This window comes from Acinetobacter sp. YH01025 (genome assembly GCF_013420185.1).
Classification (GTDB): Bacteria; Pseudomonadota; Gammaproteobacteria; order Pseudomonadales; family Moraxellaceae; genus Acinetobacter; species Acinetobacter indicus.
In genome coordinates this window covers 173,015-524,536 of the sequence record NZ_VOYR01000001.1, presented here as the reverse complement: position 1 = coordinate 524,536, position 351,522 = coordinate 173,015, and the positions used below count along the sequence as shown (strand labels likewise).

The following is a 351,522-nucleotide window of genomic DNA, read 5'->3' as shown; positions in this document are numbered from 1 at the left end:
CACGATTAATGAGAGCTCTGTTATATGCGGGCCAATTGGTTGTGCGGTAGATTTTGTGTGTAGGCTTCTTCATTTGAAAATTATATTGCTGAAGAAGCCGTCTATGCTAGGTTTGTGCAACAAAGTCACTTTAAATTCACTTTTATAACTAAGCAAAGCCACAATTAATCAAAAATTATGATAAGATCAGCTTTCTTAAAAAATGTGTTTTTTATAAAGATGAATTGCTTAGGTAATTTTTACTGTCTTTAGCACATTTTATTATTTTTTCTTTTTTTTAATTCACATCCTATTTTGAACAGATTTTTAATCGCTCAATTTAGGATTGTATTTGCTTATCTTTATAATGCTTATATTTCAAATCCTAAATTGTGACACTCAAAATTGGAGAGGTAATTAAGAACTCAAAACTAATGGAGATAGCAATGGATCGAATTGCAATTATTGGTGCTGGCCCAAGTGGCATGGCCCAATTAAGAGCGTTTCAGTCAGCAAAGGCCAAAGGTCTACAAGTTCCTGAAATTGTATGTTTCGAAAAACAAAATGATTGGGGCGGGCTATGGAACTATACTTGGCGCACTGGTATAGATGAACATGGGGAACCTGTCCACGGCAGTATGTACCGCTATTTATGGTCAAATGGCCCCAAAGAAGCGCTAGAATTTGCCGATTATACTTTTGATGAACATTTCAAAAAACCAATCGCTTCATATCCGCCACGTGCAGTACTGTGGGATTACATCAAAGGCCGTGCAGAAAAAGCACAGGTCAAAGATTTAGTCCGTTTCAATAGTGCCGTTCAGCATATTGCCTATGATGAAACAACGCAAAAATTCACGGTAGATGTCGAAGATTATGCACAACAACAGCACTATTCAGAACAATTTGATTATGTTGTCGTTGCATCTGGACACTTCTCTACCCCACGTGTTCCTGTTTATGAAGGCTTTGATCAATTCCATGGTCGCATTTTGCACGCACACGACTTCCGTGATGCGCTGGAATTTAAAGGTAAGTCTGTGTTATTGGTTGGCAGCAGCTACTCTGCCGAAGACATTGGTTCACAATGTTATAAATACGGTGCTAAGCAAATTTACAGTTGCTATCGCAGTAAAGCCATGGGTTTTAAATGGCCTAAAAACTGGTCTGAAAAGCCACAATTACTGCGTGTAGATGAAAATACTGCTTATTTTGGTGATGGAACATCTGCCAAAATTGATGCCATTATTTTATGCACAGGCTATTTGCACCACTTCCCATTTATTGAAGATAACCTACGCCTCAGAACACATAACTGCCTTTATCCGCAGGGTTTATATCAGGGTGTGGTGTGGGAAAAGAATCCTCGCTTGTTCTACTTGGGCATGCAAGATCAATGGTACACCTTCAATATGTTCGATGCGCAAGCATGGTTTGTCCGTGATGTGATTTTGGGCAAAATTACTTTACCAAGCACGGCAGAAATGCAGAGCCATACGCAGACCTTACATGAAAAAGAGCAGCGCCTATTGAACGATGAACAATCTGCCCGCTTCCAAGGCGATTACATCAAACGCCTGATTGCGCAGACGGACTATCCATCATTCAATATTGATGCAGTGCATGATATTTTCATGCAATGGAAAAAGCATAAAAAAGAAAACATTATGGGCTTTAGAGATAAAGTCTATCGCTCAGTAATGACTGGAAAAATGGCTAAGCCACATCACACGCCATGGTTATATGCGCTAGATGATTCTTTAGAAAGCTATTTGGAAGATGAAGCGCAGCGTGAAGCGATGTAAGGCTTAATCACAAAAAGCCACACAATACGCAGCAAAATAGCCAACAAGCCCCATAAGTTATGGTCATGGGGTTTGTTGTTTGGACTGCCACCACTCTCCGAGACAAATAAGGCCGTACAGCCTTTACGACGTAACAACCCTGATGAACATGAACCTCTCGAAGCAAAGAAAGAAATCCTTTGCCTTAAAGCACCGAACGTTTCAATTGCTTCGGTCGCTTTGCAACATGGATTGAATACAAATCTTGTATCCAAATGGATTCGCTTAATTGATGGTAAGCCAGGGAATGATCGCTCACCACTACCGAATAAACCTGCATTTATTGCCTTATCTTGCTCTGCACCATTAGATCCTACTCCTACTGACATGTTAACGGTTCAAATTACTTTACCCCACTCAAAAGCAGAAATTGGCTTGAAATGGCAAGTATCAGAAATATCTGCTTTAGCAGAATTACTCAAGGCACTTGCAACATGATCCATATCGATGAAATCTGGCTCTCTACCCAGCCGATGGACATGCGTGCGGGTATGGATACTGCCATGGCTCAGGTGCTGAGAGCCTTTGGCTCGATCAAACCGCATTGCGCCTATATATACCCAGCCCCGTATCCTGCAATCTCAGATGCACCTTTCGTAGCAAGTGCAGCCGATACTGCTACAATTCCGATAATAATTAATCCTGTGCCACCTGTAGCCAGACCAACAATTAATGCTGCTGTAAATGTACTAGCAATAATTCCAGTTCCTAACTTCACTGTCTCAACAACTGTCGTTCTTGCTTTATCCTCTAGTGCAGCTTCATACACTTTTATGCTCGAACCTACAATATCCGTAGCAATAGACACATAGCCTGCTATTTTAAGAAAAAACCGAGACATTAAGCTCGGTTTTCAATAGAACTCTAAATTTTAAAGATACTGTTCTAAAAAGTATGCAAAAAATAGGAGGAATGTACCTGAAATACCTGACACAATAACCAAATAATGTAAATAAAAAAATAAGGGATAATTTTTCAACATTTCTTTTAGCTGTGAATCAGCTATTTTGTGATATCTATCATTCCCATAAAAAGCTTTAAATGAGGTATTAAATTTTATATTTGATATTTCTCTCCAGTAAGCACTGGGAAACATACTCAAATAAAAGAAATCAAATGGTTCCATTAGTCTTTTAAATTTTCTCTCATCCTTATATATAATTTTACAAATTCCTTTTAGATAAATATTGGTATAGATATAAAGACTTATGAAGAAGATCCACAATAAAATAAAGAATAAAAGCCCGACCATTCCGATGAATGTTGTAGGTTCAGTTTTATATAACTTAATAATAAACTCTATCATTTATTTTCCATAACTTTTTCAACTAAATCGTATGATTTACCAGCATAGTGACCTGCAATCTCAGATGTACCTTTAGCGGCAATAGCAGCTCCAGCAGCAACAATACCAATAACAATTAATCCTGTTCCACCTGTCGCAAGTCCGACAATTAAATAACTTGCATAAATTCCAAAACCAATACCAGCACCAACTTTAGCAGTCTCAACAACTGTTGTTCTTGCTTTATCCTCTGGTGCAGCTTCATACACTTTTATGCTTGAACCTACAACATCCGTAGCAATAGACACATAACCGGCTATCTTTAGTTGTGTCGCAAACTTACCTATTTTACCCATTTCTTTGGCGTATTCTTTGAGTCCGCCTTTAAAGTTATTGTCTCTAACCAATGCCGATTGCTTCAACATACGGCGCATATTGGTAGTTTTAATCGACTGATCCCAACGCAAGAATTTCTTAGTTCCTTCGTTATCTAACTCCCTATACAAGTTTGCATACTTCTGTTTGAACTGGGTGAAGTTTTTAGGGTTTGCTAGTCCTGAGCCTTTGGCTTGTTCTTCTGCATACTTTAGGGCGAGTTCACCATGTAATCTATAAACCCGGTGCGCTTGCCCCTCAACCAATGATAAAGAGCCATCAACCGCCATCTTTTGCTCAAAAAAGCCATCCTCCTCTTGCTTATTAAATTTAATCGTTAAGGGATGGTCATTTTCTTCAAAGATATTTTTATTAACAATCTTGGCGTTTTCTTGCAGTAGTGCATCATAAAAAAATTCATAGTTTTGTGCGAAAAATACCGCATCAAAATCTGCATCCTTCTTCATTTGCTCCAAATTGTCATGCGCTTGTTGTGCTTGCTTTTTATATTCAGGTAATTCCTTCGCCGTGGTTGAATTTGAGATAATTACCACCTGCCCAGGCTGCAAAACACCTATTGAGACCAAATTAGTCAAATGTGGATTGTTCGCTTTTAAAACTCCCCAATCTTTTTCCGTCAATGGCTTTTTAAATACTCGCTGCGCCCAAGTCATCATAGGTTCAGACTTTTTAACCAAATACCAAGCAACCTCTCCGTCATTGATTCGTATTTCTTGTATATTTTCTTTAACGTTTTCAGTTTTTCTGACTGTCGTCTTAAGCTCAAAAAAACTCCATTTATTGGGTTCAGGATAGGCTTTAGCTGTAAGAGTTTTAATGATCTCGCCCCGATATTTGATTTTATACATTAACACTCTATTTAGTTGATACATCTTCAATAAGCATTCCATCGCCAATCGTTCCTGCTCCCACAACAACCGTGATGGTTAGGAAAACAGAAACTAACATATGTAACCAAATTATTTTTAGAAGTATTAAAAACCTAAATAAACAATAAATTTTGCTATATATTTCGATGTAAACATTGATGTTATAAATACAAGAGAGACAAGAGACAAAACTTCATTTCTGATAATCTGTTTTCCAAACTTTTCACATAAATAAATGACATTATCCTGATAAAGGTTTGGATACAAGCTTGGACTCTTTTCTCCACGTTTGGCGAAATATGACATCTTCTGTTTAAAACATCTATGCTGTACAAAATATGAGAACCACATCAAGGAAAATATAAAATTTAGTTGCATTACCTTTTCAAAAGAAACTCCCACCTCATCTAAATACTCTTCGATACCATAGATTCTTTCAGAAAGCTCTTTACTATTTTTCTTTATAAATATGTAGTTATATGTATATAAAACTAACATCAGCAAAAGACCTAACCCCATTGAACCAAAAGCAATCCAATATCCATAATTAAATAGTTTATCGTTCATTCACAGATTCCTGTCTTTTGCTTTTGCCAATCTTCGAGTAGCTCACTCCCATATTTACCACCCACAATAATACCTGTCCCCACTACAACGGCAGTTATTGTCAAGGAAACAGGTAAAGTCATTGTATAACCAACTGCACCAGCAGCAAGCCCTATAACATAAACCACACCACCACCAACTATTTTTCCACCCCAACCACCAACAACACCTCCTGCAATCTTACTGCCTTCAATCAAAGCTACTTTCTTTGTAAGTTCCATATCACCCGTGTTATAGGCATCCATTGTATTTTTAAAAAATATAGCAGCACCTAAACCAACCACCAATTGCTTACCCATTCTTAAGCCGATACTGATTTTCCCTAAATCGACGATCATCTTATCGTAATGCTTCAAACCACCTCGTACAGCATCTGAACGTATAAGAGAGTCCGTTTTCATATACTTTCTCATTAAAGGAATTTGAGTCTGAGGCTCAACAATATGCATATCTTTGAGTGCTGTACCCAACTGGCTATAAAGTGAGGCATATTTTTTCTTAAAATCTGAAAAATGCTTTGGGTTCGAATATTTAGATTTCATTAGCTGTTCACTTTGATAAACAGCCATAATCGCATCATTGCTTTTTATCACTTTTTCTAGTGATGTTTCTTTCATGACTAGAAGCTCATTCTTTTTAAGCTTTCTATCTCGCTCGCTTTTTTGTTCAGCGCTATCTACAATTTGCCCCGTTCTTTCTTCAACTTGATCTAGTAGATCATCATCACCTTGACAGTATTCCTTCCTAAACTCATCAACTGTGACGACTTTCTTTTGGTCACTTACATTGGCTAATGCCATTTCAGTAGCATGTGACCAATAGTCGTACAAAAGTTCATAATTTGCAGCAAAAAATGCCGCATCAAAATTTGAGGACTTTCTCAATAGCTTCAATTTTTCTTCGACGCTGCTCGCTAACCGCTTATATTCACTCAGCTTAGGATCATTACCATATTTATTTGATAAAATGACCACCTGACACGGCTTAAGCACAGTCATTGGTCCATTGGTTGATAACTCTGGCAAATGGGCATTATTATTTTTAAAAATAGAAAATTCTTTTGCTGTAGGAGGGTATGCATAGATACGTTTTAACAATGCATCGACAGTTTCATCTTCTCGAATCAACAACCAACCAACTTCCATACCTTCTTTTATATAAACTTTTTGGATTTTATTTTCTTCTATCGGGGAGCTTTGCGCTTGATGGTATTTAAACTTGATCTCTGTAAACTTTCCGCTTTCAGATTGTGTTAAATGTGGAAGGATTGCGCCTTGATACCATTTATCGTCGGCTTTGTTGCATAAATATGTAAGCATCTGATTTAAATAAATTTAATTTTGGATCAAAAAATAATCAAAACTTTTAAAATCATATAGTTATGAAATCTTTGTGCAACAAAGCCATATGGAAAAAGGAAGCATCTCAACAATAAGTCTTCATTTAAAATGCAGATCCCTGTTGTTGCACTTTCTGTTGAAGTTGTCGTTTTTGTTCAGCTTCTATTTCAGTGTTCATTTTTGAATAATTTATTTTATCTGTGTAATTCAAATACGTTGTAGTATCAGGCCAACCACGATATGCCGTGATACTAATACCATTTTTGAAATTCCAGGTAAAACTTGCTTCTCCGAGACTAGGATTTCCTGAGCGTTGGCTCGGTTTTCCATATTTTGATGAAACAAAATTTGCAACCTCTAGAATTTTTCCTGAGTCCATGAATACAGGAAATTTATATTCTGCATAAGCAAATTTTCCATTGGATGTATATCCAAAATTTAATTCTGTAGTACCTTCCAATACAGCATTAGAATTGTATTTATCTATCCAATAGTTGTTGTCTTCACGAACCACTTTAACATTGGTATTTTGCAATGCTGAGCGAATTTGATCACGTGTTGCACCTTTTAGCTCTACATTAAATAGTTGTGGTGCTGCCATTACAGATGAAGATGCTACTGTTACACACAATATTAAAGCCGTATTAATAAACTGATACATAAAAAAATATCCTAGAGCACATTAAGTTAGAATGAGATTCTGAATTTAATAGATTTAATTTATTTTACTAGAAATTAATTTCCCATTTTTAACGGTAAGATTAAATTTAGTTAAACGACTAGGACAGCAATGTCCGTCATCCTCAAAATAATCATATTGATGAACGTTAATATGTCCCTTCTTATCTTTTTGAATACTCGCTGTCACAGCAAAATATTTTGAGTCTAAGAAGTTAAATTTTTGATCTTTTTTACCAATAAAAACGGCTACTTCTGAACTCATTGTTGTTGGATGGCAATTCGTTTCTTCACAAAAATTAAGTACTATAATTTTATCTTTAATTCCATCGTGATTAATATCAACAGTGATAACTTCCTTAGATTTTAGAGAAAATTTAAAATAGTCTGAATCAGTAGCATATTTTTTGCTTTCTAAATTCAAATTTTTTATAGATACTTGTATACGGTTATTAATCTGCTGCTGAAGGGTTGTTGCTTCTGCTCTTGCAGTAAAAAATATGAAAAATGCCGCGAGTAGTATTGATTTTTTCACACATGTACTCCTTAAAAATTAGCCGCTTCTGACTGGTTTTTTTTCTGTTGGCTTTCTTGAGTTATTTGAGTTCTTTGCTGTTCAAATTCTTGAGTAACATATTCAATATTTACTTTAAAGCCCCCCATATGTGGAGCGCTAACTGTAATCATTTCATTGTTTGGTGTAAAGAATACTGTTTCTTGGTCGCCAACAAAAGGGGCTTTTTCACTAATAATTTTGTAATTATTTTTCTGCACATAACTCACAATTTTTTTGTATGTCTCTTTTGACATATGATTATTTTCACTTAGTGTCATCCACACATAAACTAACTTTTGATTTTTATCAAAACCAAACTGAGTAAATAGCAAACCATCTATATCAAAGCCAGATCCATCATTTTCTAAAACTGGCCCTCCAGCATAAGACTCCCCATTTATTATATAATTATTTAATCGTTTCTTTACTGAATCAAAGGTCGAATCCCTTAACTTAAAGCCTAAAACAGGTGTACCTTTTAAAGTAGGATCATCTTCTGGTTCTATTTTTTCAGCTACTTTCTCAATAGCTTTATTTTCATTACTCTGACTTTGTGATTGAACATGGGTATTATTATCTTTTGAGCAACTGACTATTAAAAGAGTTGAAGTAAGTATTAACAATGTTGATCTAATTTTAAGCATAATTAAAAAGTCTCTTATAAATATTAAAAAGTTAGAGTATTTAACTCAAAATCCGCAGAAGATTATTAGCTCTAGAAAGAAAAAACAATGACATATCTATTCATAAAAAAGTTTTTCTATTTATATACACGAATTAAAGAGTCTTCTAGATAGCGGTTTGAAAAATTATTTTCAAACCAACGTAGAGCATCTTGAGCAAAATAAATATTAGTGTATATGCGACTATCAACACCTATGGCTGAGATTGTTTGCCATGAGCGTGTCATAATGGCTACAGGACTGCCATTTTTATCAAATTCAACAAAGGCAGGATCAACATCATAACGATTTTGAGCACCATTAAATTCTGTAATCGATTGTACTAATCCATTATTCAAATCTCTATTAATATTTTTTTTATACATACGAACTTGATGCCCTTGAGCCAATGCTTGCTCAATAAACATTTTTGAAGCTAAATCTTTTTCTGAAATATAAATACCATTGTTAATTTTTCGATTCGCTTCATTAAAATTTGCTTCATGATTAATATATTTTTCTAAATGAATTGAACCCATTGTACGTTTTTCTAATTTAAATTTATCATTGATCAATGATGGGTTTAGAACAATTACATTATTATTAGAGTTATTTGAAAGGACTAAAAATTTGTTTCGTATTTCTTTATTTGACATTTCATCCCATACGCGTTGAGTACCTTTACTTACCCAGCCATCATAGGCGTTTACTCCTTTCGATATAGCACCTACCGTACTGTCTGCTGCTGTTTGGATATGTTGACACCCTGTTACATTAATTAAGGCGAAAGAAATCGCTAAAAATAAAAAATTCTTATCCATTTTACCCTCTAAGTGTTGGATCAATATTATAAAGTATAGCTATGCCGATCATAGTACTAAGCAATTCTTAGTAATTTATCAATTTAAAACTAAGAAAATCTTAGTTTTAAATTGATTATTAAACATATGGAACGCAAAAAATCCAATGTATTTTCAATGCGTCTAAAGGTTGCTCGCAAAGCGAAGAAGCTTTCTCAAGAACGATTGGGAATACTTGCTGGCATTGATGAAGCTTCGGCTAGTGCTCGAATGAATCAATATGAAACAGGAAAATATGCGCCTGATCTTCTGATGGCTACAAAAATAGCTGAAGTTTTAGAAGTGCCTGTAGCTTACTTCTTTATTGAAGATAATTTAATGGCAGAACTTGTTACAAAACTCCATTTTTTAACTGAATTACAGCAGAAAGAAGTATTAGATTTTATTAATCAAACAGCCTTAGATATCAGAAAAAAAAATATATAATATTTAAAATATAAGCATATTTGATATTTTTTCATAAACCCTATATTTCAATGTATTCACTGATTAACTGCCAATTTCCCTTTGTTGAAATCTCTCGTGGAAGTTCAACTTCAAAGGATTCATAAAAATATCTACGCATACAATACTCAGTATAAGAATCCGCATAGGTTTCATACCGCGCGATGATTGTTAAGTCCATCGTCGGCATTTGTGCCTGATCCCATCGTTGTCTTTTCCGACTGAAAAAGAATAGTTTCCCGAAAGTATATAAACGTCCCGCCTGCTGTCGATTGCCTCTGAATACTGCATAAACTTTAAAATAATTCTGCCATGCAAGAAGATCATTGAGCGCTTTGGTCTGATCTTTCTGTGAAATCACTCGATTGAGAATTTGGGTTAATTCTTTTTTTGTTTCTCTACTTCAGTTTTCTTAAATCGCCACGTCCATGAGAAATTCTTATTACTTTTACGGTAAAACTTAGTTTGATGTTCAGCATACTTTTTATGGCTTAACCGTACTAATTCAGCCTCATATTTTCCAAAATCCAAGCTTAAATAGGGTTTATTCAATATGAAATTAAATTGTTCATTGTCTTTATAGTAATGACGGATAAAAGTTAATTCTTGCCCGACTGTAATTTTGTCCCAGATAACAGGTTCAAGTTCAGCAATTTTATCTTTTGATGTATATGCTGAACTAGTTGTTGAAGTCACTTTGCCTATGGTTTCTTTGCTGTGACGATGGCTATTAGGGGTTTTGATCAACAAGATAAATAACCACTCATCTTTATAAAGAATGTCTTGAACAATGAGATCAGCAACAGGTAATCCTTGTTTTAATCGATAGGTTCTTTGCCGACTGGTTAAATTTAATGCGTATCGTTCGGTTAATTTATGAATAATTTTTTCAATATCAATTTTACCTAACTCAGTTTGCACTATAAATTTGCAGTAAAAATATGATCCTCTTGTGACCTTATCTTGAATTTTTTGTGCGGTGTATTTTGTGTGGGGCTGTAATCAATCATTTTATGTCATCCAACTATGCACTTTTCATGTCAATCAACAATCCACTTAAGTCCAAATTTCTTCATCCATTTTTGAATTGTTCATCAACAATAATTTTCTCTACATTTCCCATTTTGCTGAGTGCGTCAGCAATCAGCATTAATCAAATTGCGCTAGCACTGTCACCTCACGTTGTAAGGTGACAATAAAGTAGTTCCTAGTGCGCATTACGAACCTTGATCAGCAAATCTTATACTTGTTTAAATAATATATCAATATTATTGATATATTAAATTAACTTTGATAATATGACTGCATATCAATCGAATTGTGGATTGACCATCCATTCCAACTTTCTTTTTTTGAAGTGGTTTGAATGGCTGACCACCATTCAAAAACTTTGATACATATTGCCCTGAATATAAGACTAACCATCTTCATATTGCCGATGTAGCGGACTGCTGGGGAAACCTCGCTCGGTACGTTGCAACGGGGGCTAGAGGATTGCAATATCCTTTTTCTATCCGTTCATTCACTTTTTAAGAGTTCCAAGCAAATAAAAAGTGGTTGGGCGACAAGGAAACGGGAGCCTATAAGCGATTTATCGTGAAATGGTCATTTGGTTAGTAATAGCCAAGTTAGGTGTGAAATTATGAAAATAGTGGAACATTGAAACCCTGTTCAAAGTGATACAGTCAGGAGCAGCATAGGATGTGCGATAGTCTCCGTTAATAGCTGAATGTGTATGCTTGATCGAACAAGTTTTTTTACTTGGAAAAGTATGCTCATTTCCAATCACGATGGCTGCTGAGAGTGCCGTAAGGTACTAGGGCTTTGAGGCTAACGCTGGAAAAGCTGGCACCATTTTGCGCAAGCTGAATGGGTCGCTGGATAGCTTAAACGTGTAACGGCATTAATCGATAGATGCTGATTGGAGTGTAAGAGTTTTACCCTTTACAAAGTTGTGTATACATCATATCCCGATATTTTTTAAGGAACTACGGTCGGGGGAAACAGGAAGCATGTATTCAGGCGAGAGGATAAACGGTCTGCACATTAAGACACTTTGAAATAACTTGGGAAGCACTGAATAAAAAGGCTTAAATTGGTTAAAAGTCTGCTGTATTTTTTCAGTGTGGGAGCGATGGTGAGTAGCGCATATAAAGCAAGTATTTACTTGCGGAAATTGTGATACAAATCTTCATAGTAAGATTTGTATTAAATGAGATAGCTAGCTTAAAGCGAATCCTAAAACATTTCGATTTTTTCAGTCGGGATGCTCATTGCGAAAACTTGAGTCGGCACATGCGTGAGCATGTTGGACAATATGTAGAAAAGAAAGGTTAATGAAACACTGGTCGTGTTTCTCAGTCGGGGATTGGTCTCTCTGACTAGGCCGAGATTGGTACAGTGTAAGTATTCTGAAGTTTGGTCACTGATGAAAATAAACTTATACGGGTTTGCCTGAAACTTAAATCAGGATAATGCTACACCAGCATGAAAAAAATCGTGGCTTGTTCTTCCAGATTAGACAAGCATAAAACTATTGCCTAGCAGTAGAAATATGAAATGGAATATGGCCTAAGTCGGCATGAAAAAATTGAACCGCCAGTACAGGCGTAATCATCTGCTCAACAAAGAGCGTTAACAAATGCATTAGGCTCGATCCCTTAGGGACGAGCCTTGTCTTATTAAAAAATTATGCTACGGCTTTAATGTTATCAGTAACATTACTGAGATAGTCGGCCCACCATTGCATAATTTCAATTCGTTCTTCTAAATGTGTAGCTTTGTCATAAACAGCTTTTACACCCTGTTTTTTATGCGCTAAACAAGCTTCAATAACCTGCTCTTTATCACTGAATTGATTATTTAAGGCAGTACTTGCAATATGTCTAAATCCATGTGGACTTTGACGGCCTCGATAGCCTAGATTTTTCAAAGCATTATTTAAAGTTGCTTCACTCATTGGCTGTATAAGGCTATCTCTGCTAGGAAATAAAAAATCCGATACTGTCCTAATTTCTTTTAATTTAAATAACAGTTCTATTGCCTGTTTTGGTAAAGGTACAACATGGGTAATACCACATTTCATTGTTTCGGCAGGCTTTATCCAGATTTTTTTCTCAAAGTCAAAATCTTGCCATTTTGCATAGCGCAATTCTTGTGGTCGCGGGAAAAGAATAACAAGTAACTCTAAAGCAATTGCTGTATGCGAATTTCTATAGCTTCGAATAGACTGCACCAATTCGGGCAGTTCCTGAAGACTGACATGCTTCATATTCCCTTTACTACCTTTATCAAGATACTTCAAAATTCCATCCAAAGGGTTCGACTCTATTTGTCCATGAAACTTTGCAAGATCATAGGCATTGCGACAATGTGAAACTAGTTTCTCTACACGATTGTAAATACTTTCACTTCTAAGCATATCCTGAAAAAATGTCAGCCATTGTTGAGGTGAAATTTTGGTGAAATCCAATTCACCAAAAACAGATAAGATACGTTTTTCAATTGATTGAGTTTCTTTCTTTATTGTTATTGCAGCCCAAGTTGTTTTCTTAGTATCAAGCCAGTCATACATCAAGCTTTTTAAATTAAGTTGTTGTTCCTCAATCTTTTGCAATTCAATTTCTTTTTTTGTTAATACTTTTTCATTTTGCTGTAACTTAAGAAAAATAGTTGAAGCTTCAAGTTTAGCTGCTACAAGCGATAACTGCGGATAACTTCCAATACTGTGCCATTTCCACTTCCCCGCCTCATCCTTAAAGCGGACTTGCCAAGTTTTTTTCCCTTTTGGTGATACACGAAAATAAAGCCCAGCATCACATGAAATACGATACTCCTTATCCTCAGGTTCAAGATTGAGAAGATGGGTATCTTTGATTTGTTTGATGTTATCTAAAGCCGCTCTTTTCATAACAAAATCTCTTGTATCCGAGTAATGCAGAAAGAGTATCGGATACAAGATTGGATACACAAGAGGGTCAAATAAAGCTGTGCATAGCCAAACATAGTTGTGCAAAAAGCAGAAATAAAAAACCCATGAATCATTATAATTCATGGGTTTATATATCAAATCATTACAAAACTGTGCATATGATTACAAAAAACTGGTGGGCCCAGACAGACTTGAACTGTCGACCAACGGATTATGAGTCCGTTAACATAGCAATTAAAAATCAACAAGCTGCAGATATAAAATCAATATTATCATATATTTATATAATTTTAAAATTTTATTATTCACTCTTTTTGTTGATTAATATATATTGATTTTGCTTACTACTTGCTTACCAGACGCTTACTAGAATGAAACTAACAAAACCCACAATTGATAAAATTGATTGCTCAGACCAAACTAAACCAACTTTCTTTTGGGATGAGAAAACACCTGGATTTGGTGTTAAAGTTACACCTAAAAATAATAAAAGCTACATTTTCCAAGGTCGTATTGGTCTTCAAAACCGTCGTATCAAAATTGGTGACGTTGATATATGGAAATTAGATGATGCTCGTAAATATGCACAAGAATTGGCGATTATGTGCCATAAAGGGATTGACCCATTAATCGAGCGTAAGAAAGCTTTAGCTGATAATAAAGAACTGCTAAAACAAGAAAAGCGTAAAACTATTAAATTTAAAGATGTATGGTTTGAATATTTAAAAGCAAGACAACCTAATTGGCGACCAAGAAGCTATCAGGACCACATCGAATTATCTAGAGGTGGTTACGATCCTGAAAATAATAGTGTTTATACTAGTCAACCCATTTTTCAACTCTTTGAGTATAAACTTTCTGAATTGACTGCAGATGTATTTTGCGATTGGCTTGATCACAATAACTTCCGTCCAACAACATCAGCTAAAGCATACCGACTTACACGAGCTTTCCTAAATTGGTGTGAGGAACATGAGGATTATGAAAACTTAGTTCCTCTAAAATCATACAACTCTAAAAAAGTTAAAGATAAAGTGCCTTCTCCCAAAGCCAAAAATGATTGTTTGATGAAACAACATCTAAAACCATGGTTTGAAGAGGTAAATAAGTTAACCAGTAGAAAAATTGCGATTTTTTTAATATGTAGTTTAATCACTGGTTGCCGAAAGAATGAGCTGCTTTCATTAAAATGGACAGATGTTGATTTTCGTTGGAAAACAGCAAAAGTCAGAGATAAAATTGAAGATGAAGGTCGCCTAATCCCTCTAACTGGATATGTTGAAAGCTTATTATTAGAACTAAAGAAAAATTCTGATTCTAAATTCATATTTAGCAGTAAGGGCGCTGAATGTGGCCATATTGTTAATCCTTACGATAGCTTAGAGAAAATATGTAAAAAACTAAATATTGAACTTACTCCCCATGGATTGAGGAGATCATATAAAACGTTAGCTATTTGGGCAAAAATCAATGAAGGATCTTTAGCACAGATATCAGGTCATAAACCAAGTGCATTAGTTGAAAGACACTATATCGTACGACCTATGGATATGCTACGAGAAACACTGCAAGAATATGAGGACTGGATTTTGCAACAAGTGCGAAATGGCATTAATTGAAATACCTCGACACGGAATTAGGTCGACCACTTGCCCAAGTTACGCCTTAAATTCGGCTCAATTAGGGCGCTTTGCATTTCAAATCTTTATGCAACAAAGCCGTTTCCAAATCATCATTCTGGACTGCTCCCAGTATCCTAGACATTGAAGTAGCCTCATTTTGAAGCTACCTCGAATGCTTCTGGACTCATCCCATCAAGATGCGAATGGCGCCTGATTCGATTGTAAAACATCTCGATGTAATCAAACACATCCGCACGCGCCATTTCGCGTGTTTTATAAATTCTCTTTTTAATTCTTTCCTTCTTTAAGCTACTAAAAAAGGATTCTGCAACGGCATTATCCCAGCAGTTTCCTCTGCGGCTCATGCTAGGTATTAAGTTATGCTTCTGACAGAATTTTTGCCAGTCTCCGCTACTGTATTGTGAGCCTTGGTCTGAATGTATGATCACAGGTTCATTAGGTCTGCGTCACCATACTGCCATGAGTAGAGCATCAAGTACGATATCTTTGGCAAGCGTAGATTTCATTGACCAACCGATCACTTTCTTTGAATATAAATCAAGAACCACAGCCAGATATAACCAGCCTTGCCATGTGCGAATATAAGGGTGAGTAGACCAAGGGAATTTCACCCTTAGCCCCTCGCAGAACCGGACATGAACCTCTCAGCTCATCCGGCTCCCATTATCCAACCGATGGTAAACATCCCATTTTCCAGTGCACAAAGGCATTTGGAAAATCACGCGCAAGTCGCCCTAAGGCATATCTAGCCCGTCTTTTATGACGGGCCAAGTTTTTATACTTACGCCTCATCCAGCGTATAAGATAAGCATTCATGTGTTGCCAGATCGCTGACATTGCTGAACCATGGAATCGACCATAGTATTGCTGCCAACCTTGAAGAATTGGATTGAATATTGCAGATAAATCACTTAATTCGCGATTACACATCAGATGTAGATGCCATTTCCGAATAGTCTGTCGCATTGCTTTAAGTGCATCACGACTGACTGCAGGAGAGAAATTTACATAAACTCTTTTATACTTGTCCACAGCCTTACGGGGCCTAAACGTGTACCCGAGAAAAGTAAATTGAACATCGGGATATGCTTTACGACGATTAATATCTTGGCAATAAACAATCTTTGTCTTGTCTGGATGCAATTCGAGACCACATTCACGAAATCGTGCATCGATCTTTTGTAAAACAAGTTTGGCTTGAGATAAACTCCGACAATGAATTACGCCATCATCTGCATAACGGCAGAACCGTACACTTTGAAGATGTTTCGTAATCCACATATCAAAAGCATAATGCATAAATAAATTCGCCAATAAAGGACTCACAACACCACCTTGTGGTGTGCCGCGATTCCTTTCTAAAAGATGGCCATTTATGTGTTGCATTGGTGCTTTTAACCAACGTTGCACATATAAAAGAATCCATGGAATTTCACAGTGTTTCTTGAGTGCACGCATTAGTAAATCATGGTCGATGTTATCAAAGAGACCTTTGATATCAAATTCCACAACCCAGTCATAATCCCAACTTCGTCTCCTCACTATCGCAATTGCATCATGGGCAGAACGCCCCGGACGATATCCATATGAGTTTGGATGAAATAATGGATCAATTTTCGGCTCTAATAAGAGCTTAACTGCTGTTTGCGCGACTCGATCTGCAACTGTTGGAATACCTAGTATACGCACGCCACCTGACTTCTTTGGAATCGGAACAGCCTTAACTGGCGGTGGAAAATAACTGCCAGAACAAAGTCGATTCCATAGTTTGTATAGGTTGTTCTTTAAATGCTTTTCGAATTGCTCAATAGATTCATGATCAACGCCTGGAGCGCCACCATTCTCTTTGACTTTTTTAAATGCCTCCCAGATTAACGCTTTAGGAATGTTAAATGGTTTGGTCATAAAGTTTTGCTCCTCCTGCTTGCACAGTTGACAAATCCGTAGACCTGGATAATGCAACCCCTTCGCTCCATTACCATTACAGTAACTTCAACACTACTACGAGTTGCTCCGCCCCTTGGTGACGCATTGCTATTATCAGCCTTGCCTTTTGAGCTTGTGCCTTTCGCTTGACATCGCCACCGAAGGTTCCCGCAGTTCAACGTAAGAGCCTGAATTAGGATCGCGCTGCCTCTACGCCGGACACCGAATGGCCCGTAAGCAGGTAACGGCCAAACTAATCGCGGGGTAACTTCCATCCCCGGTTTTGATGTCATTTGAGTACTTTCGACACTTGAACGGCAGTTCACTGTTGTTCGCCTTCCTAATTCTTACCTGACATCTCTACGATGCCTTTTCCATAACGCTCACGACCGGGACTTTTGATCCAAGCCGCTTATGGTGGTTTGCTACCTGCTCCTGCAAGCCGATAGCGAGGGGCCATACCCTCATCTCTTACGCCGCTTGCTGCGGCACACTGAAGTCAGCGACCTGAGAAGCACTGCTTCGCAAGGGTCAGGATGATCTGCATTAAAATTGCGTTTTACTAAGTCATCTGCTCGTTTTTGATCATCTCGGCTACGGGTGGTTTGTTTATTCTTACCACGCCAAACACCTTGTATACCTAGCTTCTGCATCAATCGAGCAACTGTACAACGTGCGATAACATAACCTTCACGTTTCAATTGTTGCCAGACCTTACGCACACCATATCGACCTAAACTTTCTTTCCAAATATGTTTGATTTGCTCTGCATGATGTAAATCATGCAGAGCACGTTTCGCTCGATGTTCTGGGTTATCAACGAGATCTAAAGCCCGATAATAGGTCGAAGCTGCAATCGGTAAAATTCTACAAATCGCTTCAACACCATATCGATCTTTATTGTTCTGGATAAAATCCACCATTATTAGTGTGGGCGGTCGAGCTCCGCCTGGGCGAAAAAAGCGGCTGCTTTACGTAGAATCTCATTGGCGCGTTGCAGTTCTTTATTTTCGCGTTCGAGTTGTTTGATACGTTCTTGGTCTGAAAGCTGCTGTACTTTAACTGGATTTTGTTTATCTAAATATTTTTGATACCAAACACGAAGTGTTTCAGGAGTACAACCCTTGCGCAGCATGCTGCTCAGGTGCAATAGCTGTGATTGCAGCCCAATTCGATGGATAATCTTTTTCGGATTCAATCAATAATTGAACCGCTCTATCTCTGATTTCAGGGGTGTATTTTACTTTTTTCATCGGGACATTCTCTCAAGAAAAGTGGTCTCCGACAAACCCGGTACGGTTCACAAATGGATAGCCAAATCCTATCCCTATACGCCAAAGGCATGACGACACGAGATATTGTTGCTACATTCAAGGAAATGTACGATGCGGATGTCTCCCCAACGCTTATTTCCAAAGTGACGGATGCAGTTAAAGAACAAGTAATAGAATGGCAAAATCGACCATTGGATGCCCTTTATCCTATTGTCTATATGGATTGTATCGTGGTGAAAGTGCGTCAAGATAGTACGATTATTAACAAAGCGGTGTATCTAGCATTAGGTGTCAATACAGACGGACAGAAAGACTTATTAGGTATGTGGATGTCAGAAAACGAAGGTTCTAAATTTTGGCTCTCAGTCCTTACAGAACTGAAAAATCGTGGTTTAAAGGATATTCTGATTGCCTGCGTAGATGGACTGAAAGGCTTTCCTGATGCGATCAATACAATTTACCCTGATACGCATATTCAGTTGTGTATCATCCACATGGTACGCAACAATCTTAAATATGTGAGTTGGAAAGACTACAAAGCTGTCACAGCCGATTTAAAAAAGATATATCAAGCTGTTACAGAAGACGCAGCCTTACAAGCTTTAGATGAATTTGGACAAAAATGGGATGAGAAGTATCCTCAAATCAGCAAGTCATGGCTTGCCAACTGGTCGAATCTAAACACGTTTTTCGCTTATTCTATGGATATTCGCAAAGCGATTTACACGACGAATGCGATTGAATCATTGAACAGCGTTATCCGCCATGCAACCAAGAAAAGAAAAATCTTCCCAACTGATGATTCCGTGAAAAAGGTGGTATATTTAGCAATTATGGCAGCAAGCAAAAAATGGACGATGCCTATTCAGAATTGGAAAGCTGCTATGAATCGCTTTAGTATCATGTTTGAAGAGCGTGTAACCAAGTATTTTTAAAACTGTATTTACACAGAATTATTTACACCCTCTTCAGTTGAGGGATAGTTTAAGCGTTTACACAGTTTTATTTACAGTCTCATTATCAATTGACTTGTTCCTCTTATGAAATATCAACAGCTCCTTTACAAAGTTTATTAAATAGTAGAAATACAATTTCAAAGATTTCTAGAAATCACTCATGTATTCTAAAATCTGCTGAATATATTCATTATTATCTATACTTCGATAAGCCAATGTAATTGGGCTAAATGCCTCCTCATCTAGGATGGGAAGAAACTTTAAGTTTTTTATACCAATCGCGCTTGCACTTTTTGGAATAATACATACTCCCTCACCTGATGAAACCAATCCGAGTGCCATATGAATTTCCCTTACTTCAGTCAAATTTTGTGGTATTAGATCTAATTCAGAGAAAATATTTTGAATAAACGTTGAAAAATTTGGTTTAGGGGTATTAGGGTACATATATATGATTTCATTTAATATTTGTGATAAGTAAATGCCTTCATGATGATAGTGACCTAATGCATGTTCATTATGTACTGCAAGTAAAAGCTTTTCATGTTCTAGAATTTTTCTTTTTATTGAAGGATCACTAATTCCTAGTCTTCCAAATCCCATATCAATTTTTCCAAGTTTTAAAGCTTCAACTTGATCTCTTGTTCCACACTCAACCAACTCAACTTTAACACCACCAATGTGGCTTCTAAGATAATCAATTAATTCTGGTAATTTCCAGTAAAATAAAGAACTTACATATCCTATTCGTACTGTTTTATCGGTTACTTTATATCTATTTACCATTGATTTAGCATGTGCAGACAAGGTTAATATTTGAACAGCATACTGATAAAAATATTGTCCTACTTCTGTTGTTTTTACTGGACGTATTCCTCGTTCAAATAATGTTACCCCTAGTTCAGCCTCTAAATTTTTAATTTGACGCGTTAAAGGAGGCTGTGCCATACACAATTTCGAGGCAGCTTTAGTTATACTTTTTTCTTCTACTACAGCTACAAAATATTTTAAAGTTTTCAGTTCCATTGAATCGCCCCATTAAATACTTTTTAAGTATATTAAAATACTATTTATAGCCTATTTTCGCAAAATAAATTCAAATATGGTATGTAATATCGAATAATGGATTATACAGCGATATGTTCAGATCAATAGAAACGTTGCTTATCGATATCCCAACCATACGCCCTCACAAAATGGCAGTAGCCACAATGCAGACCCAAACATTGGTGCTGATCAAAATTGAAACTCAGGACGGGTTGATTGGCTGGGGGGAAGCAACCACAATCGGTGGCTTAGGCTATGGTGAAGAAAGCCCAGAAAGTATCAAAACCAATATTGATACATATTTTAGCCCACTACTGAAGTCGCTGAATAAACAGAATATTGCACAAACCATGCAAGTTCTAAAAAAGAACATCAATGGCAACCGTTTTGCAAAATGTGCTATTCAGACAGCCCTGCTAGATATTCAGGCACAGCGTCTAGGTTTGTCTTTATCTGAACTACTCGGTGGCCGTTTACGTGATAGCGTTCCAGTGCTTTGGGTACTGGCCTCTGGGGATACAGAAAAAGATATCGCAGAAGCACAGAAAATGCTGGCAGCGAAACGCCATAACTTCTTCAAGCTAAAAATTGGTTCTCGTGCGGTTGAAGCCGATGTTGAACATGTACTAGCGATCAAAAAAGCTCTCGGCGATGAAGTCTCTATTCGTGTTGATGTGAACCGTGCCTGGTCAGAACTGGATGCTATTAAAGGCATTACCCTGCTGCAAGACGGTGGTGTCGATCTGATCGAACAGCCATGTGCTATTGACAATATTGATGCCATGGAACGTCTGACTCGTCGCTTTGATATTGCCATCATGGCCGATGAATCACTGATGGGGCCAAGTAGTGCTTATAAACTGGCACGTACCAATGCAGCATCGGTATTTGCAGTCAAAGTGGCGCAATCTGGTGGTTTGCTTGAAGGCCGTGATGTAGCCACTGTGGCTAACCTTGCAGGGATCGACCTGTATGGCGGCACCATGCTAGAAGGTTCTGTAGGAACGATTGCTTCTGCTCACCTGTTCTCGACTTTTGAAAATCTGGCATTTGGTACCGAACTGTTTGGCCCATTACTGCTCACTGAAGAAATTCTGAAAACACCATTGCAATACCATGACTTTGCATTACACCTGCCTCAAGGCACAGGACTCGGCATTGAAATGGATGAAGACAAAATCGATAACCTTCGCCGCAAATAAGCGACACTGTAACGGATTAAGGAGTGGAATATGCTGTTTCATGTACGAATGGATGTAAATATTCCTCGTGACTTGCCTGAAGCACAAGTCAACGAAATTAAAGCTATTGAAAAAGCATACTCACAAGAGCTGCAACGCCAAGGCAAATGGCGTCATATTTGGCGAGTTACAGGTCAGTACTCGAATATCAGTATTTTTGATGTCGAAACTAATGAAGAGCTACATAACCTTTTACAAGGTTTGCCACTTTATCCGTTTATGAAGATTGAAGTCATGGCATTAAATCGTCATCCATCTTCAATTCGAGATGATGATACTTAATTTATTTCAAAATTTTGAGATCAATTTATAAACACGAAAAACAGTTAGCAAGAAGGACTAGGACAAGATTTTTTCAAAAGTAAGAATTGTCCTAATTAACAAAAAACACTTAAGGAGTAAGTAGCATGAACCATCAAGAAATCGATGCTTTAGTTAAAAAAATGAACGTAGACACTGCAACTGGATCTGTAGATGCGCGTGTACAGCAAGTTGTTGTTCGTTTGGTTTCAGATTTATTTAAAGCAATTGAAGATCTAGACTTATCCCAATCAGAAGTTTGGAAAGGTCTTGAATATTTTACAGATGCAGGCCAAGCCAATGAACTTGGACTTCTTGCTGCAGGTCTAGGCTTAGAACATTTCTTAGACCTTCGTGCGGATGAAGCGGATGCTAGAGCCGGTATTACTGGCGGTACACCTCGTACCATCGAAGGCCCTCTTTATGTTGCTGGGGCACCTGAGTCTGTAGGCTTCGCACGTATGGACGATGGATCAGAACTAGATACAGTCGACACCTTATTTATTGAAGGTACTGTAACGGATGCTGAGGGAAATATTATTGAAGGTGCCAAAGTTGAAGTATGGCATGCCAACAGCTTAGGGAATTATTCCTTCTTTGATAAGTCTCAATCAGACTTTAATCTCCGTCGTACAATTTTTACTGATCAAGATGGTAAATATGTCGCTCAAACGACTATGCCAGTCGGTTATGGTTGCCCTCCAGAAGGGACCACCCAATTCGTTCTGAATAAACTTGGTCGTCATGGTAATCGCCCTTCTCATGTTCATTATTTCGTATCTGCACCTGGTTATCGCAAATTAACAACTCAATTCAATATTGAAGGTGATAAATACCTTTGGGATGACTTTGCATTTGCAACACGTGATGGCTTAGTTGCAACTGCTGTTGATGTTACTGATGAAGCAGAAATTGCACGTCGTGGTGTTGATAAACCATTTAAGTTCATTCAGTTCAACGTTGAACTTGTGAAAGACACTGAATCAGCACCTACGACTGAAATTGAGCGTCGCCGCGTAAGCGCTTAATTTGATCAAAGAATGGATAGCCCTCTCTATCCATTCTTTCCCTTCTTCATTGAATTATTACTAATCAATATTTATAAGATACTGATTAATAATGGTTTAAATACAAATTAATATTAGTTTGAGTGATTTTTATGATTGATAAATCAGCATCCTTACAAACAGCGCTTTCCCAAATTAAGGACGGTTCGACCATTATGATTGGCGGTTTCGGTACCGCAGGTCAGCCAGCTGAACTCATCGACGGCTTAATCGAACTGGGTATTAAAGACTTGGTCATCGTCAATAACAATGCAGGTAATGGCGATTATGGATTAGCAAATCTACTTAAAACTGGTGCTGTACGTAAAATTATTTGTTCTTTCCCACGCCAATCAGACTCTTGGGTGTTTGATGAACTGTACCGCGCTGGAAAAATTGAATTAGAGCTTGTACCGCAAGGGAATTTAGCCTGCCGTATACAAGCAGCAGGTATGGGTTTAGGTCCAATTTATACACCAACAGGTTTTGGTACATTGCTGGCTGAAGGTAAACCTACTCTGAATTATGAAGGTAAAGATTACGTTTTAGAAAATCCAATTAAAGCGGACTTTGCACTGATCAAGGCTTCTAAAGGCGACCGTTGGGGCAATCTTGTTTATCGAAAATCTGCCCGTAACTTCGGCCCAATCATGGCGATGGCGGCAGATGTGACCATTGCTCAAGTATCTGAAGTGGTTGAACTCGGTACACTCGATCCTGAACACATCATTACCCCGGGTATTTTTGTTCAACACGTTGTACAAGTACAGCCTGCACAGTAATCACGGATTAGGAGATAAAAGATGAGCTATACCAAACTGACCCGTGACCAGATCGCTGAACGTGTTGCCCAGGACATTCCAGATGGGGCTTATGTCAATTTAGGCATTGGCTTACCAACCAAAATTTCAAGTTATCTGCCTTCAGACAAAGATGTCTTCCTGCATTCTGAAAATGGCTTACTCGCTTTCGGTCCACCCCCTGCTCAAGAAGACCGTGATCCTGAACTGATCAATGCCGGTAAAGAATTCGTCACCATGCTTGAAGGCGGTGCTTTTTTCCATCACGGGGATTCTTTTGCGATGATGCGTGGTGGTCACTTAGATATCGCAGTCTTGGGGGCTTTCCAGGTCGCTGCAAATGGTGACCTGGCCAACTGGCATACCGGTGCACCGGATGCAATTCCTGCTGTTGGTGGGGCCATGGACTTAGCTGTAGGTGCTAAAAAAGTATTCATTACAACAGACCATGTGACCAAAAAAGGTGAACCCAAGATTGTGGCTGAGCTTTCATATCCTGCAACTGGTTTGAAATGTGTCGATCGGATCTATACCGACCTATGTGTGATTGATGTCACTGCTGATGGCATGAAAGTCATTGAAAAAGTCGAGGGCCTCTCATTTGAAGAATTACAGTCTATGACAGGTGCGAAACTGATTGATGCGACACAAAGTTAAGGGAAGAAAGATCATATGAAAAACGCATATATCATCGATGCTATCCGCACCCCTTTTGGCCGTTATGCGGGTGGACTGGCACCTGTTCGTACTGATGATCTTGGCGCGATCCCGATTAAAGCCTTGATGGAACGCAACCCAAGTATCAACTGGGAAAAAGTAGATGACGTCATCTATGGCTGTGCCAACCAGGCCGGTGAAGATAACCGCAACGTGGGTCGTATGTCAGCCCTGCTGGCAGGTGTGCCCTATCAGGTACCGGCAACTACGATTAACCGTCTATGCGGTTCATCACTCGATGCGGTAGCCATTGCTGCTCGTGCCATTAAAGCTGGTGAAGCGAATCTGATTGTGGCTGGTGGTGTGGAATCCATGTCACGTGCACCGCTGGTGATGGGTAAGTCTGAAACAGCTTATGGCCGGACTCAAAAGCTTGAAGATACCACCATGGGCTGGCGTTTTATCAATCCAAAACTGAAAGAACTGTATGGCGTGGAAACCATGCCACAAACCGCTGAAAACGTGGCAGCACAGTTCAATATCAACCGTGAAGATCAGGACAGGTTTGCCCTATCCAGCCAGCAACGTACCGCAGCAGCACAAGCCAAAGGTTTCTTTAAAAAAGAAATCGTGCCCATGGACATTCCTCAGCGTAAAGGCGAACCTGTCGTTGTTGATACTGATGAACATCCTCGTGCATCGACCACACTTGAAGGCTTAACCAAGCTGAAACCAGTCGTCGAAGCAGATGGTACGGTGACCGCAGGGAATGCATCGGGTATCAATGACGGTGCAGCGGCACTCTTGATCACATCAGATGAAGCCGTTCAACAATATGGTTTAAAACCACGTGCCAAAATCATTGGTGCAACCGTAGTGGGTGTTGAACCACGCATTATGGGCTTTGGTCCGGCACCGGCGATCAAAAAGCTGCTGGCTCAGACTGGGCTAACACTGGATCAGATGGATGTCATTGAACTGAACGAAGCCTTTGCTGCACAGGCACTCGCAGTGACCCGTGACTTAGGTCTGGTAGATGATGAAGCACGAGTAAACCCGAATGGTGGTGCGATTGCGATTGGCCATCCACTCGGTGCTTCCGGTGCGCGTCTAGTGACGACGGCGTTAAACCAGCTTGAACAAATTAGCGGTAAATATGCCCTCTGCTCCATGTGTATTGGCGTGGGTCAAGGTATCGCGCTGATTATTGAACGTGTTTAAAAAATCCTTCCTAACCCAAAGGAAGGAACTTTTAGAAGGATATAAAAGGAATAACAAATGCCAACATTTACATCGACTGATGCCCAGATCAATTACCAGACTTTCGGGAATGCCAGCAAACCTGCATTGGTATTTTCCAATTCACTGGGTACCAAATACAGTATGTGGCAGCCACAGATTGAACATTTCCAGCAGGATTATTACGTAATATGCTATGACACTCGTGGTCATGGTGCATCTTCTGCACCACAAGGCCCATATAGCCTGGAGCAGCTGGGTCAGGATGTCGTGAATCTACTGGATCATTTGGACATTACAAAAGCAGCATTCTGTGGTATTTCTATGGGTGGCTTAACCGGTCAATGGTTAGCGATTCATAAGCCAGAACGTTTTAGTCAGGTGATTGTCTGCAATACCGCAGCCAAAATTGGCCAGGAACAGGCATGGCAAGACCGTGCTGTTCTTGTCCGTGAGCAAGGTCTTACTCCGATTGCTGTAACTGCGGCATCACGCTGGTTTACCGATCCCTTTATCCAGAGCAATCCGGCAGTCGTTGCAGAACTTTCAAACGACCTCGAAGCTGGCAGCCCAGAAGGCTATGCAAACTGCTGTGAAGCTCTGGGTAAAGCGGATGTCCGTGATCAATTAAACAGTATCACCGTGCCTGTATTGATTGTTGCTGGTCAACAAGACCCTGTGACTACCATTGCAGATGGCCAGTTTATGCAGCAACGTATTGCGAATAGCCAGCTATATGGAATAGACGCCTCGCATATTTCCAATATTGAACAGCCAGAAGCCTTTAATCAGGCAGTAAAAGAATTTATTTCAGTCTGATTAATTGTAGAAAATCAAAAAGCCACGGAATATCGCGGCCTTTTGATTATTATAGATACAGGTATTTAATCAGGCTCAGATCACAAGAATCTTAACGTAAAATGCATCACTCTTTCACGAGGTTCGAAATAGTACAATGCCAATGCCGTAATATAAGGCTCTGCCGGTGGAAAAACGAACAAGAAAAATGCCAGCATATCTACAGTGGTGCTAACTGTTCGAAAGACACTACGCCATGCCTACAAATGCAGCCCTTAAAGTAAAGAATAGCCCGCTAGTTGTCTTTAAATCAGGTGCCATTCTCCTAAAAGAAAATTAATTCTATGTCTTAGCGGAATTACTAACTAATTAAAAAAAAGGAATGTACTCGAATAGCTAAAAGTTTTCTTTGTATTTATGAATAATAAAAATTATTTACCTTTATTAGTCAAAATAAAACGTGAATATGGTACTAACCTTGCTTAATAAATAGGGATAGAGATAAACACTTAAATGAGCATTTGTATATTGTTTAAAGTATGTAATTAGACTCTAAGTCTAATTGCACTACTGCACAATTTGCTGCATTATCGAATACAATAACAACAAGTGTTGTGAAGATCAAACATACCTCTACCAGATAGCCGGACGCCATCCAAGGTAAGGAACATAATGAACAGCTTGAATTATTATCAAACCATTTTTGATAAAGCGGGTGATGCTATTTTCGTGCATGATATCGGCAGTGTCGAATTCATGGACGTAAATGAAGCAGCTGAAAACCTCACCGGTTACAGTAAATCCGAATTAACAAAAATGAGTGTAGAAAAAATCAGCGCGCATAGCCATGGGTTTGATTTTTATCATGCATTAAAAAAGGTTCAACAGGCTGCTAGCCATGAAGCGATTACTTTTGAGTGGATCATCCAAGCTCAAGATCAACGACAAATTCCTGTTGAAGTTTGCCTAAAAACAGTTGAAATTGAACATCAACCTAAGTTATTAGCACTTGTCCGCAATATTAGCGAAATCAAAAAGTATCAATATGCTCTACAGTCTAAAGATCAATATTTCAAAATGCTGCTTGAGCATTCGGGAGATGGAATTGCTATTCTCGACTTACAAGGCAAACTACTTTATGCCAGCCCATCATTACAAGGTATTCTTGGTTATCGAGATCGCTTTGTACTCAATAAGAATGTGTTAACTGCAATTCATCCTGATGATCGTATTAAAGTCAGACAGCTTCTATTTAAAAAAACAGAACAAGGTGCACTTAGTGTGATTCATTACAAAATCTTGCACCACAATGGAAAATGGCGACACCACGAGGCAACCTATCGTAACTTATTAGATCACCCTGATATTCAGGGCATATTGGTGAATTATCGTGATATCACTGAGCGTATTGAGGCTGAAGAAAAAGCACGTGCTCGAGAAAAGCAACTTGGTCATATGTCACGTTGCAAAACTATGGGTGAGTTAGCTACCGCACTTGCACATGAATTAAATCAACCACTTGCTGCACTCAATAATTATGTCGGAGGCAGTATTATTCGCATTCAAAACGGTTTAGCCAACTCACAAGAGACACTTGATGCCCTCAATGCTGCGTTAAATCAAACACATCGCGTCAATGGTATTATTCACAGCATGCGAAGTTTTTTGCGTAAAGGTGAGGCGAATTTTCAGATTCATTCTGTGAATCATCTTATTCAAGAGTTACATCCTTTGATTAACCTTAAAGCTGATCAAGGTGGATGTACCATACATTATGAATTAAGTGTTTCACCTATTTTTATATCAGCAGATGAAACGCTCTTTAGCCAAGTCATTATCAATCTCGTCTTTAATGCGGTCGATGCTCTACAAAATAATCCCGAAGGTGAAAGGGACATTTATATCCGCACTTGGCAACATAACCAACATGCTCGAATTGCAATTGCAGATAATGGGCCTGGACTCGAAGGGCAAAATCCAGAACAAATTTTTGAATCTTTCTATTCAAGTAAAAACAACAGCATGGGTATTGGCTTAACTCTGTCTCGAAGCATCATTGAAAACCATCATGGTTATTTATGGGTCTGTGAAGGTGAGTCTGGTGCCATTTTTAATATCTCTTTAGCAGCACAGGAGCGTGCAAAATGTATTTAACTAATTCTCATGTTCCCGAGCCCATTGTGTATGTGATAGATGATGATCAAGACATTTGTAATTCACTCACATGGTTGCTTGATTCAGTGCAACTCGAAACTAAAACATTCAATAGTGCTACTGAATTCCTGAATTTTCAGCGCCCGCAAACGCCTGCATGTTTAATCCTTGATATTCGTATGCGAGGGATGAGTGGCTTGCAACTACAACAACAATTGAATCAACAAAAAATCCGTATGCCAATCATTTTCATGACTGGTCACGGCGACATTCCAATGTCGGTCAATGCGATGAAAACTGGGGCATTTGATTTTTTAGAAAAACCTTTTAATCCACAGCATATGCTTAATCAAATCCAAGCCTGTCTGCAACTTGCTGAACAAGACTTTATTGAAGAAGAAAAACGTCAAGAACAGATGATTAAATTGAAATCTTTATCACCAAGAGAAAGTGAGATTATCAATTTATTGGTCGATGGACTTTCGAGTAAACATATCGCACAAATGTTGAATATCAGCCATAAAACAGTAGAAATTCACCGCACTCATATTCGTCAGAAATTAGGAACTGAATCTATCGCACAGATCGTCAATATGGTCTTGATGTGTCGTGATCGCTCAATACCGGCGATGGGTTAACCATCGCCTGAGCGAGAGAAAAATGATATCTTCGATTAAAAGAAACGATCAAAATGAATTTGTTGGTGTGGAATACCTACTTGATGGGCCAATTGTTCAATTGATTTCACCATCGGTGGCGGACCTGCACAATAAATTTCATGCTCAATCAAATGTTCTCCTAATACATCTTGAATCACTTCATGAATAAACCCCGAACGGATACCTTCAATGAATTGAGAGGAGGTTGCAGGTACATAATTGAGGCGTTCCCCTAATTCTGTCCAGTCACGTAATTGATTTTCAGTAAACAAATCACGTTGCTCACGTCCACCATGGAAAAACCAGACTTTGTGATGTTGTAAATGTGGATTGACTGCAACGCCACGAGCAATCGCTAACATGGGGGCAAGACCTGAACCGCCTGCCACACAGACAATCGGACGAGGTTGTTCTTGTAAATGTGCTAAACCGTATGGGCCATCAATTTGAATATCGGCCTTTTCACGTAACTGTTCATCAAATAATAGATTGGTCATTTTACCATCAGGAACACGGCGGATTTGGAAGACCCATAATCCATCATCATTCGGGAGATTGGACATCGAATAGGCACGAAGTAACTCTTGATTCACCCAAACCAAGGCATATTGTCCTGGGATAAATTGTGCAGGTTCATCGGACTGCAAATGCACTTCCAAAATATCGTGAGTCACCAATTGCACATGTTTAAGCTTCACTTTTTGTAATTTTGGAATCACTTTGGGTACGCATTTTTCATCTAAACGAAGCTTAATCACGCAATCCGATTTAGGACGACATTGACACGCCAGTAACCGACCTTTACGTTTATCACGATCGCTTAATCCAGGTGCATCTGCCCATAAATTTTCCACTTCGCCTGACAGGACTTCGATTTTACACGTTCCGCAACCACCCGCATTACATTCGTAAGGAATGCCTAGCCCTTCACGTAAACCACCACGGAGCAATACATCATCCGCTGCGCAGTTGAATGTGCCCTGACCTTCGATTTGAATTTTATACATCGGCATCACTCCACCAAATAAACTTTGTCTTCACGCACGATGGATTGATAGGTTTTCAGTGGAATCGTACATGGCGCCCCACAAGGTTCACCTGTTTTGATATCGAATGCACCTGCATGAAATGGGCACTCCACTTCACAGCCATCAATTTCACCATCTGCCAATGATGCATCACCATGTGTACAGGTATCATCGGTGACATAGAACTCGCCATCTTCTAAATGAAATACTGCCAATGGCGGATAACCATCAATGATGACTTGTAGTCCCTCACCCTGTTCCACATCAGAGGTTGAACACAAAAATTTCTCAGCAACATTGGTCATTTTAATGTTCATTGGCTTAACTCCTCTATGGGTGAATCTGTGGCTTCAGGACCTAAAATGTGATAACCACCATCGGCATGAATCACACTACCTGTGAGTAATTTTGCTTTCGGGCTACACAATAAACTTAAGGCTTGTGCAACTTCCTCTGCATCCGCAATACGTCCTAACACATGGAAACGTCCTGCCACGAGGTCCGTCTTGGTACGGTCTCCACCAGAGATCATTTGCATTGGTACGGACCAAGTCCAACCTAATGAGAGTGCATGTACACGAATTCCATCTTGCGCTAGATCCAGTGCCATACTTTGTGTGAGTTGCTCTAAAGTTGCTTTAGACGCTGGATAGACCCAGCGTTCTTTTTGTGCAATACGTGCGCTTACGCTGCTGATATTAATTACTGCACCATCGGTACTTTTTTTCAAAAGTGGTCGACATGCTTGTACTAATGCTGCGTGACCAAATACCGTGACATTGAACGTGTTTTGCCAATCTTGACGAGTAGATTCAGATCCATGATCTTCATACAAACACGCTAGGTTAACCAAGATGTCTAACTGAGTGAGTTTTCCACTTAAGTTACGAATACTTTCATCATTAGCGAGATCTAAAAACTCATATTGCGCTTGGGTTGCATCTGCCACTTGCTGACCTTGCGTCTGATTAATATCGGCAATAATGACCTGTGCGCCTAAGCTTTTTAATTCTTGCACCACGGCTTGACCAATATGCGTTGCACCACCTGTCACCAGTACCACTTTGCCATTTAAGTCTGTCATGAAACCTCCTGATACTCAGGCCATTCATTAAATTGACCTTTGCAAAACAACAGTGGACGTTGATTACTGTGACGACATTGCTCAATTTTTCCTAAGAAAATTTGATGATCACCTGCTTCAATTTGTTGAGCTCTTTTACAAATAAATTGCACTACACAATCTTCTAAAACAGGAGCTTTTGAAGCTTGAATATTCCACGTACCATACTGAAATTTATCTGCTATTGGCTTAGCGAAGTTCAAACCTACTTCCTGCTGATGTGCACCTAAAATATTAATGGCGAAGTATTCAGCACTTTCAAAAATAGATCGGCTTGGAGAATGATTGACTAAACTCCATAACACCAATGCAGGATCTAAAGACACTGAACTAAAGGAATTAATCGTCAACCCTACAGGTTGTTGATCTTGGTCTAAGCAAGTGACAATCGCGACACCAGTGGCAAAACCGCCGAAGGCCTGCCGAAGCGCTTTCGCTTCAGCTAGGTCAACGTCCTGCCACAAAACTTCAGGCAGCTGCATGTTGAAACTCCTCACGTGACAGATATTCTTTAGCCCCTTCTGCACCATCTACGGCTGGCCAGAAACCGCATGGGTTGTTGAAATGCCCCATAAAGTCATCCGCAATCGCTTGGTTCTGCGAGGCTGCAGCTAATACTTGTAATAAGCTCTCACTTGGTGGATTTAACAATAGATTCGTGAATTCAGTCGTATAGCGACCTGACTTTTCCCAGAATTGCTCGAATACTTCTGTCATCCAATCTGCACTAAAGTCTTCATCACCTCGTGCTAAAATCGCAGCTAAATAATGCTCCACCATACGGGTTGCATTGTTTGCGCCTTGTCCTGCGATTGGATCATTTACAATGACAGTGTCTCCAATCCCCCAAATTTTTGCACCGTTATCTAAGGTTGCAACAGGATCTCGAACTTCAGGGCGGAATGCACCTTTGAGCCATGTGTTTGGATCACTTAATTCCATATTATCGACCATACGGAAGCTTTGATCTGGTGTTACTTTGGCAACCGCTTCTTTCATGCGTTGGACCATTTCTTCGCCAGATGTCACATCATCGAAGATATCCATTGGACCATTCGGTACACATTCAAATAAGAAACTACGACATGGACCATGCGTGTGACTATAGAATGGCATACTGAAGTATTCGCCTGCACCTGCAACAAAATTAAAATGCAAAGTCTGAGATGGTTGACCTTGCCAACTGTTTGGACCGCATAAATCATCACCGACGACGAGTGCTGCAGCCAATTTGCGAGGAGGAGTGTGATGTACTGAGCGTGATTCGTTGCGTTTGAATAAACTGGTGATATTGCCCTTACCTGCTGCCAAAATCGTCAGATCATTTTCAACAGTGATTACTTCCAAATCTTCTGGACTGACATTTTGAATGATGAGCTTGCCACCACGGCGCGGATATTCCTCTAACCAACGGTGATATTTGGTTCGTTGGTCCATGGCAATACCGTCATTATCATGTAAAAAACCTGTCACAGGTAACATGATATCGCCGTTTGGTGCACGAAAATCGACATGCAATGCTTGAGCACGATGCGCTTTCCCATCCCAGAAATTCAAACCAAGTTTGCGTTCAAACTCTAATGTATTGGCGAAGAACATCGTGGTACTGACCATACGACCGTGTAACAATTCATCCGCAGGGCGATCTACATATAAAGTGACATCATATTTATTTTCGAGTAGCGAGAACGCGAGTAATAAGCCTGCTTGTCCACCACCGATAATTGCGATTTTTCTCATCTTGAATTCCCCTTAGGCCGTACTGATACAGTGCCTATATTGCTGTGTTCGGATAAGGTTGATTGAAGGTCAAATTCAATTCGACACGATCAAATTTCCATTCACCCTGCTCATTCCGACTTACTTCTGTTTTATAAAATCCACCTAAGCAACAGGTCGTTGCAGGTTTAACTTGATCTGTTGCTGCTGTTGTTGATTCCTCGGCTAAATTACAGACTTCCCATAACATCCAAGTTGCCTTTGCATGGTCTTGATCTAGGAGCTGTATATCGGGCATGGCCATAATATGTAAGCTCCATAACACTTGAGCCTCTGCAATATTGGACAATGCCTCTAAAATATTTTGACGTCCTTGATACTCCCCAAAACCCTTAGCACACCAAACGGCATTTTGGTGAAATACATGCTGTAAAATGGCTGAATTGTTGCGCTGATCAGCCGCTGTTGCATAGCGACCGATCAGGCCACGAATCGCCTCGCAGGCCTCCAGATAATGCAAACGCTGTTCTAGATTGTGCTGGCTCATCCTGTATTCCTCTTAAACGTTGACCACGTCACCAGTTTCATAAATGAAACGGTTCTCCGCAAATGCATACGGTACGCCAACTGAACCCTTATAAAGCTCGATGTGTGGTGCAACTTCAGCAAAGCTGAGACTTAACCAATACAACTTATGAAGCTCTTCAGGTAAGGTCCCTAGGGCATATTGATCGAGTGCGGCAAGTAACTTGCGCATTTCGGGCAAAATAGCATCGTAAAATGCTTGCAATTCTTCTTTGGTTGAGTTCAAACGCGCTTCATGGCGTTGCTTACCCGTTCCTAAAGCCCATTTCGCAACAAAAGGTTCTAAGCTTGCAAAGTCAGCTGGCAACTGTGAAATGATGTTTGACATGTGCATTCTCCTTATGCGCGATTTAAATATTGTTCAAGTACGTGGTAACCGTGACGAATCAAGATCTCTTCATCTTGAAGGTGCATCACTTTTTTCGCTTTAGATTCAAGGGCTGCTTGAGTGTCTTCCATGGTTGCGGTGTCTTCTAACCAAGCGTTACGTTGTAAGATTTGTGCAAATTCTTGTGCCCAACGCTCCGAATAAGTTTTCGCTTTAGGAATGTAATAACGACCTTCCCAACGTGTTTGATTGTGCCCAACTGGCCAGAATTGATGCGTAAACCACACCCCTTCAGTCACATGCACCAAAATATTTGGGAAAATGACAGACAGTTCGAAAGAGAAGTCATCACGGTCATTTGGATTGACTGTTTTTGGTAACTGAACACGTTCATAGTGATTGACTAAAGAGGCACCTGTAATCTCGCCCGACAATGCTGCAGCAGGTTTTGGATTGGCATTCTTGGTCAGACACACTGCACAAGTACGGTGATCACCAAACAACTGTACTTCCTGTAAGCCTGAAGCAAAGACATTCGGGAAAGAGCCAGCATGAATGGTTGCAACGTGATAGGCTTCTGCAAACGCGTCATGTGCCACTTTCCAGTTACAATTCAATAAGGTGTTATAAGCAAAGCACTCTTCCATTTCATGAAAAGGGTAACCCCCTAAATGTTTACCCATATCACCTAAGAACTCTTCAACAGATTGTGTCCCTTCATTATCCAAATTGATGAAGATAAAGCCTTCCCAAACTTGAGTACGAATAGGCGCCAAACCGTTATGACCTTTATCAAAACAAGAAGTGAATTTTTCTTCTTCCGGCACGCTGACCAAATCACCTTTAGCATCGTAAACCCAGCCATGGAAACGACATGTCACGACTGCGGCTTTGTTTGAACCAAAGGTTTCATTGCCAGTCTCCACCACAACTTTATTGCCACGGTGTGAACAAATATTATGAAATCCACGGATTTCACCATCTTTGCCATGCATTAAAATAACTGAGGTTTTAGCAAAATCTAAGCGTTTAACTTTGTAGTCACCTTTATTTGGTATTTCTTCTACACGCCCCACTTTCAACCAGACTTTTGAGAAAACCTTTTCAATTTCCTCTTGATAGATCTCTGGTGAAATACATGGTTCAGTTGGAATAGGCTCAATACCAAGTTCTGGATATAAATCGCCCCAACGAAGTTTTGCATTACTGTTCATATGACACTCCTGTTCAAGTTTTCGTTTCTAAGTTTTAATTTCAGTAAATTTCATGCTTATTTACGAACAGCGTTTGAAACATGCCAATCAAACGCCGATCACGTGATGAATTAAAGTCGGTAATGTTCGCGAACTAAGTTTGCGATCCCCAGTTTTTCTAAAATTGGCATTGGGCATAAGAAGGTTGCACGTACCATTCCTGGTAAACGGCTGATTTCGATAGAGCCTGTAATGGTGCAACGGTTCATGACCTCATCCACACTTAAACCTGTGACTTTTGCCGCTCGATTTAAAGCATTGTCTGTTGCATCATTAAGGTTCTTACCTGTTCCCATAAATGTGATTGGACCACTTTCCTCAATTTCAGTTTGTCCCCAACGTGCACCTAAAGCTTTCACTTTTTCACGCTCTTCCTTGGTAAATGGACGTGCCATTGGTGGTAAGTCATCTGGTGCTTGAAGCAAAATTGGACCATCAATGGTTAAGCCTTTAATCACTTCCACTTGTAATTCTGTTTCGCCTGAAACGTCCGTGGCATGTCCTGCAATTTCACCATTGCCTTGTTGCGCATGCATATCCCCCATGTAGACACCTGCACCTGGTACTTTCACAGGACAAATCAAAATACAGCCTGGACGAATCGAATTGGTATCCATGTGACCGTCTGTTTTGGCTGCGATAAGTTCTTCTTCAGTCATTCCGAATTTATGCGGTGCATCAATCAAATACTGACCAAAGTCGTGGCAGTTGTGAGAGTCTGGTAAGTCACGTGAAGGTGTCGTACCAATATTTCCGAGGAATGGACGCATATGCGCAGCAACCCCAGGCATATCAGCACGTGCAAGCGACAAGATTGAATGTTGCGCTGCATGTTCAGGCAGTGCAGAAAGCTCATTGGCATTGCCTGCTAACTTGTTGGCAATCTCTTGATTGACCGTCAAGCTCACTTTGTTTTCTTCATCCAACACAATCACATAACCATGTGAAAAGCGAAAAGCACTGACTTCTGCCCCACAGTTTTTACAGTGAATCGCATCTTCACCAATTCCTTCTACATAACTTGCTGGTTGCTCTGTACCACATGCTTCACAGTATTTCGCAACAAACGGATCGCCTTTATAACGCCCTTCAACAAATTGCATCACACCCGATGAGGTTGCTGTAGAAGTGACATGCATATCCTTAATCTTTAAAGCGACAGCATCACCTACCTCTGCACCTTCAATAAAGACAGGGAGTGTCACTTCATGACCACCTTGGAATGCAGGTGTAATCATTGGACCCCAACAGCCAGGCGGTGTGCCTGTTTTTAACGTTCCACCATTTTTTAAAGGTCCCAGCATACGTTGGCTTGGTCCCACAATACCGCCTGAAAACTCATTCACCACTAAATAATCGACAGCTCCAGCACTGCCTGCTGCATATTCTTGATTCTCAATTTTCATGGCCTTACCTCTATATGCTTGCTCTAATGTTTAGGTAACAATGTTTTAAAATGGGATGGTGATATCAATTGCGAACTTCTGACCTTCTGGTCGGTTTTCAACATCAAATTCTTTTTGATATTTCGCTGCGATTGCATACCCTTTAGGGAATTGATAGCGAACTTGCGGACCTATGCTGGCTGCTTTAGCTTTAAAGTCACCTAAAACAGCACCTTCACCTGAGTCACCTTCAATCTGACGATGTACATAACCACCAACACCAACCGCCAAAGGTCCCATGTGTTTCGCGACTAAGTAATCGACATGCAAAGCGTTGCCCGATTCATATTTGGTATCCTTATTCTCGAAATTGATGTCGTACATCCACTTTGTACTGACTTCGATACCTTGTTTATTTAAGTATGTGGTCGAGATAATTGGTTGAATGGTGTAATAGTTACGTCCAATATTCGCGAGTCTATTTTTGTTGTAAGAGCCAACTGGAATATAAAAGTCGATACCTGTCGCTACATGCCAATCTCCTTTATGCCAACCCAATAAGAATGGATCGATAATGAGATCACCCATTGCCATGTGATCATCTTGACGACCACCTAATGTAAGATCTGCATGGGCATATACAAGGAATGCATGCATGCCCCATGTCGCGCCTAAAAATGTTTTGTCACTGACATAGACACCACGAGCAACTGTGGCAAAAGTATCAATTTTAAAATCATCAAATACTGGATGATCATTTTTAAATTTATCTGCGTTGTAGTATTGGTTATAACTGACGAGATACATCCCAGGTGGTGGCATTGCTCCACCAAAAAAACTCTCTGTTCCATCAGGATAAGCACTTCCGCCATTTTCAGCGGCAAGCGCTAAACTTGCACTACTGAAAAGACATGTGGTCAATGCCACTGTTTTCAGATATTTTCTTACCATTTACAGCATTCCCCTAATTTCTAAAGTCTTTGTTTATCGGTCTTTAAGCTCATGACTTAATCTAGACCTGAAACATGGCAGGAAAATATAAGGATGAATCTGTGCTTTTATCAGGCAAAAGCTAAGGAGTAATAGTCAAAATCGTGTAATGTGATAAGAAAAAAACTGACAGAATCTATAAGAATACTTATTTGTATAGGTAGATATACCTATGATCAGCAATGACTAATTGAACCACACCTGATTTGTCGGAGACCTTTTGTCCTAAGAAAATGTCCGATAAAACCGGCTTTGTTGCACAAAGCTGTTCTTAAGCGCTTCTTCGGCAATATAATTTCCAAATGAAGAAGCCTACACACAAAATCTACCGCACAACCAATTGGCCCGCATATAATCGAGCTCTCATTAATAGTGGGAATATTGCCATTTGGTTCGATCCAAAAACACAATGGTATGCAGAACCTCAAGGCAAACAAGGTCGAAGTCAAACCTACTCCGACATAGCGATTCAATGCTGTTTGATGATCAAATCTCTATTTAGACTCACTTTACGCATGGTTACTGGTTTTGTTCAAAGCTTAATTAAAGTTTGCGGATTAGATTGGACAGCACCAGACTTCACGACGCTTTGTAGAAGAAAAAAGTATGTTGATATTCAAATTAGCTACCAGAAAAGTCGTGATGGGTTACACTGAACCGTACCGGGTTTGTCGGAGACCAACTTTCTTGAGAGAATGTTCCAATGACAAAACCAAAATATACCCCTGAAATCAGAGAAAGAGCGGTTCAATTATTGATTGAATCTGAAAAAGATTATCCTTCTACTTGGGCTGCAATCACAGCTATTGCACCTGAGCAGCATGCTGCGCAAGGGTTGTACTCCTGAAACATTGCGTGTTTGGTATTTAAAGCATATGGATCAACTAAATCCTGCCAAAGTACAACAGATATCTGACCAAGAAAAAATGAAGCAAATGGAACGTGAAATTAAAGAATTAAAACGTGCCAATGAAATTCTACGTAAAGCAGCCGCTTTTTTCGCCCAGGCGGAGCTCGACCGCCCACACAAATAATGGTGGATTTTATCCAGAACAATAAAGATCGATATAGTGTTGAAGCGATTTGTAGAATTTTACCGATTGCAGCTTCGACCTATTATCGGGCTTTAGATCTCGCTGACAATCCAGAACATCGAGCGAAACGTGCTCTGCATGATTTACATCATGCAGAGCAAATCAAACGTATTTGGAAAGAAAGTTTAGGTCGATATGGTGTGCGTAAGGTCTGGCAACAATTGAAACGTGAAGGTTATGTTATCGCACGTTGTACAGTTGCTCGATTGATGCAGAAGCTAGGTATACAAGGTGTTTGGCGTGGTAAGAATAAACAAACCACCCGTAGCCGAGATGATCAAAAACGAGCAGATGACTTAGTAAAACGCAATTTTAATGCAGATCATCCTGACCCTTGCGAAGCAGTGCTTCTCAGGTCGCTGACTTCACGTATATTCAAACTCATTCAGGCTGGGTCTATACCGCCTTTATTATTGATGTGTTCTCGCGAGCAATTGTTGGATGGAAAGTATCAACACGTATGAATACAGATATGGTGCTCGATGCACTGGAGCAAGCATTGCATGATCGAGGCATGCCAAAGAACGTGATTCATCATAGTGACAGAGGCGTGCAATATCTTTCCATTCGTTATACCAATCATTTAGAAGCAGCAAATTTACGAGCATCAGTCGGTACGACCGGTGATTCATACGATAATGCTTTGGCTGAAACGGTGAATGGCTTATACAAAACAGAGGTGATTGAATATTTAAAAGCGGATTGGCAAGGTTTAGCGGATGTACAACTTGCGACACTAAACTGGGTAGATTGGTTCAATAAAGAGCGTGTACACAGTGCACTGGGTTATGTATCACCTTTTGAGTTTGAAGCAATGTACTATGATAAGATTAACCCGTTAGGTCAGGTGGCCTAACTTAAATAAAAAAGTCTCCGACAAACCCGGTACGGTTCAGCAAAGCTGAATGGCTTGGATCCGTATGCCTATTTAAGTGATGTGCTGAAAAGGCTGCCGACGCATAAAGCGACCCAAATAGAAGAATTACTGCCACATCGCTGGAAATCCAACTCAAATTAAAAAATAGGCATGGGGTTCAGCGGACGCTTACGATACTTTTGTATGAAAAACAGCTCAAGCTATTACTGATGGCTTTTTTGTGACCCAAAAAAAATCCACCCGAAGGTGGATCTCTAGGAAGTTCTATTTGTTCGAATATATTTTCAATATTGCGCTTTGATAGAAATACATAGTCTTAATCACGTATTGGCTAAATGAGCCTTTAGCTTCATTTCCTACAGTGCTACCAACTTGTGCAGACTTTACCATTGGAAGAATAAGCAACAAACAGATTGTTCCTATCATAAAAATACGGCTCAACTTTGGACTGTTACTGAAGAAAATCAGTGAGATCAAAGACAAGATATTTAGGATCAGGAAGAAAATCGAGAATGATAGCGCCACCATAGGCATCACAATCGCTTTATAGGCTCTTTTGGCATCAATTTCTTGACCCATGAAGATACGTTCAGCCTTTGGCTCAACTTGCCCTAGTTCAGGAATAAAATGGCGATATGCATCATATGTTTTGAACAATTTATTCGGCATACTTTGAATGAACTCAGCTTTCATTTCAGGCTGGTTAGGCTTGAAAACGACATTCTGTTTTGTAGTGTTGAAGATGTGTGATTTAACCGCTGCGTTATTGAAGAACTGGTCTTGAGTCATTAATGGTGGAATATAAACACCTGGTCCAAAGTTTAGGATCTCTGTATTCCATTTTTCTTGAATCTTTTGGCGTTTAGTTTGAATGATGAAACGGTGACCCCCTTTCTTTTCTTCAGCAAGTACATCATTCATCGCACTTTTGTATTGGTTCGAATACGATTCATAAGTACCAAATATCGTGATGAGTTCTTGATTCATTGGATCAGAAACATACTGTTTGTATAGCTTTGGATCTTCGATCAAGCATTCAGTAAATTTCATGACCGCTTGTTTGTATCCATCTTCAGCAAATGGCTTCGATAATTGAATATATGGGAAGAATGCTTTATCAAGCGCCGTGGTCACACCAAAACTATTCGGCGTTTTCACACATTGAGAAGCAACAGAAAAATAATGGTCACGTAGAATACTTTCTTTACGAGCAACATGATCAGCATCCATTTCTGGATTAATTATAACGTGATGCCCTTCTAATTTAGCTTTGGCACGAACCTTAAATTCCCACCACTTTAACCCGGCATATTCCGTTGCTCTATAGTCATCATAGAACGGAACAATCGTACCACTGGCTTGACTGATCAAAAGCGCTTTGCCCTGTTGTTCTTCACTGGAACTATCAACAATCCAATCAATGACTTGATTCTGAACAAAGAACGAAACCCCAATACAAACCAAGCCCAGTGCAATAAATGCCAAAACGAATTGCCATAGTTTGGTGAATAGTGGCAAAGCGAATTTTAATAGGATTAAACAGAGTCCAATGCCAGTGAAGGTCTTGCCCATTTGCTCGATTTGTTGAATTTCGAGCTTTGATGTCATCGTAGACATTTGATCAAAGATGAGGAGGTTAAAAAACACTTCCAAACATAGGTAGCCAATGGATAATGCAAAAAATAGAAAGATGCAGATTTTTTGCTGCATGGTCGCAGTCTTTAACAGATTTATCATGTGAAATAATTAGAAATTAGTTAAAAAGTAACCCAAATATTGTGTTGCAACTTTGCTTAAAATGTAAGCTAGTACTTTATTATACGAGCCTGTAAATAATTTTGTGTAATTGCTTTTCATAAATTAAAGGTGATCACTTAGGCGGTCACCAAATTCAATAATAAAGCGGCTCATAGCTAAACGCCAGTCGCGAATAGGCATATTCCACTTTTGAGCTTGTCATATCGAGTAGCTATTCCTCTAAATTGCTTTGGCTCTAGACTAGCAGATTTACACTTAATTTTACCTAATGAGGCTCCACAACTCTGTTGCTAACTCATTAGGCTCCCTCATCCAACGCCATTCAGTTTCTTTAAGATGATAATCAAAGTACTCTTTTGATATACCGTTGAACTTTGCTAGCCTTCTTTTACAAAAGCTCCCGCTAGCCAATGATTCACTATTCTTATATAGGTTGAGTGAGTCATCTAGCTATATCAATCCCTATATGTCCTTGAAGGAGACAAGACAAGCATATTGGCGGAGAATTGATGACTCAGCAGGATTTAGAAATCCACCAGAACGAAATATTTTTGGAGCGATTTTTGTCCTCACAAAAAAGATGCGCACTTTAAGTACTCCCAGAAATCGATTGACAACATGATTTTGGAAAAGAGAATTCGCTTAAGATGTAAAAAATATAAGTTTGAACATCTTGAAGGTAATTGGAGTGGCTGTCCTAAATGCGGTGAAAATAGTGCGGTTCCTCAATATTTAGTTTTAGCACCCATTTTTTACCAAGTAAATTTCAATAACTAAAGATTACTACTGTAATCTTTAGTTGCTTCTCTAACTCAAAAAACACATTTTTTTCTATACTTTAAATACCCTATAAAAAACAGAAAAATAGAGCCTAATATCAAATACCGATTCACTAATTTCCCACGAATTTTATCGTAAAAATTAACAATGAATTGATCTATATAAGGCATCATCTGCGTCACGCTTCGTGTCTCAAAATAATGACCGAGTTGAGCATTCAGCCATGTGATAACAGCGATACAAAATATAAAAAAGACACAAGGAAGTATCCAGACCTTTGGATAGCGCTCTAGCACTATCAGTAACGTATAGAACTCCTCTTGTATCCAATTCCACATATATCAACCCTTTATCGCATTACACCCTGTTGCAAACTATATTTCCATGACATTCTAAATGCAGTATCTTTTGAATAATGCTTGTACATATCCATATCGATCTTTCTTTGACGTAACATCACTTCATTCATAATCTTGTCAAAAGCCAAATCTTTGGTATGCGGATCAGGATTATTCAGATACTTGCTTTCAAAATCAGCATGTTCCTTGATCTGTTTTAAGATATTTACAAATTTCACTTTTTGCTCCTCAGGCGTTGCAGCCCAACCACCAAACCAACGTTCATTAAACGTTTTAATGATTTCATCTAATGGGTCTTCTTCAGTTTCACCGCCATGAGCACCACGAGGATTCGAGTTTGTCGGATCTAGAACTGTTTCTTCAGCATCTGGTAATCCTCCCTAAAAATAATTGAGTTTAAAAGTAGAAAATCGAATAACCTTGATTTAAGGAGATTTTCTATGAAAACATCTAAGTATTCAGACAGCTTGATCATGAGTATCTTGAAGCAAGCTGAAGCAGGAACACCCATACCGAACTTGTGCCGCGAACATGGTATGAGCTCTGCTACATTCTACAAGTGGAAGTCCAAATATGGCGGCATGGATCTTTCAATGATGACTCGGCTTAAAGAACTTGAGGCTGAAAATGCCCGTTTAAAACGCATGTATGCTGATGAGCGGCTAAAGTCAGACATCTTGCAAGATGCACTTTTAAAAAAGTTTTAAGGCCTGTTCAGCGAAAGTCACATGCTCAGCAAGCTACTGAGCAATTTAAGATTTCAATCAGCATGGCCTGCTTAATTTTTAAAGTCAGTCAAACGTGTTATCGCTATAAAGCTCGTTTGGATCAGGAGAATAGTCAAATCGCAGATTGGCTGATTAAACTGACCAATGAACATAAGACTTGGGGCTTCAAACTCTGCTTTTTGTATCTGCGTAATATCAAAAACTATCAGTGGAATCATAAACGTGTCTATCGCATTTATAAGGAGCTTGAGCTTAATTTAAGAATCAAGCCTAATAAGCGGATTAAACGAGAACAGCCTGAAACCCTTGCAGTACCGACAGCTAAGAATGAATCATGGTCAATGGACTTTATGTATGATCAACTCAGTGATGGACGTAGTTATCGAGTTCACAACGTGATTGATGACTATAATCGCGAGTCATTGGATATATTGATTGACTTTTCGTTGCCAGCAGAACGTGTGCTGAGAGGACTTGATCAGCTCATTGAATGGCGAGGTAAACCTAAACGCATTAGAACCGACAATGGCCCAGAGTATATAAGTGAGCTGATCGAAAAGTGGTGTGATCAGCATGGTATTGAGCATGTATTTACTCAACCAGGCAATCCACAGCAAAATGCATATGTTGAGCGATTTAATCGTACAGTACGTTATGAGTGTCTAAATCAATATTTATTTCGAGATCTGAGCGAGGTGCAGGACTATACAACTGACTGGCAGTACTTTTATAATCATGAACGACCTCATATGTCAGTAAATGGTTGTCCACCTATTTTTAAACAATAACAAGGGCTTTAGATTTTCTACCCATTAATTCAATTAAAAATGGGGGTATTACCCTTGGATACACGATTTTATTGACCACTTATTAATCAATATTAAGGTTTAGTAACAAAAAATCTTAATTCACAGAAAAACAACCTCAGTACTGCTTATCTTAGCTCTATAGTTTGCAGAAAGTGAATAATACATTATTTATTAAGAATTTTTTAACTAAAGAATAAAACAATACCTTTTTAAAGCATATATATATCAATAATATAATTTAAACATTTCTTCATATCCTTTGAAATAAAACATGCTAAGGAGTATCATTCAACAATAATTATGGGGACAATAAATAAAGATGGTTTATCTAGACTTTGCTGCTTCAACTCCTCTATTACCTTCGGTTCAAACGGAATTATACCGTGCTTTTGAAGAAGAATATTCTAACCCTTCCTCTTCTCACTATATGGGACGTTTGGCTGTAGAAAAAATAGAAATAAGCAGAGAAAAAATTGCTGAGTCTATTGGGGCATACAAAAGCGAAATAGTCTTTACTAGTGGTTCGTCAGAATCAAATAATTTAGCGATTAAGGGTTATGTATTGGCTAATCTCGAAAAAGGGAAACATATCATAACTAGTAGTATTGAACACAAATGTATTCTTTCTATTTGCAAGTTCTTAGAACAAGAACATGGTTATAGTATTTCTTATATTCAGCCTCAAAAAAATGGGATTGTTGATGCTACAGATGTTATATCAGCAATGAGGGAAGATACTGTATTAGTTAGCATCATGCATGTTAATAATGAACTAGGCACGATACAACCTATACAAGAAATAGGTGATGCATGTTTTGAAAAAAATATTAAGTTTCATGTTGATGCGGCTCAATCTTTTAAAAAAATTCCAATTGACGTTGATGAGTTAAATATCGACTTTTTGTCAATTTCAGCTCACAAGATTTATGGTCCAAAAGGTATTGGCGCTTTATACATCAGAGATAAAAGAGAAACTAAGCTACAGCCAATTATTCATGGAGCAGGACAAGAAGACTCTTTAAGAGGTGGTACCTTACCTACACCCCTTATTTTAGGTTTTGGCATCGCAGCTAGTGAAAATAAATTAGAGGAATCCTATTCAGAAATAGCCTCTGTAGCAAATTACCTTAAAAGTAAAATTTTAGGGATTGGAGGAAAATTAAATACTCCTGACACACAGACTATTCCCCATATAGTTAACTTCACTATTCCTAAATTTCAAAGCCACATTTTCATCGCAAACTCAGATATTTTTTGCTCTAGTGGTTCGGCATGTTCTTCTCTAAATATAGAAGTATCACATGTACTTCAAGCAATAGGATTATCAAATGAAGAGGGATTATCTAGTATCCGAGTCAGTTTAGGATTAGATACTAATAAACAGGATATAGATCAGCTCATTATGAATTTGGAAAAATTTATAAATTAATGAAATTTACTCATTTAGGAATTAAACAATAATGGCTCAAGATTTCATCTCATACTTAAACACTTTACACAATTTGACTCCCGCAGGTGCAAATGCTTTAGCTGAATCACAAGTTAATAATTGTTATTTCAATGATATATATTCCGAATTTCCTATCGTATCACATATAGAAAAATTAATTAAAACATCTGAGAATAATGTCATTATTATTACAGGTCATGCTGGAGATGGTAAATCCACCATTGCTTTTGACCTAATTAAAAGATTAGATACCAATTTTGCTAATCATGCTTTTAAACAGCATGAATACACGTCTTCTTATGATCTACATATACTCAAAGATATGAGTGAACTAAGCCTCTCAGATCGAAAAGAATGGCTATCTCAAGCATTTAATAATAAAGGAAATTGGCTAATTGTTAGTAACACAGGTCCTTTATTAACATCTATTACTGAATATCTACACTCTATTGATTCAACTAAAAATATTGAGTCAGAAATATATAACATATTAGATAGAGATATCAGTATTTCAGACAAACTAGAAAGCCTAGAAGACCTAAACATTAATTTAAATATCAGCAATAAAAATCTTTATATCATTAATATTGCAAAATTAGATAATATAGAAGTTGCTTTAAACATTTTTAAAAAAATTATTCAGCATAAGTCCTGGAATTCATTAATAGAGAATTATCCAAACCATCCGATTATCTTAAATTATTGTGCATTAAAATCAAGTTTAAACAAAGTAATTGAAAGCATTCGACTAGTTTATTTATATTTATTAAGTTATGAAAAACGTCTTACTCTAAGACAGATGCTTGCACATTTTTCTGCTGCAATTACGGGTGGATATCAACTTGATGACAATATCAATACCCCTCTTATTTTTAGTGATTTATTTTTTGGAATGATTGCAAATAAGAAATGGGAAAAAGCATCTAAATTAACAGCAATTTCATTATTATCTTCATTAAATTTATCTGGATATCGCAGTCTAGAACTTGAAAAATTAATTACTAATTCTTCAACATTTTCTAATACCTCGCCTAGCATTAAAACATTAGCTGATGCTTGTATTAAAGAAGATATAGAAAGTTATAGACATGGTATCAAAACTACTTTAAGACGTTTAACTTTTATGTATGACTTATATCCAGAAACATATGTTAATGCTAAAGCTCTATTTCTAAATTCTCCTTTTATTATAAAATTCAGTGAATGGAGATTAGACCCAGAAAACTTTACAAAAATTGATGCTAAAAATATAAAAAAAATGAGCTTACAAGCTCTAAATTTATTCTTTAATGGTTTTTCAGAAGAGAAAAACCTGAATATCACCTTAAAAAGATCAGATAACTCTTTTTTCCAAATTGCACAAATTAAAATTTGTAGTTTCCAGGAAAGAGACTTCGAGGTGCGTTATTGTACGAATAAACAGCAACCATATTTAACTTTAAAAGGTAAGTCTAATATTAAGTTAGAACTTAGCCTGCCTCTGCTCGATTATATTCAAAATATTACAAAAGGTGATATTACCGAATCCATATCGCCAATTTATAAAACCCAATTAGAGAGATTTAAATTATTGCTAATTGAGTATTCAGAATCTGAAATAGAGAATGAAGAAAATATTATGTTATTACATACTTTAGCTAATGGAGAAGTAGAAGAGACCACCATTAAATTTGAAAAAAATTTTGAAAATGAAGTAACACTTTCTTTAGAGGACTAATTCATGAATAGTAAAATGCCAAATATTTATTTCCCAAGTATTAATGACTCCAACAAAGAAAGTTCAAAAAAAACTTTGCTTAGTGAAAATATAGCTTTAACTATATTTGGAAATCGCTTTTATTCAGATCAAACTGTTGATGAATATCTGTCTGAATTTTTATTAGTTTTTAATTCTGATAAATCTGTTTCTAAAGATAGCGAACTTTATGGCGCTAACTCATTCTCTATAACTTCTGATACGACTTACTATCACCCTAAAACTCGGTTAGGTCTTAAATTTTTTAGTTTTTTCAGCCAATCTAAGTTAGAGACTCGCCATCCTGTACATCATGAAGAGTTCTTAAATGCTTTAGATCTTATAAAAAGCAAAATGGACTCTTACATCCCTGATGATGAAAAAAATAATTTAGTTCAAACATTACAATCTTTACTCTATGGTTTTATCGGTATAGCAAAAAATAGAACTTGGTGTACATATAACTTTCTACCGATTAGTCCTATGCTTTTAGGACGTGAAGTTACTTGGCGCCATACAACTGAAAACTTTAGTACTTGGGATGATTCCCAGGTAAATTTTCATGTGTCTGATCACCGTTTTATGGCCCGAGGTGGAGAGGTACTCTTTTTACAACTCGGTCATTTATTTTCTGATATTGAAAAACATCAACAAGTCATCGCAAATGTTGTTGCAAATAATCCTATATATGATCATCTTGAATTTGACCTAAGCAAACTGCAACAGAATTTAGATAATCAGTTCATTAAGTTATTAAAAAGTGAAACAAATTCGATTGAAAAAGTTGCTAATTTTATAGATCGTACTTTGAAAGATTATGATATTAATAATGCCCAACGGCCTGCTCATTTAGCTAAAATTCCAACTTGTTATGTGTTTGAAGCATTTTTGTTTGCAAATGAACTATTTACACTACTAAATTCAAATATTAGCAAATTAGAGAAAATCGAATTTTTACAAATACTTTGCATTATGCAGGTATTACGCTCAATCATGGCGAGATCCTGTCAACTTGATACAACTGTACCGAAAATGCCTAATTTTCATGGTAATTATGCATGGATTGCTTGTTCACCAACAGCAACTAGTTCAGACCCTATCAGAAAACATGCTGAAAGTTCCTATCAAAAAAATGAGGAAATCATTTACCGGGTATTACGTGCTGAAGGTAAAAAGAATCAACTAACTGAGCGTGATTATGTGCAAATTGATGCCCATAGTTTGAATGTGTTCAAAAAAATGGCTAAAACAATTGGCTTAGTTATTCCTAATAATGGCGGACATCAACGCTTTGTACTTAATGCTAATCTTACTCGATTGTTTGTCTATACTTTAATTCCTGCCGGACAACGTATTCAAATAAATGAATTTTTAGCTCGTATTCAGGCGCATTATTCAATCTCTTTTTACGCGGACCAGCTCCAAGAAGCTATATGTTGGCAATATGAGAAAGTTAGTGAACCAACTACCGATATTAAACTTACTTGGTTTGAAGAAAGCTTAAGACAGTCTGGTCTTTTGATCGAATTATCAGACTCAATTTCTATTGTAAAAAATCCATAAATTTGGGAACTATCATGATTGCTGTTAATGACTTTTTTCTAAACACTTACCAAGATTATTTATACAATACGATTCAAGATAACTTCGATAAAACCAATGAATTGCGTATAGTTATCCAAAGTTTAATGCCGAATCAAGTATTATCAATTTTCTCTCATATTAAAGAGAACTTATCTCAAGATTCAACATTTAAAAGCTATTTAAAAGTTGCTAAAGGACTAACACTTTACTGGGAAAAACAAACATTAAATGATGTAGATAAACGGGCTGTTGAAAAGTTAAAACAAAATAGTTGGATAGACTATGAGGATCAATTAACTTGGTATCGTAATCGCACATTAAAAGATGAAAATTCTGCCAAACTTTTAATCTTACTTGCAGGATTAGATCACACCACTGATAAAGGTGGATTATCAGATTTCTTCATTTGTGATGATGAAAAAGTTTGGCTATCTCTAAACAATAGTCACCATATATGGCTTTCATCTGCATTTGAGCAATTTGGTATCATGGTATCCAATGCTCAACTTAACCAATTTAATGAACTGTTAAAACAAGTTAATAATTTAATACCCCTTACTTTAAACCAACGTAGTCAATTATTAATTGACTGCTTTTCTGAAATAGATACGAAAAATACTTATAATGAAATACTTATCAATTTTTTTAGAGTATTACCTAAATTAGGTATCCCTTACCTGAATATAGAAAATGACATTAAAGTTTTTGAAAGTAAGCAAGGATTAGCCTATTTAAAAAATGCACATGAATTTATCAGTCATGCACGTTATAAATCAAAATTACGTAAAAAGAATGATTCTCAAAAAATTGCAAAAAATTTAGCTAGTCTTGATTTTCAACTCAAAGATATCTATGACAATACTTATTCAGATTTGAATATATACCTTGAGAATGTTAATCAATTTATTTTTAATGCCGATCCTCGTGCTAAAAAAATATTAAGAGAAACCGATCTTCTTCCACTATTAAAAGCTTTAGGCTTAAAAGATGAAAAACAAAAAAAATCTAAATCTAATATTCCACTATATCGCGGACAAAGTTTAGAAGCCCTACATAAAGGATTGCTCACTTCTCTTCGTGAATATCAATATGACTTTAATATTTATGATATTGAAGAAATAAAAATTTCTGTTGAGCATTTTCAACATGATCTATCAGATGAAGATAGTGAATCACAAGATTTATCCAAAACAGCTTTAGCACAAAAAATATTACATAGCGCATTAGCTGGCATAGAAGAGCAAATAAATACACTAAACATTGGCTTAAATTCTGTGCAAATTAATTTCTTGCCATTATATCAAGATGGTCGTAGCACATTTGAATGCTCATTTAAAACAACCAATCCCGTTGTACTATTTAAAGTAGAATTTATTAATAATGAGAACACTCATAATTACGTATTTAAATGGGCATTTTCTGAATACCAGATCGAGCGTGTGCATGTGGTATTAGCCAAGAAAATTTTGGAAAAACTAACATCTAGTGAATTTATTTTACCTGTTTTTGCTATTCCCTCTCAAGCATTTAAAGCCATTTATTATGCCACAGATGAAAAAGAAGCCTGTCGCCTGTTAAGTTTAGGCCTTAGTGATTTAGTAAGTTATGATGCGTTTGAGAAATTTCCTCTAACATCACACCCTAAAGTTTTAGACTTATGTTATAAAATAAAAGATGAATATATTAAGTTCATTCATACATATTTAAATCATGGTCGCTACTTCGCTCAATCAACATCACATCAATTAATTTCAACTTATACCGAACTTTGTGAAGAAGTTAAAAACATCAATCCATATGATGCGGCTGAAGTTATTGAACGTCTCTACTATGCATTTTTTATAGTAGAAAATCGCGATAGATTTGATTCAAAACAAATCGACCAAGTGCTTCTCACAGGTTTTCATCCTAGTGTTTTTGAACTTATACAGGCTCAAAGTAAATTCGTAGCAGAAGCTATAGAACAAAATTACAAATGTGAAGAACTACCCAAATTTTCTACATTGGATCAGATATTCAGGCTATCAGAAATACAAGCTCCAATTCTTGCTTTAAAACAAAAGCAAGGCATCAGTACGCAGATTAAATCATTTTCATGGTTACACTTCTTAGGTAAGGAGCCTGAAGGTGAACTTAATTTATCAATACAAGCATTATTAAGGGAGGATGATATTGATGAGGATGAAGATGTTAAGGAGATCATAAAGAAAGTCCCTGAACAAGATATTATCAATAACATTCTCAATGATTATGGACTAGTCAATAGCCACGTTCGTAATGGTTTGAGACTTCTTGCAATTAATGTTTCGCATTTGCCATCTTTATTATCAGGCTTACAGCAATATTTAAGTAATACTATTCTTAAAGACCCTAACGCTGATAACCACTATTCTCTTCAAATCACAATTTACACTGTTGGTTTATCACGTCTAAATGCTGTCAACGCTCTTAAAGCATGGCAGGTATATATAATCGATTTATTTACAAAAAAAGATATAAAGATCGATCTTAAAATTAGCCACTTTGTTTCTAGTAAAGATAAAATTAATAGTGACCTCGCACATGAAATAAGCAAACACTTGTACCCATGGAGCAGTTACGATTTAGCTTTCAACTTTAATCTATTAAGCTCTCAAACAGTGGGTCGTACTGAGTCTGCACCTATTTTTGAATTTAATGCATCTGCAAATCGCCTCAATATTTATCCTATTATCTATTATCCAAAACCTATTTATTCTCAATCTGAGCATATCCGCCAACTTTTGTTAAGTAATCGTCGTATTCAAATACAATCAAAACATACCGATTTAACTGCACGTTTAGAAGTCGCAGACCGGAATCAGTCACAACAATATTTCGTACTTTCTGAAACCCGATATGATGAAAAAGCACAAGAGTTAATAAAGATATTGCACAAAATGTCTCAATGGACAGTAAATATTGATCCATTTTTTGATCACCATCTATTAAAACTAAAAGACGCGAGTAACTCACATAAAGTGATCAGTTTTAGTTCCGGTTATGGTGCCTATGGAGAACTCAACGTTACTGTATCAGCGGAAAAACAAGCATATGACATCCTAAGAGGTCAGATTAAACGCCATCTCTCAGCGAATATGCCTTTTTTAAATAGCGCTAATATTCCATATTTAGTTGATAAAATTAATATATTAAATGAAGGTCTTTCAGGTATTGCTTCAGTAAAAGCCATTTTAGGTGATTCTGAAATTATCCGTAACTTATATGGTTATGCATTAGCAATGCAAGCAATTCCTCTGATGACGGATTCCATCATCGAGCAATGGATTCCATTAGATGCGTTTCCTCACTGGTTTAAAGGAGAGGAATACCGCCCAGACCTATTGAAGGTCTCACTTAAGATAAGTGAAGATAATCATCCTATTCTGTATGCAAAAGTTATTGAAGCAAAAGTAGGAGCTGGAGTTGAAGACTTATTAAACAAAGCTGAAGCTCAGATCGAGGCTGGCTTATTACACCTTAAGTCCCTCTTTACACCAATAAAAGAGTCAGAAGCCAATGCTTATGATTCACGCTATTGGTGGGGACAACTCTACCGAGCCATTATCTTACGTTCACAATTAGATCGCTCTAAAATATCACTAAATAACCTTAATATCGCTTTAGAAAAACTTGCGGATGGTGAATTTGATATCCATTGGTCTTCTGAAATTATTATTTGTAATACTGGAACTCGTCATCATAGTGTTGAAACTACAGAATTTTATTTCAGCAATGCTCTACTTCATGGCACAGAAAAGAAATACCTCGTGCATCAATATTCAGCATTAAGTTTTGAAGAAGTTTTATTATCTGGATTAGATGTAGAACTAACAACTGAAGAGGAAGCAAATAAATCTCTAATATCTCCTACTATAAGCGCTAACAATTCTATTGACCAAAACACTGACAATGCTACAAACAATAATGAAGATACTAGTGTACAGAACACTAATACTGGGTATGTTGACGTCAGTACTAATGGGACAAATGGAAGTGGAAATGTAAGCGTAGTAGTAAATGAGAGTACTTCAGATCAAAATGTATTCGCTCAAAATGACAGTAGTAGTGAGCTTGACATAAGTGACGATAGTAACGAGATTACCCACAACGATACCTGCAATGATGATGCTAAAACCTTAAAAACTAAGATTGTGTTTGGCACAACAGGAAAATTAAAAAACCCTGTAGTGTGGCCATTTAATCATTCTCAACTAAATAACCGACATATGTTGATTTTTGGCTCTTCAGGTTCAGGTAAAACTTACGCAATTCAATGTATTCTATCTGAACTAGCAAGTGTCGGGCTATCTTCGTTTATTATTGATTATACAGATGGTTTTCTAACTCAGCACACAGAAACTATATATCGCGACATTTGTAAGCCTAAAGATTATTTTGTACGAGCCAAACCTCTTCCAATTAATCCATTTAAAGCTTTTACTTCAGAATTAGAACCTGGACTTGAACTTGAAGATACTTCCTTCGATATTGCCTTACGAGTAAAAAATATTTTACTTTCAGTTTATAGCGATTTTGGTAGTCAACAAGCTGGTGTCATAGAAACTGTTTTAGATCAGGGATTACAAAATAATCCTCAATATTCTTTAGAGAATTTCTTAGAAGATCTTGAGGCAGATAGTGCTAGAGGCATAGGAATAGCAAATAAGATTCGGAGCTTGGTAAAAATTAATTGTTTTGATACTCAAGCATCAAACAATCTATACGAGGAAAATATCCGTAACGAGTCCCCTGTTCAAGTAATCCAATTAACTAAAATTCCTTTAAGCTTACAGAGAATTTTAACAGAATTTATCTTATGGGATATCTGGGCTTACGTACAAAAACATGGACATAAAAATAAACCGATTACTATTGTCCTTGATGAAATGCAAAACCTAGACCATTCACCAGACTCTCCTATCGATAAAATGCTACGTGAAGGACGTAAATTTGGAATCAGTTTAATTCTTGCAACACAAACGATTAGTAACTTTAATAAAGAGCAAAAAGATCGTTTGTTCCAAGCATCTACTAAGCTATTTTTTAAACCTGCTACAACTGAAATTGATAGTTTCGCGAAACTTCTCAATCAAGTTCAGCCTCAATTTACTGCTATAGAATGGCGTGAACAACTTAATAAATTACAGAAAGGACAGTGCTTCTATATTGGATATGTTGATGATGGTTTTGGCAAGTTACGAGAAACAGCCCTCCTTCTTGATATTACCTCTTTTGAAGCTCGAGATTTCAAAGCATGAATTTAGGATATAACTTCCCTGAAACTTTTAAATTAGAAATTTCATTGTTAGTAAAATTACTGAATGAAATTTCTAAAACTAAAGAATTGATGGGCTCAACACAGGATATTTCTGATCTGACAGGTATTCCTACAGGCGCCAAGAGTGGAAAAGTTGAACCCATTATTGCATACGGTTATAGCTGCGGTTTAATTGATGCCCAAAAACTAGAAGGTCAATGGAAACTTAAATTGTCCCTTTTAGGAAACATCATACTTCAAGAGGATAGAATTCTGAATGAAGGCATCACCCTCTTCATGATGCACCTTATGATGACTAGAGTTGAATCGACGGAATCCCAAGAAGGTATAAATTCTGCTTGGTATGATGTATTTATCGCAAGTAAATATGCACTTTCCGACAAATTTAAAATTGATCAACTCGAACAATTTATTGTAAATAAACGAGGTAAAAAAAGTTATCTACGGAGTTTACTCAACCTCATTGTAGCTAGCTACGACCAAAGTAATTTCGATGCCCCTTTTAATAAAATAGAAGTCTTAGATGTTAATAAATTTGAAAACCAGTATGGAGCAATCAGACTTACGGCTTCCTTAGAATACAAATTTTTTCCAGTTTACAGCGCATTCTTGTTTTTAGAATGGGATCGTTTATTCACAGCGCAATCTCAAATTAGTTTTGATGAATTCCTTACTATAACTCGTTGGAATTTAGTGATGAACTGGTCCAATAAACATTTTTATCGCTTACTTGAATGGATGGCTGAAAAAGGATTCATTCAAGTTGATCGATTAACAGGAAGTGCTTTATTACTTCGTTTAACCAATACAGAAACTGTACTGCAAGATTTTTTTAGTGAGCTAGTTTGATCATGAAATTACAGAATTTAGTCAAATTTAATCAACAAGGATTTTTTGAGGGTGCAGTACAACTTGGATGGTTTCAGAACCGAGTTGATCAAGCAAATATTGCTGCAAGTACCTTTATTTTCCATGGACCACAGTACCATGGCGCTTTGAATGATCAAGAGCAACATACACTAAAAGACACTGCTTCCATTGTTGTTGAACTCATTGAAAGTTTAGCTAAAGCCCAACAAGGTCGTGAAGATAATCCATACTGGCTAGCAACCGCTGGGTATGGTGCAGGTAAATCTCATCTAGCTGTCACTATTGCAACCTTACTATCAAAACCTAAAACCCCTTTAGCTTCTTTCATTTTAGAAAATTTAGCTCGTGTGGATGCACAATTAGGTTTACGTGCACAGCAAAGTATTGCTAATTTAACCAAACCTAGTTTAGTCATTGCACTCGATGGAATGGGAAATTTCCATCTAGGCAATGAATTAAATAGAGTAGTTTTGAGACAGCTTGAAATTCATAAGGTAAATGATCAAGCTATTAGAGATTTATCACCACGTTTTACAATTGCTCAAAAGTTCGTCGAAAAAAACTATCATCTTCAGCTTGATAAATTTAAGAATCTGTTGGGTCAATATGACCAAGCAGTGATACTCAAATCTCTATCAGATCATGATGAAGAAATATATTCTGCAGTCGATCAAATTTTCTTAGATTCAACAGGAAGTGTAATACCAGTAGATGGTCAAGAATCTGCTCAAGATTTATTACAGACACTTTGTAATGAATATTGTGGGGAAAATAAACCATTTGAGAATATTATCATTCTATTCGATGAGTTTGGCCGTTATCTAGAATACGCAGCAGATCGACCAGACTTAGCTGGTGATTCAACACTGCAACAAATTTTCCAAGGTATACAAGATAATTCGGATAAAATTAGATTTCTAGGTTTCATACAATATGAATTAAAAACGTATTTAAAACGTTTTAATGCTAAAAATGCACGACAATTACAACGTTATATCACACGTTTTGACACTGCAAATAAAGTACATTTATCTTCTAACTTAGAAACTATTTTCGCAAATATCATTCAAAAAGATGAAAGTGAACTCTCTACACTGCTCTCTAAATACTCCTCAGATGATATTTTTCATCAAACTTGGCTACGACTGTCTCAATATATTCCTAAATCAAAATTATACCCAGTTTGGAGTAATGAAAAATTATTTAATCAAATCATTGCAAAGGGCTGTTGGCCACTACATCCATTTGCAACTTGGTTATTAACACGCCAAGAAAATACTGTTCAATCACGTTCAGCTCTTACATTTATTAAAGACCTATTACAAAAGAATGCTGAACTTGATGTCTTTAATACTTCTCATTTATTACAAATTTCTGCAGCAGATTTAGTACAAGATTATCTGTTAGATGAAATGCTGGCTGCAGAACGTGATACTGGTTCCAATGTCATTGAAACTTTACAAGCACTGTTGCAAAAATTTCATAGTGCTTTAACTCCTGAAAGTGCAAAAACCTTAACAGCCATTGCTATTCTGCAAAATTTAAAATTAAGACAATTAACGCAATATCAGGCAAATGAATTACTTCAAGAACTAGCTAACTTTGATGAGATAAATTTAAATAACCAAATTAAATTCTTATCTGAAATAGGTGCTGCCGAATGGAATAATGATTTAGGCCGATACGAACTATTAACTGATGGAGCAAGTAGAGCGAGCTTCAATAGTTGGTTGAGAAAAGCGAGTCAACAATTCACCTCACAAGATATTGGTGAACTTTTTATCAGCAAGTCTAATGAAATTGGCTTGAATTCTATTGAATGTGCCTTTGCACAAAATAATAATGTTTCTACTTTAGACTGGTTATTTGAAGCACGAAGTTATCTTTCTCATCAAATCAGTTCTCAGACGCTCGACCTTCTTATAGATGAATGGAAAAACAGTAATTCTTATAAAGATGCTAAAGGTCGTGTAATCTATATATATGTACAAAGTGATCAAGATTTAGAAGAATGTAAAAATACTATTCATGAAATAGTAAGTACATCTTTAACAAAGCATAAAATTAATAAGTTACCTTTCCTTTTCATTTATCTATACGATCATGATGATAAGTTAGGTCAGACTTTAACACGACTAAAATCAATCGAAAGTATGTCGGATGAAGATCGTCATCAATTTATGCGATTCATCCAAGATGAGAAAGATGACATTCTTACCTCTTTAAAGAATATTACTTCTTCTTTATTAAAAAATCGTGAATATTTCTCACCAGCTCTCTCCACATTACCATCTACACGTCTGACAAATATAGTAACCACCATATTTGTGCATTGCTACCCTTCTATAATTCCTTTTGTGTTTGATGGTTTACAAATGAACCATGCAACTGGACCTGCCGACATTACTTCATTGTTTAATATCATGGTAAATCGTCAGTTTTCAGTGGCATGGTTACAAGGACAAAAGACTCCATTACAAAATCGATTTGACACTCTCTTTAAAAAAACCTGGAGTGCTATTAACCTACAGACTGGCAAGTTAATCACTCCTCAAGAACCCAAAGTTAAGGCCTTATTTGACTTTCTGACTACATCATTAACGATCAATCCAAATCTAGATCTTAAGACTTTACATCAGAAGTTTGTTCTTCCTGGATATGGTCTAAATGATTGTTCTTTTGCCTTACTGCTAGGGCTTTATTTATCACAAGATACCCCCCAATATCGAATCATTTATAAAGGTGAACTGAAAAACACCTCAGAATGGGTACAGCTCGTAACCAACAGAAAAACAGGGACTATTCTTAACCTCAATATTTTAGCTGATACTCAGCTACAACAAATGACTATGAGTATCCGTGATGAATGGGTTCATTTATTCAACAATTTGAGTTTAGAAAAAAATCCAAAAAACTTAATTAAGCTCTATCAAGAAGTTGAAACTAAAAAAACAATAGATCCGATTCCACATGATTTAGAGGCTCAATACAATCTTCTTACTAATCAATTAAAAGAAGTTTTTGAACAACATAAACGACAACAAGAGGCTTTTGATAATGTACTGATACAAGTCATCAAAGGCTGTGACAGCACTGATATTCGTGATTACTCAAAATTACTTAATGCTCTTCCCAAACTGGTACGGTTTAATAAGGATATTGAGCAGAAGAAAAGTTTTCTTGAATTACCATCAGCTATTCCTTTAAATGAGTTGACCTTAAAAGGGAAAAGTATCTTGACCTCAAGATTTAATCGTTTCTTCGATGATTTAGTATTGATTTCTTATCAGGATATTACATCCTTCCGGGAACGATCTGAACAACATCAAAGATCATTCAATGCTTTATTAATGCACAATGAAGCAAATAAGATTCAAGATAAGACTAATGCTCTTATCCAGAGAGTTGAAGAGCGCGAACGCTTTAAGTATCTACTACAAGATATTGAAAGCTATATCAATACATCACCTAATAAAACTCTGAAGAAAAAAGATCTTCAAATTTTAATCCATGAAGGTGATCGTCTTTTAAAAGATATGGAGAGTAAGCCTAAGATCTTTGATTCGGCACAAACTTTAATTGAGAAACAAAACCGTATTAAGGCTGTACAAAATGAATTACGACACATCGTTATGGATTACAGTCAACAATTCTCAAATCTTTATGCAGAATTTAATAGTTTAGATGATCTAAAAAACCGTATTTTAAATGCTGAACAGCTTTTAGCTTTCTTTGTATCAACTGATGAATACCAAGAGATTCTTAAAATTCAAAAACAATTAAGTTTTGCATTAGAACGAATCAGACTTTGGATCACTGATGGCTTGTCTAGTGAGACATTATTAGATTTATTAAATCAAATCATACTGAAAGATAACGATGTAATAAATGCATTTTTAAGTGAACAACAGATCGAGGCTGAATGGGAATTTATTGATGAGATATTCGAGCCAATCCGTGATGAGTTTGTTTTAAAAGCTCGTAATCATGCAGAAATTTGGATCCAACAAACTCAGAATGAGCTATCAATTGCAGATCAAAACCTTTCTATTTTAAAGCCTTTGATCAATAAGTTTGATAAACTTCCAACAATCTTTGACAACGATCAATTACTTAAAGTTGAAGCATTAAGGACATCTGTCCTATCACAATATCGTGATTGTCATACTGCTTTATTTGAAACCTGGTTTAGTGCTTTACAGAAATCTTTTAAAGCTAGTAATAACGATCAATCAGACTTATTATCAATCCGTACAAAATTGAAAAATATTCCTCAACAAATTTTACCTTTGTTTAAGGAAGAAGAAGACCAAATTTTAGAACTTCAAAAAGAAATTGCATATACCTTAGATATGATTTCTTTAGAAGATCTTGTGGAGCGTATTAATAATTTGAAGCCAGAATTTAAAGCTAAATTATTAGCGCTAATCGAAAGATAATCATATGCAAGTACTGAGCATCTGCTCAGTACTTGCATAGTTTTAAAAGACAGTCTTTATTTGTAGCATGTTACACATGCTCCACCACCCTCAAAATCATCATAGATAGCATCTAAATCAAGCATTTCAATCACTTTATCATCATATAACTTATTACGACGTTTCCTGTCTTTAAAACGTGCAAGCTTTTTAGCATGATCCGCTTCTATCTGTGCTATACGCTCTGGATTATCTAGAGTACTTAAAGGTGTATCTTTCCCCATCCAATAATAAGTTTCACCATTAGTAGACTTTTCATCTTGAAGATGCTTTTCATATGCTTTAGCCTCCTCAAATTTATCAGGATGACGCTCTTTTAAACGTACCCATTCAATTTTACGTTGATAAAAACAAAAAGTGCAACCACTACGTGAACGCCAATCATAATACTTTGGAAGACCTAAGCCCGTACCTTCTAATATTTCTATGATATCCGCCTTCACCAACCCATCTTCAGCAAAAGGCATTCTGATTGATAAATAATTTTGAGTCGGTATATATCCCTCCCGCCAAGGTTCATCTGCACGAATTCCCACATAACTGACGATTTCATATCCCTCTTCCAAATAAGGCTTTACCCAGTTCTCAAATGGAACCAGCTTCATCTGAACCGTACACCAACGCTGATGACCTGATGGTAAAAAGTGATTATATTCATTAAGCCAATAATCAAAGTCCTTATCTGAACCTAATCTTTCGATTGGCTTACCAAGATAAGATTCTAATTTATTTAGATAGTCCTCAACTTCAGGTAATTCTTTACCTGTATCGGTAAAAAAGTAATCAATATCCAACTCAGGATAATTATCACGCATGTAGACAGCTAATGCTGCGCTATCTTTACCTCCGGAAAGGCCTAAAACATGTTTAATTTTCTTTTCAGACATGCTCTTCATTTCCTTCAAGTTGAACAGGACTTAAATACTGCTTAAGCAATTCATATAAAACCATTGCTTTAGTATCCTTATTTAGACTCATTTGTTCTAAATGAACTTTGAATAATTCCATAGCTGATTCAACTTCAGTCTTAGTTTGATCGGTTATACGGACATCACGATTATATTCCTCAAAACCATCAGGTGTATTAACAATAATTGCTAAATGCTTTTGGCTGTTAGTTTCATTACACTGGGAATTTTTTACAAAGTAACTAAGCTGTTTAAAACGCTGTGCATAACTTGGTAATTCTTCAAATGCCCTTCTCAATGTAGAGTCTGACCAATCCCTTTCTGGCATTTGCGATAGTAGTGTAATTAAATTGCTAATCCATTGCTTAGAGCTTTCCTGGCTTTTAGTTAAATGGAATGCAAATTTTTGAAGCTTCCAATCTGCAGCAGATTTACTAATCACTTCTGCTTGAGCTAATAACTGGGTGTCAAACTCACCGAGCTCTGCTTTTAAAAGGTTTTCAAATCTATTTAAAAGCTCAGGCTTTGCATTATCCAATTCAAGGAATAAATTAGAAATTTCTGCTTTTAGCTGAATAGGAGTTAAAGTATCAGCTTGAAGAATGTCATACATATCTTCAAATAAGAGTTTATATGGATCATCAGCTTTCAAAATGGTTGTTCTTAACTTTTGAGTCGAACTACTAAAAAACTCTATGTCACGAGAATTTTTTATCCATTTTGATCGCTTCATCGTAGATGAAACGATAAAACGCGCGACTTGTAAAGGTTGTGGTTCTATTGTTTTGCCATAAATTTCTTTGATACTTCCTGACAGAGTTAATAAAAAATCTTCTTTTTCACTAGAAGTTTTTACATATTTTACAGCAACCTCATGAGGACGTTTTATTAACTTATTAATAAATTCTTCATCCATATCGCTAATAAAACAATACTCTTGAGTAACATCCTTATCATAAAAAGCTAGATGATCTTTTTTTGCTTGTAACAAGGCCATTGCAAATATTGGAAGGATACCTTGAGGTAATCCAAATGGTTCACTTGCCCAACGAGCTTTCTTATATAGATCTTCAATACTTATTAACTGCTTATTATTTTTAATTGTATCAAAGCCGGTCTCAAGAAGTTCCTTAACCAATTTATGATTCTCATTTTTATCAGCTTTTGGTATTACAAATTCCCACTTATTTTTTTCAGTGTTTAGTTCATGCATACCTAAACGTTTTAAGCAAGATAAGTAAATTGCTTTTTCTGCCGGAAATTTTTCAATTCCTAGGTTTTCTAATTCTGGATTTTCCAGCATTTTTTCAAGGAGCTTTTTACGGCCAGACGCAGCTGAACTTGAGATTTCATTTCTTACAACAAGTTCATTAAAAATTTTCGGGCACTGACTAAACATTTCATCAGCTATATCTGATGCAATAACAGACAACTGTTTATTCTGGTATTTTTTCCCTAAGTAATACCAATTAACAGAATCAAAAGATTTATTAAATATCTTGTCTAATTGTTTATAAACATGATTGTAGCGTACTTCAAACTCTTTATTTGATGCAGAATCAAACATCAACATAGTTTGGTCTTTCTTAATTTGTTGTAATACAAACAGCTCTCTAGCCCAAGTATCTATTTCTTTATAACTATATGTTTTAGCTAAGATATATTTAGGAAACTTTGTAGAAAGCCCTTGTATTTCTTTCTCAGATAGAGATTCTTTAGCTAAAAGAATAAAATTAGCAACTGCTTTATTTACACCATTATTTTCTATAGTGTTCAAATTAGTTAATGAATGGATTAAGAATTTCCCCATCCATCTCATAATTCCTTTTTCTTGATAATGTCTTTTTGCTAATACAATATTTTCTTTATAATTTGTTAGCTCCAAATAACTTTGATTCTCACTCAAGTTTTTAAGTTTTGAATTAACTAAATCCTGAATATTAATAGATGAAGAATTTACAACTACATAAGAATTAGTCGTATTCAAAAATCTTATAATTTTCCATTCTTCTAATATATCTAAATATTTATCGATCAGTTCTCCCTGCTTATCATTACAATAAAAACTATATTTTAATAAATCTCTTGTAGGATATACACCTAAGGACTTACCAAATATATTCATCATTGCAATAGATTTAATGAGGTTAAAACATAATTGCGCTTGTGCAATTGTCTTATCCTCCTCATTTAGTTTCTTACTCACTAAAGTAAGAGACTGCTCGACAATACCCCAATCATGTCCTTCTTTCGAACTTAAAATTTGATGCTGCAAGTTATGACTTAGATAATCCCATAGATCGACTATGGAATATTTTTGCTCTAGTGAAATATTTGCATCAAAGAACTTTCTTAAACTGTAAGGCTCTGCAGACATTAAAAAGCTAAATATACTTCGTTCATTTTGACTAAAGCTACTTTTAGCAACTGCACCTAGTAAAACTGAAGTAAGAGGATGTAATGGCAATGCATTATAAAAATATTCCTTAACTTTAGGACTATGCTCTAGTAACCTAGAACCAATAAACTCTTGAACCTTATTGATTAATTCCTGATTTTTTTCTTCCACAACATCAGGCAAAACTAGTTCTGTTCTTTTAATAGTCTTTGAGATAAGAGCTATAGATTCATCCAGAGAAATACGATATGAAATATCAATATATCTTCCCTGAATTTTTGCCCACTCTAAAGCAATTTGATGATTTAACCCTTTAGCATAATCAGCAAAAGACTGATGTAAAATACCCATAAATACGAATGGACATTCTTGCTTAGATAACTGTTTTATCTTTTCAGCTAAATCTTGAAAGAAATGTAAATTTCCTGAATTTCTCGCAAAAGTTTCTAACAACTTACCCATTTCATCTAAAATGAACAAAGTTCCAGATATTTTTCCTTTCAAATTATTAAAAATAGAGATGATAAAATTTAATAACTGGTCTTCATTTTTAATATCTTTATCTATCTCTCCCTTAACACAGGTCAATAGCCCAGCTACTTCTACTGCATTTATAATAGATTTTCGCAGAAGTTCAATAGGCTCTACTACGCCTGCCACTGCCTTAATGACAAGCCAAGGCTTAGTATCTATCTCTTTTGTAGAGAAAACCCCTTCTAATTTTTTTTCCAATACTGAATCATTAATGAGTTTTTTGACAGCACTACGTACCATCCTATCTGGGTGAACATATCCTGTTAATATTGCAGCTAAAGTGGATTTACCAGTTCCATAGCTACCCGTTACTGTAAATGTTGAGCTTGTTGAAGACACTAACGTTGATAAAGCATTGTACGCTGTTCCATGAAATACAATTTTTTCAAAAAACTCTTTTGAAATTTCAGCATCTAATCGAGTAGAAAGTAGATGATTAACATTAACTTGGTAATACTGGTTCAAATTACATGTTTTCATCTCAATTCTTCTCACTATAAATGTTTTCTAACAAATTATCTAAGTTGACTGCTCTAATATCATCACAAGCCAAGCTTCTGATACCTTTACTATCTGACCAGTAGAATCGGCTATCTAAATTCGCACACTGATTTAAGTAAGCATCTATACCAAAATTATTAATTCTAAATAAACGACCTGGGCTACCTGGCATTGTCAAAATGCTATCTACACTAATAGTTGATGAATCCATAAAATACATCTTCCAAAAGTCCACTAAACAGTAGAGAAAAACCTCTGGCTTAAGATCTTTATGTTCTGTGAAATCAGAGGCATACGCATTACCTGAAATTTCATAAATAAGTTTCAATTCATTTAAAGGAGAAACAAAAGATTCCTCACCTTTAAAATTTTTATTCATTTTTTTTGCATAACATAAAATAAAACAGTCAAAATCTTTTTGAAGAGTAGCAGGCGCAGAAATTTTCTGATTTTCAGCTAATAGCCAATCAGTGAGTTCACTCACTAAATGATCCTTAGTAAAATATTGTGAATTAGAGAAATTGAAATACCATCGAGAGAATGTTAGCTCAGTATAGTTTTTTTGAATAAAATAATGTAATAACCAATTTGATTCTGGTTTTTCTAGATAGGGATCTAATTGTTCAACAATTTTCGTTATATCTGAAAGATATCTTTCTTTTAGTACCCCATCATTAAGAGGTTTTAATCCTGTTATTTCAGTCCAATATTTAATACTGTTGACCATATTCTTACCAACACCTAGGTCAACAACTAGATTCTCTTCATTTTTTTCATTATAATTTAGATACTTATAAGCCTTATTTAACCAACCATATCTTAAAGCAAAGGTTTCATGACCTGAAAAACGAACTGAAAAATTCATAACACTCTTTCAAAAAATTTACTGGATAAATCTCTCCAGTGTTATACCTAGTTTGTTCTATCTAATCAATAAGAATTCAAAACTATGCGTCAATCTATGACATACTAATTATGCTATATTATTCAACCTTTTATAAATAAAAAGTCAAATAAATCAAAATCTTACACCTTGCGCCAAAATTAAAAATTTATTTTTTCAAACACTTATATCCATAGCATAATGCTGTCACTAAAAGTTTAGTCAGCAATATAATCCTCAAGTGAATAAGCCCAAAAGGCTATGATTTAGAGTTATGTACTTTTCTTAGTATACTTTTTAAAAATGAGACATTATCACCTTATGAGTAAGCGTCCGCTGAACCCCATGCCTATTTTTTAATTTGAGTTGGATTTCCAGCGATGTGGTAGTAATTCTTCTATTTGGGTCGCTTTATGCGTCGGCAGCCTTTTCAGCACATCACTGAGATAGGCATACGGATCCAACCCATTCAGCTTTGCTGACTGGATTAAAGTCATGATATTTGCCGCTCGCTGTCCACTGCGCAGCGAACCTGCAAACAACCAGTTCTTACGGCCCAATGCCCAGGGACGCATTGAGTTCTCTGCCCAGTTATTGTCAATGGGTAGATTGCCATCATCCAGATAGCGGCTTAAGGCTGGCCAACGCTTCAGACTGTAATTGATGGCCTTGGCGGTTGGAGAACTCGATGGCACCGTCAGATCATGTTGGTTGAGCCATTCATACAGTTGTTGCATCACCGGTTGGCTGTGCTGTTGTCGGTATTCGCGGCGGTGTTCTGCTGTACTATCGGTCTTTTTCCTGAGTTCTGCTTCTATCGCATACAGTTTCTGAATCATCAGTAATGCCTGTTCAGCGATCTGACTTTTCCCGGTCACATGCAGTTCATGAAATTTACGACGTGCATGTGCCATGCAGCCCACCTCAATGACATCGCCTGATTTAAAGCGTGCTTTATAACCACTGTAATCATCACAGACCAGATGGCCCTGCCAGCCATTCAGGAACTCTTCTGCATGCTGACCTGAACGGCTATCCTGAAAGTCATAGATCACTGCCTGAACTGGATTGTACTGTGTGGTGGCATAGGCCCAGACATAACCTTTCTTCGGTTTCTTCTCATTCTCACCCATCCGCATGATGGTGACCGGCGTTTCATCGGCATGGATCACCCGCTGTTGCAGCACCACCTGTTTTAAGGCATTCGCCAGAGGTTCCAGTTCCACACCGCAGCGACCAATCTGAGAAGCATTGCTTCGTAAGAGATAACGTGGATCTGGACAGATCAATGCCCGCCCGCTGATAGATCAGGCGCTGACGGTACAGCGGCAAATGATCGGCATACTTCGATACCAGCACATGGCTCAGTAGTTCAGGACTGGCAATGCCTTTATCAATCACATAGGCGGGCATCGCTTGCTGAGTCAGGGTGTCACACTGATCACAGACCCATTTGCCACGCACATGCTGTTCCTTATAGAACTGTGCCGGTCTGAAATGCAGTTTTTCACTGATATCTTCGCCGATACGACGTAACTGGCAGCCACAACTGCATTGGGTTGATGCAGGTTCATGCTCAATACGGATGGTGTGTAGATGATCCGGCAGCAGTCGACGTTTAGGTTTGTTGACTGTGGCTTTCTGTGTCGCTGCATCGGTTTTATCTGCATTCAGCCGCTCCAGTTCCAAATCAACTGCTGCGATATCCTCTTCAACCGCTTCGTCCCACAGATGGATTTGTTTTGCGGTGAGATGTTCGTTTTTACTGCCGAATTTATGCTTTTTAAACAGCGCCAGTTCATGCTCGTATTTTTGATTGAGAATAGAAAGATGCTGAACTTTAGAATCTAATTGCTGATTGGTGACTTCAAGATGTTGAACTTTGGCATCTAATTGCTGGTTTGATTGTGCTAGAGACTGATGCTGCATCGCCAACTGCCTGGTAAATTCCAGCAGTTGTTCATGGGTCAGTTGGCTTAAGTCAGGCAGCGTATTCATGACCGCAGTATGCCTGAGGTCATGAGAAGAATGAAATAGAACGTTTGGAGAATAGCAGAATGGAACAGCCTGGTTTAAAGCATCGTCACCACCTGCTGTCGTCCAATGCGCTGCCAGGGCAAACCTTGGATCAGTGCCTGTAACTGTTCCGGGCTGAGGGCCACGGTTTCACCTTGGTGAACTTGAGCCCAGTGAAATTTGCCCTGTTCCAGCCGCCGGGCACACAGCCAGATGCCCAATCCATCATGTACCAGTACTTTCATGCGATGGCCACGTTTATTACAGAACAGGTAAGCACAATGCGGTTTGATGTAGCCAAAGGCTCTCACCACCTGAGCCATGGTCGTATCCATACCTGCACGCATGTCCATGGGCTGAGTAGACAACCAGATTTCATCAATGCGGATCATGTTGCAAGTGCCTTGAGTAATTCTGCCAAGGCAGGTATTTCTGATGTCTGCCATTTTAGCTGAATATCATTATTCGTATGAGGCACGGTGATACACAACGTGATCCTCTCATCAATAGGTTGGCTGATTGCAGCAGTGTAAGGCAAAGCAATAAATGCTGGATTCACATGAGTAGGATCCTGCACGGCACCATCATGATGGCTGAAGATCCTGATCCAACGACTGACAAGGTTGGCATTAATACTATGTTGCAGTGCGACCGAAGCGATCGAGGTATTAGGATTTTTGCAGGCATTGACAATACTGAGTTTGAATTCTTTGCTGTATTTTCGGCGTTTTTTAGCAACAGGAGGTGTTGCTGAATATATATCCATGTTCATGGATTAAGTCCCCACTTGTTTTTAGGTGGGAACTAAATTAAGGCTTATAGGATCGCTTGGTAAGGCTGTGTTAGCCGGATGCTTACCCTTATGATCCATAAAACTCTGCACAATATAAGAAATTAAAAACTAATGACTAAATTAGCTTATAACCATTGCTATATATGCTATTAGGTTTAGCAATCGACTTAATAATTACTGACTAAGTGACTAAGTGTGTAAAATCTGTTTCGTCACTTAGTCATTCCTATTTTTATTGGCGGATTCAAGCGGCAAGTGCAACAGTATAAAAACCAGCCATAACTTCACTCGGTGTATACCAACCTAGTGTTTTTCTAGGACGATGGTTGAGTGCAAATTCTATCTGCTCTATTTGTTCGTTTGACACGTCATCAAACGATGATGATTTTGGCAGATATTGACGGATTAAACCATTCGTATTTTCATTTCTAGCTCGCTGAATAGACTTGTAAGGATCAGCAAAATACGTCTCTATGCCAGCATCAGTAATTCTTTTGTGTTCGGAAAATTCTTTGCCATTATCAAATGTTACACTATAAGCATGGCTCATTTGTAAACGATCTAATGCACAAGTAATCGTTTGAGAGGATGCTCTCGTTGGCCCTAAATGAACAATATGTACATACAGGCTCTTTCGATCAACGAGAGTCAATAAAGCACCTTTATGATGTTTACCAATCACCGTGTCACCTTCGAAATCTCCTAAACGTTGTCGTTGATCAATGACCTGGTCTCGGCAGTGAATACTTGTTTTATCAATGATTTGACCCCTACGATCCGTGTTTTTGTAACCGCGTTTTCGATATTTCTTCTGATGCCTTAAGTGTAGATGAAGTTTACCGCCTTTTGATTTATCTTGATAAATGTACTGGTAAATCCACTCATGTGAAGGTACACCCAGCCAACCGCGTTGTGTTAAAGCACCTGAAATTTGTGAACCGTACCGGGTTTGTCGGAGACCAACTTTCTTGAGAGAATGTTCCAATGACAAAACCAAAATATACCCCTGAAATCAGAGAAAGAGCGGTTCAATTATTGATTGAATCTGAAAAAGATTATCCTTCTACTTGGGCTGCAATCACAGCTATATTTAAGTCAGTAAACGCCCTACCGCCTTTTACTCTATCTGCTGTTCCATATTTAAAAGACATATAGCACACACCGCCACGGCGTAATGCAGCATGAATACGTTTTAAAACATCAGGGAGTCTATTACGAGCACAATGTAGTAAAGAGGCACATGCCCATACCCCATCATAAACATCGTGCATATCAAGCTCATAAAAACTTTGCTGCTGAACAGCGATACCAGTCAGTTGGCTCGCTCGTTCGACCAATACTTCAGAATAGTCCGTCGCATCCACTTGATAGCCTTTATTTTTAAAAGCCAAAGTGTCACGCCCTGAGCCACAGCCTAAATCCAGGATGCGAGCAGAATCTGGCAACTCAGCTAAAAATGGTTGGTATAGGCTTTCCATATCCACATACAACGTGGCTTGTAAAAATTGATCTGCGTATTGGTTGTAATAGTCTATTGTTTTCATATTGGTTGCTTAGGCTAAACACTGACCCCAGTCTACTAAAAAAGAAAAAGATAAGGGAGCATTTGCTCCCTTATCTTTTTAGTCAAATAAATCTGCTCTTACTTCTTCCAAAGCACGATCTGACTTAAAACGATTACATATCGGGTGAATAATTGCTCCATTTTCTAAAACACCATAACCACCTTCTGCTTTCGATTCTCGATGATCTACTTCAGTCGACTCAAGGTATAAAGCGCTATCACATACTTCGCAATAGCTCCATGTTTTCCTTTCCTCACGTTGATAAAGATTTCTTTTGGTCGCGAGTGAAAAATTTAGAGGTTTTTTCTTCTGTGATGGTCTTACTGATTTCACAAAGCTCACAACATCATCCACAATGCTCTCATCATAATCACCACCAAAACGGTCAAGGTAAAAATCATTAAAATTAATATAATCAAATGATTGACTCATCGAAAGAATGACTGTGTTCAAACAAACTTCATCTTCAAAATCTAAATCCATATTGAGTCCAATACAGATAAAGGCTTGATACACGTTCTTCAATCGCTCATGTGATCTGATCCCACTACCAAACTTACCGACAGTTTCTTTGATGGCCACAGGAATTTTTTCAATTAAACTTTCAACACCACGGCGTGCTCGGGTAAAACCAATAAAATCTATCTTTTTATTCTGTATTTCAAAACAGTCTTTTTCAATTTCACAGACGATAGAGAACCAGGCCAAAAAGGATGTCACTTGAAAACGATTATCTTTATAAAAATATAGTTTTGGGTGTAAGCCCAAACTTGGAATCCGAATACTAATTGGTGGTGTAGCGATACGACACAGCACAACTCTAAGTTTTAGCATTAAATTTTCTACACGCTGACCTTGGTCTATATTCACAGTATTCTGACTAGTATCACCAAACATGATATTCAGGAGTTCATTGACCAAGCCGATTTTTTTACCGTGTGTTAAATCTGGCTCTAAAAGTATTATCTTAAAAAGATGATCATGAATTTGCTCACCCAAAGTGATCACTTCATTTATCCGCTCGTAATTCAGTTCAGCCAAGTTGGATTTATTATCGTTTATATAACAACACGCATAGATCACATAAAAAGCATCACTCCCCCTATTTTGTAAATGATATTCTTCATCTGGATCTAATCGCTTCGTATCCGAATTGATTGAACAAAAGGCTTTTCGAGCTTCCTCAGGTGTCCCAATCACTTCAATAAAATTAATTTTGGTTGATTTTAATTTTTGCTGAAACTCAGAATCGCTACATAACTCTTGAAAATCAGCTAATCCACCTAATCGATTACGAATCTGACGAATATCTCGTTTTTGTGGTGCCGTGAATTTTGGGGCTCCTATTACTTGCTCATCAATAAAGTATCTTTTAATCCAAGCATAAATGATTGAAATCCTGTGCCCACCATCGATGATATAAATATTACCAGCAGCATCTTTCCAATAGCGAACGCATAAATTGACATTACGATCATTCAAACAGTTTAGAATAAACTCCTGAATTTCAGAAGGGCTCCAACACTCTGTGGAGCGTTGATTGTCTGCTTTATATAGTTTTTCTAGGATCTCATGGTTGGCGAAGTCATAAAGTGATATTTCAAAGTTATGGTGCAGATTTGAGTGCGACATTTCGTCAGGCACCATCATTTTTCTTTGAATAATATTGGTTAAAAGCTTAGTACGGGCCATTTTATTTTCTCTAGGCAATACTTCTCTAGATCTCGTGAGATTACGAAATTAGAAGTAATTAAAATTGAAATCAGTGATAAATGAATTAAAAACTCATTAACTCAGAAGTATCTTTTTGCTAGAGAAAAAACAGATAGAGATAGTATAAAAACGCATTTTAAACCTCGTTGATAGATTGTCGTTTGCCAACATCCTTTCCACGAGATGGAGGCAAACCAAATAGGGTGTGGAAATACCGCTCAACGAAACGGCCAGTCAAAGACTGCCCTACCTGGCTTACCATAAAAGCGCCATGTAGACACAAAAGAGCCACTAAAAGCGACTCTTTAGTTCGTTGAGTAACAGGTTTCCACGCCTGGTCACAGATTTTGCTGTAACATCTTTATCTTATGTGCATAAATTCAATTGGTCAAATTTTATGATTAATATTTGATCAATTGATTCAAAAATAATTACCTATATTTTTAGAGGCTTAAGAATACAGATAAGTATCTTATAATTTCTACAATATTTAGTTGCTGTAAACTGATCGCAATGAAACTCTATATATTTAAGCAGCGTAATTTAATAAAGGAAGTAGATTGAAACTGCAAATTTTATCGGATACTCACAATTCTAAATATTCAATATCAGAGCAAGCTGATGTCATTATTCACGCTGGCGATTTCTCTAATCGCTTAAGTGGTGCAATTGAGTTTGCCGAAAAATGTAAATCTCTGAATAAAAAATTTATTTTTGTTTTAGGTAATCATGATTACTACAGCTCTAACTACAGTTCAGTCGTGAATTTCTTGAAAGAAAACTACCCTGAAAATGCACTACTTGACGACAACCATATCAAAATTCAAGATAAAATATTTGTAGGCGGCACGTTATTTACGAACTTCCGCTCTAATTCCCCACTTACATCTCCTAACGTACTTTTACAGTCTCAAAAAGATGCTGAACAATCGATTTATGATTTTGATCAAATCATGATTGGCAGTGATCATCGAACGATAACTGCTAATGACTACATAGAATTATTTAAAAAATATCATGAAAATATTATGAAATTTAAGGATCAAGATAATGTGATTGTCATTACTCACTTCCCGCCTCATTTAGCTTGTCTTGATCCATATTGGGGTACGCATCCTGTTGCATCAGCACTCAATCCCTATTTTATTAATGACTTAGATATAAAAGGCTTTAAATTATGGATTGCAGGACATACGCATACATCAGTGGATACTGTAGTCGATGGATGTAGATTAGTGATCAATCCATTGGGTTATCCGCCAGAACAAGGTAAAAATGGGTTTAGAGAAAATTTGATCATCGAAGTTTAAGTAGTCATACCCGTATTGAAGTAATTTAAACCAATTCTAATATCATACATCCTATAGTACTGTTGATTTAGCTTTTACACCATGAACCAGGCGAAACTCATGTTGATTCCTTTAGATCCAGAAAATGATTGGAAAAATAAAATTGCAGATCAAATACTTAAAGATCTACTAGACATCCATAAAATCCAAGGTAATTCTATTAAAAAAATGAAAGCAGACCCAAATGGTGTTTTCTATGTGGAAGAGGAAATATCAATTGACGACTTACTCAAGCAATTTTGAACTCTGCTCATTGAAACGATATAAAGCGCTTGAATTTTATATTTAAAAGCTTAACCAAATTGTATCACCTGTAGATGCGTACATAGCTTCAGCAGTTTCTTTCAACACATCACTCTCATCCGTTTCCATTGATAGTTCATCACATGCATGATACCTACTATCGCTTGTGGAAAATAAGCTAGATTGAGCCGTAGTACTATGCTGTATAAATCTAGTTCTATCTTGCTTTAAAAGCTGCACACCACGGTAGCTAGCACGCATTTGATTTAATACTTGAAGACGTCTTTCATTTGTAGTCATTATTACTTTTCTCGACATTCATTGTCTCCTTGATTTTTATCTGAAATTAAGATTAATAAATTATGACATAAATTAAAATTGAGTAATGATCTAACTATCCCGCAATACCTCATTAAAATCACAGAGATAAAATAAAAACTTAAGTAATGTCTTAAAAATCAATCCTCTAGAAACTCCATCTTATCTTAATCAGTTCTGACGATTTTCGTAGGAAGTTGATCAACTCCGTTTAGTATAGCCTGGATATAATCCTCCTTTATTATTTCATCTTTTTTGATTTTTTACTGAGGATTCATAGGCTTTTTTTGCATTATCTTTAGAAACAATCCGATCTACTATAATATCTATCTCACTTTACAAACTTTTCAAGATCTTGCTCTTCAACACGCTGATATGAAGACGAACTATTAATTAAAGAATACCCTCTTCTGAGTGCCAATTCTTTATTAATTTCTTGCTCAGCTATACTTGTCTCGCCGTGACTTTTTATGTATTCAGCGCGTTTTTGTATAAATGCTCGCTCACGCTCTTGAACGCTAGAATTCACCACCGTATGTTCTATTTGACGAGTAGCCACATAATTATAGGCAATTACTCCGCAAAGTACGATTAAAAAGAAACTGAGTTGCCTCTTTACACTTCGACTCACAAATAATCCTTTAATATTCAGTCAATACTGAAGTTATCATGTACTCATGAAGATGAATTTAAAAACTATAAGGGCTGACACTATAAAGTTTCATTACTCGCCCCTAGGGTTAAACTCTTTAAATTCATCAGCATTGCTAGCAAATTCTGTAAAAAAGTTATGCCATGTAAATAATGACTCTAATTCCTGTTGATTTTGAATCGGTTTAGGCAACTTATATCCAATGACCCAATATGGTGCTGTACAGCAAACATGCTCAGGTATAAGGACTTGCTGTAAGGCTGTTTCAGCACTTACTAAATATAAATTATCGTATAAATAAACGATATTTCCTTGTAAAGCTTCTTGAATACAATGATCTACATCTATATGGGTATCCTTCATGTAGTCCGTCTCCATTTTTTGAAATCACATTCTTAAACTTGTTAAATTATTTAACGCAGTAATTAATCATTAATCTGGGCTAAACTCCAACGGCGATAGATGACTGCTAAAAATAAATCACTAAAGATTTTTTGGCAGGTATTATATTTATAGTTGTAATTACTAATTACTATGCTTACCCCTTTCTTACTTTTAGCCGCTTCAAGTTCAGCTTTAATTTCCTTCCATGACAGTTTTGATATTTTAATTTTTTCTTTAAACTGCTTGTATATAAATTTTAACTCACGACAAAATTTATCAAACTCCTGATACTCTACTTCGCTTTGGATATACACCTCCATACGAGCATCTATAAGACGAATACGGCGCTCAAAATAATCTAACGTAAAGTTACTATCCAGCACAGCTGTGAAAATTTCAAAATCAGCTTCGCTAAATACATTTCCAGACTTATTTCTATTGATATGCTTTAACAGCATGTCTAAAGGATTACTTTTAGAAATATCGTTTTTTTGTTGATGGTGTCTATTTTTATACAGGTTTGAGGCCAAGTCTCTCCCAATTTCTTTCAACTTCAGATTTTCATTTTTTCCTGAAATTACATCTATAATATCATTCAATTCTGATTTCAGTTTGAGCCTTTCGGTTACATTATCAGTTTGCTCTACATCTTCACATTTTAATATCTGAGTATGCCACCGATCAGGAAATATTGCGTCTTGAATAATCTTTGAATTGGGAGCTATCTTCTCTAAGATTTCTTTTAATTCAAGCTTTTCTTTCATTTGAGACGTATTCAATTGTTTCTTGAATACTCTACAAGAGAGTAAAGCTCTTACAATATTTGCTGATATTTTACTTTCATCTGGACATAATGCATCCCCGACTAACATTGAACCAAAATGCAGGTAATAGTTGGCTGTCATCTCAATAGATGAATGGCCAATAAAATGTGCCAAAATCTTCCAAACATCCTGACGTCCAGCAATACTGTCCGTATTACCCAATAAATAATTTTTAATTTTGGCAATATGATCGGGTGAATAGCCGATCCAACTTTTAATTAATGTTTCACTGCCTTTCAAAATTAAAGCTAAATTGTTTGTCGCAGTATGCCTAAAGCTATGAAAGGAATAATCGTGTGGTTCGTTATTGAATAAAGTATCAAAAATTTCCTTTGTCTTAGCACTAATAAAACGAGATGAAAAAATTTGACCAAATTCATCTTGGAAGATAAAACAGTCTTCTCCCCCTAACCATTTTTGACCAACTTTTACATTAAGATGCTTTTTGATTAGGCCAATAAATTCATTCAATTCACATTCAGTCAGCAACTCATCAAGACAAATTCCTCGTTTTGCATTCGTCGTTTTAACCTGACGATGATAATTATTATGAATTAAGATTTTGATAAATTGAGGATTGCTTGCTGTTAAATAATAATATTCCTCATTGCCAATTGTTTTAGGATCTAGCTCAATCATGACTAAATCTCTTAACCGTAATCCAAGAATCTCACCAATCCTTAAACCTGTGCGGTAAGCAAGCATACAAATTATTTTGAATATACTTTTTTGTTCTTTACTCAGTTCAACTTGGCGACCAATCAAATTATTAAAATGCGCCCACATCACTGGGGTTATATATGATGATCTACACATCTGAAGATCATCAGATTTTAACTGGTCTAAATAATTTACTCGAGGAGCATCAAAATTATGCATTAAACTTTTATGAAATTTTTTTAAATTTTTTACAGCTTTACCATAGCTATTATATTTCACCTCCCTAACATTATTTTTAGATGCTTTATTTTGTCGTTGCTTATCAACAATAAATTTTTCACTTAAAATATACTCATATGCTCCCTCAAATTGTTCTTCATCCATCTTCAGAAGATCAAGGTCATGAGTAACAACATACATAAAAAGGTCTTCAGCGAATGAGGATTTATAAGTATCCAAGGAACTCAGCGCAATTCCGTCTTTTGCTCTAGAAACATTTGAAGATTGACCGCTCACGAGGTAATCCCGATACCATGTCATCAACGCAATCTGAACACTCACTAGCGCAATATCTTTAGCTATTTTATATGTCTGATTACTATAACTTTCTTTAAGTGACTGAATATCTTCTGACAATTGTTTAATGGTCTCGGGTTTTTTTCTACCTTGAAATTGCCCTATCAATCCTTTTTTAATTTCTGCGGCACAATGATATTCTGTGCTCAGTTTTTGTATATTTTCAGACTTAGGCTTTCGAAAACTCCCGTTCGGATCATCAAATGCATTTTCGGAAGTAATCAATTTCTTTTTTAAAGATTTATTGTCTTTAAATGCATCAAGTGTCTCAAGCATTTTTAAGGTTGACAATGATAGTGCAGCGCTGTCTAACGCCCCCTTAGATAATGCTGTTGTGAAACCATCAAGCGTATTCTTTTGACTAAAATACTGCACGTAATCGACATGCTCAAATAATTGATATTTTTCCTTTGCAAAATAATCACGTAAAACACTATTTTTATCGACATCCAATATAGCCAAATCAATATATTGATCAAAGCCTTCATCATTTTGAGCATCGATAGACTCTATAAGCTGAACGAGCCTTTTTTCTCCCTGACGCCTTTCACTTTGAGTTTCAAACTCAATTATATTGATGAGTCTCACCATCATTAACAAACTAATTGATGTAAGATAAATTTGTTTAATTTGGAATGAATTATCGAGATATACTAAATTCGCATATTTCTCATTTTCTACTGGATAATTATATAAATAACCCGTTTTTGATGAACCTTGACAATATAGGGATACAAGTCCACTCGACAATTCTGATGGTTTTAACTGATCATTTGAAAAATATGCTCTGAGTGATCTTAAAATCGCCATTAAGTCTTTTTTATGACTACACCCACAATCAATAATTAGTGCCATTAAAAATTGTCGAAGAAGTAATTCCTTTTGCTCATCCGTAAAATCAGCATTAAAAACATCAGTTTTAAGCCTTTTCGGTAATTCAGTCTCCCAAAAGAAATGCAACTTGAGCTTAAACTCATGTAACCTTTGCCCTCTAAGCAACTTCATTTGCGTTGATTCAATATCTTTAATATTTGGAGCTGAATATGCTCTTTGAATAAGCTTAATTTCATATTGATCCTTTAACCACGGTAATTGTGACTCTATTTCTTGCTTTTTTTTCACACATAATTCAGACCAAAATCCCCTTAATTCTTCCAAATCTTTTTTTGAGATTTTCCTATTGCGAAAGTATTTCTCTACTTTAGCTCGATTCGAATACATTTCGTTTTGAATAAGATCATCAAGTTTCTTTTTTTCACAAGATTCCGTGATCTCATGGATAAGAAATTCTGAGATTTTTTCAAATAAAAGATTCGTCGAAGACTCTAGCTTAGTTCGAATTTTTTGTAACTCTTCATCTTTCATGATTGGCTCACCACTGATTTTAATCCCAGTCTTTTAAACAGCTGATTTACTGCATCTTGAATTTCAATCATGTAGGTGTAGGGCTGTAAAGATGAATATTTTGAAAATCCGATCTCATTTTGTTGATCGTGCGCATACCAACTCTTAAAAATCGCATCAGGCAATTCCAGAAAATTCCTTACAAAATGGCGCGTCCAATTGGGATATAACTCATCCATTTCAGGAAAGTTTTCTGATAAATAAGATGCTATATGCTTTTGTGTAAGTGGCTCCAATGTGAAGCTCATGAATTCTGAACCTTTCTTCCAATAAGAAAGGTAATAGATATGATCTGCTGTATTAGCTAGCTCTAAGGCATTAATGTTTTTGATAAATTCATCATAATGCTGTAACTCATTAACAACGAATTCGATCAGAGGTGAATAACGACCATGTGGACGAGATCTACTGCTCTTATCATGGATATATGCAATATTAGTAATAAAATCAAAATTTTCTCTGATACTAGATGCACCTATAGCAGGACGTGCACCTGAAGACAATAAACAACAAAACCAAATCCAAACACTGAAAGCATTAAATTTTTCAGCAATGTCTTGTTCTTCTTTTAAAACTTGGACAACTTTCAAGTTTAATGTATTTAAGAATTTTTTCGCATTATCAAATGACCATACACGCTGACTTCCTACGCGGGCTTGCTCTTCTACTTGAATAAATTGCGGACGATCTAAAACATTTACCTCGTTTTTATTTTGAAACCATAGATATATATACTGCTCATATACCTCATTTAACTGTTTATAAGAAAATCCCCCATACGCTAGATCAGGTTGATGTGAAACCTGTCTACCGATTAAGAAATTTTTCGTAAGATCATCTTTACATATACGGTTCAAATGAAAGGAAAGTTGTAAAGCAATTGAAGTAACTGATATCGGGCCTATACGACGATGATAAAACCATTCTGATAAAGACTTTTCGAAATCTGTATTCGTTAGATTGGAAAGGTTAGCCTTTCTAATTCTATCAATCCACATAGCAGGAATTTGAAATGCCCAAGTTGTATGCTCGTTATATTTATTGTCTTTTTTAGCAATTTGACCTTTCAAATTTTTATTTACATTTGCATCAACGATCCACAAATAATAGGCACGATTGGGGCTACGTTTTAATTGCTTAGTTTTTAGCAACTGGTCGATATCTTGAAATATAACGGCACTCTGCCCGGTAAAGATTGACATCAAGCAACAAGCTGCTTTTGCAGATTCCATGATATCTTTGTTTTCATGAAGTTGGTCAAGTAAAACCTGGTTTACAATTTTTAATAAGGGTATGTCCAAATAGTAAATATTACTCACCGTTGGTTGCTGAGTTCTATCTATATGACGATTCAATCTTTGATTTGAGACAAATGGTGCTAGTCTACGCGTATCTTCATTTAGATTATAATCATACTGCTTAGAAGTCTTATCTTCATCGACTTCATCATCAATGTTATCTTTGTCATCTGAGTAATCAGACTGACTCTCGGTGACCAAAGGTGGATTATGATATGTCTGCGGATCAACGTCCAAATCCTCTATATTTTCAATCTCATCCGTCCTTTTAATTCTTACGTTGTGGCGATAACAGATATCCTCAACTGCGATTCTGTACTCGTCTAAATACCTTGTTAGAGATTTGATTATATTTTCTGAAACATTAGCATCAAGGCGCTTACAGAATTCTGTGACATGTACATTTTGGGCTTTTGCATAAGTATTGAATTCTTTAATGGTCTTAGCCGTATGATCGAACTCAATAAGATGATTAAAATATTGAGAAATTATAGGTAAAACTTCAGAAAGAAAACCTTTAAAACTTTTTTCCATCATTTTTAAAATTAGATAGAAATTATAGTTTAGCCTTTCAATTTTAGCTTGAGAGTTCTCCATATTGGACATCAACCCAATTAAAAAATTTACAACATTAAAAATTTTTAAAATATTTTGGTTAATCGAAATCTGTTTTTCTTTATTTATAACATCCAAATCTTCAACATTTTTATATAAAATGCAGATACTTGATGACCCTAAAATACTTTTATACTGGGTTTTAGATTTATTTATGTTTAAATATGAATATATACCTTCACATAAAACTTTTAATTCCCTCATAAATTCATCAGTCATATAAGTATTATGAAAATCTTTTAAATCACATGATTCTAATAGAAGCAAACCTTCTCTATATGAAGATAAAATTTCAGTTAAACAAGCACACCTTGATTTAAAAACTTCTAAATCTAATTTATTATTCATTTCAGCACTCCACAATATCAACTTTCGATTTTTCAAAAATATTTCTAGGTAATTTAAAATAATTTATAAAATCTGTTTTATAAATTTTACTAGGAACATGATATTTATTCCTCTTCAAGATTTCCTTATTAATTAAATAAAATAAATTTTCATCTTCTAATTTAGTTAAATAATCAAAAAGTTCCTTATAGAAGTTAATTCTATATTCACATTTTATTTTGTGACTTTGAAGATAAGTAAATAGCTCTAACCAAAAAATATAGTTAGCTTGATTCTTAAACCAATCTTCATTACTTTTAGCTTCAATAGATAAAAGATACGTATGTTGTGTAAGACTCAAATAGTCTTTCTTAACGCGAGTAATCATTGACTTTTTCAGTCGATCTTTTGCATTTTTTTGATCACCTACCTCAACATTAGTAAGCTTTATTGTCTGGTCGATTATGTCGGAGAATTTTCTTAGCGAACTTTCAGTTAATTTGGCTTGTTGCCGGTCCGATAGCTTAAAACTCTTCTTTGGTTTAGCTTGTTTTTTGGACATTATTAGCTCCAAATTCATCATTCTAAAAATTTCATAAAGGCTTTTTTTGAGCATGAGAAATCTTAGGACCTAAATCTCAATCAAATTTAAGCTAATGATATTTTTAAAAAATCGATTATAAATTTTTTCTGGATGAGCTAGCTTTTCTTGTTATTGCGTGTCTTTTTTATATCAAATGCAATAAGCCTTAATAACAAGAAAAACTGTCTCGATTTTTCTAGGCTTCTTCTTTGACACAAGCAAATTTGTAGACTTCCGCCTTACTCCAACGAAGACTACGTCCATGCCTAATAGGATTAATAGGCCCATTTTCGTACAATGCCCATTTACGCAGTGTTTGTTCTGCATACCCTAATAAACGAGCAGCTTCACTAGTAGATAGCAATAATCTATCTTCGGTAATTTGTTTAACTTTATGTTTCATGTTGATTAAGGTATCTGAATTAATATATTTATATAAAACTAAACTTTTTAAGTAATTCATATACATCTGAAACTTTTTTATGATTTCATAATACTAAAGAAGATTTAAAAAAACCCAGAATAAAAACCATGGCATTGATTTATATGAGATATTTTTGATGAAAATATGGAACCACAAAAGTAAAATGAGTACCTTCCAAGGGACTGTCAATCTCATTATCTTCAACAGCACTCAGTTCGGAAGAATCGGTCTAACAAACCAAAATTCTTTATATACTTTCTATTACTTAATTATAAAATATAAAAATTATAATTTTACTGTTCAAATAGAACCTCATTAAAAACCATTAAACATAATAATTAGACCTCTTGCGAAAGTATTATTTTGACTATTTTAGACTTTGATATTTATTTAAAAATCAAAGCTTACCACTGATTAAATTTTGACTAACGCAAGATATCTATTATATTTATTATTTTTTTGAAATATATTATTTAACTATACTCCTTAAACATCATTATTTAAAATCACAATATACTAAAGAATAAGATTACAATTAAAAATTTATCATACAGTTGACCTACTTCATTACAATAACACAATAACAGGTTAAGTTAATATATCAATTGGGTTTAATTTTTATATTTTATCAGCAGTGTAAAATATCCCTATAGCAGTATTAAAAGTAACCCAATAGTTAATATAACGTCATTTTAAAATACTCAAAAATTTTATTTTTAGCACAAGAAGTAACAGTCCACACACCGTATAAACAAGGTTTATTATTTTAATTTAATAAATCAAAAACTTGTAGTATCTAAAAATACAATGCGTAAATATTTACAGCTCAAGTTCACACTACAGTATCGGCTTATAACCTAGAATATGTATTCTTGACTTATATAAACTTTATTTGCTCGAACGCATAAATGCTGTTTATCCTGAATGGATTCCTGCCGTTGTGTTCTACCAAGAAGTTTTAGAGTTTGAATATCTAGAAACGGTCAGAATCTTAAGGGAATATCTTGCAACAATATAATCAGTCACCAAACTTGAACTCTAACAGCTCAACTGTGTTAAAAAAAATATGGTTTTTGCCCCCGCTATGTAAGCCCTACTATGTACAGACCAAAGGCAAAGTTGAACGCTTTAATGAATACCTCAAATCAAGACTATATTAATGGCTCAACTAACACCATCTGACGCTGCTATCGGATTCCCTAACCGCTCTGAGGATCAACTACAGCCTAAAAAACTGGCAAGCACTCTGGCCGCTATCTGGTTGATGGTAACTTACCAATCAACATAAGAAGCATTGCTTCATAAGGGATCTAAAATCAGATGTGTTCCAGGGCCTTGGGACGTAATAACTAGTTATTTGCTGGCTCGATGAGCAGTTGTCAGCGAGCAGCTAATATCATACACCTGATTCAGTCAGCAAAGCTGAATGGACTGGATCCGCATGCCCAATTAAGTGATGTGCCGAAAAGGTTGCCGATACATAAAGTGACCCAGATTGAAGAATTACTTCCACACCGATGGAAACCCAACTCAAATTAAAAAATAGCTATGGGGTTTAGCGAATGCTTACAGAATAATGTTGATTTAAGCTGCTTACCATTTGCTTACCAGAATCTAAAAACAAAAAAACCACTTACGATTAGTACACGTAAGTGGTTGTTTTATATGGTGGGCCCAGACAGACTTGAACTGTCGACCAACGGATTATGAGTCCGCTGCTCTAACCAACTGAGCTATAGGCCCTTTTCACTGAAATTGTTATATATCAACAAGTTCAGGCGCCATGAATACTATCGAAGATTTTTTTAAAATACAAGCCCTTTCAAAATCGCTTGTACAGTAAGACAACAGTTAACCAGAAGCTCAAAAATTAGCAGGAAATTGCACAACATCATCTCATCAAGCATTGCACTGAAACTGCGCTCATATCATGAGAGGTAAATTCGAAATTTATTTTTTTTAAGATAAAAAAGCAATAAATCAATAAAAAATTATACTTTTTTGAAATAACTTTATACCGTGAGTACAAAAACTTATAAAGTATTCGTACTGCTGAAATTTTAAACTCTTTTTGAGTTCAGTGACTTTTCTTTGCGCGATTCGAACACAAGTTCAGCAATAGACCAAAGCACAATCACCATTAAAATGAGCGAAGCAACAATTAGTGCGGTCAAATATGTCATTTTGCTATTCCTGTTGAGGTTAAGCCTAAAGTTGGACATTGGCCTGAACTACGACCTATCTACGACAAAAGTCTAATGCTTAAATTATCTGCTGAATAGCTTTTTTTTCACTTTTTTAATAGTAATTTTCTATATACTCATTTATTTTAAGTCTTAATAACTTTTAATTTATATCTAAAAACAATAAGTTGTTAGATTATATTCTGCGGCTAAACAGGTCTTTATTTTTTCTGCACAGTTGCACAAATTAACCCTTGACTCTAAAGCCGAACAAGCACAAATTATGCGCTTTCGTTTGTTTTACTCTGTACCCATGTTAAAAAAATTTATTGGCGAAGCTGCATTTAAAGTTGCCGGATGGAGCTATAACGTCGAACCTGATATTCTGGAAGATAAACAGGTCATTATTGGTTTTGAGCATACCTCGATGCTTGATGCAGTGCTATCACTGGCCATCTTCCAAATTTTCGACATGAAAATTCATACCTTAATCAAGAAAGAATTATTCAAAGGTCCACTTAAACCGGTACTTGAAGCCGTGGGCGGTATTGCGGTTGATCGTAAAGCCAATCAGGACATCGTGGGACAAATGGTGGAGCTGTTCCAGCGCAATGAAAAATTCAATCTGGTGATTGCTCCTGAAGCGACCCGTGCCAAAAATGGTGAAGCACGTAAGCCAATTCGTACCGGTTTCTGGCATATTGCCAAAGCCGCCAATGTGCCGATTGTGCTGATGTATGCCAACTCTAAAACCAAGCAAGGCGGGATTTTTGGTAAAATTTATCCAACCGACCTGGCGCATGATCTCGCGCTGATCAAACAGCTCTATAAAGAAAACACCGGATTGGATATTATTATTCCAGACGTGAAAACAGCGTAAATTTTTCAGTTAAAACTTAAAACCCTGCCCTTTTTTCAGAAAAAGGGCTTATGGTAGAATCTGTGCAATTCGATCGGCATACAGCCAATCTACAAGGAGCATATTTCGCATGGCGGGTCATTCCAAGTGGGCCAATATCAAGCATCGTAAAGCCAAACAAGATGCTAGTCGTGGTAAGTTGTTTACCAAATACATTCGTGAACTGACAACTGCTGCTAAACTCGGCGGTCCGGATGCAGGGAGCAACCCTCGCTTACGTGCTGTAGTCGAAAAAGCATTATCAGTCAACATGACACGTGATGTGATTAACCGTGCGATTCAACGTGGTGCTGGCGGTGAAGATAACGATGACTTAAAAGAAGTCACCTATGAAGGTTATGGTGTCGGCGGTGTGGCCGTGATTGTTGAAACCATGACTGACAACTTAAACCGTACCGTACCAGACGTTCGTCACTGCTTCTCTAAAACCGATGGTAACTTAGGCACCAACGGTTCAGTGGCCTTCTTATTCACCAAACGTGGTGAAATTACGTTTGAAGATGTGTCTTTAGAAGATCAGATCATGGACGTGGCATTAGAAGCCGGTGCAGAAGATATTGAAGTCTCTGAAGATGAAATTCTGGTGATTACCACTCCAGAAACATTTGGTACCGTTCAGGATGCTTTAGCAGCAGCAGGTTTAAAGTCTGACAATGCTGAAGTGGTGATGAGCCCATCAACCAAAGCTGAAATCACCGACATCGATCAGGCTAAGAAAATCATGAAGATGATTGATATGCTTGAAGATCTGGATGATGTTCAGAACGTTTATACCAACGTTGAATTCTCTGATGACGTTTTAGCAGCCTTAGATGCTTAAAACTTACAGATAAAAAACGCGCTCATCTGGCGCGTTTTTTATTTCTTAGAAATTAAACTTTATTGAGCAAATTCGAGCAGTTTAAAACATTATATTCTTTAATGACGAAGCTCGAATGCAGCGCCACCACATGGTCAATTTTACCAATGCGTTTGAGTAAAATGTCACTGTAGTTTTCCATATCCCGCGCAATCACTTCTACAATAAAGTCAGCGGTTTGCCCGGTCACCAAAAAGGCATTAATCACTTCGGGAATATTTTCCAGTTCTTCCAGAAACTTGGCAAAGGTATCGGTATCATGTTTACTCAGCGACACCTGCAACAGGACATGCAGACTAAAGCCGAGTTTCTGGTAATTAATTTCCCGTTTTAAACCTGAAATAATATTATGATCAATCAGGCTTTTAATCCGGCGATGTACCGAACTCACCGACAAATTCACCCGCTCCGACAATTCATTTAAATTGACATCTTCATGACTTAAAATTTCAAGAATATGCTTATCAAAGCGATCCAGTTCCATTTTTATACTCTTTTTAACAGGCAATGACACTTTATAATTTTAGCCGAATCAGTACCACAACAATATTTATTTCTCATTATTTTTCATCTATTGAAATTTTTTTTCAAGATATGATGTGCAGACACAACTGTAGCCTAACGGATCAGACCTCTGCCATTTATCTTGATCTTTTAAAAACAGATAAACGGTTAGCTTCAATAAACCGCTGTTTTCTCAAAAATTTCCTTCTCTCTACTGCGTTTAAATTGCCTTCTCTGCCCAAATACAGCTAATTCCAGAACGTTCATCTTTTACAAGTGTATACAAATAGATTAAAAAAAGATGCGTTTCAACACCAGCAAAACAAAAACATAAGAACACAAGGAATCGTCTTCATGGCTTTTAAATCTTTCAGTTTGCTGAAAAGCAAGCTCAGCCCGGTTTTAACTGTCGAAACCCAAACCAGCAGCTTTTTCAGTGGCATCAGCTCGACCTTGTCGAACTGGTTTGGACAACTCACCAGCCCCTCTACCCCAACCCTCGACAGCTTATTGCAAAGTCTGTTGTCTGGAAACAGCCTGGACAGTAGCAGTCTTAGCAATTTAATCAGCCAGTTTACAGGAAGTAATAGCGGCAGTTTGGATATTTCTAGCCTGATTAATCAACTGACCCAAGCCAATGGGGGCAGTTTTGATCTGGGCTCAATTAGCAATTTAATCGGTGGTCTGATTGGCGGTGATACTGCTGATCTGGATTTTGAAGCCATCAGCCAGCTGATTGGTGGCTTGATTGGCGGTAATACGGGCGACCTGGATATTGGTACCATTGCTGACCTGGTCGGTGGTCTCATCGGCGGTGGTGCCGGCGACTTTGATATTGGCGCAATCGTAGAACTGGTGAGCGGCCTGATGGGTGGTGGTTCGAATGATCTCGACATCGCAGCGATTACTGAATTGGTTGGTGGGTTGATTGGCGGCGGTGCTGGTGATATTGATATTGGCGCGATTGCCGGATTAGTCAGTGGATTAATCGGTGGTGGTTCAGGCGCTATCAACATTGCAGCGATTGCTGAATTGATTGGCGGTTTAATTGGTGGTGGCGCTGGCGATATTGATATCAGTGCAATTGCCGGATTAGTCAGTGGATTAATCGGTGGTGGTTCAGGCGATCTCGATATCACAGCGATTGCTGAATTGGTTGGTGGTTTAATTGGCGGCGGTAGGGGTGACTTTGATATCGGTGCAATCGTAGAGCTGGTAAGCGGTCTGATGGGTGGTAGTTCAGGCGATATCGACATCGCAGCGATTGCTGAGCTTGTCGGTGGTCTCATCGGTGGTGGCGCTAGCGATATTGATATCGGTGCAATTGCCGGATTAGTCAGCGGATTAATTAGTGGTGGTTCAGGTGATCTCGACATTGCAGCCATTGCTGATCTGGTCGGTAGTCTGATTGGCGGTGGCACCGGCGACTTTGATATTGGTGCAATTTCAGAACTGGTCGGTGGCTTAATCGGTGGTAATACGGGTGAAATTAACCTTGAAACGATTTCTGAACTGTTTGAAGGACTCATCGGCAATAACACCGGTGATCCGAACCTTGAAACACTGACCCAGTTATTTGAAGGCTTAACAGGTGGCAGCAGTGAGTTTGACTTAAGTGCCTTACTTGGCGGCCTCACAGACATCGGCAGTGATTTTGATTTAGGTAGCTTACTGGAAGGTCTGACTGACGGTGGCACAGACTTTGACCTAGGCAATCTTACTGACAGCTTGGGCGATGTATTCGGTTCAACTGACTTTAATCTGGAAGATCTGTTACAAGGTGCCAGCACAGGAGCAGACAGCAGTCTGAGTCTGGACAACCTGTTACCTGAACTTCAAGAAGCTCTGCAATCGACCAGTACAGAAAGCAGTAGCAGCAACTTTGACCTGCTCAGCCTTGCGCCGCAACTGCCTGCAATTGATCTGGATTCATCCACACCATTCATTTAATGGATTTGATAAAGTCAAAAAAATACGCGCTACAGGCGCGTATTTTTTATGGTTGCCGTTTAAATACCACGCCAGTCCACACGGGCATGACGCTCGGTCTGATAAATTCTCAGTACATATTGCCCTAAAGGTAAATCACTGAGTTCCTGTTTAAATTGCAGGAATTGTTCGGACAAAGTTTCGCCCTGCTCTTTTTCCCACGGTGTATCCTGAATTTCCAGAATCGGAGCCAGCATGGAACAGACCGCAATATCCGCCAGGCCTAAACGCTCACCGACAAAATATGCGCCGCCATTGGCTATCAGACGCTGGTTTAATTCGGCTATTAAACGGCGCATTTCCCGTTCCGATTCATCAACCTTGTCCTGATCCAGCTGATAGCCTTTGGAAATCAGCATCTTCATAATCGGTTTGGAGTATTTTTCAAATTGACGTAAATAACCTTTTTCACCAATCAGCAAATCTAAAGGCTGCTCACTTTCAGATAAAGTATGTGCCAGTCCCCAGCGGCGAACGTGATAACCCAGAGTCGAGGCCAACTGGTCAATCTCCAGTGCTTCATTGCGCTGTGTCGGGTCTGGGCGTAATAAGGTATGCTCCGGATACACCTCATCTAAATACAGGGCAATTTGGGTACTGTCCGCAATCCATTGATCCTGATCGCGTAAAATCGGCAGCTTGTTTTGTCCGGTTTTTAGCTTGGCAAAAGCCCGGTGCACACCCGGAATTAAGTTCTGCGCGTTATAATCCAGTTCCTTATGATCCAGCAACCAGCGTGCTTTTTCACAAAAATGAGATAAAGGAAACTGGTACAAAATACGCATATCTTCTCCGTCAATTTTTATTTTTTGTTCAATAATTTGAACAGCCAACATCCATTGGCTACTTTAGTCATACTGCTGCTGAAAAACAATGCGCTTTTTATTCAAAAATCGCCGGTATTCGGCCAAACGCTTCATCAAGCGTATTTAGGTCAGGCTATCCTGTTTAAAAATCACCAAAGATATGGCACGCATTACCCACCATCCGCAGCACATATTTCAGAAATATGCTTTTTCAACAAACATCCCCGCCATGACCTGACTTTATGCTGGCTTTCATGTAAAATCAGCGACAATTTTTGAATAACACTTTGTGAGTCATTTCATGGGTTTTAATTGTGGTATTGTAGGTCTGCCTAACGTTGGTAAATCGACTCTTTTCAACGCCTTAACCAAAGCTGCAATTGCTGCTGAAAACTTCCCGTTCTGTACCATTGAGCCAAACACCGGTATTGTGCCGGTGCCGGATGCGCGTTTAGACAAACTGGCGGCCATTGTAAACCCACAACGTGTCCTGCCGACCACCATGGAATTTGTGGATATCGCCGGTCTGGTTGCAGGTGCTTCAAAAGGTGAAGGTCTGGGTAACCAGTTCCTCGCCAACATCCGTGAAACTGACGCGATTGCTCACGTGGTGCGTTGTTTTGAAGATGAAAACGTCATTCATGTGAATGGTAAAATTGACCCGCTGGACGATATTGCCACCATCAACACTGAACTTGCGCTGGCCGACTTAGAAACGGTATCGAAAGCCGTGACCCGTTTAACCAAAACAGCCAAAGGCGGCGACAAAGAAGCGGTTGCGACCAAAGCCGTTTTAGAAAAAATCCTGCCATTGCTGGATGAAGGCAAACCGGCACGTGCAGCCAATCTGGACGATGACGAACGTAAACTGATTCGTGGTTTTGGTTTATTAACCTTAAAACCAACCATGTATATTGCCAACGTGGCGGAAGATGGCTTTGAAAACAACCCGCACTTAGATGCAGTACGTGAACTGGCAGCAGCTGAAAATGCGATTGTAGTACCACTCTGCAACCAGATTGAAGCTGAAATTTCATTGTTAGAAGATGATGAACGTGCTGAATTCTTAGAAGCAATGGGTATGGAAGAACCTGGTCTGAACGTGGTTATCCGCGCAGGTTATGGCTTACTCGGCCTACAAACTTACTTCACTGCCGGTGTGCAGGAAGTACGTGCCTGGACGGTGAAAGTCGGTGCAACCGCTCCACAAGCGGCAGGTGTCATTCATACCGACTTCGAAAAAGGCTTTATCCGTGCTGAATGTGTGGCCTATGATGATTTCGTACAATACAACGGCGAAGCCGGTGCCAAAGAAGCAGGTAAATGGCGTTTAGAGGGTAAAACTTACATCGTACAAGATGGTGATGTTTTACACTTCCGTTTTAACGTGTAATCGCCTGATATCAATGAAAAACCCTCAAATATTTGAGGGTTTTTTTATACTCTTTTTTTGAAGAGCAATCTTTGGCTCACCACAATTTAAGCAAGAAAATTAATCAATCAGCGAACCGATCTCGATATCTTCTTTGATTTACTGAGATGTTATTGAATTCCCTACGCTTTCCAGTTCTCGAAAGCGCTTGATTTCAGTGCACTCAAGCGCACCATAACCGTTCAGCACCGTGAAAGATGCGCCAATATCTTGCAGACTAATTGTGTAATGTAATCGCTATTCTGATTGCAAAGATCAATTTAATACGGCGGCGCCATTAAAAAAGCGGAGCCAGAACTCCGCTTATTGATGCTTCAGGATGCTGTCGCAATCGCATTGCCTTTTTGTTTGGGATCGGTATTGCCCAGTTCCGGATGGGCAATCGCATCGGCACATTGCTGTTTATCGCGTTCATAATCGGCCTGTTTCTGGCTTACCGTTGCGCTACTTTCCAAAGTGGCACGCGCCCAGATTTCCAGACTGGTGAGTGCTTTACGGCATAAGGCATATTTTCCTTCGGTGACTGAATCGGTCATTTTGACGTTAATGCGCCATTCGGTGCTTAACTGGCGCGCCGGTTTGCGTACATTATCTTCAATTAAATTGCGCTGTTTGCGATAAACATAAGGTTCCACCTCATTCATCAGCTTCCAGGCCGCTTCTGCATACGCCGTTGCATCATTGGTCAGTTTCGGTGCAGGTTTAATTTCCGGCTTTTCACCGGACTGATCGCCCCCACAGGCCTGTAATAACAGGCTACTGCCCAGTACAGTTGCAACCACAAATTGACGTGTTTTGAACATCCACATATCTGGCTCGCTTCAACAAACATTTCGGCACTATGCTAGTGAATTCGGGTACAATACACAATCATCATTTGACTCCTTGTTCAACTCTCCTTCAGGTGTGTCGTGTCTGAACACAAAACGCTTTCCACACAGCCAGCCGGTTTTTGGCAAGGCGCTAAAGATAGCCAAGCCATTATTTTTACTTATCTCCCCGTTTCTTTTGCATTTGGCGTTTCGGCAACCCAATTCGGTTTTAGCGCCTGGGAAGCCCTGTTTTTATCCTGCACCATGTATGCCGGTGCCAGCCAGTTTCTGGTGGTGGCCCTGTTAGGCAGCGGCACCTCCATCTGGATGACCGCCCTGACTGTCATTGCACTGGATATTCGCCATCTGCTCTATGGCCCGGCCTTAACCAACCTGATTCAGGACCGGCTCAATTTAAAGAAAACCGCGATCTGGGCCTGGGGCCTGACCGATGAAGTCTTTGCTTCTGGCATGATCAAGCTGTCGCAGCGCCGGCAACAATGGTCGGAATCCTGGATGCTCGGCTTAAGTCTGTTTAGCTGGATGTCATGGGCGCTCGGTTCTTTACTGGGCGGTCTGTTTGCCGATCAGGTCAGTAAGCTGCCGCAGTTTTTACAAGCCGCACTGGATTTCCTGTTACCGGCCCTGTTCCTGAGTTTCCTGCTGGCCGCCTTTGAGAAAAAACATACCTTTGTGGTCAGTGTGACTTTGGTGGTATCAGCTATCGCCTGCTATTTCATTGACCTGTCCGCTGCCATCTTTATTGGTATTTTATCGGGCATTTTTGCAGGTCTGTTCAAACACTATGTCTTAAAACAACCGGATGATGCATACGCAGGAGGCTCACATGAATCTTGAAATTATTCTGGTCGGAATTGTGGTCGGCATCGCCAATTTTGCTTCACGCTTTGGACCGTTTTTTGTGATTCAGAAGTTTCAGCAGGACTCACAAAAACGGGGTGCCCTCTGGCTAAAGATTGCTTTGGGTTCAATTGGTATTGCCGCAATCAGTTCAATGCTGGTGGTCGCGACCTTGCCACCGTTACTGGAAACGCCCAATAAAAGTTTTGCCATGCTGGTCGGATTTATAGTGCTGGCCGGGCTGTATTTTAAATACAAGAAAATTGTACCGGCCACCTTGACTGCGGCCGTGACCTATGGCCTGATTTATACCTATATTCCATTTTCCTTCTAGGTTTTGACTTCAACACCAGACCCATTGACGCAGTGCTGCAGTTGTGCTGCGTTTTCAACACTGTATTTCCTCTTGCCCACTGCGTCTAAAAATTGTTGGACAAAATCACGATTTTCTCCGAATCGGCACTAACATCGCGGTGCAGTTCTGCTATGCTAAAAGCCCATAAAATCAAGCATGGATGAATTACATGAGCGTGACGATTGGTACTCCTCTTCAAGCTTCGGCATTTAAAGTATTGCTATTGGGTTCAGGAGAATTGGGGAAAGAGGTGGTGATTTCTTTACAGCGTTTAGGTGTAGAAGTGCATGCCGCCGACCGATATGATCATGCCCCTGCCATGCAAGTGGCGCATCATGCCCATACCATTAATATGGCCGATCCTAACGCACTGAAACAGCTGATTGCTCAGGTGCAACCGCATCTGATTGTGCCGGAAATTGAAGCCATTGCCACAGAAGTGCTGCTGGATATTGAAGCGCAAAACGTTGCTACCGTGATTCCATCAGCCAAAGCAGTCAATCTGACCATGAACCGCGAAGGCATCCGCCGTCTAGCTGCAGAAGAACTGGGACTGCCAACCTCTGCCTACCGTTTTGCCGACTCTCTGGAAAGCTTCCGCGCAGCCTGTGATGATATTGGCTATCCAAACTTTGTGAAGCCGGTGATGTCCTCCTCAGGCAAAGGCCAATCCCGGGTAAAAAGCTTTGATGAAGTCGATGCCGCTTGGGACTATGCGCAAACCGGTGGCCGTGTGAATCAGGGCACCGTGATTGTTGAATCGCAGATTGATTTTGATTTTGAAATTACCCTACTCACGGTACGCTCTAAACATCCAGAAACTGGTGAAATTGAAACCTCATTCTGCGACCCGATTGGCCATCGTCAGGATGCCGGTGATTATGTCGAAAGCTGGCAGCCACAACCAATGAGCAGCCAGGCCTTAGCAGAAGCCAAACGTATTGCCCACAAGGTTACCAGCGCACTTGGCGGCTGCGGTATTTTTGGGGTAGAACTGTTTGTCAAAGGCGATCAAGTGTGGTTTAGTGAAGTGTCACCTCGTCCACACGATACCGGTTTAGTCACGTTGGCCTCACAATACCAGAGTGAATTCGAATTACATGCCCGTGCGATTCTCGGCTTGCCAGTGAACACGGCGCGTCATAGTGTGGCTGCCAGTGCAGTGATTTATGCCGGTGTGGATGACCAGAACCTGTCATTTTCTGGCTTGAATCTTGCTTTAGCTCACCCGGATACTGATTTACGTCTGTTTGGCAAACCGGAAGGCTTCAAGTGTCGCCGCATGGGTGTGGCCACCGCCCGCGCAGAAACCACTGAGCAGGCACGTGAGCTGGCTTACGCTACTGCACAAAACGTCAGTGTCAATCAAAACTAGTCGCACAACACGGAACGCTGTTCATGATCAACACCTTACCCTTGCTGAATTACGTAAAAAGTAACCATGACATTCAGGCCATTAATCAGTGGCGAAGTGATGTTGAACATCAGCTGGGGGAATGTTTTGAAAATGGACATTCGATCCGTGACATTATTCTGGCGCGCTCCAATTTTATTGATGAGGCGCTAAAATTCCTGTGGCAACATGCCGGACTGGACCAGACCGATTTAGGCCTGTTTGCAGTGGGCGGTTATGGCCGCCGCGAAATGTTGCCCTATTCCGATGTCGACATCATGATCCTGTCAGAAGATGAAATCTCGCCGGAACAGGAAAAGCTGATTTCAACCTTTATTTCATCGCTGTGGGATGTCGGTAATTTCAAACCCGGCATTAGCGTGCGTACCATTCAGGATTGCGTGATTCAGGCCACCAATGACCTGACTGTGGCCACCGCTTTAATTGAAGCACGACTGATTATTGGCAATGAACATCTGGCCAAATGGCCACGCCGGATTGTGTCGCAAACCTGGACCGATAAAACCTTTTTTGATGCCAAGATGGAAGAGCAAGCCAAACGCTATGCTCAGCACAACCATACCGAAAGCAATTTAGAGCCGGATATTAAAACTGCACCGGGTGGCATCCGCGATATTAACCAGATTGGCTGGATTGCCAAACGGCATTTCCGTGTCAACCGTATTTATGATCTGGTGCATCTGGGTTTTATTTCCGAGTTTGAGCTGGGCGTGCTGGAAGAGGCTGAAAGTTTCCTCTGGGAAATTCGCCATTATTTGCACCTGCTGACCAAACGCGATGAAAACCGCCTGCTGTTTGATTATCAGCGTGATATTGCAGCCAAGTTCGGCTATGTCCGTGAAGAAGGCAAATCACCCAATTATCCGATTGAACAGTTCATGAAGCGTTATTACCGCACCGCGCAGCAGGTGTCGACGCTAAATGAAATGTTACTGGCCTATTTTAATGAATCGGTGATTACCCCGCGCCTGCCGCAATATGAACGCCAGATTGAAGAAATTAATGAAAACTTCAAACTGGTCGATGGCAAACTGGCGGTGCAGCATCACAAGATTTTTTCTGAAAAGCCCTGTGCGATTCTGGAAATTTTCTATCTGCTGGCCAATCGTCCTGAAATTACCGGGATTCGTGCCCGCACCTTACGCCTGCTGACCCTGGCTGCCAAACGCATTGACCGCGATTTTCGTGATAATCCAGTCCATCAGGCGCTATTTATGGCGATTTTACGCTCGCCGTACCGTTTATATGACACCATGGTGGCAATGAAACGCTATGGTGTATTGGGCAACTATATTCCGGCTTTCGGGCAAATTACCGGCCTGATGCAATATGACCTGTTCCATATTTATACCGTCGATGCGCACACCCTGCTGCTGATTCGCAACCTGAACCGCTTTAAAGAACCGGAATTTGCCAAAGATTTTCCGGTGGTCAGCTCGGTGTTCCAGCGTCTGGCGCGTCGTGACATTGTCTATCTGGCCGCAATTTTCCATGACATTGCCAAAGGTCGTGGTGGCGATCATAGTGAACTTGGCGCCGCCGATGCGATTGCCTTCTGCCGCACGCATGGCTTTACCGAACGTGAATGCAATCTGGTGGCCTGGCTGGTGCAAAACCACCTGCTGATGTCGGTCACTGCACAGAAAAAAGATATTTCCGATCCGGATGTGGTCAAAGCTTTCGCCGAACTGATGGGCGATATGGAACATCTGGATTATCTGTATACCCTAACTGTGGCCGATATTAACGCCACCAATCCAACCTTATGGAACACCTGGCGCGCCTCGCTGATGCGCCAGCTATACACCCATGCCCGTGATGTGATCCGTTCCGGCCTGGGTCGTCCGGTGGATTATCAGATGCTGATTGAAGACACCAAATTTGCGGCCAGCGAATTACTGGTCGAGGATTTCTCGCTGGAAGAAGTGGAAAAAGTCTGGCAGGAACTGGGCGATGAATACTTCCTGAAAGAAACCGCCGATGAAATTGCCTGGCATACCCGCGCCATCTTGCAGCACAGTGACAACCCGGCACCGTTGGTACTGATGCGCGCGCATCGTAAATATGCCCAGGATGCCGTGCAAATCTTTATTTACACCCAAGATCAGCCAAACCTGTTTGCCACCACCGTGGCGATTTTAGACCGCATGAATCTGGATGTGCAGGACGCGCGGATTATTACCGCCACCAAAGCCTTTAGTTTAGATACTTATGTGGTACTGGACCGTTTTGGTACCCTGCTGACCGATGCCGAGCGTCAGGACACCGTGATTCAATCACTGGTCACTGCATTAAGCCAGTCAGACAAATATCCGGGGCTGATGCAGCGCCTGATTCCGCGCCAGCTGCGCCATTTTGATATTGAAAATACTGTCGACATCAGCCTGAATGCCGCACTCAACCAGAACATGGTGGAAATTGCGACACTTGACCAGCCGGGCTTACTTGCCAAAGTCGGCGGCTTGTTTATGATGCAGGGGCTGGATATTCATTCTGCTAAAATTGCCACTCTAGGCGAACGTGCTGAAGATATTTTCTTTGTCACCAAAAAAGATGGCGCGCCCATGAATGCAGAAGAAGCCAAAAGCTTTGCGGCCAAATTAAAGGCAGCACTTGATGAAGCCTCAAATCAGGTGTGCCAACATTAACATCAACCTATCGGTAACGATTACATGAACTCAAGTTTGTCTTTATTGCACCCTTATCCATTTGAAAAGTTAAACCGACTTTTTCAGGATATACAACCGGCCGATTTACCGCTGATTCCCCTCTCGATTGGAGAACCGAAGCACCCGGCGCCGGAATTTGTAAAACAGGCCATTATTGACAACTTCCAGCATTTATCGACTTACCCGAACAGCAAGGGTCTGCCTGAATTACGCCACAGCATTGCCCAGTGGCTAAGTCGCCGTTTCAAGCTAAACAGCATCAGTGCAGATCACCATGTTTTACCGGTTTCAGGTACCCGTGAAGCGATCTTCTCTTTTGTACAGGCCTTGGTGAAACGTGAAGATGCACCGTATGTGGTGATGCCAAACCCGTTTTACCAGATTTATGAAGGCGCAACCTTGCTGGCTGGGGCCAAGCCGTATTTCATTAACTGTACCGAAGACAACCAGTATTTAGGTGACTTTGATGCCGTACCAGCCGAAGTCTGGGAAAAAACCGCGTTGCTATTTGTCTGTACGCCGGGCAACCCGACCGGTGCGGTACTGTCCAAAGACCAGTTTAAAAAGCTGATTGCACTGTCCGATCAATACGGTTTTGTAATTGCCTCAGATGAATGCTATTCAGAACTGTGGTTTGATGAAGCACCGACTGGCCTGCTCGAAGTTTGTGTCGAAATAGGCCGCGACGACTATAAAAACTGCGTGGTTTTCCATTCGCTGTCCAAGCGTTCCAATCTGCCGGGGATGCGTTCAGGCTTTGTTGCCGGCGATGCCGATTTACTGAAACCGTATTTGCAATACCGTACCTATCATGGTGCAGCCATGCCGGTACAGCATCAACTGGCCTCTATTGCAGCTTGGGATGATGAGCAGCACGTTGAAGACAACCGCGTGCAATACCGCGCCAAATTTGACTTGTTCCAAAGCGAACTGGGGCATCTACTCCCTTTACAGAAACCGGACGCCGGTTTCTATTACTGGCTCAAAGTTGACAATGATGAAGCCTTTGCCAAAATGCTGATGGAAAAAGCGCACATTAAAGTATTGCCGGGCCGGTATTTATCGCGTGAAACTGAGCAAGGGAATCCGGGTGAAAACCATGTCCGTTTAGCCTTGGTGGCCGATATCGCCCAGTGCGAACAGGTGATTCAACGCCTCAAAGCGATTTTGTAGGTGCTGATATTAAAAAATCCACTCTATTGAGTGGATTTTTTATTTTAGGCAGGATTAAGCACTGTTTGCGTGGATAAGCATCCCCCCCAAAATTAAAGCTGATGCTGAAATCATCTGCCCTATCTTAACCCTGTAAGGCCTGTTCAATATCCTGTTCCAGCGCATCCGGCTTGGTGGTTGGTGCATAGCGATTCAACACTTTGCCATCTTTGCCAATTAAAAACTTGGTAAAGTTCCACTTGATGCCATTGCCCAAAATGCCTTTGCTGTTATTGGTTAAATAACGGAAAATCGCGTGTGCTTCCGGGCCTTTGACATCAACCTTGGCAAACATGGGAAAGCTGACCCCATAATTTTTCTGGCAAAAGGCCCCGATCTGCTCATTGGAACCGGGGTCCTGGCCACCAAACTGGTTACAGGGAAAGCCGAGCACCTCAAAGCCTTGGGGCTTGTATTTTTCATACAGCTTTTCCAGTCCGGCAAACTGCGGGGTAAAACCGCATTTGCTGGCGGTATTCACCACCAATAAAACCTTGCCTTCATAATCGGCAAATGATTTATTTTTCCCATCTAACAACTCAGCCTCAAACTGATAAATGTTGGTCATGGATAGGTTTCCTCATCACTTTTTTCTTGTGTTTTTAGTTCTAATGACGCCGAGTTGACGCAATAGCGCAAGCCGGTCGGTTGCGGTCCATCATCAAAAACATGGCCCAAATGTGCATCACAATGATGACAGACAATTTCAGTACGCACCATGCCATGCGACTGATCGTTATGTTCTTCCACAACCCCCGGGGCAATTGGACGGTAGAAACTTGGCCAGCCACTGCCGCTGTCGTATTTGGTGTCGGAAGAAAATAAGGCTTCTCCACAGCAACGGCACACATACACCCCATCCTGTTTGCTATTCCAGTATTTCCCTGTAAAGGCCGGTTCGGTTCCTTTTTGTCGTGTAATCCGAAACTCTTCTGGTGATAACTCTCTTTGCCATTCTCGGTCTGTTTTATTGAGTTTTCCCATCACTAACTCCTTTAAATCTTTGACATTCAATGTCATGCTTCAGTACTTCCATATTTACGCTAGAGCTTGCAAAATATCTAGCTAAATTTCAGTATAGATTGTGATAATTGCGTAATCTATTTTTTGCTAACAGAAACATATAATTGGATGGAATTATGTCCACAGGTAACACGACTCCTCGCGAAATTAAAAAATCCTCAAAACTCGAGCATGTATGCTACGACATTCGCGGACCTGTGTTACGAGCGGCCAATGAAATGGAAGAAGCCGGCCACAAAATTATTAAACTGAATATTGGTAACCCCGCCCCCTTCGGCTTTGAAGCCCCGCAGGAAATTATTAACGATGTGGCGCTGAACCTGCCAAATGCAGTCGGTTATACCGACTCCAAAGGGATTTTCCCGGCACGTAAGGCTATTTGCCAGTATTATCAGCAAAAAGGCATTTTTGACCTGCACGTTAATGATGTCTATATCGGCAATGGCGTGTCTGAGCTAATCGTAATGGCCATGCAAGGCCTGCTGGATGATGGCGATGAAATGCTGATTCCAATGCCGGACTATCCACTGTGGACGGCGGCGGTCAATCTATCGGGTGGTACGGCCATTCACTATAAATGTGATGAAGAAAATCACTGGTATCCAGATCTGGCCGATATGGAAAGCAAAATCACACCCAATACCCGCGGTATTGTGATTATTAACCCGAACAACCCGACCGGTGCAGTTTATCCACGTCATGTGCTGGAACAGATTGTCGCGCTGGCAAAAAAATATGATCTGATTTTATTTGCCGACGAAATTTACGACAAAATCGTGTATGACGGCATTGAGCATGTGTCGGTTGCAGCCCTGGCTGGTGATCAGCTGTGTATTTCATTCAACGGTTTATCTAAAGCCTACCGTATTGCCGGCTACCGTTCTGGCTGGATGGCCATTACTGGCGATCGTTCACGCGCAGCCGACTATATTGAAGGTCTGGACATGCTGGCCTCTATGCGTCTGTGTGCCAACCATCAGGCGCAATATGCGATTCAGACCGCGCTTGGTGGCTATCAGTCAATTAATGACCTGATCCGTCCGGGTGGCCGTCTGTATGAACAGCGCAATATTGCCTGGGAAATGCTGAACGAAATTCCGGGTGTGTCTTGCGTCAAGCCAGAAGGTGCAATGTACTGCTTCCCGAAACTGGACCCAAATGTCTACGCCATTGAAGATGATGAAAAGCTGATGCTGGATTTCCTGAAAGCCGAGAAAGTGCTACTGGTTCAAGGCACCGGCTTTAACTGGCCAACCCCAGATCATTTCCGTGTGGTGTTCCTGCCGGCTGAAAATGAATTACGTGAAGCGCTTAGCCGCTTGGGCCGTTTCCTGGCGAAAATCCGCTAAGCTGAAATACAATAAAAAAGCCGTGATCAATTCACGGCTTTTTTGTGCAGACGAGAAAGCTTAAAGTGATTTCAGCGGATTGCCGTATTGCTGTAAATAGGCCTGCCCCAGCGCTTCCGAACCTTTAAAACTGAGATGATCATCATCCTGATTTCGATACAGCGGCGTTCCCTCGACACTTAAATCACATTGCTGCGCATCACACAGCACCTTGGTCGGCTCGACCACAATCAGTTGTGGGTACTGCTGCTGCAATTCGCTCATCCACTGATAAATTGGTGCATTGCTCTGCTGGAACTCCTCTGCCGACACCGCGCATTCACGCTCAATCCCCAGCCATTCACGGCGTAATGAACAATTGGCCTGATCCGGATCAATCACCGGGACATCCATCAGCATCACCACATGCTCGCTGCTGGCCAGCGCACTATCTACCGCGGCCTGTAAACCGGCAAAATAACTGTCTAAATGATTCGCGACCTGACTGTCCTCTTCTGCGCTCGGATGCAGATCATGCCCGGCATCCAGATACTGGCTAAAGGCAGCTGACATCACCACAAACTGATAATGATGCTGTTTTAAATGCGCCTCAATTGCGTCATTGCGGGCTTGAAAGGCAGCCACTTCATGCTCACCACGGCCACGCTGGACACCCGGTAAATAAATAGTGGTGTCCTGAGTGCTGTCATAACCGCGCAGTCCGGCATCTTTGGCCCAGACATCCAGCAGTCCGGTATAGCTGTTGGCATGTGAATCACCAATCAGCATAAAATCAATCTGCGGTTTTTCCACACCCAGCACACAGTCTTGCGGATTGGCCAGCGTTTCAGGATTGGGAAAGCTGTGACATTTCTGCCGGATGCCATGCGCAAACGAATTTAGGGCTGCCATCTGGTTTTGCACTTGCGGACTTAGCCGCTCCGGAAAACCCTGATGCTGGCTGACCAGCTGCGCCAGACCAATAAAACAGAGCGCCGGCGCCACAAAACCGCTCAGAATGACCTTGTAATTGGCAGCCATCACAAAACCTTTGCTCGGCTGTTCAATATAATGATAAGTCAGATAGGCCAGCGCGATACTAAGCAGCACCATAGCCAGCTGATAACCGGCATTAACCGGCAGCATATAGATACTGAACAGTACAATTACCGGCCAGTGCCATAAATATAAAGGATAGGAAATTTTGCCCATCCAGAGGCTAAAACGGTTGGTCAGTACCACATTCTGCGACTGCACGCTCTGGCCGATATAAATAATCAAGGCCGTTGCCAGACATGGAATCAGCGCCATTGCGCCCGGAAATGGTGTGGCATGATCCAACCACATTGCCGTGCCTAACAACAGCGCCAGACAACTCCAGACCAGCGTTTGTGCCAGCCATTTTGACCATTTTATTTGTGGCAAAAAGCAGATCAGCGCACCCAAGAGCAGTTCAAAGGCGCGGACCGGCATACTGTAATAGGCTTTCTCGGCATTCACGCTCAACTGCTGCTGCGCATACAGCAACGACATGAGAATAAAAGATCCGACCATCAGCAGACCCCATTGCCGGTTACTTCTTTTCATAAAGCACAGCAGAATCAGCGGCCAGAAAATATAGAACTGCTCTTCAACGCCCAACGACCATAAATGCAGCAGCGGCACTTCATTGACACTCTGACTGAAGTAATCACCGACTTCACGCTGCATATAAATATTGGCCATCAGAAACGTGGCATAAAAGACACTGTCGAAATAACGACTCAGCTCATCGGGCAGCATCACCTGCCAGGCCACCAGACTCACCACACTCAGTACAGTAAAATAGGCCGGTGCCAAACGCACCACCCGCTTTTTATAAAAGCGACCGATTGAGAAAGTCTGGTTCTGGATTTCTTTGCTTAAAATTAAGGTAATTAAATAGCCCGAAATCACAAAGAAAATATCGACGCCAATATAACCACCGGGGAAAATAGACAGGCCAATATGATTAAAAATCACCAACAGGACGGCAATCGCTCTTAAACCGTCAATATCGGCGCGATAGGCAAAACTCATGAACGTGCAGGGGAAAATTGAAACGTGGCTTATTGTAGACCTTTTCAGTCAAAGATCAATTTTGGATACACAGCGACGACAACATCGCTTTCAGGCTATACTGGGCATCATATTATGTGGGGGTGAGGGATGAGCAACTATAAAGTGCATCTGCTGGATATTGAGAACCAGTTACAGAATTATATTTGGCTGCTGGAACATACTACATCCAGAGATGTGATTGTGGTCGACCCCACCGAAGCCGAACCGGTGGAACAGTATTGCCGTGAGCATGGTTTAAATTTAAGCCAGATCTGGCTGACTCACTGGCATAAAGACCATATTGGGGGTGTGCCGGAGCTGCTGCAATCACGCAATATTCCAGTGTATGGACCACGCGAAGAGCTGAGTAAAATTCCGTTTATCACCCACCCTTTGCAGCATGAAGCCCATTTTAAATTTCATGATCTGCAGGTGGATGTACTGGCGGTTCCCGGCCATACCCTGGGGCATATTGTGTATTTTATGGATGCCATCGATACCCTGTTTTGCGGTGATACCCTGTTTGCGATGGGCTGCGGCCGGGTTTTTGAAGGCACCTTTGAGCAGATGTATCACTCTTTAAACCGTCTGGCGGCATTACCAGCGCGCACCCAAGTGTACTGCACCCACGAATATACCCTGTCCAATGCCAAATTTGCCCTGCATGTTGAACCGGATAATCTGGCGCTACAACAGCGTTATCAGCAGGTGGAAGATTTACGCCTGCTAAATCAGCCGACCTTGCCAAGTACAATTGAACTGGAACTGCAGACCAATCCTTTTTTACGGGTGGACAGCGTCGAAGAATTCCAAAAATTACGTGAAATGAAAGATAATTTTTAAAGCGGTTTAACCGGTTTATAACAGCTGGTGACTGGCCGCATACGCATCCAGCTCGGTCTGTGTCACCACACGTACCGCATTCATTTCATCAATGCGTACCAGCAGTAAGCCGCCCAACGCTGGTTGATAACGACGCGCACTGCCAAATGGAGTGTAGGCCACCTGCGATTGTTCGGTAAAGACCAGCCAGTCTTCATGGCCTAGCATTACCGCCACCGGGGTTTGGCCCTGTTGCTGCATCTGTTGAATGGTCTGCTGTACGTCAGCTTCAATGGTATTTGGCGTCATCTTACTCACTCCTGTGGCTGTACTTTATGATACCCGATCTCCAGGCCCGCTATGGCTTAAAATAAAGCCATCAATCACTCAGCGTATGCAAATTATAGCCGGCAGATCGCTACAACTTTTTATCTCGCGCCAGGCCGAGGTTGTAAGAAATACTTAAAGATGTGTTGTCATCAATATTTAACAAATTATTTCAAGCCGGCTTAAATAGCCCATAGATAATGTTGAAAATTTAGAATAAAAATACATCAAATATATCAATCAATTAATTTAAAATTTGCTTAAAATTCTGCTGATTTATTCATCAATACACGTTTTTTAGGCGCTCAAATTCTGTCTTTTTTGCTGCAAAAATCATCAGTCTCAATATTTTTTGACACATTCTTGAATTTTGCCCTTTAAAAAATCTTGATATAACCATATCTATACTTTATTGAAGATAAGGGAGTACGCTCGTGAAAAAAGTGGTAAAAGCTAAAAATTTAATTGCCTTTCGTATTTGGTTAGAAAAACTGGGATATTCAGTCAAAAATTTAGCCGATGGCCGTGGTTTTACCTTTAGTTTTAAAAAAGAATATGGTCTGGTCACTGGTGAACTGGCCGGCAATGCACTAGCCGTACAACTCGGTGAAGAATTTGAGGACCACTTAAAAGCCTGAATTCGTTTACGCACTCTTTGATCGAGAAAAATAAAGTGTTCTCATAACTTGAGCCCGTTGAACCGTCTGTTCTGCGGGCTTTTCTTTGGGCGAGATAAAAGCCTGACAAAATAACAGGCAATAAAAAAGCAGGACATCTGCCCTGCTTTTTCAGAATTTGGTGGGGATGAAGAGACTCGAACTCTTACACCTTGCGGCGCTGCGACCTGAACACAGTGCGTCTACCAATTCCGCCACATCCCCATATAAAGATGCCAATTTTTTTAAGAAATACTTAAGCTGGCCGGTTCAACAAAAGAAGCGAGGAGTTTAACCTTGCTGATTTTGAGTGGTGGGGGCGGAGAGACTCGAACTCTCACGCCTCGCAGCGCTGGAACCTAAATCCAGTGCGTCTACCAATTTCGCCACGCCCCCATACCGGGTACCAACTTAATGCTGGATTTCTCAAAATTCTGGCAGAGGATCAAGGATTCGAACCTTGACGAACGGTTTTGGAGACCGTCATGCTACCATTACACCAATCCTCTGTTACCTAAAATCAAGCTCACTTGATATTTAAGTGGTGGGGGCGGAGAGACTCGAACTCTCACGCCTCGCAGCGCTGGAACCTAAATCCAGTGCGTCTACCAATTTCGCCACGCCCCCGATGGCTGTGTATATTATAGAGATCACTTCCCGATGACAAGCCCTTTTTATGAAAAAGCCACTTGTTTGTTTAAATAAAAAACAAAAGCCTCTATTTTGGTTTTTTCTTAAGCATTTTCAGTGCTTAACAGTGTTTTTAAGGCCAAAAAACTGACTTCTCTCTGGCTTTTTTGTTTGTTGAGCATCGCCTCAAGCAGGTCCTGAAAGCCCAAATACGCTGCGGGTAACTCAATTTTAAGCTGCTGACAATGCAAATAGGCCCAATCCTGATAGCTTTTGGCCTGTAAACGGCGCTGAGTCAGCCATTCATAGACAATAATCCCCAATGCATAAAGATCACTAGCCAATGTTTTGGCTTCACCATGAAATAATTCAGGTGCCATATAGCGTGGTGTGGCAGTCATATTGGACATTAGCGGATCATCTATGGCCTGCAACTGCTCAAAATCAATCAGTTTGACCTGCCCTGCCCATTCGCGCCAATGTTCGGCTTTTAAATCTGCATGTGAATAGCCCAACCGTGTTAGCTGTTCCAGGCTATCCAGTACCTGCAGCAAACGTGTTTGAATCTGGCTTAGGCTAAATTGTGAGGGTGCTAAAGCAAAAAACGCTGGCGCATCCGGCACAATCAGATAATCCTGAAAAGTCTCCTGCTGAATGCATAGCGTTTCGGTATTTTGACTACAATAGAATGGCAGTAAAAAATCCGGTGCATCTGCCTGTTGAAACTGGCGATAAAAATCCAGCTCTCGGCAAAAACCTGCGCTCAGTTGCGGATGCGCATCCCTCTGCTGGGCTTTCAACCAGTATACAGATTGCCCTTGTTGAAACTGAAACAGACGCCGCCCCATCTTGAAGCTTTGCGGCTTGGTTTTTAACTCAAAACAATAGTGTTCAAGTTCAGCCGGACTAAACGGCAATAAATTCGGATTTGGCGTGTTCAACGGGGTTCTGCTGATATTCTAAAAGTTCCAGACAATGCTGAATGGTTTTACCCACGCGGGCATGGGTTTCAATCATGGAGATTTTTGGCCAGGTGGCGCGTTCACCTTCGCGTTGCAGCAATCGGAACAGGTGTGGACGCGGATTTTGCAACATATAGCTATAATGACGCCAGCCATATTTGCCAACAATATTCACATCACCATAATAACGCTGATCGACAATGCCATGGCCATGATCGAGCAGACGGCGTACTGCCGGCACACCACCGACACGTTCACGGGTAAAGTCCATAATCCCCTTACTAATCACTTTGCCCTGACGGCGCACAATACGCTCCGGCCAGCTCAGCATATCTTTACGGAAACGCTCGGCATCGGTTTGCATAAATGGCACCACATGCGGATTGACCTGACTGGCAATGGTGTAATTCACATTATATAAACGCGCCATTTTTTCCTGCGGGAAATCACTACGCACACTGCCATCGACCCAACGGGTTCTGCCCATATAGGGCGTATGTTCCCCATCCTGCCGTTTACTGGTCAAACGCACCGGTGGAAACAGCACCGGTACCGCACAGGAGGCCAAAGCTGCACTCCAGACCAGCAAATCTGGCGAGGTATAACTGTTCATGATGCGTGCTTCCTGTGATGCATCATAAGGCGCAACTGCAATATTGATATGCAGCCCGGACACCTTAAAGGCTTCTTCAAAGGTGACATCACCGAGGTTGGTGAGCAGGAATTTTTTTAGATAGCGCACATCGGCAATACCGCCATTGCCCTTTAAAATGTCTTCCCAGCGGCGAAAATGAAAAGCTTCGGTAAAGAACGATTCGCCATTTAAAATGTGCATCATCTCCGATGGTTTAGAAATGCCAAGCATGGCGGTCATAATCGCCCCGGCACTGGAGCCAGATAGCACTTGCGGCATCAGGTCACGCTCGAGCAGCGCCTTGCACACACCGGTGTGGAACAGGCCCAAGGTTGCCCCGCCTGAAAACATAATCGCCGGCTGGCCATAAGCCACCTGACAGTTTTTAAAAAATTCTATTTTTTCCTGGGTACTGAGCAAATGGCATTCTTTGGATGCAATAAAGGCCAGACTGTTGCTGACTTCTTCAATATAATCTTCAATAATTTTTTTGGTGCCGACATAGGTCGCGGTAAACAGCATCGGATGGGCAATATTGGCCACATCATAGGTCAGGCCTTCACGCAGAATATACATCAGATCGCTGGTTCGCTCTGCCAGGCGGTAACGGCGTAATAAATTCAGACGATGGGCAATAATTTCAGCATCAAAATACGGCGAGGTGTTGTCATACTTCCATTCCTGCGCCCCCGATTCTTCATCTATTTTTAGTGCCAGATTTTTCCATTCTTCGTAACTCTCGGCATGTTCTATTTTTCGTTTTAATTTTTTGATCCGATAGGCCTGATGAGGATTAATGTCCTGGCTAAACTCTTTAAACAACATAGCTTCCCTCTGCGCTTCGCTGAATAGGCGCTGATCTGTCGATGTCTCCTAACTATGCAGAAATTTCAGACATTCTTCAATTGCATAATTCATGTTTTCATTGCTAAATCATTTCGCCTTGGTATACAGTCGTTTGTGCACCCGATAATCTTTTGACCTAGACCGAAAAGCTGAATAATCATGGCGCATATTGATTTACCCGATAATATTCTCACCTCGCTTGCAACCGTTTTACAGCAGCTCCAGCAACATTTGCCTGAACTCAAGCAAGCCACCGATTTTTCTGCATCGGCCTTTAAATGGCAGGATCAACAGTTAAAAGCCATTTACCAGCCACGAAAAATCTATCTGGAAGATTTAAAAGGCATTGAAAAACAAAAAGAAAAAGTAATTCAAAATACCTTGCAGTTTTTAAAAGGCTTACCGGCCAATGATGTACTGCTTACCGGTTCACGTGGTACCGGAAAATCTTCCATTGTGCGTGCCCTGCTAACCGAGTATGAAGCACAAGGGTTACGGTTAATTGAAATTGAACGTGATGATTTATCGGATTTGCCTGAAATTCAGAAGCTGATTGCAGATCGGCCGGAAAAATTTATTGTCTATTGTGATGATCTGGCCTTTAACGCCGAAGATGAAAATTATCGTTCTTTAAAAAGCGTGCTAGATGGTTCATTACAGTCCGGTTCAAGTAATTTTGTGATTTATGCCACCAGTAACCGCCGGCATTTATTACCTGAGTTTATGCATGAGAATACACCGGTAACACGAGTAGATGTGCCGCAATATACCGAGCTGCATCCACAGGAAGCGATTGAGGAAAAAATTTCGCTGTCCGATCGTTTCGGGATGTGGCTGTCGTTTTATCCAATGGATCAGAATCTGTATTTAGAAATTGTCGAGCATTATCTGCAAAAGGCGGAGATGGAACTCACCGCTGAAGCGCGTGCCGAAGCTTTACGCTGGTGTCAGGCGCGTGGGCAGCGTTCTGGTCGTGCCGCTTATCAATTCTCGAAGCACTGGATTGGGTCTGCGCAGTTAAAATCTTTGTAAAATGTTTCAATTCATTCAATGCCCAATAAACTTAATTGGGCATTTTCTTATTAAATGGCATATCTAAAATATCAACTATCCGACTGAAAATGTGATGCTAATACCGTCCACTCTGGTAATTCAGCATAATCCTGATCTGCAACGATTGTGGGTATCCAAGCAGTTTTCGACTGAAGACAAAAATTTAATCGCCGCTCTGGTTGAAGATTATTTTCCAGTAGACCTAAAGGAATCCACATATAATCCGTTTTTCCCACTTGATTAGGTACAGGGGATCCACATTGAGTACAAAAAGATGAGGTAAAGCCACTGTCCTTCTTATAAGTATGGACAGTATTCTTACCGGATTCCCAGTTAAAATTTTGCTGAAGAACTAAGGTTGCAGCATTTGCACCAGTACCACTCTGCTTTCGGCACAAACTGCAATGACAATGATAAATTGTATGAATTTTCTGTTGAATGGAAAAATTAACCTGTCCACATAAACAACGTCCCGTATACATCTTTTATTCTCACAACTTATTTTTAATTCGTAGTTTGGCATAGAGTTTAAATAAACTCGAACACCTTCAACAAGGTTTATCATGTTGATAAAAATAAAAAAGAGGCTTTCCGCCCCTTTCCTATCTATCTTTAAACCGCTTCAGGATTTTTTAACTCCGTCATCGGCCAACGTGGCGTTGTGGTTACCGCCAAGCCATCCTGCTGCCCTGCTTTCAAACGCTGATAACCGGCAAAGGCAATCATGGCACCATTATCGGTACACAGCGCAGGCTCTGCATAATAAACCGTGGCTTTAATCTTGGCTAAATCAGCTTCCAGACGTTCACGCAAACGCTTGTTGGCACTCACGCCACCTGCAATCACCAAACGTTTTAGACCCGTCTGTTTTAATGCTTTGACTGATTTTTTTACCAAGGTATCGACAATCGCTTCCTGGAAACTGGCGGCAATATCGGCATCACGGTTTTCATCACCGAGTTTTTTCATCTGTACCGAAACGGCAGTTTTTAAACCACTAAAGGAAAAGGTTAAATCCTGATGCAGCATCGGACGCGGGAAAGCAAAAGCATTCGGATCACCTTGCTCGGCCAGTTTGGCAATATTCGGTCCACCCGGATACGGCAAGCCCATCATCTTGGCCACTTTATCAAAAGCTTCACCGGCGGCATCGTCAATTGACTCACCCAGCAGTTCATACTGACCAATGCCATACGCGGCCATCAGCTGTGAATGCCCCCCTGAAACCAGAAGTGCAACAAATGGAAATTCAGGCGGCGTTGCAGACAATAACGGTGCCAGCATATGCCCTTCCATATGATGCACGCCAATCGCAGGTTTATTTAAGGCAAATGCCAAGGTGCGACCAAACAGCGCCCCGGTCATCAAGGCGCCCATCAGGCCCGGACCGCGGGTATAGGCCACGGCATCAATATCCGATTTTTTCACACCGCTTTGCTCAAGCAGTTCGTTCATTAATGGAATCAGTTTACGCACATGGTCCCGTGAGGCCAGTTCTGGCACCACGCCGCCATATTCGGCATGCAGTTTGATCTGGCTATACAGCACCTGTCCGCGTAAACCCAACTCACTGTCGTACAGCGCGAGTCCTGTTTCATCACACGATGTTTCTAAGCCTAAAACGATCATTAAACTGCCTATAACCTGTATCAAATTTATTGCGGGAACTATTATAGACTTGTGATATGAGATGTAAATGAGTAAAATACTGACCTTCACTTGTGATCGAGGGCAATTCGGCCCCAGATCTTATCCATAACTTAATGAGGATTCTTCATGCCACAAGTTAAATTGAAAGAAGGCGAACCAGTAGACGTAGCTATCCGTCGTTTCAAACGTTCTTGCGAAAAAGCAGGTGTTTTAGCTGACGTACGTAAGCGTGAATTCTACGAAAAACCAACTCAAGAACGTAAGCGCAAAAAAGCTGCTGCTGTTAAACGCTACCAAAAGAAATTGGCGCGTGAATCAGTACGTACTACTCGCCTTTACTAAGATTAATTTGTGATTGACTGCCTGGATTAAAACATGACTACTTTAAAAAGCCAGATTACTGACGTTTTGAAAGCGACAATGCGCGCTAAAGAAATGGACAAGTTAACGGTCATTCGTAGTCTACAGGCGGCAATTAAGCAAATCGAAGTCGATGAGCGCAAAGAGCTTGACGATGCTCAGGTTCTTGCGGTCATTGAAAAGCAAATTAAACAACGTAAAGAATCGGTTAAAGCCTTTGAAGGTGCTGGCCGAGAAGATTTAGCTAGTAAGGAACAAGCCGAAATTGAGGTGTTATCTCAGTTTCTACCAGAAGCTATGACTGAGGAAGAACTTGATTCCATCATTGCGCAAACGATTGCAGCGCAAGAAGCTACTAGCATGAAAGATATGGGTAAGGTGATGAATTCTCTGCGTCCGCTCATAGCCGGGCGCGCCGATCCTGCACAAGTATCTGCCAAAATTAAAGCCAAATTAAGCTAATTCAAGTCAGGCATACGCCTCACTTCCTCCCCGAACAGCATCAACAGCTGTATCAGTTTATTTTCCCGAAAATAAAAAAACTGCCTAAAGTTTTAAGCAGTTCTTGAGTCACTTCTATCAGTGTGCACAATTGACCTGATATTTTTTCAGCATCTGCATTTCTTTAGATGAATACACCTGCTGGGCCACATCCTGCTTGGTCATGTTGCGATATTGCGGATCCAGATAGGCACGGTTTTCATCTGCAGCGCTATACAGCTGATCAATATAATTCTGCACAATGCCACAAAACTGCTGTTGCTGCGCCGGACTAAAACCCGATTGCTGCGGATTCAAGCCCTTTAAAAACTGCCGGGTCTGCTGCTTATAACTCTGGTTAATCTGCTCAACCGCCAGTACATACTGCTCCACACTCGCTGCCTGGACCACAGACAGACTCCCCCAGAGCAATATGCCCATCCATAATTTTTTCATCGCGTTATTTAAAATCATTATTTAGCCAGGAGCTAGAATTCTAGCATTTTAAACCCCATGCCTTATAGAGGTTTCCAGCAGACTGACTTGCAAAAACTGCGGTTTTCGATGCGCAAAAGCCTGTTCGGTCGGCGCCGGCACATAGCCTTCAGTCACCGTTCCCAAACGCAAACGCAGAACCCCCGGCAAATCTAAACGATAAGAATAAATCGGGCTACCACATTCCTGACAAAACACCCGCGCCTTATTCGGACTGTGAAAATATTCTTTTAAATATTGCTGTCCGCGTACAATTTGAAATTTGGATTGATCAATCGGGCTATTCCAGCCCAGCATGGCCCCCTGCGCACGCTGGCAATGCTGGCAAAAACATAAAATGGTCTTTTCCAGGTCGGCCTGATAATGGTAATACACCAGCCCGCATAAACATTGTCCCTGTAACATCATTGTTCTCCTTATTGTTATTATGATTTTTCATGCTGTTAAATTTTGAACTGTCGTTCCCGCTGCATTTCTGTGGTACGTGTTTTCAGTTTAGCAGTCATGGCCTGATTGTCTTTGGCCAGACGCTGGGCATGCAACAAGGATTTAATCGCCTCTTCCTCCCATCCAGACCAGTATTGCAGTTCTGCACGATAACGCAATACATTCACCGTGCGTAATGGCGAACTACGATCAATATTGGCGGCCTGCTGCATCAAACGCCAGGCACTTAAATCACGCTCATTCCGGTTCAGGAACTTTTGCACCAGTGCCTGTGCTTCAGCCGGCTGATTCTGCCGGATCAGCACTTCAGCCAGCTTGTAATTCAAGGCCCGATTCTCTGGCATAATCCGCGCAGGTGAACTGATCACTTTATAAGCCTCACTCAGCTTATTCTGCCCTAAATAGATGTCAGTTTGAATTAAACTAATAAGATGATGTAAACGGCGATGATTTTTGGCCTGATCCAGGGTTTGCTGTGCCAAGGCATAATCTCCCTGCCGGGTATAAAAAGCCGCTAAAGCCAGTTGTGCAGCAAAGTTATTGCGGCTGGCCAAGACCTGTAATTGCTGCTCTGTCGCCTGATTGGATACCACCAAGGTGTACTGTTTTAAAATATCAAATTCTTCATCACGTAATGATGATTTCACTCGTGGCAACTGATTGGCACGCAAACGTGTTTCACTCATCCGTTCTGTGGTCAGCGGATGGGTAAACCAGAAATCCGGCAGGAAACTGACCCGGCTGGTGGCACGATGCATTACCTCAAAAAAATCAGCCATGCTTTGCGGGTTATAACCGGCAGTATACATATATTGCATGCCAATCCGGTCGGCTTCACGTTCCTGATTACGGCTATAGGTCAGCTGCTTATCCATTAATGCGGCCTGCGAGCCCATCATCACGGCAGCACCGGCATCACCATCGGCCTGGGATGCCACCAATGCACCCACCAGCACACCTGCTAGTGCCAGCAGACCCTGTCCCTTAAAAGCTTCCTGTGAACGGCTATAATGACGCTGGGTCACGTGGGCAATTTCATGCGCCATCACCCCGGCCACTTCATCCATATTACGCGCAGAAGTCACCAGACCGGTATTTAAGGCAAATAGACCGCCTGGCACGGCAAAGGCATTAATTTGCGGATCATTAATAATGAGCAGACCAATGGGCTGGCCCATTTGGGTCTGGCTGAGCAGATGCGAGAAGACCGAGAACAGCTGGTCTTCCAGCCACGGATTTTGCGCCACCGGCATTTGACGCTGCACTTCACGATAGACTTTTTCACCAATCATGCGTTCTTTTTGCTGATCGATCAGCCCCACCCCTGCGCCAATTTCTGGCACATTAAATTGTGGTGAAGTGGTGAAGTTTGCCCCATGTGTCGAAGTGAATGCTGTAAGCAGGCCTAAACTGCCTGCTAAAAACAACCGTTTCAAATTGCCGTTCTCAAATTATCTGCTCGTGTCTTGAATATAGCATTCAATATCGAAGAAATATGCAACGAAGTGTTAGGAAGTTTTACGCAAATCCGCCATTGACCGCGTAGCCCGGCTGCCGGCCTTCCAGCACATCCACCAGATTTTTATAGGCCAGCCAGGCCATTTTTTTACGGGTTTCTGCGGTCGCTGAGCCAATATGCGGCAAGGTCAGCACATTGTCCAGACCAAAGAGCTCCGAGCTTTGCAGCGGTTCTTTTTCATAGACATCCAGACCGGCCGCAAAAATTTTCTGCTGTTTCAGCGCTTCAATTAAGGCCTGTTCATTGACCACGGAACCACGGGCAATATTCACAAATACCGCATGCTTTTGCATCAGCTCAAATTCACGCGCACCAATTAAAGCGGTCGAGTCGGCGTTTAAATCCACCGCGACCACTACATAGTCCGACTGTTGCAGCAGCTCATCCAGACTGCGATATTGCGCATTTAAAGGCTGTGCCTGGGCCAGATTTTCGCGGCGGTTATGGTACAGAATATTCATGTTAAAGCCATAACGCCCACGACGGGCAATGGCGGCACCAATATTCCCCAGACCAATAATCCCTAAAGTTTTACCATGAATATCCTGACCGAACTGGGCCGGGCCAACGGTACGTTTCCATTCGCCCTGTTTGGTCCAGCGATCCAGATAGGCCAGCTGACGCGCGGCTCCCATTAACAGACTAAAAGCCAAATCGGCAGTGGTTTCGGTTAACACATGCGGTGTATGGCACAGATAAATCTTTTGCTCAGTCAGATAGTCCACATCATAATTGTCATAACCGACACTGATACTGGAAACCACTTTAAGACGGCTTGCACCCGTCAGGTTAGAGGCATTGAGCAAACGCCCCGCACCAATCATGCCATCAGCATCTTGGACATGAGCACGAATCTGCTCATTAACATCACCCAGTTTCGGGCTAATTTCTACCACGTCATACTGCTGTTTCAGCTGGCTTAAAACGTCCTGATCAACCTGACTAAATGCGATAACTTTTTGTTTCATTCCTGATCCGTCATGTGTTTTTTATCTTGCATAGCCTGCCATAGCTGTTTTTTCAATAATGGCTGTTCCAGCATTTCGGCCAAAGCGGGCAACGCTGTAGCTTGCGCTAACTGTACATGAGGCAATTGCCCCAGCACAATGATCTTTTTCTCCAGTGCAATCGCATCCAGAAAACCTTGCACATACACCGAGACCGCCCGGCCATCTTGCAGCTCAGGCAAAGCAAAGGGCCAATTCAGCTCAAAAAATTCTGCCTGTGCCGCACGCTGGATATTGCGCCATAACTGTTGCTGCGACTCATTGATGTGGGTGGCATCCAGCACAATCGTATATTGTTTTGTAGCAATGGCTTGTAAATGGAATGCATCAATCTGTAAGGCAGGCTGCACTTCAACCAGAGCCGCAGGCGTGACAGATTCTGCCGGGCTTTCGACTGGATTCTCTTGCGGAGAGACTTGTGGTTCCGCAACAGGCTGTCTAAGCTGTAAGGCAATATCTTGAGGCGCCGTCGCCGCGACAGCTGCCGGCATGACAATTTCAGTCAGCAGTTCTGCCGGGGCCTGATCGCGCCATAAGGAAGATGCTGGCAAATTTTGAGATGCAACGTCCCGGGGAATCCATATATCAATTCCCAAACTTGCCAAAATCTCACGTTGATGCCCAATCATCTGCTATCGTCACTTATGTCCATAGGGCTATTCTAGCCGGATTAGTCCGGTTTTGCTGTGCTTTCTGCATCCAGTCATATCAAAGCTGCTCAATGAGGATGACTCGATCCGCCTACCGCGCTCAGAAATAGAGTGCTTAGATAATCATTAAACTGTTTTTCTTCTGCATACGCTCAACCATTTCTTCGGTGGCAAAGCCTAAACGCCAGTACAGCAGCTCCAGTACATCCAGCTCATCCTGAGTGATAATCCGGTCATTCCACAAACAGGCTTCAGCAATACCCAGAATACTTAAACGGTCACGCAACAACAGCCCGGCCATATCATTCAGAATTTCTGACAGATCAATTGGCTCATCGGAAATTTCTTCATACAGCGACATTTCATACGGTGTCAGTACGCGCTGTAAAATTTTCTCCCGCACTTCCAGCTGGTTGCCGCTATTGATCTGCTGCACATGCAGCAAGGCATCAATTAAACGTACAATTTGCGGTTTAACTTCATCCAACGCCGTCGGGGTATGCAGCGGCAGCAGGTTCAACTCGGATTTGACCCGCTCCAGCAGCAAGGCATCCAGCAGTCCAATTTCCCCATCTTCCTGAATAATTTTGGCCAGCTTGGTCAAAAACTGCCGCGCGATACTGGCCGGCATACCGCCAATATTCTGGCAGGCTTCCAGAAAAATGGAGATATGCACCCGACCATCCAGATTTAACAAGGCATCGACAATGGCACGGCTGACTTCTACTTCAGGCGGAATAAATTCGCGGTATTGGCGAATCATTAAAATTGCCATCATCACCTCACGCGAACCAGTGGCCGTCTGCAAGGCACGCTGGATCAGTTCCGGACGCGGCATATTACGGCGGATTTCCGGTTTCAGCGGCTTGATTGCATCTTTAATGGCAAAGCTAATCGGGGATAATCGCAATAAAGGCAAAGGTTGCGGCGAACTCCACGGCGCATAATATTCACCATTGACCTCTTCCAGTGAACGAAACAGACCAAACCAGGGCTGGCTGCGCAGCTTTTTCAGGTTTTCCAGTTGTAGATCCTGCACCAGTGCCGGATTTAACTCATAAATCCGCGCATCAATACTCGGATGGATATTCAACCAGCTTTGCGGACTCAGCGAGTTGGCAAAACACATATGCGCAATCGATTCCGAATATTCACTGTGAATTTGCGAACCGGCATGATGCACATAAATCCTGAGCAGGGTTTGAATATTGGCATTGTTCTGGATTAAACGTTTGGTTTTCAGGTCGTTTTTAAAGGTACGCCCGCTCAGGTTTAAATATTTAATAAAACGGGTAATCAGCATGCCTAAGCTGCCAATCAGCCAGATCATGCCGCCCAGTGCAACAAAAGGCGTGGCAGGTGCATAAGCGGTGTTGTAATACTGCTTGCCAAAGCCGAGTTTGGCCACTTTACTGCCCCACTGGCTAAACGTGGTCAGGCTGCTGTAGAGAATTTTCAGCTTGGTATTTTCCGCAGTTTCACCACTTAAAATTTGATGAAACTCATGACTGAGCAAGCCATACAGTTCCTGCTCATCCAGGTTTTGCAAGGCGCCCCAGGTCAGAATAATGGCAATATCGCGTGGATAAAAACCGGCGGTCAGTGCATTTACCCCGACTTCATCCGGCAGGACATACAGCGCCGGGGTATCAATCGCAAAGGTATCGGCCAGCTGCTCGGTAATTTTTAAGGCAACACTTTCTTCCGGCGTGCTTTCAATCAGGCTTAAACGACGCGCACACAGCTGCTTGGCCAGTGAGTGGCCGCCAGAACGGAAAATATATAATTCAATGGCAATGGAAATACCCATTAAAGACAGCAGCACCGCGACCAGATAAGGACTTAAGCTATGCCAGTAAATGGACTGCGAAGCATCAATATAATGCACCAGCAAACCCAGTACAGTATTTAAAATAAAAATGGTCAGGATGACCGCAAGCAGACACAGGCTTGCAGACCACATCATATTCTTGTTTTTAATAAAGTAGTAACCTACATCTTTCAATGTAAATTTCCTTAAATTACATTGTCTTTAGGCGACATCATAAATGAAAAAAGCGGGAATTTCCCGCTTTTCCTGCCAGTTTTACAAGAATTATTCTTCTTTCAAACCAGTCAAATCTACCGATGCAGCATCAATATTCACATCGATATAATTGTCTTTTTTCTTTTTAGCTGTATCGCTGCGTTTTTGCTGAAGATTATCCAGATAGGCTTCATCAATACCGCCTGCGACATAAACCCCATCAAACACCGAGCAATCGAAATCATTCACTTCTGGCACTTTATGGGTACGTACTGCAGCTTTCAAATCTTCAAGATCTTGGAAAATCAGACGGTCAGCACCAATAATTTCACGAATTTCTTCAACGCTACGGCTAGAGGCAATTAGCTCCGATTTAGCCGGCATATCAATACCATACACGTTTGGATATTTCACCATCGGTGCCGCTGAAGCGAAGAATACGCGTTTGGCACCAGCGTCACGTGCCATCTGGATAATTTCGTTACAGGTGGTACCACGCACAATCGAGTCATCTACCAGTAACACATTCTTGCCTTTAAATTCCAGCTCAACCGGGTTCAGCTTTTGACGTACCGATTTTTTACGCTGCTGCTGACCTGGCATAATGAAGGTACGACCGATATAACGGTTTTTCATAAAGCCTTCACGGAATTTAACACCTAAGGTGTTGGCCAGTTCCAAGGCCGAAGTACGCGAAGTATCTGGAATTGGAATTACGACATCAATATCGTGTTCCTCCCCCCATTCACGCAGGATTTTTTGCGCCAGCTTCTCACCCATTTTTAAACGGGCTTTGTATACCGAAATACCATCAATGGTCGCATCTGGACGCGCGAAATACACATATTCAAAAATACATGGATGATATTCAGATTGCGCCGCACACTGCTGGGTAAACATCTGGCCGTTAGAGTCAATGAAGATGGCTTCACCTGGTGCCAGGTCACGCTCGACTTTAAAGCCCAGTGCCGTAATTGCCACCGATTCAGAGGCAATGATGTATTCCATGCCTTCATCGGTTTCACGCGAACCGTAAATTAACGGACGAATCCCATGCGGGTCACGGAAGCCCACAATCCCTTGACCGGTCACCATGGCCACCACGCCATAAGCCCCTTTACAACGCTCATGCACACGCGTTACCGCATGGAAGATATCTTCTGCTGCCGGCTCCAGCTTGCCGCGTTTTTGTAATTCATGGGCAAAAACGTTTAACAGTACTTCTGAATCTGAATCGGTATTCATGTGACGTAAATCAGTCTTGAACAGGTCTTCATGAATTTCTTCGGCATTGGTCAGATTACCGTTATGCGCCAGCGTAATACCGTACGGCGAGTTCACATAAAACGGCTGCGCTTCTGCACTGCTAGATGAACCTGCCGTCGGATAACGCACATGACCAATCCCGTAGTTGCCCAGCAAGGCACGCATGTGACGGGTATGGAATACATCACGCACCATGCCGTTGTCTTTACGCAAGAACAAGCGACCTTCATGGCAAGTGACAATCCCAGCTGCATCTTGTCCCCGATGTTGTAACATCGTTAATGCATCAAACAACATTTGGTTAACAGGTGATTTACCAGCTATACCAACTACTCCACACATAGCAACCTCGCAGACCAGCTAGGATTAATAAAAAGGATTATTCGTTGACTCATCTGCGTCCTTTCGTTCAGGTTCAGATGAAGAACCAGAAGATTTCGGAGCATCTTCTGATTTGATGTGCTGTAAAGCCTCATTGGCGGCATCTTTGGACATTTGTGTGGCCCAAGGCGCATAAGGTAAAAGGGTTTGAATAAATTTGGACTGTTTCCAGTGCGGCGAACTTTCGACCCACGGCCCAATGCCCTGAATGGCAATTAGCACAATCAGCAGACCTTTGAGGGTACCAAACGCACCACCGGCTAAACGATTTAATGGGCCCAGTTTCAGCGATTTCAAGATGCGGTTTAATAATGCGCTCACCATCCAGGTCAGCACCACAATCACCAACACAATAAAAGCAAAGGCCGCAATTTTCTGAACCACCGGATCAGCACTGAGAGCGGTCATTGAAGGCGCTAGAACGGAAGCATATTTTGCCGCCACAATCAGGGCAAAAATCCAACCGACCAAGTTCGCAAAGGCTTTAATAAATCCTTGACGCAAACCGTTAAGCCCTCCAATGAGCAGAATAATCAGTATAAAGATATCGATGGCGTTCATGACTTTAAAGTGCGTCTACACAATCTTTCACAAGTTCCGGGCCAGTATAGACCAAACCGCTATACACTTGTACCAAAGTTGCACCGGCATTGCGTTTCGCAACTGCCTGCTCACCTGAAAGAATACCACCAACACCAATTAAAGGAATTTTGCCCTCTAAGGTTTTGGCAAAGGCTGCCAGACACGCGGTACTCTTTTCAAATACTGGCGCACCCGATAAACCACCGGCTTCATCGCCATGTGGCAAATTCTCTACCCCTTCACGAGACAAGGTGGTATTGGTCACAATTAAACCATCAATTTTAAATTGCAGTAATTGCTGGGCAATAAATTCAATATCGGACGGTTCTAGATCTGGCGCGACTTTCAGCACCAACGGTACATAATGCTGATGCTCTTCGGCCAACGCCAACTGACGCTGTTTCAAGGTTTGCAACAGCTCGGTCAGGGCATCGCCGCTTTGCAGACTACGCAAATTCTTGGTGTTTGGTGATGAGATATTGACCGTAATATAAGAGGCGTAATTATAAACTTTTTCTAAACAGATCAGATAATCATCAACCGCTTTTTCTACCGGAGTATCGGCATTTTTACCAATATTAATCCCCAGTACGCCTTTAAATTTGGCGGCCTTGACGTTTTCAATCAGCTTATCGACGCCATCATTATTAAAGCCCATGCGGTTAATAATGGCTTTGGCCTGCGGTAAACGGAACAGACGCGGATGTGGATTACCGGCTTGCGGACGCGGGGTGATGGTACCAATTTCAATAAAACCAAAACCTAGAGCGGCCAGTGCATCAATATAGGCACCATTTTTGTCCAGGCCTGCAGCCAGACCTACCGGATTCGGGAATTCAATACCCATACAGGTGACCGGTTTTGCTGCCACCTGCTGACGCATCAGGCCCATTTTATGACCTGATTTTAATAAAGATAATGTGAGCTCATGTGCACGCTCCGGTGCCAAAGAAAACAACAAAGGGCGGGCAAGAGAATACAACATATCGGCAAAAGTCTACGGCTTTTTAAGTCGGCCTATTATAGGCCCAGATTGTTGAAAACACCATGCTTGACCATTGTTTATTTTTACCGGTTATTGCACTGTCGCCGTTAATTTAATCTGCCCGGCATCGGAAATTAATTCCATTTTTTCAATGCTTAATCCTATTTGTGCCAGCTGGGTCAGGAAATTGGCCAGCACAGAATATTGTGCATGACTGCTTACAATTTGAATTTTTTCACCCGACTGCTGCGATGCCACCGACAAACCCTGCTGCTGTGCCACGCGCTGTACTTTTTCCAGACTGCTGAGCTGTACATCCCCGGCCGGCTTCATGGTCACGGCGTTGCTTTGCATCCACACCACCAGATCTTTTAAGGTATTGAGCCGTTTTTGCTGCTGATCTGCTGCGCCGTGCATATACCACAGCGCCGATCCGACGGCGGCCACCAGTACAAAAATACCGGTAAAAATCACCATGATCCGTTCACGCAAGCTCAGCGTATCTAAATAGTCATTTAATTTTTCCAGCGACTGATCCCAACGCTGCTGAATTTTTTCTACTGCTTTCATTATTGTATTTTCACCAGTCCGATTGCGCCGTTGGCGGCCGGTTGAATATTACCTAGCTCGACCTTAAATCCCAGCTGGTTTAATTGCTGGGTCAATGCCTGCAAGCTGGCTGCAGAGCTGGCCTGTAATTCCATATTCAGACTGGACAGATCATAATTGACCCGTCTGGCCACAATCTGATTCTGCATCAATACCGGCCCGATCCGACTGAGCAGCTGTAAGGCCTGGGTATCGGCAGTCTGGCTTTGTTTTAACTGATATTCAAACTGGCTTTTAATATTTTGCTCGGTGACCGGATAGTTTTGCCCAAACCAGTATTTAAACTGATCAATCGCCTGCACCGCGGTCTGATTCGCGACTTTTTTATACTGATACCAGCGCGTGGCATCATAACTGAACTGCACCACCAAAATCCCCAAAAATACCGCAGCACAGGCTTTCCAGTAACCCGAAATGCCCGATTCACTTTTGGCTTTGGGTAAAATATTAAAAGGATGCTGTTTGACTTTTTTCAGCACCGGCACTTCATAATGGAAAGAGCTTAACTGCTCATGCGTGCTGATAGCCTCAATACTGTGCATCTGTTCGGCGGTAAAATTACTGATCTGATAACGCTGTTCAGGCGCCTGATAATCCAGAAATAAAGCCAGATCATCGACCGAGCTGCCCAGATATTCATTTTCACGTACCAGCAACCGGCCACAGACATTGGCCAGCACAATATGATCAGGCTCCGGCACCGGCAGCAATAAAAAGTCTGGCAATAAGGCCGTGACTTTGACCGGCAATAGCGCCAAAGCATGTTGCAAGGTTTCGACATGGCTTTGCGCCACACCAAGTAAAGTCAGGCGGTCCGGCTGCTGAAAATGATGCAGCACTTTCATGGCATCAATTGGCAATACCACAAACTCTTCTAGCAGGAATTTAATCCCCTCTGGCCCCAGCTGCTTGTATTGGGCCTTGTTCATCTGCTGTTGCAGCATCTGTATATCCCGGCTCGGGAAATACACCACTGCTTCTTCACCCTGATGAAGCTGTATCGCCTGAATCAGGTCTTCAAGGGTATTGGCCTGAACCCAGTACTCCCCGCTCGACCATTGCCAAACCCCATTGGCTTCCGGCATCCATATTTGCAACATTGTTATTGTACTGCCATGAAATAAAGTGTGTTGTTATGCGTCTGGAATAAAACTTTTTATTTGTGTCGATAAACCTGCAGCAATGACCGCCTGCTCATAAATACGCGCTTCTGCCAGCGCATAAGGATGGAAAGATTCCCCGGTTAACTGCTCTGCAATATGTGCCACCACATTCATATGACACACCACGGCAATTGATTCATAAGGCAAATGCGATAACCACTCAATAGCCTGAGTCGCATCATCATCCGGTTTAATGGTATTGCAGATCACCACAGGCACATCTTTAAAATAGGTCTGGATATGCGCCAGCGTTTCCTGGGCACGTAACAGCGGACTAACCACAAACACATCCGGACGGATCAGATCTTTTAAATACTCTGCCGTTTGCTGTGCCTGGGTATGCCCACGTTCGGTCAGGGGACGTTTAATATCATTACCATGCACGGGTGGTGAAGCTTCACCATGACGCACTAGGGTCAATTGCATATACATTTCCTTATTTCATTTTGTCCGCATTATAAGCAGTAAATATGACAGTTCGGTTCATCAAACTGTCATATTTTAACCAATTTATACTTCATGATGCGGCAATACAAACTCTACATCACTACGATGGCCATTTTTCATGAGTGCCAGTGCAATCGTCAGCGGCGGCTGTCCTTCATAAATCACATCATACAAGGCGCTGGTAATTGGCATATACACATCCAGCTCTTCAGAACGTGCTTTGACCTGCACAATGGTATTAATCCCTTCTGCAGTCTGGCCCAGTTCCTGTGTGGCCTGTTCCAGGGTTTTACCTTTGCCCAGTGCATACCCCACCTGATAATTACGACTCAATGGACTGCTACAGGTGGCAAATAAATCACCGACACCTGACAAACCAAGGAACGTCAGCGGGTTGGCGCCCAGCTTGACCGCAAAACGGCTCATTTCAGCTAAGGCTCGGGTTAGAATCATACTTTTGGTATTTTCACCGACGTTATACGCGGCAGCCATGCCCATGGCCACGGCATAAATATTTTTTAACGCCCCGCCAAGTTCCACCCCGTGTACATCATCACTACCGAATACACGGAATAAAGCACTGTGCAGTGCCTGCTGCACCGCATAACGCACCAGTTCTGACTGGCTGGCAATCACGGTTCCGGCGGGCTGCCCGGCTACAATTTCTTTGGCCAGGTTCGGGCCAGACAGCACGCCATACGGCACTTCTGGCAATTCTGCACGAATAATATCGCTCATAAAGCAGAAGGTTTTGGCCTCAATGCCCTTGGTCAGGGACACCACCGCTTGCGAGGTGATAAACGGCTTAATCTGCTTCAGCACATCACGAAAAGAATGACTTGGAATGGCGACCAAAATAATATCGCGGTCGCGTACCGCCAGTTCCAGATCCGACACTGCTTTTAAGCCCGGCTCTAAAGGAAAATCTGGCAAATAGCGTTTATTGATATGAGTGCGGTTAATTTCTTCAGCGGTGGCTTCATCCCGAATCCAGATCATGGTATCGCAGCCGTTACGCACCGCGGTATTGGCCATGGCGGTACCAAAACTGCCCCCACCCAAGACGGTAATTCTTAATGCGGTTTTCTGATCAATATTGACCGGTTCTACCAGACTGGCAAAATTCAATTCTGACATTATTTTTATATCCTCAGCCGTATGCGATGCTTATTCCGTCCAGTAACTGACATAGGCGTCAGTCTGAATGTCCGCACGCGGCGCAATCGCTTTTGCGGCAGTTCCAATATAGATGATGCCTGAAATTAAATCATCTTCATTTAATTTCAAAGCTTTTTTCAATAATTTTGATTCAACCACGGCACCACTGCGCCACATACTGGCAAAGCCCTGGGCCTGCAAAGACAGCAGGAAATTCTGTACCGCCGCCCCGGTACTTAAGGTTTGCTCAAAATCCGGAACTTTAGGATGCGGCTGGAATTTGGTCAGTGCCAGCACCAGTAATGGCGCCCGGAAAGGATGATGTTTCACACGTTCCAGCTGCACCGCATCGGTCTGGCCTAAATCGGCCAGAGCCTGTACCAGCAACTCGCCAAAAGCTTCGCGGCGCTCTGCCGGAATCACCACAAAACGGGTCGGTTTTAAACGATGATGATCAGGCGCGGTCAAGGCTGCCTGAAAGGCACGCTCCAGCTGCGCTGCATTCGGTGCCGGCTCGACCAGATGCCCAATCGACTGACGTTGATGAATATTCTGATGAACCGTAGCTTCCATTGTATCCGTCATTGGCTTATATCTATCTATAAAATCTGCCTCAAGATTAGCATAAACCACAGAATTTACTCTATTTGCGTTGGGTTATTTGTATAAATCCTGAGTTTTAATGGCCGGCTTGTCTGTCACAGAGCCACTATATAAAACTGCATTTCTTTACAGCTTCTACAAACTCTAAAAGTGCAGATATGTTTAGATAGATGACTGATTCAACAAATAAAATATGGGGACCACACATGAACAAGCTGATTGGTTTAAGTGCTGCAGCCACCGCTGCGCTATTTTTGACCGCCTGTGCTTCAAACCCGACCTCTTCGCTGGCAATTCAGAAAGAAAATAATCAGTACGAAGTCACCGGTTTAGGTAAAAGCAATATCATCTCCAAAAACAATGCGATTAGTGCGGCCAACAAAACCTGTGGTAGCCGCGCTACACCGGTGGTGGTCGATGAACAGACCACTTATAACGGCGCTTTAAAAGGCGTGGTCGATGAACAGACCGGACAGATGATTCAGGCTGCCGCGACTGTGCTCGGCACCATCTCGGGTCGTAATGCCCAGCTGGCACAGGATGATGATTATCAGACCGTACTCACCTTCCGCTGTCAGGCCAACTAATCTGAACGTAATCAAAAGATGCAATAAAAAATGGATCAGGTCCTTTGGAGCTGATCCATTTTTTCATTTTGATGCGGGTAGCTGCCTCAGCAACAACACGACATAGTAAAGTCTAGCAATAACCATCTAAACGGGTTAATGGCAGTTTTTGCCCGATGGCTTTTTCAATTTCTGGCAAATAGAAGGCATCATCTTCGGCCAGGAAACTGATACTCACCCCACGCGTACCAGCACGACCGGTACGACCAATACGGTGTACATAGTCATCTGACTGTTCTGGCAAGGTAAAGTTCACCACATGCGATACACCATCGACGTGAATGCCGCGTCCGGCAACATCGGTGGCAATCATGATGTTGTGCTTGCCATTTTTAAACTGGTCCAGCATTTTCAGGCGTTTATCCTGGGCAATTTCACCAGATAGCATCACCACTTTATAGCCATCACGTTTCAGATGGTCATACAGACGGCGCACCTGATCGCGGCGGTTGGCAAAGATCATGACTTTTTCAATTGGCTCATCGCGCAAAATATCTTGCAGCAGTTTATATTTGTCTGAATTCGACACCATATATACGCGCTGCTCGACATCGGCATTGGTTTTCTTTTCCGGTTCAATTTCGACAGTCACCGGTTCAAATAACCATTGCTGGGCCAGATTCAGCACATCGTAGCTAAAAGTGGCCGAGAACATTAAAGTCTGACGCTGCTCTTTACGCGGTGAAAAACGCACAATCCGTTTTACCGATGGAATAAAGCCCATATCCAGTAAACGGTCGGCTTCATCAATCACCAGAAATTCCAGCTGATCCAGCCAGACTTCTTTTTGCTCGACAAAGTCAATCAGACGACCCGGGGTCGCGACCATAATGTCGACAAAGTTTTTATCCAGCTGCGCTTTTTGCTTGTCAAAATCGACACCGCCCAACAAGGTCACTACATGTAGGTCGGTAAACTTCACCAGCTCTTTGGCATCGCTTTCAATCTGTAAGGCCAGTTCACGGGTCGGTGCCAGAATCAGGGCACGCGGCTCACCACGGAAACGCTGCTCTTTCACCGGATTATTCAATAAGTCATTGATGACGCTAATGAGGAAGGCAGCGGTTTTGCCGGTACCGGTCTGGGCGCGACCAATGGCATCATGTCCAGCCAAAGTAAATTTTAAAACCTTTTGCTGAATGGGCGTCATTTCCTTAAAACCTAAGGCCGCAATAGCTTGTCTCAGTTTCGGATGTAAATTTAAGGTTTCAAAACCAGATGACATAAAAATGTGCTCTAACTTATTAATCACAAAAACGTATCATATTATAAACAAAAAACGCCCCAATAGATGGAGCGTTTTTCAGATTAATCCAACGATTAGTCTAAAGGTTGTACTTCTTCCGCTTGGAAGCCTTTTTGACCTTTAACTACGCTGAACTCAACACGTTGACCATCACGAAGTGAACGGTGGCCTTCGCCTTGAATCGCACGGAAGTGAACGAATACATCGTCGCCGCCGTTACGTTGAATAAAGCCAAAACCTTTAGTGTCGTTGAACCATTTAACTACGCCTTGTTCACGAGCTGTCATAAGTTAATCCTCATTGATTAAAAAGAAGGACCACCCGGTGTTGCAAACAGCAGAGTAAACAAAGTTTAAAAATATTTTTATTTCTAAGCTTGTAATCATTCTGTATAACTATTAACAAAATCCCGGTTACATCCAATTTGTAATAGGGCGACAAACAACAACTGCCTATCTCAAATCCTAAATACGCATCGAGCTTAACACGGGTTTATGACAAATAATAGATTTTTTTTGATTTATCTTATTCAGAATTCATGCTTTTTTCGACAGAGTTAATTCAAGATTTTTCAATGTTATATTTTGATAAAAACCGCAAATAAACTTTAGATTTGGCACCAAATTTGCTAATATTTTGAGTCCTTTTTTAAAGACCCGATTGAAGCAGATTATGGACAACTCTGTCGATGAAATGATCATCATTGATGCGATGGGACAACCCTGCCCCATGCCCTTACTGATGCTAAAACGCGCTTTAAAAAAAACCGGCGCCGGACACTTTCTGCTCAAGTCCTCTGACCCGCATAGTCAGCAAGATGTCAGCCGCTATTGTCAGATTCACCAGTACGGCTGTGAATTGACACAAATTTCTGCCAACGAGTTTCATTACTTTATTGAAATTAAATAATTTTCAATTAAAGTAAACAGCATGCATTGGCATAAAACTTTACATTTCTCTACCTTTTTTCCTTAATTTGCAAGGATATTGGTATTAAGATGAAATTTACAGGTAATACGACCCACCGATCCTATAAGGAGAACTCATGAGTGACAGCCGCAATCAGTTGATGCCCCTGTCATTATCTGCGCCAGGCGTAAATCTCGGTGCTTATATTAGTACCGTCAATCAAATTCCTATTTTAACGGCTGAACAAGAAAAAGAGTTAGCTGAACGTTATTATTACGATCAAGATTTAGATGCAGCAAAAATGCTGGTCATGTCGCATTTGCGATTTGTAGTCCATATTGCGCGTAGTTATGCAGGTTATGGTTTGCCACAAGGCGACCTGATTCAGGAAGGCAACCTCGGTCTAATGAAGGCCGTGAAACGCTTCGACCCGAATATGGGCGTGCGTCTGGTGTCATTTGCCGTGCACTGGATTAAAGCCGAGATTCACGAATACGTGATCCGTAACTGGCGTATTGTTAAAATTGCTACCACCAAGGCACAGCGTAAACTGTTCTTTAATTTACGCAGCCTGAAAAAATCCAGCAAAAAACTGACGCTGGAAGAAGCCAAATCGATTGCCAACGACCTGAATGTCACTCCGGAACAGGTCCTGGAAATGGAAGGCCGTCTGACCGCTTATGACGCGGCTTTCGAAGCGCAAAATGATGATGAAAGTGAAAACACTACCCATGTTGCGCCGGCGCTTTATTTAGAAGATAACCGTTACGATCCGGCCCGTCTGGTCGAAGATGAAGATTATGAGGCACAAAGTACCTCTGCCCTGCATGAAGCCATGGAGCAGCTGGATGACCGTTCGCGTAATATCTTGCAGCGTCGCTGGTTAGATGATGATAAATCGACCCTGCATGAACTAGCAGCTGAATATAATGTTTCTGCGGAGCGTATTCGCCAGCTTGAAAAAAATGCCATGGAAAAAATTAAAGTGGCAATGTCATCTAACTAAGTGATGATTCCAGAGTGCTAAAGTTAAAAAAGGGCGATCTGCCCTTTTTTGCTGTCTGTGCTTGCTGAAACCGGGCGATGATCTTAAAGAAATCCATTTTCTTCCCCCCTAAAATCAAAAAGCTGGATTCAATACCACATTTCAGGGTGAAAGTTTTTCACTTTCTCGTTGCCCGGAAAAATGTTAAGGTTGAGCGCAAATTTACTCAGGTCATTCTTGCTATGTGGATTGCAATTTCTGCCCTTAATTTAGCACTTGCGGTGATGTTAGGTGCATTTGGGGCACATGGCTTAAAAGCACGCGCAACAGAAGCTCAACTGGCGTGGTGGCAAACAGCGACTGATTATTTTTTCTATCATGCCCTCGGATTATTGGCACTGGCGATTCTGGCCAAAGTCATGACTCAATTTCCCATTAAAGCCAGCTTCCTGCTGATTCAGGTCGGGATTGTGTTTTTCTGTGGCTCATTGTATGTGATGGCGCTAGGTTTGCCGCGCGGTCTGGGGGCCATTACCCCAATTGGCGGTGCGCTAATGATTGCCGGCTGGCTGGTACTGGCCTGGAATGCCATGAAATATGCCCGATAATTCGGGAACGGAACAGCTAGGAAACTGCAGGTATGCACATTTATTTAAACGGCGAATTACAACAGACACAGTGCCATAATTTACTAGAACTGGTGCAACAACTGGCGTTGGAAGGCAAACGTTTTGCGGTAGAACAAAACGAGATGATTGTGCCGAAAAGCCGACTGGAAAGCACCCCTATTCATGATCAAGACCGCATTGAAATTATTCATGCCGTTGGCGGCGGCTAAGACGGAGTACGTATGGAAGACACCCTACTTAAAATCGGTTCACGCACTTTTAACTCGCGCTTGCTGGTGGGCACGGGAAAATATAAAGATCTGCAGGAAACAGATCTGGCCATTCAGGCCAGCGGTGCGGAAATTGTAACTGTTGCTATTCGTCGCGTGAATATTGGTCAGCATCCCGATCAGCCAAATTTGCTGTCTGTGATTCCACCAGAAAAATATACCATTTTGCCAAATACAGCCGGCTGTTTTGATGCCAACAGTGCAGTGCGTACCTGTATGCTGGCACGTGAACTGCTCGATGGTCATAATCTGGTAAAACTGGAAGTACTGGGCGATGAAAAAACCCTGTATCCAAACATCACCGAAACCTTAAAGGCAGCGCGTACGCTTATTGATGATGGTTTCGAGATTATGGTCTACACCTCGGATGATCCGATTGTGGCACAAGAACTGGAGAGCATGGGCTGTGTGGCAATTATGCCTTTAGGCAGCTTAATTGGTTCAGGACTGGGGATTTTAAACCCGCATACCATTTCTATTATTAAAGAAAATGCCAAAGTACCGGTACTGGTCGATGCGGGTGTCGGCACTGCCAGCGATGCAGCAATTGCCATGGAACTGGGCTGTGATGGCGTATTAATGAATACTGCAATTGCAGCAGCGCAAAATCCGGTCCTGATGGCTTCGGCAATGCGCAAAGCAGTGGAAGCAGGTCGTGAAGCTTATCTGGCAGGTCGGATGCCGCGTAAAAGAATGGCCAATGCCAGCTCTCCAGAAACCGGTTATTTCTTTAAATAATCCGGACATTATCTGTGCTGAGAGATGAGTTGATCCTTCAAGTTTCACTTGATTTAAAAGCGAAACATGAAAAAAGGACTCTGCTTGAGTCCTTTTTTATTGCGGTTTTTAAACCTGGATCAAGGAATCAAGCCTTCATCACGCATGGCAATCTGCACCGATTGACGCTCGGCCACTTTATTGCGTAGCGCAATAATATGGGTATATGGGGTTAAATCATGATGAATATGATTCGACCAGTTGGTCAGTACGAATAAATAGGCATCGGCTGGGCCAAAGTTATCATCGACCAGATATTCATTGTCTGATTCATCGATGGTTTTATCAATATAACTTAACAGACGGTCAATTTCGGCATAGGCTTTATTTTTTTCATCATCGGTTAACTGGCCACCGAAGAATACCGCGTAGGCATCATGCAATTCCGAGTTCAGATAACCTAACCATTCCAGCACTTTGGCACGGCCCATGCCTGATGGTGGAATTAAATCTTGTTTTGGATCGTGCTGGGCCAGAAACGGTAAAATTGCCACGTTTTCGGTCAGAATCAGACCTGGATTAATCTCAAGCGCCGGAACATAGCCTTTTGGATTAATTTCGTAATAATCATGACCTTTTTCGGTTTTATGGGTTTTCAGGTCGACACGTTCTAAATCAAAATCTACATTAATTTCATTTAAAATAATATGGGCCGCTAAAGAACATGCACCCGGTGAATAATAAAGCTTCATATCTGATCCTTGTTATATAACTACTAACTGTTTTAAATGGCTTCTAACAAACTTTCAAGTGATCGAACCTGTAAATTGCAAAAAAGCGTAAATGCGTAAAAAACATTTACCTTTTCAATATTGAGCAAGCGCGGCGCTTTTTCAAGTGGATTGCGGCTGCTTTTTTCACTTCATTTGTTTTACCATAGTCGCCTTTAAAGTTTCATGAAAAGCCGATTGTGATTAGTCTGAAAAAAGAAGAGTGGTTTTCCAATATCCGGACCGATGTGCTGGCCGGTCTGGTGGTGGGGCTGGCCCTGATTCCTGAATCCATTGCCTTTTCTGCAATTGCCGGTGTCGATCCACAAGTTGGCCTATATGCCTCCTTCTGTATTGCCGTGACCATTGCCTTTTTTGGTGGCCGCACGGCAATGATTTCGGCCGCGACAGGTGCCATGGCGCTACTGATGATTACCCTGGTCAAAGAGCACGGGCTGCAATATTTGCTGGCGGCAACGGTACTGACCGGAATCATTCAAGTGGTGGCCGGCTATTTTAAAGTGGCCAAGCTGATGCGTTTTGTGTCGCAATCGGTGGTCTATGGTTTTGTGAATGCGCTGGCGATTTTAATTTTTGTCGCGCAACTTCCAGAGCTGATGCAAATGGATCTGTGGGGCTATGTCTTTGTCGGCCTGGGGCTGGCGGTAGTTTATCTGTTTCCCTATCTGCCTAAAATTGGCAAGGCGGTGCCCTCACCCTTAATCTGCATTATTGTGCTGAGTCTGCTGGCGCTGTTTTTGGGTGCCGATATGCGTACGGTGAGTGATCTGGGACAATTTCCAGACACCTTACCGGTATTTTTAATTCCTGAAATTCCGCTGAATTTTGAAACACTGGCGATTATTTTCCCCTATTCCATCACCCTTGCGACAGTGGGTTTACTGGAAACCATGATGACCACCACCATTGTGAATGAAGTGACGGAAACTGAAGGTGACCGTCATCAGGAATGTCGTGGTCAGGGCTATGCCAATATTGTCAGCGGTTTTATGGGCGGGATGGCCGGCTGTGCCATGATTGGCCAGTCGATTATTAACGTCAGCTCTGGTGCACGTACCCGTCTTTCGACTTTGGTCGCCGGCGTTTTCCTGCTGTGTCTGGTGGTGTTCTTTAAAGACTGGCTGGCTTATATTCCAATGGCGGCGCTGGTGGCGATTATGATTATGGTGGCCTTTACCACCTTTAACTGGGATTCGGTGCGTAACTTTAGCAAGCATCCAAAGCAAAGTAATATTGTGATGCTGACCGTGGTGGCGATTGTACTGGCCACACACAACCTGGCCTTGGGTGTTTTCGTTGGGGTATTGCTGTCGGCCTTATTCCTGGTGAATAAGCTGGAAAGTGAAGTCAAAGTTCAGTCTGAACGCGTACAGGATACACGCCGTTATCAGATTACCGGACAGATTTTCTTTAGCAGCTCGGACAAGTTTTTCCAGTTCTTTGACTTTAAGGAAAATCTGCAACAGGTAAAGATTGATCTGACTCACGCGCATATTTGGGATTTAACCTCAGTGAATATGCTGAATACCGTGGTGCAAAAATTTGAAGCTCGCGGGATTCAGGTCGAGCTGATTGGCTTGAATGAAGCCAGTGACACCCTGATTGATAAATTAAGTCCGAATTAAGCTTGAGTAAAACCACATAAAAAAACGCCTGATAATCAGGCGTTTTTTTATGGCAGATCAATACCCGCCTTATTTACGGCGACGTAACCAAGCCGCAGCACTCAGACCGAATAATCCCAATAATGACCATAGACCGGTACTCCCCCCATGGGTATCCGCTTTGGAGTCTTCCGATGGCTTTGGCTCTACCGGTGCATCTGCCAAATCCAGATCAATAATAATCGGGTCGTGGTCAGATGAACGGAAAGCATCCGGGCTATAAAAGGCCTGAATCTGCTCGGCAGTTTTATAGTCTTCGTTATAGGCCAGCGCCGTCGGTTCATCGGCATTAATGGCCCATGCAAAAGCACGTTTAACCCGTGGATACAATTGCGCATCGGCAATGGCATGGTCTAAATTACCGGCGCCGCCATAGCCCTGGGTATTACTGGCTACACCAAACACATAAATATAAGCCTGTTTGCCCTGTCCGATTTTTTCATCATTAAACAGATTTTTATAGTTGGCCTTTTCCAGCGCCAAAATCGGATCTTCCTTGGCATAACTGTTTAAGTCGCCCAGAATCAGGACATTGGGCTGCGTTACTTTGGTTGGATTGGTCGCCAGCCATTGCATTAATTTCTGTACTGCGGTCACACGGGTGCTATTCCAGCAGCCTTGACCATCACCCTGATCTGCATCTACACCCGTGTCAGGACAGCTACCTTTGGATTTCAGATGCTGTGGCACCACGGTAAAGCTTTCGCCACCCGCCACAGGTTTAAAACTTTGCGCCATGGTGACACGGTTCAATTGCGTACCATCATCAAACACGGCAGCGGCATTCACCGGCGTCAGGCGTTTGCTGTTATAAATCATGGCTACGGCAATGGTATCGGTGCCCAAGCGATCTGCATTTGGCGGTGTCACATACTTCCAGTCTGGCCCCAGACTTTGGGTTAAATAGGCAATGGCGCTGTCTGGGCCATAACCATTGTTGGCAATTTCATTCAGGCCATAGACATCGGCATCAATGGCTTTTAAGGCACTGACAATTTTCTGATGCTGCTTGTCGAACTCTGCTTTGGTTTTTGCTCCGCGCTCGGTCGGGAAGCCTTGTGCCGCCCCATTGTCATAGTTCAGGACATTAAAGGCCGCAGCACGAATCTGGGCAGTATTTTTGGCGCTGACGCTGCTGCGCTCATTTTTGTCTGCCACGATATTCGGCAAGGTTCTGCCCTGAACAGGCTGAATACGCCACTGGTTAAAGCGATATTCCAAAATCCCTTCTACATTTTGCAGCTCATAGCCGACTCTTAAGGTATTTTGCGCATTAAAGTTCAGCGGCAACCACGGCGTCCGGTTCTGGTTGTTATAGCCATCATCCAGAATAATTTTGGATAGCAGGTTTTGCTTGGCCAGGCTGAGTGCTTCGTCGGATTTGGCAGGATACAGATTGGTCGGCATATATAAGCGCCCAAGGCTTAGGGCCAGCTCGCCATAACGGCCATAATTATAGTTTTCACTGACGGTCAGAGTTTGCGGCAGTTTAACCAGTGCACCCTGATAACGCTGCGGTGCGTGTTGCTGAATATCCGTCAGGCTTTCAAAGGGTAAATTTACTGTTTTTGGTGCCACCCAGCTTGCCGCTTGCGGATTACAGGTTTGAATCTCCTGAGTCAGCTGGTCCAGCTGCAGCTGGTTTTGATAGCTAGTGAGGCGGCCACGTAAAATCACCTCTTCTCCAACCTGCCCGCCTTTAATCTGGCTGCTGGCCGGAATATAAACAAAAATCGCATTATTCAGGTTTGGTTTGGCTTTGCTATCTGGCGTTTGCAGATAAAAACCGGAAAAACCATTGCTATAACGATAATCTGCGGTCATCACCCCACGCACGGTATAGATCTGGTTCTTGCTGGCACTGTGCAAATCGGCAATGGCAGTATCAGAACTGCTACAGCTAATCGTTTCCGTCACAGGCGGTGGCTGCTCTCCTTCTGGCAGCAAATACTGACTAAAAGCATTCCGGTCAGACCAGGCCGTCCATTCACTGTTCACATCAAAAGGTGCTGTTGGGTCAACTGAGCTAACACTATGCGTGGTTTTATTGCGGCTTAAACTGGTGCCCTCTGCCCAACTCGTAGTCTGTCCAAGCACACCAAAACGATCGACCGGTGTATTATGCTTATACAGCACAACCGCATCATTACCATTAAAATTCAGACTTGCGATTTTTTTGACCAGATCGCCCAGCACCAGCTGCAATTCACTTCGCCCGACCAGATATTCAGCTTTGGCCGGCAACACTCCCTCTAAAGACACCGTCAGTCCGGCTGTGGTCGAGCCATTGGAAAAAATCTTGATTTGATACTGAGATAAATCGGCCGCTGTCGTATCGGGGTTATAAATCTCCAGTCCCTTACGGTTCGACGTACCATCGACATATTGACTGAACATCAGCTCTGCATGTGCAGAAAAGCCACAACCCATGAGTGCCATGGCCCAGCATAAAGTATGTAATTTCATTGTTTTTTATCAGTTGTTAAAGCTTATTCAGGCTATTTTTTAGACATGACAGATGCATGAACATTTGATGAAACTATTTCTGCATTTTCATGACAGCTACCGTGAAAAAAATAGCGCAATGCATGAAAAAATTTGACTTCAACTGCTCAGGACTTAAAATACCGCATTTGAATTTTTTACGATTGCCAAAGTTATGTCGAATGATCAATTAGACCAGCAAGTCGTCGAGCTGGACAACTTAAACGAGCACCGTGAAATTGTGACGTTTATGCGTCGTTCCTCACCACTCAACACCTCTCAACGTACTGCGCTTGAACAATATGGTCACCTAATTTTGGAATATCCGGTTGGCGATTTACGTCAGCATTTTGAACATCCAGAACGTCCTTTAACGGTAGAAATCGGTTTTGGAATGGGCCGTTCACTGGTCTTAATGACGCAGGCCAATCCGGAGCGTAACTTTGTGGGTATTGAAGTGCATGTGCCGGGTATTGCCCAGTGCGTATATGAAGCAGGCACAGCCGGTTTAAGCAACCTGCGCGTACTGGATGCCGATGCAATTCAGGTGCTGCGTGAAATGCCAGACAACAGCATTAACACCGTGCAACTGTACTTCCCGGACCCATGGCAAAAGAAACGCCACTTCAAACGCCGCTTTGTGGTGGATGAGCGTATGGAACTGATTGAACAAAAACTGGAAATGGGCGGTACTTTCCATGCAGCAACTGACTGGGAACCGTATGCAGAATGGATGCTGGACGTGCTGGACAACCGTTCACGTTTAGAAAACCTGGCAGGCAAAGGCAACAGCTATCCACGTCCGGAATGGCGCCCGCAAACCAAATTTGAACGCCGTGGTATTGAAGCCGGTCACAAGATTAACGACTTTATCTTTAAGAAAATTTCTTAATCGCAAAGTTGAAAAAGCGCTGAAATCTCAGCGCTTTTTTTATACGTCCCTATTTTAAGATCAAAGATTTTAAAATAGATGATCTATTAGTCAAAAGATCGGATCGCCCACTCGATCAATCAGCATCAACCCGAAAATAACAACAATGGGTTATGACTGATGACGTTCTAAAATCTGCTGGCTGAATAGTTGATAAACCGCCTGTAAATCGGGTCGCTGTGCATCGGCCAATAACTGCTGATGCATCTGTAAAATATTCTGATCACCACGCATGGCCGGGCCGGTCTGCATGATTTTAGGGTCGGCCTGGGTGGCCTTCTGCGCCGTTTCCAGCATTAACGGATACAGCAGACTAAAATCGACCTGCTGGACATCAACAATTTGCCGGGCCATGTCATAACAATAATTACTGAAATTACAGGCAAACACCGCGGCCAGATGCAGGCTCAGACGCTGCTCGGAGCTATAGGCATAAACCCACTGACTGAGTTCATTGGCCAGCTGCAACAATACAGCCTGATCGTCTTCATGTGCCGCTTCAATAAATAAAGGGGTATGAGTCCAGTCAATCTCACGTTCCAGACTAAAGGTTTGTAGCGGATAAAATACTCCGGCACGTGCATGTACCTGCTGCAACAGCTGCATTGCAGTACTGCCGGAGGTATGGACCATCAGCACTTCAGGCAGATGAGGATGCACCTGCTCAATTACCGCGGCAATGGATTGATCACTCACCGCAATGATCACCAAGTCTAATGTTGCATCAAACTGTTCAGGGCTATGAATTGCACTGGCCTGTACCTGCTGTGCCAGCTGCGCTGCCTTATCCAAACTGCGGCTATAAATCTGTACTATCTGGTGCCGTGCACTCAATGCCCGTGCCAGATGATGTGCTACCCGCCCCGCGCCAATAATCCCGATTCGCATCTGTTTCATCTATATTTTGAACTGCCCACAGCATGCCAATAAAAAAAGGACGAATCAATTCGTCCTGATAGATTTGAGCCAGTTTTAGAACTTTCTTAAGGTCAGAATCTGTTCACTGCGTCCAAATGGCCCATGAACATCATGCAGAATGCCGCTGGTCAGACCAATACCGTCTTCACCATATTGTTGTACCACTTCCAGTCCTAGCCACTGGCCTTGCGGTAAGCGGTGCAGATGAATTTGCAAATCCAGGTTTGGAAAGCCCCAACCGGCATTCGGGTCCTGACGTGGCACCACACCATTGGCGGTATCTACCATACCCATCAGGCGGGTAAAATCCGATGTCGGCTGGCCGTCAATCATTTCAAGCTGATTACTGAGCCAGACAATGCCTTTGCCCGGACGATGGTCCAGATGGGCACGGGTCTGAATACTTTGAATATAGCCGCCTGGCCAGCAGCGCATGCCATCCCACTCGGGTAAATAGTCCGGACTTTCTGCCGGTAAATCTTCCAGACCGGCAATGCCTCGAGTGTCGGAAGTCAGCATTTTCCAGGCACGCGCCACAATACAGGTTTTGCCATTGGCACACATTTCCGCTTCAATCAGTTCAATGGTTTTGCCCGGGCGAATCATGCGGGTAGTAATTGAAAATTCACCAAAGGCAATTAAACCAAAAATATCCAGCCCGACCCGGCCAATGCGCATTTCTGCACGTGGCTGGAACTGTTCCAGCTCTGCACAGAGAATACCGGTGGCAGGTGCCATATGCTGCTCATGCGGATTCCACGCGCCCTGAGCATGAATATTCGATTCATAATAAGCTGTGCTGCTGCCATCTGCATGCTGTTCACGTCTGATAAAACTGTAATATGCCGACATTATTTTCCCTACTTCCTTGCTCTTTGCTCTGTGTGCTACCTACCTGTGTAGCCCCTGTCTCGTTTATTTTCGTGCAAAAAAACCATAATAATTCATGATTTGACAATAAACCCTGCAACTTTTAAATCCGACTTTTGTTAATACGTCTTTGGTCTGTTCAGCCGAAACCAGTTCAAAATCATCATCCAGACGTGCAATCATCTTTTCACTCTGGCTCACTGTTAAGCCCTGTTGCACCGCTACATGCTGCAGCACTTGCTGTTCAGCCAATGTTTCAGGCTGCATCAGGTCATAACTGAGGAAAACACCACCCGGTTTTAAGCGCTGGCAGATGTCCTGAAAAAAATCGGCTTTGGCCGGCATGGGAATAAAATGCGCCACCAGAATGGCCAGTGCCGCATCAAAAGGCTGAGGGGACTCTAAACTCTGGGTATCGGCCTGAATAAACTGCACCCGCTCGGCACCTGCAATTGAGCGGATCGTATTTTGTGCCTGTTCCAGCATGGCACGGGAGGGATCAATGGCGGTAATCTGCCACTGTGGATGATGCGCCAATAAATAGGTCAGCTCATAGCCTGTCCCGCACCCGACCACCAGAATATGCGCAGTTTCCGGTAATTCTGCCGTTAAAATGGCATCAATCTGTTGATGTACCAGCTCATAGCCGGGAATCAGTTTACGGATGTGATCATCATAGCCAGCGACAATGACTTCACTGTGAAAGTTTTTGGCCATCTTTAACTCACTCTACCTCTGACTCTTGAATAGACTTGCGAAGATCATTCTTGTTGGAAAGTCATGACAGCTCGCGGAAAGCAAAGTAATTTTGCTCTGATTTGATTTTTCCCAAGATTCAATCACATGACCGGCGATATCCCTGTCGCCCTGTCATGTGATTAGATGCCTGCATGAATCAAGCAATTTCTTTTAGGTTTAACTCTTCACGCATAAATTCACGCAGCTTAAACTTCTGCGCCTTACCCGATGCCGTCATTGGAAACTCGCTAAAGAAACGCACATAACGTGGCACTTTATTGTGTGAAATATGCTCGGCGCAGTACTGGCGAATGGTTTCTTCTGTGCAAGGGTCGTTTTCATGCAAGATAATGCAGGCGCAGAGTTCTTCGCCATATTTATGGTCAGGTACGCCAATCACCTGTACATCGCAAACCGCCGGATGGGTATAGAGGAAATCTTCAATTTCTTTCGGGAACAGGTTTTCACCGCCACGAATCACCACATCTTTAATCCGGCCTTTAATTTTGACAAAGCCTTCATCGTCCATTTCAGCGATATCACCGGTATGCATCCAGCGTGCAGCATCAATCACTTCTGCGGTTTTTTCCTGATCTTCCCAATAGCCGAGCATTACCGAATAACCGCGAACACAGAGTTCACCGAGCTGTCCACGTGGTACCACCTTGCCCTCTTCATCGACAATTTTGACTTCCAGATGTGGATGGACTCGGCCTACGGTACTGACGCGACGTTCCACCGAATCTTCCGTTGAACTTTGCGCACTTACCGGTGCTGTTTCAGTCATGCCATAGCAGATGGTAATTTCCGACATATGCATGCGGTCAATCACGCGCTGCATGATTTCCTGCGGACATGGACTGCCGGCCATAATACCGGTGCGCAAGCTTGACAGGTCAAACTCATCAAACTGTTCATGCTCTAAAATGGCAATGAACATGGTCGGTACGCCATAAGCGGCGGTACATTTTTCCTGCTGAATGGCTTTTAAAGTATCCAGCGGGTTAAATACGGCTGATGGATAGACCATGGTTGAACCATGAGTGATACAGGCCAAGTTCCCCATCACCATCCCGAAACAGTGGAATAACGGCACTGAAATACAGACCCGATCTGCCGGGCTGAGATGAATTGCTTCACCGACAAAATAGCCATTATTTAAAATGTTGTTATGGGTCAGCATGGTGCCTTTCGGATTCCCGGTGGTGCCCGATGTAAACTGAATATTAATAGTTTCATCAAACTGCAATTCACTAGAAATCTGCTGCAGTTTTTGCAGCATTTTTTTGCTTGGCGGGGTCAGTAAATCCTGAAAGCGGTGTAATCCGGCATGTTCCTGATCATCAATTTTAATAATATGTTTCAGATGCGGCAGGCGCTCGGCTTTCAGCACTTTGCTTGCTGCCTGGTTCAGCTCCGGGGCAATTTTGGTCAGAATCTCCTGATAATTGGTGGTCTTGAACTGCGAGGCAATCACCAGTCCCTTACACGACACTTTATTCAGTACATATTCCAGCTCATTGCTTTTATAGGCCGGGTTCAGGTTCACCAGAATAATGCCGGCTTTAAAGGCCGCAAACTGGGTAATGGTCCATTCCACGCAGTTCGGCGACCAGATTGCAAGACGGTCACCTTTTTGAAAGCCCAGTTTCAGCAAACTGCAGGCAAAGGCATTCACCTGCTCTTGCAACTGCCGGTAGCTCAAACGCACATTCTGATGCAGGCTGACCACCGCATCCTGTTCGGCGTATTGCGCGCAAGCCTGATCAAATTTTTCACCAATCGTTGTGCCCAGTAAAGGCTGGCTGCTCGTTCCGTAGGCGTAGCTTAACCGTACTTGTGTCATTGAATCGTTCTCCTTGATTCTTTGTAATTCTGATTTTCAACTCTACTAATTGTTTTTGAACCACGACTACCTGTCTGTCTTCCCTGCCGTTTTTATCGTTTTTACTCACTTCCCTCCTGTCGACGTACTGCGTTCACACAAAAATCGGCAATCTGTTTGACAAAGTAATCCTTATAGTTTTGATCAAACATCACATTGCGAGATGGGTTCAAAGGTTCAATCACCACAAAGGTCATGGAGCCAACCACGCCCAGTGCGGCGGTGTTCAAATCTTCAAACTCAAACTCACCATTGACTTTTCCTTCAGCCAAAATTTCCTTAATGCTCTGCTTGATCAGCTGTTTACTGCGAAAACGTTCATGTTCCATTTCCGGATCAACCGGTTCAAACATGAGCGCATACGCCAGTTGGGGACTGTTCATCGCACGCTTCACAAAAGTTGTAACAGATTTTTGCAATTTCTGTTTTGGCGATAAATCCGAGCCGGCAATGTGGTTCAAAATTTCAACCTCATGCTGAATCGCATTCGACAACACTTCAATTAAAATCTGGCTTTTGTTTTCGAAATATCGATAGACCAGACCGGTAGATACACCGGCGCGTTCCGCAATGGCCTGAATCGACGCCTCTTTAAAGCCCCCTTGAGCAATTAGTTCACGAGCGGACTGCAAAATCGACAGGCGATTCTGTTCCATTCGTTCCTGCATCAATGATGATCTTTTATAACTCATATCTTATTCTCAACCAGATAAAATGAATTGTAAATCATTTTGTGAATTTTAGTTCACTTTTTTAAATTTTCGATGTATGTTAAAAACCAAGCACAACAAAAATGCTTTTTTGGAAACAACAAATATAACCGCAGGATGGATGAAGAAATGAATTTACAAAGCTTGGATTTCGGTTTGGATGAAACACTGATCGCCCTTCGTGATTCAGTTGCTGCATTTTGTGCAAAAGAGATCGCACCCATTGCTCAACAGGTCGACCGTGACAACGAATTCCCTGCTCATCTTTGGAAAAAGTTTGGGGACATGGGTTTACTCGGTCTAACCGTAAGTGAGGAATATGGTGGCACCAACCTCGGTTATCTGGCACATATTATTGCCATGCAGGAAATTTCACGTGCCTCAGCATCTATTGGCCTTTCCTACGGGGCACATTCTAACCTATGTGTGAACCAAATTAAGCGTAATGGTAACGAAGAACAGAAACAGCGCTATTTACCGAAACTGATTTCAGGTGAATATGTCGGCGCATTGGCCATGTCAGAACCGAATGCCGGCTCCGATGTGGTCAGCATGAAACTCAAAGCTGAAGATCAGGGCGATCATTATCTGCTAAACGGTTCAAAAATGTGGATCACCAACGGTGGCGATGCAGATGTGCTGGTGGTCTATGCCAAAACTGATACCCAAGCCGGCGCCAAAGGCATGACCGCTTTCCTGATTGAAAAAACCATGCCGGGCTTTAGCCACGGTACGCACCTGGACAAACTGGGCATGCGCGGCTCGAATACCTATCCACTGTTCTTTGACAACGTGCGCGTACCGAAAGAAAACGTCCTCGGCGGTGTCGGCAATGGTGTAAAAGTGCTGATGAGTGGTCTGGACTATGAACGTGCTGTATTAAGCGCAGGCCCACTGGGCATTATGGATGCCTGCCTAGACACCGTGATTCCGTATATCCACGAGCGTAAACAGTTTGGTCAGGCACTGGGCGAATTCCAGCTGATGCAAGGCAAAATTGCTGATATGTATTCGACCTGGCTGGCCTGTAAAGCACTGGTCTATGCCGTAGGTGCAGAATGTGACAAAGCCGAGCATAGCCGCAGCCTGCGTAAAGATGCTGCCAGCGCAATTTTATATGCAGCCGAAAAAGCCACCTGGATGGCCGGTGAAACCATTCAGACGCTAGGTGGGAACGGTTATATCAATGAATTTTCTGCTGGACGTTTATGGCGTGATGCCAAACTCTATGAAATTGGTGCAGGCACCTCGGAAATTCGCCGTATGCTGATTGGCCGCGAACTGTTTAACGAAACTGCCTAAAAAATAAATCACAAGAATAGACAAGGATGTTGGCATGAATCAATTACAGAGCAAAATCAATATTCGCAGCGAAGAGTTCAAAAACAACCACGCAGCGATGCAAACCCTGGTCGATGACCTGAAACAGAAAGTCCAGAAAATTGCCCTGGGCGGCGGTGAAACTGCACGTCAGAAACATCTGGATCGCGGTAAATTATTACCACGTGAACGGATTGACCACCTGATTGATCCGGGTACGGCTTTTATTGAAATTGGTCAGCTGGCTGCCTATCAGGTGTATCAGGATGATGTGCCTGCTGCCGGTGTGGTGGCCGGTGTCGGTCAGGTCAATGGCGTGACCTGTATGATCATTGCCAATGATGCGACAGTCAAAGGCGGAACGTATTATCCGCTGACTGTGAAAAAGCATTTACGCGCTCAGGAAATTGCCGAGCAGAACCATCTGACCTGTATCTATCTGGTCGATTCTGGCGGTGCCTATTTACCGCTGCAAGATGAAGTATTCCCGGACCGTGATCACTTCGGCCGTATTTTCTACAATCAGGCGCGTATGTCGAGCATGGGCATTGCCCAGATCGCCGTGGTGATGGGCAGCTGTACAGCCGGCGGTGCTTATGTCCCTGCCATGTCGGATGAAACCATTATTGTGCGGAATCAGGGTACGATTTTCCTGGGTGGCCCGCCACTGGTGAAAGCTGCCACCGGTGAAGTGGTCAGCAGTGAAGACCTGGGCGGTGGAGATGTGCACACCCGTTTATCAGGTGTGGCCGATCATCTGGCAGAAAATGACGAACATGCTTTGGCCATTGCCCGCAACATCGTCGCCAATTTAAATAAAAAACCAAATCCACAACCGGAAAATGTCGAAGCACCATTATTCGATGCGTCCGAGCTGTACGGCATTGTCCCGACCGATGCGCGTAAACCGTTTGATGTGCGTGAAGTGATTGCCCGTATTGTCGATGGTTCACGTTTTGACGAGTTCAAGGCACGTTTTGGGACCACGCTGGTCACCGGCTTTGCCAAACTGTACGGTATGCCGGTTGGTATTATTGCCAACAACGGGATTCTGTTTTCCGAGTCGGCACAAAAAGGCGCACACTTTATTGAACTGTGTACCCAGCGCAATATTCCCCTGCTCTTCATTCAGAACATCACCGGCTTTATGGTTGGCCGTCAGTATGAAAATGAAGGTATTGCCAAAAATGGTGCCAAACTGGTAATGGCAGTCGCGACAGCCAATGTGCCGAAACTGACCCTGGTGATTGGCGGTTCTTTTGGTGCCGGCAACTACGGTATGTGTGGCCGTGCCTATTCACCACGCTTTATGTGGACCTGGCCAAACTCGCGTATTTCGGTGATGGGCGGTGAGCAGGCTTCGAGTGTACTCTCGACCCTGAAACGCGACCAGATTGAAAGCAAAGGCGGCAGCTGGTCAGCGGAAGAAGAAGATCAGTTTAAACAGCCTATTCGTGACCAGTACGAACGTCAGGGGCATCCATATTATGCTTCTGCGCGTTTATGGGATGATGGTGTTATTGATCCAGCACAATCACGTGAAGTATTGGCGCTCAGTCTGGCGGCGGCATTAAATGCCCCAATCCAGCCAACCAAATTCGGCGTGTTCCGCATGTAAGAGGTGACAAAAATGGATTATCAATTTTTACAACTCGAACAGCAAGATCAGGTGGCCACGGTGTGGATTAACCGTGCCGAACTGCACAATGCCTTTAATACGCAGGTCATTGAAGAATTACACGCCTGCTTTCAGCAACTGAATACCCGCGCTGATGTACGTGTGGTGATTCTGGCCGGTCGTGGCAAGAGCTTCTCTGCCGGTGCCGACCTGAACTGGATGAAACAGGCCGGTCAGGCCTCACAGGCAGACAATGAAGCCGATGCTTTAAAACTGGCAAAAATGCTACAAAGTCTGGCTACCTTGAAACAACCCACCATTGCCCGTGTCCATGGTATTGCTTTTGGTGGTGGTATGGGTCTGGCTTCAGCTTGTGATATCTGTATCGCCAGCACCGATGCCAAGTTTGCAACCTCCGAAGTACGTTTAGGATTGGCTCCTTCCACCATTAGTCCTTATGTGATACGTGCGATTGGTGCCCGTCAGGCGTCACGCTATTTCCTGACTGCTGAGCGAATCTCAGCTGAACAGGCGAAAACCATTGGTCTGGCACATGAAGTGACTGCACCAGAACATCTCGACAGTAAAATTGATGAGATTGTTGAAGCGCTCTTACTCGGTGGACCAGAAGCACAGAACGCCTCAAAACAACTGATTCAACTCGTCGATCAACAGGTCCTGACTGAAGATCTGCTGCTTAAAACCGCACAGCATATTGCCCATGTTCGCCAGGGAGATGAGGCGAAAAATGGACTGAATGCATTTTTAAACAAAAAAAGCCCGGCCTGGATCAAGACCACGGCATAACAACTAGAAGGATCCTAACGATGTTTGAAAAGATTTTAATTGCCAACCGTGGTGAAATTGCCTGTCGTGTAATTCGTACAGCGAAAAAGTTAGGCATCGCTACTGTTGCCGTATATTCCGATGCCGATGCACAGGCACAGCATGTCAAACTGGCAGATGAAGCCATCCATATTGGTGAATCGCCTGCTGCACAAAGCTATTTACAGATTGAACGTATTATTCAGGCAGCAAAAACTACAGGTGCTCAGGCTATTCATCCAGGTTATGGCTTCCTGTCTGAAAATGACCAGTTTGCACTGGCCTGTCAGGACAACAACATTGTCTTTATTGGCCCGCCAGTTGACGCCATTCTGGCGATGGGTTTAAAAGCCACCTCTAAAGCCTTGATGGAAAAAGCCGGCGTACCACTAACACCGGGTTATCATGGCACCAATCAGGATGCTGCGTTCTTAAAACAGCAGGCGGATGACATTGGCTATCCAGTGCTGATTAAAGCCAGCGCCGGCGGTGGTGGTAAAGGTATGCGTCTGGTTGAGCGCAGTGAAGATTTCCTTAGCGCCCTGGCCTCCTGTAAGAGTGAAGCCCGTTCCAGCTTTGGCAATGAAGATGTGCTGATTGAACGCTATGTGGTGCAGCCGCGTCATATTGAAGTGCAAGTGTTTGGCGATACCCATGGCAATTATGTGCATCTGTTTGAACGCGATTGCTCTGTGCAACGTCGTCACCAGAAAGTTCTGGAAGAAGCACCTGCACCTAAAATGCCTGAAGATAAACTTGAAGCGATGCGCCAAGCCGCAATTGACGCTGCACGTGCAGTAAATTATGTCGGTGCCGGTACAGTCGAGTTCATCGTTGAACAAGACGGTACTGCTTATTTCATGGAAATGAACACCCGTCTACAGGTTGAGCATCCGGTCACTGAAATGATCACCGGTCAGGATCTGGTCGAGTGGCAATTACGCGTCGCCTTTGGTGAGCCTTTACCAAAACAGCAGCACGAATTGCAGATTCACGGCCATGCTTTAGAAGCACGTGTTTATGCCGAAGAACCTGAAAAAGGCTTTATTCCGGCGATTGGTCAAATCAGCTATCTGCATTATCCAGCACAAAATGAAGCGGTACGTGTCGACAGCGGTATTGTTGAAGGCGATGAAATTAGCACCTACTACGACCCGATGATTGCCAAACTGATTGTCTGGGGCAAAAACCGTGAAGCAGCATTAACGCAAATGCACCATGCTTTAGGTCAGTTCCATGTCGATGGTCTGGGCAACAACATTGCCTTCCTGGATCGTCTGGTACTGTGCGATTCTTTCAAGAATGCCAATTTGGATACTGGCCTGATTCAGCGCGAAGAAGAATTCCTGCTAAAACCGGCCACAGAGCTGAACAGTACGCTAGTGGTCAGCGCGGCCTTCATCGAATTGCTGTCACGTTTGGCCCAGAACCCGAGCGCCAGCAATCCGGTCTGGCAGACCAATGCTTTCTGGCGTTTAAACCTGCAATCGGGGCAGACAATCAAATTACAATGTAATGACAAAACGTTAAATATCCAGTTTGCAGCACAAGAACATGGCTTTGTCGCACAGTATGAGGGTCAGACTTTTGAGCTTGAGGGTCAGTTACTGGATGCGCATACCCTGCAATTCAAGCTGGCCGGCAAACAGCAAAAACTGGCCTTTAGCCAGACTGAACATGGCATTACCCTGTTCCAGAATGGCCAGAGCTATAAATTTACCTATCTGAAACCGGTATTTAACCAGGATGATGAACAAGGTGCTGAAAACAACCTGACTGCGCCAATGCCGGGTGTCATCACTCAGGTACTGGTCGCGGCCAATGACAAAGTCAAAAAAGACGATGTCCTGATGACCCTCGAAGCCATGAAAATCGAATACTCGATTCGTGCACCGCATGATGGCATCGTGGCCAGCTCTTACTTCCAGGCCGGTGATCAGGTCAAAGCTGGCGATGAGCTGGTGGAATTCCAGCCGCTGGCGGAGGAAGTCGCATGAGCGAATTTGTCAAAATTGTTGAAGTCGGGCCACGCGATGGCCTGCAAAATGAAAAAACACCCTTAACCCTGGATGACCGCAGACAGCTGATTCTGGATTTAATGCAAACCGGATTACAGGCCATTGAAGTTGGTTCCTGTGTATCGGCCAAATGGGTACCGCAAATGGCAGACAGCGATGTGCTGTTTGCCGGCTTGCCCAAAGATCCAAATATCCAGTTCAGCCTGCTCACGCCAAACCTGAAAGGTTTTGAATCTGCGCTGGCGGTGGGCTGTCAGGAAGTTGCGGTCTTTACCGCAGCCTCTGAAAGTTTTACCCGTAAAAATATCAATTGTTCGATTGATGAAAGTTTTGAAAAATTCAGCGATGTAATGCGTGAAGCCAAAGCGCACAACATTCGTGTGCGTGGTTATGTGTCCTGTATGGTCGATTGTCCGTACGAAGGCGCGATTGATCCACAGCAGGTGGCAAAAGTTTCGCAGCGCCTGCTGGATATGGGCTGCTATGAAGTGTCTTTAGGTGAAACCATTGGCACCGCCACACCCGACCGGGTGAAAAAAGTCTGGGATGCCTGTCTGGCTGAGCTGGATGCAACGGTGCTGGCCGGTCATTTTCATAATACCTATGGCATGGCTATCGCCAATATTTATCAATCACTGCTGCAAGGTATTCGCGTTTTTGACTCGTCAATTGCCGGTTTAGGCGGCTGTCCTTATGCCAAAGGCGCATCCGGCAATGTCTCAACCGAAGATCTGTATTATCTGCTGTCCAACATGGGCTATGAAACCGGCATTCAGCTGGATGCCTTGATGCAGGCCAGCCGTAACATCAGCAATGTTTTACAGCGCAATAATCCATCCAATTATGCCAATGCCTACTGGCAAAAAGCCTGCGCTTAATAACCGAATAAAACCCGGCTTGAGCAATGCCCTCAAGCCACTCAAGGATGTAACAGCAGCAATCTGCTGAAAAAAGGATAAAATAGAGGTGACACATGGCAAATAAAGTCTATGACAGCGCACAAGCCGCCTTAAATGGCGTGGTTCAGGATGGTCAAACCCTGGCCGTGGGTGGTTTTGGCCTGTGCGGGATTCCTGAAGCATTAATTGCCGCGCTAAAAGACACCGGTGCCAAACAGCTGACCTGTATTTCCAACAATGCCGGTGTCGATGGTTTTGGTCTGGGGCTGCTGCTTGAAACCAAACAGATTAAAAAAATGATTTCATCCTATGTCGGTGAAAACAAGGAATTTGAACGCCAGTTCCTGAGTGGTGAACTGGAAGTTGAACTGACCCCGCAAGGTACGCTGGCAGAAAAATTACGTGCCGGCGGTGCAGGTATTCCAGCCTTCTTTACCGCCACCGGTGTCGGTACCGTCATCGCGGAAGGCAAAGAAGTGCGCCAGTTTAAAGGTCAGGATTATATCTTAGAAGAATCTTTAACTGCCGATGTTGCCCTGGTCAAAGCCTATAAAGCCGACAAGGCCGGCAACCTGATTTTCCGTAAAACTGCACAAAACTTTAATCCGGTCTGTGCCATGGCGGGCAAAATCACCATTGCCGAAGTCGAAGAAATTGTAGAGATTGGCGCGCTCGATCCAGATGAAATTCATCTGCCGGGGATTTATGTCAACCGCATTGTGTTAAATGCACATCCTGAAAAACGTATTGAACAAATGACTTTAAAGGCGGAGGCTTAAACCATGGCTTGGACGCGTAATCAAATGGCGCAGCGCGCCGCACAAGAACTGGAAGATGGTTTCTATGTCAATTTAGGGATTGGTTTACCAACTTTAGTCGCTAACTATATTCCAGAAAATATCAACGTTTGGCTACAGTCAGAAAACGGCCTGCTCGGGATTGGGGAATTCCCAACTGAAGCCACGGTCGATGCTGACCTGATTAATGCCGGCAAACAGACGGTCACAGCTCGTCAAGGTGCTTCGTTTTTCTCTAGCGCAGACTCTTTTGCCATGATCCGTGGCGGCCATGTCAATATTGCCATTCTGGGGGCCATGGAAGTCTCTGAACAGGGCGATCTGGCCAACTGGATGATTCCGGGCAAAAAAGTCAAAGGTATGGGCGGTGCCATGGACCTGGTCGCAGGTGTGCAAAAAGTGGTGGTGTTGATGGAACACTGCGCCAAAGATGGGACACCTAAAATCGTTTCACAGTGTAGCCTGCCGCTGACCGGTAAAGCCGTGGTTCATCGCGTAATTACCGATTTGGGCGTTCTGGATATTACCCCAACCGGCGTGCATCTGGTGGAACTGGCACCGGAGGTCAGTTTTGATGAAATCCAGAAAGTCACCGGGGTGCCTTTAATACGTAATGCAGCTTAATGGCTGGTTTTAAAAGCGGGCATCGGATGGTCGTGAATACATCCCCACCGCTACCTCCGCTTTTCAACTAAACCAAAAAGGACGACTTGACGTCGTCCTTTTCTATTTCCTTAACTCAATCCTTACTCTGCTTTTTTCTCGACAATACCTTGGTCATCGACCGCACGTACCACCCCGGTTTCTGTATTTAATACTTCAAACTCAATACGACGGTTCTGGAACTGCCCTTCTGGGGTTGCATTTGGTTCCATCGGCTGTTGCTGGCCATACCCCACGGCCTGTAACTGGGAAGGATCAACCCCGCGTTGTACCAGATAATCACGTACCGCTTCAGCACGGCGTAAGGACAACAGATTATTGGCTTCATTACTGCCTACTGCATCGGTATGGCCTTTAATGGTCAAATGTACATGCGGCGCACGCTGGATTAAGGCCGCAGCCTGATCCAGAATTGGCTGATTGGCTTCCGGTACAGTCGAAGATGCCGACTCAAAATGAATCGCCTCCAGATTTAAGGCTGTGGCGACATCCAGCGCCTGAATATTATCCGGGTTAATCACGGCCAAGGCTTGTGCTGCGGTCGTGGTCGCTGGTGTGACGGTCTGTACATCGAGATCCTGCTGCACCGTAATGGTCATATTCTTGGCCAAAGGACGCAGCTGATTGGCCACACGCTGCGCATCTGCCGGATTGGTGGACTGAATCGCAATCTGCTCACCCATCCAGGTCATATTGGTATTCGGCACATCTTTCAGGATTTTCAATGCCGTTGGAATCACATCCTGATCAATAAATTCACTATGATAATTACTGGCGCTATTCACCCCACAACCTGTCGGATGGTTAAAAATCCGTTTAACTTCTGTTTGCAGAATGTCGGTATAAGCCGGATTGTTCAGATACAACTGACAGGTGACCAGATCGCCATTGGAAGCGGTATTGACCTGCAAATAGGCCGGTTCCGTCGCTGCTGCCTGGGTAACAGGCACCTCTTCTTCATTACGGTCAGAACAGGCTTTAAATAAAAAGGCCAGTAACAATGCCAGAATAATAAAAATCAGAATCGGTACCCACGGCGAGCGCTTCTGCTCTGGCACCTCTTCATATAACTCAGGCGCCTGATGAATAGTCTGCCCCGCAGTGGCATTGACGCCCAAACCGGCCAGCAGCGCAGCGGCCCATTCCGGCAAAGCAGCCTGAATGTCCGGCATATGCTGATCAAGCAAATGCACAATCGCCTCAGGATCGGTCGAGCCGGCCTCGCTTTCTAAAAAACCTAAGGTTGGTACGATGGCCCGGTTCAGGATAGATTCAATTTCATCTGCCGGCGCCTGACCGCGGCTAAATTCCAGAAACTGCTGTTTCAGGTTCAGGTTGGTACCAAAAATTTCAGCCAGCCGCGGATTAAGCTGATTTCTCAGGCTGTCAATGAGGGATGGCCGGTGTCTTAACACCGATAAAAATACCGGATAAAAATCATTTAAGGCACGGTTTTTCTCAATGAGGTAATCCGTTTCCCCGTCTAGCACAATGGATGACACGCTATTTTTCAATAATTCTATCAATCTGGTTTGCATGATATGGCCTCATTTTTGTCATTGTTCTACTCGCATTTTTTAGTGTATCTGGTCATTTTTTAGACGTTGTAAATAATTGTATTTTTCTTTATGTACTTAAATTAAAACATAAAAAAGCCAGCAAATGCTGGCTCTTGAACAGGCGAATTTAGGCCAGGAAAGTCTGAATTACCTTGCCTTTCACGGTTTGCTGAATCAGCGGTGTATTCTTGCCTTGGGACAGAATGCTGTCTTTGTCCAGCGTCCACTCCAGTTCAGGATCAATCAGAATCCAGCCAGCTTCCTGCATCCAGCGATCTGCCATTTGCGCAACCGTCGCCGGTGCCAGTGTCACGGTATGCACCCATTCCAATGGACTGAACAGACCTTCCTCAACCAGTTGCACACCCAAGGGCACAAAGGTATCAAAAGCGGTAAAGCCCGGTAAGGTTTCAGCAAACGGTGCCATTTTGGCCGAACTGCTTAAGGGTTCATGATGGGTACAGATCGCATCAATTACGCCATCTTTTAAGCCCTGACGCAGCAATTCTTTGTCTTTTTCAGCACGTAGCGGTGGACGCACATGCGCCAGCGAGTTAAAGCCATCAATCACCTGATCGGTTAAATGCAGCTGATGCATCGCCACATCACAGGTTACTGGCAGGCCTTTTTGTTTGGCAATTTTAATCAGCTCGACCGAAGCGCCACAGGACAGCAAACCGAAATGCGCACGGACTTTGGTCGCTTCAATCATCAACAGGTATTTGGCAATGGCTACGGTTTCGGCCAGCGCCGGAATCATAGGCAAGCCCTGACGTGAAGCAATAAAACCTTCATGCACACAGCCATCTTTGGCAATTTGCGGTTCTTCGGCATAGAACACCACGGTCAGGTCCAGACCGGCTGCATATTCCAGCGTGCGAATCACGACATCATCATCAGCAAAGGATGCATTGGCATTGGAAACTGCAGTACAGCCGCCCTTTTTCAGACCGGCCATATTGGCAGGCTGTTTGCCTTGCAAGCCTTGGGTTTGTGCGCCAATCACCTGTAAATAAATACCACCATCCAGCATGGCTTTTTCGACCAGACCGTGAATCAAAGCACCATTGTCCTGCACAATCGGCTTGGAATCTGGTGGGGTAAACACGTGCAGAATACCGTTTTCACGTGCCGCCTTGCCTTCTGATTTTAAAGTACCATGCTGCTGCTGACCCGGTTCACGCATCCGCGCGCACAGATCAACCATGGTTGGCATCAGCCATTTGCCTTGTCCATCAATGGTTTCAGTCACATCTGCTGTTTCTGCAACCAGCTTGCCATTTTCCAGATATACCGTTTGCACGCGATCAGTCTTTTGCATTGGATCAAGAACGCGGACATTTTCAATTTTTACAATACGCATGACTGATTCCTTATACCGCAATCGCTTCAATTAAACCTTGTTCCTGCAACTGACCCTGCATCGCCAGTGCCAGCACAGCCATACGCACCGCAATACCATTGGTCACCTGATTTAAAATCACCGATTGCGGACCATCGGCAATGCTGGAATCAATTTCCACACCCCGGTTCATCGGTCCCGGGTGCATCACGATACAATCCGGTTTGGCCAGCGCCAGACGCTCTTTGTTCAGGCCATACATTTTGTAGAATTCTGCCGGTGAGGACAGCGCCGGTGAATCAATCCGTTCATTCTGGATACGCAAGGTAATAATCACATCACAATCACGGATGCCATCTTCCATTTTATTAAACAGGCGTACATCGGCCCCGTATTCCTCAAAACCAAATGGCAGCAAGGTATTCGGTGCAATCACGCGAATATCTTTACAACCTAAAGTTTGTAACGCCGCCACATCAGAACGTGCCACGCGCGAATGTTTAATATCGCCAATAATGGCAATGCTCATGTCAGCAAAGTCTTTTTTGGTTTCACGGCGAATGGTCAGCATATCCAGCATCGCTTGAGTCGGATGCGCATGACGGCCATCTCCGGCATTAATAATCGCGATATTTGGACAGACATCCTTGGCAATAAAATGCGCTGCACCTGAAGAGGAATGACGCACCACAAAAATATCGGCGGCCATGGCTTCCAAGTTCCACAGCGTATCGCGCAGGGTTTCGCCTTTAGAGGTACTGGAACGGGCAATGTCAATGTTAAGCACGTTGGCCGAAAGACGTTTGGCTGCAGCTTCAAAGGTGGTACGGGTACGGGTTGAATTCTCAAAAAACAGGTTCATAACCGTACGACCTTCCAGCAGGTTGTTAGTGATCAGCTGATTTTGGTCATTAAAAAAGGACTGCGCGGTGTCCAAAATTTTGGTGAGGGTTTGTTTGGAAAGCCCTTCGATGGTGATGAAATGTTTTAGATTTCCATCTTTATTGAGTTGAATCTGGCTCGGAGTATGCAATGCCGCCAAGTGCATGAGAGATTCCTTATACGTTAAGTCAACGTATTATACAGAGAATCGCCATTCTTGGCACTTGGCAATTCGGCTACTTGTATAAAAACCGGCTCGATAATAAAAATTGATTTTGAAATTCCTATGTATTTTTTCAATAAGATAATTTAAACGAATTTTTAGAATGAATATTTTATGTTCTAAAATGGCACCCAAGTCTGGAGCTTGAATGCCATAACTGATCTAGCGTAGTGCGCCAATATAATGATGTGAGACTTGTGCCCGATAAATGTCATCTTCAGTTGGTTCAACTTTCATTAATTCATCGTTATTTTTTTGCTGTAAACCCGCTTTTTGACTTATGTTCGAATCGGAAGAGAACTCGAATACGTCTTTAAATTTTTCAACCAGACGCAGTAATTCCGGATCGCGTGTGGCTTCGGCTAATGCAATCACATGTTCGGCATAATCACTATTTTCAGACAGATAAATGGCATCAATTACCCGGCCTGAAACTCGTCTCAAACGTGCATAGATTAAAGTCGCAATTGAAAAACTTTCTGTATTGACCATTCTTGATTCCCCAATCATTTAAAAATCGAGATTGCAGCCTCTCCCCAGCGACTGCAATCTCGTGATAATTACAGCAATATCCATACCAAAATTAAAAAGCCCATCTGTAATTAAGACAGGCTTTTTATAAAAACTACAATTCAGTTATAAATCAGAATAGGCTAAAACTTACATGGCCTTCATCATATTTGGCCGAACCACCTTTTCTTGATACATCATCCTGAATATTCTCATAATTTCTTCTTTCCAGCTGTTCGTCATCTGGAAGATCCAGCAACTGACGCAAACGCTCGACATGCGTTGCCAGTTCAGCATCCCGGGTTTCTAGCGCCAGCGTAATCACATGATGTGCATAGGAGCGATCCTGCATCAGATACATCACGTCAATTACTCGACTATTCACTTTTCTTAACCGTGCATACAACAATGTTGCAATGGAAAAAACATCATCACGACCGGATGTAATATTCACCCTATATCCCTCTGTAAAATAAAAGATTTAATCAACAAGTTCCTCTTGTTGATGGTGTGTAATTATACATATCTCATGAATTTTCAATTTGCTTTTTATGCCAAGATTAAGAGCTTTTTATAATTATTAGCTCTAACAGAGATGTGCCAGATTTATAAAAAATTCCACAGCTTTAATAGCCAAAATACGGTAAACTTGGCGCAGTTTTTATTTATTCTTTTCCGGTCTCTCTATTTTATGAATACCTCTTCACGTTTAAGCAATTATTGGGTCACCTGTGCCGATGGTCTGGAAACCTTATTAGAAGAAGAAATCAAAGGTTTAGGTGTTCAGAATATTGAACGTTTCCCGGGTCGTCTAACCTTCAAAGGTACGCTGGAAAATGCTTACCGCATCTGCATGTGGTCTCGTCTGGCGTCGCGTGTCCTGATGCCAATCCACACCCATGAAATTGAATTTTCACATGATGCCCGTGATGTTGCTGAAGAGCTTTATGAAGGTGCAATCAGCTTTGATTGGTCACTGATTTTTGCACCACAAAGTACCTTCGCCATTCGTTTACACGTTGAACGTGAAATTAAGGTCAATACGCAGTTTGCTACGCTACGTGCCAAAGATGGTGTGGTTGATTCATTTATGGAAGCTGTCGGTAAACGCCCAAGTATCGACACCAAATCACCTGAAATCACCATGTATATTTTGGCAGGTAAAAAAGAACATACCTATTGCTTAGATTTATCGGGTGATTCACTGCATAAACGTGGCTACCGTCGTTTTATGACCGACGCCCCAATTAAAGAAAACCTGGCCGCGGCAATTTTGCAAAAAGCCAAACTCAAAGAAAAGAATCCGGACATTATTCTGGACCCGATGTGTGGTTCAGGTACCTTTATTATTGAATCCCTGCTGATTTTAACCGACCGTGCACCGGGTCTGGTACGCCGTTTCGGCTTTAATGGCTGGAATGGCCATGACCATGAACTGTGGATGTCATTAAAGGCAGAAGCGGCTGAGCGTCATCAACAGGCGCTGGAACAGCCACTGCCAAAATTCTATGCTTTTGATGCCGACTGGGAAGCAGTCAAAGCCACCAAACAGAATATTATTGCTGCCGGTTTTGAACGTCTGCTCGATCATATCCAGATTGAAGAACGCACCTTGTCAGACTGGCCAGATTTTCAGGCCGAAGGCAAAACTGCGTTTGTGGTGACCAACCCGCCGTATGGTGAACGTCTGGGTGATAAAGCCTCGAACCGTGCCTTGTATTTAGGTCTGTCTGCCCTGCTACAAAAACATTTCCCGAACCAGTCTGCTGCTGTCATTGCAGCCCAGGTGGAACAGGCCGATGTGCTGGCATTTAATGAGCCGCAAACCTTGCGTTTAATGAATGGTAAGCTGCCAATTTACATTCGCTTTGGTACGGTCAAACCATCGGCAGTAGTAAAACCGTTCCTGGCTGACTGGCAGCCACAGCAGTTTGAACCAATTGAAGGTGCCGAAGACTTTACCAACCGTCTGCAAAAGAACATGCAGGCCTTAAAAAAATGGGCGGTTAAAGAAAACGTTTACTGCCTGCGTCTGTATGATGCCGATTTACCGGACTTTAATGTCGCGGTCGATTTATATGGTGATCGTCTGCATGTGCAGGAATATGCACCACCGAAGAAAATTGATCCTGAAAAAGCAAAAAAACGCTTTAACCTGGCGCTGCAAGCGATTCGTGCCGTGACCGGTTTAGGCCGTGATGCCGTGTTTATTAAAACCCGTGCCCGTCAGGAAGGTAAAAACCAGTACACCAAACAAAGTACCGCATCGAAACGCTTTATTGTGCAGGAGGGTCAGGCCAAGATTCTGGTTAACCTCACCGACTATCTGGATACCGGCCTATTCCTGGACCATCGCCAGATTCGTTTACGTATTGCCAAAGAAGCTAAAGGCAAGCATTTCCTCAATCTGTACAGCTATACATCAACGGCGAGTTTGCATGCTGCTTTAGGCGGCGCAGCCAGCACCACCAGTGTGGACTTGTCCAACACCTATTTGAACTGGTCCAAAGAAAACTTTGTCTTAAACGGCTTAACCGTCAACCATGCCGATGAACAACACCAGTTCTTTGCCAGCGACTGTTTTGAGTGGCTAAAAGAAGGTCATGAGCAATATGACCTGATCTTTATTGATCCGCCCACCTTCTCTAACTCGAAGAAATTCTACGGCACTTTTGATGTACAACGTGACCATGTTTCGCTAATTAAACGCGCCATGAACCGTTTAACCACAGAAGGCACCCTGTACTTCTCGAACAACTATCGCGGTTTTGAAATGGATGAAACCTTGCCAGCGCTGTTTGATATTCAGGAAATCAGCCATGAAACCATTGGTCCAGATTTCAAGCGTAACCAGAAGATTCACCGCGCCTGGAAAATCCAGCATCCACAAATCTAAAATGTGAATGGTAAAGGATGATTTAATCCTTTTCTATTCACAGTTCATTCGATTAGCAATAAAAAGCCTGCTACCCCATAGCAGGCTTTTTTTACATCGGAAACTTTACGCTGTCACTCATCATCCAGCGTGGACTTACTTTGCAGAGTGAATCGCTACATCTGCCCGGCTTTTTGCTGCAGATACCTCCATAAAAAAACCCGGCCGAAGCCAGGTCTTTGATTAAACAGTTTAGATGAACCGTGTGCGGATTAGTTCAGTTTCAGCTTCTGGAAATCCAGTTGGCCTGCATCTGCCGTAATCACAATGGTATCTCCCGGCTGGAAGTCACCGGCCAGAATTTTCTGCGCCAGATTATTTTCTACCTGTTGCTGGATGGCACGTTTTAATGGACGCGCACCGTAAACTGGGTCAAAACCGGCTTCAATCAGCTGGTCAAAGGCAGAATCATCTACCGTTAACTTGATATCGCGGTCGGCCAGACGGGCACGTAAACGGTCCAGCTGGATATCGGCGATACCACGAATCTGGGCTTTTTCCAGGGCATGGAATACCACCAGCTCATCAATACGGTTGATAAACTCCGGACGGAAATGCTCAGACACAGCTGCCATCACCACATTGCGTACATCGTCACGGCTTGGATTATCGCCCAGTTCACGCACATCGCTTGAACCCAGGTTCGAAGTCATTACAATCACGGTGTTTTTAAAGTCCACCACACGGCCCTGCGAGTCGGTCAGGCGACCATCATCCAGTACCTGGAGCAAGATGTTAAATACATCCGGATGGGCTTTTTCTACCTCATCAAACAGCACCACGCTATACGGTTTACGGCGTACGGCTTCGGTTAATACCCCGCCTTCTTCATAGCCGACATAGCCCGGAGGCGCACCGACCAGACGACTGACTGAATGTTTTTCCATAAATTCGGACATATCAATCCGGATCATGGCGTCATCGCTGTCAAACAGGAAGTTGGCCAAGGCTTTGGTTAACTCGGTCTTACCGACACCGGTTGGACCCAGGAATAGGAAAGAACCACTTGGACGGTTCGGATCCGACAACCCGGCACGTGAACGGCGCACCGCATTGGATACCGCAATCACCGCTTCATCCTGCCCTACCACACGCTGATGCAGGAAGCTTTCCATTTGCAGCAGTTTTTCACGCTCGCCTTGCAGCATTTTCGCAACCGGAATACCGGTGGCTGCGCTGACCACTTCCGCAATTTCGTTATCGGTGACTTTATTGCGCAATAACTTCGGTTCTTCTTTCTCTTCCACCAGCTCATCTTGGGCCAGCTGTTTTTCCAGTTCCGGAATCACGCCATATTGCAGACGCGACATCTCGCCCAGATCATTTTCACGCTGTGCTTTTTGCAAGGCAATACGCGCCTGATCCAGCTGCGCCTGAATCTGCTTAGTGCCTTCGACCAGAGTTTTTTCAGACTTCCACACTTCTTCCAGATCGTTATAGTCTTTTTGGACGTCTTCGATCTGTTTTTCCAGATGACTGACTTCTGCACGGCTGCCGGCATCTTCATCTTTTTTCACAGCTTCAAGTTGCAGCTTTAACTGAATCAGACGGCGTTCCAGCTTATCCAGCGCTTCCGGTTTAGAGTCCAGCTCCATCTTGATGCGCGATGCTGCTTCATCAATCAGGTCAATGGCTTTATCGGGCAACTGACGGTCAGTGATATAACGATGTGACATTTTCGCTGCAGCAATAATCGCCGAGTCGAGAATTTTCACCCCGTGGTGGACTTCATAACGCTCTTTCAGACCACGTAAAATGGCAATGGTGTCTTCGACACTTGGCTCATCGACCAGCACTTTCTGGAAACGGCGCTCAAGGGCGGCATCTTTTTCAATGTACTGACGATATTCATCGAGCGTGGTTGCCCCCACGCAGCGTAATTCACCGCGTGCCAGCGCCGGTTTCAGCATGTTGCCGGCATCCATCGCGCCATCACCTTTACCTGCGCCAACCAGGGTATGTAACTCATCAATAAACAGGATGATTTCGCCTTCATGCTTGGCCAGATCTTTCAGGACCGCTTTTAAACGCTCCTCAAACTCGCCGCGATATTTGGCACCGGCCAGCAATGAACCCAGGTCCAGCGATAACACGCGTTTGCCTTTTAAGCTTTCTGGCACTTCACCATTCACAATACGCTGTGCCAGACCTTCTACAATTGCGGTTTTACCGACCCCAGGCTCACCAATCAGTACCGGGTTATTTTTGGTCCGACGTGACAAGACCTGTACGGTACGGCGGATTTCATCATCACGACCAATCACCGGATCGAGCTTGCCAGCCAGCGCACGTTCGGTTAAATCTACAGTGTATTTATTGAGTGAATCACGTTGATCTTCATGATTATTACTCATCACTTTTTCATCACCTCGAATTTTTAAAATCACCTGACGCAGACTGTCTGCGCTGACACCGATACTGTTCAATAAGCTTTTAGTGGCCCCAACTTCGCTCAGGCCCAGTAATACCCAGTCGGTAGACAGGAATTCATCGCCCGCTTTCTGGGCATAGCTATCGGCCAAGTTTAAGGCTTTAACCGCTTCCGGACTTAAATTAATGTCGCCAGTCGGATTGGCTAGCGTTGGCGCATCATTCAGTGCCTGCTGCAACTTGCTCTGCAAATCACGCAACTGGGCACCGGCCTGCTGTAACAAGCTGACATTGGATGCTTCTTCTAACAGAGTGGCCAAGACATGAATGCCGTCAATGGCGGTATGGTCTTTGCCCATCGCCAGCGATTGCGCATCGGAGAGAGCTTGCTGTAAGCGATTTGTAAATTTTTCAAAACGCATTCTTGTTATTCCTCACAACAATTTTTTCACTTGAAACATATATGGGAGTACTTTTGGCAATTTCAAATGATTTTTCATATATTTTTCAAAGTGTTATTTTAATGCAACAGATATAACTCAATTATAATATTGGTCTGTGACCGGCCAATTTCAAGTCAGCATCAGGATTATTTTTATACAGCAATGACGTTGCGACCTATGTAACAGGAAACACATATTTTGAGAGCTCTGCCCATTGCGGCCAATTTTTTGCGAGGTCTAAAACCATGGAAAAATAAAAAAGCCGGTAATTAACCGACTTTTTACATGACTTTACAGTCATGATTATTCTGCTTCGATAATCTCGAAATCGTGGCTAATTTCAACACCACCATCTGACAGCATTTTGCTGGCTGAACAGTATTTTTCTGCGGATAATTCAACTGCCTTGGCGACCTGCTTTTCCTTGACTGCCTTGCCTGTCACCACAAAATGCAGATGAATTTTGGTGAACACCGCCGGAATCGAATCGGCACGTTCTGCTTTCAGCTGACAAACCACACCAGTCACATCCTGACGTGATTTCTTTAAAATGGTCACAATATCAAACGATGCACAACCACCAAGTCCCATTAAAATGAGCTCCATGGGACGTGGTCCACGGTTTTCTCCACCATACTCGGCAGAACCATCCATCACCACGCTATGGCCACTTTCCGATTTTGCTTCAAAAGCAACATTCTCTAGCCAATGAACACTCGTTTGCATTGCAAGTCCTTCAAAAAAACTATAAATTTACAAGGTGCCTGTACACTAACATAATTTGAGTTGATAAGGAATTTCATCTCTACTGTGTGACAAGTTCATACTAGGTCTTGTGCGATCTATTATTTATCCATTTTCGGAACCGTTAGCATGACTTCAAACTTTTCACAATTAAGCACCGATGCCCTGTCTCCTGGTCAATTACCAGATTCAGTCAAGGCATTATTAAAACGTGCATATATCAACCGTTATCCGAAACGGACCACAATTGTTGATGCGGGGTCTGAATCAAAATCACTTTATTTGATTCTGAAAGGATCTGTTTCCATCATTCTGCGTGAAGATGATGATCGCGAAATTGTTGTGGCGTATTTGAATCCGGGTGACTTCTTTGGGGAAATGGGTCTATTCGAAGCAAATCCACAACGTACTGCAGAAGTACGCACACGTGACGTTTGTGAAATTGCCGAAGTGACTTATGAAAACTTCCACGAGCTCAGCAAGCAATATCCAGATTTAAGCTATGCGGTATTTGCCCAACTGGTGCGCCGTTTAAAAAATACCACGCGTAAAGTGACCGATCTGGCCTTCATTGATGTTTCAGGCCGTATTGCGCGTTGTCTGATTGACCTGTCTGCGCAGCCTGAAGCCATGATTTTGCCAAATGGCCGTCAAATCCGCATTACCCGTCAGGAAATTGGCCGCATTGTTGGCTGTTCACGTGAAATGGTCGGCCGTGTTCTGAAAACCCTGGAAGAACAAGGCATGATCGAAACTGATGGTAAAGCCATTCTGATTTTTGATGCCTCTTTAGAGCAAAATGATGCAGCAGATGAACAGTTTGATGATGAATAAGTCTTAAACTGCTATATGCTTAAGGCAAATCTTCGGATTTGCCTTTTTTATGCCTGTTCGCTATGTGAAAAATATTTACAAACTAACCTAAAATATTGATTTAACAGTCTGCCTGCGATGGTTTAGCCTAGTCCCTATTCGCTTGATGATATTTTGAATAAGGACATCTTATGCAGTTCAATCCCCTTGCTGATACCGGTATTTTATTGCCTGAAATCTGTCTGGGCACCATGACCTTTGGTGAACAAAACACCCAGGATGAAGCCTTTGCCCAGCTGGATTATGCACTGGAACGTGGCCTGTATTTCTGGGATACCGCCGAAATGTATCCGGTGCCCCCTAAACCAGAAACTCAAGGTGCCACCGAAGTCATGATTGGCAACTGGCTCAAGGCGCGCGGTGGACGGGACAAGCTTTTTTTGGCCTCAAAAATTGCCGGACCGGCTCAAGGCGGCAGCCATATTCGTGATGGACAAACCCGTTACAACGCTACTGATATTCGCACTGCCCTGGATGGCAACCTGAAACGCCTGCAAACCGATTATATTGACTTATACCAGCTGCACTGGCCACAGCGTCCGACCAACTTCTTTGGCAAGCTGGGTTATGGCAATGCCGAAGCCCATGCACAGCAGTATGTCACCGATCTTGAAGAAACCCTGACCGCCTTGCAGCAGGAAATCCAAAACGGACGGATTCGCTATATTGGGCTCTCCAATGAAACCCCATGGGGCACCATGAAGTTTTTGCATCTGGCGGAAAAACTCGGTTTAAGCAAATTTGTCAGCGTACAAAACCCCTATAACCTGCTGAATCGCACCTATGAAATTGGCATGTCGGAAATTGCCAAATATGAAGGCGTCGGCTTACTGGCTTATTCTCCTCTGGCCTTTGGTTACTTAACCGGGAAATTCCGGCATGGCGCCCGTCCGGCCAATGCGCGTGTCACCCTGTATTCACGCTTTAGCCGCTACAGCAATCCAGAAAGTGAATGGGCCACAGAGCAATATGCGCAACTGGCCGAGCAACATGGCCTCAGTTTAACCCAACTGGCTTTGGCTTTTATTAAGCAGCAGTTCTTTGTCACCAGTACCATTATTGGCGCGACTTCACTAGAGCAACTAAAAGAAAATATTGATGCCTTTGAAGTCAATCTGTCCGATGACATTTTACAAGGCATTGAAGCGATTCACCGTCAGCAGCCCAACCCGGCGCCTTGATGGCTTTCAATCAAATTCCAGCAACATCATGCATAAAAAAATGCCTCATCATATGAGGCATTTTTAAATCCATTTTAAACCCAGAAGCTTAACGACGGTTCTGGTTATAAATGGCCTGAGCAGCCGGCAAGTTCTCACGCATCGCTGCAATACGCTGGCTGTTCGATGGGTGAGTTGACAGGAACGATGCCCCGCCACCACCTTCCAAGCGGTTCATTTTTTCCCATAAGGTAATTGCCGCTTGCGGGTTATAGCCACCACGCGCCATCAGCATTAAACCGCCTTCATCGGCACGACTTTCCAGATTACGTGAATATGGCAAGCCCACACCCACCTGTGCACCCAATTGTGCCGCTGCAGCGCCTAACTGGCCAACGTTACTGCCTGCAGCGCTTAAACCGATATTTAAAGCCAGGTTGGTCAGTGCCTGCGCGCCAATTTTACTCTTGGCATGTTCTTCTAGAGCATGCACCATTTCATGGCCCATAATCGCAGCAATTTCGGCATCGGTCAGATTCAGTTTATTGACGATACCGGTATAGAACACCACTTTACCGCCCGGCGCGACAAAGGCATTAATCTGGTCAGATTTTAATACTGCCAGCTGCCAGCTAAATGGCTGACCAGTCTGGTTCATCTGGTTGGCAACCGGTGTTAAACGCTGGAACACCGTGTTAATACGTTTATAGGTACTCGAACTGGTGTCCAGCTGCCCCTTGTTACGCGCATCTTGCACCATCTGGCTATAACTTTGCGCCGCGGTTGCATTTAGGGTTGCGGTATCTGCACCGGCCATATCGGCCACGGTGGTACAGCCTGAAAAAGTGATTGCACTTGCGGCACAAAAACTCAATACCAATTTTTTGTTCATTATAATAATCTCCGCCATTCGGCTATACACATACTCATGAATTATATGAAATCATTTCAATGCTTTAAATCTGAAATGGCTTCATAATCATATCATTTATGTAAACAATGGCAGTGCTGTGTAAACTGTAGCTACATCAGCAGCAACGAGCGGAATACGGCCTTAATAGGCAAACTGATAGAAAATCCAGAATACCAGACAGAAAATATTCAGGCCCAGATACATCTGCGAAACCACTTCCATTTTCTCTTCCAGTGCCGGATTTTTACGTTTATAGAATAAATAGGCGTTTTGGATCAGTACCAGCGGCACCAAAATACAGGCAAAAATCACACTCAGACCAATAAAGGCCTGATACATAATATTCGGATCATGCTTTTGTAACAGAATCAGCAACATCGCAATGGTCGGTGCACCGCCCATGGCAAATAATAACGAATAGAAAATGGTGCTTGAAATATTTTTATGCATCCTGCCTGACCCAATGTTTTTTCTGTGTTTTATTCTAGCAAGCACCATCTGAATAGACAGTGCTGATCTGTGCAACTTTAGTCTTGAATTACTTCGCAGCGCGGTAATACTGCATTGCTTCCGGCATCATCTGCTGTAACGCGGCAATACGGTCATTATTGCTGGGATGGGTCGACATAAACTTGGCAATAGCGCTATTTCCACGGGCATCGTTGGCATTCATTTTCTGCCAGAGCGTAATTGCTGCATTCGGATCATAACCGGCTTTGGCCATTAACAGTAAACCGCCTTTGTCGGCGCGGCTTTCCAGATTACGCGAATAAGGCAACCCTACCCCAAACTGGCTACCCAAATCCAGCAGTAAACCACCATAACCACCCACCGACTGGCCCACATATTGCGAGCCAATACTAACCGCCAGATTGGTCAGGGTCTGGGCACCAATTTTACTTTTGGCATGTTCTTCCAGTGCATGTACCATTTCATGGCCCATGATCGCCGCGACTTCATTGTCAGTCAGTTTCAGGTTTTCAACAATGCCTGTATAGAACACTACTTTGCCACCCGGAGCCACATAGGCATTAATTTCAGGTGACTTAATCACCGCCACTTGCCACTCAAAAGTCTGCCCGGTCTGGTTCATCTGGTCGGCATAGGGCTTCATCTTTAAAAACACGCGATTAACCTTCTTATAGGTGGCAGAACGGGTATCTAGCACCTTTTTCTGCTCGGCTTCCTGCAACATTTGCTGATAGCTCTGGCTGGCGTTTAAGTTTAAAGTCGCTGAATCTGCCCCGGCCAGTTCTGCCACAGTGGCGCAGCCCGTCAAATGCGTTGCCAATACAATTCCAATGGCTAAGTTCTTATATTTCATAACATTCTCTAATTGTTCGAAAGTGCCTAGCACTATAAACAAAATCAGGGAATTCTCAAGATGGTGCGCTATTTTTCTGAGCCAAAAATAAAAAACCCTGTGCAAGCACAGGGTTTTCTCATTTCAGCTTAAACGATTAAGCTTCAAACGGATGACGCAGAATAATGGTTTCTGCACGGTCTGGACCGGTTGAAATGATATCGATTGGACATTCAATTAACTGCTCAAGACGCTTGATGTAGTTGATTGCATTTTCAGGCAATTGTTCAACACTGGTCGCACCCACAGTTGACTCAGACCAGCCTGGCATGGTTTCGTAAATTGGCTTCAAGTTTTCATAAGCCAGCGCGTCAGAAGAACCGACACAACCTGAATCGGTGTTTTCATAGCCAACACAGATTTTAATTTCTTCTAAACCATCCAATACGTCTAACTTGGTCAGGCAGATTCCAGACAGTGAGTTTACATCGACTGAACGGCGCAGGATTTCTGCATCGAACCAGCCACAACGACGTTGACGGCCAGTAGATGCACCAAACTCGTGACCCACTGTACCCAGGTGTTTACCAATTGCATCACCCACATCATTTGCCGCGTCGTAGACCAGCTCAGTTGGGAACGGACCAGCACCCACACGTGTGGTGTAGGCTTTGGTAATACCCAGCACATAGTCAAGATGCAATGGACCTAAACCAGAACCTGAGCTTACGCCGCCCGCAGTGGTGTTTGAAGAAGTCACGTACGGATAAGTACCGTGGTCAACGTCCAGCAATGAACCTTGCGCACCTTCAAACATAATGTTGTCACCGTTTTTACGGTAATTATGAATTTCAGTGGTTACATCCACCACTAATGGTGCAATCACTTCACGCCATTGGTCACACAGTGCAATCACGTCGTCCAGTTTAACTTCTTCAACACCGTAGTATTGAGTTAACTGGAAGTTGTGGTAATCCAGCAATTCAGCCAGCTGCGCACGTAATGCGTCACCGCCACGTACCAGGTCAGCCACACGTACTGCACGGCGCGCCACTTTATCTTCGTAGGCAGGGCCAATACCACGACCGGTAGTACCAATTTTGGCATTGCCACGTTTTTTCTCACGTGCCTGATCCAGCGCAATGTGGTTCGGAAGAATTAATGGACAGTTTGGAGAAATACGTAAACGTTCTTTAACTGGCACGCCTTCCTGTTCAAGAATGGTCATTTCCTTGATCAGCGCTTCAGGTGAAAGCACCACACCGTTACCAATTAAGCACAGTACGTTTTCACGTAAAATACCAGATGGAATGAGGTGTAATACAGTTTTCTTACCACCAACCACGAGAGTATGACCTGCGTTGTGTCCGCCTTGATAACGTACTACCGCAGCCGCTTGATCTGTGAGCAGGTCGACGATTTTACCTTTACCTTCGTCGCCCCATTGGGTACCAAGTACCACAACATTCTTGCCCATAATAGCCTCATTACATCATGCTGTTAAAATTGAAAACCAGGCGCATGTGACATGAACACATGCGCTGGCGATTAAATTTTTTCGACCGTCCACTCACCGTTACGATTCACCAGCTGGTGAGTTGCATACGGTACAGAGCTTAAATCATCCTGACCCAATAACTGAATTACACTTAAGCCTTGGGTACGGGTGGCCTGAATTGCAGCCAATAAATCTGCCTGATTGCCCTTTGGTGCAACCACCACCGATTTGGCTTCGAAACGACCGGCGCTGAGCGCATATAAGTCGCAAGAGAAACCGGTTGCCGGACGGGCACGACCAAAATGCTGGCCAATACCATCATAACGGCCGCCTTGAGCCAGTGGTGCAGCACGGTTTGGTGCATAAACGGCATACATTAAACCGGTGTGATAGTGATACGAACGCAGCTCTACCACATCAATCCCGATATGCAGATTTGGCCAGCGTGCCTGAATTTCTGCCTGGGTGGTTTTTACCGCATCAAAGGCATGTTTGAATTCCACATTGGCCAGCACATCGGTGCTTAAATGGGCTTCCAGTGCATCCAGATCACTGGCAAAACGGCCCAGCGCATAGAAATCTGAACCAAAGGCTAAATCCTGGGTAAAGTCCGCCAGTTCTGGCAAGGCTTTACGCTGATATAAATCAGACAACTGACGCTCAGTGGCTTTGTTCAGACCAGCTTTTTGTACCAGACTGCGGAACAGACCCACATGACCTAAATCCAGATGGATACCATCGGCCAGACCGGCTTCCTGAATCAGGCTGATCATCAGGTCAACCATTTCCACATCAGCATCAATGCTGTCGGAACCGAACAGTTCGGCACCCAGCTGCAAAGGCGCACGGGTGGTATTAAAGCCCTGTGGCTTGGTATGCAAAACCGTACCAGCGTAGCAATAACGCGCCACACCATCTACCGGATGCACATGCGCATCAATACGCGCCACCTGTGGTGTCATATCGGCACGCACGCCAAGCAGACGGCCAGACAGCTGGTCAATCACCTTGAACGTGGCCAGGTCTAAATCTTGATTCGATTCTGAAAGAGAAGAGAGAGATTCGATATATTCAATAAATGGCGTGTACACCAACTGATAACCTCGAGATGCGAGGAAATCCAGTGAATTACGGCGCAATGTTTCGATGACTTGCGCTTGTTCTGGTAATACATCAGCTACACCATCAGGTAATAACCATGTCTCTGAAATGGGCATGTTGTAAACCTAAATTCTTGTCTGCGCGGAACAAATCCGCATAAAAAAATCGGGAGCACACCCGATTTCTCCTAGTTTAGCACGATCAAATGGGCTGTGCATCGCAAATTTGATAATTTTCTCTGTCTGATCAATTCCATTGCAATCCTGCCCGGCTGGAGCTGTCATTTCGAGAGTAAAAGCTGTTTTTGCGGAAGAAGATAAAGGAGCTGGACACATCCCAAACTCATCATCTTTTTTTCAGGGCAGATGAAAATCATCTTCCCTCTGCCCTACGTCCATCTGCTTAAAAAAGACTTATTTGACTTTATTCGGATCCAGCACTTGAGTAATTAAATTGACCAGCTCAACATTCTGGGTTTCCAGCTGATGAATACGCTGCGCTGATTTATCCAGCGCTTCCTGCTGCACGTGCATTTTCTTGGCCAGATCCTGCATGATCTCTAAAGTCTTTTTCAGATTTTCTTCCAGACTGATGACTTTGTTTTCGAGCTGATGATTATCGCTTTGGCGATTCAAATGATCATGCTGGTTTTTAAACTGCAGCCAGATCAGAAAAATCACCGCCACGGCCAACAGTAAAATAAATCCCCAAAGTAGAATAAACATCATGTGTAGTGCTCGACTTATTTGTTTTGTTTTATCTTAACGAAAAATATAGCAAAAAGGCGAAAAATCGCCTCCGACCTGTCAATGCCCGGCTGTGAGCGTGTTTAACCCGGTTAGACCACCGCCCTGCAGTCCAAGCTTAGACAAAGATTTGGACAGATAGAAATTAATGCGCCTGATGGGCAAAAGATTCACATAAATCCAGTAAACGGTTGGCATAGCCCCATTCATTGTCATACCAGGCAAAGACTTTGGCCTGATGCCCGACCACCATGGTCTGGGTAAGATCGACAATTAAAGAATACGGCGAATGGTTAAAGTCACTCGATACCAGCGGCTCATCGGTGACCTGCATAATTTCGGCATAATCCTGCTGCGCGGCTTTCACCAGCACTTCATTCAGCTTATGTACGGTAATGGGTGACTGGGAAATAAAGCTGACATCAATGGCAGCGACATTAATGGTGGGCACCCGAATTGAATAGCCATCAATACGGTTTTCCATTTTGGGCATCACCTGTTTTAAGGCGCCTAAAGCACTTGAGGTGGTTGGAATAATATTCTGACCGGATGCACGTGCACGGCGTAAATCACGGTGTGCATGATCCAGCACCGACTGATCAGCCGTGACAGCATGAATTTCAGTCATCAGCGCGGTTTCAATACCAAAAGCATCATCCACAATTTTAACCAACGGCACCAAGGCCTGAGTGGTACAGGAAACACTGGAAATAATCTGGTCTGAGGCTTTGACCTCATGATGATTGACCCCGTAAACAATGGCGGCATCAACCGTGTCAAACGGTGCTGCGCCAATAATCACCCGTTTGGCACCGGCATGAATATGCTGGGTTGCGGCTTCACGCGAACGGAACAGGCCGGTACATTCCAGCACCACATCAATATTTAACTGCTGCCATGGCAACTGTGCCGGCTGTGGCTGGCTCAGCACCTGAACTTTCAGCTTGGCCTGCCCCGAGTGTATGCACAGATAAATCTGTTCCTGTTCCAGCTGGATTTCTACCTGCCCCGGAAAACGGCCATGGGTTGAATCGTATTTAAACAGATGTAGTAGCGTGGCAACATCGGCAACGTCATTAATCGCGACAATATCAAAATGAAATTCTTTAGGATTTTCAAACCAGGCACGCAGTACATTTCGCCCAATTCGCCCAAAGCCATTAATCGCCACTCGTTGCATCCGTATTCCTTCAAACTGCACATCAATCTTGTCTGTGCTTATGTTAAAGGATTTCCGCCAGACACGGCGAATAATTCCTGCCAAACTCAGCAATTAATTTAAACCTGTCCAATATTTAAGCAGTTAGCAGCACTATTTTCTGCTTGATAAAAATTAGCAGGATGCACGGTAACTGGCTAAACCGCAGCAATGACAACAGCTTGTGATTTCACAGCAGTTTAGATGACTTTAAGGTTTGGGTTTTCGCCGCAGATTTGTCATCAAAACACTTTAAAATCATTGGTGAGTGTGGCTTTTTCCGTTATAATTTGGCGTTTTTAAATTTTAAGCCCGTATAACAGCAGAGAAAATCTTGTCAGACTGTTATGCTTTTAGCCAAATCGAGAATTATGGAGTGACTTGGTTGTGAGTACTCGTTTTATGACATCAGCTGAAATTCGTGAAGCATTTTTGCGTTACTTTGAATCGCAAGGGCATACACGTGTCGCGTCGAGTTCTCTGGTTCCCGCCAACGACCCAACGTTGCTGTTCACCAATGCTGGTATGAACCAGTTTAAAGATTGTTTCTTAGGTCTGGAAAAGCGCGATTATGTCCGTGCCGTATCTTCACAAAAATGTGTACGTGCCGGTGGTAAACACAACGACTTAGATAACGTCGGTTATACCGCGCGTCACCACACCTTCTTTGAAATGTTGGGTAACTTCTCTTTTGGTGATTACTTCAAGCGTGATGCGATCAAGTTTGCCTGGGAATTCCTGACCGGTGATGAATGGTTAGCCCTGCCAAAAGACAAACTGTATGCCACGGTTTACCACACCGATGACGAAGCATTCGACATCTGGAACAAGGAAATCGGTTTAGCACCAGAACGTATTATCCGTATTGGCGACAACAAAGGCGAGAAATACGCATCTGATAACTTCTGGGCTATGGGTGATACCGGTCCATGCGGTCCATGTTCTGAAATTTTCTTTGACCATGGCGATCATATCTGGGGTGGCCTACCTGGCACACCTGAAGAAGATGGCGACCGTTTCATTGAAATCTGGAACAACGTCTTTATGCAGTTCAACCGTACTGCTGATGGCGTATTGCACCCGCTTCCTGCTCCTTCGGTCGATACCGGTATGGGCTTGGAACGTATTTCTGCCGTATTACAGCACGTCAACTCCAACTACGAAATTGACCTGTTCCAGCATCTTTTAAAAGCAGCAGCTGAAATTATTGGTCTAGATACCTCTGCACTTGAAGCGGAAGCCAAAGAAAAAGGCACACCGGTACAATATCCAGCTTCACTTAAAGTGGTGGCTGACCATGCCCGTTCTTGCTGCTTCCTGATTGCAGATGGCGTCAATCCGTCTAACGAAGGACGTGGTTATGTACTGCGCCGTATTATCCGCCGTGCCGTGCGTCATGGTAACAAACTCGGTGCAACCGGTTCATTCTTCCACAAAATGCTGCAACCGCTGATTGAAGTAATGGGTGCGGCGTATCCTGAACTGGAAGCTCAAAAAGCACGTATTGAAGCGCAATTACTGAAAGAAGAAGAACAATTCGCCAAAACACTTGAGCAAGGTTTGAAATTGCTTGAAGGCGAACTGGCGAACTTAAAAGGTTCTGTGATTCCAGGCGAAGTGGTATTTAAACTGTATGACACTTACGGTTTCCCGACCGACCTAACCGCAGATATTGCCCGTGAACGCGACCTAACCATTGATGAAGCTGGCTTTGAAGTTGAAATGGCAGCACAGCGTCAACGTGCACGTGATGCCGGTAAATTTGCCATCGACTATAACAGCGTAGTCAAAGTGGATGGTGAAACCCAGTTTGATGGTTACGATGCCACTGCAGGTCAAGGTCAAATCATTGCCATCTATAAAGATGGCGAACAAGTTGACGAAGTCGCTGAAGGTGATGAAGCACTGATCGTCCTGAACCAGACGCCATTCTATGCAGAAAGCGGTGGTCAGATCGGTGATACCGGTATTTTCAAAAACGACACCGGTATTTTTGAAGTGCAAGACACCAAAAAATCGGGCGGCGCTTTTGTACACCAGGGTATTGTAACCATGGGTAGCCTGAAAGCAGCACAAAACGTGGAAGCAATTGTCAAAGCGGACATTCGTGCTGCAACTGCACGCAACCACTCGGCGACTCACCTGCTGCACGCTGCGCTGCGTCAAATTCTGGGCTCACACGTACAGCAAAAAGGTTCACTGGTTGCATCAGACGTATTACGTTTTGACTTTGCCAACGACCAGCCGGTTTCATTTGAACAGCTGCAAGAAATTGAACGTCTGGTGAATGCTGAAGTGATTGCCAACACACCAGTAACAACTGAGTTACTCGATATCGAATCGGCCAAAGCCAAAGGCGCGATGATGCTGTTCGGTGAGAAATACGGTGATGAAGTTCGCGTACTGTCTATGGGTTCAGTAATTGAAGAGAAAAACTTCTCGATTGAACTGTGTGGCGGTATTCACGTGAAACGCACCGGTGACATCGGTCTGTTCAAAATTACCTCTGAAGGGGGTGTGGCTGCAGGCGTGCGTCGTATTGAAGCAGTGACAGGTACCAAAGCGATTGAAGCTGCGCAAAAAGCTGATCGTGACATCAACACCATTAATGCGCTGTTAAAAGCACAGAAAGAGCAAACCATTGAGAAAGTTGAAGCAATTGTTGAAACAGCATCTAGCCTGCAAAAACAGATTGAACAACTAAATCAGAAACTAGCCAGCCTGCAAGCGGGTGAACTTTTAAGCCAAGTTCAGACCATTGCTGGCCGTGCAACACTTATTACCACTGTTCAGGGTATGGATGCCAAAGCACTGCGCAACCTGCATGACGGTGTGAAATCAAAATTAGACAACGCAGTGATTGTACTTGCCGGTGTAGAGGGTGACAAAGTGAGCCTGATTGCATCCGTTGCAAAAGACTTCACTACGTCTATTAAAGCAGGTGACATCATCAAACACTTGGCTACTGAGCTTGGTGGTAAAGGTGGTGGTAAACCTGACTTAGCACAAGGTGGCGCGCCACTAAACGAGAAGTTTGCAACCGTGATGGCAGAGTTAACTGCCTGGCTGGAAGCAAAATAACTTCACTTTTGTGTAACTGACCCTGGCGGCAATCAGGGTCATGGCTTATATGGAACAACTATGGCATTAATCGTTCAAAAATATGGCGGTACTTCTATGGGTACGCCCGAGCGCATTTTAAATGTTGCTCGTCGCGTAAAGCGCTGGCATGACCATGGCCACAAGGTGGTCGTTGTTGTATCAGCAATGAGTGGCGAAACTAATCGCCTGCTCGCTCTCGCGAAAGCCATTACCGACACCCCTGACCCACGTGAACTTGACCAGATGGTTTCTACGGGTGAGCAGGTAACGATTTCCATGTTAGCTATGGCGCTCAATTCTATTGGCGTAGAAGCTAAATCTCTAACCGGTCGCCAAGTCGGAATTAAAACTGACAGCGCGTTCACCAAAGCCCGTATTGAAGCGATTGACACCGATGTCATGACCGGTCATTTAGATGCCGGCCGTGTGATTGTGGTTGCAGGCTTCCAGGGTGTAGACGAGCAAGGCAATACCACAACTTTAGGCCGCGGTGGTTCAGATACAACCGGTGTTGCGTTAGCCGCAGCATTAAAAGCAGATGAATGCCAGATCTACACCGATGTTGATGGTGTATACACCACTGACCCGCGTGTTGCGCCAAAAGCAAAAAAAGTGGATCGTATTTCCTTTGAAGAAATGCTGGAAATGGCATCTTTAGGCTCAAAAGTCCTGCAAATCCGTTCTGTAGAATTTGCTGGTAAATATCAGGTGCCTTTACGCGTACTATCTAGCTTCGATAACGACAACGATGGTGCATTTGACGAAGAGTTTAAAAACAACGTCGGAACTCTTATTACTACTGAATTGGAAGACAACATGGAACAGCCAATTATCTCAGGTATCGCGTTTAACCGTGACGAAGCTAAACTGACTATTCTCGGTGTGCCAGATGAGCCAGGTATTGCCTCTAAAATCTTGGCCCCAATTGGCGCTGCCAACATTGAAGTGGATATGATTATCCAGAACGTTGAAGAAGATGGCACCACTGATTTCACCTTTACCGTAAACCGTGGTGAACTGGCCAAAGCCAAAGCGATTCTTGAAGCGACTGCACAGGAAATTGGTGCACGTGAAGTTGCAACCCGTGATGACATCGTAAAAGTGTCAATTGTTGGCGTGGGTATGCGTTCACATGCTGGCGTAGCGAGCAAAATGTTCACCGCACTTGCAGATGAAGGCATCAACATTCTGATGATCTCGACCTCTGAAATCAAAATTTCAGTGATTATTGAAGAAAACTATTTAGAGCTTGCAGTTCGTTCACTGCACACGGCGTTCGGTTTAGACCGCGAGTCAGGTGAATCAAGCCCGCGTGCTTAATCTGTAGTCAGCAATTATTGGAATTGTCAGACAATATTGCGAAAAACTACAAAAAATCAGAGCCACTATAGTATTTTTTATAGTGGCTCTGTTATATTGAAATAATGAGAATTAGAAATCTTAACAGAATTGTATCCGACAAGGTTTTGTCAGGGGGAGTTCTGATAAAATTTCGCTTGAAATATTTTGTGCTTTTCAAAACTTTCAAATCAATGCAGGTTTAGCATTTTGCAAGGAGATAAACATGCTGATTCTGACCCGACGTGTCGGAGAAACATTAATGATTGGGGATCAAGTCAGTGTTACTGTACTTGGTGTCAAAGGCAACCAGGTGCGTATTGGTGTGAATGCGCCAAAAGAAGTGTCTGTTCATCGTGAAGAAATTTATCAACGTATTCAACATGAACGTGCCATGCATGAGCATTTGCAACATCTCGATCAGGATTATCAGCCTTCTTATGAAGATGATAATTACCCACAAAATAACTTTAACCGTTAAGACTTAAAGTTATCTTGTTATAAAGCGGCTCTACGGCCGCTTTAAGTTTTTTTCAGCGCTTCAAAATTATTGTTGCTCCAGCAAAGCCAGCGCTTTACGTACAGGTCCAAAACTACGGCGATGCTCTGTAGTCACGCCATGCAAAGCTATTGCTTCAAAATGCGCTTTGGTCGGATAGCCCTTATGTTTGGCAAAACCAAACTGTGGAAACTTCTGGTCCAGTTCCAGCATCTGCCGGTCACGGGTGACTTTGGCCAGAATACTGGCTGCGGAAATTTCGGCGTGCAAGGCATCTCCACCCACCACCGCTTCACACGGCATGTTTAGTCCTTGCGGAATTTTATTGCCATCGACCAGGACCTGATCGGGCTGGACCTGCAAGGCTTCAACCGCACGGCGCATAGCCAGCAATGAGGCCTGTAAAATATTCAGCTCGTCAATTTCAGCCGGACTGGCTTCAGCAATGGCCCAAGCCAAGGCTTTTTCCTGAATCTCAATGAATAACTTTTCACGTTTCTTTTCACTCAGTTTCTTGGAATCATTCAAGCCCGCAATCGGATTGTTTGGATCCAGAATGACTGCCGCAGCCACCACGGTTCCCACCAGAGGCCCGCGCCCTGCTTCATCTACACCAGCAATTTTCATCGACATTATTACCTTCAATAAAATAGGCTGAACCTGTCAGCCTATTTCTTTCATCTTGCGCTTATTGTACTGCTTCTTGCACACAAGCATGAATGGTTTTTGATACAACATTGCTCACAATGGTGGCACGCGCTGCCGGGTCAATCGCTGCTGTCGCCAAGTCTACCGCAGTCACATTTTGTGGTGCTTTTTCGCTGACACAACCACAGATTTCAGTCTGGATATTTTGCTTTTGGGTGCTGGTCATGACTTTGGTGGCCGTTTGCCATGCCGGAATGTTGTTTAGCTCGGTGACACATTTGGCATTAATCGCAATTTTCAGTGCTGCGCCGCCCAATTGCTGGGTCGTTGTTGCCGCTGTAGGCTGAGTGGTGCCTGTAGATGCACATGCGCTTAACAGTAATGCCAGCGGTGCTAAAACATAAGCCAACTTTTTCATGTATTTTCCTTCAGTTTTGCGTCATTTTACCGGCCTATTTTAAGGGCTTTAGCGCGGATTCGGTTTATCTTTTTGACCGCAATGCACAAATAAATGGCAAATTTAAGCATTATCCAGGGCAACTGCCTGCTTCATATCCGCAAATACCGTTGGACAGGCCGATTGCACCCGGTTCCAGCTTGGAATAAAAGACTGCTGGTTCGGATAATTCATAAACTGCTCCCCTGCCTCGACAATACTCTGAGCAAATAATTCCACCACATTTTCTTCGCTGTGCCGGTCATAGTTCAGGCCATTGGTGGTGGCATCATAATAATAGTGATCAATCAGATCCAGCGCATTACGATAATAGGCCGCGCGGATAATCCGAATATTGTCCAGACTGACCTGCACCCCCAGCGCCGCCAGCTTACGGAAAAATGCCAGTGCGATATCCCGGCTCATCCGTTTTAGGCCACCATCCCCATTGGCGGTGGTGATTTCCTGATGTTTATGTTCATAATCATCGGCAATATCGACCTGACAAATACGCTTGGTGGAATAGTTGCGGTAAATTTCCGACAGCACGCCAATTTCCAGCCCCCAATCGCCCGACACCTTCAGGTCACGTAACGCTTCGACATGAATTGCCATTTCCCCCGACAAGGGATAACGAAAGGCTGAAAGATAAAGCAGATAATCCAGCGGCCCGAAGACTTTTTTCAGCGCCTGCAATAAAGGTGACACCAGCAGACGTGATACCCGGCCATTCATTTTCTGGTCGGCCACCCGCGCATAATAACCTTTGGAAAACTGGAAACTGAATTGTGGATGTACCATCGGATAAATCAGTCGGGCCAGCATGTCACGCTTATAGGTACGAATATCGCAATCGTGCATGGCCACCACCTGACTCTTGCCTTCGGCCATGGCATAACCGGCACAATACCAGACATTACGACCTTTGCCACGCTGCAAAGGCGCGACATTTAACTGATTTAACTGCTGATGCAGCTGCTGCAAACGTGGCCCATCATTCCATAAAATTACATGGTTTTGCGGCAATACCGAGAAGAATTCCCGCGCATGGGCAAACTGCTCCGCATTGGCCTGATCCAGACCGATAATAATCTGCTGGATATAATCAGCGCCTTTCAACTCTTCGACAATCTGGGTTAAGGCCGGATGTTCAAGCTCGGAATATAAGGAAGGTAAAATTAAGGTGACCGGTTTGGACTTGGTAAATTCGCGAAGTTCCTGTTCATATTCATGTAGATGGCGCTGTTTTAAATCATGTATTGTTGTAATCATGCCTTCTTGTGCAAAATCGACCATCATCCTCTCCAGTTTATTGTTGTAAAAAGTACTGTAATCCTTCTGCCCAACCCGCTGGTGCCTGCTGCCGGGTGAAGTACACAGAATCGTGTTCTAATGCCAATGCTGCTTTATACGGCCGTTTGACCACCACAGCATGCTGACAGGCTTTCAGCATATCGAGATCATTTTCACTATCCCCCAGCCCAATACACACCATTTGCGTCGGATAAAACTGTTTCAGCCAGTTCACCGCCAGCGATTTATCACAGTCACGGCTTAAAATATGGCTAAAGCGTCCACCATGAACCATATGCAAATTACTGGCCAGATGTTGCGACAATATCGCTTCGTCTTCGGTTCGGCTGTCCGGATTCCAGATAATGACTTCGCTATACGGACGTTCTAAAGCCCGTGCTGCATCGTCCAGCGCCAAACCGGTCAGCGCTGCAATCTGTACGGCATCACAATCACTAAAGCATTGAAAATTTAAGCCATAGTCTGCTTTTAATTGCTGGAGCTGTGCAGCAATGTCAGTACTGGATAAGGGACTTTGATAGTCATGCTGCGCATTAAAATAAATATATGCTCCATTTTCAGCCACAAAAGGCATGCCGCTTAAACCAAGTTGTTGCTGCAAATGGCGGATTTCCGCTGCGGTTTTACTGCTACATAAAATAACCGGAGAATCCGGAATTAATCGCTGGATCAGCTCTGTGTTCTGCCCATAGCTGTAATTATCATGATTTAATAAAGTCCCATCTAAATCTGTAAAAATTATAAATTTTGGCATCTGTACTTATATTGGCTTTATCTGTTTAGAATCCTATAAGATTCTCAGCTTAATATTGGTTTAACTTACTTTTTTATAACAATAAAGTAACAGGCCTACATGAAGTAGGCCTATTTTTTTCATCATTTTATGAAGCTAGATGCGCTTATAACGCCTGGATTTTTTCAATCCAGGCCTGTTTCTGCGCTGCTGGCAGGAACGAGGCTTCAAAAGAGTTAATCGCCAGTTGCTTTAACTCATCTGCATTTAAATCTAACGCTTCGGTAATGGCAATAAAGTTGTCATTCATATAGCCGCCGAAATACGACGGATCATCCGAGTTAACCGTCACCTTCACGCCCTGCTGTAACAAACGGCGGATATTGTGCTGCCGCATATCCTGCACCACGCACAGTTTTAAATTACTGAGCGGGCACACCGTAAGCGGCATTTCATCCTGAATCAGACGCTGCATCAGTGCCGGATCTTCTTCAGAACGCACGCCGTGGTCAATACGATTCACTTTCAGCAAGTCCAGTGCTTCCCAGATATATTCTGGTGGACCTTCTTCACCGGCATGCGCCACCACCAAGAAACCGTATTCACGGGCTTTGGCAAAAACGCGGGCAAATTTAGCAGGCGGATGCCCCACTTCGCTGGAATCCAGACCGACTGCAATAATCTGTTCTTTATACGGCAGTGCCTGTTCCAGCGTTACAAATGCTGCTTCTTCGCTAAGATGACGCAAGAAACACATGATTAAACGGGAACTGATGCCCAGTTTGCTTTGTGCATCATCACAGGCACGTTGCAAACCGTTAATTACTGTCGCAAAGGCAATCCCGCGGTCAGTATGGGTTTGCGGATCGAAGAACATTTCGGTATGTACCACCTGATCTTCTGCACACTTTTCAAAATAGGCCCAGGCCAGATCATAAAAGTCCTGCTCATGTACCAGCACATTGGCGCCGGCATAATAGATGTCTAAAAATGACTGCAGGTTATGAAAGTTATAGGCTTCTTTGACTTCCTCGACCGACTGATATGGAATGGCAATATTATTACGCTGCGCAATGGCAAACATCAGTTCCGGCTCAAACGTCCCTTCAATATGGACATGCAACTCTGCCTTGGGTAAGGCGCGAATCAGCTCAAGTTGATTCATCTCTCATCCTCATGAAAATAAAAAAAGGGTGCAAACCGAGTTTACACCCTCAAAATGGTTGCTGGGGATTAACCGCCAAATAACGCGAATTTTAATGCCCACAATACTGCAATAATCCACACCATATACGGCACAGATGAGGCTTTACCGGTCAACAACTTGATCAGCGCATAGCTGATAAAGCCCATGGCAATACCGTCTGCAATTGAGTAGGTAAATGGCATAAATACGATGGTCAGGAAGGCTGGAACCGCTTCGGTGATATCTTCCCAGTCAATATGTACAATGCCCTGAATCATCAGCACACCCACAAATAACAAGGCAGGTGCAGTAGCAAAGCCCGGTACCGATTGGGCCAGTGGCGCCAGGAATAAGCACAGTACAAACAGCACCGCCACCACTACCGCAGTCAGACCGGTACGCCCGCCCGCAGCAACACCGGCAGACGATTCAATATACGGTGTGGTTGAAGAGGTACCCAGTGCTGCACCCGCTACAATGGCAGATGAATCGGCAAATAAGGCTTTTTTCAAACGTGGCAATTTACCATCTTTGAGCAGGCCCGCACGGTGTGAAACGCCGACCAGGGTACCGGTGGAGTCAAACAGATCGACCAGGAAGAAGACGAAAATCACCCCGATCAGGCTGGCGGTAAACAGACCTTCAAAGTCCATTTGCATGAACGTTGGCGCGATAGACGGGATTTCACCGACCACACCTTTAAATTCGCTTAAGCCCAAAGCCGTAGAAATAGCCGTTAACACCAGAATACTGATGATAATTGCACCACGCACCTTGAATTGGTGCATCACCACAATCATCAGGAAGCCAAATAAGGCCAACAGCACTGAAGGCTGTTTCAAGTCACCCAGACCCACCAAAGTCGCCGGGTTATCGACAATAATGCCTGCGTTTTTTAGTGCAATTAAGGCCAGGAATAAACCAATCCCGCCGCCAATGGCCAGTTTCAGGGACATTGGAATGGCATTGACAATGGCTTCACGAATTTTGAACATGCTGATGGCAATAAACACCAGACCGGATACAAACACCGCAGCCAGCGCAGTTTGCCAAGGCACACCCATGCCCAGACAAACCGAATAGGTGAAATAGGCATTCAGGCCCATACCCGGTGCCAGCGCAATCGGATAGTTGGCAATCAGTCCCATCACCAGACAGCCAATTGCGGCTGCCAGACAGGTTGCAACAAAGACAGCCCCGTGATCCATCCCGGTTTCGGATAAAATCATTGGATTGACAATAATGATGTAACACATAGTTAAGAATGTGGTTACACCAGCAAGAACCTCAGTACGAAAACTGGACTTGTTTTCGCTTAACTTAAATAAGCGCTCAAGCACATTTTCTGAAGATGGATTAGGAGTCGTCATGACCTCGCCCTTGTAAATAAACTTAAATACCCAACAGTGATGCGAAAGTACGGAGAAAATTCATCCCTACCCCTAGCATTGCCAAGCAACGGATATGCCAAAAGTTACACGCACAGGATAAGTCTATTTAGCCATTATGCTTTGAGCCCTTAACAGCTCAAATCAGATAAATTCTAAACAAAAAAGCCGCATAACTTTATGCAGCTTTACTTACCATAATTAAATCAACTATTTAAAAAATAAATACGCTAATTTAATTGTCTAATGGGTAAATTATATCACACTGATTTTTCATTGTTTCTAAAATTTATCTTTAATTTTCATTCAGAGCATTTCATGCTGAATTAGTATTTTTGGCCTAAACTTCCAGCCCGCTCAATAGAGGGTTCGATCTGTCGCATGTGATCATCCAGCGATGAACGATGTGAAGCCCGATCTTGTTCAATCAGATGCAGAGAGTCGCGTGCCTCCTGCACAATATTCTGCATTTCTTGTTGTCTGCGGTGTTGTTCCTGCTGAAACACCCAGACCATTAACAGGACAACCATGACAATAAAGGTCACGATCAGGATTTGCCTCATGTTCTTTACTATTATTAAACAAATTTAATTTATACTAACAGAAAAATAAACAATATGTGAACCATGTCACAACTTTCAGTTTGTGTATTAATCAAATTTTAACAATTCAAGCATTTAATTGGCCTTTAACTCACTCCTACCCTCACCTATTGAAATTTCAATTTCCTGACACCCATAAAAAAGTCCGCACTGGGCGGACTGTTTAGCCTTAACCGCAGGATGCTTGCACAATTTTATTACTGTTCGGATCAATGGTTACTGTGACTCGGTCAGCGCGATAATCCATGGTGACCGGCTGGCCAGGATGGACGCTGCGAACAATTTTGGCCTGGGTCCGCTGCTTGATTTCGCTCTGTGGCAAACTGCCCGATTGCCCAATCAGTTTTTTGGCTTCTTCTGCCACACACTGGCCTGGCTGCTGACGGAACAGCGCCCATTCTTCAACGATACTGCCATCTGGCAAATGGCAATAGCCCACCTGACCACTGTGTTCGTCTTTAATTTCCAGTCGGCCGCCCTGTTCAATACAATATTGACTGGCCGGATTGGCAAGTCCTACCTGTGCTGGGGGTTGCTGTACGGTGCTACAGGCCATAAGCGAGGCTGCAAGCGCAGCAAAAAGAACAATATTTTTCATGGGCAGTATTCTTGTATAAAAAATATTAGCCTAGCAAATTTTACTGGACCTGCTGTGTCTTTTTGCAAAAGAGGGAGAAAGCTTCTTGTTAGTCTTGATGAGGGACAGCTTTGACTTATATAGAGCTATTACTGATAAATTGGTGGATGGAGAAATTACAGAGATAAAAAAAGGCTTATAAGTGTTTCACTTATAAGCCTTTAAAATTTGGTAGGCATATCCAGACTCGAACTGGAGACCTCTACGATGTCAACGTAGCGCTCTAACCAACTGAGCTATACGCCTATATGTGACGCATCATATTCACTTTTAAATTTTATGACAAGCCTTTTCTATGATTTTTCAATGCAGATGCACAAGAATTCAGCAATGCTTTGAATTTTTTCAAATCTGCCTCAGAAACCTGTTCAGATGCATACTGCATCTGCTCATATAACTGCACGGTCTGCTTAAATACATGATGCTGCTGTGACTCAGCCTGAGCCGCCAAACGAGACATCCACATATTAAAGGTTTCAGCAGGCTGTTTCTGTAATTCAGGCGGTAACGGCTTCGAAAATGTCTGCACCAGCCGGGCAAGTTTTGGCTGCCGGCGAAGATGCTGATAATACAACCAGGCCATATATAGCCCCAGCAGACCTAAAATGGTCAGTATCAGCATTAGGATATTGGCATAGCTGGAATGCAGTCCCAGTTTGGCTAGCCAGCCCCGCTGCGACTCGGCATTATAGCCCACCACCTTGCTTTGCCATTGATAGCTGGCATAGTCGCTCCAGATACGCAGTTTATTCATTAAATGATAATGCCGATAAGTCCAGCCACTGCCACGCTCGCCCAATACCGCCTGATCTTCCGCAATCAGGTTTTGCATGCCCTGCTCAACCCGCTGCGGACTAATCATTGCTGTGGGGTCAAAACGCTGCCATTTGCCGTTTAACAGCACTTCGGTCCAGGCATGCGCATCTAACTGGCGTACTTCCCAGCTTTTACCATCCGGGGCCAGCTCTCCGCCCTGATAACCGGTGACCACCCGCGCCGGAATTCCAACATAGCGCATCAGCATCACAAAACTGGAAGCATAGTGTTCACAAAAACCTTGACGTGACTGAAACAGGAACTCATCAACACGATGTTGCCCTAATCGCCCCGGGGTTAAGGTATATACAAAGCCATTTTCCCGATACCAGCGCAGCACCTGCTGCACATAACGCTCGGGATCTTGTCCGCTGTGCAAAAATAAACGCTGGGCCAGTTGCTGTGCCTGCAAGTCCTGCTGTACCGGAAATTGAGTATTGATGCGTAAATTCAGATGAGCATTACTCACGGTCTGAGCCTGGATATCGCCGATCCAGCGCAACGGAATCGGCTCGACCCGCTGGGTTAAACGCCGCGGTACAATGCCCCAATCCTGCTGGCTATAATAACGGCGCTCCAGCGGTACCGATTTCTCCAGCCCCATCACCCAGCGCACGCCCGGGTCAGCCGCCAGATATTGATAATCAAAACTACGCGCATGCGCCGGCTGCAATACATCGCTACGCATTAACGGCTGCTGGTTAACAAAGCTGCTACGCCAGCGCTGGCCATCATATTCATCCAGCACCATCGCCCGCCAATACAGCTCATGCCGTGGTGGCAGTTGCTGCACATCGCCAATAATCCGAAAGGCCAGCGCGCTAGATTGTGACAGCTCGGCAATATCGCCCGGCGACATGCTGTCACTAATTCCGGTAATACCTTTATTTTCCGGAATCGGAATATGCCACAGTGGCGGTAGCCGCGGGAAAAACATAAACAGCAAGACAAAAAATGGCAGTGCATACAGCACAAAACGCCCCACATGGCGGGCATCGCGTTTTAAGGCCTGTACAGCCGAAGCCTGATATTCAAATTCGCTGGTTTGCAGGCGATACAGCCCGATCAGACAACTGAGCAGGCTTAAAATGACCATAAAGGCCATCCAGATTGACTGGCTAAACAGGAAGGAACTGGCACTGACAAATAGCGCGAAATTGAACAGGATAATCACATCGCGCCGGGTTCGGGTTTCGAGGGCCTTGGCAAATAAAAAGGTTGATAACACCGCCACGCCGGCCTCTACCCCAATAAAGGCGCGGTACTGTAAATAAATACTCAGCAGCGCCAGCGCAATCAGGCTAAAGGTCCAGTATTTGGCAATCGGCTGACGCCCGGGCTGCAGACTGAAATACAGACTAATCAGGATGATGATAAAAATTATACTGAGCAGCACAGGCAGATAGATCAGCTGTGCCAGTAACAGCAGGCCCAGGCTTGAGAGAATCGAAATACGGATACTGGAATTCATCTTTATGCCTGCGCCAACAGTTGTTTGGCGAGCAGCAATTGCTGCTCGCCACAGGCGGCCGGTAATTCTACCTGCGGCAAATACAGGGCATAGGCACATTGCTGCTGTTCACACTGCTCGACTAGGCCCATCATTAGGCTGAGTTTTTCTTCATGCGATGTGCTGGGCATCTGCGCATAGTCAATTTCAAGCTGCTGCTGATTCTGATATTGCTCAAAGACCTTGACGTATAAGCCCTGGCCACGCGCCACCTGTTTCCAGGACACTGCCTGCAAGGAATCTCCGAGCTGATAACTGCGCAGCTCCCGGAATTCATCTAAATCAGGTTCTTCATTGTGCCGGTTGTGTTTATTTTCAGTGGTGTGCTGCGCCGCTTTCGGTGCAATCCAGGCAAAGTCATTGAAATACAGATAGGTCCAGGCACGTACCAGACCAAAGGGATAAACCGAATATAACTGGATGGCCGGATAATGAAACTTGCCGCGCTGGGCAGTATAAAAAGCTAAGCTATACTGCTGTTTGGCTTCACTCAGCGCCAGTTTATGTAATTGCTGATCAACCTGAATCCACAGATAACGCAGCTGTGGCGTATCCTGCTGAAAAAACAGGTGCAGCTGGACATTTTCCCCGGCCTGCCCGACCTGCTGTGCCACCACCTCAAGCTGCAAGCCATGCAGCTGCTTAAAGGTCAAATAAAAACTGATACATAAAATCGCGCTAATTAAAAAGCAGAAGCCCAGAATCAGGTTATTGGCATAGTTAATACCGGCCACAAAGGTAATCAGGATAAGCACCAGATATAAGTAACCCTGCTGATAAATAAATACCAGCACATCTTTTTGCGTGAGGCGTTTTTTCTGCTGGAATTGAAAACGTTTCTCCAGCCAGTGCTGCCAAAAATTCTGCCCGAGCATACTTAGCTGACCTGCACCTGTTGCAGCAGCTGCTGGGTTTCACCCTCACTTAAACCAATACGATGTGCCACCACCGCCACAAAAACCGCTTGTACATCATCCGGAGTGACAAAACTGCGCTGTTCAATTAACGCATGTGCCTGGGCGGCTTTTTTCAGGGCCAGTACTCCGCGCGTCGATAGTCCATGCCGGTTTTTACGGCTGGCTTCGGCCAGATCCAGAATATAATCCTGCACGGCGTCACTGACATATAGCCGATGCACCTGCTGTTGTAATTCCAGGATTTCATCTTCACTAAACACATGCTGCAAACTGGCAATCAGGCTCTGCCGGGAAGATTGCTGCAGCAATAGTTTTTCTGCATAACGCGATGGATAGCCCAGTGATAAACGCATTAAAAAGCGATCCAGTTGTGATTCAGGCAATGCATAGGTTCCGCTTTGAAACAGCGGATTCTGGGTAGCAATGACCCAAAATGGTTGCGGCAGTTCGTAACGTACACCATCGACCGTGACGTTACCCTCTTCCATCGCTTCCAGCAAGGCACTCTGGGTTTTCGGGCTACAGCGGTTAATTTCATCGGCCAGTAAAATCTGGGTAAAAATCGGGCCCTGCTTAAACTCAAACTGATGTTCTTTCTGATTAAACATGTTCACCCCAATTACATCACTGGCCAGCATGTCATTGGTAAACTGAATCCGCTGAAATTTCAGTCCGGCCAAATGCGCCAGACTGCTGGATAAGGTGGTTTTGCCCAGGCCGGGTAAATCTTCAAACAGCACATGGCCGCCGGCCAGTAAACAGACCAGTGCCAGTTTGGTCTGCTGCTGTTTATCCAGAACAATCTGATTAACCTGTTCAAGGAACTGCTGGATTTTGGGTGCATAGCGCTGCAGCTCGCTCTGGAGCTGCGCCTGATCGTGTACTGGTTCCGATTTCTTATCCTGTTTCATGCCCCAAATCACCTTCATTCCCCAAATAAAAACGGTGTATGCCCTAACATACACCGTTTTGTTTTTTTTCTAAAGAAATCAGATGATTTCTAGACTTTTAACACGGACACTTCTTCAGGTTTCCGGAAGATGGATAACGTGAATCGACACAGTGCCGGTAAAAGGTTTTGGCATCCATTGCTTCCAGATCCGGATGATGCTGCCGCATGTGCTCCAGATAGGTCTGATAATCAGGCACCCCCACCATCAGCCGGAAACTTTGCTGCAAACGCTGCCACAATGTGGCAATCCGCGACCAGTTTTTAGGATTCAGGATTAAATCCTTCTGCGACATCACGGTCATTTTGATGATTTTATAAATCACCGTTTTACCCGCTCGAGCAAATTTCAGATTCATCTTCTCGCTCCTTAATGGCCTTTGGCCGGCTGAATATCTTCAGGATCGCGGTAAATTGCTTCTGCTTCATGCACGGTTGGTTCCGGATTGGCCAAGGCACGGCGAATCACCCCAATCGCAGCAAACAGCATCACAAACGCCACAATCATAAAGAAGCCACACAATGCCGCATTAATCTGGTTCGACATTGCCACAGTCTGCATTTCCGCAATACTTTTGGCTGGTGCCAGAATTTCATTATTGGCAATGGCGGTATTGAAACGCTCTGCCTGTGCCAGGAAGCCGATCTTCGGATTTTCGTGGAAAATCTTCTGCCAGCCAGCAGTCATCGAGGTGATAAACAGGAACACGGTCGGGATGATGGTCACCCAGACATATTTCTGTTTCTTCATCTTGAACAGGATGACAGTACCAAGGATGAGCGCCATCGCAGCCAGAATCTGGTTACCAATACCAAATAGCGGCCATAAGCTGTTAATCCCGCCGAGTGGATCGACCACGCCCTGATAAACGAAGAAGCCCCAACCAGCCACTGCAACTGCCGTGCCCAGCAAGTTACCAAAGAAGTTGTGTGATTTTTTCACTGCAGGAATCACAATACCTACGGTATCCTGAACCATAAAACGGCAGGCACGGGTACCGGCATCCACCGCTGTCAGAATGAACAGCGCCTCAAACAGAATGGCAAAGTGATACCAGAACGCCATCATTTCACGGCTATTGAAAATCTCGGTGATGATATGGGCCATACCAATTGCGAAGGTTGGCGCACCACCAGTACGGGACAGAATCGAGTTTTCACCGACTTCCTGGGCCAGCAAGGTCAAGGCTTCAGGCGTGACCACAAAACCAAGGTTACGCACAGCTTCTGCTGCCGTATCTACCGACGTACCCAGTAAAGCCGCTGGCGAGTTAATCGCGAAATACACACCCGGATCAAGCACCGCGGCACAGATCAGTGCCATAATCGCCACGAAAGACTCCATCAACATGCCGCCATAACCAATCATACGGATATCGCGTTCGTTGTTGACCAGTTTTGGCGTGGTGCCTGAAGACACCAGGGCGTGGAAACCGGAAATCGCACCACAGGCAATGGTAATAAACAGGAATGGGAACAGCGAACCGGCAAATACCGGACCAGTCCCATCAACAAACTTGGTGACCGCTGGCAGTTTCATTTCCGGCATGGCAAATAAAATACCAATCGCCAGACCTGCAATGACACCAATTTTCAAGAAAGTTGACAGATAATCACGCGGTGCCAATAACAGCCACACCGGTAAAACCGACGCAATAAAACCGTAAATGATCAATGCCCAGGTCAGCTCAGTCCCTGACAAGGTAAAGAACGGTCCCCAGTACGGATGCTGCGCAATGTTTTCACCGTAGATGATGCCAAGCATCATCAGCACAAAACCGATAATCGACACTTCTGCAATTTTACCCGGACGGATAAAACGCATGTAAATGCCCATAAAAATGGCAATCGGAATGGTGGCGGCAATACTGAATACACCCCACGGACTGTTGGTCAGGGCTTTCACCACCACCAGCGCCAGTACCGCCAGGATGATAATCATCACCCCAAGTGCACCCAGCATCACGATAATACCGGCAAAGCTGCCCAGTTCCTGCTTGGCCATTTCACCCAGTGAGCGGCCGTCACGACGGGTCGAAATAAACAGCACCAGGAAATCCTGTACCGCACCGGCCAGCACTACCCCGACCAATAGCCAGATGGTGCCCGGTAAATAACCCATTTGCGCTGCCAGAATAGGACCAACCAGCGGTCCGGCACCGGCAATCGCGGCAAAGTGATGGCCGAACAGGACACTTTTATTGGTCGGAACATAATCTAAACCGTCGGCCAGGCGATGCGCGGGAGTTAAACGCCTAGCATTGAGTTCAAAGACTTTATTGGCAATAAATAAACTGTAGAAGCGGTAAGCAATGCTATAGACACAGGCGGCGGCGAGGACCAGCCAGACTGCGTTTACATGCTCACCACGGCTGAGTGCCAGAATCCCGAAAGACACTGCACCCACAATAGCGACGAGCAGCCAGATAATTTTCGAAGTTAGGCTCGACTTCGTTGGTAATGTTTCCATTCAATCCCTCATATTTTCGATGCATTTAAATCAGCTTGATTGTTGTTGTTCGAGGTACTGCTGTTTTCCTTTGCGACTTTACGCCTGTTATTTTTCTATGCCTCTAAGACTTTGGCATAAAAAAGGGATGATTGATCATCATCCCTTCGATAATAGTATATTTTTACACCATTATGCACGTTCTAAATATTCACCAGTACGGGTATCTACACGAACGCTTTCTTCTTGCTGAACGAATAATGGAACACGTACCACAGCACCTGTTTCAAGTTTCGCTGGCTTACCGCCACCGCCAGAAGTATCACCACGAACACCTGGATCAGTTTCAACAATTTTTAATACCACGAAGTTCGGAGCGCTAACGTTTAAAGGCACGCCGTTGAACAACATAATGGTACATTTTTCATTAGAATCGTCTTTTAACCATTTTGCAGCATCGCCCATAGCTGTTTTATCAGCTGCGATCTGTTCAAATGTTACAGGATCCATGAAGTTCCACAGTTCGCCGTCGTTGTACAAGTAGTCCATTTCTACTTCTACAATGTCAGCAGCTTCTAGTGAATCACCAGATTTGAAAGTTTTTTCTAATACTTTACCTGTTTTAAGGTTACGTAATTTCACACGGTTGAAGGCCTGACCTTTACCTGGTTTTACGTATTCGTTTTCCATGATTGAACATGGGTTACCATCAAGCATAACCTTAAGGCCTGACTTGAATTCATTCGTAGAATAATTGGCCATGACTGGCACACTCCAAACTTACTAACTTTAAGCTATCGATGCTACGGGCTGTTGCGATGTCATTTAGCAAGTCTGACACGAACATTAGTTGCCACATGCACATTCATTTTATGTGACGTATTCTAAATGACCAATATACCTTGCCGCAATGAAAAATTCTTGTTTAACCGGCCGCTGCTGCCTAAGTTACAAGCAGATATCCATCTACCGGCTTTATTCCCAACTGGCAGATGCTTAAAATCAGTGCAGCTCGTTCTGGACTCCGCCTGGCCCGGATGTCCTGATTTTTCGCACACAAAGCACATTCCCAGCGCCTGCAAACTGTTAAACTAGCACGATTAGGCCTTGCCCTCCCACTTCCATGATTCTTTTCCGGCATGACAAACTATTTGTATCAACAGCAAAACTGGCAATCACAGCTCAGTGATTTAATTACCGATCCTCAGGAGTTGCTGAATCTTCTGCAACTGTCGCCTGAACAGTTACTCTCCGGCGCAATTCTGGCATCTGAACAGTTTAAATTACGTGTGCCGCGTGCATTCGTCGGAAAAATGAAAGTCGCCGATCCGTTTGATCCGCTGCTGTTACAGGTCTTGCCACATCATCTGGAACTGGAAGATCATCCTGAATTTGTCACCGATCCCTTAGGTGAAGAACAGGCCAACCAGCAACCGGGTGTCCTGCACAAATATAAGTCGCGTTTTCTACTGACCCTGACCGGGGCTTGTGCAGTACATTGCCGCTACTGTTTCCGCCGCCATTTTCCCTATCAGGACAACCTGCCTAAAAATGAAGATTGGCTAAACATCAAACAATATATTGAATCTCAGCCCGACATTAACGAAGTGATTTTAAGTGGCGGTGATCCATTAACGTTAACCAATCGACGTTTACAGAGCTGGATCGAACGTCTGGAATCGCTGCCACAGATTAAATTTTTGAGAATTCATTCACGCGTTCCGATTGTAATCCCCAACCGTGTCGATGAAGCGCTGATTTCCATATTAAAAAACAGTAGGCTACGGATTATTCTGGTGGTACACTCAAATCATGCATCAGAATTGGATGACTTCACTTGCCGTACATTAAATACACTGGTGAAACATCAAATTACCGTCCTGAATCAGGCAGTTTTACTTCGTGGGGTGAATGATTCTGCTCAGGTTCTGGTCGATTTAAGTTATCGCCTGTTCGATGCTGGGGTGATGCCGTATTACTTGCATGTATTAGATAAAGTGAAAGGTGCACATCATTTCGATCTGATGCCACAGGACATCGATCTTATTTATAAAGAGGTTTTAGCGAACTTGCCGGGTTATCTGGTTCCTAAACTCGTTAGGGAAATTGCGGGCGAAAAGAATAAAACACCGCTTTTTGGGGTTTCAACTGCTTGAATTTGAGTTAAATAACAACGATGAATATGAATCATTCAGATATTTTTCAGGTTGCCACTGAGCTGAAATTGGAACAGCTCAGTTTTTGCCAGAATTCTGTCAAAAGTATTCAGGAGTGGGCAGCTGACTTATCCATTTTACAGCTTGGGGACTCGTCAAAAGCCTTGTTCAAAGCCTTACTGGAAATTTCTGAACTCAAATGTCAGGAAACCTTGCGCTTTGACCTGATTCAGGCCATTCACCCGACGCTGGAAAATGTCCTGACCAGCCTGGAAAAACACTTTTTTAACCAGGGTCTGATTAGCAGCGACCGCAATGAGCACATTATCGAGCTGGCGCTGTTGTTACGTAGTCATTTTGCCAAAGTCTATATTGAAATCGCGCGCCGCAGTCACCGCCAGCTGGCCCAGCAGAAGTTTTCCATTTTTGCCTTTAACCTGAAAAAGAACCTGCAGACTGCGCGGACTGTGGCCACCTATTATGCGCTGCAACAACTGACCTTATTGCTGTATCAGCAACAGATGCTATATAGCTCGCCATTTTCCGGGCAATGGCTCACTGCGCATCAACTGTTTAACTGCGCGCTGCAGCACAATTTTCTTCAGAACAATATTAACCATCTGCAAGGCACCCAGCATCAGCTGCAAAATATCAGTCAGGCATATGCACAATTAATCCTGCTGGATATTTTCAATTCCCATCAGATTCGTCCGGCCGAAATTCAGGGGCTGTATCTCTGCAGTTTTGACTGGGTCAAGCTGATTCAGATTTTGCCCAAAGAAACCACCCTGTCACGCTATATTGTCGATACCAACAAAGACTATCCGCCAATTTATAACTCGCATCAATCGGGTGATTTTGAGCCGGGTATTTTTATTTCGACGCAGGCACTGCTGGATCATATTAGTGAAAATCAGGGCCGCAAGGCCGAACATTTCTCCCGCAATGAAAAGCTGTTTTTAACTCCGGCCCTGCATTTTCATATTCATACCCTGCTCACTCATAATCCTGAGCGTCGCCATGAACGTTATGAATATTCGGCCCGGGTCAAAATCTGTTTTGGCTTAAGCGTGGCGCACTTCTATTTGTCTAAAGGCAAGAATTTTCAGGAAACCCTGCAACTGGGTGAAAATTACCAGTTCCAGAGTGAAAGCCAGTTCATCAACCAGATGCACAGTCATGCCACTGCCGACATCAGTAAAATCCAGAATCTGGACCGCGAGGCCAAACAGATTTACGGCGCGGAAGTGCTGGATATCAGTGTGAATGGTTACCGGATTAAATGGGAAGGTGAAACGCCAAAAAACCTTAAAACCGGTGAATTTATTCTGGTGCAGGAAAATCCGCAAAGTCCGTGGCGTGGCGGTGTGATTCGCTGGATTAAACAGTCGACTGACAAAACCCTGGAACTGGGCCTTGAAGTTTTGGCGCAGGACATTATTCCATGTGCCGTCTATGTGAAATCTGACCGGCATAGCGGGCATTATCATCCTGCCCTGCTCATGCAGAGCTCACAGCTAAATGAAGTCAGCACTCATCTTATTTTACCGGGGATTCAATTATTAAGAGACAAGCAGACCGTACAGCTGCGTTTAGGGGATGAAGACATTAAAGTCTTTTTAATTAAACCGTTACTCATTACTCAAAGCTTTATGCGTTTTGACTTTGAACTGTTAAATGACCAGCAGCAAGCCACAGTCGATGCCTTTATTCACAAGCAGATGAATGACGTTAAGAATCAAGATTTATGGGAAGCGTTGAAGTGAGAAATCCTTTACTATCTAAAAAATTTAAACGTACCGAAACACGTTTACTCATTATCGATGATAACCAAATCCGTTTTAATCAGATTTGCGAACAGCTGAATGCACAGGAACATACCGTGCAGGCCACCCTGCTCGATGACCTGCAAAATTTTGAAAAACAGCTGAATTTAACCTGGGATGTGGTGATTTTTGGCCGCGCCTACGACTTGAAAATTGATCAGGCCCTGACCCTGATTCGCGCCTCAAAACAGCCGAATTTACCGCTGGTGTTATTGCAACCTGAAGACTATGATGCCACCCAATATAGCGCCCTCATCCGCAAAGGCATTTATGATCTGGTCAACCTGAACGATAGTGACAGTTTCTATCTGGGTCTGCTTCGTGCCCTCTCTTTCAGCCGTTTGCAGCAAACCCATGCCCAGCTCAAAGAAGAGCTGGAAAATGCCCAGACGCAGGCGCAGTCTCTGGTGGAAGACAGCAACAAGGCGGTGGCGATTATTCAGGAAGGCATTCATGTACAGGCCAATCAGGAATATTTACAGCTGTTTGGCTTTCAGAATGAAGATGAGATTATTGGTCTGCCTTTGCTTGACCTGTTGCAACCGGAAGATCTAGCCGATTTTAAACTGCGCTTTAAAAAAGTATCGCAAGGTCAGTTTGATTTAGGCCGTTTCAGCTACAGCTCTTTAAATAGTCATGTCGCCGCGCAAAATCCGCTACAGCTAGAATTTTTACCGGCCACTGATGAAGATGCCTTGCAGCTGACCATTGATATTCAGCAAGCTGCTACAGCACCAGCCAAGGCCAGCAATGAAAGCACAGCTGGTCAGCAGCCGACCCATCAGCTGATTAACCGCACCCTGAACAATCAGCCATCCAAAATTAATGCGCTGGTGGTATTTGCCCTGGCCTCCTGCCCTGAAAAAGTCTTGCAATCGGACTGGGTTACGCTGAAAAACTATTTCGGTAATATTAAAACCTTCCTGAAAGAACAGACCAATGTGCCTTTATTCAAGGTCAATTCATCGATCTATATTGGCTTGTTTCAGGCAGAATCAACCACCATTTTGCATTCCAAACTGATTGGTCTCAGCTCACTGAGTAAACCGCAGTTATTGAGCGTCAATGGGCAAAGTTATCCGCTGAATTTCCGTATGGGCTATGCGGTACTAGAAGGTGAAATTGCCGACAGCACCCAGTTTGAACAGCTGATGGAACGTGCCTTTGTAACCGCACTGCCTTATCAGCAAAAAGATGAGCAAAGCCTCGGACTGGATTTATCCATGACCGATCTGTCGCTGGAAATTGTCGAGCCAAAGGTTGCACCTGTGGTCGAAACCGCTGCTTCATCGCTATTAGGCGCCTTACGCCACAGCCTGGATCGTAATGAAATTCATCTGAAATACCAGCAACTGTATGACAAACAGGACAGCAATTTATATACCTATGAAGTCAGCAGCGGCTTTATTCATCAAGCAGAATGGAAAAGTCTGACCGGGCTGGTTGATCTGGCTGAAGATCCAGAACTCTCAATTAAACTGGATCGCTGGATTCTGGTCGAAGCCTGCAAACAGCTACACAACTTCATTACCCAATATCCGGAAGCCAAGCTGATTGTTAACCTGAACAAGCATGTGCTGTTACAAGACCGCGCGTTCCCGGAATTTGTGTCCAAACTGATTACCATTGTGGGCAGTCAGCAGGCTTATCCGTTAATTCTGCAATTCTCTGAAGAAGATGTGAGCCAGAACCTGATGGATGCCCAAAAGCAGATGCATTTGCTGCATCAGCATGGTGCGGAGATTTCTATCCGTGAATTTGGCCAGTCGATGTATAGCGAATCCATTCTTAAACAGCTGGATGTGCAATATGTGACCCTGCATCCATCGCTGACCAGCAAACTGATGCAAGATAGCGCGACTCAGGAGTTACAGGAACAGATTCAGCAGTTTAGCGAAATCAAGCCGGTGGAAGTGGTGCTACATGAACTAAACGATATGAACCTGTTTGCCAACGCCTGGAATGTGGATGCCCGTTATATTCAGGGTGATTACTTCCAGAAGAAACTGGATCATCTCATTGATGTACAAGACCAATAAGGTCTTGTACTTTTCGCCTGAAGTGCAGGCACAAAAAAACGGGCAAATGCCCGTTTTTTTCATTCTGGGTATTAACCACGTTTGATAGAACGTGACATACCAGCAAAACGTTGTTTGAACTTGTCGATACGACCGCCAGTGTCAACGTTCTTTTGCTTACCAGTGTAGAATGGGTGGCAAGCTGAACATACGTCTAGGTAAAGAGTGTCTTTACCAACAGCTGAACGAGTTTCGATCACGTTACCACATGAACAAGTAGCAACTAATTTTTCATATTTTGGGTGAATATCGGCGCGCATCGTCGATTACTCCATAAGATTAAAGAAGGTTTTGCTGTCGTCGCAATTGATCACTCTCAAGACTGAGGAAAAAAGCTGTTTATTCGAGATAAACCGCAGACCAACACCACAACAGACCATTCTTTTGGCCCACCGAGACGGATACCGTCAGAGCTAAGCACAACAAGTTGGGGCATATTATACGTGAATCTATGCCAATATGCGAATTATTCTTTGTCCTCAATTTCAGGCTGCTTCGACCAGTAATTGGCAATAATGCCGCAGACCATCAGCTGGATTTGATGGAAAATCATGATTGGCAGCACAATCATGCCCAAAGGCTGGCCAATAAACAGAATCTGCGCCATCGGTACACCACTGGCTAGGGTTTTTTTAGAGCCGCAGAAGAAAATCGCGATCTGGTCTTCACGTTTAAAGCCCAACCATTTCGGGATGTACAGCGCCAGCAGCATGATGATAGTCAGTAGTACCGAACAGGCCACAGTTAAAATCAGTAACGTTGTGCCGCTGACTTCATTCCACAGTCCGGCCACCACGGCGCCACTAAAGGCGCCATAGACCACCATTAAAATGGTGCCCTGATCAAAGCCTTTAACCAGACTTGGGAACTTGACCAGAAATGGATAGACCCACGGCCGCAGCAATTGCCCCAGAATAAAAGGCACCAATAACAATAAGGTAATCTGAATAATGGATGAGGTCGGATCATAATCGTGCTGCGACTGGCCAAAAATAAACAGGCTGACCAGAACCGGGGTAATGAACATGCCGGCAATATTGGAAAAAGACGCACTGCAGACTGCACTGGCGACATTGCCGCGTGCAACCGAGGTAAAGGCTATGGAAGACTGCACTGTAGAAGGCAAGAAGCACATAAACAGAAAGCCCCAGTACAGCTCCTGCCCCAGCAATGGCAGTAATACGGGTTTGGCCATGAGACCCAACACTGGAAATAACAAGAAGGTAAACGCAAACACCAGCGTATGCAGTTGCCAGTGCATGATGCCTTGTACCACCGCCTCTCTGGACAATTTTGCCCCATGTAAAAAAAACAGCACCGCAATGGCCGCCGTGGTAATAACGCCAAAGACTTCAGCGACCTGTCCAGACACCGGCACGATACTGGCCAGTATCACCATCACAATTAACAATATGGTAAAGCGATCCAATGCAAGTAGTTTTAGCATGTCTACATCCTGTGATTTTATTTTTGCATCGACATAAAAAAGCCCAGTCAGCGGGTTTTACCTCACGGTAAAGTTCCATCTTACTGGGCTGGAACAATAAAGCTAGTCTGCTGGCTTAATGTTCACTATTTTGTGGCGCTATACTACTGCGCCAACTTAGTTATTGCGGGCATTGTCATCCTGCTGGATCAGCTCGATTTTATAACCGTCCGGATCTTCCACAAAGGCAATTACGGTCACGCCGCCTTTCATTGGCCCCGCTTCACGCACCACATTGCCGCCGCGTGCCTTGATTTCTTCACAGGCTTTGTAAGCATCTTCCACTGCAATGGCAATATGACCATAGCCATTGCCCAGCTCATAGCTGTCTGTATCCCAATTATGGGTCAGTTCCAGCACGGTATGGTTGTCTTCATCACCATAGCCGACAAATGCCAGGGTAAAGCGGCCTTCTTCGTAGTCACGTTTACGGAGTAAAGTCATGCCAAGTACTTCAGTATAGAACTGCAATGACCGTTCTAAATTGCCTACACGTAACATGGTATGCAGCATGCGCATATTATTCGTCCTTTTGTTGAATTTGAGCGTGTTCATGAGCACGCAATAATTTTGCCACCCACACCACCAGAATCAGAATCGGAATTCCAAGCAGCGTGGTCATGAGGAAGAAACTCGGATAACCGATATTATTGACTATGGTACCTGAATATCCACCTAAAATTTTAGGAGTGAGGGTCATTAGCGAACTAAAGATCGCATATTGTACAGCGGTAAACGACACACTGGTTAAGCTGGACAGGAAGGCAATAAATGCCGCACCGGCCAGACCGGAGGCCAGGTTATCAATAATAATTGCCAGATAGAGCCATAAACTGCTATACGGTTTAATCACCTTACCGCGAACTTCTACCGCTGCATCAGCGTTGATATCCACCGGTGTCAAGGCCTGAATATCAATATCCAGCACCGGATGCTGCGGTGCCAGCTGATAGCTGCGGTTAGCACTGAGTGTACTGCCATCCAGCAATCGGGCCTGGACCTGAATCGTGCTATTTTGTGCTGTCTGTAACTGCTGGCCTTCAATCACGCCACTAAACAGGCCACCCTCTTCCAGCTTGGCCGGATATTCCTTGCCATCCAGAACCAAACTCAGCGGCTGTTCAGGTTGTAGCTGTGCAGCATCAAGACCACTCAACTGACCACGAATCACCAGACTTTGCTCGGCTTCCTGTACAGAAATCCGGTTATCCGAAGTAATCGGTAATAACTGGATTTGGGCTGTGCCGGTCTGCTGCAAATACGGCATGCTTAATTGTGCCTGATCGGACTGATTGGCATATTGTGCCTGTACCTGAATCTGATTGGCCTGAGCCAGCACATTGCTCGGTACCTGTATGCTCCAGTAACCGGCTTCATCAGCCTGTACCTTATATTGCTGCGCCCCGACATTCACCTGCACATCACTCAGGCTTTGCCCGGATTTGACCAGTCCAATAAAAATCAGGTTGGTCGAGCTGGCCAGCACTGCGCCCAGAAACATCAGTTTCATGATATTCATTTTTTGGGCCAGCAAACCACCCAGGAAGCCACCCACCAACGAGAAAATCACCCCGTAGACTTTGACTGCTTCAGCAATCTGTTCTTTGCTGAAGTTCAGGTCCTGATAAAACACATTGGAAATGACCCCGGCAATAATATCCGAAACCCGATAAAACCCGATCAGCAGCAGTAACACCAAAGCCAGCTTTAAACCATAGCGCTTAAAGAAATCCGCGACCGGATGCACCCAGGTTTCAAAAGCCATCTGTTTATTGACTGCACCCAGTTTGACCTGCACAGTTCCGACCAGTAAAGCCACCGCACCCGAGCCAATAAAGCGAATCGCCTCCAGCGTAAACAGCAGGAAGGAATCCTGAATACTGAGCTGGTTTTTCAGCGCATCCAGCGCCTGACCGGAATAGATATAACTCAGCACAAAACTGATCACGGCAACAAAAAACACCACCACCAGTCGATAATAATCGCTGCGTTTATATTCTTTACGGACACGCTCCACCACCGGCTCACGAATCACCAGCGTGGTACACATCCCGATCAGCATCACCGCCGCCATCACCAGATAGGTGTATTTCCAGGCCTCATAAATATAGTTGCCTTTAGCCGTGCCCAGATACGCTGCCAGAAATAAAGCGCCCGCACCAGCTACAATCATCCCGATACGATAACCGGCGTTATAGGTCGAAGCCAATACAGTTTGCATCTGGGTTTCAGCCAGCTCAATACGATAGGCATCAATCACAATATCTTGCGTGGCCGCAGCAAAACCGAGCAGCACCGCACCCACCGCCATCTGGTAGAGATGCGTCTGCCCTAAGGCCGGATCTGAAAAGGCCATAATACAGATGGCGCATATAATCAGGACCTGGGCAATTAAAAGCCAGGCCCGGCGCCGGCCCAGTTTTTGGGTTAAATATGGCACTGGTAACTCATCAATTAATGGTGCCCAGACAAACTTAAATGAATAACCCAGCGCCGCCCAGCTAAAGAAAGTTACGGCATTACGGCTAATGCCGGCTTCACCTAACCATAACGATAAACTGGAAAAAATAAGAAGAATGGGAATACCGGCCGAGAAGCCAAGAAACAGCATGATCAGCGCACGCCGATCTAAAAATGCGGTAAAGGCAGACTTCCATCCTGTAGATTGTGTTGTCATTACATTATTTTTGTCAAAAAACTGAATGTTGCTATTCAATCGTTTAATGGATTTGGTTTCAACCTGATTTATGCAAACGCCCTGTGATTTTCTGGAGAAATGCAGCGGCCTGGCTTGAAATTTTCTATTAAACCTGTATACCTTAAATCTCTATTGCAATAATTTCGTTTTGGATTTCACAGTGACGCAAAGACACGAGCACATGACCTCTTCTTTATCTGCTTCAATTACCGAACAACAAACATTAGTTTTACAACCAGAACAAACTCTTACCTCAGCCTTCGAACAAGCCGAAATTCAAACGACACTTAATAACACCCGCTTAAGCCCGGAACAGCTGACCCATATTCCGGATCTGGACAAAATTCCGGCCTCCACCAAACGGATTAAACCTTTAAATAATTTTCTGGGTCAGGATCGTGCCCGTGCTTCGGTAGAAGCCGGCATTGCCTTGCCGTATTCCGGCTATAACATTTTTGCGGTCGGTACGGCAGGACTGGGCAAACGCACCATGATCCGGCGTTTACTGCAGCAACATGCCAAAACCATGGCCACGCCAAATGACTGGGTGTATGTCAATAATTTTAAAAACCCGCGCCAGCCCATTGCCCTGCGACTGCCGGCCGGTCAGGCACCGAAATTCCAGACCCAGCTGCATCAGAGCTGGCAGACCATTTTAAAACAGCTGGAACGCCGTTTTAGCGCCGAAACCTATCACAACCGCATTGAACAGATTCGCCAGCAAACTGGCGATGAACAGCAACAGGCCCTCATTGAACTGACCAAAGAAGGTGAAACGCTGGATTTAAAACTGGTCTCGCGCAATGACGAGCACTGCTTTATTCCGGTGCAGTTTAAAGATGACCAGCTGCAGGAAATGACCCAGGAAGATGTCAATGCCTTAAGTAGCAAAGAGCGCGCCGAAATTGCCGCCAATATGCGCTATATGGATAAAAAACTGGAACGTCTGGGTCTGCATCTGGGCGATCTGGAAGATGATGCCCGCGATCGGGTTCAGGTCCTGAATCGTGACATTGCCAAACAGGTGGTGATGCCGCGGATTGATTTATTGCTGAATAAATTTTCAGAGGTTCAAGGGCTTGAAGACTATCTGAAATACTATGCCGAAGACATTATCAACAATGTTGAAATGGTGCTGGAACAGGAAGAAGATGACTTCACTCCGGCAGTGTTTAGCCGGGTGCCAGCGCGTTATCAGGCCAATATTGTTGTCACGCATAAACCGAATTCGGGTGCACCGGTAATCTTTGAAGATTTCCCGACCCACTACAACCTGCTCGGTCATGTGGAACAGATGACCCAGAACGGCACCATCACCACTGACTTCACCTTAATCCGTTCCGGTGCCTTACATCGTGCCAATGGCGGTTTTTTAATTCTGGAAGCCGAACAGTTACTGGAACAGCCTTATGCCTGGCAAGGGCTGAAACGTGCCTTGAAATCGGGCCAGCTAAAACTGTCCTCACTGGAACATATGCTGACTTTAACCGGTAGTATTTCGATTGAGCCGGAATCAATTCCCCTGACTTTAAAGGTCATTCTGCTGGCCGAGCCGGAAATCTATTATGAAATTCTGGAAGTCGAACCGGAGCTGGGCAGCGTCTTTAAAATCCGTGCCGACTTCACCGATACATTACAACGTAATGACACCAATGAGCAGGCTTATATGCAGCTGATAGCTGATTATGTTCAGGCCGATAAACTACTGCCCTTTGACCGCTCTGCCCTGGCCGCGCTGTTAACCGACTCGAGTCGTCTGGCCGAAGACCAAAGCTCGTTGTCCTTACATGCGCTAACGCTAGGTGATCTGATTCGGGAATCACATCATCATGCCGTACAAGCCGGCAAAAAAATGGTGTCAGAAGAACATATCAACATGGCGCTGGATCATCGCAAATATCGCTTAGGCTATTTACGTGAACTGTACTGGCAGGACCTGTCGCGCGGCACCCAGCTGATTGAAACCAAAGGTCATCGTCTGGGTCAGATCAATGCCCTGTCCGTGATTCATTATGCCGATGTCGAGTTTGGTCTGCCTTCACGCCTGACGGCATCGGTCTATCAGGGCGGCGGCGATATTCTGGATATTGAACGCAGTGTTGAATTGGGTGGCTCGCTGCATGCCAAAGGCGTGCTGTTAATGTCCAGCTTCCTGAAAGCCCATTTTGGCCGCGAACAGATTCTACACTTCTCTGCCGCACTGGCCTTTGAGCAGAGCTATGGTCAGGTCGATGGTGATAGCGCCACCGTTGCGGAACTGTCTGCCCTGATTTCAGCAATCAGCCAGTTACCGATTGATCAGTCCTGGGCCATTACCGGCTCCATGAACCAGCTGGGTCAGGTACAACCTGTTGGCGGCGTCAATGCCAAAATTGAAGGTTTCTATGATGCCTGTAAATTACAGGGCCTGACCGGCAAGCAGGGCGTGATTATTCCACGTCAAAACATGCAGCATCTCATGCTGCGTAAAGATGTGATTGAAGCGGTGCAAAAAGGCGAATTCCATATTCATGCCATTGATGTGATTGATCAGGCACTGGAAATTCTGATGGCGCGTCCGGTCGGAAAACTGGACAAAAAAGGCCGTTATAGCAAAGGCTCGATTTATGACATGGTGATGGCGCAGCTGGAATACTGGCAAGCCATTGAAGATGGCGCAGAAATTGAAGAGGAAGAGCCGAAGAAAAAGAAAAAAGCTAAGAAAGAAAAAAAGGCCAAGAAAAAAGATCAACCGGCTGAAGCAGCAATTGAGGCTATTCCGATAGAAGATGCCCGTAACCAGACTGGCTCATAATGGCCGGTCTAAAAAAGCAAAAAAGCGCCGAAAGGCGCTTTTTTTATACGACTGAATTAAGCTTCAGGCGCTGGGCTGTACTGTTCAACCAAAGGCTGTAACTCACCTTTTTGGAACATATCCAGCATAATATCGCTACCGCCAATTAACTCGCCATTGATCCACAATTGCGGGAAAGTTGGCCAGTTGGCAATTTTCGGCAAAGTTGCACGAATATCCTGGTTTTCAAGAATATTCACATAGGCAAATGGACGACCAATTTGACTGAGCGCTTCTACTGCACGAGCTGAGAAACCACATTGTGGGAATTGCGGTGTGCCTTTCATGTAAAGAAGAACTGCATGTTTAGCAATTTGGTCACGAATTAACGCTTCGGTATCGCGTGCTTGTTCAGTCATTGATAAATCCTCAACTAATCTGTTTTGCATTATACCGAAAACACAGCAAAACAGTATGCTTAAAGCAATATTTCCATTTTTATTTACATTTACACTTTCAATCGGGGGCAGATTTTGCTTATATAAGTTTTTTCCTTTCTTTCTTACAGATAAGAGTTAGTCATGAACAACGTTACCCTTGCCCCTGTGCAAACTGATCAACCGTCTCATTTGATGCCCGTCTTCGGCCGTCAGCCGATCAGCTTTGTCCGCGGCCGAGGCGCTTATCTGTACACTGAAGATGGCACCGAATATCTGGATGCCCTGACCGGTATTGCAGTCTGTGGTTTAGGTCATGCTCATCCGGAAATTGCTGCTGCCATCGCGGATCAGGCCGCGACCCTGATTCATACCAGCAACCTGTTTGAAGTGCCTTGGCAAACTGCCGCTGCACAAAAACTGGCAGAAGTCGCTGGTATGGAAGAAGTCTTCTTCTCTAACAGTGGTGCAGAATCGAATGAAGGTGCCATTAAAATTGCACGTAAATTTGGTTATTTACAAGGCATTGCCAATCCGAAAATTATTGTCGCCGATCAGTCGTTCCACGGCCGTACCCTGGCAACCCTATCTGCCACCGGCAATAAAAAAGTCCAGGAAGGTTTTGCACCGCTGGTAGAAGGTTTTATCCGTGTACCGTTTGGTGATGTTGAAGCCATTGAAGAAGCCGCCATTCAGTATCCGGACATCGTCGCGATTCTGGTTGAGCCAATTCAGGGCGAAGGCGGTGTTAATACCGCGCCTCAAGGCTTTAGCTACCTAGAAGATATCCGCCGCATCTGTAACCAGCACAACTGGCTGATGATGCTGGATGAAGTGCAAACTGGTAACGGCCGTACCGGTAAATATTTTGCCTATCAGCACACCAATATTGTGCCAGATGTCTTAACCACTGCCAAAGGCCTGGGCAATGGCTTCCCGATTGGTGCAGTGATGACCCAAGGTCGCGGTGTGGGTGTACTCACTGCCGGTAACCATGGTTCAACCTACAGTGGTACTGCCCTGGGGTCACGTGTGGTCTACACCGTGATTGATATTATCCAGAAAGAAAATCTGGTCGAGAATGCCGCAAAAATGGGTAGCTATATTGTTGAGCAGCTACGCAACCAGCTGGCTGACCAAAATGTCAGCGTGCGTGGTTTTGGCCTGATGATCGGGATTGAATTACCTAAAGCCTGCGCAGAACTGGTGGATATTGCCCGTGATGAATACAAACTGATTGTCAATGTGACCGCCGGCTCCGTGGTGCGTTTACTGCCAACCTTGAACATTAGCCAGGAACAGGCCGATCAGCTGGTTGAACGTCTGGTGAAAATGATCAAAACGTTCCTGGCTTAAGCCGCGTGTTGATCTCAACAGATCTCAATCTGCATAAAAAAGCCGCATGATGCGGCTTTTTTAATTTCTGAATTGTTATATTTTATGAGGCTTCCTGGTAAATTCTGCCGCCAGGTAACTGACAAAAATACTGTTTTAAAGCATCCAGACAACGATGCACTTTCATTGGCTGCTGCTCACGTTTTGGCGTAATCGCATACAATGTAAAGGTCGGCAATTTCCATTCAGGTAATACTTCGACCAAAGAACCGTTAATTAAATCTTTTTGTACATCTAGATATAAAAGTCTCGCGATTCCGTGCCCTTGTAAACATAATGATTTGGCAATCAGAACATTATTTGTGGTGAGGCGAGAGCTCATGTCCAGTCCGACCACTTCACCCGTACTGGCGTGATGAAATGAAAAACTGGCATAATTTTTCATCAAATTTACTGGAATCAGGTCATGATTTTTTAAATCTTCAGGACGTGACACCGGTGTGGTCTGGTTCAGATAACTTGGTGATGCCACCAGAACCTGCTCAACGCGCGCCAGTGGCACTACATTCAGCTGACTATCTTCAATTTTTGAACTCATGCGCAAAGCAATATCAATCCGACCTTCAATCAGGTCAATAAACTGATTGTCCGCTTCGACATGTATGGCCAGACCACGATGGGCTGACATCCAGTGCGACAATGCCGGAATGACATGATTCGCACCCAGTTCCGGGGTGGTTGCGATACGCAAATCACCTACCAGGTCATCGCGTAATTCATTAATGCGTATTTTACCACGCTCCGCAGCGGCGAGCATTTCCTGACAGCTGTGGAAAAAAGCTTGTCCAGCTTCAGTCAAACTCAGTTTTCGGGTGGAACGGTGTAACAGCGTTACTTCCATTTCATTTTCCAAAGAACGAATTTGCTGACTTACAGCACTTGTGGTGATACCGAGTTCACGCGCAGCGCCACTAAACGAGCTTTTTTCAACAACACAAGCAAATACACCCATTGCTCGAAGTTGATCTAACATAAATTTCCCTCTGAACTTATGAGATGCTCCTACCTTTGATAAAAGCAACTCATTGTATTATACGGTGAAATTTACGTTTTGCACTTAAAAAAATTAATTTATTGGTAAAACATTAGTCGGGTTGATCGGCTTGCCATCAAGGCGGACCTGGAATTCCAGCATGGTGCGGGTGGTGCCCGATGAGCCCATTTCGGCAATTTTCTGCCCTGCTGCTACATTTTGTCCACTATTCACGTTAAGTTTACTGTTGTGTGCATAAGCGGTGATATAGCCATTAATATGCTTAATTAACACCAAGTTACCGTATTCTTTCAGGCCATCTGCGGCATACACCACCTGCCCGTCTGCAGCTGCAAAGACCGGATCACCAACATTGCCGCCATAACGAATCCCTTTCACATTCGACGCTAAATTGAAGTTTTCAATTACTGCACCATTGGATGGTTTCACCCAGCGTAAAGAACCTACGGTAGAACTCACTGTCGGCGCCGGAGTAGTGGTTCGTGGTGTGGTTGTGGTCGTCGTGGTCACCGGTGCGGTCGGTGCTGGCGTAGTTTTTGGAATAGCAATGGTCTGACGCTGGATTGGTGCTGGCTGCGTTACCGGACGCGTCGTGGTGGTACGCGGTGCACTGCCACTTTTCAGACGAATCGACTGGCCCACATAAATCCGGTATGGCGCGGCAATATCGTTCATTTCCGCAATACTGAGATAACTTAAACCATAACGTGCTGCAATGCCGCTTAAAGTATCACCTGAGCGTACAGTATAGAAATTTGGCGCAGCCGCATAACGTGCAGAATTATGTACTTGAGGTTTAGACGCACAGCCACTGATGATGAGCGTAGAAATAACGGCTGTAGATACAAATAAAGTTTTCAACAATGTTGTCGGTGCTGCAAATAAACGACCGTGTGACACCAAAGGCATTAATCTTCCTCTCTACATCTTAAATGTAATTATTGAACTGCGCTAAGATTAACAAAAAAGCACCGAAAAAGAGTTTCAGACGGTACTTTTTCACAAAGTTATAACATTCTTTACAGGGCTGGACTCAAGCTGTCATGCAGATGCCCCAGAATATCGTAATTGGTCGCATCCATCTGAATTGGGGTGATGCTGACATAGCCATTGGCCACAGCAAAGAAATCCGACTGGATTTCACCCACATCTTTACGCGGGTCTGCAACGGCTTCTCCGGCCAGTCCAATCCAGTACACCTGGCGACCGCGCGGATCGACATGGCTGGTAATCGGTTTAGATTGACTGCGACGGCCCTGATAGGTAATTTTTGCGCCTTTTAATTCCGCCACATCTGGAATATTAATATTCAAAATGTGGCGTGGCGGCAAGGTTGGCAAGCCGTTGGCAATAAAATCATGCACCCACTGCGCGGCAACTGCATAATCGGCCGGATGCTGATAGGCACGGACATTAGGGCCAGCCAGTGATACAGCTATGGCCGGCTGCGTCATTAAACGCCCTTCAAAAGCAGCACCAACGGTACCTGAATACAGTACATCATCACCCAGATTGGCGCCGCTGTTAATCCCGCTCACCACCAGATCAAATTCAAAATCAAACAGGCCATTCATAGATAAATAGACACAGTCTGCCGGAGTGCCATTCACCGCCCAGATATCTTCAGCAATCGGAATTGGACGTAAAGGACGATCTAAGGTTAAAGCACTGGAAAACCCGCTACGCTCGCTTTCTGGCGCGACAATTACCACACGGCCCAAAGGTTTTAATGCGTGTGCAAGCGCCTGGATCCCTGGCGCAAAAACGCCATCATCATTGGCAATTAAGATATTCACAAATTTACTCTTCAAATTAAATAAATGACCGGTCAGCACATTTCATTGAAATATAATGAGAAGTATATATATTTAGTGTCGAACTTCCATCAATAAAAAGTGTGTATAACATGATTCGTCGCTTATCTGTACGTCGTTTACTGGGGCTTGGTTTTGCGGTAATTCTCTCTCAAGCGGTCAATGCTGAAGGCTTGACGGTAGAAGAAGCCAATACCATTGTGAAAGAAGACATTGCTGCCGCTCAGGTGATGGCTGAGGTTTGTCCGGCCATTATTGGCAAAAACGCCAAACTGGATAGCAATATTCAGGCTTTAATTGAAACTTACCTGGCAGACTTAAAAGGTCAGACTTTAAGCTACAGCGCACTGCAGGCTGATGCTGAATATAAGAATATTCTGATTGAAGCACGTGATGCTGCTAAAGAAACCACGGCAGATGAACAGAAAACTGTTTGTCAGGATGCTGCTGTAATCGAACTTTAGGTTTGTACTGACGCACCATCTTCACATCAAGAGTAATCAGCATAGGTTGATTGCTCTTTTTTATTGCATTTCTGATTTGGCTTTTTAATTTTGGTTGTGTGTCAGCCTGCTCAGATACACTTCTTTTCTTTTCATTCTGTCAAAAATCATTAAGCTTATGGGCATGTGGTATTTTTAAGTTTTAGGTCTATTTTTTTATGTACACTTCCCAATTAAAAACGAAATCTTTGCAACTTCTGGCTGGTATCGCCATTACTTTGGGTTTGGGGCAAACCGCAGTGGCACAGAATGAAAATATTGAAGTCACACCACTTCAAAAAGTCACCCAGCAGGAACTGGCAGCCATTTATGTATTATCTGAAGTGTGCCCAGCGTTAATTCAGGACAAAGACCAGACTAAATTTAATCAGGGCTATGCCAAACTGGCCAAAGAATATATGCCGGCAGAAAAAGATCCGGTTGCAGCTTTACAAGCCCTAAGCAAGCAAAAAAGTTTTAAGCCGATGCTGGTTGAAGCACAGGCCGATGCCAAAAAAGCGGGAAGCCAGAAAAATAAGGCCATTTGCCAGGAATTGACCGCGTACAGCAAATAAAACTATTTGGTTACAATACTTTTTCCGATAAGCCGATTTCTCCCATAGAAGTCGGCTTTGCTTTATCCTAAAATGCTAGTCTCTTTTGTGCATATATCAAGTATTGGAACACCTAGAATGACTCGAAAAAGCGCCCTTGCTGCCTTACTCCTCCTACCAAGCTTTTCTTATGCAGCAACTGTTTTATCCAATCCACCAGAACTCAACAATAAATCTTATGTTTTAATGGATTATGAAACAGGGCAAATTCTTGCATCGAAAAATGAAAATGAAAAACTTGCCCCGGCGTCAATGACCAAAATGATGACCAGTTTCATCATTGAACAAAAACTATTGAAGGGCGAACTCACGGAAGATGAAAAAGTTCGTATGAACGAATCTGCATGGTGTCGCGGCAGTAGCGCGGAATCATGTATGTATGTTCCGCTGAATGGCACTGCAACTGTACTTGAAATGCTGCGTGGAATTATTGTTCAGTCGGGTAATGATGCCTCTAAAGCCATGGCGGAACACATTGCCGGCAATGAAGGCACCTTCGCACACATGATGAACGAAGAAGCCAAAAAAATTGGCATGACCAATACCCAGTTTATTAACTCGACCGGTATGCCAGCAGACGGCCATTATTCAACAGCCAAAGATATGGCAACCTTGGCCCAGCACATCATTAAAGACAGTTCTAAATATTATCCGATTTATTCAGAAAAAGAATTTACCTTTAATGGCATCCGTCAAGGCAACCGTAATGCCCTGCTCTATACAGACCCAAGTGTTGATGGTTTAAAAACCGGTCATACCAATGAAGCCGGCTACTGTTTAACGACTTCTGCAAAACGTGGCCCAACGCGTCTGATTTCTGTGATTTTTGGTGCGCCAACCATGCAGGAACGTGCGACACAAACACGTGAATTGCTGGCTTGGGGTTATGCCAACTTTGAAACCAAAAATGTACAGCCTGCAAATCAGGTCCTGGCCAAATCTAAAGTCTGGTTTGGTCAGTCGGATGAAGTACAAATTGGTCTGGCTGAAAACTTTAATGTGACCATGCCTAAAGGCAAAGCCAATGAAATTAAAACGCAATTGGTGGTTCAGCCGAAATTGACTGCGCCGCTACAAAAAGGCCAGGTCATTGGTAAATATGTCGCAAGCTTAGATGGTAAAGTAATTGCTGAAAAACCACTGGTGGCTTTAAACGCAGTTGAAGAAGCTGGCTTCTTCTCGCGCCTCATTGACCATATCAAGCAGTTCTTTAGCAACCTGTTCTAAGTTTAAAGCACGACTTTAGACTTAAGTGAAGGCACTCATTCAGCGAATGGGTGCTTTTTCTTTTATACTATTGTCTTGATCATTCCACTTTTACGAGCAGATCACTATGAGTCAGAACATTCGTCCTTATTTAGATACCCATCCACAGATTGATGATTCCTGTTATATCGACCCGATGGGTGTGGTCATTGGTGATGTGGTATTAGGCGAAAATGTCTCGGTTTGGCCGTTTGCCGTAATTCGCGGGGATGTTAATTCTATTCGTATTGGCAACAACTCGAATGTACAGGATCATGCCATGCTGCATGTCAGCCATAAAAAAGCCGACAAGCCAAATGGTTCACCTTTGATTATTGGTGAAGATGTGACGATTGGTCATCATGTGAAGTTGCATGGTTGTACTATTGGGAACCGCGTTTTGGTGGGTATTGGCACGATTATTTTGGATGACGTTGTTGTTGAAGATGATGTGATGATTGGTGCAGGCTCACTTGTTCCACCAAACAAAGTTTTGGAAAGTGGCTATTTGTATATGGGTAGTCCTGTTAAAAAAGTACGTCCGCTAACCGATAAAGAAAAAGCGTTTTTTCCGTATTCAGCGCAGAATTATGTAAAGGTTTCGGGGAATTATAAGTAAAATTGGATTTCGCATAAGAGATTTTATGTTAAATAAAAGCTAAGAATTTATTTAAAAGAGTCCAGCATTTGAAAGGAATTCTGAAAAAAATATATTTAATTATTTACTAAGCTTTTGATAAATAAATATATTTTTTATAAAACTATTTTTGGTCTACTGGTGATATATTCCAAGCCATTAGAAGTCGCCATATATTTGCGTCAATCTCTTGAACGTTATCAAAATGCTTTTGATCTACAATCCAATTAACTTTTACTCCTCCAAGAATAAACTCTTGAGAGCGCACGAATAATTGAAAATTATGGTCTGGTGAGACATAAAACTGAAACCCTGAACTCAAAGCATTCATTGAATGCCCGAAACACATTTTTCCTTTTGAACCATTATTAAACTGATAACAATCCACACCATTTTGAGTTTGCTTTGAGTCAATATTTAAGTTTTTCATTATTTCTGAATCAAAAAATTGCTTTGTATTCCTTTCTGTAGAGCCTCCTAATGTACTTACAAATACTTTGACTTGATCATAATGATCTAAAGTATAATTCCCATGAATACTGTTGTCCGTTGCCTGTACAGTTGAACCATTTAATATCAAATTAAATTCAAGGCCTCCCCCCATATCTATCATTGTCCAAGGCGTTTCTTTTGCTTCCGACTCGCTCAACGATGGATACTTTTTAGGTTGATAGTCAATAGGGAATTGACCAAGATAATGCTCAAGGTGCGGTCGATAAAACTCTCGCTCACACTTCGTACAATGTGTGTCAGGTATATGTTTTCGTCTTTGTCCAAGCTCAGCTTTGATGATGAGCTGATCTGTAAATTTCCATGTCACAATCTCTCCTTCTTTCGGGATATGTACTTTTTCTTTTGGCATACAACCTCCTAAAAGCACCATAGCCATTAGCACCATTCCTTTTTGAAAATAATTCATTACAAACTCTTAATATTTATAAAATATATAATTTAAAAACAGTTAATGACTTAGCTTTTAGCAAAGCTAAAATTAACATAGTACTAATTCCCCCAAATCATTTAAATAATAAAAAACCCCGGCATCCTGCCGGGGTTTTTCGTATTGGTTCGCTCGGTATAACTCCTGTCGTACCTTACTTTCCTTGTGCCTATCTCTTGTTATTCTTCTCTGGAACTTCCTGTTCTCCATGTCTTCATCATAGGAAATTGAAGCCAGGTCGTATAGGCGAAAAGGACCGGAATTGCTGTGAGCATATACGTACAAGAGTGGCTAAAAACTGCTCCAGCTTTTACCAAACTAGAAGAGTCATTCCTTAGTCATGACTAATATTTCGCATAACAGCCATTATGTTAAATAAGTAAAATTTAGTTATTTTTTTGAGATGATGGAGCTGAGTTCCATGTGTCTAATAAGCGCCATATTGCATTATCAATATCTTGCCATTTCTCCCAATTGTTTAAATTAGTTTCCCATTGAACCCATATATCCCCATACTTATTTGATTCATAGTTATTTCCTATTATTTCAATTGATTCTCCATTTTCTGGTCTTCTTCCTCTTGTATTAACTTTAAGAAAGACACCAGAAACATTTGGAATATTCGAATCTGCATAACAAAATAGATATTCATCAGAAAAAATCCTCCGATAACATTCCAAGCCGAATTTTTTAAATTTCGAATCCATCTTGACATATTCCGGAGTAATATTATTAAGAATTACTTTTTTTGTATCAGTATTATTTTCCCTCATCTCTAAACCTAAACCTTTTATTCGTACTCGTACCTGATCTTTATGATCAGGTGCAAAACCATCCGTAGCTTCTATTTTTTCCCTATTGAAAGTTAAATAAAATTCTAATTGTCGATTAGAGTCAGGCATTGGTAAAGTATTTGCTTCCTCTTGAGTTATAGCGGGAAATTTTTCAGGAATATAGTCAATTGGAAACTGCCCTAAATAATGTTCACGTTCAGGGCGATAAAATTCATTATCAAATTGGTCAGGAATATGTTTTCTACGTGGACCAAGCTTTGCTTTTACTATCAAATTTGGATTCTGCTTCCATGTCACTATTTCCCCTTCTTTAGGAATATCTTTTGAAATATCTTTTGATGTACATCCAATAAGTAACAGGACATACGAGGAAATAATCCAATATCTTTTTATTAGCATTATTTATCTCTTATAAATTTATGATTTCAGCAAAATCAGAATAGTTAAATTTCCCTAAAATTAACATAATACAGGTTATACGAAATTATTTTTACTTCTCTTTTTAAATCAGCATATTAGCTCATACTAAGAAGTCAAAATCACCTGATTTGGACTTCTTTATGGATTTCTCATGTTCCACGCTCATTATTAAGTCCTTGTTTCACACAATTTTTTACTCAAACTCAAAAATCATCTTCTCCAAAGAAATCCCCTTCCCTCATAGCCACATCCCCCTAAATTTTGTAGAATATGCGTTTTACCCCATGGTGCTTTTTTATGACCGCTTGGACTGCGCATGTGACTGTTGCCACCGTTGTTGAAAAAGACGGTAAATTTCTGTTCGTAGAAGAACAGACTGAAGGCGTTACACATACCGTCTTTAACCAGCCTGCAGGTCATGTAGAAGCCGGTGAAACCATTATTGAAGCAGCGGTTCGCGAAACCCTGGAAGAAACCGGATACGATGTACGTATTCAGGCTTTACTGGGCATTTATACCTATACTCCGCCCATGTTTCCAGATCGTACCTATTACCGTTTCTGCTTTCTGGCCGAAGCCATTCACCATCATGCAGATGCACAGCTAGACACTGGTATTGTCCGTGCCGTCTGGATGAGCCCGGATGAACTGCTTGAATCGGCCCGCGCCCGCAGTCCTTTGGTGATTAAAGCCGTACAGGATGCTCAGACCGGACAAAAATATCCTTTATCGCTCATTTACGAGCACCAAAATTCTCCCTTAATTCATAGTGTGGATGCCTAATCCTATGCAACAACGTGTCATCGTCGGTATGTCAGGTGGTGTAGATTCTTCTGTTTCTGCAGCACTCCTCCTTCAACAAGGTTATCAGGTTGAAGGATTGTTCATGAAAAACTGGGAAGAAGATGATGGCACGGAATACTGTACAGCCATGGAAGATCTGGCCGATGCCCAGGCCGTATGCGATAAAATTGGCATCAAACTGCACACCGCCAACTTTGCCATGGAATACTGGGATCGGGTTTTCGAGCACTTCTTGGCAGAATACGCCGCTGGCCGTACCCCTAACCCGGACATTCTGTGCAATAAAGAAATCAAATTCCGTGCGTTTTTAGATCATGCCATTAACCTGGGTGCTGATTTTATTGCAACGGGTCACTACTGCCGTCGTGGTGAAACCATGACCAACTCTAAAGGTGATCAATATGCACCTTTATTGCGTGGTGTCGACAACAACAAAGATCAGACTTACTTCCTGCACGCGGTGCATGGTCGTGAAATTAACAAGACCCTGTTCCCTGTCGGTGAAATTGAAAAGCCACAAGTACGTAAAATTGCAGAAGAATTGGGCTTGGCGACTGCAAAGAAAAAAGACTCCACCGGTATCTGTTTTATTGGTGAACGCCGCTTTAATGACTTCTTAAAACAATATTTACCCGCACAACCCGGAAAAATCGTGCTGGAAGATGGCAAAGAGGTTGGTGAACATCACGGCTTAATGTACTATACGCTCGGTCAACGCGGTGGTATTGGTATTGGCGGCATGAAAGGTGCAGCTGAAGGTGCCTGGTTTGTACTGCATAAAGATGTAGCCGGCAATCGTCTGGTGGTTGGTCAAGGTCATGATCATCCACTGATGCAAAGCACGATTCTGTGGAGCGAATCCATTGATTGGGTCGCAGGTGAACAGGATATTCCTGACACCGGTTTCCGCTGCACGGCAAAAACCCGCTATCGCCAACCTGACCAAGACTGCGTATTATTTAAAGATCCAGAAACACCAAATGGTGTACGTGTTGAATTTGATCAGCCACAACGTGCAGTAACACCAGGTCAAAGCGTGGTGTTCTACGCAGGTGAAGTGTGCTTAGGGGGTGGCGTGATCCATCATACCAATGCCCCTCACCCGGATTTTGTTTAAAGGATTGTTTCGGCATGACAGAGTTACCGTTTCAACAGCCTCGAACTCTGAATGTTCGCCAGAATCGTGCTTTGGCCCTCGCTGCTGTGTTTCAGGCCACGCAGCTGACCCATATGACCGCACTGACTGGCCGACAAAGTATTGGCGATAGCGGTAACTTTTATCTGGAGCGCCTGATTCAGGCCAGCCTGAATATCCGTCCAAGTAATAATCAGAGTGGCCAAACCTTAGACTTTTTTAGTCAGCTGGCCGATATCTCCCTTGGTTTAAAAACCCTCGAAAATAGCATTACCCATCCGTTTACCACCTCACCCAAATCCAGATTACCGAAAATGTCCAATGCCAAGTTGCCGATGTCCTATGCCATGGCGCTGCTGCAACTGGAAAAGAAAGTCTATAGTAATCCGCAATTTGTTGAAATTATTGAGCAATCCCAGCAAAAAATCTTAAAACAGCTGTCCTTTTTTGATAATAACTATTTACATCCAAGTATTCTCGCCAATCTTGCCCAAACCTATGTTGATACTGCTGGACAGATTAATCCGCGGATTATGGTGCGTGGCAATGCCGAGGCCTTTAAAGATTCTGCCCATACCAACCGTATTCGTGCCTCGCTATTTACCGGCCTGCAAATGGCACATTTGTGGCGTCAACTCGGTGGCAGCTCATGGGCGATGATTTTTAGCAAACGCAAACTGCTTCAAGATATTCAGGATCTTGCCCGTTTACAGTATCAGGTGGTCTGATCTGTACGGACATTTGTTTTAGGTTTAGTTCCAAAGTTTAAGGAATCGTTATGAACGCTTTAACTGCACTTTCTCCATTAGATGGACGTTATGCGAGCAAATGTGATGCTCTTCGTCCTTTCCTTTCTGAGTTTGGTTTAATCCATGCTCGTGTGACTGTTGAAGTGCGTTGGTTACAAGCGCTTGCGAACCGTCCGGAAATTACTGAAGTCCCAGCTTTTTCTGCAGAAACCAATGCGGCCTTAGATGCGATTGTGGCAAATTTCTCTGAAGAAGATGCGAACCGCATTAAAGAGATTGAACGTACCACTAACCACGACGTTAAAGCGGTTGAATATTTCCTGAAAGAAAAAATCGCCAACATCGACGAGCTGAAAAATGCCGGTGAATTCATTCACTTTGCTTGTACTTCTGAAGACATCAACAACCTGTCACACGCGTTAATGCTGAAAAACGGCCGTGATGTACTGGTTGCATCTATGCAGCAAATCATTGACTCAATTGTGGCGCTGGCTGAAAAACATGCTGATCAACCCATGCTGTCTCGTACACACGGTCAAACAGCTAGCCCAACCACTTTGGGTAAAGAAATGGCCAACGTGGCGTACCGTTTAGCGCGTCAAATCAAGCAATTCAACAATGTTGAACTGCTGGGTAAAATCAACGGTGCAGTGGGTAACTACAACGCTCACCTGTCTGCCTATCCAGACATCAACTGGCCTGCACATTCACAAGCATTTGTTGAATCTTTAGGTTTAACTTTCAACCCGTACACCACGCAAATTGAACCGCATGACTATATGGCGGAACTGTTTGATGCGCTGCGTCGTTTCAACACCATCTTAATCGACTTTAACCGTGACGTTTGGGGTTATATCTCGCTGGGCTTCTTCAAACAAAAACTGAAAGAAGGCGAAGTCGGTTCTTCAACCATGCCGCACAAAGTCAACCCGATTGACTTCGAAAACTCTGAAGGTAACCTGGGTATTGCCAATGCTGTTCTTGCGCACCTGGGCGAAAAACTTCCAATTTCTCGCTGGCAGCGTGACTTAACCGACTCAACTGTACTTCGTAACATGGGTGTAGGTTTTGCACAGAGCTTGATCGCATTTGAAGCCTGCTTAAAAGGTATTGGTAAACTAGAACTGAATGCTGACCGTATTCTGGAAGACCTGGACAATGCACAAGAAGTATTGGCTGAACCGATTCAAACGGTTATGCGTCGTTACAACGTTGAAAAACCATACGAAAAATTAAAAGCGCTGACTCGTGGTCAAGCGATGACTCGCGACATGATGGTGAGCTTCGTCAACGGTAACGAACTCGAAGCTGTTCCGGCTGCGGATCGTGCACGTTTAGCTGAAATGACCCCTGCGTCTTACACCGGTAATGCCGCTGAACAGGCAAAACAAATTAAAGATTTGATTGCTAAAATCTAATGAAATGATTTGAGTTTTTCACAACATCTTCTTTCTTCCTCTGGAAGCAACATAAAGAGGGTGTAATTTTGAAAAACTCAGCATCAAAAAGCGAAGCTCCGGTTTCGCTTTTTTATTATGATAATTACAAATCCCAATCCTATAACCAGAATGATCGACTACCAATTACAAGCCAAACATTGGCTGATGCTGGTCCTGTTAGGCCTGACCATGCTGCTTGCCAGTATCAACCCGATGGAATTTTCAGCCTATGTGCTACATCAGGTTGGAACGGTTATCATGCTAATTGTGCTGCTATTGCTCTTCAAAAAAGTCGGTTTAAGCTTTTCGAGTTTTGTTTTCTATCTTATCTTTCTGTTGATTCATATTTTAGGCGCGCATTATCTCTATTCTTATGTGCCCTATAACGACTGGCTGCTGCAATACTTCGGCTTTGATTTAAATCAGTGGCTGGGCTGGGAACGCAATATGTATGATCGCTTTGTGCATTTTGCCTATGGGGTGCTGCTCTACCCGCTGTTTTTCCGCTTACATCGGCTGGGCTTTCCTAACTGGATGATCTTTCTGCTGGTCGTGCAATGGGTTATGAGCAGCAGTTTGATTTACGAATGGCTGGAATGGTTACTCGCCATCCTCCTCTCTCCAGAAGCGGCTGAAAATTATAATGGTCAGCAAGGCGATATCTGGGATGCGCATAAAGATATGCTCCTGGCTACGCTCGGCGCAATTCTGGCAGGAAGCTGGAGCTTATACAAAGACAGAAAAAAAGCACTCGATTGAGTGCTTTTTCATGTTTCATGAGCAAAATTGGATTAGAGCTTAGGATCGCGCATTTGCACCAGATTGGCACTGGCTTTGCTTAAAGTATCCATCACCTTGTTAATGACCGCAGGCACCAGAGAATCGGCCACCTGTGCGGCTTGTAGGCCGAGTTTTTCACCCAAGGTTGGCTTGCGACGGGTTTCAATGACATAAACATCATGCTGTGGCAATAACCCTAACAGGTATTCATCTGAGGTTTGCAGTTTATCGACCAGGTTCAGATCGGAAGCATCCTGACCATACCAGTGTTCACCTGTAGCGACTTTTTCAACATTGAGCTGCGGACGGTACTTTTCAACAAAGTGCTTGAACAGGCTGTGAGTTTGTTGCAACTCTTCTTCAAACTTGGCCTTGCCTTCTTCGGTATTTTCACCAAACATGGTCACGGTGCGTTTGTATTGACCAGCCGTATACAGTTCAAAATCTATATTGTGCTGTTTCAGCAGGCGGTTAAAGTTTGGCACCTGTGCCACTACGCCAATTGAACCCACAATAGCAAACGGTGCAGAGATAATTTCATTGGCGATACAAGCCATCATATAGCCACCGCTAGCAGCGACTTTATCAACACAGATGGTCAAATGAAAACCGGCATCACGCAGACGTACCAGTTGTGCAGCGGCTAAACCATAACCATGTACCATCCCGCCCGGACTTTCCAGACGCACCACCACGCGGTCACGTCCAGCTTTGGCGGTGGCCAGAATTAAGGTAATTTCTTCACGCAGATTCTCTACCGCAGAGGCGGCCATATCCCCTTTAAAATCGAGTACATAAATTTTCTGGTTATTCTTTTTACGCAGGCGTGCTTCTTTGGACAATTGCTGGCTAAATTGCAACAGCTCCAGTTTGGAGGCCGTAGTCTGCGCTATTTTTTTTCGTTGTTCGTTAATACGCGCATTTAAATGACGGATACGAATTTCGGCAGGTAGTTTTTGGGAATGAAATAACATATAAAAATCTGTTCTCAATTTTATTTTGGCTAAGCTTTAGATGAGGGCGGATATTGAGAATTCAATATTAGCGCATTTATTTGCTTAATTTAATCCACTTCCGTGTTAACCGTAGTGTCATTTTTGCAACAACTAAAAAATACAGCCCTGTTGAACAGGACGGGATTTTAAAAGCTGGGAAAGCTCAACATTAAAACCACCAACTGGATAGCAGATGGAATGATCTGCTCCGGATTCAGCCCTTCAAACTGAAATCTATTTAGGGTCTCATTTTAAGCATTATGATAGGTTAGATAATCCATCAAATCCGCTATGACCCTCCCCCTACCCCTCAACCAGAGCCATAAAAAAACCGCAAATATTGATTTGCGGTTTTTTGATATACAGCGGTTGGCAACTAACCAAAACGACCTGTAATGTACGCTTCCGTTAATTGATGGTCTGGTTGAGTAAAGACTTTTTCAGTCGAGTTCACTTCAATCAGATCACCCAGGTGGAAGTATGCGGTACGGTCTGATACACGCGCTGCCTGTTGCATCGAGTGCGTAACAATCGCAATGGTGTACTGGGTAGACAGCTCAGAAATCAGTTCTTCAACTTTTGCAGTTGCAATCGGGTCCAGTGCGGAACATGGTTCATCCATCAGAATGACTTCTGGTGAAACCGCAATGGTACGCGCGATACATAAACGCTGCTGCTGACCACCTGACAGACCAGTACCTGGCTGGTTTAAACGGTCTTTAACTTCATCCCACAGACCGGCTTTACGCAGGCTGTTTTCAACAATTTCTTCAAGATCGTATTTGTCACGCGCCAAACCGTGCAGTTTCGGACCGTAAGCCACGTTTTCAAAAATTGATTTCGGGAACGGGTTTGGCTTCTGGAACACCATACCGACTTGGGCACGTAGTAATACCACATCCAGGTTCGGATCATAGATGTCCTGATTATCCAGCATGACTTTACCGGTAACGCGGCATGAATCAATGGTGTCATTCATCCGGTTTAAGGTACGAAGGAAAGTCGATTTACCACAACCTGATGGACCAATGAAGGCAATGACTTCATTTTCATAAATGTTCAGGTCAATGCCTTTAATTGCTTCAGATTCACCATAGTACACATGAACATCGGAGGTGCTGAGTTTGACATTGTTCGATTTGGCTTCTTTTTTGCTCGCCGCCTGGGTATCAAACTGAGACACAAACGAAGTTGCAGGCTGTTTGTGTTCTTCGCCTTCAGTTGACGTAAATTGTGTTTGCTCTGGATTCACTGCTTTATCCTGTTCTAAGGAATTCGGTTTGTCTGTGCTTAATACAGTAGTCATATTTTGCCCTCAATTACCAACGTACTTCAAATTTCTTACGTAACCAGATCGCCAGACTGTTCAGGCCGATCATGAGTGCAAGAAGTACGATAATGGCGGCAGCGGTACGTCCTTCAAAGAAGTTACGCAATTCATTGCCCTGCCATAGGAAAATTTGTACCGGTAATGCGGTAGATTGATCAAATGGAGATGCCGGTACGCTCGCAACGAAGGCACTCATACCAATTAATAGAAGTGGTGCGGTTTCACCCAATGCTTGTGCAACACCAATAATCGCACCGGTTAAAATCCCTGGTAATGCCAGTGGCAATACATGATGGAATACGGTTTGTAGACGTGATGCACCCAAGCCCAATGCAGCCTGACGAATAGATGGCGGCACCGCTTTTAGTGAAGCACGTGTGGTAATAATTACGGTCGGTAAAGTCATTAAACTTAGAACTAGACCACCCACCAGTGGCGCAGATAACGGTAAATGCATCCAGCCAATGAAGATGGCAGCGCCCAACAGACCAAATACAATCGATGGAACTGCGGCCAGGTTGTTAATGTTCACTTCAATAATATCAGTAATGACATTTTTTGGTGCAAATTCTTCCAGGTAAATTGCAGATGCCACACCAATTGGAATCGAGATAAAGATCACGATCAGCATCATGAACAATGAACCCATGAAGGCACCAGCCAAACCAGAAGTTGCAGGCGAACTACGCGAGTCCGGGCTGACAAAGATATTGGTATTGAAAGTATTTTCTATAATACCTTGGGCTTTCAGATCATCTGCCAGCTGACGGATTTCCGGGCTTAGCTGCTGCTGTTCTGCCGGCAGGTCACGGTCAATATTGCCCGCAAGCCATACATCTACATTGGCATCGGCCAGAATTTTCACTTCTTTGGTTTGACCAATCAGCGATGGATCTGCCAGTACCATATCACGTAAGCGATAGGTTTCAGAACTGGTGTACATGTAGCCTAAATCATCACGCTTGGCTTCAAGCGCCGCATCTTTAGCGACGATACCATTAACGATAAGCGCATCCCAATCGACCATACCCATTTCAGTCTGCCAGGCAATCATACGGTCATTAAATTGTGCCGGAGATTCACCTGCCTGCTGTTTTGGCTGGGCGCCCACATTAATAATGCTTGGGTCAAAGTAGACTGGCACTGCCATACTGCTTTGCCAGAATGCCGGTAAACCTTTGGCCAGAATACTGCCGAACAGTAACACGACAAAGAATAAACCTGCCAGTACCGAGGCCAGACCAAACATGCGGAAAGTGCTTTCTTTACGATGGCGTTTTGCTAACGAGCTTTCAATTTTCTGTTTACGTTGTGCGCGTAATTCAGCGGCCGCCCGTGGATCAAGCGGTTGTTGATCCATTGAAGTAGTATTTGAAGTACTCATTAGTCGTATTGCTCACGATATTTACGCACGATGTAAAGTGCCACAATGTTCAAACACAGGGTAATAACAAACAGGGTTAAACCTAATGCGAACGCCACCAATGCCTGCGGACTTGCGAAGTCGGTATCACCGGTTAACTGGTTAACAATCGTCATGGTCACGGTTGCAACCGCTTCTAGCGGGTTGGCATGTAGTAACGGACTGTTACCTGCGGCCAGGACCACAATCATGGTTTCACCAATTGCACGAGATGCAGCCAGCAAGAAGGCGCCGATAATCCCTGGCAAGGCAGCCGGCATCACCACTTTACGAATGGTTTCCGACTTAGTCGCACCCAGACCCAACGAACCATCACGTAGAGCACGTGGCACCTGGGTAATGATGTCATCAGATAAAGACGATACAAATGGAATGATCATGATGCCCATTACCAGACCGGCAGTTAAAGCACTGGTAGCATTGATATCAATACCCAGCAGTGCACCGGCACTTTTCAGGAATGGACCAATAATCATTAAGGCAAATACACCATATACAATGGTCGGAATACCGGCCAACACTTCAATGGTCGGTTTTGCCCATGAACGGAATTTCGAAGATGCATACTCTGCCAGGTAAATGGCAATCATCAGACCAATAGGTACTGCAACCAGTAATGCAATCGCACTGACCAGCAAGGTTCCCCATAACAGCGGTAAAAGGCCATATTCACCATCGGCACTACCGGTGGTACTAAAACCTGGGTTCCACTGGGTACCAAAGAAGAAGTCCATTGGGCTGACGAAGCTAAAGAAGCGTATGGCTTCCCCGAACATCGACATCACGATACCAACGGTGGTCAGAATGGCCACACCAGAACAGAGGGCTAAAGAAATGTTAATGATCTTTTCAACCTGGTTACGGGCACGGTACTGTTGAGAGACACGTTTTTTCGCCCATAGCAAACCAATTAACGCTGCGCAAATCACAACGGCCAGTTTGATATAAGAACCAATGGTTTCAAATTTTGCTAATTGTTCAGCAGCTGCCAGTTCATAGGCGGCTGGTGTATCGGTTACACCAAAGCCAGACGCCAGTGCTTGCACACGGTCTACCAGAACACTAGTGCTGGCTGCATTCAGGTTGGCAGCAACATCTGCCGGCACATGACTCAGTACCACCTGTTCCAAAATGGTTGGTTCAACCAGATTCCAAACAATCAAAATTAAAAAAGCAGGGATCGCACACCACAACGCCACCAACGCACCATAATAACCAGGGCGTGAGTGCAACATTGCAGAATTATTTCCCTTACCTGCTAGGTTACGGCTTTTGCTTAACCCGATTTGATAGGCTATGGCAATAATTGCCAGTAACACACCTATGAGTAGCAGATTCATGTATTCTCCACCGTTTTTTCAATTTTCATTATTTGAAAAAACATTTCTCTTCGCAAAAAGCTGATGGCAGGAAACCCTGCCATCAGCTGTTTTAACCACAATTATTTAACAGCTTTACCTGCTTTGAAGTTCGCCAAGATTTGCGCACGTTCTTTGTCAGATAAAGAGATCAGACCTGCTTTGTCTAACTTAGAACCTTTACCAGATACTTTCTTACTTAAGAAGAATTCTGTGTACTGTTGTAGGCCTTTGATTGATTTAAGGTGCTCACCTTTCACGTAGAAGAACAATGGACGTGAAACAGGGTAAGAACCGTTCAGGATTGTTTGCTCAGATGGCGCAACGTTGTTTACAGTTGCAACACGTAGCTTGTCACGGTTTTGGTCATAGAAACCTAGACCGAATACACCCACTGCACTTGGAGAAGTTCTTAAACGTGCCAGTGTTTCAGTGTAGTCACCAGCGATTTCAATCACACGGCCATCTTTACGGAAAGTTGTACATGCTTTTTTCTTCGCATCTTTGTCTAATGCTTTGATTGCTGCGTAAGCTTCACAACCTGCATCAACCATTTTCTCCTGGAACACTTCACGTGTACCGTGGTTAGATGCTGGAATTACCAGAGTAATTGGCTCGTTTGGAAGTGATTTGTCAATCTGGTTCCAACGTGTATATGGGTTAGCAACCATTTTACCTTTCGATGGAAGCTCAGCAGCCAAAGCAGCAAATACATGGTAAGGTTTTAATTTATAAGCAGCTTTGTTTGAGTTTGACGCGAATACGATACCGTCATAACCAATTTTAACTTCTAAGATCTGGTTCACGCCTGCTTTTTTACATGCAGCGATTTCTGAATCTTTAATTTGACGAGATGAGTTTGCGATATCAATTGTGTTATCGCCCACACCGTTACAGAACTGTTTCAAACCACCTGAAGAACCGCCAGAACCAACAACAGGCGCTTTGAATTGTGGGAATGTGTTACCGAACTCTTCTGCTACAATACTTGCGTATGGCAATACTGTAGAAGAACCAGCGATTTGGATGGTGTCACGAGCTGCGTTCGCAGTTGTTGCTACAGCTGCCCCAGATAGTGCTAATGCAAGTGCGATATTGGTAAAGCGCATTCTGTTCTCTCTCAATTTATGCAAATTCGGAGTACGCCACTTTTTATTAAGTTTTGTACTTATTTCGTTATGTGCATTGTGAGTTTAAAATATGACAATAAAGTTACACCTTTATGACACTTTAATGATGTTTTATTTTGCAGCTTGTTTTTATAGTTTCTAGAAGCCTGCTTTATATCAAAATATTAATTTAAGGTAATGATTTTAATAACATTTCACTACCTTATTAAAATTTCGAAAGATGTCTAAAAAAATATGAAAGCGCTGTAAAAATATGACAAAATGCCAATCCAGCACCGGTTCACTTTCTTACAATTGTCATAATTCTCTCTGGTTGATGACAATCACCCGATATTCTATAAAAAGCGAAATTGATTGTTTTTCTTAAACTTAATATATTCATCTGTTGCCTGAAACACACGCTCTCAGCCAATTGATCACTTCACTGTACTCAGCCACTTTATTCACTTCTATCCCCTTCTTTTGGCCCGTTTGGCTTGTTAACAGATACATGACATTCATCTTCATTTTTTTCAATTCAATGACCCGAGATAAAAAAAGAGGCCTTGTAGGCCTCTCTTTCTTTGCAGCATGCGATTAAGCGATTGGTGGTGTGTAAGTACCATCTGCAATTGAAGCTTTAATACGCTCTGCTTCTGCCAGCACAAGTGCCAGCAGGTTTTTCACGTTGTCTAGTGTTGCAACCGGGCTTAACGTGGTCATTTTCAATGACTGAACCTGACCCACTTTGGTTACACCAATATTGGCTTCACCACGCGCAAACAGCTCATCTGCGACGTTCTGGTTTAAGGCATCGACAAATTCAGCCGGATAGCCTTCAGGCACCACACGGAACAATACCGATGCAAATTGCGGCTCTACCAGCAGCTCAAGACCATCTGTTGCTTTAATATAAGCAGCAACATCACGGGTTAAATCCACACCATGATCGATCATTGAACCATAAAGCTCTTCGCCCAAGGCTTCAACTGTCATCCACAATTTCAAGGCATCAAAACGACGCGTGGTTTGCAGTGACTTCGATACCAGGTTTGGTACGCCATGTTCTTCATCATAAGCAGAGTTCAAGTACTCGGCTTCATAATGCATGAAACGGTAGTTGGCTTCGTCTTTTAACAAGAATGCGCCACATGAAATGGTCTGGAAATAATGCTTGTGGAAATCAAGCGTCACAGAATCCGACAATTCAATGCCATCGAGCATAGAACGATAGTCATTCGACAAAATCAGTGCACCACCCCACGCCGCGTCAATGTGCATCCACGCGCCATATTTGTTGGTGATTTCACGAATTTCTTTTAATGGATCAATCGCGCCCGCATCGGTTGTACCTGCAGTTGCCACCACACATGCCACAATTTTGCCTTCAGACTGAAGGTGTGCCATGGTTTTCTCAAGTGCAACCACATCCATCTGTGCATTGTCATTCACAGGAACGGTAACCACAGACTGGAAGCCCATGCCCATCATCGCCATGTTCTTTTGCACAGAGAAGTGTGCATTTTCAGAACAGATGACTTTGACATTACGCATTGCCTCTGCCGGTACACCATCACGCTGTACTGACCACGGCTTGCCGTTTTCGTCTTTCCAGTTTTTCGCGATGCAGGCATCACGCGCCAGCAGTACGCCCATCAGGTTAGACTGCGTACCACCTGAAGTGAATACACCGGCCTGACCTGAACCGTAACCGACTTTTTGGCGTAACCAGTCAATCAGCTGCACTTCCATTAATGAACCGGCCGGGCTTTGATCCCATGAGTCCATGGACTGGTTAGTGGCGTTAATTAACACTTCTGCGATCTGGCTGGCCACCATGGTTGGACAGTGCAAATGCGCCAGTGAATGCGGATGGTGAACTTTCAAGCTCTTGTTCAGGAACAGCTCGACCATGCGCTCTAAAGATTTCTGTACACCCAGACCTTCTTTCGATGGATTGAATGAAATGGCACTGCGTAGCTCTTTAATGCTACCACCGGTGTACATTTTATCGTTTTGCAACCATGCTGCGACAGCTTTTGTCGCTTGGTCCATTGCTGACTCATAGTCAGCAATAGATTGAGCATCATTGCAGAGTAAGGCTTTACGATGTTCTGCAAAATCTACCATGTATTATGCGCCTCGTACTGCTTTCAGTGCTTCAGCCACAGCTTTCTTGAAGCGGGCAATCACTTCTACACACTCTTCCTGATTAATGATCAGCGGGCAAAGTAAACGGATTACCGTACCGCCACGACCACCTTTTTCTAACAACAGTTTGTTGTCAAAACATGCAGCCTGAATTGCAGCAGCCAGTTGTGAATCTGCAGGATAAGCACCTAAACGGTCTTTTTCCTGACGCTCATCTACAATTTCAACACCAATCATTAAACCGCGGCCACGTACGTTACCGATACATGGGAATTCAACTGCCAGTTTTTTCAGTTCAGCTTGCAGGAAGTCGCCACGCTCTTGCGCATTTTGCGCCAGGTTTTGTTCTTTAATGGTGTTGATTGTCGCCAGACCAGTACCCATTGCCAGCTGGTTACCACGGAAAGTACCGGTATGGCCTGCTGGTTGCCAAGCATCAAACTTACGTTTAATCCCTAACACCGCCAGTGGCAAGCTACCACCAACCGCTTTCGACATAACCACTACGTCTGGCTCAATACCAGCATGTTCATAAGCAAACATTTTGCCTGAACGCGCAAAGCCTGCTTGAACTTCGTCAAGAATCAACACGATGTTGTGTTTTTCAGTCACTTCACGGATTTTTTTCAGCCATTTGGTAGGCGCAGTAACCACACCGCCTTCACCCTGAATTGCTTCAAGAATTACAGCAGCCGGTTTAGTAACACCGCTTTCCACATCTTCAATGAAGTTTTCGAAATAGTAAGTCAGTGCATCCACACCTGCTTCACCGCCAAGACCCAACGGGCAACGGTATTCGTGTGGATACGGCATAAATTGTACGCCCGGCATTAAACCGTTTACGGCATTCTTGGCAGACAGGTTACCTGTCATTGCCAGCGAACCGTGAGTCATACCGTGGTAGCCACCTGAGAAGCTGATTACAGAGCTACGGCCGGTAAATGTTTTTGCAAGCTTGATTGCTGCTTCTGTTGCATCTGCACCAGATGGACCACAGAACTGCAAGCAATACTCTTCTTTGCCACCTGGCAGGTAAGCAAGAAGCGCTTCAGTAAATGCATCTTTTAAAGGTGTAGTTAAATCTAAAGTATGTAAAGGAAGACCACTCGCGATGGTGTCTTGAATACTTTGAATCACCGCAGGATGATTATGGCCCAAAGCCAATGTACCTGCCCCAGCTAAACAATCCAGGTACGTCGTACCCTCAACATCGGTAACCCAGCAACCTTGTGCCTTCGCTATCGCTAACGGTAATTTACGAGGATAACTACGCACATTCGATTCCATCTGACTTTGGCGAGTCAAGTAGTATTCGTTTGTGGAATTGGTGGCAGGGTTTACAGAAGTAACGCTCATATCGAATTACCATCTCTGATATGGGTTGAAGAAATAAGTCGGGTGACTTGTGGTCCTTTGACTCGGTGCTTTATAAAAATCTAGTTAGATGATCTAGATAATATTCAATAACTAGGAGCGCGATGATACCTAATTTTTCAGGAAAATAAACCGCTTTTGGCATTTTATCGAGCTAATTTTATCGAAAAGTTCTATCGGTCTAACCATTAGATTGAATTATCATCTTACAATGTGACAGCAGAAAGAAAACCGCATTCTTGATATTTTTTTTAACCCTATGTAAGTTGCCTGCAGAATTAAACCCACTATTAAATATAACATATTGTTTTAAAATAAATAATCAAGCCATTCCGAGTCAGTAGATTTTATTATTTTTTTACAATCCCACCACAAACTCTGCAAAAATTAGCCATATTGCTTGGCTAATATGCTTTGATAGATAAATACCTATAAAAACAGGACAAAATCATGCGTTTTATTACTCTCTCCAGTTGCTTATTGGCCGCCACAGTTTCAGGTAGTGCCTTGGCGCAGACCACCGAAAAACTGAACTATAACCTGATCAATGTTCAGGCAGAAGCCAGCCGTCAGGTATCCAATGACCAGATGAATGCAGTGCTGTATATCGAGCGCAGTCATAAACAGCCTTCTGAACTGGCCAATCAGATCACCCAAATTATGAATCAGGCGATGGCCACAGCGCGAAAATATCCAACGGTTAAAGTAGAAAGTGGTTCACAGTCGACTTATCCGGTTTATGACAATGACAGTCAGAAACTGAAAGAATGGCGCGGTCGTGCCGAAATTCATCTGGAAAGTACCGACTTTAAAGCCGCCAGCCAGCTCATTGGCGAGCTGCAGCAGCGCCTGCAAACTCAATCGGTACATTTTAGTGTGTCAGATAGCCAGCGTAAGAAAGTCGAAAATGAGCTACTAGTTGAAGCTTCGAAAAACTTCCAGCAACGCGCACAGTTATTGACCCAGGCCTGGAATAAATCAGGCTATCAACTGGTCAATCTGAACATGAATACCAATAACTATACCCCGCGCCCGATTGCAATGCGCGCCAATACCGCCAAGTTTGCAGTGGCTGAAGCAGCACCTGCACCGGATATGGCTGCCGGTGAATCGAAGATGACGGTGAATGCCAACGGGACGATTCAGTTTAAGTAAATTGCTCGTTACCTCTATTTCCAAAATAAAAAATCCCGCTCGGAAGCGGGATTTTTGTATTTCTTAAGTTGAATCTGTATGGCTTAGTAAATCGCCATATGATTGCGATGGATCATTTCCAGCGAACGTGCTTCACCTAACACCTGATGCACTTTGTCCGAGGCCAGACCTTTAATAATGTCTGCTGAACGCGAGCTAAAGTTCACCCGCCCGACAGCCACCCGATGGCCTTGACGATCGACACATTCCACCACATCACCACGCTCGAAATGCCCTTCCACGGCGCGTACACCCACCGGTAACAGGCTACGATGATTTTCCTTGATGGCTTTTACCGCACCTTCATCCAATACCAGACGGCCTGCGGTTTGCAGATGCGCCGCTAGCCATTGCTGATGTGCGGTGATACGATCATTGTCGGTAATAAACAGCGTACCAAGCATTTCGCCATCCATCAGACGGGCCAGTACATTATCACTTTCACCGCTGGCAATTAAGGTTGGACAACCCGATTTGGCTGCTAAACGCGCTGCACGGACTTTGGTCAGCATACCGCCACGGCCAAACTTGCCACCACCACCGGCCATATCGAACAGGCTTTCATCTAAAGCACGTACGGTATGGAACAGTTTGGCATCCGGATTAGAGCGCGGATCAGAATCAAACATGCCTTGCTGATCGGTCAGGATAATCAACAGATCCGCATGTACCTGTCCGGCCACCATAGCTGCCAGGGTATCGTTATCACCAAAACGGATTTCGTCAGTGGAAACCGTGTCATTTTCATTAATCACCGGAATCACGCGCCAGTCAATCAGGTGCTGCAAGGCATCACATGAATTGAGATAACGGCGACGATCTGCCAGGTCATCATGAGTTAATAACACTTGCGCAGTTTTAATGTCGTGTTTTTCCAGCACGCTGGACCAGGTTTGTACCAGACCCATTTGACCAATGGCCGCACAAGCCTGAAGACTGGGTAGATCAGTGGGTCGATTCTCTAGTTTCATTCGAACCATGCCTTCAGCCACAGCACCGGAGGACACCAGAATAATCTCGTGTCCTGCATTATGCAGATCTGCAATCTGATTCGCCCAATGCGAAATTGCATCCAGATCTAAGCCTTTCCCGTTTGCTGTGAGTAAAGATGATCCGATTTTAACAACGATTCGTTTACAACCCTGGAGCTGACGTTGCCCATCTACCACTTCTATCATCTTGTCCTCAGTTACTCTTCATCAAGAGCTTAACGTACGTAATATACTTCCATTTCGCCATCATCTTCATCGTCATCATCGAAGTCATCGCCCTGACCCGCCAGACGTTGCTGACGACGCATTTCACGATAAGCTTCTTTAGCGGCGATGGTTTGCTCGCGTGTTTCAGCTTCAAGCTGGTCACGGAAGGCTTTCATTTCTGCTGCATAGTCTGGATCTTCAACTTCGCGTTCGCGTTGCTGTTCAATCTGATCCATCAGGTAGTACACCACTTCTTTGGTACCTTCAGACATTAGGCCCGAGGTCTGGAATACCGGACCCTCCCATTGCAGTTCTTCCAGAATATGTTTACACCATTCTTCGCGTGAATCTTCCGGTAATTGGTCGAGCTTGTTCAGCACCAAGACTACTGGCAGTTTGGCCAGCGTTGGCGAGAATTTTTCCAGCTCGTTCAAAATGGCACGGGCATTGTGTGCCGGATCTGAACCATCAATTGGCTGTACATCGACAATGTGCAGCAGAATACGGGTACGCGCTAGGTGTTTCAGGAAGCGAATCCCTAAACCAGCCCCTTCTGCGGCGCCTTCAATCAGACCTGGAATATCGGCCATCACAAAAGAACGATGACGATCGGCATCGACCACACCCAGGTTTGGCACCATGGTGGTAAACGGATAGTCTGCAACTTTTGGTTTTGCGGCCGATACTGCACGAATAAAGGTTGATTTACCGGCATTTGGCATACCCAGTAAGCCAACATCTGCCAGCACTTTCAGCTCTAAACGGATTTCGCGGAATTCACCTTTCACACCTGTGGTAAATTTACGCGGGGTACGGTTAGTCGATGATTTGAAGTGAGTATTCCCCAAACCACCATCACCGCCCTGGGCAACCAGTACTTTCTGACCGTCTTCGACCAAGTCAGCAATAATGTCACCAGAATCTGTATCTACAATCGTGGTGCCTACCGGTACTTTCAGCACCACAGATTCACCACCACGGCCAGCACAGTTTGCGCCTGCACCATTTTTACCGCGCTCAGCACGGAATTTACGGGTATAACGATAATCTACGAGTGTACTGGTGTCGTCATCGGCCTGAATATAAATGCTACCGCCACGACCACCATCACCACCATCTGGACCACCAAATGGTACGAATTTTTCACGGCGAAAACTGGCTACGCCATTGCCACCGTCGCCAGCCTCTACGGTAATGACTGCTTCATCAACAAAGCGCATCTTGCCAATCCTCTAAAAACTTTAAAACCGCCTATTCTGCCATATTTTAAAGGATTTCTCGAATAATTTATGCAGCAAATCTATTGTGCTCACAATTCTTTTTACAATTTGTGTGTCGCCATCTAAAAAGCGCAATCTAGCTAAAACCGGACAGCGCTTATTTTTTTCCAAGCATGATATTCAGCAATCAAATGATTGTTTTTTCTTATTTCTATTTTCAGTCCACAACACCTATAGTGTGCTACTCGCTGACTTGAGAAATTGTTATGTCCTCCCCAACCGCCACGCCAGTGCTGTCCCCTCAATTTGTATTACTGATGGCGCTGGCCTGTGGCCTCTGTGCCGGTTCTGCCTATTTTAACCAGCCACTCATTTATTCAATTGAAAAAAGTCTGGGCATTAGCACCAGTCAAGCCGGCTTTGCTGTAGTAGTCGCGCAAATTGGTTATGGTTTAGGACTTATGCTATTGGTGCCACTGGGTGATTTACTCAATAAACGCAAGCTAATTGTTAGTCTGATGGTCTTCGCGGCAATTTCACAAATCCTGCTGTCTTTGAGCAGCAGCCTGTCTGGACTGTATTTCTTTACCTTATGTGCCACTTTTGGTGCGATTTCTGCGCAGGTGTTAATTCCGTTTGCCTCGACCATTAGTCCGCCGGAATCGAGTGCTGCCATTGTCGGTAAACTGATGAGTGGTCTGGTGATGGGGATTATTCTGTCGCGCACCTTTGCCGGTTTTGTATCGACCTACTGGTCTTGGGAAGGTGTGTATTTATCTAGCGGAATACTGACCTTGGGCTTTGCCCTGCTGATGTGGCACAAACTGCCGAATACCGAGCCACAATCCGGTTTAACGGTGACGGGGATTTATCGTTCCTTATTTAAACTGGCGCAGCATCATCCGCATTTAATTCGCCGTGCCTGTGCCGGCGCCTTAGGCTTTGGCATTTTGTCGATGGTCTTTACCTCAATGACCTTTGTCTTGGGCAGCGCGCCTTATCATTTTAGTGATTTTGAAATTGGCCTGTTTGGCTTACTTGGCGTGATCGGGATTTATTCGGCCAGCTGGTCGGGGAAAACCGTGGGACAAGGCAAGGAAAATCTGGTTGCAACGCTATGTATTTCCCTGATGCTGTTGTCCTGTATTCCGCTGTTTTTTGCCCAGCAGAATATTGTGGTCTACGCGATTGGGGTACTGATGAGCTATTTTGGCCTGACCGCATTTCACGTATTAAACCAGAACCTGGTCTATCGGATTGATATTAAAGCGCGTTCAAGAATTAATGCGGTATATATGACCATTTACTTTTCAGGGGCAGCCATTGGTTCACTGGGTGCGGTGTATGCCTGGGAACATTTTGAATGGATTGGCTGTGTGGCACTTGGACTAATCTTTGCGCTTGGCATTTTAGTGATTGACCGTTTTGATTTTAAAAAGATGAAACAGGCTTAAAATATTTTGATCCATCACTGCTCATGACTCATTCATAAGATAAATCCTGCAAGTTCCTTCTCCCTTTGGGAGAAGGCTAGGATGAGGGGCTGTTATGCTGAATGAGAAGTTTAAACTAGCTTATAAAAATATTTCTTTTTATTATTGTTGATCAATTGCATAGCGCATTAACTTCTGACCTAACGCGATAAAAGTATGACCCATTTCTTTTCCAAGCCTAGATACTCGATAATCAATAAACTCGATATTTTTCGACGTTAACCTCCGCGAATAGCTTGAATATAATCCTATTCTTTTATGATTAAATTATTTAATCCTATCCTTTAAGCTTTGATCTCCAGTCGTGTCTTCCAGAAATTGAAAATGAGCCCAACATGTTTGTGCTTAAGTTATGGAATTCGGCTATGAAATAAAAGTCAAAATAATGGCATAGACCACTAAAAGTGACGCGGCCAGATGTTCAGAGGGTTTCATTATTGCTTCCCCACCCGCAACTTAATGTCTATTTTGAAACGCGCGCTTTATTCTCTAAAATCTCAGGCAAACTACGCTCTACCCATCCAATCAAGTAATTTAACTTTTCAGACGCTTGCGAACCCAAAATCGTCAGCTGATATTCTACTTTTGGTGGCACAACGGGATAAACCGTTCTTAATATAAAACCATCTTGTTCCAGCATTTTTAAAGTCTGCGCTAACATTTTCTCGCTCACCCCTTCAATACGCTGCTTTAACTCGCTAAAACGATGTACACCATCACTTAAACAGCGCAGAACCAATACCGACCATTTATTGGTTAAGTGTTCCAAAATTTCACGCGATGGACAATCTGTGGATAAAACTTGACCAAGCAATTTACTGGTTTCATAAGCTGACATAAAAATCTTTCCTGTGGGTAATAAGCTTACTTTTTGGTATGTACTTACATTTAGTAAGTTAACAGATTAGTATTTAACCATCAAGATTATTTTTCAAACAATATTGGAGTTAGATATGAATATTGCGATTACAGGTGCAACTGGTCAGTTGGGTCAATTGGTGATCCACCATCTTCTAAATTTAAGTTCAGAACATCACCTTATTGCGTTGGTCCGTAATATTGAAAAAGCCCAGGCACAATTACCGCAAGGCATCGAAATCCGCCACTTCGACTACGACAAAGCTGACAGTTTAAGTACCGCATTATTGGGCGTAGATAAGTTACTTTTAATTTCAGCCAATGAAATTGGTCGTCGTACTGCACAACACCAAGCTGTAATTGAAGCCGCCCAGGCGAGTCAAGTTCCCTATATTGCCTATACCAGTTTGTTAAATGCAGGTCACTCCAGTTTAGGCTTGGCACAGGAACATCGTGAAACTGAAAAATTGATTCAAGAAAGTGGATTGAGCTATACCCTGCTTCGCAACAACTGGTATATCGAGAACTATTTGGGTGCGTTAACCCAAGAGATCCAACATGGCGCAATATATGGTGCAAGTGGGGATGGTCAAATTAGTGCCGCGTCTCGTGACGAATATGCTGAAGCAATTGCACGTGTATTACTCACGGATACCCATCTGAATAAAACCTATGAGTTGGCATCAAGCCAAAGCTTTACTAAGGCTGATCTTGCTCAAGCCATCTCCGAAGTGAGCCAACAACCAGTGCAGTACAATAACTTAAGCCCTGAAGCCTTTGAGCAACTGTTGCTACAGGTGGGCTTAGACAAGGGTTTTGCCAGTTTCTTGGCAGATGTCGATGCTCAAACCCAAAATGGCGTCATGTATAGCCAAAGTCAGGATTTGCAAACGTTACTGGGACGTCCAACCGCAAGCATCACAAGTATTTTGCAGAAACTGATCTAAAGTCAGCTTCAGTTTATGGATGGATCTGGCTCAGTTTCAGATCCATTTTCATATCCAGATTGGCATGTGTGCGTCGCTCAACATTACGCATCGTGGCATTAAATCCAGAAACTTTCTGCAAGGTCATTGGATCATTCAGATTTAATTGCGGCGCAAATTGATGCAGCAAGCGAACCTTTAACAGCTCATGAAATTCCAGACCGACCGGGCCATTAAATAAAATCTTGACCGGCAGCCGATAGGTGCGCTGCAAATGAAACGGCACACTCATTTTAATTGGAATATCCAGCTGTAACGGCAGTTTGGGCAATAACGGATTCTGATAGATTAAATCGGTGCTGGTCTGTAGTGGCATCAGCTGATCAATTTGAATATGGGTTTTATAGTCCACTTTTACATCAATCGGTGTGGTGACCACAAATTGCAGATTGGCCGGATATTTGCCTTCCAAAGGCAATTGCACCTGCTGATCCAGCTGAATTTCAGTATCTAAATGGCCTTGGGTATGGGCCTGTAAATAATTGCCGACCTCAATATGAGTAGGTAAACCTTCCGGTAACAACAACCGCGCTTTTTGGGCATTGACATACATCGAGGCCTGAATATTTAAATACAGCCAGAACAGAAGTGCGACCAGCGCAGCTACAATCAAACCCAACACAAGCTGATGGCGAAGTGAAGAAAACATCTTGCATGCTCCTCTACTCGACCATTTGTACAGTAGTCTGTGGCTGCGCCGTTTCGGCCGTCGCCAGACGGATACTGTTTAAAGGAATATTCAGCTCACCCTGCTCAATCTTAATTGGTAAGGTATTTTTTACATCCACCGAGGCCTTCAGCGCGGTTTGAATTGGCACATTTAAATGACCTTGTACCGGAATCTGGGTATTCAGTGTGGTTTTTAATGGAATATTCAGGTTTTCTTTTAATACAGTTTTTACCGGCGCATTAAATTTTAAATGGACTTTTTGCGCCAGCGGCACATCCATATAAATAGGGACATCCAGCACAATGGGAATGGTGCCTTTGAGCGGCAAACTGATGTCTTTACCCATTAACCTGACTTTGACCTGGGTATCAACCGCCAAGGGCTGGTTAATTTTTAGGGTTTCCCGCACCGGAATGGTGGTACGAATTGGGACATGCGTATCAAAATACACCCGTGGATTTAAGGTTTGGGTCAGCGGAATATCCAGATTTTCCTGAATGGGAATAACCGCATTGACCCGGCCACTGACATTGACATCCAGTGCATCATGAATTTTAACTTCGGCTTGGAGTGCTTCCTGCAAATCAATATTGACCTGCTGGTTTTCGAGCGGAATATAAATCTGAAAATGCCGAAAAATCCATAAGGCAATTGCTACACCTACCATGGCTGCCAGCACCATCAAGATTATGCCGCGGAGCATCAATCTGTTTGGCAACGGTTTATCCTATCTGTCATTTTTGTTTTTCTCGACAGAAATTGTGCCCAAAAATCGTGATACGGTTTGCAATTTTTTGTATAGCGTCTTTGCTTATTATTTTAATGAAAGATAAAAAAGAGCCTCAAATGAGGCTCTTTCTGGTCTGCATTACAAATTAAGCATTTGTTTCAGCAGGAACTTTTGGATAGCTTACGCCGCCCATCTGTTCAGCGATACGCAGTACCTGGCAGCTATAGCCCACTTCGTTGTCGTACCATACATAAGCCGTTAAACGGTTACCTGAAGTGATGGTTGCTTGCGCGTCAAATACACCTGCAGTACGTGAACCGATGAAGTCAGAAGATACCACTTCAGTCGAGTTGGTATAACCGATCTGACCTTGCAGGTTCGAGCTGATTGAGATTTGACGGATGTATTCGTTCACTTCGTCACGCTCAACTTCTTTCTCAAGCGTCAGGTTCAGAATCGCCAGTGATACGTTTGGTGTTGGAACACGTACAGAGTTACCGGTTAACTTGCCTTTCAGCGCTGGAAGTGCTTTCGCAACTGCTTTCGCTGCGCCAGTTTCAGTAATTACCATGTTCAATGTAGCAGCACGGCCACGACGGTCAGCTTTGTGGTAGTTGTCGATCAGGTTCTGGTCGTTAGTGAACGAGTGAACTGTTTCAACGTGACCGTTAAGCACCTTGTATTTGTCGTCTAACACTTTCAAGGTTGGCGTGATTGCGTTTGTAGTACAGCTTGCTGCAGAGATGATGGCATCTTCATCAAGAATGTCGCCCTGGTTTACACCATAAACAACGTTCTTCATGTCACCTTTACCAGGTGCAGTCAGAATGACACGTGCTGCACCTGGGCATTGCAGGTGCTGAGCCAGACCGTCAGCATCACGCCATTTACCGGTGTTGTCGATTACCAGTGCATTGTTAATACCGTATGCAGTGTAATCTACTTCAGACGGGTTAGATGCATAGATCACTTTAATGAACTGACCGTTCGCAATAATTGCTTCGTTTTCTTCATCAACAGAAATGGTGCCAGAGAATGGACCATGGATCGAGTCACGACGTAATAAAGACGCACGTTTTTCCAAATCACCATCTGCAGATTTACGCACTACGATGGCTTTTAAGTTCAAGCCACGGCCAAGACCAGACTGACCAATCATTAAACGTGCCAGGATACGACCGATACGACCGAAACCGTAAAGTACAACATCACGGCCTTCTACAGAAGTTGGACGACCTTCAACCGCTTTGACTGCAGCTGCTACAAATGCATCTGCATCGCCGCCTTGCTCTTTAAAGGCAACCGCAAGTTTACCCAGGTCGATTTCAGCAGTACCAATGTTTTCAACTTTTGCTAATGCTTCAAGAATCGGGAAAGTGTGTACAACTGAAAGCTCAACGTCCATCATACGCGTGAAACGGTGTGCTTTTAAAATCTGAATCACTGAACGGTTAACTAAAGAACGTCCAAATACTGAAACAACAATATTTTTCTCACGGTACAGCTTACCGATCAAAGCGATCATTTGTTCCGCGATTTCTTCACGGTTTTTCCAGCGACCTTGGTGCTCTGCGTGTAGGGCGATGATAGTCTCTTTGCTCACAGATACGTCCTCTAATTAATTGTATATCTAGGCATAAAATTCAAAACCCGACAATTGTAATGGAATTGGCGGCAAGATTGAATCAAAAGCTGTCTAAGACCGCTCTATTTTGCTATATATTCAGTATAAATTTGCAAAATAGTTGTAATTATTTTTATGATTTCGCTCCTAAATCTTTAAAAACCGCTATTTTTCATATAAAAAAGAGTAAGTTATCTGTTTGTTGCTTTATCAGACAAATTTTACCGACTGATAACAATATTTTTTGCTATTCCAGCCGGTCCTGATAGTTCTGGACATTTTTTTGCAAGGCCCGCTCCTGCCGTTTCTGTTTCAGTACATGCAGTACACCTTCAATCACCAGCAGCAATACCGCCAGCCAGATTGGAATGTAGGTCAGCCATTCATCGGCTTCAACACGCTCGCCCAGCATCATTGAGGCGAAAGCCAGCAACACCGGTTCCAGATAGCTAAGCAAACCAAAAATCACAAAAGGCAAATAACGGCTGGCCAGAATATAACTGCCCAAACCTAAGGCACTTAAAAAGCCCAGTCCCAGCACAGCCCAGATCAGATGCGAGTAATTCAACAGCAATGCCATGCTGTCGCTATAAACAAAGCCCAGATAAAACGCGACTGGTAAAATCAGGAACAGATCCCACCAGAAACCGCCTAAATTGTCGGTTTTAAACTGACGGCGTAAAAAGAAATACAAAGGATAAGCCAGCGCCACATACACAGTTTCCCAGGCCACACTGCCAATGCGCCAGATTTCATGTCCGACGCCCAGTACGGCTAGCGCCACCGCCAGCATTTGCCAGCTGGACAGTTTTTCCTTATACAGCACACAGCCAACCAGCACCATCACCAGTGGCAACAGGAAATAACCGAGCGACACTTCCAGACCACGGCCGTTAATTGGCCCCCATAAAAACAGCCACAGTTGCGTGGTACATAAGAACGAACTGATCAGCAGCCACAGCAATAAAAGCGGCTGTTGTAGCACCCGCCTGAAAATCTCGGCCACATGCTTTAAATCACCACTCCACCACATAAACAGGGTGATAAAAGGCAAGGTGGACAGCATGCGCCAGGCAAAAGTTTCTTCACTGTCTAAAGGTTGCAGAAACTGGGTATAGAAATACAGCACACCAAAAGTGACGGATGCCAATACAGACAAAGCAACGCCTTTATACATCTTTCACTCCTGATCTTTGCCGAGCGCTGATTATACTCAGTTCATCTCCGGAAAACTCTGTTCGTGCATGAATTATTGACCGAAAAATAAAAAACCATGCCGGAGCATGGTGTATTTTTAGTAGGAGATTGCTTTAACGGGCTGTCTGTTTGGTGTGAATAATATCATCCAGGTTATAGCCTAAAGATTTGGCATATTCGAGATATTCATTGATCACTTCCGGATTAGCCTGCGGGGTACGCGACAACACCCACATATATTTACGATGTGGCTCACCGACCAGCACAGTCTGATAATCTTCATCCAGTTTTAGTACCCAGTAATCACCGCGACCAATTGGCATCCAGCGGATAAATTCTGGCAAGAAGCTGACTTTCAGTTTGGTATTAAATGGCGCATTTTGTACAAAGGCTTCACCAATGGAGACGGTTTGTTCGCCATTTTTGGTAATGCAGCGATTATCGACCTTGATGTTGCCATTTTCATTTAAGGTATAGGTCGCCGTGACATCCCGATCACATTTATTCTGGAACGACATCGGTTTACGTGCTACCTCATACCAGACCCCTAGGTAGCGATCCAATTCTACTTTTTCAACAGTCGGCAACGGTTCTTTTTGGGCATAAGCCATGGTGGCCAGCCCTAAACCGACCAGCACTGCCCCGCCTACGGCAATTTTTGCCAATTTATAACTCGCTTTAGGGAGATTATTCGTTTTCATCAGGTCACCTTATAGCTTCAATATTGTTCTGGAGTTCTCAGCATACTTGGCTAAATTAACGGTAAATTCAGGTATTTACTGTTGTGTTATGTAAGGAGTTTTTTAACAGTTCTCACACTTTTCTTTACTGCAGCATTTGTGCCTTCAAACGAATAATTTCATCACGCAGACGTGCGGCCTGTTCAAACTGCAATTCTTTTGAGGCTTTGAGCATCTCTTTTTCCAGCTTGGCCACATGCTTGGCAAACAGTTTCGGGTCCGACACGATATGCCGTTCATCCGCGGTTAATGCCAAGGTTTGTGGTGCCATCTGCTCATCAATTACATCTTCTTCCAGCACCTCGCCGGTATCAATTTCTTTAATGACCTGACGCACAGCACTGCGCGGAGTAATACCATGTAGCTGGTTAAATTCAATTTGCTTGGCACGGCGACGTTCAGTTTCATCAATGGCTTTTTGCATGGAATCGGTTATCCGGTCGGCATATAAAATTGCCTTACCGGCAATGTTCCGCGCGGCCCGGCCAATGGTCTGAATCAGCGAACGTTCGGAACGCAGGAAGCCTTCCTTGTCGGCATCCAGAATCGCCACCAGCGAGACTTCTGGCATATCCAGACCTTCACGCAGCAGGTTAATCCCCACCAGCACATCATAAATTCCGGTACGCAGCTCATGAATAATCTTGACCCGCTCGACCGTATCAATATCGGAATGCAGATAGGCCACTTTAATGCCGTATTCTTTTAAATAGGAACTTAAATCTTCGGCCATGCGCTTGGTTAAGGTCGTGACCAGAACCCGCTCGTTTTTATCTTTACGCAGGTTAATTTCCGACAGGACATCATCGACCTGGGTCAGCACCGGACGGATTTCAATTTCCGGATCAATCAAACCGGTTGGACGCACCACCTGCTCGACAATCTGTTCAGCTTTTTCCAGTTCATACTGTGCCGGTGTGGCACTGACATAAATAGTGCTTGGAATAATCCGTTCCCATTCTTCAAATTTCATTGGCCGGTTATCCAGCGCACTTGGCAAACGGAAACCATAATTGACCAGGTTTTCCTTACGCGAACGGTCCCCTTTATACATGGCACCAATTTGCGGCACGGTAACATGCGACTCATCAATAATCAGCAAGGCATCATCCGGCACATAATCAAACAGGGTTGGTGGCGCTTCACCGGCCGGACGACCGGATAAATGACGGGAATAGTTTTCAATGCCATTGGTATAGCCGAGCTGCTGCATCATTTCCAGATCATAACGGGTACGCTGCTCAATACGCTGTGCTTCCAGCAGCTTGTCATGTGCACGGAAAAAGCCTAAACGCTCTTTCAGTTCTTCACGAATGGTTTCAATGGCGCGCTGCAGATGGTCTTTAGGCGTGACATAGTGGCTTTTCGGGTAGATGGTGACGCGTGGCACTTTGCGGATCATTTTGCCGGTCAGCGGATCAAACCAGCGGATCGAATCAACCTCATCATCAAACAGTTCAATCCGGATGGCATTCTGCTCCGATTCTGCCGGGAAAATATCAATAATTTCACCGCGAATCCGGTAGGTCCCGCGCAAAAACTCTAGTTCATTGCGGCTATATTGCATTTCCACCAGCCGGCGGATGATGTCTTCACGTTGAATCCGGTCGCCCTGCACCACATGCAGCAACATGCTCATATAGGCATTCGGATCACCCAGACCGTAAATAGCCGATACCGATGCCACAATAATCGAGTCACGACGTTCCAGTAATGCCCGCGTCGCCGACAAGCGCATCTGGTCAATGTGATCATTAATGGCAGCATCTTTTTCAATAAAGGTATCGGAAGATGGCACATAGGCTTCCGGCTGATAGTAGTCATAATAACTGACAAAATATTCAACCGAGTTATGCGGGAAAAAGGCTTTAAATTCGCCGTAGAGCTGGGCCGCCAGAGTCTTGTTATGCGCCATCACAATAGTTGGCCGCTGTAACTGGGCAATCACGTTGGCCATGGTATAGGTCTTGCCGGAACCGGTTACCCCCAGCAGCAACTGATCATGCATGCCCTTTTGAATTCCCTGCACCAGCTTTTCAATGGCCTGCGGCTGATCTCCAGCAGGTTGATAATGGGTAACCAATTCAAAAGGTTGATGATCACTCACGGATAGCGTACTCATACAGATCGAAAAAAATAGTCTAACAGATTCAGCCTATTATCTGGCTTCAGATTGTAATTTTTGTACACTTTCTTGTCACCGGCAGCATCGGCAAGGTTCTGTTTTTAGTCCGCAGTGCAACTGAAATAAAGACCTTCACCCGCTGCTGTTTGGCACACTCTCACCAGACATACCCAGATCAAAGCAAAATCTTCATGTGAAACAGAAAAACACCCTCGTCTTGTGCTTTTTCACTTGATTCTGCCCCGCTTCACGGGCAACATGAACACAAGGGATCACATAGATTTAATGACAATGACTTACCGATATCATGATGAAAGTATTATTAAAAGCTTGCCTGAAGATACGATTTTTGTCTTTGGCAGTAATCTGGCGGGTGATCATGCCGGCGGTGCAGCGCGCACTGCCCTGCAACACTTTGGCGCCGTGCGCGGCGTAGGGCGTGGCTGGGCCGGACAAAGCTTTGCCATTCCAACCATGAACGAGCATTTGCAGCAAATGCCGCTGTCGCAAATTCAGCACTATATAGATGACTTTAAAACCTATACCAAAAATCATCCGAAAATGAAGTATTTTCTGACTTCAATTGGCTGTGGTATTGCCGGTTATAAAGTCGAGGAAATCGCCCCGATGTTTAAAGGCATTTCCCACAATGTGATTTTCCCGGCCTCCTTCCGGCCTTTTGTCGAGAAATCTTTACCGAAACTGAACCAGCATTTTCTGCATACCATTTTTCGTGATCCGGTGATTTTTGCCAGCAATCCGGATGAGCTGATTGAAGTACTGGCTTTAAATGACAATGAAAAAAGTCTGGCTAAAATTTTGCTGAATACCCAGATGTACCCGACCGACAGCAATGGCCGTGACCGGATTTTTGAAATTGAAGATATTTTATATGGCCTGAAAGGCAAGGTCTTCGAATGGCAAAGCAACTCTGAAGGTTCCATGCTGTTTGGCGGGGTGATTCTAGCCTTACTGGAACTGTATAGTATTAATGAACAGGATTTTGCCGAAGTCTGGCATGGTCAACGTGAAATTACCCCACCGCGTCCGGCGCATCGGGCCAAAAAATAATCCCTCTGTTTAATACCAGAGCAGCCGGCCACTGAGCCGGCTGCTTTTTAATTCAGTGATGCAAATCACATTTATAAAAATAAAAACAATTCTTATCACATAATAAAAAACTTGATTATAATTCTATTTTTCATTCACTAGAATAATCGAGCTTCAGACTATGACAATACTGGACACGCCTGTTTTTACCCTTGCGCCGATTGCCCTGTGGCTGGAAGACTTTAGTGAAATTAAAAAACAGTTTGAGCTGTGGCGCGCACAAGGCATTCAGGATTTACGTGGCTATTTACTGGAAGATCCAAGCCGTGTCATTGAATGTGCCCGTAAAATTAAAATTCTGAGCGTAAACCAGAAAACCCTGGAACTGTATGAAGCCCAAGATCTGCAGCATTTAATTAGCAACCTGGAGCAGATTTTTAAAGGTGATATGGCCAGTACCCATATTGATGAGCTGATCAGCTTGTGGGAAGGTCAAACCGAATTTTCCAGTCAGGCGGTCAATTACAGCCTGAACGGTAAACGGCTGGATATCCAGTTACGCTGCACCGTAGTCCCTTCACATGAGCATGACCTGTCTTTGGTGCTGGTCAGTACCGAAAACATTACCCCTTATACCGCAGCGCGCCGGCAGGCAGATCAGCAGCGTTTACTGGCTGAATCGCGCTTTGTCTATTCTCCCACCTCCTTGTGGGTGGAAGATTTTAGCCGGATTAAAAGCCGGCTCGATCAGCTGCGCCATTTGGGCATAGATGATTTCAATACCTTTTTAGATGTGCATCCGGATTTTATCCAGCAATGTATCCGCGATGTACTGATTATTGATGTCAATCAGGCCACGCTGGATTTATTTGGCGCCCCGGACAAAAACACCCTGCTGCAAAATATTCATAAAATTTTTGCCGGTGAAATGCAGCATACGTTCAGGGAACAGCTGATCGAGCTCTGGAACGGCAATATTCACCATCAGCGTGAAGCCATCAATTATGCGCTGGATGGCAGCATCCGCCATGTATTGCTGCAATTTACCGTATTTCCCGGCTATGAAGAGGACTGGAGCACGGTTCAGGTGGCCTTGACCGATATTACCGCGCGTAAAAAAAGCCGAAAATTATCTGGAATATCTGGGCAAGCATGATGTGCTGACCAAGCTGCTGAATCGCTCGCATTATAGCGAAGAAGTGAATCGCTTAGAGCGCAGCAGTCTACGGCCTGTATCCAGTATCTATATTGATATGAATGGCTTAAAAGTTGTGAATGATGCCTTTGGCCATGATAGCGGTGATGATCTGCTCAGACGCACCGGTGAACTGCTGAATCAGCTTGTCCAGAATACCCAGTACAGTGCCTGCCGCATTGGTGGTGATGAATTTGTGATTTTGCTGCCGGGTGCCGATGAGATTGCCCTGCACAACTGTTTGGCAGGCTTGCAGGAACTGCTGTTAATTGACAGTCAGTTTCATGGTAATCAGATGCTGAATCTGTCGATTGGGTCTGCGACCACACTACCACAGGAAAGTATTGAAGAGATGCTAAAACGCGCCGATCAGGCCATGTACACCCAAAAACGCGCCTATTATGTCCAGTTTGACCGGCGTGAAACCCAGGATTAAACCCATCAAGCGCCCATAAAAAATGCCACAGAACGTGGCATTTTTCTTAGCGTTTACCCATAGATTTACGGGTCCCACGTGGTGGTGGAAACAGCTTGTCGGCATAACCTTCATCTTTAGGACGAACCTGATTATGCAAGGCATCCATCTGGGCTTTTTCTTCCGCAGATGGCATTGGGAATGGGAGTTTTACCACAGGTTTTTTTGAAGTAGGCTGCTGCTTACTCATGACGATAACTCAAATCAAATTAGCGCTATTTTAAGGTTTTTTGCAGTCAGAAGCGAGCCTCCGGCTTTTTATTCTCAAAAATGCCTTATTTTGAGGCGCAGAAGCACAAATTTCGTGATTTTTTATTAATTTGTTGAGATTTTAAACGACGAAGTGACTATTTTTGAGCTAAGATAGTGTGCTTTTTATTTTTTAATCCCTATAAGAAGGAATACTGCCGTGGACGTACGTCTCTCTGATCGTGTAAATGCCATCAAACCGTCCCCAACGCTTGCTGTGACAAACAAAGCTGCTGAATTGAAAGCTGCTGGTCATAACGTAATTGGCTTGGGTGCAGGCGAACCGGATTTCGATACACCACAACACATCAAAGATGCAGCAATTGCAGCGATTAACAACGGTTTTACCAAATATACCGCTGTTGACGGTACGCCAGGCCTGAAAAAAGCCATTATTGCGAAACTAAAACGTGACAATAACCTTGACTACCAAGCCAACCAGATTCTGGTGTCTTGCGGTGGTAAACAATCATTCTTTAACTTGGCACTTGCACTGTTAAACAAAGGTGATGAAGTGATCATCCCTGCACCATTCTGGGTAAGCTATCCAGATATGGTCATCATCGCTGAAGGCGTGCCAGTGATTGTAAAATGTGGCGAAGAACAACGCTTCAAAATCACTCCTGCTCAGTTAGAAGCAGCCATCACAGACAAAACCCGTTTAGTGGTACTGAACAGCCCGTCTAACCCGACAGGTATGATCTACACCAAAGCTGAACTGGAAGCTCTGGCTGAAGTACTGCGTAAATACCCAGAAGTGTATATCGCATCTGACGACATGTACGAACCAATCCGCTGGGATGACGAGTTCTACAACATCGCTACTGTTGCACCAGACCTGTATGACCGCACTATCGTGTTAAACGGTGTGTCTAAAGCCTATGCCATGACTGGCTGGCGTATCGGCTATGCAGCGGGCCCTGCTAAATTGATCGGCGCGATGAAAAAAATCCAGTCTCAGTCTACGTCTAACCCGACGTCTATTTCACAAGTGGCTGCAGAAGCTGCATTAAACGGTCCTCAAGACGTTCTACAACCAATGATTGAAGCGTTTAAACGCCGTCATGACCTGGTGGTAAACGGCCTGAACGACATCAAAGGTATTTCTTGCTTACCTGCAGATGGTGCGTTCTATGCTTACGCCAACATCAAACCACTGATTCGTGCTAAAGGCTTAAAATCTTGCACAGAATTCTCTGCATGGTTACTGGAAGAAACGGGCGTAGCCGTGGTTCCAGGTGATGCATTCGGTTTAGGCGGTTTCATGCGTATCTCTTATGCAACGGCTGATGAAGTGCTGGTAGATGCGTTAGCGCGTATCAAGAAAGCGGCGGATTCAATCGAAGGCGTTGATGAAGCGATTGCGTCGATCGAAGCTGAAAAAGCTGCTCAATAATCTCTTCTGAGCAATAAAAAAAACCGCGACCTGTTCGCGGTTTTTTTTATGGCCTGATTTAACTCTAAACGCTCAATTCAGCGGACCATAGATAACGGTTAGATGGCCTTTTTCAGCGCCTGAATGAGCTGACTGCGTGAGATGTCAGGACGGTCTGTACCCTTATAAATACAGTAATATTTAAAGACACTATCCAGACTCACCCGCAGTTTTTTTTGTTCAGAAGCCGACCAGACCCGGCAGCGGTTACTACCCGACAAGGCACTGCCGGCAAGCTGATACAGGTATAAATCCTGGCTGCGCTGTAATGGCGTGCGGATCGCATGATCCGGATGCTCTGAAAGCTGGAAACATGGCTCATTGATCAGCCATTTTTCACTAAACCACAGCTGCAGCAAATCGCCCAGATACAGATCGACATGCCCGACTGGCCATATGTTGATATAGGCCGAAGCAACAGGCGTATAATAATCTGCTGGATTGCTGATAAGAGAAAGGTAGTTGTCTTTGTAAAAATTGAGATTTGCAAAAATTTCAGGGATGCTGAGCGTATTCATTCGCTGTCTCCGATTTAGCCATTTTTGTGCTGGCAAGTTGGTTTAAATCCACACTGTTTAACCATTTGGTCAAACGACTTTCTGGATTTAATCTAACAACAGATTTTTTGCTTTGCAAGATTTTTTCGTGTTTTATTTTATTTTGCACAAATAAAAAGCATATAAACTTTAAATGTAAAAAAGATGACAGTTTTCGCTTGACCCCTGCCAAAATCCCTCTATAATCGCATTCAGATTCTCCCATAGCTCAGTCGGTAGAGCGACGGACTGTTAATCCGCAGGTCCCTGGTTCGAGCCCAGGTGGGAGAGCCAAATTCAAGAAAGCCCAAGCATTTAAGACTTGGGCTTTTTTATTGCCAAAATTTATAGCTTTCAATCTTTTTAATTCCTACAGCGATTCACATCTGAAGGTTATAAAAAAAGAAGATTAGGATCTTCCCGAGCGATCTAATGGCGAGACGTCAATCGCCAGATCAGCAGAGCATCTATCTTCAAAAACAGGTAAATCAGCCCTGATTCCCCTTCTCACAGCCATAAAAAAACGGAACCGAAGTCCCGTTTTCTCTCAAAAAATATTGACTGTTTCAAGCTGCCTGCGCCGGCACACCGCTATGGAAACGGAAAGTATCATCCGGGCTTAAAATCAGATTTTTTTCCACTTCACGAATATGCTGAATCCGGCCCTGAATATCTTCTTCCGGATTTTTTAGCTTGGCAGTTTTGGCAACGTCCAATGCCAGTGCCAGATAATCTTCATAATGACGCGATTCAGATTTCAGCAAATAGCGGTAGTAACGCCCCAGCTCTTCATCAACATGCGGTGCCAAGGCATAAAAACGCTCACAGGAACGCGCTTCTACAAAGGCGCCAATCACCAGTACATCAATTAACGCTTCTGGTTCATAGGTACGGATTTCTTTGCGTAAGCCGCCAGCATAACGACCTGCGCTTAAGCCTTTCCACTCCTGTCCGCGTTTGTTCATAAATTCCAGCACCTGTTCATAGTGCAGCATTTCTTCACGAACCAGTTGCGCCAGCTTGACCTGCAAATCGGTAAAGAAGCTGTAGCGGAACATCAGGTTCATGGCTGTACCGGCGGCTTTTTTCTCGCAGTTGGCATGATCCTGCATCAGGATTTCCAGATTATTCAGTGCTTCGTCCAGCCAGGCTTGCGGGGTTTCACAGCCCAGGAAGCCGATCACCGGCTTCATGAGTTCATCATAATTGATTGTCGACATACAAAAACTTCAAGATTATCGTGCAGCTTTAATCGCTGCTTTCATTTGCTGTACAGCTTGGGCCAGACCCACAAACACCGCATCGGCAATGAGCGAGTGACCAATATTCAGTTCATGAATTTGCGGAATTGCGGCAATCGGCGTCACGTTATCTAAATTCAGGCCATGGCCGGCATTCACCACCAGACCTTTGGCCGCGGCATATTCGGCACCTTTCACAATACGTTCCAGCTCAGCCTGCTGCGCCTCTGCGGTTTCAGCATCGGCGTAGGCACCGGTATGAATTTCAATGGTTGGTGCACCACAAGCAACTGCGGCATCAATCTGGGCAAAGTCAGCATCAATAAACAGGGATACATCACAACCCAGAACAGAGAGAGCCTGCGTTGCCGCTTTTACCGCCGCAAAATTACCGACCACATCCAGTCCACCTTCAGTGGTGACTTCCTGGCGTTTTTCCGGGACAAAGCAAACATGATGCGGTTTGATTTCTTTGGCGAACTCGACCATTTCATCAGTCACCGCCATTTCCAGATTCATGCGGGTTTTCAGCAATGGACGCATACGACGCACATCATCATCCTGAATATGACGACGATCTTCACGCAGATGCAAGGTAATACCCTCTGCACCAGCCTGTTCACAAATCAGTGCGGCATTGACCGGATCTGGGTAAGTGGTGCCACGTGCTTGTCGCAATGTTGCAACATGGTCAATATTCACACCAAGTAATGCAGCCATACTCTTTTCCTAATTACGATTGTGTTTGGGAGTTCTGTATCCACAATTGACGACTTTTTAACGGCCGATCTCCCAGCAGGGAGCTGATCATCTGCCGATATAATTTAGACAGTAATTGTAACTGTTCTGGATTAAAATCCCTACCCTTTTCATGGTCACGCATACTCAAAATCTGCGCGCCACTTAAACCAGAACGGGAAGGCTGCGCCGTTGGCATAAAGCCTTCATTTAATAAAAACTGGTACTGCTGCGTTGCACCAATCGGCTGCTGGTTGGCATCCACTTCAAAGTCGATGGCATAACCCAGTTCTTGCAGCAACACATGCTCAAACTGGCGCAGAATCTGTCTTAAAAAGCTGTTCGGCTGCGGATGGCTCGACAGCTGCTGTAATTGCTGCAAAGTCGTGGCATATTGCAGAAAAGTCTCGGGCATCTCGACTTCGAGCGGACACAGACGCAGCAAAATTTCATTCAGATAAAAACCGGAGAAAAAGGCATCGCCAAAGAAAAATACGGGCTGGTTGATAATTTCCAGTTTGGTAAAATTTTTCAGTTCAGATTTACCCGAGGCCTGCAGGCTAATCGGTTGATATTGTGGTGGCGGGGTTTGTCTTAAAATACCATCAATCCGCCCATATTCCTGGGTAAACAGATGCACAATATGACTACGCTCGCGGTATTTACGATGATGGATCAGGTAGCCATGCAAGACTTCATTACGCATGCGGGCAGGATATCAGCCTAATCATCTTTCTTTTTGTTTTCATCTTCTTCATCCCCATCGGGAATGACTGCACCGACCACAGCGGCCGTGCCTTTGACCACGCCTTTGGTGGTTTTATAGGCCACTTTAACCGGAACTGTAACCACCTTATGAATACAGCCTTGCAGCATGAACATGCAGGCTAAAATCACAGCAATTTTGGTCATTACAGTTCCTCGTTTCATGGCTTAGATATCGCTATATCCCAAGCTTTTTAATGCACGTTCATCATCTGACCAGCCACCTTTGACTTTCACCCAAAGCGTGAGCATGATTTTCTGTTCGAACATTTTTTCCATATCGACACGGGCATCCATCCCGATTTTTTTCAGCTTAGCACCTTTTTCACCAATCACAATGGCTTTTTGCCCCGGACGGTCTACGAAAATGGTGGCATCAATATAGGTACAGGCCGGTTTCATACGACCGGTTTTTTCATTTAAAGCCGGCTCTTCGGTTTTAAATGATTCAATCTGTACGGTTAAATCGTATGGCAACTCTTCACCAAGCTGACGCATGATTTTTTCACGAATAATTTCAGAGGCCAGGAAGCGCTCGGAACGGTCGGTAACCTGATCAAATGAATACAGCGGTGGCTGGAATGGCAGATACTGCTCAATGGTGTCACGCAGATGTTCCAGATTGGCACCACGCAGCGCAGATACCGGTACAATTTCTGCGAAGTTCATCAGCTTGGCGCGCTCCTGAATCAGCGGCAGCGCCTGATTTTTATTCTCGAAGGTATCCAGTTTATTGATCACCAGAATGACTGGCATGTCTGCATTTTTCAATTTCTCCAGTACGAGTTCATCGTTCTGGGTCCATTTTTGTGCATCGACGACGAATAATACCAGGTTCACATCACGCAGCGCCGAGTGCGCGGCACGGTTCATCATTTTGTTGATGGCACGCACTTCTTTTTTGTGCATCCCCGGGGTATCGACATAGACCGCCTGAGATTTTTCACGCGAATCAATCCCGACAATTTTATGGCGGGTGGTTTGCGGCTTACGCGAGGTAATAGACAGTTTTTGACCCAACAGGTGGTTCATCAAGGTAGATTTACCCACGTTTGGCCGGCCCACAATGGCCACAAATCCGCTACGGTAATCCGATGGAATTTTCTGACCTTGTGAACTGAAGAATTGATTGATTAAATCGTGGCTGTCGCTTTGCGACTCGTGATCAGCATCGTTGTGATCGGAATGGATTGTCATTGAGACGTTTGCTCCAAGAGTTTTAAAATTTCCGCGGCAACTGCCTGCTCGGCAAAGCGGCGGCTAGAACCTTCACCTTTCATTACCGGTAAAGCATCGACCCGGCATTCCACCTTGAAATGCTGGTTCGGGGCATCACCCTGAATATCTACAACCTCGTAAACTGGGAGAGGTTTTTTACGTGCTTGTAAATACTCTTGTAGGCGTGATTTCGGATCTTTGAGCTGATCGGTCGGCTCAATATGATCCAGATAAGGCACGTACCATTTTAACACAATCGTCTGTAGCAGGTTTAAATCCCCACAGTCGATATAAATCGCACCAATAATCGCCTCGACCGCATCTGCAAGTATAGACTCACGATGATGACCGCCTGATTTCAATTCACCGGTACTGAGAATTAAATTTTGACTGAGTTTTAAATCATTGGCGATTTTACCCAGTGCTTCCTGACGCACCAGTGTTGCGCGCATACGGGTCAGCCGCCCTTCATTTTCCTGCGGATAGGCGGTGTAGAGATAATTGGCAATAATCATCCCTAAAAGTGAATCGCCTAGAAATTCTAGGCGTTCATAGTTGTGTTTGTGACTGACCGAACGATGCGTCAGCGCCAGCTTGAGCAGATCCGGCTGTTTAAACTGGTATCCGATGCGGCTGGCCAAACGCGTTTCATTGAGCTTGGACTGAGCTTTGATCAAAACTTTTCTCGAATTTCATGACAATATCAATATTCAATAAGAACGGTTTTCTTATCTCATAGTCTTTCTTCACCTGTAGACCATCTACATTGGTGACCTGGGCAACATCCGCAAATTTAATATCACGAATGTTGTTCATACTTAAACGCTTATCCATTTCCCCAATGAATTTTTGCGGACTCAGGTTTTTGGGTCCATGAATCAACTGCTCTTTAATCTGGTTATCCAGCATTCGATCATCGAAATACGGTCCCCAAACCGCAACTGCAATTTTTGCCATAAAAGCAAAACCAATAATTGCAACCAGAATTGCAATATACGATGCCCCTTGTTGATGACGCATTTTGTTATTTTCCTAATGGATGATTTTAATCTATGCTGCCGTTTCGGCTAAAAGACGGCAATTTAAAACCAGGCTCTTTGTGCATCCAGATATAGACGGCACGGCCGGTCAGGTTTTCTTCAGGTACAAAACCCCAGAAACGGCTGTCAGCACTCTGATCGCGGTTATCCCCTAACGCGAAGTAATGACCTTCTGGAACTTTGACTTCCCAATATAAACCATTTGTAGAAGCATATTTACCATTTTCGACATAATTAATAAAGGGTGCCTGACGCGCCACGTTTACGCCTTCCAGTTCACGCATGGTAAAAGTATGCTTGCCTAAAGTTTCCTGATGGTAAATCGAGTTGGGTGTATCGAGGCTGTCTTTTTCACGGCTAAATTCCAGTGCAACTTTCTGCACCTTTTCGCCGTTAATGGTAAATTGGCCATGATCATAAACAATATGATCACCCGGTAAACCCACAATCCGCTTAATGTAGCTAATGCTTGGTTGTGGCGGATAACGGAACACCGCCACATCACCGCGTTCTGGCGAACCGGTATCAATAATTTTGCTGTTGACGATTGGCAAACGCACGCCATAGTCAAATTTATTTACCAGAATAAAATCCCCGGTCTCCAGGGTTGGCACCATTGAATCTGACGGGATGTTAAACGGCTCATATAAAAACGAACGCAGCACCAGCACAACGGCCAGTACCGGCCAGAAGTCATACGCCCATGTGATAATGAAATTTTCATTGCCCCGCCCTTTGGTCTGTCTTTGCTTGAAGACAAATTTATCCAGCAACCACACAGCAATAAAAAACAGCGTGGCAGGAACGAGGATCAAATTAAAATCAAAATCCATGGGCGTTTATCCTTCTAATCTTATTAGCGTTCGACTTTTAATACAGCTAAGAACGCTTCTTGTGGGATTTCAACGCTACCCACTTGCTTCATACGTTTCTTACCTTCTTTCTGCTTGGCCAGCAGTTTCTTCTTACGCGACACGTCACCGCCATAACATTTGGCCAATACGTTCTTACGCATGGCTTTTACCGTTGAACGGGCAATAATTTGCGCCCCAATGGCCGCCTGAATTGCGACATCAAACATCTGACGCGGAATCAGGTCTTTCATTTTTTCAACCAGCGCAATACCACGGTGACGGGCATCCTGACGGTGACAGATCATTGCCAGCGCATCGACTTTTTCACCGTTAATCAAGACATCGACTTTCACCAGTGATGAACTTTCAAAACGCACGAAGTTGTAATCTAGTGATGCAAAACCACGTGAGCAGGATTTCAATTTATCAAAGAAATCCATCACCACTTCGGCCATTGGAATTTCAAAGGTAATGGATACCTGATTACTCATGAATTTCATATCTTTTTGCACACCACGACGCTCGATACACAAGGTCATGACGTTACCCAAGTATTCTTGCGGCACCAGAATATGACATTCGGCAATCGGTTCACGTAAGTCTTCAACGGTGGAACCGTCTGGCATTTTCGATGGACTGTCAATATATACGGTCTGGCCATTTTTCATTACGGCTTCATAAATAACCGTTGGCGCAGAAGAAATCAGGTCCAGATCGTATTCACGTTCTAAACGTTCCTGAACGATTTCCATGTGCAGCATACCAAGGAAGCCACAGCGGAAACCAAAACCGAGCGCATCCGAACTTTCCGGTTCGAAGAATAGCGCTGAGTCATTGATTTGCAGCTTTTGCAGTGCTTCACGGAACGGTTCAAAATCGCTGGCATCAATCGGGAACAAACCGGCATAGACCTGCGGTTTTACTTTCTTGAAGCCCGGTAACACTTCCACTTCTGGCGTGGTTGCCAAAGTGATGGTATCGCCGACTGGTGCACCAAAAATGTCTTTAATGCCGGCAATCACGAAGCCGACTTCGCCCGCTTCCAGAATATCGGTTTCAGTATGTTTCGGATTGAAAATACCCACAGAGGTAATGATGTGCGTTTGACCGGTTGATTTCATCAACATCTTGTCGCCTTTACGCACACGGCCCTGCTTCACACGCACCAGAGACACAACGCCCAGATAGTTATCAAACCATGAGTCGACAATTAAAGCTTGTAATGGCGCATCACGGTCACCGGTTGGTGCTGGAATGACATCAACCAGACGCTCTAAAACACCTGCAATCCCCAGACCGGTTTTGGCTGAACAGGTCGGCGCATCGGTTGCTTCAATACCAATAATATCTTCAATTTCCTGAATCACACGCTCAGGCTCTGCTTGCGGCAGGTCAATCTTGTTCAGAATTGGCAGTACTTCCAGACCTTGCTCAATCGCGGTATAGCAGTTGGCAACCGATTGTGCTTCTACGCCCTGGGCAGCATCAACCACCAGTAGTGCGCCTTCACACGCTGCCAGTGAACGTGAAACTTCATAAGAAAAGTCAACGTGTCCCGGGGTGTCAATGAAATTTAACTGGTATTCCTGACCATTCGGATGGGTATAGTACAAGGTCACCGAAGTCGCTTTAATGGTAATCCCACGTTCACGCTCAAGTTCCATTGAGTCCAGTACTTGCGCCTGCATTTCGCGATCCTGCAAACCGCCACAGGTCTGAATGAAACGATCCGCAAGGGTCGACTTGCCATGATCGATATGTGCAATGATCGAGAAGTTACGAATGTTTTTAATATCAACAGATTTTTTAGCTTGCGCCATGGGCTACCTTAAAAAATAACGCGCTATGCAAACCAGATTCAGTGCACAGCAAAAGCCGAATAGAAATTGCGAAGGATTATAGCAGATGGATTTTTTAAAGTATCCAAAATAATGCAAAGCTTTTCGGCCCGGCCGGTTTTAGATCATCCGATACAAACCGGCCAGTGACGATGCTTATGCCGGCTGTGGCGGATACTGGTTAAAATCCATCGGATTCAGATCGGCTGGAATAGGCTGATACGCCTGGGAAAAACTTGGCGACATGCGTTTTGGACGGCCGCTGTCAATTTCCACACAGGCCCATTTGGTCTGCGCGACAAACAGCACGCTCTGGTCCTGCGGACGATAAAACACATATTGGCGAAACAGGTACAGCGCATTAATTTCACTGAGCCAGGTTCTTAAAATCAGCTCCTCACCGGCAAATGCTGCCTTGCGATACTGCACATGATGCTCCACCGCCACCATGGCATGTTTCATTTCCAGAAACTGCGCCATGCCCAGGCCTAAGGTTTCAATATGGGCGCTGGCCACATCCTGCATCCACTGCACATAAACCACGTTGTTGACATGGCCCAGACTGTCAATATGCTCGGGTTGAACCTGAAGTTTTAAATCAAAAAATGTACTGCTCATGCTCTGTTACTGTACTGTGGTATCGGCTATTGAGGCCCCTAGTCTACTGAAAATTGGCCCCGGATAAATTGAAAAATAAAAAAACCACAGCAGGCTGTGGTTTTTAACTGGCTCAGATCAGGAAATTCGCATACCGACAATGGCACGTTGTCCCTGACGGATTAAGGTCACACGCGCCACGCTGCCCTTTTTCAGCTGCGAAACCGCCTGAACAAAACTGTTGCTGTCGGTGACTGGGCTATTGTTCAGCTGTACGATGACATCACCCGGTAAAATTCGCGACTGCGCTGCAATACTGCCCGGACGGACTTCCTGAATCAGCACACCGCCTTTAATTTCCAGCTGACGCATTTCTGCTGCTGACAGGTTCCGGATTGCGACCCCAAGTACCGGGCCTTTATTCTGGCTTGGCGTAACATTGCTCTTGGCCGGGGTGTCATCCGGTGCAGTACTTAAAGTAGCCGAGATATTCCGGCGACGGTCATCGCGTAAAACTTCCAGCTGGATGGTCTGTTTAGGTGCAGTACGGTTCAGATAATTGAGTAATTCGCTGGTGCGCGAAATTGGGGTACCGTTGTATTTTAAGATCACATCACCCGCACGCAAGCCGGCTTTGGAGGCTGGAGAATCCGGTGCCACCTGGGTAATTAAGGACCCTTCCGGTTTATCCAGTCGATACGATTCTGCCAGCGTCCGGTCAATATCCTGCAGGCTCACACCTAAATAGGAACGGGTGACTTTACCATGCTGTTTTAACTGGTCTGCCACTTCCATCGCCACATCAATCGGAATCGAGAAAGACAGGCCCATATAGCCGCCCGTTCCACTAAAGATGCGCGAGTTGACCCCAACCACTTCACCGCGCTGGTTAAATAGCGGTCCACCCGAGTTACCCGGGTTTAAGGCAACGTCAGTCTGAATAAACGGTACCGAGGTTTCCCCCATCATGTTACGCATTTTGGCACTGACAATACCAGCAGAGGCGGAATAGTCAAAACCAAATGGTGAACCAATTGCCAGCACCGGCTCACCGACTTTCAGGCGATCAACATTACCGGTACGCAGTTCAGGGAAGTTGCTGCCAGATACCTTCAGCAAAGCCACATCGGTCCGTTCATCACTGCCGACCACGGTGGCATCAATTTCACGGCGATCATTCAGAACAATGGTGACTTTGGAGGCATTTTCAATCACATGGTGGTTAGTGAGCAGGTAGCCATCTTTGCTGATAAAGAAGGCACTGCCATAACCGGTTTTTTCTTGTGGTGCCTGACGCTGCGGAATCACCACCCCATCGCCAAAGAAACGGCGTAACAGTTCCGGAACCTGTTGTTGTAACAACTCTTCCTGGCTTAAACGTTTGACCACATTGACACTGACAACACCGGGGCTGACCTGTTCAACCAGGTTGGAAAAATCTACTGAAGTAGAGGCCTGTGCTTGAACAGATGCCATAGTGAACACAGCTGCATAGAGACCCTTCTGTAAGTAGCGATTATTCATATATAGCATTCACTCAATTTGTTTATAAAAATGTGATGTTCTGTTTTTAACATAACGCTTTTTAAGATTTCGTAATAATATGTTCAATTCCTCAACAGGATACAAGTGCTTATGCCATTTTTTATAAAATGGAGTTTTATTGCTTTTTCTCATCATTAATAAGCATCTTGACCCTTGCCTTTTGTTTTAAAAAGCGTTGTCATTACCAGACTTTTTTCAAATTAGCTGATGGACATGTCTAATTTACATGCAACTCATCATTTTGATGTGATCATTGTGGGTAGTGGCGGCGCAGGTTTAAGTCTGGCACTGTCATTACCAGCTCATTTTAAAATTGCCGTGCTGGCCAAGTCGGCCCTGACTGATGCCAGCACCTTTTATGCCCAAGGTGGGGTCGCAGCCGTACTGGATGAAACCGACTCTATTCAACAGCATATAGATGACACAATGATTGCAGGCGCGCATTTATGTGAACTGAATGCCGTGCAGCAAACTGTAGAGGGCGGTAAACCTTCGGTCGATTTCCTGCTTGAACATGGCGTTCAATTTACCCTCGATGAACAGGAACAACTGCATTTAACCCGTGAAGGCGGCCACTCCCAGCGCCGGATCATTCACGCGGCAGATGCCACGGGACGTGCCATTTCAACGACACTGGTCCAGCGGGCCAGAGAAAAACAGAATATCCAGATTTTTGAAAACTTTGTTGCCATTGACCTGATTACCACACAGAAACTCGGTCAAACCGGTAACAATCGTGCATTGGGCCTGTATGCCCTGGATGAAAACACCGACCAAATTGATACCTTCCTGGCACCCTTTACCGCACTGGCCTGCGGCGGTGCCATGAAAGCCTATCTGTACACCTCTAACCCGGATATTGCCACCGGTGACGGGATTGCCATGGCCTACCGCGCCGGTTGTCGCGTCGCCAATATGGAATTTAACCAGTTCCATCCGACCTGTTTATACCATCCGCAAGCCCGTTCCTTCTTGATTACCGAAGCCATGCGCGGTGAAGGCGCCTATTTACGCCTGCCAGATGGTGAACGCTTTATGCTACGTTTTGACGAACGTGCCGAACTGGCACCACGTGATATTGTGGCACGTGCAATTGACTTTGAAATCAAGCGTCTGGGGATTCGTCATGTCTGGCTAGACATCACCCATAAACCGGCCGAATTTGTTAAAGAACACTTCCCGACCCTGTATGCGCGTTTACTGGAATTGGGCATCGACATCACCAAAGATATGATTCCGGTGGTCCCGGCAGCGCATTATACCTGTGGCGGTGTAGTGGTTGATGAACACAGCCAGACCGATATTGCCGGCCTGTATGCCATTGGTGAAACGTCTTATACCGGCCTGCATGGTGCTAACCGTATGGCCAGTAACTCACTTTTAGAATGTTTTGTATATGGCATGAGTGCTGCTGAACATATTCAGGCTGAATTCAAGCCCGATTATCAATCACCAAATGTGCCGGCCTGGGATGATTCTCAAGTGACCCATCCCGATGAAGATGTGGTAATTCTACAAAACTGGGATGAACTGCGCGCCACCATGTGGAACTACGTCGGAATTGTCCGCACCACCAAGCGTTTGCAACGTGCCCTGCACCGTATTGAAATGCTGAAACGCGAAATTACCGAGTATTATCAAGACTACAAAGTCAGTAAAAACCTGATTGAACTGCGTAATCTGGTGCTGGTTTCAGAAATGATTGTGCGTTGTGCCATGCAGCGTAAAGAATCGCGTGGCCTGCATTACACCCTGGATTATCCAGAACTGGCAGATGAGCTGCGTAAAACTGTCCTCACGCCGCCAAACTTCCAGGTAGAAACGCCATTGGTCAATGAGGATGTGCCGGCTTAAAATGCTTTTACATCTTCAGTTCTGAAAGATAAAAAACCGAATTGCAGGATGTGATTCGGTTTTTTATTGGGATCAGCCAAAAATGGTTTCAGCCGGATGGTTCCTCAAGTTGAAGCATATTGCGCTGCACTCGAGGTTGGCTTTAATAATGGCAACTGCTCAGGTTCTAGCACTCCGGACAGCAATTGCGGCAGATAGGTCTGCACATAATTACGTAAAGTCAGTGCCACTTGTGCCGAGAAATGTGGCTGCTGCAATTGTGTCTGTAAATGTGCCAAAGCCTGCGCCTCGGTCAGCTGATGGGTTTGCACCGCATAGACATAGCCCAATAAGGCGCCTTGTGCCAAAAACTGATACGGCAACCCGGCCTGAGCATTGCTGGCAATTGAACCTAACACCCGTTCGGACGCACTGAGCTTGCGTAGCGGATCACGCGCCACCCGTGCACATGGGTCTTTATAGGCATGGACACAGGAGTTTGCAAAACTTTGTGCCAGTGCATGTAGATCTTTCTGTCGGTGTGGTAACACCACCGCCAGTCCCTGCTGAACCTGCTGTAACAACTGCTGCATGAACTGTTCAATCTGCGGGTCGGCCAGAGCCACACCAATGGTTTGATGACCACGCAGGCTGGCATACCAGGCAAGCATGGCATGCACCCCGTTCCAGAGCCGGTTTTTAATCAGCTGGATTTCACTGATGTCTTCGACCAGAATCATCTGCCGCATTTTTTGCAGTAACGGACTGGCATTTTCCACATAAATCGGCATGTCAATTTCTGCATTAAACAGAATGAGATCCATCGTTTGCAGAATATGACTCGGCTGGAAATTACGGCGCAAATCTTCCACATACAGGCTGGCCTGACGTTCCTGCTCCGGCTGCAAACGGGTGTTATCCTCAATTTCAACCGGCTCGGCTTCATCTTCCGTTTGCGACTGCTTGAAGATGTTGTATTTAATCCGTAGCTGGCGGTACAGGTTCTGGTCAGTCAGTTTGGATACCATACGGTTGACCACGGTATCGCAGAAATAATGCTGCGCTAAAATGGCTTGTGCGGTCTGCACATCACTTAAGGCCACCAGGGCTTTACGGATATGCTCCAGCAATAACTGCTTGGCACCGACTTTATTTAAAATAATCAGCACGGTTAAAGGCGCAGCCGGCTGGTCCTGATGGGCCAGATAACGTGCATACAGGCCTTGCGCAATCACCTCAGCTTCGCTGCTCAGCGCTTTTTCTGGCAGACATAAGGCAATCAAGCTGGATTCGATATACATCTCCTGCATGTGCTGCAGGTTATCTGCATCAATAATGCTCATGTTTTCAATACGTTCATCATAGGACATTTGCCCATAACGAATGCAATAGGTGCCAAAAGCATTCACCGCAGAGCGATACAGCTGGTTACGGGTAGAAGCGTAAATCCGTTTCGGACGGGTATAACCATCCCAATGCGATAATACCTGCGCCAGATAACCGCCACCAATCGCACCAAAACCATGGATTCCGACAGTTAGCTGGTTCAAGGTTTGTGGAAAGGCTTCCTGCAGGCTGGGCATGCCCAAGGCCGGAATATACAGGTTTAAATCTTCCAGATAATCTTCCATGCTTTCATAGTAGTAATGCGCCTTAGACAGCATCTGTTCATTTGGTGCTTTAATGTCCCGCAGCAGCACGGTAATGCCCTGCGCTGCATAGGCCGAGGTCACACCATTGTCTGAATCTTCAAACATGAAACAGTCACTGGCGGAGAGATTCAGCTTTTGCGCAGCGGTCAGGAAAATTTCCGGATGCGGTTTGCCACGTTGGACTTCATCTCCGCACACCAGTACATCAAAAAATTTATAGACATTGGCATTAATTAAATATTCTTCGGCAATGGCACGGCGACTGGACGTCGCCACTGCCATGCGCAGCCCGGATTTACGCAAGCGCTCCAGCACCTGTAGCAAACCGGTTTTAATCGGCACGCCAAACTGACGCACACTTTCCAGTTCCAGCTCATCGGCACGCTGGCGAATTTCGGTATAGGGAATATCTTCACCATATTCAGCCTGTGCCAGCTGTTTGGCACTCCGCGCACTCAAGCCCAGACAACCCATTAAATAGTCATCGCTGAACTCGACTCCAATCAATTCCCGAGATGCCTGTTTCAAGGTTTGAAACCGTAAACGCTCAGTATCAAACATTGTGCCATCCATATCGAAAATTGCGCCCTGGATCATTTTATTTTTAAATTTAAGCATTTCCCCCCTCATTTGATCATTTTTCAACAGGCCTAGAGCCTAGAGCAATTTTTGAGGGAACAACACCTTAGACAAAGAATGAAATATTTAAGGTTAAAAATTAACCACCTAATTGGAGTAAGATTTAAGATATGTAACTTTAAGTAATTAATAAGTAACATCATGTAAATCAATAAAGCGATTTTGCTGAAATATAAGGATAAGTTTTAAATAATTCGGAGGGTGCTTTTCGGCGAATTAAATAGGCTTCAAAAAATAAAAAGCTGGAAGCATCAGATTGGCGAAGAAACTGAAGCAAGCAAAATTAAGACGAGTAAGAAAAGGATAAAATCAAGCGAGCCAGATCAACAGAACAAGTGACCTGAGAATCAAGCCACTTGGGGTGGAATGGAATAAGTTCCAGTCACATGCGCCACCGGCTCTTCCTGCCCGACTGAATAAATCCAGACTTCACCCACGGCCAAACTTTTACCCAGTTTCATGAGCCGGCATTCCGCCCGCAGGTTTTTTCCACCAGCGGGTTTGCGTAAAAAATTGATATTCAGGTTGGTGGTGACCGCCAACCCGACAATCCCAATCTGGCCCAGAATGGCTACATATAAAGCCAGATCTGCAGCCGTCATCATGGTCGGACCAGAGATCGTGCCACCCGGACGTAATTCACTTTCCCCAACCCGATAGGTCAAGCAGGCACCCATGGGCGTGACCGCATCAATCTCGCATTTTTCCAGGCTCTGGGGAAATTCTTGTTGTAAAAATTCAATAATTTCAGCACGGTTACTTTTCATTGTGATCAAAAAATCCTCTATCATCACGCTACTATAGAAGATTTTTAGTCTTGACCCAAATTTAAGCAGCGACTGTCTGTAAATATTTGAGCGCCTCGGCAAAGACCAGATCCGGACTTTGGGTGGCATCTAAACGTTTAATCCGTTCTGGTTCTGCCTGCCACAACTCCTGATAACCAGCACGCACCTTTTCAAAAAAGGTGACTTTTTCCTGTTCAAAACGGTCCAGCGCACCACGTTCACGCGCACGGGACATGCCCAGTTCAATCGGTGCATCCAGCCAGAAAGTCAGAGCCGGCATGTGCGAAACAAAATTCTGGTTCAGCAATTGCAACTTTTCCTGGCTTAGGCCACGCCCAGCACACTGATAGGCAAAGCTGGCATCAGTAAAGCGGTCACAGAGTACCGTTTTGCCAGCTGCCAGTGCAGGCAGAATCACCTGCGCCAGATGCTGGGCGCGCGCTGCGTACATCAGCAGTAATTCAGTATCATTACACATCGGCTCGTCATGATTGACTGAAAGCAGCAGACTGCGAATCTGCTCGGCCATCGGGGTGCCACCCGGTTCACGGGTCAGCACTACTTCACTGCCTTGGGCCTGCAAATGTTCATAAATACGACGGATGAGCGTGGTTTTACCTACCCCTTCGGTGCCTTCAAAGCTAATAAACATGCTCACTCCTTGTTCTTCGCACGAATGACCGCCAGATATTCCTGAACTGCGCGGTTATGATCTTGCAGATTGGTACTGAATTTATGTCCGCCATCACCGGTGGCGACAAAATAGAGATTGTCGGAATCATCCGGATGCATTGCTGCTTCAATCGCGCGTTTGCTTGGCAGTGCAATTGGTGTTGGCGGCAAACCATAGATGGTATAGGTATTGTACGGGGTTGGGGTACGTAAATCCTTACGGGTAATATTGCCCTGATATTTGTCGCCCATCCCGTAAATGACGGTCGGGTCAGTTTGTAAACGCATACCAATCTTTAAACGGCGCACAAATACGCCGGAGACCTGACGCAGTTCGCTATCGACATGGGTTTCTTTTTCAATAATCGACGCCATCACCAGCGCTTCATATTTATTCTTGTACGGTAAATCTGGTGCACGATTGGCCCAGGCTTCATCCAGTGCTTTCATCTGACGCTGATACAAATCGGTCAGAATTTTACGGTCCGATTCGCCCTTGGCAAAGAAATAGGTATCTGGCGCAAACAGGCCTTCCGGATGCTCAAATGGAATATTCAGCGCTTTTAACAACTGATCGGTCGGCAGATGGCTGACTTCTTTAGTCACCAGCTCATCCTTTTGCAGATGCTGCACCAATTGTTTAAAGGTGGTGCCTTCAATGACCAGAATCCGGTTCATCTGCGCATTTTCTGCATTGGAGATCATTTCCATGACTTCACGGATGCTCATACCCTGCTGGATTTCATAAACCCCGGCTTTCATCGAATCATGAATCATGATTTTCTGATACAGCTTCAGAATAATCGGAAAACTGACCTGATCATTTTTTTCCAGACGATCAATAAAACCGGAATAGGTATCGCCATCGCCAATGGCCAGTAATTCTTTCTGGCCTTTTACCGGATAGTCTTTAAACAGGCTGGACCAGAGGATGACTACGACAATGAGGAGTACGCCCAGTAACAGGGTTAAAATGCCTTTCATCGGCAATGGGGAACGAGGCTTGTTTTTCTTTTTCGTTTTAGAGCGGGATGAAGACATATTAATGCATCTGATTCAATTGAAGACGATTAAACAGTTCAATACAGGCTTGAACATCTAAAAGGCGTGCATCGAGCTGGATCACGATTTTCATCGGACTGAGCGCATTACAGAAAAACAGACTCTGGAACTGCGCAATTTCTTCCATATCGACATAACGCTGGCGACAGGAAATGCCGTGCTGCTGCATACGGGCCAGAATTTCAGCCCGCATCACGCCGTGGACGCCATTATAACGAAGTTCCGGCGTAATCCATTCATTGTTTATAAGAATAAAACAATTACTGCTCACCCCTTCAACAACCGAGCCTTGCACATCAGTCACCAAGGCTTCCGGCCAACCCTGCGCATCGGCTTCTTTTTTCAGTATCACCTGTTCTAAACGGTTCAGGCTTTTGATGCCGACCAGATGTGGCATACTCAGCCCCATCGCTTGTTTCAACACACCACTGGCGATTTTTTCATAGTGAAAATCATCCACTGCTTTGGGATAAAAGAAGACCCAGACATCAGCCTCTTGTGCGGGCAGGCTATAACCGCGCTGTCCATCTCCCCGGCTGATGATGATTTTTAAAGTGCCGTTGACCTGCGGATAGCGCTGCTGCAGCTGTTGAATCGACTGCTGGATAAACGCCAGATTGGCATGTAAATACAAATGCTCACAGCCGCGTTGTAGCCGCAGCAGATGTAAGGCCTCCAGTTCAATCTGGCCATTGCGGATGCGCGCGGTACTAAAGCAGCCATCGCCATAATGAAAGGCACGGTCCAGCACTGAAACGGCCGATATTTCCTCAGCATTCTTAAAACATTGCATACAACAAGTATCCATTTGAGCTGGCTTTAGTGTAAGAATGGAAGATCTATTTATATTTCTTTTTTATTCATATAAAATTCATTTTTTATTATTTTTTTAGGAATAAGACTGGCGCTATTCTTGCCTCATGTTACAAAACAGCGAAAAATTTGAGGTTAGTCATGAGTTTTACAAAATTAAAAATTGGGGTACTGGCCGCATTAATTTCGGCATCCTCCTTTGGTGTTGCTGCAAAAGATTTTCTGAACGTGTCGTATGACCCGACCCGTGAATTATATGATGATGTGAATAAACAGTTCGGCAAATACTGGGAAAGCCGGACCGGACAAAAAATTAATTTTAAACAGTCGCATGGCGGTTCAGGCAAGCAGGCCCGTGCCGTAATTGATGGCCTGAGTGCCGATGTGGTGACACTGGCTTTGGCCACCGATATTGATGTAATTGCGGAAAAAGCCAAACTGTTTCCGGCAGACTGGCAAAAGAAATTACCACATAACTCGACACCTTATACCTCGACCATTGTATTTTTAGTGCGTAAAGGCAACCCGAAAGGCATTCAGGACTGGGGCGATCTGGTCAAGCCGGGTGTGGGCATTATTACCCCGAACCCGAAAACCTCAGGCGGTGCACGCTGGAACTATCTGGCCGCCTGGGCTTGGGCTAAACATCAGCCGGGTGGCAATGATCAAACTGCACAGGAATTTGTACGTAAAATTTATAAAAACACCAAAGTCCTTGATTCGGGCGCCCGCGGTTCAACCACCACCTTTGCCGAGCGTGGCATTGGTGATGTGCTGCTGGCCTGGGAAAATGAAGCGCATCTCGCCATTCGTGAGCAGCCGGGTAAATTTGAAATTATTACCCCTAGCCTGTCGGTACTGGCAGAACCGCCGGTGGCCATTGTTGAGAAAAATGCGGAAAAACACGGCAACAAATATTTGGCCCAAGGCTATTTAAACTTCCTGTATTCCCCACTCGGACAGGATTTAGCCGGCAAACATTATTATCGTCCTCGTAGCGAAGCAGCATTAAAGAAATACAGCCAGGTCTTTAAGCCGTTAAAGCTGGTCACGGTAGATCAGGAATTTGGGGGCTGGGCCAAAGTCCAGTCTGCACATTTTGAAAATGGCGGTATTTTCGACCAGATCGTAAAAGCCAATAGCGCTAAATAATTCAGCTGTAGCATCAGCAACTGTAAGGTAAGCAAAGGAGCATCGACATGATTCATACCGTAATTGTTCCGGGCGTAGGTGGCAGTGAATATGGCCACTGGCAATCCTGGTTACAACGACAGCTCATGTCCTGCTCCCGCGTCGAGCAGCAGGACTGGAATGCCCCGGTACTCAAAACTTGGGTAGAACAGTTCCGAAGCACCGTGGCGGCGATTGATGCACCGCTGCAAATTGTGGCGCATAGCTTTGGCTGCCTGACTACCGTAGCCGCTCTGGCGCAATACCCGGCGCTGCAACGCAAGGTCAAGAATCTGGTACTGGTGGCGCCGGCCAACCCGGGCCGTTTTGGTGAAGCCGGTTTTGCCCGTGACAGCCAGCATGACTATCAGGACTATTTTCATCAGCTGCAAGTGCAGGTTCCGGCCAGCATGCTAATCAGTGAAAATGATCCCTGGTTAAATGCCGAACATGCACTGGAACTGGCGCAATCCTGGCAATTAGAACCGGTAAGCTTGGGCCATGTCGGGCATATTAATGTCGCCTCTGGTTTTGGTCCTTTTCCTGAACTCTGGAACTACCTGATTTCAGAAAAGGCTATGCAGCATATCAGTATTACTGATGACAGCAAGTATTTATTTAAATTTGCAATTTAACCCTCGCAAATTATGCTTGTGCCGAAATTTATTTATTTTTCGCTGGCTGATTTCAGCCCGCATTCTCTCTTTGAGGAGTAATCATGTCGCAGCGGTCCCGAGTGCTGCCAGGATTTGGTCTTTCTCTAGGCTTTACCCTAGCGTATTTATCATTAATCGTTCTGATTCCTTTGTCTGCCGTATTTTTAAAATCGCTGGACATTGGCTGGGAAGGTTTATGGGAAATTTTAAGTTCTGAACGTATCTTAAAATCTTTGCAGTTAAGTTTTAGTGCTGCGCTGATCGCAGCGCTGGTGAACGTCGTTTTTGGTTTATTGCTGGCCTGGTGTCTGGTGCGTTACCGCTTTCCGGGCAAACGCCTGATTGATGCACTGGTCGATTTACCTTTTGCCTTACCGACCGCCGTGGCCGGTATTGCCCTGACCTCTTTATATGCACCTACCGGCTGGATTGGTCAGTATCTGGAGCCTTTAGGCATTCAGGTGGCCTATACCCCTATCGGGATTACCCTGGCCCTGATCTTCATTGGTATTCCATTTGTGGTGCGTACCGTACAGCCGGTACTCAGCGATCTGGAAACCGAGCTGGAAGAAGCGGCATCTGCTCTGGGCGCAAACCGTCTGCAGATTGTTACCAAAGTCATTTTCCCGATTTTACTGCCGGCGTTAATTACCGGTTTTGCCCTGGCCTTTGCCCGTGGCGTGGGTGAATATGGTTCGGTAATCTTCATTGCCGGGAACCAGCCTTTTGAAACTGAAATTGCCCCGCTGATGATTATCTCCCGTTTAGAAGAATATGATTATGCCGGTGCAACCACTATTGCGGTGGTAATGCTGCTGATTTCATTTGTGATGCTGTTCCTGATTAACTTGTTACAAGCATGGGCCAGCCGTCGTACAGGGAGAACAGCCCGATGAGTTTAAATACCAACAGCAATGCTTTGGCCGACAAGCTGCAATCGCGTGATGCCACCCGTGAACCGACCTGGGTTCGCTACACCTTACTGGCCATTGCCCTGATTTTCTTCCTGAGCTGCCTGATTCTGCCGTTAATTCTGGTGTTCGTTGAAGCCTTTAAACAAGGCGTGGGCGTGTATACCCAGGCGCTGGTACATCCAGATACCTTATCTGCGGTCAAACTGACTTTACTCACCGCGGCCATTGCCGTTCCACTCAACGTGGTGTTTGGTGTAGCCGCAGCCTGGTCGGTGGCCAAGTTTAACTTCCCGGGTAAATCGATTCTGACCACCATCATTGATTTGCCGTTCTCGGTCTCTCCCGTCATTGCCGGGATGATGCTGGTACTGATTTTTGGTACCCAGGGCTGGATGGGCAACTGGTTAATGGACAACGACATCAAGATTTTATATGCCGTGCCAGCGATTGTCATTGCCACCATCTTTATTACCGTACCGTTTGTGGCACGTGAACTGATTCCGCTCATGGAAGCGCAAGGCACCGAAGAAGAAGAAGCGGCCATTGTACTGGGTGCCTCTGGCTGGCAAACCTTCTGGAAAGTTACCTTGCCGAATATTAAATGGGGCCTGATTTACGGTGTCATTCTGTGTAATGCCCGGGCGATGGGTGAGTTTGGTGCGGTATCAGTCGTGTCTGGACACATTCGCGGTGAAACCAATACTTTGCCCTTACACGTTGAGATTCTCTATAACGAATATACCTTCAGTGCTGCGTTTGCGGTGTCATCCCTGCTGGCCCTGCTGGCGATTGTGACCTTGATCCTGAAAACCTGGGTCGAAATCCGTCAGGAAAAGCAGGACAAACGTAATGAAGATTCAACAGTTTCTTAAGGAATGACCTCATGAGTATTCAAGTTAAAAATATTGAAAAACACTTTGGTGCATTCCATGCACTGAACAATATCTCCCTCGATTTTCCAGATGGCCAGCTGGTGGCTCTCCTAGGTCCATCGGGCTGTGGTAAAACCACCCTGCTGCGGATTATTGCCGGTTTGGAATCTGCCGATGGCGGTCAGGTGATTCTGGAAGGTCAGGATGCCACCGATGTTCACGTGCGTGAGCGTCAGGTCGGTTTCGTCTTCCAGCATTATGCGCTGTTCCGTCACATGACCGTTTTTGACAACATTGCCTTTGGTTTACGTGTACGTCCGCGTGCCACTCGTCCATCGGAAGCTGAAATTAAAAAACGCGTGACCCGCCTGCTTGATCTGGTACAACTCGGCTTTCTGGCCGACCGTTATCCGGCGCAATTGTCTGGCGGTCAGCGTCAGCGTATTGCCCTGGCGCGTGCCTTAGCCGTTGAACCACGTGTCCTGCTGCTGGATGAACCGTTTGGTGCGCTGGATGCCAAAGTGCGTAAAGAACTGCGCCGCTGGTTACGTACCCTGCATGATGAATTGCACATTACCTCTATTTTTGTTACCCATGATCAGGAAGAAGCCTTAGAAGTGGCGGACCAGATCGTGGTGATGAACAAAGGCAACATCGAGCAGATTGGTTCACCACGCGAAGTCTACGAAAAACCGGCGACGCCGTTTGTGTTTGACTTCCTGGGTCAGGCCAACCGTTTTGAAGGTCAGAACAGCAATGGCCTGATTCAGCTGGGTGAAGACCGTATTCAGCTGGCCAGCGCACAACAGGGGCCTCAGGGCGAGATCATTGCCTTTGCCCGCCCGGATGAGCTGACCATTCATGCCCAGCCACAGGACAATGCCATTCAAGCCACCTTCTTACGTGAAGTCTGGATTGCCGGTAAAGTGCTGGCAGAACTGAACGACCGTCAAGGGAACTTAATTGAAATTTCCCTCACCCCAGAAGAAGCACGCTTGCATCAGTTCCGTCCAAACCAGACCGTCTGGCTGACAGCAAGTCAATTACATTTATTTGAAAATCAAGTCGCTTAACCGCGCACCGATGGGGCATTTCAAGCCCCATCCTTTTTTGAGGGAAAAAGGACATGAACTTCCAACAGCTCAGAATTATTCGAGAAACTGTGCGCCAGAACTTCAATTTAACCGAAGCCTCTGCGGCGCTGTACACCTCCCAGTCCGGGGTGAGCAAGCATATTAAAGACCTGGAAGATGAACTGGGTGTGCAACTGTTTATCCGTAAAGGCAAACGCCTGCTCGGTTTGACTGAACCTGGTCAGGCCCTACTCGGTATTGTTGAGCGCATGTTGGTGGATGCCGATAATATTAAACGTCTGGCCGATGATTTCAATAAAGTGGATGAAGGCACCCTAACCATTGCCACCACCCACACTCAGGCACGTTATGTACTCCCGCCGATTGTGAACCAGTTTAAAAAAGAATTTCCCAAGGTCCATCTGATTCTGCAACAGGCCAGTCCGGTTGAAATTACCGAGATGCTGCTACAAGGCGAAGCCGATATTGGTATTGCAACAGAATCCTTAACCACAGAAAGCAATCTGGCCAGTGTGCCTTACTATACTTGGCAGCACAGTATTATTACCCCGCAAAACCATCCGCTGGCCCATAAAGCCGAGATCAGCATTCAGGATTTGGCGGAATATCCGATTATTACCTACCACGGCGGTTTTACCGGCCGTTCTAAAATTGACAAAGCCTTTGAAGATGCCGGCATTGATGTTGATATCGTGATGTCTGCCCTGGACGCCGACGTCATTAAAACCTATGTCGAATTAGGCATGGGCGTGGGTGTAGTCAACAATGTAGCCTATGACCAGGAACGTGATTATCGTTTAAAGCAGATAGAAACCGATATTTTTGGCCTGAATACCACCTGGCTGGCGGTGCGTAAAGGACATTTACTACGTGGTTATGGCTATGAGTTTATTTCCCTGTGCTCACCTGAAGCCGATATTAAAGCCCTGAAAAAAGTCGCGTATCCAGAAGATTAAACACCCACAAAAAATGGAAATGAAGAGGATGGCATCAGCATCCTCTTTTTTATATCATTCCAGTTGATCCAGTAATCAGACTAGCCCAATCCATACTTCTTAAATTTTATACTAATGCTTATTTTGAACTACATTACAGCATCCCTAAAAAAATGGGATAAAGATCACTTAAACCTGTTTATTTTTTCAGCAAATTCAGTTTTAATAGCTAGATAATTTTTAAATATCAATACTTTATGAATTTATAATTTAACCAAAAATTAAAGGACAGCCAATGAAGGTCCATTTTTTCTGGGTGTCGATGAGCCTGCTTTTACCGGTTCAAGCTGTCTCTGCAGCAGCGCTGGAGCAGTCCGGACAATCCATGCATATTTTTTTCCAGCCCAATCATTATGCCGAAATCTCCCTGGTGCATTTAGAGGCCGATGTCGCAGGACAAGTCGAAAATCAGGCTGCACTGGCCGAGTTAGGAATTTATGACTATTCCACCGGCAACCTGGCACCCGAGCAGCGTTTTGTTCTCGGTGGTTTTAAACTGCAGCTGAATCCAGAGTTTTCCTTTGCCCTGCTTTATGATCAGCCCTTTGGGGTCAAGGTCAACTATAACTACAACCCGGATTTTTATGGTCAACCATTAGACGTCGAAGCTGCCGACATTCGCTTTAAAACAGAAAATATTAGCGCACTTATCGGGTATCATCCGGATACGCACTGGACTTTTTATGCAGGACTCAGTCATCAGTCTTTTCAGGGAAACCTAGAGCTTTTGGGACAAAACTATTATATTTTTCATGGCTATCAGGCCTATTTCCCTGAAGATGATGCCTGGGGTTGGCTGGCCGGGGTACGCTACCAGATTCCTGAATATGCCATGAGTGCGGCGTTCACTTATCGTTCGGCCATTCATCATCAGCTAGCGGTACAGGAACAGTCCCCACAAGGCCAATTGCAGATCGTGGCGGACCAGAATACCGCGGTTCGCACACCCGAATCGCTGAATCTGGATTTACACACCGGCATCAGTGCCAATAACCTGCTCTATGCAGGTATACGCTGGGTTAACTGGAAAGATTTTTATATACAACCGACTCAATTTGGCGCCGTGATTGATGCTTACGCAACATTCATTCCTGAAATTAAAGACTTTAAATTAATTCATTATCAGAAAGATCAATGGTCGGCCAAACTGGGCGGGTTACATCGCTGGAATGCACGCTGGATCAGTCAGTTAGAACTGGGCTGGGACTCCGGGATTGGCAATCCGGCCTCGACCCTAAATCCGGCAGATGGGCACTATAGCCTCGGCGCAGGCCAGCTATTTTATTTTCGACCCGACAGTTTTATGGCTGCAGGGGCCTATTATTTAAAGTTTAAACAACCACATATTCAACCCAGTAATTTTGCCGGTACTCAAATTTCCAGTCTAGCCTCGGTCAATCGGGACAATCATGCCTGGGTATATGGACTAAGATTTGGCCATCATTTCTAAAGGCATAAAAAAACGAGCCGAAGCTCGTTTTTTAAGGTTTAGCTAAAGCTAATGAATATTACCAGTGGTAGCTTACACCTAGTTTCGCTACTGGCATCCATTCGTATTTGTCATCGTTACGGATTTTTTCAGCTTCTCTGTTTGCAGCAGCTTGACCATTATCAACACCACCTACTTCCTGCAATCCAACAGATTCCAAATTCACACTTGGGTTACCTGTGTAGAAAGCACCGACTTCACCAAATACACCCCAATTATTGTTAATTTTCGGTGCAAAACCTAGACCTAAATACGGCGCAATGTCATTTTTATAAGACATATCACCTTTCACATAACCTTGACCACTTGGGGCATAAAAGTTTTGGTCACCGATTTTCAAAGTATCATTGGCATTATTTAAACGTTTCTCTAAGCCGTATTCATTGTCAATATAACCAACACCAGCAGCTACATAAACACCTTGTGCCCACTTACTTGGACTTGCACCCCAAGGACGGATCTCAGCATTTAAATAGGTCAAATTATTGTCCATATCCATATCGTACTTAGTACCATCAATAGATAAGTCATCCGACCAAGAAATATCGCCACCGTTATAACCAAGAGCTAAGCCCACATACGGGTTTGCAGTCCAAAGTAAGGCACCGCCATAACCTGTTGTACCAACTTCAGCACGGACACCTGTTGGAATGAGTTGGTTACGATCAAAGGCATAACTATCATGTATTACTGCTGTATCTGCCATTGCTGAACCTGCTGCTGTAGCAAGCACTGAAATGGCTAAAATTTTATGTAAAGATTTCATCGTAATATGCTCCTCAAAATAAAAACTTATTTTTCATGTTTCGTACTATTGTTGATAAGCTTAAATATAAAGAAGTTCCCGCACAGTTTTTATGCACATTTTGCTCATTTTTTGTTATTTTTTGATACAAATCTATGTTTCTTTTTGAAAGATAACTCTTTTTTGAGGTGAAAGTTTAAGCAGATGTTTCTTCTATTGAGCGAAAACATTTTTCTTTATTATTAATTTCGATCTTAGCGCCAATTTTCATCTAACCCGTGTTCAATTTAGTGTAAAATCTTGAAAATTTTTTTGGAAGGAAGATCATGGCTCAGCTTTCAACGATTATTGAACAAGCGTTTGAAGATCGTGCTAATTTCACCGCGGCAGACTGCCCGGCTGAAATCCGTCAGGCAGTAGAGGAAGCTATTGCTGGCTTAGATAACGGTACACTGCGTGTAGCGGAAAAAATTGACGGTGAATGGGTTGTACACCAATGGTTGAAAAAAGCCGTTTTGTTATCTTTTAAACTGAACGACAACAAACCAATTGAGTCATGTGATCTTCGTTTCTATGACAAAGTCGACACCAAATTCAAAGGCTGGACTGAAGAACAGTTTAAAGCGGCTGGCGTACGCGTAGTACCCCCTGCAGTTGCACGTAAAGGTTCGTTCCAGGCAAAAAATGTGGTGCTGATGCCATCGTATGTCAACATTGGTGCATATGTAGATGAAGGCACTATGGTAGACACTTGGGCCACTGTCGGTTCATGTGCACAAATTGGTAAAAATGTACACTTGTCTGGTGGTGTCGGTATTGGTGGTGTACTTGAGCCGCTACAAGCCAATCCGACCATTATTGAAGATAACTGCTTCATCGGCGCACGTTCTGAAATCGTGGAAGGCGTGATTGTTGAAGAAGGTTCTGTGATTTCAATGGGCGTTTACATTGGTCAATCTACCAAGATTTATGACCGTGAAACTGGCGAAATCCACTACGGCCGTGTTCCTGCCGGTTCTGTAGTTGTTTCTGGTAGCCTGCCATCTAAATGCGGCACATACAGCTTATATGCTGCCATTATCGTGAAAAAAGTTGACGCGCAAACACGTGCGAAAACCAGCCTGAACGATTTATTACGCGAAGACTAATTTTTCTTTAGTTTAAGCGGAGCTATCGCTCCTCATCTCTACGGTTAGCAATGATCGTAGAGATTTTTGTTTTTCTACCCGGTGGTTAATTTGTTATGAGTACGCTTCGATCTTCCGCTATTCCTGTTTCTGATCCGTCTGCGGGTTTACGCATTACGGAGATCTTCTATTCATTACAAGGCGAAGCCAATACCTCAGGGCTGCCAACTGTATTTATCCGTTTAACCGGTTGTCCGCTGCGCTGTACTTATTGCGATACTACCTATTCTTTTGAAGGGGGCGAGCGTCAGTCGCTTGAAGCAATTATTCAGACCACGCTGGACTTTAACACACCGTATGTCTGCGTGACGGGCGGTGAACCGCTGGCACAGCCGAATGCCCTGCCTTTAATGCAGCGATTAGCAGATTTAGGCTGTGAAGTGTCCCTAGAAACCAGCGGTGCTTTAGATGTATCTAAGGTAGACCCGCGTGTTTCCAAAGTTTTAGATTTAAAAACCCCAACTTCGGGGGAAGTTGCACGGAATTTGCTTTCAAATCTGGACTATTTGACTGCGCACGATCAAATCAAGTTTGTGATTTGTAACCGTGAAGATTATGAATGGTCGAAGCAGCAAGTAGAGTTATATCAACTGCATAAAAAAGTCAGTACCGTCTGGTTTTCCCCTGCCTTTGAAGTTGAAAATGGTACCGCACGCATGCCGCAACTGGCCCGTGATTTGGCCCAATGGATTTTAGAAGACCATCTCCCTGTTCGTTTTCAGCTACAGTTACACAAACTGCTGTGGAATGACGAAACTGGTCGTTAATCAGGCTGCTGTATAATTGCTCTGTTTGCAAAATTAAGCTGCGAAACGCAAAGCTTTATACACGGCTCAAATTGCTTTTTATTATTTTGGAGATTCTGATGCGCCCTCGTGCCATTGTATTGTTATCTGGTGGTTTAGACTCAACAACCTGTTTAGCGTGGGCGCAAGCGCGTTATGAATGTATCGCCCTCAGTTTTCGTTATGGCCAGCGTTCCACCACTGAACTGGACGCTGCCAAAGCCTTAACCCAGCGTGCGGGTGTAGAACATCGTGTTATTAATATAGATTTAGGTAACTTAGGTGGCTCTGCCCTGACCGATCATAATATTGAGGTACCCGAGCAGGAACAGGATGGTATTCCGGTGACTTATGTTCCGGCACGTAACACCATCTTCCTGTCTTATGCACTGGCAGCAGCGGAAGTATTTGATGCAGAAGCCATTGTTATTGGTATTAACGCGGTGGATTATTCCGGCTATCCGGACTGTCGTCCTGAGTTTATTGAGGCTTTTGCCAATATGGCGCGTTTGGCGACCAAAGTGGGCGTAGAAGGAAAATCACTCAAATTTGAAACACCTTTGTTACATTTATCCAAAGCAAATATCATTCGCTTAGGTCTTGATCATGGCGTAGACTATAGTCAAACGGTGTCTTGCTACCAGGCAGATGACCAAGGACGTGCTTGTGGAAAATGCGATAGCTGTCGTTTACGTAAACAGGGTTTCCTAGACGCAGGTGTGGCTGATCCAACACGTTATATACCGTAATGACAAGGTAGAATCTATGAAGAATTTAAAATCAAACATTATCCTTTCTGCGATTGTGTCTACTGTAGCCGTATTCGCAACATCTGCTCAGGCCAACACAGACAAATTGCAACAGGCATATAAAAGCACCAATGTAAAATCGGCGCTGATTAATGTTTGTAAAGAAGAAACTGCCAAAGGTAAAAAGTTAAGCGCTGCTGAAGTCAGCAAATACTGTACCTGTGCGGTTGAAGCAGATGGCAAGCTGACCAATGCACAAAAATGGGAAATCCAAAGTACCATTAACCAGAAGAAAAGCCCAAGTACTCTTGCTTTTGTCCAAAAACAAAACAAAGACTTACAGGCATGTTTTGGTCCTCAGTTAACCGGTAAATTAAAAACCTTAACTGAAGAAGCCATGAAAGCCGCGCAAGCGCAGCAAAAGAAATAATCATATATTTCCTCCAGAGGCCTGCATCCATTGCAGGCTTTTTTTTGCCCAGTTTGCTGCGTTCATTTTTCTCTACCGGTAATTTGTGAGAAAATGCAGGAAATTCGGTATGATAGAGGCAATTTAAAAACTGACACAATCTAAAAGGACGATATCATGAGCGACTTGAACTTACCGAATCAGACTTTTCCGACCACCACGGCGGAAATCAATCTGGCTGAACTACAGGCGGAATGGTTAATTGTGTATTTTTATCCAAAGGATTCCACTCCAGGCTGTACCACGCAGGCGGTAGATTTTTCTGGCCTGAAAGATCAGTTTGAGGCATTGGGTGCGACCATTCTTGGCGTGTCGCGTGATTCGGTGAAAGCACATCAGAACTTTACTGCCAAACAGAACCTGACGATTGATCTGATCAGTGATAAGGAAGAAGTGCTGTGCCAGCATTTTGATGTGATTAAAGAAAAAAATATGTATGGCAAAAAAGTCATGGGAATTGAGCGCTCTACCTTTATTTTCCATAATGGCCAGCTGGTCAAGGAATACCGTAAAGTCAAGGCTGCAGGACATGCCGAGCAGGTACTGGAAGATTTAAAAACCTTACAAGCCAACAGTTAAACAATTGCTGGATCGGAAAAAAGCCTGATACAAGCTCAGGCTTTTAATTCACTCATCACGTCTATTGTTATCTCATTATTGAACACGCCACTGACCTTTAAGCTGAATATTGACCTTTTCTCCAACACCACCCATCGCCTTTTTCATACCGAAATCACTACGCTGAATTTGGGTTGATGATTGCACATCCAGCAATTTCGGGTTTCCTGTATTCGGTTTTAAACTGGTATGAAAAACAACCGGACGCGTCACGCCGCGTAGGGTTAAATTACCGGCAATACGATATTGATCAGGACCTAAAGCGGTAAAACGCGTGCTTTTAAAACTGACGGTTTTATATTTTTGAGCATAGAATAAGTCCTCACCCAGAATCATATGTCTTAAAGACGGTTTACTCAGCTGCAGACTGTCCACATTTAGCACAAATTGGGTTGAGGCCTGCTGCGGTGCTGTTGGATCAAAATGCATGACTGACTGCACCTCTTTAAACTGCCCTCCGACCAGTTGCACGCCCATGGACTTAATCTCAAAACCAACTTCACTTTTTGGGGTCAAGGTCCAGCGCTCGGCATAGGCCGGGCTGATACCCAGCAGCATAACGGCCGCACCCAGCAAGTATTTGGTCTTTGACATTGCTACTGGCGGGTTCAAGTTCATCGCTTATCTCCTTGCGGCGTAACTGGCTTTATCTTATTAACAAGATGAAGCTGGCGAGCTTAGGTGAGATTACTACGGTCTTGCGCATGATATTTGTCTTGTAATTGTTGATAAACCGGCGTGTGCTGAAAATTCTGTAAAAATTTGATTGTGCCCGGCGGGAAGGCATCGGTCCAGATTTCTCCACGAAAATAGGCTTCACGTACCGGCGTGGCAGACATGGCACCTTCCAGACTGTCAAGCTCGACCATCTCCCACTCCGGGAAAAATTGCAGATAATAGGAAGACTCATCTTTAAAATGGCCAATTAAACCGACTTTGGCTTCTGGTCCGGCCACCGTGGCCACCAGCATTTTCACCAGTTTCTGCCATTTTTCATCGTTATATACATCGACCACATGCACAAATTTGATCCGCTGCTGCTGCTCTGGGCTAAAGTTGGACAGAATCATCTGCTGGCGTTCAGCGGCAGTAAACGGATTTTTGATATTGCGTTCATCTTGTGCTGAGCCCAGTGCCAAAATCACGTTTTCACTTTGCTCCAGCGCGATTAAAATGGTCTGCATATGTGCCAGATGAAAAGGCTGGAAGCGGCCAATAAACACAAGATAATCAAATTTATAATTCATAGCACATCAACTTTTATGAACTCACCAGTTGTGGCGTCAATAATAATTTTCGCCATAATAAGCCCATAAATTCAAATTAATTGAAAGCAAGGATAGTACGATGACACTGAGCTGTATTCAACAACCCCATCCACATTTGAATGCGAATTTAGACAATGGCGTACTGACCTTAGCCATTCAGCGCCCGGAAGCCAAAAATGCCCTGTATGGTGAACTGTATCTCTGGATTGCGCAGGCACTGGACGAAGCCGATCAGAATAAAGACGTCCGCGTAGTAATTTTACGCGGAGCCGATGCTGATTTCAGTGCCGGTAACGACATGCAGGACTTCATGAAGTTTATTCAAACACCATTGCAAGGCAAAGCTGGAGATACGCCACCCTTTGTATTGCTAAAAGCTGCTGCACGTTTTTCCAAACCACTGATTGCTGCGGTGCGTGGTGTAGCCATTGGCATTGGGGTCACGCTGTTATTACATGCAGATTTAGTCTATAGCGACAACACTGCCCTGTTCCAGATTCCATTTGTGAGCCTCGGCCTGTCCCCAGAAGGTGCGTCCAGCAAACTGCTGGTACAGCAAGCCGGTTTCCATAAAGCCGCAGAGCTGCTGCTAACTGCGCAGAAGTTTAACAGCGACAAAGCGCTAAACGCCGGTCTGGTCAATAGGATTGAAGAGGATGTATATGCCACTGCCCAGCAACAGGCGCACATTTTGGCAGCCTTACCACTGGCTTCTCTCAAACAAACCAAAGCGCTAATGAAACACAATCTGGATGAGATCATTGACTGTATTGATCATGAAGCGGAAATCTTTATGAAACGGGTCGGCTCACCGGAAATGATGGAAGCTGTACAGGCTTTTATGCAAAAACGTAAACCTGACTTTACCCAGTTTCATTAAGTATTATGCTCATCAACGTAGGTGCAGTCGCTGTGCCTACGTTTTTTATGGTTTAGTTGTTTTCTCTTTCTTTTATCTCTTTTGTGATGGTTCCCATGTCAAATTCGTCAGATCCCTTATCTTTAAACTCTGCATCATCTTCAACCGAGAAAAAACGCTATTACGAACCGGCACCACAAGATATTGATGTCGAAAACTTTCGTAAAGTCATCACCAGTCGCCGTTCAGTACGTAAATTTACAGACAAGCCCATTCCAGCGGATATTTTAGATGCCTGCCTGGATTTAGCCTTACTGGCACCGAACTCCTCCAATTTACAGCCGTGGACCTTTTATGTGGTCCAGAATCCGGCCAAGAAAAAGCAGCTGGTCAAAGCCTGTCTGAGTCAACTGGCAGCCAAAACTGCGGCCGAGCTGATTGTTTGTGTAGCACGCACCGACCGCATTGATGAAATGGCCAAACTCAATATTTCCGAGTTCCCGTTTCCTGAAGCGCCAGCCCCGGTAAAAAAATACTATAAATTTATTCCCTATAATTATAAAACTGGCTATTTCAATGCCTTCGGTCATTTCAAAAAAGTGGCCTTTAAAGTGGCACGTAGCTTGGACAAGCAATTGCCAGTGTCGGCATTTCATCCGGCCGATGCCAAACTGTGGGCCTCGAAAACTACCGCTTTGGCCTGTGAAAATCTGGTGCTGGCCTTACGCGCTTATGGCTTTGACAGCTGTATGATGGAAGGTTTTGATGAGCCAATGGTGCGTAAAATCTTAAAGCTGAATGAACAGCAATATGTGGTGATGGTAATTGCTGCCGGTGAACGTGCGAAAGATGGCGTATTCTTCCCGCAATACCGGTTTGACCGGGAGTTGTTTATTCAGAAAGTTTAAACAAGATGTAAAAAGTCCCACTTTTCTTTAAGAGAGAAGCGGGACTGCTGCACAAGGGAGAGCTGATTAAAAGGCTCTCCTTCTCTGTCAGATATTCCAATATTCAACAATTAAAACTGCACATCTATCATCTGAATAAACTCGAATGCCGGTTCTTCATAAGGATGGCTATCTTTTAAGGCACGGGCTACATTTGCTGCGTTATCTTCCGGTACAATGATTTCCACCCGCCATTCCTCTACTTTTTCAAGCGTGCCGACTTCCCCAATATACGGGTCTGCGCCACGTAAGGGTTTAAATTGCCCGGTGCCCAGCACCTGCCAGGCACAGTGTTCATAATCGCCGATTCCCCCACCACCGGCTTTAAATACAGCAGCTTTGGTGGCTTCCAGATGCGATTCAGGCACATAAAAAATCAGTTTTAGCATAGTCACTCCCGGTATTGATCTATCTTTCATACCGTATTGACTGGCCTGTTGTCATCTGCTGTTTGCAAGAAATGACCTAAATCCTGAATAGCGCTACATCTGTTTGAATAGATACAGTACTGATCCCAAACAATTGCCCAGCTTTAGCTATGGGTTTGGATGAAACATGGCAATGGAATAGCGAGAATTATTGAATCTTCAAAATCGATTAGATCCTTTCTTTGCTTAGGCTATTCCATTGAGCCCATTATTTATCTCAGCAAGGTAATCTACTTTAAATTTTTCTTAAGACGCCTACAATATTCAGCATCTCGAAATTATCCTGATCGGTGTCCAGGGTATGTGACTTAATTTGCACCTGAATATGATCATTCACCTGAAAATGCCTTAACGGAAAACAGTGCTCATTGGCACTATAGGCGCCCGAACTCGGACTGTCCGACAGCAATTGGGTAATACTTAAACGCAGGTCATTTTTTCTGGAGATGGAAATTTTATCCTGATTGGCATACTGGCTCTGAATACCCTTGCCATACAACTGGATACAGAGCTGGTTATACTGTTTTTGCAGTGCCTGCGTATACTGAAAACCATCACTCCAGACCAGTCCTTGTGGCGCGGTCTGAATTCGGGTTTCCGGGTTTTTCACCAGTGAATCATCACCCAGATGAATTAAATGTAGCCCCTGCTGAAACACCACATGCGCTTCGGTTAAAGGCTTGAGCTGAACCAGATGACTATGCTGATCAATATATAAATGCTGGTTCTGATAGGACAGCAACAGGATTTCCGGTTGATAGCCCTCCATCCAGACCGTGCCGGCAATATGATCCGGATAATCATATTCACGAGGCAGATATAAAGTGTAACGGCCATCGGTCTGAGAATGGGTGTAATAGTTGTGTTCGCCCAGCTGCACATAGATTTTGGCTTGGGCGATAGGTTGCCCGCTGGCATCAAATACCTGACCTGAAACTGACCACTTTTCGCCTTGTGACTGCGTACCAGACTGGGACTGGGTTAAACTGGAATGCAGCGGCTGAGCATATCTGACAGATTCCTGAATCTTGGCACTCTCACCACCACAACCGTTCAGCATAATCAAGCTGGTAAAAATAGGAATGACCGTTCGCATCTGCATTTTTGTTATCCACTTTTATAATTATGCTGTTTATTGTACGGTGCCGGGCAAAATCAGCTATCCCCATTTTGGGATGAAACGCCGATAAAAAAGCCACCCGAAGGTGGCTTTTCAAAATAAGGTCAATTAACCAATGAATTTACGTGCGTTACGGAACATACGTAACCATGCACCATCTTCAGTCCATTCTTCAGGTTTCCAAGAATGTTGTACGGCACGGAAGTTACGCTCCGGGTGCGGCATCATAATCGTGGCACGACCATCTTTAGAGGTCACACCAGTAATCCCTTCTGGAGAACCGTTCGGGTTCAGTGGATAGTGCTGGGTCACATTGCCCTGACTGTCGACATAACGCAGGCTGATCTGGTTGCCAGCATTTAATGCGGCAAAGTCTTCAGCGCTGGCAACAGCACGACCTTCACCATGCGCAACCGCGATTGGCAAAATTGAACCTTCCATGCCATCAAACAGAATCGAGTTTGATTTTTCTACACGCACGTTCACAGTACGCGCTTCAAACACTTCAGAGGTATTGCGATGGAAACGTGGCCAATGCTCTGCACCCGGAATCAGTGGTGCTAGTTGTGACAGCATTTGACAGCCGTTACAGATACCCACACTGAAAGTTTCTTGACGGTTAAAGAATTTCTCGAACTGATCACGCAGTTTGGCATTAAACAGCACCGATTTTGCCCAGCCACCGCCGGCACCTAAAACGTCACCGTAAGAGAAACCGCCACAGGTGACCAGACCTTCAAAGTCATCCAGGCTGATACGACCGGCCAGCAGATCACTCATGTGTACGTCAACGGTGTTGAAACCGACTTTATCAAACGCAGCCGCCATTTCAACATGACCGTTAACCCCCTGCTCACGCAGAATCGCCATGTTTGGACGACGGGTGTTGATGTACGGTGCTTCAACCGGCTCGTTCAGGTCATAAGTTGGCTGCGCGATAATCCCCTGATGGGCTTTATCTGCAATTAAGGCAAATTCCTGATCAGCATTTTCAACGTTGTCACGTAAACGCTGGATCTGATAAGACACTTCTGCCCATGCCTGTTGCAGGTCAGTACGTTCCAGCACCAAACCGTTTACCGCCAACTGGTCAGAATTGTTGACTGTACCGACAACCGCAATTGCATCTTTCAATGTCGACGCTGCAACTTCAGCTTGTAATGCTTCCCAATCTGCTTTGGTAATTTGCAGCACAGCACCAATTTCTTCAGCAAACAGGCTTGCAGTCGATTGATCTTCCAGTGCCACACCCAAGCGTGACGCAAACATCATCTCTGCAACAGTAGCCAATAAACCACCATCACCGATGTCGTGGTAGGCTTTAATCAGGCCACGGTTGTTCCAGTCTTGTACCAATGCGAAGAAGGCTTTGAAGTCATCGAAGCTGTCGACATCTGGTGTCACTGAACCAATCGCTTTGTACACTTGCGCCAGGATCGAACCACCCAGACGGAATTGGCCTTTAGACAGGTCGATACGTACCAGTACAGATTCAAGATTTTTCAGTTCTGGTGTTAATGTCTTACGCACATCAGTCACAGGTGCAAATGCAGTGATCACGCCTGACATTGGCGAAGTGACAGATTTGTCTTCACCTTCGTCATTCCAAGTCGTACGCATAGACAGTGAGTCTTTACCAACAGGAATGGCAATGCCCAGTGCTGGACACATTTCCATACCAATCGCTTTTACGCCTTCGAACAGTGCCTGATCTTCACCTTTTTGTCCTGCTGCTGCCATCCAGTTCGCAGACAGTTTAATATCGCCAATCTGGTCAATTTTTGCAGACATCAGATTGCTGATCGCTTCAGCCACCGCTAAACGTGCAGACGCTGCCGGGTTCAATAATGCCACTGGTGGACGTTCACCCATGGCCATCGCTTCACCGGTATAACCCACCAGGCTTGTGGTTGTTACTGCAGCATCCGCTACAGGCACTTGCCATGGGCCAACCATCTGGTCACGTGCCACCATACCGGTAATCGAACGGTCACCAATGGTGATCAGGAACGATTTAGAGGCAACGGTCGGGTTTTTCAGGACACGGTAAATCGCATCTTTCAGATCTGTCACTTGAGCTGCATCAAAATCATCGCCTTTACGCTCGATGCTTTCATATGAACGGCTCATACGTGGTGTACCGCCCAGCATCACCTGCATTGGCATATCCACTGGCTTGTTGCCAAAAAGTGGATCTTCAACGGTTAAATGACGCGCTTCAGTCGCTTCACCCAGTACCGCAAACGGACAACGTTCACGCGCACAGATCGATTCAAACAACGCTAGAGATTCTGGACGGATTGCCAGTACATAACGCTCTTGTGCTTCGTTAGACCAGATTTCCATTGGCGACATGCCTGGCTCAAGCGATGGAATCTTACGTAAATCCAGTACCGCACCGAGCTCATGATCGTTGACCAGTTCTGGCATTGCGTTTGAAATACCGCCCGCACCAACGTCATGCACCGATACGATTGGGTTTTCATCTTCCATGCGCCAGCAGGTATCAATTACTTCCTGGCAACGGCGTTCCATTTCCGGGTTTTCACGTTGTACAGAAGCGAAGTCCAGGCTCTCCCCCATGGTACCGCTGTCTACAGAAGACGCTGCACCACCACCTAAACCGATCAGCATGGCTGGACCACCAAGCACGATGAGTAGATCGCCCGGTTGAATTGCATCTTTTTCGACATGATCCGGACGGATGTTCCCGTAACCACCGGCAATCATAATTGGCTTATGGAAGCCTTTGACTTCGCCATTGACATTTTGTTCAAAGGTACGGAAGTAACCATTTAAGGCAGGACGACCAAATTCGTTGTTAAATGCTGCACCACCGAGTGGGCCTTCAATCATGATTTGCAGCGGAGAGGCCATACGCGATGGCTTGCCGTAGTTATCTTCCCATGGCTGTTCAAAGCCTGGAATGTTCAGGTTCGATGTGGTGAAACCGGTTAAACCTGCTTTTGGCTTACCACCACGACCGGTTGCACCTTCATCACGGATTTCACCGCCTGAACCGGTTGCCGCACCAGCAAATGGAGCAATTGCGGTTGGGTGGTTATGGGTTTCCACCTTCATCAGGATGTGAGCCGCCTGGCTCTTGTATTTATAAACGTATTGACCGTTTTCTTCTTGCGTTGGGTAGAAACGCTGGGTATCAAAACCTACAATCACCGAGGCGTTGTCTTTATATGCTGACAATACATCTGTTGGTGATTCTTTATAGGTGTTCTTGATCATCTGGAACAAAGACAACGGCTGAACTTCGCCATCAATGGTCCATTCTGAACCGAAGATTTTATGACGGCAGTGCTCAGAGTTGGCTTGCGCAAACATCATCAGTTCGATGTCGTTCGGGTTACGGCCCAGTTTGGTGAAAGCTTCAGTCAGATAATCAATTTCATCTTCAGACAGTGCAAAACCAAATTCATTGTTGGCTTTAACCAGTGCTTCTTTGCCCTGACCCAGAATATCAATCGAGTTTAACGGTTTTGGTGCGGTTTCCACGAACAGTGCGGCTGCATCTGCAATGTCAGTAAACACGCTTTCGGTCATGCGGTCATGCAAGATCTGTAATGCTTCTTTAGAAAGCGCTTTTACACCTTTTAGGGTAAACAGCAATCCGCGCTCCATACGGTGCACTGGAATATTACAGTTGGCAAAAATATCCGTCGCTTTGGATGACCACGGCGAAATGGTACCGACACGTGGAGTCACTAAAATTTGGACTTCGTCACTGGCAGGCTGACGTAATTCAAAAGATGCGCCATCATTTAACAGCTCTAAAGCTGATTGTTGCTGCTGCTCGTTGAGCGCTTGGTCAAACAGATAGATCCATTGGCTATCGAAAGATTGAACAGAACTAATTGACGATAAACGTGATAATAGTTGAGTTTTCTTAAAAGAAGAATGTGCAGGTGCACCGGCCACGATAAACATGCTGATTTTGGCTCCACGGGCAGATCTTTTGGACCTCGCCACAATGTGACTTGAAGAGAGCGCATATTCTACTGTGAAATGAGCCAATCAGCTAGAGAGGAAACAAGAATACTCGTACTAAAATATTTGATATTTTTAAAATAATACTTTTATTATCAGGCAAAAGAATTGAATTTAGCCGAAAATCTTAACATAAATTGTAATAGAAAAATTAATTTTTTTTTAAGAATAGTTCTACTCAGGAAAATTGTCTTATTTTTCAACAGTTCTATAAGCATGATGAAAGCTAGTCCTAGATTGTCTGAATAGCCTGCTGCAGCACCAGAAATTAAATTTTTTGTACGAATTAATCATCCTGAAAGCTGAGTACTCATATCCACCCGAAGAGAGCGTTGCTGTCATCCGCTCAGGATCCCTTTGGTCTTTGCCTTTGTGAACCTTGAACCCTGAGACTTCACCCTCTTAGATGGGATTTTTACGTTCAATATTTCTATTATTTTTCGTCCTGTATTCTCTTGAGTTTAACTTGATTTATTCACCTAAAAGAAAGAATGAAAATATGCAAATCCAACCCTTATAATCTCATACCACGAATATTTCACAAGAGTTTTTTCCATTATGTATTTCACTTCCTAATATCAGGGATAATCTAGTAGATAATATATAGATATTCTCAAGGAAAAAGCCCTATATAAATATCCACCCTAAAATTATCATTGCATCTATTTGATAAATGATTACTTACCTTTCATAAAAAAACTTGTCAATAATATGAAGAAATAACATTTAAAATAAATTTCATCCAATTCATTCTACAAGAATTGGTTTAAAATATAAGCTTTGACCAACAAGTAAAAATCGAAAAAATATGAATTTTTAATTTTTGTTACTTTTTTTAACATTTTAAATTAACGCAAACTTCAACAAGTTTTAATCCAATCTATAAATTACTGTAATCCCTAAAAAAAATATTCATATATTTGACCCTGCAAAATCATAGTTTTTTATCTAAAAATCACCCCTATATCAGCAAAAAACCTTACTTCCCACTGACTTCATCAGTAAATTTGATGGTTTTATGTTAAGCTCTAGCTCAATTGCTGAGGCAAGGTCCATTTTTGGACTCACCTACGTACATCTTTTTATGCTGTGGATCAAATATATGCTGTGGATCAAATATCGGCTAGATATTTAAACACCAGATTTCTCATTTTCTGCAGCTTTATGCTCTGCCTGTTTTAGAGCCTTAGTCCGTCACCAAAAGATTTGTTTTTTAAAATAAAGGTGCCTCGCTTAAGGAGTAATTATGTTTCAATTCACTAGTACAACCACTGTACTATTGATGGTGCTTTTTTACGGCATTACCTTTGTACTGTCGTTACGTATTAAACAAAAAAATGAAAATGTCGATGGCTATATGGTCTCGAATGGTTCTATTGGCTTTGGTATGTCTGCGGCCAGCATGACCGCAACTTGGATTTGGGCAGCGTCATTCTATGCAGCTGCCTCTTCAGGTTATAAATACGGCGTTTCCGGTGCCTTGCACTACGGCCTCTGGGGCGCGCTGATGATTTTGTTTATTTATCCTTTTGGTAAGCGCTTTCGTGAGTTGGCACCCAATGCACATACGCTGGCAGAAATTATGCATGCCCGCCATGGCAACCAGAGCCAGATGATTTTGGCAGGTTCCAATATTGTGGGAAGTGTCATCAGTTTGATGGTGAATTTTACTGCAGCAGGTGCCTTGGTCGAAATTTTATCTCCCCTAAGCTTTGTACATGGCGTCTTGATCACCGGGATTGGTGTGCTGTCTTATACCCTCTGGTCTGGCTTCCGTTCCTCTGTATTTACCGATTTTGGCCAGCTGGTGGCGATGATCGTGGCGGCGGTGATCATTATCCCAACGCTGTTCTTCACTTTGGGCGGACCGTCCCTGTTTCAAACGGGTATTCACAACCTGCAGCCTGAACAGCTCGATTTCTTCTCTAAAACTGCATTTCTAGAACAAGGTGCGCCTTTCTTCGTCGCAGTCCTGGCGTATGCCATCGGTAACCAGACCATTGCCCAGCGTTTATTTGCGGTACGGGAAGACTTGATTAAACCCAGTTTTATTACGGCGACGATTGGTTATGCCGCGATTGTGATCGGGTTGGGGATGCTCGGCTTACTGGCCTTGTTTGCCGGAATTCAACCGATTGATGGCAACTTGAATAACCTGATTCCACAAATGGCAGCGACGTATCTCTCTCCATTTATGGTGGCCCTGTTATTTATCATGGTGATCGGTGCGCTGTCTTCAACGGCTGACTCGGATCTGTCTGCGTTATCTGCGATTGTGATGACTGACATTTATGGAAAACAGATTGCCAAAAACCAACCTAATCCCAAGAAAATGCTGTTTATTGGTCGTATAACCATGATTGTCGCCACCATGCTTGGGATCATTATCGCCACTTTAAAATTTGACATTTTATCAATGCTGATTTTTGTGGGTGCACTTTGGGGGTCTATTGTATTTCCGGTAATTGTCAGCCTGTATTGGGACAAAGTGAATTCTCGTGCCTTTAACTGGTCGGTCGGGCTCGCCTTCGTCAGCTTCCTGATTGTCCGTTTTGAATGGATTCCAATCCAGGGCTTGATTGCGCTTGGCTTTGAGCTACTTGCAACCCTGGGTATTGGTGTGGTGCTGGGTCTGATGACCTTTGGTTTCTTCGGCAAAAAAGTCGGTTTGGTGGTGGGTATCTTGGCCAGTATTGGCTTCATGCCATGGACCATCGGCTTCTTGCGTGAATACGGCACCTTATTAAGTTCACTGACTGCTTATGGCAGTAGTGCTCTGGTCTGTACTGTTCTGACCTTGGTCTACAGTAAAGAACGATTTGATTTTAAACAAATCAACAAGATGGTGATTGAATTTCACCAGCTATCTGAGAAAAGTAAATAAGGAGATTTCAGATGACTAGTCAATTATTGACCCTATATGTACTTTTTTGGCCGTTGATCGCAAGCCTGGTCTTGTTCACAATTTGCTTGAATGTCTATAAAGATGCACAACAAGCCAAGGAAACTGGTGAAGGGCTGGTGTAATTTTAACTCTTCATGAAAAAGCAGGCTCATTTGGCCTGTTTTTTATGGCCGTTTCATATTGTTTGAATCACTTGTCTATATTGAGGAGCAAGATTTTTTCTGCTTTTCATTCCCATGACAATTCATGTCGCCTCACTCTAGTACTGGGCTTGGTTTTTTGGCATGATGCAAAGCAGTAAATAATTGAATAATGATAAATGACACAGATGCGTTGGTTAGAACTGCTTTCGACAGTTCGGATTGGTAGTAAAAAGCAAAGTACTGAACAGGCGCGTAGCCCGTTTCATAAAGATTATGACCGTATTATTTTCTCGCAGAGTTTCCGGCAGCTGAACCGCAAAACCCAGGTCCATCCGCTTACCCAACATGATGGTATTCATACCCGCCTGACCCATTCGCTGGAAGTGTCCTGTATTGGCCGTTCACTGGGGATGCTGGCAGCAGAAAAAATCAAGGATCAGCTGCCTCCGTGGATTACCCCGGCCGATGTCGGCGCGATTATTCAAGCCGCCTGTCTGGCGCATGATATTGGCAATCCGCCTTTTGGTCATGCCGGTGAATATGCCATTCGTGAATGGTTTGATGATGCCTCACATACCGACTTTTTAAAGGACCTAAGTCCGGAACAGGAAGCCGATGTACGCCAGTTTGAAGGTAATGCCCAAGGCCTGCGCCTGCTGACCAAAATTGACTATCATCCGCATGATGGTGGTATGCGTCTGACCTATGCCACCTTGGGTGCCTATTTAAAATATCCGTGGCTGTCGAAAACCATGGCCTCGCAGGGCAATCGTCCAGCCAGTCAGCGCGCCAAATTCGGCTGCTATCAGGCAGAAAAAGACATTCTGAAACAGATTGCCGAACAGCTCGGCCTGATTGAAATCGGACCTTATCGTTATTGCCGCCATCCGCTGACCTATTTACTCGAAGCCGCAGATGACATCTGCTATGCGCTGATTGATCTGGAAGATGGCATTATCCTGAACATGCTCAGCTATGATGAAGTCGAGCCGATTTTCCTGAACCTGATTGGCGATTATGGCATGCCGGAAGAACTGTCTTTGGACAGCACCACCTGGCAGCAGAAAATTGCCGCGCTACGTGGCCGGGTGATGAAACGTCTGGTCGATGAAGTCACCAGTGCCTTTGCCAAGCAGCATGACCAAATTCTTTCGGGCCAGCTGAAAGGGACCTTACTGCAATATTGCTCGGCCGATATTGAAATTGGCATTAACCGGGCCAAAGAACTGGCGCGTGATAAAATTTTTGAACATCCGCAAAAAGCCGGTCTGGAAATTATTGCCCATCAGAGCCTGCAAAGTATTCTGGATGCCTTTATTCCGCTGACCACACCGCATAAAACCTTAAGCTTTAAAGAGCAGCGGCTGATGGCGATTTTGCAGCGTTCCGGTGCCCATTTTGGTCCAGATCACTATGACAATATCATGCAGGTGCTGGATATTATCTCAAAATTCTCGGATCATCAGGCGTATAACCTGGCGCAGGAATTACAAGGCAATAAAGCCGGATTCTTTTAAGTACAGCCTGCCGTTTTGGGAGAACCTCCAAAACTGCTTTATACTTTTGCGCGTGCTGACATTGCTTGTGCAACACCCCGGCCCATCGGCTGTATATCGCAGAGCATCACAGAAAAGTGGATGACTTCAAGATGCAGACGACAGGCTCGGAACTGAAAAATTTAACCGAATAGAAGTGAATAAACTGAATGATTGGATGTCTGATTGGTGAGGTGTTTGCCCTCGAAGCCCCTACGGTCTTATTAAATGTCAATGGTGTGGGCTATGAAGTCGATACACCGCTGTCTACATTTTGCCAATTACAAAAAGGCCAGAAAGTCACCTTATGGACCCATTTAGCAGTCCGTGAAGATGCACAACTGCTATATGGTTTTCTGGATGCGCAGGAAAAAACCATTTTCCGTACTTTATTAAAGGTCAACGGGGTTGGTCCAAAAATGGCACTCGGCATTCTGTCGACTTTAAGCGTCGATATGCTGATTCACACGGTTGAACATGAAGATGTGAATACCTTGGTCAAAGTACCGGGTGTCGGCAAAAAAACCGCTGAACGACTGATGATTGAACTGCGTGACCGCTTTAAAGCCATGGCTGCCGGCAATACGCCAAGCAACACCAGCAGCGCACAAATCCAGTTTATGGGCAACTCTGCCGTGGCCGAAGCCGAAGCAGCTTTACAATCTTTAGGTTATAAACCGGCTGAAGCACAGAAACTGGTTAGTGCTGCCAAAGGCGACTTCACCGAAGCCAGCGACATTATCCGGGCAGCATTAAAGTCGATGAACAAATAGATAGCTCTATCTTGCCTCAAGGCCAGCATGAGATACGCGAAAATGTCATTCGCAACTGTTTGAGGCAGGAAGCATTTGCACAAAAATGTTTCTGCGATATAGTCGAGACGAATCATCTTTTGACGAGTTTTGCGAATGACGATGGTTTTGCTTACTTTTTGCCGAATGAGAAATATATTTCGCAAGGTAAGGCCAACCACAGGTTATTCCCGAAATTTAATTTTCTTGGAACATCCGTCAAAAAGCGCTTTTGACGTCTGACCCATTAAACTGTATTTACCTGAAGTTTACATAATATATGCAAGACCGTCTTATCAGTGGTTCTGAAAAACCCGAAGATCAAATTGATCGCGCCATCCGCCCCACCTCCCTCGATGACTACATCGGTCAACCGGTGGTGCGTGAACAAATGGAAATCTTTATTGGTGCAGCGCGCGGCCGCGGCGAAGCCCTCGATCACACCCTGATTTTCGGCCCACCGGGCTTAGGTAAAACCACCCTGGCCAATATTATTGCCCGTGAAATGGGCGGCAACCTGAAATCGACTTCGGGGCCTGTGCTGGAACGTGCCGGTGACTTGGCAGCCATGCTGACCAACCTTGAAGAAGGTGATGTACTGTTTATTGATGAAATTCATCGCCTGTCACCAGTGATTGAAGAAATCCTCTATCCGGCGATGGAAGATTACCAGCTGGACATCATGATTGGTGAAGGCCCGGCAGCGCGTTCGATCAAACTGGACTTGCCGGCATTTACTCTGGTCGCCGCCACCACGCGGGCCGGTCTGCTCACTTCGCCGCTGCGTGACCGTTTCGGGATTGTGCAGCGTTTAGAATTCTACTCGGTGGAAGATCTGACCCATATCGTAAAACGTTCTGCCAGTTTAATGGATGTCCCGATGACCGAAGAAGGCGCGGCAGAAATTGCCCGCCGTTCCCGCGGCACACCGCGTATTGCCAACCGCTTGTTGCGCCGGGTACGTGACTATGCCCAGGTCAAAGGCACCGGCGAAGTCACCCATGCAATGGCCCAGCGCGCTCTGGATATGCTCAATGTCGATAAAGATGGCCTGGACACCTTAGACCGTCGCTATCTGTCAATGTTACTGGAACGTTTTGATGGCGGACCTGCCGGGGTTGAAGCACTGGCCGCAGCCATGGCGGAAGATTCAGGCACCTTGGAAGATGTGATTGAGCCTTATCTGATTCAGCAAGGTTATGTGATGCGTACCGCACGTGGCCGGATTGCCACCAATATGGCTTATTTACAGTTTGGCATGACCCCGCCGGAACCCAAATAACAACCATCCCGGACCTTCATTGCCTGTGAGGTAATGAAGGTCTTTGATAAATAACAACTTGAATACATACTCGAACAACAATAATGATGACCGAACAACAACTAATTCAACACCTTCAGCAGCATTTTGATGAGCTGATAGAGCAATTGCAGCCAATCCGCCCCCTACCTTATGGCAAACCATTCCAGTTTTTCAGTGAATCTGAACTGAACTATCTGAACCAGCTTTTGCAAGGCGATCTCAGTCACTGGCTGAGCTTCGATTTTAAAAATGAACGCGGCAAAATCATTGATGCAGATCAAGCTGGCATTGAACAGATCGACCTGCATCGGCATGGGCACTGGTCTATCGACGCCATCCATTTTGATCAGCTATGCGCCATCCACTGGATTAGCCTGTATTTTTCCGAAGAACTTAAACCCTTTATTGAAACCTATACCCAACCATCCACTTCAGTAAAACCGAAACAGAAGCTTGCCCTGATTCTGACGTTACTGGCCGTGCTGGGCGGAATTGGTAGTTATCTGCTGCAAGACGCTGTAGGAATTGTCTTATCTGTGGCGGCATTCTTTCTTAGTATGATCTGGTATGGCTTACTCCAGCTACGACAATATTTTGCCAATAAACAGCCGCAGCAGTTTGAGCGAACTTTCGTGATCAGCAGCTATTTTGCCTTGCATCTACGTGATTATGCGGTGGAACGGCTGTACCTCAGTCATCCGGACAGTGCCTAAAACCGCACTGGCAACAGTGCTATCAAAATTGCCAATGACCAAGCACAGGCGGCATGGCAAAAAAAGGCATAAATCACGTGTCAATTCACCTAATTCAACCTGTACCGAACGATAAATATCCAATCTCGGCTCTACATTCTTTATACCTTTGCCACTGGATTTGACACCTTGTGCCATAGGAGCAAAAAGTCATTATGCTAAACTGCAAAGCCAACCCAGTCGGGCATTTGACAGAACCTCAGACAACTTCAATCCAGTTCTGTACGGCCCTTCCAGACCAAAACTGAAAATTGTAATGGAACAGTATCATGGCGAATAAATTTGAATTTCAAATTCGTATCTATATGGAAGACACCGATGCAGGCGGGATTGTATACCATGCCAATCATATTCGTTTCATGGAGCGCACCCGGACCGAATGGCTGCGTGCTTCCGGCGTCGATCATTATTGGCATCAAAACGACTATAACTTTGTCGTGCATAAAATTAATGTCAAATATATGCGTCCAATCTTAATGGATGATCTGATTACTGTTACAGCAAGTGTTGTTTCGTGTAAAGCAACGTCATTTGTATTGCAACAAAATATTTATCGTGGTGAAATCATGCTTGCTTCTGGTGAGGTGGAATTGGCATGTTTAAGTTCTGAAATGCGTCCACGTCGCCTTCCGGATGAAATTCGTGGCCTGATTCTAAAAGAGCTAGGACAGGACCAAGACTAAAAACTTATGGCACTACGTAACTATGGCAACACAATTAGAATCATCTCTACAAGTCTCTGATCTTATTTTGCAGGCAAGCCCTGTGGTACAACTGGTCATGTTGGTGCTGTTACTGGCCTCCTTGTATAGTTGGTATCTGATCGCCAAGTTACATCTCAGTTATAAAAAAGCCCAGGCTGATGATGATCATTTCCAGAAAATCTTCTGGTCTGGTGCTGAATTAAATACGCTATATAACAACGCCCAACTCAATTCCAAACGCACCGGCCTGGAAGATATTTTCTATCAGGGTCTGGGTGAATTTCTCAAATTGAAAAAACGTCATGCCCCGACTGCACAAAGTCTGGAAGGTACCGAACGTATTTTACGTGTCGGTTTAAGCCGTGACCAAGGCCAACTTGAACAAGGCTTAGGCGCGCTGGCCAGCATTGGCTCTGTGGCACCGTATATTGGTTTATTTGGAACCGTGTGGGGCATTATGAATGCCTTTATTGGCCTGGCCGATGTCGATCAGGTAACACTGGCTACCGTTGCACCGGGGATTGCCGAAGCGCTGATTGCCACCGCAATTGGTTTATTTGCCGCAATTCCAGCAGTCCTGGCCTTTAACCATTACACCGCCAAAGGTGAAAGCCTCTATTCAGACCGTGCCTTGTTTGCTGAAGAAATGGTGGCCTTATTACAACGTCAGTCTTTGGGTTCAGCACGGGAACATGACTAATGGCCATTCAACGTTCCGGACGCTTCGAGCGTATTAAAAAGCCCTTAAAAAGTGATATGAACGTGGTGCCTTACATCGACGTGATGTTGGTGCTGCTGGTCATTTTTATGGTCACTGCCCCAATGATTACCAGCGGCATCAATGTCGATTTGCCGCAGGCCAATGGCAATCCGATTGAATCCAAAGATGCGCCAGCTGTGGTCAGTCTGGACAAAGACGGCCAGTATTTTCTGAAATACAAAGCCCAAAACTCCAGTCAGCCGCTAACACTCAGTGAACTGACTGCCGTATTAAGTGAAGCACAGCAACAGGCGCAAGCAGAAAATAAAGAACTGCATGTGGTGATTGAAGGTGAAAAATCTCGTGCGTATGGCGAAGTCATGGCCCTGATGAGCAGCCTTCAGGACGCCGGTTTAACTCAAGTTGGCTTACTGACTGAGCCATTAAAGTAAATGATGAAAAGATTGCAAAAACCACCGTTTCAGCAAAAAGCACTGGCCATTGGCTTCACGCTCGGCGTGCATGTCATTGCCGTGGTGGGTTTACTTTATCTGGGCATGAGCCAGCCACCGGAGCCACCCAAACAGATTCGGACCGTGCTGATTAAACCGGAAGATTTACCCCCAGTTACTCGTGAAGAAACCGAGTTTGCTGAGACCGCACATAAAAATGTAGCAGCCGAGATTCAGCAAACCGCGACTCCGGTTGAAGACGCTCCGGTAATTCCGGTCGCACCACCAGCTGTGCCTCAGCCAGAACCGGCCAAAGCACAACCAAGCAATACTGCCGCACAGCAACAGGCCGAACAGCAAAAACGCCTAGAGGCTCGTGCGCAGGCGGAAGCAGAAAAATTACAGGCACAACAGGCCCAGCGCGCCAAGGCTGAAGCTGAACGTAAAGCCCAAGCCGCTGAAAAAGCCAAGGCCACTGCACAGGCCAAAGCCGAGGCAGAAGCCAAACGCCGCAGCGAAGCTGAAGCCCTGCGTAAGGCAGAAGCAGCAGAAAAAGCCAAACTTGATGCACGTCGTAAGGCGGAAGCGGAAGCCAAACGTAAAGCCGAAGCGGCAGATAAGGCCAAGGCGGATGCGGCAGCCAAGGCGAAGGCAGATGCAGAGGCGAAACGCAAAGCCGATGCTGAAGCCAAACGCAAAGCCGAGGCTGCGAATAAGGCCAAAGCAGAAGCAGCAGCCAAAGCCAAGGCTGAAGCGGAGGCCAAACGCAAAGCCGAAGCAGCTGAAAAAGCCAAAGCCGATGCAGCTGCGAAAGCAAAAGCGGATGCAGAGGCCAAAGCCCGCGCTGAAGCAGAAGCCAAAGCTTCGGCGGCCAAACAGGCGGCTGAAGAAGCGGCACAAAAGAAAGCTGAAGCCAAACGGATTGCCTCTACAGCCAAACGCGATTTTGAAAACAAGATCCGTCGGGCCTGGGATATTCCGGTCGGCTCTTCTGGCAAAACTGCCACGGCACGGGTTACGCTGACCGACAGCGGTTCGGTAGCCTCGGTGATTGTGAACTCCAGTGATCCGGACATGAAAGCCAGTGTCGAGGCCGCGGTACGTGCCGCTGCACCCTATCCAATGCCTTCGGACCCGGATGCACGCCGTGAAGCACGCAGTTTTACCTCCAGCTTTACTGCCAAATAAGCTGACTCGCCATCCTGTCAAAAGCCGGGATGGCCTGTTATTTTTCAGTTACACTGCACAACAAGCGACAAAATTTTATTCACTTTTCACAGTGTTATAACAGTTTGGTCATAATTCTCTGCTTTAAATCTCAAATAAGCATGGCATTATGTAGAACAATCACATCAACAAGAATTATGTTTTGAGTAAATAGCGAATGATGGAAATGAAGCCTAAACATCTACTTTACTTGGCAATTTTTACCGCTTTGGGTCCAATAATGGTCTCTCAAACCCATGCCCAGCTACATCTGGAAATTGCCAAAGCACCTGCAGAAGCCCCGAAAATTGCCATCATTCCGTTTAGTAATGATCAAAGCATTTACCCGATTGTTGAAAATGACCTGAACCGTTCCGGCAAATTCACCAGCTCATCAAAAAACTTGCCGGCAAGTGCAGCAAATAATAGTCCTAATGCCGCTGCCTGGCAGGCCGCCGGTGTACCTTATGTGGTGACTGGTACCAGCAAGCCAACCGCAGATGGTGGCTTTGAAATTCACTATCAGCTGTATGATGTGCAAAAGCAGCAGTATTTATTAAACGAATTACTGACTGTACCGGCTTCACGTACCCGTCAGGCTGCGCACATGATCAGTGACACCATCTATGAAGCACTGACCGGTATTAAAGGCGATTTCAGTGGTCGTATTGCCTATGTCTTGCGGAATCCGGCCACTCCGGAGCAGCGCTATACCCTGCAAATTGCCGACACCGATGGTGAACAGCCAAGAACCATTCTGACTTCACGCGATCCAATCTTGTCGCCGGCCTGGACGCCAGATGCCAAGAAAATTGCCTACGTGTCCTTTGAAACCAAACGCCCTGCGATTTATGTTCAGGATTTATCTACCGGTTCACGTGAAAAACTGGCCAGCTTCCGTGGCTTAAATGGCGCACCAAGCTTCTCTCCAGATGGTTCACGCATGCTGTTTACTGCTTCAATGCACGGCAATCCGGAAATTTACGAGATGGATCTGGGCACGCGTCAACTCAAGCGCATGACCAATGACAGCGCCATTGATACAGAAGCACGCTACGCACCCGATGGTAAATCGTTTATTTTTACTTCAGATCGTGGCGGCTCAGTGCAAATCTATCGCTATGACCTGAACACGGGCAGCAGCAAACGTCTGACCTTCCGCGGCGCATTTAATGCGCGTGGTACTTTAAGTGCCGATGGTAAAAAACTGGCGCTGGTTCATCGTCCAAGTGGCAGCAATTATAAAGTTGCGATTCAGGACATTAATACCGGCATTACCAATATCCTCACCCCAACCAGCCTGGATGAATCTCCAAGCTTCTCACCAAATGGACAGATGGTGGTCTATGCAACCCGTGAAGGTGCGCGTGGCCTGCTGTCCATTATGTCTTTAGATGGTCGTTTCCGTATGAATTTGCCAAGTGAACAAGGTGAAGTGCGTGAACCGGCTTGGGCACCAAAATAAGAGCAACTGAACAACCAAGTTTCATGGAGATGAAAATGAACGCAGTAAAATTATTTGTATTGCCTGTACTGGCCTCAGCGCTGGTGATGACTGGCTGTGCCAACCGTAAGCCTGCAACCGATGTTCAAGCAGGACAAACACCGACCTCTTCAACCACGGTCAATACACAAGGCTTAAGTGATGATGCAGCCTTGAATGCACAAAACCTGGCCGGTGCATCTGCCAAAGGTGTAACTGAAGCCAATAAAGCATTCTTGGCAAAACGTGTGGTGCACTTTGACTATGACAGCAGCGAACTGTCGAATGAAGACCTACAAACCCTACAGGCACATGCACAATTCCTGATGGCCAATGCCAACTCGAAAGTCGCGCTTACAGGTCATACCGATGAACGTGGTACCCGTGAATACAACATGGCCCTTGGTGAGCGTCGTGCCAAAGCGGTTGAAAGCTTCCTGGTCACCACAGGCGTGAATCCGGGTCAATTGGAACCGGTCAGCTATGGTAAAGAAATGCCGGTTAACCCAGGTCATGATGAAAGTGCCTGGAAAGAAAACCGCCGTGTTGAAATCAACTACGAAGCGGTACCTCCTTTACTGCGTTAAGCATCATTGAGCAGAGTTGCTCAATATAAAAAAGCGCTCCATCGGGCGCTTTTTTAATACTCAAACACAAGAGCTGAGCCAAATTCTATTTAAGGTGCATCTGCCTGTGCATCTTCTTCATCTTTGGCGGGTTGCATCGACTCAATCATGTCGTGCTTGTTAAATTTCTTGTACTCTGGTTTTGCTTCATACCCCTTCCAGGCCTCTTTGACCTTGTCGGCGCTAATTTCATCTAAACTAATGCCTTCGCTTGGGGTTGGAGTCGCATCAAACTTTAACGTTGTCATATGTGTGCTCCTATATACTGGTTGATTCTGTTCCTTCACATCAACATAGCACTTTCTAGCAGACTTGCAAGGGCAAAATCACGTCAAATAGTTGAGTTTAATTTTTCTTTTAAGCTGTTCTCATCTAAAATATCGGACAAAGCTTTTTTGATCATGCCCGATCGATTCTTATTCGGAGTTTTCCTATTATGTCTTATCGCACCCTGTCCCAATTTCTACAACAACAAAGCGGAAATTTAACCCCTGAACTTGCACAGGTGATTGAGACCATTGCCAATACCTGCAAAACTATTGATCAGGCTTTACAAAAAGGCGCCTTGGCTGGGGTTCTGGGCAGTGCACAAAATGAGAACGTGCAAGGCGAAGAGCAAAAGAAACTCGATGTCATTTCCAATGATTACCTGATTGATGCTTTACAGAAACATCCTAATGTCGGCGGTTTAGCCTCAGAAGAACTGGATGAATTCACTCCGGCACAGGAAAATGGCCAATATTTAGTGCTGTTCGATCCGCTAGATGGTTCAAGCAACATCGACATCAATATGTGTGTCGGCACCATTTTCTCGATTCTTCCGGCAAAAAATGCCGTCACGCAAGCAGCTGATTTCATGCAGGCCGGTGTTCACCAGGTTGCTGCCGGTTATGTACTGTATGGCCCATCAACCATGATGGCCTTAACCGTCGGTGCAGGTGTAGTGTTCTTTACCTTTGACCCGGAAACTCAGGAATTCCTGCTGACTTCGGAAAATATCCAGGTGGCAGCCGACACCAAAGAATATGCAATTAATGCCTCTAACCAGCGTCATTGGGAAGCACCCGTTCAACGTTATATTGATGAACTGCTAGCAGGTAAAACCGGTCCACGTGAAAAAGACTTCAATATGCGCTGGGTAGCCTGTATGGTGGGTGATATTCACCGTATTCTGTGCCGTAGCGGGATTTTCATGTATCCATATGACCTGAAAGATCCGAAAAAAGCTGGCCGTTTACGTTTAATGTATGAAGCCAACCCGATGAGTATGCTCATGGAACAAGCCGGCGGTGCGTCGACAACAGGTCGTGTACGTATTCTGGAAATTGAACCGACCGATCTGCATCAACGTGTACCAGTGATCATTGGTTCTAAAAACGAAGTTGATCTTGTTACTGGCTACCACGCTTAATTTTTTCTGATAACACCTGTGGGTCTGTGCTCACAGGTGTGGATGTTCTCCATGCCTACCTTATTTCTCGAATCGAAAGATAATCCTAAAATTAAGCACCTACGTGGCTTGATTGAACAAAACAGCTACCGTAAAAAACAAGGTCAGACTGTGCTTGAAGGTTCGCACCTTTGTCTGGCATGGTTAGAACAAAACCGGAAAATTAACGCGATTTTCACCACCGAAAATGCCCTGAAACATCCTGATCTGAACGATATTCTGGACCAGTATCAGGGTACGGTGTTTGTAATTGGCGAGTCTTTATATAAAGATTTAAGTACCTTGGGCACCACCCTTGCCTGTCTGGCTATTGTCGATTTGCCAAGTTCCAGTCAGGCGCTTGACTATCAGGCCGATACCTTAATCTTGGAAAATGTCCAGGACCCTGGCAATGTCGGCACCCTGCTACGCTCGGCTGCTGCAGCCGGCATCCAGCAAATTGTCTGCACCAAAGGCTCCGCCTCGTTATGGTCACCACGGGTATTACGTGCCGGGATGGGTGCGCATTTTTCTTTGCAGACCTTTGAAAATATCCAGCTCGAGGAGATTCTGGAACAGTTTAAAATTCCGGTCTATGTCACCAGCTCACACCGTTCCACCAGCCTGTATGCCAAAGACTTAAGCCAGCCATGCGTATGGATTCTCGGTAATGAAGGTCAAGGTGTATCGGATTACGCACTAGCACATGCCGAAGCCGTTACCATTCCACAACCGGGCGGACAGGAATCTTTAAATGTCGCGATTGCCGGTTCAGTCTGTTTCTTTGAAATGGTACGTCAACGACTCTAATACGTTAATTTATATTAAATAGGCTGGCCCTATTAAAAAAATAGATTACACTAGAAAAATAATAACTTGTAATGTCAACCGAACCATTATTCTTAACGTTAATAGTGCCATGAAGTTAAAAATAATGGTGGGTATCCAATGACAGGATTTTCCATCTCTATGGATTTAGCACCCAAAAAGTCTCAACCTGAAAGTTTGAGTACTCTGAAGAGTACGGCTGAACAACGCCTGAAAACTTTTATGCACGAGGTCACCGGGCGCGCCTTAGTGATGATGGAAAGTGCCACTCAGGGACAGCATGGCATCGCGATGGATCTGGTTCAGGAAGCCTTTATTTCCCTGCACAAATCCTATGCCGATAAAAGCACAGATGAGTGGTATCCGCTGTTCTACACCATTTTAAATAACAAATTACAGGACTGGCGACGTAAAGAAGCCCGTCGTGCACAACCCTTTTCATTTTTCCGCAAAGTCAGCCTGGATGACGATGATGTCGAACAAAATGATCTGGTCGATGAACGTGCACTCAATCCTGCTGAGTTTTTGGACCAAGCCATGACTGCTGAAGAAATTCAGGAGGCAATCGCCAAACTTCCGGTGCGTCAGCAACAAGCGTTTATGCTGCGGGCCTGGGAAGGGTTCGATACTCAGACCACTGCCCAGATTATGAATTGTTCTGAAGGCAGTGTAAAAACCCATTATCATCGTGCTATTCAGGCTTTACGCCAGACCCTGGCACATATGAATCCATATCTGGGAGGATCATCCGAATGAAACAAGATGATTTCTTAAAACAAGTGACTTCCAAACTTGATGGACTCGCCCACCACCACAAAGACAAAGCTGTGGTGATGAATCATGTTCTGGATCAGATTCAGGACCAGCAGACATCACGCTATGGCCTGTGGAAAATGTCCGGTTTTGCACTTGCGGCTGCCATTGCAGGGTTCGTCATTTTACCAAATTCGGTAGAAATGACCGCACAACCGCAAAATCAGGTGGTGGCTACGCCAAAACTTTCACCGCAAATGATGGAAGATCTAGAAATGTTATTGGTGCTGGGTGAGGATAAAGTTCAACATGGCAGCTAAACGTTTAGCATTCGCCTTCTGTGCGCTGGGCTTTTTGCAAACCAGCTTTGCTGGCTTTGAGCGTTTCTGGATTTTCTCCAAAGATGCAGACACAAAAATTGTTGAAAGCTGGGAAACCCTCTCAGATGAAGAACAATTGGCCTTAATCAAACGTTATCAGAATTTAAAAGAACTGCCGTCCGATAAAAGTGCTTCTTTGCAACAGCGTATGGACTGGTTTATTCAGCTACCCGATGCAGAAAAGCAGAAAATGCGTGAAACCTGGCAAAAAATGAGTACCCAGGAACGCAAGGAACTGGGCCAAAGAATGCAGAAGGCCACGCCTGAAGAACGCGTACTGATTCGTGAAGAATATATCAATAAATATATCACGCCGACGGAATACTAAGCGGTTAAGCCAAGCATCAACCCAATGCTGGTCCATAAAAAAGCCTCTTGAAAGAGGCTTTTTTACACTCACTGAATTCATGATTTAGGACTTAAACTGACGGCGTACACGATATACCGCCATGCCCAATAAACCAAATAATCCAGCAAGCCCTAGACTTCCACCACCGCTTCCTTCAGTATTGCTGTTTTTCGCGGTATTGATCAGGCTGATGGTCGCCTCATTAGACAGCTCCTGTTCAGCATCAAATACCGTGTATTTCAGCTCATAATCAAACGGGCTATAGCTGTTACGCACCTGAATCTGCAGGTTTCCGCCATAACAAGTTTCACGCACATAATCCCCTGGACATGGACCACTCCGGTCTGCCGTGACCAGTACACTTGAAGGCACATTGGTTAAACGGATTGGCAATTCAAGTCCATTGCTATCGGTATAAAAGGCCGGTTTATTTTGTCCAGACAGCAGTGTATTGACAGGTCCATCGCCATCATCACTGTCATTTTCCAGCGGATTAACATTAATTTTCAAATCCGAACCATATTCAATGGTGTAGCGGTCGGCTTTGGCAATCGGTTTGATGTTCATGAATTTTGCTTCAAGCAAACCACTCGACTGAACAGTTGGATCCGTCACCGACGTAATGGTATAGGCACAATAGGCAGAATCAATATTCTGGGTCACCTGATCATCGACCCGATAGAACAGAATCCGTTTTACATCGGCATCCCATTCGCATTTCAGGTTTGGATCATGCAGCAGTTTACTGCGGTCAAAGGCCACATCTTCTAAACCACCGCCAATACCATAGACTTCTGTACTGATATTAAAGTGTTCCGGTTTTAGTTCCAGCAATTGTGCCACGCTACCATCGGCATTTGGTTCATCATGCTTGAGGGCCAGTGCAAATGGATCGATATAAATAGTCCGATACTTCTGTTTTTGCTTGGAAAATTTAAGTAAATTTTCATAGTTTTGCAGATCTGCCTGATGTTGGGCCAACAGCTCTTTATTTTTCTCTGGTGCCTGAACCAGCGCTTTTAAACGGTCAATCTCCTGCTGATAGCTGTCAAACAAGGTCACATGCGACACGTTTTTCAGATTGACAATATCTGCTGCGGTCATACGCATGAGTTCAACCGAACCAATTTCACAGCTGTTTTTCTGTTCTGGATCTAAAATCAGGGTGCCATCAGTCACACGCTGTAAACCACGCTGATCTGACACTTCACAGCCAAATCCTTCGACATTGACCAGGTCCGCATCATTGTCCAGATTTTTTGGATAATATAACGGCAGGAATAAGTTATAGGCTGAAGCCGGCTGCATTGGATAGAGCACATCACTTAACTGCTTGCCACTTAAATTCACCGAGCTCATTGAGTTTTCTTCTGTGCTCGCGAGCGTTTCCGGCAGGTCACATACCCCCTGCTCTACACTTTGTGCATTCGGGAAAATTAGCGCATTGCGTGATGAGCTGATATTCGGTTGCCGCTCGGTTAAATTGCCATTATTCAACGCATAACGGCATGATTTTCCGGTATTAAATGCCAGCACATTAAATCTTAATACTTTGATGCCTGAATCATCATAATAGAAGGTGCTGGCGGCCTCATTTTCGACAATGGTATTGTTATTTAAACTGAAGACCGATTGCGTACTGAGGCGGTGCTCCGGGCCATTGGCCAGGTTAAAAATATGCCCCTGCGTTAAGTTCGCTTTATTTTTAGCCACTGTGGTATTGGTTAAAGTCAGACGCGGCTTGCCACAAAAATCAAAGCTACTCAGGCTGTTGCTGTTGCCATTTTGAATGACACTGCTTTGCTGAATGGTGATATTGGCCTGGGTATCTGCCAGATTTGCCGTACAGTCCATCGCCAGCACACTGCCGACACTGGCGCTGTTCCCCTGAATCAGGCTATTCACCACCGTAATTGGCTGTTCCTGATTATGGGCAGCAATATACAGTGCACCACCCCGCGCTGCCTGCGAATCCAGAATTGCGGTATTGGTCAAGGTCAACGGTCCGGCAACCAGTAAAGCCCCGCCCAGCCCATCGCTATAGCCATTTTTAAGGGTCAGATCGTCAAACATGACATTGGCCTGACTGTCGAGCGTATTAACAATACGATGCAACCCCTGGCCGTTAATAATGGTCTGATGTGGTATCAGCGCCGGATAACGGTGGGTGATAGGATCTTTCTTGCTGTAATCAAGCGGTGTCGCCCCCATAATCCGCACATTGGATTGCGGGCGTAATTCAGCATTTAACTTGTATTCACCCGCTTGCAGACGGATATAGTCCACTGCAATATAGTTGGTATTGCCGACACTACAGCCCCCAAATGCTTTGTTCTGTTTGGCCGCCACCAAGGCTTCACGTAGCGAACATTTATCCGGGTTTTCACCATTTTCATCGGCAAATGTGGTGACATAAATAGTACGGTCTTCTGCGGCCATTAATGACATGGCACTGACAATCATGACTCCCAAGAGTGCTTTTTTATAATTTTTCATTCCCTTTCCCTGTTTTTATTTTTTACGGCGCCAAGCTGCCAGTAACATCAACATGAGCACGCCATAGCCAGCCACTGCTCCGCCAGATGTTTTAATTTTGTCACTGTCCATGTGGTTTTCAGGTGCCTGAATCACTTGTACACGAATTTCCACATACGGTTTGGTGGTGTTAAAACGTGTACTGCTGGTCACCAGTTTAATTTTAAAAACATCTGCGCCATGCCAGGCAGAATCCGGGGTATAAATAATCTTGCCCTGCTCATCAATCGTCAGTTGACCCTTGGAACTGGTCTGGGTCTGCTCAATCTGCACACAGCCGGCTTGCCAGGCTTTCCCGGTCGGATTGCTGCTAAACAGGCTATCACAGAACTCGGCTGGTACCAGATCACTATCACCAATTAAATCACTGACCGACATTTCGGCAATTTCACCGGCCAGAATATCCCGACCAATGAGACCTGAGGCATCAGGTACGGTAATTTCAATTGCACCACGGTCACACAAGGTATTATCCGAAGCTCGGTTCACCCCGCGCTGATCTGCCGAGGCACAAGTAACCTGCTCAGTGGTGCCCACTTGTGCATAGCCTTTGTTGACGATTGGAGAATCAGCCAGGGTCTGGTAATTCAGTAAAATACGTGGGCGAATATAGCCCAGGAACTGTTCTTCTTTAACCTGATACGGGCAGAATAATGCGTCCTCATCTTCACTCAGCACCTTACAGGCGCCTTCCAGGATATTCCCGCTAAAAATATGGCTACCCTGCCAGATCTGGTTCGGGTAATTGGCATCGCCCGTTCCACATTCTTCAGAGACCAGATTGTTTTGCAGCACGCTTTGATCGGCTGCCTCTTTGCTACAGTTAGCAGACTGCGCCGTCACAGGATGTGGATTGGCCAGCAGAATACTGTTGGCAATATAGCCTTTTCCTGCCGGGGCTTCTAAACGTACCCCTGCGCTATTGCCCATTAAAGTGACGTTATTGACCCCGATATTGTCTCTCAGGTTCAGCACATAGCCTTCATTGCGGTTAAAGGTCGTACTGCTGATGGTATTGGCAGCGGCCAGCAGCTTGAGATTTTCGACATCTTCTGTAGGTAACTGGGTGTATAGGTTGGCAGATGCCAGATCGCTGGTTTTGTTGTCGCTAAACACCGCTGCATAAATCCGGAAGCTTGGCAGTCGGCTATAGATGGCGCCACCCTCGGTGGCATGGTTGTGCTGGATTAAACTGTTTTTAATTTCAATAAAGGCTGGCGCGATATTCTCTCCCACTTCAGCCAGATTATAGATGGCACCGCCCTGGTTGGCTCGGCCCTGACTCAGCTTGACATAATCCAGCACCAGGTATTCATGGTTCAGAATCAGGCCGCCCTGATTGGGACGGCAACTGTCGCTGCCACAGCCTTGCAGACTGACTTCGCTCAGGTTGACCTGAATACGTTTATCATCACTACTTTCAATATGAAAAATACGTTCATTACCGGCCATTTCGATAATGGCATTGTTCAGGCCTTTGATATTGTTTTCTTTCAGGCCGGTGTCATAGGTGGTTTTAATGCTTAAGGGTTGGGTGATTTTTAACTGCTGATTAAGTTTATAAACGGCGTGTTTTTCTAACAGAATGACATTGGAGGAATTTTCGCCACCGCAGCCATTATGGCCTTCTTCCGGCAACCCCAAATTAATATACTCGACTGCTTCGCGCAGTGAACATTCTTTATCATTGGCTTGAATATCTTCAGTGATGGTGACAACAATATTGCTACTATAAGCATGTCCCGCAATAAACAGCATACCAATGCCGATGCTCCGCTTGAGCATAAGCTTACTCCTTAACCTATTTATTCATTTTTATTTTTAAGTTGCAGCTTCCTTGCAACTAAGACTTATTTTGAGTGTAATTTGTCATAGCTAGAGTAATTACTCAAGTTTTTTTGTATTTTACCGATATTCGTCAATTAATGCGTAGATCTGACGCAAATTCGCACCGCTCAGTTTGATTTTTTCGCCTTTTAGCAGCTGAATCAGTTGTTGCAGGCTTTGTAACAGCATTGAAGTCTGCTGCGGACCATGTAACAGCAAGTAGTCAATAATCTGCTGATCAATCTGAATACCTTTACGTTGCAGCACCGAAGTTACCAAAGCCTGACGGTCGGCAAACAGGCTGCCGGTCGGCACTTTCACACTCACAGCCTGAGTTAAACGGGACTGTAAATCGGGCAATTCCAGTTTCAGTTCAATCGGGGCAAAACGTGATGAAAACACCAATTGCCCGCCCATTTCATTGCTGTAATTGATTAAATGAAATACCGCGCGCTGCCAATGCGGCACGCCGCTAATCGCCTCAATATCATCCAGACAGACCAGATCAAAATGATCTAAAGAGGTAATGGCTTCGGTCGGGGCATCCAGAAGTTCCAGCAAAGAGACTTTAATCGCGGATTTGCCAATTTCCAGATAAGAATCGCAAATCGCCGAAAGCAGATGGCTTTTGCCGGTACCCGCACCGCCATAAACATAAAAACGGTTAACCAGCCCCGCATGCAACTGGCGCACTGCGTCAATTACATGGCCCCAGCCCGGACCAGAAAAATCACTGATTCGGGCATCGAGTTGAGGTTCTATATCAAGCTGCAGTTGACGCATATACAGAATAGGCCTTCGTTAAACATCTTTAGGATCAAGAGGATTCATCTTACTCGATTTTTCAGTCTGTTGCAGTGGCTTTGTCTGATCTTTCTCAAGATCAATATCGACATCCACCTGATCAGTTTCTATGCTGATACTGCCCGTTTGCTGGTCATGATGAATGATAGCCGTCGACTGTCCATACCACTGACTGCGTTCATAGCAATCCCGGGCATGACGCAGCAAGACCACAATTACCGCGGCAACCGGCAAGGCAATTAACATCCCGAGGAAACCGGCCAGTTGCGCACCAGCCAGTACAGCAAATACCACTGCTACCGGTGACAGTCCAATTTTATCGCCCAGTAAAAACGGTTGCAGCACGTAGCCTTCTACCGCCTGACCAATCATAAACACCACCAGCACCAAGAACAGTTGCATCCAGTCGATACCGAACTGCAATAAGGTGGCAATGACCGCAGCAATAATCCCGACCGCAAAACCTAAATATGGGATGATACTGGCCAGACCTGCCACCATCCCGATAATCAGGCCAACGTCCAGACCAATCAGTTGCAGACCGGTGGCATAGACCACACCTAGGAGGATCATCACCAGGAACTGACCTTTGACAAACGCGCCTAATACGTTATGGCATTCATTCACAATATGCAGGGTGCTGCGCTCATACGGACGTGGAATTAAACGGCGCAGACTGTCCAGCATACGGTCCCAGTCGAGCAGAAAATAGAAGGCAATAATTGGAATTAAAACAATGGTCCCGCCAATCTGGATAAAGTTCAGACCGGACTGCGCCACCCGTAAAATCATGGCCTGAATGCTGTCGGCGCTGTAATTGGTCTGCACATAGTCCATGATAATGGTTGACATATGCGTGGTATCAATTTCCATCTCATCGACATTAAAGGTTTCAGAAATCCAAGGCAAAAAGGTGGTATTGATCCAGTTAATTCCGACCGGAATACTGTCGCGGGCAATCATCAGCTGTTTCCAGACCAGCGGAATGATGTACCAGACTGCCACGGTCAGTAGAATCCCGATTCCGACAAAAACGATGCTGATGGATAACCAGCGCGGCACCCCAACCCGATATAAAGTATCAACCAGTGGACTGAACAGATAAGCCACAAGAAAGGCGACAATAAATGGAATAACGACCGGCTTGAGTAAATATAAAATCCAAAAAATTAAAGCTATCCCGGCAAGGATAAAAATGCGACGTAAAGTACGATCTGCCATAGAATCTCGCCTTTTTGCAGTGTAATCGTTATATAAAGTAAAATATTTTAATAAAGATAGCATTTTAGCGCATAAATAACATAAGAGTTTCGTATATTCGGGTTATAATCCCCCGCGCGAATGCGGAGACTTCATTATGAGCAACTCAACTTCTAACCCTACCCCTGGTTTAAGCTATAAAGATGCTGGTGTCGACATCGAAGCCGGTGACGCGTTAGTCGATCGAATTAAATCTGTTGCGAAACGCACCACTCGTCCTGAAGTGATGGGCGGATTAGGCGGCTTTGGCGCACTTTGTAAAATTCCTAAAGGTTATGAAGAACCTGTTCTCGTATCAGGCACAGACGGTGTTGGTACAAAATTACGTTTAGCCCTTAATTTAAACCGTCATGACACCATTGGTCAGGATTTGGTGGCCATGTGTGTGAACGACCTGCTGGTTTGTGGCGCAGAACCACTGTTCTTCCTCGACTACTATGCAACGGGTCACTTAAACGTTGATGTTGCAGCCAATGTAGTTACCGGGATCGGTCAAGGTTGTGAGCTTGCGGGCTGTGCACTGGTTGGCGGTGAAACTGCTGAAATGCCTGGCATGTATGAAGGCGAAGATTATGACCTTGCAGGTTTCTGCGTAGGCGTGGTTGAGCAAAGCAAAATTATTGATGGCTCTAAAGTCAAAGCGGGTGATGTTCTGATTGGTGTTGCGTCTTCAGGTGCACACTCAAACGGCTATTCTCTGCTTCGTAAAATTCTGGACGTGAAAAACGTTGACCTGACTCAAATCGTAGATGGCCGTCCGCTGGCAGATGCAGCGATGGAGCCAACCCGTATTTATGTCAAACCTATTCTTGAATTACTTAAATCTGTTGATGTTCACGCAATGGCGCACATCACCGGTGGCGGTTTACCTGGTAACTTACCACGCGTTCTGCCAAATGGTGCGCAAGCGGTAATTAACGAATCCTCTTGGGAATGGCCAGAACTGTTCAAACTGCTGCAAAAAGAAGGCGGTGTTGAACAATTCGAAATGTACCGTACCTTTAACTGTGGCGTTGGTATGGTATTGGCAGTGGATGCAGCGGATGCTGACAAAACTGTTGAATTGCTGAACCAGTTGGGCGAAAAAGCCTGGGCAATGGGTCACATTGTTGACAATGCAGAATCTGTTGAAGGTGCTGACGAAAAAATCCGTGTGATTTTTGCGTAATTGTCTATGTTGAAAATTGCTGTACTTGTTTCAGGCAGTGGATCGAACTTACAGGCCCTGATTGATGCCCGTCTTTCGGGACAAATTGTCGGGGTCATTTCCAACAAACCTGGAGCCTATGCGCTGGAACGTGCCCAAAAAGCCGGTATTGCCACTGCGGTAATTGAACACAAGCAATACCCAGACCGTGAAAGTTTTGATGATGTGATGCATCAACAGCTTTTAGACTGGGAGGTTGATCTGGTGGTGCTGGCAGGCTTTATGCGCATTTTAAGCGCCAAGTTTGTTAAAGCCTGGGAAGGGAAAATGCTGAACATTCACCCTTCTCTGCTGCCGCATTACAAAGGCATGCATACTCATCAACGGGTGTTAAACACGGGTGATGTCTATCATGGCTGTACGGTACATTATGTGACTGCCGAGCTGGATGCCGGTCAGGCGCTGGCCCAAGGGGTACTTACTGTATCGCATCAGGACAGCGTGGAAAGCTTGGCCAATCGTGTGCATGTGCTGGAACATCTGATTTATCCGCAAGTGGTGGAATGGATTTGTAGTGGTACGCTGCAGCACACACCAAACGCGGTGCTGTATCGTGGTCAGGTGTTAGCGCAACCGCTACAGTTCTGTCAGCGCTAAAATAAAAAGTAATATCTATAAAAAAACGCATCCTCGGATGCGTTTTTTTATGACCTGATTTTTCCCAAAAGTAATCTTAAGGTGCCTGATCCTTTAATAAGGATTTAATCATCTGTGCCACTTGCTCAGGCTGTTCCAGTGGGAACATATGACCGCCCGGCGCAACATGAAAAGGAATCCCGAATTTCTTCTCAATTTGCTGCGGAAACTTGCGGGCCAGAAACGGACCTTTCTCGGCCACTACCAATTGTGCCGGCACCTTCAGCTTGGCCTGTGGCAACCACCATAAAGATGGATTGGTACGGAAAATCTGTACTTCATCCATTTTAGGAATGGTAAGCGTCACTCCACCACGTACAAGATCTTCTGTCAGTGCATGGTCGATATAAGCCTGAAAACAGTCCGGATCAAAATCTTGATAAAAGCCTTTGGGTCTGAGCAGCTCGGCAGCCTGCTGACGTGACTCCCAATGATCACGGCGGCGTTTAGACAATCCCGCCGGTGACATTTTATCGAGGGCTTTCAGCTTCAACAGTTTCGCTACATGCATCACTAAGGCTTCTTTACCCATGATCATTGGCGGATCCAGCATGATCAGCTGGGAAAACAGTTCCGGGCGTTGCTGCGCGGCCTGAAAGCTCAGCACCGAACCAAGTGAATGACCCAGTGCAATCACCTTGCGGCCTTGTGCCTGCCGCACAATACTGTCAATCACCTGCTGGGTCAGACTGTTCCAGTGATTATCGATTGGATAACGTTTATCTGGCCCGAGCAAAGGCACATCAATCACGTCATAATCATCTTGCAGATGCTGAAATAGTTTTTGATAGACCCGTGACGGTACGCCATTGGCGTGAGCAAAATGGATTAATGGTTTCATTGTAATTTGGTACTTTGTTCAGATTGAATCTGCTGCGATACAGCGCTGGCCATCCCCTGACCTACCGCAGTGCCCATACGACCCAGCATCGAATCTAGCGGATTATATTCAATGGTATAGTTGACGGTTTTGTCGACTTTTAATTCACGTTTTAACGTATTCATACTGCCCAGACGGTCAATAATCCCCAGTTTCAATGCCTGATCGCCGGTCCAGAATAAGCCGGAAAACAAGGTTGGATCATTGGCTTTTAACTTGTTGCCACGGCCCTGTTTGACTGCAGTAATGAAATGCGCATGCACATTATCCAGCACACCCTGAACATGGGCTTTTTGTGCCGGATCCACCGGTTGTGTCATCGACAGCAGCGCCTTATTTTCACCGGAGGTCATGGTGCGATCTTCAACACCCAGCTTTTGCATTAAGCCACTAACGCCATAATTCGGCATAATCACCCCAATCGAGCCAACCAGACTGGATGGATTGGCAATAATTTCATCGGCAGCTGAAGCAATATAATAAGCGCCTGAAGCGCCGGTATCGCCAATCACCGCATACAGTTTTTTATCCTGATGCTGCTGTTTTAAATACTGGATTTCCTGCCAGATTTCATCGGACTGAACCGGTGATCCGCCCGGTGAATTAATATTTAGCACCACCGCCTTACTGCCGCTTGCTTCATAGGCTTTACGCAGTGATTTAATGGTATTTTCACTATTGACGCTCTGTTTATCCGCTGCGATGGTGCCCACAATATCGACCACGGCAATATGCGAACTGCTGGTCACGGCCGTAGCAGAATTATTGCTACAGCTTTTACCCATAATCACCAGCAGAATAAAAATATAGGCAAAGGTCAGGAACTTAAAGAAAATTCCCCAGCGTCTGGCGCGGCGCTGTTCTTCAACAGAGGCTAAAACCGCTTTTTCCAGTAACTTCCATTCGTTTCCTGTCGGTTGTTGTGCTGTGGGTGGATGGCTATTCTTGATTTCATTTTCTGGTTTAGGCGGCCAATCGGACATAAAAACAATCCAAAACTCGAGTTAATTTTCCTCCATTATATACGCCGAAAAACTGATTGCTGTCTAAATTGAATGTTTTCCCCTATAATATTTTCATTTTTAACCTTTTCTTTAGATTTCACTATACTGAATGACTGATAAACTCGCCCCAACGACTATCTCTCGTTTACTTCATTTTGTCAGTCGACAACCCCTCAGCCTTTCACGTTGGGCGGCCCGCGTGTTGGCGGCATTTTTGAATGTCTTTCAGCTCAGCAAGACCTCTCAGGTCATTCGCCTCAATTTAAATATTGCCCTGCCGCATTTAGATACGACCCAGCGTGAACAGCTGGCGCGTCAGGCCATTCGCAATGAACTCACCTCTTATTTTGAGTTTTTTAATATCTGGGGCGCAGAAAACCACAAGAATATTTCCCGCATTCATCAGGTGCATGGCGAACAGCTGTTACATGAGGCACTGGCTGCGCAAAAAGGCGTGGTACTGATTGTGCCGCATTTTGGCACCTGGGAAATCATGAATGCCTGGGTGGCGCAGCACACCGAAATGACCATCATGTATAAACCGGTGAAAAATCCATCGGCTGATGAGTTTGTCCGTAACGCTCGCAGCCGTGAACAGGCCAATCTGGTGCCGACCAATGACAGCGGTATTCGTCAGATTTTTAAGGCACTGAAACAAGGTGGAACCACAGTAATTTTGCCGGACCACACCCCGCATTTGGGGGGTGAAATGATTCACTATTTTGGCCTGCCACTTGAATCCAGCAACCTGAGTGCCAAGCTGATTCAAAAAACTAAAGCCGCTGCCCTGTTTCTGTATGCACTGCGCAATGAACAGCAAGGTTTTGATATTTTCATTGAAGCCATGGACGCACGGCTCTACGACTGTTCTGCCAATGAAGGCACCGCAATGATTCACCAGAAGATTGAACAGCTGATTGCCCAGCATCCGGAACATTATCACTGGAGTTATAAACGCTTTAAGGCACATCCAGCCTTAAGACGGATTTATGATATTCCTACGGATGAAGCCTTGGCGTTAATTCAAAATACCAAAGCTAATTCCGCTTAATCACGCCGCAGCCAAACCCGCATATGCCGATACGGTAGCACCTCATTCTCAGTGGGATAAAACTGGATGCTACCCTGCTGCGCGGTCTGCCATAAGGGAATTTTTAAGGCGTTCAGTCGGGCTTTTACCTGCGTGCTCGGATGGCCATAACGGTTATTCAGCCCCGCCGATGCAATTGCCAGTTTAGGCTCCAGCTGTTTTAAAAACTGGTAAGATGAACTGTGCCGGCTACCATGATGGCCAAGCACCAGCACATCCACTTTTAAATCCGGATAATCCTGTAATAACTGATATTCAGTCGGCCAGCCTGCATCGCCCATCAATAAAAAGCGTGAATAAGGCTGAGCCTGTGCAAACTCAACCAGCAGCACACAGGAACTTTCATTTTTCTGCTGTTCTACAGGATTTAACTGCTCCGGTTTCGGAGAGAGTACCTGTATCTGGATGCCCGGTTGCCACTGCCATTGCTGTCCCTGCCGGCAATAGTCAAAGCGACTGTCCGGATGTACCTCAAGCTGAGCATTGGCATAGACCTGTTGCACCTGCAACTGTGGCTTTAAGGTCTGATAGGCACCGCTATGATCCTGATCCAGATGGGTCAACCATAAATAATCTAACTGCTGCACGCCTTTGACACTTAAAAAGGGCTGGATAATCTGCCGGCCGATACTCCATTTCTGTTCATCATAATGACCGCCCATATCAATCATCATACTGTGTTCACGATAGCGTAAAAAGATCGCCTGCCCTTGCCCAACATCCAGCACACTAAGTTCCACCTGCCGAGAAAACTGATCCTGAAACAGCAAAGGCGACAAGCACAGCGCTGACCAGGCTTTAGGCACTAGACCTGCGGGAAGAAATAAAATCATCAGTCCCAGCACCAGACTCAGCAGCATCGGTGGGCTCAGCGCAACCGGAATCAGTTGCGGCACAAACAGCAAATCCAGCAACTGCAAACAACCCAATAACAGACTTAGCGCCAAGTCATTGAGCTGAAACAGCAACTGGCTCAGCGGTTCCGCCAGATAAAAACTTAAACCGGCCAGAATATCCAGCGGTACAGTCACCAGACCGATCCAGGGAATGGCCAATAGATTACTCAGCGGCGCAATCCAGGCAATCTGCTTGAAGAAGATGATCATCAGCGGAAACAGCGCAATAAAAATTTTCCATTGCGATTCAAATAACAGCCGGAAGCCCTGCCACAATTTCTGCATCAACGTCTGCTGCGGATGCACCGGTTGTTGCCGGAGGGTCTGGTAAATCCTTAACAGCACAAAGCAGGCGCCATAAGACAGCCAGAATGCCGCCGACAGCACACTCAACGGATCAAGCAGCAGCAATAACGAAGCACTACCAATCAGCAAAGACAGCGGCTGTATCGGCTGCTTTAGCAACAGGCAGGCGCCTGCCACCAGACAAATCAGTAAAGTCCTGAGCGCAGGAATTTCAAACCCAACATAGGCACAATATACAAATACACAGCCCATAAACGGCAGCAACAGCAGATAACTTCGGGGCAATTGCGCATATAATTCGGGCCAATAGCGAGTGACCAGGCGCTGCAGCACAAAACACAGCATGGCGGCAAAAATCAGCACATGCGGCCCGGAAATCGCCAGCAAATGACTCATCCCGAAACGCTGAAACTGCTGCTCGGTGGCTTCATCGAGTAAACTTTTATCGCCAGTCAGCAGTGCCAGTATTAAGCCGGGATGCTGCAATGCCTGCTGCTGGATAAAGTCACGAATCTGTAAACGCTGTGTTTCGATCCACAATTTAAATTGCGGCCAGAGTTGCTGATGCTGTCTTAAATGTGCCCCAAATCCCAGCCGATACAGTTCCGATTCAGTCAGTTCCACAATCGACTGGACCTGAAAGCCGCTCATGATATTTTGCTGGAGATACCACTGCTCTACATCAAACGCACCCGGAACGGCAAAACTGTGCGCCGGCAAGGTCTGCCCCTGTAAACGATAATAACGCCCCAGCTGTAGTTCCTGTTCAGCCGGCAGCAAGGCCAGCCATTGCACCGGCTGGCTATGCCGGTTCAGCACCTGAACCGGTTGCCGGAGCTGGCTGCTACCCAGCTGATTGATTTGCTGGACATAGACCACCACCTCTGCCGGCTGGCGGGTCAGTTCACGAAATATCAACCGCTCTTGCAACTGGTTTTGGGCAAAATTCAGCCCCAACAAAAATGTAATGACAAATGCCACACAGGTATTAATCAATTGGATGCCCAGATGGGACCAATGTAAAGCAGCTATTTGCTGTAAAAGCAGGATAATCAGTAACAGGCCTGACAACCAGAGCGGGAAATCCAGCATCGGCCATAGCGTTTTGCCCATACAGGCAATGCCTAAAATCCAGCCGGCACCCATGATTTTGAACATGTCGTTTTCTGTCTTATTTTTATTTTGAGCAAGCATAAAGCCCACCGGAGTGGGCTTCAAGGGTCATTGATCTGATAATCGGGTTTTAGTCGGGTACCCAGATGCCATCCTGCATATGCAAAATGGTATCGGCCGATTTGGCCAGCTCTTCATCATGGGTCACAATTAGCATGGCCATATTAAACTCACGGCGCAGCTCGCGTAACAGCTCAAAAATCTTGATGGCGGTTTTACGGTCCAGGTTCCCGGTCGGTTCATCAGCCAGCATGACTGCCGGCTTGGTGACAATGGCACGCGCCAAGGCCACACGCTGACGTTCACCACCCGACAGTTCACCCGGTTTATGGGTCAGTCGATGCGATAAGCCCACCCGATCCAGCAGATATTCGGCCTGCTGTTTCACTTCTTTAAAGTTACTTTCCTTACGCAGCATCAAGGGCATCGCCACATTTTCCAGCGCACTAAATTCAGGTAACAAATGGTGGAACTGATAAACAAAGCCCAGATACTGGTTACGCAAATAACCACGCTCAGCTTCGCCTAAATTGTCAAAACGCTGGCCATTTAAATAAACCTCGCCCTGACTTGGACGATCAAGCCCACCAAGGACGTGTAGCAAGGTACTTTTACCCGAACCACTGGCGCCGACAATCGACACAAATTGTCCCTGTTCGATTTTTAAATCGAGGCCGCGCAGCACATCTACTGTGGTTTTGCCATCAGTAAAATGTTTGGTGACCTGTTTGGCTTCTAGTACAGTTTTATTCATAACGAAGCGCCTCTGCAGGTTGAATTTTCGCCGCGCGTAACGCCGGATAAATTGTGGCCAGGAAACTTAAAATTAAAGACAGGCTGACAATGACCACGACATCTTGCCATCTTAAATGCGATGGTAAGTAGTTAATGAAATAGGCATCAAACAGATTCAAGCCCAAAACATTGTTCAGCCAGGCAATAAAACCACTGATGCTGGAGGCAAAAATAATTCCAAGAATCGCGCCGGAGACTGTCCCGATCACGCCAATCACGGTCCCTTGCACCATAAAGATTCGGGTAATCGTGCCCGGAGATGCACCTAAGGTCCGTAAAATTGCGATATCGGCTTTTTTGTCAGTCACCACCATCACCAGAGATGAGACAATATTAAAGGCTGCGACCAGAACGATTAAGAACAGTAACAGGCTGACCATGGCCTTTTCCATCTGAATCGCACTGAACAGGTTACCATGGGTATAGGTCCAGTCTGAAGCATAGAAATTGGCTGGCAGTTCACTCACAATGTCGTTGGCAACAGTAGGTGCGGCAAAAATATCGTCCAGCTTCATGCGTACGCCTTGTGCGCCATCCGGCAGACGTAACAGGGTCGAAGCATCATTCAGGGCGATATAGCCCATCATCGAATCAACTTCGGCACCAATGCTGAAAATCCCCACAATGGTAAAACGTTTAAAACGTGGCACCACACCGGCCGGTGATGGCGTTGCTTCAGGCAAGACCAAAGTAATACTGTCATTTAAACTGAGGCCCAAGGCATCGGTCATTTGCTTGCCCAGCACAATCCCAAACTCGCCTTTTTTCAGGTTATCAATGCTGCCTTCCACCATATGCTGATGAATAATCGAAACTTTCTTCTCATATTCCGGCTCGATACCGGTCACCATAATGCCGGAAACCTGACCGTGTGCGGTCAACATCCCCTGTAATTGGGTAAACGGTGCAGCACCTGTAACATGCTCATGTTGCTCAACTTTTTTTGCAAGTTCAGGCCAATCTGTTAAAATCTGGGTAGATGAAACAGTCGCTTGCGGAATCATCCCCAAGACCCGGTTCTTCAATTCACGGTCAAATCCGTTCATCACAGATAACACTGTAATCAGAACAGCAACACCTAAAGTGAGACCGATCATTGAAACCAGAGCAATAAAAGAAATAAAGTGATTACTGCGCCGAGCGCGCGTATATCTCAACCCTATATATAGCGAGATTGGTTTAAACATACCATCTAGTCCGAGGTAATACATTATGGAAAATTTACAGCATCAAAACGCTCAAAATGAACGTCGCGTGATGTCACGTATCGATGCTGCGTTGAGAATCAACTATCAGCTTATTTCTGATCAAGTTGCTCTTAATGATCCTTACGATCCTAATTTTATGTTGCCGCGTTATTTTCTACTACTCGCTGAATTAGATCAATTTGATCATGCGCTTAACTACGAATTAGAACAATTATCTGAAAAAGATCAACAAATTGCTCGAATCTTATCCTTATTCAACCAAAAATTAAACCTGATTACCGGTTCTTTATACGATGCAATTGTACAAAGCATGTTACCTGTACCAGAACAGGTCAACTTTTCCGAAAGCGGTTTAAGCTTCTACAGCGAGCGTGAAATTGCCGATGGCAGCTATATTCACGTGACCTTAAGTCATCCGGAAAATTTCTTTCATATTGCTGCAACTGCCCAGGTGGTCTATAGCAATGCCGAAGATAATGGCCGCTATCGTACCGGGGCCTATTTTATTACTTTACACCCGCAAGACCGCAGCAAACTGGCCGAAGTCATCCAGCAGTGTCAATCTAAATAAGTTTCAGGATGTGCCTGTTTACGTGCCAACGCCCGGCTTGCACGTAAATCATGGAAGAAATATAAGAACAAGCCAAACAATAAGACCAAAGCTCCGATCAGCACTGTCAAGCTCAGGGCTTCCTGATTCAGAAATGCACCAATTAGCAGGGCCAGCATTGGGGTCATGACAGTGGTCAGTGACAATGTGGTCGCCTGAATATTCTGTACCAGCTTAAAATAACAGAACATGGCAATCAGTGAAGCCATCACCACCGTATACAGTAAAGAGAATAAAGCCTTGGTTTCCGGAATTTCAGTCGGTGCATAAGGCCAGATTATTGGCAACATCAAAATTGCCATCAAGGTTGAAATCAGGATTGAACCAGTGGCCTGTGCCACAGGTTCCACCTTGGCATTCACTTTTTTGACCCAGAAAATGGACATGGCATAAATCAGCACGCTCAGCAGCATCAGACCAATCCCGACCGGCTGTACATGCTGGTTTTCTCCGCCCAGACAGATAATACCCAGTCCCAGCACTGCAACCAGCATCCCGAACCATTGCAGTTTTTTCAGACGCTGCTGAAAGGCAAAACGCCCAATCAGGCCGGCAATAATCGGCGCCAGACCAAACATCAGTGCAATCATGCCCGAACTTAAATAGCTGGTGGCCAGATAGGTAAAAATCTGGGAACCAAACAGGCTGCAGGAACCGGCCACATAACTGTGCAATGCCGTCTGATCAACCGGAAAACGCACTTTGAGTAGCAATAAAAAGACAAAGGCCAGCGGCAAGGCAATAAAAAAACGTAAAGCCAGCGCCCACAGCATATGCAAATCCGACACACTCCAGACAATCGCCAGCGGTGTCGAGGCCCAGATAAACACCAGCAGCATATAAGTCAGGGCAATATTATTTTTTGAAGGCATGTAATTCAGCCGGTTTTACGTTTTTGTTTTTGAATGGTCTGATCCAGACTGCTGGAAAATTCACGTTTATCGCGCTCAGAAATTGGCGGTGGCCCACCGGTCTGCACGCCAGCGCCGCGTAGAGTATCCATAAAATCACGTAAATGCAGCCGCGCTTTAACATTGGCAGTGGTATAGATTTCACCACGTGGATGAATCGCAATACCGCCCTTTTCAATCACCTGCGCTGCCAGTGGAATATCCTGAGTTACCACAATATCGTTGGCCTGCATCCGCTCAACAATTTCCTGATCGGCCGCATCTGCGCCGCTCATGACCTGCAGGGATTTAATCCGCACCGATGGAGTAATGCCCACATTCTGATTGGCTACAAAAATTACTTCGAGCTGATAGCGGTCAGAAGCCCGGATAATCACATCTTTTAAAATTCTTGGTAAGGCATCGGCATCCACCCACAGCTTAAATGGCAGCACTTTCAATTCCGGCAATTTTGATGTCCCTAGTGTAGCAAAATTCACTCAACGCCGCGGCGGGAAATACAGGCTTTTTCACCAAGATGCTGCTAGAGTAATAACACGCTGGATCAGCTGATTGTGCTTAAGCAGCTTAAGCTCATCTTTTGACTTTTCTCATCATTTCGGGCATTTTCAAAGGAGAAATCGGTGCCCAGACTTGAAAAATTTAAAACACCCTCGATTAAATAGATTAAGGCCACTCGACATTCTCTTAACGTGCTTATGAAAAATCAGAACAGACCAGACATCATTACCATTGAAGATCAAAGTTTTGGCAGCCATGTAGAGCATTGGACGCTGCTCACCGATCAGCCGAATGTTGATGTTCCCAAATGGTTAGGTCAGGCACTGGATGCACCCATCATGCCAATGGGGCTATGCGCACAAGAATGTGATATGGATGACAGCACCTGGCTGATTCAGGGTCCGGTCAAACAGCCGATTCAACTGGCGCAGGTCATTGCCGTAGAGGCCAATCAGCCGAAAGCGGTTAAAACGGCCTTTCCATGTTTTGAAAGCCCGTATAAAACCCCGGTGACCATTGAACGGATTATTAGCTGCCCTTCCAATACCCAGGCGGTTTTGGGATTAAATCTGGGTGAAAACACCACGGTCTATGCCTTTGACAGTCTGTATAGCGTCAATCACCACCAGTACCAAAAAGACCAGACTTATATCGCGCATCTGAATGGTTGGGCTTACGAGCTGGAAGCCGTGGCAGAAGATGAGCAACTGATTGTTGATGATCCTGCCTCGATTAAACATCACCGTGCCTTAAATGATATTCTGGCGGCCAATAATGGTGTTGCCCCGGCCAATTTGCAGGAACAGATTGACGCCTGGGAGCCAAAATCTGAAGAAGATAAAGCCCCGGTGACCGTGAATTTCTCCAAAATGGTGGCCTATTTATATGGTGAAGTCTTAGGACAGGAAGATGAAGCCTGGTTCCAGGGCAATGTGGTCGGTAAAACCCAAGCACAGTTTATGAATCAGGATTACACCCTGTATGATGTCTGCCTGATTCATGAAGACAACCAGCCAGCCACTTTAATCCGTATTGCGACCAAAGAACCCAAGTTTGCTGATTTTGAAATTGGCCAGTTCATTCGCGGCAATATCTGGATTCAGGTCAGTATTTACGCGAAAAAACAATAATTTATATTTAAAGAAAGACCTGCTTCAATATGAGCTTTCAGCTTGAAGCAGGTCTTTTTTGTATCTTTTGAATTTATTTGATTATATTTTATCCACAGTTTTATTCTAAATAGCACTATTTTAAATTCAAAAATCACTTATTTATCCACAGTTTTAAATTTTAAAGCTTATTATTTAATCTCTATTGATTTTCATAGACTTAGATTAAATCTGTTTAAAAATTGAATATTGAATAAATCCGGTCAACAGAATGAAGAGATGATGTTCTGATTTTAAATCGGCTGAAAAGTTTATTAAGGAAAATGTATTTAGTACTTTATTTAACCAATTTTTTATGTTAATAATATGTGACAAATCGAAAGTATCAACGATAAATAGATCACTGGAATATAATATCTATGAAAATCGTGCAAGAAGAAAACTTACAATCTGTTGAACATCAAATGGGTCAGCGTTATCGTCTGGATAAAATGTCCTGCCTGTTTTTTGTTCTGGGCATGATGATTTCTGCCTACCTGCTGCATCAATTTATTTTTTAATCCGTATTCCATATCCCATAAAAAAGCCCATCCTGATGATGGGCTTTTTCGTACACGCTGGATTAGCTGTTGCGTTTGGCAAAGTCATCCATAAAGTTAACCAGTGCCTGAACCCCTTCAAGTGGCACGGCATTATAAATGCTGGCACGCATACCACCAACTGAACGGTGACCAGCCAGATTCAACAGATGATTGGCTTCCGCTTCTTGCAGGAACTGTTTTTCCAGATCGGCATTGGCCAGCGTAAATGGTACGTTCATGATCGAACGGTTGGCTTCAACAATCGGGTTGGCGTAGAAATCGCTTGAATCGATATAACCATAAAGCAGTTTGGCTTTTTCAAGGTTGGTCTGATGCATGGCATCAACCCCACCATTTTCCAGTAACCATTCAAAAACCAGACCAGATAAATACCAGGCATAGGTCGATGGCGTATTCACCATTGAACCATTTTTCGCCTGATCTGAATATTTCAGGATGCTTGGAATTTCCGGCTTGGCTTGATCCAGTAAATCTTCACGAATAATCACCAGGGTTAAACCTGCCGGGCCAATATTTTTCTGAGCACCCGCATAAATTAAACCAAACTTGCTAACATCTAGCGGTGCAGACAGAATGCTAGATGAATAGTCACAAACCAGCGGCTTGTCGGTTTCTGGAATGCAGGCAAACTGTAAACCACCGATGGTTTCGTTGTCAGCATAATGCACATAGGCTGCATCTGCGGATAAATCCCACTCGCTTTGTGCGCTAATGGCATGTTTACCATCAATCTGAATACCCGCGTTCACGACATGAATATCGCCATAACGCTGTGCTTCTTTTAGGGCTTTTTCAGACCAGATACCGGTATGGATATAATCGGCCTTGTTATTTTTACCGAGCAGGTTTAATGGAATCGCCGAGAATTGTAAGGATGCCCCACCCTGCAAGAACAATACTTTATAGTTCTCAGGAATGTTCATGAGTTTGCGTAAATCGGCTTCTGCTTTTTCTGCAACCGCAACATAATCTTTGCTACGATGGCTCATTTCCATGATCGAAAGGCCTTTGCCGTGCCAGTCCAGCATTTCTGCTTGAGCTTTTTCTAATACGGCAGTGGGTAATGCAGCAGGGCCAGCACAGAAGTTGTACGCGCGCATGATTTTTCCTTGTCAAGGTGAAACACAATAAAATAGGCATTTAACCACATCTTGCTCGGGCTTGCACAAAATTATTTCAATCTTGGCACGCAGATACAGTCGAAAAATCAATATAGATTCACAAGATAATTTTAACTTTTCCAGCAGATTGGAAGCCTATTCATCTCTATATCTGGCCCAATGTGGATGACCTTTTTCTCTTGATTAAATGTAATTTGCGCTGATCTTAAGCATATATGCAGTAATACGCAGCGATCTGGTAAAGCTTAGTAAAATGTAGTGATTAAGAGTGCACTCACTCACCAAATACCTGAATATTCAAGTTGCGGATTTTACTGCTACCGCCCGGCTGGTCAAAGCTGACGTCATATTGCACCAGATTTTTTGGATACGCATATTCATAGCTAATCTTGTACTGCCCCGGCTGATTGCTACCGGTTTCAATACTTTTGGTCATCAGGGTACGCGACTTATACTCGTCTTTTGGAATCACCTTGGCAAAGCGTTTCATGACTTTCTGATTGTCCTGAAAATGGCTTTTGAGTTCTGGCTCGAGATGATTCAGAAACTGCTCGAACTCGCCATCACGTAAATTGTCATAGGCCGCCTGTGCCACCTGTTCCTGCTGCGGACTCGGATTTGGAATGGCGTCCATGGCTTTTTGACCCAGCTGATCACATCCGGCCAAAGCCAGAACACTCAAGCCTATCCATAATTTAAGCTGCATATCGGGTTATTCCTGTACGGTACTGTGTAAAAAAGGACGCCGAAGCGTCCTTTTCATGAGAAGAAAAATTATTCTTCAGTCGGTTTTTCATCCTGCTCAGCAGCTGCTGCATCGGTCTCTACCGTATCTAAAGCTGTATTTTCATCAGCTAAATCTTCAGAAAATTCATCTTCTTCCACGGCTTCAATCGCTTCTACACCCACCAAGGTTTCATTTTCACCTAAACGGATTAAACGTACACCTTGCGCATTACGACCAGTTTCTGCCACTTCCGAAGCACGGGTACGTACCAGCGTACCGCCATCCGAAATCAGCATCAATTCTTTCGAGGCATCAATGGCCACCGCACCGACCAGTTCACCGTTACGTTCAGAGGTCTTGATCGCAATTACACCCTTACCGCCACGTTTTTTGGTCGGGAAGTCATCGACCGGAGTACGTTTACCATAACCATTGGCGGATGCACACAGCACTTCACCGGTTTCTGGCACCACGACCAGCGACACAATCCGGCTAACAAAATTGCTATCGGTTGCATCATCTTCGCTATCGGCTGTATCGTCTTCGGCCTCTTCCGCTTGAGCTGCACCAATGGTGACACGCATACCACGCACACCTTTGGCTGAACGGCCCATGGCACGAACATCAGTTTCAGCAAAACGGATTGCCTTACCTTCATTCGAGAACAGCATGATCTGCTGCTCGCCATCGGTAATCGCCACGCCAATCAGGGTGTCTTCTTCGTTCAGTTCAATGGCACGTAAACCGTTAGAACGCACATTGCTGAACTGCTCCAGCTCGACACGTTTAACCGTACCAGACGCTGTTGCCATAAACACATAGAAGTTTTTGCGCAGATTTTCAGCCTGCTCGGCAAATTCTGCAACAATTTCATCATCCAGGTCTGTGGCTGACAGCTCTAGGCCCAGCTGCTTTAACTGAACACGCAAGGCATCCGACAGATCATCACCATCTGCCAGTTCTGCAAACGCGGCTTCAAGTTCGGCATAATGGCTAGCAATCACTTGATTTTGCTGTAATTGTGCTGAGTTGGCTTTCACAAAACTACGGAAATCGGCCAGACGCTCTTTGAATTTCTTCGGTGCATCAATTACTGGCAGAATCGCGGTAATGGTTTCATTGGCATCTAATGGCAACAGGTTGACCATTGGACGGCCTTTCGAACCACGTGAAGCTTGTGGCACTTCAAATACTTTCAGGCGATAGACCTTACCGACATCGGTAAAGCACAGTACGGTCGCGTGGTTCGAGGTGACAATCAGATGCTGGATATAATCATCTTCTTTCATGCTTGTGGCAGACTTACCACGACCACCACGGCGCTGAGCCTGATAATCGGACAATGGCTGAGTCTTGGCATAACCGGATTGTGAAACGGTTAACACCACCTGCTCTTCAGGAATTAAATCTTCACGCGAGAAGTCGATGCGGGATTCAACAATTTCAGTGCGACGTGCATCGCCATATTGCTGCAATACCAGCGCCAGCTCTTCACGAATCACCGCCATCAATAAATTAAAGTCATTTAAAATAGCAGTGTATTCAGCGATTTGCGCCAGAATTTCAGAATATTCTGCATGTAACTTGTCTTGTTCCAGACCGGTTAAGCGGTGTAAACGCAGTTCCAGAATCGCACCGACCTGCGCTGGAGAAAGACGATAAACATCTCCATCCAAACCAAATGGACGGCTTAAATCTTCACCTTCAATTTCATCCGGGCGAATAGACACGGAACCGGCTTTTTCCAGCAATGCCACCACACCACCAGCGGCCCATTCGCCAGCCTGTAAACGCTCACGCGCTTCGGCCGGGTTGGCAGAAGTTTTAATGGTTTCGATGATGGCATCAATATTCGCCAAAGCAACGGTCAGACCTTCCAAGATATGACCGCGTTCACGTGCTTTGCGCAGTTCATACATGGTACGGCGAGTCACCACTTCCTGGCGGTGACGGATAAACGCAGCAATGATGTCTTTCAGGTTCATCAATTTTGGCTGGCCGTTGTCGAGGCAGACCATATTGATACTGAACGAGTTCTCCAGCTGCGTATTCAGGAACAGGTTATTGACGATGACTTCGGCATTCTCACCACGTTTCAAGTCAATCGCAATTCGCATACCGTCTTTATCGGACTCGTCACGTAGCTCCGAGATTCCTTCCAGTTTTTTCTCTTTAACCAGTTCAGCAATACGCTCAATGGTTTTGGCCTTGTTGACCTGATACGGAATTTCAGTAAAGACAATGGTGGTACGACCGGATTTCTGGTCTTCTTCAAAATGATATTTACCACGGATATGCAAACGGCCTTTACCGGTACGGTAAGCATCGACAATGCCGGATTTACCGTAAATGATGCCGCCTGTCGGGAAGTCTGGACCACTGATGTGTTCCATCAGGCCTTCAATGCTGATATTTGGATTATCGGCATAGGCCAGGCAGGCATTAATCACTTCGGTAAGGTTATGCGGTGCCATGTTGGTCGCCATACCGACGGCAATACCGGCAGAACCATTCACCAGCAGGTTTGGAATACGGGTTGGCAGAACGTCAGGAATACGCTCCGAGCCATCGTAGTTATCGACCCAATCTACGGTATCTTTTTCCAGATCGGCCAGGAGTTCATGGGCCAGCTTGGTCATACGTACTTCGGTATAACGCATTGCGGCCGCACTATCGCCATCAATCGAACCAAAGTTACCCTGACCATCCACCAGTTGATAGCGCAGACTGAAGTCTTGCGCCATACGAACGATGGTTTCATAGACTGCAAAATCGCCGTGTGGATGGTATTTACCGATCACATCACCCACAACACGGGCAGACTTTTTGTAGGCTTTGTTGTAGTCATTGCCCAATTCGTGCATTGCATAAAGCACACGACGATGAACAGGTTTTAAACCATCTCGTACATCTGGCAATGCCCGTGACACAATCACGCTCATTGCATAATCGAGATATGAATGCTTGAGTTCATCCTCAATGGCAATCGGTCTAATTTCCGATACGCTCATGCATACTCCTTGTTATACAAGCAGATTTCTGCCCGCATTTTATATCGTAAATTTGGCAAAAAATTTAACTCAAAACTTGAGTTAAAAAACGAAAATTTAGCTGGGAATTATAGCATAAATAGTCCTATTTTTGTGTCATCCTGTTCATCTTAATCTCGTTAATTTTCTAATGTTTAAAGATGAGTTTTTGGTACATTTTTAAGCTATTTTTGCCAATCGGTCTTGCAGCTACTTTTCATCAGCATATCCAGCAGTGAAATCCATCGCGCCACATGGCATTTCTGCTCATTTGATCAATATTGCGCTATGCATAAAATATACGCTTTGCGACAAAATTGGCCTTGGATCAAGCAATCTTCTTTTTTGAAATAAAAGACATAAAAAAATCATGCCTCGGACAAGGCATGATTTATATTTGAGAGCATGATGTGAAACCCACTTAGTTCTTGGCCACCGCTTCGTGATCATCCAGCTCCAGATATACTGGCTCGGCCACCACTGGCGGTTTATCCTGCTTCATAATATGCAGAGTCATCATGAATAAGCCCAGGATTAACGGGAATTCATACATTTCTTCCATAAAATCTTTATAAGCCACATCGTGCAGGAAAATAAAGCTGATGGCACGGCCATGTTCGATAGAATCTGCGGCAATTAGACCGACTACACTCAAAATTAAAACCCAGAGCGGCAAGGATACCGACTTAAATTTACGCACAATTTCGGCACGCAAATGACGAGAGAACAGCATAAACACCACAGGCGCAATCAGCACAATTGAAATCGCTCTGAAATACACTTTCGGCACTTCCGGAAAATAATCTCGCCCCCAGCTGATACTGCGGCCAAACAACAATAGCCACCAGCAAATTGCCCATAACCAGAACTGCTTTTGTCCATCCGCCAAATCAAAAGGACGGATATAAAAATAACTGAATATTGCACAAAACAATAATAAGAAAGCCTGAACATTTTCAACGCCACGCACGAGCTGACCATCTAAAAGTGGCAGATGCAAATCGACCAGGAATGGCAAACCTAGACACAGCAGAAATAAGATAAAGACTTGATTGGACAATCGGGTATCAAAACTCAATGGGAGACTCCGGCTGACGAAATCAGAGATTTCAAAAACCGGCATACTAGCATAATTTTTAGACTCTTCTGCTGTTTATTGAATTTAACAATACTAAAAATGTTAAATTTTGATGAATTCCGATAAAAAATTACAGAATAAAAAACGCCCCTGAACAAAACAGCAAAGTAAAAACTTTTACTGCTTGCGCAAGAGCGTCTTTTTAACCGAAGTTCAGGAATTAGATTTTAGAAACCAATTCTGGAACTACAGTGTTTAAGTCACCTACTAACCAGTAGTCAGCTACTGCATTAATTGGTGCTTCTTCATCTTTGTTGATCGCAACGATCACTTTAGAATCTTTCATACCGGCCAAGTGCTGGATCGCACCTGAGATACCCACAGCGATGTACAGATCAGGGGCAACGATTTTACCTGTTTGACCAACCTGCATATCGTTTGGAACGAAGCCCGCATCAACCGCTGCACGAGATGCACCTTGTGCTGCACCTAGCTTGTCTGCCAGTGGATCAAGTACTTTGTGATAGTTCTCACCTGAACCTACACCACGACCACCTGATACTACAATACGTGCAGCTGTTAATTCAGGACGTTCAGATTTCACGATTTCTTCGTTCACAAACTTAGAAATACCTGCATCGCCTGTAGATGCCGCAGCTTCAACCGCAGCTGAACCACCTTCCGCAGCAACCGCATCAAATGCTGTACCACGTACAGTACCAACAACAATTGCTTCTGAAGATTCAACAGTTGCAATCGCGTTACCGGCATAAATTGGACGCTTGAATGTATTTGGACTATCTACTGCAATAATGTCAGTAATCATGCTGACATCCAGCAATGCTGCAGCGCGAGGTAAAATATTTTTACCTGTCGTTGTAGATGCTGCAAGGATATGGCTATAGCCTTTACCCAATTCAGCAACCAGTTTTGCGACATTTTCAGCCAGCTGATTTGCATAGGCAGCATCATCAGCCAGTAATACTTTGCTCACGCCCGCAACTTTAGCTGCCTGATCAGCAACTGCTTGCGCGCCAGAACCAGCAACCAATACAGTGATATCACCACCGATTTTTTGAGCTGCAGCCACAACGTTTAACGTTGCACCATTTAGTGCTTTGTTGTCGTGCTCAGCGATAACTAAAATACTCATGATTTATATCCTTCTGTATTAGATCACTTTCGCTTCATTTTTTAATTTTTCAACAAGCTCATCTACAGACTTCACTTGTACGCCCGCTTTACGTTCAGCTGGTGACTCAACTTTTACAGTTTTCAGTTTAGTCCCGGCTGATACACCGTAATCTGCAGGAGACTTGGTATCCAGCGGTTTTTTACGCGCTTTCATAATGTTTGGAAGTGCCGCATAACGTGGCTCATTCAAACGCAAGTCAGTCGTGATGATTGCTGGCAGTGATAATTCAACAGTTTGTAAACCGCCATCGATTTCACGTGTCACTTGTACTTTGTCGCCGTCTACTTTCACTTCAGAAGCGAATGTACCTTGACCTGCGCCCAGTAAAGCACCCAACATCTGACCCACCTGGTTTGAGTCATCATCGATTGCCTGTTTACCTAAAAGGATCAGTTGTGGCTGCTCTTGCTCAACAACACCTTTTAAAATTTTAGCCACTTCAAGTGCGCCAATTTCATCTGCAGTTTCAACTAAAATACCGCGGTCAGCACCAAGCGCCATAGCAGAACGGATTTGTTCCTGCGCTTCTTTAGGACCGATAGAAACAACAACGATTTCTGAAACTGTTCCTTTTTCTTTTAGACGAACCGCTTCTTCCACGGCGATTTCACAGAATGGGTTAATTGACATTTTAACGTTAGTAAGGTCAACCCCACTATTGTCCGGTTTAACGCGAACTTTAACGTTGGCATCAACCACACGTTTTACAGCAACAAGAGCCTTCATGTAATCCTCGGCTGTTTTAGTAAATGTAAAAGATGAGAAAAGTTAAGATAACTCTTCACTTAAATTTTTGTAGGTGTCTTATCTTGCAATGGGTTTGGCATTTCGGTCAAGTCACAATTGCCCAAGAAGCTGTAAAAATGCGTAAAAATAGCTGAACGTTGCGTTCATACTTTTTTCATCCAGCTTAACCCAGCTATATTTCAGCCAGATTAAGCTATATTTTAACCATTGATTTATATTATCTTTTTATCTTATGTATCACATCAGTTGTTCTGATTAACTAGCCAGCACAATAAAATGAATTATTATTCATTTTTTAACATAGCAGACCGAAACCTAGCTATTTTGATGTCATTTAGGATAGCAGTTTGTATCCCCTGCCAGACTTTGGTCTAAGATGACCATCGGTTCATTTCTGTTTTTGTAACAATTCTCTTTTTCACGCTCTCCATATAAAAAAGCATGTCGACCTAGGACATGCTTTTTCTAAATTTCACAGCTTAATTGACCATTAACCAGCTGGCCGCCAGCGCCAGTAAACCACCAGATGTACCATCAATCCACTTCTGTTTACGTTCATACAGCTGGGTTTTCTGGGTGATTTTGGCAAAGATCAGACTTAACGCGCAGTACACAATAAAAATTAGCCCAATAAAAATGCAGGACAATAACAAGCCTTGAGTAACGGTATTTCCAGTTTTATCAATAAACTGCGGCAAAATCGCAAAGTAAATCAGCATGCCTTTCGGATTCAATAGCGCCGTAAAAAATCCTTTGTGCACCGGATGACTGCTGCTGCGACTTTCAATCGCCAGCTTTTTCTTGCTCAATACCGACTTGAATAAACCCACCGCCAAATACAGCAAATATGCAATCCCTAACCAGCGAATCGCCTCAAATAACAGCGGAAAGGACACGATTATCGCGGCAATTCCCAACGCCACCAGAATCGAATGCACCAGATAACCACAACATACACCGACTGTGGCCATCATGCCTGCTTTTGCATCTTTACCCATCACTTGCGACAAAATGAATAACATATCCGGCCCCGGCGTAAAAATCAGCGGCAACACAGTCAATGCAAAAAGTACCCATACAGACATTTCCTTTTACCCGTCTTACTTGAGAAAGTGAAAATTAGTATCTGCGAAACGCTATAAAATAGGATTTCAAATATTCTATAATCTAAATAATTTTTCAAATTATCCTCTAATTTATGAAGCAATATCCAAAGTCTGTTCGAATAAATCTGGATCGCATCGACAAAAATATCATTCGAGCTTTACAGAACAATGGCCGCATTCAGAATAACGATTTGGCCCGTGAAATTGGCCTGTCGCCGTCCTCCTGCTTAAGACGGGTGAAAATTTTAGAAGAAGCCGGAGTAATCCAGAATTACACTACGGTGGTGGACCCGCATAAGATTGGGTTTCAACTGATTTTATTTTCCCGGATCTGGCTGGTCGGGCAGGATGCCGAAACTATTGATACCTTCATTGAGGCGATGAAAGAATTACCGCAGGTGATGGAGTGCTATATTATTTTGGGGGAATGCGATGCGATGCTGAAAGTGGTGGTGCCCGATTTAGAAAGTTATCGTAAATTTCAGTCCACCCATTTAACCAAAAAAAATGGCATCACCAGTGTCAAAACCGATTTGCCAAGTCAAATTATTAAACAGAGTTTTCAGCTGCCGCTGGAAGATTTATAAGCCTAGCCGGCGATTTTGAAGATTGTTAAGTTGCAGCACGCAAGATAACCTTCTCTTGCTATGCTGCACGTAGTGCTTATGTTTAAGCCTGCTGACCATCCAAAAAGTCGCGGTGCACGTGGCTTAAATCAATCAGGTCATATTCAGCCAGATTAAACACTTTCCAGACCTGCATAAAATCTTCAGTTGCATCGACGGTTTGGGTCAATTGCTGACTTTCCTGCCACTGACGATCGGAAATCCATAAATAGCCTTGACCTGTTTCCGTATGAACCGCCTGCACCTTACCTTGTGCGTTAATGCCTTGAATCACAGCCTGTTCAAGTAAAATAGCCTGCATGGCTGGCAGGTTAATTTCCACAAAGTGTTTCACCTGTCTTAAACCATAACCGGCAAAAATTTCTTTTTGCGCCGGACTCAGCTGTTCATATTTTTGTTGAATATCCGAAATCATATCTATGCCTTTACATTTTTCCCAAATCATCAATCAGGTTGGGTCCTCGGAATTTTTGTGCTCGTTCTGAATATTACTCGAGTCAAAAATTAACCCTCTTTATACGCCATCTCCACCTTTATTTTTATTCTACAATGGTGGCACATGCTCATGCCTGACACCTCTATTCTAGTCTTTCACCCGTGAATTGAAAGTCCTTTTCACTTGCCTCAATTCAGCCCTGCTCTTTGCGCTGCGCCCTTGGATGAGCCTGATCATAAACCTGCGCCAAATGATCAAAATCGACATGAGTATAAATTTGCGTGGTGGTCAAATTACTGTGCCCCAACATCTCCTGCACCGCACGCAAATCACGGCTATTAGATAACATGTGGCTGGCAAAACAATGTCGCAATAAGTGCGGATGCAAATCGACATTGACACCAGCACGCTGGGCCTGCAACTTGACCCGGTTTTCAATTTGCCGCGCACCGAGTGGCTGACCTTTTTCCGTAATAAACAGCTGCGCATCCGGGACAAAATCACCCTGCCACAGCGGATAAATCTGTAGCCAGCGCATCACACTGTCTTTGGCTTTAGAACCAAACGGTACCACCCGGGTTTTATTGCCCTTACCGGTAATCCGCAATAACTGCCGGTTAAAATCCAGATCTTTAATTCTTAAGCCCTGTACTTCCGCCAGGCGCAATCCACTGGAATACAGCAGCTCTAAAATCGCTTTATCACGGACCCAGAGCTGTTTTTGCCGCTCTGACTCCGGCTCTGGCTGATCTAAAATCTGCTGTACCGTTTCAATATCGACCATGCCCGGCAAAGGACGTGGCTGACGTTTTAACTGAAAATCATCAGCCGGATTAAACGCCAAATAACTCCCCTGTTCAGCCCATTTCATAAACTGGCGAATAGAAGACAACATGCGCTGCAAACTGCTGGAACTCAGCTGCTGCGCTTCGACCTTATACGCCAGAAACTCACGTAAGTCAGCGGTTTCCACATCGGCCAGCGGCATGTTTTTCTGCTGACAAAAATGAAGGAAATCACCAACATCACGTGCATAAGCATGCAAAGTATGTGCCGACTGATGCTGGATTTCGCGTTGTTTCAGCCACATCTCCAGTAACTGTTCAGCACTTAACTTCATCACACCATCCTATGTTCTGGTAAAAAATTGTCTTTTAAAAAGTAGCTTTGCAAAAATAGTCGTGTAAAAAACGGTTGATCTCCCCGGCGACACGTTCAGCCTGCGAGGATGCAAACCAGTGATCAGCATCGGGCATAATCACCAATCGGGCATTCGGCAACTGCCGGGCCAGAAACTCACCAACGGCAACCGGACTCAATTCATCCTGATCGGCCCAAAGCAATAACACCGGCAGATCAATACTGGCCAATTGTTCCGGATGATAATAGGTCTGATCTTCCACAAACCACTGCGGCAGCTTGGCCCATTGCAGGGGTTCAATCTCACGCCAGTCTTTGGCCTGAAACGGAGTTAAATCCAGTCCGCCCGAAGTAGCCATTAACACCAAGGCCCGAAGTCTATTCGGCTGCTGCAATGCAGCGGCTATGGCCAACACTCCGCCCATCGACTGGGCAATCAGAATGCTGTCCTCTTCAATCTGACTGATCACCCGCGTTTTCAGATCGGCCAGACTCTGAATGCTGGCATCGGCTTCTACCCCATCAAAACCAGGATAAGCAATCACGGTTTTCCGGGCCGATGCTGGCAACCGGGCCATTAACGGCTGCCAGAATTGCTGACTACCTGAGGCACCCGGCAGAAAAACAAGTTTATGCATCATCATGGCTCTGCAGGCAAAACTCAAATCATCCTAACATAAAAAAGCACCGTGAATAGAACGGTGCTTTTGTATAGGAAATGGTCAGATTAGCCCTGGAAATAACGTAAATCCAGACGGCCTTCATAGACATTGGCAGTTGGACCGGTCATCCAGACCACATCGCCTTCTTTCCATTCGATCTGTAACTTGCCACCCGCCAGTTCAATTTCAACTTTGCTGGCCAGTAAGCCACGGCGCATGCCTGAAACTGCTGCTGCACACGCGCCCGTACCGCAGGCCAGCGTTTCACCGACACCACGTTCAAACACACGTAAACGGGCATGCTGTTCATCCAGAATTTGCATAAAACCGGCGTTCACGCGCTGCGGGAAACGCTCATGCGATTCAATTTGTGGACCTAAACGTGCGACATCAGCCGTCAGAATATCCTGCACAATGGTCACAGCATGTGGATTACCCATATTGACCACATCAATGCTCAGCTTCTCTTCATTGGCCAGCATCAGGTCATATAAGTTATCCGGTTCATCGGCAATAAACGGAATTTCTTGCGGCTGGAATTTCGGCTGCCCCATATTTACCCGCACCCAGCCATTTTGACCCAGTTCCGGCTCAACAATCCCGGCTTTGGTTTGCACCTTGATTTTGGTTTTACTGGTCAGCTGGCGCTCATGCACAAAACGGGCAAAACAGCGCACGCCATTGCCACACTGCTCGACTTCTGAACCATCGGCATTAAAAATACGGTATTTAAAATCGGCATTCGGAACATCAGGTGGCTCAACCACCAGCAACTGGTCAAACCCGACACCAAAGTGACGGTCGGCCAGACGCTGAATGGTCAGGCTATCGAAATAGGCGCGCTGGCTGATTAAATCAACCACCATAAAGTCATTGCCCAGACCATGCATCTTGGTAAATTCTAAAAACATCCTGATTTACTCCTTAAGGCAATAAACGCTCACGTTCCCAGAGTGATTCAATGGTTTCACGTTCACGAATCAGATGCGCCTGATCACCATCGACCATCACTTCTGCAGCACGGCCACGGCTGTTGTAGTTGGAGCTCATCACAAAACCATAAGCGCCGGCACCCAGCACTGCCAGTACATCGTTTTCCTGAATGGCAAGATCACGCTCTTTACCAAGGAAATCACCTGTTTCACAGATGGCACCGACTACATCCCACTGTTGGGTTTCGACATCGGTACGTGGCGTCACCGGCTGAATGTCCATCCACGCTTCATATAAAGCAGGACGAATCAGGTCATTCATTGCCGCATCAATAATTGCGAAATTACGGTGATTGGTCGGTTTGAGTAAATCGACTTTGGTCAGCAGCACACCGGCATTGGCGGAAATACTCCGGCCCGGTTCCATATACACTTTCAGGCCCAGTTTTTCTAAAGCCGGGCGCAGTGCATTGGCATATTCTTCAACCGATGGTGGAGTTTCATCTTTATAGGTCACGCCCAAACCACCACCAATATCAATGTGTTTGAGTGTAATGCCCATCTGTTTCAGCTGCTCAATCATCAGCATGACCCGATCCAGCGCATCAACAAAAGGCTGGGTTTCAGTCAGCTGTGAACCGATATGGCAGTCAATCCCGACAATGTCCAGATTAGGTAACGATGCCGCATATTGATAGGTATCAAATACACTATCTGATGGAATACCGAATTTGTTTTCTTTTAAACCGGTTGAAATATAAGGATGGGTTTTGGCATCGACATCCGGATTCACTCGTAAAGAAATTGGCGCTTTAACCTTCAGTTCAGCCGCCACTTTCTGAATCCGATCCAGCTCTGCATAGGATTCAACGTTAAAGCAGGCAATGCCCACTTCCAGTGCTTTTTTAATGTCAGCTTCGGTTTTGCCCAAACCAGAAAAAACGATTTTCGAAGCATCACCACCGGCTTTCAATACGCGTGCCAGCTCGCCGCCGGTCACGATATCAAAACCCGCACCGAGCTTGGCCAATACATTCAGCACCGCAATATTGGAGTTTGACTTGACCGCAAAACAGATTTGATGGTCGATAAAGCCAAAAGCACGATCCATATCTAAATAATGCTTTTCAAAGGTTGCTTTTGAATAAACATAAAGTGGTGTGCCAAATTGCTGCGCCAGCTGTTGTAAAGAACATTGTTCGGCGTGCAAAACCCCATTGATGCGGGTGAAACTCATGAATGTATCCTTTCTATGAACGTTAAGGTGTCGTCGTGGAATTCGAAGCTACAGGTGCAGCAAACTGTTGCTGTACCGGTGCAGGTGTCGGCTCTTCAGGATGTTGCTCTGAATCGACATTGGGATATAACAGATATTTGGCACGTTTGTCGTAATTTGGATCACTCGGCAACTGTAAAGCTCCCGATTGACCACAACCGACCAGTACAAAACTGGCTGTCAATAAACTGATGCAGCAAATGACAGAACGCATCTGACCACCTATTTAAAATTTTCAATGAAGTATAACGCGATCACTGCTGTGACCAAAGTGTTAAACGCTAGAGATTAGCTTGTGCTATAAAAAAACGCCAGTTGGACACTGACGTTTTTTGTTGTGCAATGGCTTATTTCTGTTTTGGCTTATAGAAACCGAAATAGCCAATCAGCAGAATCACAAACCAGATCGGACTGATCATTAAGGCTTGCAAGGTATCTGACTCCAGAGACAGCACATAGATCATACTAATAAAGAAGATGATCACCATCCAGCAGGTGAACAGGCCACCCGGCAATTTAAAAGTCGACTGGGCATGCAGTTCCGGACGGGTTTTGTAATAGACAATATAGCTCCAGATAATAATCAGCCAGACGCAAATAAACAGAATGGTCGAAAGCGTGGTCGCCAACGTAAAGGCTTTCACGGTATCGGGTACGAAATATTGTAACGCCGCACCCAACAGCAGACACACCGCCGAGAAATACAGTGCATTGGCCGGGACTGCACGTTTATTTAAACGGCCAAAGGCTTTAGGACCCTGCTGCTCACGTGACAGACCAAACAGCATCCGGCTGGTCGAGAATACGCCACTGTTCATCGACGACATCACCGAAGACAGTACCACCAGGTTCATGATAATCGCCGCGGCCGCAATACCCGCCTGACTGAACAGGTTTACAAACGGTGAGATATTTGGATCAATCTGGTTCCATGGCGTTACCGACATCACAATTAATAAGGCCAATACATAGAAAATGATGATACGTACCGGAATCGAGTTCACTGCTTTCGGCAGGTTTTTCTCTGGATCTTTGGTTTCAGCCGCTGTGGTACCGACCAGTTCTACCCCAACAAAGGCAAAAATCGCAATCTGGAAACCGGCCAAGAAGCCCATAGTACCTGTCGGGAACAGGCCGCCATGACTCCAGATATGTGTAAAGGATGCGACTGTGCCGGCATCTGAGGTAAAACCGGTAAAAATCATCCATAAACCGACTGCAATCAGCACAATAATGGCAATAATTTTAATCAGCGCAAACCAGAACTCCATTTCACCAAACAGCTTCACGGTCACCAGGTTTAAGCCCATGATGAAGACAATAGCTGCAATACTGATCATCACCCCTTCTTCAGGTGTAAACGGTATCCCGCCATTAAAGAATTGCAGGTAATAAATAATCGCCGACAGGTCTGCAATGCCGATGGTGATCCAGCACAGCCAGTAGGTCCAGCCGACGAAATAGCCGGCCCACGGGCCAATCAGGTCGGTGCTGAAATCAATAAAGGATTTATATTGCAGATTGGACAGCAACAGTTCGCCCAGCGCCCGCATCACGCAGAACACCATAAAACCAATAATCATATAAATAATCAGGATCGATGGCCCGGCCAGGCTGATGGTTTTGCCTGAGCCCATGAACAATCCTGTTCCAATGGCGCCACCAATGGCAATCAGCTGTAAATGCCGGTTAGATAAGCTTCGCTGCAGATCGCCTTTTTCTTGTGACGAATTTGTATTTTGATACGACATTATTGAATTCAACTTCAGTGTTAACCACGACAAACTAACGTAAAAGAAATCAGAAAACAAAAAGAAATGCCGCTTCATCTATATTTTCTGCGGAATAATTAAATTTAATTTATTTTTCTTATAACAAAAAGTTATCAATTTATCCAAAGGGATGATTGACAAGGTTTATATCAATTTTCTTGTCAAAACATAAATTCTGTGTAACAAATAAAAATGCAGCACGCAACTATATCTCTTGCTCAGGATGAGCATGGCATATCAATTGCTTATATAGAAAACAAAATATCTATTTTGAGACATAAGAAGAAACAATGATGCAAGATTTACAAACACTCATGGAAACCCTTAGTGGCTGGGTCTGGGGCCCATATATGCTGGTGCTGATTGTCGGTACCGGGATATTCCTGACCTTCCGCCTGCTGTTCTGGCAATTCCGGATGCTGCCGTTGGCCTTTAAACAGGTTTTTGGCAAACACCCGGACAAACATTCCGGCGATATTTCCCAATTCGCCTCCCTCATGACCGCACTTTCTGCCACCATTGGTACCGGTAATATTGCCGGTGTGGCCACAGCCTGCGTACTCGGTGGTCCGGGCGCCGTATTCTGGATGTGGATGACCGCCCTGTTCGGGATGGCGACCAAATATGGCGAAGGTGTTTTGGCGGTCAAATACCGGGTAAAAAACGAGAAAGGTGAAATGTCCGGTGGTCCAATGTATTACATTGAACGTGGCCTGAAATGGAAATGGCTGGCGCTGATTTTCGCCTTTTTCGGTGCAGTGGCCTCCTTCGGGATTGGCAGCTCGGTGCAATCCAACACGGTAGCACTGGCCGTTGAAAATGGGTTTGGCCTGGAAACCTGGATTACCGGCATCATCATTACCGTATTTTCAGCCCTGGTAATTCTGGGCGGGATTAAATCCATCGCCAAAGCCTCTTCGGTTATTGTGCCGATTATGGCGGTTGGTTATATGGCCGGTGGTTTGGTCATCATCCTGAATAACCTTGAACTGGTGGTGCCAGCACTCAAAATGATTGTCACCTATGCCTTTACCGGTGAAGCTGCCGCAGGTGGTGCGATTGGTGCCGCGATCCGTTATGGTGTTGCGCGCGGGGTCTTCTCCAATGAAGCCGGTATGGGTTCTGCGCCAATTGCTGCCGCTGCAGCCAAAACCGACCATCCGGCACGTCAGGGTCTGGTTTCAATGACTGGTACCTTTATTGACACCATTATTGTCTGTTCAATTACCGGTATTGTGCTGGTCATGGGCTTTATTATGGCCGGCCAGTCTTTTGGTGATCAGAACGGTGCAGTACTGACCATTAGCGTATTCGACAAACTGCTGCCGGGAATCGGGGGCTGGGTGGTGACTTTCGGGGTCATCTTCTTTGCCTATTCGACTATTTTAGGCTGGAGCTATTATGGTGAAAAATGTGCGACCTATCTGCTTGGTGAGAAATTTGTACTGCCGTATCGCCTGATTTACATTGCGTCGGTGTTTATTGGCTGTGTCGCAACCCTAGATCTGGTCTGGCTGTTTGCTGATACCTTTAACGGTTTAATGGCGGTACCGAACTTGATTGCCTTATTGCTGCTGTCGGGTGTAATTGCCAAAGAATCGAAAGATTTTATTGCACGACGCAAATCCGGCGAACTCTACTAAAGCGTTCAAATCAAACTACAAGATCAACCACCTGCGGGTGGTTTTTCTTTGCCGGCGTATCAACAATTTGAAAATCGGCATTTCCTCTGTATGCTGTGGGGCAAGATTTAAAAAACACATTCCAGACGTTTATTTATGGCAAAAGCAAAAAGTGTCTATCGCTGTGAACAATGCGGCGCAGATCATCCTAAATGGGCTGGTCAATGTTCAGACTGTGGTGAATGGAACTGTTTAACCGAAGTCAGCATTGCCCCTGCGGTGACCCATCGTGCCCAGCCACGTATGGGCGGCGGCTATGCCGGTCAGGCCTCAACTGTAACTACTTTAAACCAGATTTCAGTCTCTACCGAAACCCGCCTTGCCACCGGTATTGGCGAATTTGACCGGGTACTTGGTGGTGGTTTGGTCACTGGTTCAGTGGTGCTGATTGGTGGTGATCCCGGAATTGGTAAATCGACCATTTTGCTGCAAACCGCGACCCATATGGCCGCCAGCAACAGCGCTGCCTTATATGTCACTGGTGAAGAATCCTTATCACAGGTGGCCTTACGCGCGCAGCGTCTGGATTTACCGACCGATCAGCTCAAAGTGATGGCTGAAACCTGTGTGGAACGGATTTGTGAGGTACTGGCCCAGCAACGTCCTGCGGTGGCGATTCTGGACTCCATCCAGACCTTATATACTGAAACCTTGCAGTCTGCACCGGGTGGCGTATCGCAAATCCGTGAATCGGCGGCGCTCCTGACCCGTTTTGCCAAAAATAGTGGCACAGCATTGTTTATTGTCGGTCATGTGACCAAAGAAGGTGCATTGGCCGGGCCACGTGTGCTGGAACATATGGTGGACTGTGTGCTGTATTTTGAAGGTCAGTCCGATTCCCGCTACCGGATGATTCGTGCGGTCAAAAACCGTTTTGGCGCGGTCAATGAACTGGGCGTGTTTGGCATGACCGATAAAGGCTTGCGTGAAGTGGCCAATCCGTCAGCGATTTTCCTGAGCCGTTATGATGAAGCCATTCCCGGCTCAATTGTGATGATTAGCCGCGAAGGCACCCGTCCGCTGTTGGTGGAAGTACAGGCACTGGTCGATGATGCACATGGTCAGCCGCGCCGGGTCGCACTTGGCTTAGAACAAAACCGGCTGAATATGCTACTGGCGGTGATGCATCGCCATGGCGGCGTGCAGACGTCCGGTCAGGATGTCTATGTCAATATTGTCGGCGGGCTGAAAATTACCGAAACCGGCTCCGATCTGGCAGTGCTGCTGGCCTGTGCTTCGAGTATTCGCGGCAAAGCCCTGCCCCAGCAACTGGCGGTGTTTGGTGAAGTCGGTTTATCCGGTGAAATCCGTCCGGTGCCGAATGGTCAGGAACGTCTAAAAGAAGCGATTAAACATGGCTTTAAATATATTATTTTGCCACGTGCCAATGCACCGCAAAAAGCGATTCCAGGGGTGCAGGTGATTGCGGTGGCCCGTTTGCATGAAGCCCTGAGCGAGGCCATGAGTTTAAGTGAAGAACTGCACTAGAGCCTTTGCCCTATTTTTTGAGCTTTTCATGTGAAAAAAGCTGAATTCTGTATTGAAATTCGGGACAAATGCCTGCATAAATACAAGGCGATAAATTTCTTTTTTTAAATAGGAAAAATTGATGGAAGTTCGACAGCGTGGTTTGATGGCTGGTATTTTAACAGCTGCCCTCTTGGTTGCCCCTTTAGCAGCCGAAGCAAAACGTGCCGGTGGTGGTAAAAGCCATGGCATGAGCCGTTCAGCAACACCAACTCAATCTTACCAACAGCCTCGTCAAGCTACTCCTGCACAACAGCCCGCTCCAGCTACTGCGCCTGCGCAGCAAAAATCTGGTCCGGGTGTCGGTGGTATGGTCGCTGCGGGTGTTGCAGGTGCTGCGATTGGTGCAGTGGCTGCCAATGCCTTAGCAGATGATCAGCCAGCCAGCCAGGCACAGGCTCAACAGGAGGAAGAAGGTGGAATCCCAGGCTGGATCTGGATTCTCCTCGCTGCAGCAGTCGCCTTCTTCATTTTCCGCAAGATGGGCGCAAAAAAAAAATTAGCAGCCAATAACCCGTATGCGCCAAATAACGGTGCCAATAACGCACCGTTTGGTCAATCTGCTGCTGCACCACGTGCCGGTGGCGATAACACCAATATCTTTGGCCAGAACGTCGGTGGTTCCGCCCCAACCAACAATGCGCCATTTGGTGCAGCACCAGTGAATAACGCTGCCTTTGGTACCGCGTACACCAACAGTGGTAACCAGTTACCAGATGGTACGGAGCCAGCAGCCTTTCTGCGTGTTGCACGTCAGCGTTTTAACCATATTCAGTCTATGAATACGGCCAGCAATATTGCTGAAATTCAGCGTTATTTAACCCCTGATCTGTACCAGTCGATGTATCAGGACATTATGGCCAATCAGGATCAGGACGTGGCTGAGTTTTCTAATCTGAATGCGATGGTGGTCGATTCTGCTACCGAAAATGGTCAGTATGTGGTGAGTGTGCGCTTTACCGGTACGGTGAGTGAAGATTTAAACAGCTTGCCACAGCCATTCACTGAAATCTGGCATTTTGTTAAGCCAGCAGGCTCTAGCCAGGACTGGTTGGTTGCGGGTATCCAGCAAGAACACTAATTAAACCTAAGATCAAAAACAGCGGCTTCGGCCGCTGTTTTTGTTTTTGCACCGCCTGCGGAATGTTATTCATTTAGTTGCTTTATTTTGTCCCCAACCGATTATCTCGAGGGATGGAAAGACCTAGAGATGTGATACAGCGATCATCTCTATAAGACGGTATGTCTGCTCTGCGCCATTTAGTACGTTCCTACGTATTTTCGCTTGATCTTACAATATCGCTCTTCACTAACAGACTGCTGATAAAATTCACCCATTAAAAAAAGCCCCGACCTGCGGAGCTTTTTCATGTTTAATTTACAGCGCGTACTGCGAGCTTATTCTGGTAATGGAATAAACTGTTTATCACTGTTTTGCACTTTACGCTCACCAACCACCACTTGCAGCTCTAAAGACTGTTCTTCACGTTCAATCAGGATATTCACCGGCTGGTTCGGTTGCTGCAGCGCCACATAATTAATCAGGTGTGATGTTGAGCTAATCTCTTCATCATTCACTTTCAGGATTTTATCGCCACGGCGAATACCGGCTTTGGCCGCAGGACCATTGGCCAAGACATCTGCCACCACCACGCCACTTTGTTTTGGCTCCAGAATATTCTGTTGCTGTACCGGCAATAAGCTAATACCTAACCAGCCACGTACCACGCGACCATCTTTTAAAATCGAGTTCAGTACCTGCTGACAGACCTGTGCCGGAATAGCAAAGCCAATGCCCAAAGAACCGCCCGATTGCGAGAAAATTGCGGTATTAACCCCAATTAAGTTCCCGGCCACATCAATTAGCGCACCGCCGGAATTCCCCGGGTTAATGGCAGCATCAGTCTGAATAAAGTCTTCATAGGTATTAATGCCTAAATCCGAACGACCGGTCGCGGAAATAATCCCCTGAGTGACGGTTTGGCCTACCCCAAACGGGTTACCAATCGCCAGCACCACATCACCGACTTCATTGCCACTGAGTTTAAATGGTAAAACCGGTAACTGATCCAGCTCAATTTTAATTACCGCCAAGTCGGTATCCGGATCGGTGCCGACCACTTTTGCCTCGGCACGACGGCCATCATGCAAGGCCACCACAATCTGATCGGCCTGGGCAATCACATGGTTATTCGTCAAAATGTAACCATCGGCACGTACAATCACCCCGGAACCGAGGCTGTTTTCATTAGGTCCCTGGCGATATTGTTCCGGTAACTGATCACCAAAAAATTCACGGAATGCCGGATCATTAAACAAAGGATGATTAGGCTGCTTGATTTTCTGGGTGGTAAAAATATTGACCACGGCTGGTGCTGCCACTTTTACGGCAGCACTATAAGACACCACCCCGCCAGTACGGGTGGTATCAATCAGCGGTTCTACTTTTTCAGCAGGCATTTTCACCCCATCCGGGGCAACAGGAGCTTTCGGTTTTTGAAACTGTTGCCAGCCCAAAAAGCCAATAATCACAATAATAAGTAACACCCAAGGTAACCATGTAAAGGTCCGGCGCACAGCTCTATCCTCTAAAATTTTTTAATTCATTGATGACTAAGTAATTTATGACCTATTGTAAAGCGAAATACATAAGGAAACATAAAAATCACTAAAGAGTTTTGTGCTGCTTTAGTTACAATTCAAAATATGTTTTGATGACAACAAAATTTAAGGCTTTTGAGAGATTTATGGCTAAGCTGCATGACCTGATCCGCTGGTGTGATCAAACCTTAAAATCAGCCGAGTTTAAAGACTATGCCCCAAACGGCTTGCAAATTGAAGGCAAACCGGAAGTCAAAAAAATTCTGTGTGCGGTAACTGCATCACAAGATGCAATTGAAGCCGCCATTGCCGAGCAAGCCGATGTGCTGCTGGTGCATCATGGCTATTTCTGGAAAGGTGAACCCTACCCGATTACCGGAATGCGCGGTAAACGCATTAAAAGCCTAATCCAGCATGATATTTCACTGGTAGGTTATCATTTACCGCTCGATTCACATCCTGAACTGGGCAATAATGCGGCCATTGCTGATATTTTGGGACTGGAGCAACTGGAAGCACTGGACCCGAGTGAACGTCATCCGATTGGCAATATTGGCTATTTAAAACAGGCCATGTCACCAGAAGCGTTTAAAGCCCTGTTAAGTGAAAAACTGGGGTTTGATACCATTCATTTACCGGCCAATCCAACCGAAATCCGCAAAGTCGGTTTCTGTACCGGCGGCGCGCAGGATTATATTCATAAAGCCGCAGCGCAAGACTGTGATGCCTATATTTCTGGCGAAGTGTCAGAACGTACCTTTTATGAAGCCAAAGAACTGGGCGTCCATTATTATGCCTGTGGCCATCACGCGACTGAACGCTACGGTGTACAGCGTTTGGGACAGGCGCTGGCACGCGAATTTAATCTCGAATATGTCTATTTCGAATTGAATAATCCGATTTAAAACTTGGGAGATGAATTGAGGCTGGCTTATACGTATAAATTAAGGATTTATTGTGTAATGTTATTTATAAGCAATGCGCAATTTTGTTGAATAATCTATTACAATAAGCCGACTTAAACTCAAAACCCAGCATAAGCAAGGAATTGAAAACATGACAACGATTACTTTACCAGCATTACCATATGGTTACGAAGATCTTGCGCCGCACATCAGCAAAGAGACTTTAGAATTTCACCATGACAAGCACCACAACACCTATGTTGTGAACCTGAACAACCTGATCGCAGGTACTGAGCTTGAAGGTAAAACTTTAGAAGAAATCATCAAGGCAAGTGCTGGCGATGCTTCTAAAGCAGGTATTTTCAACAATGCTGCACAAGTATGGAACCACACATTCTACTGGAACTGTATGGCGAAAAACGGTGGTGGTAAACCTACTGGTGCAATTGCAGCGAAAATTGATGAAGCTTTTGGTTCATACGAAAAATTTGCTGAAGAATTTGCAACTGCTGCTGCAACTCAATTCGGTTCAGGTTGGGCATGGTTAGTGGCTGACGACGTAAACGGCAAACTGTCAATCATGAAAACTTCAAATGCAGATACGCCAATGGCGCACGGCAAAATTGCAGTATTAACCATTGACGTTTGGGAACACGCTTACTACATCGACTTCCGTAACGCACGTCCTAAGTACATCTCGACTTTCCTTGAAAGCCTGGTGAACTGGGATTATGCCAACGCGAAACTTGCAGGCCAACCAGCTGGCGTAGAAAAATAATTTTATTTTTCTATGTAAAAAATCACCCTTTAAGGGTGATTTTTTTATTTTTAGGGAATAACTGCATAAATCTAAGGCAAATGATTCATTTGTTTAAATAATCTGGTTGACGACCGGCGCATTCCTCCCTAAAATGCGCATCAGATTCTCCAATAGCTCAGTCGGTAGAGCGACGGACTGTTAATCCGCAGGTCCCTGGTTCGAGCCCAGGTTGGAGAGCCATCTAATCTCCCATAGCTCAGTCGGTAGAGCGACGGACTGTTAATCCGCAGGTCCCTGGTTCGAGCCCAGGTGGGAGAGCCAAGATTCTAAAAACCCACTCCAGTTGAGTGGGTTTTTTTATGGTGTTTAGATTGGGGGATTCAATGAGAATCATCATCCTAAAATAGCCCCTACCTGTACCACGGCACCCTGCCCGTCATAGACCAGTAAAAGCCACACACCAAGCTTTCTGCTTCCAAACGCCTTCATTCGTTTATTTTTAATTCAGTTAAACTGAAAAACTACATTTTTTCAGGCCGCGGACTTGACCACCTGCCCTTTGCCGCCTAGAATGCGTTTCAGATTCTCCCATAGCTCAGTCGGTAGAGCGACGGACTGTTAATCCGCAGGTCCCTGGTTCGAGCCCAGGTGGGAGAGCCAAGATTCTAAAAACCCACTCCAGTTGAGTGGGTTTTTTCTTTATACAAGTATGTGTTGTGTTCAATAGCGCTCAGTCGACTTTCTTCTTTATTGGCTGCCTGGCCACACTGGTGCTGATGCTGCTGGTGGTAGCTTCCTATTTGCGCCCCAAACAGAAATATTTTCCAAAAAAAGTCATTACCCCGTTTGAAGCCAAGATGTTTGCCCGTTTAAAGCAGGCTTTTCCCGAACATCATATTCTGGCTCAAGTTGCTTTTAGTGCGTTAATTACCAATAGTAACTACAAGATCCGTTCCCGCTTTAATCGCAAGGTCACCGATTTTGTTTTGCTGGATCAGCAGATGAATGTGGTGATTATTATTGAACTGGATGATCCCACTCATATTGGCAAAGAAAGTGAAGATGCCGAGCGGGATGCCATGTTGCTTGAGGCGGGCTATCAGGTGATCCGATACACGGAGATTCCGAGTATCAGACAATTGCAGCAGGATATTCTTTAATTAAGGCGCTACAGCTTCAGAAGCTGCTGGTTTCGCATTGGCCTGTTGTTGAGCTTGTTGCTGCGCCTGCTGCTGTTCAGCCGCTTCACGCGCTTTAATCCGCGCAATCATCTCTGCCTGCTGCTGTTTGTATTTTTCCTGATTTTTAGCATCGCTGTTGACAGCCAGAAACGCCATACTGACCAGAAAAACAGGAATCAGCAGACCTAAACTGGCCAACAGAATAATCTTTTTGGTATTGGGTGGCTGATTCGGTCGTTGCTGTTCAGGCGCGGTCATGAGAGAGTCCTCTGTCAGATGCATCAAAATGACGCTCAATATAACAAAATCATTTTCGAGGACAAAGCCTCTGTTGATGTTTGCTTGAACCTGAAGATACAACACAGCCGCCTGTACGGCTACAGACGGCTGCGTTACAGATCACGTCAGACTGCTCATCTACCCGATTAGAGGTTCAGCTGAATCTCGCCAAAAACCTGAGTTAAACAGGCCAGATGATCAAAGCCTTGTTCTGGTGTGTCCTGCATCCGCCAAGCCACATAGCCATCCGGACGTACCAGCACGGCACCGGCATCGGCAATTTCCGATTTTTGCTGCCAGGTGGCATAGACATCGCGATGTTCACGTGAACCAATCTGAATCACATCCAGATAGTCCAGCTTTAACCGGGCCGCTGCCGCTTTCCATGCTGCACCCGATAAACCGGTCAGTAGCGTAAAGCGCCCTTTACCGACAATATCCAGGGTGGAATGTTTATAGCCCTGCGCATCAATCAGCCAGGTATGCGGTAGTTTGGCACCCGGACGTGTGGTGGCTTGCAAATACAGCTGCGGGTCCTGTACAAAGATTTCTTCATCTGTTTCTGCCAGCACGGCATTGGACAGATAACGCTGGTTTAGCTCCACCCCTTGAGCATTAAACTCATAATGTTTAATCGCCAGCGCCTGATACAGCTTTTCCCGAATCTCGGCCGCTTCCGGTGTTTCCGCAAAAATCCGCTGCAACATCTCGGCCTGGGTCTGCACGCCCTGATCAAAACCAAATACTGCTTTTAAGTGCTTATAGTCAAAACGGGACTGGTTGGCACGCGCCACAATCTGCTTGCCCACCGGCGCCCGTTCATCACTATAAGAGTCCAGTAGCGCTGGCTTGGCCCAGCCTTTAAGCACATAAGCCAGCTTCCAGCCCAGGTTAAACGCATCCTGCATACAGGTGTTGGAACCTAAACCACTCGATGGCGGATGACGATGTACCGCATCGCCACCACAGAACACACGCCCCACCGAATACTGGGTGGCCCAGGTCTGATTGACATACCAGTAAGATACTTTTTCAATTTCGACCTGCTGCACCTCTTCACCCACAAAGGTGTTCAGTCGCGCCCGAACCTGGGCTTCGGTGACTTGCGGCTCGCCTTTGCTGATATCAAAGCCCCAGCCCATAATCCATTCATTCCAGGGCTGAATGGCACGTAGCAATCCCATGCCCAAGTCACCAAAACTGGCTTCCGGATTCACAATCCATTGTAAAATGGCCGGACGATGCGCCACGTATTTGGACAGGTCGGCTTTAAAAGTGACGTACACGGTTCCGGCACGCGCCATCACTCCTTCTAAGGGCAGCTTCAACTCTTCGACAATTTTCGAACGCGCCCCATCCATACCAATTAAATATTTGGCTCGCAGGCTAAATTCAGTTTGGGTCACCCGATTCAGGAAGGTCGCGGTTACGCCGTGCTCATCCTGAGTATGTGATAAATATTCGGTATTGAAGTTATAAATCGCACCACGTTCGGCCGCATTCTTGACCAGCAGTGCTTCCATTTTCGGCTGGATCAGATCGACAAAGGGACATGGACTGCCTTTGATGTAATCGCCATGACGTTCATCGCCCGTGCCCCAGCAGCTCATCCGGGCAATTTCTTCCCCGACCAGACTGGTGGTGAGTAAACTTTCGCCCATCTGCTGCCACGGCGTGGCAATGGCTTTGACCTGCTCTTCAATGCCCAAGTCACGCAGAACTTCCATCGCACGCTGATTGGTAATATGCGCACGCGGACTGTTGGCCAGCCAGTTAAACTGGGTAAACAGCTGTACCCTGATGCCATAATTGGCCAAGGCCAGCCCTAAAGTAGAACCCGCCGGCCCCGTACCAATCACCAGCACATCAGTATCATAGTGTGTAGACATTCCGGACTCCTTTCACCGCTGTATCTGTTGCAGAATATTTGTATGCAGTGTAATCCGCTCCATCCAGCCCGCCTATTTCTATGCGTATAAACGATAGTGCTATTGGTTTTAGCTCTAGTCAGCTGCTGGATAAAACACATCGGCTGATGTGAAATGCAGTTCAGACTGTGTTGGGTTACACTAGGGCGATGATCTGCACGGTGGATGAAAGTCATGGAATTACGGCATTTACGCTATTTTGCAGCGGTGGCAGAAGAACAGAGTTTTACCAAAGCAGCCGATAAACTCTTTACCGCCCAGCCCTCTTTAAGCCAGCAGATTAAGGATTTAGAAGAAGAAGTCGGGGTTCGTTTGCTGGATCGCTCCGCGCGGCAGATTCAACTGACCGATGAAGGCCGGGCCTTTTTACCTTATGCCTTGCAAGCGATTGAAAACGCCAAACTTGCAATTGCCGCAGCGCGTCAGGTGGCGCATCAGAAAAACAACCAGATTCATATTGGCTTATTGAACGTGGCCGAGCTGAAAGTGCTGCCGCTGATGCTAGAACGCTTAAAACAGGCCATTCCCAATCTGCAGATTCATATCCAGAGCCTGACCTGTCTGGAGCAGATTCAGCGCCTGAAAAATGCTGAGCTGGATTTAAGCCTGACCCGCTATGCCATTCAGCAGGATGATTTTGTCGATCTTCCCATTTTGTCAGAGAAAATCTATCTGGTGTCAGGGCAAAAATCTACACCGACCAAGTCGCGGATGAGTGCTGAAGCCTTGCTGCAACAGCGGCTGATTATGTGCGAGCAAACCGCTTCTCCGGTGTTTTATGAACAGGTCACCCGGCAGGTGCCGATTGAACAGATGCCGGCCGAGCAGTTACTCTGGGTCACCAATGTATTGCAGCATATTAATCTAATTAATCTGGGGATGGGCTACAGTTTTGTGCCGGAATATCTGCTGCGCTTTCTGAATGAGCATGTGGCGATCATTGAAACCGATTTTGAAGTTCAGCCGCTCCATCTATATGCCAATTACCGTAAAAATAACCATAATCTGGCACTGCAGCTCATTACTCAGGAACTGGCCAAACTCGAAATCTCGGTCACTGAGAGCTGATCAGCCCCGATCTTCCGGACTGATCAGCGAGTTTTAGGAGGATATTATTGCGCAGGCATGTGGGTTTGAATAAAGCGCACCAGCTCGGCATTTCTCTGCACAATGGCCTGGGTATGCGAGGCACCCGGGACCAATTCATATTCAACCGTCGTCCCCATTTCTCTTAAGTTATCTACCAGTGCCGTGGTGACAGCTGCCGGTACAGCAGTATCTGCCTCACCCTGAATCACCATAATCGGTTTATCCAGCTTTTTGGTGGCCGGCTGGTTAATGGCCAGGAAGCGCTTAATGGTTGCATTGTCCTGGAAATTTGCCGTCAGCCCCGGATAATCAGCCACAGCAAGACCACTATTTTCAGTAAAGGCATCTATATCTTCTCTAAAGGACTGCATCAGCTCGTCCAGACATTGGCCATTTTCACCATTGTTGCCTTCGGCTTCTGGCACAATATCCTGCGATTCCGGCTGGAAGATGCTGAGGTAATTAAAGTCCGGTTCATAGGCTTTAATGCCGACCGCGACATAGGCAGCATAGGCCATCAGTTCTGCATAGACATTACGGGCCGTTCCAACCGGATACAGACCAACACTCTCTGCCAGTTCCAGATCACGAATGGCCGCCGGCGCGACTTCCGCAATGATATAACCCAGACTCGAAGCCGGTGCTGCTGCCACTGCACCTTTATAATTGGCATCCTGATTGGCAAATTCCGCAGTACCTAAAGAGGCATGACCACCCTGTGACTGCCCCACCGACATCCAGGCACCATGCATGTGTGCACCCAGATCTTCTTTTAAGGCGCGTACTGAATAAATAGCAGACTGGGCCGCACTTTCTAAATGTAAATACGGATGAATGCCCGGCGTGCCCAGCCCTTCATAATCTGGCGCGACAATCACATAGCCTGCGGCCAGTAAACTTTCCGCCATGGCCTTAAAACGCGGATTTAAACTGTTGCGACTCGGTGCACAATGATCAGCAATGCCCACTGTTCCATGTTCCCAGACCACCACACGCCAGCCATCTACCGGACGAGGTGCGGACGGATAAAATACCATGGCGGTAGCTTCTGTTTTCTGGTCACGTACATTTGGCATTTTATAGGTCATGACCCGGATGATCGCACCTTCAATACCATCTTGGGTATAGGCAGCATCAGATACAAAAGTTTTGTCACGGATAAAGTTAAAGTCATTATCATCGCCACCACATGCTGTAAATAACAGCGCCGAGGAGCAGGTTACCGCCAATAACAGTTTTTTAAATGTCGTTGTCATCTTGAATTCCTCTTTATCTTCTTGTTGTTAAGTACTCAGCCTGAGTTCTTTGAATTAAGCATAAAAAAAGCATCCTGCTCGGATGCTTTGTTGGCTTTTTGCAAGATCAGACCAAATGCATAAACCTAGAGAAGTGCAAGAAAAATTCCGGCAAAAATCATCAGCCCAACCCAACGGTTATGCCGAAAAGCCCAGAAACATTGCTGCGGATTGCGGTCTTTGGTTTTGTGCCATTGATAGATAAAATCCAGTGCCACCACAGCCAGTGCCACCAGACCAAATGGCATGAACAGATTTTCGATCCACAACGCCGCGCCAATCAGGAGCAGACTGATCAGCTGCAAGGCAGAAATAATCTCAATATCATAACGGCCAAATAAAATGGCGGTCGATTTCACCCCAATTTTGAGATCATATTCGCGGTCAGTAATCGCATATTGAGTGTCATAGGCCACAGTCCAGGCCAGGTTGCCAAAGTACAATAACCAGCAGGTTAAATCCGGGGTTGCACCCACCGCGGTATAGGCCATAGGAATAGACCATGAAAATGCGGCGCCCAGAAATACCTGCGGTAAATGAGTATAGCGTTTCATAAACGGGTAGATAAAAGCCAGAAATAACGCCCCAAACGACCAGTAAAAGGTTTCAAGCGGCAAGAACAACAACAGGCAGGCACTGGCAGCAACCAGCACCAGAAACACCATCACCGCTTCTTTGGCGCTAATGATGCCTGTGGCCAAAGGACGGGTTTTGGTGCGCTCAACATGGGCATCGACTTTACGGTCGGCAAAGTCATTAATGGCACAGCCTGCCGCACGCATAAAGATCACACCCAGAATCATTGGAATCAGCACACCTATGGTCGGTGTTCCCTGAGCAGCAATCCATAAGGCCCACATGGTTGGCCAGAACACCAGTTCGGTGCCAATCGGCTTATCAAAACGGCATAAATAGTAATAGGCTTCCAAGCGCTCACGCCAGGTAATTGAATGTGCAGTTGCCATGACTGTCCTTAACCACGTTGCTGTTGAAAAGAAGAATGTAGAAATTGCTCAAAGCTGGGCAAGAAACTTTCTTGCACAATAAATTTACAGCCATGCCAAGTATAGCAGCTCTGTCTGGTCCAGCCTTCGGGCAATAAAATCACCCGGCGCTCACAGGCCGGATTGGTACGTTGAAACAAAAACCGGCCAATCGGCTTTTTACCAATATGCTTGAACAGGCGTGCTTTTTTTTGCAGGCTTAAAATCGGAAAAATACTTTTGGCTTGAACCCAGGGCTGCTCTTCACAGCCATATAAATAGCTTTCCCGCACCCAGGAGGTATGCTGATGCGGCATGCCCAGCCATTTGGCATCTTCAAAGCTCAGGCGCTGGAAACTTTCGCGCAGTGGCTGTACCTGAAACTGGCCACCGGCCAGATCGGTTAATTGTTGTGTCAGAGAGCCCGGTGCATACAGCCATGTCTTCAATCCTGCAGGAATGGTCTGATCCTGAAATTGACAGGTCTGTTGGCCGCGCATCACTTATTCCCCTTTTATCGCTTGGCCTAGTGTAACTGAAATCTGTTACTAAACCATGGGCTTTTCAGCCAAAAAGCGCAAATGTCATATTCACTATCAATCTACCTCACCTAAATGAATATGAAGGCCATAAAAAAATCCGCGACAAGCGCGGATTTTCTGAGCATGAATCTGAGGTCAAATTACAGGCTGTAGTACATGTCTAATTCAACTGGGTGAGTAGTCGTGTTCAGACGACGAACTTCTTCAGTTTTCAGCTCGATATAAGCATCGAGCATTTCTTTTGTAAACACGCCACCTTTTAACAGGTAGTCATGGTCAGCGGCCAGTGCTTCCAGCGCCATTTCAAGGCTGTGAGCAACGGTTGGAATTTTTGCTTCTTCTTCCGGTGGAAGATCGTACAGGTTCTTGTCCGCAGCTTCACCTGGGTGAATCTTGTTCTGGATACCGTCAATACCCGCCATTAACAGTGCCGCGAAACCTAAGTACGGGTTCATCATTGGATCTGGGAAACGTGCTTCAATACGTTTGCCTTTCGGGCTAGACACGTAAGGAATACGGATAGAAGCAGAACGGTTACGCGCTGAGTAAGCCAGCATAATCGGTGCTTCGAAGTGCGGAACCAGACGCTTGTACGAGTTAGTCGAAGGGTTAGTAATCGCATTCAATGAACGGGCATGCTTGATGATACCGCCAATGAAGTACAGTGCCATTTCAGACAGACCAGCGTATTCATCACCCGCGAACAGGTTTTTGCCGTCTTTAGAGATCGACATATGCACGTGCATACCTGAACCGTTATCGCCTACCATTGGTTTAGGCATAAACGTCGCAGTTTTCGCGTATTGGTGCGCTACGTTCCACACCGCATATTTGAACTGTTGCACTTCGTCAGCTTTACGCACCATGGTGTTGAAGCTCACACCAATCTCTAACTGGCAAGATGCAACTTCGTGGTGATGTACTTCTACACGACCTGGGCCCATGATCTCTTCGATTTTTGCACACATATCTGCACGCATATCGTGGTGAGAATCAACTGGAGGAACCGGGAAGTAACCGCCTTTAACGCGTGGACGGTGGCCAGAGTTACCAGACTCGTAGTCTTTACCTGTAGACCAAGCCGCTTCTTCAGCAATTAAAGTGTGGCGTGCGCCAGACATATCGATGTCCCATTTCACTTCGTCAAATACGAAGAATTCTGGTTCTGGGCCAAAGAATGCAGTATCACCAATACCGGTAGACTTTAAGTAATCTTCTGCACGGCGAGCAATCGAGCGTGGGTCACGTTCATAACCCTGACCTGTAGATGGTTCGATGACATCACAAGTCACGACAACTGTTGGTTCCGCAAAGAATGGGTCGATGAAACCAGTTTCAGCGTCTGGACGTAAAATCATGTCAGATGCTTCAATGCCTTTCCAACCAGCAATTGAAGAACCATCAAACATTTTACCGTCTTCGAAGGTATCTTCATCGATACTGTCTGCAGGGTAAGTTACGTGCTGCTCTTTACCCTTAGTATCAGTAAAGCGGAAATCGACCCATTTTGCACCACTTTCTTGTATGAGTTGAAGGACCTTGTTCGCCATGCTCATTTTGCTCCAATGATATTTTGTTGCACACCCAAGTGCGTGTTAGTAGTTGGCAGTTATTAAGCAATTACCGTACCAACTTTTAAAAGCAAAGTTAAAATATTGAATTTCTTATGAGAAATTAAGATTTAGGGATTTTGCTTTGTGCCTATTATACTAGGGCTATACTGAAATGCACCATATTCAAGCACTCTTTGCGATTTTTCCTGCAAAAGATTTCTCGTGTGTATCAAAATAGTGCAAATAATCAGGTTTCATTTTAACACAGCTTAATAATACTGCTGTTTATTTCGCCAATTTCGCGCTTCATGCAATTTTTCTAATGAATTTCAGACTGGATTAATTGAGTGATTTATAGATAAAAACTCTTTTTTCCAGTAAAAATCAGATTTTCATTTATTTCTGCTTATTTTTTCTTCAAGTGCTTTTCTGTGCGCTTTTCGCAAGTCGTGCTCAGCTAAATTTTTATGCCCATTTTAAAATGCGCCATTTTGGTGAATCTGCGTCATTATGCATCATTTTAGGGGTTTGGCAGCAAGAGGGGTCAACATCACAGCGCACACGTAAAAGCCACAAGCTGAATGCAGCTCAGCCATAAACTTAAAAGATTTCATCTGTATAAAAGCTATTCTGCTTGAAAATGTTCAGCCGCACATGTTTATTTTTTGCTATGATGATTTGCACTGCGTTTTCCCCGCATTTTTTCGCTCGAAAAATAGCCGTGTTGTGACCTCCCTCCACTTTGGAAAACCAGGCATTTCAGGGAATTCTTCAAGCACAGTCAGGTGCATAAATTTTGACAGGTTAAGCTCATGCTTTTGATGATCGATAATTACGACAGCTTTACTTACAACATCGTCCAGTATTTTGGCGAGTTAAATCAAGAAGTTAAAGTCGTTCGCAATGACAGCGTCACATTAGAAGATATTGAGCGATGGCAACCGAAGTATTTGGTGATTGGTCCCGGTCCGTGCTCGCCATCTGAAGCCGGCATTTCCATTCCAGCGATTCAGCATTTTGCCGGCAAAATCCCGTTATTGGGCGTATGTCTGGGCCATCAGAGTATTGGTCAGGCCTTTGGCGGCAACATTGTACGGGCCAAAAAAGTGATGCACGGCCGTTTATCGGATATGTATCACAGCGATCAGGGAATTTTCAGCAATTTGCCCTGCCCGTTTTCTGCGACCCGTTACCACTCGCTGGTGATTGATCAGGCGACTTTACCGGAATGCCTGGAAGTCACCTGCTGGACCAATGAAGCCGATGGTTCCATGGAAGAAATTATGGGCGTGAAACATAAGACATTGCCGGTTGAAGGCGTGCAGTTCCACCCGGAATCCATTTTGAGCCAGCATGGCCACAAAATCTTCCAGAATTTTTTAGAAATTTATGCCTAATTTAAACAAAGTGAACACCATGAATATTCAACAAGCTTTAAATCATATTACAAAACAGATTCACCTGACTCAGCCACAAATGGAAGATGTGATGCGTGCCATCATGTCGGGCGAAGCCACCGATGCGCAAATTGGCGCCCTGATGATGGGTCTGCGCCTGAAAGGTGAAAGCATTGATGAAATTACCGCAGCCGCGCGCGTGATGCGCGAGTTCGCGATTAAAATTGACGTTAGCGATATTCCGTATCTGGTCGATATTGTCGGTACCGGCGGTGATGGCCAGAACCTGTTTAACGTATCGACGGCATCCAGCTTTGTGATTGCAGCCGCTGGCGCCACCATTGCCAAACATGGTAACCGCGGCGTATCGACCAAATCTGGTTCCTCTGACCTGCTGGAACAGGCTGGAATTAACCTAGACTTAAACATGCAGCAAACTGAACGCTGTATCCGCGATATGGGCGTAGGTTTCCTGTTTGCGCCGAACCATCATAAAGCCATGAAATATGCAGTTGGCCCACGTAAAGAACTGGGTATTCGCAGTATTTTTAACCTGCTCGGCCCGCTTACGAATCCGGCCGGAGTTAAACGTTTTGTGATTGGCGTATTCTCCAGCGAACTCTGCCGCCCGATTGCTGAAGTGATGAACCAGCTGGGTGCTGAACACGTGCTGGTGGTGCATTCACGTGATGGTCTGGATGAAATCAGTCTGGCATCTGCCACGACCGTAGCAGAACTGAAAGATGGGGAAATCACCGAATGGACCATTACTCCAGAAGAAGTGGGCATTGAATCGCAAACCCTCACCGGTCTGGTGGTGGAAAACTCGGCAGAAAGTCTGGCCCTGATTAAAGATGCACTTGGCAAAAATAAATCTGAACGCGGTGAAAAAGCGGCCAACATGATTGCCCTGAATGCCGGCGCCGGGATTTATGTGTCTGGTCTGACCAAAACCTATCAACAGGGTGTGGCACTGGCGCATGACATTATTTATGGCGGTCAGGCACTGGAAAAAATGGGCGTACTGGCCGAATTTACCAAAACCTTAAAACAGTACGAAGCTTAAGACGGCAGGATAAAATCATGGTGGATATCGCAAATACCATTTTAGGTAAAATTGTTGATCGCAAACAGGAAGAGTTTGCTGCACGTCTGAAACAGCGCAGTCTGAATGATCTGGAACAACTGGCCCAGGCCGCCACACCGGTGCGCGGTTTTACCCAAAGCTTGAAAAGCAAACGTCCGGGCGTGATTGCAGAAATAAAAAAGGCCTCGCCATCTAAAGGGATTATTCGTGAAAACTTTAATCCGGCTGAAATTGCCCAGCAATATGAAGCTGCCGGTGCTGCCTGTCTGTCTGTACTGACCGATGTCGATTTTTTCCAGGGCGCTGATGAAAATATCGCGCTGGCCCGCAACCATTGCAGCCTGCCTGCACTGCGGAAAGACTTCCTGATTGATCCTTATGGTGTGGTTGAAGCTCGTGCGCTACATGCCGACTGTATCTTGCTGATTGTGGCCTGCCTGTCAGACCAGCAACTGGAAGAAATGTCGAAAACCGCGTTTGAACACAATCTGGATGTACTGGTTGAGGTGCATGACGAAGAAGAGCTGGAACGCGCTTTGCGTTTAAGTGATCGCTGTCTGCTTGGCGTGAACAACCGTAATTTAAAAACCTTTGATGTGGATTTAAACACCTCATTGCGTCTGAAAAAATTACTCGATCCAGCACGTTTACTGGTAACCGAAAGCGGTATTGCCACCCCGGCAGATGTCAAGATGATGCAGGAGCATGACATTCATGCCTTCCTGGTCGGTGAAAGCTTTATGAAACAACCGTGTCCGGATCAGGCCTTTAGCGAGCTGTTTGGTACGCCGCAAAAGGTCTAAGTCTTGGTGCAGTTCAGGAGGCAGGTTTATCCTGAACTGTGCGATTGTACTGCCCTACTTTCATAGGGCGGTCATCTTCCTATATCGCCCCATCTTAACATCTCTCATTTCAAGCCAGATGCAGCGCCAAGCTGAATCCGTTTCAGTTCAAATCAGGCGTAATTCAGACTATACTGGATTGAAATTTTATCCTCCTATTTTCGATTATGAGCAAACACGATTCTTCGCTATCGAAAGAACAGTTTAAATTACTCAAAGACTTTAAAAAGCAGATCAGTAATCCGCATCCGCGCGTAGAGCCGGCAGCGCCGGCCATCAAAACTGCCGAACAGGAACAGGCCGAAGATTTTGAGCTGTTTCAAAAAGAAATGCGTGGGGTCCAGAAAATGGATCATGGCAATATCGCGCCAGTGGCCCAACCGGCCAAGAAAAAGCTGGATGCCCAGACGCTGGCTAAACGCGCAGCCGCCGAAGGCCCCATGCAAACTGATGAGACCATTTTGTCGGACACGCAAGCCATGCTTAATCCGGTGGGCAGTCAGGCCAGTTTAAGCTACCGCATTGCCACCTTGCAGCATAAGGTGTTTGAAGATTTAAAAGTTGGCAATTTGCGCTGGTTTGAAGCGGTCGACCTGCATGGCTGTACCGTGGAAGAAGCCCGGGTGGCGGTGCTGCAAATTATCCAGATGGCCAAAGATGAAAACCAGAACGTGATTAAAATTGTGCATGGTAAAGGCCCGGAAGCCATTTTAAAAACCTATGTCAATGGCTGGTTACGTCAGCATCGTGATGTTCTGGCCTTTGTCAGTGCACCGGAAAAACAGGGCGGCACCGGTGCGGTGCTGGTTCTGCTAAAACGTGCAGAAA

311 protein-coding genes, 10 tRNA genes, 11 pseudogenes and 2 other annotated features (1 of these 334 running past the window's edge) are annotated in these 351,522 nt (G+C 44.0%); of the genes and pseudogenes, 138 read left to right on the top strand and 194 right to left on the bottom strand.

What is annotated here, in order from left to right; genetic code table 11:
• Positions 1-425 precede the first annotated feature (425 nt).
• Both FTT89_RS02445 and FTT89_RS14510 read left to right on the top strand, forming a co-directional pair.
• Positions 426-1,784, top strand: coding sequence for an NAD(P)-binding domain-containing protein (locus FTT89_RS02445; protein ID WP_005177227.1), 1,359 nt, complete (start codon positions 426-428; stop codon positions 1,782-1,784).
• Between the two features lie 72 nt (positions 1,785-1,856).
• The gene (locus FTT89_RS14510) at positions 1,857-2,261 is read left to right on the top strand and encodes an IS66 family insertion sequence element accessory protein TnpB (protein ID WP_227523651.1); all 405 of its coding nucleotides are present in this window, start codon (positions 1,857-1,859) and stop codon (positions 2,259-2,261) included.
• Positions 2,262-2,373: 112 nt separating this feature from the next.
• Here FTT89_RS14510 and FTT89_RS02435 read toward each other — a convergent pair whose 3' ends face one another.
• The 8 genes from FTT89_RS02435 to FTT89_RS02400 all read right to left on the bottom strand — a co-directional run bounded on the left by FTT89_RS02435 (position 2,374) and on the right by FTT89_RS02400 (position 9,036).
• Positions 2,374-2,631, bottom strand: coding sequence for a hypothetical protein (locus FTT89_RS02435; RefSeq protein ID WP_225876417.1), 258 nt, complete (start codon positions 2,629-2,631; stop codon positions 2,374-2,376).
• A gap of 494 nt (positions 2,632-3,125) precedes the next feature.
• Positions 3,126-4,376: a hypothetical protein gene (locus tag FTT89_RS02430; protein ID WP_257229679.1), complete on the bottom strand. Its 1,251-nt coding sequence runs from the start codon at positions 4,374-4,376 to the stop codon at positions 3,126-3,128.
• 102 nt (positions 4,377-4,478) lie between these two features.
• Positions 4,479-4,940: a hypothetical protein gene (locus FTT89_RS02425; RefSeq protein WP_180007119.1), complete on the bottom strand. Its 462-nt coding sequence runs from the start codon at positions 4,938-4,940 to the stop codon at positions 4,479-4,481.
• Complete coding sequence (locus FTT89_RS02420) at positions 4,937-6,298, bottom strand: hypothetical protein (protein ID WP_228289038.1); 1,362 nt, start codon at positions 6,296-6,298, stop codon at positions 4,937-4,939. The genes FTT89_RS02425 and FTT89_RS02420 overlap by 4 nt, the downstream gene beginning before the upstream one ends.
• A gap of 124 nt (positions 6,299-6,422) precedes the next feature.
• Entirely contained in the window at positions 6,423-6,980 is a 558-nt protein-coding gene (locus tag FTT89_RS02415) for a hypothetical protein (protein ID WP_104500633.1), read from the bottom strand.
• 54 nt (positions 6,981-7,034) lie between these two features.
• On the bottom strand, positions 7,035-7,532 hold the full coding sequence (locus FTT89_RS02410; protein ID WP_104500634.1) for a hypothetical protein: 498 nt from the start codon (positions 7,530-7,532) through the stop codon (positions 7,035-7,037).
• An 11-nt stretch (positions 7,533-7,543) separates the two neighbouring features.
• On the bottom strand, positions 7,544-8,197 hold the full coding sequence (locus tag FTT89_RS02405) for a hypothetical protein (RefSeq protein ID WP_180006810.1): 654 nt from the start codon (positions 8,195-8,197) through the stop codon (positions 7,544-7,546).
• Between the two features lie 116 nt (positions 8,198-8,313).
• Positions 8,314-9,036 carry a hypothetical protein gene (locus FTT89_RS02400; RefSeq protein WP_180006811.1) on the bottom strand — a complete coding sequence of 241 codons (723 nt, stop codon included), beginning with the start codon at positions 9,034-9,036 and terminating at the stop codon, positions 8,314-8,316.
• 126 nt (positions 9,037-9,162) lie between these two features.
• On the opposite strand from FTT89_RS02400, the gene FTT89_RS02395 reads away from it, so the two are divergent.
• Complete coding sequence (locus tag FTT89_RS02395; protein WP_104500637.1) at positions 9,163-9,501, top strand: helix-turn-helix transcriptional regulator; 339 nt, start codon at positions 9,163-9,165, stop codon at positions 9,499-9,501.
• A 396-nt stretch (positions 9,502-9,897) separates the two neighbouring features.
• Here FTT89_RS02395 and FTT89_RS14505 read toward each other — a convergent pair whose 3' ends face one another.
• Both FTT89_RS14505 and FTT89_RS02385 read right to left on the bottom strand, forming a co-directional pair.
• The gene (locus tag FTT89_RS14505; protein WP_242898250.1) at positions 9,898-10,440 is read right to left on the bottom strand and encodes a hypothetical protein; all 543 of its coding nucleotides are present in this window, start codon (positions 10,438-10,440) and stop codon (positions 9,898-9,900) included.
• 1,768 nt (positions 10,441-12,208) lie between these two features.
• Positions 12,209-13,429 carry a tyrosine-type recombinase/integrase gene (locus FTT89_RS02385; protein ID WP_168398659.1) on the bottom strand — a complete coding sequence of 407 codons (1,221 nt, stop codon included), beginning with the start codon at positions 13,427-13,429 and terminating at the stop codon, positions 12,209-12,211.
• 392 nt (positions 13,430-13,821) lie between these two features.
• On the opposite strand from FTT89_RS02385, the gene FTT89_RS02380 reads away from it, so the two are divergent.
• Positions 13,822-15,069: an integrase family protein gene (locus FTT89_RS02380; protein WP_019384262.1), complete on the top strand. Its 1,248-nt coding sequence runs from the start codon at positions 13,822-13,824 to the stop codon at positions 15,067-15,069.
• A gap of 155 nt (positions 15,070-15,224) precedes the next feature.
• Here FTT89_RS02380 and FTT89_RS02375 read toward each other — a convergent pair.
• The 3 genes and pseudogenes from FTT89_RS02375 to FTT89_RS02365 all read right to left on the bottom strand — a co-directional run.
• Positions 15,225-15,677: pseudogene (locus tag FTT89_RS02375) on the bottom strand (IS3 family transposase); the annotation flags it as partial.
• A gap of 79 nt (positions 15,678-15,756) precedes the next feature.
• Positions 15,757-16,998 (bottom strand): group II intron reverse transcriptase/maturase, encoded by a 1,242-nt coding sequence (gene ltrA / locus FTT89_RS02370; protein ID WP_004826931.1) that lies wholly within the window; start codon positions 16,996-16,998, stop codon positions 15,757-15,759.
• Between the two features lie 551 nt (positions 16,999-17,549).
• Positions 17,550-18,272: pseudogene (locus FTT89_RS02365) on the bottom strand (IS3 family transposase); the annotation flags it as partial.
• Positions 17,868-17,984: a sequence feature (AL1L pseudoknot), on the bottom strand. Its footprint overlaps the pseudogene before it by 117 nt.
• Before the next feature lie 47 nt (positions 18,273-18,319).
• Here FTT89_RS02365 and FTT89_RS02360 point away from each other — a divergent pair.
• Positions 18,320-19,228, top strand: a pseudogene (locus FTT89_RS02360) (IS256 family transposase); the annotation flags it as partial.
• A 168-nt stretch (positions 19,229-19,396) separates the two neighbouring features.
• Here FTT89_RS02360 and FTT89_RS02355 read toward each other — a convergent pair.
• The gene (locus FTT89_RS02355) at positions 19,397-20,275 is read right to left on the bottom strand and encodes a LysR family transcriptional regulator (RefSeq protein ID WP_180037010.1); all 879 of its coding nucleotides are present in this window, start codon (positions 20,273-20,275) and stop codon (positions 19,397-19,399) included.
• 113 nt (positions 20,276-20,388) lie between these two features.
• On the opposite strand from FTT89_RS02355, the gene FTT89_RS02350 reads away from it, so the two are divergent.
• From FTT89_RS02350 to FTT89_RS02310, 9 genes are all read left to right on the top strand, one after another.
• The gene (locus tag FTT89_RS02350) at positions 20,389-21,498 is read left to right on the top strand and encodes a muconate/chloromuconate family cycloisomerase (protein WP_180037009.1); all 1,110 of its coding nucleotides are present in this window, start codon (positions 20,389-20,391) and stop codon (positions 21,496-21,498) included.
• Between the two features lie 30 nt (positions 21,499-21,528).
• Positions 21,529-21,819, top strand: a complete 291-nt coding sequence (gene catC / locus FTT89_RS02345; RefSeq protein WP_180037008.1) for a muconolactone Delta-isomerase — start codon at positions 21,529-21,531, stop codon at positions 21,817-21,819.
• A 125-nt stretch (positions 21,820-21,944) separates the two neighbouring features.
• A complete protein-coding gene (catA, locus tag FTT89_RS02340; protein ID WP_180037007.1) occupies positions 21,945-22,865 on the top strand; it encodes a catechol 1,2-dioxygenase in 921 nt (306 codons plus the stop codon).
• Between the two features lie 131 nt (positions 22,866-22,996).
• Positions 22,997-23,665, top strand: coding sequence for a 3-oxoacid CoA-transferase subunit A (locus tag FTT89_RS02335; protein ID WP_180037006.1), 669 nt, complete (start codon positions 22,997-22,999; stop codon positions 23,663-23,665).
• 21 nt (positions 23,666-23,686) lie between these two features.
• Positions 23,687-24,340 (top strand): 3-oxoacid CoA-transferase subunit B, encoded by a 654-nt coding sequence (locus tag FTT89_RS02330; protein ID WP_180037005.1) that lies wholly within the window; start codon positions 23,687-23,689, stop codon positions 24,338-24,340.
• Positions 24,341-24,355: 15 nt separating this feature from the next.
• Complete coding sequence (gene pcaF, locus FTT89_RS02325) at positions 24,356-25,561, top strand: 3-oxoadipyl-CoA thiolase (protein ID WP_180172656.1); 1,206 nt, start codon at positions 24,356-24,358, stop codon at positions 25,559-25,561.
• Between the two features lie 57 nt (positions 25,562-25,618).
• Complete coding sequence (gene pcaD, locus FTT89_RS02320; RefSeq protein ID WP_180172655.1) at positions 25,619-26,398, top strand: 3-oxoadipate enol-lactonase; 780 nt, start codon at positions 25,619-25,621, stop codon at positions 26,396-26,398.
• A 651-nt stretch (positions 26,399-27,049) separates the two neighbouring features.
• Positions 27,050-28,531, top strand: coding sequence for a PAS domain S-box protein (locus tag FTT89_RS02315; RefSeq protein ID WP_180037002.1), 1,482 nt, complete (start codon positions 27,050-27,052; stop codon positions 28,529-28,531).
• A complete protein-coding gene (locus FTT89_RS02310) occupies positions 28,522-29,169 on the top strand; it encodes a response regulator transcription factor (protein ID WP_180037001.1) in 648 nt (215 codons plus the stop codon). The genes FTT89_RS02315 and FTT89_RS02310 overlap by 10 nt, the downstream gene beginning before the upstream one ends.
• A gap of 35 nt (positions 29,170-29,204) precedes the next feature.
• On the opposite strand, the gene FTT89_RS02305 is transcribed toward FTT89_RS02310, so the two are convergent.
• The 10 genes from FTT89_RS02305 to FTT89_RS02260 all read right to left on the bottom strand — a co-directional run bounded on the left by FTT89_RS02305 (position 29,205) and on the right by FTT89_RS02260 (position 37,562).
• Positions 29,205-30,197, bottom strand: a complete 993-nt coding sequence (locus FTT89_RS02305) for a 2Fe-2S iron-sulfur cluster-binding protein (RefSeq protein WP_218946837.1) — start codon at positions 30,195-30,197, stop codon at positions 29,205-29,207.
• 5 nt (positions 30,198-30,202) lie between these two features.
• Positions 30,203-30,535 (bottom strand): non-heme iron oxygenase ferredoxin subunit, encoded by a 333-nt coding sequence (locus tag FTT89_RS02300; protein ID WP_168379990.1) that lies wholly within the window; start codon positions 30,533-30,535, stop codon positions 30,203-30,205.
• On the bottom strand, positions 30,532-31,302 hold the full coding sequence (locus FTT89_RS02295) for an SDR family oxidoreductase (RefSeq protein ID WP_168379991.1): 771 nt from the start codon (positions 31,300-31,302) through the stop codon (positions 30,532-30,534). Before FTT89_RS02295 ends, FTT89_RS02300 begins: the two co-directional genes overlap by 4 nt.
• The gene (locus FTT89_RS02290) at positions 31,299-31,823 is read right to left on the bottom strand and encodes a flavin reductase family protein (RefSeq protein ID WP_168379992.1); all 525 of its coding nucleotides are present in this window, start codon (positions 31,821-31,823) and stop codon (positions 31,299-31,301) included. Before FTT89_RS02290 ends, FTT89_RS02295 begins: the two co-directional genes overlap by 4 nt.
• The gene (locus FTT89_RS02285; RefSeq protein WP_180036999.1) at positions 31,810-33,081 is read right to left on the bottom strand and encodes a styrene monooxygenase/indole monooxygenase family protein; all 1,272 of its coding nucleotides are present in this window, start codon (positions 33,079-33,081) and stop codon (positions 31,810-31,812) included. Before FTT89_RS02285 ends, FTT89_RS02290 begins: the two co-directional genes overlap by 14 nt.
• Positions 33,082-33,115: 34 nt before the next feature.
• The gene (locus FTT89_RS02280) at positions 33,116-33,607 is read right to left on the bottom strand and encodes a nuclear transport factor 2 family protein (RefSeq protein ID WP_180036998.1); all 492 of its coding nucleotides are present in this window, start codon (positions 33,605-33,607) and stop codon (positions 33,116-33,118) included.
• A 12-nt stretch (positions 33,608-33,619) separates the two neighbouring features.
• On the bottom strand, positions 33,620-33,973 hold the full coding sequence (locus tag FTT89_RS02275) for a hypothetical protein (protein WP_179998700.1): 354 nt from the start codon (positions 33,971-33,973) through the stop codon (positions 33,620-33,622).
• 11 nt (positions 33,974-33,984) lie between these two features.
• Positions 33,985-35,187, bottom strand: a complete 1,203-nt coding sequence (locus FTT89_RS02270) for an aromatic ring-hydroxylating dioxygenase subunit alpha (RefSeq protein WP_180036997.1) — start codon at positions 35,185-35,187, stop codon at positions 33,985-33,987.
• 110 nt (positions 35,188-35,297) lie between these two features.
• On the bottom strand, positions 35,298-36,632 hold the full coding sequence (locus FTT89_RS02265; RefSeq protein ID WP_180036996.1) for an acetamidase/formamidase family protein: 1,335 nt from the start codon (positions 36,630-36,632) through the stop codon (positions 35,298-35,300).
• A gap of 45 nt (positions 36,633-36,677) precedes the next feature.
• Positions 36,678-37,562, bottom strand: coding sequence for a transporter (locus FTT89_RS02260; protein WP_180036995.1), 885 nt, complete (start codon positions 37,560-37,562; stop codon positions 36,678-36,680).
• A gap of 341 nt (positions 37,563-37,903) precedes the next feature.
• On the opposite strand from FTT89_RS02260, the pseudogene FTT89_RS02255 reads away from it, so the two are divergent.
• The 3 pseudogenes from FTT89_RS02255 to FTT89_RS02245 form a co-directional block, all read left to right on the top strand.
• A pseudogene (locus tag FTT89_RS02255) lies at positions 37,904-38,254 on the top strand (transposase); the annotation flags it as partial.
• A gap of 50 nt (positions 38,255-38,304) precedes the next feature.
• Positions 38,305-39,551: pseudogene (locus tag FTT89_RS02250) on the top strand (IS3 family transposase).
• Positions 38,593-38,710, top strand: a sequence feature (AL1L pseudoknot). (Overlaps the previous pseudogene by 118 nt.)
• Before the next feature lie 36 nt (positions 39,552-39,587).
• A pseudogene (locus FTT89_RS02245) lies at positions 39,588-39,713 on the top strand (transposase domain-containing protein); the annotation flags it as partial.
• Positions 39,714-39,836: 123 nt separating this feature from the next.
• On the opposite strand, the gene FTT89_RS02240 reads toward FTT89_RS02245, so the two are convergent.
• The 3 genes and pseudogenes from FTT89_RS02240 to FTT89_RS14500 form a co-directional block, all read right to left on the bottom strand.
• Positions 39,837-41,282, bottom strand: a complete 1,446-nt coding sequence (locus tag FTT89_RS02240) for a hypothetical protein (RefSeq protein ID WP_131261649.1) — start codon at positions 41,280-41,282, stop codon at positions 39,837-39,839.
• 309 nt (positions 41,283-41,591) lie between these two features.
• Positions 41,592-41,729, bottom strand: a pseudogene (locus FTT89_RS02235) (IS1595 family transposase); the annotation flags it as partial.
• A gap of 730 nt (positions 41,730-42,459) precedes the next feature.
• A complete protein-coding gene (locus FTT89_RS14500) occupies positions 42,460-42,687 on the bottom strand; it encodes a hypothetical protein (protein ID WP_257229673.1) in 228 nt (75 codons plus the stop codon).
• A gap of 222 nt (positions 42,688-42,909) precedes the next feature.
• On the opposite strand from FTT89_RS14500, the gene FTT89_RS02225 reads away from it, so the two are divergent.
• From FTT89_RS02225 to FTT89_RS02195, 7 genes are all read left to right on the top strand, one after another.
• Positions 42,910-43,985, top strand: a protein-coding gene (locus FTT89_RS02225) for an IS3 family transposase (RefSeq protein ID WP_180172654.1) whose coding sequence is annotated in 2 segments (ribosomal slippage) — positions 42,910-43,162 and positions 43,162-43,985 — 1,077 coding nt in all. Because the reading frame shifts where the segments join, the coding sequence is not laid out codon by codon here.
• A gap of 340 nt (positions 43,986-44,325) precedes the next feature.
• Positions 44,326-45,435 carry a cysteine desulfurase family protein gene (locus FTT89_RS02220; protein ID WP_180172653.1) on the top strand — a complete coding sequence of 370 codons (1,110 nt, stop codon included), beginning with the start codon at positions 44,326-44,328 and terminating at the stop codon, positions 45,433-45,435.
• A gap of 31 nt (positions 45,436-45,466) precedes the next feature.
• Positions 45,467-47,173 carry a hypothetical protein gene (locus FTT89_RS02215; protein ID WP_180172652.1) on the top strand — a complete coding sequence of 569 codons (1,707 nt, stop codon included), beginning with the start codon at positions 45,467-45,469 and terminating at the stop codon, positions 47,171-47,173.
• Between the two features lie 3 nt (positions 47,174-47,176).
• Positions 47,177-48,754, top strand: a complete 1,578-nt coding sequence (locus tag FTT89_RS02210; protein WP_180172651.1) for a hypothetical protein — start codon at positions 47,177-47,179, stop codon at positions 48,752-48,754.
• Positions 48,755-48,768: 14 nt separating this feature from the next.
• Positions 48,769-54,054, top strand: coding sequence for an ATP-binding protein (locus FTT89_RS02205; protein ID WP_180172650.1), 5,286 nt, complete (start codon positions 48,769-48,771; stop codon positions 54,052-54,054).
• Positions 54,051-54,923, top strand: a complete 873-nt coding sequence (locus FTT89_RS02200; RefSeq protein WP_180172649.1) for a hypothetical protein — start codon at positions 54,051-54,053, stop codon at positions 54,921-54,923. Before FTT89_RS02205 ends, FTT89_RS02200 begins: the two co-directional genes overlap by 4 nt.
• Before the next feature lie 2 nt (positions 54,924-54,925).
• Complete coding sequence (locus tag FTT89_RS02195; RefSeq protein WP_180172648.1) at positions 54,926-59,383, top strand: hypothetical protein; 4,458 nt, start codon at positions 54,926-54,928, stop codon at positions 59,381-59,383.
• A 56-nt stretch (positions 59,384-59,439) separates the two neighbouring features.
• On the opposite strand, the gene FTT89_RS02190 is transcribed toward FTT89_RS02195, so the two are convergent.
• From FTT89_RS02190 to FTT89_RS02160, 7 genes and pseudogenes are all read right to left on the bottom strand, one after another.
• On the bottom strand, positions 59,440-60,309 hold the full coding sequence (locus tag FTT89_RS02190) for a phosphoadenosine phosphosulfate reductase family protein (RefSeq protein ID WP_180172647.1): 870 nt from the start codon (positions 60,307-60,309) through the stop codon (positions 59,440-59,442).
• Positions 60,302-63,742, bottom strand: coding sequence for a hypothetical protein (locus FTT89_RS02185; RefSeq protein ID WP_180172646.1), 3,441 nt, complete (start codon positions 63,740-63,742; stop codon positions 60,302-60,304). The genes FTT89_RS02190 and FTT89_RS02185 overlap by 8 nt, the downstream gene beginning before the upstream one ends.
• A gap of 1 nt (position 63,743) precedes the next feature.
• Positions 63,744-64,628 carry a DUF4007 family protein gene (locus FTT89_RS02180; protein WP_180172645.1) on the bottom strand — a complete coding sequence of 295 codons (885 nt, stop codon included), beginning with the start codon at positions 64,626-64,628 and terminating at the stop codon, positions 63,744-63,746.
• 374 nt (positions 64,629-65,002) lie between these two features.
• Positions 65,003-66,644, bottom strand: a pseudogene (locus FTT89_RS02175) (IS66 family transposase).
• A gap of 74 nt (positions 66,645-66,718) precedes the next feature.
• Entirely contained in the window at positions 66,719-67,054 is a 336-nt protein-coding gene (tnpB, locus tag FTT89_RS02170; protein ID WP_000618091.1) for an IS66 family insertion sequence element accessory protein TnpB, read from the bottom strand.
• Positions 67,051-67,434, bottom strand: a complete 384-nt coding sequence (locus FTT89_RS02165; RefSeq protein WP_019383553.1) for a transposase — start codon at positions 67,432-67,434, stop codon at positions 67,051-67,053. Before FTT89_RS02165 ends, tnpB begins: the two co-directional genes overlap by 4 nt.
• A gap of 265 nt (positions 67,435-67,699) precedes the next feature.
• Positions 67,700-68,446 (bottom strand): IS30 family transposase, encoded by a 747-nt coding sequence (locus FTT89_RS02160; protein ID WP_257229672.1) that lies wholly within the window; start codon positions 68,444-68,446, stop codon positions 67,700-67,702.
• On the opposite strand from FTT89_RS02160, the pseudogene FTT89_RS02155 reads away from it, so the two are divergent.
• A pseudogene (locus tag FTT89_RS02155) lies at positions 68,440-68,568 on the top strand (IS3 family transposase); the annotation flags it as partial. The gene FTT89_RS02160 and the pseudogene FTT89_RS02155 overlap by 7 nt on opposite strands.
• On the opposite strand, the gene FTT89_RS02150 reads toward FTT89_RS02155, so the two are convergent.
• Entirely contained in the window at positions 68,511-68,999 is a 489-nt protein-coding gene (locus FTT89_RS02150) for a class I SAM-dependent methyltransferase (protein ID WP_257222427.1), read from the bottom strand. The pseudogene FTT89_RS02155 and the gene FTT89_RS02150 overlap by 58 nt on opposite strands.
• A gap of 78 nt (positions 69,000-69,077) precedes the next feature.
• Positions 69,078-70,712 (bottom strand): HNH endonuclease, encoded by a 1,635-nt coding sequence (locus tag FTT89_RS02145; protein WP_180172644.1) that lies wholly within the window; start codon positions 70,710-70,712, stop codon positions 69,078-69,080.
• A gap of 581 nt (positions 70,713-71,293) precedes the next feature.
• On the opposite strand from FTT89_RS02145, the gene FTT89_RS02140 reads away from it, so the two are divergent.
• Positions 71,294-72,043: a metallophosphoesterase gene (locus FTT89_RS02140; RefSeq protein ID WP_180036609.1), complete on the top strand. Its 750-nt coding sequence runs from the start codon at positions 71,294-71,296 to the stop codon at positions 72,041-72,043.
• 99 nt (positions 72,044-72,142) lie between these two features.
• Positions 72,143-72,325 (top strand): hypothetical protein, encoded by a 183-nt coding sequence (locus tag FTT89_RS02135; RefSeq protein WP_180061961.1) that lies wholly within the window; start codon positions 72,143-72,145, stop codon positions 72,323-72,325.
• A gap of 42 nt (positions 72,326-72,367) precedes the next feature.
• Here FTT89_RS02135 and FTT89_RS02130 read toward each other — a convergent pair whose 3' ends face one another.
• The 7 genes from FTT89_RS02130 to FTT89_RS02100 form a co-directional block, all read right to left on the bottom strand.
• Positions 72,368-72,643, bottom strand: coding sequence for a hypothetical protein (locus tag FTT89_RS02130; protein ID WP_024435959.1), 276 nt, complete (start codon positions 72,641-72,643; stop codon positions 72,368-72,370).
• Between the two features lie 331 nt (positions 72,644-72,974).
• Positions 72,975-73,274 (bottom strand): hypothetical protein, encoded by a 300-nt coding sequence (locus FTT89_RS02125; protein ID WP_179989159.1) that lies wholly within the window; start codon positions 73,272-73,274, stop codon positions 72,975-72,977.
• A gap of 93 nt (positions 73,275-73,367) precedes the next feature.
• Positions 73,368-73,658 carry a hypothetical protein gene (locus FTT89_RS02120; protein WP_005236317.1) on the bottom strand — a complete coding sequence of 97 codons (291 nt, stop codon included), beginning with the start codon at positions 73,656-73,658 and terminating at the stop codon, positions 73,368-73,370.
• 62 nt (positions 73,659-73,720) lie between these two features.
• Positions 73,721-77,104, bottom strand: coding sequence for an integrase (locus FTT89_RS02115; protein WP_179988449.1), 3,384 nt, complete (start codon positions 77,102-77,104; stop codon positions 73,721-73,723).
• On the bottom strand, positions 77,101-79,404 hold the full coding sequence (locus FTT89_RS02110; RefSeq protein ID WP_179997035.1) for a hypothetical protein: 2,304 nt from the start codon (positions 79,402-79,404) through the stop codon (positions 77,101-77,103). Before FTT89_RS02110 ends, FTT89_RS02115 begins: the two co-directional genes overlap by 4 nt.
• Before the next feature lies 1 nt (position 79,405).
• On the bottom strand, positions 79,406-79,945 hold the full coding sequence (locus FTT89_RS02105) for a hypothetical protein (RefSeq protein WP_136144442.1): 540 nt from the start codon (positions 79,943-79,945) through the stop codon (positions 79,406-79,408).
• Positions 79,946-80,162: 217 nt separating this feature from the next.
• Positions 80,163-80,369, bottom strand: a complete 207-nt coding sequence (locus FTT89_RS02100; RefSeq protein ID WP_005399592.1) for a helix-turn-helix domain-containing protein — start codon at positions 80,367-80,369, stop codon at positions 80,163-80,165.
• Between the two features lie 1,193 nt (positions 80,370-81,562).
• Here FTT89_RS02100 and FTT89_RS02095 point away from each other — a divergent pair.
• Positions 81,563-81,929, top strand: a pseudogene (locus FTT89_RS02095) (transposase domain-containing protein); the annotation flags it as partial.
• 127 nt (positions 81,930-82,056) lie between these two features.
• On the opposite strand, the gene FTT89_RS02090 reads toward FTT89_RS02095, so the two are convergent.
• A tRNA-Ile gene (locus tag FTT89_RS02090) sits at positions 82,057-82,133 on the bottom strand.
• A 753-nt stretch (positions 82,134-82,886) separates the two neighbouring features.
• Between FTT89_RS02090 and FTT89_RS02085 the strand changes: the two genes are divergently transcribed.
• Positions 82,887-83,453 (top strand): 1-acyl-sn-glycerol-3-phosphate acyltransferase, encoded by a 567-nt coding sequence (locus FTT89_RS02085; protein ID WP_005177219.1) that lies wholly within the window; start codon positions 82,887-82,889, stop codon positions 83,451-83,453.
• A gap of 109 nt (positions 83,454-83,562) precedes the next feature.
• Positions 83,563-84,312, top strand: coding sequence for a YebC/PmpR family DNA-binding transcriptional regulator (locus FTT89_RS02080; protein ID WP_005177213.1), 750 nt, complete (start codon positions 83,563-83,565; stop codon positions 84,310-84,312).
• 52 nt (positions 84,313-84,364) lie between these two features.
• Here FTT89_RS02080 and FTT89_RS02075 read toward each other — a convergent pair whose 3' ends face one another.
• Positions 84,365-84,835, bottom strand: a complete 471-nt coding sequence (locus tag FTT89_RS02075) for an Lrp/AsnC family transcriptional regulator (protein ID WP_075175482.1) — start codon at positions 84,833-84,835, stop codon at positions 84,365-84,367.
• 374 nt (positions 84,836-85,209) lie between these two features.
• Here FTT89_RS02075 and FTT89_RS02070 point away from each other — a divergent pair, with 374 nt between their 5' ends.
• The gene (locus tag FTT89_RS02070; protein ID WP_180172643.1) at positions 85,210-86,805 is read left to right on the top strand and encodes a hypothetical protein; all 1,596 of its coding nucleotides are present in this window, start codon (positions 85,210-85,212) and stop codon (positions 86,803-86,805) included.
• A 59-nt stretch (positions 86,806-86,864) separates the two neighbouring features.
• Here FTT89_RS02070 and FTT89_RS02065 read toward each other — a convergent pair whose 3' ends face one another.
• Entirely contained in the window at positions 86,865-87,629 is a 765-nt protein-coding gene (locus FTT89_RS02065) for a glutathione S-transferase family protein (RefSeq protein ID WP_005177208.1), read from the bottom strand.
• Between the two features lie 322 nt (positions 87,630-87,951).
• On the opposite strand from FTT89_RS02065, the gene ychF reads away from it, so the two are divergent.
• Positions 87,952-89,043 (top strand): redox-regulated ATPase YchF, encoded by a 1,092-nt coding sequence (ychF, locus tag FTT89_RS02060; RefSeq protein ID WP_005177206.1) that lies wholly within the window; start codon positions 87,952-87,954, stop codon positions 89,041-89,043.
• 353 nt (positions 89,044-89,396) lie between these two features.
• Here ychF and FTT89_RS02055 read toward each other — a convergent pair whose 3' ends face one another.
• A complete protein-coding gene (locus FTT89_RS02055) occupies positions 89,397-89,891 on the bottom strand; it encodes a hypothetical protein (RefSeq protein ID WP_005177204.1) in 495 nt (164 codons plus the stop codon).
• 102 nt (positions 89,892-89,993) lie between these two features.
• Between FTT89_RS02055 and FTT89_RS02050 the strand changes: the two genes are divergently transcribed.
• From FTT89_RS02050 to dapC, 5 genes are all read left to right on the top strand, one after another.
• Complete coding sequence (locus FTT89_RS02050) at positions 89,994-90,752, top strand: AzlC family ABC transporter permease (protein ID WP_045795021.1); 759 nt, start codon at positions 89,994-89,996, stop codon at positions 90,750-90,752.
• On the top strand, positions 90,742-91,089 hold the full coding sequence (gene ygaH, locus FTT89_RS02045; protein WP_104472645.1) for an L-valine transporter subunit YgaH: 348 nt from the start codon (positions 90,742-90,744) through the stop codon (positions 91,087-91,089). Before FTT89_RS02050 ends, ygaH begins: the two co-directional genes overlap by 11 nt.
• 190 nt (positions 91,090-91,279) lie before the next feature.
• Positions 91,280-92,485, top strand: coding sequence for a formate-dependent phosphoribosylglycinamide formyltransferase (gene purT / locus FTT89_RS02040; RefSeq protein WP_373686563.1), 1,206 nt, complete (start codon positions 91,280-91,282; stop codon positions 92,483-92,485).
• 23 nt (positions 92,486-92,508) lie between these two features.
• Positions 92,509-95,172: a [protein-PII] uridylyltransferase gene (glnD, locus tag FTT89_RS02035; protein WP_180108394.1), complete on the top strand. Its 2,664-nt coding sequence runs from the start codon at positions 92,509-92,511 to the stop codon at positions 95,170-95,172.
• A gap of 24 nt (positions 95,173-95,196) precedes the next feature.
• On the top strand, positions 95,197-96,366 hold the full coding sequence (gene dapC / locus FTT89_RS02030; protein WP_180108395.1) for a succinyldiaminopimelate transaminase: 1,170 nt from the start codon (positions 95,197-95,199) through the stop codon (positions 96,364-96,366).
• A 124-nt stretch (positions 96,367-96,490) separates the two neighbouring features.
• Here the strand turns inward: dapC and FTT89_RS02025 are convergent, their stop codons facing one another.
• Together FTT89_RS02025 and msrB are read right to left on the bottom strand one after the other, a co-directional pair.
• Positions 96,491-96,973, bottom strand: coding sequence for a glutathione peroxidase (locus FTT89_RS02025; protein ID WP_104469920.1), 483 nt, complete (start codon positions 96,971-96,973; stop codon positions 96,491-96,493).
• Entirely contained in the window at positions 96,970-97,389 is a 420-nt protein-coding gene (gene msrB / locus FTT89_RS02020; RefSeq protein ID WP_005177175.1) for a peptide-methionine (R)-S-oxide reductase MsrB, read from the bottom strand. Before msrB ends, FTT89_RS02025 begins: the two co-directional genes overlap by 4 nt.
• A 155-nt stretch (positions 97,390-97,544) precedes the next feature.
• Between msrB and FTT89_RS02015 the strand changes: the two genes are divergently transcribed.
• Entirely contained in the window at positions 97,545-98,777 is a 1,233-nt protein-coding gene (locus tag FTT89_RS02015; protein WP_005177173.1) for a pyridoxal phosphate-dependent aminotransferase, read from the top strand.
• 60 nt (positions 98,778-98,837) lie between these two features.
• Here the strand turns inward: FTT89_RS02015 and FTT89_RS02010 are convergent, their stop codons facing one another.
• Positions 98,838-100,814 carry an acyltransferase family protein gene (locus tag FTT89_RS02010; RefSeq protein WP_180006815.1) on the bottom strand — a complete coding sequence of 659 codons (1,977 nt, stop codon included), beginning with the start codon at positions 100,812-100,814 and terminating at the stop codon, positions 98,838-98,840.
• Between the two features lie 129 nt (positions 100,815-100,943).
• On the opposite strand from FTT89_RS02010, the gene gloB reads away from it, so the two are divergent.
• Positions 100,944-101,678: a hydroxyacylglutathione hydrolase gene (gloB, locus tag FTT89_RS02005; RefSeq protein ID WP_045795028.1), complete on the top strand. Its 735-nt coding sequence runs from the start codon at positions 100,944-100,946 to the stop codon at positions 101,676-101,678.
• A 15-nt stretch (positions 101,679-101,693) separates the two neighbouring features.
• Here gloB and FTT89_RS02000 read toward each other — a convergent pair whose 3' ends face one another.
• Positions 101,694-101,966 carry a hypothetical protein gene (locus tag FTT89_RS02000; protein WP_005177167.1) on the bottom strand — a complete coding sequence of 91 codons (273 nt, stop codon included), beginning with the start codon at positions 101,964-101,966 and terminating at the stop codon, positions 101,694-101,696.
• A 452-nt stretch (positions 101,967-102,418) separates the two neighbouring features.
• Here FTT89_RS02000 and FTT89_RS01995 point away from each other — a divergent pair, with 452 nt between their 5' ends.
• The gene (locus tag FTT89_RS01995) at positions 102,419-102,622 is read left to right on the top strand and encodes a hypothetical protein (protein WP_005177162.1); all 204 of its coding nucleotides are present in this window, start codon (positions 102,419-102,421) and stop codon (positions 102,620-102,622) included.
• 158 nt (positions 102,623-102,780) lie between these two features.
• Here FTT89_RS01995 and FTT89_RS01990 read toward each other — a convergent pair.
• From FTT89_RS01990 to FTT89_RS01965, 6 genes are all read right to left on the bottom strand, one after another.
• Positions 102,781-102,865, bottom strand: a tRNA-Leu gene (locus FTT89_RS01990).
• Positions 102,866-102,951: 86 nt separating this feature from the next.
• Positions 102,952-103,036 (bottom strand) — tRNA-Leu (locus FTT89_RS01985).
• 39 nt (positions 103,037-103,075) lie between these two features.
• Positions 103,076-103,149 (bottom strand) — tRNA-Trp (locus tag FTT89_RS01980).
• Between the two features lie 33 nt (positions 103,150-103,182).
• A tRNA-Leu gene (locus FTT89_RS01975) sits at positions 103,183-103,267 on the bottom strand.
• Positions 103,268-103,374: 107 nt separating this feature from the next.
• Complete coding sequence (locus FTT89_RS01970; protein WP_180108396.1) at positions 103,375-104,211, bottom strand: protein kinase; 837 nt, start codon at positions 104,209-104,211, stop codon at positions 103,375-103,377.
• The gene (locus tag FTT89_RS01965) at positions 104,177-105,691 is read right to left on the bottom strand and encodes a DUF3336 domain-containing protein (protein WP_005177157.1); all 1,515 of its coding nucleotides are present in this window, start codon (positions 105,689-105,691) and stop codon (positions 104,177-104,179) included. Before FTT89_RS01965 ends, FTT89_RS01970 begins: the two co-directional genes overlap by 35 nt.
• Before the next feature lie 180 nt (positions 105,692-105,871).
• Between FTT89_RS01965 and FTT89_RS01960 the strand changes: the two genes are divergently transcribed.
• Complete coding sequence (locus tag FTT89_RS01960; RefSeq protein WP_180108397.1) at positions 105,872-106,744, top strand: ATP-binding protein; 873 nt, start codon at positions 105,872-105,874, stop codon at positions 106,742-106,744.
• A 71-nt stretch (positions 106,745-106,815) separates the two neighbouring features.
• On the opposite strand, the gene FTT89_RS01955 is transcribed toward FTT89_RS01960, so the two are convergent.
• Positions 106,816-107,247 carry a GFA family protein gene (locus FTT89_RS01955; protein ID WP_104484024.1) on the bottom strand — a complete coding sequence of 144 codons (432 nt, stop codon included), beginning with the start codon at positions 107,245-107,247 and terminating at the stop codon, positions 106,816-106,818.
• 130 nt (positions 107,248-107,377) lie between these two features.
• Entirely contained in the window at positions 107,378-108,394 is a 1,017-nt protein-coding gene (gene tsaD, locus FTT89_RS01950) for a tRNA (adenosine(37)-N6)-threonylcarbamoyltransferase complex transferase subunit TsaD (protein ID WP_160241428.1), read from the bottom strand.
• 147 nt (positions 108,395-108,541) lie between these two features.
• On the opposite strand from tsaD, the gene rpsU reads away from it, so the two are divergent.
• Both rpsU and FTT89_RS01940 read left to right on the top strand, forming a co-directional pair.
• A complete protein-coding gene (gene rpsU / locus FTT89_RS01945; RefSeq protein ID WP_001136722.1) occupies positions 108,542-108,757 on the top strand; it encodes a 30S ribosomal protein S21 in 216 nt (71 codons plus the stop codon).
• Positions 108,758-108,790: 33 nt separating this feature from the next.
• Positions 108,791-109,237, top strand: a complete 447-nt coding sequence (locus FTT89_RS01940) for a GatB/YqeY domain-containing protein (protein ID WP_005177146.1) — start codon at positions 108,791-108,793, stop codon at positions 109,235-109,237.
• Positions 109,238-109,354: 117 nt separating this feature from the next.
• Here FTT89_RS01940 and FTT89_RS01935 read toward each other — a convergent pair whose 3' ends face one another.
• From FTT89_RS01935 to FTT89_RS01870, 14 genes are all read right to left on the bottom strand, one after another.
• Complete coding sequence (locus FTT89_RS01935; RefSeq protein WP_075166807.1) at positions 109,355-109,711, bottom strand: hypothetical protein; 357 nt, start codon at positions 109,709-109,711, stop codon at positions 109,355-109,357.
• 48 nt (positions 109,712-109,759) lie between these two features.
• Positions 109,760-110,155, bottom strand: coding sequence for a GFA family protein (locus FTT89_RS01930; protein ID WP_168396467.1), 396 nt, complete (start codon positions 110,153-110,155; stop codon positions 109,760-109,762).
• A 38-nt stretch (positions 110,156-110,193) separates the two neighbouring features.
• Complete coding sequence (locus FTT89_RS01925; RefSeq protein ID WP_180172642.1) at positions 110,194-111,633, bottom strand: M48 family metalloprotease; 1,440 nt, start codon at positions 111,631-111,633, stop codon at positions 110,194-110,196.
• Positions 111,634-111,715: 82 nt separating this feature from the next.
• Positions 111,716-112,684 (bottom strand): D-glycerate dehydrogenase, encoded by a 969-nt coding sequence (locus FTT89_RS01920; protein ID WP_104488779.1) that lies wholly within the window; start codon positions 112,682-112,684, stop codon positions 111,716-111,718.
• Positions 112,681-113,352 (bottom strand): hypothetical protein, encoded by a 672-nt coding sequence (locus FTT89_RS01915; RefSeq protein WP_180006820.1) that lies wholly within the window; start codon positions 113,350-113,352, stop codon positions 112,681-112,683. Before FTT89_RS01915 ends, FTT89_RS01920 begins: the two co-directional genes overlap by 4 nt.
• A gap of 136 nt (positions 113,353-113,488) precedes the next feature.
• Positions 113,489-115,378 (bottom strand): M48 family metallopeptidase, encoded by a 1,890-nt coding sequence (locus FTT89_RS01910; RefSeq protein ID WP_180006821.1) that lies wholly within the window; start codon positions 115,376-115,378, stop codon positions 113,489-113,491.
• A 90-nt stretch (positions 115,379-115,468) separates the two neighbouring features.
• Complete coding sequence (gene purF, locus FTT89_RS01905; RefSeq protein ID WP_005177128.1) at positions 115,469-117,007, bottom strand: amidophosphoribosyltransferase; 1,539 nt, start codon at positions 117,005-117,007, stop codon at positions 115,469-115,471.
• Positions 117,008-117,031: 24 nt separating this feature from the next.
• Positions 117,032-117,607: a CvpA family protein gene (locus FTT89_RS01900; RefSeq protein ID WP_180006822.1), complete on the bottom strand. Its 576-nt coding sequence runs from the start codon at positions 117,605-117,607 to the stop codon at positions 117,032-117,034.
• A gap of 4 nt (positions 117,608-117,611) precedes the next feature.
• Complete coding sequence (locus FTT89_RS01895; RefSeq protein WP_016658357.1) at positions 117,612-118,613, bottom strand: quinone-dependent dihydroorotate dehydrogenase; 1,002 nt, start codon at positions 118,611-118,613, stop codon at positions 117,612-117,614.
• A 90-nt stretch (positions 118,614-118,703) separates the two neighbouring features.
• Positions 118,704-119,183, bottom strand: a complete 480-nt coding sequence (gene gspM, locus FTT89_RS01890) for a type II secretion system protein GspM (RefSeq protein WP_104488776.1) — start codon at positions 119,181-119,183, stop codon at positions 118,704-118,706.
• Positions 119,183-120,322, bottom strand: coding sequence for a type II secretion system protein GspL (gene gspL / locus FTT89_RS01885; RefSeq protein ID WP_180006823.1), 1,140 nt, complete (start codon positions 120,320-120,322; stop codon positions 119,183-119,185). The genes gspM and gspL overlap by 1 nt, the downstream gene beginning before the upstream one ends.
• A 33-nt stretch (positions 120,323-120,355) precedes the next feature.
• Positions 120,356-120,811, bottom strand: a complete 456-nt coding sequence (gene sixA, locus FTT89_RS01880) for a phosphohistidine phosphatase SixA (protein ID WP_163142241.1) — start codon at positions 120,809-120,811, stop codon at positions 120,356-120,358.
• An 84-nt stretch (positions 120,812-120,895) separates the two neighbouring features.
• Complete coding sequence (locus FTT89_RS01875; RefSeq protein WP_016658361.1) at positions 120,896-121,969, bottom strand: NAD(P)H-dependent glycerol-3-phosphate dehydrogenase; 1,074 nt, start codon at positions 121,967-121,969, stop codon at positions 120,896-120,898.
• 30 nt (positions 121,970-121,999) lie between these two features.
• Positions 122,000-122,575: a nitroreductase family protein gene (locus tag FTT89_RS01870; RefSeq protein WP_034597478.1), complete on the bottom strand. Its 576-nt coding sequence runs from the start codon at positions 122,573-122,575 to the stop codon at positions 122,000-122,002.
• A 224-nt stretch (positions 122,576-122,799) separates the two neighbouring features.
• Here FTT89_RS01870 and FTT89_RS01865 point away from each other — a divergent pair, with 224 nt between their 5' ends.
• Positions 122,800-123,180: a hypothetical protein gene (locus FTT89_RS01865; protein ID WP_005177108.1), complete on the top strand. Its 381-nt coding sequence runs from the start codon at positions 122,800-122,802 to the stop codon at positions 123,178-123,180.
• 112 nt (positions 123,181-123,292) lie between these two features.
• On the opposite strand, the gene rhlB is transcribed toward FTT89_RS01865, so the two are convergent.
• Both rhlB and FTT89_RS01855 read right to left on the bottom strand, forming a co-directional pair.
• Positions 123,293-124,444, bottom strand: a complete 1,152-nt coding sequence (gene rhlB / locus FTT89_RS01860) for an ATP-dependent RNA helicase RhlB (protein ID WP_005177106.1) — start codon at positions 124,442-124,444, stop codon at positions 123,293-123,295.
• A 95-nt stretch (positions 124,445-124,539) separates the two neighbouring features.
• Complete coding sequence (locus tag FTT89_RS01855) at positions 124,540-124,752, bottom strand: cold-shock protein (RefSeq protein ID WP_005177104.1); 213 nt, start codon at positions 124,750-124,752, stop codon at positions 124,540-124,542.
• Between the two features lie 385 nt (positions 124,753-125,137).
• Here FTT89_RS01855 and FTT89_RS01850 point away from each other — a divergent pair, with 385 nt between their 5' ends.
• The 5 genes from FTT89_RS01850 (at position 125,138) to FTT89_RS01830 (ending at position 127,995) form a co-directional block, all read left to right on the top strand.
• Positions 125,138-125,374, top strand: a complete 237-nt coding sequence (locus tag FTT89_RS01850; protein WP_016658363.1) for a sulfurtransferase TusA family protein — start codon at positions 125,138-125,140, stop codon at positions 125,372-125,374.
• Positions 125,375-125,510: 136 nt separating this feature from the next.
• Positions 125,511-126,380: an RNA polymerase sigma factor RpoH gene (gene rpoH, locus FTT89_RS01845; protein WP_005177101.1), complete on the top strand. Its 870-nt coding sequence runs from the start codon at positions 125,511-125,513 to the stop codon at positions 126,378-126,380.
• A gap of 221 nt (positions 126,381-126,601) precedes the next feature.
• Positions 126,602-126,967, top strand: coding sequence for a DUF423 domain-containing protein (locus tag FTT89_RS01840; protein WP_005177099.1), 366 nt, complete (start codon positions 126,602-126,604; stop codon positions 126,965-126,967).
• Between the two features lie 32 nt (positions 126,968-126,999).
• Positions 127,000-127,197 (top strand): sulfur carrier protein ThiS, encoded by a 198-nt coding sequence (gene thiS, locus FTT89_RS01835; RefSeq protein ID WP_005177095.1) that lies wholly within the window; start codon positions 127,000-127,002, stop codon positions 127,195-127,197.
• Positions 127,198-127,209: 12 nt separating this feature from the next.
• Positions 127,210-127,995, top strand: coding sequence for a thiazole synthase (locus tag FTT89_RS01830; RefSeq protein ID WP_005177093.1), 786 nt, complete (start codon positions 127,210-127,212; stop codon positions 127,993-127,995).
• A 119-nt stretch (positions 127,996-128,114) separates the two neighbouring features.
• Here the strand turns inward: FTT89_RS01830 and FTT89_RS01825 are convergent, their stop codons facing one another.
• On the bottom strand, positions 128,115-128,726 hold the full coding sequence (locus FTT89_RS01825; RefSeq protein ID WP_160243377.1) for a glutathione binding-like protein: 612 nt from the start codon (positions 128,724-128,726) through the stop codon (positions 128,115-128,117).
• A 218-nt stretch (positions 128,727-128,944) separates the two neighbouring features.
• Between FTT89_RS01825 and FTT89_RS01820 the strand changes: the two genes are divergently transcribed.
• Positions 128,945-130,390 carry a SulP family inorganic anion transporter gene (locus FTT89_RS01820; RefSeq protein WP_005177090.1) on the top strand — a complete coding sequence of 482 codons (1,446 nt, stop codon included), beginning with the start codon at positions 128,945-128,947 and terminating at the stop codon, positions 130,388-130,390.
• A gap of 69 nt (positions 130,391-130,459) precedes the next feature.
• On the opposite strand, the gene FTT89_RS01815 is transcribed toward FTT89_RS01820, so the two are convergent.
• Positions 130,460-132,868 carry an ExeM/NucH family extracellular endonuclease gene (locus FTT89_RS01815; protein WP_180172658.1) on the bottom strand — a complete coding sequence of 803 codons (2,409 nt, stop codon included), beginning with the start codon at positions 132,866-132,868 and terminating at the stop codon, positions 130,460-130,462.
• Positions 132,869-133,088: 220 nt separating this feature from the next.
• Here FTT89_RS01815 and trmB point away from each other — a divergent pair, with 220 nt between their 5' ends.
• Entirely contained in the window at positions 133,089-133,805 is a 717-nt protein-coding gene (trmB, locus tag FTT89_RS01810) for a tRNA (guanosine(46)-N7)-methyltransferase TrmB (protein ID WP_180006824.1), read from the top strand.
• Positions 133,806-133,955: 150 nt separating this feature from the next.
• Here the strand turns inward: trmB and FTT89_RS01805 are convergent, their stop codons facing one another.
• From FTT89_RS01805 to FTT89_RS01785, 5 genes are all read right to left on the bottom strand, one after another.
• Positions 133,956-134,732 (bottom strand): Rossmann-like and DUF2520 domain-containing protein, encoded by a 777-nt coding sequence (locus FTT89_RS01805; RefSeq protein ID WP_168405297.1) that lies wholly within the window; start codon positions 134,730-134,732, stop codon positions 133,956-133,958.
• A gap of 84 nt (positions 134,733-134,816) precedes the next feature.
• Positions 134,817-135,614, bottom strand: a complete 798-nt coding sequence (locus FTT89_RS01800) for a thioesterase family protein (protein ID WP_168390819.1) — start codon at positions 135,612-135,614, stop codon at positions 134,817-134,819.
• Between the two features lie 63 nt (positions 135,615-135,677).
• Entirely contained in the window at positions 135,678-136,349 is a 672-nt protein-coding gene (locus FTT89_RS01795; protein ID WP_104488772.1) for a class I SAM-dependent methyltransferase, read from the bottom strand.
• A 178-nt stretch (positions 136,350-136,527) separates the two neighbouring features.
• Positions 136,528-138,216: an AMP-binding protein gene (locus FTT89_RS01790; RefSeq protein ID WP_104488771.1), complete on the bottom strand. Its 1,689-nt coding sequence runs from the start codon at positions 138,214-138,216 to the stop codon at positions 136,528-136,530.
• A 101-nt stretch (positions 138,217-138,317) separates the two neighbouring features.
• Positions 138,318-138,947 carry a TetR/AcrR family transcriptional regulator gene (locus tag FTT89_RS01785; protein ID WP_005177074.1) on the bottom strand — a complete coding sequence of 210 codons (630 nt, stop codon included), beginning with the start codon at positions 138,945-138,947 and terminating at the stop codon, positions 138,318-138,320.
• Positions 138,948-139,094: 147 nt separating this feature from the next.
• Here FTT89_RS01785 and FTT89_RS01780 point away from each other — a divergent pair, with 147 nt between their 5' ends.
• The 7 genes from FTT89_RS01780 (at position 139,095) to FTT89_RS01750 (ending at position 147,066) form a co-directional block, all read left to right on the top strand.
• Entirely contained in the window at positions 139,095-140,267 is a 1,173-nt protein-coding gene (locus FTT89_RS01780; protein WP_005177068.1) for an isovaleryl-CoA dehydrogenase, read from the top strand.
• 34 nt (positions 140,268-140,301) lie between these two features.
• On the top strand, positions 140,302-141,903 hold the full coding sequence (locus FTT89_RS01775; RefSeq protein WP_005177066.1) for a carboxyl transferase domain-containing protein: 1,602 nt from the start codon (positions 140,302-140,304) through the stop codon (positions 141,901-141,903).
• A gap of 12 nt (positions 141,904-141,915) precedes the next feature.
• On the top strand, positions 141,916-142,710 hold the full coding sequence (locus tag FTT89_RS01770) for an enoyl-CoA hydratase/isomerase family protein (RefSeq protein ID WP_127799219.1): 795 nt from the start codon (positions 141,916-141,918) through the stop codon (positions 142,708-142,710).
• A 20-nt stretch (positions 142,711-142,730) separates the two neighbouring features.
• The gene (locus FTT89_RS01765) at positions 142,731-144,725 is read left to right on the top strand and encodes an acetyl/propionyl/methylcrotonyl-CoA carboxylase subunit alpha (RefSeq protein WP_180006826.1); all 1,995 of its coding nucleotides are present in this window, start codon (positions 142,731-142,733) and stop codon (positions 144,723-144,725) included.
• The gene (locus FTT89_RS01760) at positions 144,722-145,624 is read left to right on the top strand and encodes a hydroxymethylglutaryl-CoA lyase (RefSeq protein WP_180006827.1); all 903 of its coding nucleotides are present in this window, start codon (positions 144,722-144,724) and stop codon (positions 145,622-145,624) included. The genes FTT89_RS01765 and FTT89_RS01760 overlap by 4 nt, the downstream gene beginning before the upstream one ends.
• Positions 145,625-145,719: 95 nt before the next feature.
• The gene (locus FTT89_RS01755; protein WP_005177058.1) at positions 145,720-146,424 is read left to right on the top strand and encodes a CoA transferase subunit A; all 705 of its coding nucleotides are present in this window, start codon (positions 145,720-145,722) and stop codon (positions 146,422-146,424) included.
• A gap of 3 nt (positions 146,425-146,427) precedes the next feature.
• The gene (locus FTT89_RS01750) at positions 146,428-147,066 is read left to right on the top strand and encodes a CoA transferase subunit B (RefSeq protein ID WP_180006828.1); all 639 of its coding nucleotides are present in this window, start codon (positions 146,428-146,430) and stop codon (positions 147,064-147,066) included.
• 122 nt (positions 147,067-147,188) lie between these two features.
• Here FTT89_RS01750 and FTT89_RS01745 read toward each other — a convergent pair whose 3' ends face one another.
• The 5 genes from FTT89_RS01745 to FTT89_RS01725 form a co-directional block, all read right to left on the bottom strand.
• Positions 147,189-148,643: an OmpA family protein gene (locus FTT89_RS01745; protein ID WP_180006829.1), complete on the bottom strand. Its 1,455-nt coding sequence runs from the start codon at positions 148,641-148,643 to the stop codon at positions 147,189-147,191.
• A gap of 148 nt (positions 148,644-148,791) precedes the next feature.
• Positions 148,792-150,027, bottom strand: coding sequence for a dihydroorotase (locus FTT89_RS01740; RefSeq protein WP_180006830.1), 1,236 nt, complete (start codon positions 150,025-150,027; stop codon positions 148,792-148,794).
• A 10-nt stretch (positions 150,028-150,037) separates the two neighbouring features.
• Positions 150,038-151,054, bottom strand: a complete 1,017-nt coding sequence (locus tag FTT89_RS01735; RefSeq protein ID WP_005177046.1) for an aspartate carbamoyltransferase catalytic subunit — start codon at positions 151,052-151,054, stop codon at positions 150,038-150,040.
• 219 nt (positions 151,055-151,273) lie between these two features.
• Positions 151,274-151,603: a hypothetical protein gene (locus FTT89_RS01730; RefSeq protein WP_005177044.1), complete on the bottom strand. Its 330-nt coding sequence runs from the start codon at positions 151,601-151,603 to the stop codon at positions 151,274-151,276.
• Between the two features lie 151 nt (positions 151,604-151,754).
• Positions 151,755-152,075: a hypothetical protein gene (locus tag FTT89_RS01725; protein ID WP_160241446.1), complete on the bottom strand. Its 321-nt coding sequence runs from the start codon at positions 152,073-152,075 to the stop codon at positions 151,755-151,757.
• 237 nt (positions 152,076-152,312) lie between these two features.
• Here FTT89_RS01725 and rlmKL point away from each other — a divergent pair, with 237 nt between their 5' ends.
• Positions 152,313-154,517 carry a bifunctional 23S rRNA (guanine(2069)-N(7))-methyltransferase RlmK/23S rRNA (guanine(2445)-N(2))-methyltransferase RlmL gene (rlmKL, locus tag FTT89_RS01720; protein WP_180061333.1) on the top strand — a complete coding sequence of 735 codons (2,205 nt, stop codon included), beginning with the start codon at positions 152,313-152,315 and terminating at the stop codon, positions 154,515-154,517.
• Between the two features lie 251 nt (positions 154,518-154,768).
• On the opposite strand, the gene clpB is transcribed toward rlmKL, so the two are convergent.
• Positions 154,769-157,348, bottom strand: a complete 2,580-nt coding sequence (gene clpB / locus FTT89_RS01715; RefSeq protein WP_005177034.1) for an ATP-dependent chaperone ClpB — start codon at positions 157,346-157,348, stop codon at positions 154,769-154,771.
• Positions 157,349-157,672: 324 nt separating this feature from the next.
• On the bottom strand, positions 157,673-158,095 hold the full coding sequence (locus FTT89_RS01710; protein ID WP_005177032.1) for an OsmC family protein: 423 nt from the start codon (positions 158,093-158,095) through the stop codon (positions 157,673-157,675).
• Between the two features lie 147 nt (positions 158,096-158,242).
• Between FTT89_RS01710 and crp the strand changes: the two genes are divergently transcribed.
• Entirely contained in the window at positions 158,243-158,947 is a 705-nt protein-coding gene (crp, locus tag FTT89_RS01705; protein WP_005177031.1) for a cAMP-activated global transcriptional regulator CRP, read from the top strand.
• 170 nt (positions 158,948-159,117) lie between these two features.
• Positions 159,118-160,167 (top strand): NADP(H)-dependent aldo-keto reductase, encoded by a 1,050-nt coding sequence (locus tag FTT89_RS01700; protein WP_152342317.1) that lies wholly within the window; start codon positions 159,118-159,120, stop codon positions 160,165-160,167.
• A gap of 88 nt (positions 160,168-160,255) precedes the next feature.
• Here the strand turns inward: FTT89_RS01700 and FTT89_RS01695 are convergent, their stop codons facing one another.
• The 7 genes from FTT89_RS01695 to FTT89_RS01665 all read right to left on the bottom strand — a co-directional run bounded on the left by FTT89_RS01695 (position 160,256) and on the right by FTT89_RS01665 (position 166,887).
• Positions 160,256-161,038 carry a M48 family metallopeptidase gene (locus FTT89_RS01695; RefSeq protein WP_005177027.1) on the bottom strand — a complete coding sequence of 261 codons (783 nt, stop codon included), beginning with the start codon at positions 161,036-161,038 and terminating at the stop codon, positions 160,256-160,258.
• Positions 161,039-161,200: 162 nt separating this feature from the next.
• Positions 161,201-161,509, bottom strand: a complete 309-nt coding sequence (locus tag FTT89_RS01690; RefSeq protein WP_005177024.1) for a hypothetical protein — start codon at positions 161,507-161,509, stop codon at positions 161,201-161,203.
• An 88-nt stretch (positions 161,510-161,597) separates the two neighbouring features.
• Entirely contained in the window at positions 161,598-162,383 is a 786-nt protein-coding gene (locus tag FTT89_RS01685) for a M48 family metallopeptidase (RefSeq protein WP_104469896.1), read from the bottom strand.
• A 136-nt stretch (positions 162,384-162,519) separates the two neighbouring features.
• Positions 162,520-163,839 (bottom strand): adenylosuccinate synthase, encoded by a 1,320-nt coding sequence (locus tag FTT89_RS01680; RefSeq protein ID WP_005177019.1) that lies wholly within the window; start codon positions 163,837-163,839, stop codon positions 162,520-162,522.
• Between the two features lie 71 nt (positions 163,840-163,910).
• Complete coding sequence (locus FTT89_RS01675; RefSeq protein WP_104498237.1) at positions 163,911-165,077, bottom strand: ATP phosphoribosyltransferase regulatory subunit; 1,167 nt, start codon at positions 165,075-165,077, stop codon at positions 163,911-163,913.
• A 297-nt stretch (positions 165,078-165,374) separates the two neighbouring features.
• A complete protein-coding gene (locus FTT89_RS01670) occupies positions 165,375-165,689 on the bottom strand; it encodes a hypothetical protein (protein WP_005177014.1) in 315 nt (104 codons plus the stop codon).
• Between the two features lie 163 nt (positions 165,690-165,852).
• The gene (locus FTT89_RS01665; RefSeq protein WP_016658386.1) at positions 165,853-166,887 is read right to left on the bottom strand and encodes a type I glyceraldehyde-3-phosphate dehydrogenase; all 1,035 of its coding nucleotides are present in this window, start codon (positions 166,885-166,887) and stop codon (positions 165,853-165,855) included.
• 405 nt (positions 166,888-167,292) lie between these two features.
• Between FTT89_RS01665 and alaS the strand changes: the two genes are divergently transcribed.
• The 3 genes from alaS (at position 167,293) to csrA (ending at position 171,826) form a co-directional block, all read left to right on the top strand.
• The gene (alaS, locus tag FTT89_RS01660) at positions 167,293-169,986 is read left to right on the top strand and encodes an alanine--tRNA ligase (RefSeq protein ID WP_171294514.1); all 2,694 of its coding nucleotides are present in this window, start codon (positions 167,293-167,295) and stop codon (positions 169,984-169,986) included.
• 60 nt (positions 169,987-170,046) lie between these two features.
• Complete coding sequence (locus tag FTT89_RS01655) at positions 170,047-171,327, top strand: aspartate kinase (RefSeq protein ID WP_160232502.1); 1,281 nt, start codon at positions 170,047-170,049, stop codon at positions 171,325-171,327.
• A gap of 244 nt (positions 171,328-171,571) precedes the next feature.
• Entirely contained in the window at positions 171,572-171,826 is a 255-nt protein-coding gene (gene csrA, locus FTT89_RS01650; RefSeq protein ID WP_016658388.1) for a carbon storage regulator CsrA, read from the top strand.
• Positions 171,827-171,892: 66 nt separating this feature from the next.
• On the opposite strand, the gene rnhB is transcribed toward csrA, so the two are convergent.
• From rnhB to efp, 15 genes are all read right to left on the bottom strand, one after another.
• On the bottom strand, positions 171,893-172,471 hold the full coding sequence (rnhB, locus tag FTT89_RS01645; RefSeq protein ID WP_104500160.1) for a ribonuclease HII: 579 nt from the start codon (positions 172,469-172,471) through the stop codon (positions 171,893-171,895).
• Positions 172,472-172,532: 61 nt separating this feature from the next.
• Positions 172,533-172,910, bottom strand: coding sequence for a hypothetical protein (locus FTT89_RS01640; protein ID WP_005177001.1), 378 nt, complete (start codon positions 172,908-172,910; stop codon positions 172,533-172,535).
• A gap of 102 nt (positions 172,911-173,012) precedes the next feature.
• On the bottom strand, positions 173,013-174,224 hold the full coding sequence (locus FTT89_RS01635) for a glycosyl transferase (RefSeq protein ID WP_180006831.1): 1,212 nt from the start codon (positions 174,222-174,224) through the stop codon (positions 173,013-173,015).
• Positions 174,225-174,237: 13 nt separating this feature from the next.
• Positions 174,238-174,996, bottom strand: a complete 759-nt coding sequence (locus FTT89_RS01630; RefSeq protein ID WP_180061332.1) for a mannosyl-3-phosphoglycerate phosphatase — start codon at positions 174,994-174,996, stop codon at positions 174,238-174,240.
• A 145-nt stretch (positions 174,997-175,141) separates the two neighbouring features.
• Positions 175,142-176,140 (bottom strand): adenosine deaminase, encoded by a 999-nt coding sequence (locus FTT89_RS01625; protein WP_168381847.1) that lies wholly within the window; start codon positions 176,138-176,140, stop codon positions 175,142-175,144.
• Between the two features lie 68 nt (positions 176,141-176,208).
• Positions 176,209-177,531, bottom strand: a complete 1,323-nt coding sequence (locus FTT89_RS01620) for an NCS2 family permease (protein WP_180061331.1) — start codon at positions 177,529-177,531, stop codon at positions 176,209-176,211.
• A 344-nt stretch (positions 177,532-177,875) separates the two neighbouring features.
• Positions 177,876-178,112 (bottom strand): hypothetical protein, encoded by a 237-nt coding sequence (locus FTT89_RS01615; RefSeq protein ID WP_180061330.1) that lies wholly within the window; start codon positions 178,110-178,112, stop codon positions 177,876-177,878.
• Between the two features lie 208 nt (positions 178,113-178,320).
• Entirely contained in the window at positions 178,321-178,749 is a 429-nt protein-coding gene (locus FTT89_RS01610) for an I78 family peptidase inhibitor (RefSeq protein WP_005176977.1), read from the bottom strand.
• 208 nt (positions 178,750-178,957) lie between these two features.
• Positions 178,958-179,034: transfer RNA gene (locus FTT89_RS01605), tRNA-Val, on the bottom strand.
• Positions 179,035-179,065: 31 nt separating this feature from the next.
• A complete protein-coding gene (locus tag FTT89_RS01600) occupies positions 179,066-181,075 on the bottom strand; it encodes a DUF3488 and transglutaminase-like domain-containing protein (RefSeq protein WP_168398839.1) in 2,010 nt (669 codons plus the stop codon).
• A 2-nt stretch (positions 181,076-181,077) separates the two neighbouring features.
• On the bottom strand, positions 181,078-181,989 hold the full coding sequence (locus FTT89_RS01595; RefSeq protein ID WP_005176842.1) for a DUF58 domain-containing protein: 912 nt from the start codon (positions 181,987-181,989) through the stop codon (positions 181,078-181,080).
• A 2-nt stretch (positions 181,990-181,991) separates the two neighbouring features.
• Entirely contained in the window at positions 181,992-182,942 is a 951-nt protein-coding gene (locus FTT89_RS01590; RefSeq protein ID WP_005176839.1) for a MoxR family ATPase, read from the bottom strand.
• A 97-nt stretch (positions 182,943-183,039) separates the two neighbouring features.
• Positions 183,040-183,339 carry a YbdD/YjiX family protein gene (locus FTT89_RS01585; protein WP_005176838.1) on the bottom strand — a complete coding sequence of 100 codons (300 nt, stop codon included), beginning with the start codon at positions 183,337-183,339 and terminating at the stop codon, positions 183,040-183,042.
• A gap of 11 nt (positions 183,340-183,350) precedes the next feature.
• On the bottom strand, positions 183,351-185,450 hold the full coding sequence (locus FTT89_RS01580; protein ID WP_005176837.1) for a carbon starvation CstA family protein: 2,100 nt from the start codon (positions 185,448-185,450) through the stop codon (positions 183,351-183,353).
• Between the two features lie 171 nt (positions 185,451-185,621).
• Positions 185,622-186,191 carry an elongation factor P gene (gene efp / locus FTT89_RS01575; protein WP_005176835.1) on the bottom strand — a complete coding sequence of 190 codons (570 nt, stop codon included), beginning with the start codon at positions 186,189-186,191 and terminating at the stop codon, positions 185,622-185,624.
• Positions 186,192-186,568: 377 nt separating this feature from the next.
• Here efp and epmB point away from each other — a divergent pair, with 377 nt between their 5' ends.
• From epmB to FTT89_RS01560, 3 genes are read left to right on the top strand one after another with little or no spacing between them, the layout of a single operon-like run.
• Positions 186,569-187,585: an EF-P beta-lysylation protein EpmB gene (epmB, locus tag FTT89_RS01570; protein ID WP_104471883.1), complete on the top strand. Its 1,017-nt coding sequence runs from the start codon at positions 186,569-186,571 to the stop codon at positions 187,583-187,585.
• Between the two features lie 20 nt (positions 187,586-187,605).
• Positions 187,606-189,351, top strand: coding sequence for a GTPase (locus FTT89_RS01565; RefSeq protein WP_180006834.1), 1,746 nt, complete (start codon positions 187,606-187,608; stop codon positions 189,349-189,351).
• Complete coding sequence (locus FTT89_RS01560; protein WP_168381852.1) at positions 189,333-191,450, top strand: EAL domain-containing protein; 2,118 nt, start codon at positions 189,333-189,335, stop codon at positions 191,448-191,450. Before FTT89_RS01565 ends, FTT89_RS01560 begins: the two co-directional genes overlap by 19 nt.
• A 71-nt stretch (positions 191,451-191,521) precedes the next feature.
• On the opposite strand, the gene rpmE is transcribed toward FTT89_RS01560, so the two are convergent.
• From rpmE to FTT89_RS01540, 4 genes are all read right to left on the bottom strand, one after another.
• Positions 191,522-191,749 (bottom strand): 50S ribosomal protein L31, encoded by a 228-nt coding sequence (gene rpmE / locus FTT89_RS01555; protein WP_005176824.1) that lies wholly within the window; start codon positions 191,747-191,749, stop codon positions 191,522-191,524.
• 206 nt (positions 191,750-191,955) lie between these two features.
• Positions 191,956-192,936 carry a bile acid:sodium symporter family protein gene (locus FTT89_RS01550; RefSeq protein WP_104488747.1) on the bottom strand — a complete coding sequence of 327 codons (981 nt, stop codon included), beginning with the start codon at positions 192,934-192,936 and terminating at the stop codon, positions 191,956-191,958.
• 156 nt (positions 192,937-193,092) lie between these two features.
• Complete coding sequence (gloA, locus tag FTT89_RS01545; protein WP_005176820.1) at positions 193,093-193,494, bottom strand: lactoylglutathione lyase; 402 nt, start codon at positions 193,492-193,494, stop codon at positions 193,093-193,095.
• A gap of 1 nt (position 193,495) precedes the next feature.
• A complete protein-coding gene (locus FTT89_RS01540; RefSeq protein ID WP_180006835.1) occupies positions 193,496-195,652 on the bottom strand; it encodes an MFS transporter in 2,157 nt (718 codons plus the stop codon).
• A gap of 202 nt (positions 195,653-195,854) precedes the next feature.
• Between FTT89_RS01540 and FTT89_RS01535 the strand changes: the two genes are divergently transcribed.
• Positions 195,855-198,467: a Lon protease family protein gene (locus FTT89_RS01535; RefSeq protein WP_218946674.1), complete on the top strand. Its 2,613-nt coding sequence runs from the start codon at positions 195,855-195,857 to the stop codon at positions 198,465-198,467.
• Between the two features lie 56 nt (positions 198,468-198,523).
• Here the strand turns inward: FTT89_RS01535 and grxD are convergent, their stop codons facing one another.
• Positions 198,524-198,865: a Grx4 family monothiol glutaredoxin gene (gene grxD, locus FTT89_RS01530; protein WP_005176812.1), complete on the bottom strand. Its 342-nt coding sequence runs from the start codon at positions 198,863-198,865 to the stop codon at positions 198,524-198,526.
• 162 nt (positions 198,866-199,027) lie between these two features.
• Here grxD and FTT89_RS01525 point away from each other — a divergent pair, with 162 nt between their 5' ends.
• Positions 199,028-200,239, top strand: a complete 1,212-nt coding sequence (locus FTT89_RS01525; protein ID WP_005176809.1) for an aspartate aminotransferase family protein — start codon at positions 199,028-199,030, stop codon at positions 200,237-200,239.
• 82 nt (positions 200,240-200,321) lie between these two features.
• Here the strand turns inward: FTT89_RS01525 and FTT89_RS01520 are convergent, their stop codons facing one another.
• From FTT89_RS01520 to surE, 3 genes are all read right to left on the bottom strand, one after another.
• Entirely contained in the window at positions 200,322-201,251 is a 930-nt protein-coding gene (locus tag FTT89_RS01520) for a LysR family transcriptional regulator (RefSeq protein WP_005176807.1), read from the bottom strand.
• A 93-nt stretch (positions 201,252-201,344) separates the two neighbouring features.
• A complete protein-coding gene (locus FTT89_RS01515) occupies positions 201,345-202,181 on the bottom strand; it encodes a peptidoglycan DD-metalloendopeptidase family protein (RefSeq protein ID WP_016658404.1) in 837 nt (278 codons plus the stop codon).
• Positions 202,182-202,291: 110 nt separating this feature from the next.
• On the bottom strand, positions 202,292-203,068 hold the full coding sequence (gene surE / locus FTT89_RS01510; RefSeq protein WP_075174788.1) for a 5'/3'-nucleotidase SurE: 777 nt from the start codon (positions 203,066-203,068) through the stop codon (positions 202,292-202,294).
• A 110-nt stretch (positions 203,069-203,178) separates the two neighbouring features.
• Between surE and FTT89_RS01505 the strand changes: the two genes are divergently transcribed.
• From FTT89_RS01505 to FTT89_RS01490, 4 genes are all read left to right on the top strand, one after another.
• The gene (locus tag FTT89_RS01505) at positions 203,179-203,550 is read left to right on the top strand and encodes an MCR_0457 family protein (RefSeq protein ID WP_168406056.1); all 372 of its coding nucleotides are present in this window, start codon (positions 203,179-203,181) and stop codon (positions 203,548-203,550) included.
• A 197-nt stretch (positions 203,551-203,747) separates the two neighbouring features.
• Positions 203,748-204,143, top strand: a complete 396-nt coding sequence (locus FTT89_RS01500; RefSeq protein ID WP_168406057.1) for an MCR_0457 family protein — start codon at positions 203,748-203,750, stop codon at positions 204,141-204,143.
• A gap of 117 nt (positions 204,144-204,260) precedes the next feature.
• On the top strand, positions 204,261-205,409 hold the full coding sequence (dacC, locus tag FTT89_RS01495) for a D-alanyl-D-alanine carboxypeptidase PBP5/6 (RefSeq protein ID WP_168406059.1): 1,149 nt from the start codon (positions 204,261-204,263) through the stop codon (positions 205,407-205,409).
• Positions 205,410-205,515: 106 nt separating this feature from the next.
• Positions 205,516-206,046, top strand: coding sequence for a gamma carbonic anhydrase family protein (locus FTT89_RS01490; protein WP_180061329.1), 531 nt, complete (start codon positions 205,516-205,518; stop codon positions 206,044-206,046).
• Between the two features lie 142 nt (positions 206,047-206,188).
• On the opposite strand, the gene FTT89_RS01485 is transcribed toward FTT89_RS01490, so the two are convergent.
• Both FTT89_RS01485 and FTT89_RS01480 read right to left on the bottom strand, forming a co-directional pair.
• Positions 206,189-206,983, bottom strand: a complete 795-nt coding sequence (locus FTT89_RS01485) for a hypothetical protein (protein WP_168383967.1) — start codon at positions 206,981-206,983, stop codon at positions 206,189-206,191.
• Positions 206,984-207,390: 407 nt separating this feature from the next.
• The gene (locus FTT89_RS01480; RefSeq protein ID WP_228278815.1) at positions 207,391-208,197 is read right to left on the bottom strand and encodes a hypothetical protein; all 807 of its coding nucleotides are present in this window, start codon (positions 208,195-208,197) and stop codon (positions 207,391-207,393) included.
• A 318-nt stretch (positions 208,198-208,515) separates the two neighbouring features.
• Between FTT89_RS01480 and FTT89_RS01475 the strand changes: the two genes are divergently transcribed.
• The 5 genes from FTT89_RS01475 (at position 208,516) to FTT89_RS01455 (ending at position 213,104) form a co-directional block, all read left to right on the top strand.
• Positions 208,516-209,001: an NUDIX hydrolase gene (locus tag FTT89_RS01475; protein ID WP_005176771.1), complete on the top strand. Its 486-nt coding sequence runs from the start codon at positions 208,516-208,518 to the stop codon at positions 208,999-209,001.
• A 4-nt stretch (positions 209,002-209,005) separates the two neighbouring features.
• Positions 209,006-210,139 (top strand): tRNA 2-thiouridine(34) synthase MnmA, encoded by a 1,134-nt coding sequence (gene mnmA / locus FTT89_RS01470; RefSeq protein ID WP_075166642.1) that lies wholly within the window; start codon positions 209,006-209,008, stop codon positions 210,137-210,139.
• Between the two features lie 14 nt (positions 210,140-210,153).
• Entirely contained in the window at positions 210,154-210,885 is a 732-nt protein-coding gene (gene hflD / locus FTT89_RS01465; RefSeq protein WP_005176767.1) for a high frequency lysogenization protein HflD, read from the top strand.
• A gap of 50 nt (positions 210,886-210,935) precedes the next feature.
• Positions 210,936-212,324, top strand: coding sequence for an adenylosuccinate lyase (gene purB, locus FTT89_RS01460; protein ID WP_005176761.1), 1,389 nt, complete (start codon positions 210,936-210,938; stop codon positions 212,322-212,324).
• 150 nt (positions 212,325-212,474) lie between these two features.
• Complete coding sequence (locus tag FTT89_RS01455; protein WP_180172657.1) at positions 212,475-213,104, top strand: DUF2238 domain-containing protein; 630 nt, start codon at positions 212,475-212,477, stop codon at positions 213,102-213,104.
• A gap of 32 nt (positions 213,105-213,136) precedes the next feature.
• Here FTT89_RS01455 and sohB read toward each other — a convergent pair whose 3' ends face one another.
• The 7 genes from sohB to FTT89_RS01420 all read right to left on the bottom strand — a co-directional run bounded on the left by sohB (position 213,137) and on the right by FTT89_RS01420 (position 222,847).
• Positions 213,137-214,099, bottom strand: a complete 963-nt coding sequence (sohB, locus tag FTT89_RS01450) for a protease SohB (RefSeq protein ID WP_180006683.1) — start codon at positions 214,097-214,099, stop codon at positions 213,137-213,139.
• A 397-nt stretch (positions 214,100-214,496) separates the two neighbouring features.
• On the bottom strand, positions 214,497-215,426 hold the full coding sequence (gene pstB / locus FTT89_RS01445; protein ID WP_218944958.1) for a phosphate ABC transporter ATP-binding protein PstB: 930 nt from the start codon (positions 215,424-215,426) through the stop codon (positions 214,497-214,499).
• A 13-nt stretch (positions 215,427-215,439) separates the two neighbouring features.
• Positions 215,440-216,834, bottom strand: a complete 1,395-nt coding sequence (gene pstA / locus FTT89_RS01440) for a phosphate ABC transporter permease PstA (RefSeq protein ID WP_160241466.1) — start codon at positions 216,832-216,834, stop codon at positions 215,440-215,442.
• Entirely contained in the window at positions 216,834-218,213 is a 1,380-nt protein-coding gene (gene pstC / locus FTT89_RS01435; RefSeq protein WP_180036968.1) for a phosphate ABC transporter permease subunit PstC, read from the bottom strand. The genes pstA and pstC overlap by 1 nt, the downstream gene beginning before the upstream one ends.
• A gap of 101 nt (positions 218,214-218,314) precedes the next feature.
• Positions 218,315-219,340 carry a substrate-binding domain-containing protein gene (locus tag FTT89_RS01430; protein ID WP_005176746.1) on the bottom strand — a complete coding sequence of 342 codons (1,026 nt, stop codon included), beginning with the start codon at positions 219,338-219,340 and terminating at the stop codon, positions 218,315-218,317.
• Positions 219,341-219,937: 597 nt separating this feature from the next.
• Positions 219,938-221,470, bottom strand: a complete 1,533-nt coding sequence (locus tag FTT89_RS01425; protein WP_104471299.1) for an aspartate aminotransferase family protein — start codon at positions 221,468-221,470, stop codon at positions 219,938-219,940.
• A gap of 3 nt (positions 221,471-221,473) precedes the next feature.
• Entirely contained in the window at positions 221,474-222,847 is a 1,374-nt protein-coding gene (locus tag FTT89_RS01420) for a diaminobutyrate--2-oxoglutarate transaminase (protein WP_005176742.1), read from the bottom strand.
• Between the two features lie 468 nt (positions 222,848-223,315).
• Here FTT89_RS01420 and FTT89_RS01415 point away from each other — a divergent pair, with 468 nt between their 5' ends.
• Positions 223,316-224,020 carry an SIMPL domain-containing protein gene (locus FTT89_RS01415; protein WP_163145952.1) on the top strand — a complete coding sequence of 235 codons (705 nt, stop codon included), beginning with the start codon at positions 223,316-223,318 and terminating at the stop codon, positions 224,018-224,020.
• An 83-nt stretch (positions 224,021-224,103) separates the two neighbouring features.
• Here the strand turns inward: FTT89_RS01415 and proB are convergent, their stop codons facing one another.
• Complete coding sequence (gene proB, locus FTT89_RS01410; RefSeq protein WP_005176735.1) at positions 224,104-225,237, bottom strand: glutamate 5-kinase; 1,134 nt, start codon at positions 225,235-225,237, stop codon at positions 224,104-224,106.
• Between the two features lie 29 nt (positions 225,238-225,266).
• Positions 225,267-226,478 carry an Obg family GTPase CgtA gene (cgtA, locus tag FTT89_RS01405; RefSeq protein WP_016660051.1) on the bottom strand — a complete coding sequence of 404 codons (1,212 nt, stop codon included), beginning with the start codon at positions 226,476-226,478 and terminating at the stop codon, positions 225,267-225,269.
• Positions 226,479-226,744: 266 nt separating this feature from the next.
• Between cgtA and FTT89_RS01400 the strand changes: the two genes are divergently transcribed.
• On the top strand, positions 226,745-227,932 hold the full coding sequence (locus FTT89_RS01400) for an MFS transporter (RefSeq protein ID WP_180006685.1): 1,188 nt from the start codon (positions 226,745-226,747) through the stop codon (positions 227,930-227,932).
• Positions 227,933-228,434: 502 nt separating this feature from the next.
• On the opposite strand, the gene FTT89_RS01395 is transcribed toward FTT89_RS01400, so the two are convergent.
• Entirely contained in the window at positions 228,435-228,809 is a 375-nt protein-coding gene (locus tag FTT89_RS01395) for a helix-turn-helix domain-containing protein (RefSeq protein WP_016660049.1), read from the bottom strand.
• A 115-nt stretch (positions 228,810-228,924) separates the two neighbouring features.
• Here FTT89_RS01395 and FTT89_RS01390 point away from each other — a divergent pair, with 115 nt between their 5' ends.
• Positions 228,925-229,776, top strand: coding sequence for an SDR family oxidoreductase (locus FTT89_RS01390; protein WP_180006686.1), 852 nt, complete (start codon positions 228,925-228,927; stop codon positions 229,774-229,776).
• Between the two features lie 13 nt (positions 229,777-229,789).
• On the opposite strand, the gene FTT89_RS01385 is transcribed toward FTT89_RS01390, so the two are convergent.
• The 6 genes from FTT89_RS01385 to uvrB all read right to left on the bottom strand — a co-directional run bounded on the left by FTT89_RS01385 (position 229,790) and on the right by uvrB (position 236,883).
• Positions 229,790-230,464, bottom strand: a complete 675-nt coding sequence (locus tag FTT89_RS01385; protein ID WP_180006687.1) for a hypothetical protein — start codon at positions 230,462-230,464, stop codon at positions 229,790-229,792.
• Positions 230,465-230,477: 13 nt separating this feature from the next.
• Positions 230,478-231,167, bottom strand: a complete 690-nt coding sequence (locus tag FTT89_RS01380) for an MFS transporter (RefSeq protein WP_373688334.1) — start codon at positions 231,165-231,167, stop codon at positions 230,478-230,480.
• Between the two features lie 193 nt (positions 231,168-231,360).
• On the bottom strand, positions 231,361-232,818 hold the full coding sequence (locus FTT89_RS01375) for a glyceraldehyde-3-phosphate dehydrogenase (RefSeq protein ID WP_075167798.1): 1,458 nt from the start codon (positions 232,816-232,818) through the stop codon (positions 231,361-231,363).
• Positions 232,819-233,086: 268 nt separating this feature from the next.
• A complete protein-coding gene (gene rarD / locus FTT89_RS01370; RefSeq protein WP_168395057.1) occupies positions 233,087-234,016 on the bottom strand; it encodes an EamA family transporter RarD in 930 nt (309 codons plus the stop codon).
• A gap of 133 nt (positions 234,017-234,149) precedes the next feature.
• The gene (locus FTT89_RS01365) at positions 234,150-234,737 is read right to left on the bottom strand and encodes a lipocalin family protein (RefSeq protein ID WP_005176705.1); all 588 of its coding nucleotides are present in this window, start codon (positions 234,735-234,737) and stop codon (positions 234,150-234,152) included.
• Positions 234,738-234,861: 124 nt separating this feature from the next.
• Positions 234,862-236,883 (bottom strand): excinuclease ABC subunit UvrB, encoded by a 2,022-nt coding sequence (gene uvrB, locus FTT89_RS01360; protein WP_180061320.1) that lies wholly within the window; start codon positions 236,881-236,883, stop codon positions 234,862-234,864.
• 309 nt (positions 236,884-237,192) lie between these two features.
• Between uvrB and FTT89_RS01355 the strand changes: the two genes are divergently transcribed.
• Complete coding sequence (locus FTT89_RS01355; protein WP_016660041.1) at positions 237,193-237,972, top strand: hypothetical protein; 780 nt, start codon at positions 237,193-237,195, stop codon at positions 237,970-237,972.
• 160 nt (positions 237,973-238,132) lie between these two features.
• Positions 238,133-239,582: pseudogene (locus tag FTT89_RS01350) on the top strand (diguanylate cyclase domain-containing protein).
• 46 nt (positions 239,583-239,628) lie between these two features.
• Here FTT89_RS01350 and FTT89_RS01345 read toward each other — a convergent pair.
• Complete coding sequence (locus tag FTT89_RS01345) at positions 239,629-239,811, bottom strand: hypothetical protein (RefSeq protein ID WP_005176699.1); 183 nt, start codon at positions 239,809-239,811, stop codon at positions 239,629-239,631.
• 219 nt (positions 239,812-240,030) lie between these two features.
• Between FTT89_RS01345 and FTT89_RS01340 the strand changes: the two genes are divergently transcribed.
• Entirely contained in the window at positions 240,031-241,266 is a 1,236-nt protein-coding gene (locus FTT89_RS01340) for a pyridoxal phosphate-dependent aminotransferase (protein ID WP_005176698.1), read from the top strand.
• A 98-nt stretch (positions 241,267-241,364) separates the two neighbouring features.
• Here FTT89_RS01340 and FTT89_RS01335 read toward each other — a convergent pair whose 3' ends face one another.
• Positions 241,365-241,823: a hypothetical protein gene (locus tag FTT89_RS01335; RefSeq protein ID WP_180061319.1), complete on the bottom strand. Its 459-nt coding sequence runs from the start codon at positions 241,821-241,823 to the stop codon at positions 241,365-241,367.
• 236 nt (positions 241,824-242,059) lie between these two features.
• Here FTT89_RS01335 and FTT89_RS01330 point away from each other — a divergent pair.
• Positions 242,060-242,135, top strand: a tRNA-Asn gene (locus FTT89_RS01330).
• A 272-nt stretch (positions 242,136-242,407) separates the two neighbouring features.
• Here FTT89_RS01330 and FTT89_RS01325 read toward each other — a convergent pair.
• The 11 genes from FTT89_RS01325 to FTT89_RS01275 form a co-directional block, all read right to left on the bottom strand.
• Positions 242,408-243,061: a tRNA-(ms[2]io[6]A)-hydroxylase gene (locus FTT89_RS01325; protein WP_005176696.1), complete on the bottom strand. Its 654-nt coding sequence runs from the start codon at positions 243,059-243,061 to the stop codon at positions 242,408-242,410.
• A gap of 15 nt (positions 243,062-243,076) precedes the next feature.
• A complete protein-coding gene (pdxJ, locus tag FTT89_RS01320; RefSeq protein WP_016660036.1) occupies positions 243,077-243,802 on the bottom strand; it encodes a pyridoxine 5'-phosphate synthase in 726 nt (241 codons plus the stop codon).
• A gap of 13 nt (positions 243,803-243,815) precedes the next feature.
• On the bottom strand, positions 243,816-244,526 hold the full coding sequence (locus tag FTT89_RS01315; protein WP_180061318.1) for a DNA repair protein RecO: 711 nt from the start codon (positions 244,524-244,526) through the stop codon (positions 243,816-243,818).
• Positions 244,527-244,543: 17 nt separating this feature from the next.
• Positions 244,544-244,732: an NF038104 family lipoprotein gene (locus FTT89_RS01310; RefSeq protein ID WP_045795115.1), complete on the bottom strand. Its 189-nt coding sequence runs from the start codon at positions 244,730-244,732 to the stop codon at positions 244,544-244,546.
• A 21-nt stretch (positions 244,733-244,753) separates the two neighbouring features.
• Positions 244,754-245,782: a GTPase Era gene (gene era, locus FTT89_RS01305; RefSeq protein WP_168399845.1), complete on the bottom strand. Its 1,029-nt coding sequence runs from the start codon at positions 245,780-245,782 to the stop codon at positions 244,754-244,756.
• Positions 245,779-246,480 (bottom strand): ribonuclease III, encoded by a 702-nt coding sequence (gene rnc, locus FTT89_RS01300; protein ID WP_005176685.1) that lies wholly within the window; start codon positions 246,478-246,480, stop codon positions 245,779-245,781. Before rnc ends, era begins: the two co-directional genes overlap by 4 nt.
• Entirely contained in the window at positions 246,452-246,823 is a 372-nt protein-coding gene (locus FTT89_RS01295; protein ID WP_005176678.1) for a DUF4845 domain-containing protein, read from the bottom strand. The genes rnc and FTT89_RS01295 overlap by 29 nt, the downstream gene beginning before the upstream one ends.
• 25 nt (positions 246,824-246,848) lie before the next feature.
• Positions 246,849-247,676 carry a signal peptidase I gene (gene lepB / locus FTT89_RS01290; protein ID WP_005176674.1) on the bottom strand — a complete coding sequence of 276 codons (828 nt, stop codon included), beginning with the start codon at positions 247,674-247,676 and terminating at the stop codon, positions 246,849-246,851.
• A 23-nt stretch (positions 247,677-247,699) separates the two neighbouring features.
• Positions 247,700-249,517, bottom strand: a complete 1,818-nt coding sequence (gene lepA, locus FTT89_RS01285) for a translation elongation factor 4 (protein ID WP_005176673.1) — start codon at positions 249,515-249,517, stop codon at positions 247,700-247,702.
• Between the two features lie 174 nt (positions 249,518-249,691).
• Positions 249,692-250,153, bottom strand: a complete 462-nt coding sequence (locus FTT89_RS01280) for a thioesterase family protein (protein WP_005176672.1) — start codon at positions 250,151-250,153, stop codon at positions 249,692-249,694.
• Between the two features lie 117 nt (positions 250,154-250,270).
• Positions 250,271-251,656 carry a Do family serine endopeptidase gene (locus tag FTT89_RS01275; protein WP_104469870.1) on the bottom strand — a complete coding sequence of 462 codons (1,386 nt, stop codon included), beginning with the start codon at positions 251,654-251,656 and terminating at the stop codon, positions 250,271-250,273.
• 228 nt (positions 251,657-251,884) lie between these two features.
• On the opposite strand from FTT89_RS01275, the gene nadB reads away from it, so the two are divergent.
• Positions 251,885-253,531: an L-aspartate oxidase gene (nadB, locus tag FTT89_RS01270; protein ID WP_075174747.1), complete on the top strand. Its 1,647-nt coding sequence runs from the start codon at positions 251,885-251,887 to the stop codon at positions 253,529-253,531.
• A gap of 104 nt (positions 253,532-253,635) precedes the next feature.
• Here nadB and mtlD read toward each other — a convergent pair whose 3' ends face one another.
• From mtlD to pabC, 5 genes are all read right to left on the bottom strand, one after another.
• The gene (mtlD, locus tag FTT89_RS01265) at positions 253,636-255,780 is read right to left on the bottom strand and encodes a bifunctional mannitol-1-phosphate dehydrogenase/phosphatase (RefSeq protein ID WP_160241475.1); all 2,145 of its coding nucleotides are present in this window, start codon (positions 255,778-255,780) and stop codon (positions 253,636-253,638) included.
• A 368-nt stretch (positions 255,781-256,148) separates the two neighbouring features.
• Positions 256,149-256,568, bottom strand: coding sequence for a PaaI family thioesterase (locus tag FTT89_RS01260; RefSeq protein WP_005176662.1), 420 nt, complete (start codon positions 256,566-256,568; stop codon positions 256,149-256,151).
• 61 nt (positions 256,569-256,629) lie between these two features.
• The gene (tmk, locus tag FTT89_RS01255) at positions 256,630-257,241 is read right to left on the bottom strand and encodes a dTMP kinase (protein WP_180006690.1); all 612 of its coding nucleotides are present in this window, start codon (positions 257,239-257,241) and stop codon (positions 256,630-256,632) included.
• A 2-nt stretch (positions 257,242-257,243) separates the two neighbouring features.
• Entirely contained in the window at positions 257,244-258,302 is a 1,059-nt protein-coding gene (mltG, locus tag FTT89_RS01250) for an endolytic transglycosylase MltG (RefSeq protein WP_104505507.1), read from the bottom strand.
• A 1-nt stretch (position 258,303) separates the two neighbouring features.
• On the bottom strand, positions 258,304-259,116 hold the full coding sequence (gene pabC, locus FTT89_RS01245; RefSeq protein WP_160241477.1) for an aminodeoxychorismate lyase: 813 nt from the start codon (positions 259,114-259,116) through the stop codon (positions 258,304-258,306).
• Between the two features lie 161 nt (positions 259,117-259,277).
• Between pabC and FTT89_RS01240 the strand changes: the two genes are divergently transcribed.
• From FTT89_RS01240 to FTT89_RS01210, 7 genes are all read left to right on the top strand, one after another.
• Positions 259,278-260,288: a sulfate ABC transporter substrate-binding protein gene (locus FTT89_RS01240; protein ID WP_180036441.1), complete on the top strand. Its 1,011-nt coding sequence runs from the start codon at positions 259,278-259,280 to the stop codon at positions 260,286-260,288.
• 47 nt (positions 260,289-260,335) lie between these two features.
• Positions 260,336-260,941 carry an alpha/beta hydrolase gene (locus tag FTT89_RS01235; RefSeq protein ID WP_104472953.1) on the top strand — a complete coding sequence of 202 codons (606 nt, stop codon included), beginning with the start codon at positions 260,336-260,338 and terminating at the stop codon, positions 260,939-260,941.
• An 83-nt stretch (positions 260,942-261,024) separates the two neighbouring features.
• Positions 261,025-261,858: a sulfate ABC transporter permease subunit CysT gene (gene cysT / locus FTT89_RS01230; protein WP_005176654.1), complete on the top strand. Its 834-nt coding sequence runs from the start codon at positions 261,025-261,027 to the stop codon at positions 261,856-261,858.
• Entirely contained in the window at positions 261,855-262,748 is an 894-nt protein-coding gene (gene cysW, locus FTT89_RS01225) for a sulfate ABC transporter permease subunit CysW (RefSeq protein ID WP_075167788.1), read from the top strand. Before cysT ends, cysW begins: the two co-directional genes overlap by 4 nt.
• An 11-nt stretch (positions 262,749-262,759) precedes the next feature.
• Positions 262,760-263,821: a sulfate/molybdate ABC transporter ATP-binding protein gene (locus FTT89_RS01220; RefSeq protein ID WP_005176652.1), complete on the top strand. Its 1,062-nt coding sequence runs from the start codon at positions 262,760-262,762 to the stop codon at positions 263,819-263,821.
• Between the two features lie 53 nt (positions 263,822-263,874).
• The gene (locus tag FTT89_RS01215; RefSeq protein ID WP_075167787.1) at positions 263,875-264,798 is read left to right on the top strand and encodes a CysB family HTH-type transcriptional regulator; all 924 of its coding nucleotides are present in this window, start codon (positions 263,875-263,877) and stop codon (positions 264,796-264,798) included.
• 274 nt (positions 264,799-265,072) lie between these two features.
• Positions 265,073-266,287, top strand: coding sequence for an OmpP1/FadL family transporter (locus FTT89_RS01210; RefSeq protein WP_180061317.1), 1,215 nt, complete (start codon positions 265,073-265,075; stop codon positions 266,285-266,287).
• Between the two features lie 58 nt (positions 266,288-266,345).
• Here FTT89_RS01210 and carO read toward each other — a convergent pair whose 3' ends face one another.
• On the bottom strand, positions 266,346-267,092 hold the full coding sequence (gene carO, locus FTT89_RS01205; RefSeq protein WP_180061316.1) for an ornithine uptake porin CarO: 747 nt from the start codon (positions 267,090-267,092) through the stop codon (positions 266,346-266,348).
• A 305-nt stretch (positions 267,093-267,397) separates the two neighbouring features.
• Here carO and dapD point away from each other — a divergent pair, with 305 nt between their 5' ends.
• The 5 genes from dapD (at position 267,398) to FTT89_RS01180 (ending at position 270,840) form a co-directional block, all read left to right on the top strand.
• Positions 267,398-268,219: a 2,3,4,5-tetrahydropyridine-2,6-dicarboxylate N-succinyltransferase gene (gene dapD, locus FTT89_RS01200; protein ID WP_104494597.1), complete on the top strand. Its 822-nt coding sequence runs from the start codon at positions 267,398-267,400 to the stop codon at positions 268,217-268,219.
• 95 nt (positions 268,220-268,314) lie between these two features.
• Positions 268,315-269,025: a 7-carboxy-7-deazaguanine synthase QueE gene (gene queE / locus FTT89_RS01195; RefSeq protein WP_168397339.1), complete on the top strand. Its 711-nt coding sequence runs from the start codon at positions 268,315-268,317 to the stop codon at positions 269,023-269,025.
• Positions 269,026-269,123: 98 nt separating this feature from the next.
• Positions 269,124-269,792, top strand: a complete 669-nt coding sequence (queC, locus tag FTT89_RS01190) for a 7-cyano-7-deazaguanine synthase QueC (protein WP_160241482.1) — start codon at positions 269,124-269,126, stop codon at positions 269,790-269,792.
• Between the two features lie 16 nt (positions 269,793-269,808).
• The gene (locus FTT89_RS01185) at positions 269,809-270,222 is read left to right on the top strand and encodes a hypothetical protein (protein WP_005176638.1); all 414 of its coding nucleotides are present in this window, start codon (positions 269,809-269,811) and stop codon (positions 270,220-270,222) included.
• Positions 270,223-270,378: 156 nt separating this feature from the next.
• Positions 270,379-270,840, top strand: coding sequence for a peroxiredoxin (locus FTT89_RS01180; RefSeq protein WP_005176635.1), 462 nt, complete (start codon positions 270,379-270,381; stop codon positions 270,838-270,840).
• A gap of 75 nt (positions 270,841-270,915) precedes the next feature.
• On the opposite strand, the gene FTT89_RS01175 is transcribed toward FTT89_RS01180, so the two are convergent.
• Both FTT89_RS01175 and FTT89_RS01170 read right to left on the bottom strand, forming a co-directional pair.
• Entirely contained in the window at positions 270,916-271,437 is a 522-nt protein-coding gene (locus tag FTT89_RS01175) for a YceI family protein (protein ID WP_373685105.1), read from the bottom strand.
• A 119-nt stretch (positions 271,438-271,556) separates the two neighbouring features.
• Positions 271,557-272,126 carry a nicotinate-nicotinamide nucleotide adenylyltransferase gene (locus tag FTT89_RS01170; protein WP_075174739.1) on the bottom strand — a complete coding sequence of 190 codons (570 nt, stop codon included), beginning with the start codon at positions 272,124-272,126 and terminating at the stop codon, positions 271,557-271,559.
• 100 nt (positions 272,127-272,226) lie between these two features.
• On the opposite strand from FTT89_RS01170, the gene FTT89_RS01165 reads away from it, so the two are divergent.
• Positions 272,227-273,027, top strand: coding sequence for an enoyl-CoA hydratase (locus FTT89_RS01165; protein ID WP_180036435.1), 801 nt, complete (start codon positions 272,227-272,229; stop codon positions 273,025-273,027).
• Positions 273,028-273,122: 95 nt separating this feature from the next.
• Positions 273,123-273,914, top strand: coding sequence for a nitroreductase family protein (locus FTT89_RS01160; protein WP_180036434.1), 792 nt, complete (start codon positions 273,123-273,125; stop codon positions 273,912-273,914).
• A 110-nt stretch (positions 273,915-274,024) separates the two neighbouring features.
• Here the strand turns inward: FTT89_RS01160 and FTT89_RS01155 are convergent, their stop codons facing one another.
• The 3 genes from FTT89_RS01155 to purL form a co-directional block, all read right to left on the bottom strand.
• Positions 274,025-274,342 carry a hypothetical protein gene (locus tag FTT89_RS01155; RefSeq protein WP_005176621.1) on the bottom strand — a complete coding sequence of 106 codons (318 nt, stop codon included), beginning with the start codon at positions 274,340-274,342 and terminating at the stop codon, positions 274,025-274,027.
• Between the two features lie 274 nt (positions 274,343-274,616).
• Positions 274,617-275,483 carry a carboxypeptidase regulatory-like domain-containing protein gene (locus FTT89_RS01150; protein ID WP_168391092.1) on the bottom strand — a complete coding sequence of 289 codons (867 nt, stop codon included), beginning with the start codon at positions 275,481-275,483 and terminating at the stop codon, positions 274,617-274,619.
• A 126-nt stretch (positions 275,484-275,609) separates the two neighbouring features.
• Positions 275,610-279,443, bottom strand: coding sequence for a phosphoribosylformylglycinamidine synthase (gene purL / locus FTT89_RS01145; protein ID WP_168389677.1), 3,834 nt, complete (start codon positions 279,441-279,443; stop codon positions 275,610-275,612).
• Between the two features lie 1,306 nt (positions 279,444-280,749).
• On the opposite strand from purL, the gene FTT89_RS01140 reads away from it, so the two are divergent.
• The 12 genes from FTT89_RS01140 (at position 280,750) to pal (ending at position 292,064) form a co-directional block, all read left to right on the top strand.
• Complete coding sequence (locus FTT89_RS01140) at positions 280,750-282,387, top strand: sodium:solute symporter family protein (protein ID WP_005176615.1); 1,638 nt, start codon at positions 280,750-280,752, stop codon at positions 282,385-282,387.
• An 11-nt stretch (positions 282,388-282,398) separates the two neighbouring features.
• Entirely contained in the window at positions 282,399-282,530 is a 132-nt protein-coding gene (locus FTT89_RS14450) for a putative transporter small subunit (RefSeq protein WP_005176614.1), read from the top strand.
• A 197-nt stretch (positions 282,531-282,727) separates the two neighbouring features.
• Positions 282,728-284,068: a deoxyguanosinetriphosphate triphosphohydrolase gene (locus tag FTT89_RS01135; protein ID WP_005176613.1), complete on the top strand. Its 1,341-nt coding sequence runs from the start codon at positions 282,728-282,730 to the stop codon at positions 284,066-284,068.
• Positions 284,069-284,256: 188 nt separating this feature from the next.
• Complete coding sequence (gene ruvA / locus FTT89_RS01130; protein WP_180036433.1) at positions 284,257-284,859, top strand: Holliday junction branch migration protein RuvA; 603 nt, start codon at positions 284,257-284,259, stop codon at positions 284,857-284,859.
• Between the two features lie 298 nt (positions 284,860-285,157).
• On the top strand, positions 285,158-286,159 hold the full coding sequence (ruvB, locus tag FTT89_RS01125) for a Holliday junction branch migration DNA helicase RuvB (protein WP_005176611.1): 1,002 nt from the start codon (positions 285,158-285,160) through the stop codon (positions 286,157-286,159).
• 86 nt (positions 286,160-286,245) lie between these two features.
• On the top strand, positions 286,246-286,893 hold the full coding sequence (locus FTT89_RS01120) for a hypothetical protein (protein ID WP_228289033.1): 648 nt from the start codon (positions 286,246-286,248) through the stop codon (positions 286,891-286,893).
• A 308-nt stretch (positions 286,894-287,201) separates the two neighbouring features.
• Entirely contained in the window at positions 287,202-287,615 is a 414-nt protein-coding gene (gene ybgC, locus FTT89_RS01115; RefSeq protein WP_005176609.1) for a tol-pal system-associated acyl-CoA thioesterase, read from the top strand.
• 22 nt (positions 287,616-287,637) lie between these two features.
• Positions 287,638-288,336, top strand: a complete 699-nt coding sequence (gene tolQ, locus FTT89_RS01110) for a protein TolQ (protein WP_005176608.1) — start codon at positions 287,638-287,640, stop codon at positions 288,334-288,336.
• Positions 288,336-288,788, top strand: a complete 453-nt coding sequence (gene tolR / locus FTT89_RS01105) for a protein TolR (protein ID WP_005176606.1) — start codon at positions 288,336-288,338, stop codon at positions 288,786-288,788. The genes tolQ and tolR overlap by 1 nt, the downstream gene beginning before the upstream one ends.
• Positions 288,789-288,791: 3 nt before the next feature.
• Complete coding sequence (gene tolA, locus FTT89_RS01100; RefSeq protein WP_168408364.1) at positions 288,792-289,976, top strand: cell envelope integrity protein TolA; 1,185 nt, start codon at positions 288,792-288,794, stop codon at positions 289,974-289,976.
• A 199-nt stretch (positions 289,977-290,175) separates the two neighbouring features.
• Positions 290,176-291,459, top strand: coding sequence for a Tol-Pal system beta propeller repeat protein TolB (gene tolB, locus FTT89_RS01095; protein ID WP_373366853.1), 1,284 nt, complete (start codon positions 290,176-290,178; stop codon positions 291,457-291,459).
• Between the two features lie 35 nt (positions 291,460-291,494).
• Positions 291,495-292,064, top strand: coding sequence for a peptidoglycan-associated lipoprotein Pal (gene pal, locus FTT89_RS01090; RefSeq protein ID WP_005176597.1), 570 nt, complete (start codon positions 291,495-291,497; stop codon positions 292,062-292,064).
• A gap of 89 nt (positions 292,065-292,153) precedes the next feature.
• On the opposite strand, the gene FTT89_RS01085 is transcribed toward pal, so the two are convergent.
• On the bottom strand, positions 292,154-292,351 hold the full coding sequence (locus tag FTT89_RS01085) for an NF038105 family protein (protein WP_005176594.1): 198 nt from the start codon (positions 292,349-292,351) through the stop codon (positions 292,154-292,156).
• Between the two features lie 188 nt (positions 292,352-292,539).
• Here FTT89_RS01085 and FTT89_RS01080 point away from each other — a divergent pair, with 188 nt between their 5' ends.
• From FTT89_RS01080 to FTT89_RS01060, 5 genes are all read left to right on the top strand, one after another.
• Positions 292,540-293,514: a class 1 fructose-bisphosphatase gene (locus FTT89_RS01080; RefSeq protein ID WP_075167770.1), complete on the top strand. Its 975-nt coding sequence runs from the start codon at positions 292,540-292,542 to the stop codon at positions 293,512-293,514.
• A 51-nt stretch (positions 293,515-293,565) separates the two neighbouring features.
• Positions 293,566-294,342, top strand: a complete 777-nt coding sequence (locus FTT89_RS01075) for an RNA methyltransferase (protein ID WP_168369657.1) — start codon at positions 293,566-293,568, stop codon at positions 294,340-294,342.
• A 159-nt stretch (positions 294,343-294,501) separates the two neighbouring features.
• Positions 294,502-295,116, top strand: a complete 615-nt coding sequence (locus FTT89_RS01070; protein ID WP_005176588.1) for an RNA polymerase sigma factor — start codon at positions 294,502-294,504, stop codon at positions 295,114-295,116.
• The gene (locus tag FTT89_RS01065; RefSeq protein WP_016660007.1) at positions 295,113-295,433 is read left to right on the top strand and encodes a hypothetical protein; all 321 of its coding nucleotides are present in this window, start codon (positions 295,113-295,115) and stop codon (positions 295,431-295,433) included. Before FTT89_RS01070 ends, FTT89_RS01065 begins: the two co-directional genes overlap by 4 nt.
• Positions 295,423-295,821, top strand: coding sequence for a DUF3106 domain-containing protein (locus FTT89_RS01060; RefSeq protein ID WP_005176585.1), 399 nt, complete (start codon positions 295,423-295,425; stop codon positions 295,819-295,821). Before FTT89_RS01065 ends, FTT89_RS01060 begins: the two co-directional genes overlap by 11 nt.
• An 84-nt stretch (positions 295,822-295,905) precedes the next feature.
• On the opposite strand, the gene FTT89_RS01055 is transcribed toward FTT89_RS01060, so the two are convergent.
• The 4 genes from FTT89_RS01055 to cxpE all read right to left on the bottom strand — a co-directional run bounded on the left by FTT89_RS01055 (position 295,906) and on the right by cxpE (position 302,229).
• Positions 295,906-298,338 (bottom strand): CSLREA domain-containing protein, encoded by a 2,433-nt coding sequence (locus tag FTT89_RS01055; RefSeq protein ID WP_160243425.1) that lies wholly within the window; start codon positions 298,336-298,338, stop codon positions 295,906-295,908.
• A 15-nt stretch (positions 298,339-298,353) separates the two neighbouring features.
• The gene (gene rbtA / locus FTT89_RS01050; RefSeq protein WP_168406943.1) at positions 298,354-300,162 is read right to left on the bottom strand and encodes a rhombotarget A; all 1,809 of its coding nucleotides are present in this window, start codon (positions 300,160-300,162) and stop codon (positions 298,354-298,356) included.
• Positions 300,163-300,282: 120 nt separating this feature from the next.
• Positions 300,283-300,987, bottom strand: a complete 705-nt coding sequence (hda, locus tag FTT89_RS01045; RefSeq protein WP_180006700.1) for a DnaA regulatory inactivator Hda — start codon at positions 300,985-300,987, stop codon at positions 300,283-300,285.
• Between the two features lie 18 nt (positions 300,988-301,005).
• Positions 301,006-302,229, bottom strand: a complete 1,224-nt coding sequence (cxpE, locus tag FTT89_RS01040) for a chloramphenicol efflux transporter CxpE (RefSeq protein WP_005176578.1) — start codon at positions 302,227-302,229, stop codon at positions 301,006-301,008.
• 136 nt (positions 302,230-302,365) lie between these two features.
• On the opposite strand from cxpE, the gene purM reads away from it, so the two are divergent.
• A complete protein-coding gene (gene purM / locus FTT89_RS01035; RefSeq protein WP_005176576.1) occupies positions 302,366-303,436 on the top strand; it encodes a phosphoribosylformylglycinamidine cyclo-ligase in 1,071 nt (356 codons plus the stop codon).
• Between the two features lie 6 nt (positions 303,437-303,442).
• Entirely contained in the window at positions 303,443-304,072 is a 630-nt protein-coding gene (purN, locus tag FTT89_RS01030) for a phosphoribosylglycinamide formyltransferase (RefSeq protein ID WP_016660003.1), read from the top strand.
• A gap of 76 nt (positions 304,073-304,148) precedes the next feature.
• Here the strand turns inward: purN and FTT89_RS01025 are convergent, their stop codons facing one another.
• Both FTT89_RS01025 and sppA read right to left on the bottom strand, forming a co-directional pair.
• The gene (locus tag FTT89_RS01025) at positions 304,149-304,952 is read right to left on the bottom strand and encodes an alpha/beta fold hydrolase (RefSeq protein WP_160243427.1); all 804 of its coding nucleotides are present in this window, start codon (positions 304,950-304,952) and stop codon (positions 304,149-304,151) included.
• Positions 304,949-305,974, bottom strand: a complete 1,026-nt coding sequence (gene sppA, locus FTT89_RS01020; protein ID WP_016660002.1) for a signal peptide peptidase SppA — start codon at positions 305,972-305,974, stop codon at positions 304,949-304,951. The genes FTT89_RS01025 and sppA overlap by 4 nt, the downstream gene beginning before the upstream one ends.
• 130 nt (positions 305,975-306,104) lie before the next feature.
• Here sppA and FTT89_RS01015 point away from each other — a divergent pair, with 130 nt between their 5' ends.
• On the top strand, positions 306,105-307,046 hold the full coding sequence (locus tag FTT89_RS01015; protein WP_160243428.1) for a lysophospholipid acyltransferase family protein: 942 nt from the start codon (positions 306,105-306,107) through the stop codon (positions 307,044-307,046).
• Here FTT89_RS01015 and FTT89_RS01010 read toward each other — a convergent pair.
• The 3 genes from FTT89_RS01010 to FTT89_RS01000 all read right to left on the bottom strand — a co-directional run bounded on the left by FTT89_RS01010 (position 307,043) and on the right by FTT89_RS01000 (position 311,442).
• Positions 307,043-309,445 carry a DNA internalization-related competence protein ComEC/Rec2 gene (locus tag FTT89_RS01010; RefSeq protein WP_180172641.1) on the bottom strand — a complete coding sequence of 801 codons (2,403 nt, stop codon included), beginning with the start codon at positions 309,443-309,445 and terminating at the stop codon, positions 307,043-307,045. The two genes, FTT89_RS01015 and FTT89_RS01010, sit on opposite strands and share 4 nt — an antisense overlap.
• An 85-nt stretch (positions 309,446-309,530) precedes the next feature.
• Positions 309,531-310,214 carry a lipoprotein-releasing ABC transporter ATP-binding protein LolD gene (lolD, locus tag FTT89_RS01005; protein WP_005176563.1) on the bottom strand — a complete coding sequence of 228 codons (684 nt, stop codon included), beginning with the start codon at positions 310,212-310,214 and terminating at the stop codon, positions 309,531-309,533.
• On the bottom strand, positions 310,207-311,442 hold the full coding sequence (locus FTT89_RS01000) for a lipoprotein-releasing ABC transporter permease subunit (protein ID WP_005176562.1): 1,236 nt from the start codon (positions 311,440-311,442) through the stop codon (positions 310,207-310,209). The genes lolD and FTT89_RS01000 overlap by 8 nt, the downstream gene beginning before the upstream one ends.
• Positions 311,443-311,467: 25 nt before the next feature.
• Here FTT89_RS01000 and FTT89_RS00995 point away from each other — a divergent pair, with 25 nt between their 5' ends.
• Positions 311,468-312,034, top strand: coding sequence for a PilZ domain-containing protein (locus tag FTT89_RS00995; protein ID WP_005176561.1), 567 nt, complete (start codon positions 311,468-311,470; stop codon positions 312,032-312,034).
• Here the strand turns inward: FTT89_RS00995 and FTT89_RS00990 are convergent.
• On the bottom strand, positions 312,022-312,945 hold the full coding sequence (locus FTT89_RS00990) for a DMT family transporter (protein WP_104471252.1): 924 nt from the start codon (positions 312,943-312,945) through the stop codon (positions 312,022-312,024). The genes FTT89_RS00995 and FTT89_RS00990 overlap by 13 nt on opposite strands.
• Positions 312,946-312,950: 5 nt before the next feature.
• Entirely contained in the window at positions 312,951-313,418 is a 468-nt protein-coding gene (locus FTT89_RS00985) for a YaiI/YqxD family protein (RefSeq protein WP_005176559.1), read from the bottom strand.
• A 264-nt stretch (positions 313,419-313,682) separates the two neighbouring features.
• Here FTT89_RS00985 and FTT89_RS00980 point away from each other — a divergent pair, with 264 nt between their 5' ends.
• Both FTT89_RS00980 and FTT89_RS00975 read left to right on the top strand, forming a co-directional pair.
• The gene (locus FTT89_RS00980) at positions 313,683-314,615 is read left to right on the top strand and encodes a hypothetical protein (RefSeq protein ID WP_075168247.1); all 933 of its coding nucleotides are present in this window, start codon (positions 313,683-313,685) and stop codon (positions 314,613-314,615) included.
• 398 nt (positions 314,616-315,013) lie between these two features.
• Entirely contained in the window at positions 315,014-315,154 is a 141-nt protein-coding gene (locus tag FTT89_RS00975) for a hypothetical protein (RefSeq protein WP_005176552.1), read from the top strand.
• 62 nt (positions 315,155-315,216) lie between these two features.
• Here the strand turns inward: FTT89_RS00975 and serC are convergent, their stop codons facing one another.
• The 7 genes from serC to FTT89_RS00940 all read right to left on the bottom strand — a co-directional run bounded on the left by serC (position 315,217) and on the right by FTT89_RS00940 (position 324,178).
• Positions 315,217-316,296 carry a 3-phosphoserine/phosphohydroxythreonine transaminase gene (gene serC, locus FTT89_RS00970; protein WP_163145987.1) on the bottom strand — a complete coding sequence of 360 codons (1,080 nt, stop codon included), beginning with the start codon at positions 316,294-316,296 and terminating at the stop codon, positions 315,217-315,219.
• Between the two features lie 295 nt (positions 316,297-316,591).
• Positions 316,592-317,023 carry a DUF3887 domain-containing protein gene (locus tag FTT89_RS00965; RefSeq protein WP_075167148.1) on the bottom strand — a complete coding sequence of 144 codons (432 nt, stop codon included), beginning with the start codon at positions 317,021-317,023 and terminating at the stop codon, positions 316,592-316,594.
• A gap of 68 nt (positions 317,024-317,091) precedes the next feature.
• Entirely contained in the window at positions 317,092-320,055 is a 2,964-nt protein-coding gene (gyrA, locus tag FTT89_RS00960; RefSeq protein ID WP_180172640.1) for a DNA gyrase subunit A, read from the bottom strand.
• Between the two features lie 439 nt (positions 320,056-320,494).
• Positions 320,495-321,196 carry a hypothetical protein gene (locus FTT89_RS00955; RefSeq protein WP_005176535.1) on the bottom strand — a complete coding sequence of 234 codons (702 nt, stop codon included), beginning with the start codon at positions 321,194-321,196 and terminating at the stop codon, positions 320,495-320,497.
• Positions 321,197-321,371: 175 nt separating this feature from the next.
• On the bottom strand, positions 321,372-322,304 hold the full coding sequence (locus FTT89_RS00950; RefSeq protein WP_005176532.1) for an FAD-binding protein: 933 nt from the start codon (positions 322,302-322,304) through the stop codon (positions 321,372-321,374).
• 18 nt (positions 322,305-322,322) lie between these two features.
• Complete coding sequence (locus FTT89_RS00945; RefSeq protein WP_005176529.1) at positions 322,323-323,072, bottom strand: electron transfer flavoprotein subunit beta/FixA family protein; 750 nt, start codon at positions 323,070-323,072, stop codon at positions 322,323-322,325.
• Between the two features lie 500 nt (positions 323,073-323,572).
• Positions 323,573-324,178, bottom strand: coding sequence for a LysE family translocator (locus FTT89_RS00940; RefSeq protein ID WP_180087896.1), 606 nt, complete (start codon positions 324,176-324,178; stop codon positions 323,573-323,575).
• 113 nt (positions 324,179-324,291) lie between these two features.
• On the opposite strand from FTT89_RS00940, the gene FTT89_RS00935 reads away from it, so the two are divergent.
• Positions 324,292-324,786, top strand: coding sequence for an Lrp/AsnC family transcriptional regulator (locus FTT89_RS00935; protein ID WP_016659993.1), 495 nt, complete (start codon positions 324,292-324,294; stop codon positions 324,784-324,786).
• 82 nt (positions 324,787-324,868) lie between these two features.
• Here the strand turns inward: FTT89_RS00935 and FTT89_RS00930 are convergent, their stop codons facing one another.
• From FTT89_RS00930 to FTT89_RS00900, 7 genes are all read right to left on the bottom strand, one after another.
• Positions 324,869-325,240, bottom strand: a complete 372-nt coding sequence (locus tag FTT89_RS00930; RefSeq protein ID WP_180087895.1) for a hypothetical protein — start codon at positions 325,238-325,240, stop codon at positions 324,869-324,871.
• 214 nt (positions 325,241-325,454) lie between these two features.
• Positions 325,455-326,381, bottom strand: a complete 927-nt coding sequence (locus FTT89_RS00925) for a tyrosine recombinase XerC (protein ID WP_075167151.1) — start codon at positions 326,379-326,381, stop codon at positions 325,455-325,457.
• A 34-nt stretch (positions 326,382-326,415) separates the two neighbouring features.
• Positions 326,416-327,039, bottom strand: a complete 624-nt coding sequence (locus FTT89_RS00920; protein WP_164844958.1) for an alpha/beta fold hydrolase — start codon at positions 327,037-327,039, stop codon at positions 326,416-326,418.
• 89 nt (positions 327,040-327,128) lie between these two features.
• Positions 327,129-327,974 (bottom strand): diaminopimelate epimerase, encoded by an 846-nt coding sequence (gene dapF, locus FTT89_RS00915; RefSeq protein ID WP_180103600.1) that lies wholly within the window; start codon positions 327,972-327,974, stop codon positions 327,129-327,131.
• A 13-nt stretch (positions 327,975-327,987) separates the two neighbouring features.
• Positions 327,988-329,232, bottom strand: coding sequence for a diaminopimelate decarboxylase (lysA, locus tag FTT89_RS00910; protein ID WP_016659989.1), 1,245 nt, complete (start codon positions 329,230-329,232; stop codon positions 327,988-327,990).
• Positions 329,233-329,254: 22 nt separating this feature from the next.
• The gene (locus FTT89_RS00905; RefSeq protein ID WP_016659988.1) at positions 329,255-329,485 is read right to left on the bottom strand and encodes a lipoprotein; all 231 of its coding nucleotides are present in this window, start codon (positions 329,483-329,485) and stop codon (positions 329,255-329,257) included.
• Between the two features lie 133 nt (positions 329,486-329,618).
• The gene (locus FTT89_RS00900; protein ID WP_127800407.1) at positions 329,619-331,022 is read right to left on the bottom strand and encodes an amino acid permease; all 1,404 of its coding nucleotides are present in this window, start codon (positions 331,020-331,022) and stop codon (positions 329,619-329,621) included.
• A gap of 314 nt (positions 331,023-331,336) precedes the next feature.
• Between FTT89_RS00900 and FTT89_RS00895 the strand changes: the two genes are divergently transcribed.
• The 3 genes from FTT89_RS00895 (at position 331,337) to FTT89_RS00885 (ending at position 335,333) form a co-directional block, all read left to right on the top strand.
• On the top strand, positions 331,337-332,686 hold the full coding sequence (locus FTT89_RS00895; RefSeq protein WP_034597619.1) for a sodium:alanine symporter family protein: 1,350 nt from the start codon (positions 331,337-331,339) through the stop codon (positions 332,684-332,686).
• A 135-nt stretch (positions 332,687-332,821) separates the two neighbouring features.
• Entirely contained in the window at positions 332,822-334,213 is a 1,392-nt protein-coding gene (radA, locus tag FTT89_RS00890; RefSeq protein ID WP_016659986.1) for a DNA repair protein RadA, read from the top strand.
• Positions 334,214-334,334: 121 nt separating this feature from the next.
• On the top strand, positions 334,335-335,333 hold the full coding sequence (locus tag FTT89_RS00885; RefSeq protein WP_005176505.1) for a Tim44 domain-containing protein: 999 nt from the start codon (positions 334,335-334,337) through the stop codon (positions 335,331-335,333).
• A gap of 317 nt (positions 335,334-335,650) precedes the next feature.
• Here the strand turns inward: FTT89_RS00885 and FTT89_RS00880 are convergent, their stop codons facing one another.
• Complete coding sequence (locus FTT89_RS00880) at positions 335,651-336,829, bottom strand: trypsin-like peptidase domain-containing protein (protein ID WP_005176504.1); 1,179 nt, start codon at positions 336,827-336,829, stop codon at positions 335,651-335,653.
• A 170-nt stretch (positions 336,830-336,999) separates the two neighbouring features.
• Here FTT89_RS00880 and FTT89_RS00875 point away from each other — a divergent pair, with 170 nt between their 5' ends.
• The 6 genes from FTT89_RS00875 to FTT89_RS00850 all read left to right on the top strand — a co-directional run bounded on the left by FTT89_RS00875 (position 337,000) and on the right by FTT89_RS00850 (position 339,678).
• Complete coding sequence (locus tag FTT89_RS00875; protein ID WP_005176501.1) at positions 337,000-337,758, top strand: Nif3-like dinuclear metal center hexameric protein; 759 nt, start codon at positions 337,000-337,002, stop codon at positions 337,756-337,758.
• Between the two features lie 151 nt (positions 337,759-337,909).
• The gene (locus FTT89_RS00870; protein WP_005176500.1) at positions 337,910-338,536 is read left to right on the top strand and encodes a superoxide dismutase; all 627 of its coding nucleotides are present in this window, start codon (positions 337,910-337,912) and stop codon (positions 338,534-338,536) included.
• A 146-nt stretch (positions 338,537-338,682) separates the two neighbouring features.
• Positions 338,683-338,758 (top strand) — tRNA-Asn (locus FTT89_RS00865).
• 5 nt (positions 338,759-338,763) lie between these two features.
• Positions 338,764-338,839: transfer RNA gene (locus FTT89_RS00860), tRNA-Asn, on the top strand.
• A gap of 263 nt (positions 338,840-339,102) precedes the next feature.
• Positions 339,103-339,178: transfer RNA gene (locus FTT89_RS00855), tRNA-Asn, on the top strand.
• Between the two features lie 56 nt (positions 339,179-339,234).
• The gene (locus tag FTT89_RS00850) at positions 339,235-339,678 is read left to right on the top strand and encodes a DUF2726 domain-containing protein (protein WP_160243433.1); all 444 of its coding nucleotides are present in this window, start codon (positions 339,235-339,237) and stop codon (positions 339,676-339,678) included.
• On the opposite strand, the gene FTT89_RS00845 is transcribed toward FTT89_RS00850, so the two are convergent.
• On the bottom strand, positions 339,679-339,957 hold the full coding sequence (locus FTT89_RS00845) for a hypothetical protein (protein WP_127800411.1): 279 nt from the start codon (positions 339,955-339,957) through the stop codon (positions 339,679-339,681).
• Positions 339,958-340,124: 167 nt separating this feature from the next.
• Entirely contained in the window at positions 340,125-341,867 is a 1,743-nt protein-coding gene (locus tag FTT89_RS00840) for an FAD-dependent monooxygenase (RefSeq protein WP_180061310.1), read from the bottom strand.
• A gap of 213 nt (positions 341,868-342,080) precedes the next feature.
• Between FTT89_RS00840 and FTT89_RS00835 the strand changes: the two genes are divergently transcribed.
• Positions 342,081-342,974 carry a LysR family transcriptional regulator gene (locus FTT89_RS00835; protein ID WP_180061309.1) on the top strand — a complete coding sequence of 298 codons (894 nt, stop codon included), beginning with the start codon at positions 342,081-342,083 and terminating at the stop codon, positions 342,972-342,974.
• 44 nt (positions 342,975-343,018) lie between these two features.
• Here FTT89_RS00835 and FTT89_RS00830 read toward each other — a convergent pair whose 3' ends face one another.
• The 4 genes from FTT89_RS00830 to glnA all read right to left on the bottom strand — a co-directional run bounded on the left by FTT89_RS00830 (position 343,019) and on the right by glnA (position 347,371).
• The gene (locus FTT89_RS00830; RefSeq protein WP_168383298.1) at positions 343,019-344,251 is read right to left on the bottom strand and encodes a S9 family peptidase; all 1,233 of its coding nucleotides are present in this window, start codon (positions 344,249-344,251) and stop codon (positions 343,019-343,021) included.
• A gap of 125 nt (positions 344,252-344,376) precedes the next feature.
• Positions 344,377-345,255, bottom strand: coding sequence for a 4-hydroxybenzoate octaprenyltransferase (gene ubiA / locus FTT89_RS00825; RefSeq protein ID WP_005176488.1), 879 nt, complete (start codon positions 345,253-345,255; stop codon positions 344,377-344,379).
• A gap of 8 nt (positions 345,256-345,263) precedes the next feature.
• On the bottom strand, positions 345,264-345,773 hold the full coding sequence (locus tag FTT89_RS00820) for a chorismate lyase (RefSeq protein WP_016659978.1): 510 nt from the start codon (positions 345,771-345,773) through the stop codon (positions 345,264-345,266).
• 182 nt (positions 345,774-345,955) lie between these two features.
• Positions 345,956-347,371 (bottom strand): type I glutamate--ammonia ligase, encoded by a 1,416-nt coding sequence (gene glnA / locus FTT89_RS00815; RefSeq protein WP_171065055.1) that lies wholly within the window; start codon positions 347,369-347,371, stop codon positions 345,956-345,958.
• An 809-nt stretch (positions 347,372-348,180) separates the two neighbouring features.
• On the opposite strand from glnA, the gene FTT89_RS00810 reads away from it, so the two are divergent.
• The 4 genes from FTT89_RS00810 to FTT89_RS00795 form a co-directional block, all read left to right on the top strand.
• Positions 348,181-348,765: an aminodeoxychorismate/anthranilate synthase component II gene (locus FTT89_RS00810; protein ID WP_005176479.1), complete on the top strand. Its 585-nt coding sequence runs from the start codon at positions 348,181-348,183 to the stop codon at positions 348,763-348,765.
• Between the two features lie 19 nt (positions 348,766-348,784).
• A complete protein-coding gene (gene trpD / locus FTT89_RS00805) occupies positions 348,785-349,831 on the top strand; it encodes an anthranilate phosphoribosyltransferase (RefSeq protein ID WP_016659977.1) in 1,047 nt (348 codons plus the stop codon).
• A gap of 17 nt (positions 349,832-349,848) precedes the next feature.
• The gene (trpC, locus tag FTT89_RS00800) at positions 349,849-350,655 is read left to right on the top strand and encodes an indole-3-glycerol phosphate synthase TrpC (protein ID WP_180006712.1); all 807 of its coding nucleotides are present in this window, start codon (positions 349,849-349,851) and stop codon (positions 350,653-350,655) included.
• 206 nt (positions 350,656-350,861) lie between these two features.
• Positions 350,862-351,522, top strand: the 5' portion of a protein-coding gene (locus tag FTT89_RS00795; RefSeq protein WP_180006713.1) for a Smr/MutS family protein. It continues 23 nt past the right edge of the window; the window shows 661 of its 684 coding nt (coding positions 1-661); the start codon lies at positions 350,862-350,864; its stop codon lies beyond the right edge, outside the window.

Excerpts from the sequence above, each read along its gene's own strand:
- FTT89_RS02445 (WP_005177227.1), top strand. The coding sequence starts at position 426 with ATGGATCGAATTGCAATTATTGGTGCTGGCCCAAGTGGCATGGCCCAA.
- FTT89_RS02430 (WP_257229679.1), bottom strand. The coding sequence starts at position 4,376 with ATGTATCAACTAAATAGAGTGTTAATGTATAAAATCAAATATCGGGGC.
- FTT89_RS02425 (WP_180007119.1), bottom strand. The coding sequence starts at position 4,940 with ATGAACGATAAACTATTTAATTATGGATATTGGATTGCTTTTGGTTCA.
- FTT89_RS02420 (WP_228289038.1), bottom strand. The coding sequence starts at position 6,298 with ATGCTTACATATTTATGCAACAAAGCCGACGATAAATGGTATCAAGGC.
- FTT89_RS02415 (WP_104500633.1), bottom strand. The coding sequence starts at position 6,980 with ATGTATCAGTTTATTAATACGGCTTTAATATTGTGTGTAACAGTAGCA.
- FTT89_RS02405 (WP_180006810.1), bottom strand. The coding sequence starts at position 8,197 with ATGCTTAAAATTAGATCAACATTGTTAATACTTACTTCAACTCTTTTA.
- FTT89_RS02400 (WP_180006811.1), bottom strand. The coding sequence starts at position 9,036 with ATGGATAAGAATTTTTTATTTTTAGCGATTTCTTTCGCCTTAATTAAT.
- FTT89_RS02395 (WP_104500637.1), top strand. The coding sequence starts at position 9,163 with ATGGAACGCAAAAAATCCAATGTATTTTCAATGCGTCTAAAGGTTGCT.
- FTT89_RS02385 (WP_168398659.1), bottom strand. The coding sequence starts at position 13,429 with ATGAAAAGAGCGGCTTTAGATAACATCAAACAAATCAAAGATACCCAT.
- FTT89_RS02380 (WP_019384262.1), top strand. The coding sequence starts at position 13,822 with ATGAAACTAACAAAACCCACAATTGATAAAATTGATTGCTCAGACCAA.
- ltrA (WP_004826931.1), bottom strand. The coding sequence starts at position 16,998 with ATGACCAAACCATTTAACATTCCTAAAGCGTTAATCTGGGAGGCATTT.
- FTT89_RS02355 (WP_180037010.1), bottom strand. The coding sequence starts at position 20,275 with ATGGAACTGAAAACTTTAAAATATTTTGTAGCTGTAGTAGAAGAAAAA.
- FTT89_RS02350 (WP_180037009.1), top strand. The coding sequence starts at position 20,389 with ATGTTCAGATCAATAGAAACGTTGCTTATCGATATCCCAACCATACGC.
- catC (WP_180037008.1), top strand. The coding sequence starts at position 21,529 with ATGCTGTTTCATGTACGAATGGATGTAAATATTCCTCGTGACTTGCCT.
- catA (WP_180037007.1), top strand. The coding sequence starts at position 21,945 with ATGAACCATCAAGAAATCGATGCTTTAGTTAAAAAAATGAACGTAGAC.
- FTT89_RS02335 (WP_180037006.1), top strand. The coding sequence starts at position 22,997 with ATGATTGATAAATCAGCATCCTTACAAACAGCGCTTTCCCAAATTAAG.
- FTT89_RS02330 (WP_180037005.1), top strand. The coding sequence starts at position 23,687 with ATGAGCTATACCAAACTGACCCGTGACCAGATCGCTGAACGTGTTGCC.
- pcaF (WP_180172656.1), top strand. The coding sequence starts at position 24,356 with ATGAAAAACGCATATATCATCGATGCTATCCGCACCCCTTTTGGCCGT.
- pcaD (WP_180172655.1), top strand. The coding sequence starts at position 25,619 with ATGCCAACATTTACATCGACTGATGCCCAGATCAATTACCAGACTTTC.
- FTT89_RS02315 (WP_180037002.1), top strand. The coding sequence starts at position 27,050 with ATGAACAGCTTGAATTATTATCAAACCATTTTTGATAAAGCGGGTGAT.
- FTT89_RS02310 (WP_180037001.1), top strand. The coding sequence starts at position 28,522 with ATGTATTTAACTAATTCTCATGTTCCCGAGCCCATTGTGTATGTGATA.
- FTT89_RS02305 (WP_218946837.1), bottom strand. The coding sequence starts at position 30,197 with ATGTATAAAATTCAAATCGAAGGTCAGGGCACATTCAACTGCGCAGCG.
- FTT89_RS02300 (WP_168379990.1), bottom strand. The coding sequence starts at position 30,535 with ATGAACATTAAAATGACCAATGTTGCTGAGAAATTTTTGTGTTCAACC.
- FTT89_RS02295 (WP_168379991.1), bottom strand. The coding sequence starts at position 31,302 with ATGACAGACTTAAATGGCAAAGTGGTACTGGTGACAGGTGGTGCAACG.
- FTT89_RS02290 (WP_168379992.1), bottom strand. The coding sequence starts at position 31,823 with ATGCAGCTGCCTGAAGTTTTGTGGCAGGACGTTGACCTAGCTGAAGCG.
- FTT89_RS02285 (WP_180036999.1), bottom strand. The coding sequence starts at position 33,081 with ATGAGAAAAATCGCAATTATCGGTGGTGGACAAGCAGGCTTATTACTC.
- FTT89_RS02280 (WP_180036998.1), bottom strand. The coding sequence starts at position 33,607 with ATGAGCCAGCACAATCTAGAACAGCGTTTGCATTATCTGGAGGCCTGC.
- FTT89_RS02275 (WP_179998700.1), bottom strand. The coding sequence starts at position 33,973 with ATGTCAAACATCATTTCACAGTTGCCAGCTGACTTTGCAAGCTTAGAA.
- FTT89_RS02270 (WP_180036997.1), bottom strand. The coding sequence starts at position 35,187 with ATGAACAGTAATGCAAAACTTCGTTGGGGCGATTTATATCCAGAACTT.
- FTT89_RS02265 (WP_180036996.1), bottom strand. The coding sequence starts at position 36,632 with ATGAAAATTGAGAATCAAGAATATGCAGCAGGCAGTGCTGGAGCTGTC.
- FTT89_RS02260 (WP_180036995.1), bottom strand. The coding sequence starts at position 37,562 with ATGGTAAGAAAATATCTGAAAACAGTGGCATTGACCACATGTCTTTTC.
- FTT89_RS02240 (WP_131261649.1), bottom strand. The coding sequence starts at position 41,282 with ATGCAGCAAAAAATCTGCATCTTTCTATTTTTTGCATTATCCATTGGC.
- FTT89_RS02220 (WP_180172653.1), top strand. The coding sequence starts at position 44,326 with ATGGTTTATCTAGACTTTGCTGCTTCAACTCCTCTATTACCTTCGGTT.
- FTT89_RS02215 (WP_180172652.1), top strand. The coding sequence starts at position 45,467 with ATGGCTCAAGATTTCATCTCATACTTAAACACTTTACACAATTTGACT.
- FTT89_RS02210 (WP_180172651.1), top strand. The coding sequence starts at position 47,177 with ATGAATAGTAAAATGCCAAATATTTATTTCCCAAGTATTAATGACTCC.
- FTT89_RS02205 (WP_180172650.1), top strand. The coding sequence starts at position 48,769 with ATGATTGCTGTTAATGACTTTTTTCTAAACACTTACCAAGATTATTTA.
- FTT89_RS02200 (WP_180172649.1), top strand. The coding sequence starts at position 54,051 with ATGAATTTAGGATATAACTTCCCTGAAACTTTTAAATTAGAAATTTCA.
- FTT89_RS02195 (WP_180172648.1), top strand. The coding sequence starts at position 54,926 with ATGAAATTACAGAATTTAGTCAAATTTAATCAACAAGGATTTTTTGAG.
- FTT89_RS02190 (WP_180172647.1), bottom strand. The coding sequence starts at position 60,309 with ATGTCTGAAAAGAAAATTAAACATGTTTTAGGCCTTTCCGGAGGTAAA.
- FTT89_RS02185 (WP_180172646.1), bottom strand. The coding sequence starts at position 63,742 with ATGAAAACATGTAATTTGAACCAGTATTACCAAGTTAATGTTAATCAT.
- FTT89_RS02180 (WP_180172645.1), bottom strand. The coding sequence starts at position 64,628 with ATGAATTTTTCAGTTCGTTTTTCAGGTCATGAAACCTTTGCTTTAAGA.
- tnpB (WP_000618091.1), bottom strand. The coding sequence starts at position 67,054 with ATGATCCGCATTGATGAAATCTGGTTGTCTACTCAGCCCATGGACATG.
- FTT89_RS02165 (WP_019383553.1), bottom strand. The coding sequence starts at position 67,434 with ATGAACATGGATATATATTCAGCAACACCTCCTGTTGCTAAAAAACGC.
- FTT89_RS02150 (WP_257222427.1), bottom strand. The coding sequence starts at position 68,999 with ATGAAAACAATAGACTATTACAACCAATACGCAGATCAATTTTTACAA.
- FTT89_RS02145 (WP_180172644.1), bottom strand. The coding sequence starts at position 70,712 with ATGGCCCGTACTAAGCTTTTAACCAATATTATTCAAAGAAAAATGATG.
- FTT89_RS02135 (WP_180061961.1), top strand. The coding sequence starts at position 72,143 with ATGTTGATTCCTTTAGATCCAGAAAATGATTGGAAAAATAAAATTGCA.
- FTT89_RS02130 (WP_024435959.1), bottom strand. The coding sequence starts at position 72,643 with ATGTCGAGAAAAGTAATAATGACTACAAATGAAAGACGTCTTCAAGTA.
- FTT89_RS02120 (WP_005236317.1), bottom strand. The coding sequence starts at position 73,658 with ATGAAGGATACCCATATAGATGTAGATCATTGTATTCAAGAAGCTTTA.
- FTT89_RS02115 (WP_179988449.1), bottom strand. The coding sequence starts at position 77,104 with ATGAAAGATGAAGAGTTACAAAAAATTCGAACTAAGCTAGAGTCTTCG.
- FTT89_RS02110 (WP_179997035.1), bottom strand. The coding sequence starts at position 79,404 with ATGAATAATAAATTAGATTTAGAAGTTTTTAAATCAAGGTGTGCTTGT.
- FTT89_RS02105 (WP_136144442.1), bottom strand. The coding sequence starts at position 79,945 with ATGTCCAAAAAACAAGCTAAACCAAAGAAGAGTTTTAAGCTATCGGAC.
- FTT89_RS02100 (WP_005399592.1), bottom strand. The coding sequence starts at position 80,369 with ATGAAACATAAAGTTAAACAAATTACCGAAGATAGATTATTGCTATCT.
- FTT89_RS02085 (WP_005177219.1), top strand. The coding sequence starts at position 82,887 with ATGTTAAAAAAATTTATTGGCGAAGCTGCATTTAAAGTTGCCGGATGG.
- FTT89_RS02080 (WP_005177213.1), top strand. The coding sequence starts at position 83,563 with ATGGCGGGTCATTCCAAGTGGGCCAATATCAAGCATCGTAAAGCCAAA.
- FTT89_RS02075 (WP_075175482.1), bottom strand. The coding sequence starts at position 84,835 with ATGGAACTGGATCGCTTTGATAAGCATATTCTTGAAATTTTAAGTCAT.
- FTT89_RS02070 (WP_180172643.1), top strand. The coding sequence starts at position 85,210 with ATGGCTTTTAAATCTTTCAGTTTGCTGAAAAGCAAGCTCAGCCCGGTT.
- FTT89_RS02065 (WP_005177208.1), bottom strand. The coding sequence starts at position 87,629 with ATGCGTATTTTGTACCAGTTTCCTTTATCTCATTTTTGTGAAAAAGCA.
- ychF (WP_005177206.1), top strand. The coding sequence starts at position 87,952 with ATGGGTTTTAATTGTGGTATTGTAGGTCTGCCTAACGTTGGTAAATCG.
- FTT89_RS02055 (WP_005177204.1), bottom strand. The coding sequence starts at position 89,891 with ATGTGGATGTTCAAAACACGTCAATTTGTGGTTGCAACTGTACTGGGC.
- ygaH (WP_104472645.1), top strand. The coding sequence starts at position 90,742 with ATGAATCTTGAAATTATTCTGGTCGGAATTGTGGTCGGCATCGCCAAT.
- purT (WP_373686563.1), top strand. The coding sequence starts at position 91,280 with ATGAGCGTGACGATTGGTACTCCTCTTCAAGCTTCGGCATTTAAAGTA.
- glnD (WP_180108394.1), top strand. The coding sequence starts at position 92,509 with ATGATCAACACCTTACCCTTGCTGAATTACGTAAAAAGTAACCATGAC.
- dapC (WP_180108395.1), top strand. The coding sequence starts at position 95,197 with ATGAACTCAAGTTTGTCTTTATTGCACCCTTATCCATTTGAAAAGTTA.
- FTT89_RS02025 (WP_104469920.1), bottom strand. The coding sequence starts at position 96,973 with ATGACCAACATTTATCAGTTTGAGGCTGAGTTGTTAGATGGGAAAAAT.
- msrB (WP_005177175.1), bottom strand. The coding sequence starts at position 97,389 with ATGGGAAAACTCAATAAAACAGACCGAGAATGGCAAAGAGAGTTATCA.
- FTT89_RS02015 (WP_005177173.1), top strand. The coding sequence starts at position 97,545 with ATGTCCACAGGTAACACGACTCCTCGCGAAATTAAAAAATCCTCAAAA.
- FTT89_RS02010 (WP_180006815.1), bottom strand. The coding sequence starts at position 100,814 with ATGAGTTTTGCCTATCGCGCCGATATTGACGGTTTAAGAGCGATTGCC.
- gloB (WP_045795028.1), top strand. The coding sequence starts at position 100,944 with ATGAGCAACTATAAAGTGCATCTGCTGGATATTGAGAACCAGTTACAG.
- FTT89_RS02000 (WP_005177167.1), bottom strand. The coding sequence starts at position 101,966 with ATGACGCCAAATACCATTGAAGCTGACGTACAGCAGACCATTCAACAG.
- FTT89_RS01965 (WP_005177157.1), bottom strand. The coding sequence starts at position 105,691 with ATGTTGTTTAAAGAGTTTAGCCAGGACATTAATCCTCATCAGGCCTAT.
- FTT89_RS01960 (WP_180108397.1), top strand. The coding sequence starts at position 105,872 with ATGGCGCATATTGATTTACCCGATAATATTCTCACCTCGCTTGCAACC.
- FTT89_RS01955 (WP_104484024.1), bottom strand. The coding sequence starts at position 107,247 with ATGTATACGGGACGTTGTTTATGTGGACAGGTTAATTTTTCCATTCAA.
- tsaD (WP_160241428.1), bottom strand. The coding sequence starts at position 108,394 with ATGATCGTTTTAGGCTTAGAAACATCGTGTGATGAAACAGGACTCGCG.
- rpsU (WP_001136722.1), top strand. The coding sequence starts at position 108,542 with ATGCCACAAGTTAAATTGAAAGAAGGCGAACCAGTAGACGTAGCTATC.
- FTT89_RS01940 (WP_005177146.1), top strand. The coding sequence starts at position 108,791 with ATGACTACTTTAAAAAGCCAGATTACTGACGTTTTGAAAGCGACAATG.
- FTT89_RS01935 (WP_075166807.1), bottom strand. The coding sequence starts at position 109,711 with ATGAAAAAATTATGGATGGGCATATTGCTCTGGGGGAGTCTGTCTGTG.
- FTT89_RS01930 (WP_168396467.1), bottom strand. The coding sequence starts at position 110,155 with ATGTTACAGGGACAATGTTTATGCGGGCTGGTGTATTACCATTATCAG.
- FTT89_RS01920 (WP_104488779.1), bottom strand. The coding sequence starts at position 112,684 with ATGAAACAAAAAGTTATCGCATTTAGTCAGGTTGATCAGGACGTTTTA.
- FTT89_RS01915 (WP_180006820.1), bottom strand. The coding sequence starts at position 113,352 with ATGATTGGGCATCAACGTGAGATTTTGGCAAGTTTGGGAATTGATATA.
- purF (WP_005177128.1), bottom strand. The coding sequence starts at position 117,007 with ATGTGTGGAGTAGTTGGTATAGCTGGTAAATCACCTGTTAACCAAATG.
- FTT89_RS01900 (WP_180006822.1), bottom strand. The coding sequence starts at position 117,607 with ATGAACGCCATCGATATCTTTATACTGATTATTCTGCTCATTGGAGGG.
- FTT89_RS01895 (WP_016658357.1), bottom strand. The coding sequence starts at position 118,613 with ATGTTGTATTCTCTTGCCCGCCCTTTGTTGTTTTCTTTGGCACCGGAG.
- gspM (WP_104488776.1), bottom strand. The coding sequence starts at position 119,183 with ATGAAAGCAGTAGAAAAAATTCAGCAGCGTTGGGATCAGTCGCTGGAA.
- gspL (WP_180006823.1), bottom strand. The coding sequence starts at position 120,322 with ATGTTGCAAATATGGATGCCGGAAGCCAATGGGGTTTGGCAATGGTCG.
- sixA (WP_163142241.1), bottom strand. The coding sequence starts at position 120,811 with ATGCAATTGACCCTAGTGCGTCATGGTGAAGCTTCACCACCCGTGCAT.
- FTT89_RS01875 (WP_016658361.1), bottom strand. The coding sequence starts at position 121,969 with ATGTCAGAATTGAATTTTGCCAGTCTGGTAGAACCGGTCAATATTGAT.
- FTT89_RS01870 (WP_034597478.1), bottom strand. The coding sequence starts at position 122,575 with ATGACGGATACAATGGAAGCTACGGTTCATCAGAATATTCATCAACGT.
- FTT89_RS01865 (WP_005177108.1), top strand. The coding sequence starts at position 122,800 with ATGAACAAGCTGATTGGTTTAAGTGCTGCAGCCACCGCTGCGCTATTT.
- rhlB (WP_005177106.1), bottom strand. The coding sequence starts at position 124,444 with ATGTCATCTGGTTTTGAAACCTTAAATTTACATCCGAAACTGAGACAA.
- FTT89_RS01855 (WP_005177104.1), bottom strand. The coding sequence starts at position 124,752 with ATGACAGCTCGTGAACAAGGCGTAGTTAAATGGTTCAACGACACTAAA.
- FTT89_RS01850 (WP_016658363.1), top strand. The coding sequence starts at position 125,138 with ATGGACAACTCTGTCGATGAAATGATCATCATTGATGCGATGGGACAA.
- rpoH (WP_005177101.1), top strand. The coding sequence starts at position 125,511 with ATGAGTGACAGCCGCAATCAGTTGATGCCCCTGTCATTATCTGCGCCA.
- FTT89_RS01840 (WP_005177099.1), top strand. The coding sequence starts at position 126,602 with ATGTGGATTGCAATTTCTGCCCTTAATTTAGCACTTGCGGTGATGTTA.
- thiS (WP_005177095.1), top strand. The coding sequence starts at position 127,000 with ATGCACATTTATTTAAACGGCGAATTACAACAGACACAGTGCCATAAT.
- FTT89_RS01830 (WP_005177093.1), top strand. The coding sequence starts at position 127,210 with ATGGAAGACACCCTACTTAAAATCGGTTCACGCACTTTTAACTCGCGC.
- FTT89_RS01825 (WP_160243377.1), bottom strand. The coding sequence starts at position 128,726 with ATGAAGCTTTATTATTCACCGGGTGCATGTTCTTTAGCGGCCCATATT.
- FTT89_RS01815 (WP_180172658.1), bottom strand. The coding sequence starts at position 132,868 with ATGGCACTCATGGGTTGTGGCTTTTCTGCACATGCAGAGCTGATGTTC.
- trmB (WP_180006824.1), top strand. The coding sequence starts at position 133,089 with ATGTCGAATGATCAATTAGACCAGCAAGTCGTCGAGCTGGACAACTTA.
- FTT89_RS01805 (WP_168405297.1), bottom strand. The coding sequence starts at position 134,732 with ATGCGAATCGGGATTATTGGCGCGGGGCGGGTAGCACATCATCTGGCA.
- FTT89_RS01800 (WP_168390819.1), bottom strand. The coding sequence starts at position 135,614 with ATGTCGGCATATTACAGTTTTATCAGACGTGAACAGCATGCAGATGGC.
- FTT89_RS01795 (WP_104488772.1), bottom strand. The coding sequence starts at position 136,349 with ATGGCCAAAAACTTTCACAGTGAAGTCATTGTCGCTGGCTATGATGAT.
- FTT89_RS01790 (WP_104488771.1), bottom strand. The coding sequence starts at position 138,216 with ATGACACAAGTACGGTTAAGCTACGCCTACGGAACGAGCAGCCAGCCT.
- FTT89_RS01785 (WP_005177074.1), bottom strand. The coding sequence starts at position 138,947 with ATGAGTTATAAAAGATCATCATTGATGCAGGAACGAATGGAACAGAAT.
- FTT89_RS01780 (WP_005177068.1), top strand. The coding sequence starts at position 139,095 with ATGAATTTACAAAGCTTGGATTTCGGTTTGGATGAAACACTGATCGCC.
- FTT89_RS01775 (WP_005177066.1), top strand. The coding sequence starts at position 140,302 with ATGAATCAATTACAGAGCAAAATCAATATTCGCAGCGAAGAGTTCAAA.
- FTT89_RS01770 (WP_127799219.1), top strand. The coding sequence starts at position 141,916 with ATGGATTATCAATTTTTACAACTCGAACAGCAAGATCAGGTGGCCACG.
- FTT89_RS01765 (WP_180006826.1), top strand. The coding sequence starts at position 142,731 with ATGTTTGAAAAGATTTTAATTGCCAACCGTGGTGAAATTGCCTGTCGT.
- FTT89_RS01760 (WP_180006827.1), top strand. The coding sequence starts at position 144,722 with ATGAGCGAATTTGTCAAAATTGTTGAAGTCGGGCCACGCGATGGCCTG.
- FTT89_RS01755 (WP_005177058.1), top strand. The coding sequence starts at position 145,720 with ATGGCAAATAAAGTCTATGACAGCGCACAAGCCGCCTTAAATGGCGTG.
- FTT89_RS01750 (WP_180006828.1), top strand. The coding sequence starts at position 146,428 with ATGGCTTGGACGCGTAATCAAATGGCGCAGCGCGCCGCACAAGAACTG.
- FTT89_RS01745 (WP_180006829.1), bottom strand. The coding sequence starts at position 148,643 with ATGCAAACCAGATTGATAGAATTATTGAAAAATAGCGTGTCATCCATT.
- FTT89_RS01740 (WP_180006830.1), bottom strand. The coding sequence starts at position 150,027 with ATGCGTATTGTAAAAATTGAAAATGTCCGCGTTCTTGATCCAATGCAA.
- FTT89_RS01735 (WP_005177046.1), bottom strand. The coding sequence starts at position 151,054 with ATGCACTTGGCGGCATTGCATACTCCGAGCCAGATTCAACTCAATAAA.
- FTT89_RS01730 (WP_005177044.1), bottom strand. The coding sequence starts at position 151,603 with ATGGTCAATACAGAAAGTTTTTCAATTGCGACTTTAATCTATGCACGT.
- rlmKL (WP_180061333.1), top strand. The coding sequence starts at position 152,313 with ATGAATACCTCTTCACGTTTAAGCAATTATTGGGTCACCTGTGCCGAT.
- clpB (WP_005177034.1), bottom strand. The coding sequence starts at position 157,348 with ATGCGTTTTGAAAAATTTACAAATCGCTTACAGCAAGCTCTCTCCGAT.
- FTT89_RS01710 (WP_005177032.1), bottom strand. The coding sequence starts at position 158,095 with ATGCAAACGAGTGTTCATTGGCTAGAGAATGTTGCTTTTGAAGCAAAA.
- crp (WP_005177031.1), top strand. The coding sequence starts at position 158,243 with ATGACTTCAAACTTTTCACAATTAAGCACCGATGCCCTGTCTCCTGGT.
- FTT89_RS01700 (WP_152342317.1), top strand. The coding sequence starts at position 159,118 with ATGCAGTTCAATCCCCTTGCTGATACCGGTATTTTATTGCCTGAAATC.
- FTT89_RS01695 (WP_005177027.1), bottom strand. The coding sequence starts at position 161,038 with ATGAACAAAAAATTGGTATTGAGTTTTTGTGCCGCAAGTGCAATCACT.
- FTT89_RS01690 (WP_005177024.1), bottom strand. The coding sequence starts at position 161,509 with ATGCATAAAAATATTTCAAGCACCATTTTCTATTCGTTATTATTTGCC.
- FTT89_RS01685 (WP_104469896.1), bottom strand. The coding sequence starts at position 162,383 with ATGAAATATAAGAACTTAGCCATTGGAATTGTATTGGCAACGCATTTG.
- FTT89_RS01680 (WP_005177019.1), bottom strand. The coding sequence starts at position 163,839 with ATGGGCAAGAATGTTGTGGTACTTGGTACCCAATGGGGCGACGAAGGT.
- FTT89_RS01675 (WP_104498237.1), bottom strand. The coding sequence starts at position 165,077 with ATGCCCATTTCAGAGACATGGTTATTACCTGATGGTGTAGCTGATGTA.
- FTT89_RS01670 (WP_005177014.1), bottom strand. The coding sequence starts at position 165,689 with ATGATGTTTATTCTACTTTGGGGATTTATTTTACTGTTGGCCGTGGCG.
- FTT89_RS01665 (WP_016658386.1), bottom strand. The coding sequence starts at position 166,887 with ATGCAACGAGTGGCGATTAATGGCTTTGGGCGAATTGGGCGAAATGTA.
- FTT89_RS01655 (WP_160232502.1), top strand. The coding sequence starts at position 170,047 with ATGGCATTAATCGTTCAAAAATATGGCGGTACTTCTATGGGTACGCCC.
- csrA (WP_016658388.1), top strand. The coding sequence starts at position 171,572 with ATGCTGATTCTGACCCGACGTGTCGGAGAAACATTAATGATTGGGGAT.
- rnhB (WP_104500160.1), bottom strand. The coding sequence starts at position 172,471 with ATGAAAATTGCTGGTGTAGATGAAGCAGGGCGCGGGCCTCTGGTGGGA.
- FTT89_RS01640 (WP_005177001.1), bottom strand. The coding sequence starts at position 172,910 with ATGAAAAAGTTGGCTTATGTTTTAGCACCGCTGGCATTACTGTTAAGC.
- FTT89_RS01635 (WP_180006831.1), bottom strand. The coding sequence starts at position 174,224 with ATGGTCGATTTTGCACAAGAAGGCATGATTACAACAATACATGATTTA.
- FTT89_RS01630 (WP_180061332.1), bottom strand. The coding sequence starts at position 174,996 with ATGCCAAAATTTATAATTTTTACAGATTTAGATGGGACTTTATTAAAT.
- FTT89_RS01625 (WP_168381847.1), bottom strand. The coding sequence starts at position 176,140 with ATGAATCAACTTGAGCTGATTCGCGCCTTACCCAAGGCAGAGTTGCAT.
- FTT89_RS01620 (WP_180061331.1), bottom strand. The coding sequence starts at position 177,531 with ATGACGACTCCTAATCCATCTTCAGAAAATGTGCTTGAGCGCTTATTT.
- FTT89_RS01615 (WP_180061330.1), bottom strand. The coding sequence starts at position 178,112 with ATGAGGCAAATCCTGATCGTGACCTTTATTGTCATGGTTGTCCTGTTA.
- FTT89_RS01610 (WP_005176977.1), bottom strand. The coding sequence starts at position 178,749 with ATGAAAAATATTGTTCTTTTTGCTGCGCTTGCAGCCTCGCTTATGGCC.
- FTT89_RS01600 (WP_168398839.1), bottom strand. The coding sequence starts at position 181,075 with ATGAATTCCAGTATCCGTATTTCGATTCTCTCAAGCCTGGGCCTGCTG.
- FTT89_RS01595 (WP_005176842.1), bottom strand. The coding sequence starts at position 181,989 with ATGCTCGGGCAGAATTTTTGGCAGCACTGGCTGGAGAAACGTTTTCAA.
- FTT89_RS01590 (WP_005176839.1), bottom strand. The coding sequence starts at position 182,942 with ATGAAACAGGATAAGAAATCGGAACCAGTACACGATCAGGCGCAGCTC.
- FTT89_RS01585 (WP_005176838.1), bottom strand. The coding sequence starts at position 183,339 with ATGAATCTGAAATTTGCTCGAGCGGGTAAAACGGTGATTTATAAAATC.
- FTT89_RS01580 (WP_005176837.1), bottom strand. The coding sequence starts at position 185,450 with ATGGAAACATTACCAACGAAGTCGAGCCTAACTTCGAAAATTATCTGG.
- efp (WP_005176835.1), bottom strand. The coding sequence starts at position 186,191 with ATGGCCAATTATTCTACGAATGAATTCAAGTCAGGCCTTAAGGTTATG.
- epmB (WP_104471883.1), top strand. The coding sequence starts at position 186,569 with ATGACAAACTATTTGTATCAACAGCAAAACTGGCAATCACAGCTCAGT.
- FTT89_RS01565 (WP_180006834.1), top strand. The coding sequence starts at position 187,606 with ATGAATATGAATCATTCAGATATTTTTCAGGTTGCCACTGAGCTGAAA.
- FTT89_RS01560 (WP_168381852.1), top strand. The coding sequence starts at position 189,333 with ATGGGAAGCGTTGAAGTGAGAAATCCTTTACTATCTAAAAAATTTAAA.
- rpmE (WP_005176824.1), bottom strand. The coding sequence starts at position 191,749 with ATGCGCGCCGATATTCACCCAAAATATGAAAAATTAGTTGCTACTTGT.
- FTT89_RS01550 (WP_104488747.1), bottom strand. The coding sequence starts at position 192,936 with ATGCTAAAACTACTTGCATTGGATCGCTTTACCATATTGTTAATTGTG.
- gloA (WP_005176820.1), bottom strand. The coding sequence starts at position 193,494 with ATGCGCATGCTGCATACCATGTTACGTGTAGGCAATTTAGAACGGTCA.
- FTT89_RS01540 (WP_180006835.1), bottom strand. The coding sequence starts at position 195,652 with ATGACAACACAATCTACAGGATGGAAGTCTGCCTTTACCGCATTTTTA.
- FTT89_RS01535 (WP_218946674.1), top strand. The coding sequence starts at position 195,855 with ATGACCTCTTCTTTATCTGCTTCAATTACCGAACAACAAACATTAGTT.
- grxD (WP_005176812.1), bottom strand. The coding sequence starts at position 198,865 with ATGACTGAACAAGCACGCGATACCGAAGCGTTAATTCGTGACCAAATT.
- FTT89_RS01525 (WP_005176809.1), top strand. The coding sequence starts at position 199,028 with ATGAACAACGTTACCCTTGCCCCTGTGCAAACTGATCAACCGTCTCAT.
- FTT89_RS01520 (WP_005176807.1), bottom strand. The coding sequence starts at position 201,251 with ATGTTAGATCAACTTCGAGCAATGGGTGTATTTGCTTGTGTTGTTGAA.
- FTT89_RS01515 (WP_016658404.1), bottom strand. The coding sequence starts at position 202,181 with ATGCCTTTGGTGTCACACGGTCGTTTATTTGCAGCACCGACAACATTG.
- FTT89_RS01505 (WP_168406056.1), top strand. The coding sequence starts at position 203,179 with ATGATTCGTCGCTTATCTGTACGTCGTTTACTGGGGCTTGGTTTTGCG.
- FTT89_RS01500 (WP_168406057.1), top strand. The coding sequence starts at position 203,748 with ATGTACACTTCCCAATTAAAAACGAAATCTTTGCAACTTCTGGCTGGT.
- dacC (WP_168406059.1), top strand. The coding sequence starts at position 204,261 with ATGACTCGAAAAAGCGCCCTTGCTGCCTTACTCCTCCTACCAAGCTTT.
- FTT89_RS01490 (WP_180061329.1), top strand. The coding sequence starts at position 205,516 with ATGAGTCAGAACATTCGTCCTTATTTAGATACCCATCCACAGATTGAT.
- FTT89_RS01485 (WP_168383967.1), bottom strand. The coding sequence starts at position 206,983 with ATGAATTATTTTCAAAAAGGAATGGTGCTAATGGCTATGGTGCTTTTA.
- FTT89_RS01480 (WP_228278815.1), bottom strand. The coding sequence starts at position 208,197 with ATGCTAATAAAAAGATATTGGATTATTTCCTCGTATGTCCTGTTACTT.
- FTT89_RS01475 (WP_005176771.1), top strand. The coding sequence starts at position 208,516 with ATGACCGCTTGGACTGCGCATGTGACTGTTGCCACCGTTGTTGAAAAA.
- mnmA (WP_075166642.1), top strand. The coding sequence starts at position 209,006 with ATGCAACAACGTGTCATCGTCGGTATGTCAGGTGGTGTAGATTCTTCT.
- hflD (WP_005176767.1), top strand. The coding sequence starts at position 210,154 with ATGACAGAGTTACCGTTTCAACAGCCTCGAACTCTGAATGTTCGCCAG.
- purB (WP_005176761.1), top strand. The coding sequence starts at position 210,936 with ATGAACGCTTTAACTGCACTTTCTCCATTAGATGGACGTTATGCGAGC.
- FTT89_RS01455 (WP_180172657.1), top strand. The coding sequence starts at position 212,475 with ATGATCGACTACCAATTACAAGCCAAACATTGGCTGATGCTGGTCCTG.
- sohB (WP_180006683.1), bottom strand. The coding sequence starts at position 214,099 with ATGTTATTTCATTCCCAAAAACTACCTGCCGAAATTCGTATCCGTCAT.
- pstB (WP_218944958.1), bottom strand. The coding sequence starts at position 215,426 with ATGACTACTGTATTAAGCACAGACAAACCGAATTCCTTAGAACAGGAT.
- pstA (WP_160241466.1), bottom strand. The coding sequence starts at position 216,834 with ATGAGTACTTCAAATACTACTTCAATGGATCAACAACCGCTTGATCCA.
- pstC (WP_180036968.1), bottom strand. The coding sequence starts at position 218,213 with ATGAATCTGCTACTCATAGGTGTGTTACTGGCAATTATTGCCATAGCC.
- FTT89_RS01430 (WP_005176746.1), bottom strand. The coding sequence starts at position 219,340 with ATGCGCTTTACCAATATCGCACTTGCATTAGCACTATCTGGGGCAGCT.
- FTT89_RS01425 (WP_104471299.1), bottom strand. The coding sequence starts at position 221,470 with ATGGTAGATTTTGCAGAACATCGTAAAGCCTTACTCTGCAATGATGCT.
- FTT89_RS01420 (WP_005176742.1), bottom strand. The coding sequence starts at position 222,847 with ATGAGCGTTACTTCTGTAAACCCTGCCACCAATTCCACAAACGAATAC.
- FTT89_RS01415 (WP_163145952.1), top strand. The coding sequence starts at position 223,316 with ATGCGTTTTATTACTCTCTCCAGTTGCTTATTGGCCGCCACAGTTTCA.
- proB (WP_005176735.1), bottom strand. The coding sequence starts at position 225,237 with ATGATAGAAGTGGTAGATGGGCAACGTCAGCTCCAGGGTTGTAAACGA.
- cgtA (WP_016660051.1), bottom strand. The coding sequence starts at position 226,478 with ATGCGCTTTGTTGATGAAGCAGTCATTACCGTAGAGGCTGGCGACGGT.
- FTT89_RS01400 (WP_180006685.1), top strand. The coding sequence starts at position 226,745 with ATGTCCTCCCCAACCGCCACGCCAGTGCTGTCCCCTCAATTTGTATTA.
- FTT89_RS01395 (WP_016660049.1), bottom strand. The coding sequence starts at position 228,809 with ATGTCAGCTTATGAAACCAGTAAATTGCTTGGTCAAGTTTTATCCACA.
- FTT89_RS01390 (WP_180006686.1), top strand. The coding sequence starts at position 228,925 with ATGAATATTGCGATTACAGGTGCAACTGGTCAGTTGGGTCAATTGGTG.
- FTT89_RS01385 (WP_180006687.1), bottom strand. The coding sequence starts at position 230,464 with ATGTTTTCTTCACTTCGCCATCAGCTTGTGTTGGGTTTGATTGTAGCT.
- FTT89_RS01380 (WP_373688334.1), bottom strand. The coding sequence starts at position 231,167 with ATGGTGCTGGCAGCCATGGTAGGTGTAGCAATTGCCTTATGGATTTTT.
- rarD (WP_168395057.1), bottom strand. The coding sequence starts at position 234,016 with ATGTATAAAGGCGTTGCTTTGTCTGTATTGGCATCCGTCACTTTTGGT.
- FTT89_RS01365 (WP_005176705.1), bottom strand. The coding sequence starts at position 234,737 with ATGAAAACGAATAATCTCCCTAAAGCGAGTTATAAATTGGCAAAAATT.
- FTT89_RS01355 (WP_016660041.1), top strand. The coding sequence starts at position 237,193 with ATGACTTACCGATATCATGATGAAAGTATTATTAAAAGCTTGCCTGAA.
- FTT89_RS01345 (WP_005176699.1), bottom strand. The coding sequence starts at position 239,811 with ATGAGTAAGCAGCAGCCTACTTCAAAAAAACCTGTGGTAAAACTCCCA.
- FTT89_RS01335 (WP_180061319.1), bottom strand. The coding sequence starts at position 241,823 with ATGAATACGCTCAGCATCCCTGAAATTTTTGCAAATCTCAATTTTTAC.
- FTT89_RS01325 (WP_005176696.1), bottom strand. The coding sequence starts at position 243,061 with ATGTCGACAATCAATTATGATGAACTCATGAAGCCGGTGATCGGCTTC.
- pdxJ (WP_016660036.1), bottom strand. The coding sequence starts at position 243,802 with ATGGCTGCATTACTTGGTGTGAATATTGACCATGTTGCAACATTGCGA.
- FTT89_RS01315 (WP_180061318.1), bottom strand. The coding sequence starts at position 244,526 with ATGCGTAATGAAGTCTTGCATGGCTACCTGATCCATCATCGTAAATAC.
- FTT89_RS01310 (WP_045795115.1), bottom strand. The coding sequence starts at position 244,732 with ATGACCAAAATTGCTGTGATTTTAGCCTGCATGTTCATGCTGCAAGGC.
- era (WP_168399845.1), bottom strand. The coding sequence starts at position 245,782 with ATGACAATCCATTCCGATCACAACGATGCTGATCACGAGTCGCAAAGC.
- FTT89_RS01295 (WP_005176678.1), bottom strand. The coding sequence starts at position 246,823 with ATGCGTCATCAACAAGGGGCATCGTATATTGCAATTCTGGTTGCAATT.
- lepB (WP_005176674.1), bottom strand. The coding sequence starts at position 247,676 with ATGGATTTTGATTTTAATTTGATCCTCGTTCCTGCCACGCTGTTTTTT.
- lepA (WP_005176673.1), bottom strand. The coding sequence starts at position 249,517 with ATGGCGCAAGCTAAAAAATCTGTTGATATTAAAAACATTCGTAACTTC.
- FTT89_RS01280 (WP_005176672.1), bottom strand. The coding sequence starts at position 250,153 with ATGAGCAGTACATTTTTTGATTTAAAACTTCAGGTTCAACCCGAGCAT.
- FTT89_RS01275 (WP_104469870.1), bottom strand. The coding sequence starts at position 251,656 with ATGAATAATCGCTACTTACAGAAGGGTCTCTATGCAGCTGTGTTCACT.
- nadB (WP_075174747.1), top strand. The coding sequence starts at position 251,885 with ATGGACATGTCTAATTTACATGCAACTCATCATTTTGATGTGATCATT.
- mtlD (WP_160241475.1), bottom strand. The coding sequence starts at position 255,780 with ATGCTTAAATTTAAAAATAAAATGATCCAGGGCGCAATTTTCGATATG.
- FTT89_RS01260 (WP_005176662.1), bottom strand. The coding sequence starts at position 256,568 with ATGAAAAGTAACCGTGCTGAAATTATTGAATTTTTACAACAAGAATTT.
- tmk (WP_180006690.1), bottom strand. The coding sequence starts at position 257,241 with ATGTTTATTAGCTTTGAAGGCACCGAAGGGGTAGGTAAAACCACGCTC.
- mltG (WP_104505507.1), bottom strand. The coding sequence starts at position 258,302 with ATGTCTTCATCCCGCTCTAAAACGAAAAAGAAAAACAAGCCTCGTTCC.
- pabC (WP_160241477.1), bottom strand. The coding sequence starts at position 259,116 with ATGCAATGTTTTAAGAATGCTGAGGAAATATCGGCCGTTTCAGTGCTG.
- FTT89_RS01240 (WP_180036441.1), top strand. The coding sequence starts at position 259,278 with ATGAGTTTTACAAAATTAAAAATTGGGGTACTGGCCGCATTAATTTCG.
- FTT89_RS01235 (WP_104472953.1), top strand. The coding sequence starts at position 260,336 with ATGATTCATACCGTAATTGTTCCGGGCGTAGGTGGCAGTGAATATGGC.
- cysT (WP_005176654.1), top strand. The coding sequence starts at position 261,025 with ATGTCGCAGCGGTCCCGAGTGCTGCCAGGATTTGGTCTTTCTCTAGGC.
- cysW (WP_075167788.1), top strand. The coding sequence starts at position 261,855 with ATGAGTTTAAATACCAACAGCAATGCTTTGGCCGACAAGCTGCAATCG.
- FTT89_RS01220 (WP_005176652.1), top strand. The coding sequence starts at position 262,760 with ATGAGTATTCAAGTTAAAAATATTGAAAAACACTTTGGTGCATTCCAT.
- FTT89_RS01215 (WP_075167787.1), top strand. The coding sequence starts at position 263,875 with ATGAACTTCCAACAGCTCAGAATTATTCGAGAAACTGTGCGCCAGAAC.
- FTT89_RS01210 (WP_180061317.1), top strand. The coding sequence starts at position 265,073 with ATGAAGGTCCATTTTTTCTGGGTGTCGATGAGCCTGCTTTTACCGGTT.
- carO (WP_180061316.1), bottom strand. The coding sequence starts at position 267,092 with ATGAAATCTTTACATAAAATTTTAGCCATTTCAGTGCTTGCTACAGCA.
- dapD (WP_104494597.1), top strand. The coding sequence starts at position 267,398 with ATGGCTCAGCTTTCAACGATTATTGAACAAGCGTTTGAAGATCGTGCT.
- queE (WP_168397339.1), top strand. The coding sequence starts at position 268,315 with ATGAGTACGCTTCGATCTTCCGCTATTCCTGTTTCTGATCCGTCTGCG.
- queC (WP_160241482.1), top strand. The coding sequence starts at position 269,124 with ATGCGCCCTCGTGCCATTGTATTGTTATCTGGTGGTTTAGACTCAACA.
- FTT89_RS01185 (WP_005176638.1), top strand. The coding sequence starts at position 269,809 with ATGAAGAATTTAAAATCAAACATTATCCTTTCTGCGATTGTGTCTACT.
- FTT89_RS01180 (WP_005176635.1), top strand. The coding sequence starts at position 270,379 with ATGAGCGACTTGAACTTACCGAATCAGACTTTTCCGACCACCACGGCG.
- FTT89_RS01175 (WP_373685105.1), bottom strand. The coding sequence starts at position 271,437 with ATGCTGCTGGGTATCAGCCCGGCCTATGCCGAGCGCTGGACCTTGACC.
- FTT89_RS01170 (WP_075174739.1), bottom strand. The coding sequence starts at position 272,126 with ATGAATTATAAATTTGATTATCTTGTGTTTATTGGCCGCTTCCAGCCT.
- FTT89_RS01165 (WP_180036435.1), top strand. The coding sequence starts at position 272,227 with ATGACACTGAGCTGTATTCAACAACCCCATCCACATTTGAATGCGAAT.
- FTT89_RS01160 (WP_180036434.1), top strand. The coding sequence starts at position 273,123 with ATGTCAAATTCGTCAGATCCCTTATCTTTAAACTCTGCATCATCTTCA.
- FTT89_RS01155 (WP_005176621.1), bottom strand. The coding sequence starts at position 274,342 with ATGCTAAAACTGATTTTTTATGTGCCTGAATCGCATCTGGAAGCCACC.
- FTT89_RS01150 (WP_168391092.1), bottom strand. The coding sequence starts at position 275,483 with ATGCAGATGCGAACGGTCATTCCTATTTTTACCAGCTTGATTATGCTG.
- purL (WP_168389677.1), bottom strand. The coding sequence starts at position 279,443 with ATGTTTATCGTGGCCGGTGCACCTGCACATTCTTCTTTTAAGAAAACT.
- FTT89_RS01140 (WP_005176615.1), top strand. The coding sequence starts at position 280,750 with ATGTTTCAATTCACTAGTACAACCACTGTACTATTGATGGTGCTTTTT.
- FTT89_RS14450 (WP_005176614.1), top strand. The coding sequence starts at position 282,399 with ATGACTAGTCAATTATTGACCCTATATGTACTTTTTTGGCCGTTGATC.
- FTT89_RS01135 (WP_005176613.1), top strand. The coding sequence starts at position 282,728 with ATGACACAGATGCGTTGGTTAGAACTGCTTTCGACAGTTCGGATTGGT.
- ruvA (WP_180036433.1), top strand. The coding sequence starts at position 284,257 with ATGATTGGATGTCTGATTGGTGAGGTGTTTGCCCTCGAAGCCCCTACG.
- ruvB (WP_005176611.1), top strand. The coding sequence starts at position 285,158 with ATGCAAGACCGTCTTATCAGTGGTTCTGAAAAACCCGAAGATCAAATT.
- FTT89_RS01120 (WP_228289033.1), top strand. The coding sequence starts at position 286,246 with ATGACCGAACAACAACTAATTCAACACCTTCAGCAGCATTTTGATGAG.
- ybgC (WP_005176609.1), top strand. The coding sequence starts at position 287,202 with ATGGCGAATAAATTTGAATTTCAAATTCGTATCTATATGGAAGACACC.
- tolQ (WP_005176608.1), top strand. The coding sequence starts at position 287,638 with ATGGCAACACAATTAGAATCATCTCTACAAGTCTCTGATCTTATTTTG.
- tolR (WP_005176606.1), top strand. The coding sequence starts at position 288,336 with ATGGCCATTCAACGTTCCGGACGCTTCGAGCGTATTAAAAAGCCCTTA.
- tolA (WP_168408364.1), top strand. The coding sequence starts at position 288,792 with ATGAAAAGATTGCAAAAACCACCGTTTCAGCAAAAAGCACTGGCCATT.
- tolB (WP_373366853.1), top strand. The coding sequence starts at position 290,176 with ATGGAAATGAAGCCTAAACATCTACTTTACTTGGCAATTTTTACCGCT.
- pal (WP_005176597.1), top strand. The coding sequence starts at position 291,495 with ATGAACGCAGTAAAATTATTTGTATTGCCTGTACTGGCCTCAGCGCTG.
- FTT89_RS01085 (WP_005176594.1), bottom strand. The coding sequence starts at position 292,351 with ATGACAACGTTAAAGTTTGATGCGACTCCAACCCCAAGCGAAGGCATT.
- FTT89_RS01080 (WP_075167770.1), top strand. The coding sequence starts at position 292,540 with ATGTCTTATCGCACCCTGTCCCAATTTCTACAACAACAAAGCGGAAAT.
- FTT89_RS01075 (WP_168369657.1), top strand. The coding sequence starts at position 293,566 with ATGCCTACCTTATTTCTCGAATCGAAAGATAATCCTAAAATTAAGCAC.
- FTT89_RS01070 (WP_005176588.1), top strand. The coding sequence starts at position 294,502 with ATGGATTTAGCACCCAAAAAGTCTCAACCTGAAAGTTTGAGTACTCTG.
- FTT89_RS01065 (WP_016660007.1), top strand. The coding sequence starts at position 295,113 with ATGAAACAAGATGATTTCTTAAAACAAGTGACTTCCAAACTTGATGGA.
- FTT89_RS01060 (WP_005176585.1), top strand. The coding sequence starts at position 295,423 with ATGGCAGCTAAACGTTTAGCATTCGCCTTCTGTGCGCTGGGCTTTTTG.
- FTT89_RS01055 (WP_160243425.1), bottom strand. The coding sequence starts at position 298,338 with ATGAAAAATTATAAAAAAGCACTCTTGGGAGTCATGATTGTCAGTGCC.
- rbtA (WP_168406943.1), bottom strand. The coding sequence starts at position 300,162 with ATGCTCAAGCGGAGCATCGGCATTGGTATGCTGTTTATTGCGGGACAT.
- hda (WP_180006700.1), bottom strand. The coding sequence starts at position 300,987 with ATGCGTCAACTGCAGCTTGATATAGAACCTCAACTCGATGCCCGAATC.
- cxpE (WP_005176578.1), bottom strand. The coding sequence starts at position 302,229 with ATGGCAGATCGTACTTTACGTCGCATTTTTATCCTTGCCGGGATAGCT.
- purM (WP_005176576.1), top strand. The coding sequence starts at position 302,366 with ATGAGCAACTCAACTTCTAACCCTACCCCTGGTTTAAGCTATAAAGAT.
- purN (WP_016660003.1), top strand. The coding sequence starts at position 303,443 with ATGTTGAAAATTGCTGTACTTGTTTCAGGCAGTGGATCGAACTTACAG.
- FTT89_RS01025 (WP_160243427.1), bottom strand. The coding sequence starts at position 304,952 with ATGAAACCATTAATCCATTTTGCTCACGCCAATGGCGTACCGTCACGG.
- sppA (WP_016660002.1), bottom strand. The coding sequence starts at position 305,974 with ATGTCCGATTGGCCGCCTAAACCAGAAAATGAAATCAAGAATAGCCAT.
- FTT89_RS01015 (WP_160243428.1), top strand. The coding sequence starts at position 306,105 with ATGACTGATAAACTCGCCCCAACGACTATCTCTCGTTTACTTCATTTT.
- FTT89_RS01010 (WP_180172641.1), bottom strand. The coding sequence starts at position 309,445 with ATGTTCAAAATCATGGGTGCCGGCTGGATTTTAGGCATTGCCTGTATG.
- lolD (WP_005176563.1), bottom strand. The coding sequence starts at position 310,214 with ATGAATAAAACTGTACTAGAAGCCAAACAGGTCACCAAACATTTTACT.
- FTT89_RS01000 (WP_005176562.1), bottom strand. The coding sequence starts at position 311,442 with ATGTTTAAACCAATCTCGCTATATATAGGGTTGAGATATACGCGCGCT.
- FTT89_RS00995 (WP_005176561.1), top strand. The coding sequence starts at position 311,468 with ATGGAAAATTTACAGCATCAAAACGCTCAAAATGAACGTCGCGTGATG.
- FTT89_RS00990 (WP_104471252.1), bottom strand. The coding sequence starts at position 312,945 with ATGCCTTCAAAAAATAATATTGCCCTGACTTATATGCTGCTGGTGTTT.
- FTT89_RS00980 (WP_075168247.1), top strand. The coding sequence starts at position 313,683 with ATGAAAAATCAGAACAGACCAGACATCATTACCATTGAAGATCAAAGT.
- FTT89_RS00975 (WP_005176552.1), top strand. The coding sequence starts at position 315,014 with ATGAAAATCGTGCAAGAAGAAAACTTACAATCTGTTGAACATCAAATG.
- serC (WP_163145987.1), bottom strand. The coding sequence starts at position 316,296 with ATGCGCGCGTACAACTTCTGTGCTGGCCCTGCTGCATTACCCACTGCC.
- FTT89_RS00965 (WP_075167148.1), bottom strand. The coding sequence starts at position 317,023 with ATGCAGCTTAAATTATGGATAGGCTTGAGTGTTCTGGCTTTGGCCGGA.
- gyrA (WP_180172640.1), bottom strand. The coding sequence starts at position 320,055 with ATGAGCGTATCGGAAATTAGACCGATTGCCATTGAGGATGAACTCAAG.
- FTT89_RS00955 (WP_005176535.1), bottom strand. The coding sequence starts at position 321,196 with ATGCCGGTTTTTGAAATCTCTGATTTCGTCAGCCGGAGTCTCCCATTG.
- FTT89_RS00950 (WP_005176532.1), bottom strand. The coding sequence starts at position 322,304 with ATGAGTATTTTAGTTATCGCTGAGCACGACAACAAAGCACTAAATGGT.
- FTT89_RS00945 (WP_005176529.1), bottom strand. The coding sequence starts at position 323,072 with ATGAAGGCTCTTGTTGCTGTAAAACGTGTGGTTGATGCCAACGTTAAA.
- FTT89_RS00940 (WP_180087896.1), bottom strand. The coding sequence starts at position 324,178 with ATGTCTGTATGGGTACTTTTTGCATTGACTGTGTTGCCGCTGATTTTT.
- FTT89_RS00935 (WP_016659993.1), top strand. The coding sequence starts at position 324,292 with ATGAAGCAATATCCAAAGTCTGTTCGAATAAATCTGGATCGCATCGAC.
- FTT89_RS00930 (WP_180087895.1), bottom strand. The coding sequence starts at position 325,240 with ATGATTTCGGATATTCAACAAAAATATGAACAGCTGAGTCCGGCGCAA.
- FTT89_RS00925 (WP_075167151.1), bottom strand. The coding sequence starts at position 326,381 with ATGAAGTTAAGTGCTGAACAGTTACTGGAGATGTGGCTGAAACAACGC.
- FTT89_RS00920 (WP_164844958.1), bottom strand. The coding sequence starts at position 327,039 with ATGCATAAACTTGTTTTTCTGCCGGGTGCCTCAGGTAGTCAGCAATTC.
- dapF (WP_180103600.1), bottom strand. The coding sequence starts at position 327,974 with ATGTTTTTAGAATTTACCAAGATGCATGGTCTGGGCAATGACTTTATG.
- lysA (WP_016659989.1), bottom strand. The coding sequence starts at position 329,232 with ATGAGTTTCACCCGCATCAATGGGGTTTTGCACGCCGAACAATGTTCT.
- FTT89_RS00905 (WP_016659988.1), bottom strand. The coding sequence starts at position 329,485 with ATGCGTTCTGTCATTTGCTGCATCAGTTTATTGACAGCCAGTTTTGTA.
- FTT89_RS00900 (WP_127800407.1), bottom strand. The coding sequence starts at position 331,022 with ATGTCGTATCAAAATACAAATTCGTCACAAGAAAAAGGCGATCTGCAG.
- FTT89_RS00895 (WP_034597619.1), top strand. The coding sequence starts at position 331,337 with ATGCAAGATTTACAAACACTCATGGAAACCCTTAGTGGCTGGGTCTGG.
- radA (WP_016659986.1), top strand. The coding sequence starts at position 332,822 with ATGGCAAAAGCAAAAAGTGTCTATCGCTGTGAACAATGCGGCGCAGAT.
- FTT89_RS00885 (WP_005176505.1), top strand. The coding sequence starts at position 334,335 with ATGGAAGTTCGACAGCGTGGTTTGATGGCTGGTATTTTAACAGCTGCC.
- FTT89_RS00875 (WP_005176501.1), top strand. The coding sequence starts at position 337,000 with ATGGCTAAGCTGCATGACCTGATCCGCTGGTGTGATCAAACCTTAAAA.
- FTT89_RS00870 (WP_005176500.1), top strand. The coding sequence starts at position 337,910 with ATGACAACGATTACTTTACCAGCATTACCATATGGTTACGAAGATCTT.
- FTT89_RS00845 (WP_127800411.1), bottom strand. The coding sequence starts at position 339,957 with ATGACCGCGCCTGAACAGCAACGACCGAATCAGCCACCCAATACCAAA.
- FTT89_RS00840 (WP_180061310.1), bottom strand. The coding sequence starts at position 341,867 with ATGTCTACACACTATGATACTGATGTGCTGGTGATTGGTACGGGGCCG.
- FTT89_RS00835 (WP_180061309.1), top strand. The coding sequence starts at position 342,081 with ATGGAATTACGGCATTTACGCTATTTTGCAGCGGTGGCAGAAGAACAG.
- FTT89_RS00830 (WP_168383298.1), bottom strand. The coding sequence starts at position 344,251 with ATGACAACGACATTTAAAAAACTGTTATTGGCGGTAACCTGCTCCTCG.
- ubiA (WP_005176488.1), bottom strand. The coding sequence starts at position 345,255 with ATGGCAACTGCACATTCAATTACCTGGCGTGAGCGCTTGGAAGCCTAT.
- FTT89_RS00820 (WP_016659978.1), bottom strand. The coding sequence starts at position 345,773 with ATGCGCGGCCAACAGACCTGTCAATTTCAGGATCAGACCATTCCTGCA.
- glnA (WP_171065055.1), bottom strand. The coding sequence starts at position 347,371 with ATGAGCATGGCGAACAAGGTCCTTCAACTCATACAAGAAAGTGGTGCA.
- FTT89_RS00810 (WP_005176479.1), top strand. The coding sequence starts at position 348,181 with ATGCTTTTGATGATCGATAATTACGACAGCTTTACTTACAACATCGTC.
- trpD (WP_016659977.1), top strand. The coding sequence starts at position 348,785 with ATGAATATTCAACAAGCTTTAAATCATATTACAAAACAGATTCACCTG.
- trpC (WP_180006712.1), top strand. The coding sequence starts at position 349,849 with ATGGTGGATATCGCAAATACCATTTTAGGTAAAATTGTTGATCGCAAA.